Source organism: Flavobacterium sp., assembly GCF_035299245.1.
Taxonomy (GTDB): Bacteria; Bacteroidota; Bacteroidia; order Flavobacteriales; family Flavobacteriaceae; genus Flavobacterium.
On record NZ_DATGWY010000004.1, the window covers coordinates 1 to 461,373 of the forward strand.

General features: G+C 35.5%; 387 protein-coding genes, 3 tRNA genes and 1 pseudogene (1 of these 391 only partly in view). 205 read left to right on the plus strand and 186 right to left on the minus strand.

The genetic code is table 11. The features are described 5' to 3' along the window. The first annotated feature begins 96 nt into the window (after nucleotides 1-96). Nucleotides 97-1,263: an iron-containing alcohol dehydrogenase gene (locus VK161_RS01675; protein WP_324213014.1), complete on the plus strand. Its 1,167-nt coding sequence runs from the start codon at nucleotides 97-99 to the stop codon at nucleotides 1,261-1,263. On the opposite strand, the gene VK161_RS01680 is transcribed toward VK161_RS01675, so the two are convergent. After that, entirely contained in the window at nucleotides 1,260-2,819 is a 1,560-nt protein-coding gene (locus tag VK161_RS01680; RefSeq protein ID WP_324213015.1) for a T9SS type A sorting domain-containing protein, read from the minus strand. The genes VK161_RS01675 and VK161_RS01680 overlap by 4 nt on opposite strands. Before the next feature lie 395 nt (nucleotides 2,820-3,214). On the opposite strand from VK161_RS01680, the gene VK161_RS01685 reads away from it, so the two are divergent. After that, nucleotides 3,215-4,210, plus strand: coding sequence for an NAD(P)H-dependent glycerol-3-phosphate dehydrogenase (locus tag VK161_RS01685; RefSeq protein ID WP_324213016.1), 996 nt, complete (start codon nucleotides 3,215-3,217; stop codon nucleotides 4,208-4,210). A gap of 142 nt (nucleotides 4,211-4,352) precedes the next feature. Beyond that, the gene (locus tag VK161_RS01690; protein WP_324213017.1) at nucleotides 4,353-4,565 is read left to right on the plus strand and encodes a hypothetical protein; all 213 of its coding nucleotides are present in this window, start codon (nucleotides 4,353-4,355) and stop codon (nucleotides 4,563-4,565) included. A 39-nt stretch (nucleotides 4,566-4,604) separates the two neighbouring features. On the opposite strand, the gene VK161_RS01695 is transcribed toward VK161_RS01690, so the two are convergent. From VK161_RS01695 to VK161_RS01705, 3 genes are all read right to left on the minus strand, one after another. Continuing rightward, the gene (locus VK161_RS01695; RefSeq protein ID WP_324213018.1) at nucleotides 4,605-5,012 is read right to left on the minus strand and encodes a hypothetical protein; all 408 of its coding nucleotides are present in this window, start codon (nucleotides 5,010-5,012) and stop codon (nucleotides 4,605-4,607) included. 340 nt (nucleotides 5,013-5,352) lie between these two features. Further along, nucleotides 5,353-6,372 (minus strand): phenylalanine--tRNA ligase subunit alpha, encoded by a 1,020-nt coding sequence (pheS, locus tag VK161_RS01700; RefSeq protein WP_324213019.1) that lies wholly within the window; start codon nucleotides 6,370-6,372, stop codon nucleotides 5,353-5,355. 112 nt (nucleotides 6,373-6,484) lie between these two features. Then, nucleotides 6,485-6,841 (minus strand): hypothetical protein, encoded by a 357-nt coding sequence (locus tag VK161_RS01705; RefSeq protein WP_324213020.1) that lies wholly within the window; start codon nucleotides 6,839-6,841, stop codon nucleotides 6,485-6,487. Between the two features lie 155 nt (nucleotides 6,842-6,996). Between VK161_RS01705 and VK161_RS01710 the strand changes: the two genes are divergently transcribed. Further along, entirely contained in the window at nucleotides 6,997-7,512 is a 516-nt protein-coding gene (locus VK161_RS01710) for a CvpA family protein (protein ID WP_324213021.1), read from the plus strand. A gap of 162 nt (nucleotides 7,513-7,674) precedes the next feature. On the opposite strand, the gene VK161_RS01715 is transcribed toward VK161_RS01710, so the two are convergent. The 9 genes from VK161_RS01715 to VK161_RS01755 all read right to left on the minus strand — a co-directional run bounded on the left by VK161_RS01715 (nucleotide 7,675) and on the right by VK161_RS01755 (nucleotide 17,052). Beyond that, on the minus strand, nucleotides 7,675-8,418 hold the full coding sequence (locus tag VK161_RS01715; protein ID WP_324213022.1) for a tetratricopeptide repeat protein: 744 nt from the start codon (nucleotides 8,416-8,418) through the stop codon (nucleotides 7,675-7,677). Nucleotides 8,419-8,455: 37 nt separating this feature from the next. Further along, nucleotides 8,456-8,836 carry a GxxExxY protein gene (locus VK161_RS01720; protein WP_324213424.1) on the minus strand — a complete coding sequence of 127 codons (381 nt, stop codon included), beginning with the start codon at nucleotides 8,834-8,836 and terminating at the stop codon, nucleotides 8,456-8,458. 43 nt (nucleotides 8,837-8,879) lie between these two features. Continuing rightward, on the minus strand, nucleotides 8,880-10,673 hold the full coding sequence (locus VK161_RS01725; RefSeq protein ID WP_324213023.1) for a BatD family protein: 1,794 nt from the start codon (nucleotides 10,671-10,673) through the stop codon (nucleotides 8,880-8,882). A gap of 12 nt (nucleotides 10,674-10,685) precedes the next feature. Next, entirely contained in the window at nucleotides 10,686-11,411 is a 726-nt protein-coding gene (locus VK161_RS01730) for a tetratricopeptide repeat protein (RefSeq protein WP_324213024.1), read from the minus strand. After that, the gene (locus VK161_RS01735; protein WP_324213025.1) at nucleotides 11,411-12,448 is read right to left on the minus strand and encodes a VWA domain-containing protein; all 1,038 of its coding nucleotides are present in this window, start codon (nucleotides 12,446-12,448) and stop codon (nucleotides 11,411-11,413) included. Before VK161_RS01735 ends, VK161_RS01730 begins: the two co-directional genes overlap by 1 nt. Before the next feature lie 2 nt (nucleotides 12,449-12,450). After that, complete coding sequence (locus VK161_RS01740; RefSeq protein WP_324213026.1) at nucleotides 12,451-13,452, minus strand: VWA domain-containing protein; 1,002 nt, start codon at nucleotides 13,450-13,452, stop codon at nucleotides 12,451-12,453. Continuing rightward, nucleotides 13,452-15,050: a hypothetical protein gene (locus VK161_RS01745; RefSeq protein WP_324213027.1), complete on the minus strand. Its 1,599-nt coding sequence runs from the start codon at nucleotides 15,048-15,050 to the stop codon at nucleotides 13,452-13,454. Before VK161_RS01745 ends, VK161_RS01740 begins: the two co-directional genes overlap by 1 nt. 48 nt (nucleotides 15,051-15,098) lie before the next feature. After that, a complete protein-coding gene (locus VK161_RS01750) occupies nucleotides 15,099-15,965 on the minus strand; it encodes a DUF58 domain-containing protein (protein WP_324213028.1) in 867 nt (288 codons plus the stop codon). A gap of 82 nt (nucleotides 15,966-16,047) precedes the next feature. Beyond that, nucleotides 16,048-17,052 carry a MoxR family ATPase gene (locus tag VK161_RS01755; protein ID WP_324213029.1) on the minus strand — a complete coding sequence of 335 codons (1,005 nt, stop codon included), beginning with the start codon at nucleotides 17,050-17,052 and terminating at the stop codon, nucleotides 16,048-16,050. A 167-nt stretch (nucleotides 17,053-17,219) separates the two neighbouring features. Between VK161_RS01755 and VK161_RS01760 the strand changes: the two genes are divergently transcribed. Then, nucleotides 17,220-18,089, plus strand: a complete 870-nt coding sequence (locus tag VK161_RS01760) for an aldo/keto reductase (RefSeq protein ID WP_324213030.1) — start codon at nucleotides 17,220-17,222, stop codon at nucleotides 18,087-18,089. A gap of 75 nt (nucleotides 18,090-18,164) precedes the next feature. After that, complete coding sequence (locus VK161_RS01765; protein ID WP_324213031.1) at nucleotides 18,165-19,313, plus strand: ATP-binding protein; 1,149 nt, start codon at nucleotides 18,165-18,167, stop codon at nucleotides 19,311-19,313. A 2-nt stretch (nucleotides 19,314-19,315) separates the two neighbouring features. Here the strand turns inward: VK161_RS01765 and VK161_RS01770 are convergent, their stop codons facing one another. The 13 genes from VK161_RS01770 to VK161_RS01830 form a co-directional block, all read right to left on the minus strand. Then, nucleotides 19,316-20,494, minus strand: a complete 1,179-nt coding sequence (locus VK161_RS01770; protein ID WP_324213032.1) for a carboxypeptidase-like regulatory domain-containing protein — start codon at nucleotides 20,492-20,494, stop codon at nucleotides 19,316-19,318. A gap of 168 nt (nucleotides 20,495-20,662) precedes the next feature. Next, on the minus strand, nucleotides 20,663-21,799 hold the full coding sequence (locus tag VK161_RS01775; protein ID WP_324213033.1) for a hypothetical protein: 1,137 nt from the start codon (nucleotides 21,797-21,799) through the stop codon (nucleotides 20,663-20,665). Nucleotides 21,800-21,835: 36 nt separating this feature from the next. Next, the gene (locus VK161_RS01780; protein WP_324213034.1) at nucleotides 21,836-22,123 is read right to left on the minus strand and encodes a hypothetical protein; all 288 of its coding nucleotides are present in this window, start codon (nucleotides 22,121-22,123) and stop codon (nucleotides 21,836-21,838) included. A gap of 331 nt (nucleotides 22,124-22,454) precedes the next feature. Further along, a complete protein-coding gene (locus VK161_RS01785) occupies nucleotides 22,455-23,642 on the minus strand; it encodes a carboxypeptidase-like regulatory domain-containing protein (RefSeq protein ID WP_324213035.1) in 1,188 nt (395 codons plus the stop codon). 52 nt (nucleotides 23,643-23,694) lie between these two features. Then, nucleotides 23,695-24,519: a CPBP family intramembrane glutamic endopeptidase gene (locus tag VK161_RS01790; protein WP_324213036.1), complete on the minus strand. Its 825-nt coding sequence runs from the start codon at nucleotides 24,517-24,519 to the stop codon at nucleotides 23,695-23,697. 61 nt (nucleotides 24,520-24,580) lie between these two features. Then, entirely contained in the window at nucleotides 24,581-25,078 is a 498-nt protein-coding gene (locus VK161_RS01795) for a hypothetical protein (protein ID WP_324213037.1), read from the minus strand. A gap of 407 nt (nucleotides 25,079-25,485) precedes the next feature. After that, nucleotides 25,486-26,064: a hypothetical protein gene (locus VK161_RS01800; RefSeq protein ID WP_324213038.1), complete on the minus strand. Its 579-nt coding sequence runs from the start codon at nucleotides 26,062-26,064 to the stop codon at nucleotides 25,486-25,488. A gap of 239 nt (nucleotides 26,065-26,303) precedes the next feature. Beyond that, on the minus strand, nucleotides 26,304-26,888 hold the full coding sequence (locus tag VK161_RS01805; protein ID WP_324213039.1) for a hypothetical protein: 585 nt from the start codon (nucleotides 26,886-26,888) through the stop codon (nucleotides 26,304-26,306). A 55-nt stretch (nucleotides 26,889-26,943) separates the two neighbouring features. Then, the gene (locus VK161_RS01810) at nucleotides 26,944-27,390 is read right to left on the minus strand and encodes a hypothetical protein (RefSeq protein WP_324213040.1); all 447 of its coding nucleotides are present in this window, start codon (nucleotides 27,388-27,390) and stop codon (nucleotides 26,944-26,946) included. Between the two features lie 250 nt (nucleotides 27,391-27,640). Continuing rightward, nucleotides 27,641-28,087: a hypothetical protein gene (locus VK161_RS01815; RefSeq protein ID WP_324213041.1), complete on the minus strand. Its 447-nt coding sequence runs from the start codon at nucleotides 28,085-28,087 to the stop codon at nucleotides 27,641-27,643. Nucleotides 28,088-28,227: 140 nt separating this feature from the next. Next, complete coding sequence (locus tag VK161_RS01820; protein ID WP_324213042.1) at nucleotides 28,228-28,887, minus strand: response regulator transcription factor; 660 nt, start codon at nucleotides 28,885-28,887, stop codon at nucleotides 28,228-28,230. A 35-nt stretch (nucleotides 28,888-28,922) separates the two neighbouring features. Next, nucleotides 28,923-30,911 carry a sensor histidine kinase gene (locus tag VK161_RS01825; protein ID WP_324213043.1) on the minus strand — a complete coding sequence of 663 codons (1,989 nt, stop codon included), beginning with the start codon at nucleotides 30,909-30,911 and terminating at the stop codon, nucleotides 28,923-28,925. A gap of 116 nt (nucleotides 30,912-31,027) precedes the next feature. After that, a complete protein-coding gene (locus VK161_RS01830; RefSeq protein ID WP_324213044.1) occupies nucleotides 31,028-31,177 on the minus strand; it encodes a hypothetical protein in 150 nt (49 codons plus the stop codon). A gap of 207 nt (nucleotides 31,178-31,384) precedes the next feature. Here VK161_RS01830 and VK161_RS01835 point away from each other — a divergent pair, with 207 nt between their 5' ends. The 3 genes from VK161_RS01835 to VK161_RS01845 are packed head-to-tail and all read left to right on the plus strand — an operon-like array spanning nucleotide 31,385 to nucleotide 33,247. After that, nucleotides 31,385-32,122, plus strand: a complete 738-nt coding sequence (locus VK161_RS01835; protein WP_324213045.1) for a metallophosphoesterase family protein — start codon at nucleotides 31,385-31,387, stop codon at nucleotides 32,120-32,122. A gap of 42 nt (nucleotides 32,123-32,164) precedes the next feature. Next, nucleotides 32,165-32,659, plus strand: coding sequence for a DUF6646 family protein (locus VK161_RS01840; RefSeq protein WP_324213046.1), 495 nt, complete (start codon nucleotides 32,165-32,167; stop codon nucleotides 32,657-32,659). 12 nt (nucleotides 32,660-32,671) lie between these two features. Further along, nucleotides 32,672-33,247 (plus strand): PhnA domain-containing protein, encoded by a 576-nt coding sequence (locus tag VK161_RS01845; protein ID WP_324213047.1) that lies wholly within the window; start codon nucleotides 32,672-32,674, stop codon nucleotides 33,245-33,247. A 52-nt stretch (nucleotides 33,248-33,299) separates the two neighbouring features. On the opposite strand, the gene VK161_RS01850 is transcribed toward VK161_RS01845, so the two are convergent. From VK161_RS01850 to VK161_RS01865, 4 genes are all read right to left on the minus strand, one after another. Continuing rightward, entirely contained in the window at nucleotides 33,300-34,733 is a 1,434-nt protein-coding gene (locus tag VK161_RS01850; RefSeq protein ID WP_324213048.1) for a PcfJ domain-containing protein, read from the minus strand. A 490-nt stretch (nucleotides 34,734-35,223) separates the two neighbouring features. Further along, nucleotides 35,224-36,777, minus strand: coding sequence for an aldehyde dehydrogenase family protein (locus tag VK161_RS01855; RefSeq protein ID WP_324213049.1), 1,554 nt, complete (start codon nucleotides 36,775-36,777; stop codon nucleotides 35,224-35,226). 249 nt (nucleotides 36,778-37,026) lie between these two features. Then, nucleotides 37,027-37,572 carry a 3-hydroxyanthranilate 3,4-dioxygenase gene (locus tag VK161_RS01860; RefSeq protein ID WP_324213050.1) on the minus strand — a complete coding sequence of 182 codons (546 nt, stop codon included), beginning with the start codon at nucleotides 37,570-37,572 and terminating at the stop codon, nucleotides 37,027-37,029. A 63-nt stretch (nucleotides 37,573-37,635) separates the two neighbouring features. Beyond that, complete coding sequence (locus VK161_RS01865) at nucleotides 37,636-38,736, minus strand: endonuclease/exonuclease/phosphatase family protein (protein ID WP_324213051.1); 1,101 nt, start codon at nucleotides 38,734-38,736, stop codon at nucleotides 37,636-37,638. A 137-nt stretch (nucleotides 38,737-38,873) separates the two neighbouring features. On the opposite strand from VK161_RS01865, the gene VK161_RS01870 reads away from it, so the two are divergent. Genes VK161_RS01870 through VK161_RS01880 form a run of 3 tightly spaced genes read left to right on the plus strand, consistent with a single transcriptional unit; the run spans nucleotide 38,874 to nucleotide 43,633 of the window. After that, a complete protein-coding gene (locus tag VK161_RS01870) occupies nucleotides 38,874-41,675 on the plus strand; it encodes a carboxypeptidase-like regulatory domain-containing protein (RefSeq protein WP_324213052.1) in 2,802 nt (933 codons plus the stop codon). A gap of 12 nt (nucleotides 41,676-41,687) precedes the next feature. Next, the gene (locus VK161_RS01875) at nucleotides 41,688-42,299 is read left to right on the plus strand and encodes a choice-of-anchor J domain-containing protein (RefSeq protein ID WP_324213053.1); all 612 of its coding nucleotides are present in this window, start codon (nucleotides 41,688-41,690) and stop codon (nucleotides 42,297-42,299) included. A gap of 11 nt (nucleotides 42,300-42,310) precedes the next feature. Then, nucleotides 42,311-43,633 (plus strand): DUF5689 domain-containing protein, encoded by a 1,323-nt coding sequence (locus VK161_RS01880; protein ID WP_324213054.1) that lies wholly within the window; start codon nucleotides 42,311-42,313, stop codon nucleotides 43,631-43,633. Between the two features lie 779 nt (nucleotides 43,634-44,412). Here VK161_RS01880 and VK161_RS01885 read toward each other — a convergent pair. From VK161_RS01885 to VK161_RS01895, 3 genes are read right to left on the minus strand one after another with little or no spacing between them, the layout of a single operon-like run. Continuing rightward, a complete protein-coding gene (locus tag VK161_RS01885; protein WP_324213055.1) occupies nucleotides 44,413-46,281 on the minus strand; it encodes an OmpA family protein in 1,869 nt (622 codons plus the stop codon). Between the two features lie 19 nt (nucleotides 46,282-46,300). Next, the gene (locus VK161_RS01890) at nucleotides 46,301-47,218 is read right to left on the minus strand and encodes a type IX secretion system membrane protein PorP/SprF (protein WP_324213056.1); all 918 of its coding nucleotides are present in this window, start codon (nucleotides 47,216-47,218) and stop codon (nucleotides 46,301-46,303) included. A 35-nt stretch (nucleotides 47,219-47,253) separates the two neighbouring features. Next, nucleotides 47,254-53,793 carry a fibronectin type III domain-containing protein gene (locus tag VK161_RS01895; RefSeq protein ID WP_324213057.1) on the minus strand — a complete coding sequence of 2,180 codons (6,540 nt, stop codon included), beginning with the start codon at nucleotides 53,791-53,793 and terminating at the stop codon, nucleotides 47,254-47,256. Nucleotides 53,794-53,976: 183 nt separating this feature from the next. Between VK161_RS01895 and hflX the strand changes: the two genes are divergently transcribed. Further along, on the plus strand, nucleotides 53,977-55,197 hold the full coding sequence (hflX, locus tag VK161_RS01900) for a GTPase HflX (protein WP_324213058.1): 1,221 nt from the start codon (nucleotides 53,977-53,979) through the stop codon (nucleotides 55,195-55,197). Nucleotides 55,198-55,398: 201 nt separating this feature from the next. Here the strand turns inward: hflX and VK161_RS01905 are convergent, their stop codons facing one another. From VK161_RS01905 to VK161_RS01930, 6 genes are all read right to left on the minus strand, one after another. Then, nucleotides 55,399-56,307 (minus strand): DUF3078 domain-containing protein, encoded by a 909-nt coding sequence (locus VK161_RS01905; protein ID WP_324213059.1) that lies wholly within the window; start codon nucleotides 56,305-56,307, stop codon nucleotides 55,399-55,401. Between the two features lie 98 nt (nucleotides 56,308-56,405). After that, complete coding sequence (locus tag VK161_RS01910; protein ID WP_324213060.1) at nucleotides 56,406-56,912, minus strand: DUF2480 family protein; 507 nt, start codon at nucleotides 56,910-56,912, stop codon at nucleotides 56,406-56,408. Nucleotides 56,913-56,987: 75 nt separating this feature from the next. Beyond that, nucleotides 56,988-57,311 (minus strand): SUF system Fe-S cluster assembly protein, encoded by a 324-nt coding sequence (locus VK161_RS01915; protein WP_324213061.1) that lies wholly within the window; start codon nucleotides 57,309-57,311, stop codon nucleotides 56,988-56,990. 72 nt (nucleotides 57,312-57,383) lie between these two features. Then, nucleotides 57,384-57,812, minus strand: a complete 429-nt coding sequence (locus tag VK161_RS01920) for a SufE family protein (RefSeq protein ID WP_324213062.1) — start codon at nucleotides 57,810-57,812, stop codon at nucleotides 57,384-57,386. Further along, a complete protein-coding gene (locus VK161_RS01925) occupies nucleotides 57,805-58,239 on the minus strand; it encodes a hypothetical protein (protein ID WP_324213063.1) in 435 nt (144 codons plus the stop codon). Before VK161_RS01925 ends, VK161_RS01920 begins: the two co-directional genes overlap by 8 nt. Before the next feature lie 11 nt (nucleotides 58,240-58,250). Next, nucleotides 58,251-59,471: a cysteine desulfurase gene (locus tag VK161_RS01930; RefSeq protein ID WP_324213064.1), complete on the minus strand. Its 1,221-nt coding sequence runs from the start codon at nucleotides 59,469-59,471 to the stop codon at nucleotides 58,251-58,253. 191 nt (nucleotides 59,472-59,662) lie between these two features. Here VK161_RS01930 and VK161_RS01935 point away from each other — a divergent pair, with 191 nt between their 5' ends. Continuing rightward, the gene (locus VK161_RS01935) at nucleotides 59,663-61,021 is read left to right on the plus strand and encodes a serine hydrolase (protein ID WP_324213065.1); all 1,359 of its coding nucleotides are present in this window, start codon (nucleotides 59,663-59,665) and stop codon (nucleotides 61,019-61,021) included. A 101-nt stretch (nucleotides 61,022-61,122) separates the two neighbouring features. On the opposite strand, the gene sufD is transcribed toward VK161_RS01935, so the two are convergent. The 14 genes from sufD to VK161_RS02005 form a co-directional block, all read right to left on the minus strand. Next, nucleotides 61,123-62,439: a Fe-S cluster assembly protein SufD gene (gene sufD / locus VK161_RS01940; protein WP_324213066.1), complete on the minus strand. Its 1,317-nt coding sequence runs from the start codon at nucleotides 62,437-62,439 to the stop codon at nucleotides 61,123-61,125. Nucleotides 62,440-62,508: 69 nt separating this feature from the next. After that, a complete protein-coding gene (sufC, locus tag VK161_RS01945; protein WP_324213067.1) occupies nucleotides 62,509-63,258 on the minus strand; it encodes a Fe-S cluster assembly ATPase SufC in 750 nt (249 codons plus the stop codon). Nucleotides 63,259-63,268: 10 nt separating this feature from the next. Then, nucleotides 63,269-63,673 (minus strand): hypothetical protein, encoded by a 405-nt coding sequence (locus VK161_RS01950; RefSeq protein ID WP_324213068.1) that lies wholly within the window; start codon nucleotides 63,671-63,673, stop codon nucleotides 63,269-63,271. An 11-nt stretch (nucleotides 63,674-63,684) separates the two neighbouring features. Then, on the minus strand, nucleotides 63,685-65,133 hold the full coding sequence (gene sufB / locus VK161_RS01955; RefSeq protein WP_324213069.1) for a Fe-S cluster assembly protein SufB: 1,449 nt from the start codon (nucleotides 65,131-65,133) through the stop codon (nucleotides 63,685-63,687). A 65-nt stretch (nucleotides 65,134-65,198) separates the two neighbouring features. Then, nucleotides 65,199-65,528 carry an iron-sulfur cluster assembly accessory protein gene (locus VK161_RS01960; RefSeq protein WP_324213070.1) on the minus strand — a complete coding sequence of 110 codons (330 nt, stop codon included), beginning with the start codon at nucleotides 65,526-65,528 and terminating at the stop codon, nucleotides 65,199-65,201. A gap of 176 nt (nucleotides 65,529-65,704) precedes the next feature. Beyond that, nucleotides 65,705-67,813: a tail fiber domain-containing protein gene (locus VK161_RS01965; protein ID WP_324213071.1), complete on the minus strand. Its 2,109-nt coding sequence runs from the start codon at nucleotides 67,811-67,813 to the stop codon at nucleotides 65,705-65,707. Continuing rightward, nucleotides 67,813-69,396 carry a T9SS type A sorting domain-containing protein gene (locus VK161_RS01970; protein WP_324213072.1) on the minus strand — a complete coding sequence of 528 codons (1,584 nt, stop codon included), beginning with the start codon at nucleotides 69,394-69,396 and terminating at the stop codon, nucleotides 67,813-67,815. Before VK161_RS01970 ends, VK161_RS01965 begins: the two co-directional genes overlap by 1 nt. A gap of 107 nt (nucleotides 69,397-69,503) precedes the next feature. Further along, nucleotides 69,504-70,916: a hypothetical protein gene (locus VK161_RS01975; protein ID WP_324213073.1), complete on the minus strand. Its 1,413-nt coding sequence runs from the start codon at nucleotides 70,914-70,916 to the stop codon at nucleotides 69,504-69,506. Further along, a complete protein-coding gene (locus VK161_RS01980; protein WP_324213074.1) occupies nucleotides 70,913-71,617 on the minus strand; it encodes a hypothetical protein in 705 nt (234 codons plus the stop codon). Before VK161_RS01980 ends, VK161_RS01975 begins: the two co-directional genes overlap by 4 nt. A 3-nt stretch (nucleotides 71,618-71,620) precedes the next feature. Continuing rightward, nucleotides 71,621-72,109, minus strand: a complete 489-nt coding sequence (locus tag VK161_RS01985) for a hypothetical protein (protein ID WP_324213075.1) — start codon at nucleotides 72,107-72,109, stop codon at nucleotides 71,621-71,623. 24 nt (nucleotides 72,110-72,133) lie between these two features. Next, the gene (locus VK161_RS01990) at nucleotides 72,134-72,517 is read right to left on the minus strand and encodes a hypothetical protein (RefSeq protein WP_324213076.1); all 384 of its coding nucleotides are present in this window, start codon (nucleotides 72,515-72,517) and stop codon (nucleotides 72,134-72,136) included. A 6-nt stretch (nucleotides 72,518-72,523) separates the two neighbouring features. Continuing rightward, on the minus strand, nucleotides 72,524-73,141 hold the full coding sequence (locus tag VK161_RS01995) for a hypothetical protein (RefSeq protein ID WP_324213077.1): 618 nt from the start codon (nucleotides 73,139-73,141) through the stop codon (nucleotides 72,524-72,526). A 2-nt stretch (nucleotides 73,142-73,143) separates the two neighbouring features. Then, nucleotides 73,144-73,884 carry a hypothetical protein gene (locus tag VK161_RS02000; RefSeq protein WP_324213078.1) on the minus strand — a complete coding sequence of 247 codons (741 nt, stop codon included), beginning with the start codon at nucleotides 73,882-73,884 and terminating at the stop codon, nucleotides 73,144-73,146. A gap of 8 nt (nucleotides 73,885-73,892) precedes the next feature. After that, the gene (locus VK161_RS02005; RefSeq protein ID WP_324213079.1) at nucleotides 73,893-75,185 is read right to left on the minus strand and encodes an OmpA family protein; all 1,293 of its coding nucleotides are present in this window, start codon (nucleotides 75,183-75,185) and stop codon (nucleotides 73,893-73,895) included. 110 nt (nucleotides 75,186-75,295) lie between these two features. Between VK161_RS02005 and VK161_RS02010 the strand changes: the two genes are divergently transcribed. Together VK161_RS02010 and VK161_RS02015 are read left to right on the plus strand one after the other, a co-directional pair. Then, nucleotides 75,296-75,829, plus strand: a complete 534-nt coding sequence (locus tag VK161_RS02010) for a sigma-70 family RNA polymerase sigma factor (protein WP_324213080.1) — start codon at nucleotides 75,296-75,298, stop codon at nucleotides 75,827-75,829. A gap of 7 nt (nucleotides 75,830-75,836) precedes the next feature. Continuing rightward, complete coding sequence (locus tag VK161_RS02015; RefSeq protein WP_324213081.1) at nucleotides 75,837-76,547, plus strand: hypothetical protein; 711 nt, start codon at nucleotides 75,837-75,839, stop codon at nucleotides 76,545-76,547. Here the strand turns inward: VK161_RS02015 and VK161_RS02020 are convergent. Further along, nucleotides 76,539-79,580, minus strand: a complete 3,042-nt coding sequence (locus VK161_RS02020; protein WP_324213082.1) for a CHAT domain-containing tetratricopeptide repeat protein — start codon at nucleotides 79,578-79,580, stop codon at nucleotides 76,539-76,541. The two genes, VK161_RS02015 and VK161_RS02020, sit on opposite strands and share 9 nt — an antisense overlap. A 123-nt stretch (nucleotides 79,581-79,703) precedes the next feature. On the opposite strand from VK161_RS02020, the gene VK161_RS02025 reads away from it, so the two are divergent. The 9 genes from VK161_RS02025 (at nucleotide 79,704) to VK161_RS02065 (ending at nucleotide 94,319) form a co-directional block, all read left to right on the plus strand. Then, complete coding sequence (locus VK161_RS02025) at nucleotides 79,704-80,561, plus strand: MBL fold metallo-hydrolase (RefSeq protein ID WP_324213083.1); 858 nt, start codon at nucleotides 79,704-79,706, stop codon at nucleotides 80,559-80,561. Nucleotides 80,562-80,709: 148 nt separating this feature from the next. Beyond that, nucleotides 80,710-81,138, plus strand: coding sequence for a MarR family transcriptional regulator (locus VK161_RS02030; RefSeq protein ID WP_324213084.1), 429 nt, complete (start codon nucleotides 80,710-80,712; stop codon nucleotides 81,136-81,138). A 65-nt stretch (nucleotides 81,139-81,203) separates the two neighbouring features. After that, nucleotides 81,204-83,645, plus strand: coding sequence for a TonB-dependent receptor domain-containing protein (locus tag VK161_RS02035; protein ID WP_324213085.1), 2,442 nt, complete (start codon nucleotides 81,204-81,206; stop codon nucleotides 83,643-83,645). A 99-nt stretch (nucleotides 83,646-83,744) separates the two neighbouring features. Then, nucleotides 83,745-85,289: a S8 family peptidase gene (locus VK161_RS02040; RefSeq protein ID WP_414655408.1), complete on the plus strand. Its 1,545-nt coding sequence runs from the start codon at nucleotides 83,745-83,747 to the stop codon at nucleotides 85,287-85,289. 36 nt (nucleotides 85,290-85,325) lie between these two features. Next, complete coding sequence (locus VK161_RS02045; RefSeq protein WP_324213087.1) at nucleotides 85,326-86,462, plus strand: aspartyl protease family protein; 1,137 nt, start codon at nucleotides 85,326-85,328, stop codon at nucleotides 86,460-86,462. Nucleotides 86,463-86,478: 16 nt separating this feature from the next. Next, entirely contained in the window at nucleotides 86,479-88,905 is a 2,427-nt protein-coding gene (locus VK161_RS02050) for an outer membrane beta-barrel protein (protein WP_324213088.1), read from the plus strand. A gap of 80 nt (nucleotides 88,906-88,985) precedes the next feature. After that, entirely contained in the window at nucleotides 88,986-90,593 is a 1,608-nt protein-coding gene (locus VK161_RS02055; RefSeq protein ID WP_324213089.1) for a S8 family peptidase, read from the plus strand. Between the two features lie 50 nt (nucleotides 90,594-90,643). Further along, nucleotides 90,644-92,521: a M1 family metallopeptidase gene (locus VK161_RS02060; RefSeq protein WP_324213090.1), complete on the plus strand. Its 1,878-nt coding sequence runs from the start codon at nucleotides 90,644-90,646 to the stop codon at nucleotides 92,519-92,521. Nucleotides 92,522-92,819: 298 nt separating this feature from the next. Further along, a complete protein-coding gene (locus VK161_RS02065) occupies nucleotides 92,820-94,319 on the plus strand; it encodes a T9SS type A sorting domain-containing protein (RefSeq protein WP_324213091.1) in 1,500 nt (499 codons plus the stop codon). 122 nt (nucleotides 94,320-94,441) lie between these two features. Here VK161_RS02065 and VK161_RS02070 read toward each other — a convergent pair whose 3' ends face one another. After that, nucleotides 94,442-95,047 (minus strand): peroxiredoxin family protein, encoded by a 606-nt coding sequence (locus VK161_RS02070; protein WP_324213092.1) that lies wholly within the window; start codon nucleotides 95,045-95,047, stop codon nucleotides 94,442-94,444. A gap of 61 nt (nucleotides 95,048-95,108) precedes the next feature. Then, nucleotides 95,109-95,807 (minus strand): S24 family peptidase, encoded by a 699-nt coding sequence (locus VK161_RS02075; protein WP_324213093.1) that lies wholly within the window; start codon nucleotides 95,805-95,807, stop codon nucleotides 95,109-95,111. Nucleotides 95,808-96,186: 379 nt separating this feature from the next. Here VK161_RS02075 and VK161_RS02080 point away from each other — a divergent pair, with 379 nt between their 5' ends. From VK161_RS02080 to VK161_RS02105, 6 genes are all read left to right on the plus strand, one after another. Further along, nucleotides 96,187-100,071: a hypothetical protein gene (locus VK161_RS02080; protein WP_324213094.1), complete on the plus strand. Its 3,885-nt coding sequence runs from the start codon at nucleotides 96,187-96,189 to the stop codon at nucleotides 100,069-100,071. Nucleotides 100,072-100,135: 64 nt separating this feature from the next. Beyond that, nucleotides 100,136-102,760, plus strand: coding sequence for a hypothetical protein (locus tag VK161_RS02085; protein WP_324213095.1), 2,625 nt, complete (start codon nucleotides 100,136-100,138; stop codon nucleotides 102,758-102,760). A 4-nt stretch (nucleotides 102,761-102,764) separates the two neighbouring features. Continuing rightward, a complete protein-coding gene (locus VK161_RS02090) occupies nucleotides 102,765-103,061 on the plus strand; it encodes a hypothetical protein (protein ID WP_324213096.1) in 297 nt (98 codons plus the stop codon). Nucleotides 103,062-103,272: 211 nt separating this feature from the next. Further along, entirely contained in the window at nucleotides 103,273-103,782 is a 510-nt protein-coding gene (locus VK161_RS02095) for a hypothetical protein (RefSeq protein ID WP_324213097.1), read from the plus strand. 264 nt (nucleotides 103,783-104,046) lie between these two features. After that, nucleotides 104,047-104,523 (plus strand): M15 family metallopeptidase, encoded by a 477-nt coding sequence (locus VK161_RS02100; RefSeq protein ID WP_324213098.1) that lies wholly within the window; start codon nucleotides 104,047-104,049, stop codon nucleotides 104,521-104,523. Nucleotides 104,524-104,534: 11 nt separating this feature from the next. After that, on the plus strand, nucleotides 104,535-105,572 hold the full coding sequence (locus tag VK161_RS02105; RefSeq protein ID WP_324213099.1) for a patatin-like phospholipase family protein: 1,038 nt from the start codon (nucleotides 104,535-104,537) through the stop codon (nucleotides 105,570-105,572). Nucleotides 105,573-105,754: 182 nt separating this feature from the next. Here VK161_RS02105 and VK161_RS02110 read toward each other — a convergent pair whose 3' ends face one another. Next, complete coding sequence (locus VK161_RS02110) at nucleotides 105,755-106,357, minus strand: hypothetical protein (RefSeq protein WP_324213100.1); 603 nt, start codon at nucleotides 106,355-106,357, stop codon at nucleotides 105,755-105,757. A 165-nt stretch (nucleotides 106,358-106,522) separates the two neighbouring features. On the opposite strand from VK161_RS02110, the gene VK161_RS02115 reads away from it, so the two are divergent. From VK161_RS02115 to VK161_RS02140, 6 genes are all read left to right on the plus strand, one after another. Then, nucleotides 106,523-106,921 (plus strand): hypothetical protein, encoded by a 399-nt coding sequence (locus tag VK161_RS02115; protein WP_324213101.1) that lies wholly within the window; start codon nucleotides 106,523-106,525, stop codon nucleotides 106,919-106,921. 8 nt (nucleotides 106,922-106,929) lie between these two features. Further along, nucleotides 106,930-107,310, plus strand: coding sequence for a ribonuclease P protein component (gene rnpA / locus VK161_RS02120; RefSeq protein ID WP_324213102.1), 381 nt, complete (start codon nucleotides 106,930-106,932; stop codon nucleotides 107,308-107,310). Nucleotides 107,311-107,412: 102 nt separating this feature from the next. Then, nucleotides 107,413-108,303 (plus strand): DUF4349 domain-containing protein, encoded by an 891-nt coding sequence (locus VK161_RS02125; protein ID WP_324213103.1) that lies wholly within the window; start codon nucleotides 107,413-107,415, stop codon nucleotides 108,301-108,303. Then, on the plus strand, nucleotides 108,287-109,924 hold the full coding sequence (locus VK161_RS02130; RefSeq protein WP_324213104.1) for a S41 family peptidase: 1,638 nt from the start codon (nucleotides 108,287-108,289) through the stop codon (nucleotides 109,922-109,924). The genes VK161_RS02125 and VK161_RS02130 overlap by 17 nt, the downstream gene beginning before the upstream one ends. Then, on the plus strand, nucleotides 109,924-110,739 hold the full coding sequence (locus VK161_RS02135) for an OmpA family protein (RefSeq protein WP_324213105.1): 816 nt from the start codon (nucleotides 109,924-109,926) through the stop codon (nucleotides 110,737-110,739). Before VK161_RS02130 ends, VK161_RS02135 begins: the two co-directional genes overlap by 1 nt. After that, nucleotides 110,739-111,569: an OmpA family protein gene (locus VK161_RS02140; protein ID WP_324213106.1), complete on the plus strand. Its 831-nt coding sequence runs from the start codon at nucleotides 110,739-110,741 to the stop codon at nucleotides 111,567-111,569. The genes VK161_RS02135 and VK161_RS02140 overlap by 1 nt, the downstream gene beginning before the upstream one ends. Here the strand turns inward: VK161_RS02140 and VK161_RS02145 are convergent. The 6 genes from VK161_RS02145 to VK161_RS02170 all read right to left on the minus strand — a co-directional run bounded on the left by VK161_RS02145 (nucleotide 111,566) and on the right by VK161_RS02170 (nucleotide 119,901). Beyond that, nucleotides 111,566-112,015 carry a GNAT family N-acetyltransferase gene (locus VK161_RS02145; protein ID WP_324213107.1) on the minus strand — a complete coding sequence of 150 codons (450 nt, stop codon included), beginning with the start codon at nucleotides 112,013-112,015 and terminating at the stop codon, nucleotides 111,566-111,568. The two genes, VK161_RS02140 and VK161_RS02145, sit on opposite strands and share 4 nt — an antisense overlap. A gap of 4 nt (nucleotides 112,016-112,019) precedes the next feature. Then, entirely contained in the window at nucleotides 112,020-112,988 is a 969-nt protein-coding gene (locus VK161_RS02150; RefSeq protein WP_324213108.1) for a DUF4837 family protein, read from the minus strand. Nucleotides 112,989-113,025: 37 nt separating this feature from the next. Next, nucleotides 113,026-115,326 carry a LysM peptidoglycan-binding domain-containing protein gene (locus VK161_RS02155; RefSeq protein WP_324213109.1) on the minus strand — a complete coding sequence of 767 codons (2,301 nt, stop codon included), beginning with the start codon at nucleotides 115,324-115,326 and terminating at the stop codon, nucleotides 113,026-113,028. 99 nt (nucleotides 115,327-115,425) lie between these two features. After that, nucleotides 115,426-116,613 carry a phosphoglycerate kinase gene (locus tag VK161_RS02160; protein WP_324213110.1) on the minus strand — a complete coding sequence of 396 codons (1,188 nt, stop codon included), beginning with the start codon at nucleotides 116,611-116,613 and terminating at the stop codon, nucleotides 115,426-115,428. 99 nt (nucleotides 116,614-116,712) lie between these two features. Next, complete coding sequence (locus VK161_RS02165) at nucleotides 116,713-118,320, minus strand: hypothetical protein (RefSeq protein ID WP_324213111.1); 1,608 nt, start codon at nucleotides 118,318-118,320, stop codon at nucleotides 116,713-116,715. A gap of 21 nt (nucleotides 118,321-118,341) precedes the next feature. Continuing rightward, nucleotides 118,342-119,901, minus strand: coding sequence for an SPOR domain-containing protein (locus tag VK161_RS02170; protein WP_324213112.1), 1,560 nt, complete (start codon nucleotides 119,899-119,901; stop codon nucleotides 118,342-118,344). 179 nt (nucleotides 119,902-120,080) lie between these two features. On the opposite strand from VK161_RS02170, the gene VK161_RS02175 reads away from it, so the two are divergent. Then, a complete protein-coding gene (locus tag VK161_RS02175; RefSeq protein ID WP_324213113.1) occupies nucleotides 120,081-121,229 on the plus strand; it encodes a DNA polymerase III subunit delta' in 1,149 nt (382 codons plus the stop codon). A 57-nt stretch (nucleotides 121,230-121,286) separates the two neighbouring features. After that, nucleotides 121,287-121,670 carry a DoxX family protein gene (locus tag VK161_RS02180; protein WP_324213114.1) on the plus strand — a complete coding sequence of 128 codons (384 nt, stop codon included), beginning with the start codon at nucleotides 121,287-121,289 and terminating at the stop codon, nucleotides 121,668-121,670. 209 nt (nucleotides 121,671-121,879) lie between these two features. On the opposite strand, the gene VK161_RS02185 is transcribed toward VK161_RS02180, so the two are convergent. From VK161_RS02185 to VK161_RS02210, 6 genes are all read right to left on the minus strand, one after another. Continuing rightward, nucleotides 121,880-124,138, minus strand: a complete 2,259-nt coding sequence (locus tag VK161_RS02185; RefSeq protein WP_324213115.1) for a helix-turn-helix domain-containing protein — start codon at nucleotides 124,136-124,138, stop codon at nucleotides 121,880-121,882. A 101-nt stretch (nucleotides 124,139-124,239) separates the two neighbouring features. Beyond that, nucleotides 124,240-124,818 (minus strand): OmpH family outer membrane protein, encoded by a 579-nt coding sequence (locus VK161_RS02190; RefSeq protein WP_324213116.1) that lies wholly within the window; start codon nucleotides 124,816-124,818, stop codon nucleotides 124,240-124,242. A gap of 234 nt (nucleotides 124,819-125,052) precedes the next feature. Beyond that, nucleotides 125,053-125,904, minus strand: coding sequence for a class I SAM-dependent methyltransferase (locus tag VK161_RS02195; protein WP_324213117.1), 852 nt, complete (start codon nucleotides 125,902-125,904; stop codon nucleotides 125,053-125,055). Nucleotides 125,905-126,022: 118 nt separating this feature from the next. After that, on the minus strand, nucleotides 126,023-127,891 hold the full coding sequence (gene mnmG, locus VK161_RS02200) for a tRNA uridine-5-carboxymethylaminomethyl(34) synthesis enzyme MnmG (RefSeq protein WP_324213118.1): 1,869 nt from the start codon (nucleotides 127,889-127,891) through the stop codon (nucleotides 126,023-126,025). Nucleotides 127,892-128,158: 267 nt separating this feature from the next. Next, on the minus strand, nucleotides 128,159-128,578 hold the full coding sequence (ybeY, locus tag VK161_RS02205; protein WP_324213119.1) for an rRNA maturation RNase YbeY: 420 nt from the start codon (nucleotides 128,576-128,578) through the stop codon (nucleotides 128,159-128,161). After that, a complete protein-coding gene (locus tag VK161_RS02210; protein WP_324213120.1) occupies nucleotides 128,565-131,993 on the minus strand; it encodes a DUF4175 family protein in 3,429 nt (1,142 codons plus the stop codon). The genes ybeY and VK161_RS02210 overlap by 14 nt, the downstream gene beginning before the upstream one ends. A gap of 232 nt (nucleotides 131,994-132,225) precedes the next feature. Here VK161_RS02210 and gltX point away from each other — a divergent pair, with 232 nt between their 5' ends. Beyond that, complete coding sequence (gene gltX, locus VK161_RS02215; RefSeq protein WP_324213121.1) at nucleotides 132,226-133,743, plus strand: glutamate--tRNA ligase; 1,518 nt, start codon at nucleotides 132,226-132,228, stop codon at nucleotides 133,741-133,743. A 38-nt stretch (nucleotides 133,744-133,781) separates the two neighbouring features. Here the strand turns inward: gltX and VK161_RS02220 are convergent, their stop codons facing one another. Further along, nucleotides 133,782-134,441 carry an outer membrane beta-barrel protein gene (locus VK161_RS02220; RefSeq protein ID WP_324213122.1) on the minus strand — a complete coding sequence of 220 codons (660 nt, stop codon included), beginning with the start codon at nucleotides 134,439-134,441 and terminating at the stop codon, nucleotides 133,782-133,784. A gap of 75 nt (nucleotides 134,442-134,516) precedes the next feature. Here VK161_RS02220 and VK161_RS02225 point away from each other — a divergent pair, with 75 nt between their 5' ends. After that, nucleotides 134,517-135,512, plus strand: a complete 996-nt coding sequence (locus VK161_RS02225) for an SPFH domain-containing protein (RefSeq protein ID WP_324213123.1) — start codon at nucleotides 134,517-134,519, stop codon at nucleotides 135,510-135,512. A 453-nt stretch (nucleotides 135,513-135,965) separates the two neighbouring features. Here the strand turns inward: VK161_RS02225 and VK161_RS02230 are convergent, their stop codons facing one another. After that, nucleotides 135,966-137,651 carry a glutamine--tRNA ligase/YqeY domain fusion protein gene (locus VK161_RS02230; RefSeq protein WP_324213124.1) on the minus strand — a complete coding sequence of 562 codons (1,686 nt, stop codon included), beginning with the start codon at nucleotides 137,649-137,651 and terminating at the stop codon, nucleotides 135,966-135,968. 106 nt (nucleotides 137,652-137,757) lie between these two features. Between VK161_RS02230 and folB the strand changes: the two genes are divergently transcribed. Both folB and VK161_RS02240 read left to right on the plus strand, forming a co-directional pair. Next, nucleotides 137,758-138,117: a dihydroneopterin aldolase gene (gene folB / locus VK161_RS02235; protein WP_324213125.1), complete on the plus strand. Its 360-nt coding sequence runs from the start codon at nucleotides 137,758-137,760 to the stop codon at nucleotides 138,115-138,117. A gap of 105 nt (nucleotides 138,118-138,222) precedes the next feature. Further along, nucleotides 138,223-138,293: transfer RNA gene (locus VK161_RS02240), tRNA-Cys, on the plus strand. A 334-nt stretch (nucleotides 138,294-138,627) separates the two neighbouring features. On the opposite strand, the gene VK161_RS02245 is transcribed toward VK161_RS02240, so the two are convergent. Genes VK161_RS02245 through rnr form a run of 4 tightly spaced genes read right to left on the minus strand, consistent with a single transcriptional unit; the run spans nucleotide 138,628 to nucleotide 142,888 of the window. Then, the gene (locus tag VK161_RS02245; protein ID WP_324213126.1) at nucleotides 138,628-139,287 is read right to left on the minus strand and encodes a GldM family protein; all 660 of its coding nucleotides are present in this window, start codon (nucleotides 139,285-139,287) and stop codon (nucleotides 138,628-138,630) included. Then, nucleotides 139,271-139,975, minus strand: a complete 705-nt coding sequence (locus VK161_RS02250) for a LysE family translocator (RefSeq protein ID WP_324213127.1) — start codon at nucleotides 139,973-139,975, stop codon at nucleotides 139,271-139,273. The genes VK161_RS02245 and VK161_RS02250 overlap by 17 nt, the downstream gene beginning before the upstream one ends. 60 nt (nucleotides 139,976-140,035) lie before the next feature. Beyond that, nucleotides 140,036-140,704, minus strand: coding sequence for a head GIN domain-containing protein (locus VK161_RS02255; RefSeq protein ID WP_324213128.1), 669 nt, complete (start codon nucleotides 140,702-140,704; stop codon nucleotides 140,036-140,038). Between the two features lie 3 nt (nucleotides 140,705-140,707). Continuing rightward, nucleotides 140,708-142,888, minus strand: coding sequence for a ribonuclease R (gene rnr / locus VK161_RS02260; RefSeq protein WP_324213129.1), 2,181 nt, complete (start codon nucleotides 142,886-142,888; stop codon nucleotides 140,708-140,710). A gap of 108 nt (nucleotides 142,889-142,996) precedes the next feature. On the opposite strand from rnr, the gene VK161_RS02265 reads away from it, so the two are divergent. Then, nucleotides 142,997-143,230: a DUF2007 domain-containing protein gene (locus tag VK161_RS02265; protein ID WP_324213130.1), complete on the plus strand. Its 234-nt coding sequence runs from the start codon at nucleotides 142,997-142,999 to the stop codon at nucleotides 143,228-143,230. Here VK161_RS02265 and VK161_RS02270 read toward each other — a convergent pair whose 3' ends face one another. Both VK161_RS02270 and VK161_RS02275 read right to left on the minus strand, forming a co-directional pair. Beyond that, nucleotides 143,231-144,658, minus strand: coding sequence for a T9SS type A sorting domain-containing protein (locus tag VK161_RS02270; RefSeq protein ID WP_324213131.1), 1,428 nt, complete (start codon nucleotides 144,656-144,658; stop codon nucleotides 143,231-143,233). A 542-nt stretch (nucleotides 144,659-145,200) separates the two neighbouring features. Continuing rightward, nucleotides 145,201-145,725, minus strand: coding sequence for a DUF1905 domain-containing protein (locus VK161_RS02275; protein WP_324213132.1), 525 nt, complete (start codon nucleotides 145,723-145,725; stop codon nucleotides 145,201-145,203). Between the two features lie 78 nt (nucleotides 145,726-145,803). On the opposite strand from VK161_RS02275, the gene rpiB reads away from it, so the two are divergent. The 4 genes from rpiB to VK161_RS02295 are packed head-to-tail and all read left to right on the plus strand — an operon-like array spanning nucleotide 145,804 to nucleotide 149,638. Beyond that, entirely contained in the window at nucleotides 145,804-146,235 is a 432-nt protein-coding gene (gene rpiB, locus VK161_RS02280) for a ribose 5-phosphate isomerase B (protein ID WP_324213133.1), read from the plus strand. 3 nt (nucleotides 146,236-146,238) lie between these two features. Next, nucleotides 146,239-146,568, plus strand: coding sequence for a hypothetical protein (locus VK161_RS02285; protein ID WP_324213134.1), 330 nt, complete (start codon nucleotides 146,239-146,241; stop codon nucleotides 146,566-146,568). A gap of 1 nt (nucleotide 146,569) precedes the next feature. After that, nucleotides 146,570-147,472, plus strand: coding sequence for a cation diffusion facilitator family transporter (locus VK161_RS02290; RefSeq protein ID WP_324213135.1), 903 nt, complete (start codon nucleotides 146,570-146,572; stop codon nucleotides 147,470-147,472). Between the two features lie 39 nt (nucleotides 147,473-147,511). Then, nucleotides 147,512-149,638 carry a Tex family protein gene (locus tag VK161_RS02295; protein ID WP_324213136.1) on the plus strand — a complete coding sequence of 709 codons (2,127 nt, stop codon included), beginning with the start codon at nucleotides 147,512-147,514 and terminating at the stop codon, nucleotides 149,636-149,638. A gap of 23 nt (nucleotides 149,639-149,661) precedes the next feature. On the opposite strand, the gene VK161_RS02300 is transcribed toward VK161_RS02295, so the two are convergent. From VK161_RS02300 to tatA, 3 genes are all read right to left on the minus strand, one after another. Beyond that, a complete protein-coding gene (locus VK161_RS02300; RefSeq protein WP_324213137.1) occupies nucleotides 149,662-150,423 on the minus strand; it encodes a GLPGLI family protein in 762 nt (253 codons plus the stop codon). Between the two features lie 3 nt (nucleotides 150,424-150,426). Further along, entirely contained in the window at nucleotides 150,427-153,201 is a 2,775-nt protein-coding gene (locus VK161_RS02305) for a TonB-dependent receptor (RefSeq protein WP_324213138.1), read from the minus strand. A gap of 150 nt (nucleotides 153,202-153,351) precedes the next feature. Continuing rightward, entirely contained in the window at nucleotides 153,352-153,528 is a 177-nt protein-coding gene (gene tatA, locus VK161_RS02310; protein WP_324213139.1) for a twin-arginine translocase TatA/TatE family subunit, read from the minus strand. A 169-nt stretch (nucleotides 153,529-153,697) separates the two neighbouring features. Here tatA and VK161_RS02315 point away from each other — a divergent pair, with 169 nt between their 5' ends. From VK161_RS02315 to VK161_RS02360, 10 genes are all read left to right on the plus strand, one after another. Continuing rightward, on the plus strand, nucleotides 153,698-154,189 hold the full coding sequence (locus tag VK161_RS02315; RefSeq protein WP_324213140.1) for a peptidase: 492 nt from the start codon (nucleotides 153,698-153,700) through the stop codon (nucleotides 154,187-154,189). Nucleotide 154,190: 1 nt separating this feature from the next. After that, nucleotides 154,191-154,547 (plus strand): SdpI family protein, encoded by a 357-nt coding sequence (locus VK161_RS02320; RefSeq protein ID WP_324213141.1) that lies wholly within the window; start codon nucleotides 154,191-154,193, stop codon nucleotides 154,545-154,547. A 3-nt stretch (nucleotides 154,548-154,550) separates the two neighbouring features. Continuing rightward, nucleotides 154,551-156,032, plus strand: a complete 1,482-nt coding sequence (locus VK161_RS02325; RefSeq protein ID WP_324213142.1) for a GH3 auxin-responsive promoter family protein — start codon at nucleotides 154,551-154,553, stop codon at nucleotides 156,030-156,032. Between the two features lie 35 nt (nucleotides 156,033-156,067). Next, entirely contained in the window at nucleotides 156,068-156,943 is an 876-nt protein-coding gene (locus VK161_RS02330; protein WP_324213143.1) for a carboxypeptidase-like regulatory domain-containing protein, read from the plus strand. A gap of 42 nt (nucleotides 156,944-156,985) precedes the next feature. Next, the gene (locus VK161_RS02335; RefSeq protein ID WP_324213144.1) at nucleotides 156,986-158,674 is read left to right on the plus strand and encodes a DUF6909 family protein; all 1,689 of its coding nucleotides are present in this window, start codon (nucleotides 156,986-156,988) and stop codon (nucleotides 158,672-158,674) included. Between the two features lie 9 nt (nucleotides 158,675-158,683). Beyond that, nucleotides 158,684-159,664 carry a hypothetical protein gene (locus tag VK161_RS02340; protein ID WP_324213145.1) on the plus strand — a complete coding sequence of 327 codons (981 nt, stop codon included), beginning with the start codon at nucleotides 158,684-158,686 and terminating at the stop codon, nucleotides 159,662-159,664. A gap of 1 nt (nucleotide 159,665) precedes the next feature. Continuing rightward, nucleotides 159,666-160,529 (plus strand): glucose-1-phosphate thymidylyltransferase RfbA, encoded by an 864-nt coding sequence (gene rfbA / locus VK161_RS02345; protein ID WP_324213146.1) that lies wholly within the window; start codon nucleotides 159,666-159,668, stop codon nucleotides 160,527-160,529. Between the two features lie 64 nt (nucleotides 160,530-160,593). Then, nucleotides 160,594-161,145: a dTDP-4-dehydrorhamnose 3,5-epimerase gene (gene rfbC / locus VK161_RS02350; protein ID WP_324213147.1), complete on the plus strand. Its 552-nt coding sequence runs from the start codon at nucleotides 160,594-160,596 to the stop codon at nucleotides 161,143-161,145. Beyond that, nucleotides 161,139-162,014 (plus strand): dTDP-4-dehydrorhamnose reductase, encoded by an 876-nt coding sequence (gene rfbD / locus VK161_RS02355; RefSeq protein WP_324213148.1) that lies wholly within the window; start codon nucleotides 161,139-161,141, stop codon nucleotides 162,012-162,014. The genes rfbC and rfbD overlap by 7 nt, the downstream gene beginning before the upstream one ends. 8 nt (nucleotides 162,015-162,022) lie before the next feature. Then, entirely contained in the window at nucleotides 162,023-162,991 is a 969-nt protein-coding gene (locus VK161_RS02360) for a glycosyltransferase family 2 protein (protein WP_324213149.1), read from the plus strand. 61 nt (nucleotides 162,992-163,052) lie between these two features. Here VK161_RS02360 and VK161_RS02365 read toward each other — a convergent pair whose 3' ends face one another. Further along, nucleotides 163,053-163,907: a class I SAM-dependent methyltransferase gene (locus tag VK161_RS02365; RefSeq protein ID WP_324213150.1), complete on the minus strand. Its 855-nt coding sequence runs from the start codon at nucleotides 163,905-163,907 to the stop codon at nucleotides 163,053-163,055. Between the two features lie 285 nt (nucleotides 163,908-164,192). On the opposite strand from VK161_RS02365, the gene VK161_RS02370 reads away from it, so the two are divergent. From VK161_RS02370 to VK161_RS02420, 11 genes are all read left to right on the plus strand, one after another. Next, nucleotides 164,193-165,920, plus strand: coding sequence for a glycosyltransferase family 39 protein (locus VK161_RS02370; protein WP_324213151.1), 1,728 nt, complete (start codon nucleotides 164,193-164,195; stop codon nucleotides 165,918-165,920). A 39-nt stretch (nucleotides 165,921-165,959) separates the two neighbouring features. Beyond that, nucleotides 165,960-166,511, plus strand: coding sequence for a hypothetical protein (locus VK161_RS02375; protein ID WP_324213152.1), 552 nt, complete (start codon nucleotides 165,960-165,962; stop codon nucleotides 166,509-166,511). Nucleotides 166,512-166,606: 95 nt separating this feature from the next. Further along, a complete protein-coding gene (locus VK161_RS02380) occupies nucleotides 166,607-167,137 on the plus strand; it encodes a hypothetical protein (RefSeq protein ID WP_324213153.1) in 531 nt (176 codons plus the stop codon). Nucleotides 167,138-167,146: 9 nt separating this feature from the next. Continuing rightward, nucleotides 167,147-168,418: an oligosaccharide flippase family protein gene (locus VK161_RS02385; protein WP_324213154.1), complete on the plus strand. Its 1,272-nt coding sequence runs from the start codon at nucleotides 167,147-167,149 to the stop codon at nucleotides 168,416-168,418. Then, nucleotides 168,415-169,092 (plus strand): acyltransferase, encoded by a 678-nt coding sequence (locus VK161_RS02390; protein ID WP_324213155.1) that lies wholly within the window; start codon nucleotides 168,415-168,417, stop codon nucleotides 169,090-169,092. The genes VK161_RS02385 and VK161_RS02390 overlap by 4 nt, the downstream gene beginning before the upstream one ends. After that, nucleotides 169,092-170,321: a hypothetical protein gene (locus tag VK161_RS02395; RefSeq protein ID WP_324213156.1), complete on the plus strand. Its 1,230-nt coding sequence runs from the start codon at nucleotides 169,092-169,094 to the stop codon at nucleotides 170,319-170,321. Before VK161_RS02390 ends, VK161_RS02395 begins: the two co-directional genes overlap by 1 nt. Further along, nucleotides 170,318-171,463, plus strand: coding sequence for a glycosyltransferase family 4 protein (locus VK161_RS02400; RefSeq protein ID WP_324213157.1), 1,146 nt, complete (start codon nucleotides 170,318-170,320; stop codon nucleotides 171,461-171,463). Before VK161_RS02395 ends, VK161_RS02400 begins: the two co-directional genes overlap by 4 nt. A 77-nt stretch (nucleotides 171,464-171,540) precedes the next feature. Next, on the plus strand, nucleotides 171,541-172,653 hold the full coding sequence (locus VK161_RS02405) for a DUF1972 domain-containing protein (protein WP_324213158.1): 1,113 nt from the start codon (nucleotides 171,541-171,543) through the stop codon (nucleotides 172,651-172,653). After that, nucleotides 172,589-173,887, plus strand: a complete 1,299-nt coding sequence (locus tag VK161_RS02410) for an O-antigen ligase family protein (RefSeq protein WP_324213159.1) — start codon at nucleotides 172,589-172,591, stop codon at nucleotides 173,885-173,887. Before VK161_RS02405 ends, VK161_RS02410 begins: the two co-directional genes overlap by 65 nt. A gap of 10 nt (nucleotides 173,888-173,897) precedes the next feature. After that, on the plus strand, nucleotides 173,898-174,881 hold the full coding sequence (locus tag VK161_RS02415) for a UDP-glucuronic acid decarboxylase family protein (RefSeq protein WP_324213160.1): 984 nt from the start codon (nucleotides 173,898-173,900) through the stop codon (nucleotides 174,879-174,881). A 3-nt stretch (nucleotides 174,882-174,884) separates the two neighbouring features. Next, nucleotides 174,885-176,252: an undecaprenyl-phosphate glucose phosphotransferase gene (locus VK161_RS02420; protein WP_324213161.1), complete on the plus strand. Its 1,368-nt coding sequence runs from the start codon at nucleotides 174,885-174,887 to the stop codon at nucleotides 176,250-176,252. Here the strand turns inward: VK161_RS02420 and VK161_RS02425 are convergent. From VK161_RS02425 to VK161_RS02440, 4 genes are all read right to left on the minus strand, one after another. Beyond that, nucleotides 176,249-177,433 (minus strand): glycosyltransferase family 4 protein, encoded by a 1,185-nt coding sequence (locus VK161_RS02425; protein WP_324213162.1) that lies wholly within the window; start codon nucleotides 177,431-177,433, stop codon nucleotides 176,249-176,251. The two genes, VK161_RS02420 and VK161_RS02425, sit on opposite strands and share 4 nt — an antisense overlap. A 32-nt stretch (nucleotides 177,434-177,465) precedes the next feature. Continuing rightward, the gene (gene wecB, locus VK161_RS02430; protein ID WP_324213163.1) at nucleotides 177,466-178,563 is read right to left on the minus strand and encodes a non-hydrolyzing UDP-N-acetylglucosamine 2-epimerase; all 1,098 of its coding nucleotides are present in this window, start codon (nucleotides 178,561-178,563) and stop codon (nucleotides 177,466-177,468) included. 23 nt (nucleotides 178,564-178,586) lie between these two features. After that, nucleotides 178,587-179,900, minus strand: a complete 1,314-nt coding sequence (locus VK161_RS02435; RefSeq protein ID WP_324213164.1) for a phenylacetate--CoA ligase family protein — start codon at nucleotides 179,898-179,900, stop codon at nucleotides 178,587-178,589. A gap of 61 nt (nucleotides 179,901-179,961) precedes the next feature. Then, complete coding sequence (locus VK161_RS02440) at nucleotides 179,962-181,281, minus strand: T9SS type A sorting domain-containing protein (protein WP_324213165.1); 1,320 nt, start codon at nucleotides 181,279-181,281, stop codon at nucleotides 179,962-179,964. Between the two features lie 112 nt (nucleotides 181,282-181,393). Here VK161_RS02440 and purD point away from each other — a divergent pair, with 112 nt between their 5' ends. Continuing rightward, a complete protein-coding gene (gene purD, locus VK161_RS02445) occupies nucleotides 181,394-182,668 on the plus strand; it encodes a phosphoribosylamine--glycine ligase (protein ID WP_324213166.1) in 1,275 nt (424 codons plus the stop codon). Here purD and VK161_RS02450 read toward each other — a convergent pair. After that, entirely contained in the window at nucleotides 182,660-182,890 is a 231-nt protein-coding gene (locus tag VK161_RS02450) for a DUF6341 family protein (protein WP_324213167.1), read from the minus strand. The two genes, purD and VK161_RS02450, sit on opposite strands and share 9 nt — an antisense overlap. A 48-nt stretch (nucleotides 182,891-182,938) precedes the next feature. Here VK161_RS02450 and VK161_RS02455 point away from each other — a divergent pair, with 48 nt between their 5' ends. Beyond that, a complete protein-coding gene (locus tag VK161_RS02455) occupies nucleotides 182,939-183,868 on the plus strand; it encodes a DUF6427 family protein (RefSeq protein ID WP_324213168.1) in 930 nt (309 codons plus the stop codon). Here VK161_RS02455 and upp read toward each other — a convergent pair. Then, nucleotides 183,863-184,516: a uracil phosphoribosyltransferase gene (gene upp, locus VK161_RS02460; RefSeq protein ID WP_324213169.1), complete on the minus strand. Its 654-nt coding sequence runs from the start codon at nucleotides 184,514-184,516 to the stop codon at nucleotides 183,863-183,865. The genes VK161_RS02455 and upp overlap by 6 nt on opposite strands. A gap of 65 nt (nucleotides 184,517-184,581) precedes the next feature. Here upp and VK161_RS02465 point away from each other — a divergent pair, with 65 nt between their 5' ends. The 3 genes from VK161_RS02465 (at nucleotide 184,582) to VK161_RS02475 (ending at nucleotide 188,055) form a co-directional block, all read left to right on the plus strand. Beyond that, nucleotides 184,582-185,187, plus strand: coding sequence for a DUF4254 domain-containing protein (locus VK161_RS02465; RefSeq protein ID WP_324213170.1), 606 nt, complete (start codon nucleotides 184,582-184,584; stop codon nucleotides 185,185-185,187). Between the two features lie 15 nt (nucleotides 185,188-185,202). Continuing rightward, complete coding sequence (locus tag VK161_RS02470; RefSeq protein WP_324213171.1) at nucleotides 185,203-186,240, plus strand: glycosyltransferase family 9 protein; 1,038 nt, start codon at nucleotides 185,203-185,205, stop codon at nucleotides 186,238-186,240. Between the two features lie 69 nt (nucleotides 186,241-186,309). After that, complete coding sequence (locus tag VK161_RS02475) at nucleotides 186,310-188,055, plus strand: agmatine deiminase family protein (protein WP_324213172.1); 1,746 nt, start codon at nucleotides 186,310-186,312, stop codon at nucleotides 188,053-188,055. On the opposite strand, the gene VK161_RS02480 is transcribed toward VK161_RS02475, so the two are convergent. Together VK161_RS02480 and VK161_RS02485 are read right to left on the minus strand one after the other, a co-directional pair. Continuing rightward, the gene (locus VK161_RS02480) at nucleotides 188,050-188,358 is read right to left on the minus strand and encodes a hypothetical protein (protein WP_324213173.1); all 309 of its coding nucleotides are present in this window, start codon (nucleotides 188,356-188,358) and stop codon (nucleotides 188,050-188,052) included. The genes VK161_RS02475 and VK161_RS02480 overlap by 6 nt on opposite strands. A gap of 73 nt (nucleotides 188,359-188,431) precedes the next feature. Then, nucleotides 188,432-189,487, minus strand: a complete 1,056-nt coding sequence (locus VK161_RS02485; protein WP_324213174.1) for a ferredoxin--NADP reductase — start codon at nucleotides 189,485-189,487, stop codon at nucleotides 188,432-188,434. Nucleotides 189,488-189,608: 121 nt separating this feature from the next. Between VK161_RS02485 and VK161_RS02490 the strand changes: the two genes are divergently transcribed. The 21 genes from VK161_RS02490 to VK161_RS02590 all read left to right on the plus strand — a co-directional run bounded on the left by VK161_RS02490 (nucleotide 189,609) and on the right by VK161_RS02590 (nucleotide 211,125). Next, complete coding sequence (locus VK161_RS02490) at nucleotides 189,609-191,078, plus strand: DUF5687 family protein (RefSeq protein WP_324213175.1); 1,470 nt, start codon at nucleotides 189,609-189,611, stop codon at nucleotides 191,076-191,078. A 33-nt stretch (nucleotides 191,079-191,111) separates the two neighbouring features. Next, entirely contained in the window at nucleotides 191,112-191,810 is a 699-nt protein-coding gene (locus tag VK161_RS02495) for an ABC transporter ATP-binding protein (RefSeq protein WP_324213176.1), read from the plus strand. A gap of 167 nt (nucleotides 191,811-191,977) precedes the next feature. Further along, a complete protein-coding gene (locus VK161_RS02500; protein ID WP_324213177.1) occupies nucleotides 191,978-194,788 on the plus strand; it encodes a tetratricopeptide repeat protein in 2,811 nt (936 codons plus the stop codon). A 2-nt stretch (nucleotides 194,789-194,790) separates the two neighbouring features. Further along, nucleotides 194,791-195,192, plus strand: a complete 402-nt coding sequence (locus VK161_RS02505) for a polymer-forming cytoskeletal protein (protein WP_324213178.1) — start codon at nucleotides 194,791-194,793, stop codon at nucleotides 195,190-195,192. Continuing rightward, nucleotides 195,161-195,379 (plus strand): AtpZ/AtpI family protein, encoded by a 219-nt coding sequence (locus tag VK161_RS02510; RefSeq protein WP_324213179.1) that lies wholly within the window; start codon nucleotides 195,161-195,163, stop codon nucleotides 195,377-195,379. Before VK161_RS02505 ends, VK161_RS02510 begins: the two co-directional genes overlap by 32 nt. 529 nt (nucleotides 195,380-195,908) lie before the next feature. After that, nucleotides 195,909-197,087, plus strand: coding sequence for a F0F1 ATP synthase subunit A (atpB, locus tag VK161_RS02515; RefSeq protein WP_324213180.1), 1,179 nt, complete (start codon nucleotides 195,909-195,911; stop codon nucleotides 197,085-197,087). Between the two features lie 73 nt (nucleotides 197,088-197,160). Next, a complete protein-coding gene (gene atpE, locus VK161_RS02520; protein WP_324213181.1) occupies nucleotides 197,161-197,361 on the plus strand; it encodes an ATP synthase F0 subunit C in 201 nt (66 codons plus the stop codon). An 82-nt stretch (nucleotides 197,362-197,443) separates the two neighbouring features. Continuing rightward, on the plus strand, nucleotides 197,444-197,944 hold the full coding sequence (locus VK161_RS02525) for a F0F1 ATP synthase subunit B (RefSeq protein ID WP_324213182.1): 501 nt from the start codon (nucleotides 197,444-197,446) through the stop codon (nucleotides 197,942-197,944). After that, nucleotides 197,944-198,477 carry an ATP synthase F1 subunit delta gene (gene atpH, locus VK161_RS02530; RefSeq protein ID WP_324213425.1) on the plus strand — a complete coding sequence of 178 codons (534 nt, stop codon included), beginning with the start codon at nucleotides 197,944-197,946 and terminating at the stop codon, nucleotides 198,475-198,477. The genes VK161_RS02525 and atpH overlap by 1 nt, the downstream gene beginning before the upstream one ends. A gap of 23 nt (nucleotides 198,478-198,500) precedes the next feature. Continuing rightward, nucleotides 198,501-200,078: a F0F1 ATP synthase subunit alpha gene (gene atpA, locus VK161_RS02535; RefSeq protein WP_324213183.1), complete on the plus strand. Its 1,578-nt coding sequence runs from the start codon at nucleotides 198,501-198,503 to the stop codon at nucleotides 200,076-200,078. Between the two features lie 74 nt (nucleotides 200,079-200,152). Further along, complete coding sequence (gene atpG / locus VK161_RS02540) at nucleotides 200,153-201,013, plus strand: ATP synthase F1 subunit gamma (RefSeq protein ID WP_324213184.1); 861 nt, start codon at nucleotides 200,153-200,155, stop codon at nucleotides 201,011-201,013. A 136-nt stretch (nucleotides 201,014-201,149) separates the two neighbouring features. After that, a complete protein-coding gene (locus tag VK161_RS02545; protein WP_324213185.1) occupies nucleotides 201,150-202,718 on the plus strand; it encodes a T9SS type A sorting domain-containing protein in 1,569 nt (522 codons plus the stop codon). Between the two features lie 69 nt (nucleotides 202,719-202,787). Then, nucleotides 202,788-203,225, plus strand: coding sequence for a GNAT family N-acetyltransferase (locus VK161_RS02550; protein WP_324213186.1), 438 nt, complete (start codon nucleotides 202,788-202,790; stop codon nucleotides 203,223-203,225). Nucleotides 203,226-203,237: 12 nt separating this feature from the next. Next, nucleotides 203,238-203,717, plus strand: a complete 480-nt coding sequence (locus VK161_RS02555) for a hypothetical protein (protein WP_324213187.1) — start codon at nucleotides 203,238-203,240, stop codon at nucleotides 203,715-203,717. A gap of 58 nt (nucleotides 203,718-203,775) precedes the next feature. After that, nucleotides 203,776-205,233, plus strand: a complete 1,458-nt coding sequence (locus tag VK161_RS02560) for a lipopolysaccharide biosynthesis protein (RefSeq protein WP_324213188.1) — start codon at nucleotides 203,776-203,778, stop codon at nucleotides 205,231-205,233. 481 nt (nucleotides 205,234-205,714) lie between these two features. Continuing rightward, nucleotides 205,715-206,149, plus strand: coding sequence for a dUTP diphosphatase (gene dut / locus VK161_RS02565; protein WP_324213189.1), 435 nt, complete (start codon nucleotides 205,715-205,717; stop codon nucleotides 206,147-206,149). A gap of 62 nt (nucleotides 206,150-206,211) precedes the next feature. Next, entirely contained in the window at nucleotides 206,212-206,574 is a 363-nt protein-coding gene (locus tag VK161_RS02570; protein ID WP_324213190.1) for a four helix bundle protein, read from the plus strand. Between the two features lie 104 nt (nucleotides 206,575-206,678). Then, complete coding sequence (locus tag VK161_RS02575) at nucleotides 206,679-207,689, plus strand: sugar phosphate nucleotidyltransferase (protein WP_324213191.1); 1,011 nt, start codon at nucleotides 206,679-206,681, stop codon at nucleotides 207,687-207,689. Nucleotides 207,690-207,748: 59 nt separating this feature from the next. Beyond that, on the plus strand, nucleotides 207,749-209,095 hold the full coding sequence (locus VK161_RS02580; protein WP_324213192.1) for a tetratricopeptide repeat protein: 1,347 nt from the start codon (nucleotides 207,749-207,751) through the stop codon (nucleotides 209,093-209,095). Nucleotide 209,096: 1 nt separating this feature from the next. Then, on the plus strand, nucleotides 209,097-209,867 hold the full coding sequence (locus tag VK161_RS02585) for a DUF4292 domain-containing protein (protein ID WP_324213193.1): 771 nt from the start codon (nucleotides 209,097-209,099) through the stop codon (nucleotides 209,865-209,867). 4 nt (nucleotides 209,868-209,871) lie between these two features. Further along, complete coding sequence (locus VK161_RS02590) at nucleotides 209,872-211,125, plus strand: murein hydrolase activator EnvC family protein (RefSeq protein ID WP_324213194.1); 1,254 nt, start codon at nucleotides 209,872-209,874, stop codon at nucleotides 211,123-211,125. A gap of 106 nt (nucleotides 211,126-211,231) precedes the next feature. Here VK161_RS02590 and VK161_RS02595 read toward each other — a convergent pair whose 3' ends face one another. Next, a complete protein-coding gene (locus VK161_RS02595) occupies nucleotides 211,232-211,744 on the minus strand; it encodes an acyl-CoA thioesterase (protein WP_324213195.1) in 513 nt (170 codons plus the stop codon). A 271-nt stretch (nucleotides 211,745-212,015) separates the two neighbouring features. After that, nucleotides 212,016-212,978: an SPOR domain-containing protein gene (locus VK161_RS02600; RefSeq protein WP_324213196.1), complete on the minus strand. Its 963-nt coding sequence runs from the start codon at nucleotides 212,976-212,978 to the stop codon at nucleotides 212,016-212,018. Nucleotides 212,979-213,080: 102 nt separating this feature from the next. On the opposite strand from VK161_RS02600, the gene dprA reads away from it, so the two are divergent. Then, entirely contained in the window at nucleotides 213,081-214,187 is a 1,107-nt protein-coding gene (gene dprA / locus VK161_RS02605) for a DNA-processing protein DprA (RefSeq protein WP_324213197.1), read from the plus strand. Nucleotides 214,188-214,221: 34 nt separating this feature from the next. On the opposite strand, the gene trpS is transcribed toward dprA, so the two are convergent. After that, the gene (trpS, locus tag VK161_RS02610; RefSeq protein ID WP_324213198.1) at nucleotides 214,222-215,241 is read right to left on the minus strand and encodes a tryptophan--tRNA ligase; all 1,020 of its coding nucleotides are present in this window, start codon (nucleotides 215,239-215,241) and stop codon (nucleotides 214,222-214,224) included. 70 nt (nucleotides 215,242-215,311) lie between these two features. Here trpS and VK161_RS02615 point away from each other — a divergent pair, with 70 nt between their 5' ends. Next, the gene (locus VK161_RS02615) at nucleotides 215,312-216,049 is read left to right on the plus strand and encodes a lysophospholipid acyltransferase family protein (RefSeq protein WP_324213199.1); all 738 of its coding nucleotides are present in this window, start codon (nucleotides 215,312-215,314) and stop codon (nucleotides 216,047-216,049) included. Between the two features lie 84 nt (nucleotides 216,050-216,133). On the opposite strand, the gene VK161_RS02620 is transcribed toward VK161_RS02615, so the two are convergent. From VK161_RS02620 to VK161_RS02660, 9 genes are all read right to left on the minus strand, one after another. Next, nucleotides 216,134-217,669: an outer membrane beta-barrel protein gene (locus VK161_RS02620; RefSeq protein ID WP_324213200.1), complete on the minus strand. Its 1,536-nt coding sequence runs from the start codon at nucleotides 217,667-217,669 to the stop codon at nucleotides 216,134-216,136. Next, nucleotides 217,666-218,211, minus strand: a complete 546-nt coding sequence (locus tag VK161_RS02625; protein ID WP_324213201.1) for a sigma-70 family RNA polymerase sigma factor — start codon at nucleotides 218,209-218,211, stop codon at nucleotides 217,666-217,668. The genes VK161_RS02620 and VK161_RS02625 overlap by 4 nt, the downstream gene beginning before the upstream one ends. A 9-nt stretch (nucleotides 218,212-218,220) precedes the next feature. After that, nucleotides 218,221-218,628: a hypothetical protein gene (locus tag VK161_RS02630; RefSeq protein ID WP_324213202.1), complete on the minus strand. Its 408-nt coding sequence runs from the start codon at nucleotides 218,626-218,628 to the stop codon at nucleotides 218,221-218,223. 93 nt (nucleotides 218,629-218,721) lie between these two features. After that, on the minus strand, nucleotides 218,722-219,726 hold the full coding sequence (gene recA / locus VK161_RS02635) for a recombinase RecA (protein ID WP_324213203.1): 1,005 nt from the start codon (nucleotides 219,724-219,726) through the stop codon (nucleotides 218,722-218,724). A 98-nt stretch (nucleotides 219,727-219,824) separates the two neighbouring features. Beyond that, nucleotides 219,825-221,255, minus strand: coding sequence for a pyruvate kinase (gene pyk / locus VK161_RS02640; protein ID WP_324213204.1), 1,431 nt, complete (start codon nucleotides 221,253-221,255; stop codon nucleotides 219,825-219,827). 2 nt (nucleotides 221,256-221,257) lie between these two features. Then, nucleotides 221,258-221,746, minus strand: a complete 489-nt coding sequence (locus VK161_RS02645) for an IPExxxVDY family protein (protein ID WP_324213205.1) — start codon at nucleotides 221,744-221,746, stop codon at nucleotides 221,258-221,260. 110 nt (nucleotides 221,747-221,856) lie between these two features. After that, on the minus strand, nucleotides 221,857-222,603 hold the full coding sequence (gene rnc / locus VK161_RS02650) for a ribonuclease III (protein ID WP_324213206.1): 747 nt from the start codon (nucleotides 222,601-222,603) through the stop codon (nucleotides 221,857-221,859). A gap of 4 nt (nucleotides 222,604-222,607) precedes the next feature. Continuing rightward, nucleotides 222,608-223,861: a beta-ketoacyl-ACP synthase II gene (fabF, locus tag VK161_RS02655; protein ID WP_324213207.1), complete on the minus strand. Its 1,254-nt coding sequence runs from the start codon at nucleotides 223,859-223,861 to the stop codon at nucleotides 222,608-222,610. 176 nt (nucleotides 223,862-224,037) lie between these two features. Then, complete coding sequence (locus tag VK161_RS02660) at nucleotides 224,038-224,274, minus strand: acyl carrier protein (RefSeq protein ID WP_007137004.1); 237 nt, start codon at nucleotides 224,272-224,274, stop codon at nucleotides 224,038-224,040. Nucleotides 224,275-224,549: 275 nt separating this feature from the next. Here VK161_RS02660 and VK161_RS02665 point away from each other — a divergent pair, with 275 nt between their 5' ends. The 4 genes from VK161_RS02665 to VK161_RS02680 all read left to right on the plus strand — a co-directional run bounded on the left by VK161_RS02665 (nucleotide 224,550) and on the right by VK161_RS02680 (nucleotide 228,699). After that, nucleotides 224,550-225,116: a phosphoribosylglycinamide formyltransferase gene (locus tag VK161_RS02665; protein ID WP_324213208.1), complete on the plus strand. Its 567-nt coding sequence runs from the start codon at nucleotides 224,550-224,552 to the stop codon at nucleotides 225,114-225,116. An 11-nt stretch (nucleotides 225,117-225,127) separates the two neighbouring features. Continuing rightward, entirely contained in the window at nucleotides 225,128-225,622 is a 495-nt protein-coding gene (gene rnhA, locus VK161_RS02670) for a ribonuclease HI (RefSeq protein WP_324213209.1), read from the plus strand. Between the two features lie 118 nt (nucleotides 225,623-225,740). Then, the gene (locus VK161_RS02675; RefSeq protein WP_324213210.1) at nucleotides 225,741-226,664 is read left to right on the plus strand and encodes a PfkB family carbohydrate kinase; all 924 of its coding nucleotides are present in this window, start codon (nucleotides 225,741-225,743) and stop codon (nucleotides 226,662-226,664) included. A 136-nt stretch (nucleotides 226,665-226,800) separates the two neighbouring features. Next, on the plus strand, nucleotides 226,801-228,699 hold the full coding sequence (locus tag VK161_RS02680) for an amidophosphoribosyltransferase (protein WP_324213211.1): 1,899 nt from the start codon (nucleotides 226,801-226,803) through the stop codon (nucleotides 228,697-228,699). Nucleotides 228,700-229,114: 415 nt separating this feature from the next. Here VK161_RS02680 and VK161_RS02685 read toward each other — a convergent pair whose 3' ends face one another. After that, complete coding sequence (locus VK161_RS02685; RefSeq protein ID WP_324213212.1) at nucleotides 229,115-229,723, minus strand: superoxide dismutase; 609 nt, start codon at nucleotides 229,721-229,723, stop codon at nucleotides 229,115-229,117. A 221-nt stretch (nucleotides 229,724-229,944) separates the two neighbouring features. Between VK161_RS02685 and VK161_RS02690 the strand changes: the two genes are divergently transcribed. From VK161_RS02690 to VK161_RS02710, 5 genes are all read left to right on the plus strand, one after another. After that, entirely contained in the window at nucleotides 229,945-230,490 is a 546-nt protein-coding gene (locus VK161_RS02690; protein ID WP_324213213.1) for a GNAT family N-acetyltransferase, read from the plus strand. A 17-nt stretch (nucleotides 230,491-230,507) separates the two neighbouring features. Then, nucleotides 230,508-233,672: a UvrD-helicase domain-containing protein gene (locus tag VK161_RS02695; RefSeq protein ID WP_324213214.1), complete on the plus strand. Its 3,165-nt coding sequence runs from the start codon at nucleotides 230,508-230,510 to the stop codon at nucleotides 233,670-233,672. A gap of 16 nt (nucleotides 233,673-233,688) precedes the next feature. Then, nucleotides 233,689-234,879 carry a glycine C-acetyltransferase gene (gene kbl, locus VK161_RS02700; protein WP_324213215.1) on the plus strand — a complete coding sequence of 397 codons (1,191 nt, stop codon included), beginning with the start codon at nucleotides 233,689-233,691 and terminating at the stop codon, nucleotides 234,877-234,879. Nucleotides 234,880-234,986: 107 nt separating this feature from the next. Then, entirely contained in the window at nucleotides 234,987-236,393 is a 1,407-nt protein-coding gene (locus tag VK161_RS02705) for an OmpA family protein (RefSeq protein ID WP_324213216.1), read from the plus strand. Nucleotides 236,394-236,457: 64 nt separating this feature from the next. Further along, entirely contained in the window at nucleotides 236,458-239,226 is a 2,769-nt protein-coding gene (locus VK161_RS02710; RefSeq protein ID WP_324213217.1) for a PD-(D/E)XK nuclease family protein, read from the plus strand. Nucleotides 239,227-239,270: 44 nt separating this feature from the next. Here VK161_RS02710 and VK161_RS02715 read toward each other — a convergent pair whose 3' ends face one another. Further along, nucleotides 239,271-240,053, minus strand: coding sequence for an alpha/beta hydrolase (locus VK161_RS02715; RefSeq protein ID WP_324213218.1), 783 nt, complete (start codon nucleotides 240,051-240,053; stop codon nucleotides 239,271-239,273). A gap of 152 nt (nucleotides 240,054-240,205) precedes the next feature. Between VK161_RS02715 and VK161_RS02720 the strand changes: the two genes are divergently transcribed. Beyond that, nucleotides 240,206-240,619, plus strand: a complete 414-nt coding sequence (locus VK161_RS02720) for a DUF1398 domain-containing protein (RefSeq protein WP_324213219.1) — start codon at nucleotides 240,206-240,208, stop codon at nucleotides 240,617-240,619. Between the two features lie 30 nt (nucleotides 240,620-240,649). On the opposite strand, the gene VK161_RS02725 is transcribed toward VK161_RS02720, so the two are convergent. After that, the gene (locus VK161_RS02725) at nucleotides 240,650-241,942 is read right to left on the minus strand and encodes an aminopeptidase P family protein (RefSeq protein ID WP_324213220.1); all 1,293 of its coding nucleotides are present in this window, start codon (nucleotides 241,940-241,942) and stop codon (nucleotides 240,650-240,652) included. Between the two features lie 155 nt (nucleotides 241,943-242,097). Continuing rightward, the gene (locus tag VK161_RS02730) at nucleotides 242,098-242,691 is read right to left on the minus strand and encodes a Crp/Fnr family transcriptional regulator (RefSeq protein ID WP_324213221.1); all 594 of its coding nucleotides are present in this window, start codon (nucleotides 242,689-242,691) and stop codon (nucleotides 242,098-242,100) included. A gap of 93 nt (nucleotides 242,692-242,784) precedes the next feature. On the opposite strand from VK161_RS02730, the gene VK161_RS02735 reads away from it, so the two are divergent. From VK161_RS02735 to VK161_RS02770, 8 genes are all read left to right on the plus strand, one after another. Beyond that, nucleotides 242,785-245,397, plus strand: coding sequence for a VPS10 domain-containing protein (locus tag VK161_RS02735; protein WP_324213222.1), 2,613 nt, complete (start codon nucleotides 242,785-242,787; stop codon nucleotides 245,395-245,397). 1 nt (nucleotide 245,398) lies between these two features. Beyond that, nucleotides 245,399-246,250, plus strand: coding sequence for a ChaN family lipoprotein (locus VK161_RS02740; RefSeq protein ID WP_324213223.1), 852 nt, complete (start codon nucleotides 245,399-245,401; stop codon nucleotides 246,248-246,250). 80 nt (nucleotides 246,251-246,330) lie between these two features. Then, entirely contained in the window at nucleotides 246,331-247,203 is an 873-nt protein-coding gene (locus VK161_RS02745) for a hypothetical protein (RefSeq protein WP_324213224.1), read from the plus strand. A gap of 161 nt (nucleotides 247,204-247,364) precedes the next feature. Beyond that, nucleotides 247,365-248,030, plus strand: a complete 666-nt coding sequence (locus tag VK161_RS02750; protein ID WP_324213225.1) for a succinate dehydrogenase cytochrome b subunit — start codon at nucleotides 247,365-247,367, stop codon at nucleotides 248,028-248,030. A 5-nt stretch (nucleotides 248,031-248,035) separates the two neighbouring features. Further along, complete coding sequence (locus VK161_RS02755; protein ID WP_324213226.1) at nucleotides 248,036-250,045, plus strand: fumarate reductase/succinate dehydrogenase flavoprotein subunit; 2,010 nt, start codon at nucleotides 248,036-248,038, stop codon at nucleotides 250,043-250,045. Nucleotides 250,046-250,052: 7 nt separating this feature from the next. Next, nucleotides 250,053-250,814: a succinate dehydrogenase/fumarate reductase iron-sulfur subunit gene (locus VK161_RS02760; RefSeq protein ID WP_324213227.1), complete on the plus strand. Its 762-nt coding sequence runs from the start codon at nucleotides 250,053-250,055 to the stop codon at nucleotides 250,812-250,814. Nucleotides 250,815-251,060: 246 nt separating this feature from the next. After that, nucleotides 251,061-253,859: a GH92 family glycosyl hydrolase gene (locus VK161_RS02765; protein ID WP_324213228.1), complete on the plus strand. Its 2,799-nt coding sequence runs from the start codon at nucleotides 251,061-251,063 to the stop codon at nucleotides 253,857-253,859. A 52-nt stretch (nucleotides 253,860-253,911) separates the two neighbouring features. Next, nucleotides 253,912-254,679: a nitrilase family protein gene (locus VK161_RS02770; protein ID WP_324213229.1), complete on the plus strand. Its 768-nt coding sequence runs from the start codon at nucleotides 253,912-253,914 to the stop codon at nucleotides 254,677-254,679. A gap of 13 nt (nucleotides 254,680-254,692) precedes the next feature. Here the strand turns inward: VK161_RS02770 and VK161_RS02775 are convergent, their stop codons facing one another. Both VK161_RS02775 and VK161_RS02780 read right to left on the minus strand, forming a co-directional pair. Beyond that, a complete protein-coding gene (locus VK161_RS02775; protein WP_324213230.1) occupies nucleotides 254,693-256,294 on the minus strand; it encodes an Ig-like domain-containing protein in 1,602 nt (533 codons plus the stop codon). A gap of 353 nt (nucleotides 256,295-256,647) precedes the next feature. Continuing rightward, nucleotides 256,648-257,328: a ComF family protein gene (locus VK161_RS02780; protein ID WP_324213231.1), complete on the minus strand. Its 681-nt coding sequence runs from the start codon at nucleotides 257,326-257,328 to the stop codon at nucleotides 256,648-256,650. A gap of 98 nt (nucleotides 257,329-257,426) precedes the next feature. Between VK161_RS02780 and VK161_RS02785 the strand changes: the two genes are divergently transcribed. Then, nucleotides 257,427-258,971: a glycine--tRNA ligase gene (locus VK161_RS02785; protein ID WP_324213232.1), complete on the plus strand. Its 1,545-nt coding sequence runs from the start codon at nucleotides 257,427-257,429 to the stop codon at nucleotides 258,969-258,971. 95 nt (nucleotides 258,972-259,066) lie between these two features. Here the strand turns inward: VK161_RS02785 and VK161_RS02790 are convergent, their stop codons facing one another. After that, complete coding sequence (locus VK161_RS02790; protein ID WP_324213233.1) at nucleotides 259,067-259,507, minus strand: metalloregulator ArsR/SmtB family transcription factor; 441 nt, start codon at nucleotides 259,505-259,507, stop codon at nucleotides 259,067-259,069. Between the two features lie 385 nt (nucleotides 259,508-259,892). Between VK161_RS02790 and VK161_RS02795 the strand changes: the two genes are divergently transcribed. From VK161_RS02795 to VK161_RS02830, 8 genes are all read left to right on the plus strand, one after another. After that, nucleotides 259,893-260,861 carry a LytR/AlgR family response regulator transcription factor gene (locus VK161_RS02795; RefSeq protein ID WP_324213234.1) on the plus strand — a complete coding sequence of 323 codons (969 nt, stop codon included), beginning with the start codon at nucleotides 259,893-259,895 and terminating at the stop codon, nucleotides 260,859-260,861. 45 nt (nucleotides 260,862-260,906) lie between these two features. After that, nucleotides 260,907-261,569: a response regulator gene (locus VK161_RS02800; RefSeq protein WP_324213235.1), complete on the plus strand. Its 663-nt coding sequence runs from the start codon at nucleotides 260,907-260,909 to the stop codon at nucleotides 261,567-261,569. 314 nt (nucleotides 261,570-261,883) lie between these two features. Further along, on the plus strand, nucleotides 261,884-262,342 hold the full coding sequence (locus VK161_RS02805; protein WP_324213236.1) for a hypothetical protein: 459 nt from the start codon (nucleotides 261,884-261,886) through the stop codon (nucleotides 262,340-262,342). Between the two features lie 119 nt (nucleotides 262,343-262,461). Next, a complete protein-coding gene (locus VK161_RS02810; RefSeq protein WP_324213237.1) occupies nucleotides 262,462-262,656 on the plus strand; it encodes a hypothetical protein in 195 nt (64 codons plus the stop codon). A gap of 340 nt (nucleotides 262,657-262,996) precedes the next feature. After that, nucleotides 262,997-265,018, plus strand: a complete 2,022-nt coding sequence (locus VK161_RS02815) for a tetratricopeptide repeat-containing sensor histidine kinase (RefSeq protein WP_324213238.1) — start codon at nucleotides 262,997-262,999, stop codon at nucleotides 265,016-265,018. 628 nt (nucleotides 265,019-265,646) lie between these two features. Next, nucleotides 265,647-265,865, plus strand: a complete 219-nt coding sequence (locus VK161_RS02820; protein WP_324213239.1) for a hypothetical protein — start codon at nucleotides 265,647-265,649, stop codon at nucleotides 265,863-265,865. Between the two features lie 94 nt (nucleotides 265,866-265,959). Further along, nucleotides 265,960-267,996: a tetratricopeptide repeat-containing sensor histidine kinase gene (locus VK161_RS02825; RefSeq protein ID WP_324213240.1), complete on the plus strand. Its 2,037-nt coding sequence runs from the start codon at nucleotides 265,960-265,962 to the stop codon at nucleotides 267,994-267,996. 5 nt (nucleotides 267,997-268,001) lie between these two features. Then, nucleotides 268,002-268,673, plus strand: coding sequence for a response regulator (locus tag VK161_RS02830; RefSeq protein ID WP_324213241.1), 672 nt, complete (start codon nucleotides 268,002-268,004; stop codon nucleotides 268,671-268,673). Nucleotides 268,674-268,742: 69 nt separating this feature from the next. On the opposite strand, the gene thiL is transcribed toward VK161_RS02830, so the two are convergent. Beyond that, entirely contained in the window at nucleotides 268,743-269,789 is a 1,047-nt protein-coding gene (thiL, locus tag VK161_RS02835) for a thiamine-phosphate kinase (RefSeq protein ID WP_324213242.1), read from the minus strand. 139 nt (nucleotides 269,790-269,928) lie between these two features. On the opposite strand from thiL, the gene VK161_RS02840 reads away from it, so the two are divergent. Both VK161_RS02840 and VK161_RS02845 read left to right on the plus strand, forming a co-directional pair. Further along, entirely contained in the window at nucleotides 269,929-270,408 is a 480-nt protein-coding gene (locus VK161_RS02840) for a DinB family protein (RefSeq protein ID WP_324213243.1), read from the plus strand. Nucleotides 270,409-270,441: 33 nt separating this feature from the next. Beyond that, nucleotides 270,442-270,819, plus strand: a complete 378-nt coding sequence (locus VK161_RS02845) for a nuclear transport factor 2 family protein (RefSeq protein ID WP_324213244.1) — start codon at nucleotides 270,442-270,444, stop codon at nucleotides 270,817-270,819. Nucleotides 270,820-270,849: 30 nt separating this feature from the next. Here VK161_RS02845 and VK161_RS02850 read toward each other — a convergent pair whose 3' ends face one another. Further along, nucleotides 270,850-271,830, minus strand: a complete 981-nt coding sequence (locus VK161_RS02850) for a YafY family protein (protein ID WP_324213245.1) — start codon at nucleotides 271,828-271,830, stop codon at nucleotides 270,850-270,852. 86 nt (nucleotides 271,831-271,916) lie between these two features. Here VK161_RS02850 and VK161_RS02855 point away from each other — a divergent pair, with 86 nt between their 5' ends. Then, a complete protein-coding gene (locus tag VK161_RS02855) occupies nucleotides 271,917-272,849 on the plus strand; it encodes a 1-phosphofructokinase family hexose kinase (protein ID WP_324213246.1) in 933 nt (310 codons plus the stop codon). Nucleotides 272,850-272,971: 122 nt separating this feature from the next. Here VK161_RS02855 and VK161_RS02860 read toward each other — a convergent pair whose 3' ends face one another. The 3 genes from VK161_RS02860 to VK161_RS02870 all read right to left on the minus strand — a co-directional run bounded on the left by VK161_RS02860 (nucleotide 272,972) and on the right by VK161_RS02870 (nucleotide 278,430). After that, on the minus strand, nucleotides 272,972-274,336 hold the full coding sequence (locus VK161_RS02860) for a TlpA disulfide reductase family protein (RefSeq protein ID WP_324213247.1): 1,365 nt from the start codon (nucleotides 274,334-274,336) through the stop codon (nucleotides 272,972-272,974). Nucleotides 274,337-274,438: 102 nt separating this feature from the next. Further along, a complete protein-coding gene (gene lepA / locus VK161_RS02865; protein WP_324213248.1) occupies nucleotides 274,439-276,235 on the minus strand; it encodes a translation elongation factor 4 in 1,797 nt (598 codons plus the stop codon). A gap of 311 nt (nucleotides 276,236-276,546) precedes the next feature. Beyond that, the gene (locus tag VK161_RS02870) at nucleotides 276,547-278,430 is read right to left on the minus strand and encodes a hypothetical protein (RefSeq protein WP_324213249.1); all 1,884 of its coding nucleotides are present in this window, start codon (nucleotides 278,428-278,430) and stop codon (nucleotides 276,547-276,549) included. Nucleotides 278,431-278,583: 153 nt separating this feature from the next. Between VK161_RS02870 and dusB the strand changes: the two genes are divergently transcribed. Beyond that, the gene (gene dusB / locus VK161_RS02875; RefSeq protein WP_324213250.1) at nucleotides 278,584-279,576 is read left to right on the plus strand and encodes a tRNA dihydrouridine synthase DusB; all 993 of its coding nucleotides are present in this window, start codon (nucleotides 278,584-278,586) and stop codon (nucleotides 279,574-279,576) included. Here dusB and VK161_RS02880 read toward each other — a convergent pair. Together VK161_RS02880 and rbfA are read right to left on the minus strand one after the other, a co-directional pair. Further along, nucleotides 279,573-280,772: an ABC transporter permease gene (locus tag VK161_RS02880; RefSeq protein ID WP_324213251.1), complete on the minus strand. Its 1,200-nt coding sequence runs from the start codon at nucleotides 280,770-280,772 to the stop codon at nucleotides 279,573-279,575. The two genes, dusB and VK161_RS02880, sit on opposite strands and share 4 nt — an antisense overlap. A 1-nt stretch (nucleotide 280,773) precedes the next feature. Beyond that, nucleotides 280,774-281,166, minus strand: coding sequence for a 30S ribosome-binding factor RbfA (gene rbfA / locus VK161_RS02885; RefSeq protein ID WP_324213252.1), 393 nt, complete (start codon nucleotides 281,164-281,166; stop codon nucleotides 280,774-280,776). Nucleotides 281,167-281,337: 171 nt separating this feature from the next. Between rbfA and mce the strand changes: the two genes are divergently transcribed. The 3 genes from mce (at nucleotide 281,338) to VK161_RS02900 (ending at nucleotide 282,300) form a co-directional block, all read left to right on the plus strand. Continuing rightward, nucleotides 281,338-281,739 (plus strand): methylmalonyl-CoA epimerase, encoded by a 402-nt coding sequence (mce, locus tag VK161_RS02890; protein ID WP_324213253.1) that lies wholly within the window; start codon nucleotides 281,338-281,340, stop codon nucleotides 281,737-281,739. A 107-nt stretch (nucleotides 281,740-281,846) separates the two neighbouring features. Beyond that, nucleotides 281,847-281,920 (plus strand) — tRNA-Ile (locus VK161_RS02895). A 194-nt stretch (nucleotides 281,921-282,114) separates the two neighbouring features. Then, on the plus strand, nucleotides 282,115-282,300 hold the full coding sequence (locus tag VK161_RS02900) for a hypothetical protein (RefSeq protein ID WP_324213254.1): 186 nt from the start codon (nucleotides 282,115-282,117) through the stop codon (nucleotides 282,298-282,300). A gap of 15 nt (nucleotides 282,301-282,315) precedes the next feature. Here the strand turns inward: VK161_RS02900 and VK161_RS02905 are convergent, their stop codons facing one another. Then, nucleotides 282,316-282,900 (minus strand): riboflavin synthase, encoded by a 585-nt coding sequence (locus VK161_RS02905; protein WP_324213255.1) that lies wholly within the window; start codon nucleotides 282,898-282,900, stop codon nucleotides 282,316-282,318. 131 nt (nucleotides 282,901-283,031) lie between these two features. Between VK161_RS02905 and pdxA the strand changes: the two genes are divergently transcribed. The 6 genes from pdxA to accC all read left to right on the plus strand — a co-directional run bounded on the left by pdxA (nucleotide 283,032) and on the right by accC (nucleotide 288,009). After that, nucleotides 283,032-284,096: a 4-hydroxythreonine-4-phosphate dehydrogenase PdxA gene (gene pdxA / locus VK161_RS02910; RefSeq protein WP_324213256.1), complete on the plus strand. Its 1,065-nt coding sequence runs from the start codon at nucleotides 283,032-283,034 to the stop codon at nucleotides 284,094-284,096. 78 nt (nucleotides 284,097-284,174) lie between these two features. Next, nucleotides 284,175-284,717, plus strand: coding sequence for a DUF177 domain-containing protein (locus tag VK161_RS02915; RefSeq protein ID WP_324213257.1), 543 nt, complete (start codon nucleotides 284,175-284,177; stop codon nucleotides 284,715-284,717). A 9-nt stretch (nucleotides 284,718-284,726) separates the two neighbouring features. Then, nucleotides 284,727-284,921, plus strand: coding sequence for a 50S ribosomal protein L32 (gene rpmF / locus VK161_RS02920; RefSeq protein ID WP_188600183.1), 195 nt, complete (start codon nucleotides 284,727-284,729; stop codon nucleotides 284,919-284,921). 136 nt (nucleotides 284,922-285,057) lie between these two features. Then, nucleotides 285,058-286,056: a beta-ketoacyl-ACP synthase III gene (locus tag VK161_RS02925; protein ID WP_324213258.1), complete on the plus strand. Its 999-nt coding sequence runs from the start codon at nucleotides 285,058-285,060 to the stop codon at nucleotides 286,054-286,056. Between the two features lie 23 nt (nucleotides 286,057-286,079). Further along, on the plus strand, nucleotides 286,080-286,562 hold the full coding sequence (gene accB / locus VK161_RS02930) for an acetyl-CoA carboxylase biotin carboxyl carrier protein (protein ID WP_324213259.1): 483 nt from the start codon (nucleotides 286,080-286,082) through the stop codon (nucleotides 286,560-286,562). 100 nt (nucleotides 286,563-286,662) lie between these two features. Then, nucleotides 286,663-288,009: an acetyl-CoA carboxylase biotin carboxylase subunit gene (accC, locus tag VK161_RS02935; protein WP_324213260.1), complete on the plus strand. Its 1,347-nt coding sequence runs from the start codon at nucleotides 286,663-286,665 to the stop codon at nucleotides 288,007-288,009. 453 nt (nucleotides 288,010-288,462) lie between these two features. Here accC and VK161_RS02940 read toward each other — a convergent pair whose 3' ends face one another. The 5 genes from VK161_RS02940 to rplU form a co-directional block, all read right to left on the minus strand. After that, on the minus strand, nucleotides 288,463-290,115 hold the full coding sequence (locus tag VK161_RS02940; protein ID WP_324213261.1) for an ATP-binding protein: 1,653 nt from the start codon (nucleotides 290,113-290,115) through the stop codon (nucleotides 288,463-288,465). Next, on the minus strand, nucleotides 290,108-291,169 hold the full coding sequence (locus tag VK161_RS02945) for a DNA cytosine methyltransferase (protein ID WP_324213262.1): 1,062 nt from the start codon (nucleotides 291,167-291,169) through the stop codon (nucleotides 290,108-290,110). Before VK161_RS02945 ends, VK161_RS02940 begins: the two co-directional genes overlap by 8 nt. 161 nt (nucleotides 291,170-291,330) lie before the next feature. Next, nucleotides 291,331-292,425 (minus strand): hypothetical protein, encoded by a 1,095-nt coding sequence (locus VK161_RS02950; RefSeq protein ID WP_324213263.1) that lies wholly within the window; start codon nucleotides 292,423-292,425, stop codon nucleotides 291,331-291,333. Nucleotides 292,426-292,964: 539 nt separating this feature from the next. Then, nucleotides 292,965-293,225 carry a 50S ribosomal protein L27 gene (rpmA, locus tag VK161_RS02955; RefSeq protein WP_324213264.1) on the minus strand — a complete coding sequence of 87 codons (261 nt, stop codon included), beginning with the start codon at nucleotides 293,223-293,225 and terminating at the stop codon, nucleotides 292,965-292,967. A gap of 31 nt (nucleotides 293,226-293,256) precedes the next feature. Beyond that, nucleotides 293,257-293,958, minus strand: coding sequence for a 50S ribosomal protein L21 (gene rplU / locus VK161_RS02960; protein WP_324213265.1), 702 nt, complete (start codon nucleotides 293,956-293,958; stop codon nucleotides 293,257-293,259). Nucleotides 293,959-294,182: 224 nt separating this feature from the next. Here rplU and VK161_RS02965 point away from each other — a divergent pair, with 224 nt between their 5' ends. Both VK161_RS02965 and VK161_RS02970 read left to right on the plus strand, forming a co-directional pair. Then, nucleotides 294,183-295,517, plus strand: a complete 1,335-nt coding sequence (locus tag VK161_RS02965; protein WP_324213266.1) for a pitrilysin family protein — start codon at nucleotides 294,183-294,185, stop codon at nucleotides 295,515-295,517. Nucleotides 295,518-295,523: 6 nt separating this feature from the next. Continuing rightward, nucleotides 295,524-297,575 carry an insulinase family protein gene (locus VK161_RS02970; RefSeq protein WP_324213267.1) on the plus strand — a complete coding sequence of 684 codons (2,052 nt, stop codon included), beginning with the start codon at nucleotides 295,524-295,526 and terminating at the stop codon, nucleotides 297,573-297,575. 225 nt (nucleotides 297,576-297,800) lie between these two features. Here the strand turns inward: VK161_RS02970 and VK161_RS02975 are convergent, their stop codons facing one another. After that, nucleotides 297,801-298,667: a DMT family transporter gene (locus VK161_RS02975; protein ID WP_324213268.1), complete on the minus strand. Its 867-nt coding sequence runs from the start codon at nucleotides 298,665-298,667 to the stop codon at nucleotides 297,801-297,803. A gap of 128 nt (nucleotides 298,668-298,795) precedes the next feature. On the opposite strand from VK161_RS02975, the gene VK161_RS02980 reads away from it, so the two are divergent. Continuing rightward, nucleotides 298,796-299,173 carry a heavy metal-associated domain-containing protein gene (locus VK161_RS02980; RefSeq protein ID WP_324213269.1) on the plus strand — a complete coding sequence of 126 codons (378 nt, stop codon included), beginning with the start codon at nucleotides 298,796-298,798 and terminating at the stop codon, nucleotides 299,171-299,173. A 104-nt stretch (nucleotides 299,174-299,277) separates the two neighbouring features. Here the strand turns inward: VK161_RS02980 and gldD are convergent, their stop codons facing one another. Genes gldD through mutY form a run of 4 tightly spaced genes read right to left on the minus strand, consistent with a single transcriptional unit; the run spans nucleotide 299,278 to nucleotide 302,664 of the window. Beyond that, a complete protein-coding gene (gene gldD, locus VK161_RS02985) occupies nucleotides 299,278-299,847 on the minus strand; it encodes a gliding motility lipoprotein GldD (RefSeq protein WP_324213270.1) in 570 nt (189 codons plus the stop codon). Beyond that, nucleotides 299,840-301,138: a gliding motility-associated protein GldE gene (gldE, locus tag VK161_RS02990; RefSeq protein WP_324213271.1), complete on the minus strand. Its 1,299-nt coding sequence runs from the start codon at nucleotides 301,136-301,138 to the stop codon at nucleotides 299,840-299,842. Before gldE ends, gldD begins: the two co-directional genes overlap by 8 nt. Nucleotides 301,139-301,162: 24 nt before the next feature. Next, a complete protein-coding gene (locus VK161_RS02995; RefSeq protein ID WP_324213272.1) occupies nucleotides 301,163-301,588 on the minus strand; it encodes a single-stranded DNA-binding protein in 426 nt (141 codons plus the stop codon). Nucleotides 301,589-301,629: 41 nt separating this feature from the next. After that, nucleotides 301,630-302,664 (minus strand): A/G-specific adenine glycosylase, encoded by a 1,035-nt coding sequence (gene mutY / locus VK161_RS03000; protein ID WP_324213273.1) that lies wholly within the window; start codon nucleotides 302,662-302,664, stop codon nucleotides 301,630-301,632. A gap of 133 nt (nucleotides 302,665-302,797) precedes the next feature. On the opposite strand from mutY, the gene VK161_RS03005 reads away from it, so the two are divergent. From VK161_RS03005 to VK161_RS03040, 8 genes are all read left to right on the plus strand, one after another. Beyond that, nucleotides 302,798-303,091, plus strand: coding sequence for an HU family DNA-binding protein (locus tag VK161_RS03005; RefSeq protein ID WP_324213274.1), 294 nt, complete (start codon nucleotides 302,798-302,800; stop codon nucleotides 303,089-303,091). Nucleotides 303,092-303,478: 387 nt separating this feature from the next. After that, the gene (locus VK161_RS03010) at nucleotides 303,479-305,026 is read left to right on the plus strand and encodes a ribonuclease E/G (RefSeq protein ID WP_324213275.1); all 1,548 of its coding nucleotides are present in this window, start codon (nucleotides 303,479-303,481) and stop codon (nucleotides 305,024-305,026) included. A 387-nt stretch (nucleotides 305,027-305,413) separates the two neighbouring features. Next, nucleotides 305,414-305,620, plus strand: a complete 207-nt coding sequence (locus VK161_RS03015) for a hypothetical protein (protein WP_324213276.1) — start codon at nucleotides 305,414-305,416, stop codon at nucleotides 305,618-305,620. Between the two features lie 4 nt (nucleotides 305,621-305,624). After that, on the plus strand, nucleotides 305,625-306,188 hold the full coding sequence (locus VK161_RS03020) for a hypothetical protein (RefSeq protein ID WP_324213277.1): 564 nt from the start codon (nucleotides 305,625-305,627) through the stop codon (nucleotides 306,186-306,188). Nucleotides 306,189-306,335: 147 nt separating this feature from the next. Beyond that, nucleotides 306,336-308,123, plus strand: coding sequence for a GNAT family N-acetyltransferase (locus tag VK161_RS03025; protein WP_324213278.1), 1,788 nt, complete (start codon nucleotides 306,336-306,338; stop codon nucleotides 308,121-308,123). Between the two features lie 59 nt (nucleotides 308,124-308,182). Then, nucleotides 308,183-309,184 carry a hypothetical protein gene (locus tag VK161_RS03030; protein ID WP_324213279.1) on the plus strand — a complete coding sequence of 334 codons (1,002 nt, stop codon included), beginning with the start codon at nucleotides 308,183-308,185 and terminating at the stop codon, nucleotides 309,182-309,184. Further along, the gene (locus VK161_RS03035) at nucleotides 309,174-310,778 is read left to right on the plus strand and encodes a hypothetical protein (protein WP_324213280.1); all 1,605 of its coding nucleotides are present in this window, start codon (nucleotides 309,174-309,176) and stop codon (nucleotides 310,776-310,778) included. Before VK161_RS03030 ends, VK161_RS03035 begins: the two co-directional genes overlap by 11 nt. Nucleotides 310,779-311,054: 276 nt before the next feature. Next, nucleotides 311,055-311,396, plus strand: a complete 342-nt coding sequence (locus tag VK161_RS03040) for a DUF5763 domain-containing protein (RefSeq protein ID WP_324213281.1) — start codon at nucleotides 311,055-311,057, stop codon at nucleotides 311,394-311,396. Nucleotides 311,397-311,683: 287 nt separating this feature from the next. On the opposite strand, the gene pbpC is transcribed toward VK161_RS03040, so the two are convergent. The 4 genes from pbpC to VK161_RS03060 all read right to left on the minus strand — a co-directional run bounded on the left by pbpC (nucleotide 311,684) and on the right by VK161_RS03060 (nucleotide 321,101). After that, on the minus strand, nucleotides 311,684-314,083 hold the full coding sequence (gene pbpC, locus VK161_RS03045; RefSeq protein ID WP_324213282.1) for a penicillin-binding protein 1C: 2,400 nt from the start codon (nucleotides 314,081-314,083) through the stop codon (nucleotides 311,684-311,686). Between the two features lie 10 nt (nucleotides 314,084-314,093). Beyond that, a complete protein-coding gene (locus VK161_RS03050) occupies nucleotides 314,094-314,684 on the minus strand; it encodes a transposase (protein ID WP_324213283.1) in 591 nt (196 codons plus the stop codon). 126 nt (nucleotides 314,685-314,810) lie between these two features. Further along, nucleotides 314,811-320,504: an alpha-2-macroglobulin family protein gene (locus VK161_RS03055; RefSeq protein WP_324213284.1), complete on the minus strand. Its 5,694-nt coding sequence runs from the start codon at nucleotides 320,502-320,504 to the stop codon at nucleotides 314,811-314,813. A 153-nt stretch (nucleotides 320,505-320,657) separates the two neighbouring features. Then, nucleotides 320,658-321,101, minus strand: coding sequence for a nucleoside deaminase (locus VK161_RS03060; protein ID WP_324213285.1), 444 nt, complete (start codon nucleotides 321,099-321,101; stop codon nucleotides 320,658-320,660). Nucleotides 321,102-321,161: 60 nt separating this feature from the next. On the opposite strand from VK161_RS03060, the gene VK161_RS03065 reads away from it, so the two are divergent. From VK161_RS03065 to VK161_RS03075, 3 genes are read left to right on the plus strand one after another with little or no spacing between them, the layout of a single operon-like run. Further along, entirely contained in the window at nucleotides 321,162-322,004 is an 843-nt protein-coding gene (locus tag VK161_RS03065) for an energy transducer TonB (protein WP_324213286.1), read from the plus strand. Nucleotides 322,005-322,040: 36 nt separating this feature from the next. Next, a complete protein-coding gene (locus VK161_RS03070; RefSeq protein ID WP_324213287.1) occupies nucleotides 322,041-323,819 on the plus strand; it encodes a 1-deoxy-D-xylulose-5-phosphate synthase in 1,779 nt (592 codons plus the stop codon). Between the two features lie 38 nt (nucleotides 323,820-323,857). Next, a complete protein-coding gene (locus VK161_RS03075) occupies nucleotides 323,858-324,808 on the plus strand; it encodes a DUF3078 domain-containing protein (protein ID WP_324213288.1) in 951 nt (316 codons plus the stop codon). Nucleotides 324,809-324,959: 151 nt separating this feature from the next. On the opposite strand, the gene VK161_RS03080 is transcribed toward VK161_RS03075, so the two are convergent. The 4 genes from VK161_RS03080 to VK161_RS03095 all read right to left on the minus strand — a co-directional run bounded on the left by VK161_RS03080 (nucleotide 324,960) and on the right by VK161_RS03095 (nucleotide 331,607). Further along, nucleotides 324,960-328,430, minus strand: a complete 3,471-nt coding sequence (locus VK161_RS03080; RefSeq protein ID WP_324213289.1) for an efflux RND transporter permease subunit — start codon at nucleotides 328,428-328,430, stop codon at nucleotides 324,960-324,962. A 71-nt stretch (nucleotides 328,431-328,501) separates the two neighbouring features. Then, nucleotides 328,502-329,641 carry an efflux RND transporter periplasmic adaptor subunit gene (locus VK161_RS03085; protein ID WP_324213290.1) on the minus strand — a complete coding sequence of 380 codons (1,140 nt, stop codon included), beginning with the start codon at nucleotides 329,639-329,641 and terminating at the stop codon, nucleotides 328,502-328,504. A gap of 18 nt (nucleotides 329,642-329,659) precedes the next feature. Beyond that, nucleotides 329,660-331,000 (minus strand): TolC family protein, encoded by a 1,341-nt coding sequence (locus VK161_RS03090; protein ID WP_324213291.1) that lies wholly within the window; start codon nucleotides 330,998-331,000, stop codon nucleotides 329,660-329,662. A gap of 10 nt (nucleotides 331,001-331,010) precedes the next feature. Continuing rightward, nucleotides 331,011-331,607, minus strand: a complete 597-nt coding sequence (locus VK161_RS03095) for a TetR/AcrR family transcriptional regulator (protein WP_324213292.1) — start codon at nucleotides 331,605-331,607, stop codon at nucleotides 331,011-331,013. 209 nt (nucleotides 331,608-331,816) lie between these two features. On the opposite strand from VK161_RS03095, the gene VK161_RS03100 reads away from it, so the two are divergent. Together VK161_RS03100 and VK161_RS03105 are read left to right on the plus strand one after the other, a co-directional pair. Beyond that, nucleotides 331,817-332,791 (plus strand): polyprenyl synthetase family protein, encoded by a 975-nt coding sequence (locus tag VK161_RS03100; RefSeq protein WP_324213293.1) that lies wholly within the window; start codon nucleotides 331,817-331,819, stop codon nucleotides 332,789-332,791. Then, on the plus strand, nucleotides 332,784-333,140 hold the full coding sequence (locus VK161_RS03105) for a hypothetical protein (RefSeq protein WP_324213294.1): 357 nt from the start codon (nucleotides 332,784-332,786) through the stop codon (nucleotides 333,138-333,140). Before VK161_RS03100 ends, VK161_RS03105 begins: the two co-directional genes overlap by 8 nt. A 63-nt stretch (nucleotides 333,141-333,203) precedes the next feature. On the opposite strand, the gene VK161_RS03110 is transcribed toward VK161_RS03105, so the two are convergent. Then, a complete protein-coding gene (locus VK161_RS03110; RefSeq protein ID WP_324213295.1) occupies nucleotides 333,204-333,743 on the minus strand; it encodes a hypothetical protein in 540 nt (179 codons plus the stop codon). A 115-nt stretch (nucleotides 333,744-333,858) separates the two neighbouring features. Here VK161_RS03110 and VK161_RS03115 point away from each other — a divergent pair, with 115 nt between their 5' ends. From VK161_RS03115 to VK161_RS03140, 6 genes are all read left to right on the plus strand, one after another. Beyond that, on the plus strand, nucleotides 333,859-336,624 hold the full coding sequence (locus VK161_RS03115) for a 2-oxoglutarate dehydrogenase E1 component (protein ID WP_324213296.1): 2,766 nt from the start codon (nucleotides 333,859-333,861) through the stop codon (nucleotides 336,622-336,624). Nucleotides 336,625-336,698: 74 nt separating this feature from the next. Further along, entirely contained in the window at nucleotides 336,699-337,934 is a 1,236-nt protein-coding gene (gene odhB, locus VK161_RS03120) for a 2-oxoglutarate dehydrogenase complex dihydrolipoyllysine-residue succinyltransferase (protein ID WP_324213297.1), read from the plus strand. A gap of 213 nt (nucleotides 337,935-338,147) precedes the next feature. Further along, nucleotides 338,148-339,860, plus strand: a complete 1,713-nt coding sequence (locus VK161_RS03125) for a helix-turn-helix domain-containing protein (protein WP_324213298.1) — start codon at nucleotides 338,148-338,150, stop codon at nucleotides 339,858-339,860. Nucleotides 339,861-340,003: 143 nt separating this feature from the next. Further along, nucleotides 340,004-341,113: a hypothetical protein gene (locus VK161_RS03130; RefSeq protein ID WP_324213299.1), complete on the plus strand. Its 1,110-nt coding sequence runs from the start codon at nucleotides 340,004-340,006 to the stop codon at nucleotides 341,111-341,113. A gap of 340 nt (nucleotides 341,114-341,453) precedes the next feature. Then, nucleotides 341,454-344,999 (plus strand): fibronectin type III domain-containing protein, encoded by a 3,546-nt coding sequence (locus VK161_RS03135; RefSeq protein WP_324213300.1) that lies wholly within the window; start codon nucleotides 341,454-341,456, stop codon nucleotides 344,997-344,999. 179 nt (nucleotides 345,000-345,178) lie between these two features. Continuing rightward, a complete protein-coding gene (locus tag VK161_RS03140) occupies nucleotides 345,179-346,390 on the plus strand; it encodes a TCR/Tet family MFS transporter (protein ID WP_324213301.1) in 1,212 nt (403 codons plus the stop codon). A 65-nt stretch (nucleotides 346,391-346,455) separates the two neighbouring features. On the opposite strand, the gene VK161_RS03145 is transcribed toward VK161_RS03140, so the two are convergent. From VK161_RS03145 to VK161_RS03175, 7 genes are all read right to left on the minus strand, one after another. Then, on the minus strand, nucleotides 346,456-348,201 hold the full coding sequence (locus VK161_RS03145) for a T9SS type A sorting domain-containing protein (protein WP_324213302.1): 1,746 nt from the start codon (nucleotides 348,199-348,201) through the stop codon (nucleotides 346,456-346,458). Between the two features lie 23 nt (nucleotides 348,202-348,224). Continuing rightward, a complete protein-coding gene (locus VK161_RS03150; RefSeq protein WP_324213303.1) occupies nucleotides 348,225-350,717 on the minus strand; it encodes a T9SS type A sorting domain-containing protein in 2,493 nt (830 codons plus the stop codon). Nucleotides 350,718-350,787: 70 nt separating this feature from the next. Next, complete coding sequence (locus VK161_RS03155; RefSeq protein WP_324213304.1) at nucleotides 350,788-351,225, minus strand: retropepsin-like aspartic protease; 438 nt, start codon at nucleotides 351,223-351,225, stop codon at nucleotides 350,788-350,790. A gap of 48 nt (nucleotides 351,226-351,273) precedes the next feature. Continuing rightward, entirely contained in the window at nucleotides 351,274-353,880 is a 2,607-nt protein-coding gene (locus VK161_RS03160) for a CHAT domain-containing tetratricopeptide repeat protein (RefSeq protein ID WP_324213305.1), read from the minus strand. A 125-nt stretch (nucleotides 353,881-354,005) separates the two neighbouring features. Continuing rightward, nucleotides 354,006-356,015, minus strand: coding sequence for a PKD domain-containing protein (locus VK161_RS03165; protein ID WP_324213306.1), 2,010 nt, complete (start codon nucleotides 356,013-356,015; stop codon nucleotides 354,006-354,008). A gap of 94 nt (nucleotides 356,016-356,109) precedes the next feature. After that, nucleotides 356,110-357,147, minus strand: coding sequence for a hypothetical protein (locus VK161_RS03170; RefSeq protein WP_324213307.1), 1,038 nt, complete (start codon nucleotides 357,145-357,147; stop codon nucleotides 356,110-356,112). An 86-nt stretch (nucleotides 357,148-357,233) separates the two neighbouring features. Continuing rightward, on the minus strand, nucleotides 357,234-357,728 hold the full coding sequence (locus VK161_RS03175) for a hypothetical protein (RefSeq protein WP_324213308.1): 495 nt from the start codon (nucleotides 357,726-357,728) through the stop codon (nucleotides 357,234-357,236). A 201-nt stretch (nucleotides 357,729-357,929) separates the two neighbouring features. Between VK161_RS03175 and VK161_RS03180 the strand changes: the two genes are divergently transcribed. The 8 genes from VK161_RS03180 to VK161_RS03215 all read left to right on the plus strand — a co-directional run bounded on the left by VK161_RS03180 (nucleotide 357,930) and on the right by VK161_RS03215 (nucleotide 367,715). Next, a complete protein-coding gene (locus tag VK161_RS03180) occupies nucleotides 357,930-358,511 on the plus strand; it encodes a sigma-70 family RNA polymerase sigma factor (protein ID WP_324213309.1) in 582 nt (193 codons plus the stop codon). Between the two features lie 4 nt (nucleotides 358,512-358,515). Further along, nucleotides 358,516-359,250 carry a tetratricopeptide repeat protein gene (locus VK161_RS03185; RefSeq protein ID WP_324213310.1) on the plus strand — a complete coding sequence of 245 codons (735 nt, stop codon included), beginning with the start codon at nucleotides 358,516-358,518 and terminating at the stop codon, nucleotides 359,248-359,250. Between the two features lie 134 nt (nucleotides 359,251-359,384). Continuing rightward, complete coding sequence (locus tag VK161_RS03190; RefSeq protein ID WP_324213311.1) at nucleotides 359,385-360,155, plus strand: TatD family hydrolase; 771 nt, start codon at nucleotides 359,385-359,387, stop codon at nucleotides 360,153-360,155. A 160-nt stretch (nucleotides 360,156-360,315) separates the two neighbouring features. Further along, nucleotides 360,316-364,578 carry a CotH kinase family protein gene (locus tag VK161_RS03195; RefSeq protein ID WP_324213312.1) on the plus strand — a complete coding sequence of 1,421 codons (4,263 nt, stop codon included), beginning with the start codon at nucleotides 360,316-360,318 and terminating at the stop codon, nucleotides 364,576-364,578. A gap of 146 nt (nucleotides 364,579-364,724) precedes the next feature. Then, complete coding sequence (locus VK161_RS03200; RefSeq protein WP_324213313.1) at nucleotides 364,725-365,861, plus strand: 1-acyl-sn-glycerol-3-phosphate acyltransferase; 1,137 nt, start codon at nucleotides 364,725-364,727, stop codon at nucleotides 365,859-365,861. Continuing rightward, on the plus strand, nucleotides 365,851-366,876 hold the full coding sequence (locus VK161_RS03205) for an asparaginase (protein WP_324213314.1): 1,026 nt from the start codon (nucleotides 365,851-365,853) through the stop codon (nucleotides 366,874-366,876). Before VK161_RS03200 ends, VK161_RS03205 begins: the two co-directional genes overlap by 11 nt. A 43-nt stretch (nucleotides 366,877-366,919) precedes the next feature. Continuing rightward, nucleotides 366,920-367,006: transfer RNA gene (locus VK161_RS03210), tRNA-Ser, on the plus strand. A 25-nt stretch (nucleotides 367,007-367,031) separates the two neighbouring features. After that, nucleotides 367,032-367,715, plus strand: a complete 684-nt coding sequence (locus VK161_RS03215; protein ID WP_324213315.1) for a porin family protein — start codon at nucleotides 367,032-367,034, stop codon at nucleotides 367,713-367,715. Here the strand turns inward: VK161_RS03215 and VK161_RS03220 are convergent. After that, entirely contained in the window at nucleotides 367,710-368,315 is a 606-nt protein-coding gene (locus VK161_RS03220) for a hypothetical protein (RefSeq protein WP_324213316.1), read from the minus strand. The two genes, VK161_RS03215 and VK161_RS03220, sit on opposite strands and share 6 nt — an antisense overlap. Before the next feature lie 97 nt (nucleotides 368,316-368,412). Between VK161_RS03220 and VK161_RS03225 the strand changes: the two genes are divergently transcribed. Beyond that, nucleotides 368,413-368,946: an ORF6N domain-containing protein gene (locus VK161_RS03225; RefSeq protein WP_324213317.1), complete on the plus strand. Its 534-nt coding sequence runs from the start codon at nucleotides 368,413-368,415 to the stop codon at nucleotides 368,944-368,946. An 11-nt stretch (nucleotides 368,947-368,957) separates the two neighbouring features. Here VK161_RS03225 and rpoN read toward each other — a convergent pair whose 3' ends face one another. The 4 genes and pseudogenes from rpoN to VK161_RS03240 form a co-directional block, all read right to left on the minus strand. Beyond that, entirely contained in the window at nucleotides 368,958-370,424 is a 1,467-nt protein-coding gene (gene rpoN / locus VK161_RS03230; protein WP_324213318.1) for an RNA polymerase factor sigma-54, read from the minus strand. Nucleotides 370,425-370,514: 90 nt separating this feature from the next. Next, nucleotides 370,515-371,912 (minus strand): asparagine--tRNA ligase, encoded by a 1,398-nt coding sequence (asnS, locus tag VK161_RS03235; protein WP_414655409.1) that lies wholly within the window; start codon nucleotides 371,910-371,912, stop codon nucleotides 370,515-370,517. Nucleotides 371,913-371,954: 42 nt separating this feature from the next. Next, nucleotides 371,955-372,416, minus strand: a pseudogene (locus VK161_RS15385) (OB-fold nucleic acid binding domain-containing protein); the annotation flags it as partial. Between the two features lie 30 nt (nucleotides 372,417-372,446). Continuing rightward, entirely contained in the window at nucleotides 372,447-374,867 is a 2,421-nt protein-coding gene (locus VK161_RS03240) for an efflux RND transporter permease subunit (RefSeq protein WP_324213320.1), read from the minus strand. A 165-nt stretch (nucleotides 374,868-375,032) separates the two neighbouring features. Here VK161_RS03240 and VK161_RS03245 point away from each other — a divergent pair, with 165 nt between their 5' ends. Then, complete coding sequence (locus tag VK161_RS03245; protein WP_324213321.1) at nucleotides 375,033-377,300, plus strand: cation:proton antiporter; 2,268 nt, start codon at nucleotides 375,033-375,035, stop codon at nucleotides 377,298-377,300. 1 nt (nucleotide 377,301) lies between these two features. Here VK161_RS03245 and VK161_RS03250 read toward each other — a convergent pair whose 3' ends face one another. The 4 genes from VK161_RS03250 to VK161_RS03265 form a co-directional block, all read right to left on the minus strand. Further along, a complete protein-coding gene (locus VK161_RS03250; RefSeq protein ID WP_324213322.1) occupies nucleotides 377,302-379,785 on the minus strand; it encodes a DUF5686 family protein in 2,484 nt (827 codons plus the stop codon). Nucleotides 379,786-379,876: 91 nt separating this feature from the next. Next, a complete protein-coding gene (gene frr, locus VK161_RS03255) occupies nucleotides 379,877-380,437 on the minus strand; it encodes a ribosome recycling factor (protein ID WP_324213323.1) in 561 nt (186 codons plus the stop codon). Nucleotides 380,438-380,509: 72 nt separating this feature from the next. After that, nucleotides 380,510-381,217 (minus strand): UMP kinase, encoded by a 708-nt coding sequence (pyrH, locus tag VK161_RS03260; protein WP_324213324.1) that lies wholly within the window; start codon nucleotides 381,215-381,217, stop codon nucleotides 380,510-380,512. Between the two features lie 72 nt (nucleotides 381,218-381,289). Further along, nucleotides 381,290-382,069: a patatin-like phospholipase family protein gene (locus tag VK161_RS03265; RefSeq protein ID WP_324213325.1), complete on the minus strand. Its 780-nt coding sequence runs from the start codon at nucleotides 382,067-382,069 to the stop codon at nucleotides 381,290-381,292. Nucleotides 382,070-382,156: 87 nt separating this feature from the next. On the opposite strand from VK161_RS03265, the gene VK161_RS03270 reads away from it, so the two are divergent. Further along, nucleotides 382,157-382,747, plus strand: coding sequence for a thioredoxin family protein (locus VK161_RS03270; protein ID WP_324213326.1), 591 nt, complete (start codon nucleotides 382,157-382,159; stop codon nucleotides 382,745-382,747). Between the two features lie 84 nt (nucleotides 382,748-382,831). On the opposite strand, the gene truB is transcribed toward VK161_RS03270, so the two are convergent. From truB to VK161_RS03295, 5 genes are read right to left on the minus strand one after another with little or no spacing between them, the layout of a single operon-like run. Beyond that, nucleotides 382,832-383,536: a tRNA pseudouridine(55) synthase TruB gene (gene truB, locus VK161_RS03275; protein WP_324213327.1), complete on the minus strand. Its 705-nt coding sequence runs from the start codon at nucleotides 383,534-383,536 to the stop codon at nucleotides 382,832-382,834. Nucleotides 383,537-383,540: 4 nt separating this feature from the next. Beyond that, nucleotides 383,541-384,350, minus strand: coding sequence for an undecaprenyl-diphosphate phosphatase (locus tag VK161_RS03280; RefSeq protein ID WP_324213328.1), 810 nt, complete (start codon nucleotides 384,348-384,350; stop codon nucleotides 383,541-383,543). Then, nucleotides 384,351-384,605 (minus strand): DUF3098 domain-containing protein, encoded by a 255-nt coding sequence (locus tag VK161_RS03285; RefSeq protein ID WP_324213329.1) that lies wholly within the window; start codon nucleotides 384,603-384,605, stop codon nucleotides 384,351-384,353. A gap of 43 nt (nucleotides 384,606-384,648) precedes the next feature. Then, complete coding sequence (locus VK161_RS03290) at nucleotides 384,649-385,200, minus strand: hypothetical protein (protein ID WP_324213330.1); 552 nt, start codon at nucleotides 385,198-385,200, stop codon at nucleotides 384,649-384,651. Between the two features lie 11 nt (nucleotides 385,201-385,211). After that, entirely contained in the window at nucleotides 385,212-386,087 is an 876-nt protein-coding gene (locus tag VK161_RS03295; protein WP_324213331.1) for a cell division protein FtsX, read from the minus strand. 354 nt (nucleotides 386,088-386,441) lie between these two features. Between VK161_RS03295 and VK161_RS03300 the strand changes: the two genes are divergently transcribed. From VK161_RS03300 to VK161_RS03315, 4 genes are all read left to right on the plus strand, one after another. Next, the gene (locus VK161_RS03300) at nucleotides 386,442-389,486 is read left to right on the plus strand and encodes a leucine--tRNA ligase (protein WP_324213332.1); all 3,045 of its coding nucleotides are present in this window, start codon (nucleotides 386,442-386,444) and stop codon (nucleotides 389,484-389,486) included. Between the two features lie 150 nt (nucleotides 389,487-389,636). After that, on the plus strand, nucleotides 389,637-390,281 hold the full coding sequence (locus VK161_RS03305; protein WP_324213333.1) for a hypothetical protein: 645 nt from the start codon (nucleotides 389,637-389,639) through the stop codon (nucleotides 390,279-390,281). 79 nt (nucleotides 390,282-390,360) lie between these two features. Beyond that, nucleotides 390,361-390,546 (plus strand): hypothetical protein, encoded by a 186-nt coding sequence (locus VK161_RS03310; protein ID WP_324213334.1) that lies wholly within the window; start codon nucleotides 390,361-390,363, stop codon nucleotides 390,544-390,546. A 75-nt stretch (nucleotides 390,547-390,621) separates the two neighbouring features. After that, nucleotides 390,622-391,308 carry a zinc metallopeptidase gene (locus VK161_RS03315; protein WP_324213335.1) on the plus strand — a complete coding sequence of 229 codons (687 nt, stop codon included), beginning with the start codon at nucleotides 390,622-390,624 and terminating at the stop codon, nucleotides 391,306-391,308. 174 nt (nucleotides 391,309-391,482) lie between these two features. Here VK161_RS03315 and VK161_RS03320 read toward each other — a convergent pair whose 3' ends face one another. From VK161_RS03320 to VK161_RS03340, 5 genes are all read right to left on the minus strand, one after another. Further along, complete coding sequence (locus VK161_RS03320; RefSeq protein ID WP_324213336.1) at nucleotides 391,483-391,761, minus strand: hypothetical protein; 279 nt, start codon at nucleotides 391,759-391,761, stop codon at nucleotides 391,483-391,485. Nucleotides 391,762-391,782: 21 nt separating this feature from the next. Further along, the gene (locus VK161_RS03325) at nucleotides 391,783-392,253 is read right to left on the minus strand and encodes an Lrp/AsnC family transcriptional regulator (protein ID WP_324213337.1); all 471 of its coding nucleotides are present in this window, start codon (nucleotides 392,251-392,253) and stop codon (nucleotides 391,783-391,785) included. 210 nt (nucleotides 392,254-392,463) lie between these two features. Next, complete coding sequence (locus VK161_RS03330) at nucleotides 392,464-393,840, minus strand: saccharopine dehydrogenase family protein (protein WP_324213338.1); 1,377 nt, start codon at nucleotides 393,838-393,840, stop codon at nucleotides 392,464-392,466. A gap of 141 nt (nucleotides 393,841-393,981) precedes the next feature. Further along, entirely contained in the window at nucleotides 393,982-394,305 is a 324-nt protein-coding gene (locus tag VK161_RS03335; protein ID WP_324213339.1) for a hypothetical protein, read from the minus strand. Nucleotides 394,306-394,308: 3 nt separating this feature from the next. Next, nucleotides 394,309-395,070 (minus strand): DUF3108 domain-containing protein, encoded by a 762-nt coding sequence (locus VK161_RS03340; RefSeq protein WP_324213340.1) that lies wholly within the window; start codon nucleotides 395,068-395,070, stop codon nucleotides 394,309-394,311. 124 nt (nucleotides 395,071-395,194) lie between these two features. On the opposite strand from VK161_RS03340, the gene VK161_RS03345 reads away from it, so the two are divergent. Beyond that, complete coding sequence (locus tag VK161_RS03345; RefSeq protein WP_324213341.1) at nucleotides 395,195-395,581, plus strand: DUF423 domain-containing protein; 387 nt, start codon at nucleotides 395,195-395,197, stop codon at nucleotides 395,579-395,581. Nucleotides 395,582-395,660: 79 nt separating this feature from the next. Next, nucleotides 395,661-397,286, plus strand: coding sequence for a phosphoenolpyruvate carboxykinase (ATP) (gene pckA / locus VK161_RS03350; RefSeq protein WP_324213342.1), 1,626 nt, complete (start codon nucleotides 395,661-395,663; stop codon nucleotides 397,284-397,286). 74 nt (nucleotides 397,287-397,360) lie between these two features. Here the strand turns inward: pckA and VK161_RS03355 are convergent, their stop codons facing one another. Together VK161_RS03355 and VK161_RS03360 are read right to left on the minus strand one after the other, a co-directional pair. After that, nucleotides 397,361-398,110 (minus strand): uroporphyrinogen-III synthase, encoded by a 750-nt coding sequence (locus tag VK161_RS03355; protein WP_324213426.1) that lies wholly within the window; start codon nucleotides 398,108-398,110, stop codon nucleotides 397,361-397,363. 11 nt (nucleotides 398,111-398,121) lie between these two features. Next, nucleotides 398,122-398,793: a DUF4271 domain-containing protein gene (locus VK161_RS03360; protein WP_324213343.1), complete on the minus strand. Its 672-nt coding sequence runs from the start codon at nucleotides 398,791-398,793 to the stop codon at nucleotides 398,122-398,124. 106 nt (nucleotides 398,794-398,899) lie between these two features. Here VK161_RS03360 and VK161_RS03365 point away from each other — a divergent pair, with 106 nt between their 5' ends. From VK161_RS03365 to VK161_RS03375, 3 genes are read left to right on the plus strand one after another with little or no spacing between them, the layout of a single operon-like run. Next, complete coding sequence (locus VK161_RS03365) at nucleotides 398,900-399,625, plus strand: polyprenol monophosphomannose synthase (RefSeq protein ID WP_324213344.1); 726 nt, start codon at nucleotides 398,900-398,902, stop codon at nucleotides 399,623-399,625. Nucleotide 399,626: 1 nt separating this feature from the next. Continuing rightward, nucleotides 399,627-400,970: a dihydroorotase gene (locus VK161_RS03370; protein WP_324213345.1), complete on the plus strand. Its 1,344-nt coding sequence runs from the start codon at nucleotides 399,627-399,629 to the stop codon at nucleotides 400,968-400,970. Between the two features lies 1 nt (nucleotide 400,971). Next, nucleotides 400,972-401,343, plus strand: a complete 372-nt coding sequence (locus VK161_RS03375) for a DUF4296 domain-containing protein (RefSeq protein WP_324213346.1) — start codon at nucleotides 400,972-400,974, stop codon at nucleotides 401,341-401,343. 151 nt (nucleotides 401,344-401,494) lie between these two features. Here the strand turns inward: VK161_RS03375 and VK161_RS03380 are convergent, their stop codons facing one another. Beyond that, complete coding sequence (locus VK161_RS03380; protein ID WP_324213347.1) at nucleotides 401,495-402,514, minus strand: NAD-dependent epimerase/dehydratase family protein; 1,020 nt, start codon at nucleotides 402,512-402,514, stop codon at nucleotides 401,495-401,497. A 154-nt stretch (nucleotides 402,515-402,668) separates the two neighbouring features. On the opposite strand from VK161_RS03380, the gene tyrS reads away from it, so the two are divergent. Further along, nucleotides 402,669-403,964, plus strand: a complete 1,296-nt coding sequence (tyrS, locus tag VK161_RS03385; protein WP_324213348.1) for a tyrosine--tRNA ligase — start codon at nucleotides 402,669-402,671, stop codon at nucleotides 403,962-403,964. Between the two features lie 40 nt (nucleotides 403,965-404,004). Here the strand turns inward: tyrS and VK161_RS03390 are convergent, their stop codons facing one another. The 4 genes from VK161_RS03390 to VK161_RS03405 form a co-directional block, all read right to left on the minus strand. Further along, the gene (locus tag VK161_RS03390) at nucleotides 404,005-404,733 is read right to left on the minus strand and encodes a hypothetical protein (RefSeq protein ID WP_324213349.1); all 729 of its coding nucleotides are present in this window, start codon (nucleotides 404,731-404,733) and stop codon (nucleotides 404,005-404,007) included. A gap of 51 nt (nucleotides 404,734-404,784) precedes the next feature. Beyond that, nucleotides 404,785-405,765 (minus strand): acyl transferase, encoded by a 981-nt coding sequence (locus VK161_RS03395; protein ID WP_324213427.1) that lies wholly within the window; start codon nucleotides 405,763-405,765, stop codon nucleotides 404,785-404,787. Nucleotides 405,766-405,844: 79 nt separating this feature from the next. Next, nucleotides 405,845-407,731 carry a T9SS type A sorting domain-containing protein gene (locus tag VK161_RS03400; RefSeq protein ID WP_324213350.1) on the minus strand — a complete coding sequence of 629 codons (1,887 nt, stop codon included), beginning with the start codon at nucleotides 407,729-407,731 and terminating at the stop codon, nucleotides 405,845-405,847. A 95-nt stretch (nucleotides 407,732-407,826) separates the two neighbouring features. Further along, a complete protein-coding gene (locus VK161_RS03405; protein WP_324213351.1) occupies nucleotides 407,827-408,159 on the minus strand; it encodes a T9SS type A sorting domain-containing protein in 333 nt (110 codons plus the stop codon). Between the two features lie 202 nt (nucleotides 408,160-408,361). On the opposite strand from VK161_RS03405, the gene VK161_RS03410 reads away from it, so the two are divergent. Next, on the plus strand, nucleotides 408,362-408,703 hold the full coding sequence (locus VK161_RS03410) for a membrane-binding protein (protein WP_324213352.1): 342 nt from the start codon (nucleotides 408,362-408,364) through the stop codon (nucleotides 408,701-408,703). Between the two features lie 65 nt (nucleotides 408,704-408,768). Here VK161_RS03410 and VK161_RS03415 read toward each other — a convergent pair whose 3' ends face one another. Together VK161_RS03415 and VK161_RS03420 are read right to left on the minus strand one after the other, a co-directional pair. Beyond that, nucleotides 408,769-409,932, minus strand: a complete 1,164-nt coding sequence (locus tag VK161_RS03415; RefSeq protein WP_324213353.1) for a hypothetical protein — start codon at nucleotides 409,930-409,932, stop codon at nucleotides 408,769-408,771. 189 nt (nucleotides 409,933-410,121) lie between these two features. After that, nucleotides 410,122-412,902, minus strand: a complete 2,781-nt coding sequence (locus VK161_RS03420) for a TonB-dependent receptor (RefSeq protein ID WP_324213354.1) — start codon at nucleotides 412,900-412,902, stop codon at nucleotides 410,122-410,124. 186 nt (nucleotides 412,903-413,088) lie between these two features. On the opposite strand from VK161_RS03420, the gene VK161_RS03425 reads away from it, so the two are divergent. Next, complete coding sequence (locus VK161_RS03425) at nucleotides 413,089-413,772, plus strand: response regulator transcription factor (protein WP_324213355.1); 684 nt, start codon at nucleotides 413,089-413,091, stop codon at nucleotides 413,770-413,772. Nucleotides 413,773-413,852: 80 nt separating this feature from the next. Further along, nucleotides 413,853-414,896, plus strand: coding sequence for a sensor histidine kinase (locus tag VK161_RS03430; RefSeq protein ID WP_324213356.1), 1,044 nt, complete (start codon nucleotides 413,853-413,855; stop codon nucleotides 414,894-414,896). Here VK161_RS03430 and VK161_RS03435 read toward each other — a convergent pair. Together VK161_RS03435 and VK161_RS03440 are read right to left on the minus strand one after the other, a co-directional pair. Then, on the minus strand, nucleotides 414,870-415,925 hold the full coding sequence (locus VK161_RS03435; protein ID WP_324213357.1) for a glycosyltransferase: 1,056 nt from the start codon (nucleotides 415,923-415,925) through the stop codon (nucleotides 414,870-414,872). The genes VK161_RS03430 and VK161_RS03435 overlap by 27 nt on opposite strands. After that, complete coding sequence (locus VK161_RS03440) at nucleotides 415,925-416,749, minus strand: UDP-2,3-diacylglucosamine diphosphatase (RefSeq protein ID WP_324213358.1); 825 nt, start codon at nucleotides 416,747-416,749, stop codon at nucleotides 415,925-415,927. The genes VK161_RS03435 and VK161_RS03440 overlap by 1 nt, the downstream gene beginning before the upstream one ends. A 148-nt stretch (nucleotides 416,750-416,897) precedes the next feature. On the opposite strand from VK161_RS03440, the gene trmB reads away from it, so the two are divergent. The 7 genes from trmB to VK161_RS03475 all read left to right on the plus strand — a co-directional run bounded on the left by trmB (nucleotide 416,898) and on the right by VK161_RS03475 (nucleotide 421,731). Continuing rightward, nucleotides 416,898-417,572 carry a tRNA (guanosine(46)-N7)-methyltransferase TrmB gene (gene trmB, locus VK161_RS03445; protein ID WP_324213359.1) on the plus strand — a complete coding sequence of 225 codons (675 nt, stop codon included), beginning with the start codon at nucleotides 416,898-416,900 and terminating at the stop codon, nucleotides 417,570-417,572. 63 nt (nucleotides 417,573-417,635) lie between these two features. Beyond that, entirely contained in the window at nucleotides 417,636-418,271 is a 636-nt protein-coding gene (locus VK161_RS03450; RefSeq protein ID WP_324213360.1) for a LysE family translocator, read from the plus strand. Then, nucleotides 418,271-418,594, plus strand: coding sequence for an MGMT family protein (locus tag VK161_RS03455; RefSeq protein ID WP_324213361.1), 324 nt, complete (start codon nucleotides 418,271-418,273; stop codon nucleotides 418,592-418,594). The genes VK161_RS03450 and VK161_RS03455 overlap by 1 nt, the downstream gene beginning before the upstream one ends. 174 nt (nucleotides 418,595-418,768) lie before the next feature. Continuing rightward, a complete protein-coding gene (locus VK161_RS03460) occupies nucleotides 418,769-419,899 on the plus strand; it encodes an Mrp/NBP35 family ATP-binding protein (RefSeq protein WP_324213362.1) in 1,131 nt (376 codons plus the stop codon). Nucleotides 419,900-419,970: 71 nt separating this feature from the next. After that, complete coding sequence (locus tag VK161_RS03465) at nucleotides 419,971-420,210, plus strand: NifU family protein (RefSeq protein WP_324213363.1); 240 nt, start codon at nucleotides 419,971-419,973, stop codon at nucleotides 420,208-420,210. Nucleotides 420,211-420,341: 131 nt separating this feature from the next. Continuing rightward, on the plus strand, nucleotides 420,342-421,394 hold the full coding sequence (locus VK161_RS03470; protein ID WP_324213364.1) for an NAD(P)/FAD-dependent oxidoreductase: 1,053 nt from the start codon (nucleotides 420,342-420,344) through the stop codon (nucleotides 421,392-421,394). Nucleotides 421,395-421,398: 4 nt separating this feature from the next. After that, a complete protein-coding gene (locus VK161_RS03475) occupies nucleotides 421,399-421,731 on the plus strand; it encodes a ferredoxin (RefSeq protein ID WP_324213365.1) in 333 nt (110 codons plus the stop codon). An 11-nt stretch (nucleotides 421,732-421,742) separates the two neighbouring features. On the opposite strand, the gene VK161_RS03480 is transcribed toward VK161_RS03475, so the two are convergent. Beyond that, on the minus strand, nucleotides 421,743-422,432 hold the full coding sequence (locus tag VK161_RS03480) for an SGNH/GDSL hydrolase family protein (RefSeq protein ID WP_324213366.1): 690 nt from the start codon (nucleotides 422,430-422,432) through the stop codon (nucleotides 421,743-421,745). Further along, complete coding sequence (locus VK161_RS03485; RefSeq protein WP_324213367.1) at nucleotides 422,433-423,335, minus strand: metallophosphoesterase; 903 nt, start codon at nucleotides 423,333-423,335, stop codon at nucleotides 422,433-422,435. It abuts the gene before it with no gap. Nucleotides 423,336-423,686: 351 nt separating this feature from the next. Between VK161_RS03485 and VK161_RS03490 the strand changes: the two genes are divergently transcribed. From VK161_RS03490 to VK161_RS03505, 4 genes are read left to right on the plus strand one after another with little or no spacing between them, the layout of a single operon-like run. Next, nucleotides 423,687-424,073, plus strand: coding sequence for a hypothetical protein (locus VK161_RS03490; protein WP_324213368.1), 387 nt, complete (start codon nucleotides 423,687-423,689; stop codon nucleotides 424,071-424,073). A gap of 12 nt (nucleotides 424,074-424,085) precedes the next feature. Further along, nucleotides 424,086-424,820, plus strand: a complete 735-nt coding sequence (locus tag VK161_RS03495) for a polyphosphate polymerase domain-containing protein (RefSeq protein WP_324213369.1) — start codon at nucleotides 424,086-424,088, stop codon at nucleotides 424,818-424,820. Between the two features lies 1 nt (nucleotide 424,821). Then, on the plus strand, nucleotides 424,822-425,460 hold the full coding sequence (locus VK161_RS03500) for a DUF4956 domain-containing protein (RefSeq protein ID WP_324213370.1): 639 nt from the start codon (nucleotides 424,822-424,824) through the stop codon (nucleotides 425,458-425,460). Next, nucleotides 425,453-426,148, plus strand: a complete 696-nt coding sequence (locus VK161_RS03505) for a DUF2490 domain-containing protein (RefSeq protein ID WP_324213371.1) — start codon at nucleotides 425,453-425,455, stop codon at nucleotides 426,146-426,148. The genes VK161_RS03500 and VK161_RS03505 overlap by 8 nt, the downstream gene beginning before the upstream one ends. Here the strand turns inward: VK161_RS03505 and VK161_RS03510 are convergent. The 7 genes from VK161_RS03510 to VK161_RS03540 all read right to left on the minus strand — a co-directional run bounded on the left by VK161_RS03510 (nucleotide 426,145) and on the right by VK161_RS03540 (nucleotide 436,094). After that, on the minus strand, nucleotides 426,145-426,927 hold the full coding sequence (locus tag VK161_RS03510; protein WP_324213372.1) for a DUF3050 domain-containing protein: 783 nt from the start codon (nucleotides 426,925-426,927) through the stop codon (nucleotides 426,145-426,147). The two genes, VK161_RS03505 and VK161_RS03510, sit on opposite strands and share 4 nt — an antisense overlap. A 115-nt stretch (nucleotides 426,928-427,042) precedes the next feature. Next, nucleotides 427,043-427,687 carry an HAD family hydrolase gene (locus tag VK161_RS03515; RefSeq protein ID WP_324213373.1) on the minus strand — a complete coding sequence of 215 codons (645 nt, stop codon included), beginning with the start codon at nucleotides 427,685-427,687 and terminating at the stop codon, nucleotides 427,043-427,045. 206 nt (nucleotides 427,688-427,893) lie between these two features. After that, nucleotides 427,894-429,072 carry an acyl-CoA dehydrogenase family protein gene (locus VK161_RS03520; RefSeq protein ID WP_324213374.1) on the minus strand — a complete coding sequence of 393 codons (1,179 nt, stop codon included), beginning with the start codon at nucleotides 429,070-429,072 and terminating at the stop codon, nucleotides 427,894-427,896. A 342-nt stretch (nucleotides 429,073-429,414) separates the two neighbouring features. Next, nucleotides 429,415-433,632 (minus strand): T9SS type A sorting domain-containing protein, encoded by a 4,218-nt coding sequence (locus tag VK161_RS03525; RefSeq protein ID WP_324213375.1) that lies wholly within the window; start codon nucleotides 433,630-433,632, stop codon nucleotides 429,415-429,417. 300 nt (nucleotides 433,633-433,932) lie between these two features. Further along, a complete protein-coding gene (locus VK161_RS03530) occupies nucleotides 433,933-434,640 on the minus strand; it encodes a tRNA1(Val) (adenine(37)-N6)-methyltransferase (protein ID WP_324213376.1) in 708 nt (235 codons plus the stop codon). Between the two features lie 250 nt (nucleotides 434,641-434,890). After that, a complete protein-coding gene (gene rimM / locus VK161_RS03535; protein WP_324213377.1) occupies nucleotides 434,891-435,415 on the minus strand; it encodes a ribosome maturation factor RimM in 525 nt (174 codons plus the stop codon). Nucleotides 435,416-435,428: 13 nt separating this feature from the next. Next, nucleotides 435,429-436,094 carry a 30S ribosomal protein S16 gene (locus VK161_RS03540; protein WP_324213378.1) on the minus strand — a complete coding sequence of 222 codons (666 nt, stop codon included), beginning with the start codon at nucleotides 436,092-436,094 and terminating at the stop codon, nucleotides 435,429-435,431. Nucleotides 436,095-436,260: 166 nt separating this feature from the next. Between VK161_RS03540 and VK161_RS03545 the strand changes: the two genes are divergently transcribed. From VK161_RS03545 to VK161_RS03580, 8 genes are all read left to right on the plus strand, one after another. Further along, entirely contained in the window at nucleotides 436,261-436,956 is a 696-nt protein-coding gene (locus VK161_RS03545) for a DUF6252 family protein (protein WP_324213379.1), read from the plus strand. A 137-nt stretch (nucleotides 436,957-437,093) separates the two neighbouring features. Next, entirely contained in the window at nucleotides 437,094-437,453 is a 360-nt protein-coding gene (locus tag VK161_RS03550) for an RNA-binding protein (RefSeq protein WP_324213380.1), read from the plus strand. A gap of 161 nt (nucleotides 437,454-437,614) precedes the next feature. Beyond that, nucleotides 437,615-442,135, plus strand: coding sequence for a DNA polymerase III subunit alpha (gene dnaE, locus VK161_RS03555; protein WP_324213381.1), 4,521 nt, complete (start codon nucleotides 437,615-437,617; stop codon nucleotides 442,133-442,135). 74 nt (nucleotides 442,136-442,209) lie between these two features. Beyond that, on the plus strand, nucleotides 442,210-444,405 hold the full coding sequence (locus VK161_RS03560; protein WP_324213382.1) for an OmpA family protein: 2,196 nt from the start codon (nucleotides 442,210-442,212) through the stop codon (nucleotides 444,403-444,405). A gap of 120 nt (nucleotides 444,406-444,525) precedes the next feature. Further along, nucleotides 444,526-444,843: a thioredoxin gene (gene trxA, locus VK161_RS03565; RefSeq protein ID WP_324213383.1), complete on the plus strand. Its 318-nt coding sequence runs from the start codon at nucleotides 444,526-444,528 to the stop codon at nucleotides 444,841-444,843. Between the two features lie 171 nt (nucleotides 444,844-445,014). Continuing rightward, nucleotides 445,015-447,651 carry a tail fiber domain-containing protein gene (locus VK161_RS03570; protein ID WP_324213384.1) on the plus strand — a complete coding sequence of 879 codons (2,637 nt, stop codon included), beginning with the start codon at nucleotides 445,015-445,017 and terminating at the stop codon, nucleotides 447,649-447,651. Between the two features lie 205 nt (nucleotides 447,652-447,856). Next, a complete protein-coding gene (locus tag VK161_RS03575; RefSeq protein WP_324213385.1) occupies nucleotides 447,857-448,627 on the plus strand; it encodes a DUF4382 domain-containing protein in 771 nt (256 codons plus the stop codon). A gap of 41 nt (nucleotides 448,628-448,668) precedes the next feature. After that, nucleotides 448,669-449,124, plus strand: coding sequence for a low affinity iron permease family protein (locus tag VK161_RS03580; RefSeq protein ID WP_324213386.1), 456 nt, complete (start codon nucleotides 448,669-448,671; stop codon nucleotides 449,122-449,124). Nucleotides 449,125-449,172: 48 nt separating this feature from the next. Here the strand turns inward: VK161_RS03580 and VK161_RS03585 are convergent, their stop codons facing one another. Both VK161_RS03585 and VK161_RS03590 read right to left on the minus strand, forming a co-directional pair. Then, entirely contained in the window at nucleotides 449,173-451,179 is a 2,007-nt protein-coding gene (locus VK161_RS03585) for a tetratricopeptide repeat-containing sensor histidine kinase (RefSeq protein WP_324213387.1), read from the minus strand. Continuing rightward, entirely contained in the window at nucleotides 451,176-451,880 is a 705-nt protein-coding gene (locus tag VK161_RS03590; RefSeq protein WP_324213388.1) for a LytTR family DNA-binding domain-containing protein, read from the minus strand. Before VK161_RS03590 ends, VK161_RS03585 begins: the two co-directional genes overlap by 4 nt. Nucleotides 451,881-452,015: 135 nt before the next feature. Here VK161_RS03590 and VK161_RS03595 point away from each other — a divergent pair, with 135 nt between their 5' ends. Then, nucleotides 452,016-454,904, plus strand: coding sequence for a tail fiber domain-containing protein (locus VK161_RS03595; protein ID WP_324213389.1), 2,889 nt, complete (start codon nucleotides 452,016-452,018; stop codon nucleotides 454,902-454,904). Here VK161_RS03595 and VK161_RS03600 read toward each other — a convergent pair. Next, complete coding sequence (locus VK161_RS03600; RefSeq protein ID WP_324213390.1) at nucleotides 454,890-456,827, minus strand: tetratricopeptide repeat-containing sensor histidine kinase; 1,938 nt, start codon at nucleotides 456,825-456,827, stop codon at nucleotides 454,890-454,892. The genes VK161_RS03595 and VK161_RS03600 overlap by 15 nt on opposite strands. After that, nucleotides 456,824-457,528 carry a LytTR family DNA-binding domain-containing protein gene (locus VK161_RS03605; RefSeq protein ID WP_324213391.1) on the minus strand — a complete coding sequence of 235 codons (705 nt, stop codon included), beginning with the start codon at nucleotides 457,526-457,528 and terminating at the stop codon, nucleotides 456,824-456,826. Before VK161_RS03605 ends, VK161_RS03600 begins: the two co-directional genes overlap by 4 nt. A gap of 104 nt (nucleotides 457,529-457,632) precedes the next feature. Between VK161_RS03605 and VK161_RS03610 the strand changes: the two genes are divergently transcribed. Both VK161_RS03610 and VK161_RS03615 read left to right on the plus strand, forming a co-directional pair. Next, on the plus strand, nucleotides 457,633-460,257 hold the full coding sequence (locus tag VK161_RS03610; protein WP_324213392.1) for a tail fiber domain-containing protein: 2,625 nt from the start codon (nucleotides 457,633-457,635) through the stop codon (nucleotides 460,255-460,257). 19 nt (nucleotides 460,258-460,276) lie between these two features. Beyond that, nucleotides 460,277-460,789, plus strand: a complete 513-nt coding sequence (locus VK161_RS03615; protein WP_324213393.1) for a hypothetical protein — start codon at nucleotides 460,277-460,279, stop codon at nucleotides 460,787-460,789. Between the two features lie 95 nt (nucleotides 460,790-460,884). Here the strand turns inward: VK161_RS03615 and VK161_RS03620 are convergent, their stop codons facing one another. Further along, a protein-coding gene (locus tag VK161_RS03620) for a tetratricopeptide repeat protein (RefSeq protein WP_324213394.1) crosses the window boundary here: on the minus strand, nucleotides 460,885-461,373 show its 3' end. 1,482 nt of this gene lie beyond the right edge of the window; only the last 489 of its 1,971 coding nucleotides appear in the window; the start codon falls outside the window, past its right edge — the gene reads right to left on this strand; the stop codon is at nucleotides 460,885-460,887.

Here is a 461,373-nt window from a genome sequence, read left to right on the forward strand (position 1 = left end):
ACAACTTACAACTTACAACTTACAACTTACAACTTACAACTTACAACTTACAACTTACAACTTACAACTTACAACTTACAACTTACAACATAAATCATGAACAACTTCGAACTCTACAATCCAACCAACTATATTTTCGGGAAAGGTCAAACCGAAAAATTAGCCACTCTTATTCCGCAAGGCGCTAAAATTTTACTAGCGTATGGTGGCGGAAGCATTTTTAAAAACGGTGTGTACGACCAAGTAAAATCGGCTTTGGCTGGTTTTGAAATTGTCGAATTTGGTGGTATCGAACCCAATCCACGTTTTGAAACCTTGATGAAAGCGGTTGAAATCATTCGCGAACAAAATCTGACTTTCATATTAGCCGTTGGCGGCGGAAGCGTTATTGACGGTGTAAAATTCATTTCTGGCGCAGTACACTACGACGGAAACCCGATTGAAATCCTGAAAAACCGTGTACTTTTTACCGATTTGTCTAAAGTCATTCCGTTTGGAACCGTTCTTACATTACCAGCAACCGGAAGCGAAATGAACTCGGGCGCAGTAGTTACCATTGAAGCGACTCAAGAAAAACTAGTTTTAGGCGGAAGTGCATTATTTCCGAAGTTTTCCATTTGTGATCCAACGGTGATTGCTTCGTTACCGCAACGTCAAATTCAAAATGGTATAGTCGATGCGTTTACACACGTGATGGAACAGTATTTAACGTATCCTCACGACGCCTTGTTGCAAGATCGTTTTGCCGAAAGCATTCTACAAACACTGATTGAAATTGGTCCAGCTGTGTCTCAAAATCCAACTGATTATAAATTGGCATCCAACTTTATGTGGTGTGCTACGATGGCATTGAACGGCTTGATTCAAAAAGGCGTTCCTTCTGATTGGGCAACCCACATGATTGGTCACGAATTAACGGCTTTGTACGAAATTGATCACGCGCGAACATTGGCGATTATTGGTCCGAATTTGTACCGCGCCTTATTCGAAACTAAAAAAGAAAAATTAGCACAATACGGCGAGCGTGTGTGGAATGTAACCGGAAATTCCATCGATGAAAAAGCCAACCAAGCCATTGAAAAAACAGTGGAATTCTTCCATACCATGGGAATGAAAACCAAACTGTCTGAAAACACCGAAAATTACCAAGATACGGCCAATTTTATCGTGAATCGTTTTGATGAACGCGGTTGGAAAGCCTTGGGCGAAAAACAAAATGTAACGCTCGAGAAAGTCCGCGAAATCGTAGAAATGAGTTACTAATTTTTTACAAGAGTCACTCGTTGTTCCGAATCTTCTAGGCGAATCGTTACAAAATAAACGCCACTTGGTAATTCAGCAACATCAATAGTTGAACTTGAAACTTCTTGCCAATCCATTATTCTCTGTCCTAAAGTGTTGAATATACTGACAGAAGTAATGGATTGGTTTGCGTTTATAGTAATTCTATCGTGTGCTGGATTGGGAGCAATTGAAATCGTATTTGAAGTAAATTCATCTTCGCCCAAAGTATCAACTGCTATTGTAATCACAAACGAATCCGAACCAAAACTATTGGTAGCCGTAACCACAAAATCGGTTGATGGTAAACTAGTCGTTGGCGTTCCCGAAATGATTCCGGTTGCTTCATTCAATACTAAACCATTGGGCAAATCAGGTGAAATAGTATAACCATAACGATCAATTCTGCGGATTTTATGATTCTGATAATCCGAAACATACACCACCGTTCCATCAACTACCAATCCGGTTGGATGATTGAACGAAGCCGTTAACGCCAAACCTTCATCCGAGCCCACTGTTCCACTTCCGGCATACGTTGTCGTAGTTCCATCTGAAGTAATTTTTCGAATTTTATTGTTGTTTTCATCCGTCAGAAACAAATTATCGTGGCTGTCAATACTGATTGACGCAGGATAATTAAAAGTGGCTTCCGTTGATGCGCCATCATTCGAACCTGGAACACCTGTTCCGGCAAAAGTGGTTACATTGCCTAAAGCATCTATTTTTCTGATTTTATTATTGTAATAATCCGCCACAAAAAGATTGTTCTGACTATCCATCGCAACACCAGTCAAACCGTTAAAAGTAGCAGACAAAGCCGAACCTTCTTGCGCACCTGCAACTCCAGTTCCAGCTAAAGTTGAGACTATTCCATCGGGCGTAATTTTGCGCACTTTGTGGTTTCCAAAATCGGCAATGTATAAATTATTATCATTATCAACTGCAATTCCAGCTGGATAATAAAAAGTCGCCGTTGCTCCATCGCCATCATTTGAACCAATGCTTCCCGTTCCGGCAAACGTAGAAACAATTCCTTCAGGTGTGATTTTACGAATACTATGATTGCTTTGATCCGTAATAAAAATATTCCCGTCTGAATCGGTTACCGCCGCATCTGGAAACCTAAAAGTCGCCGTAGCCACATTACCATTTTCCATCCCAATGGCACCCGTTCCGGCAAAAGTAGTTACATCAGCATTGGAATCTATTTTCCGAATCACATGATTACTTCGATCCACTACAAGTACATTTCCAAAACCATCCAAAGCTACATACGTCGGAAACCGAAAATTGGCCGCTGCGCCATTTCCGTTAACAAATCCTTGTGCTCCTGAACCAGCAAAAGTAGAAACTACAACATCATTGGTGACAGTTCCACCTGAATTTTCGGGCTGTAACGGAGTGATGGTTTGCCCAATATAATATTGATTGGGCGTCGTATAGCTAATTTCGGGTAATTGAGCATACGTGTGAAAAACACTCAACAACAATAAGAATGCTAATGGATTGTTCAAGCTCATTTTTCTCTGCACCATTTCAGAAGTTTTTTTCAAATGTACGCAAAAGTCAAAAGGCGTTCAAGAATTTCTTCCTGAACGCCTTTTTTCAACCCGAAACAAAAATTTAACTAAACTTTTATTTATTAATGTACTAACTCAATTCAATAACGTCACTATTTTTTATATAGTATATTGACTTTCATAATTTTAAGTTAATTTTTTTTAGCAGTTCCAGCTATTTGCTTCAAAATTGTTTGCAAAACCCTTTTTTTGTAAGCGCTAAAAAGAGCTTCTTAGGTCGCTTTTTTAGCACAACAAAAAATAGGTTTTTCCTTCACACTATTTTCGCTTCTATCTGGGCTAGGGCAAAGTGCTTCGGTTTGCCAATCCGATTAAAATTGAGTATTTTTGATTTTTCAAACCCTACACTAATGACTGAAATTCCAAAGTTTGCCGTAATCGGTGGTGGAAGTTGGGCAACAGCAATTGCCAAAATGCTTTGCGTAAACCTAAACGAAATTGCGTGGTACATGCGCAACCAATCGGCCATCGATCATATTCATTCGCAAAAACACAACCCAAATTACTTGAGTTCGGTTGAATTTGATACCAAAAAACTGCGCTTGACTTCTGATATCAATGAAGCCGTTGCTTATGCTGATTACATCATTTTTGCGATTCCGTCGGCGTTTTTAAGTGCTGAATTGGAAAAACTGACTGTGAGTTTGCAAGACAAAGTGATTTTCTCTGCCATCAAAGGAATCGTTCCCGAAACCTTTTTGATTGTGGGCGAACATTTCAACAAAAAATACGATATTCCTTTTGAAAACATAGGCGTAATCACCGGTCCGTGTCACGCCGAAGAAGTAGCGTTGGAACGTCTTTCGTATTTAACGATTGCCTGTGGTGATTCGAAAAAAGCACGTGTGGTAGCCAAAGTGTTGGCTGGAAATTACATTAAAACCAAAATCTCCGACGACATCATCGGAACCGAATATGCGGCGATGTTAAAAAATATTTATGCCATTGCAGCCGGTATTGCGCACGGTTTGGGTTACGGCGACAACTTCCAATCGGTGATCATGAGTAATGCCATTCGCGAGATGAAAAAATTCATCAAAAAAGTACACCGAATGAAGCGGAACATCAACAATTCGGCTTATTTGGGCGATTTATTAGTGACGGGTTACTCGGTTTTTTCGCGCAACAGGATGTTTGGAAACATGATTGGAAAAGGCTACACCGTAAAAAGTGCCATGATGGAAATGAGTATGGTGGCCGAAGGTTATTATGCCGTAAAAAGTGCTTACAAACTCAATCAAGAATACAAAGCCAAAACGCCTATTATTGACGCAGTATACGAGATTTTGTACGAAGGGAAAGAAGCAAAAGCGGTGTTTAAAAAATTGACTGAGAAGTTGGATTAGATTTGAGAAGGCAGAACGCAGAAGGCAGGATTAATAAGTAAAGTATATCTACTATTATTTTATAAAAACTTTGCGCCTTTGCGCTTTTGCGAGAAAAATTACGAAGCAGAAGGCAGAATTTAAAAACAAAAAATAGCGCATTATGAGCGAACGTTGGAAATACCAAATCAAAATGGGTGGAATTTGGGGACTTTTTATGGTGGTTTTTATGACCTTATTTGAACTCCAAGAAAAGCCTTTTATGGAACAAATTACTTCGTATAATTTTTACCTAAGAGCAGTTATTTATATAGCCGTGGGAATTTTTGGGTTGGGCTATTTCAATTGGAAACAAATGCAAAAAAACAAATCGTAACGATAAACCCTCGAAGGGTTTAGAACCCTTCGAGGGTTGTTAACGAACAATCACCCCATTAACAAACAAAATCGGCACTTCTTCGGTGGCGCGTTCGTTGATGGTGTTTTTACGGAACGTGAATTTTTTGTCGTACAGTGTATTCCCGATGAAGTACGTCACCATGAATTCGTTATTCAAAGCCAAGACGCTTTTCTCGACCATTTCGACTTTTACTACCGAAACTGAAGGAATTTTTACAAATGCGTGACGCAACAGTGAGGTTTTTTTCATCTCACCATCAATGGTTCCAAAGGCTTTGGAAACGACCATTACACTGTCTAAATCGAAGTCGGAATCGTTGACTAAATAGATGTACCATACTTTTTCCATGAAGTCGTCGCTCCATTCTTGAACGGCGGCGAGGAAAACGTTTTCTACTTTTGGGATGGTGATGTCTTTTTTCATGCTTTTGTTACTTCAAAATTCGTTATTCCAAGTTCGTTGTTCGTAATTCGAAACCCAAAAGTTGAATTTGGAATGTTGATTAACGAATGTTGAATTTGGAACGTTAGGTTACTATTCTAGCCCCGATTGAAGTGGAAATCCTTCTTTGTTTTGTCATGCTGAGCTTGTCGAAGCACAAAACAAAAAAGATTGCAACGGAAAGCGGGACAAGACGTTGATAAAACGATGAATTGGTGCTTCAAATTTAAAAAAAACTTCTTTTTTTCTTTTATACCTAACAGGTTTTAGAAACCTGTTAGGATATGGAAACCTGTTAGGATATGGAAACCTGTTAGGATACTTATATACTTGATTTGAATTGCTCTAAAAAGCGAACGTCGTTTTCGTAGAACATACGGATGTCGCCAATTTGGTACAACAACATTGCGATGCGTTCGATTCCCATTCCGAAAGCAAAACCAGTGTATTCATCGGGGTTGATGCCACAATTTTTAAGTACGTTAGGATCTACCATTCCGCAACCCATAATTTCCAACCAACCCGTACCTTTAGTGATGCGGTAATCGGTTTCGGTTTTTAAACCCCAATAAATATCCACCTCTGCACTTGGTTCAGTAAACGGGAAATAACTTGGTCTCAAACGGATTTTTGACTTTCCGAACATTTCTTTGGTGAAATACAACAGTGTTTGTTGTAAATCCGCAAACGAAACTTCTTTGTCAATGTACAACCCTTCTACTTGGTGGAAAATACAGTGCGATCGCGACGAAACCGCTTCGTTACGGAATACTCTTCCGGGTGAAATGGTTCGAATAGGCGGTTTGTTGTTTTCCATATAGCGTACTTGTACGGAAGACGTGTGAGTACGCAACAAAATATCGGGATTGGTTTGGATGAAAAACGTGTCTTGCATGTCGCGCGCCGGATGGTATTCGGGCAAGTTCAATGCGGTAAAATTGTGCCAATCGTCTTCAATTTCTGGACCTTCAGAAACATTGAATCCGATGGTTGAGAAAATATCGATGATTTGGTTTTTTACTAATGAAATTGGGTGACGCGAACCGATTTCCAAAGGTTCACCTGGACGCGACAAATCGCCATAAATGCTCGAAACTTGCTCTTTGCTTTCGAGTTCGTCTTGAATGGCTTTTACTTTTTCTTCGGCAACGGCTTTGAGCGTATTGATTACTTGTCCGAAATCTTTTTTCTGTTCGTTGGGTATGTTTTTGAACTCGGTGAACAATTCTTTCAACAAGCCTTTACTTCCTAAATATTTGATACGAAATTGCTCTAAAGCTTCTTTGTTTTTGGTGTTGAATGCTTTAGCTTCTTCGATGTGTTCTTTAATCTTGTCTATCATGGTCTTTTAGTAAAGGTGCAAATTTAGTGATTTTTAGTGATTAGTGAAAAGTAAATAGTGATTAGTACAACATTATTAAAAGGCTAATCACTATTTACTAATTACTATTCACTTAATCAATAACTTCTTTCTCAACGAAATAATTGACGATGGCGTCTTTCATTAAAATGGTTTGTTCGCCGGCTTTTAATGGCGGTAATTCTTCTTTGACTTTGTAATGTGGCCAACCTTCTTTGTCGAAATAATCAAATTCGTAATAGCCATACGGTTCGAGTAAACGGCAAATTGCGATGTGCATAAGGTTGACTTTTTCGTCTTTGGAAAAAACGCGTTTGAACTTTCCGAGTTCTTGTACACCGATTAAGTAAATGATGGCGTCTAAATCGAGTTGCTCTCCATCGGCAAATTGATTGGAAAGGATTTCGACTACTTTATCCCAGCGGTTTTTGAGTTGTATATCTCGTGACATTGTTTCTTTTTTAGAAAATAGAGCAAAGAAAAAAGAGCATAGACTCTTTCATACTTTATCTAGATGGATTTGCAAATATACCACATTTACTGTCTTTTATCTTTGTTCTCTATTCTATATTCTTTTCTGTTATCTTTGAACTTTATTCTCACTTTATGGATTTCATCGACATTGTTTTTGCGGTTATTTTAGGTTTTGCGGCTTTCAGAGGAATTAGAAACGGACTTTTTGTTGAGATTGCTTCGTTGGTTTCTTTTTTTATTGGGATTTATATTGCGGTAAAATTTTCATACATCGTCGGCGGATTCATTGGCGATAGTAAAACAGCTAAAGTTGCTGCTTTTGTGATTACTTTAATTGCCGTTGTGATTGCTATTCATTCGTTGGCCAAAGTCTTTTCCAAAATTGCAAGTTGGGTATTTTTGGGTTGGTTGAACAAATTGGGCGGCGCTGTTTTTGCGGTTTTAAAAACGGTTTTGTTGTTGGGAATTGTGCTGAGTTTGTTTCAAAAAGTAAATGTTGACAATGCCTTAATCAGTAAGGAAACTCAAGAAAAATCACTATTTTACACTCCCATTTTGAAGACTTCTGAAGTGTTGTTGCCCGTTCTGACAGAATGGTTTAGCGATTTGAAGAGTAGTGTTGATGAAGAGGACAACAAGTCGAAATAATCATTCGCTTTGCTCATGTTTTTTTGGAACGCGGAGGAAACAGATGTGATGGATTGTTGCTGATTTTTCTACACTTTGTATTTTCTGAAAACTAATTTCTCTCTCAAAGACACAAAGGCGAAGAGTTTTTAGTAACTTTATTTTATTTCTGAAATCTGAAATCTAATTCAACTCCTTCAAACTTTCACTCTCAATCCAACCCGTAGTTTCATCGGCGAGTTGAATTTTTTTCCAGTTGGCGATGCTTTCTAGGATGTTAACTTTGGTTCCTTCGTGCAAAATAAATGAATTTGGACTGTTGGGTTTGGGTTCGCTTTTTACCTCTACTTTTTCGGCAAAAATAATAGCTGGTTTTTCGCTTGAAAGACGATTCTTCTCGTACATTCCAGAAGAAATACTGGTTATAATTCCGAGTAAAACCAAAAACATTGCAGTGAAATAAATGCGTTTTTTGAATGCCGTTGGCGAATAATAATATCCTGCAAAAGATCCTAAAAAGATAAAAGACAAAATAACCGCAATCCACGCCCAAGTATCAAAGTGATAACTAGAAGTGAGGTCTTGAAGTAATTTATTAAAACCTACTTTGGGTACTTCTTTGATGTCATCGATGGCCATTTTTCGTGCAAAATCCAAATTGGTTTGTATGTCTGCATCGCTAGGATTGAGTTGAAGTGCTTTCTCGAAATTGTAAATGGCTGGCGCTACTTTGTGTAATTTATAATAGCTGTTTCCAAGGTTGAAATACACTTCTGCCGATTGTTTACCTGAAGCCAAAACACTTTCGTAGCTTTTAATGGCTTCTTGGTATTTTTCTTTTTGGTAGAATTGATTGCCTTGTTCGAATGCTTTTTGAGCAAATGAAACTTGAGTTGTTAGAATTAGTAAATATAAAATCTTCTTCATGTTTTTAACCACAAAGAACTCTAAGAATGCACAAGGCTCACAAAGAACCATTTATCACTCTTCGAACTCCGTTTTTTAAAAGTTTAACATTAAAATTTATCAATAATCCAAGTTTACATTCTGTTAACCTCAAATAAGTAAGTAGCTGAGCTAGATGTACATCATTTAAAATCTCCACCGATTTTACTTCAATTATGAATTTATCCTCAACAATAATATCTATTCTGTACCCTATGTCTAATTTTACCTCTTCATATATCAAGGGAAGTGGTTTTTGCTTTTCAACTTTTAAGTTTGTTTTCTTTAGTTCATAAAACAGACATTCTTCATAAGCGCTTTCCAATAAACCTGGCCCAAGAGTTTTATGAACTTTTAAGGCACTTTCAAAAACGATTTTTGATATTTCTTCTTCATTAATCATAAAAATAGTGTGCTTAGCGCCTTCTTTGTGCTCTTTGTGGTTAAGAAATTTGTTTCTCTAAATCCGAAATAATATTCACTGCTTGATCGTAATCGTTTTGAATCGTATCGCTGGTTGATGGTGCGTATCGGGCAAATTCACAATTTTCGGTCAACACTATAAACTGAGAAACGGTTTCAGAATTGGCTTTTCGTGAAAGCAAAATTTCGGTGATTCGTTCCTTACTCATTTCAGAAGTTTCGATGTTTAATTTGGCTTTTAAGAAATTGTGCATCGCTTTTTCGAGTGCAATGTAAAACTGTTCTTTGTTGTTGAGATGCAATTTGGCTTCGGATAAATATTTCTTAGCCAAAGCACTCGTTCTTTTGAGTTTATTTCCAGCAACATCAGCTTCTTGAGCTTCTTTTCTTTTTCTGACAAAAACTAATAGCGGAATTGCTATCAACGGTAAAAACAACAAGCTATAGAATAATCCTGAGCCTAAAAATCCGTCAGATTCAACTGGTTTTAAATTCGTTTTCTGTTTAATATAAGCAAACGATTTTGACACTTCTACTGCTTGTTTTCCGGATGCTTTAGAAGAATTTTTACTGGCTATTGTTGCGCTTGGATCATTCAACACTTTGATTTCAATGTTCTGAGAAGACAACGTTTTATAGCTTTTTGACTCCAAATCGAAGTAACTAAACCGAATCGGTTTGATGCTGTAATTTCCTTTGGATTGTGGTACTACGGTGTATTTATCGGAAATACTTCCTGTCATACCGGCAATAGTCGTCGTAACATTTTCGACATGTTCGGGTTCGTACAATTCTAAAGCTGGCGGAGTTTCGGGTTTGGGTAAATCGAATAATTTTAGGTTTCCTTTACCTGAAACGCTCACCACCAAATCGATTGATTCTCCGTTTTGAGAAGTAGTTGCTGATGGCAGAACAATCAATTCAAATTTCCCAACTGCTCCAGTAAAATCGGCTGGTTTTCCCGCTTCTGGAAGTGCTTTGACATTGATGACTTTGCTACCAGCAGAAACGCGTTTGTTTTGAATTACTTTTTCGGCTTCACCAAACAAATCGACTCTTCCTGTTGGAACTTCAACCTCAACATCTAAAGTAAGTGGTTCGATGACTAAATTTCCTGCTTTTTGCGGATATAAAACGGTTCTTCTCAACACCGCCATACGGTAACTTTCGCCTTTAAATGTTGTGTTGATGACTTTTAAATCGTCTGCGTCAATACTTTCGGATTGGCTCCAGAAATTCTCGTACTTGGGTTTGGCCGATTCTCTCCAACCTGCAACAGAAGTACGAGAGTTGACGTAAATTTTGTATTGAATCGTAATGGGCTCATTTAGGTACGGATTAGGGTTGGAAATTTCGGCTACCAAATGAACGCCTTCTTTTCCTACAGCAGTAACCGCTCGTTGATTTTGTCGTCTTGGATTGCTGTACGGATCGTATTGTTCGTCGACAGCTTCACCCACATTTACCTTGACTGGAGCTGTTTTATAGATTTGTCCGTTGTATTCAATAGTTGCTTGTTTGAGTACCAAATTTCCTTTTTTCAAAGGCATCAACACATAGGAATAGGATTTATTGAAGGTTCCTCTTCCGTTTACCCACGATTGACTTACCATTTGGCTAGGACCACCGACAATTCGGAAACCCGATAGTTCAAAATTAGGCGGAGTAAAATTATCCCCATCAATATTCATAGTAAAATCAACGCGCAAACGCTCATTGATTCCCAATGATGATTTGCTCAACTTAGCTTCAAATTGAACTTGAGCTAACAGAGAGTTACACATCAATACTATAAAAATCAGTATTCTTTTCATTTTCTTATTCAATTACCAATCTTTTTCGGTTGGTTTTGGTTTGCCTTTTACCTTTTGTAAATTGACTTTATCTTGAACTTTTTTCTCTTCATTATTCACGGCATCCAACATACTTTCTAAGGTTTGTTTGTTGATTCCCGTGGGTTGTTTTTGAGGTGTTTCGTTTGGTTTGTTTTCCTGTTTCCCATCACCTTTTTTCGGATCTTGTTTTTCTTTGTCTTTATCTTTGTCTTTGTTTTGGTCTTTATCCTGATTTTTCTTCTTGTCTTCTTTGTCTTTGTTTTTATCGCCTTTGTCTTTTGGCGGATTGTCCTTTAGCATTTTCTTTGCCAAAGCATAGTTATAACGTGTTTTTTCATCGTTTGGATTGTTGCGCAATGCATTTTTATAGGCTTCAACTGCACCTTGGTAGTCTTTTTCCAACATCAGGCAATTTCCCAAATTATGATAAGCCTGATGACGTTCGGGACGTGTTTTTGCTTTTGATACAGCTTTAGCATAATGGTATTTGGCTTCAGCAGCTTGCTTTTGTTTATAAATAGCATTTCCTAAATTATAGGATGATTTTGCTTTTTTATCAAATTTGGCTTCCGAAACACGATAATTGGCTTCGGCTTCATTGAATTTTTTTTCAGCAAAAGCTTCGTTCCCTTTAGGCAAATTATCATCTTTCTCCTTTTTTTGGGCATTTACCAAAAAAGAAAGCATCAGAAAACCGTATAAAAGTGCCTTTTTCATTATTCCTTTTCGTTAAATAAGTCCATTTTTTTCACCCAAGCTGTTTTTCGCTCCAACAAGAAAACATCCAATAATAACAAGAAAAATCCAATTCCCAAAAACCATTGGAATTGCGACTGGAAGTTCGCCATTTGCATGCCTTCAAATTCGGTTTTTTCAATATTTTTTAATCGTTCGGTGATAAAATCAACCACATTTTTAGTATTGTTCCCGTCGATGTAGTTACCATTTGTCGCTTTTGCAATTGCAGTTAGTACTTCTGGATTTCGTTTGGTAATAACAATTTCTCCGTCTTTGTCTTTTTGATATTCTTCAACAATTCCGTTGATTTTGATCGGAATTTTTCCTCCATTTTCAGTTCCAACTCCAATTGTGATGATTTTAATTCCTAACTCTTTAGCGTCTTCAGCTGCATCAGTAGCTTCGTTGGAATGATCTTCGCCATCTGAAATAATCACTAATAATTTTCGGGTTTTATCTTTCGCATTAAAATATTGTGTAGAAAGATCAATGGCTTGATCAATGGATGTTCCTTGAGATGAAATTGTGGTTGTATTCATGCTTTGCAAGAACATTTTTGCCACACTGTAATCGGTTGTAATCGGTAAAACTGGGAATGCACTTCCTGAATACGCAATAATTCCGATGCGATCGCTGGCTAATTTGTTGATGATTTGCGATACTAATTGCTTGCTTTTTTCCAATCGATTCGGAGTTACATCTTCAGCCAACATACTTTTGGAAACGTCTACGGCAAAAACGATTTCAATTCCTTCACGTTTTACTTTTTCAACTTTGGTGCCGATTTTTGGGTTAACCAATCCTAAAATAATAAAGAAAATGGCCAACAAAAGCACTCCAAATTTTAAAATCGGTTTGAAAACGGATTTTTCTGGGCTTAATTTTTTGATCAATTCTAAATCGCCAAATTCTGCTTGTTTTTTCTTTTTCCAGATTTGAACATAGCCAAACAATCCCAACAGTATTGGGATGATGAGTAACAAATAGAAATATCCTTTTTCTTCTAATTCAAACATGGCTATATAAAACTTCTAAAAATGGTTTTCCGCAATACAATTTCCAACAGCAATAAAATTCCGGCTATCCATACAAATGGACGGTATTTTTCGTCGTAATCATAGAACTTTAACTCTTTGATTTCCGATTTTTCCAATTTATCAATGGATTCGTAAATTGATTTTAATTTATCATTATTTGTGGCACGAAAATACTTTCCTCCTGTATTTTTTGCAATGGTTTTCAGTAATTTTTCATCTATTTCAACAGGCATCATTCGGAATAACATTTCTCCAGCAGGTGAAATTGCGTACGGAAACAGCGCTTTACCATTGGTTCCGAGTGCAATTGTGTAGACTTTTATTCCGTATTCTCTTGCAATTTCAGAAGCCGTTTCGGGTTCGATAAATCCGGAATTATTTACACCATCTGTTAAAAGCAAGATTACTTTGCTTTTGGCTTTACTTTCTTTCAATCGATTTACTGCGGTTGTCAACCCCATTCCGATTCCAGTTCCATCATTGATGACGTTATCGTATTTGATGCTTTCTATCGCATCTAAAACAATGGCTTTATCACTAGTAACTGGAGTTTTAGTGTAAGCTTCGGCAGCATAAACCACGATTCCAATTCGGTCATTTGGGCGATTTTCAACAAAAGACTTGGCTACTTTTTTGAGTGCTTCTAATCGATTCGGTTGTAAATCTTTGGCCAACATACTGCTTGAAACATCAATAGACATTACGATATCAATTCCTTTAGTTGATTTAGTTTCATTGCTAATATCAACTGTGCGTGGTCGAGCTAGCGCAATTATCAACGAACTTAAGGTGATCAATCTCAATACAAACAAATACGGTTTGAGTTTGGCTATGAGTGAATTAGCACCTTTAAAACCTTTGACCGAACTTATTTTTAATGTAGCATACTGTTGTTTTCGTTTCCAATACTGCCAACCGATGAGCAACGGCAACAACAGAAACAGAAAGAAAAACTCCGGATTTAAAAAAGTGATGTCTTTCATTATTGTGTTGTTTTGAGTTCGACCGAATTGAAAATGCGTTCGATCATTTCTTTTCCGTATTTATCGCCGTCTTTGAATGCAATCATGACCTTTTGCAAGCCTTCATTTTGCTTAAAAAACAATATTTCGTAATACATTTTCTTAGAATCACCATCTTCTTTTACAGTTAGAGTTCCGTACGCTTTTTTACCTGTAACTCCGTTTTGTGTATCGTAATCTTCCGATTTGACAAAAATGGTCGATGCGCCTTCTTTTTCTAATTGTGTAATCGCTTCGTCAACGGCTTTGTCCAAATCGATTTCGGTAGTTGATTTGAATTTGAATGTTCCCAATCCAATGTAAAAATCGTCGTTTAATTTTCCGTAGCTGAATTGTTGCATTTCCTTGAAAAGACGTGATTTTTTGATGTCCAAACGTTGCAAAACCTGAGGAGTTTCGAGTTTAATTCCTGGATTTCCGTATTCGCTTAAAATCCATTCACCTTCAGCTAATTCGCGGGTTTCATTGCCTAAAATTCTATCTTTTGTCCATTCAAATCCTTTGGTAATCACCAAAAATCCGAAAACAAAAACAATCAAACCTACTATTGATGCAGTGATTAAGGCGATTTTTTTGGTTTTTTGTTTGCGCAACTGTTCCAAACGTGCTTTTTCTTTTTGTTGTTCATTCCAAAGTTCGAGCTCATTGGTTTTTTCAACCACAACTGGAATCGATTTATGAATGGTAATGATTGAATTAGCGATGCGTTTTTTGTCTTCTTCAATTTCAAAATCAAGTGGCTTTGATTTGGCAAATTTTACTAAATCGGCTTGTTTTAGTACTTTTTCGAGGTTGACAACTGTTTCGTTTGACAATTTCAATTTCTTTTGTTTGGCTGCTCTTTTCAAAGCTTCGATAAGCTCTGAAGTGGTGCTTTCCATGGCTGGGATGTGAATTTCCTCTTCAATATAATTACGAGCAATATCGGTCAATTCGGAATAATACGATTTGACTTCACCCTTTTGCCACAATTCTTTTTGCTCTAATTGTTGCAATAACGAAGTAGCTTTTTCGATGGGTGTTTTGTACTCAACCACTACTTTCTTTTCTTTTTTAGGGCGATTTATGAGGAAACGGTACAATCCGAAAACAAACAATCCCAAGAGCAACAAACCTACAACATACATCCACCAATTGCTCTGTGCTTTTTCGGGAGCGATGTCTTTGATGTCGTACATTTTTTGTTTCAAAGTATCCACTACAACATCTTTCACCTCAACGTTCAAACTGTCTGAAAAAACGGGTTTTCCATTGATCATAATGGGCAAACGCGAGATAAAGTATTTTCCGGAGTCGAATTGAGTCAAGCCGTATTTTTTGATTAATTCTTGGCGACTACCTTTTTTTACTGTATCAATTTTGTAAGATTGTATAACTTCTAAATTGCCAATGTATTGTGGGTTTGGGAAAACAACTTTTGCTGATTGGTCGACTTCTGTTTTAAGTGTCAATTTGAATTCAGCTCCGATTTTCTTCTGAGTAGAATCAATAGAAGTAGTGACTTTTTGTGCAAAAAGTGAGGTTGTAAAAAGTAATAGTATGTAAAGTTTAATTTTCATTTTTTAGTTTCAACCCTTCAAGGGTTTTGAACCCTTGAAGGGTTACAATCAACGGGCTTTAAAATAACCTAATAATTTAGTAACATAACTTTCGTCAACACGAGTATTTACGGTTCCGGAACCACATTTTGAAAAAATATCTTTGAAATAACTTACTTTGTTTTGATAATTTTTCTCGTAGTTCATTCGGATGGTTTTGGACGATGTATCGACTGTCATTAATTCGCCCGATTCGGCATCTTCCATTTCTACAATTCCGATGTTGGGCATTTTTTCTTCTCGAATGTCGTACACTCTCACTCCGGTTATATCGTGTTTTTTTCCAGCAATTTTTAATGTTTTCTCGTAATCATCCTCCACCATAAAATCAGAAATCACAAACACAATCGCTTTCTTTTTTTGTGTTGCTGATAGAAATTTCAAAGCTTGCGACAAATCAGTTTTTCTGCTTTTGGGTTGAAATTCAATTAACTCACGGATGATTCTCAGTACGTGCGATTTCCCTTTTTTGGGTGGAATGTACAATTCGATATCATCTGAAAACAATATCAATCCGATTTTGTCATTATTTTGTGTCGCCGAAAACGCCATGGTGGCAGCAATTTCGGTTACAATTTCGCTTTTCAATTGATTTTTGGTTCCGAAACTTTCCGAACCCGAAACATCTACCATTAGCATCATGGTGAGTTCTCGTTCTTCTTCGAAGACTTTTACATAGGGTTCGTTGTAGCGCGCAGTTACATTCCAATCGATGGCACGAACATCGTCGCCAAATTGGTATTGTCGCACTTCAGAAAACGTCATACCACGTCCTTTGAACGACGTGTGGTATTCACCCGAGAAGATGTGATCGCTCAATCTTCGAGTTTTTATTTCTATTTTACGAACTTTTTTGAGTAAGTCTTTGGTTTCCATTTTTTTAGCTTTTAGCTATTAGCTTTCATCCGTTAGCCATCAGTATTTAGCTGATTACTGACAACTGACAGCAAGAAGCTAATTAAGGAACTTCTATTTCGTTTACGATTTTGTTGATGATGTCAACCGAAGTAGTGTTTTCGGCTTCGGCTTCGTAGGTAACTCCGATACGGTGACGCAATACATCGTGAACAACGGCACGAACGTCTTCTGGAATTACATAACCGCGGCGTTTGATGAACGCGTAACATTTGGCAGCAATAGCCAAGTTGATACTTCCACGCGGTGATGCACCGAAACTGATAAGTGGTTTTAGACTTTCTAATTTGTATTTTTCAGGGTTACGGGTAGCGAAAATGATGTCTAAGATGTATTTCTCGATTTTTTCGTCCATGTACACTTCGCGAACGGCTTCTTGAGCGCGCAAAATTTGTTCAACCGAAACCACTGCGTTTACTTTTTCATTGGCACCTTTTAAATTTTGGCGGATTACCAAACGCTCTTCGTCCATTTTAGGATAATCGATGACGGTTTTAAGCATGAAACGATCGACTTGTGCTTCAGGCAACGGATACGTTCCTTCTTGTTCGATTGGGTTTTGCGTAGCGAGAACTAAAAATGGTTTTTCGAGTTTAAAGGTAGTATCGCCAATGGTTACTTGTTTTTCCTGCATCGCTTCGAGCAAAGCAGATTGTACTTTTGCTGGAGCACGGTTAATCTCATCCGCAAGGATAAAATTAGCAAAAATTGGTCCTTTTTTGATGGAAAACTCGTTGGCTTTGATGTTGTAAATCATCGTTCCTACTACGTCGGCTGGCAACAAATCGGGTGTAAACTGAATACGGCTGAAACTTCCTTGAACCGCTTGTGATAGAGTGTTAATCGCTAAGGTTTTTGCCAAACCTGGAACACCTTCCAGAAGAATATGACCTTGTCCTAATAGTCCAATCAACAAGCGTTCTACCATGTGTTTCTGACCTACGATTACCTTGTTCATTTCCATCGTGAGTAAGTCGATAAAAGCACTTTCTCTCTCTATTTTTTCATTGATTGCTCTAATGTCTAAAGCAGTACCATTTTCTTCCATAAAATCTATTTTATCAGTATAAATGAGGGTTCGAATTTTAACATTTCAAAAGTGAAAATTTTATTAGGAAAGGAATGTTAATAATGCGTTAAAACTTAGATTCGATTACGGTTTTTAAGGATGATTTATGATTTTGTTTTAGTAATTTTAGACTTTTTAATAGAAACATGAGAAAAACAACACTTTCGCCTGTAATTGCGGGCACAATGAATTGGGGAGATTGGGACAAAAAACTCACCACATCCGAAATGGTACATTTGATGAACATTTGTATCGAAAATAAAATTACCACTTTTGATCACGCCGATATCTATGGCGGTTATACTACCGAAGCACAATTTGGTAAAGCCTTTATTGAAAGTAAAATATCGAGAGATAAATTACAATTGATTTCTAAGTGCGGAATTCAACTCACTCATGGCAGAGAAAATAAGGTCAAACACTATGATTATTCAAAAAAATACATCATTGAATCGGTAGAGAATTCGTTGAAAAACTTACAAACGGATTACTTGGATGTATTGCTATTGCACCGCCCAAGTCCGTTGATGCAAGCCGATGAAATTGCCGAAGCCGTTTTAAAACTGAAATCGGAGCGTAAAATAATCGATTTTGGACTATCGAATTTCACCAATTCTCAAACCGAATTGATTGCACAAAAAACAGATGTAAGTTACAACCAAATTCAGTTTTCGGCAACACAACACGAACCGATGTTGGATGGAAGTTTGGATTATATGCAAGCGCACGACATCCGACCGATGAGTTGGAATCCTTTGGGAACGGTTTTTAGAGAAGACAATGAGCAAACGCGTCGATTGAAAAAATTATTGGTTGCATTAGTAAAGAAATACGGAGTGGGTTCGGATACGATTTTGTTGACGTGGATTTTAAAACATCCTTCCAATGTAATTCCGGTTGCGGGAACGGTAAACATCGCTCGAATTCAGTCGTTGATGAAAGCCGTTGAATTGGAAATGGATCAACAGGATTGGTTTGCTATTTGGACAGAAAGTATGGGGAATGAAGTACCTTAAATTTAGTAAATAGTGAAAAGTGATTAGTAAATGTACTCTGCTAATCACTTTTTACTTTTCACTCATCACTAAAAAATGATTAACAAACGTCTTCTTATCAAAAACTTACTGGCTCACAACGATGAGAGCAGTTTTTATGACAAGAAGCGGCAGTTGAATTTGCATACAAAAGAAGGAAAAGCCAAATTTTTGAAACACATTTGCGCGTTGTCCAATTCGAATCCTTCTAACAATTCGTACATTGTTGTTGGTGTGGAAGATCAGGATAATGAAATTACAGGCGATGATTTTTTTGACGACAGTCGAATTCAGAATTTGGTGAATGCTTTTTTGGAAAATCCACCGAAAATTCAATATGAAAATGTTCCGTTTCCCAATTTACCTAAAGATAAAGTAGTAGGTTTAGTAACGATAAAGCCCAAATCAAAAACCTCGTATTTCAAAAAGGGAATTCACACTATTCCGATCAACACTACTTTTGTGCGTCGCGGTAGTAATTCAATTCCGACAGAAGACAAAATTCCGTATTCCAAACAAAATATTGAAACGGTCATTAGTATTGAAAACAATTCGCGAAACAGCATCGCACATACGTTGGACAGTGTAATTGATTTTATGAACCACCGACACAAAGGAATGACATCAGAATACCATGTTTTTAAGGAATTGTTTGTGATTTGTTGGGCTGGAATTCCGAAAAAAATACGCGACAAAACCTTTCTATCGCGTGTTGATATTGAGTTGGTGAATGAGCAAGTAAAGTTATTTTATTCGGCTCAGGACGATGTGACGATTACCTACGATGAAAACACTTTTACCATTACTGAATACGTTCCGTTGGGCTTGAACGACAAAACGAGTTATTATCCGTTAGAGCAACAAAAATTGTCTTTTTTTGACAATGGTTATTACAAAATTGAAACCGAGATGTTGTTTGAACCGCCGCAGTACAATCGGAAAATGATGTTTCACATTTACAATTCGAATTTATCGTTAGTATCCAAATTACAGAAAGGATTGGAACTGAACGAGCGAGAAGAAAAAGACTTGCTTAATTTGCCATCTACGCTAATGATTTGTTACCTCAACGGATTTGAAGATGCCAAGCAAAAATTAATTGAAACTAAATTATTGCTGAAACAGTTTAAAAACCAAGAAGTGTACATCAACTTTAAAGAAGTAATGCGTGTGTTGCGAAAGATCAAGTACGGAAAACACGAATAACCTTATTGTTGCAAGGTTTTCAACAATCGTTCTTCTTTTTCACTAAGTAAAATACCATCGTATTTTTTCCAGAATTCTTCGGTGTATTTGTTTCCGTTTTCGAATAAACTTCTCGACTTGTATTTTTTGTCTTTTTCAATTTTGAACTCGCCTTCCTTGTAATTGAGTGTTGTTAAATCGCAAGTACTTTGGAAGGAATTATTAATTTTATTGCCAAATTTTAGGTATACATCGGCTTTTGATTGATAATAAACTAGTACGTACTTGTCGCCGTCTACCTTGTAGGTTGATTTACGCACATAATCATTGATTTTAAATTTAGCAATGAGAATGCTGTGTACTTGATTGTATTTTTTGTGTTCGGGCGAAAACTCCAAATCGACATCTAAAATCAGCTTTGTTTTGGAATCAAAGGTTACTGTACCTTGAAAAATCATTTCTTCTTCGATTCCTTGTTTGGGTTCGATAGTCACAATGTCTATGATTTTGCCATCGGATAATTTTTTGGTTTCGGAACTGAAGTCGTAATTTTCGCTTTTCAAAATGCTGTTTAATCCTTTAAAATTGTAGCCGTGTTCAATAGCATCTTGAATGTCATTCAAGTTTACTGATAGTATTGCTTTTTGTCTTTCGGAAGCATTTTCATCTTTCAAATCAAACACACGACTTTGTTTTACTTGAAGATCGGAAGCGCCGCTTTTTCGTTTCACATAATAATCAACCAAACCATCCGAAAATGTTGTAAACTTATTGTCTACGCTGATGAATTCGCGGTAATACGTGTTGAGTAACAGTGATTTTTGCAGTTTTGATTTTGACATTTTAACGGCATCCAACAACATTGTTTTTGCAGGAACTTTGTTGACAATAACATCTTGTAATTCGTAGGTTTGGGCTTCAAGAAACAATTCTATTTCCTGATTGTCATTGGTTGGATTTACCACTACTGGATTATAAAAAATATGCGTTAAAAAAACTCTAGAGTTGGAATTGGGAATAGTGATTCTGAATTTTCCTTCTTCGTTGGATATGGTTCCGATATTTGAATTTTCAACGCTTACAGTTACACTTTCAACAGGTAATTGAGTTTCTTTGTCTTTGATTACTCCCGAAATGGTTTTGGATTGACCAAATGAAATTGTGGTTAACAGTAAGAAACAAAAAGCAATGAGTTTTTTCATGGAATTAGGATTTGAGTCAGCCAAAAGTAATAGTTTTTACAAAAATACTACAGTTAAAACTGTGTTTGTATTGAAACAACTAAAAAAAACGACAGCTTTTTACGGCTGCCGTTTAAAAAAATTAACCCATTTTTTTGTGACTTAATAACTACTTTGGGATAAAATGGCTTAATCAAACTCATTTAATCCATACAATATTTCTTTCATTTTGGTGCCGTTGATTTCGACAGGTTTGTAAGCTACATTGAACTTGTCAATTGCGACATCAATGTCGGTTTTTAGTTTTTTATATTCTAAAGGCAATTTGGTTTCACACTGTTTTTCATTTTCATAACTATTGAGTATGATTTTGAATTTTTCATAGAATTTGCCGCCTTGATCAATAAAATTATTATACTGGGAAATGAACTGAAGCAATCGATCAATTGGGAATTCTAAATTTACCTGCATTTTATACTGAGCAGTTCCTGTTGCCGCTTTCATTTTGGTAAGGTATTCTTCCATTTTTTGATTTACCGTTTCCCAATCGTCGCTTTTTCTACAACTTTCTAATGATGCTATATAACCAATTGGCTTGGTGTAATCTTTAAATAGAAGTTCTATTTCTTCTTTCACCTTATCATTACTTGTTTGTAAAAAAGCGGTTTCAAAATAAATAGTATTTAAGTCGTTTTGCATTCGTAAAGTAAAATCCAAAATACATTCGACGTTGGCTAATTCTTTTTCTTTTTCTTCCTTAGTCAGTGACGAACCCATCATATTGGTAAAGGTCTGCACTAGAGAAACTACTGTGTTTGTTCCCAAAATTGAAGTTAAATCCAATCCTGTTCTTTTATCTTTTTTGGCCGAAACAATCTCTTTTAATTTTTCGTATTCGGGATATTGATTGGGATTGGAAATTTTATTGATTTCACTTAGAGTTCTAACTGAGGCAAAATGATGATCTAAACTTAATACTTTTTCGTATAAAATTTTGATGATTTGCAGTCCTTTTAGGTATCGAATTTTCGAAATTTCTCCAGTGGTTTCTGCCATTAATTGTTTTATTTCCGATTTAATCTGATCTTTTTCAACAAGTAAATTGATTTTTTGTTCCGGACTGTAAGCAATGGATAATGCTTTATCCACGCGTTCCAATTCTTCTTGTTTAATATCGACCAAGAGTTCGAATCGATGGTAAATGGAATTGATTTCAACCACAAGTTCATCAACAATTTTGTTAGGATCTTTCTCTTCAATTTCAGAAAAAGCATTAGCCTTTGCAAAAAGGAGCAATAAAACCGATATGTATTTAAGCTTTTTCATGATTAATTTTTTTATTTTTTATTATGAAGAATGGCTTTAGTAAGCTGAAAGAGTTACCGCCACCAAAACTGTATCATTTACAATCTCAATAGGATAGGTTCCTCTTTTTAACAAACGATAAGCAGGATCGAGCTCTAAATAAAGTAATGTATTGATATCAAATATGAAATCTTGTTCCTGGATAAAAAACAGTTCTTCACTTGATGCAATCATAGCGTATTCTTTACCAAAAAACGACTTTTGTTCTTGAGTAGTTAATTTGGAAACTTCGATTTCGATTACCATCGATTTTGAGGTGAGTTTTGTGATATTAAAAATTTTCATACTAGACATTTTAGCACCTGTTATACCTGTTGAACATATCCCCGAACCACCATTGCAGTCTCTACCTCTAATATCAATACCAGTTGGTTTTGTTTGGCCAATAGCTGAAGAACAATATAAAATCAGTGAGGTGGCAATTATTATTATAATTTTCATTTCTTTAATCTTTAGTTAGTAATGATTTGACACTGTAAAATTACTTTTAAGGTGTCTTTTAGAATTACGGAAAATCCGTAAAAAAAGTTAAAATCTAATTTTTAGGAATAAAAAAAACGACAAGTAGTAAGTTTGTCGTTGAGAGCGTTTTGGGTCGTAAAGGTGAAAAATAAATCTAATCTAATGACTTTATAATTTTTTCTTCTTCATCACTAAGAAGTATGATGTTTTTGGTTTTCCAATATTCTTCTGTAAAATTATTCCCAGACGAAAACAAACTGCGCTCTTTATGTCTTTTACTTCGGTCAAAATCAAATTCACCTTCTTTGTAATCGGTTGTAATTAAATCACTTAAAAACTCAAAAGTATCATCAAATCGATCTTTCATTTTGATGTAAATGTTTATTTTATTCTGATTGTAAACCAAAATATAATTGTCTCCATCGATTTTAAAACTGGCTTTTCTCGATTCTTCATTGACTTTAAATCTGAAAAAAACAGCATTTACTTCAGGAATATGTTGTTTATGATCGGGTGACTTTTTTAAGTCAATTTCTAAAATTAATTTAGTTTTTACATCGTAGACTACTGTTCCGTAATACAAACCCAGTTCCACTTCTTTTTTAGGGATAATGGTTACCAATTCAATTGAATTTCCTTGAGCATCGACTTTGGTTTCTATTTCATATTCGTAGTTTTTACTTTCTAATATGAATTTTAATTTTTTCAAATTATACGCATCCGAAATAGCATCTCTTACATCATAAAAATAGATGGATTCTGTCATTTTTTTTCGTTCAACGGTAGCAGAATCCTTCAACTCATAAGCTCTACTCTGATTGACATACAAGTCTGAAGCACCGCTTTTTCGCTTGATATTATAATCTAACAAACCATCAGAAAAATTAGTATAAACACCATTCACCTGAACAAACTCACGATAATAAGTGCTTAATAATACCGATTTTTCAAGCTGCTTTTTAGAGTTCTTAAGCGCTTCCATCACAGTTTCATTAATCGGTTGCTTTCTAATGACAACCTCTTGAAGTGTGTATGCTTTTGGTTCGAGGAGAATTTCAAGGTTATCATCTGTCGTTTGAACAGAATAGGAATACTTATTAAAATTCAAATGGCTAAAATTGAGCACACTATTTTTTTGATTCAGTGTAATTCTAAATTTACCTTCTTCGTTGGAAATGGTTCCGCCGTTGGTGTTTTGAATACCAATGGAAACTCCTTCAACGGGTTGTGATGTGATGATGTCTTTTACGATTCCGGTAACGACTTTTGACTGGCAAAAAGAAGTTATTGGAATAAAAAATAAGAGTACAATTAATTTTTGAATAATTATTTTGAATAACATTATCTTTTGATAATTTTTTAACATGATCGAAATTAGTGAGAAGCAACAAGCTTCAACTATTGTTTACATTTACATCTTCAATTATTAGATTATTCTTTTTGTTCTTCAAAGCAAAATAAGTAATTGGCGCAACTATTAATATACCTAAAATAATTGCTGTCAATAATGATTGTATAAAATCATCAAGAACACTAGTATTACTGCTCGTATCAACTATGTTGAACAACTTACTCTTTACCATTCCGTTGTAATTGATTAATCCATGTATAACAGAATTTAGGACAATATTGTTTATCCTGTAGAATATACTTTGTAGGAGAACTCCAAATATAAAAGCAAAAATCATTTGGTTTAAAACACTATAAGGGTCAACTTCTTTATTAAAAATATTTGTCAAATGAACTATTGAAAATAAAGCTGATGTTAGTATTACTTGTTGATAGTAATTCTGTGTTTGCTTTTCTTTAAATATCATACATACATATCCGAAAATAAGAATTCTAAAAAAACATTCTTCAAAAAAACCTGTGCTTAGACATTGAAATAAGTATGTAAAATGTTTGAAATTGGAAATTTCGAGATTTAACTCCTTTATACTTGAGAGGGTGTTTTTTATTGAAAAATACAAAAAGAGAGAACACAGCAAAAAACTTAAAATATTATTTTTAAAAACATATTTTAAATTAAAAAAAGATTCTTTTTTTATAAAATAAATAGTTGAAAAAATCAATAGTACTTTCACTATTAATTGATATAGAAACTTAAATTCATTATAATTTTTTTGAAAAATTAATGGCAAAATTTCTCTTGTGCTAACTATTATTACAAGAAAAATGAATATTAATTTTAAACTTTTTGTAATAAATGAATTTTTCATGTCTTTTTAAATATAAAGTTTCGCAAAGTTAATTAACTCTGCGAAACTTTGTTTTTGTTTATTACCACTCAATTTCAATAGAAATTTCGCAATCGTAAAATTCAGTACATCCGCAGCAATTAGTTGCGCAATTTGTTCCCAATATTGAGAATCCACTTCTTACATGTCTAATTTTACATCCAATTTTAATTTTTGATGTTGAAGAAATTAAATTTTCCATATATTTAAAATCATCACTAATAAGATAACTACCAACAGATGAAGTCCCTCTTGGGTTAGGTAAAAGTTGGACTGATGTATAAATTCCATCACCAGCTCTTAAATCATTATATTTACCATCATCTGTAAAATCTACTCCATTAAGCACATAAACAGATAAAAGCTTATAGCTCTCGTTAAAGTTGGATAATGTTATGCTTCTGGCACTTTTAGAAGTTCCTCCTTCTTTTGTTGTAATTCTCGATCCAAGTTTAATTGCGACAGATTGTTCGAAGGTTTGTCCAAAACTTAGGCTTGTAAATAAAAACATGGCGATTAAGCCGAATACTAATTTTTTCATAATACTTAATTTAAATTTTTTAATAATTAATTTGTTACTTTTTAATTTCAAATCATTCTGCAGTAATTTGATATGGTAAAAGTAGTATCGTGAAAAAAGGTGCAGTTACGGAAAATCCGTACTAAACGTTAAAGATTAGCTCAGTTTTTCGATGTATAAGTTCTAAGCAAAAAACGACAGCTTTGAGGCTGTCGTTTTTATAATGTTTTAAAAAATAATTTTTAATGATGTCTTTTCTTCTTTTCCAGATAAAAATAGCACATACTTCCCAAAAAAGGGAAAAATAGTATGAAGATATACCAATAAAATGGTTTTTTGTTTGAATAAACATCAATTATTGTAATCACTGCCAAGGCTAAATATAGTAAAGAAAAAAGGATCAAAAAGATTATCATAATAAATAAAAATTAATGTGTTAAACAATAAGTAGCGGCCCAAGCAGCTAACATCGGAAGGCACGAAGGATTAAGGTCACACATCATATCGCAAAAATCATCAGCCTGACAGGCATTTTTCAAGGTTCTGTATGTTTTTTCGATACAACCTGATTTTCTATTAACGGTATTTCCCGATGTAGAAGGAGTATAGACGTCTTTTATTGTAAAAACGTAAGATGACTCTGATTTAATAACAGCAAATGTAGCATATAAATTACCATATTCATCAAGATGTGATGAAATCCCTTTGCTTAAATCGATTTTTTCATAAGTCAATCCGTAATTTTCACCATTGTCGTCTGTAAAGAAAGTAATGAAATTTTTACTTCCACTCACAGATACAGCAACTCTGTAAACTTTATAAAGCTTGGAATTATGCTCTATTGATCCATAATTTTTGGTGTCGACATCAGAAGATTTAAATGAATATTTTGCTGCAAGTTGATTGAACTCCTTGCTAGAAAAGAAGTTACTGAAGTTTTTGTCCTGTGCATTTCCAACAAATCCAAATACAACCGTGGCGATTAAGCCGAATACTAATTTTTTCATAATACTTAATTTAACTTTTTAAATAATTAATTTGTTACTTTTTAATTTCAAATCATTCTGCAGTAATTTGATGTCGTAAAAGTAGTATCGTGAAAAAAGGTGCAGTTACGGAAAATCCATACCAAACGTTAAAAGGTTTTCAGAAGTTGACTGTCTTTTATTGAAGAAAAAGGAACTTTTTGTATACATAGGAAAGAATGCGACAAACTTTTTTTGAGAAAAAAACCATTGGGTAGTTCTTACCTTACACTATCCGAATTTATTGTGAGAAGTAATGATTTTTTTTCTGATGCTTCTTTAATACACTTTATGAACTTAATAGAAGACTCATTAACGCATGACTTGGAATATTTAACCCAAGTATACAAGTAAATTCTTTCGTATTGTTGAAATTCAAGTGGATTATCTCTGGTTATACAAACTGAATTTTCCAACAACTTTTCCATTATCATTTTACCGTTAATCTTGTTGCTAAATTTCCTTGGCTGTATTTTTACTCCGTTACAAATATCCGATTGAATATCTTGGAAACATCTTCCTCCGTATGATTCTATGTTACAGTCGATTAAATTAAAATTTTGATCCAATACATATAAATAACCATAGTCAAAATATTTCTTAATCTCCGGATATGATACACTATCTTTTGCAATTAAAATTTCGCCTAAAATTCCGTTTTCTTTTGCATAACTCATTATAGTTTGTCTCGTTTCTATTTGAGGTTCTGTCAAACCTAAAAATTCTTTTTGTTTCCATTTATAAAAAAAGGCTAACAAAAAGAAAATTACAACTATAAAAAGTAAATGTTTACTACGTATTCTCATGTAAAATTGGTTTATAAAAAACCGCCCTCAACTATTGAAGAGGGCGATTTTTTTATTATTTAAAACTAACTGTAAAAGTAATGCTTTTCCCATCATTTACTAACGGGTAAACACCAGCCAAATAAGCAGTTCCTGGAGGTAATCCGAACAATTTGTACTCACCTACTTGTAACGGACTATTGTTTTTTAATTCGAAAGTGTTTTTATCTGAATAAAATTTAACATTTTCAGCATTCATAGATGAAATTGGAATTTTAAATGTCATTGTTTTGTTTGCATTTAAAGTTTGCTCTGTTGATCCTACTTGAGAAACACTTTCCCATGGTGCTCCACCATCACAAAAATCCCATCCCCAACATCCGAATGTGCCTGCTGAAAACCAACCTACAACTTTAGGAGTTGGCTTTGGTTTACCAACTGCATTTGTTGAACTTTTTGTTTGTGCGTTAACAGAAACTGATAACATAACTGTAGCGATTAAGCCGAATACTAATTTTTTCATAATACTTAATTTAAATTTTTAATACTTAATTTGTTACTTTTTTAATTTCAAATCATTCTGCAGTAATTTGATATTGTAAAAGTAGTACCATTAAAAAAGGTGTGGTTACGGAAAATCCGTACTAAATGTTAAAGGCTTTTTGAGTTGCAAGAATGCAAAAAAAAACACTTGAGCAATTACTCAAGTGTTTACTGTTACTGTATCCTCTTGGGTTTAAATAAAAACTCCCGAATGAATCGGGAGTTTCTTATTATTGTTGAAATTTAACCGTAAATATAATGTACGTTCCATCATTCACTAAAGGATAAACTCCAGGTAAATAAGTGGCACTGGGTTTTAATCCGAATAATTTATATTCACCCACTTGCATAAGGGAACTATTTTTTAACTCAAAAGTGGTTTTCCCCAGATAAAACTTTACATTATCTGGATTCATTGAGGCAATTGGAATTTTAAACGTCATCGTGTTGTCTGCATTGAGCGTTTGAAAAGTAGTTCCTGTTAAAGAACTATTCTCCCATGGAGTGTTGAGACAAAAACTCCAACCCGAACATCCGTTGGTAGACGCAGAATACGATCCAACTGCTTTTGGTGTTAAATGTGTTTTCCCAATTTCGCTGCTTACTTTTGATTGTTGAGCATTAACCGAAAACGATACGATTACCGTGGCTATTAAGCCAAATACTAGTTTTTTCATACTACTTGATTTAAATTATTAGTTTATTATCACATCCAAATTATTTTATACTAATTTGAAACTCGAAAAGTAGTACGCTTTAAAAATTAAAAAGTACGGAAAATCCGTACTAATCGTTAAAATTGTAAGTTAAAGATTTTTTAGATGAAGCCTAGTCTCCGACATTCGGTGATAATATCTTCATCGTTTCCTTTGTAGATGTTTAAGTAATCTTTGATTTTAACTTTGCGTTTTTCGACTGCACTGTCGGATAATCCGAGTTCAGAAGCAATTGTTTTATTTCGCAACCCTTTAGATAATAAGGTGATTATTTGACGATCAATTGTGTCCAAATAACCTCTGCTTATGATTTGCTCTTTTAAAGCTGCAGTTACTGTTTCACTAAAATACGTTTCGTCGTTTAAAATCTTGTTGAATGCAATTAACAATTCATCACCATCAAAATCGCTTTTAATCAATAGTCCGTTGGGTCTGATTTTATGAACTATATCATAAATAACAAATGCTTCTGCATGAGAAGTAAGCATTATTATTTTGGCGTCGGGTAATTGCTTTCGAACTAAAACGGCCAAATCCTCACCTGATTTTATTTTCTTATCGAGATAAGGTGGTAAACTTCGGTCTAAAAAAACCAAATCATATGACGAAGCGTCTGAAGAAGTAATAATAGTGTATGCGTCTTCGCAATCATGGCTAAAAGTTACATCCAATTCTAAGTTCTTATCATTGAACTCAAGTATTGACTTATATCCAATTAGCATTGTTTTATGGTCATCAACCATCAATATTTTAAATGGCATATAGTAGTTTTTACTTTCTTGTGAAAAGTAAACAATTAATTTGGAATTATCAAATTTATTTTTGTCCCGTTATGCGGCTTTGATTCGATACTAAATTTGCCTTTAATTTCCTCCATTCTGGCACGCATATTACTAAGACCTATACCCGTTTTTTTATCGTTCAAATCGAATCCCACACCATCATCATTGATCTCTATTGATATGTTTCCTTCTGTTTTAACCATCTTAATAAAAACATTCTGAGCATTAGCGTATTTGTCTATGTTTTGTAATGCTTCTTGAATAATGCGGTAAATATTGATTTTAATACTGTTGTTGACCGTTTCCCAATCAATTTGTTCATCTACTTTAAGATGAAAATTAATGTCCGAATGATTTTTAATGGCCGTAAAAAGATTTTCTACAATCGACACAAAATTAACATTATCCGAAAAAAGATTCGAATTTAGTTCATGAGAAATGGTGCGTATTTCCTTTTCAATGTTCTGAATTTCTTTGATGTATATCAAACATTGAGCAATGGTTTCTGGGTCTGTTTTTTTATTTAGCACATAGAGGTTCATTCGAATACTCGATAATTTTCCCATCACACCGTCGTGCAATTCTTGAGAAATTCTTCTCTTTTCAATTTGCTTCCCTTCTTCAATTTTTTGTTGCTGCGCTAACATCAATTGATAAATTTCTTCTTTGTCTTTTTGATGTTCTTGCTCCAATAACAGTTGTTTTGTTTTTGCTTTTTGAGATTGATTTTTATACCATAAAACAATAAGCATTATGGACAATAGTCCAAAACCTGAAATTAAAATTAGTCGAGTGAATAGATTATTTTTCTCTTCTTCTACAATTTCTTTTTGCTTGGTAATTTCGTCGGTTTCGAATTCTATTCTGGCAAATTTGTCACGGGTTGCTCTTTCAATAGCATTCAAACTATCAGCTATTTTGATGATTCTTTTGTGGTATTTCGCTTGATTTTCTGTGTCAATTTGGGATAATAAATTCAACGCTTTCAACTCATCTTCAAAAATTTTATTTTCATGAGCCATTTTTTGAGCTTCAGTCAAATAAGATACTGATTTTTGGGTATCTTTTACCGATATGTAGTACTCTGCAAGGTTTATTTTAGATGTAATTTTTAGCGGAAAATTACTAATGCTGTCAGCAATTCTATGTGTTTCTTTCAATGAAGGCAATGAAAATGGGTCTTTTAATTTGAACTTTGAATATGCTATCGTATTGATAACGTACAAGTACATATTAATATCGTCTTTTTTCAATTGATCCAATTGAATACTTTGGTTGAGATAATCCAGTGCTTTTTGATGCTGATTTTGTTTCTGATAAATGAGAGCTATATAATTATGTGTTTGTGTCTTTAATACTGAAAATTGCGGGATGTTTTTTAAATTTTCTACTTCCAGCAGTGCCTTGTTATAATAGTTTAAGGCAGTTTCATTTTTATTCATCCCAGAAAGTGAATTGGCAAGAGTAATGTAGCAACTGTAGATTAATTTTGCATCGTTGGTTTTTTTTGCAATTTTTAACGCTCTTGTTGCAGTTGCTTCAGACAAAGAATAATCTTTGTGGTTCCAGAGTAAATCGGCTTTTGATTGCAGGATTAAACCTAACATTGGGTTTCCTTTGGTTTTGAGCGTCAATTTTTCAGCTTGGATAAAGTAATAAAATGAACTGTCGTTTGAAAAGTTATACAAATGATATAATCCGCAATTGGTTTTGCCTTTAATCATTCCGATAGTATCATTGATTTTCTTTGACTGATTGTAGATGATTTTAGATATTTTATAAAACTTGTTTGAGTAAGCATTTTTGTCGGCTATTGTTGAGAAATAATCCCTCATGGTTGTGTCATAAACTCGCTTATTTAGCGCTTCATTTATTTCATCAATGTTGGGTTGCTCTTTTTCTTGAATAGCGGAAATTGCATCCTCACTAGACACACTATTATCTTTATAATTACAACTTGTAAATAGTAGATTGGAAATTAGTAAAACAGCAATTTTTTTCAATAGATACTCGGTTTATCGACAAAGTTAACAAATTAAAAAATGTAGCAACAAAAAACAAATAGTTTAAATTTTTGTCGCTACATTCGTTTTTTCTTTATGAGTGTTGCTTTTCCTTATTAGGGTTTGATTACAATAGGCGGAATGATTTCTCCCTCTTGATTTATTTCGGTTTGTGGTTCTGGCTTTGTAGGTAACTCATCTGCTGTACAAGAGTTTAAAGTGATTAACAATACTAGTGAAACTGATAATAGGATTAATTTTTTCATGATAATTTAGTATTAAAATAAGACAATGGTTGTTTTTTCAGCCACATTTTAAAAATGTGATGATTTTTTTGTTAATTTTTTTAGGAATTCCTTGTACTTGTATTAATACGATGTAAAATTATCAATGCTCGAAACCTTGGTGTTACGCAAAAAGTGTAAAAAATGTTAAAATTTGTTTAGCTTTACATTTAGAATAATAAACAAAAGATGGGTAGAACTCTTGTAATAGGCGACATTCACGGCGGTTTACGTGCCTTGCATCAAATTATCGAACGCGCTGATGTATCTAAAGACGATAGATTAATTTTCTTGGGAGACTATGTTGACGGATGGAGTCAGTCGCCTCAAGTCATCGATTTTTTAATGGATTTGGATCAAAAGCAAAACTGCATCTTTATTAGAGGCAATCACGATGAACTTTTGTTGGATTGGTTAGAAGGAAACACCAAAGAAATTGACGAGCCAATGTGGTTTAAACATGGAGGTAAGGCAACAGTTGATGCGTATTCTAGTGTTTCCGAATCAAAAAAGAAAACACACATCGCCTTTTTAAAATCGCTCCAGAATTATTATTTAGACGACCAAAACAGACTATTTGTTCATGCTGGATTTACCAATATGAATGGTGTGAAATACGAATATTTTCCGAAACTTTTTTATTGGGACCGAACGCTATGGGAAACTGCTTTGGCTTTGAATGAAAACTTAGACTCAGATGGTTTCTTCTATCCCAGACGATTAAAATTATACTCTGAAATATACATCGGACATACACCCGTGACCCGAATTGGCGAAGTTATTCCAATTCAAAAAGCTTGTGTTTGGAATGTCGATACTGGTGCCGCATTTTCTGGCCCTCTAACTATTTTAGATGTTGAGACTAAGCAATTTTGGCAAAGCGAACCCTTACCGCATTTGTATCCAACAGAGAAAGGGAGAAATTAATAATGGTTTTATTACATTTGCAAAAAATTTAATACAATAACAATGAGAAAAATAGCAACCCTATTATTTTTGGTAGTCGTAAGTTTGGCAAATGCTCAAGCTTATAAAGGAAAAGGAGATATTAAAGGACAAGTTGGATTGAACGTTCAAGATGGCGGAACTGGAATTACAGTTTCTTCTGATTTTGGAATTGGCGAAAACATGTCGTACGGATTTGTAGCGACTTATTTATTATCAGCTGATCGAATTTTAGATGTTAAACCAAAATTTGAAGACAGAGCGGATGTAAAAGTTCGTTTTAATGCCAACTTAGGGAATGTTTTTAAATTAGACGAAGCGATGGATATTTATCCTGGTTTGAATCTAGGAACACGCAATTTTGGGGCTCACCTGGGGTTCCGTTATTTCTTTACTAGCGGATTTGGTTTGTATGCTGAAGGCGGAGTTCCATTGGCAAAATACGATTCGGATGTGAACGGATTTGAGTACTATAACAACCAGTTTGTCTTGAATATTGGTGCTTCTTTTAATTTATAATTCCGCAATGTAATGAGTGTTGTAACGGAAAAACGATTAAAAGACCGCAGCGGATCTGTTTGTGAAATTAGCGGAAGTGATGAAAATTTAGTAGTCTATTTAGTAGCTCCTAAAACCGATCCTACACCAGAGAATTGCATTTTAATTACCAAGAATTTAAGAGACCAAATTGAAAACCCAGAAACAACCAATCCTAACGACTGGCGTGGTTTAAGCGATAGTATGTGGAATGAGAATCTTCCTGTTCAAATTGTATCGTGGAGAATGCATGCTCGCTTGAAAAACATGGATATGCTGGAAATGATGTATCTTGATAAAGATGCTTTAGAATGGGCAAAAGCTACTGGTGAAGCCGATGATGATGAAGGAAAAATTGTGCACAAAGATTCGAATGGCAATGTTCTTTTGGATGGTGATTCAGTAGTTTTAATCAAAGATTTGGACGTAAAAGGCGCAACGTTTACTGCAAAACGAGGCGCTGCTGTACACAACATCAAATTAGTTTGGGACGATGCTAATCTTATTGAAGGTAGAGTAGAAAATCAGAGTATTTACATTTTGACTCAATACGTTAAGAAAACAAAATAGTTAAACTCAACCCTATAACAAAAGAGCTGTCAAAATTGACAGCTCTTTTTTTTCAACCCAATATTGCACAGGCTTTAACCAATAAAAATATCAAATAGAATATCCATTTCAAATCTACATCTGATTGGCTTTCTCTTTGAAATCTTCTATCGTATTCCTCATTGTAATTGTATTGAGGAACTCTAAATTGATTTTCAAAAAACACTTGGTCTTCAACAGGTTGTTGGAACTGATCACCTTGTAACTCTTCATCAAAGTATTCAAAATCCAACTCCAAGCTTTCTTTTTCAGCCCATTCAACAATCATCTCATAAGCTACTTTGGAAATCCATTCATTGTACATTGCCTTAGCTTGAACCACAGCTTTAGCTTCTATGTCTACTTCAATTGTGGCTAAGGTTGTATACTCAGAATCTGTTTCTTGTTGCTTTTTTCTCAAAGAAAATATAGCCGTCTTACCTTGTATACAATCATATTCATATTCGGCAACACAGTGACTCATCTGATAACCTTCATCGTACAATTCTTCTGAATTTACCAATTCTACAATGTAGTAGAAATTGTTTTGGTTCAACTCAAAAGTGTTTTTTTCAAAACCTCTTATTTGACTAGTTGACCACTGAGCCCTATTCAAGGCATTCATTCTTTTATAGTATTCCAAATGCCATTCGTCAGAATTTCTAACCAAAGCTTCCCAAGTTCTACCTTTCATAGTAAAGTTTTTATTCAAAGCAAATTGCTCTTTTATATAAAACAATACTTCTTGAACTTTTGCAAAAGGCAACTCATTGTACTTGGCAAAAAAAGCAACTACTTTTTGCCAAAACTCTTCGTGCTCAAAACCCTCAGACAACACACTCCAAGCCAAAGTCTCTGACATGATTTCAGAAGCACCAAAACCTTTTGCTTGTGCAAATCTTATGGCTTGTTCAACGCTGTAATTGGCTGGTGCTTTTTTAAATTCGTGTGCCATTTTCTTCGTCAATTGTATTGGAAAACTGCTCAATCTCAACACACTATCACCTCTACCCATTTGCACATACCACAACATTTGTATTTTGTTTTGACCATAAAAAACGCTTTCCATAAACTCGGGAACTTCATAAGTTGCAAAACAGTATTTGATTAAAGAACTCATTTGAGTCTCGGTTACTAAAGAATTATTCTCCCAAGAATTGATCTCTCTGACCATTTTATTACCAAATGAAGCCATATTTGCCACTGCATTTATATACAATTCGTTTCTCAATAAGGCATAACAATTCTGAGCTTCTAAATGCAATAACAAATCTCTAAAAGTGTCTCTCTTCCAAGAATTTTGCACTTGACTCATCGAAGCAAAACAAGTTGCAATTACCGATCTCAATGTGCCTTGATTACCTACAGACACTCTTTTTTCGGCATACAAATGTTCCACCATTTGCTGAAAAGCCGTGGTGTTTGCTTTGACTGCTTTGTTTGTCAATGTTATTGTATTTGTTTCCATTACTGTTAATTTTTGAAATTCCTTTTTTAAGTCATTTTGTTGTTGTTTTTAAATTAAAATGCCCGACTCTGAGAATCCAGAATCGGGCACATATTAATGTGTTTACCAAACTATACTATAGTGGTATTTCCTTTTCTGAAATTATTTTGGTGTAGAATCCAATTAAGATTCTTGAACTATTATTTTTTTCTCGTTGCATCATAAGCATAAAAAAACCCGAAGATTTAATTTCGGGTTTGCGTATTTATTGATTCTTAGTTTTATCACTCTAATCACATAATAGTAAACCCAGTACAGACGATGGAAAATCATTTCCTTCGCTAAGCGTCGTGTATGTCGATTTAATAAAATGCATTGTTTTCTGTTTTTTTATTCGGGCACAAAAATAATTGTTTTTATTTCGTTTCAAAATTTTACCTCTAATTTAGAATTAAAATAAAAAAGCGCTCACCTCGGCGAACGCTTTTTCAAAATACTATATTTTAAAAGATTACAAATCAAATTTAATTCCTTGTGCCAATGGCAAACTAGTTGTGTAGTTGATGGTGTTAGTTTGTCTTCTCATGTATACTTTCCATGCATCAGAACCTGATTCGCGTCCGCCGCCGGTTTCTTTTTCACCGCCAAAAGCACCACCAATTTCGGCTCCGGAGGTACCGATGTTCACATTAGCAATTCCGCAATCAGAACCTGCAACTGATAAAAAGGCTTCGGCTTCACGAAGGTTGTTGGTCATTATGGCTGAAGATAAACCTTGGGCAACACCATTTTGGATTTCGATGGCATTGTGAACATCTCCTGAATATTTTAATAAATACAAAACAGGCGCAAAAGTTTCGTGTTGTACAATTTCGAATGAGTTGTTGGCCTCGGCAATCGCTGGTTTTACATAGCAACCACTTTCATAACCTTCACCAGAAAGCACGCCACCTTGAACGATGATGTTTCCTCCTTCAGCTACTACTTTTTCTAATGCTTTGTTGTACAATTCTACTGCGTGAGTATCGATAAGTGGTCCAACGTGGTTGTTTTGATCCAACGGGTTTCCGATACGCAACTGACCGTAAGCACTAACCAAAGCATCTTTTACTTTATCGTAAATACTTTCGTGAATGATTAAGCGGCGTGTTGAAGTACAGCGTTGTCCTGCAGTTCCAACGGCTCCAAAAACAGCTCCGATTACCGTCATTTTGATATCGGCATCGGGAGTTACGATAATGGCGTTGTTTCCGCCTAGTTCTAATAATGAATTTCCTAAACGAGCCGCACAAGCTTGAGCTACAATTTTACCCATACGAGTAGAACCTGTTGCTGAAACTAATGGAACTCTTTTATCATGTGTCATCATTTCACCTACTTTATAGTCGCCGTTTATTAGACACGAAATTCCTTCAGGAAGGTTGTTTTCTTTCAATACCTCAGCGATGATGTTTTGGCATGCGATACCACATAAAGGCGTTTTTTCAGACGGTTTCCATACACAAACGTCGCCGCAAATCCAAGCTAAAGCCGTATTCCAAGACCAAACGGCTACTGGGAAATTGAACGCCGAAATGATTCCGACAATTCCAAGCGGATGGTATTGTTCGTACATTCTGTGACCCGGACGTTCCGAATGCATGGTTAAACCGTGCAATTGACGCGAAAGACCCACTGCAAAATCGCAAATATCAATCATTTCTTGAACTTCACCGTAACCTTCTTGAAGTGATTTCCCCATTTCATACGAAACTAGTTTTCCAAGAGGTTCTTTGTATTTTCTTAGTTTTTCTCCGAATTGGCGAACAATTTCACCGCGTTTTGGCGCTGGCATCAAACGGAACGTTTTGAACGCTTCAGCTGCCGTTTGCATTACTTTTTCATAATCATCAGCGGTAGTAGTTTTTACTTTTCCGATGAGTTGACCGTCTACGGGTGAGTAACTTTCGATGATGTCGCCGTTGGAAAAGTGGTTATTTCCTGTAGAAGTTCCTTCGTTGATGGCTTTTACACCAAGGATTTCTAGAGCTTCGGTCATGCCGAATTGTTGAGCAATTGTTGCCATTGTATGTTTATTTTTTTGAATTTGTCAATTTGTGGCACAAAAATAAGGGATTTTACACGAATTCAAGAATTTTCATGAATTAAAATACTTTTCTATTGTACGAAAGTTTCCTGACTAGCCCTGATGGGAATGGAAAGCCCGTAGCTCAAAAAAGGAGCAGTACTTGCTTAAAAAAAGCGACCAAAGGAAGCTATTTTTAAAGCATTAGACTGCCTTTTTTTGAGTGAGGACTTGTAATGTACAGCAGGATTAGCTTCTGTTTTTTGTCACAAATTTCGGATTGGTTTCCATTACTGTTCCGCAGTTTTCACAAGTGCGCTTCTCTTCTGAGTTGTAGAATTCGTTGAAATGCGGGAGAAAGTCTTTTTCGATGTCGTGCAATTCGAAATACGCTTCGTGCAGTTTGTAGTTGCACTTATCGCAAAACCAAAGCAAGCCATCGGTAAAACCTTTTCCAGCGCGTTTGCGTTCGATAACCAAACCGATGGAACCTTCGGTGCGGTTGGGCGAATGCGGAGTTTTGGCGGGAAGAAGAAACATGTCGCCTTCGGAGAGTTTCATGGCTTTCTTTTTGCCGTTTTCTTGAATATAAACAGTGATTTCGCCTTGAAGTTGGTAAAACAATTCTTCCGTTTCGTTATAATGATAATCTTTGCGTGCATTGGGTCCGGCCACAATCATCACGATGTAATCGCCTGAATCAACATACAAATTTTTGTTGGCTACTGGTGGTTTGAGCAAGTGTTGGTTGTCTTGAATCCACTGATTGAGGTTGAATGGTTTTGGAATGGACATAATGGTTATTTTAGTGTAAAGTTAAAAATAAAAAAGTCCCAATTTTCATTGAGACTTAAATTATTATTTGACTTCTTTTAGGAGGTAAATGTAAACGGGAAAGTGGTCGCTGAATCCGGGTTCGGAAAGTGAGTTTCGAAGCGGATATCCTTTGTATTGACCTGTGGTTTGGATGAGATAGGCTTTGTTGAAAATTCCGGCTTTCCAATAGCGGAACGATGAGAAATCATCACGAATAAGTGGTTCTGAAACCATAATTTGATCAAAAATATCCCAAGCATCGCGGTAGGCTAATGTTCCTTGACCGTCTTTTGCCATTTGTTCAAACGGATTGAAAATTCCACCGGGTTGCACTTCCTCTTTTTTGCGTTTGGCGCCAATTTCTACTTTTACGCTTTTGTTGTACGAACCATCGTTCAAATCGCCCATTGTAATGATTTTAGCATTAGGGTTAATTTTGAATAATGAATCCATTATTTTGCGGTTCAATGCACCAGCTGCTTCACGAAACGGACTACTTTTTTTCTCTCCACCCGAACGCGATGGCCAGTGATTTACGATGATGTTGATCTCTTCGCCGTCTAAAAATCCGGTTACTAACAATTGATCTCTAGTATATACTCGATCATCAGAAGAGGCTGTAGCAGTAACATCATCTGTTACTTCTTCTTTGTCTTTTTTATCCGATTTACCTTCTTGGCTTCTGTAAATCATCAATGGAATGTTGACATAACTTGTAGGTACAAAATGTTTTTTTTGATAGAGCAAAGCAACGTCAATTCCTCTTTTATCGGGTGAATCAAAATGAATGATTCCGTATCCTTTATTGATTAATCGTGGTTGTTTTACTAAATCTTCTAAAACAGCTCTATTTTCGATTTCACAACCACCAATTAAAGTTGGCGAATTGGTTTGTTTGTCTCCAGTTCCGATTTCGGAAAGCACTTTGGATAAGTTGTCTAATTTTTTCTTGTACTTTTTGCCTGTCCAGTTTTGAGTACCTTTTGGTATCCACTCTTCGTCATTATTGGGTCCGTTTATGGTGTCGAATAAATTTTCGAAATTGTAAAAAGCAACAGTGTGAATTTGATATTTTTTCTGAGCAATTGCTGATGTAATTGAGAATAATGCAATTACTACTAGTGTTAATTTGTTAATCCGCATGTAATTAGAATATTATATTATCTTGAAGTTTACTACAAACTTCGCACCAAAAGTAATTAATATTATTAAAATATGTACATTTGCACCGTTAAGAAATTGATTTCTTAAAAACAAAAAGTTTAATTTTATTTTATTTTATGAAAAGACTTATTCTAAGTATTTTATTAGTAATGAGTGTTTCGTTTACGTATGCCCAGTCAGGAACGGGAGTTTCTGGTCAGGTGTTGGATTCGAAAACACAAAAACCATTACAAAGTGTAATTGCAACCTTTCAAAACATTGATTTAACAGAATTAACCAACGCTGAAGGAAAATTTACATTTACAAATGTTCCTGCTGGAAGCCAGTTATTACTTTTTAAAATTCAAGGCTACAAAGACCAATTGGTAAACGTAGACGTTGAAACTGGAAAAATTTTAGATTTGGGCGTAATTGTTATGGAAGAAGACATAACCGACGAACAACAATTAAGTTTAGTTACCTTAACCGATAATGATTTGGGTGATGATAACAGTGGTTCTGAAAACACTTCAGGATTATTGCAAGCTACTCGTGACAATTATCAACAAGCTGCGGCTTTTAATTGGGGTCAAGCCCGATTCAGAATTCGTGGTTTAGATAATGAATACGGAACTACCATGATTAATGGTATCGTGATGAATAAGATTTACGACGGTCGTCCACAATGGAGCAACTGGGGTGGATTGAACGATGCTACTAGAAATCAAGAATTTACAATGGGTTCAGCTCCATCGGATTATACTTTTGGTGGAATTTTAGGAACTCAAGAAATCAATACAAGAGCTTCTATTTACAGAAAAGGATCGAGAATTTCGTTCTCAGGAACCAACACCAACTATACGGGTCGTGTAATGGGAACTCACGTTTCTGGAATGAACACTAATGGTTGGGCGTTTGTCGTTTCTGCATCTCGCAGATGGGCGGAAGAAGGTTATTTTGAAGGAACTGATTACGATGCTAACTCGTTATTTGTTTCGGTTGAGAAAAAAATCAACGACAAACATTCGTTGAATTTCACTTCTATTTTTGCACAAAACAGTCGTGGAAAAAGTTCTCCAAATACTAAAGAAGTAAATGATTTAATGGGAATTGAATACAACTCGTATTGGGGTTGGCAAGACGGAAGAAAAAGAAACTCAAGAGATAAAGACATCGAAGAGCCAATCAATATGTTGAGTCATTATTGGAAAATTAGCGACAAAACAAGATTGAATACTAACGTAGCGTATCAAGTAGGATATGTAGGCAATTCTCGTTTGGATTTCCAATTAGGTAATAATCCTGATCCTACTTATTACAGAAATTTACCAAGTTATTATTTGAATTTTCCTGATAACTACGTAACCGATATTAATGGTGTGGTTACCAATCCATCGGCTGATGCTGCACGAACTTATTTCTTAAACAACAGTCAAATCGATTGGACCGCAATGTATTTGGCCAATCAAAACAGTTCAATGCCAGGAAGAAGTGTTTACGCTTTGTACGAAGACCGTAATGACGATAAACAATTCAGCGCCAATTCAGTTTTATTCTCAAGTTTAGCTGATAATATTTCGTTGAATGCTGGAGCAAGTTTCAAAAAATTAAAATCGCACAACTATCAAAAGATGTTGGATTTACTAGGTGGAGCTTATTTTTCAGATATTGACATCTTCTATACAGGTGATGCTTCACAATCAGACTTGAACAATCCAAACCGTCAAATTGTTGAAGGTGACGAATACGGTTACAACTATAATTTGATGGCCAATGTAATTGATGCATTCACTCAATTCAAATTCAGATACAAAAAGACCGATTTCTATTTAGCTCAAACTTTTTCTAGAAGTGAATACCAAAGAGAAGGATTGTACAGAAATGGAATTTATGCTAACAATTCTTTTGGAAAAGGGGCAAAAGTTACTTTTGAAAATTTTGGTTTTAAAGGAGGTTTGACTTACAAAATTACAGGACAACATTTATTGGATTTCAACGCAGCTTATTTATCAAAAGCGCCTGGAATGAGAAATGTGTTCTCAAATGCACGTTTAAACAACAATATCACACCAGATATTGACAGTGAAAGAATTTCAAGTATGGACGCTTCGTACATTATCAGAATGCCTAAATTAAAATTGCGTTTGACTGGTTTTATGTCGAAAATTCAAAATGCAACTGAGTTGTCGTTCTTCTATGGTGAAGGTTTATTTGACGAAGATGCTGTAGGTGATGGTAATGAAGATTCATTCATCAGTGAAATTGTAACTGGAATGGACAAAAAACAAATTGGTGGTGAATTAGGGGTTGAATACCAAATTACTTCAACAATTAAGTTGATTGGAGCCGCTTCATACGGTCAATATACATACGACAACAATCCGAATGTAAAATTGAATGACGACGCTCAAGCTTCTCCAACCAATACTAATCCGTTGACTGATTTTGGTCCGGCTTACATGAAAGACTATCGTTTACCTGGAATGCCGCAACAAGCGTATTCATTTGGTGTAGAATACAGAGATCCACATTTTTGGTGGATAGGAGCCAACGTAAACTATTTAGCTGATTCGTATTTAGATGTTTCTAATATCTTAAGAACTTCTAACTTTGTGGTTGAATCAGACGGAATCGGTTATGCTGGTGCAACTCCAGATGTGGTTAGAAATATTTTGAGACAAGAAAAATTTGATCCTTATACGTTATTGAATGTAACTGGAGGAAAATCATGGAAAATTAAAAATACTACTTTCGGATTTTTTGCTTCGATTAATAATGTGTTAGATACTACCTACAAAACAGGAGGATTTGAGCAATCAAGAAAAGCAAACTTCCCAGAATATCAAGCGGATAATGCTTACGGAACGCCTTCTTTTGGGTCTAAGTACTTCTATGGTTATGGTAGAACTTATTTTGTAAATCTTTACGTTAATTTCTAAAAAAAATTGAATATGAAAAATATATTAAAATCATCATTCTTGTTGGCACTTATTGTAAGTGTTTTTACAAGCTGTTCAGACGAAGAGGATTTCGAAATCGCTCCTTACAAACCTCAAGTTTTTGGTGAAAGTTTCCCAGAAGCTGATATTGATTACAATGCTAATTTTGACTTTCCTGGCTGGGTTAACTTTGCCGAAACAGGAACTAAAAAATGGATCGAGAGAGACTTTAACAACAGTGGTTACATTCAGTTCAGTCCTTTTGGTAGTGGAGAAGCTTCCAATATTGGTTGGGCAATTACTCCGAAATTCAATTTGGATAGTACTGTGAACGAAGTATTGACTTTTCAATCGGCTTCGAATTTCGTAGACAATCCAGCCAACAAATTAGAAGTTTTTATTTCAACTAATTTTGATGGAACCAATGTTTTAGCTGCTACTTGGACGCCTTTAGATGCTGTTGTTGCAGACGACACGACCAATGGATACATATACATCCCTTCGGGTGAAATTGATTTATCCTCTTATACTGGAGACGTAAATATTGCTTTTAAAGTTACTGGAAACGGTACTACTCTAGATGGATTGTTCCAAGTTGACGATATAAAAGTTTATTCTAAATAAAAAATACAGTTATGAAAAATATAAAGATAGTTTTAACATCATTAGTTGCGGCGACATTATTCAGTTGCTCGAATAGTGATTACTATACAACTCCCGATTTAAGCGGTGAATGTAATGATTTGACGCCGACCAAAACCACTCAAGAAATTTTGGCCTTGACTACCAATACATTGCAACAATTTGGTACAGCTTATGACAATGATATCATTGAAGCATATGTTACTTCAAGTGATGAAGGTGGAAACTTTTTTAAATCAGTTTCTATGGTTTCAGTTGACGGAACTCAAGGTTTCAGTGTGCCAATTGATGCTTATAATTTGTACACTAAATTTGAACCAGGAAGAAAAGTGTTCATCAAATTAAAAGGAAGACATTATCAAATTAATGCCGATACAAAATCGAAAGAAATCGGTTCTCTATACAATAACGGAACTGATATTACTTCGGATGATGAAGTAGGTAGAATTTCGGGTGTAGAATACGAAAATATTGTTACTCGTGGATGTAGTAATGTAGCTGAGCAAACTTTGGTAAACAATTTTACAATAGCTCAAGCCAAAAACGATGCTAACTTGAATAAGCTAATTGAATTTAGTAATGTTCAGTTTACAGATGCTTCTATAGGTAAAACCTACTATGATCCAACTCTTAACGATTTGGGCGGAGCTACTAATCACTTGATTACAGATGCTTCTGGTAACACTATGATTGTAAGAGTTAGCTCATTTGCAACTTTTGCTGGTAATGTAGTGGATGCTGATAACGGTAAAGTAAGAGGTGTTTTGACCAAATTTGGTAGTGATTACCAGTTTATGGTTCGTACTTTGAATGATATTCAGTTAACCAACCCAAGAGTTTTACCTCTTTTTGAAGAAACATTTACAACTAACTTTCCAAACTGGGTGAAAGCTAGTGTAACTGGAGCTCAAGTTTGGACGTTAAACTCGTCTAATGGTAATCCAGGACAATGTGCTGATATGAATGGTTTCTCTGGAGGTGCAGTTGTTAATGAAGATTGGTTGATTTCTCCAGCTATTGATTTGAGCAGTGCTCCATCAGCTATATTGACATTCCAATCGGCTAAAAACTTCTCTGGAAATGCAATTCAAGTTTTTGTTTCTACTAACTATTCGGGTAGTGGTGCGCCATCAACTGCAACATGGACTCAGTTAACAGCAACGGTACCCTCTGCTTCTGGTTTTGTTTGGACCAATTCAGGAAATATAAATTTAAACTCATACGTTGGCAACAGTAATGTTCGTATTGCCTTCAAATACACTTCTACATCGTCTGCTGCGGCTCAATGGCGCGTTGATAATGTGAAAGTACAATAACAAAAAATAATTCCTTTAAAAAGCCCGATTGTACGTCGGGCTTTTTTTATTGATTTAAATTGTAAAATTCATCTTGATTATCTTACTAAATACGTCTAACAGATATAAATTTAGGAGTAAAATCTATTTTGAAAGTTACAAAAACTGAATTGAGATGGTCAACCGAGTAAGCATTAAACTTTTCTAATCGAGGTAACTTTGAATGGTATTTTAGCATCAAAAAGAGATGAAAGATTAAATCTCATTCAAGAATTGGTTAAACTTTTAAATTCCTATATGAACACAAAGAAATAGTCTTGTGAAATATACCATTGAAGATTGTTTGGATAAACGCAATGAAACTTTTAATTCAGAAACCTACAACTCAAATGTTAGATAAAAATTACTGTAACTTATCAGAGCGGTCAACTATCATTTTATTATGTGATTATGTAGCGTTAATATTCCTTGAGAAGAAAAAACGAATGTATTGTATTTAACCATATACGAACTGATTAAAATGCACATAGAATGCAAATCCAAAAAAAGGGCAAATACATTTGTTGGTACGGCATCGAATGCAATCCTAAAATATTAAAAAACATTCAACTGTAGAACACTCAAAAATTCAATTGATAAATTACTCAATAAACCTCTTAATTAATATTCATTACTAATTAAGACAAAATTTGAATCAAAGAATTAAGTAATTTCTATTCACTATTGAACAAATTTTGGTAAAGAAAAAACCATCCCGAAACAAATCAGGATGGTTTTTTAAATTAATAATTTATGATCTTTTATTTCTTAACGATCATGAACTCTGAACGTCTGTTTTGAGCGTGTTGTTCTTCGGTACATTCTGTACATGGAACTTTCAACTCAGACTCACCAAATCCTTTTCCAGTAATTCTAGAAGCATCTATGCCTTTAGAAATAATATACTGAACTGTTGATTTAGCTCTTCTATCGGAAAGACTTAAGTTGTATGAATCGCTTCCTCTGCTATCTGTATGTGATTTAGCGAAAATAACCATCTCATTGTTGTTTTTCATTACTTGAACTAACTTATCCAATTCGAAAGCACCTTCTTGAGTGATGTTGCTTTTGTCGTATTCAAAATAAATTGGGTTTAAGATGATTTCTGTTGGTGTAACAATAACATCAATTGGTTGTAATTTAGCGTCAATCTTAGCTTCTGGTCCTTTAGATTTACCAACAGGGAATGAATTCCCTTCAAAACCATCTTTTGAAGCTTGGATAGTATAGTCTTTATCACATTCAACTTTAAAACTTACTTCACCTTTAGAATTAGAAGTTTCAGTTGAAATTACATTCTTTTTACTGTCTAAGATAGAAACTTTAGCATCTGCTAAAACAGCACCTGTTTTCGCATTGGTAACGATTGTCAATACATCTACTGCACAGATTGGAGTAGCACCAAAGATATCGTCGTTTCCGTTACGGTTACTTGAGAAGAATCCTCTGTTTTTCTCTTTATTAAAAGTAAATCCGAAATCGTCTTTTTCGCTGTTAATTGGTTTGCCCATATTAGATGCTTCAGAACCACTTGATAAATCTACTTTATAAACATCTAAACCTCCCAATCCTTGTCTTCCTGCAGAAGCAAAGTAAAGAGTTTTGTTGTCATCAGCAATAAAAGGGAAGCTTTCATTGCCTTCTGTATTTACTTTTGAACCTAGATTTTCTGGTGTTCCATAACTTCCGTCACCATTAACGGCTACCTTCCAAATATCAACACCACCTAAACTTCCTGGCATATTTGAAGAAAAGTAAAGTGTTTTACCATCTCTGCTAATGCTTGGATTACTTAAAGAATACTCTTTGCTGTTGAAGGGTAATGGTTTGATGTTGCCCCAAGTTTCTCCTGATTTAGTCGCTGTGTATAAATTATTTTTACCCAACTTCAATTTGTTTGCTTTATCTTTTTCGAAAAGATTTTCTCTAAAACTATCACTAGAAAAATACATAGTATTTCCATCGCTTGTAATAGTTACTGGACCATCATGGTATTGAGAATTCAATTCGGTTATTGGAGTTGCTTCAGAGAAATTACCACCATCACCCAAGGTTGATTTGTAAACATCTAAGAACGGTTCTTCATTCCAACCGTAATTTTTTCTAGCAGTATTTCTTGCCGTTGTGAAGTACAAATCGTTATTATACATCACCGCACCGAAATCAGATTTATCACTACTTACTTCAAGAGATTTTGCAGTATAACCAGATTCTTTACTAACTAATTTTGGAACATAATTTGGATTTTCTTTAAATGCTTTTGCACGTAAATCATTTGGAGCTAAAGCTGCAAATTTACTCATTTGCTTGTTGGCTTCTTCGTACTTCCCATTTGCTTTCAACATTTGAGCATATCTAAAATACGTTTCTGCATCCTGATTAGTCTCGGTTGCCTTGGCGTACCAAGTTGCCGCTTCAGTAGTATTGAACATGTTGTAATAAGTGTCAGCTAATTGTTTGTAAACATAACTGTCTCCTTTACCATTGTCAACTAATTTTTGATACTCTTTTGCAGCATCAACGTACTCGTATCGGCTGTATAATTTATCTGCTGTTTTAGTGTCTTTATTTTGAGCGATAAGACTAGTGCTTATCAAACCAAAACTTAATGCTATATATAGATTTTTCATTTTTTACTGTCTTTTTATGTTAGAAATATCTTGGAGATTGTGATACTTTTTTCGGGAAATTTAAATCAAATAACAACATAAACTCGTGAGAAGCTGGTGTTACAACATTTAAATCAGACACAATATGGTCGTATGCATAGCCTAATCTTAAATTAGGTGTGATCGCGTAATTAACCATAGCTCCAAATGAATCTTCAAATCTATAGGTCGCTCCGATTTCAAATTTTTGATAAAACAAAAAGTTAGTTGAAACATCAAAAGATGTTGGAGCATTAAATGCAGATTTAACCATTGCAAAAGGTTTGAATTTTACATTGTTGTTAATGTCAAAAACATAACCTCCTGTTAAGAAATAGTGCAGGGTTTCGGTACCAAACTTTCTTCCGTTGAAATCAAGGTGAGTTGATTTTAACATATTGGGTACCGAAAACGAAACGTAGTATTTATTTGTGTAATAAAAAACTCCCGTACCTAAATTCATAAAAGTATTATTCGTATTGGAAGCAAAAGCATCATCTCCTGCATCTGGAACATTATTAAATACCTCATCTAACAATCCTACTTTGTGGAAAGTAGCACCTGCTTTAAGACCCAAGGCCAATCTATGTTCTCCACCCATGTTTAATGTATAAGAGAAATCTCCATAAATATTGGTTTCTTCAACAGGTCCGATTTGATCATTAATTGCAGATAAACCTAAACCTACGTTTTTACCAACTGGGCTATGAGCAAAGAAAGTTCCCGTTGAAGGAGCATCTTCAATCTCAACCCATTGCTTTCTGTAAAGTAAACCTCCTGAAAGATTCTCTTTAGACCCTGCATAGGCTGGATTTATTACACTTAAATTATACATATACTGAGTATAATGCGGATCTTGCTGAGCGCTTACATCAATGAAAGCTAATGCAAACATGGTTAAGAAATATAATTTTTTCATTTTTTTGTAATTTATCATTGTTAGATTGTATTTGATTAGTTAGCGTTTCTATTGATGTATACCCAACCCGATTTAGCCTCACCATTACTTCTTTCAATTACGTAATAATAAGTTCCATCTGGTAGCTCGTTACCATTATCTGATTTTCCATCCCATTCATTAACGTAATTGCCTTTAGAGTATACAATAGTACCATAACGGTTGTAGATATTCAATTGAGTTACGTTAAATCCTGTTAAATTGAAAGTATCATTATCTCCATCACCGTTTGGTGAAATTCCTTTAGGAATTATACACAATACATCAACGGCTTGATAGAAAGACTCTGTTGAACATGCTCCGCTTGGATTTGGAACAGATATCACACAAGAATAAGAGCCTGAACTTGAAATTACTTGAGTTGCATCACTTCCTAGAGGAGTTGAGCCATTGAACCATTGATATTCAGCATTAGCTGGAATAGTTCCTGTAGCAACAAATAAAGTAAACACTGGACCAATACAATCGCCATCTAATGTAAACACTGGACTTTCAGAAATTGTAACTTCAAAACTAGTCTGAGCGTCACATCCTGTTAAAGTACTTTGTGCATAGACATAAATTGTTTGACTAGAAGTTACTGTCGAACCTACAGCCAACTGTGTGCCGCCTCCATTAGGTTGTGTAAAATAGTTACCAACTGATAATGCCGGTAAAGTATAACTATCACAAGCTGTAACTGAACTGATTGGTACAACTACTGGTCGCGGAACTATAGTCACTGTGAAAGAACTTTCGTCAGTACAGTTAGGCGTTGTACCTGTTTGTGCATAAATGTAAATAGTTTGTGATGTTGTTATAGTCGAACCAGCTGCTAGTAGGGTTCCTGTTCCACCTGAACCTGTGAAATAACTATTATTAGCATTTAAACTTGGTAAAGTATAACTATCACAACTAGTAACATTTGATAGTGTTTGAGCTGTTATTGAATTAATTGTAATTGTAAAGCTATTTTCTGCCATACAATTTGGACTCGAGCCACTTTGAGCATAAACATAAACTGTTTGCGAACTAGTAATTACTGTTCCTGCTGCCAATTGAGTTCCTAATCCACCTGATTGTGTATAGTAATTACCTACTGTCAATGTTGGTAAAGTATAACTATTACATGCCACAACATCAGTTGGAGCATCAGGCACTGGAGTATTATAAATTGTAACCACAAAGTCGTTTTCAGCAGTACAATTTGGAACAGTTCCAGATTGAGCAAACACATAAATTGTTTGTGTACTTGTAATTACAGTTCCTGCTGGTAACAATGTTCCTGTTCCATTTGGTCCAGTATAATATTCATTTCCGCTTGATAATGCAGGTAAAGTATAGCTATCACAAGCAAATACATCATTTGGATTATCTGCAACAACTGAATTAATAGTTACTGTGAATGAATCTTCATCTGTACAAACTCCATCAACAGCATATACATAAATCAACTGAGTAGAAGTTATTAAATCTCCTGCATTCAATTGTGTCCCTGTTCCACCTGTTCCTGTAAAATAATTTCCTAGAGCAAGTGTTGGTAAAGTATAGCTTCCACAATAAGAACCACTTGTTGGAGCTGTAACCACTAAACTTCCGATGGTAACTTCGAAACTAGTTTCAGTAAAACAATTTGGTGTAGTAGCTGATTGAGCATAAACATAAATTGTTTGTGTTGAAGAAATTGAGTCACCAGAATTTAGTTGTGTTCCTGTTCCACCAGGACCAGTAAAGTAATTACCAGTTGTTAAAGCTGGCAAGATATAATTACCACACTGTGATACATTTGCTAACGTATCGGCTTGTGGAGTTGTGTTAATTGTAACTGTGAAACTATCTTCATCAGTACAGTTTCCATCCACTGCATAGACATATATTAATTGAGTAGAAGTAATCGAATCTCCTGCATTCAATTGAGTTCCTGAACCACCTGCTCCAGTAAAATAATTTCCTATTGAAAGTGATGGTAAAGTATAGCTATCACAATAGGCGGCTGTAGGCGGCGGAGTGACTTCTAATGTTCCTAAAGAAACTGTGAAACTTGATTCAGTAAAACAAGCTGGATTTGTTCCTTGTGCATAAATATAGATAGTTTGTGATGATGAAATAGCATCTCCAGCATTCAATTGAGTTCCTGTTCCGCCCGATCCTGTAAAGTAATTTCCAACTGTTAGTGTTGGTAATATATAATTAGAACATTGTGAAATGTTTGGTAAAACCTCTACTTGAGGTGTTGGTTCAATTGTTACTGTGAACATTCTCTCATCAGTACAAATTCCATTATTTGCAAAAACATAAATTGTTTGCGAAGTTGTTAATACATCACCAGCATTTAATTGAGTTCCTGTTCCACCTGTTTCAGTGAAATAGTTCCCTACAGTTAATACAGGTAAAGTGTAATTATTACAAACCGTTATGTTAGGTTGGAAATCAACTGTTGGTCTCTGTAAAATTTCAACTTGAGTAGTTGTACTAAATGCAGGACAACCGCCAATAGCTGGCACTGTGTAGGTTACTGTGTAAATACCTGCAGCACTAATTCCAGGGATAATTGATCCATTTATTGGACTTATAAATAATCCACTTGGTGTAGAAGAATAAGTTCCTCCTGATGTTCCTGTTACTGTAACATCAATAGGAGTATTAGTATTATTACAATAAGTAGTTGCTGGGTATGCAATAGTAGCATTTGCAGGAGCAGTGATAATAACCGTTCTAGTAGTCACAATCGAAGGAATGTTGGTACAAACTCCTCCTGTACTTGTTTGAGTGGTACTAGTAACGATGTAAGTTCCAGGTGCACTTGCTGATAAATCAATTGTACCTGTAACGCTATCAATAGATAATCCAGAAGGTGTTGCTGTATAAGTACCCGCAGAAGCTCCAGGAGCTAAAACAGGTGTTGGATCAGTTCCGTCTTGGCAGTAACTTGTTAATGGATAATTGAAAGTATTAATTGGGAAACACTCTGTTGTTCCTCCGCCAGTATTGGTTTGAGTAAATGTTACAAATCCTGGTTGGTTGGAGAAATTAGTAATCATTACTACATATACTTCACACAATTGAGCGTTTGGTATACACATAATTTCAGTTGGCGCTGCAGAATAACTACATGCATGTAACGTAGGTCCACAACCTTGAGCTGGAGTTAATGCTGGTAAAATCCCTGGTAAAGGATTAGCAGGTACTCCTGAACAAGCAGTAGATAAATCTGTAAATGGTCCCCAAGCTACGTAATCAACGTCTCTAGGAGTTCCATTATTATCCACTTGAGAAATCAAATAACTCAATGGTCCAGCCTGGTTTACTTGTAAAAAGAAGAAAGCTGGGTTTGGTGATGTAAATAAACATCCTATCTGACCTAAACTTGGAATGTTTGTTGAATTTTGATACGTTACTGTTTGTCCAGTACAGAAAGCTGGTGCTTCAGTACAAGGTAGAGTTCCAATACAAAGATTAAAGTTAGCAAACTGTGGTAACGTTGAATTTGAATACACTCTTACGTAATAAACATTTCCTGGAATCAAGTTAGCCGCAGTATTACATCCAACTTCTGTTAAAGTTCCACAGTCAGTTCCAGTGAATATTGCATACTCTAAATCTGTATTTGCAGGTACTAAGTTATTAAAAGAGATAATGTGAGTTACAGAAGTTGCAGTAAAACTGAACCAAACATCATCATTAGCTGCTCCTGGACACGTTGTCGGAGGTAATGAACCAGTTGCTCCAATCAAAGTTCCTGGAGTAGTTTGCACACAATTTAAATTCTGATTTACAATTGCAGGAGTTGCTCCAGCACAATCATCGTTAAGCGGCAATGACCCAAATGTAAATGGTGAAGACCACTCACTAATATCATTAGCAGCACAAATACCTCTTACATAGAATGTATAAGCTGTCCCAGGAGTAAGACCTGTCACTAAATAAGGATTAGCTGTAGTTGGTATACCTGGAGTACCCGCAGTTGGAGGTGCTGAACCAAAAGGTACTACAATTATTTCCCATGCAGTTGCTGAACCTACTTCTGTCCATCCTAATAATGCAGAAGAAGTTGTTACACTTGTAGCGGTTAATTGAACTGGTTTTGGACACGTTGGTGCTGGTGAACAAGTCACATTGGCAACCCAACCTGGTCTATTTACTGAACCGTCACTTCTAAATCTAAATGTTAAACATCCATTTGGACCAGGGATTGATGAAACAAATGGACCTGGTATTTCAGTTCCCCAAAAAGAACCTGGAACACCTCCTGGAACAAATCCAGCACCGTTCGCACTAGCAATTTGTGGCGCGGCAATTGAGTTCCCATCAAAAACATATAATCCATCCCAGTTGGTTTCGGTATCAAATTGTGTAAAAGTAACAGTAACTAAATCGTTAGGTCCTGTTGGACAAATTGTAACTGTATAATCTGTACCATTAGCATAATTGGCATTGGCACCCGCTGGATCTGTAAAAATACCTCCACATGCTGGCGGCGTTGGCTGAGTTGTAATGTTTGCTCCAGCAGACCATAAACTTGAGTCAGTATCAGAACAAACCGCTCTAACATATAATGTATAACATGTATCTGCGGTTAGATTTGTAAATGTATAAGGATTATTGGTAGTAGCAATCCATCCTGGCGTTGTCGCATCTGGCGCTGGTGAACCACATGGTAATGCTAAAACATTAAAAGTGGTTGCAGTACTGTTATTTGTCCATCCTAAAGTAGCATTAGTTGAAGTAACTGTAGATGTTACTAAAGCTGTTGGTCTTGGACATGTCGGCGCTGGACCACAAATAACATTAGCAATCCAACCTGTACCAGTAACACTCCCATCAGATGTAAACACAAAAGTCAAACATCCTCCTGGTGCTGATGATGTAATATCATTAGGAATAGCATTTCCAGTAAAGTTTCCGATTTGTGGGAATGAAGCATCTGGACCGTCATACACTCTTAAGAAGTCAAAGTTATTTTCTAATTGGAATGCCGTGAAAGAAACAGTAACTAAATCAGTCCCTGTAGGACAAATAGTAGTTGTAACATTTGCACCATTAGCGTAGTTACCATTGGCTCCTCCTGGATCTGTAAAAGTTCCTCCACATGCTGGTGGTGTTGGTTGTGTTGTGATGTTAACACCTACAGACCATAAACTGATATCTGTATCCGAACATGCTGCTCTAACATATAATGTATAACAAGTGTCAGGATTTAAAGAGGTAAAAGTATATGGATTATTTGTAGTTGAAACCCATCCTGTAGTTGAAGCATCTGGCGCTGGCGAACCACATGGTAGAGCTAAAACGTGAAAAGTTGTCGCTGAACTATTATTGGTGAAAGCTAAAGTAGCATTGGTAGAAGTAACCGCTGAAGTTACTAATGCGGTTGGTTTAGGACAAGTTGGCGCTGGTGCACAAGTTACATTGGCAATCCAACCAGCAGCAGTAACACTTCCGTCAGATGTGAACACAAAAGTTAAACATTGTCCTGGAGCTGCAGAGGTAACTTCTGGTGGAATTGCATTTCCTGCAAATGTTCCTAAAACTGGACCGCCCGTTCCTGTTCCTGCGTAAACTGTTAAATCATCACAACATGCTTCTGTTGCAAATGAAGTAAAAGTAACTGTAACTAAATCTGTTGAATTATCAGGACAAATTGTAGTAGTTACATTTAAGTTATTTGCGTAATTACCTGTTGGTCCTCCTGGATCAACAAAGTTACCACCACAAACTGGAGGCAAAGTAGAAGTTGTATAACAAAATGGACCTGCCCAAGCACTTGAAGATGCCGAACAAATTGCTCTTACATAAAAACAATAATTTGTGTTTGGTGATAATCCTGTTTGATTAAAATTATTTGATGAAGATGTTCCTGTAGCAACACCTGTAGGAGTTGCTGTAGCTAAAAGATGTTCAATTTCAAAAGTTGTTCCTGTTCCTGACCATGATAAGGTTGCAGAAGTTGACAAAGGAGCAGAAGCTAAAGCTGTTGGATCTAAACATTTTTCGTTCATTTGAACATTATCCAAAAGCCATCTATCTCCGTTTAAACCCGTACCTGTTTGAGTGTTTTTCATTACAAAAGCAATGTACACGTTCAACCCTTCATAAGCAACTGGCACATTTATTACCTTCTCTTCATACACGTTAAAAACTGCAGACAACTGATCTTCGTTGTATTCTTGAAGTAAAATATAACCATTTGGATCATTTTGAGCACCTGCAGTAACTGGTTTAATTTTTACTTGGTAAAGAGTTCCTGCATTACCCGCCGTAAAAGTTCTAGAAAAAAAGCGAATTTCTGAATTGGGTTGAACAAAAACAGAAGGTGTAGCTAAATGCTCTTCTGTAGTTACTCCGGCTCCAATATTTTGTCTATTCATGTAAGCAGCCAAAGCTCCTTGGTATGAATTTACGTTAGTTGACCAGTCAACAGTTCCTCCAACACCAGTGTCAAAAGTAGCCCAGTTTGTTGGTGGAAAAGTAGCACCTTCAAATCCTTCAAGAGCTAATTGAGAATAGCCCAAAAAAGAAGAAAGAAAGGCAAAAAGTAACAATGTAATTTTCCTCATTTTAATTTTTTTAAGTTTATTGATTAGTAGTTTGATTTATTAACTCCCAAATTTAAAAAATTTTGCGAAATATGTATTAAAAATGTCGGCTTTAACCCTACTTTCTGTTAATCAGTTAGATTTTATCGACGAAATACAAATTTAATCGTTGAGAATCACTATTTTTGTTCCATAATTTAGTGTATGTTAGAAAAAGAAAAGAAAAATTTCGAGAAAACTGTCCTTGTAGGAGTAGTAACTCAGAGTCAAGCCGAAGAAAAGTTAAAAGAATATTTAGATGAATTGGAGTTTTTGACTTTTACTGCTGGTGGTGAAGTTATAAAACGCTTCTGGCAAAAAATGGATCGCCCAAATCCTAAAACCTTTCTCGGCACAGGAAAAATGGATGAGATTCACATGTATGTAAAGGAAAATGACATTACTACTGTTATATTTGATGATGAACTATCACCATCTCAGCAGAAAAATATTTCAAAATTGTTGGATTGTAAAGTTCTCGATCGAACCAACCTTATCTTGGATATTTTTGCTCAAAGAGCGGAAACATCGTACGCAAGAACTCAGGTAGAATTGGCTCAATGCCAGTATTTATTACCACGATTATCGGGAATGTGGACGCACCTTGAACGTCAAAAAGGAGGAATTGGTTTGCGTGGTCCAGGTGAAACAGAAATTGAAACCGACCGTCGTATTGTACGCGATCGAATTGCGTTGTTAAAAGACAAAATCAAAACCATTGATAAACAAATGTCGGTTCAGCGAAGTAATCGCGGTGCTATGGTACGTGTGGCGTTGGTGGGTTATACCAACGTTGGAAAATCAACTTTAATGAATGTAATTAGCAAAAGTGAAGTTTTTGTAGAAAATAAGCTTTTTGCTACTTTAGATACAACAGTTCGAAAAGTAGTTATTGGGAATTTGCCCTTTTTACTTTCGGATACGGTTGGTTTTATAAGAAAACTTCCTACGCAATTGGTAGAGTCGTTTAAAAGCACTTTGGATGAAGTTCGCGAAGCCGATTTACTACTTCATGTTGTTGACATTTCGCATCCCGACTTTGAAGATCATATTGAATCGGTGAATCAGATTTTGTTGGACATTAAAAGTAATAATAAGCCAACGATAATGGTATTCAACAAAATTGATGCTTACCAACATTTGACGATTGATGAAGACGATTTAATGACTGAAAAAACGACCAAACACTATACTTTGGAAGAATGGAAGCAAACGTGGATGTCAAAAATGGGTAAAGACAATGCGCTATTCATTTCGGCGATCAACAAGGAAAACTTTGAGACGTTTAGAGAAGTAGTGTATGAAAAAGTACGTGAAATTCACGTAACTCGTTTTCCTTATAACAAGTTTTTATATCCTGATTTTAAAGATATTGTTCTGGACTAACGCGGTTTGCGATAGCGATTGCAATGAAAAGCCCGGAACAAAAAAAGAGTGTGTTTCTTGGCGTAAAAAAGCGACTGAAAGAAGCTGTTTTTACGACTTAGAAACACCTCTTTTTTGTGAGGACTTGTAATGAAAAGCGCGGTCATTCGCCCCAAAAAAACCTCCCAAAAATTGGAAGGTTTTATAGCGTTTTAAACGATTTTATAATCCGAAATTCACACCCAATCCGAATACCTCTCTTACTTGTACTTTTGAAATGGCATTTTCATCGTAAATGGTTTGTAGTGCTACGTTGGCCGACATGTATTTGTTGATTTTCATTACCAAATTCATCTGATAATCGATGTCGATATTTTGCGATTTATCCAAATAATTGGAGTACAAATTCAGGATGTTTTCCATGGTTACATTTTCCATTAACGTCAGTTTGTAATACGCATTTACTGCAGCTCCAAATTCGAAACGTGTGGTTTCATTTCCTTTCACCCCAAAATACGTTACTCCTTCTGGTAACCCTTCAGTAAATTCGCCGTGAACAATAATTAAACGTGAGGTTGCAGGCGCAATATTTACTTTTAGATTATCGCTTTTTTTCCACAACATACCTGGACCAACTTGCAAATAAGCAGGCGAAAAGAAGTGGGAAATTTTAGCACCTGTCGCAGCATCAAAACCAGAATCCATTTGCGTTTTAAAGTTCAAAAATCCCGAGTAATACCAATTGCTTTCTCCTGCTTTTTGACCGTACAAAGAGGTGAATTCGATTCGGTCATCCGACTTGGTGATGTCTTGATCTTTTAGTTTTGTCAAACCGTAAGCAACGATTAATTTATTGTCCCAAACCGATCGTTTTGACGAATAATTGTAATCGTAGTTGATTCCGATGTTTCCTGCAATATTAGAAGTCCCGCCCGCAAGCCATTCGTTGTTGAAGGCTGATTGATTGAAAAGAAAGGTGAAGTTTCCGCCGCGTTTCCAACCTAATTTGGTGGTGTCTATTGCTTTCCCAGCCGCTTCTGCAGTTTTTTTAAGTGCTTCTTTTTCGTTGGTTTGTGCAATTGTATTTCCTATTGAAAACAATAGTACCGTTGCTAATAATACATTTTTCATTGTTTTAGTTTTTAAATTCCCGGGCGCAAAGGTAAAAATACCTCTGATTTTAACAAATTTTAAAACAAATGTAAACCGCTGAAAATGTAGAATTTATACTACTTTGATTTTTTGAATAATGGCACGGCTGAGCATGCTTCGCCATACATAATACTTTTGGCTTGCGGTTGAAGGTATTGTGCTGCCAAAACGTAAGCGCTTTCAGGAACTGGTTTTTTAGAGCAACCTTTGATGATTACAGGCTTATCGTGATAGGTAGAATAGTCTAGTTTTAATAGAATTTCTTGATACAAAGCGGATTCTAGATCGGAAACTGTTCCCAAAATCACTTTTTGTGCAAACGGAGCAACGTGGGTGGTTACTAAAATACTTGCCCAAGCAGGAATAATAGCATCTGTAGAACAGTGAACGGCAACAAAATGATTTTGGTATTGAGCCCAATCGTGATTTTTCAGTGCTTCGCGAAAGTCTTTTTCTTTCAGTAAAAAACCCTCAAAAAGCCATTGCGAAATATCGATTTGAGTTCGAATTCCGTTAGGATAATAGTCTTCCAAGTCGAACACTTCGAGGGTTGAATTGGCTACTCTGTTGATGATTTCGTCCATGATAAAGTTTATGGTCTTTAAGTTTGTAGTTTATGGTTTTAGAACGAAAAACGATAAACTACAAACCATAAACCTTTATAGCATTCCTAATTCTAATTTGGCTTCTTCACTCATTAAATCTTTGCTCCATGGCGGATCAAAAGTGATTTCCACTTCGCACGATTTTACGGTGTCTATTTTGGTGATTTTTTCTTCTACTTCACGCGGTAAAGTCTCAGCCACTGGGCAATTGGGTGATGTTAAGGTCATCAGCACTTTTACTTCGTTGGCTTCGTTAATCATCACGTCGTAAATCAATCCCAATTCGTAGATGTCTACCGGAATTTCAGGATCGTAAATGCCTTTAAGCACTTTTACTACGTTTTCTCCTAAGTTGATATCGTCTTTAAATTCTTCCATAATTCATTGCGAGGCACGAAGCAATCTCATTATTTTAATTATTAATTTTTTTGCCACAAAGGCACTAAGTTCTTAATTCTTATTACTAAACGCCAAAGCGTACATTTTTATTTGTTTGATCATCGATACCAAACCATTGGCGCGGGTTGGTGAAAGGTGTTCTTTTAATCCAATTTCATCTATAAAATCAGTATTAGCATCTAAAATATCCGCTGCTTTTTGATTGGAAAATGCTCTAATCAAAATGGCGATGATTCCTTTGGTCAAAATGGCATCGCTATCGGCAGTGAATACTATTTTATCGTTTTCTTGCTCAGCGTGAACCCAAACTTTCGATTGGCATCCTTTGATGATGTTGTCTTCCGTTTTGTACTGCTCGTCTATTAAAGGTAATCCTTTGCCCAAATCGATGATGTATTCGTAGCGTTGCATCCAATCATCAAACATCGAAAACTCGTCTACTATTTCGTCTTGTATTTCTTTTATAGTCCTACTACTCATCTTTGCTCAAACTGGTAATTTTATTTACTAATTTTTCAATTTCTGCTGGTGGAAATCCGTGGTCAAAAGTTACCGTTTGGTATTCTTTATCTTGGTGTTTTACTTTCACATCGGCCATTGCTGCACCATCATAAAATCGTTTTTGAGTTGGATCTTTATACGTTGCCAAACTGTCTAATTCAACCGTTTCAAAATAGGTTACCAACTCTTTCCAATCGGCATCAGAAATGGCTGAAGGTGTTCCTTTTTCAGTTGAATTTCGATCGGTAGAAACAAAAACTTCTTTATTTTGAATCGTGATTTTTTTGTAAAATCCTCGGGTATTCGCCGTATATTCGATTGTGGTATTTGCCATATCATTTTTGGTTTCCTGCGAACAACCTTTTCCTAAGAAAATAGTTAATACTACTACTATAAGTGTTTTCATTTTTATGTTTTTTAAGACAACATTGTTTTTGCCTTTTTGACTGCTTCCACAAAGATATCAATTTCCTCTTTAGTATTGTAAAAAGCAAAACTGGCTCTTATGGTTCCTGGAATTTTATAAAAATCCATGATCGGTTGGGCACAATGATGTCCGGTTCGTACTGCTATACCTAATTTATCGATAATCGTGCCAATGTCGTAAGGATGAATTCCGTTGATGTTGAACGAAATCACAGAAGCTTTCTGATTCAAATCTTTTGTTCCGTAAATTTCAACACCTTCTATTTCGAGCAATTTTTGCGTTCCGTATTCTAACAATTCTCGTTCTTGTTGAGCTATGTTATCAAAACCCACTTCGTTCATGTAGTCAACGGCCGTTCCAAAGGCAATTCCGCCACAAATATTAGGTGTTCCTGCTTCAAATTTATGAGGTAAATCGGCATAGGTAGTTTTTTCAAAAGTAACCGTTGCAATCATTTCGCCTCCGCCTTTGTACGGTGGTAATTTACGTAACCATTCTTCTTTTCCGTACAACATTCCCACTCCAGTTGGACCACACATTTTATGAGCCGAAGTCACATAAAAATCAACATTCAATGCCTGAACATCGGGTTTTAAGTGCGGACAAGCCTGAGCACCATCAATCAAAACAGCAGCGCCTACTTGATGTGCTTTTTCGATGATGAATTCAATCGGATTGATCGTTCCCAATGCATTGGAAATGTGGTTGCAAAAAACGATTTTAGTCTTATCCGAAAGTAATTTTTCGTATTCCTCCATAAGTAATTCGCCATCATAATTCATCGGAATGACTTTGAGAATCGCTCCAGTATGTTCGCACAACATTTGCCACGGAACAATATTGCTGTGATGCTCTAGTGCCGAAACAATTACCTCATCGCCTTTTTGTAATAAGGAAGCAAAACCATTAGCTACCAAATTAATACTTTCGGTTGTGCCTGAAGTAAAGATGATTTCGTAATTATGTTTGGCGTTAAAGTGATGCTGAATTTTGGTGCGTGCTTGTTCATAAGCATCGGTTGCCATTTGACTGAGTGTATGAACACCACGGTGAATGTTGGCGTTGTACCGTGAATAGTAATCCACAATAGCATCAATAACCACTTGAGGTGTTTGAGAAGTCGCTCCGTTATCAAAATAAACCAAAGGTTTTCCGTTGACTTTTTGCGAAAGAATCGGGAAATCGGCGCGTATTTTTTGTAAATCTAACATTGTATTATTTAGAATTTTTCTAAATACAAAAGTAGTAAAATTGAAACTGATTTTTACCAAACAGATGTTAATAATTTAGACGTAACTTTAACACAGATTCCACAAACTATCACAGATGTATTTGACTTTAGTTTGTGTAAATCTGTGCAATGTGTGTTTATTATTTTGTATTTTGCATAAAATTTATTCCTATGAAAAAATTCCTCAAAATTTTCGCTTTACTACTTTTAATAGTGGTTATTTATTTGCGAATTGCTATTTACCCGCAACTCGATTTGATTTCGGGCTTTTCCTCTAAAAGTGTGGCTTCAGGACATTTTTTGGATAACCGAAGTTTGGAAACCATTCAACAAGGTGATAACGACATTGACAAAGTAGATTGGGCGACTAATGTAATTGATGATAAAGGCCAATTTGCAACGGCAACCGTATACGGATTGAAAGAGCGCAAAGCCATTTACAGAGAAGGTTTGGGTGCGACTTTAATCAACGATGATTTTGATGTAACAAAGCCTTATTTGGTTCCGAAACGAACACAACTCAAAAACAACTTGCCTTTTCCTTACGGGAATAACGAGCCAACTGATTCCGTTTTTTCGAATGTTGATTACAAAAAATTAAATTCAGTTGTTGAAAATGCTTTTGATGCAAAAGGTAAAAAAGACAAGCGAACACGTTCGGTAATCGTTATTTACAAAGACAAAATCATCGCTGAAAAATACGCCGATGGTTTTGACAAAAACTCTCGAATTTTAGGTTGGTCAATGACCAAAAGCTTAACGGGAACTTTCTTTGGAATTCTGCAAAAACAAGGCAAAATCGACATTATGAAACCTGCGCCAATTGCTGAGTGGAAAAACGATGAACGATCAAAAATCACCCTCAACGATTTGCTCCACATGAACTCAGGTTTAGAATGGGAAGAAGATTACAGCAAAATTTCGGATGTGACTAAAATGCTTTTCATTGCTGAAGACATGACGACTCCACAGATTGACAAACCGTTGGTTGGAAAACCCAATAGCACTTGGAATTACTCATCGGGAACGACCAATTTGTTGAGTGGCATTTTGAGAAAACAATTCAAAACGCATCAAGAATACTTAGACTTTTGGTACAGTAGTTTGTTTGATAAAATCGGAATGCATTCGGCTTTGGTGGAAGTGGATATGAAAGGGAATTTTGTAGGTTCGTCTTACGGTTGGGCAACAACACGCGATTGGGCTAAATTTGGCTTACTCTATTTGCACAAAGGCAATTGGAACGGCGAGCAAATTTTTGACGAAAGTTGGTCGAAATACGTATCAACTCCAACCAACACTTCCAACGGGCAATACGGCGCACAATTCTGGCTCAATGCTGGCGGAAAATTCCCCAATGCTCCAAAAGACATGTATTATGCCAGTGGTTACCAAGGTCAAATGGTGGCGATTTTCCCAAGTCACGATTTAGTGATTGTTCGAATGGGTTTAAAAGAAGATCCTGAATTTGATTTTAATGGGTTGTTGAGTGGCGTTGTTTCTTGTCTAACCGCAAAGAGCACAAAGTAAAAATCGCAAAGAGCGCAAAAGTAAAAAACCTTGCGCTCTTTGCGTAAATCATAGCGAACCTTGCGGTTAATTTATTGTGATTACTTCGATTCTCGTAACAACTACAAATCAAACCCCAAATTCACGCCCAATTTGGTAGCAATGATTTTGGTGATGCGTTGTTTTAGTTCAGGTATTTTGATGCTCTCGATGACTTCGTTAGAGAATGCATACATCAATAAAGCTTTGGCTTCTTTTTTCGGGATTCCGCGTTGTTGCATGTAAAACATCGCGCTTTCGTCCAATTGTCCAATCGTGCAACCGTGTGAACATTTCACATCATCAGCAAAAATTTCCAATTGTGGTTTGGCGTTGATGGTCGCTTTATCACCTAATAAAATATTGTTGTTTTGTTGGAACGCGTCGGTTTTCTGAGCTTCTTTTTCTACGAAAATTTTCCCGTTGAAAACACCAGTCGAACTATCAGCCAAAATGGTTTTGTAGTTCTGATGACTTTCGCAGTTGGGTGTTGCGTGGTTAACCAAGGTGTAATGATCAACGTGTTGCTTATCGCCAATAATAGTAATTCCTTTTAATGTTGAGTCAATTCGTTCGCCAAAATGATAGAAATTCAGATTGTTTCGGGTAATGTTTCCTCCGAAAGAAAAAGTATGAACTGATACTCTACTTTCCTGTTTTTGAGAAATGTACGTATTGTCAATCAAATTGGCCGATTGCAAATCGTTTTGGATTTTGTAGTAATCGACTATCGCACGTTTTTGAGCAAAAATTTCAGTCACAGAATTGGTCAACACTGGGTTTTCATTCAGACTTTGATGGCGTTCGATGATTTGTACGTGAGCATTTTCGCCAACAATTACCAAATTACGTGGTTGTACCATCAACGCATCTTCTTTTCCTGTCGAGAAATAGATGATTTCAATGGGTTTTTCAACCACTTTACTTTTCGGAATGTTGATGTACGCTCCTTCATTCGCGAAAGCGGTATTCAACGTAGTCAAACTCTCGTCTTTGCTAGCAATTTGGTTGAAATATTCGTCGATTACCATTTTGTATTTGGGTTTATTCAATGCCGATGACATCAAGCAAACGTCCAAACCTTCGTGCGTAGTAGCCGAAAGAAATGAGCTGTATTTTCCGTCGATGAAAATGACTTTGTACGTATCAATTTCGTGTAAAAAATACTTCTTTACCTCAGCAAATTCAATAGCATTTTCGTGTTTTGGGAAAACGGTGAAATTATTTTTCAAAACCGAATTCAACGAAGTGTATTTCCAAGCTTCCTCCTTTTTGGTTGGGAAACCTTTATTTTCAAAGTTTTTTATCGCCGAAGTACGCACATCATGAAGCTGAGAATGAACATCAATTTGTTCTTCAAAAGCCATGAACGACGATACTAATTTTTCTTTTAAATCCATTTTTTGTGTTTATGGTTTATGGTTTTTAGTTTATGGTTGCGAGAACAATAAACAATAAACTACAAACAGTTAGACCAACTCACTTTTAATCCAATCGTATCCTTTTTCTTCCAACTCGTAAGCCAATTCTTTTCCGCCTGATTTTACGATTTTTCCGTCCATTAAAACGTGTACGAAATCGGGAATAATGTAATCCAACAAACGTTGATAGTGTGTAATCACTAATACGGCGTTGTTTTCGTTTTTCAACTTATTCACACCATTAGCCACGATTCGCAATGCATCGATGTCCAAGCCCGAATCGGTTTCGTCCAAAATCGCGATTTTTGGTTCCAACATCGCCATTTGAAAGATTTCGTTACGTTTCTTTTCACCGCCCGAAAAACCTTCGTTTAATGAGCGTGACAAAAACTTACGATCGATTTCTAGTAATTCTGATTTTTCACGAATTAATTTCAACATTTCGTTGGCTGGCATTTCCTCTTTCCCGTTGGCTTTACGGCTTTCGTTAATGGCGGTTTTCATGAAATTGGTCACTGAAACACCCGGAATTTCAACTGGATATTGAAACGACAAGAAAACACCTTTGTGAGCGCGCTCTTCTGGTGCCAATTCTGAAATATCTTCGCCTTCCAAAAGGATTTCGCCTTCGGTAACTTCGTAATTTTCATTACCCGCAATAATCGACGAAAGAGTTGATTTTCCAGCTCCATTTGGTCCCATAATCGCGTGTACTTCACCTGCTTTAATTTCGAGGTTAATTCCTTTCAATATTTCTTTATCTTCAACTGAAGCGTGTAGATTTTTTATACTTAACATTGTCTGTTTTTTATTGAAAATTCTGTGATTGTTCTTCTGTTATTTTGTTCTTCTTCTCTGGAACGATTTCTAAAAAGAAGTAAACTATTTCGGATACTATACCTGTAAAAACAAAAAGCAATACCCACATTAAAATTTTGTTATTTGTATCGTTCTTGTTTGATTTTACTAAATGGATGATGTCGAAAATTTTTACTCCAATGGCAACGAGTATTGAAACAATTATGATTAAAAATGCTCCAATAAAACCACTTATAAATTGCGCTGGATTTGGCGGATTGTTTCCATTATTTTCTATGCTCTCAATATTTCCAATGATGAACACAAAAAAGAAAACGAAGTAGGAAATGAACCCTAAAATGGGTAAGAAATGTAAAATTCCGATAAGAGTCTTTTGGCCTTTAGATAATTGCATGATTTATAATTTTAACCCACCGAACCTTCGAGTGAAATCTCAAGTAATTTTTGAGCTTCAACAGCAAATTCCATCGGTAATTTATTCAATACGTCTTTACTAAAACCATTCACAATTAATGCAATGGCTTTTTCTGTTGGGATTCCGCGTTGGTTACAATAAAACACTTGGTCTTCTCCGATTTTTGAAGTGGTTGCTTCATGTTCGATTTTAGCAGACGAATTTTTACTTTCGATGTATGGAAACGTATGAGCTCCGCAATTATTTCCCATCAACAAACTGTCGCATTGTGAGAAGTTACGAGCATTTTCGGCGTTGGCGCTAATTCGAACCAAACCGCGGTAGCTGTTTTGTGATTTTCCTGCTGAAATACCTTTAGAAATAATAGTCGATTTGGTGTTTTTACCTAAATGAATCATTTTGGTTCCCGTATCGGCTTGTTGGAAATTATTGGTCACTGCAATCGAATAAAATTCACCCACCGAGTTGTCACCTTTCAACACACAAGAAGGATATTTCCAAGTCACCGCTGAACCTGTTTCTACTTGTGTCCACGAAATTTTAGCGTTTTTCTCGCACAAACCTCTTTTGGTCACAAAATTATAGACTCCACCTTTTCCTTCTTTATTGCCTGGATACCAGTTTTGTACGGTTGAATATTTGATTTCAGCATCGTCTAGAGCAATCAATTCAACCACAGCGGCGTGCAATTGATTTTCATCGCGACTTGGCGCTGTACAACCTTCTAGATACGACACATAACTGCCTTCATCGGCAATTAAAAGTGTGCGCTCAAATTGTCCTGTTCCTGCTTGATTAATACGGAAATAAGTTGATAATTCCATCGGGCATTTTACGCCTTTTGGAATGTAACAAAAACTTCCATCAGAGAAAACGGCCGAGTTGAGAGCAGCATAAAAATTGTCTCTTTGTGGCACAACGGTTCCGAGGTATTTCTGAACCAATTCAGGATGTTCTTTTATCGCTTCAGAAATTGGACAAAAAATAATTCCTTTTTCGGATAATGTTTTTTTGAACGTAGTAGCAACCGAAACCGAATCGACCACAATATCCATGGCCACGTTGTTCATCATTTTTTGTTCATCAACTGAAATTCCCAGCTTTTTGTACATCGCTAATAATTCCGGATCAACATCGTCTAATGTTTTATTCGGATCGGCTTTTTTGGGTGCCGAATAATACGAAATAGCTTGAAAATCGGGTTTTTCGTAGTGTACGTTGGCCCATTCAGGTTCAATCATTTCAGTCCAAGCGCGAAACGCTTCCAAACGCCATTGAGTCATCCATTCGGGCTCGTCTTTCTTTTTAGAAATAGCGCGAACGATGTCTTCATTAAGTCCGATTGGAAAAGTTTCCGAATCCAAATCGGTATAAAAACCGTATTCGTATTCTTTATTTTCGAGTTCGACTTTTAAGTCTTCTTCTGTGTACTTGCTCATGTTACTTTTTTTTAACCCTCGAAGGGTTCAAAACCCTTCGAGGGTTATATTTTAAACCGCTACTACTATAGTGAGAATGATTCACCACATCCGCAAGTTCTACTTGCATTCGGATTATTAAAAACAAATCCTTTTCCGTTCAAACCACCAGAAAATTCTAGAATGGTTCCAGCCAAATAAAGGAATGATTTTTTTTCTACGGCAATTTTCACGTTATTATCTTCAAAAACCTTGTCGTTTTCTCCGAGTTCTTTGTCGAATTTCAATTCATACGACAAACCCGAGCAACCACCGCTTTTTACGCCAACGCGAACGTAATGTTGGTTGGCATCAAAACCATCGTCGTTCATCATTTCGATGATTTTTTTGCTTGCTGTATCAGAAACTTTGATCATAGCTTATTTTGATTTTGTCTAAATTAACGGCAAAGTTACTACAATTATCCATTTTTTCCACAAATCGTAACATTTTTATAACTAATGTTAGGATAGAAAAAATTGATTTCAAGAAAAAACCCTCAAATCAAAAATTCAAATGAGGATTTCAAGAAAAAAACTACTAATTTATTGAATTATTTTTCTTTGTTTTCCAATAGTTGTACTCGTGTCAATAACTGTTCAATTATGTTCTGTTGTTCTTTGTTAGCCTCAATTAATAATGGTATAAGCGCCGAATAGTTGACAAATAATTCCGACGAATCATTAACCTCCACTGCTTCTGGAACTACTTCAAGGAGTTCTTGCGCCAAAACACCTATTGCTTTTTTGGGCTTTTCGTTTTTGAGTCGTTCTTCTTCATTAATTACAAAATCATACGAATACCCTGAAATTTGCTTAATGGTTTGTAAAGCATTGGAAAGAGGCGCAATGTTCTCTTTTTTATTCCTGTCTGAAACTTGAAAATACTGCCCGTTTTGATCAATATAAGCGCGTTCTGCTCCATTATCATAAGGGTTTCCGTTGTTGTCGGACCAAAAATCTTCATCCAAAAACCGCACTAAACGTCCAAAATCGGCTGGAGCCCAAATCGCTATATTATCTCCATCACCTCTAATTCCGCCTGTTTCATTGATGTTTTCGCGTGAAGCCATTAAAAATTCATTACCGCCAACGCCAAAAAATAGGTTATTATCCGTTTGATGGATGTATCGGTTATCGTTTTTGATGACAGCTTCATTGTTGGAAGTGGAGACTTTATTGATGCGAAACTCACCATTCACTTTTACTACATCATTATCAAATTCGCCATAAATCAACGGCAAATTAGAATTAGTGTTTTCAATAAAAAGTCGATTGGATGCAGCCAGATTTTCACCCGATTGATTGCCTATTAAAACATTTCCTGTTCCAGCACTCGATCGTCCACTAGCATAGCCCAAGTAAACATTTTGACTGCCTGAAAGTAAATTTTGACCTGCAAAATTTCCTACTACCGTATTTTGCTCACCCGAAGTTAAAAATCTTAGGGCACAATATCCTAGTGCAGCATTATTACTTTGAAAGGTATTCTGTTCTAAACTAAAATTACCGATTGCTATGTTTTGACTTCCTTGGGTATTTAAGTTTAACGACGACCCTAAACTAGTATTGTTGTTTCCCGTAGTATTTGATAGAAGAGAACCAAAACCTATACCGGTATTTTGCCCGCCATTGGAGTTATTTCGCAAAGCCGAAGAACCTAAAGCTGTATTGTTATTTCCATTATTTACATTTAAAGTATTAAATCCAAAAGCGGTGTTGGCTGAACCCAATCGATTGCTTCCGAGTCCAAAAGAAGTATTTTGAAGTAAAGCTTCTGTTATTGTTCCAGCAAAAATGTTGTTTCGTTTAAAAATTAGATCCGCATCGTTTGTGGAACCAATAAAATCTAATGTTTCATTTACAACATTTCCAGTTGTAAGCCAAGCTCCTGAAAGGTTTGGGCTTTGCCAAGTTGCGACACCATTTGCGTCTGAGGTTAAAACACGTCCGTTGTCTTGAGTTCCATTCTCAAAACGAACCGAACCTACAACGTGTAGCGTATTGGTTGGATTAGGTGTGGCAATTCCAGTATTTCCTGAAATATCCCAGGTTATCAAATCAAATGCGCCAGGTGTCGGTCCATGTGAGAGTCCGAATTTACCGCTATTTTTGTTTTCCAAATGAAACCATGCGCCACCATTACCCGGGAAAAAAGTAAGTTGACCTTTGGTGTCAAAATTTTGTCCCAATGCCGCTCTGCCTCGCACATGAAGTGGAAAAAGTGGTGTATCTATACCAATTCCGTTATTACCAAAAGTATATTTGTTATCGGTCGTATTCATGGGTGTTTGATTCGTGCCAACGGTTAAAAAATCGACGTCGGGTTTTGTCGTAACTGATTTCCACGAGGTTGTTGCCTCATCCCAATAGTAAAATCCGGGTAAATTGGTGCCAATCGTATTTTTTAAATATACCAACATTCCTTGCTGAGCTGAAGTTGGATTTGTTGATGGAAAAGTATCTATTTTCGGTACTAAAATTCCGTCTGTAGCTGTTGGATTGGCTTCATTAGCCGTTTTAATTTCGAACAAAGCATTTGGAGTACTGGTGTTGATTCCGACTTGTGAAAACGAAACCTGACTCAGTATCAAAAGAATTAAAAATCGTTTCATTGTGGTGTTGGGTTTTACTATTTTTGGATGACTATAACTGAATCGCATTACTTTTTAATCAACTTAAAATTCTGTACACTATTCGATTCATGATCTTTAACTTTCAACATATAAATTCCTGCTGTCAAGTGCGAAACATCGATGGTTTTTTGATTGAGGAAATGCGCTACTTTCTCACCGATTAGATTGTACATTTCAAGAGTGAAATCGGATTCGTTGTCCAATTCAATTGTAATAACATCTTTTGTAGGATTTGGGAAAATGGTCACTTTGTTTTTTTGAATGGCTTGGTTTGAAAGTGATTGTTCGGCTATTCGATAGGTTTTGATGCCACCGAAGGTTCCATCTGAGGTTGCAGTAAAATAAATGAATCCATTGTATTCGAAAAAACCAGTGGGTTCAGAACTCAATGTTCCAGATGCAATGTCTGCAAGTAATGAAACAGTGTCAGAAGCAGTATCCACTTTCCATAATTCAGAACCTGTGGTGGGATTGAATAAACTGAAATAAATTATTCCGTTGTAATAGAACAATTCAATGGAATTTAAATAACTACCAGGTATTGTTGTTACTGCTGTTGTGCCCTCTTCAGTGCCGTTGGTTTTCCATATTTGAGTAGTTCCCGGATTTTCACTAAGTCCTTGCGTAAAATATAAAAGTGAATCCACGTTGGTGAAACTATCCGGACCAAAATTAGCATTGTTTCCAACATTAATATCTTTTACCATCATGGTTCCAGAAGCCGATCCGTTGGTCTTCCAAACTTCGTATCCATAATTAATGTCTCGCGCAGAAAAATAAACATCCGTTCCTACTTTGGTGAATTTTGTAGGTGATGAACTGCTTAAATTTGAGAAAGGATTATCATTTAATGTATAAATATCCCTTATCATTTTTGTCTCTGGGAAGGTTCCGTCACTTGTCCAAAGTTCTCCTCCAAAATCGGCTGAAAAACCATTAAAATAAATCGTGCCTTCAATATTTTTTGGAAGTCGCATTTGTGGAATATCTAAAGAATTTGTCCCCGAATTAATGTCTTTTATCAATTCGTTCACCACACCATTCGAACGCCAAATTCCCCATCCAGAACTTGTTTTAGCATTAAAAATAACTTCATCATCATCTAAGGTAGCGATTCCATCAACGTCTACAAAAGTAGTTGTTGGTGTTACCATTGACTCACTATTGGGTGTTGTCAGTGTTTTCCAAAGAGAATGACAGCAACTGCTTCCTGCTGAACCTTCAGAAAAGAAAATAAATTGTCCCGCTTTGGTAAAATTTTTGGGGTTTGTAACTTGATTATTACTAACAATAGCATACGTTCCTACAGCAGTACCATCAGTTCTCCATATTTGATTAGTATTGGCTTGAAAATAAACTACATCATCTATCAATGTTAGAAAATTAGGCGAACTGCTTGAGGCGCCGATATTCATGTCTTTTAAAATCATAGTTCCTGCTGATGTACCATCAGAAACCCATAATTCGGCACCAAATTCTGGTGTGCTGTGTGTAAAAATAATTTTGTTGCTGACTTTTGTTTTATTTCCCCAACTAAAATTGGAAACAACCTCAACTTGAGCATAACTTTGTAAGGCAATAAATAGGATGATGAATGTAATTTTTTTCATGTTAGTAGTATTTTACGTTTCTACTTAGTGTTGCTTCATGAAAAAAGTAAACATCTGAAACAAAAAACCGCTCAAAAAAATGAACGGTTTTCCAATTAACCTAACTATTACTGACAATTACACGGTTGCAATTGCCCTTGATTTTGTAGCAATTGATTGATTTTTTCATCGAGCAGCTCTTCATTATTTTTGTATTGTTTCAAAATTCGAACATGCTCTGTTTTTACTTTTTCAAACCGAATTCGCTCTGTGGTAGTGCACGAGATAAGACACGCATAACTATTGATGGCTTTGGCGTCGTTATTTTTTTGAGCTTCTTTTAGTCCGAGTTCGTGTTCTCGAATCGATTGATCCAAATTGGTTAACAAGATGTTGTAATAATTACCCATTGCGTCTTCACTATTGGCGTTTTTTACAAAAGGCGCGTCTTGCATATCACTTGTTTGTGAAAAGGTAGTTGCACTCGACTTTGTGTTTTGCATCAATTGCTCAGCCTGCTTGATTTGTTGTAATTTCAGTTTTTTTAGTTTCGGATCTTTCTCTGCATTGGCTTCAGCGTACATTTGTTCCAAGGAAGCATTCATTTCGGCACTGTTTTGCGCCATTGCATGACCCATCATTTCGCCCATCGGCTTATAGCCTTTACCCGAAAAACTCACACTAGCATTCTCAATGTAGTTCATAAAAATCGAAACGCCATCACCCACAACTCCAGTAATCATATACGTTTTTCCAGTCGGACTGGCGATGAATCCCAAACCCCAATAGCCCGAAATACTGTAGGTGAATTGGGTATCAATCAAAACTTCTTGCGGATTGGACAACCAAATGGACATTTTTTGCCCTTCGTACGTTCCCGAATATTCCACTCTTGGGTATTTGTTGCCGCCGACTTTCCCTACTTTATTTCCCGTCTTTTTAAAGGTTTTGAAAAACTGCTGGCTTAACATTCCGGTTTGGATGTCGTGTACCACCATCGATTGACCGCTACCCATTTTCATAGAAAAATTGCCTTCCGAACTTTTGATGTACTGGTAAAAATCGTTATTGGCTGTTTTAATCTGCGTCATTTCGCCTTCTGGATTTTCGCGTAACAGCTCTTTGATGCCTTTCCAATCGAGCATAGCATACCCGTTTTTGGTATTGAGGTAGAAATAGGAAACCAATTCGCCTTCGGAGGAATGAACGGAAAAACCGATTTTTTTATTGAATGAAAAACTTCCGTTCAAACCGATTTCGTTATACACCAATTGACCTGCATTGGGTGTTTTGGGCTTCGGAATCGAAACCGTAACATCCAATAAATCGTTTGGATCGGGTTCGTTGCTTTTTACATCTAATAAGTCATCCGCATCAGTTAAAATGGGTACGTTGGCTTTTGGTTTGTCTTCTAAAACTGGCACATTCGTTTTGGGCTTGTCTTTGATGATGGGAACATTGGTTTTGCTTTTGGGTTTTTGTTGTGCCAAACTCAAGGTCGAAAGACCAAAAAAACTGAGCAAAAGTATTTTTTTTATCATGATTTTAAATAAGATTTGAGGTGAAACTCGTAGGTGTTGGGTCCGTAATTGAGCAATTGCAATTGGAAATCTTCTCGGTCAATGTGTGTAATCAATTGCTTTTTTTGAAATACGTTGATGAAATCCAAATTGATCGGAATTCGGCCATCGCCATCCAACCTTGAAAATCCATACACTTGAAAGCTATTGATTGGAATTTGAGTCGTTGCAAAAAGAATTTCACTGCCTTCCATTTTCAGGTATTTCAAGATGTATCCACTGCAAATAAGATCTTTTTGTTGGACGTTTTTTTGTGAAATGATTATTTTTTCTTCCAATGGCGCTAAGAGTTTATCTTCTATTTCCGAAGAAACGACTGCATTAATTTGCTGTTCCAATCGAACTTTTTGACCGTGTTCATCCGTAGCAAAAATCACGTATTTCCCGTCAGGATAAGAAATTACGGCCTGAATCATATCATCGTTCGGAACGTACAACACTTGTTGGGTTTGTTCATTGACGTAAAACCAAAGTTCTTCGGTTATTCCATTAATTTCAAAGCGATACGTCAACGCTTGATCAAAATACGCTAGGGTATCGTTTTGTTCTTTGATGGTTTCTTTCGACTTTGTCTCAATCGGAAGGTTTTCAGTCAACAGAATTTCTTCTTTTTTACAGGAAACAAACATCAAAAACGAAGCAAGAAAAAACAGGTTTTTCATGGGTTACATTTTGATAAATAGGCGTGCCGATTGGATTTCGCCTTTTACTCCGAGTGGTTTTGCTTCTAAAATGACTTCATAATTGCCTTTCGGAATTTCAGAAATCGTTTCGTTGGAATTGGTTTGGATATTGGATAAAATCGAAATGAAATCGAAGGTTTCTACTGGCATAAACATATCGCCAGGAAAAAACGGAATCGGACTTCTTTTAAGGCTTCCCAATACTTTTCCGTCTTTTTTGACCGTAGTGTTAAAGACAAACTGAACGACTTCTTGTTTATCGGAATTTTGCGGAATATCAATACCCGTAAAAACAAAATGGATCTGGTGTTTTTTATCTCTAAAATCAGCGTACAGATTTACTATTTTATTCGATTTTAGTGTGATTTCTGCTTTGGATTGTTCGTTTATTTTTACTTCGCCTTGCACAAGTTGCGCATGCGAAAAAAAACTAGCTACTGTAAAAAGTAACACTGTGATGGTATTTTTCATGTGAATGAGATTTATTTTTTGGTATTAAATGGAATCAAAATATTCGTTAAAAACTTTATTGGGTCGTTTGTCGTGAAAATCGATGGTGTATTCGATTCCAGCCGCGTATTTCTGTGTTTGTCTGTACAAGGTATAGGTCACAACAAAAGTTCGTCTGGCCACATTATCAGTAATCGAAACTGTCATTCTGGCTCGTGATCTACCGTCTAAATTATCGTAAATTTGGGGTACTTGTTTGAAAGCTTGAATCAGATTTTCTTTGCCTCCAAGCTTATTATAAATTTCAGTTTCGCCATTTTTAATGATGAATTTTGGCAAACTCCCTTTTGGGTCACGATTTTTAAAAACAATTTGCGCCTGACCCAGAAAACCACATAGAAGTAGTAATGTAAAAAATATCTTTTTCATCTAATTTTAATGTAATGGTGTGATGCTATATACAATTCCGAGATTGTATTTGGCTTTGTTGAAACGCATGTAACCTACGCGAGTTGGAATATTGGTTGTTCTTTTTGCTTGCTCTAATGTTATTGCGGGCATGTTTGCGTCTTTCAAAAACACAATCGTTTCTAGTTTTCCAACTATTTCATCGTTTACAGGTTTGTAGACTTTGAGTTCGTAAACAATCTTAAAATACGCATTGTCTTCGAGTTCTTTCATGGTTTTATAGCCGTATTTGGCGGGTTCAAATTGGAAGCGAACTTTAGTATTCATCAGCGATTTGATATTGCCATTACTCACTTTCATCCCGCCATTTCTGGGTACTTCAAAAACGCGACCATAGTCACCAATATACTTAAATCCGGTGGGTTGAATTTGATCTTCATTGCCTGTGATTTTATTTTTTACAAACAAACGGCAATAGCCAATTCCGTGGACACTTTCGGTTCCAACATTTATATTTTGATTGATGGTATGCGCGGCCAACCAATCGAATTTGAAGTCGTATTTAACGGTTTCGGGCAACGCTTGTGCAAAAGTGTTTGCAATGGTTAACAGAACTACTAAAAAGGAGAATTGAATTTTTTTCATGGTTATTGTAATTTTTGATTAATAATTTTTTGGGCTAAAGCGATGGCTTTGGCATCGTTTACCGAAGCATCATCGGATAAGTCAACGGTGAGTTGAAACGACAAACCTTTGTACAACACTCTTAATTCGCGCATGGGCACGCCTGCAAATTTTGTATTGGTAAATACAGCGTAATCACCCACGCCTTTCACCTCTTCTACACTAAAATTTTTCATGGCGTTTTTGGCTATTGAACTCGCGCCGTCGGTTTGTTGCTTGGTGGCTTTTCCATCCGAATTTAACTCGTTCATTTTTTTAGCAATAGCTTCATCGGCTTGTTTGATTTCGGCTTCGGTTGGGTTGTGATTTTCTTTTTTGAACGCTTCCAAAGTGGTGTTTTTTACCCAACTCAGTTCCACTTTATCGGGTCTTGGCGCTTCAATTTTTCTGCCCATGACCTCAACAGTTTGCATGCGATTTGATTTTTCCCACGAATACGAAATTGAAATTTTATTGTACTTTTTTTCGATTTCAGTATCGGGACTTTTTTTGGCTTCTGCGGCCGGATATCCGCTTGTTTCTGCGGCTAATTCGAGCGTGAGCAATTCATCTAATTTGCCTTTAAAATCGTCGGCCAAAATCACTTTATCGTTTATTACTTGGTTGAGTTCGTCTTCCATAGTGGAATTGTTTTCTTTTTTATCGCCTTCGCAGGTAAAAGCAAGAAAGAAAAGACTCAGTACTGCGGTTAGAATTGTTTTCATGGGTTCATTTATAGTTTTACAAATTCAACACGACGATTTTGTGCTTTTTCAACAGCCGTTTTATTTCCGTTTAATGGTTCACTTTCGCCCTTTCCGTCGGTTTGAAAGCGATTCGGGTCGATTCCGTAATTGGTTGCTAAACTGTTTTTGACTGCTAATGCTCTTTTTTGTGAAAGTGATAGATTCGCTGAAGTATCACCATCACTGTCGGTATGACCAATTATTTTGACTTTAACCGTTGGATTTTCTTTCAAAACAGTAGCCATTTCATTGAGTACAGTTGCGCTTTCGGGTTTGATTTTATCGCTGTTTACGTCGAATAAAATTCCGTTGGTTACAAATCGGCCTTCGGTAATTAATTTATTTCGAGTATCGGCTCCGGCCACAGCATAGCGAATGTTGGTCAAATACACTTCACATTCTTCAAAAAAGCTTCTGAAAAAGGCAAAATCATAGTTTTTCGATTCGGTGAAAAAACGTGGCATATCAAGAAGTTTGTCTTCATTGACATAGACACGAAGTCTTGCTTTTTGTCTCCAAACCGATACTTTTACAAAGTTGTTATTCTTTGCGTTCCATTGAGGCATCGGAATTTCATTATTGATTTCGGTTCCATTGGAAGGAATGACTTGCACATTCAATTGTTCGGCACCAGGATGTAAATAGACAATTGATGTTCCTGAACCAAAAAATCGTTCTAAGAATAAATTGTCGTTGGAAGTTGAAAAATTCAATCCAAAACCCGGATAATTATTAGTGGGATCAGTGTTGATGCCGACTTCGAATTCAATGGTAAAATTTTCGGGCAATTTTTTTATGTTATCGGGAATAAAAGCTCCGTTTTTGGTCATGTTCAACCATTTCCCATCTTTATCGTCAATGTTTACAATTTCACCGCTGGCATTGGTGTTGAATTCGGCTGGAAAATCACCCGTATTCAATCGTTCGAAATTGTCAAAATACAACTCTTTCTCTCCGGGTACAAAATCAAATTTTGAATTCGATTTTACGGGCTTTTTGGTTGAAGTGGTTTGTTTATTTTCGTTTTCAGAAGTAGCAGTGGTGGTTTCTTCGGTTTGCTCGTCAGCGTCTTTTTTCTTCTTGTCCTTCTTTTTGAAAATTCCTTTGATACCTTCTTCTACTTTGTTGAGGGTTTTATCAACCACTTCGTCGCCGTTGTCTTCTCCTTTTTGGTAGGTTTTGTCTTTGGCTTTTTTCACTACTCTACCGCCAACCGTTTCTTGCGCGTTTACGGATAAATTAACAACTATCAATCCGATTAGAATTACTATTTTTTTCATGTGTTAAGGTGTTTTAATTTCTCGTTAGTGAACACCCATTCAAAAAGTAAACATTGTGCTGTAATTTTTTTTTATTTAGATTTGTTTACTTCCATAAAAAAAAACTACTAATGAATGAATCCAGCGTTGTAATCGATTTATTGAAAAAAAACGATGAGAAAACCATCCGTTCAGTATACAATGACAATAAAAACGGTTTCATTCTTTTTGCCAAACGCTATAATTTGAGCCATGACGACCTCATCGATGTTTATCAGGATGCCATAATTGCCTTGATTGAAAATGCGAAAAAGGGTAAAATCGACGATTTAAAAAGCAGTGTTACTACTTACTTATTTGGAATTGGAAAGTTTATGATTTTTCAAAAACTAAAGAAAGAAGGCAAAACCATTGCGATGGATGATTTTGAAAAAGTGGAAATGGTATATGATGATTACAGCGAAGAAGAAACCAACTTACAAGTCCAATTACTGCAAAACGGATTCAAAAAATTAGGAGAACAATGTAGAAAAGTGCTTCAACTTTTTTATTATGAAGAGAAAAAATTAGACGAAATACAAACCCTTTTGGGGTATACCAACAAAGATGTTCTTAAAAGTCAGAAGTCAAGATGCTTGAAACAACTGAAAGAACTCAGCAAATAAAATGAACATGGACAAAGAGCAATTAGTAGAACGCTACTTCGAAAATCAACTTTCGGAAGAAGAACATAAAATCCTTCAAAATTATTTGGATACTGATGCTTCTTTTGCCGAAGAATTTGCCTTTCAAAAAAATGTAAAACAAGCCATTACGTTGAATGAAAGAGCCGAATTGAAGCAGAAGTTACAGTCGTTCGAATCTCCAAAATCAACAAAAAATTGGATTTTAAAATGGTCGGTTGCCGCTTCCATTGCGGTTGTTTTGGTCGCAGGTTATTGGTTTATGAATCAGTCACCCGACACTACTGAATTGTACGATGAGTACTATCAATCGTATCCGAATGTGGTAGCGCCGACCGTAAGAGGAGAAAATAAAACCGATCTCAAATCGCAAGCTTTCTACGAATACGACAGCGGAAATTACCAAAAAGCCTATGAATTATTCTCTCAATTGTATGCTACTGACAAAGACGATTACGCGCTTTTTTACAGTAGTTTATCATTAATTGAATTGAACAAACCTCAAGAAGCCATCACCTTGATGGATCAATTTGACCTTAATAAAAACAACGGATTCACGCCTTACTTTAAATGGTACAAAGCCTTGTCGTATTTGAAAGCAGGAGAAAAAGAAAAAGCGACGGAATTACTTCAATCGCTGTCTGAAAACCAAAATCCGCAGCAAGAACAAGCTCAAAAATTACTGAAAGAATTAAAATAGTTTTTTTCTGAGTAGAAAAACTGCACTGCCAATTAAAAGAGCAATTCCAAGGTATACAAAAATGGAAATGCCTTCATCGATAGGTCGCACATCGCCATTCACTACAAATCCGGCCCAATAAAACGGATGATTTTTCATCGGGTTTTTTTCAAGAAAGGTGCGTTTGGCATTGGCTAGTGCTTCGTCTTTCGACTGACCGTCTTTTAGATTTTCGTAAAACGCAATCATGATTTCTGAGGTTTCTTTATCGGGAACTTGCCACAAACTGTACACCGACGATTTTACTCCTGCATAGGTTAATGCGCGTGATAAACTCATTATACCTTCGCCGTTTTCGTGCTCGCCAACTCCGGTATTACAAGCACTCAAAACCACCATTTTAGAAGGAAAATTCAATTGATATAATTCATTAAAATATACTTTTTGATTGTTAGTGAAAACTAAAGACGACTCGTTGTAGTTGTCTTCCATTAAAGAATGCATTGCTAAATGATGAAAATTGTATGAGGTAGTGGATTGTAAAAAATTAGATTTGGTGGCTTGCTCGTTCAAAAAAAGCTGACCCTTAAATAAATTGCTAATAACCTTCGCTTCATTTTTTGCTTCTTTTAAGTCGAACAAATTTCCTCTTCGCAAACCTCTATTTTGTTGAGCTGAAGGTATTTTATCATAATTAGGAGCAAATGATACAAATTGATTGGATGATGTTGAAATTCTTTTCTCTTGTAAAATATCCCAAAGTTTCATCGAATAAGCATAACTCACTAAATAGTTTTTGATCAACCATTGTCCTTTTTTATTCTGTAAACTTTCAAAAGAAATGTAATTTAAAAAATCTTCCGGAATAACAATTAAAGAGGTTGTTGGGTGTTTTTCCAGAATGGGCTGAAGAAGAGTTTCGTGTAATTTAGTAGCGCTTTGAACATAGTTTTGGTCAATCAAACGAATGTTTTTAAGATGATTTTGGGTCAACGTTCTGGCTGTTTTTGTTGGGCACAAATAACGAAGTTGAATGTCATCTTGATTCAAAACAAATGCATAAACATTCAGATCAGTGACTACGTATTTCACCATAGTTTGATTCTTTTTCAGCTTATTTTGTACTTTCTCTACATCAAAACTATTGGATTTGAATGTTTGATAAGCCGCATCAAACTTGTTAATAGCTGCAGTTGTTTGCTGGATTTTCTGTTCAATTTGTATTACTTTTTTTTGATCAATTGCAGACATTTTTTTTATTTCACCTGAATGCATCAAAGCATTTTTTTCAAAAACCAATTGATTGTATTCTTGAATTAATGAAGCAGGAACTTTCAGATTTTGGCTGTTTTTGGATTCAAAAATATTCCATAAGTGCTGTGATGAATTGTTTTCAATCCGATTTAAAATGGCTTTGATTTTTTTGGTATCGTTAGGATTAATGAGCAATTGTGTTTGCAACAGTCCAGATGCAATTTCTTTATTGAACTCGTTCAACCGATAATTGTATTTCCCTTTTTGATAAAATTCGCTGAACATATCCGAAACAATAAAATACAAATTATTGGCTGTGACTAAATCGTCTTTACTTTTACTTTTTTGATAACTCTTGAAGTAAATGTTGGCCGTATTCAGAACATTTCTAATAAAAACATCGCTGTTGAACTTTTTGAAATCGGAATAGTGTAAACTCTTTAAATTCTTGAGTGTTCTTTGTTTTGCCAATAACTTTTGGTACGACTTCAAAAAGACCAACTTCGACTCATTATTTTGATTTAAATTATACCGTAAGGTGGCTTCCAATACTTCGATGGTAAACCGCGAGGCATTAAAAAAAGGTTCCTTTATTTTTTTCGATTCTTCAATTACATTTAGTGCTTCTGTGTACTTTTTGTATCGAGTATAGGCATTAGCTAGTTTCAAGCACGCCACTAATTCGTCGTGTTTGGATTCACTTTTGCGTGCTATTTGAAGCGTTTTTAGGTTGAATTCAATATGGTTTTTACTGTTTGGAACATCATCAATAGGTTTGAACAAAAATACATTTTCATAGGCATACCGACTGAGCAACATCGTGTTATCTTTCTTTTTTCTATCCTCTGAATAATTATCAAACACCAAAACAATCGAATCAAGGTATTTTTTTGCAATGGACTCTTTTTTGTCTAAAACATTCATCCTTAGATTGGATAAATACAGCAGCGATTTAAAATGCAAATTCCAGTTTTTTAGCGTTCCGACATCGGTTGTAGCAAACTCTTTTTGACGGTACCATTTGTAGAAGTTTTTGTTTAAGAAAGCCACCAATTCTCTGGCTTTAGCTTCATCTCCATAATTCAAATTTTCCCAAATGGTATTATTCGCCGAATTGACAACGTAGGCTTTATCCAATCGATTGGATTGAATATGAAGTTCTAAACTTTTAGTGTAGTGATGTAACGATTGATTGTGAAAGTGTAAATCGGAATACGAAATAGCCAAAAGATTGTGAACATAGCCCAGTTCTTCATAGTCTTTGGGAGCCAATTTGTAAATTAGTTTTAAGGCTTTTTCCAAAGAAACAATTGACTGCTCATAATTTCTTGTACGTCGTTGTACATCTCCAATATCAACAAGAGAACGATACACATTGGCATCTTTGGGAAGATTTTTTAAAGTATAACTATAACAAATGTTCAAATACTTTAGTACTTCATCCCAATCATCCAAACAATACGACAATTCCAAATATGTATCGCTGATTAACTTTTTGTTTTGGGACGTTGGTTGTATTTTTGAATGAAATGGGAGGGCTTTTTTAAAATAAACTATTGCTTGATTGTAATTGCCTTTTTCGACCTCATCCATAGCCTTGGTATACAAATAATTGGCCGAGTAAAGCGAAAAATTTTTATCGTTTTTATTCTTTTGTAATTGTTCCCAAATAAGAAATGATTCGTCAAATTTTCGAATTTTAGAAAGTGAATCTGCCTTTTTTTGCAACTGTTGACTCGAGGTGTTTTGACCATAAAAAGCTATGGGTAGCATTAAAATAAGAATCCAAAGTTTTTTCATTTTGAGCTATGATTTAACTTATTAGTGTCTTACTCTGAAAAAAGTAAACCTACATTTCCATAAAAGTAGAAATACTTTTTTAATTACTAATTGAACAATAATTATATTTGTAAAAAAGATACCATGAAACTCTACCCTATAGAAGCCGGAAATTTTAAACTCGATGGCGGCGCAATGTTTGGCGTGGTGCCGAAAACCATTTGGAACCGCACCAATCCTGCCGATGAAAATAATCTTATTGATATTGCTGCGCGTTGCCTTTTGATTGAAGATGGCAATCGATTAACATTGATTGATACTGGAATGGGCAACAAACAATCGGAGAAATTTTTCAGTTATTATTCGCTTTGGGGCGATCATTCATTGGATAAATCATTGGCAAAATATGGATTTCATCGCGATGATGTGACCGATGTTTTCATGACGCATTTGCATTTTGATCATTGTGGTGGAAGTGTCAATTGGAATGCTGACAAAACGGGTTATGAAGTCGCTTTCAAAAATGCCAAGTTTTGGACGAATGAAAACCATTGGGAATGGGCAACTAAGCCTAATGCGAGAGAAAAAGCGTCGTTTTTGCACGAGAATCTCATTCCGATGCAAGAAAGCGGACAACTTCATTTTATTCAAAGACCTGACAGTGATTTTGGTTTTTCTACCGAATTAGGTTTCGGAATTTTCTATGCCGATGGTCATACCGAAAAACAAATGCTACCACACATTCAATACCAAGACAAAACCATCGTTTTTTGTGGTGATTTACTGGCAACTGCTGGTCATATTCCGATTCCGTATGTAATGGGTTACGATACACGACCATTATTGACTTTGGGTGAAAAAACCAAATTCATGACTGCGGCTGCTGACAATAATTATTACTTAATGTTAGAGCACGACGCTCACAATCAAATAATTACAGTTGAAAACACCGAAAAAGGGGTGCGTTTGAAAGACGTTTTTAAATGCGAAGACCTTTTTTAAAAAAATTCGAATAACACCAACAAAAGCACTTAATTCATTAGAGTTGAGTGCTTTTATGTTTTACTCAAATTCTAAATTCTTGTTAAACTTTTAATTGATATATCAACAATTGATAAATCATTTTTAGTTTTGTTTAAAATTTATTCGAATGGAGCAATTAAAGAACGTTATTTTTTATCAAATCGAACAGGCCATTAAAACCTACCGAATGTATGCGCAGAAGCAAATCAAAGCCAACGGATTAAAAATCACCATCGATCAATGGTTGGTGTTAAAAAGCTTAAAGGAAAATCCTGATTTTACTCAAGCAGAATTAGCAGAAAAAGTCTTTAAAGACAGCGCGTCCATCACTAGAATTCTCGATTTATTAGTACAATCAGAATACGTTGAACGCGAAATCAATCCAAACGATCGAAGAAAATTCAACCTCAGCGTGACTTCAAAAGGCGATTCTATTTTAGCCGATACGTATGCAGTTGTTCTTCAAAATCGGAAAAAAGCTTTGGAAGGAATTAGCGAAAACGACATTCAAATCATGAGTGAAACGTTAAAAAAAATCAGTAAAAATTGTAAATAATAGCACAATCAATCATCAATCAATGCGAACCCAAAAACTGGGTGAGCCACTAAAATCATCATTACATGACACGTTTAATTCTTTGGTTAACCTTACTTTTGGTTACCGCATGTCAGACCCAATCATTCGGTCAGAATTCTTCTGATAAAGTTACTTTTAGCGGAAAATTAATTTCAGAAAATAACGACAAAATTACTTTCAGCGAGGTATTTCTGTACCAAAATGAAACCACCATTCTTATCAAAACCGAACTCACTAACGAAAACGGCGAATTTGTTTTTACTGGTGTTCCAAAAGGAAATTACATTGTAAAAACCAATTGGAAAGACGAAATAGTAACTGTGACTTCAATTACTCTTCAATCGGAAACCAATTTAGGAACGCTTACCGTAAAAACACAATCACAACAATTACAAGAAGTGGTTGTGGAACGAAAAAAATCTTTTATAGAGCGTTCTGAAGGCAAAATGATCCTTAATTTGGACAGCAACATTGGTTCGGCAGGTTCATCCGCTTTTGAAGTATTGGAAAAAGCGCCAAGCGTAAATATCGATGACAACGACAACATTAGTCTACGTGGGAAAAATAACGTTCTCGTTCAAATTGACGGAAAATTAACGCCAATGACCGGAACCAATTTGGGGAATTATTTGCGAGGAATTCCATCAAATGCAGTCGAAAAAATTGAATTCATTACCAATCCTTCTTCAAAATACGATGCCAGCGGAACCGCCATCATCAACATCAAAATGAAGAAAGACAAACGCAAAGGAACCAACGGAAGTGTTTCGGTTGCCTACGGACAAGGTGTGTATCCGAAATCGAATAACGGTTTGACATTGAATCACCGCAATAAAAAAGTAGCTCTTTTTGGAAATTATAGTTTTGCGTACCGCGAAGGATTCAATAAGCTTCTCTTGGTTCGGCAATTCTACGAAAACAACAATTTCATTGGCGCTTATGATCAGGATAATTTCTTAAAAATGGATTTCAGAAACCACATCGGAAGAATCGGAATGGATTATTTTGCCAATGATAAACATACCTTCGGAATTTCGGTAAACAAAGTCAGCAATCGTTTCAATCCAAACGGTGAAAATGCAACCGATGTTTACGATGAAAATAATGTGCTTTCGTCTCGATTCAGAACCAGTAATCGCTCAAAAGATCATTGGCAAAACCATTCGGTGAATTTGAATCACAAAGTCGTTTTGGATACTTTGGGAACCGAAATAGTGACTGATTTTGACTACGCTAACTACGGAAACATCACTAAACAAAATTTTACCACTCGTTATTTGGATTTGAACAATAACGAATTTCAAAATCCTTACCTGCTTTACGGAGATGTCAAAGGAGATTTGGATATTTTTTCTCTCAAAAGCGATTTTGTAACCACTTTCAAAAACAAATTGAAACTCGAGTCGGGCTACAAAACCAGTTATGTAAAAGCCGACAATAACTTGGCATTTTTTGATAGAAGTTCGGGAATTGATGTGTTTGACCCAACCAAAAGCAATCATTTTATTTACAAAGAAAACATTAATGCGTTGTATGTCAATTCGTCTAAAACATTCGGGAAATGGAGCGCACAACTGGGTTTACGCATTGAAAATACCAATATAACAGGTGAACAATTAGTCGATAATACTTCGTTCAAAAACAGTTACACCCAATTGTTTCCAAGTCTTTTTGTGAGTTATAATTTGAACGATAAAAACAGTTTAGAATTCAATTACAGTCGAAGAATTGCCCGCCCGAGTTACGATCAATTGAATCCGTTTAAGTTTTATTTGGATCCTACTACCTACAAAGAAGGAAATCCGTTTTTGAACCCAGAAACCACGCATTCACTTGAAATTACTCATGTTTTAAACCAGAAGATTTACACCACATTGAACTTTTCAAGAACCAATAACAACATCGCAGAAGTGATTGCTCCTTCAGATACTGATGCACAAGTTACCATTCAAACCAATAAAAATTTAGACACTTTTGACCTCTACGGATTGTTTGTAGTAATGCCTTTGGAGTTTACCCAATGGTGGAGTTCAACCAACAGCATCAATTGTTACTACGGCGCGTACTCTGGAACCATCGCCAATACAACTATCAAAAATCAGGGAAATTTCAACTACAATATGAACTCTGTAAACAATTTCAAAATCACTAAAAGTTTTACATCTGAATTGACTGCCAATTATCGAGCTCGTGAAATTTATGCATTTATGGATGTGAATCCGATTTGGTTCATCAATGTTGGTTTTCAAAAGAAATTCAAAAACAATAGTTCATTGAAATTGGTAGTAAACGATGTTTTTTACACCAACAGAACCACTGCCGACACTGAGTTTACTAATTACAAAGAAGGATTTAAAGTGTCAAGAGATACGCGAGTTGCCATTTTATCCTACACTTACAATTTTGGAACGTCAAACAATCAAGCTCGCAGAAGAACTGGCGGCGCCGATGATTTAAAACAAAGAGCGAATTCATCCAATGGGTAAATCGCTTTCAACATAAAAACTGTTATTAATTTTTAAACTTATTATGATATGAAATTAGTTTTCCAAACCCTTCTCATCAGTTGTTTTTCCTTGACGATTATGGCTCAAGGACCAAATGGTGATTCGTACAAAAAATCGGCCTTAACCGAAAATGAATTGAAACGTTGGAGTCATCTTGATTTAGAAAAAGACTCTATTCCAGGAATGAGTATCGACCGAATTTATTCAGAGTTAATCAAAGGCAAAAAAGGAAAGAAAATAATTGTGGGTGTTGTTGATTCGGGTGTTGACATCGATCACGACGATTTAAAGTCGAAAATATGGACCAACACCAAGGAAATCCCAGACAACGGAATTGACGACGATAAAAACGGTTATGTTGATGATGTTCACGGATGGAATTTCCTCGGAAACAGCAACAACGAAACCTTAGAAATGACCCGAATTGTAAAAAAAGGCGATGATGGTTCGCCTGAATACTTATTGGCAAAAGCCGAATACGATAAAAAATATCAAAAATTACTCGACAACAAAAATCAGATTGATGCCATTTATAAGGCCAATAAAGTGATGGGTGATTTTCTCCAAAAAGAAGATTTTACTATCGAAGATGTAAAGAACGTTACCTCAACGGATGAAGAAGTGGTAAAAAGTAAAGCCGCTTTAGAAAAAATTGGAGTGGCAGGAAAAACATTATTGAATAACATTGCCAAATTTAAAGACAATGTTTACGACCAACTGAATTATAATTTAAACACTCAATTCAACGGTCGCGAAGTAGTTGGCGACAACCCAAATGACATTAACGACACTAATTACGGAAACAACATTGTTTATGGACCGGACAAAAAAGAAGCCTTACACGGAACGCATGTGGCCGGAATCATTGCTCAAGTCAGAGGTAATAATGTAGGTGGCGATGGTGTTTATGACAATGTAGAAATCATGTCGGTGCGCGCGGTTCCTAATGGCGATGAGTACGACAAAGACATTGCACTCGCCATTCGTTATGCCGTTGATAACGGAGCCAAAGTCATCAATGCTAGTTTTGGAAAAAATTATTCGCCCAATAAACAATGGGTTTATGATGCCATTAAATATGCCGAGAGCAAAGACGTACTGATTGTTCACGCCGCCGGAAACGACTCTAAAGACATTGATGTTGAACCCAATTTCCCTAACGATTCGGATGATAAGGTAACCGAATTTGCCAATAACGTAATCACAGTTGGGGCATTAAATTTTGAAAACGGAACTAAATTGGTTGCCAATTTTTCCAACTACGGAAAAAACAATGTTGATGTATACGCACCTGGTGTAAAAATTTACGCTACAACACCCAACAATGAATACCAATATTTACAAGGAACTTCGATGGCTTCACCCAATGTAGCCGGAGTTGCGGCAATGATTCGGTCGTACTATCCCAATTTGACAGCACAACAAGTCAAAGGAATCCTAATGGAATCGGGAACCACAATCAGTGAAGATGTAGTGGTTGGCGGAAACAAAAACGACAAAAGACCTTTCAACTCATTATCCAAATCAGGTAAGATTGTCAATGGTTACAAAGCGATGGAACTGGCTAAAAAAATGTCGAAAAAATCAAAGAAAAAATCGAAGAATAAAACCTTAAAAGGATAGATAAATCCAATTTTAATTGATACAATTTTGTGTGCCATGAGAGTCGTTTTTAAAAAATGCTTTATCATAGGGCTTGTCCTTCTTTTGCATCAGAATTTGGTTTTGGCGACCACAGCTACATCAAAACCAACTGCAATTCAACTGATAAATGGCTTGCCTTATGTAGAAGTGATGATCAATGGGAAAGGTCCGTATCTTTTTGGTTTTGATACAGGATTTGGTGCCGAATTAGAACTGGATGCCGAATTGGCAAAAGAATTAAACATTGTTGTCTCGGGTCAAACTACTGTTGGTGATGGTTCGGGCGTGAATGAAATTACGTTAAACACGGCCAACATTAATAACATAGAAATTGGAGATTATTTGAGAAGCAATTGTACGGCTGTTCTTCGAACCAATGCACGAAAAAATGTCTCCGGAATGGAAAATGTGAAAGGAATCATTGGCATTGGTCTTTTTACCAAACACAAGATAGTAATTGATTACCCGAAACTTCAATTTTCAGTTGAAAGCGAAGACTTGCCTAATGCTAATCACGAATATATCTTTGATTATGAAGAAGTTGGCGGTGGTGTTCCTCAGATAAAATTAACAGTAGGTTCGTTCAGCTTAAATGCAGTAATTGATAGTCGAAGTATGTCGGGAGAATTTAAAATTCCTACTGAAATTGCCGAAAAACTTACTTTCTTGACTACACCCAAACTCATCGGAAAAGGAAGAACCATCAGCAATACCATCGACATTAATGAGGTCAAAATAAAAGAAGAAATTGCCATTGGTCAATTGATTTTTATCGAACCAACAATCACGTATCCTTCGCTGAATGAAAATGCCATCATCGGTTCTAAAGTACTACAGAAGTTTTCAATTGCTATTGATACCAAAAACAAACGAATTCAGTTTACAAAAGGAATTGAGCCGAAAAAAAACGAGCAATTACTAGAGTATACGGGGAAATATGGAGACCGAACGCTGACGGTTGTGGGTGACTTTCTTTACATCCAAAGACCAAATGGTGCGGTTTTAAAAATGATCCAAAAAAACAAAGACGAATTCACGTTGGAAATTGTTCCCAACGCCATTTTACTATTTGAACGAGACGCGACGAACCAAATAAAATCAATCAAAGTGAGCAAAGGCGATGGTAAGTGGGAAACTGCCGATAAAAATTAATTTAAAATCAAACCGAATGAAATCATCAATCTTATTTCTTATAGCCTTTTTACATGTCTCTTGGTGCTTTTCACAAACCGATGGAAGTGTAAAAGGAACCGTTGTGGATGCCAATAAAAAACCTGTTTCATCTGCCAATTTAATGCTTCATCGTGCAGCAGATTCGGTATTTGTAAAAGCAAATTTAACTTCAGAAGAAGGTCAATTTGAGTTTGAAAATTTAAAAGAAGGAAGTTATTTTATCACCATTTCACATGCGTCTTTTGATGCTTATTCAAGTGGTAATTTTACTATTTCACCCGAAAATCAAACGGTCGCTCTCAAAGAAATAACACTGACCTCAACTTCTACTACTTTACAAGAAGTAAAAGTTACAAACGCACCCAAACCCTTTGTGGAACGAAAATTAGACAAATTAGTGGTCAATGTTGAAAACAGTACTTTATCAGCTGGAAATACCGTTTTGGAAGTACTCGAACGCGCTCCGGGAGTTATGGTAAACCAAGAAACTTCGATTAACTTAAAAGGAAAATCGGGTGTGATTGTGATGATTGATGGTAAACCTTCTCCGCTTTCAGGAACCGAATTGATTACCTTTTTAAAAGGTATTCCTGCCTCCAGCATTCAAACTATCGAAATCATAACTAATCCTTCGGCTCGCTATGACGCTGCAGGAAATGCGGGAATCATAAACATAAAATTCAAAAAAGACCAACGACAAGGTTTCAATGGTTCGCTTACACTAACTTATGGCCAAGGAATCTACCCAAAACCTTCTGCAAGCACCAACCTCAACTACAGAGTCAAAAAATGGAACTTCTTTGGAAGTCATTCGTATTCACAACCCAAAAATTTCACTAATTTTTTCATCAACCGGAAATTTTTTGAGCCCAATGGTGATTTGAATTCGACTTTCGAACAAATATCATATACCAAGCATTTCATTTCGAGTCATAATTCGAGATTGGGTATCGATTTTTTTTCATCGGATAAAACAGTAATTGGCGTACTTTTTAATGGCAATTGGAACGACCAATCACGCAACGGAAACACCAACGCTACCATTACAAATCCAAACGGATTTTTAGATTACACCACCCAAACTTCAATCCTTTTAGACGAAAATAGGTTCAACGGATTTGCTAATTTGAATTTCAAACACACTTTCAATTCCAGAAAAGAACTAACCGCCGATTTTGATATGGGTTCATTTGATGCAACATCCATACAAGACATTGAAAACACCAATTCAAACCCAGATGGTTCGCTAATTTCGGCTAATAAATTGGCTACTGATCAAACGGGAACAATCAACGTAAAATCGATAAAAGCCGATTACTTTCATTCTTTTTCAGAAAAAACCAAGATGGAAATGGGAGCCAAAAGTAGTTGGGTAACTTCCGATAATGAAGTGGCTTTTTTTGATGTTATTAATGGTCAAAATCAATTGGATCCTGAGCGTTCCAATCATTTTATTTACGAAGAAAACATCAACGCCTTGTATACTAGTTTTTCGAAAGAATTTACCAAATGGGATTTACAATGCGGCTTGAGAATGGAACACACTGATACCAAAGGTGAGCAATTAGCAACAAACGAATCGTTCTCTCGAAATTATGTCAATCTTTTTCCGAATGTGGTTGTCAATCGAAAATTTTCTGAAACCAATTCACTCAGCCTTTCTTATGCCAAACGAATTGATCGCCCAACCTACCGTCAATTGAATCCGTTTAAGGTTTTTGTCGATTCGTATACTTATGTGGTTGGCGATCCTACTTTAAATTCGGTAATCACTCATTTGTTAGAACTCAATCACACATTCAAAGGAAAATACGTTACAACATTAAGTTATTCAAAAAGCAAAGAAAGCATAACCGACATTTTTGTTCAAGACGATGTTACCCGTATATCGTATCAAATTCCAGCCAATATTCAAGATTTTGAGCAATACAATCTGGGAATTTATGTTCCGTTTAATTATAAAAAAATACTCATCTCTACTCTTTCAGGTTCTGTTTACTTGAACCAATATTCGAGTCCGTTGCAAGGCGGAAATTTAGAACAAGATTTCACCTCTTGGGATGTAAATCTGAGCAATAGTTTTGCTTTAGGAAACGGTTGGACCGCCGAATTGAACGGATACTATCAAAGCAAAATGGTTTGGGGATTATTCTACATCAAAGATTTGGCTCAAATTACTACAGGAGTTCAAAAAACATCCAAAGACAAAAATTCTACGTTCAAATTTTCAATAACCGATTTGTTTCAAACCAATCACATTGCAGTGGTTGTTGATTATCAAAATCAAGATTTCTTTACCGATAGAACTTGGGACTCAAGAGTTGCGAGTTTGTCGTATACGTATCGTTTTGGTAAAAACACTGTAGCAAGAGCGCGCCAAAGAAACACTGGTGTTGAAGATGAGAAACGAAGAGCAGGATAATTCAAATGATAAAATAAAGTTAATTCCAACTATAAAAATCGGTTAAACTTACTATTTTTGGGGACTTAATTAAAATGAAAATGAGACTAGTAAAACCTTTTTTAGTGACTTCAATTGTTGCGGCATTAACCCTAAGTTGTAGCCCAAAAATAGCTCCAATTGTAAGCACAAACCCTGTAAACATTGACCAAACTCTTTTAAAAACCACTCCTATCAAGGAAGAAGACTTGAACCGATGGAGTCATTTAGATATCGTTAAAGATACCATTCCTGGAATGAGTGTTGACAAAGCGTATGCCGAATTTTTAAAAGGAAAAAAAGGAACTAAAATAATTGTTGGTGTTATTGATTCTGGAATTGACATTGATCACGAAGATTTAAAAGGTAAAATCTGGACCAACAAAAAAGAAATTGCTGGCAACAAAAAAGACGATGATAACAACGGTTATGTGGATGATATTCACGGATGGAATTTCCTTGGTGATGCCGAAAATGAAAACTTAGAGTTGACTCGTATTGTTAAAAAAGGCGATGTAAATTCTCCTGATTATGCTGCAGCTAAAGCGGAATTGGAAGAAAATTTAGCGCAAATGAATCAACAAAAACCACAGGTTGACATGATTGCTAAAGCTGAGAAAAACGTTCGCACCTATCTGAAAAAAGAAAAATATACTTTGGCTGACATCAAAAGTATCACTACAACTGATACCGAATTATCACAAAGTAAAGCCATCATGACTCAGATTGCAACTCAAGCTGGCGAAAACTTTCAAGAAGAAATTAATAGTTACATCAATTACATTTACGATCAATTGAATTACAATTTAAATGTGAATTTTGATGGTAGAGCTGCGGTTGGTGATAATCCGAACGACATCAACGACAAAAAATACGGAAACGGAAATGTAAAAGGTCCTGATTTTCTAAAAGGCGAGCACGGAACTCACGTTTCGGGTATTATTGCGCAAAACAGAGGAAACAAAAAAGGCGGCGATGGAGTTGTGGCAAACAATGTTGAAATCATGGCCATTCGCGCAGTTCCAAACGGTGATGAATACGATAAAGACATTGCATTGGCCATTCGCTATGCGGTTGATAATGGCGCCAAAGTCATCAACGGTAGTTTTGGAAAAGATTATTCGCCAAATAAAGAATGGGTTTTTGATGCTATCAAATACGCTGCAAGCAAAGACGTTTTGTTTGTTCATGCCGCTGGAAATGATGGTAAAAACATCGACATTGCTCCTAATTTTCCGAATGATTCTAAAGACAAAATCACTGAAATATCAGACAATGTTCTAACAATTGGAGCTTTAAACAACCAATGTGGTGTCAAGTTAGTTGCTCCTTTTTCAAACTTCGGAAAAGTTAATGTAGATGTTTTTGCGCCTGGAATGCAAATATATGCTACTGTTCCCAACAATAAATACAAAATGGAGCAAGGTACGTCTATGGCGAGTCCAAACGTAGCTGGTGTTGCCGCTTTGATTCGTTCGTACTATCCCAACTTAACCGCTTCAGAAGTAAAACACATCATTATGGATTCGGGAACGGCTATTCCTTATGAAGTGATTGTTGGCGAAGAAAAAACCAAAATGCCGTTCTCAGAAACTTGTGTTTCAGGTAAAATTGTCAATGCTTACAACGCCTTGATTATGGCTGAAAAACTCTCAAAAAGTAAAAAATAATCCGTTTAAAAGAAGGACTTAATGGTCCTTTTTTTATTTAATTTACTATCATGAAAAAATCGCTTTTCTACTTTTCACTTTTGGTTTGCATCCCAGTGATGGCACAAAATTCAACCTATTGGCAACAACATGTTGATTATAAAATGGAGGTTTTTATGGATGTGAAAACCTATCAATATACTGGGAAACAAGAGTTAGTGTACACCAACAATTCGAATGATACGTTGTACAAAGTGTACTATCATTTGTTCAATAATGCTTTCCAACCCGGAAGCGAAATGGACATGCGTTTGCAATCCATCAAAGATCCTGATGGACGCATGTTTACCAAATTGAAAGAGAGCGACGAAAAAAAACAAAGTAGAATCGCCAATTTAAACCCCGACGAAATAGGTTTTTTACATGTTTCCAATTTCAAACAAGACGGCGTTTCGGCCATTGCTAGAGAAATAGAAACCATCTTGGAAGTTTCGTTGGCTCAGCCTATTTTACCCGGAAAATCAACCACTTTCACACTTGATTTTCAAGGTCAAGTTCCGGTTCAAATTCGCCGTTCGGGAAGAAATAACAAAGAAGGCATTGCGCTTTCGATGAGTCAGTGGTATCCAAAAATGGCCGAATTTGATTTTGAAGGCTGGCATGCAGACGCTTATATTTCGAGAGAATTTCACGGAGTTTGGGGCAATTTTGACGTAAAAATCACTATTGATAAAGAATATGTTTTGGGCGGAACTGGCTATTTGCAAAACGGAAATGAAATTGGCTACAACTACCAAGACGAAGGTGTAAAAGTGAAAATTCCTCGCAAGCAAAAAACTTTAACTTGGCATTTCAAAGCGCCAATGGTACACGATTTTACTTGGGCTGCCGATAAAGACTACATTCATGATATTGCTCAAGTTCCTAACGGAGCCAAACTGCATTTTTTATATAAAAACAAAGCAGAAATTAAAGAAAACTGGAAAAAAGCTCAACAAAAAACGGTCGAACTGATGCAGTTTTACAACTCGTTTGTGGGGAAATATCCTTATGAACAATATTCGGTAATTCAAGGTGGTGATGGCGGAATGGAATACGCTATGTGTACACTGATTTTGGGTGAAGGAAGTTTCGATGGTTTGGTTGGTGTTATTGCTCACGAAATGGGACATTCGTGGTTTCAGCACATTTTGGCCAGCAACGAAAGCAAACACGGTTGGATGGACGAAGGATTTACTACATTTATAGAAGATACGGCTTTGTATGAACTGTCGGACAAAAAAGGTCCAAACCCAATGATTGCATCGTACAAAGCGTATGTCAACATGGCTACTTCGGGCGATGAACAGCCGCTTACTACTCACGCTGATCGTTTTGACCGCAACAAACTGTACAGTACTGCATCCTATATCAAAGGAGAATTGTTTTTAACGCAATTGGAATACCTCATTGGAAGAGACAATCTACTAAAAACCATCAAACGTTTTTACAGCGATTTTAAATTCAAACATCCCACTCCCAACGATATTAAACGAACCGCAGAACGTGTTTCGGGCGCGCTTTTAGATTGGTATTTGGTAGATTGGACCCAAACTACCAACACCATCGATTATGCGATTAAAAACGTTGAAAGCGCTACTGATGATGTTCCGAGAACTGGAATTTCTTTGGAGCGAATTGGTCGAATGCCAATGCCAATTGATATTTTAGTTGAATATACCGATGGAAGCAAAGAAAGTTTCTACATTCCGCTTCGAATGATGAATTACGAGAAGAAAAATCCAACACCTTCTATAAAAAGAACAATTTTAAGCGATTGGGCTTGGGGTAATCCAAATTACTTTTTTGAAATTCCAAAATCAAAAACCACCATCAAAAAAATCACCATTGATCCGAGCGGTTTAATGGCGGATGTTAAAAGCGAAAATAATTCGTATGAGATTAAATAGTGTGATTAAGACGGTATAATTCTACTAATTATTTAGTTAAAAATTGTAAACTGCTATCAATCAATTCTAATAAATAGAATGGCATTTGGTTTTCAATATCTATAAAACAACTTTAGTACCAACTGAAATTTGAGTTTTTAAAATACTTTATTTCGACCATTATACATTAGAATTGCAGAAGCGAGGTTCAATCGAATAATTTTTTATATTTGTAGAAATTGCATTTTTATTGCTTTGATTATAAGATAATTATATTTTTCAAATAATTGATTTTGTCAAACTACTTTTTCCCTTTATTATGAGAATTAATACACTATCAAATTACATAAACACTTTAATTATTATTTTCATTCTGCATTCTAATTTTTCTTTGTCACAAACTGTTGCTTTAGATACTAATTTTGGAACTTTAGGAAAAGTAGAATTAAATTTAGGAAATACATTTGTTTTAAAAGATGTGAAAATAGCGCCCAATAACTACATCTATGTATTAGGCCAAATAACCGAAAACAATACCGTCAAAACTTTACTAATTAAATATACTCCAACAGGTACTTTGGATACTGCTTTTGGAGTAAATGGAATTTTAGAAACAACTTTTTCTCCTCTTACTAATTTTATACCTTCTGTTTTAAATTTAATAAATGATAAGGTTTTAGTTGCTGGCACTTTTTTAAATGCGCCAAATACTACTTTTTCTAGAGAACCTATGATCATTAGGTTAAATGATTTAGGTAGTATAGATAACACTTTTGGAGATAATGGTTATCTTATGATTAACGTTAACCCTAATCCAACATTCTATCGATATTTGTATGGTGAAAATATTTTTTCATTTAATAAATTTCAAAATAATGATATGCTTTTACAAATTCAATGCCATGGTGTTGTTGTAGGAGAAAGCACTCAAAGTAAAGCAGTTCTTATAAAAATGAATAGTGATGGTGGAATTATTACACCTTTTGGCGAAAACGGTGTTATGGAAATACAAACACCTTTATCAACCTACCTTTATGATGATGAAGTTCTATCAAATGACAACTTTACTTTTTTAGGTGTAACCAGTGGTTATGGGTTGTTCCTGTTGTATAATAATTCTGGGAATTATATGCAAAGTCATAATTTTCAAACCCAAGGCTTGTATAGTTTTCTAGATTCAGATAGCAATGTTTCAAATATATATGCAACAGGCTCCACAATCTCAACTAAGTATATTGTAAAATTCAATCAAACTCTAAATCATGATGCAAATTTTGGCACAAATGGCATTTTAAATGTGCCCTACGCTGGAAAAATTAAAGTCTCTCAAAACCGTTTTTTTAATGTTATTGGCACTGTAAATAACAATCATATGTTTAAAATAACTGATTATACATTAAATGGTTTTTTAAATACTAATTTTGGAGAAAATGGCGTTTTTGATATTAATTTTGGTACTAATACACATACTTTAAAGTCATTATTTAATGTTGATGATGATAAATTGTTATTAGTTGGTACCCATGGCGAAAATTTAGTCTTGACAAGGATAGTTTTCGAAGCATTAAGCAATGAAGAATTTGACGAATCTATTATTACTAAAGTATATCCAAATCCTATTCAAGACCAATTAAATATTGATTCGGAAAGTATAATTGAATCTGTCTCAATAGTTACTATTACTGGTCAAAAGTTAGAAGAATATCATTTTGAAAATAAAAGCATTCAGTTGAATTTAGAACATTTATCTGCGGGTATCTATTTTGTAAAAGTTAACTCAGGAGACAAAACCCAAACAGTAAAAATTATCAAAAATTAATTCTTTAGCATTTGTTACTTTAATGTAAATGTAGCTTGAAAAATAAAAAAGAACTACCGCAAATCTGAGCGGATGAATGGCGGATGTGCAAAGCGAAAATAATTCGTACGAGATTAAGTAATTCATTCACCAAGAATTGTCTCCAACGGCAAATGATCTGCAATAGTAGTTCCGTAATAGGCTTTAGTAACAATGCCGTTTTCATCGATTAAAAAATCAGCTGGAATTCGGCTCATTTGTCCGTCTCTCTTCAGATTTTTGCCTTTTACCAAAACTTTGCCTTCTTTCAGATTGCTTCTGGTTTTCTTATTGAACATCGAACCTACCATACGCCAAAACGACTTTTGAACGCCGTATTTTTTATACAAAACCAAATCAGGATCGCCCACTACAGGAAAAGGAACTTGGGTTTCGGTTAAATACTGTTGCAATGTTTGGTTATTAGACTCAAAAACAGCAATAAATTCATATCCTTTCGCCTTTATTGAATCGTGATTCTGGATGATTTCGTTCATTCTGAAATTACAAACCGGACAACTCGCATACCTAAAAAAAGCCAAAAACACCTTCTTGCCTTTATATTTTTCTAAGTTAATGGTATCACCTTTGGAATCAACGACAACAAAAGTGGGTGCTACTTGTCCTTCCTTTATTTTTTGAGAAAAACCAGAAAATGAATTTAGAATACACGTAGTTACTAGAATACATTTCAAAAAAAATTGCGCCATAATTTCTAAAGTATAGAAATGATAACGCAATTAATGGCAACGAATTATTGAATTGAATAAATTAATTCATTGCATTAATTCGAACACTGGCTTTTACCAAAGCCAATGCTTTGATTTTATTGAATTCGACATCCTTATCTTGATGGTGTTTATTCTGACTTACCAAACGTACACAACCTTCGTAATCCGATTTTTGAATGTATTTTACCGTAATGTATTCTTCTCCACTCATGTCCAAACTCAAAAGGTACATTTCGCCCCAAAAGATTTCGTTGTGAATGTCGGTTACTTCTTTGTAAAGAACAATGTCGCCACTTTTTAATAATGGATACATACTGTCTCCCGTTACATAAACAGCACCGTCACATTTAGGTAATCTCGGAATCGAAATATAATCCAAAGGCGTTTGATTTCCTTTTCCACTGAACAACGGAACCAAACCAGCAACTGCTTCAATATCGTACAACGGAATTTGCTGATTTTCTATAGAATTGTCGGTTTTGAGTTTAAAAGCCGCTACTTCTTTGTTAAGTAAAAATTCTTCATCGCTTTTAAACATATCGCCTTGACCAGTCAATAGCCAATTCGGATTAATATCGGTGTAGATAGACATAATGGTCTCCAAAACATTACTCCCGATACTCTTTCCTTCTTTAACGGCTTTAGAAATACTTCCTCTACTAGCGCCTAAACTGTTTTCAAAGGCATAATAACTGATGCCTTTCTTATCAATATACTGACCTACTCGTTCTGAAATCATGGTATTATTTTTTACAAAAATAGGAAAAAAATCTAAATAACAAGTACTGTATAAGATTTTTATATCATTTTATTATAAAAAGAAGAAAATAATCACTCTTTATTAATTGAAACCTTGCTCGTAATCAGTATGTTAAAACACTGATTCACAAATACTATTAAGATAATCAAAGGCAAAGAAAACAATCTCAGCGCATTAGAAAATAATAGAAAATAATCTTCGTGTTTATTTGTTTGTAAGATTTATTTCTTATATATTTGCATAATAATTAATTCGAAAGAGGAGTTTTAAACCCCGTTGTCCGGAAAACTAGTGGTTCAAAACTCGTTTTTAAGAAGATAATTACAAGAAAAAAATCTAATAATAAAAAATTGAAAAAATGAGTACAGAAATTAAAAACACGCTCTTTCGTTTTGTAACGATGCGAGCACCAGAGTTATCTAATGAAGAAGGTATAAAAAGTCGCTTTGTTTTTATGGATCCAAGGCTGCTTCCAACTGAAGTAAGAACTTTTGAAGATGCTGTCTTGAATAGACCCAATACCCAAACCAAATGGGAGGCAATGTCTGAAACAACTTTGTCATTTGTGCCCAAAAAAGAAACTGAATTAAAAGATTTCAGTCGAAAAATCTATGATTTTAGTGTTTGGGTTGCAAAAAACAAACGCAACTTTTCCTACCATGAATTGTTGCAAAAACTTCATGCATTAGCGGGTGAAAAAATCACACTTTCGCAGCTCAATCTTTTGTGGGACAACTTATTTTATCAAGTGATAACCAAAAAAGATTTTTATGCGAAAGAAACGATTATGCATCTTTTAATCGGAAATCACGTATTTCTTCATCAAACTGAAATTCAAAACAGTGAAGAGCTTGCTAAACAAATTCTTTTAGCCAAAGTCGTGCTTCCGAAGGAACTTTTTGTCGAAACTGATGGCACGTCAAACGGCTCAATTGCTCGAATAGCTCCTAAAGACTCAGGTGCTTCATCAAGTACATATCGAACAGCCCCAAGTGCTGAAATGATGAAACTAAGACAAACCCACGAAGAACGAATCAGAATCTCAGAGCTAAGCAAGTTGAAAAAAGAACTTCAAAAAGCAGAAAAAAAATTCAAAAAAGAAGCCAAAGAAGCATTCGATATTCAAGCACAAAGTCATCAAGAAACGATAAAAACCATCAACGATCAATACTTCGAAGATGTAAAAACCGCTAAAGAAACTTGGTGTGCATTACAAGACCCAAATTCAACTTACGACTCACAACATCCTTGCAATCAACCTGAAGAAGTTGAAAAACCTCAATTACCAACTTTTGTTTTTCAGTTTAGAAATGAAATGGATTTGTCTTTTCTTGAGAGTGAATTGACTCCTGAATCATTTAAATCGCTTTTGACGTTATTGGAAATCGAATTTTCATCTGGAGTAAATGGCAAAGCCGACCCAGAATCAATTGCTGATTTATCCGGAGATGGCTATTCCTATGCTCAAAGTTACTCGATAATCGATTCAGGAATTTCACAAAGCAATCAAACCATAGTAAACAATTTACCTTCACAAAATAATGTTGTGGCAAGCGTTGGTGGAGTTGTCGTTCCGGTTACCACAAGCTCAACGGCGTTGCCATTCAGTTTTCAGCTTTGCCCATCAAGAAATGCCGAAGGACTTATATTGTTTGATATTAAAATTGAAGTGCCAGACAGCACTTGGGAAGTTAAGGAGTCCGAAAGTTACCATCAAATGGCGGGAGTTAATTCAACTGCAACAAATGGTTTGTTTGTGGCATCCGAAATTGGCACGTCAATTTTACTTAAAACATCAGCAATTTATGACTTTGATGACAGTTTGACTGCAACTTCAATTGAAGGGAAAATCGAATTCACCAACGGAACAGAAGCTACATTCTCTGTCCCTAATTCTCCTTCCGCTTCTTTCTTTAAAAGCTGTTTCAATGGCGACTTGACGTTAAAACAAGACGATGATAATTCTGGAAGCAACAACGGTAGTGTTCCAACAACTAACTTTATTCCAACTGGCTTTGGTTTCAAACAAATTGGAATTGCCGACTATAAAAAAGTAGAGCAAACCACTCAAGGTTATGTGGAAGGCGATGTAGCGCACATCGAAAACGTTATGGCGCGTGAATACAAAGAAAAAGCCACTCGAAGATTGCGCAGAAGCGAAAACACAACCACTACTTCAAGTGAAAATGAAAGAGAAAAACTCACCGACACTACAAGCACCGATCGTTTTGAAATGCAAAGTGAAGTGGCAAAAGTGTTGCAAGAAGCTAATGATTTTGCTACAAATACTTATGCCAACTTTAATGGAGGTCAACCAGGAGCAGGAACTTATTCAATCGGTGGAAATGTTAACATGGCCACTCATTCATCCAGCGAAGAAAGTTCAATGAATGCTGTAAATCAAGCCAAAGAAATTACCGAAAGAGCGATGGATCGTATTGTTTCTAAAGTAAAAGAAGAGCGTATCGAAAAAATCATCGAAGAGTTTGAAGAAAACAACAAACACGGTTTTGACAACACCAAAGGCGACAAACACGTAGTAGGTGTTTACCGATGGGTGGACAAGGTGTTCAAAAACCAAGTCTTCAATTACGGCAAACGATTGATGTTTGAATTCATGGTTCCGCAGCCATCAAAATTACACATTCTTGGTATGACCGAAAACCAAATGGTAAAACAATTGGTTGAACCCGTTGATCCTAGAAAACATGTTGATCCTGTTGGGACTTTACCAGAAAACACTAAAAAACTTTCCGACTACAAGTCTGTAGATGAGAATACTGCTAAATATTGGGGAAGTGTATTCAATATTGAATTGAATCCTAAACCACAACAAACAATTTATATTGGAAAAGCGTTTTCAGGCTCAGGTAACGAAGCAAATGGAGGTGAATTTGAAGAAGTAATTGCAGGAGACATCAACTTGAAAATTCCTGAATTCTATAAAACAGTAACTGCAAGCGGTCTCATTTATGCGCCAGATGAACCTGCTGTAGGCTGGCATTTTCTGATCGGAGGGAAAAGAATGAACGAATTGGCAGGCCATCAAGAAATTTCAGCTTTTGAAGGTGAAATTCCTATTTCTTATTCATTAGTAGGATATCACGCGGTAAGTGGAACAGTAGAAGTTAAATGTGAATTAACTCCGACAGGTTTAGAAAAATGGCAACAAGAAACATTCAAAGCCATCATTGATGCCTACGAAGATGCTCTTGTTGAATACAACCAAAAATTAGCCGAAGAAAACGCTCTTGGAGTGAAAATCAAAGGCGAAAACCCGGGTTTCTACCGTCAAATTGAAAATACGGTTTTACGTAAAAACTGTATTTCATATATGATCAACCAAGATCCAAATGCGGCTCGAACTTATGGTAGAAGTATGTTTAAAGCATTAAATCAAGGTGTTATCCGAACTTTTGGTAATCACGAAGTAAACGTTTCTGCCGAATTAGACGACTACGCTGCATTTGCCAAATTCATGGAACAAGCGTTTGAGTGGGAAATCATGTCGTACAACTTCTATCCTTATTATTGGAGCGACAGAAAAGATTGGGCAGATTTGTACCAATACGACAACAACGATCCGTTGTTCCGAAACTTTATGCAAGCCGGTATGGCACGAGTAATTGTAACGGTTCGACCTGGATTTGAAGAAGCTGTTCGTTTCTACATGCAAACAGGAGAAATCTGGAATGGTGGTGAAGTTCCGGTAATCGACGATGAATTGTTCTTGTCTATTGTAGACGAACTTCAATCGCCAAAAGGCAAAAAAGAAGGAAAAGCATGGGCAACACGTCTACCAACAGCTTTGACCATCTTACAAGCCGACAGCATCGGATTAAGAGTAACCAAAGCCTTGCCTTTTGACGAAGACGCATTGCCTGAGTTTGAAAACCCAGAAGAAGTTCCGGTTTCAGAAGGATTGGAAATTAGTTATGACCTATTGGGAAGCAGTCAATTAGGACGAGTTGTAGGTAAAATTTTTGGCAACGAAAACAAAGAAGCCAAAATCGTAGTGAAGAATTATTTAGACGACACTCTTCGCGACCTTACCTATTGCGACGCCAACGGAAATTGGGAACTCAACAGTGTTCCGGTAGGAAAATACAAATTGGTACTCGATGCCAACAACGATTTCCCAACCACCGATTACGAAGTAACCGAAGGAAGCAAAGAAGTAACCGTAGAATTGGCTGCCAACCAAACGGCAGAAATCAACTTGACCATTCAACCGCTTACCTAAGCTTTTGTTTAACCTCAACCACAGCAAAGAATGACTTTGCTGTGGTTTTAAAAAAGAAAAAACAATGAGTAAAATAAAAGAATTAATCGAGTTTTTAAGACTCGATCGGAGGTATGACGAGGATAAAGAAAAAAATAAGGAAATAGACCAAACAAAAGTTAATATTGAGGGCATTTATAGCAATTTAAAGCGAACAGTAGAAAGAACTGAATTCGAAAAATTCAACTTATACGAACGCATTTTTAACATTTTAGACCAACATGAAGCCACACATTTTTATGTTTTGCCGCTTTCCAATAAAAATGTCTTTTACATCAAATTGCCACCTACAGCAGATGGATACAATTACTTGAACATTGAAACAAAAAAAAGTGAACCCGTTGAAGATGAAACACAACTTTTACCTATCGAAATTAATGAATCAACGTACCATTATTTTTATGACAAAGAACAAAGAGAGGTCGTGTTATCGTATGAAAACCTGAAAGATACAGCTGTATTCTATGACAGCATCTTTTTTGATCCTGAAAAAATGAATCTACAAACAGCAACTTATGAATACCAGTATTCAAAACCATTAAGCTCATATTATAAGTTTATTGATTCTGTGTTAACTCTACTAAAAAGAATAGTGTCTTTTCTAATTTTTAAAGATACCTCATTAAAAAATGTAGAGGTTGAAGTTAAAAAAAAGGGAACTATTTTTCTCATTCCGTCAATTTTTATAGCAGATCGAAAGAACTATTATGTTTATTATTATTACACCAGTAGTAGTAAAAAAATGTTTTATCAAATTAATGATGAAGACATTGCTATCAAGCTCAAATTCAAGGGTAAAGAACCTTTTTTATCCTATTTAAACGAGACTATTTTTACACAACAAAGCTTTGACTTTTCTGATGCATATAATAAACAACGACGAATTGATTTTATTACCAGTTTCAAGGAAGAAATAATCTTTCCTCTAGAACGTCAAATGTTAAATGGTTCAATTAGTGATTTCAGAGAAGCCATGATAACCCTTTTTTACTTAACGGATGATGTAGCCTTTACAATAAGTAATGAGTGTTTATGGAGACTTTTTGAACAAATTGTTGACAGAGACAATCTGGTTAACTCTTCCGCTTTGCCCGAAGAAAACCTTTTTATAAAACTACTCGACATAATTGCTAAGAAAGAAACCAATGAAAAACTTTTTCTTTATCGGTTACTTCAAATCAAAGATGATAAAATCACCTACTTAGAACTCCTTTTCAATGGACTTAACGGTGAAAACAACACTCATTTTGTAAACTTAGTTTACAGTATTTGGAAAAAAACCGATTACATTCAAATTGACCCTGATAAAAATAAATTAATTACAGAAAATAGCCCGCTTATGTTAGATTACAGATCTGATAAAACGTTAGGGTTTCATCATGATAATGCAGCAATCGAATGGAATCAAAAGACTAAAGCAATTGATGTAAAAGTCACTGTCGGAACTGGAGTGTTTAAAGAAACCAAACATTATGCAAGACATGGATATTATACAACAAATGATGAAATACAAGAGACATTAGAATATAACTACCACCCTTTTTCGCCTTTAGTGATTTTGAATGCAGATAATCCAAAATTTTTGATTAAAGATGACGAACAAGAAGGCGAGCAAATTCAGTTATTACCCGCTTTTGTTCTTTACGCACATGGTGAGAGTGCTTTTTGGAAAAATTGGTTAACCGCTGGCGAATATGCTGTTGATGTACTCACAACCATTTCGGGTGTAGGCAATATCCTTAAATTTGGAAGATTGTATAAAGTATTGCAAGCAGGAAACCGTTTAGCAGGAAAAACCCGAACCTTTACAAAAGTTGTAACAACAGTAAAAGGCGTTGCTGGAGTAGCCGAAATCTCTTCAGGCTCTGTAAATATTTTATTAAAACTAACCGGAGTAGCCGACACTGAACTAGGAAGAGAAATATCAAAATATTTATTTTATTTTGAAATGTTTGCACTTTCAGGAGAAGTTTCTATAGCTTTGTATACAAAAGTTCAAAAAAGCGCTGCCAAGATTTTAGCTAAAGAAAGGGTTTTAAGAGAAGCAGCTAAAAAAGAAGGCATTGAAGATGTAGATGATTTTATTAAGGAATTGAGGAGAGTTTCTAATTTTGATAATATTGCAAAAAACCTAGATTCTATAAGATTAACAAAATTAGAACTAGATGAATGGATTAAAATAATTAGAGAATTAGGTGGTGAAGTAAAATATTATACATCATCCAAAAAAATGATGAAATACTTTAAAGAGCAAAAATGTGGTGCTTGTTTTGATCCTTGGGAAGTACCGCCAATTGTTTGGATTAGAAAAGATGCTACAGCACTTGAAATGTTTCATGAATCAATGCACTTCGAAGATTTTTTAAGACGTGGAAAAGCTAATTATATTAGAGGAGAGGCAAGACAAATATTAAAAGTAGGCAAACAAACACAAATTCCTTTTAGAGACCAGTTAATAAGCACTTACATTAAAGAAAAGTATGTTTTGGATAAAATATTAGAAGAACAAGCCAATTGGATACAAAAGTACGGGAAAGGCAGGTTTACTGACCAAGAAATTGAATTTAGCAAAACGTATTTTAAAGAAGATGTTCTAGATAGATGTATTAAAAATGGAATAGACATAAATAATATAACCATTAAACCATAATAACATGACAATAGAAGAAAAAGAGAAATATCTTACGGAAAAAATTAAATTAATGTTAGATAACATTGATTATAAAATAACAAGTATAATGACGCATTTATCAAAAGATGCTTTGTTAAGAGATGGTAATCATAAAGATGTTTTTATTACGAGTTTTTTCGAACCTGTAATGTGTAGTAGTTTATCTGTATTATCGGATGCAGAAACTTTAAAACATCTATATGTTCGAACTGGTCCAATGAATTTTATTGATATAGAAGAGTTTTTTAAACCTTATGATGAGGAGGATGAAATAAGTTAGTAAATAAAAACCCTGGCTCCGAAAAGAGTGCTACAAAAAGCTCCGCAAATGTCTCCTGACTTTGCGGATTTTTTTTATTTTAGCTCAAAGTCAGGAGACTTTGCGCAGCTGGGTCCATTGCCAATTTATAAAGGATCGTCTTATAGTGTATCATTAGAAGATTTCAAAAAAGTATTTAACAAAAAAATTGTAACAATAAAATAATATAATCATGACAGAAAAAGAAAAAATAGTGAAAAATAACAATGGAGAAATACCAAATGGTAATTATGACATTGTAAGAATTAAGAATATACCAAATCCAGAACAAGAACTCAATATCTTTAAGCAAACAATTATTGCGTTTTTAGAAAATAAAAATTTAGACCCAGAAAATGAAAATTGGGAAAAATTATTACCCAAACCATTAGTTGAGTTTACCAACCAATTAAAAGAAGATGATTTTCATAAAGATGATTTAATTACCAGTATTCCCAACATAATTGATACCTTACAAGATGTAAAAGAATGGGAATGGTATAGTTCAAAAATAATTAAAAATGGTTTTGAGGTATTTATTACAGGTGATTTCCATGGAATATTTTTACCAATGATTCATCAACAAGGCATCCCTCATGCCAGTTTATTTATTGAAAGTGAAGGAATTGAGCATTCTACTCGAGCACTTACAGATGTTCTTTCTTACAGAAAATGGAATCCTAATACTTTAGAATTAAAGTAGTTTGTTTTATTCACCGCTACCGCGCGAATCCTTTCGCACCGCTACCGCGCGAATCCTTCGCGTGGCAATTAAAAAAGTCAGTTCTAGTTAAGAACTGACTTTTTGCTTTTAAAAACCTAATGCGCAAATTACAATCCACACCAAACAAAACCATAACACAAACGTTATGGTTTTTTTTATTTTACAAAAAGAAAATAATCTTCGTTTTGTTTTAAAATAAAAGATTATTTTCTTATATTTATTCATCATTATAATAATTAAATCATGGACAAATTTACCTCAGATCGAATCCAACAACTGCATCCTGCCGTGAGAGCCGAAATGCTCAAAATCGTGGCCGAATGTGATCTCGCACTTACCGGAAAAGCAAAAATCAGAATCACTCAAGGCTTGCGAACCTTCAAAGAGCAAGACAATTTGTATGCCATCGGACGAACGAAACCGGGCAAAAAAGTAACCAATGCCAAAGGCGGACAATCCGTGCATAATTTCGGTTTTGCCGTCGATATTTGCCTAGTCATCGACGGAAAAACCGCCTCTTGGGATACCGTAAAAGATTGGGACAACGACCAAATCGCCGATTGGTACGAATGTGTGAAAATTTTCGCCCAATACGGTTGGGATTGGGGCGGAAACTGGAAAAAGTTTAAAGATCTACCGCACTTTGATAAACGAGGGTTCAACGAATGGAAAAAATTATCCAAATTACAACGGGACAAAAACGGATACGTCATTCTCTAAAAACTAATGCTATGACTAAAAAAATTAGAATTCTCAGTTTGGATGGCGGTGGAATTCGCGGAATCATCACTTGCGTCATCCTCAAATACATCGAAGAGCAACTCCAGCGCACCGATCATCCCAACGCCAAAATTGGCGACTATTTTGATCTTATCGCCGGCAGTAGCACTGGCGGATTATTGGCCGCAATTTTACTTTTTCCTGACAACTCAAAAAGTGCCAGGTTTTCAGTGCAAGAAGCACTCGACCTCTACGCCAAAAAAGGTGAAAATATTTTTAGTGTTTCGTTTTGGGAACACCTCATCAATCCGTTTGGGTTGTTCAATGAAAAAATTTCTCAAAAAAACCTCGAAAAACAACTGCACGAAGTGTTTGGCGATTTGCAATTAAAGGATTTTGTAAAACCATGCCTCATCACTTCATACGATATTTCCGAACGAAGAGCCAAACTGTTTGCGAGTCACGAAGCCAATGCTTCACTCGAAAACTTTTACGTTCGTGATGTCTGTCGAGCCACTTCTGCAGCGCCAACGTATTTTGAACCTGCGAGAATCAAATCGCTTTACGGTCAAGCATTTACTTTGGTTGATGGCGGAGTATATGCCAATAATCCTGCGATGTGTGCCTATGCAGAAGCACGTAAAATTGCCTTTTCGAAAGTGCTCAACGACGAAGAGAAAATTGATCATCCTTCGGTTAAAGACATGGTTATGGTTTCAGTCGGAACAGGAACCGTGTTGAAACCGTATCATTTTAAAGATTTTGTGAACGCTGGACGAATCAAGTGGATTTCGCCATTGATCGATATTTTACTTTCTTCCAATGCCGAAACCGTGGATTACAATTTGAAGAAAATGTTTGAAACACTCGGACCAAGAAATCGTCTGAATTATCATCGTTTGATGCCATCTTTAAAAAACGCTTCGCCCGATATGGACGACACTTCCAAAGACAACATTTACGAACTCATTCAAGCCGGACTTTCATTCGTAGAACAAAACCGTGACCAACTGAACGCCATAGCTAAAAAACTCATCAAGAATAAATAAACCACAAGATAGAGATGATTAAACACTATGCTACAGAATAAAATAAGCTCCATTAGATTGCAAACCAATCTGTAATAATTCACCACAGATTCACAGATAATAAATGATTCAAAATCTGTTAATCTGTGGTAAAATCTTTAAAGACTAATAAAAAACGCCAAACTTACATTTGGCGTTCTTTTCTATAACAATTTCACTTCGGTGATTTCGTTGTAAATCTTGTAGGTTTTAGTCTTCGGATCGAAGAACTGTTGTTCGGTATAAAAAACCTCAATTTTGTCGCCTTTTACAATTTTGTCTTTAATAAACAAAGTGTCGCCTACAAACGAAAAAAGCCAGATAAACTCTCTCTTTGTATTGCTTTCGTCGGTTATTGTAATTGTATTAAACTCGGCCGATGTCATCGATTCAAAACTTCCTTTGTGTGAAGATGCAATTACTTCTACTACTTCATCTTCGGCAGCATATTCATCAGCTGCTTCATCTAAAATGTTTGAAAAAACCTTCGGACAAAGCAAGGCCATTTCAACACCCACATTTTCTGCAATACGCTCTAACGAAGTAGATTTTTTATCCGGATTATAACCAATTGCTTTTCGGTCTTTTTCATCCAACATCCCTAACGATTCGAAAATACACAATCCCAAATCAGTTTCGGTTAGTTTTTCTGTACCTTTATTGGTGGCACATTCACAGGTTAAGGCTGCTAATTTTTTGTAAACAGCTTCTTTTTTTTGAGCCGTCATTGCAATACTAAACAACAACAGCAATAGCAATTTTTTCATTTTTTTCAATTTAATTCAGTGTTTACAAACGCCGAAAAGATTAAGAATATTTTTTTTGCGAATATAAAACTTCTGTTGATAAAGTGTTTAATTAACTCCGTTTTTATTGTCTTTTTTTATGGAATAGAATTTGTAGATTTACACCGATAAAAACTCTAATTGATTATGAAGTCATTCTATTTTTTCCTTCTTATCGCTTTTTTAAGCGTGGGTTCACAAGCTCAAACACTCACGTTTAAAACCAGCAGCGTTAGTGTAACCGAGAAAAACGATAAAGGTAAGTGGAACAATTGGTCGGAATTTGTGGATGCCGATTTGATCATCACCATCGATGGCAAAAAAAACAGAATTGTTGTTAATTCACCCGATATTCAAGTTTTTACCATTAAAGCCTATGGCGAAAAAATAGAAAACGACGACCAAAAAATAGTTCCTTTTGAATGTGTGGACAACAATGGTTCTAAATGCAATATCATCGTCATTACCCACAAAAAAGAAAATAATCGTATGCAGTTTTACATCAATTACTCGGAAGTAAAATTTGTATACAACATCTACAACTAAATTCAAAAATGGATTTCTCCTTTTCAAAAAATGAAAAACTAAAAAGCAGAAAAGTCATCGATTCGCTTTTTACCGAAGGAAAATCCGTTGCAAAATACCCATTGCGATTAGTATATGTTGAGGTAACAAACGAAGAAGAAATTCCTCTGAAAATGGGTGTTTCAGTTTCCAAAAAACACTTCAAACACGCCGTTGATCGCAATTACTACAAGCGAGTTCTTCGCGAATGCTATCGTCACAATAAACATCTTTTATTGGAGAACATCACTAAAAAATACGCCGCTATGTTTTTTTATCAAACCAGCGACCGATTAAGTTCAGAAGAAATCAACGAAAAAACCATTCTGCTTTTTAAAAAATTCATCGAAACAGAAAATAAAACGGTATAGAGTGAACTCTTGTAAACTTTTTCGTCTCGATCAAAAAAGTTTACAAGAGTTCAATAATAATACGAAGTCTTTTTTCGTTTTTACATTCTAAATCAATTTATTATGAAGTTTATTTTCCCTTTTCTAACTATTGGAATTCTTTTTTGTAGTTGTAAAGAAGCTGAGGCTGAGGCTGTGGCATCGGAAGTTAGTATGGTGAGCGTTCCAGCAAAAGCTTCTTATGAAGGAGATGTAAAATATGACATGGCAACAGTAGATTCAACGGCTGTTGCAGTTGAAGAAAATGCGCCAACAAGTCCGGTTTCGTCAGAGAAATTAGAGCAAAAAATCATCAAATCGGGCGATTTGCGTTTTGAAACTTCCGATATGGAGGAAACGTATGGTGCGGTTCAGCAATTGATAAAAAAATACAAAGCCATTATTCAAAGTGACACTGAAGATAAAGACGATTATACTTTCAACAGGTACTTAACACTGAGAATTCCCAATGAACATTTTGACAATTTCATCAACGATTTAGGAAAAGGAGTTGACTATTTTGACAGAAAAAACATATCCATTCAAGATGTGACTGAAGAATATATTGATGTTGCGTCGCGAATTAAAACCAAAAAAGCACTAGAAGCTCGGTATTTAGAATTGCTTAATAAAGCTAATAAAGTATCTGAAATGCTAGAGATTGAGCGTGAATTGGCAACCATTCGCGAAGAAATCGAAGCCAAAGAAGGTCGTTTAAAATACATACAAAACAAAGTGTCGATGAGTACCATCAATATTGAATTTTACAAAGCAATGGAACGTAAAGCTGGAGCGCGCGTTTCTTTTGGTACAAAATTTGTCAATGCACTAAAAACAGGATTCAACGGAATTTCAACTTTCTTCCTTTGGGTAATCGAAGTTTGGCCTTTTATTATTATTTTAGTGGCCTTGATTTATTTTATTAGAAAACGATTTAAGAAAAAAAGCAACAATCAAAATGTGGACACAAATTAAGAAAAGATATGTAATTCCAGTAGTCGCTGGCGGATTTTTATTCGTTGGAATGAGTTTCAAAGACGACTTTTTTGAAGTTGCCAAACAAATTGAAATTTTTACTACTACTTTCAAAACCGTAAACCAGAATTACGTAGATCAAGTTTCTCCAGCCGAGTTGATGGATAAAGCAATCAAAAGTATGCTGGCCGATTTGGATCCGTACACCAATTATTTCAACGAACAAGATGTTGTAAAATTCAAAATCAACAATACAGGCGAATACACCGGAATTGGTGCGATGATTACGCGCAAAGAAGACAAACTCATCATCAAAGAACCCTACAAAGGATTTGCAGCTGACAAAGCGGGTTTGAAAGCCGGTGACGAAATCATTCAAATTGGAGATGTGCTTTTATCCGATTACAAAGAAGATGCGTCACAATTGCTCAAAGGAACCAAAAACACCAAAGTTGATATTAAATACCTTCGTCAAGGAAAACCATTAACCACTCAATTGGTACTGGATGAGGTTGAGGTAAAGGCCGTTCCATTTTTTGCTAAAATTGATGCAAAAACAGGATACATCGTTTTATCAAAATTCAACAAAAAAACCACTCAAGAAACCAAAGAAGCATTAGAAAAACTTAAAGCCGATGGCGCCACTCAAATCATTTTGGATTTAAGAGGTAATCCAGGCGGACTTTTGAATGAAGCCATCAATGTGTGCAATTTGTTTGTTCCAAAAGGCGAAGTGATTGTAACCACCAAATCGAAAAACGAAAAACACAACAACGTTTATAAAACTACTCGCGAACCAATTGATACTGAAATTCCGTTAGCTATTATTGTGGATGGAAAAAGTGCATCGGCTTCTGAAATTGTTTCGGGTGCATTACAAGATTTGGATCGAGCTGTTATTTTGGGAAGCAGAAGTTTCGGAAAAGGATTAGTACAACGTCCGTTTGACATGACCTATGGAACTCAAGTAAAAGTGACCATTTCAAGATATTACACTCCTTCTGGACGATGCATTCAAGCCTTAGATTATGCACACAAAGACAGCGATGGAAAAGCAATTAAAGCCGACATTACAAAAGCCAATGCGTTCAAAACCAAAAAAGGAAGAACAGTGTATGATGGTGGTGGAATTTTACCCGACATTGAAATCGCAGAAACCAAATTAAGTCCGATTAGCGAGGCCTTAATTCGCAACGATGGGATTTTCAATTATGCAACGTATTACTATTATAAAAACCCGAATTTAGGCGATAAGATTCCGACTATTTCTGATGCCGATTATGCCGATTTTAAAGCCTTTTTGAAAAAAGAAAAATTCAGTTTTGATACTGAAACCGAGATTGCCTTAAAAAATACTTTGGAAAAAGCCAAAAAAGAAAATATCGATCAGACGATTGCTGTTGAATACCAACAATTGCTTTCGGCTTTGCAAAAAAGTGAAGAATCACTTTTAGACAAAAACAAAAAAGAAATTTCAAAATTGATTCAAGATGAATTGATTAAAAGATACCAATATAAAGAAGGATTGTATCAGTATTACACCAAAAGCAATGTTGAAATTTCACGTTCAATTACTTTATTCAATAACATTGCCGAATACAATAAAATACTCAAACTATAATGTGGAAATTTATTAGAATTATTCCGTTTTTCATCGTCAGTTTGCTCTATTCTCAAGAGGAAATGGTACAAAGTGTTTATTTTGATTTTGATAAATTCTCTTTAGATGATAAGCAAGCCAGTGATGTAGTTGAATTCATCAAAAAAGCCGATTCAACGCGCATCGAATCCATTCAGATTTTTGGTTATACTGATGATGTTGGAAAAGATGCGTACAACTTTAAACTATCGACTAATAGAGCGACCACTATTCAAAATAAATTAGTTGAAAACGGAATAAAAAATAAAATTATCGTAACCATCGAAGGAAAAGGTAGAATTTTAATTGACGATGATATCGTTGAAAATCTTCCCGAAAAACGTTCTAAAAATCGCCGTGTTGATGTTGTTCTGAACTTAAAACCATTGCCCAAAATTCAGATTCCTGGTTTTTATAATATGATTCAAAAAAACCATATTGTAGGCGATCACATTTATCTGGATAATATACATTTTGAAAAAGGAAGCAGCAAATTGACTACCAAATCTAAAAATGAATTGGACAAAATTGCGCTTTTACTCCACCGCTACAAAAACATCCAATTTGAAATACAAGGCCATGTCTGTTGTACGCCACCGTATCAAAAAGAAGCCATTGACAAAGACACCAAAAAAAGACAGTTGTCTACCAACCGAGCACAATCAGTATACAAGTATTTGGTTTTGAAAAAAATTGCTAAAAATCGAATGACTTTCAAAGGTTACGGAAATACTGTTCCGCTTAATAAAGGTCCAGAATACGACCGTAGAGTTGAATTAGTAATCACCAAAATTTAGTGCGATTCGTTATATCTTTTTTGATTGCTTGTTGTTTTGCGACCACTTCATTGTGCGCACAAGAACACAGTGTGTATTTTGATTCCAATGCTTTTCTACTCAACGAAACTCAAAAAGCAACACTAATTTCTTTATTTTCATCAGAAGAAGAAGTGAAAATAACTATAGCTGTTGAAGGTTTTTGTGATGATATTGGTTCGGACGAATCCAATCAAATACTTTCCCAAAAAAGAGCTTATGAAGTAACTAATTTTCTGCAAAATGAACTTCATCTCGAAGTATCAAATTCGATTGGAAAAGGCGAAATTTCTCTTCCTGAAAACACTCTAAATGCAGATGAAATTCGAAAAAATAATCGTGTTGTAAAAATCCGTTTTTCAAAAGAAATTGTTGAGTTTAAAGTTGATTCTGCACAGAAAAAACCAACCCAAACTAATTACAAGACCTTTTCAGACGAACTTAAAAAGGGTGATCGAATCATTGTAAACAATCTTATTTTTATGGGTTCGCTTACTTATTTTCAATCGCCCGAAGAAGCCGAAGCCGAGCTGGAAAAAATCATTACTTATTTAAAAACACATCCTGCAACAAAAATTGAAATTCAAGGTCATGTGTGTTGCATTTCCAATTCGTTTAAAGACGCGTACGATCGCAACAGTAGAAAGAATAATTTATCGGAAACCCGAGCCCAAAAAATATACGATTATTTTATCGAAAAAGGAATTGCCGCTAATCGAATGACCCACAAAGGTTACGGAAGACAATTTCCCATTCCTGGCGGTGAAGAACACGACAATAAAAGAGTTGAAATTTTAATTGTTGAAGATTAATCTTTTTTCATTTCGATGTGTGGAATATCATCTTCCAAATACATTTCGCTGGTTTGAACAAATCCGTGTGTCTGATAAAACTTCTTCAGATACAATTGTGCCGAAATGGTAATTTTGGTTTCGTGAAAATGAGTTTTTACTGCATTTACCGCTTGGTACATTAGTTCGTGTCCGATTTTCAATTCGCGTCGTGTTGGTTTTACAATCACTCTTCCAATTGATGCTTGTTCAAAATAATCGTTGGGTTTAAATAATCGAGCGTACGCTACCAATTCGCCGTCCATTTCACCCAATAGATGAATTGCTTTCTCATCTTTACCATCAATGTCTTGATAAACGCAATTTTGCTCCACTACAAAGACTTCGCTTCGCAATTGCAACAAAGAATACAACTCGAGTAAAGAAAGTTCGTTAAAACGCTTTATTTGCCATTTTACTAACGACATATAATTATAATTTGATGGTTTTAATAATGGCTTCCAACTCCAACATAAAATCGCTTTTCCCTTTAAAAGGCGCATAACAGAATCCTTCTAAAACCAAAATTCGTTTTTTCTTTTCATCAACAATTGCATAATTAACAAACGGTCCGGTCATGAACGCATTTTTCAAATTCCACGTTCCTTTGGTTTCGTAAGCAATGTGGTCTGAAATGGTAATTTTATCTAAGTAAGGCGTAAAGTCGGTTTCCGTTAGCATTCGGGTTCTTTTTTTACTCCCGTGAATGTATTTATTGCCGATAGAATCTCTGACTTTTACTATCGAATTAATAATATTGGTGGTATCTTTTAATCGTTTGAATGGCAATTGATAGGCAATGATGCTCAAGTTTCCACCGTTGATTTCTTTCTTCATCCACAAAAACTTTTTCCTTTTTAAAACGGTTTTGAATTTGACCGGAATCTTCACATCAACATCAAATTGCCTATTGATATCGTTGGTTTCTGATTTGTCAACATAAATCTGGCTTTGGATGGATCTAATTTCAGAATCGCGAATTATTTTAGTGATTTGAGGCGCTTTTACTTCAATAGAATCAATGAGATCTTTGAGAGTTCTTCCCGAAAACCGAATGAGAATCTGCGGATTTGAGGTTTCGTTTTCTTTAATGCTAAAATCGTTTTTGACGTCTTTTTTTACCACAATGATGTTGCGACTTTTGGTCAAAAATCCGTCCAATAATTTTACTGGATATTGATTCAAGACAAAAAGTGGTTCTTCGTCTTGCAAACCAATTACTGGCGCAGCAAATTTATTTCGCAGTGAATCACCTACTTCTCCATTCCACAATTGATCATCAATAATTACCGAAACCGAATTGATTTTGCCTAAGGTTTCATAGGCCGTGTTTTTTCGTTCCTCAATGCACGAAGAAAAAAGAAACGGAACCAAAAACAATAAAAAAAGGGTTTTATTCATATTGAAATAAAACCCAAATTTACGTAAGATTTTGTATTTATCCACCAATTTTTAATTTCATTCCTGGCTTAATACTTTCGTCTTGTATATTGTTCCATTTTTTGATGTCAGCAATAGTAACACCTGGAAATTTTTGTGAAATACTATATAAAGAGTCACCTCTTTTTACATAATACATTTTTTCGTTTTCATTTTTGGCAATGGCATTGTCTTTTTTGTTTTTAGCATTTTTATCTGTTACTGCAACATCCGTTTTAGAAACAATCAACGTTTCGCCTAGTTTGATGTTATTGCCTTCGATTGAATTCCATTCTCTCAAATTTTCAATTGTTGTATTGTGCTTTTTAGCAATCAATCCTAAATTATCACCTTTTTGAACCGTGTATTCTTTCGTTTTTGTCTCAACTGCAACAGCGTTTTCAACTGAATTTTTGTCGCCAACAAGAACTTGAGCACCTAATTTAACATTGTTGTCCGGTAAGTTATTCCATTCTCTCAATTGCTGAACTGTAACGCCGTGTTTTCTTGCTATTGAGCTTAAGTTATCTCCTTTAACAACAACATAGTAGTTATCATTTGTGTCTACTTCTTGTCCTTTTTCGCTGTTGTGCGTTTCTGTTTTAGAAACTTTTGGTTCAACTGAAGCATACGATTCTTTGGTTTCAACCGGAGTTTTCACTTCTTTTTTGATGGTAGAAATCACCTTTTCATTTTTGATGATTTTTAGGCTTTTTCCTTTGGCAATGTTATTTCCACTGATGCCATTCCATTTTTTAATATCAGCAACAGTTACATCGTATTTGTTAGCAATTGCAATTAAATTATCGCCACTAACCACTTTGTGGTATTTGGTAACGTCTTTGTAAGTAACGACTTTCTCAGTTTTGAATGCTTTCTCTATTTTTGGTTCCGACGTTTTTACTTCGGCTACTGCAAGAGAATCATTAGGTTTAACTTCATTAGAAACAATTGCTTCTTTTGGTTCTTTGGTTTCGATTTTTTCAAACGAATAAATCTTTAAGTTTCTTCCCAAAGGCGCACTATTGCTACGTAAACCATTCCATTTTTTTAAATCATCAACGCTTACATTGTATTTTCTAGAAATGAGCGTTAGATTTTCGCCTCTACGTATTTTATGATACTTAACACGCGATGCTAGATCGCCATTAATCGTGTCTTTTGGACGAGAATAGGCAACTTCGGTCATTGGTTTTTCACGGTTTCTTGCCACATAATCAACATAAGCGTACACTTTGTCTTCGTTGGAAGCAAAAACAGCTATTTTATCTTTTGGTAACTTCAAGAAATTAATTGATCCTGTGATGTACGGAATTTCATCGCGTTTGTACGACGGATTGAAAAACTTAATTTCTGCCTCTGAAATATTAAACAAATCGGAAATTTGCTTGAAAGTAATGTGTCTTTTAATGGCAATTGTGTCCGTAGCAAAATGATTGGCTATGGCTTTGTTAGGAACAATTCCGTGTTCTTTGTGGTATTCAAAAATATACATCGTAGCTAAAAAAGCCGGAAGATATCCTTGCGTTTCTTTGGGTAAGAATTTTTTAATGTTCCAGAAGTTTTGTTTTCCGCCCGAACGACGAATCGCTTTAGCTACATTTCCTGGACCTGAGTTGTACGATGCCAATACCAAATCCCAATCGCCAAACATTTTGTACATATTGGTCATGTATTGCGACGCCGCTTCACTCGCTCTGAAAGGATCGCTACGCTCATCCACATACGAGTCAATTTTTAAACCGTATTGTTTTCCGGTATGGTACATGAATTGCCACAAACCTGTTGCGCCTACTCTAGATACAGCTTTTGGGTTCAATGCCGATTCTACAATGGCTAAATATTTGATTTCTAATGGAATATTGTTTTTAGCCAAGTGTTCTTCGAAAACAGGAAAATAGAATTGCGACAATCCCATTAAGCGTTCAAATCCTTTTTTTCTGTTCTTTAAAAATGACTTGATGACGTTTTCAAGACCAACATTGTATTCGATATTGAACGGCGATTTTTCATCCATTAACTTCAATCGCTCTTTCAGCAATTCAGTAGGAAGTTCATAATCAACCGTTTCTTCAGTGTCAATTTTACAGATGTCACTGATCATGCTATCGTACAAATCAAGCGAAGTCAGTTCTTTCATCCACAAACTATCCACACAAGTGGCCATTTCGTCGTGAACGAAAGTGGCTTTAATGGAATCGAGGAATGAAATTTTCACTTCTTTTTTTACAATCGTATCCGCAATTGGGGTTACTTCCTGAGCGTAAAAAAAGGATGAAACAAGTAAAAAAGTGTAGGTTACTTTATTTTTTATAGACATATTGATTTCTCAATTATTTATTATTCAGTATTTTAAGCGATTTTGCAAAATTAGAACTTATAACGCTAAAAAATGTGTAAATATTGTTAAAAGTTGCATTTAATCGATAATTGCTGCAATTCCCGGTAAAATTCTTCCTTCTAACATTTCCAACATGGCACCGCCACCAGTAGAAACGTAGCTCATTTTTTCTTCTAAGCCAAACTGTTTTACAGCTGATACTGAATCGCCTCCACCAACTAGTGAAAAAGCGCCATTACGGGTTGCTTCGGCAATTTGTTCTCCTAAAGTTATGGTTCCGTGAGCAAAATTTTCCATTTCAAAAACCCCCAATGGACCGTTCCATAAAATGGTTTTCGAATTCATAATTACCTCTTTGAAGTTTTCCAACGATTTTGGTCCGGCATCCAAACCTTGCCAACCATCCGGAATTTCTCTAACGTCTACAATTTGAGTTTTGGCATCGTTGGAAAATGAATTTGCCGCCACAACATCAACTGGTATATGAATGTGAACGTTCTTTTCTTTGGCTTTATGTAAAATTTCGAGTGCCAATTCCATTTTGTCGTCTTCACAAATCGAATCGCCAATTTTTCCTCCCAACGCTTTTATGAACGTAAATGTCATTCCACCACCAATTATCATGTGGTCAATTTTATCTAAAATATTTTCAATTACGGTAATTTTGGAAGACACTTTTGAACCGCCAAGAACAGCAGTTACGGGTTTTACCGAATTATTTAAAACACGGTTCAAGCTTTCTATTTCTTTGGCTAATAACAGACCGAAACATTTTTTTTCTGGGAAAAATTGAGCAATAATGGTAGTTGAAGCGTGTGCTCTGTGTGCGGTTCCGAAAGCATCGTTGACATAAATATCGCCCAATGATGCTAATTCTTTAGAAAATTCAACATCACCTGCTTCTTCTTCGGCATAAAAACGCAAATTTTCAAGAAGCAATACTTCACCCGATTTTAAATTGGCGGCTGCATTTTTGGCTACTTCACCTCTACAATCGGAAGCAAATTGAACTGGAACTCCAAGAATTTCAGAAGTTGTTTTTACGATGTGTGAAAGAGAATATTGATCTTGTTTTCCTTTTGGTCTTCCTAAGTGCGACATCAAAATCACACTTCCGCCATCAGCAAGAATCTTATCTATAGTTGGTTTTGCCGCTTCAATTCGGTTGGTATCCGTAACATTAAAATTCTCATCTAATGGTACATTAAAATCAACACGGATTACAGCTTTTTTATCTTTAAAATTAAAATCGTTAATAGTTTTCATCTTTAGAATCAGTTAATTTAGTTGATTGCAAAGATAGTCTTTTGTTTTTTTAATTAAAATGACAAAACTCATTGATGGGAATTAAACCCATTGAAACTATTAATCCATATCGGTTATACCAGTTATAACGGTATTTACAGAGACTATGTATAATTTTTCAGAATACATTCCGTTGGCTTTCGATGCATAGAAACTAATAGCATCTTCCAATTGGTCAAATCGCTCTAAGTATACGTAAGTGTAGTTATTGATTTTATTTACAAACGTTTGATTTTTTACGTCTTTTAAGGTCAATAAAGTCGAATAGGGTTTTGCGTTGCTCGGATCTACAAAAGCACTAGTTACCACATAAAATCCTTTTTCTTGACCTGTAATATTAAGCGTTAAAACTTCAATTAATTCTTTTTTAACTTCACCTTTTTTATTTGAAAAAGTTTGTGCTTTACTCGTTAGGTTTTTAGCTGAGGTAGTTTGGAATAAATCAGCGTAAATCTCCTTCATTTGCTGTACTTTTTTGATGTCGTATCGTTCCAACATTTCTTTATTGGTCATACTGGCTGGTTTTTGTGCAATTGGTTCAGCGGTAGGAATCGACTCATCAACAATTAAAGAAGCAAAAAACAAAAAGCATTTATCACTATCCGATTCGATTTTTAAAGTTGCTTCCGAACTGTTGTTGTCAAAAACAGCATTGTTTTCGTTAGCTACTGTAGTCAAACAACTGTCAAAACCCAACGTATTTTTACTGTCTGGATAGCGATTTACTTGGTGTTTGTTTTCGATAGTGATTGAACTATTAAAGAAATTATCTGGTTTTCTTAATTTATTGGTTACTGGAATAAAGTTTTTACTTTTCGGTGTTTTGATGGACACTTTATCGCCCGGAACTTTGTAATCGCCATCTAAAGCTGCAGCGGCGATTTGTACTTTCACTTGACCTTGAGCTACGGTTTTGAATCCGTTGAAATTCAAACTTACGGATGAACTCGAAACATCTGAAAAACCGTCATAGGTAATGATGCTTTTCATGGGTTTTGAACTGTCTTCATACACGATGAAAATTTGCCAACCCGAAGCAATTCCACCTCTTAACATTCCTTGAGTAGCTCTAATATCGGCCAAAGTATACACTCCAGAAGGATTTGACATTCCAACCACATCATCGGTGATGTCTGCATACACTACATAAGGCGCAAAATCTTTGTATTCGGCCGAGTTCAATCCGTCAAAAATGACCGTTCCTGTTACACTTTTGTATTGTGCTTGATTGGGATATTTAATTTTCACAGTTGAAACCGATGCTCTTCCGGCATCAATAGCTACAAATTTGTCTTCTTTGGGTTGATCTCCGGTGTTGTATTTGTAGGTTCCAGACCAATACAATCCGGCGTAGACTATTTTTTTGGGCGAATTGGTATCGAGAAATAATTCGGCGCTACTTGATGAAAAAGTAGATTCATCCCCATCAATATCAATGTATTCCATGGTAAAATCATCATTCAATAAAGCGGAACTAGTATGATTGTAATACGGAACGTTGGATGAATTGCTGTAATCAACACGGTTAGTAATGTTGTTGGCTAAAATCGTAACATCTCCGTTGAGTTCTTTTTGAAATCTAGGTTTGAATGGATTTTGGGAATGCACGAGTGAAATTCCGAGAACCATCATCGAAAAACAAATGTTTTTAGGGCTAAACTTTTTCATTTTCGGTAGTATTGGGGGTTTTTATTCGTCTAAATTGGTAATTATTGCGTCTTCTTTATTGTTTACAGACAATATCCAAACGGGATCTTTGTAGGTGTTGTTCAGTTTTGAATTGCATAAATCAAGCGCCATCGATTTGTCGGTGGTTTTGGCTAAATACACATAATTAATTTGATTATTCGGATTCAAAAATGAGGTTGCAGTAAGACCTTTGGAGTTTAATCTGGAGACAAAATTTTTCAAGTTAGCATCGTTTTCAAAAACGTTTGCAATAATATAATATCCTGATGAAAATCCATCGATGGAAGCCGATTTTATTTCTGTAGAATTTTTTCGTATTACAATAGGCTTTTCAGCTTGTGTTTTAACTTCTTTTTTCGCAGCTACAAATTCGGATAAATCGGTTTCGTTGGAAACATAAATTTCTGGAGTTGCAATCGATTTAAAATCCTCATCTTCAGTTACTTCAATATCAAAAGCAGAGAAGAACATATAACAACGATCGCCGCTAGATTTCATTCGTAATGTCGCTTTATTAACATTATTTCCAATTACAGAATTGTTCAAATTTGTAATGTTCATCATGCAAGTATCATAGCCTAAAGTGTTTTTACCATCGGGTTTTCGATCTAAAAAATGGCTGTCGTTGATTGTAATCGAACCGTTTAAGAAGTTTTTTGCTTTGCGATTAGCGGTTTCCAAAACAGAAAATCTGTCGTTTTCTCCTACTTTAAAAAAGAATTGATCGCCAGTCAAATTGTTGTCGCCTTCCAGAACTGCAAGTGCAATTTTGGCATTCACTTCACCTTGTGGAAGAGTGGTAAATCCTGAAAATGGTACTTCAGTAAAATCATCATTCAATCCTGAAAAACCATCATAACTGGTAATGTATTTTCCTTTCATTGATGCATCGCGGTACACTACAAACAACGTCCAACCTGCCGCAACTCCACCACTAATTTTACCTTCTGTAGCTCTGACATTGGCAACCGTATATTCACCAAAAGGATTATCCAATTGATTGATGTATTGGGTTATATCGGCATAAACAGCATACGGTGCACATTCTTTAAATTCTTTTTTTCCTAAACCATCAAAAAGAATTTCGCCTTTAATTTTGGTGTATTTTTCTTGATTTGGGAATTTAATTTTGATGTCGTCAATGTTTTCTCTGTTATTATCATCAGCTACAAATTTCTCTTCACTTTTCTGAATTCCGGTGTTGTATTTGTAGGTAGCCGACCAATATAAAGCAGCATAAATTATTTTTTTATTTTCTGGATTATTCACCACTAGCGAAGCTGAGCTTGATGAAAAAGTACCTCCATCGTTATCAACATCGATGTATTCCATCTGAAATTGATCGTTCAAAAGCGCATGATTGGATTGGTTGTGGTACGGAACTGAAGTTGGATTATTATAATCGGTTCGGTTTACAATTGAGTTGGCAATTACTGCCATATCTCCTTTTACAAACGCGTGGTAGCGCACTTTGAATGGAACTGGAGTCTGCGAATGACCAATTACACAAGAAAACAATACGGCAAAAGCCGAAACAAATAATTGTTTGGTGTGTTTCATAAAAAACTTTATTAGGGTATTATTACTTTTTTAAAAACAGGGTGAAATTAGAATTAAATTCGTTAAAGTGTGTGTTTTTATCGATTAAGTGTAAAAAATGATATTTTTTGTAGGTTTTTTTCTTTATGTTTTTATGCTAAAAAAATGCATTTTTTGATTTTTTTGTACTATATTTGCTCATGCTTTTTTCAGAAATTTTAGGTCACGATTACATCAAAAATCACTTAATGAAAAGTGCGAGTATTGGAAGAATTCCACATGCTCAATTGTTTATTGGACCTGAAGGAACGGGAACTTTACCCATGGCAATTGCCTATGCTCAGTACATTATTTGTGGAAATTCGGGAAATGAAAATACCGGTTCTAACGAAGCGTGCAACTTAAAATTTAATTCGATTTCGCATCCTGATTTGCATTTTGTCTATCCAACAGTAACCACGGAAGACATCAAATCAAAACCGAAAAGCCTCGATTTTATTCAGGATTGGAGGACTTTTTTAAATGAAAACAGTTACGGAAGTTTGTTTGATTGGTACACGCTTTTGGGCGTTAAAAACAAACAAGGTGAAATTCGAGTTGAAGACGCCAATGAAATTGTAAAGTCGTTATCCTTAAAATCACTCGAAGGCGGTTACAAGGTAATGATCATTTGGATGGCCGATAAAATGAACATTTCGGCTTCTAACAAATTATTGAAATTATTGGAAGAACCAACGGATAAAACGGTTTTCATCTTAATTTCTGAAAACGAAGAAGACATCATTCAAACGATACGATCGCGTTGTCAGGTATTGCATTTTAACGCATTACCCGAAGAAGTGATTTCGAGTGAATTGATCACAAAATACGGAGTTACTGAAAATAGCGCCATGAAAATTGCACATCAATCGCAGGGAAATTTCAATAAGGCATTGCAAATTTTAAATGGTGATAGCGAAGAATTTCCATTTGAAGAATGGTTTGTAACGTGGCTTCGTGCGGCTTACAGTGCTAAGAAAAATGCTGCTGCCATCAATGATTTAATCGCTTGGAGTGAAAACATTGCGAGCATTGGACGCGAAAGTCAAAAGAAGTTTTTGAATTATTGCATTGATGTGTTCCGCCAAGCCTTGATGCTGAACTACCAAGCGGAAAAATTAGTGTATTTTGAACCCAAAGTCAACGGTTTTACCTTAGAAAAATTTGCTCCTTTTGTTACTGGAAATAACATACACGAGATATTTACTTCGCTTTCTGATGCATCGTATCATATTGAACGTAACGGAAATGCCAAGATTATTCTGACTGATTTATCGATTAAATTGACGCGTTTGATTCATAAAAACTAAACTATTCCCGATTTCTACTCTTTCAACACTATTTTACTTTAACTTTGTTAGAAAATCATGAACGATACTGCTGCAGTCTTAGTTTTAGTTTTCTTGGCATTGACTTTTTTGATGTCGTCTTTCGAAAAAATGTTCAATTGGAATGGTACAATGACTTGGCTCAAAGGTCTTTTTGCCACTACTTTCCTTAAAAATGTAGTTCCATTAGTTACCGGAATTTTACTGGCTTTTGAAGTCTTTGCCGGAATTTTATGTTTGGTTGGAATCTTTGAATTGTACTTGAACGGAGGAAGAATGTTTGGTTTTTACGGTTGCGTTTTTTCTTGTATTTCGTTATTATTTATGCTTTTTGGTCAGCGTTTGATCAAAGATTACGATGGCGCACGAAACATAGCGATTTACTTTATTCCCGCTGTTTTTGGTGTTTTTTTGTTGAGTTAACTATCCTGTTCTTTTTTAAGTTTCAGCCACGAATTCACAAATTTTAAAATGTAACCGATTAGATTCTATTAGAATGTTCATCAAAGATGAACAAATTTTTAGTAAAACTTCATGTTAATTTGTGAATTACTTCTTCTGTTCGCTATGCTCGAGTCGTTGCAAAACATTTTTACTACTACTTTTAGTAATCTATTTTGAACTTAATTTGATTACAAACTCGCCTTGTACATTTTCAATTCATCCCAAGTGAATTCGTCGCCGTATTTTTCTTTTAATTCGCCCAAAGCGTCGCCTTTAAATCCTTTGAATGCATTGGCTAACGCATTGATTTTGTCTTCCGGAAGCACATCTGTTAAGGCAATTGTCTGACTTTCGATGAGTTTCGCCAAGTGACCGCTGATGGTTTGTGGCGTCAATTTTCGAATAGCTGCAATTTCTTTGATGGTATTTCGTTGAATCCAAAGTTCATAGGTTTCCTGAACCGTTGATTTCTTTGGTTCTTTGGTTTTTTTCTTTTTGGAATAACGATCAATATCGCCTTGTTCTTCTATCAATTGAACATTGGCATTTTTGAATTCTGCTCTAATGGAATCTACTGTTTTAATTCGGTAGCAACGAACATCATCCGACGACAGTTTTTCTTTAGAAATCGTTTCGCCTTTGACTATAGTTTCCACCAATAATTTGGCCTTCATTAAATTCAAAATTGACCTCAATTGAAGTTCTTCTATGTCCGTTAATTCTTCGTAAAACTCTTTTACATTTTTGATGCGTTTGACTTCTTCTAATTTCCAAATCAAATCGCGATACAACAGATTCATTGGTGGAAAAAAGTAATTGTACGCTGCTTGCACTCGTTCGTTAACAAACTGTAAATCAATAGTTGAAGAAAATAATTTATTCAATTGAAGAATGAATTTTCGGGATGGTTCAACCAAATTGTCGATGATTTCCGCCTGATTTTTTGCCCAAATTGAATGCTTTGATTTCTGCGAAGCTTCTGATTTTTCACTGTAACTAAAAGAGTGATTGCGCCATTCTTGGGCCAGATCTTTACAATCAAAACAATTTACTAAATAGTGGTGAATGTACTGTTGTGTTTCTTGTTGCAAAGTGTTTTCAAGCACATCTTCAGATGCTTTATTGGTGGCGTATTCCATCACATCTTGGTCGTTGGAAATTCCGTTCATTTGCAAAGGCGAAAGCAACACCAAACCTTCCAACGAACGCAAACGCGATAAGGCAACATAGGCTTGTCCTGGCAGAAAAACCTGTGAAACATCGAGTGCAGCTTTGTCAAACGTTAGACCTTGACTTTTGTGAACGGTAATCGCCCAAGCCAGTTTAATAGGATAATGCGTAAAAGTTCCAAGTACTTCTTCCTCAATCTCTTTAGTATTTTCGTTTACCGTATATCGGATGTTTTGCCACTCGTATTTTTCAACTTCGATGCTCTTTTTTTCGTCGGGGAAATGAATCCAGATTTCTTGTTCAGAAAGCGATTCAACGATACCCATTTTTCCGTTGAAGAACTTTTTATCAAACGATGCATCGTTTTTGATGAACATGATTTGTGCACCGATTTTTAATTCTAATTTTTCTTCTAAAGGATAAATTTTATCAGGAAAATCATCTACAATATCGGCTTTGTAAGTATACATTTTCCCAACTAAATCTTTCAACGACTGCGCGTTAATACTATCGGCTTTTGCATTATGAGTCGTCAAAGTAATATAACCTTTGTTGGCTTTTAGATCGAAGTTGGGTTGAACGTGTTGGTTTAAAATCTGAACGTCATTTTGAGTCATTCGGTTGTTTCTCAAGCTGTTGAGAACGGAGATGAATTGGTCGTCAGTTTGTCTAAAAATCTTAGATAATTCGATGTACAACGGCGGATTCTGTTCGATAACGTGCGCATTGAAAAAGAATTTTCCGCGGTAATAATTGCGTAATGTACGCCATTCATCATCGCGAATTACTGGCGGAAGTTGCAATAAATCACCAATAAAAAGCACTTGAACGCCTCCAAACGGACGGTTTCTTTTTCGAACAGATTGCATCATGAAATCCATTGCATCAAGTAAATCCGAACGCAACATACTCACTTCATCGATGATGAGTAATTCCATATTGCGAATGACTGTTTTCTTTAAACTGCTCATTTTGAAATGTCTGCGAAGCGTTGAACGACTTTCAAATTTGGAGTTTTCTAGAAATTGAGGCGCTGAATTATCGGGAATGAATCCGCCAAATGGCAATTGAAACATTGAGTGAATCGTAACTCCACCAGCATTCAATGCCGCAATTCCAGTTGGAGCTACAACCACTGTGTTTTTGTGTGTGGTTTTGATGATTTCTTTGAGAATGGTGGTTTTACCTGTTCCCGCTTTTCCGGTAAGGAATACCGAACGATTGGTTTGGTTGATGAATTGCAAAACGTACTTTGCTTCGGCAGATACAAATTCCATGGCTTTGATTTTAGTAAAACAAAAATAAAACATTGTGGCTCAATACACAACAAAAAACGCCTTCAGAAATTGAAGGCGTTATTATATTTTAAAGAGTTAAATTATTTTTTCTCTTCTTCTTCTTTTTTAGCAACTGGTTTGTCTTTTTCGTCAACGTATTTGCTATTTACTAACTTGATTAACTCTTTAGTTATGTCGTAGCTGTCTTTTGCATATAAAACGGTTGCGGCATCGCCTGTTCCGTAAATGTAATCGTAGCCTTTTTCTTTTCCGTACTCTTTAAAGATTTGTTTGTATTTTTTCACCAAACTGTCCATTTCTTTACCGCTTTCACCTTGCAATTGTTGCAACATTCCTTGTTGAGCGTATTGTAATTGTTGCTCTCTTTGTTGCAATTCCATGTATTTTTGTTTGGCCCAAGCTTCTCCATTTTTTTGCATATTGGCTTGAAAACTACTTTGTTCGCTTTTCAAACGAGATGCTTCGCTTTGAAGTTTTACGTCCATTTGAGCGGCTTTATCTTTGTATTTTGCTTCGATGTCTTTGGCTTCGGTGCTTTCTTCCATCAATTTTGAAGTATCGATGTAAGCGGTTTTAAAATCTTTGGCCGGAACTGTGTTGTTTTGGTTACACGATACAAAGGCAACCGAAAGTGCAAGTACTGCAATTATTTTTTTCATTGTATTTCTTTTAATTTTTACTATTCGCCAAAAGTATAAAATTTTAAACTTAAATCAGAAAAAGTTCAAAACCTTGGCATTATTTTATGTAATAAACTCTGTTTATGGTTTATTTTTCATCGATAATTTTTTACTATTGAAATCGGCTTTAAATAATGCGTTTTAAGACACTTTCACTTTTAGGACAACTTCTTTTATGTTGCTCAGCTTTTTAGTTAAAAACAGCGTTTTATATTAGTTTTTAGCGTTTTTTAAGATGTAAATGTGAGAAGAATATTCATTATTCTTACTTCCGTAACGATTGGACTTTAATCCGATGAAAAAAGCGTTGATGAAATTCATTTTTCCGGTTTTGTATTTTTCGGAAAGCAGACTGACATAAAAACTATCAAATTTCATGGGAATTACTTTGGTCAATTCTAAATTGTGTTGAGCAAATAATTTTTGAATTGCGGTTTTTGAAAAATGCCAAAGATGAATTGGAACATCAAAGGCGGCCCAATATTTTCCGTAATAATTGGCGTCAAAAGAATTGAAATTTGGTACAGCGATGATGATGGTTCCATTCGGTTTAATCATTCGTTTCAATTCGGCTAGTTGATGTTCTAAATTAGGAACGTGTTCTAACACATGCCACATGGTAATAATGTCTAACGAATGATCTTCTATTTCTGACATGTCGTTGACAAATGAAACTCCTTTATTAATCGCAATTGATTTTGCTTTTTCACTGGGTTCAATTCCGACAATCCTCCAGCCATCATTTTTGGCTGTAAGTAAAAAATCACCTACTCCTGCTCCAATGTCAATAATGGTTCCTTTTTCGGAAAGTGAATTGATGAGTTTTAATTTATTCTTTAATGCAATTCCTTTTACGAATTGGTACATTTTTTCGAATAGCGATTTCTTACCGTCGGTATGTGAAATGTAATCGGCGCTTTCGTAATAGCTTGGTAATTTTTCTAAACTCGGTTGTGGATGCGTGATGAGCATGTCCAATTCTTCATTGTAAAGTAACTCGAAAGTTTCTTGTGAAACCGAATGATCTTTTACGTTTAGAAAGTGTTTTGTTTTTGAAATATCCATTAATTTCTCTTTAATAATAAGGCTTCACGAATTTTGTTTCACGTGAAACATTTTGAAGAATGAAGTACGATATCCGATAGTTGAAGTGAACTTCGTACTTTGTATATTGTACTTCAAATTATCGTCCCATGTGAATCAATAAGACTGAAACATCACTCGGAGAAACTCCGCTAATGCGTGATGCCTGTGAAATAGTTACGGGTCGGATTTTGCTTAATTTTTGTTTAGCTTCTATCGACATCGATTTGATTTTATTGTAATCAAAATTCTCCGGAATTTTGATGTCTTCTAATCGAATCAACTTTTCGGCATTATTGCGTTCTTTTTCGATATAACCCGAATATTTTACTTGTATTTCGGCTTGTTCAATTTCTTCTTTATCCAGATTATGCTCTTTGATGTACTCTTGTACTTTCTCAAAACGAACAATATCTTCCAATTCGATTTGTGGACGAGAAAACACTTTGAACATTTTATCCGATTGCGACATTGGTGAACTTTCTTTTTCTAACAAAACTGGATTGGCTTCTTCTGGAGTCAAACTCGTTTCTTTAAAGAAATTGACCATGGCTTCACTACGGCTGAATTTTTCTTCCATTCGTCGTAAGCGTTTTTCGGATGCTAAACCAATTTCGAATGACTTTGGGGTAAGTCGATAATCGGCATTATCCTGACGTAACAACGTTCTGTATTCGGCGCGAGAAGTAAACATTCGGTAGGGTTCTTCTGTTCCTTTTGTGATCAAATCGTCAATTAAAACCCCAATGTACGCTTCGTCTCTACGAAGAATTAAAGGTTGTTGTTCTTTTACTTTTAAGGCTGCGTTGATTCCGGCCATCAAACCTTGTGAAGCGGCTTCTTCGTAACCTGTAGTTCCGTTAATTTGCCCTGCGAAATACAAACCTTCTACTAGCTTCGTTTCTAAGGTATGTTTTAACTGTGTTGGCGGAAAATAATCATATTCTATGGCATATCCTGGGCGGAAGAACTTCACGTTTTCGAAACCAACGACTGAACGCAATGCTTTGAACTGAATGTCTTCTGGAAGTGATGTTGAGAATCCGTTTACGTATACTTCTACCGTATCCCAACCTTCGGGTTCGATGAACAATTGGTGGCGTTCTTTATCAGCAAAACGATTGATTTTATCTTCTATCGATGGACAATAACGTGGTCCGAGTGATTTAATTCGGCCATTGAACATTGGCGAGCGATCAAAACCTTCGCGTAAAATATCATGAACATCCAAGGAAGTATAGGTCATGTGACATAACCTTTGATGAGTTAGAGGTTTCGTTTCATCCGAATACGAAAACTTATCAGGAACAGCATCACCTGGTTCTTCTCTCATTTTGGAATAATCGAGCGAACGACCATCCACACGTGGTGGCGTTCCGGTTTTCATTCTACCCGATTCAAAACCTACATTGACCAAGTCTTCTGTGATTCCGTATGCCGCACTTTCTCCTGCTCTTCCACCACCAAATTGTTTGTCACCAATATGAATCAATCCGTTTAGAAAAGTTCCATTGGTTAGAACAACTGATTTTGCTTTAATTTCAATTCCAAGTGACGTTTTAATTCCTTCAATTTTACCATTGTTGATGATTAATCCCTTAACCATTTCTTGATAGAAATCGAGATTTGGAGTTCGTTCCAACATCAAACGCCATTCTTCTGAAAAGCGCATTCGATCGGATTGCACTCGTGGTGACCACATTGCTGGACCTTTCGATTTGTTGAGCATTTTAAATTGGATGGCGGTTTTATCCGATACGATTCCGGAGTAACCGCCCAACGCATCAATCTCACGTACAATTTGTCCTTTGGCTATTCCGCCCATGGCAGGATTACACGACATTTGCGCTATGTTTTGCAAGCTCATTGTTACCAACAACGTACTGCAACCCATGTTGGCTGCTGCCGCTGCGGCTTCGCAACCAGCGTGTCCTGCTCCTACTACAATTACATCGTATGTATTAAACATATTAGACTTCTTAGATTTTTAGAAAGTTAGACTGTTAGATTCTAAATTTCATATTTTATTATAATGTTCCACGTGGAACTTTTATTCTGTTCACTGTCGTTTATCAATTAGCCCTGATGGAGGCGATATCCTTTTTGCTTCAAGAAATCGAATGAAACTTAATTCTGAATTATAATCTGATTTACTTAGAACTGCCCAGCAAAAAGATAAAGCCGAGAGCAGGAATTACGACTACAAGAAAGCCCAAGCCATTCGCTCATAAAAATCTTAATGTTCCACGTGAAACAATTTGATTTTTTCGTCTTCTTTACTTCTCATTAATTGCTCATCAGACTCCGTTTTGTCTTTGTATCCACAATAATGAAGTACACCGTGAGCCATCACTCTTTTCAATTCTTCATCAAATGAAACATTAAATTCTTCTGCATTTTCACGCACTCTTTCGATGGAAATAAAAATATCGCCGTGTAATTCGTTTCCTACAGAGTAATCGAAAGAAATAATATCCGTTAAAGTGTCGTGATCCAAATACTGTTGGTTGATTTCAAGCAAATAATCGTCGTCACAAAAGATGTAATTGATCTCGCCTTCCTTCTTGTTTTCGGATTCAATTATAGCAGAAACCCATTTGGAGAACTCATCTTCATTGCTTAATTCGAACTCTGTTTCGTAATTATAACTTATCATTCGTTTTAAAATATTCTTGAACCTTTTGGTTAAAATTAGCGCGCAAAGGTAAGGTTTGTCTGTTTAATATTTCAACACTATTGATATAATCTTGCAAACGTTGCGGTAATGCATTGGTTGTATTATTAAATTCTTTCTTATTGGTTTCGGATTGACGTTTCTTTTCTTCGCCTTGTTGCTGCGTTGCTTTTTCAAGTTTCAATAACTCATATTTTAGGTTCAACATCTTTTGCAAAACTTCGTTATTGAACCCTTTGTTGAGCAATTGTTTTTCGATTTGCTTCATTTGATTCAAGGCATTTTGACCGCTTCCGCCCAAACCTTGCTTGTTCAATTCTTTCTCTAATGCTTCACGCAATTGTTGCTGTTCTTTATAAATTTGCATGATTTGTTCAGCATCACCTTCACCGTCTTCGCCGTTTTCATTGTTCTTACTATCACCTTGACCGCTTCCACCCGAGTTTCCGCCTTTACCATTTTTTCCTTTTCCGCCTTCTTTTCCGTCGCCTTCTTTTCCGTCTTTTCCTTGCTTACCGCCTTCTTTTCCGCCTTCCTTTTCTCCTTGACTTCCTTCGCTACCTTCTCCTGGTTGTTCGCCTGGTTTTTGTCCAGGTTTCATCCCTTTTTTCATCTTCTCGCCTAAACCATCTTGCTTTTTGATGATGTCGGGTAATTGCATTCCGGAACCTTGTCCAGGTTTAGGTTTACCTGCGCCTTGACCCGACATGGACATCGACATTTGCATGTTATTTAATGCATCAGCCAACATATCCGCCAAACGATTGGCTGCAGAAGTGGCAAATTGTTGGTGTGAAGTTCCTTTGGAAACATTGGCTTCAGCTAAAGTTTCTAAAGCTTTATCAACGTTGTATTGTACTTCTCCTATTTCTTTGGTTACTTGTTCACCAATTTTTGGATTACGCAACGACATCGCAAACAAACTATCATCAACGTGTTTGAACTGTTGCTTTAAGTCTTGTTGCTTTTTTAAGTTTTTAATGAAAGCTGGCGAACCTCTTTTCAATCCTTTAAACTGTTTCATGACGTCTTCTTGCGAAAACGAATACGCTAACAAATTGTCTAAAATTTGACGCAACATTTCGACATCTTCTTCCAATTGATCTTGCTCACTTTGTTGCATGCTTTCTTGCATATCCTGGCTCATTTGCTTCATCTTTTTGGATGCGCTTTTTTGCTTCGGTTTAGCTTTGTCTTTTTGTTGTTTTTGCAATTGATCAGAAGCGTTTTTTAAATCTTCATCAATGCTTTTTTCTTTGGGTTCGGTTTCGGGTAAATCGACTGGTGCTTTTAATTCGTTATTTTCTTTATCAAGCTCTTTTAATTCTTCTTGAATTTTGTCGAACTCCTTATTGATTTCTTCTTGCTTTTCAGCATTATTCTCTTTATCTGTTTCCGATAACTTATCTTGTTTCTCTGCTAACTTCTCTAATTTATCGGCAATTTGTTGTGCTTTTTTCTCAACGTAATATTTCTTAGTTAGCTCAACTAATTGCTCTAAACTTTTGCTTTGGTTTTTACTTTGTTGTTTGAATTTTTCCATTTTTTCAAACAGTTCTTCTTTCTGAATTTTATCGTTCAATTCTTTCAATTCATCCAACAATTTTTTATTCTTCTCAAAGTCTTTATCCACTTTTTCCAGACGATCTTTGAGCAATTCTTTCATCTCATCTTTCTTGTCGGTTTTGACTTTGTCAAGATTGTCTTTCATTTTCTCGGCAAATTCCTTCATCATTTCGTCTTGCTTTTTCTGACGGTTAATGAAGTCGTTTACTTTTTGCTGTTCTTTAAACTCCAACGACTCTTTTTCTTTGCCCATCTTTTGGAGTTTATCCATTTCGCTTTGTTGCTTTTCTTGCGTTTTAAGCGACTTTTCTAACGAATTGATGTTGTCGTTCTGTTGTTGTAATAATTCGTCTTCTTTTTCGGTTTCTGTCGATTCGCGGTGAGAGAAAACAGCCGATTTTGAACTTTTGAAATTATGCAATGCATCGTTATCAAAAATCTCAAAGTAATATTCGTAATTAACGCCTTCTTCAATGGTTAAAGTACTTGGAAAAGCAAAAACAAATTGATCGTAAACGTCTTTGTTTACTGCAATTGTTCCACGACGTGCTTTTGAAGGATTGTCTTTAGGATAAAAAACCACTTGCAGCTTCGACAAACCATAATCGTCTGAAACTTGACCGAGAACATAGTTTTTAGACACTTTTAAACTATCAGGTGCATTATTTACTTCAATGGTTGGATATTGATCTTTCACCACAGAAATCTGATAATTCAGTTTTTCATAGTTTTTTACTTTAGTATTGGAAGTAACAATCTGATATTCGGTATTTTGAACAATATTTTTCGACAATAAAAACAAGTTATCTTGCTTGGAAAAGGGAAAAGAAGCTTTATCATCCAACCAATTTACGCTTTGAGTTGCCAAAGTATTCATTCTCCATGTTACTCTCGTTCCTTCTGGAATTACAGCGTTTCCAGTTCCTTTTATTACCTCTGATTTCTTGTTCAAGTAACCTGGGAAATTCAACACCATTTCGAAATTAGCAATGGATGGAACGGTAACCACAGCCAATTGGTATTCTTTGGATGCAACTTCATTCGCTTCCAAGTGAAACTTAATGTTTTCTTTGGGTTTCGGAATCACAAATTCGAATTCGCCTGCCTTAGAACTTTCCATAAAATAACTTTCGTCACCAATGTATATCATAGCATTTTCTGGAACTACTTTACCAATGGTTTTTACACGAAGTAAGAAATCTTTGTTTTGTTCGGTTTGCAAATTCTGATTCAACACTTGAAATTCGAATGGCGCTGGCGGAAGAAATTGTTGTTTATAATTCACTACACGATTCAAACTTTGCGAAATGATATTGCTATTTCCTGAAAGGTAAAAGAAAGCAAAGAACAACAGCGGAATAATCGCTAATGGCAAGTACTTTTTATTGGTTCCGAAGTTGATCGCATTTCCAAACGGAATCGGTTGTAAGGTAGAGGCTTTTTGATCGATGGAAGCCAAAAGCAACTCCGATTTATTTTTGTCTTGTGATAACTGAAGAAAATTGGTCAGCTTATCGCCTACTTCACTGAAATGATTTCCGATGATTTTGGATGCATCGTCGTAGTTGATTCCTTTTTGTAATTTGAACAACTTGAACATCGGAAATAAAATAAAACGTAGCAATAGAAAAAGTTCGACAGCAATGAACGACCAAAACAAAACGGTACGCGCGGTTGGTTTCAACCAGAGAAAGTATTCAACAAAAAGTGTGAAAAGAAAATACAACAAACCCAATCCGACGAAGAAAATGGTTCCACGTAGCAATTCGTTAGTATAAAACTTCTTAATAAACTGCTCGAGTTTGGTATAAATTACGTTTTGATTTTCCACAATTGTTGATACTATGTTTATAACCGATAAAAATACAAATTTATACTTAGGATAAAAGTTAAATCTTTCTAAACGCTGATTGCACAGATTTAAACTGATTCTATTAGGAATTAAACACAGATTTCACAAATTTGCACAGATTGTTATCATTATTCGATTCAAATTAAAAAAAATCTTGCATCCAACTTCCCGCTTCCAACTTCTACTTATCTTTGTAAAAAATTTAAAAACCATGTCAAAACAAGTTCGTGTGCGTTTTGCACCAAGTCCGACTGGACCATTACATATTGGCGGCGTAAGAACTGCCTTGTTTAATTATTTATTTGCCAAGAAAAACAACGGTGTTTTCTATTTGCGAATTGAAGATACCGATCAAAATCGATTTGTTCCTGGCGCAGAAGAATACATTTTTGAAGCCTTGGAATGGTTAGGAATTGCGCCGAGTGAAACGGTTGACAAGAATGAAAAATTTGGTCCGTACCGTCAAAGCGAACGCAAACATTTGTACAAACAATACGCTGATCAATTGGTGCATTCGGGTTGGGCGTATTATGCTTTTGACACAGCTGAAGCTTTGGATTCGTTGCGAAAACAATACGAGTCTGAAGGAAAAACATTCATTTACAATTGGAGCAATCGTGAAAAATTAGATACTTCGTTGGCAATTTCTGCTGATGAAACTCAAAAAAGATTAGCCGCTGGAGAAGATTTTGTCATCCGATTCAAAACGCCTGTAAACGAAACGTTGCAATTGCATGATATTATTCGCGGAGATATAAAATTTGAAACGAATTTATTGGACGATAAAGTCTTATTTAAAAGTGACGGAATGCCAACGTATCATTTGGCGAATATTGTTGACGATCACTTGATGGAAACCTCACATGTGATTCGGGGTGAAGAATGGTTGCCATCGATGCCATTGCACTGTTTGTTGTACCAAGCTTTTGGTTGGGAAGCGCCCGAATTTGCACATTTGCCGTTGATTTTAAAGCCGATTGGTAACGGAAAATTATCGAAACGCGATGGAGATAAAATGGGTTTCCCTGTATTTCCGTTGGAATGGAAAAGCGAAGAAGGCATTTCATCGGGTTATAGAGAAAAAGGATTCTTCCCAGAAGCAGTGATTAACTTTTTGGCCTTATTAGGATGGAACGATGGCACCGATCAAGAATTATTTTCATTGGAAGAATTGGTAGAAAAATTTGATTTGAATCGCGTTCACAAAGCTGGAGCTAAATTTGATCCAGAGAAAAATAAATGGTTCAACCATCAGTATTTGCAAAAACAAAATGATGAGAGTTTGGCAGAAAGTTTTAAAACAATTGTTGAGGAAAAGATTGGAGATTCCTTCACTGCGTTCGGAATGACAAAATTGATAAAAGTTGTTTCGTTGATAAAAGAACGAGCGAATTTCGTATCTGAATTTTGGGAATTGTCGGATTATTTCTTTGAAGCTCCGACTTCATACGATGAAAAAGCAGCTAAAAACTGGAAAGAACAAACTCCAGTTTTAATTAAGCAATTGATTGATGTTGTACAACCTATTGAAGATTTTACCTCGGTAAACATCGAAACGATTGTAAAAGATTGGATGACTCAAAATGAAATTGGAATGGGAAAAATCATGCAACCGTTTCGTTTGAGTTTGGTGGGTGCTTTGAAAGGTCCGCATTTGTTTGATATTGTAGAACTTCTTGGAAAAGACGAAACGATTAAGCGATTGGAAAAAGCGATTGCTAGTCTATAATTTAAATAAAAAGTCCCGAATGATTCGGGACTTTTCTTTTATAAGTTAAACAACAACTGACCACTGATCGTTCCGATGTTGCCTTTGAATTTATTGTTTCCGTTGAGCAAAATTAAAGCGTCGTCGCTATTGAGTTTATTGAATAGATTGTTCACTCCATACTGGTAATTGACAATAGCTCTAAATCGGCGTGTTCCAGCCGAAAAACCAACGTATACGTTTCCGTTTACCTTAGCAACATCTTGTAATTGACTTGCTTTTAAAAGTGTCCCATTAATGATGTTGTTTACATCTCCATCATCGGTTTTGAGTTTGTCGTTGATTTGAATTACGGGTCCAAAATCAAAAGAAACATGATTTTTTACCACATTATAACTCAATAATAATCGGATTTGTGCTCCGGCCAAATTGAATTCAGTATCTTTTTTTTGTAATGTTGGAGTTGTAGTTTCTAATGAAAACGTATTCTGAAAAAACTGCATCCCGTAAATCATACTCCAATTGTTGTAATAGTTTCCACGAACGGACAATCCGCCATTAAAACCAATTCCAGGTTTCGCTGAAAAATTAGAGCTGAACAAGTTCGATTGCGAGATTCCACCAGTAATTCCGATTCGGTTTCCGTCTTTGTTTTGGTATTGAGCTAAAGTTAATGCAGAGCATAATCCAAGTGAAAATGCTAAAATAAGTTTCTTCATAATAGGGTTTAAATTTGTAACAAACATACATTATTCTCGTATAATAACTGTATTAACCACTAAATATTACTTATTATGACAATTACATTCATTGTTATTGCTTTTTTTGGACTGATTATTCTGCTTTCAAGTTTTTTTACTGTAAAACAACAAACAGCAGTTGTTATCGAGCGTTTTGGGAAATTTACAAGTATTCGAAACTCGGGTTTACAACTCAAAATTCCGATTATCGATCGCATTGCTGGACGCGTTAATTTGAGAATTCAACAATTGGATGTATTGATAGAAACTAAAACGAAAGACAACGTTTTCATCAAAATGAAAGTTTCGGTTCAGTTTAAAGTAATACAAGACAAAGTATACGAAGCGTTCTATAAATTAGAATATCCTCATGATCAAATTACCGCTTATGTTTTTGACGTAGTTCGTGCCGAAGTTCCGAAATTAATTTTGGATGACGTTTTTGTTAGAAAAGATGATATTGCTATTGCGGTGAAACGCGAATTGAATGAAGCGATGACAACCTATGGTTATGACATCATCAATACATTGGTAACTGATATCGATCCTGATATTCAAGTAAAAAATGCAATGAATAGAATTAATGCTGCGGATAGAGAAAAAACGGCAGCCGAATTTGAATCAGAAGCACAACGCATTCGTATTGTGGCCAAAGCTAAAGCCGAAGCCGAAAGTAAAAAATTACAAGGTCAAGGTATTGCCGATCAACGTAGAGAAATTGCGCGTGGTTTGGTAGAAAGTGTTGAGGTGTTGAACAACGTCGGAATTAATTCACAGGAAGCTTCAGCCTTAATTGTAGTAACCCAACATTATGATACATTACAAGCGATTGGAGCAGATACTAATTCGAACTTAATCTTGTTACCGAATTCTCCACAAGCCGGAAGTGATATGTTGAACAATATGGTGGCAAGTTTCACAGCAAGCAATCAAATTGGTGAAACGATGAAAAACCAACCAAAACGAAACAAAGACAAAAACAATCCAACTTCAACCGATTTTAATCCATCGGATACATCTAATCCGGTTGAGCCGACTGATCCATCTTAATTTGATACATTTTTATAGAAAAAAGAGAGTTTGCGAAAGTGAACTCTTTTTTTTATTCCTTTTGATGGTAAAAACGCATTAGAATCGATTTAAAAACACTTTTTTATGAAAATGAATTCTGTGTTGTTGTGGATGAAAAAACTAATTAAAATCAATTTATGAAAGTCGTTTTTGATAGTAATCATCAATGTTTTTATTAGTAACAATAACAACTTTCAATAATAGAAAAAGCCAACATTTCTGCTGGCTTTGATATATAAAATCTATTTTAAAAATAATCATGTAAAAAGATTTTTTGGCCACGAATTATCGAATTTTACTTTACAAAAATTAGATTCAATTCGAATGTTCATCTAAGATGAACAAATTTTAAAATTACAATTCTGCTAATTTGTGCATTCGTGGCAAAATAACTTTTTTAACTTATATAAATTAAAATCGCGGCTTTTGAAACTATTCTTTACTTTCCACTTTCGCCCAAGTATCTTTTAGGCCAACGGTTTTGTTAAAGACTAATTTTTCATTGGTCGAATCTTTATCCACACAATAATATCCCAATCGTTGAAACTGAAATTGTTCTCCGTTTTTAGCCGAAGCTAAACTTGGTTCCAAATATCCTGTAATTATTTCTAGTGAATTCGGATTGATGTATTCTTTAAAATCAACTTCTTTATCGCCATCGGGATTTTCATGTGTAAATAAACGATCATACACACGAACTTCAGCTTTAATGGCATGATTGATTGAAACCCAATGAATCGTTCCTTTTACTTTGCGTTGTGAAGCTTCGGTTCCACTTCCGCTACGTGAATCTTCGTCGTACGTACAGTGAATTTCTGTGATATTTCCATCAGCATCTTTCACTACACTTTCTCCTTTGATGATGTACGCATTTTTCAAACGTACTTCGGTTCCGAGTGTCAAACGGAAGAATTTCTTATTGGCTTCTTCTTGAAAATCTTCTCTTTCGATGTACAATTCGCGTGAAAAAGGTACTTTTCTAAATCCTAGATTGGGATCTTCAGGACTGTTTTCGGCATCCAATTCTTCTACTTTTCCCTCTGGATAATTCGTAATTACTAACTTCACAGGGTTTAAAACTGCCATCACACGTGGAACGGTTTTGTTTAAATCTTCGCGAACACAAAACTCCAACAACGAAACATCAATTAAGTTGGTTCGTTTCGCAATTCCGATAGTTTTAGCAAAATTCCGAATCGATGCTGGCGTATAACCACGACGACGCATACCAGAAATCGTACTCATTCTCGGATCGTCCCAAGCCGTAACATGACCTTCTTGAACCAATTGCAACAATTTTCGTTTAGAAACAACAGTATGCGAAAGGTTTCTACGAGCAAATTCGCGTTGTTTCGGGCGTACTTTACTACTATCATAAATTTGGTCTAAAAACCAATCGTACAATTCACGGTGCGGTAAAAATTCGAGTGTACAAAACGAGTGTGAAATTTGTTCTAAATAATCACTTTCGCCGTGAGCCCAATCGTACATTGGGTAAATACACCAGTTGTCACCAGTTCTGTGATGGTGTTTCTTTAGAATTCGGTACATGATCGGATCGCGCATCAACATATTATTAGATGCCATATCGATTTTAGCACGAAGAATATGAGTTCCTTCTTCGAATTCGCCGTTTTTCATGCGTTCGAACAAGTCTAAATTTTCCTCTACTGAGCGATTTCGGTACGGAGAATCGGTTCCGGGAGTCGTTGGAGTTCCTTTTTGTTTGGCCATTTCTTCCGAAGATTGGCTATCCACATACGCTTTTCCTTTTTTGATGAACTCAATAGCCCAATCGTATAACTCTTGAAAATAATCAGAAGCATAACATTCGCTGGCCCATTTGTATCCCAACCATTCCACATCTCTTTTAATCGCGTCAACATATTCCTGCTCCTCTTTGGCTGGATTCGTATCATCAAAACGCAAATTTACTGGCGCTTGATAATCAATTCCCAATCCAAAATTTAAACAAATAGCACTAGCATGACCCACGTGTAAGTAACCGTTAGGCTCAGGCGGAAAACGAAAACGAAGCTTATCTTTAGCTAATCCGTTTTTTAAATCTTCTTCGATTATTTGCTCAATAAAATTCAGAGACTTTTCTTCTGTTGACATAGATTTTTTGTAATTTTAGCAAAGATATAAAAAGTTTGTAGTTTATCGTTTATGGTTTTGAGTTCGTTTAACCATAAACTACCAACTATAAACAATAAACATAAAAATGGGAACAATTAAATTACAAAACATCCGAACGTTTTCGTTTCATGGATGTTTATTAGAAGAAGGAAAAATAGGTTCAGATTACCGTGTCGATTTGGAAGTGAAAACGGATTTACGAAAATCAGCCATCACAGATGAGTTGCACGATACGGTTGATTATGTGTTGTTGAACCGAATTGTGGTAGAAGAAATGGACATTCGTTCGAAATTACTAGAACATGTTGCCCATCGAATTATTACCAGAATATTTAGAGAAATTCCAGAGGTTTCTAGAATATTGTTAGCTGTTTCTAAATTAAATCCGCCTATTGGTGGTGATGTTGAAGCAGTTACGATTGAAATGGAAGAATATCGTAGTTAAGTACGATAATAGAAGTGAGAAGTACGAAGTACAAATATTTAAAATTATTAATTAACAATTGGTAATTATCAATTGTTTTATATATTTGCAATCCAATAAATACTTGGCGTCGTGGCCGAGCGGCTAGGCACCGGTCTGCAAAACCGTCTACTCCGGTTCGAATCCGGACGATGCCTCTAAAGAGTTACAGAAATGTAGCTCTTTTTTTATTCTAAATTTTTAGAAAAAATTAATTAAAATTACTGAATCCGGACGATGCTGTAGTAAAAAGAAACCTCAGAAATGAGAGGTTTTTTTATTCTAAATTTTTAGAAAAAATTAATTAAAATTACTGAATCCGGACGATGCTGTGGTAAAAAGAAACCTCAGAAATGAGAGGTTTTTTTTATGTTTAATTTTTAGAAAAAATTAATTAAAGTTTATTGAATCCGGACTATGCGATTCCCAAAAGAAACCTTTCAAAAAGAAGATTTTTTACGTGTAATTCGGACGAAAGAAGAATCTAAAAAATTAATAGATTTGGATGATTATTGGATTTATTTTGCAAAAGTTTGCGTTGCTGTTAGTAGTAAATCTAATGTTACTAATGACAATTTCATCACCAATCTTTACTCTATTTATAAATTTATTGTAATCACTTTCTTTAATTCTATTTCCATAAATAAGTATAGAATTATAATTAGGAATTTTTATTTCAAAACTTTTAATTTCGCTCTTAATTCCTAAATTTTTGTCTGTAAAACATGATTTTATAATAGCGTTTAGAAGATTTCTTCTTTGCAATTTTACTCTAAATTGATCATCATTATCTAGATTATTAATTTTAGCTTGAATATTTTGAATATTTCTAATTTCAAAATTGATTTTTTTTGAAAATTTCTTTCCATTTTTTAAAATCCCCGAAATAGTTATGATTACTTCTTTGCCAAAAGATGGATTAATTAAAAATATGTTTTTTTCTTTTTTTGAAACTCCTAATCCTTCTACATCAAACGATTTTGAATTTGGTACTTCAATCAAAACTTCATTAGGTAATCCTCTGTAAACTATTTTTTCAGACTTAGGAATAACATAATCATTTTCAGTATGTTTAATTATAACCGAGGTATCATTCTGCCCATAATATAATACTGAAAACAATAAAAAAAGTAGGTTACTTAGTATTTTCATATTCCAATGGTTCAGAAATTCCAAACTTCTCTTGAATCATTTCTTTTTCTTTTGGGAAAAAACCTTGCACCATTAAAAACGCACCAAAAATCATTAAAATGATACTGATGACTCTTTTGATTTTGTAGATAATGTGCGGAGTCATTCGAGTTTTGAGCTGTTTAGCTACCATGATTTTAATGATATCAACGGCAAAATAAGTCAGAATAATGGACGCAATAAAAAGAATAATTCGGTTGGTTTCCATGTTCAATTTCGGACCAAAAACAATGATGATTCCCATCCAAAAAGCCAAAACACCGATGTTGATGAAATTCAATAAAAATCCTTTAAAGAATAAACCTAAATAATTGTTTCTCTGAATATTATCTTCTTCCTCATCTTCTTCTTGTTGCCGTTTGAAATTCTTTTTTTCCTTTACATACGACATGATTCCGTAGGTAAGCATAATCGCTCCTCCAAAAATGAACAATCCGGGATCGTCTTTTAATCGTTCTAGAATTTGATTAGTACTGAAATAGGCAATTAAAATAAAAACGAAATCCCCAAAAACAACTCCAGCATCAAACATTAAAGCCGCACGGAATCCTTTAGTTATACTGGTTTCAAGTAGTACAAAAAAAACAGGACCGATGGTAAAGGCTAATAAAATTCCCCACGGAATGGCAGATAGAATGTCGTTGATCATAAAATTGGTTTCAGAATTAAAAGGCAATTTAGAATTTTAAATTCAAAATCGAAAATAAATCTACTTTGCTTCTTCTACTCTACCGCCAGCAATGATCTTTTGATCGATTTGTTTTGGTTTTCCGAAAACAGTAATTAAACCGCCTGCTCGTACTTTTGCTGTCACTAAATCAGTGGCAAAAACATCGGCATCGCCACCTGCATTTACTGTGATTGTAGTGGTTGTGGTTTTTAATTTACTACCAAAATACATGGCGCCTGAATTGAGGATAATTTCCTGATTAGAAGCTTCTCCATTCACAGTAACTGAAGAACCATTCGCAGCTCGGATGGAAATGGAAGTCACTGCTACATTAATTTCAATTTCGGAACCTTCTTTAGCTATGACATCAAATTTAGTCGTTTCAAAAACCGATTCACAACCAATTCTTGAACCTTCATTGGCTTCAACTGCTTCTAATCTTTTGAAATAAACAGTAGCCGAAACGTTGTCGCCTTTCAATAATTTTGTCAATGGCATTCTGATTTTTAACTCGCCATTTTTATTGACTAATTCTACTTCTTCTGCACCTTCTCCACTCAGAATTACTTTATTTTCGCTTCCTGGAATTAACAATACATCAATCTGATCAAAAGAAGTTACTTTGTAAAAAGTTCCGACTTCTTCAGTTCGTTGCGAAAGCGCTAATTGACTGATAAATATTAATATAACTACACTAAACTTTTTCATAATTTATTCATTTCTTCGGATAAAGTGAAAATCCAATTGTTTTTTCACTAAATCGGCGTTCTTTACTTTAACGTAAACTTCGTCGCCTAATTGTAGTAAATCTTTAGAAATTTCGCCTACTAACGCATATTGTTTTTCATCAAATGTGTAGTAATCGTCTTTAATTTCTCGGATGCGTACCATTCCTTCACATTTGTTTTCGATGATTTCAACGTAAATTCCCCATTCGGTTACACCTGAAATTACACCTAAAAACTCCTGATCTTTATGGTCTTGCATGTATTTGACTTGCATGTATTTTACTGAATCGCGTTCGGCTTGAGCTGCCAATGCTTCCATATTACTAGAGTGTTCGCATTTCTCTTCATAAATTTCGGCTGAAACTGATTTTCCTCCATCCAAATAATACTGTAATAATCGGTGTGCCATCACATCAGGATAACGTCGAATAGGAGAAGTAAAATGACTGTAATAATCAAAAGCCAATCCGTAGTGACCAATATTTTCAGTCGAATATTTGGCTTTACTCATGCTTCGAATGGTAAGAGTATCGACTAAATTTTGCTCTTTTCGACCGTTCACTTCGTTCAATAAATTATTCAACGATTTTGAAATATCTTGTTTCGATTTCATATTGATGGAATACCCAAATTTTGAAATCACCGTTTGAAGGTTGATCAACTTATCTTCATTCGGTTCGTCGTGAATACGATAAACAAAGGTTTTCTTCTGTTTTCCTATGAATTCGGCCACTTTTTTGTTGGCCAACAACATGAATTCTTCAATCAAATGATTGGCATCTTTGGATACTTTAAAGAACACACCAACCGGTTCGGCATCTTCATTCAAATTGAATTTAACTTCTACTTTATCAAACGAAATGGCACCATCATTCATACGTTTTCTACGAAGAATTTTGGCTAATTCGTCCAATTTTAAAGTCGCTTCAACAATATTAGAATCGACTTTGTATTCTTTTCCAGTAAGAGAAATTTCAGCTGGAATGATATCTGATTTTGTCTCGATAATCTGCTGTGCTTCTTCGTAAGCAAAACGTTGATCGGAATAAATCACCGTTCTTCCAAACCATGAATCGACAACTTCTGCTTTTGGATTCAGTTGAAAAATAGCTGAAAAGGTGTATTTCTCTTCATGTGGACGTAATGAACAAGCAAAATTCGACAACACTTCGGGCAACATAGGCACTACTCTATCTACTAAATATACTGAAGTTGCTCTATTATATGCTTCATCATCCAAAATCGTTCCTTCTTGTAAATAGTGGGAAACATCGGCAATGTGAACACCAATTTCGTAGTTTCCATTTTCTAACACTTGAAAAGATAACGCATCGTCAAAATCTTTAGCATCTTTTGGATCGATGGTGAACGTCAACACCTTACGCATGTCGCGACGTTTGGCAATTTCTTCTGGAGTGATGGATGTATCTAATTTATTAGCATACGCATCCACTTCAATCGGGAAATCGTACGGCAAACCGTATTCGGCTAAAATCGCGTGAATTTCGGTATTGTGTTCGCCTGGTTTTCCGAGCACTTTTGTCACCGAACCGAATGGCGAATCTGCTTTGGCTGGCCAATCTTCCAAAGTAACTAAAACAACATCACCGTGTTCTGCATCGTTGAGTTTATTTTTTGGGATGAAAATATCGGTGTACATTTTGGCATTGGCCGTAGTTACAAATCCGAAATTCTTTTGAATGTCAATCACACCTACGAATTCGGTTTTAGCACGTTCTAAAATTTCGATGACTTCGGCTTCGGGTTTGCGCGAAGTTCTTCGATTGTAAACGTATACTTTTACTTTGTCATTATCCAATGCGTGATGCAAATTGGTAAACGGAATAAACACATCGTGTTCTAAATCTTCACAAACAAAATAGGCTGTTTTACGCGACGTCATATCGATCGTTCCTTCGTAATATTCTTGGCTTGTTGCTTTTACTAGATATTTTCCTGGTTCGATTTCGATGATTTTCTTCTGAGCGGCAAGGATCTTTAAATCTTTAATTATTTCGTTGCGGCTCTTGGTATCATTGAGTTCTAACTTGGCTGAAATTTGCTTGTAGTTGAACGGTTTATTCGCTTCTTTGGATAGTATTTTTAAAATTTTTTCGGAGAATGACTTGTCTTTTTTTCCGAACTTTTTTGGTTTCTTACTCATAATTCTTTTCTAATTGGTGTAAAATTAGTGAATAGTGAGTAGTAATTAGTGATTACTGGTGATATTTATCTTAAATATAACTTTTGTATTTTTATAAAAATTTTAAAAATGACCGAATTCATCACAGTGGCAACCTTCAATTTTGCTCACGAAATTACCGTTCTAAAATCGATTTTAGATCATGAAGGTATTCCGTATTTATTTCAAAATGAGAATTTAATTTCGGTTGATCCATTGGCTACTTTTGCTTACGGTGGAATTCAGTTGAAAGTACATCCGAACGATCTAGATCAAGTAAAAGAAATCTTAGACCATTTAGACAATAATTTAAAAATAGTATGATTATTCTTTAATGAATGATTTAGTTGCCTTTCCTTTATCTGTTATGACCTCTATAAAATAAGTACCTATAGATAAATCACTTACATCTATAACTTTAGAAGTTTCTATTTTTATTATTTGTCCTAAAGTATTGTAAATAGTAGCTTTTTTAAATTTAATATTCTCCTGTAAATGGATTGTTATTTGATCTGAAGTTGGAATGGGAGTAATAGTAAAATGTTCTAATTTAAAACTTTCTAAATTTAAATTTATTACGGTATTAAAAACTTTAACTTCTCCTGAACTTGGTTGATTATAGAATCCACGACTACCCGGACATCCTGTAGCTAAAAAACTACCATCAGATGATAAAGAAACGCTCTCACCACATTGATTATCGTAGTTACTGCCAATTATATTTGATTCTAATGTCCAATTTTCATTAATGTTTTTATACACACTAACCTTACCATATCTTGAAGAGTTTTGTCCAAACCAAGAAGAGCCTATTGCTAAAGTAGTTCCTTCATAAGATAATTTAACACTGCAACCTAATTGATCCCATACATGTTCACTATTAAAATCAGTTCCTACTTGAGTAAAAATTCCATTAGTAGTAGTATAAACACGAGCTTTTCCAAAACCCTGTGAATAATTATAATCACCAATTGCAAGAAAATTTCCATCTTCAGATAAAGAAACACTTGCTCCACCAAATGGAATATTATTACCTATTTGAATCCAATTTCCATTAATATTTTCAAACAATCGAACTTTTTTATTAGAATAATACAGAAAATCATATTCTCCAATAGCTAATTTAGTACCATTTGCAGCTAATGAAAGACTGGAGGCGGAAGTATTCTGAATACTACTATAAATAGTATTTCCCATTTGATTCCACACTCCATTAACATTTTGAAATACTTTAACTTTTCCTGTATTAGTGCTAGTTTGATCATAAAAATTATTTCCTATTGCGATAATACTTCCATCTGATGAAATATCTAAACTACTTCCAAAACGTGTATCATCATCTTCTCCATAAATAGTTGATCCTATTTGCGTCCATACATCATTTACATTTTGAAAAATCTTTACATATCCAATTTCTGTGTAAGTAGATGGAGGAGCACTAATTGCTAAAATATTCCCATTAGAAGATAACGAAACACAAGTTCCAAAATAATCAAATTGGTCATTTCCTACTATAGTGCTTCCTACATGGGTCCATGTATTATTCACATTCCTAAAAACTCGAACACATCCTATATTGTATGGAGCTGAATAACCTTTTTCTCCAATTGCAACTATTGTTCCATCATCAGATAATGAGACACAATTACCTGCGGCACTATATGCAGCACCACTTCCATAAATAGTATTTCCTATTTGAGTTTGACCAAAAAAATAAAAAGGAAGAAATAATACAAAAAGTACTTTATTCATATTGTAAAATTACATAAAAAATAGTTTTCAACATTTATTAAAAACAACAAAATCAATTTTAAAATTTAATTTAATTTATGATGGTTATTATAGCGTGTTAATTGCTACAATAACTTTTATTTTAAAAACTGGATTTTGTAGTTATCTTTTTTTATACCAATTTATCAACAGAGTTATACCAAAATAAAGTGCTCATTTTGAAGTTATTTTTAGAAATAGTTAACAGTTGTTCACAACTAAAAAGCAGCATTTTTTGTAAATAACTTTTGCTGTTGATTTCTGTTGAAAACCTAATTTTTTCTATTGATAACTTTTCCAAAAAAAGAGGAAACTAAATTTGTTTTTTTCGCTCCCGTTTTTGATTACAAAATTTCAAAATACAACCAAGAAAAACTTCTAATTTTCTATCCGAAGTTATCAACATTTGATGTTAATTTAAAGTTAGCTGAATATCAACGAATTGCAAAATAGAATTAACAGTGTAAAATTTTAACAATAGAATTGAATAAATGACAATGATTTTCAATAACTTATGAAAATAATTAAATAGAGTTTTTTTGAGCGAATTCTTTGAAATCTTCGTTTAACTTCTTGAAATCCAATTCACCTTTTTGTCTTTTTAGATGTTCTAAAACCACAAATGATTTTTCAATTTTTGTTTGAGAACTTTTAATTTTATTAATGATGTGAATTAAACTGCGTTGTTTGCCTAAAGTTAATTGGTGAAAAAGCAAACTGCCTTCCGGATCGGAAAAAAGTACTTCTTCCAACTCTTCCGAAATATTCATTCCGTATTTAGAATCGTCTTTAATAATTTCAACTTCAACTTTGTCATTCACTTGTAGTTTCAATTTTTTGCACGTTTCGTTATTGACCAAAATATAATGAAACGTTCCTTTTGGCATCATAGCACAATGGTACGAAAGTGAATTGTTAAGAGTACAAACCACGCGTTTGTCCGGTGCAAATTTTAACATTTTTGTAAAAATAGCATCGGGAATCGGAATGTGTTTTTCCCACGAAAGCGAATTAGAGTCAAAAACACTCAAAAATCCTGTAAATTTCATCTGTTTTAAATTTAAAAATTGAATGTAAATCTCTTTTTTAATTTCTACTTTTGTAAAGATAAACTAACTACTACAACTATGAAAATCTCCATTGGAAACGACCACGCTGGACCCGATTATAAAAAAGCGATAGTCAATTATTTAGAAGCAAAAGGATACGAAGTCATCAACCACGGAACCAACTCTTTTGACAGTGTTGATTATCCTGATTTTGGACATCCAGTTGCTCTTGATGTCGAATCAGGAAAAGCGCAATTCGGAATTGTCATTTGTGGTTCGGGCAATGGAATTGCGATGACTGCCAATAAACACCAAGGTATTCGTGCAGCGTTGTGTTGGACCAAAGAAATATCGGCTTTAGCGCGTCAGCATAACGATGCCAATGTGGTGAGTATTCCAGCTCGATTTACTTCCATTCAGCAAGCCGTAGAAATTGTAGATACTTTTTTAACCACCGATTTTGAAGGTGGAAGACACGCGAACAGAGTCAATAAAATAAGTTGTTCCTAAATTTTGAATAACGATTCACTACATACTATTGAAAAAGCCATTTCCAACGGAAAGAAAACGGCTATTATTAGTTTTTTAACAGGAACATTTATCTTGTTGTTTTACTATTTTACGCACTACAATAGTATCATTTATTTTGCCTTGTTTTTTTGTATGGCGGCATTCATTATCAATGGATTTTTATTTATTGAATTGACCATTGAACTCTTCAAAAAAAGTATTTTAAAAAATAAAATCTTGAAAACATTAGCACTAATGTTGCTCAATATTCCTGTAGGGTTTGGCTATTTTGAGATTGGTTTTCATATTTATTCTACAGCAACACCTAATTAAAATGAGTCACGTTCACATCCACAAACATGAAGTAAAAGGGCAAAATTTAGTCTATTCCATTTTACTCAATTTACTCATTACGATTGCACAAGTGGTAGGCGGAATTGTATCAGGTAGTTTGGCTTTAATTTCGGATGCATTGCACAATTTTTCGGATGTTCTTTCCCTTGGATTCAGTTTAATCGCTCATAAACTTTCCCGCCGAAAAGCTTCCATTGACCATACTTTTGGTTATAAAAGAGCCGAATTAATAGCGGCTTTCATCAATGCAATGACATTGGTGATTGTTGCGGTATTATTGATTTATGGCGCTATTGAACGTTTTGTCAATCCGAAACCAATAGAATCGAATTTGGTCATTTGGCTGGCTATTTTAGGAATTGCTGTCAACGGGTTTTCAGTACTATTATTAAAGAAAGACGCAGCGCACAACATCAACATGAAATCGGCTTATTTACATCTTCTTACTGATATGTTAGCGTCGGTTGCAGTTTTGGTTGGTGGATTGCTAATGAAATTTTTCGGCTGGTTTTGGGTCGATAGTGTCATGACCATTTTAATTGCAATTTACTTAATTATAGTGGGTGTTGATTTACTCAAAACATCGACCAAAATGTTAATGTTATTCACTCCTGAACATATCGATATTAAAGAGATGGTTCGTGAAGTACACAAAATTCCGGGTGTCAACAAATTACACCACATACACGTTTGGCATTTGAACGATGAAGAGTTGCATCTCGAAGCGCATCTTGATTGTTCAGAAGACATCAAAATGAGTGAGTTCAATGATTTGTTGCATCAAGTGGAACTGGTTTTGTTCGAAAAATTCCACATCAACCACATTAATATTCAACCCGAATTCAAAAAACAAGATCCAAAAGACTTTATCGTTCAAGATTAATTATAGTCACAGTTCTCAGTGACAGTTTATAGTTTTACAATGACAAATATTCAATTCATTCAAACCCAAGTCAACACTTCGTCCAAAAACATCGAAGCCACAGTACAATTACTTTCTGAAGATTGCACCATTCCGTTCATTTCCCGCTACCGAAAAGACCAAACCGGAAATTTAGATGAGGTTGTCATCGAGCAAATTGCCAAACTTTCGAAGCAATACGACGAAATTGTAAAACGAAAAGAAAGCATCATTAAATCGATTGAAGAACAAGGTCAATTAACGCCCGAATTGGCCAAAAAAATCCAAGATAGTTTCGATTTACAAGAAATTGAAGACTTGTATTTACCGTATAAAAAGAAGAAAAAAACTAAAGCCGATGTCGCTCGCGAAAACGGATTGGAACCATTGGCCAAAATCTTAATGGCGCAAAACGCCGACGATATTGAGTTCATCGCTTCCAAATACTTGAATGATAAAGTAACCAATGAGGACGACGCTTTACAAGGCGCGCGCGACATTGTAGCCGAATGGATCAATGAAAATAGTTACATCAGAAAAAATTTACGCCGTATTTTTCAACGAAAAGCAGTCGTAACCACTAAAGTCGTTAAAACCAAAAAAGACGACGAAGCGGCTCAAAAATTCAATCAGTATTTTGATTGGTCCGAACCTATTTCCAAAGCGCCATCGCACCGATTATTGGCCATGCTGCGTGCCGAAGCCGAAGGTTTTGTCAAATTAAATGTTGAAATTGAGAACGAGGAAGCACTTGATTACATAGAAGAAAACGTAATCAAAAATAATCGCTCAGAAGCCAAACCGCATTTAGAATTAGCCATCAAAGACAGTTACAAACGATTGCTCGAACCGGCGATTTCCAACGAGACCTTGCAAGAAGCCAAAGCCAAAGCCGATACCAAAGCGATTGAGGTTTTTGCAGGCAATTTGTCGCAGTTGCTACTCGCTCCGCCATTGGGAGAAAAACGAATTTTAGCCATCGATCCTGGTTATCGAAGTGGTTGCAAAATAGTGTGTTTGGATGAAAAAGGCGATTTGCTGTACAATGAAACCATTTACCCGCATCAGCCACAAAACGAAACCGCCATGGCGATGAAAAAGATCAAGTCAATGGTCAATGCCTACAATATTGAAGCGATTTCTATCGGTAATGGAACCGCATCGCGTGAAACCGAATTTTTCATAAAAAAAATCGCTTTTGATAAGCCAGTACAAGTTTTTGTTGTTTCAGAAGCTGGAGCATCAGTATATTCAGCCAGTAAAATTGCAAGAGAAGAATTTCCTAATTATGATGTCACCGTTCGTGGTTCGGTTTCGATTGGCCGCCGACTTTCCGATCCGTTGGCCGAACTAGTAAAAATCGATCCCAAATCGATAGGCGTAGGGCAATACCAACACGACGTTGATCAAACCAAACTCAAAGAAGAATTAGATACGGTGGTAATGCGTTGTGTGAATTCGGTTGGCATCAACATCAACACCGCGAGTAAATCATTGCTCAGTTACGTGTCGGGAATAGGAGAGAAGATGGCCGAAAATATTGTCGCTTTCCGAAGTGAAAACGGACCTTTTGACGACCGAAAACAACTCAAAAAAGTGCCTCGTTTGGGCGATAAAGCCTATCAACAAGCAGCAGCGTTCATCCGAATTAAAGAAGGAAAAAACCCGTTGGACAACTCGGCCGTGCATCCTGAAGCCTATCCGATAGTCGAAAAAATGGCTAAAGATTTGGGTTTAAAAACCAATGATTTAATCGCCAATAAAGAAAAAATAAGTCTAATTAAACCCGAAAGCTACACCAACGAAACCATCGGAATTTTGAGTGTTAAAGACATTTTAAAAGAATTAGAAAAACCAGGTCTCGACCCTCGAAAAGCCGCCAAAGTATTCGAATTTGATCCGAATGTAAAAACGATAAAAGACCTTCGAACCGGAATGATTCTACCCGGAATTGTCAACAATATTACCGCTTTTGGTTGTTTTGTGGATATCGGAATCAAAGAAAGTGGTTTGGTGCACATTTCCCAACTCAAAGAAGGTTATGTTTCCGATGTAAATGAAGTAGTCAAACTACACCAACACGTTCAAGTAAAAATCGTTGAGGTCGATGAAGAACGCAAACGCATTCAGTTGACGATGGTTTTTTAATTAAAATTTAAAACCGAAAGTATCTACAAAAGCGATTCCCATAAAAATAAATTTTTTTGCCTTTTCTTTTCTTCCTCATCGTTTCCATAACTGAACCAATCGTTTGATTTATCAATTAAAAAGGCTTTCATTTCGCTGTATTTAAATGGTTTTTTTGAAGAAATGGATTTTATTTCATTAGGATTTGCAACCGTCAAATTCACTTTGGTTGCTATAAAAGAAGTATATAATCTTGGAATAGTAACACCTAAAATCATTCCGGGTAAACCATTTATGGAACAAGGACCGCCAGAGATAATTATGTCATCGGTATAAAAAGCAAAAACATACACATCGTCAAATATTTTCCCTACTGCTTTTCGGCAATTATAACCGGCAATTTCACGATTTTCGTTGGTAATTTTCCATTCAATGGTAGGAATAGAATCTAAAATGACAAAGTTGGTTCCTCCAATTTGTTTTTGAATACTCATTTCATTTGAATTAAAATCAAAGTACCAAATGTTTTCTTCGTCGCTGTCTTTTTCGTATTTTGGAACTCTAGTTTTTTCACTCCATCGGTCAAATTTATAGATGCTTTTATTGTTTGAAAAAGTATAGGTATAGTACGATGTTTTTAGATCGGAAATGTTTTCTTTCATTTTTTCATCCCAACTGTCATTACCCATTCTTTTTTTAAGATTGGTGTTGACTTCAAATTCAATTACTGCTTTTTCTACAAATTGTTGCGCATTCACAAGCGATATAAAAAAAAGAGGCACTATTTTTAATAATAAGCATTTCATAAATTAGGGTTTTGTTTCATTTTTATTTTTAAAATTCCAAGTTAAACCAAGCATAAAATACCTTTTCAATCGATCGTTTTGTTCTTCACCTATCGTGTTTTGACTATTAAAACGTTCAATCCCAATATTTTGATTTAAAATATCACGAACTAAAAAGTACGCTGTAAATTCATCGTTTTTAAAAACGCGTTGTAGTCTGGCGTTCCACAATTGATTGGTCAAATTAGTTTGAAAATCATCTGTTTTTTGACGAGTGAATAAAGTGTAATCGGTAGAAACTTTCCAGTTTTTACTAAAAAAGACACCGATATCACAACCTAAATTATTGGTATTAAAAGATCTTACTTCGTTATTTAATGTCGTGTTGTTGCGTGTGTATGAAAATTGATTATTGATGGAAAAGGAATATTTTTTTTCTTTTTCTTTTGACAGATAAATTGAAAAACCGGAGTTTAAATTTTTAGAATAGTCTAGCTTAGAGTTTATACTAACCGGAAATTTACTGTAATTTAGGCTAGGACTTATATTTAAGTTTAAATCGAATTTTTTAATTTTAAAACCACAACCACTGTAAAAATTAATGGAAAAATTTCCGTTAGTATTAATCGGTTTTAATATTGTTTTAGCGTCTTCTAGGTTGATATCTCTGTTGTATATGATTAAATTTGAAGTAGTTCTAAAATTAATGCTTTGATAAAAATAAACTTCTGTCAACATATTGTAAGTGTTTTGAGAAAAGCTAATATTGTTGCTGAATGATTGTTTTAAATCGGGATTACCTAATCTTTGATTAAAAAAATCTTGATTGTTTGTTAAGGGTTGCAATTGATCTATTGTGGGTTGTCTTGTAGAACCATTATATCGAATTGATAAACTAGAATTGCTTTTATATTTATAGGAGAAATTGGCCGATGGGAAAATATTGGTAAAATTACGATCATACTGTTTATTTGCCGATTGATCCAATAAATCAAACGTAGTGATACCCAAACCACTTCCAAAGCTAAAATTTATTTTTTTGGAGTTGTAACTAATTTTCAAGTTGGGTTTATGAACACTAATCGTTTGTTTAAATTGGTTGGATAAATCACTTACGATTATATCATATTGATTATTTAAGCTAGAAAAATCAAAGGTTGTCAATTTGTTTTTACCAATGTTGTAATTAATTTCATAGCCTACTTGAAGCGCAATTTTTTTACTTAATGGTTCTGTGTACGTTAGATTTAGCGAGTTGTTATACGTAGTTCTTTTGCCAATTTTATTTTGGTTTATATTAATTACATCCGATAAATTTCCACCAGTATAACTTTCATTATTAGAAATTAAAATGGAATTGGAATCATTATTTAGCCTATTCCAAGATAAATTAGCAGAAAAAGTACGTCGCATTTTTTTAAACTTGTGTTTGAATAAAATAGTCGCAGATAAGGCTTGTTTATCAAAATTTGAATTTTTGTTGACTTGACTTTTGTTTTTTAAGACACCATTTTCATCGGTAGTAATTCCATCACTAAAATCATCACTATCAGTAGTATAAAAATTAGTTTTTGTGCCAATTTTTATCGTATTCATGCTGTCTATTTTTATTTCATCAACAATATTTAATTTAAAATTATTCCTTTTTATATCACTAACACTATTTTCATTTTGATTAAGTTGACTGTCACCAATCTGGGTTTTATTGGTTCTTCTTTTAGTATTGGTGTAAATTTGATTGTTAAATTTTGGACTTACATTTAAACTTTGTTTGTCGTTCCACTTGTTGGTGTATTGTAGCCCTAAATTGGTGTTTTTTATAAAACCATTTTGAGTATCAACATAAGGTTCATCATCATTATCGCCGCCTACCCATTCATAATTGACATTTCCATCGTCATCCATATTCATGGAGAAATTGTCGTTTCCACCACCAAATTGTTCACTATCTTCCCAATTCAATCCATCTTGACCCGTATTTCCGTTGAGTAAATAGCCCGAAATTTTCCTTTTTCCTTTAAAAGAACTCAGCATTAAATTGGTATTGTATCTCGAATCAAGTTCTGTTGAAGGTCCATTAGCGGCATCCATCTTACCAAAAAAGCCTTTCTTTTTATCTTCTTTGAGCTTCAGATTTATCGTTTTTTCTGTATTTCCGTCATCAATACCTGTAAATTCAGCTTGATCGCTTTTTTTATTAAAAACCTGAACTTCTTTTACAGCATCGGCACGAAGATTTTTAGTAGCCATTCCCGGATCATCACCAAAAAACTCTTCACCATCAACTAAAACCTTTTTAACCGTTTCACCCATAGCTTTTATCTCGCCGTTTTTATCAACTTGAATTCCGGGTAGTTTTTTCAATAACTCTTCCACATTAGCATTCGCATCTACTTTAAAATCGCTAGCTCTATAACTAGTTGTATCGCCTTTTATTCGTATGGAACCTGTTTTTATTATAACTTCTTTAAGAAGTTTGCTTTTGCTTATTAATTTTAATGTTCCTAGACTTTTTGAGTTGCCTTCAATAGTTATATCGTCAACATAATCAGCATATTGATAATGAGAAGTCATTAAAATAAGGTTACTTTTTTTTACATTTTTAAACTCAAATTTTCCTTCTTTATCTGAGCGAGTAAATTTATATAAGATCGAGTCTTTTACGGTTAATAGCGCTACTACTGCATTGTGAACGGGTTTTTGATCTTCGTCAGATAGTGTGCCAGAAACAGTTGTTTCTTGAGAAAAGCCGTAATAAAAAAACAAAAAGAAAAAGATTGAAAAAGTACTTTTAGGCATAAATTTTTAAAAAAAAGATTGAACGGATTGGAAAATGGTATTAGTCTCACTTGAACGTTTTTTATTACAAAAAAGTATATTCTTTTAAAAAAGAAATCCCAAACATCAGTTAATGATGTTTGGGATTCGATTTATTTTTTGAATAAAAAACTATTTAGTTTCTTCCTCTTTTTTAGAATTAGCTTGGTTCTCGGTTTTAGAGGCGTCTTTGAATTCTTTAACGCCAGCTCCAAGTCCTTTCATTAATTCTGGAATTTTTTTACCTCCAAAAAGTAATAAAACTACGATCAAGATTACTATCCATTCGGTTGGACCCATTCTTCCCATGATATATAAATTTTATGCTTACGCGAATTAATATTAATAGTGACAAAGGTAAAAAGAAATAAGTACCAATTTCATTTTTGGTCAACTATTTATAGTTAAACTTCGTTAAAATCAGCAGCACCGCTTCAAAACTACTTATTTTAGTATATTTGTGGTATAAATCAGAATCATGGCAGAAAAGGGTCATAAACGGAAAAAAATAAAAAAACACCTGTTCACCAAAAACCGTTTGGTGGTGCTTAATGAAGACTCGTTTGAAGAAATTTTTTCTTTGCGTCTGACCTTGATGAATGTATTTGTTGTGGCTACTTTGGGCGCCATCATCATCATCACGGTGACCACTTTTATCATCGCTTTTACACCGTTACGAGAATACATTCCGGGTTATTCATCATCTAAATTGAGAAGAGAAGCCACCGAATTAGCACTAAAATCCGACTCACTTTCTACAGCATTAAAAAAGAACGAAGCCTATTTACAATCGGTGGTCAAAGTCTTGAACGGAGATTTAGAATACCAAAAAGTCAACAAAGATTCCATTATGGCTTCTGAAGTGATTGAGGTAGACCCAAAAACCTTAGAACCATCCGAAGAAGAACTTGAAATTCGCAAGAAAGTAGAAGAGGAAGAAAAAGCATTAAAAACTAAGAAAAACAAATAATATGCCTTCCAATGTTGAATTGTCAGTTATTGAAATGCCCTTAGTTTTAGGGGTTATCTTTTCAATTATAGGGATTATCTTTTACTTTTTTCCGCCTAAAAAAATCAATTACATATACGGTTACCGAACAAGCACTTCAATGGAAAGTCAAGAAAGATGGGATTTTGCGCAAAAATACTCCGCCATCAAAATGATACAAGGAAGTGTTTTTCTTTTAGCGGTTAGTGGTTTAGGCTTGTTATTTTCTTTAAGTCAAAGTCAACAGGTTGTAATTGGTTTTACTGCATTGATTGTTCATATTGTTGGGATGTTTTACCTGACTGAAAAAGCCCTAAAAAAACAATTTCCAAAATCGTAATCTATGTCGATAAAATCGTTTGCTGCCAAGTTATTCGCTGCCCGAATTCACAAAAAAACGCTTCAGTGGAGTTCCCATCCAGTCGAAACGCAACAAAAAGTGTTTGCCGATTTGATTCGTCAAGCGAAAGAAACGCAGTTTGGAAAAGACCACAATTTTGATTCCATAAAATCCTTTTCCGATTTTGCTCAAAATGTTCCCATTCGTGATTACGAAGAGCTCAAACCGTATGTGGATCGAGTAGTGAAAGGCGAAGAAAATATTCTCTGGAAGGGAAAACCCATCTATTTTGCAAAAACATCGGGAACGACTTCAGGAGCCAAATACATTCCGCTTACCGCAGCATCGATGCCGTTTCACATACAAGCAGCGCGCAATGCTATTTTGAGTTACATTCACGAAACAGGAAATGCCGATTTTGTAGATGGAAAGATGATATTTCTACAAGGAAGTCCGATTTTGGAAGAAAAAAACGGCATCAAACTAGGAAGACTGTCTGGAATTGTAGCGCATTTTGTTCCGAAATACTTGCAAAAAAACCGCATGCCTAGTTGGGAAACCAATTGCATTGAAGATTGGGAAACCAAAGTGGATGCGATTGTAGAAGAAACCTACAACCAAAACATGTCGGTCATTTCCGGAATTCCGTCTTGGGTGCAAATGTATTTTGAAAAATTACAGCAAAAAGCAAATAAGCCAGTAGGAGAGTTGTTCAAAAACTTCAATTTATTCATTTATGGTGGTGTGAATTACGAACCGTACCGCGCCAAATTTGAAAATTTAATCGGACGAAAAGTCGATTCGATTGAACTTTTCCCAGCATCAGAAGGGTTTTTTGCGTACCAAGATTCTCAAAAAGAAAAAGGCATGCTGCTGTTACTGAACTCCGGAATTTTTTATGAGTTTGTCAAAGCCGACGAATTTTTCACCGAAAATCCCAAAAGATATACCATTGGTGAAGTCGAAATGAACGTGAATTATGTGTTGATTTTGTCATCCAATGCTGGGCTTTGGGCATACAATATTGGTGATACCATTCAGTTTACTTGTTTAAAACCATATCGTGTTATTGTTTCAGGAAGAATCAAACATTACATTTCGGCTTTTGGTGAGCACGTCATAGGGAAAGAAGTTGAAACTGCATTGCAACAAGCGATGGAAAACACCAATGTTCGCGTCAATGAATTTACGGTTGCCCCACAAATTACGCCAAGCGAAGGTTTACCCTATCACGAATGGTTCATCGAATTTGAAAACGAACCCGAAAATAGGGAAGAGTTTGCTTTACAAATAGACAACGCCATGCGCCAACAAAACGTGTATTACGATGATTTGATTGTGGGTAATGTATTGCGAACGTTAGTCATCACTATAGTCAGAAAAAATGGTTTTCAAGATTACATGAAATCAATAGGAAAATTAGGAGGACAAAACAAATTACCACGATTATCCAACGATAGAAAAATTGCCGATCAACTTTCCTAATAGGTTTTTAAAACCGGTTAGGTATACATACAAAAATGAAAGTACTTGCCACTCTTTTACTTCTAGTTTCCATTTCAACATTTGCCCAAATAAAAGGTGTTGTAAAAGACAGTCTTACCAAACAACCCATCCCGTTTGTGAACATTTGGGTAGAAAATGAAAACCGCGCCACCACTTCGGAAGAAGATGGAACTTTTGTTTTTCCTGATTCAGAAAAAGGTAAAAATTTGGTTTTTTCTGCTATTGGTTATGAAAAGAAAACCATTTCGGCCTCTAAAGCCAAAGAAGTTGTCTTGCAACCTACCAATTATCAATTAGAGGAAGTATTAATTTCGAATCGAATTCAAACTAAAGAAATTCAGATAGGAAAAACCGAAAATACGGTATGTCAGGCGTTTGATAATGGACCCAAAATCGACACAAAGTTTTTCCCTTATGATCCATCGTATAAAAAAACAAAATACATCAAAAATGTGTCTGTTTATACCGATTGCCGAATTGACGAAGCCACAGTAAAAATTCACTTTTATTCGGTGAATGCTGATGGTTTTCCTGATAAAGAATTACTCTCAAAAGACTTGATTGTTAAAATAAAAAAAGGCACTCGAATTCATACCATCGATGTCACCAAATACAATTTGACTATGCCTAAAAACGGCATTTTTGTTGGCTTTGAAAAACTACTAATTGAAAGCAATCGATTTGAAAAAACGGTATTTGATAAAAACACCAATTCACCAAGTATTTCAGTAACGTATTATCCTTATATGCTTTATAATTATGTTGAAAGAGAGCAATTATTCACTTTTTCTGGCGGAAAATGGAACAAACAAATTATAAATTCGGATGCCAGCTCAGAGTACAAAAAAAAGATTTACGAACCATCAATACAACTCACTCTGACCAACTAAAGCGGAAAAATAGTATCTTTGCGGGTTAGAAAACAAAATTTAATGAAGGAAATTAAAAACATTTCGCGCTCAAGAGCGCAAGAATCGTCGGCAGCTATCGAACGATTGTACATTACCATGAGGCATTTATTTAACAGAGGTTTCTACAAACCGATGGGTGTTTCAGGAGAAACTTTAAGAGAAGCATTATTAGAGCTTCGACCAGAAATTTACGGCAGCATCGCCGAAGAAAAAGTAGAATTGAACGGATTGTTGTATGTGATTGAACGACTTCCGGTCGGAATTGAAGAATGCCGTTACATCAACCTTACATCCGATGAAGGCTATTCAAAATCGCACTTCAAAGCAATTGTTCCACCAAAAAGAAGAAGAAATTGCTACCGCATAGACGACGAGCAAATGAATGTGGAAATCACCCGCGGACGCTCAGATATTTACGATATTTTAACGCATCTCACCTTTATTTTCATCGAATCGCACAAAATTAAAGATCGTGTTTTGATTGATGAAGAAGGAAAGATATCCAGGGATTGGCAAAAATTAGAAATCGCTGCACTTCAACCGAAAAAATTATCTCAGGTTGAAAAAGAAAAAGCCATTTCTCACGCCGCCAATATTTTGGGAAGAACTTTTGTTGAGGTTTTAGACATTTACGATTCATTCGGAACCGCAGAAAAACCCGATCGTTTTTTACACGTAGTTTATTGGTTGGGAAAAATCGCTATCGAAGAAGTAATGGACAACAATAAGCGTACAATTACGTTTAGTCCAATATTACGCGAGCGATTAGGACATCACATTCACGGAGAAATCTGGGCCAATAACATCAAAGAAGTTCTTAAAAACAACGATTTATTACAGCGACCCATTCACATCATTAGTGCGAACATGCACAGCGTGATGAACTCGCTTTTTGCTACTCATGTTTTAAAAACGAAATTCAAAGATAAATCCGATTTTTACATTTATGAAGAATTGAGTAAATCAGGAGCGAATGATGTTAGAGATAAAGTAGAAGAATTTGCTTTGAAACACGGAATGATTTCGTTACCGGATCAATCGGGAACCAATATCGACGTTCAGATTTTTGATACTGCTAAAATTGATTGGGCAAAATCGGCATTTCCGAAAGCAAAAGTAGGCAAGCAATCGCCTGTTTTGATTGTAATGGATTATGCTTTTGGAGAACAAGCTTTTGAAACCATTGACGAGTTGTTAAAACCGTACAAATTTGAAAAAACCAAGTATTTTCTCAATGTAGAATCGGTTTCGATTATGGGTAAAGCCGGAATTCTAGAAGGAGGAAAAGGCGATATTATGATTCCAAATGCACACGTCAACGAAGGAACGGCCGATAATTATCCATTTGAAAATGAGTTGACTGCCGAAATGTTTGAAGGAAATGACATTCCGGTATACGCCGGACCAATGATTACAGTGTTAGGAACATCGTTGCAAAACAGGGATTTGTTGAAGTTTTTCCACGAATCGACTTGGGAAGCCATCGGATTAGAAATGGAAGGCGCGTATTACCAAAAAGCAATTCAATCAGCCTCGAGAATTAGAAAGAGCATTAATCCAGAAGTAAAAGTGAGGTACGCGTATTATGCTTCAGATAATCCATTAGAAACAGGAAGCACTCTGGCTTCAGGCGGATTAGGAACAACCGGAGTAAAACCAACGTATTTAATCACAATAAAAATACTAGAACAAATTTTTAACGTAAAATAGTTTATTCTTATGAGTACAAATTCTCAAAACAACACGGATAATCAAGAAATTGACTTGTCGCAAATATCGAGGTCGATAGGTAATACAATAACCTCTTTTAAGTACTTTTTATACAGCGGAATTCGATTTGTTATTAAAAATAGTATTCTTTTAGGAATATTGTTTGTTCTAGGAGTTGGTTTAGGCTTTTATATGGATAAAACTCAGAAAGCCTACGACCATGAAATTATTGTAACTCCTAATTTTGGTAGTACGGACTATTTATATTCAAAAGTTCAACTATTAAAATCAAAAGTAAAAGAGAGAGATGAAAATTTTCTAAAGTCAATAGGTATAAAAAACCCTAACTCATTAAAAAGAATAGAAATCAATCCTGTAACAGATGTCTATAGATTTGTTAATAACAGCGACAAAAATTTTGAATTATTAAAATTGATGGCTGAGGATGGAGACATAAAAAAGATACTTGAGGAAAACACAACGAGTAAAAACTACGTATATCATAAAGTTTCTTTTACAACAAGTGAATCAACAAGTGATGATTCTACGGTTAAACCAATTCTAGAGTTTTTGAACGATACAGATTTCTACAGAAAACTTCAGAAGGAGTATATGAATAATATCAAAGAAAAAATGGTTTCAAATGACTCAATAATTTCTCAAATCGACGCAGTCTTAAATGAGTTTTCAAATACGGTTAACAATAGCGGTAAAAACGACAAATTGGTTTATTACAACGAAAACACACAACTTAACGATGTAATTAAAACTAAAGATGAGATGGTACAAGAACAAGGAGACCTTCGAGTTAGTCTAGTTAGCTTAGATAAAATTATTAAAGACAACAGTAGCGCACTGAATATTGAAAATACTGAAAGTATTAACGGAAAAATGAAGCTAGTTTTACCCTTTTTATTCATATTTATTTATTTGTTTTTTAGATCTATTATAGTGTTTTACAAAAAACAAAAAGCAATAAACCAGAATTAAAATGAAAGGAATTATTTTAGCAGGTGGTTCTGGAACCCGATTACATCCATTAACATTAGCAGTAAGTAAGCAACTAATGCCTATTTACGACAAGCCGATGATTTACTATCCCTTATCTACACTAATGTGGGCGGGAATCAACGAAATTCTGATTATTTCAACGCCACACGATTTACCTCTTTTTCAACAACTTTTAGGCGATGGTAAAAAGTTTGGTTGTCGATTTGAATACGCAGTTCAGGAACACCCAAATGGTTTAGCAGAAGCCTTTATTATAGGTAAAGATTTCATCGGAAGCGATAAAGTGGCACTGATTTTAGGAGATAACATTTTCTACGGAACTGGTTTGGCTGAATTGCTACAAGCCAACAACAATCCTAATGGCGGGATTATATATGCTTATCACGTTCATGATCCAGAACGTTATGGTGTTGTTGATTTTGATGCCAACGGTAATGTGTTGTCGATAGAAGAGAAACCAACGCATCCAAAATCAAATTATGCTGTTCCTGGAGTTTATTTTTACGATAATTCAGTGGTAGAAGTAGCGGCTAATATTCAACCCAGTCACCGAGGTGAATTGGAAATTACCGATATCAACAAAGAATATTTAAAAAGAGGAAAACTCAAAGTAAGTATTTTAGATCGCGGTACAGCTTGGCTAGACACAGGAACGTTTCAGTCTTTGATGCAAGCCGGACAATTTGTTCAAGTAATTGAAGAACGCCAAGGATTAAAAATTGGCGCCATTGAAGAAGCAGCTTACCGAATGGGATTCATTAATTCCGAACAACTTAAAGAATTAGCAACTCCATTATTAAAGAGCGGTTACGGTGTTCATTTAATGAGTTTGTTAGACCAATAAAGATACTATCAACCTTAGATTTTGACATTGTTATTGCCATTGATTTTTGAAATTGCCATTGAATATGAATTTTATAGAGACCCAACTCAAAGGATGTTTTATACTTGAACCCAAAATCATAAAAGACCAACGCGGTTATTTTATGGAAAGTTTTAACGAACAAACGTTTCAAAAAGGGACTGGTCAAAACGTTCATTTTGTTCAAGACAACCAATCGTTTTCATCAAGAGGTGTACTACGAGGTCTTCATTATCAAACAGGTGAACATGCTCAAGCCAAGCTGGTTCGAGTGCTTCAAGGAGAAGTTTTGGATGTAGCGGTTGATATTCGTCCTGACTCACCAACCTTTGGTCAATACGAGTCGATTTTACTCTCAGGAGAAAACCAAAAGCAGTTTTTTGTTCCCAGAGGTTTTGCTCACGGGTTTTTAGTACTAAGTGAAACGGCAACTTTCTTTTATAAATGCGATAATTTTTATAATAAAGAAAGTGAAGGCGGAATCATATTCAATGATCCGACGCTAAATATTGATTGGCAATTTGAACTGAATAAGTTGATTATTTCTGAGAAAGACGAGCAACTTCCCAACTTACAACAATCAAAAAAAGTATGGTAGTTTTAGTCACAGGAGCCAACGGACAATTGGGACAATCACTGCAATTTATTGCAAAAAATTACTCTGACTCGAGCCATTTTGGCGAACAGGAACAGCAAATTGATTTTGTTTTTTGCGATTCCTCTACTTTGGACATAACCAATTTTAACAACGTTACACAAGTCTTTCAACAATTCAAACCCAACTATTGCATCAATGCAGCAGCTTACACGGCCGTTGATAAAGCCGAAAGTGAACCCGAAAAAGCGCATTTGATTAATGCAGTTGGAGCAAAGAATATTGCTGATGTTTGTAAAAAAACCAATTGTATTTTACTACACATTTCAACTGATTTTGTCTTTGATGGAACTAAAAAAACACCGTACACCGAAGAAGATCAACCCAATCCAACGGGCGTTTATGGTCAAACCAAATTAGACGGTGAAAAAGCCATTCAAAATACACTTGATAATTACTTCATCATTAGAACATCGTGGGTGTACTCTCAATTTGGAGCTAATTTTATGAAAACCATGCTCCGATTGGCCTCAGAAAGAGATTCAATATCTGTAGTCAATGATCAAATCGGCACTCCAACTCACGCTCTAGATTTAGCAGAATGCTTGCTTAAAATTATACAAACCAATAACCGACAACCGACAACCGACAACTTCGGAATTTATCATTTTTCCAACGAAGGGCAATGCTCATGGTATGATTTTGCCAAAAAAATATTCGAAATCAACAATATAAACCTAAATTTACAAGCTATTCCCACAACGAGTTATCCAACACCAGCCCAAAGGCCTTGCTACAGCGTTTTAGACAAAAGCAAGATTAAACGAGTTTTTGGAATTGAAATAAAAAATTGGGAGGAAAGTTTAAAATAGATTAGACAATGAGCATAGATGTTTCTATAATAGTGCCACTTTATAACGAAGAAGCTGTTTTTGATCAATTAATTCAAAGACTAACTTCTGTTATAAACACCACGAGTTTTACATGTGAAGTTATTTTAGTAAACGATGGGAGTAGTGATAAAACCGACATTTTAATTGAGCAAATTTGTGAGAAAGACAAACGGTTTACCGGAGTTTTGTTATCAAGAAATCATGGTCATCAATTGGCTGTTAGCGCTGGACTTAATTTTGTTAGAGGAAAAAAAGGAGCAATGATAATTGATGGTGATTTACAAGATCCGCCCGAGTTGGTTCATGAATTTTATAAATTATTATCGGATGGTTACGATGTCATTTATGCCATTAGAAAAAATAGAAAAGAAGGGTTCCTAAAAAAAATGGCTTACTCTTTATATTATCGCCTTCAAAAAAAGATTTCCAATTTTAATATACCTATAGATAGCGGTGATTTTTCAATGTTAAGCAAAAGAGTCGTTGATAATATTAATTCTATGCCCGAACAAAGCAGGTATTTAAGAGGAATGAGAGCATGGGTTGGTTTCAAACAAATTGGTTATGAATACGATCGTGACGAACGTCAAGCCGGCGAAACCAAATACAGTTGGGGAAAATTATTTGAATTGGCTTTTAATGGAATTTTTAACTTCAGCGATTTTCCGGTAAAAATTATAACGCGACTTGGATTTTTTACCGTAGCCTTTTCATTACTGTATTTTGTTTATAATATTTATCGAAAATTTGCTTATAACGATGTTCCACAAGGGTTTACGGCTACAATATTAGCCATTATTTTATTCAGTGGTGTTCAAATGATTTCTCTCGGGTTGATAGGTGAATATGTTTTAAGAATATACAACCAAGTTCGAAACCGACCTTTGTTTGTTATTGATAAAGTAATTCAGGAAGGCGAACAAAAAACGACAACAAATAATAAAGTTGAAATCTGACAACTTTACTACTTGTACTATAATCATTACACTGATTTTACTGTCGAAACAAATAAATGTACTAGTCTGTTTTATTCTTTTTTACACAAAAAAGAGTTTGATTCATCCCAAAATTTAAAGGTTTTGAAACCATAAACATACCTGCTAACATAAATTTATACATCGCTTTCATAAAAGGACTACTCGCAGGAGTATCAACCGCTTTTAAAGGATAATTATGATTTTCAACTTTCACTATGTCCAATCCTTCCATTTCCAGTAGTTTAACCAATGATTTATTAGTATAGTGCTGTAAATGATGATGATCAAAAAGCCTATCGTGTGGTGATGAGAATCCTAGTGTATTTAAAAAAGTTGCAACTCTGTAAACCAAACTACCGCTGTTGATGGTATTGATAACTATAACACCATCTTTGGTTAAGGACTTTACCATTTTATTGACAAACAAATGAGGATCAATAACGTGTTCGATAACCATAAAATTTGTGATGATATTGTAATTTTCATTAAAATCCATTTCTAAAAAGTCACCAGATTCAAATTTAATTCCAGGATAACTATTCGTGATAATATCAATACCACTTAACTCCAAGGAATCATTTTTATAAGTATTTAGAATGTGTTTTAAAAAAGCACCTTGTCCACAACCAATATCTACCATTTTAATTTTTTCATCAGCCAACAACTTTTTGGAATAATTATAAACCCTTTCAAACAATTTAAAATCAGGATTATTAAACCAATTTTTATGTACCTCTATAAAATAGTCTTCGTTATAAGGTTCTTCTTCTTCCCTAGGAATAACTGTGAAAGTATGGTTACAATTCTTACAAGTATATAAAGACATTTTTTTATTTCTAAGAAAGGTATCTGTTTCATAACAAACAGTACATTTTCTATTGGTGGTTTGTTCCATTATTTTTATTAATTAATTGTTGAGGATATATAAGTATATTCTGTAAAGAAAGCAAAAGTAGAATAAATATTCTATTTTGTAATTACTTATTTTAATGGATTTACAATTGATTTTTCAAAAAATAATCAAACAAAAAAAAGTACTTTTGCTACTTATTCTAAAAATATGAAATTATTGAACTGGTTTAAAAATAACAAAACACTGACGATAATAGTTATAATCGCTTCGTTTCTAAGATTATATCATCTTGATTTTCAAAGCATTTGGCTTGACGAGCTGCTTACTATGAATGAGATAAGCCCAAAATTGAGCTTTAAAGAAGCAAGCGATATTATTTTGTTTCAAGAAGGAACACCACGATTTTATTTCTTTTTTGTTAAAGTTTTTAATTCACTATTTGGATATAGTGTATATAATGCACGATTAGTTTCTGTTCTTTTTGGATTGCTATCAGTTATTTTTATTAACAAATTAGGGAAGAAACTATTCAACCCAAATGTAGGTTTATTTAGCTCCGTTTTTCTAGCATTCAACTTGTTTCTTATCGATTATTCTCAAGAAGCAAGAACTTATTCCATGCTTGTTTTTTTTGTAATACTAGGATTTTATTATATGATTTCATTCATAAACGAAAGAAATTATAAAAACGCGATACTTTTAGGTGTTTCAGTTGGTTTAATAACCAATGCTCACCCCTTTGGATTAATAAATGTAGCTACAATTTATTTGATTTTATTGTACGTTTTATTTACCGAAAAAGAATCTAAAGTAGATTTATTTAAGAAGATATTTCTTTCTGGACTTGTTTTTATACTTATTTTTATACCTGTAATTCCAACCATATTGAGAGTTTCAGAATTTACTTCTTTCTGGATAATCAAACCCAATCCAACGTATTTGTTTCAAATTTTCAATCAACTTTTAGGAAGTTCATTGATTTTTACATTTTTATTTATAGCAATTTATTTTGTGTTCGTTTTTAAGTCAATCCAACTCATAACTAAAAAAGAGCAAAAAGAAAAAAACAAACACTTATTAGGTTTTATTATAATCAATAGTTGGATTTGGTTTGAAGTAGCTGTTATTCTGATAAAGTCGTATTTTGGAATTTCTATTGCATTAAGCAGATACTTTATAGCAATTGTTCCCGCCTTCATTCTTATTGTAGCAGTAAGTATTGATTTCATAAAAAACAATCTGTTAAAGCAATTTATCGTTTTAGCATTAGTAACCTATTTGGCATCAGATATTTTCTTAGTAAAAGATTTTTATTCTATACCTAAAAAGTCTCAATTTGACAGTGTAACTAATTTCATTATTAAAAACAATACAGATAACAACAAAGTTGTTTCTAGTTTAGGCTGGTTGTTGGGTTATTATATAAATAATGATAATCAAGGACAAACAGTTACCGAAATGAACTTAGAAGATTATGTAACCGCTGTTAAAAATAATGCTGTAAAGACAGAAACGTTTTGGTATATGGATGGTAATTCAAAGCCTTTTACTTTATCTGCCGACAATGAAGCATTTTTAAAACAAAATTTCAAATTAGTATATCGTGTAGATCGATTTGATGCATGGGCAAGGTGTTATGCTCCAATCAAAAATAATAAAAAAGAAAACCAATCATCGATCATAAATTTTTATAATAATGATTTTACTCCTTTGTTTTTGGATGGAAATGGTAATTTAATGATTTTTGAAAATAGTGAAGTTACATCTTCTTCTTTTGATCTCGATAAAGGCAAATATATTCTAACTCTTTTAGCAAATAGTTTACCTTCAAAACCAATAGACAATGAAAATGCCCACATTAAGATTAAAATAAATCAAGAAGAAATAGGGAATGTTTTTCTGAGCGAAAATATAAACAATAAAACAATAAAAATTCCTTTTAATTCAGACAACAAAAGAAGGGCAAAAATTTGTCTGATTTTTGATAATGATGTGTCCAAAAACGGACTGGATCGAAATGTTGTAATCTACTCAATTAAAATTGAGAAAAAATAAATTTTTTTATACTTTTGCAAAAACAAAATGAAAAATAAAATGAAAAATAAAATTTTAATTTCTGCCCTAATTTTATTAACTTTTTTATCGTCTTGTAAAGATGAAAAAAAATCAGATGCTCAAGCGAATGAACCAATTGTAAAAGAAAATTTTAGTGCCGAATTAGATATTGTAGCCTCTAAAAAAGATGATTTTGCATTGTATTATACTGAAGATAACACTATAAGTTTTAGTGGAGATAAAGCTATTTGGCGAGGAGTTAAAGGCGGAAATGTAGATGAAAAAATAATTTTTGAATTATCCGAAGAAATCATACCAACAGATATTCGTATCGATTTTGGACTAAACAAAGAACAAGAGTTAATAGAGCTAAAAAATATTAAGTTAATTTACTACGGTAAGGAGCTTTTAATCAAAGGATCTGATTTTTTTAATTATTTTGTTGAGGATAAAAAATTTAAAACAGAAATAGATCCAGCTAAAGGGTCAATTAAATTTATTATATCACCTGAAAATTATCAAACACCTTACTACTATCCGAGACAAGAACTTGTTGACGCGTTAAAAAAATTGACAACAGAGAAAAAGTAATTTACAGATAGTGCAATTAAAAGCTATAATTTGAGTTATAATCAAGTTATAGCTTTTTTGATTTTATACCTACCCATAAACATAGAAGTGAATAAATGAAAATTAAACTACCTTCAATTTTTATCATAATGCTTCTTTTAGGAAGTTTTATCATATCGTGTAATAATAGCACGATTGAATCTGAATTTACCATCAAACTTGACGTTGTAATAAAAAAAAACGACTCCATTCACACGTACTACACAACTGACGGAAGTATTAATTTCAATGAAAAAAACTCTTTTTGGACCAAAGTAAAAGGCGACAAGAAGAACCAAACAATTGTAATCAATTTCCCGCCCAATGTTGTTCCCAATCAATTTAGATTAGATTTAGGTGCGAATGTTCATCAAGACCATATTGTTTTAAACAAACTAGAATGTGCTTACAAAGGAAAAACAGTTGAATTAAAAGGGAAAGAAATCTACAAACTTCTTAGAGTTGACGAGTCAAACACAATTTTAGATAAAAATTTAGGTATATTAAAAAGAATGGATTCAACCAACAAAAACGGACCTTCTTTATACCCAAACGGAGATGTTTTAAGAAAAAAACTTGAAGAATTAACTTCAGCTAAAAAAAATTAATCTCTGTCTATGATAAAAAAATTACTAGATATATTTCAAAATAAACAATTTCACAAGCTTTCCTTATATGGTTTTGGGCAATTGTTCAATCTAGTTACTCCTTTACTCGTTATACCCTACATTGTCTCTATTTGCGGAGAAGAAAACTTCGGAAAAACAGCAGTAGGAATGGCACTTTGTTTCTTCCTAATGGTCTTTATTGACTATGGTTCCGATTTAGTAGGCGTTAGAGAAATATCAATAAACAGAGATGATTTCAGTCAAACACAAAGGATTTTCGCGACAAATTATTTAGCAAAAACAATACTCTTGTCAGGCGTATTGTTTGTTTGTTTGATCCTTTTTCAGACAATTCCCTTTTTTAGCGCAGAAAAGAAAATGTTCCTGTTAGGACTAACTCTTTTAATTGGGCAGTTTTTAAATCCAACTTGGTTTTTACAAGGAGTAGAAAATGTAAAATGGATTACATTTTCTAACATTATCTCTAAATCAATTTACCTTTTATTGATTTTTTTATTCATCAAAGAAGAACAAGATTATGTTTTGATTAATTTGTTTTGGGGAATAGGAATGATTATTTCTAATGGATTATTTTTCTTTCTGATTATAAAAAAATACAAATTCTCGTTTTCTTCGATTCATAAAAAAGACATCTTTCAGTTTTTAAGAAGGGATTTTAAAATGTTTGGGTCACAGATATTTGTTTCTATTCAGATGTATTCTCCGGTGATTTTAATCAGTTATTTTGGCACTAATTTAATGGCAGGACAGTATAAAATTGTTGAACAAGTCATTTTGATTTTTAAAACCTATATCTTACTGTTTTTTAACTATGTTTTTCCCAATGTGTGTTATTTATTAGAGAAAAGTAAAGAAAAAGGAATTTACAATTGGAAGCTTTTTAATGGTGCAAATTTTATTTTTGTATTGGTTTCAATGGTTGTTTTTTATAATTTTTCGTATGACATAGTTTCTTATTTTAATCCAACCAACCGATATGCTCTAAGTAACTTGTTGCAATTGGCCGTGTTCTATCCTGTTTTATTCGCCATTTCAATTCCACTGAAACAATTAGTTTTAGCGTGGAACTTTAATCAATTTTATGTTAACCTTACCTCTATTGCTGTACTATTAAATATTATAGCAATAGTTATTCTTTTACCCCAATTTCAAGTATATGGAGTGTTTTATTCTTTATTGTTTATTGAAGGAATAATGATTTTATTTTACTTAATTTGCATAAGGAAAAAACTATTCTCCAAAGAAGAGACAAACCAATGATAAAGGATATTTTTCAAAAATTATTGAATAAATCAGGGAAGAATTATCAAATAGACCCCAAAATTCCTCAAGGCCTTATTGTTTCTATTTTAATAAGAAGATGTTTCATGCTCGCCCGTGGCATTTTTAAAACGGGAAATAAAGTTTTTCTCGGGCCAAACGTTATTTTATACAACAGAAAAAACATTCAATTTGGTAAGAATGTTACTATTGATAAAAACTGTATTCTTGACGGATATTCTGAAGATAAAATTACTCTTGGAGATGGAGTAAAAATTGGAGCCTATTCTTCGCTTAGTTCTACAAGCCACATGTCAAAATATGGAAAAGGACTGAAAATGGGGAACAATTCAGCCGTGGGTCAGTTTACAGAATTTGGAGCGTCAGGAGGAATTGAAATAGGAAACGATGTAATAATGGGGTCATATGTTAGTTTTCACTCCGAAAACCACAATTTTGATGATCCGTCAAAACTAATACGGGAACAAGGAGTAACTTCAAAATCAATAAAAATTGGAAACAATATTTGGGTTGGAGCAAAAGTTACTTTTTTAGATGGATGTCAAGTAGGGGATAATTCTGTTGTTGCAGCAGGTGCGGTTGTCAATGGTATCTATCCACCCAATTCAGTTATAGGAGGAATTCCAGCAAAAATTATAAAAACCATACACTGATGAATCTAGTAATCAACAGAGCTAATTTCAACCAGCTTCTATTTATAATTTGCGTTATAGTTCCTTTCTTTAACATCTATGAATTCTCATTTGTGACATGGGTTTTTGCCATATTTTTGACACTCAGAAAAAACTATTCTTTAGAATTTGTAAAGTACACATCAATCTTTGTAATCCTATTTTTATTGGCCATTGTTGTGGGTAGGTTCTTCGAATACAAAACGTATTTTATTATTAGAGATATAACTTATTTGTTAAAACCTATAACTGGACTACTGCTTGGATATCAGCTTTTTAGCAAACACATTAAAAACCCATTTCAATTTATTGTTTATGCTGGATTGTCGATAGCTTGTTATCACCTTTTCTTAGTTTTTTATGGTATTGTTGTTGAAGGAGCCAAAAATGTTCGGGAAATAAGAGAGCATGCGGGTTATTTTAACGATTTTGAAGTGTACACATTGGTCATATTGATTTTCAGTAAACAACTAAATCTTGGATTTTCAACCAATAAAACCCGCCTTTTTATTCTCATTTTGGCTGTTTCAAGTTTTTTCTACTTAGCAAGAACAAATTTCATACAGTTCATTGTATTAGTAGCAGCATTAAAAGGGTTTTTAGTTTTGAACGTAAAGTCATTAAAAGTAGTTTTGGGTATAGTTATAGCAACACTAATGGCTTATTCAGCTATTTATTATTACAATCCAAGAAGAAATGGTAAAGGAATGGATGAGTTTTTGTATAAAATAAAAATTATTCCAACCGAGGCTTTTAGCACCAGAATTGACCGCTTTGACTGGAAAGATTTTAACGATAATTATCGTTCGTATGAAAATATTAGAACGGTACAACAACTAAACTACAACGACAATCTTTTTTTTGGTGAAGGAATGGGTTCGCAGGTCGACCTCAAACAGAAATTAATGTTGGGCGATATGTTCTTAAGACACATCTCAATCCTTCATAATGGCTATATGACCGTATTACTAAAAACAGGACTTTTAGGTCTAAGCATCTATTTGTTATCAATATTTTTCTTTTTTAGAAAAGAGCGATCCAGTAATCCAATTCTAAAAAACATACATTATATCTTCGTTGGAACTGGAGTGTTTTTAATTTTATCCAATTGGGTCTTTCTTGGATTGTATAACCAAATAGATACAAAATCATTATTGATAGGTTTTTTGTTTGCTTATAAAAATGAAATTCTAAAAACCCCCGAATCATGATAAGCATTCTTTTTATTCATCAATCATCTGATTTATATGGTTCGGATAAAACGTTATTACTATTACTACAGCAGTTAGATAAGAAAAAATACACATCAGTTGTAATTTTACCTTTAAACGGACCTCTTAAAGATGAATTAGAGAAAATAGGTGTAAAGGTGGTTATTGCTCCTGTTTTAAAATTGTACAGGAACATTTTTACCCCCAAAAACATAGTGTTGTTTTTCAAACAATTGAGTACATCATTAAAAACCATAAAAAAGCTAAACGACGAATATCATTTCGACATCATATATTCAAACACATTGGCAGTGCTATTAGGAGCATTTTATTCTAGAAAGGCCAAAATCAAACACATTTGGCATGTTCATGAAATAATAGTACATCCCAAAATAATCGCGAAAATATTCCCCAAACTACTAAGAAAGTATGCCGATGTTGTAGTGTGCAATTCATCTGCAACCAGAAACAATTTGATTATAAGAGAACCTAATTTAGAATCCAAGTCAATTGTAATTCTTAATGGCATAGAATTCAACACTAACTCGAATTCCTTACTATCGAAATCAGAAATAGGATTTGAACAAAACGATTGTGTTATTACTTTAGTTGGAAGAATTAGTCGACTGAAAGGACATAAATGGATGTTAAATACTTTTATTAACTATTTTAGTAATTATGATAATGTTAAGCTCCTTTTTGTAGGATCTCCTGTATTAGGGCAAGAATATTATTTGAGCGAAATAGAACAAAAAATAGTAGAAAACAAACTAGAAGATAAAGTTAAAATTCTTCCTTTTACCAAAGATTTAAATGCGATATGGCACATTACAGACATTGCAGTTATGCCATCTACTGAAGCAGAATCGTTCGGATTAGTAGCCGTTGAAGCCATGTATGCTCAAAAACCAGTTATTGGATCTGATTTAGGAGGTCTGAAAGAAATCATACAGAATAACGAAACAGGGTTTTTAATAGAACCGAATAATGAAGAAGCCTTTTCAAAAGCGTTAACAACTTTGATAGAAAATCCAGAGTTAAGAAATTCATTCGGACAAAAAGGACATCAAAGAGTAAAAGAAGAATTCTCTTTAGATCGATACGTTAAACAATTTGAAGAGTTATTTGTAAAGACTACTTAAATAAGAAAAGGATTCAAAAATTTATCATGTAACGTTTTCCAAAAATCCCTATTTTTGCGACTCTTAATAAGAATTTAATGAAAATAGCTATTCTTGGAACACGTGGAATACCCAATTATTATGGAGGTTTTGAGCAATTTGCCGAATTTTTCTCTGTTTATTTAGCCGAAAAAGGACACGAGGTTTACTGTTATAATTCACACAATCATAAGTATCAAGAAAAAACGTTCCACGGTGTACATATCATCCATCAGCACGATCCGGAATACAAATACGGTACATTTGGTCAGTTTATTTACGATTACAATTGTATCATCGATTCAAGAAAAAGAGATTTTGATATCATTCTTCAATTAGGATATACAAGTAATTCCATCTGGTATTTTTTGTTGCCCAAGAAACCAATCATCATTACCAATATGGATGGAGTTGAGTGGAAGCGTTCCAAATACTCGCGTCCAGTTCAACAATTTTTACGATTTGCAGAAAGGCTAGCAGCAATAAGCAGTGACTATTTGGTTTCGGATTCAATAGGGATAAAAAAATTCCTCAAAGACCGCTACGATAAAGATTCTACTTACATTGCTTATGGTGCGCATCCATTTAATAGTCCCGATGAATCCGTCCTCAAACAGTATAATCTAGAAAAAGAGAGTTACAACATGATTATGGCTCGTTTTGAACCTGAAAACAATTTAGATATGGTATTGGAAGGAGTTGTTTTAAGCAAAGATTCAACTCCAATTTTAGTGATTGGAAAACACGAAACCAAATACGGTGAATATTTGAAAAATAAATTCAAAGCACATTCAAATATTCTTTTTTTAGGCGGAATTTATAATTTAGAACACTTAAACAACTTACGATATTACTCAAAATTATATTTTCACGGACATTCTGTTGGAGGAACCAACCCATCGTTGTTAGAAGCAATGGCTTCCAAAGCTTTAATTGCGGCTCATAACAATGACTTTAACAAAGGAGTTTTAAAAGAAAACGCTTATTTTTTTAAAAACCCAAAAGAAGTAGCAGAATTACTTATTTCTATCAATAAAAAAGATAACTTATCGTTTATTGATAATAATTACAATGCAATTGTAAACGAATTTAATTGGGATAAAATTAATGGGCAATACCTACAATTATTTGAAGAATGTACTACTAAAGGCAAAAGAAGAGGTAAAAAATAATCCTTTTGTTGTTTTAGTGACATTAGCAATAATTACTATTCCACTGCATTATCGATACAGTAGCATAGCAATCATGTTGCTCGCTGCATTTTCGCTTTTTCAATTAAAAAACAAAAAATTTTATTTTCAAAAAGAGTTTTTTTTACTCGTACTTTTATATGCCTTGATGGCTCTGTCGTTGACTTGGACTATAGATTCAAAACTGACGTCTTCGGCTTTAGTAAAAGGACTTTCTTTTCTGCTAATTCCACTTTGCTTTTTCTTAAATCCACCGCCATCGGAAGAAAATAAAAACAGTATAATTAAATACTATTCGTATGCTTTTTTTGGCTACGCTATTTTTTATCTTTTAAAAGCAACAATTCGCTTTGTGATTACTAAAGATTCTTCTGTTTTCTTTTATCATGAGTTGGTCACATTTGACGTAAATGCCATTCACGTTTCAGTTTACATTTCAATCGCGTTTTTCTGGTTTCTAAATAAAAAACAAAAAAACAATTTAGACAAAACTGCATTGATATCGTTGTTTGTAGTGCTATTATTGCTTTCTTCCAAAAATATAATTATAGTTTTCTTTCTCTTGTTGGGAGTGAATGTGGTTTTTGTTTTGAAAATAAAAGCAAAAAAAATGTATCTTATTCTAGGAGTAGGAATTGTGCTAGGGATTGTCTTTTTCGGGAAAATAAAAGATCGATTTTTGATTGAAATAGAATCCAATCAGGCTTCAGGTAAAATCAATAACGAAATTAGCAATCAAACTGGTTTTGTATATAATGTTAGCATCAAAGAGGCTTGGACAAAAGACCAATTTCAACCCAATGATTATTTTCCAGGAACAGCATTACGAGTATATCAAGCGCGCATTTTTACTGAAATAATTCAAGAAGACAATCGATTTCTAACCGGTTATGGATTGAACGCTACAGACGAAAAAATAAAGCAAAAAAGGATAGAGCATAACCTGTATCATGAGTATGATAAATTTAATTTCCATAACCAATACATCCAAATTTTCGCAGAATTAGGAGTTGTAGGATTTGTACTATTGGTATTGATTTTATGGGTTAATCTCAAAAATGCAATAAAAACCAAACATTTTGTCCATTTTTCTTTTGCAATTCTAATGATAAGCTTATTTTTGACAGAATCTTTTTTATCCAGACAAAGAGGTATAGTGTTTTTTATACTATTTTTCTGTTTGTTTAATTCAAAGACAGAAAAAAGATCGCTATAAAAGAATAAAAATGAAAAGAATATTAATCACTGGAGCCGCAGGCTTTTTAGGTTCTCATTTGTGTGATCGTTTTTTAGCTGAAGGCTATTTTGTAATTGGGATGGACAATCTTATTACAGGAGATTTAAAAAACATTGAACATTTATTCAAAGAAAAGAACTTCGAGTTTTATCACCACGATGTCACCAAATTTGTTCACGTTCCGGGTAACTTAGATTATATTTTACATTTTGCGTCACCAGCAAGCCCGATTGACTATTTAAAAATTCCAATACAAACATTAAAAGTAGGTTCACTTGGAACTCACAATTTATTGGGTTTAGCACGAGTAAAAAAAGCCAGAATTCTTATTGCATCAACATCTGAAGTATACGGTGATCCATTAGTTCATCCACAAACAGAAGAGTACTACGGAAACGTGAATACCATCGGACCAAGAGGAGTTTATGACGAAGCCAAACGTTTTCAAGAATCCATCACGATGGCGTATCACACTTTTCATGGTGTAGAAACTAGAATTGTTAGGATTTTCAATACCTACGGACCAAGAATGCGACTGAACGATGGACGCGTAATTCCTGCATTCATCGGTCAAGCTTTACGAGGCGAAGATTTGACTATTTTTGGAGATGGAAGCCAAACGCGTTCCTTTTGTTATGTAACGGATCAAGTTGAAGGAATTTTCAGATTGTTGCATTCCGACTACGTTTATCCTGTAAACATTGGTAATCCTGACGAAATCACTATCAAGGATTTTGCAGATGAAATCATTAAACTAACGGGAACCAATCAGAAAGTAGTGTATCATCCTTTACCTATTAACGACCCATTACAACGTCAACCCGATACAACTAAGGCGAAAGAAATATTAGGTTGGGAAGCCAAAGTCAATAGAGAAGAAGGGATGAAATTAACTTATGAATATTTCAAATCACTTTCTTCAGAAGAATTGCTCAAAGAAGAACACAAAGATTTTAAAGGATACATCCATTAGTCTATGGTTGCACAACAAACAGGAAGATATTCAAAATACATCAGACCTATTAGTATCGCCTTTGATATAATAGTTATTTCCCTATTAAGTGCATATTTCTTCAGAGAGCTGAAACTTAACATGACTTATTTCCTTTTATTTCAAGGATTTGCATGGGTTTTTATAGGCTTTTTAGTAAAGTTTTATGAAATCTTTCGTTTCACAACCCCAGTTGAAATTATTACCAAAATAATCAAGCAGTTCTCCATTTTTTTATTGGTGGTAATTGCCTACTTCCCATTTGCTAAAACTGTAATTTTTAGCGGAAAAGCCATCGCAATTTCAATGACTGTTAGTTTTGTTTTAATAGTATCATTCAAGTATTTTTTGTTTTATTATTTAAAGAAATACCGAATCACCACTAAAAACAATTTTAGAAATGCAGTTATCATCGGATATACTCCTGAAGCCATCCGACTAAAAGAAGTATTCAACAACCGTCAAGATTACGGTTATCGATTCCAAGGCTATTTTTCAGATAAGAAGCAAAACGCAGAAGTTAAGGGAAAAATAGAAGACTTAAAAGCATTTGTTATAGCCAACAAAACAGATGAAATTTATTGCTCTTTGAACGAAATTTCGAATGAAAAATTAAAAGACTTGGTTGAATTTGCAGATGAAAATAAAAAAACAATAAAATTCATTCCAGACACCAAAGAAATTTTTTCAAAGAATTTAAAAATTGATTATTACGAATTATTTCCCGTACTATCACTTCAGAAAACACAACTTCATGACCCGCTTATTAAGGGTATAAAAAGAGGGTTTGATGTTGTTTTTTCGCTAGTTATTATTGTATTTCTACTTTCTTGGTTAATTCCAGTTATTGCATTATTAATAAAAATTGAATCAAAAGGTCCAGTTTTCTTCAAACAAGGAAGACCAGGGTTGGATGAAAACGAATTTTATTGTTATAAATTTCGATCCATGCAAGTCAATGAAACAACCGAAAAAGAAGCCTCTAAAAATGATCCTAGAGTTACTAAAATGGGACGTTTCATGCGAAAAACGAGTATCGATGAATTGCCTCAATTTTTTAATGTTTTATTGGGTGATATGTCGGTTGTAGGACCAAGACCTCACTTATGGTCTCAAAACAAATCGTATGCGAGTAAAGTAAAAAAATACATGGTTAGACATTATGTTAAACCCGGAATTACAGGACTTGCTCAAGTAAAAGGGTTTAGAGGAGAAATCGAAACCGATGAAGACATGATTAACCGTATCAAGTTTGATGTTTTTTACATCGAAAATTGGTCGTTAGTAATGGACATTAAAATCATTCTCCAAACCGTAATCAACATTTTTAAAGGTGAAGACAAAGCCTATTAAAAAACACCTTCTTTTATCAAATTTTTCATTTGATTTTCCAAATCAAAAAGTTCCTGAGATTGCTTAAAAATTTGGTTTTTAAGAACATCAAAATCTTCTTTTTTTATCATAGAAATGGTTCTGAGCAATTGATTCAATTCTGAAAAATTTTCGACCGAAGCAACCCAACCTAAACGGTTTTCTTCAACAATTGTTTCACCTTCGCCACCACCAAAATAAAGGATCGGAAAACCCAAAGAAGCATATTCAAATATTTTAGAAGGAACCGAACCGTAAATTCGAGTTTTTAATGGAACAACGGCTATGTCAAACGATTGTAATAATGAATGCAGTTCTTTTCGTTCAACCATTCCGTGAAAGTAGATTTTTTTTTCTTTTTGAGACGCTATGAGCGCTTCAATTTGATTTTTTTCAGCACCATCACCAAACAAATGCAACTCTATATTTAATTCGTTTAAATCTATTTTTTGGCACAATTCGAAAACACCTTGAGCGATTCCCAATAATCCTGCATAAAATAATTTTATAGGTTGATCGGTTTTAGTTTTTAACTCAAGCGATTCTACTTTATGATCGGGGAAATTGCGATACAAATAACACTTTTTTCCCGGAATTATCGAATTGACATGAGCAATAATTTCATTCGATTGACCTAAAATTAAGCTTGCTTTTTTATAGATGAAACGTTCTAAAAACATGGAGAATTTGTGGGACAAAGAGTTTTCTTTTAACACTTTTAATTCCAATGCGGCCATTGGCCACAAATCAGAAATGTTTAAAATAATTTTTTTCTTTTTTAATGAAAGTACAAAAACAGAGATGAAGGATAAAAGTAAAGGAGGAGATTGAACGATTACTTTTTTGGGTGTTTTTCTGAATAGTAAAAAGAAAAATAAACTCATAGAAAAAGACAGAACAGAGACAATCCGAATCGCAATATTTTTGCTTACACTTGGGTAAATCCAGAGGCGTTTTACGGTGACGTTATCTCGCTTTTCGGTTACTGAAAATTTTCCTTTGTATTCAGGAAATAATTCCCCTTTCGGATAATTCCCAAGCGGACAAAGAACAGTTACTTGGTAATTCTTTTCATTTAGTTTCAAGGCCAATTGTTCGATTCTATTCGCTGCAGCTCCTTTTTCTGGCGGATAATAATTGGATATGATGAGAATGTCTTCCATTGCTTTTAAGTCGAATTTCAGAAGTTTTTCGGCTAATTTTTTTTATATTCAGATAATAAAATATCAATTATTCTTTCCGATGCTTTTCCGTCCCAAAGTTCGGGAATACCACCTTTTTTCGTTCCGTTTTCAAGGAAAGAAGCATACACTTTTTTTAAGTTTTCAATTGAAGTTCCCACTAAAGTATTGGTTCCGATAGTTTGCGTTTCCGGACGTTCGGTAGTAGTTCTCATAGTAAAACACGGAATTCCCAACACGGTTGTTTCTTCCGAAATTCCACCGCTATCAGTTATCACAGCAAAACTATTTTTTATTAAATACATAAAATTCAAATACCCTTGAGGTTCTACAAAAAGGATGTTTTTAAATTCTAACGACGTTGTTCCTAGAATGGATTTTGTTCTAGGATGAATAGGGAAAATTATTTTTTTGCCATTTACCATTGCATCAATTCCGAGTAATAATTGCAGGAGCGATTGTTCTTCGTCAACATTCGACGGGCGATGCAAGGTCAAAACAATATAATTCTGAGGTTCTAAATCAAATTTAGACCAAAAATCGGGAGCTGAAATCCGGCTTAAATTTTGGTATAACGTGTCAATCATTACATTGCCAACAAAATGAATTTGCTTCGGATTTGCTCCGTATTTCAATAAATTTTCACTTGCCCATGTTGAGGTTGTGAAGAAATAATCGGTAATACTATCAGTAACAATTCGGTTAATTTCTTCGGGCATGGTCATGTCGCCAGAGCGAATTCCAGCCTCTACATGAACAACTTCTATATTCAGTTTTTTGGCTACAATAGCGCATGCCATAGTCGAATTTACATCACCAACAACCAAAACTAAATCACAAGGGTTTTGAAGTAATTCTTCTTCAAAAGCAACCATTATTGCTGCTGTTTGAACCGATTGTGATCCGCTTTTTACCTCTAAATTCACACTAGGATGCGGAATATTCAATTCTTCAAAAAAGGTGTCGCTTAAATTTTTATCATAATGCTGACCAGTATGAACCAATCGATAGGAAATTGTTGCTCCTTCAGATTGTTTTTTTTCAATCGCCTTGATAATGGGAGCGATTTTAATGAAATTGGGTCTTGCACCCGCGACTATTGTAATTTTCATATTTAGCTGAATTGTTTTCAGTGTTATTTGAGTAGCGAAACAAACTGCTTCAATTTTCCACTTTTCGATCGTTCAAGTTTTTCTTTTCGTTTGAATGAAAAATGCAAACCACTTTCGAGGTACGTTGTGATTGCTTTCTCTATGCTTTGGATTTGATTTTGGGTCAATTCGATTACACTAACATATTCAATTTCAAAAGTATCTATTTTGGTTTGTTTTATTACAAATTCTTTTACATTTCCGTCGTCTTCAATAATGCTTTTGGTTACGTAATAAAAAGTCAATCCAGGCGCTTTTTTCCCGCTGGGTAAAACAGCCACATCATTGGTTCGACCAATGAGTTTTTTAAGAAGGGGTTTTTTGAATGTGCTTTTTTCATCTAAAATTCCCACGTCTCCAATATCGTATCGAATGAATGGATGGGCTTTGTTGTAAAGAGATGTGATGACAATTCGACCTTCTTTACCGTAAGGAAGCGGATTATTTTCATCATCTAAAATTTCAACAAACAACGTTTCTGAATTTACCTGCCATTCTCCATTTGGGTTTTGGAACGCAATTAAATCCAATTCTGAAGCACCGTATTCATTGATAACAGGAACACCAAATTGTTTTTCGAGTAATTGTTTATCATCTTCAAAAAGCATTTCGGAAGTAACTATACAACATTTTAGAGTGGGACAAATCGTCTTTAAAATGATGTTTTTTTTCTGAAGAAACTTGGCGAATAAAACAATAGAACTTGTATAACCGTTGATGTAATCAAATTTTTTCTTTTGGAATTTAATCAAAACATTTTCGAGCACATTGTCTGACAAATCGAAAATAGTAAATCGATACCGATGACTTAAAAAGTCTTTAATTCGCTCTTTTGTATTTCCAATAAAATCAAGAGGTATTCCATAGAAACGCGCTTGCAATGAAGAATTAAAATCGATTCCAAACCATCCAAAACGATGTATTATATTAGACCAAGTCAACGCATGGCAATAATTATCTTTAGCAAAAATAAACGGATCTCCACTTGAACCCGAAGTTTTATTGACGTATACATAATTAATCGAAAATCCATCAGAAAGCCGTTCAACTAATGGTTTTTGAAACTCTTTTTTAGTCATAATAGGAAGGCTTTCCCAAGTGCTACCGTTTTTTTCACCAACAAATTTCTTATAAGAAAGGTTGTTTTTCAGATGATATTCAACAATAGCAGTTCTTTTTTTAATAATCCATGGCAGATAATCTTCTTCTGAAATAGAAAGCGTTTCCTTAAAATTAGCCTCAGCCAACTTCATTGGAAAGCCTTTGAAACGAAGCGATAAATCAAATAGATTAAGCATTTATTAAATAAAAAGGGCCAACATTTGTTAGCCCTTAAAAATACTATTTTATTTGGAATTATTAGTTTTTAATCACTTTGATCGTTTCTTTTTTGTTGTCAGAATTGATGTTGAATAAATAAACACCACTTGAAAGCGAAGAAACATCAACAGAATTTTCAATTCCTGATAATGATTGTTGTAAAACAGTTTTTCCAGTTAAATCGGTTACACTTAAGTCATAAGAATCTAACTGAGACGAAATAGTAACAAAATTGTTTGCAGGATTAGGGTAAACCTCAATTGCAGCATCAGCTTCAAAAGTTGGGTTGGCTAATGTTCCATCAAATTTAAAAATTCCATCAGTAGTAGCATCGCTACTGAAACCAGCACACCATCCAGTAGATCCATTCACAAAGCTAGAAACACCTCTTTGCATGTCTGCCTCAATTGGAGTCCAAGCCAAACCGTTGTTTAAACTATAAGAAGAACCAACAGGAGCCGCTTGAGAAGTACCAACAATTACTGTTGTACCAGGAATGTAGCTTAATAATCTGTGTGATCCTGTAAAAGTTGATCCAGTTGACCATGTAGCTCCACCATTTGAGGTTGTGTAGAAAGTATAAGTAGTACCAGCTGTTTTTAACAAACAACCATTATTTGCATCGCTAAACGCAAGTCTACCACTTTGTGCAGCTCCACCAAAATCAGTTAAAGGAGCTTGAGAAACAGTCCATGTTAACCCCATATCAACAGATTTTAATATACGTCCTTTGTTAGTCACTAACCATGCAGTATTACCAACAACTACATTTCCTCCGTTTAATCCGTATTCAGTAGAATTTACAGGATTCGGAATGTTTGCTCCTGGAACTTGTGTCCATGAATCACCACCATCTGCTGTAGTCCATATTTCAAACTCCAAAGGAGCTCCAACAGGATCTCCCATAGCAAACCCATTATTTGCATCAAAAAAATGTACAAAATTAACGAATGATCCCGATGAGGTAAACGCACTTGGATTTTGTTGATCCCAAGTAGCTCCTCCGTTAGAAGTTTTGAATACAACACTACCAGATCCGTCAGTTGGATTAACTGCACTTACCCAAGCAGTAGTTGAATTTATTGGGCAAATGTTGTTAATTCCTAATGCAGGGTCACCAACATTGATAACGCCTGGTGTCCAAGTTGTACCACCATTAGTTGTTAAGGTAAACTCTTGAACTTCAGCTCCTGCTCCTGATCCATCATAAGCTTTAGCCCAAACAGTATTGGCATCCAAAGCAACAATTTGATCAAGACCTCTTGAAGCAGCTGTAAAACCAGTAGCTTGCGAAATCCATGATTGAGCATTTAGTCCAGAAAATGGGACCAACGCTAATAAAAGTAAAAGTTTTTTCATAATTTATTTATTTAATTTATTCCAAAAATAATTAAAAAACCGAAAAAATAGTTTTTTTTATGATATAATTTTGATTTTAAAAATTTTATTTTTGCCAACAAACACAACACTAATGACAATATTACTACTTGGTTCTGGAGGCAGAGAACATGCCTTAGCATGGAAAATCCTCCAAAGTTCGAAATGCAAAACACTTTATGTGGCTCCAGGGAATGCCGGAACGGCTGCGATTACTACTAATGTTTCTTTAAAAATAACTGATTTTGAGTCTATTAAAAACTTTGTGCTCGATAAAGAGGTCAACATGGTAGTTGTTGGTCCAGAAGACCCATTGGTACTAGGAATTTATGATTTTTTTAAAAATGATTCTGAAATCAGCTCAATTCCGGTTATTGGACCATCAAAAATAGGAGCTCAGTTAGAAGGAAGTAAAGAATTTGCTAAAGAATTTTTGATTAAACATCAAATTCCAACAGCGGCATACGATAGTTTTACAGCAGACACTGTTGAAAAAGGATGTCGTTTTCTGGAAACATTACAACCTCCTTATGTTTTAAAAGCAGATGGATTGGCAGCGGGAAAAGGAGTTCTGATTATTAATGACTTGAAAGAAGCTCAGAACGAATTACGGAACATGTTGGTTCATGCAAAATTTGGACAAGCGAGTTCAAAAGTGGTCATAGAAGAATTTTTAGACGGAATTGAGTTAAGTTGTTTTGTCCTTACAGATGGAAAGAATTATAAAATTTTACCCACAGCAAAAGATTACAAACGAATTGGAGAAGGCGATACAGGATTAAATACTGGAGGAATGGGCGCTGTTTCACCAGTTCCATTTGCGGATGCAATTTTGATGGAAAAAATTGAAAATCGGATTGTAAAACCAACCATTAACGGACTTCAAAAAGACGGAATCGAATACAAAGGTTTTGTTTTTATCGGACTCATCAATGTCAAGGGCGAACCAATGGTTATTGAATATAATGTTAGAATGGGTGATCCAGAAACTGAGGTTGTGATGCCAAGAATTCAGTCGGATTTGGTAGAGTTATTTGAAGCAGTAGCCAATCAAACATTAGATGAGGTTACGCTTGAAATAGATCCAAGAAGCGCTACAACAATAATGGTTGTTTCAGGTGGATATCCAGAAGATTATGAAAAAGGATTTGAAATTACAGGTTTGAATACTGTAAAAGACTCAATAGTGTTTCATGCAGGAACCCAACTAGAAAATGATAAAGTAGTTTCTAATGGTGGAAGAGTACTTGCCGTAACTTCCTACGGAGATAACTTTCAAGAAGCCATAAAAAAATCTTATCAAAATATAGAACAACTACACTTTGATAAGATGTATTATAGAAAAGATATAGGTTTCGACTTATTTTAAGAACGAATGTGCCGTAGTATCTTGGTTTTCTTCGTTATTTTTTTGGTGTATTGTCAATTGTTTGCACCAGTAAACTATATAGTAACCACAAATAATCATTAATGCCCAATTGATAATGTTGGCTCCAAACCAAGAAGACAATTCCCATGAACGTAACCAATCAAGAGGTTTGAATAAAAAATCAACAAAAAGCGATTGTATTGCTTCAAAAAATGCTTTCATCTTTAAAATAGGTGTTATATTTACATCACAAAAGTATAAAATATCCTTATGATTACAAGCGTTTTTAGAAAATCTTCTCCATTTAATTACACTATAGTTATTTTTCTAACCTTAGCCTTCTTTTTGTTGGTTCAATTTAAACAAGGTATTTGGCATAATTCGTCACTAAACATAGGAACTTCAATTGGAATTATTGTGTTGGTTTTTGCCTCGCTTTTTATAATTAATTTCATTGTAAAAAAGAACGGTCTGACTAAAAGCAGCAGTTTTTCTATATTATTTTTTACTCTTTTTTTACTTTTCTTTCCTGCTATTTTTACGAATTTTAAATTTATTATTTCCAATTTTTTTGTTTTGTTAGCGATGCGTCGACTCATTTCGCTTCAAACATTAAAAGCTCCTAAAGAGAAAATTTTTGATGCTTCTTTGTGGATTTTTATTGCCAGTTTATTTCACTTTTGGGCTATTTTATACATTGTTTTGGTTTACATCTCCATCTTTTTCCACGTTTCCAGAGATTATAGAAATTGGTTGATCCCATTCGTGTCTTTGTTTGTTACGGCAGTGATTTATACGTTCATTGCGCTGGTTGTAGAAAGACAATTTATCGATAATTTGACCAATTTGCCTGTAGTTAATTTACGAATGGATTATTTCAAAAACACCAATGAAAATCTGGCTTTATCAATGTATGCAGTAGTGGCGGTATTCTTCGTTTTTTCAAAAATGATTGCGCTCACCAATCGACCATTAGTGTTACAAGCATCCTACAAAAAAGTGATTATCGCTTTTATAATTGGAGTAGTTATTTTCTTGATATCTACTGATAAAAGCAACGATTTATTGATTTTTACTTTCTTTCCATTATCAGTAATGGCAACCAATAACATCGAATATTCTAAAAATAAAATCAACCAAGAATTGGTGTTGGGAGTAACAATAGTATTGGTTTTTGTGAGCTTCTTCCTGCAATTATAATTTACTTCCGTAAGCCAAATCACCAGCGTCACCTAAACCAGGAACAATGTAGTTTTTTTCGTTGAGTTTGTCATCAATGGCCGCCACCCACAAATGACAATTATCGGGAAGATTTTCTTCCAAATACACAATACCTTCTGGAGCGGCGATTACTACTGCAATGTGAATTTCTTTCGGCTTTTGTTCCAGATGCAATTTGTGTAAAACCGCCACAATTGATTGTCCTGTAGCCAACATCGGATCGATTAAAATAAGATTTTTGTTTTCAAACGATGGCGCCGCTTGGTATTCGACTAAAATTTCAAAAAAATCATCATTGTTAGGATGATGACGGTACGCCGATACAAATCCGTTTTCAGCATTGTCAAAGATGTTCATAAAACCCGTATGGAGTGCTAAGCCGGCACGCAAAATGGAACACAAAACCACATTGTCAGCAACGGTTGTAGTGTGTTTGATTCCGAGTGGAGTTTGAACATCAATGTCTTTATATTCAAGAGTTTTGCTCAACTCATACGCCATAATTTCGCCAATTCGTTCGATGTTTTTGCGAAAACGCATACTGTCATTTTGAATGGAAACATCGCGAATTTGGGCCAAAAAATGATTTAAAACACTGTTGTTTTCCGATATGTTGTGGATGAGCATTGGCTGAAAAATTAAATAGGAACGTAAAAGTATAAAAACTATCTTTGCAAAAAAATTTTACTTCTATGTTTTCTAAATTTGCCTATTCGATATTTGAACAAAGTATTAAGGATTATCATGTTCAAGACAATGTTGATCAACCGATTAACAATCCATATCCTAAAGACCAAATCGAACATTTGTTGTATTTCAAAAACTGGATTGACACGGTTCAATGGCATTTTGAAGATATTATTCGCGATCCCAATATTGAACCATCTGCAGCTTTAGTTTTAAAAAGAAGAATCGATGCATCCAATCAAGAACGCACCGATATGGTAGAATACATTGACAGTTATTTTCTGCAAAAATACGCTCATGTTGCAGTAAAGCCATCAGCAAAAATCAATTCTGAAAGTCCGGCTTGGGCTATTGATCGTTTGTCGATTTTAGCTCTTAAAATCTACCACATGAATGAAGAAGCTACCCGTATCGATGCTTCGCAAGATCATAGAGATAAATGTCAGGCCAAGTTGAATATTCTTTTAGAACAAAGAACCGATTTGTCTTCGGCTATTGATGATTTGTTAACCGATATTGAAAATGGCGACAAATTCATGAAAGTGTACAAACAAATGAAAATGTACAACGACGATGATTTGAACCCAGTTTTGTATCAAAACAAAAAATAAATTCACCGACACATTTTGTCAAAAACAAACAAACATATAGCCGTCATTCGACTTTCTGCCATGGGCGATGTTGCAATGACGGTTCCTGTTATTTTAGCACTAACTCGACAGTATCCTAAAGTTAAAATTACGGTAGTTTCACGACCTTTTTTTAAACCCATTTTTGAGCGAATTCCCAATGTTCAATTTCTTTCCGTTCATACACAACATCAGCACAAAGGACTTTTGGGATTGTTTCGGTTGTACCGCGATTTAAGAACACTCAAAATTGATCAAATTGCCGATTTACACAATGTTTTACGATCGAAAGTCATACGGAATTTATTCGCTTTAAGCGGAAAAAAAGTAGCTTTTACAGATAAGGGAAGAGCCGAGAAAAAAGCACTCACTAGTTTAAAAAATAAAGTGTTTCAACCCGTAAAACACATGATTGAACGTCATGTGGAAACCTTTGCGCAATTGGGTTATACAATTGATATGAGTCGGCCTAATTTTCTAACTAAAGAACCCATTCCGTTCAAAGCACAGAAAATGTTAGGCGAGAAAACCCATAAATGGATCGGAATAGCACCTTTTGCGCACTACGAAAGCAAAACCTATCCTTTTGATTTGATGGAAAAAGTAGTTGATGAGTTGGCGAAAAATCAATCGACGCAAATTGTTTTTTTTGGAGGAAAACAAGATACAGAGTCCATAAAAAGATTGATTAAGAATCATACGAATTGTTTTGTTTTTGCTGGAGTTATTTCTTTCGAAGAAGAACTTCAACTGATATCCAATCTCGATGTTATGCTTTCGATGGACAGCGGAAACGCACATCTTTCGGCATTGTACGGAATTCCAACCATCACTCTTTGGGGCGCAACGCATCCGTATACTGGTTTTGCACCTTACCAACAACCGCTTGAAAATTGTTTGGTTTCGGATCGCGAAAAATACCCTTTACTGCCTACTTCCATTTATGGAAACAAAAAAATAGAAGGTTATCAAGATGCCATGCGAACCATCAAAGTAGAAGATGTTGTTGCTAAAGTAAATACGGTTTTATCGTAAAAAAACAATCACTTCAATTTTGTATCGAATAAAAAGATAAATTTGTAAGTAAATCAATTTCACTAGATAATGAAACAAACTTACTTTAAACTTATATTTTCTTTATTTTTATTCTGCTCTTCTTTTATTTTTTCTCAAGAAACATCCGTTTTACCCAAAAAATTAACGCAAGAAGAAAAAGGAATACTCTCCAATTATCAATTCAGAAGCGCTCAATTAACGCCTCCGCCTTCGGGTTCGGTGAGAGCTGCAGCCGAATGGGAAGAAGTAGAATATTTGGTCTTGGCTTGGCAGCCTAGTTTTCAAAATATTTTAAGACAAATTGTTGCCGCAGCCGTCAACGAATGCAAAGTACTCATTGCCACTCAAAACCAAGCCAGTGTTTCAAGTTATCTTACTTCTAATGGTGTGAGTTTAACAAACGTTATTTTTTTAAATGCGCCATCCAATAGCATTTGGATACGCGATTATGCGGGAAATACCATTTATTCAGACGATGTTGGTCAACGCGCACTAACCGATTGGATTTACAACCGACCACGACCGTTAGACAACGCCATGCCTTCTGCGCACGCTACTCATGTTGGAATCCCGATATACATTACCAATACTGGAACCAATGATTTGGTCAATACAGGCGGAAATTATATGTCAGATGGTTTAGGAAATGCCTTTGCATCGGAATTGATTTTGGAGGAAAATGCAGTCGGAAATCCGTATAATGTTTCAGCCAAAACCGAAGAGCAAATAGACAACATCATGCTCAATTATATGGGAATTGACAATTACATCAAAATGCCAACCTTGCCGTACGACGAAATTCACCACATTGACATGCACATGAAATTACTCGACGAAGAAACGCTTTTGGTAAGCCGTTATCCCAATGGTGTTGCCGATGGACCGCAAATTCAGGCCAATATTAATTATGTATTGAATAATTTTACTTCACATTTCGGAACACCTTATGATGTGTATTGGATTGATGCGCCACCAAGCACTTCAGGAAGCTATCCTGATACTGGCGGATTGTATCGAACGTATAGCAACTCAGTCATCATCAATAAAACCATTTTAGTTCCAACGTATCGACCCGAAGTGGATGCCGCAGCGCTTGCTTTGTATCAGCAATTAATGCCAGGTTATACAGTAGTCGGAATTGATGTAGACAATGCGGGCGAAAATTTGATTTCGAGTTTGGGCGCCATTCACTGCATCACACATACTATTGGCGTTGCCGATCCACTTTTGATTGTACATCAACCGATAGACGAAGCCAATGCTGGGACGAATGTTTCTGTTAATGCGATGATCAAACACAGTTCCGGAATTTTTGAAGCGACTGTCTTTTGGAGAGAACAAGGCACAACCGATTTTAATGAAACTCTAATGAGTTTTGTAAGCAATGATAATTGGACTGCAACCATTCCGATTCCGAGTTCAGGAAACGATATTGAATATTATATTAATGGTCATGCCAATTCAGGGAAAAAACTCAATCGGCCAATTGTGGCTCCAGAAGGATTTTGGACCATCAATGTTCAAACTCTAAGTAGCGAAGAATGGGCGTTGAATCACATTTCTGAACCGTATCCAAACCCAACGAAGGAAACGGTGAATTTCAATTTAGATCAAATAGAAGGTGCTATTTCAGTAACGATTACCAATACGATTGGGCAACTTCTTTTTTCGCAAAAAATAACTTCCGCAAATGGTATTTTAAGTTTGAATTTACAACCCGAATGGAACGGAACTTTATTCGTTCAGTTTGAAGGTGATTTTGGTAAAGTGACTAAAAAAGTGGTGAAGTTATAGGTAAATTCGCTCGTCGCGGCAACGCTCTAAAATGTAGTTTTTCAGATTGGAAATGGTAGCTTGGTAATTGGGCGCTTCAAACCCGAAACGCTCGTGTTCCATCTGTTCTTTTTCGATGGCGTTGCAACCTTTGATTACTTCTTTCAACATATCAAGCATGATTAATTGCTTGTTGTTTTCTTTTTCAAATTTGTACTCTACAATTTCATCTTCCAATTGTTCACAATAATCCAAAAGCGCTTGAACTTCGGGTTCGTCCAAAAGATCTTGCGCTTTTTTGAATATATCGAGTTTGTTTTTCATGATTCAATTTCAATAGCAATGACAAAATCAATTTCAAAAACTGATTACTGACAACCGAATACATACAACTGTTTTAAACATCATCAAAATCAACAAAAATTTCACTTGATGTTGGATGCGCTTGACACGTTAATATCAAACCATCGGCTACTTCTTTATCAGTTAAAATGGAATTTTTTTTCATCTCGGCCGTTCCTTTAGAAATTCGAGCCAAACAACTGCTACAAATTCCGCCTTGACACGAATACGGAGCGTCAATTCCTTGTTTTAAAGCCGCTTCCAAAAGAGTTTGTTTCTGACTCATTTCGAAAGTAGTTTCTTCGTCATCCACCAAAACCGTAATTTTAGTATGACCACTTCCTGAGCTTGCTGTAGTATTTTCTTCGGAAGAAGAAGTAGAAAACAGTTCAAATTTGATGTTTTTTTCGGTCACATTATGCTCTTTCAATACATTCGAAACCAAATTGATCATTTCCTCCGGACCGCATAAATAGAATTTGTCGAATTCTTTTTCTTTGTGTTTGTTGTTCAACACAAAATTCACATTGGATTTGTCAATTCGGCCAAAAAGTTCGCCTTCTACTTTAGTTTGACTGTACACATAATGTACAAAAAAGCGGCCTACGTATTGCAGTTGTAGTTCGTGCAATTGATGGAGAAAAATAGTATCGTTAGGCGTTTTATTTCCGTATACCAAAACAAAAGTACTGTTGGGTTCGTTTTCTAAAACCGATTGAAGAATAGACATTACGGGTGTAATTCCGCTTCCAGCAGCAAATCCTGCGTAATTTTTCTGACGGTCGGCGTTGGGTTCGAAAGTGAATTTCCCTTCAGGAACGCCAACTTCCAACAAATCGCCGGCTTTTAAATTTTCGTTGGCAAACCTCGAAAAATGTCCGTTAGCTACTGATTTTATAGAAATTCTCAATTCGCCACTATTTGGAGATGAACAAATCGAATACGCTCTTCTGATTTCTTTTCCGTCTAAAGTCAACTTTAAATTGACGTATTGACCTGCTATAAATTGATATGCCGATTGCAATTCGGTTGGAACTGAAAAAGCAACAGAAATGGCGTTTGGAGTTTCCTTTTTTACTTCTTTAATCTGTAATTTATAAAATGATGACATGTAGTTTTATTTTTGACAAAGGTAAGAAATACGACCGATTTAATAATTATAGAAACTTTGAAAATAGTTGTAACAAATCGAAACGTTTGTGAACTAATTCATAAACCAAAAACCATCCTTTATGTTCAAACACTTCATTAGACTCGAATGGAAAGCTTTTTTCCGATCGGCATCATTAGGAACTAACATTGCCATGAAAGTGATAATGGGTTTTGTTGCCGTTTATTTCATACTGATTTTTTCAGTCGCAGGAGTTTCTGTGTATTACGTTCTTAAAGAAAAACTGAAACTGGATCCAATGCTAACTGTAAACCAGTTCATGATTTATTACTTGGCAGTAGATTTGTTGATTCGGTATTTTTTGCAAAAAATGCCCGTTGTAAACATCAAACCATTGTTGCATTTACCCATTAAAAGAGGAACAATAGTTCATTTTACTCTTGGGAAAACGGCCTTGTCTTTTTTCAATTGGACGCATGCATTTTTCTTTGTTCCGTTTACCGTTGTGGCATTGATTGATGGTTGCGGATTGAACATGCTACTGTGGCATTTAGGAATTCTGGCGCTTATTTATTGTAACAACTTTTTGAACATCATAATTAATAATAAAAACATCGTCTTTTATAGTGTTTTAACGGTATTTGCTAGTTTGGCTTTGGCTCAATACTATCAAATTTTTGACATTACTAATTATACGGTTTCGTTTTTTCAAGCGATGTACACCACATCGTATGTTTTCATTCTGCCTATTTTAGCTCTTGTTGGATTGTATTATTCCGCTTTCAATTATTTCAAAAATCATCTCAATCTAGATGAAGGATTGGCCAAGAAAACCGATTTAGCCAAAACGGAGAACTACACTTGGTTGAACCAATTTGGAACTTTGGGTACTTTCTTAAAAAATGACATTCGATTATTGCGAAGAAACAAACGATCCAAAACTACATTGATAATGAGTGTGGTGTTTGTTTTTTATGGGTTACTGTTTTACACAGGTTCTATTGAAGCTTATGATAATCCAGCGATGAAAGTGTTTGCTGGGATTTTTGTTTCGGGCGGATTTTTATTCACTTTCGGACAATTCGTTCCGAGTTGGGACAGCGCATACTACCAATTGATGATGAGTCAAAACATTCCCTACAAAGAATACATCAAATCCAAATGGTGGTTGATGGTTATCGGAACAGTTTTTTCAACCATTTTAGCTTCGTTTTACTTGTTTTTTGGTCTGCATACCTACTTAATTGTTGTGGTTGCGGCGATTTTTAATATTGGTGTGAATTCACATTTGGTAATGTTTGGCGGTGCATTTGTGAAAACACCTATTGATTTAGCAAGCTCAAAACAAGCGTTTGGAGATAAACAAGCCTTTAACATGAAAACCATGCTAATTGCAATTCCAAAAATGGCTTTGCCTATGATTTTGTACGCAGCAGGATATTATCTTTTTTCACCCAACATCGGGTTGCTTTTTGTGGCATTGGCCGGAGTTTTAGGATTTGCTTTTAGAGATTATATGTTTTCTAAAATCGAAAAAATATACAAAACCGAAAAGTATGCTATCATTGCTGCATACAAACAAAAAAGCTAATTACCATTCACTAATTTCTAATATACTACACAAATGATACTTGCAAATAACCTTTCAAAAACGTACAACAACGGAGTTAAAGTTTTAAATATAAATAACCTTGAAATTCCAAAAGGACAAAGTTTCGGATTAGTAGGAAATAACGGAGCTGGAAAAACTACCTTTTTCAGTTTACTACTGGATTTAATTCAACCTTCAACAGGAAACATTACTAACAACGGAGTTCAAGTCAATACTAGTGAGTCATGGAAACCATTTACTTCGGCATTCATCGATGAAAGTTTCTTAATTGGATACTTAACGGCCGAAGAATATTTTTATTTCATTGGCGATTTGCGCGGTCAAAACAAAGCCGATGTAGATGCTTTATTGAAAAAACACGAAGAATTTTTTAACGGAGAAATTCTAAACAGCAAAAAATACCTTAGAGATTTATCCAAAGGAAACATGAAAAAAGTGGGAATTATTGCCACTTTAATCGGAAAGCCCGAAGTGGTTATTTTAGACGAACCGTTTGCCAACTTAGACCCAACCACAGTCAATCGTCTGAAAAAAATCATCAAGGAATTGGCCGATGATCCGAATGTAACCGTTTTGGTTTCTTCTCACGATTTGGTTCACACCGTTGAGGTATGCAACCGAATTGTAGCTTTACATTTAGGCGAAGTTGTAAAAGACATTCAAACTTCTCCTGAAACCTTAAAGGAATTGGAAGCCTTTTTTGCTGTTTAACAATTGAAGCACTGCCACGTGTGAATAAAGACTACGTGGTAGTGTTATCCGTTTACCGAATCAAAAAAACTATATTTTTTTTCACCATATCAAAAAGAAACGTATTTTTACCAGTTAGTTATACTAAAATTGACTTTTACGAGTTAATACTAAAAACGTTTTTTACATTGAAAACCATTACATCCAGACACTTAATACTTGGAGCACTACTTATTTTTTTAGTTGCTTGTTCAACCAAAAGAAATAGCTTTTTAAGTAGAAATTCTCATGCTCTTAGCACCAAATATAATATTTTATATAATGGAGGAATTGCTTTAGATAAAGGTGTTTCCGACTTAAAAACTACTTACAACGACAATTTCTGGGAAATTCTTCCAGTAGAACGAATGCAGGTTTCTAAAGAAGCAATGCTTCCAGGTCAAACTCCTAATCCGAACTTTGAACGTGCCGAAACCAAATCAGTAAAAGCCATTCAAAAACACTCAATGAACATTGATGGTTCTGAAAAAAACCCTCAAATGGACGAAGCGCATTTGATGTTAGGAAAAGCGCGGTATTACGATCAACGATTCATTCCAGCATTAGAAGCATTCAATTATGTATTGTACAAATACCCTAGTAGCGATAAAATTTATGAAGTAAAGATTTGGCGCGAAAGAACCAATATGCGTTTAGAAAATGATGCTCAGGCAGTTGCTAATTTGAGAAAGCTATTAAAAGAAATAAAATTTAAAGATCAAATTTTTGCTGATGCGAATGCTACTCTGGCTCAGGCATTTTTAAATTTGGAGGAAAAAGACAGCGCTATTGCTCGTCTTAAAATCGCCACTGAATTCACCAAAGAAAACGAAGAAAAGGCACGTTACCGATTTATTTTAGCACAATTACATGATCAGATGGGTCATAAAGATAGTGCGTATGTAATGTATCAAGAGGTGATTGATATGAACAGAAGATCGCCAAGACAATACGTAATCCAATCGCACATCAAACAGGCATTACAATTTGATTATGCATCAGGCGATACTTTGGCTTTCGTAAAAAAATACAAAGACCTACTTGAAGATCGTGAAAATCGTCCGTATTTGGATTTCTTAAACCACCAAATGGGATTGTTTTACGATAAACAAAACAACCACAAGCAAGCCATCAAGTACTATAACATTTCACTCAATTCGAAACCAAAAGACAATTATTTAATTGCCTCGAATCACAGAAATTTGGCCGATATTTACTTCAAAAAAGCCAAATACGTTGTTACTGGAAAGTATTTTGATAGCACGCTTGCCGTTTTGGATCCACGTTCAAGAGAGCACAAACTTATTTCCAAAAAGAGAGAAAATTTAGAAGATGTAATCAAATTTGAAGGAATAGCTCAACGCAACGACAGCCTTTTAAAAATGGCAAAAATGTCGCCAGCCGACAAAGAAGCGTACTTTAAAGAAGTCATCTCAAAACTTAAAGAAGAAGATAAAAAATTAAAAGAAAAATTAGCTCTTGAGGAAGAATCTAAAAGCGCCGACAGTCCTTCTATGAATCTTTTTGATAATGCAAAAGGTGCTGATACCAAGCCACAAGCTCTTGGTCCAAAAGCAGGAAGTTCAGCTGAATTCTATTTTTACAATCAAACCACAGTTGCCTATGGGCGAAATGAGTTTGCCAAAAAATGGGGAAAAAGAACACACGATGCCAATTGGAGATTATCGAGTTTACAAAAATCGAAATCCAACGAAAAAGAAGAGGAAGAAGAAGGCTCAAAAGATGTAGTTGAAAAAGAAGAAGCTCGTTTTACTACCGATTATTACATCAAAGATTTACCTTCTTCACAAAAAGAATTGGACAGCATTGCTAAAGAACGAAACTTTGCGTACTACCAATTGGGAGTTATTTATAAAGAGAAATTCAAAGAATACAAATTGGCTGCAAGTAAATTGGAAACGTTACTTGAAAACAATCCCGAAGAGCGATTGGTGTTGCCAGCCATGTATAATTTGTTTAAAATATACGAAATCATTGATCCAGCCAAAGCAGTTGCAATGAAAGGTCGCATCATATCAGAACATCCAAGTTCGAGATATGCTCAGATTCTAAACGATAATTCAGTGAGTTTGGAGTTAGGAAAGCCAGAAGTAGTGTATGCTAGTCTTTATAAAGATTTTGAGGCAGGATTGTTACGAGAAACGTTGGTAAAAACCGATATGGCTGTGGTGGAATTTGCTGGTGAAGAAATGTTGCCTAAATTCGAATTACTAAAAGCACAACTTATAGGGAAGTTATTTGGTTTAACAGAATACAAAAAAGCACTTAATTTTGTTGCTTTGACCTATCCAAATAGTCAAGAAGGAAAAGAAACTGAGAGATTTATCGCTACCAAAATACCGATGTTGGAAGCTTTGTATTTTGAAGACGAAGTGCCAACTAGCTGGAAGATTATCTACCAACCAAAGAGTTTAGTAGAAAAAGACAACAAAGTATTATTGGACAAACTCAATAAACTGGCCAAAGAACGTACGATAGAAAAATTAACTGTTTCAACCGATGTCTATACAATGGATAAAAATTTAATTGTTGTACACGGAATAACATCAAAAGAAAATGCTAAAGGATTATCACAGGTTTTAAAAGAATTTAAAGAATACAAAATCAACGATCCAGCGGTTATTATTTCGAGTGAGAATTATAAAATAGTTCAGATTTTCAAAAACTTAGAGGAATACATTGCCGGAACAGGTCCAAATTTTGAACCAAAGCAAAAACCAACAATTGTACTTCCTAAAGAAGAAGTAAAAGTTGAGAAACCTAAAGCGATAAGAGAACAAAAACCAGATGAGGTAAGAGATAATTCTTCAAAAGGCGAAATCAAGAATGAAACCAAAGGCTTTGATGTAAAAGGTCAAGATAAAGGCAGTGAAAAAGGAGATGATCCAGGAAACATGATGATGCCTCCATCTGTTAACAGTCAGCCAAAAAGAGGATAAGAATGTTTCAAAAAAGTCAAAAATCATATACCGATTTACTCGGAAAAACCAATAGGATTGTAGAAGGAACATCAATAAACGGGAACATTATTTCTCCTGCTGATTTCCGATTGGACGGTCATTTAATAGGGAATTTCCAATCCAAAGGGAAATTAGTTATTGGTCCGGCCGGACTTGTAAAAGGCGATATAGTTTGTAAAAATGCCGATATAGAAGGTCGTTTTGAAGGTAAAATCCAAGTTCTGGAAACGCTCAACATCAAATCAAAAGCCGTGATTATTGGTGATGTGGTTTGTGGGAAACTTTCGGTTGAGCCTGGAGCCGAGTTTAGTGCCACTTGTGTGATGAAAAACATTCAGAAATCCCATTCTAATGAACAACACACCGAAGAAAAAGCCCAATAAATGGTTGGTTTTAATCAACATTCCGATTCAAATGGGAGTGGTAATTTTTCTTTTTTCAAAAGGCGGGAATTGGTTGGACGATTATTATCCTAACAAACACAACGTTTTTGTAAAAGTATTAACCCTGCTTGGTATTGCCATTTCGTTTTATAATCTTAACCGTCAACTTAAAGACTTGAATTCGTAAATGAATAGCAATCAATGAAAACTACAGAATTCAAACTCCTAGCAAAGATGTTTCTTTTTTCTTTGCTAGTGTACCTTATCCACAAGCTTGTTTTCAGATTATTTTTCCCAATAGGGATTGAAAATCTTTTTATTTATTCTATTGAGTTATTGTATTTGTTTTTCTGTATTGCTTCAGCTGTGATAATAGGAATCCTAATTTTGGTCAACAGAAAGAACATTGATCACGTTGGTTTTACATTTCTTTTTTTAACCGTAGCCAAAATGGGAATTGCATTCTTTTTTATGCAACCCATACTTAAAGTTAAAGCCATTCATCAACCAACAGAAAAAATCAATTTTTTTGTAATTTTTATTCTTTTTTTAGCAATAGAAACCGTTATTGCTGTACGAATTTTAAACAATAAACAATAATTCATTCTTTAATCGATAATTTCATCAAAAAAAACAAAACTATTACTTTTAAATATTAATTAAAATTGTACTTTTGCACCAAATTTGAGAAAATAAAATTAAGATAATTATCAGATATGGTGTTTTCAAATAAATCACTTCAATTCATAACCGCTCTTTTAGTTGCGTGTCTACCAATAGCAACTAACGCAAATCCTGTAAACGATTCGGTTGCTACAACTGTTGAAACAACTCATGAAAAAGTGGCTCATGACACTGAAAATGCTCATGGAGAAAGCAATGAGCCAAAAGATATTAAAACAGAAATTAGTGAATTCATCAACCACCACTTAATGGATTCTTATGATTTTAATATCATGGGTTATAAAGATGATTCTGGTGAGCAACATCATGTTGGATTTCCATTACCAGTGATTCTTTTGGACAACGGATTACATATTTTCTCTTCTTCTAAATTTCACAACGAACATGAAACTGCTGAAGTTGATGGGAATTTTTACAAATTACACCACGGAAAAATTTATAAAGTTGATTCAGCTGATGGCGCTTTAACGTTAGACGATAAACATCACCCAACAAATACAAAACCTCTTGATTTTTCAATCACCAAAAACGTTTTTATGATTTTTGTGGTGGCTTTAATCATGTTTTTCTTATTTAGAGGTTTGGCCAAATCATACGGAAAAAACAATTCTATTGCTACTGGAGCAGGACGCTTTTTTGAACCTATCGTTTTATATGTTAGAGACGAAATTGCCATTCCAAATATCGGAGAGAAACACTACAAGAAATACATGAGTTATTTATTGACAATCTTTTTCTTCATTTGGTTTTTAAACATCTTCGGATTAACTCCACTAGGAATTAACGTAACAGGAAATATTGCCATCACAGCATGTTTAGCGTTGATTACTTATTTAATCACAACCTTTACAGCAAAGAAAGATTATTGGGGTCACATTTTCTGGATGCCAGGAGTACCAACATTAATGAAATTTGTATTAATGCCTATTGAATTATTAGGTACTATCATCAAACCATTCTCACTTATGATTCGTCTTTATGCTAACATTGTAGCAGGACACATCGTATTGATGAGTTTGATAGGATTAATGTTTATTTTCAAAAACTGGTTAGGAAGTAGCTTGTCGTTTTTATTGTCGTTTGCTATTTCTTTAATCGAAATATTAGTTGCTTTATTACAAGCGTATATCTTCACTATGTTGTCTGCATTGTATTTTGGTTCAGCTGTTGAAGAACACCACCACGAAGAAGCACACGAAGGTCATCATTAATAAAGAGTTATAAGCTAAAGCCAAGTGCTAGCTTAGAGCTATAAATTTGAATGTTTAATTAAATATATATATTATGGACATCCCAAGAATTGTTGGAGCAGGTTTAGTAGTAATCGGAGCAGGTATCGGTATCGGAAGAATCGGTGGTTCTGCAATGGACGCTATCGCTCGTCAACCAGATGCATCTGGAAAAATTCAAACTGCTATGCTTATTGCTGCAGCGTTAATCGAAGGTATCGGTTTCGCAGCTTTATTTGCTGTTGCAGAAAATTAATAAACAAAAAGCTATAACGGTTGGTTATAGCTTTTGTTTCTAAATTAGAAATTAAATTTTATACATATAATTACACTATAATATGGAAAAGTTAATAAGCGATTTTTCTCTCGGATTGTTTTTTTGGCAATCATTAATTTTCATTGGTTTAATTCTTTTGTTAAAGAAATTTGCATGGAAACCTATTCTTGATGCAGTAAACGAAAGAGAAGAAGGAATCAAAAATGCCTTACTTTCAGCAGAGAATGCTAAGAAAGAAATGCAAAATTTGAAATCAGACAATGAAAAATTATTGGCTGATGCAAGAGCTGAGCGTGATGCAATGTTAAAAGAGGCTAAAGAAATGAAAGATAAATTAGTTTCTGATGCCAAAGTTCAAGCGCAAGCGGAAGGAGAAAAAATGATTGCTCAAGCAAAAGCAGCTATCGAAAGCGAAAAGAATGCTGTGATGGCCGAATTGAAAAATCAGGTTTCTACATTATCTTTAGAGATTGCTGAAAAAGTATTAAGAGATGAATTATCTAACAAAGAATCTCAAACTAAATTAGTTGAGAAAATGTTAGGTGATGCTAAATTAAATTAATCATTATGTCTAGAGCTGCAATTCGATATGCAAAGGCAATAATAGACATTGCTACAACTTCAGGAAGAAATGAAGCTGTAAACAACGACATGAAAATGATTGTTGAAACAGTAGTATCTAGTTCTGAATTAAAAGACTTTTTAGCTAATCCAGTTATTAAAATGGAAGCTAAAAAAGCAGCATTGTCTGAATTGTTTTCAAATGTTCAACCTGAAACAAGTTCATTGTTTCACTTATTATTTGAAAACAAACGATTTGAAATTTTGGAATCCATAGCACAACAATACAATTTGCTTTTCGATGAAAGTAACGGAGTTGAAGTTGCCAAAGTAACAACAGCTTTTCCTATTACAGCCGAGTTACAAACCAAAGTGTTGGCTAAAATTGCAGAATTTTCAAACAAGAAAATTACGATTGAAAATATAGTAGATCCAGCTATTATTGGCGGATTTATATTACGTGTTGGTGATAAGCAATACAATGCTTCTGTAGCTAGCAAATTAGGTGAATTAAAAAGAGAGTTTAGTAATTAATATACCATTAAAGATATATCAAAATGGCAGAAATTAAACCAGCTGAAATTACAGCAATATTAAAAAAACAATTATCTGGTTTTGAATCAGGTGCTTCGTTAGAAGAAGTAGGAACAGTACTTCAAGTGGGTGATGGTATTGCTCGCGTTTACGGTTTGTCAAATGCTCAATACGGTGAGTTAGTTCAATTCGACAACGGATTAGAAGCAATCGTATTGAACTTAGAAGAAGACAACGTTGGGGTTGTACTTTTAGGTCCATCAACCGGAATTAGAGAAGGATCAACAGTAAAACGTACACAACGTATTGCCTCTTTAAAAGTAGGTGAGCAAATCGTTGGACGTGTTGTAGATACATTAGGAAACCCAATTGATGGTAAAGGACCAATCGGTGGTGAATTATACGAAATGCCTTTGGAAAGAAAAGCTCCTGGAGTTATCTTTCGTCAACCAGTAACTGAGCCATTACAAACAGGTATCAAATCAATCGATGCGATGATTCCAGTAGGTAGAGGTCAACGTGAGTTAGTTATCGGTGACCGTCAAACAGGTAAAACAACGGTTTGTATTGATACAATCTTAAATCAAAAAGAATTTTATGATGCTGGTCAACCAGTATTCTGTATATATGTTGCAATTGGACAAAAAGCTTCAACTGTAGCTGGAATTGCAAAAACATTAGAAGACAAAGGAGCAATGGCGTATACGGTTATCGTTGCTGCAAACGCTTCTGATCCAGCTCCAATGCAGGTATATGCTCCAATGGCGGGTGCTGCAATCGGAGAATATTTCCGTGATTCAGGTCGCCCAGCTTTGATTATCTATGATGATTTATCAAAGCAAGCGGTTGCTTACCGTGAGGTGTCACTTTTATTAAGAAGACCACCAGGACGTGAGGCTTACCCTGGAGACGTTTTCTACCTTCACTCTCGTTTATTAGAAAGAGCTTGTAAAGTAATTGCCGATGATGATATCGCGAAAAATATGAACGATTTACCAGAGACATTAAAAGGTATCGTAAAAGGTGGAGGCTCGTTAACCGCTTTACCAATTATCGAAACTCAAGCTGGTGACGTTTCTGCTTACATCCCAACCAACGTAATTTCGATTACTGACGGACAGATTTTCCTTGATGGTGATTTGTTCAACTCTGGGGTTCGTCCAGCAATTAACGTTGGTATTTCGGTATCTCGTGTTGGAGGTAATGCACAAATTAAATCAATGAAAAAGGTGGCTGGTACTTTAAAATTAGACCAAGCTCAATTCCGTGAATTGGAAGCGTTTGCTAAATTTGGTTCTGATTTAGATGCGGTTACTTTAAATGTAATTGAAAAAGGTAAAAGAAACGTTGAAATCTTAAAACAAGCCGTAAACGATCCTTACACTGTAGAAGATCAGGTAGCTATTATCTATGCAGGTTCTAAAAATTTGTTGAGAGATGTTCCAGTTGTAAAAGTAAAAGAATTTGAAAGTGATTACATTCAATACTTAAATACTAAGCACAGAGACGTTCTTAATGCTTTAAAAGCAGGTAAGTTAGACGATAACATTACTGAAGTTTTAGAAAAAGCAGCAAAAGAAGTAGCTGCAAAATATAATTAATAATTTGATGATTTGAAGATTTGAAGATGTAATCCATTTTCAAATTTTCAAATTGTCTCATTTTCAAATAAAACATGGCAAACTTAAAGGAAATCCGTAATAGAATTACTTCCGTTCAGTCGACGATGCAGATTACATCGGCGATGAAAATGGTTTCTGCGGCAAAGTTGAAAAAGGCACAAGATGCCATTACAGCAATGCGCCCTTATGCCGAAAAACTTACTGAATTGCTTCAAAATTTAAGTGCTACACTTGATGGTGAAGTAGGAGGAAGTTTTACATCGCAACGCGAAATTAAAAAAGTGCTTGTAGTAGCAATTACTTCTAACAGAGGTTTGGCTGGAGCATTCAATACCAATGTCATCAAACAAGTAAAAACAGTTGCCGAGCAATACGAAGGAAAACAAGTTGATGTATACGCAATTGGTAAAAAAGGGAACGATGTTTTAAAGAAAACCAATACGGTTATCAGTAACCAAACTACTATTTTCGATCATTTAACTTTTGAAAACGTAGCACAAATTGCTGATGAGTTGACCGAATTATTTACTTCTGGCGCTTACGATAAAATTGAAATTGTATACAATCAATTTAAAAATGCTGCAACTCAAATTGTTCAAACTGAGCAATTTTTGCCATTAGCTCCAGTAAAATCAGATAAAGCCGCTTCATCAGGTGATTATCTTTTTGAACCAACAAAAGAAGAAATCGTTTTAACGTTAATTCCAAAATCGTTAAAAACGCAATTGTATAAAGCAATTCGCGATTCATTTGCTTCTGAACACGGTGCTCGTATGACTGCAATGCACAAAGCAACAGACAACGCAACTGATTTGAGAAATCAATTAAAATTAACTTACAACAAAGCACGTCAAGCTGCTATTACTAACGAAATCTTAGAGATTGTTGGTGGAGCAGAAGCTTTAAAAGGATAGGTTAGTTGTTGTAATTCAAATATAAAGGTACTCTTTTGAGTGCCTTTTTTTATTTTTAGAAACTTAGTAATAAAAATTATTTTTTATATTCGTGTTGATTTACAATCATTTGCTATGAAAAATAAATACTTTTACTATGAAAAACAGATTTCTTTTACCAGTAACCCTCTTGGTTACTTACTTTTCCTTTTCTCAAAATTGGGGACTTGACCAAGATTTTAACTCGGTAGGCTACAACGCTACCGATTTGATTGTCAACGGCGATGATTATGCCGAATGCTTAACGATTCAAGACGACGGCAAAATTCTAGTCGGCGGCTACGGACTACGAATTGCCCGATACAATTCCGATGGAACGCTAGACACTAGTTTTAACACCATGGGATATACTTCTCCTTTTGGTACTAACGTTGGGTTAAATTACATCAAACAGATCATCATCACACCAACTAACAAAATTCTAGCTGTTGGAGCCATTTATACTACAAAATGGTACATTTATTTGGTGCAATATAATATGAATGGAACTTTAGACACCACTTTTGGAACCAATGGAAGAAGAAATATTGACGTGGGTCCATCCATAACAATGACGGTTGGAAACGCTCTTTATACTTCTGATAATAAAATTTTAATTACCACTAATTCGTATCAATCTGATGGTGATTTTAATATTGTAAAAACCAATAAATTTGGTGATATAGAAACTTCTTTTGGGACAAATGGAATTTCCACCTTTGATGGTATGAATAATGATTCAGAGGCAAGAATTGCCCTTCGAACTGATGGTAAAATTTTACTTTCAGGAAATTCGAATATCAATCCAGCATCAGGGACTTACAAACAACATGTTTTGATGTTAGTCAACCCAGACGGCACTTTAGACACTACTTTTGGTACCAACGGCAAAATCTTCACCAATTTTCATGTGAATAATTCTCAGCAAATAAAAAATTTGATGTTACTAAGCGATAATTCAATACTAATTTCTGGGGCGATATACACTAATAATCAAGCAAGTAATGATGGTTTTGTGGCCAAATACAACTCAACAGGACAACTTGATTCCTCATTTGGAACCAATGGAGTATGTACCGTTTCGTTTGTTAACTCGAATGGTTTTTTGGGAATGTCAGACTACATAAACAGTATGACAATTCAAAACGATAACAAAATAGTTGTTGCTGGGTTAACATCAGGATACCAAATGAGTAACAAATTTTGTGTCGGAAGGTTTAATTCTGATGGAACAATTGATACGACTTTTGGGACTAATGGTCAAATGTCGTTATCAATTTATGGCTATGATGATGTAGCTCTGGATGTAAAATCGCAATCGGATGGTAAAATAGTACTCTGCGGAACAACCAAAATAGCGAATTTCGACCGCTCGTATGTTGTGGCACGATTTACGCCCAATTCAACCATTTTATCTACATCCGAATTAAATTCTACACAATCGGTTCTACTATATCCCAACCCAACAAAAGATGAAATAACCATCAGCGGATTGAATTCCTACTTTTCAACAGACAAGCTATGCACTACTTTTTTTACTGTCGATGGTAAAGAGATGAAAACCTTAGAATGGATGAATACTACCGATTCTATTGAAGTTGATTTAAATAATTTTTCGACAGGCATTTATATTCTTAAAATCTCAGACGGAAGCAACGAAGTGATTAGAAAATTCATCAAACAGTAATTTTAAGATTTAATTATACTCAAAGAGGCGACAAAAGTGGCCTCTTTTTTTTATTTTTATAGAAAAAAAGTGGAAACAAAAATCCTAACCACAATCGACGAAATGGTGTCTGAAATCGAAATCATTCAACAACTCTATCCTGAAATCACACTTGAAAAGTACAAATTGTATCTTACTGAAATGATTCCGCACAACTACCAACAGCTCGCTATTTTTGAGCACGGTATTTGTATTGGATTAACTGGTTTTTGGTCGGGAATCAAACTTTGGTCGGGCAAATACATCGAAATAGACAATTTTATTGTACATTCCAATCACAGACGAAAAGGAATCGGTAAAATTATGACCGATTATATTTCCGATCTCGCTGAGCAAACCAATTGCAATATAGTGGTTCTCGATGCGTACACCGGAAATTTTAAAGCACATCGATTCTATTACAATCAAGGGTATGCGCCACGTGGATTCCACTTTGTAAAAACCTTGAATAAAGAAGGTTTAACCTAAAAAACGAAAGTAATGAAATTAGTATTTAGTTGTTTGATTATTGTAATGCTAAGCTGTTCTTCCTCAAAAAAAATCAGCACGCAATTGCCGTACGAAATCGAATCGGTTTATTTTCAAAAATGGATTGGCGGTCAGGAACAAACGGGTAGCGGAATCAATTTCTACATTCAATTCAAAAATCCTTTACCTGAAAATCAAACATTAGCCAAACTCTATTTTCAAAACAAAGAAGGTTTTTTTGATAAAGAAGACGAAACCCACTTTACCGTACGTTTCTATTCCAAACCTCAAAATCAAGATTTGATTATGGACGGCGACAGCACCAATGAATACGGTAATAAAGCACCCGAAATTACCCAACCCAAATTCGAATTGCAACCCAACGAAGCTATTTTAGAATTTCACAACGGAAACGAAATTCAACACTATAAAATTGTTGACATTAAAGAAAAAGAACTTCTCGCTTATCCGTCATCACGACCAAGAAATTAACTATTTTTGCTTTTCAAAACCGATGATTTCTACAATCAGCGTTTAAAAACACATTAACTTGAGCGTCTATAAAAACCTTTTTAAACAAACCTTAATTTATGGTTTAGCCACTGTGCTGCCTAGAATGTTGAGTTTTTTGCTCAATCCATTGTATGTTGACGTTTTACCTTCCAAAGAATTCGCCGATGTTTCCATCGTATTTTCATGGTTGGTATTTTTCAATGTCATACTATCCTACGGAATGGAAACGGCTTTTTTCCGCTTTTTCAATTCCGAAGACGATAAGAAAAAAGTTTTTTCGACTTCTATTGTCTCTCTTTTTTGGTCGTCTATGGTGTTTTTACTGCTTGCACTTTTATACCGAGATAAACTCGCCAGTTGGGCCAACATCGAAGTCGAATACGTTACCTATACCATTTGGATTTTAGCATTAGATGCCTTAGTAATTATACCTTTTTCTAAGCTCCGCGCCGAAAAAAGGCCACTGTATTATGCAGTAGTTAAAATCGGAAATGTTGTTGTGAATTTAGCGCTCAATCTCTTCTTTTTGTTGGTTTTACCCAAATTAGCGCACAATCATCCCGATGGCATTTTCAACACGTTTTATTATCCCGATTTTGAAGTGGGTTACATTTTTGTCTCTAATTTAATTGCTAGTTTAGCCACGTTCATTATTCTTTCACCCGATTATTTCAAACTCAATTGGAAATTCGACTGGACATTATGGAAAAAAATGATGACCTACGGTTTCCCCATTTTACTCGCCGGTTTGGCTTTCGCCATCAACGAACATTTTGACAAAATCCTTCTCGAAAAACTAAATGTTCCCAAGTCCGACATCGGTGCGTATGCTGCATGCTACAAAATCGGAATGTTTATGGTATTGTTCCGAACTGCCTATACACTCGGAATCGAACCGTTTTTCTTCAGTCACGCCAGCAACGAAAATGCCCAACAAACTTATGCGACCATCACCAAATATTTCGTCATTTTTGGGTCGTTCATTTGCTTATTTGTGATTGTATTTGTTGATGTTCTCAAACAAGTTTTGGTTCCAAATGAGAGTTATTGGGAAGCTATAAAAGTAGTTCCACTCATAGTTCTGGCCAATTTTTTCCTCGGTATTTACACCAACTTATCCGTTTGGTACAAACTCATTGACAAGACTAAAATCGGCGCTTACATCTCTATTATTGGCGCCATCGTAACACTTGCTTTGAATTATCTTTTGATACCTGAATTCAGCTATTACGGTTCGGCCGTAGCTACCATTGCAGCCTACGGAACCATGATGGTCATTTCTTACCGAATGGGACAAAAAAAATATCCAATTCCGTACGACAAACCTAGAATTTTAGGTTATTTAGCGCTGTCTATAGTGTTCTCGGCAGTTTCGTTTTACATTCCATCCTTACGCGATAATTACTATCTTAAAATAGCACTTCTTTCGTTGTTTTTATACTTTATTTACCACAATGAAAAAACCACTTTATTGCGTATTTTAAAAAGAAGCTAATCGCGCTGTCCGTTCCACTTTTTGCCTCAAAAGCGAGGTTTTTGTAAGCACAAAAAGCGCTTCCGTTGGTCGCGTTTTTGCACCAACAAAAACCAAACGCTTTCAAGACAAAAGAGTTCACTTCCATCACGGCTAGAGCAGTGTTCAGTATTCAGAAGGCAGTGTTCAGAAATCTTCTAATAGCATTCTAATTCATTTCATCCGCGTTCCCAATTAGTTTTCAGTCACAGTCACAGTTTTCAGAAAAAATCCTTTTCATCCGCGTTCCAAAACCATAAGCAAAGTGAATAATCTGTGAATCAGTGGCAAACAGTAATCAATAGAAATTATAAATCTGCGACAATCCGTTTCATCTGTGTTATCCGCGTTCCAACCATGAGCGAAGCGAATGATTCAAATATTCACAGCAAAACTTAATCACTTTTTGTGTTAAAATGGAAATCCTTACTATCTTAGCAAAGTAGAAAATTCAAACCAAAAAATGACCATCAAAATAATCAACAAATCGGCTCACGAACTGCCTAATTACGAAACCATTGCCTCAGCCGGAATGGATTTAAGAGCCAATATTTCTGAATCCATAACACTAAAATCACTAGAACGAACGATTGTAAAAACCGGTCTTTTCATCGAATTGCCTATCGGTTACGAAGCGCAAGTACGCCCAAGAAGTGGTTTGGCAGCCAAAAAAGGCATCACCGTTCTCAATTCGCCCGGAACCATCGATGCCGATTATCGAGGTGAAATCGGAGTAATTTTAGTAAATTTATCCAACGAAGATTTTGTAATCGAAAATGGTGAACGCATCGCACAACTCATCATCGCCAAACACGAACGCGCTGAGTGGATTGAAGTTCAAGAATTATCCGAAACCTCAAGAGGCGAAGGCGGATTTGGTAGCACAGGAGTAAAATAGTGTTCTATTTCAAAATTCAATATTCTTTGTTAAAATATAAACCAATAAAACTATTCTAAGCCATGAAAAAATTTGATTTACACGAACGATTAATTGATTTTGCTGTAACAATAATAGATATTACAGACAATTTAAAAACAACCAAAGCAGGAAATCATTTATCAGGACAAATTGTTAGGTCAGGTACAGCACCATCATTGAATTATAGTGAAGCTCAAAGTGCTGAATCCAGAAATGACTTCATTCATAAAATGTCAGTTGTTTTGAAAGAATTACGTGAGACTCATTCTTGTTTGAAAATCATTCATAGAGCAAAAATATATCTCAAAGGCGAACAAAATTTATTAGTTTCAATAAAGGAAAACGATGAATTAATTTCAATTTTTGTAAAAAGTATAGAAACATCAAGAAGTAAAAATAAGTAGTAAGATATTTCAATATTCAAAATTCCAAGTTGAGTGTTCAAAATTCAAATAATGTTGAATATTCAATTTTGAACAACGAATGTTGAAGTTTAAAAGTAATAATAATGAAAATAATAGTACCAATGGCTGGACGTGGTTCACGTCTTCGCCCACACACATTAACCATCCCAAAACCATTAATTCCAATTGCCGGAAAACCCATCGTTCATCGCTTGGTAGAAGATATCGCCGGAGTTTTGAATCAACCTATTGAAGAAATTGCCTTCATCATCCACGAAAGTTTTGGCAAAAAAGTAGAAGAAGAATTAGTTGCCATCGCCCAAAAATTAGGCGCAAAAGGAACAATATATTATCAAAATGAAGCGTTAGGAACAGGACACGCAATTATGTGTGCCGAAGATTCGTTAAGCGGACCAGCGGTAATTGCTTATGCCGATACATTAATTCGAGCTGATTTTGATCTTGATGTTACTGCTGATAGTGTTATTTGGGTAAAACAAGTAGATCAACCCGAAGCATTTGGAGTGGTAAATTTGAACGAAAACAATGAAATCATCGAACTGGTTGAAAAGCCAAAAGAATTTGTTTCAGACCTTGCAGTTATTGGTATTTATTATTTTAAAGATGTTGGCGTGCTGAAAAATGAGTTGCAATTGGTAATCAAAAACAACATCATTCACGGTGGCGAATACCAAATAAACGACGGAATCAAACAAATGATGGCAAAAGGCATGAAATTTGTACCAGGTGAAGTCGATGAATGGATGGATTGCGGAAACAAAGATGTAACCGTTGACACTAACAACAGAATGTTGAATTTCTTACATAATGACGGAATTTACTTAGTTGATTACGATGTTAAGCAAGAGAATTCAACCATAATTCCACCGTGTTACATTGGTGAAGATGTAGTTTTAATCAATGCTACAGTTGGACCTAATGTGTCACTAGGAAAAGGATGTCACGTGATGGATTCAACTATAAAAAACAGTTTGATTCAAACGCATGCTCACATCAAAAACGCCCATTTAGACAATGCAATGATTGGTAATCATGTATCGTTTGATGGTAAGTTTACAAGCATCAGCATCGGAGATTATTCGGTTTTAGAATAATGCTCTCCTAACAGGTTTTCAAAACCTGTTAGGTATTAAAGAAACAAGGAATCAAATAAATGAAAAAAAGTATTTTTTTAGCATTTTTTCTCGGAATGTTTTTCGTTCCAACATCGTTTTGGGCTCAAACTGAACCCGAAGACATTGCTATTGATTCCGATGCGTTTCAAGATCATTTTTATGAAGCATTGAAGCAAAAAGGAATCGAAAATTACGATAAAGCAATCGAATCGCTAGAAAAATGCATCGCAATTCAACCCAATAACGCGACACTTTTTTTTGAGTTAGGGAAAAATTATTACAGCCAAAAAAAATACAAAGACGCCTACGATAATTTCGAAAAAGCAACTCAAATTGATTCTAAAAACCGTTGGTCTTGGGTCGGAATGTACGACGTTTGCTACGATACACGCGATTATAATCAAGCGATAATCATTGTACAAAAACTCATCGAATTCAAAGAAGAATACAAAGACGATTTGACTTCGCTGTACATGAATACGCAACAATACGACAAAGCGTTGACTTTAATTAACGAACTGAATGATAAATTCGGGAAGTCAGAACAACGCGATATTTACAAAAGCCAAATTCTACAAGACGCCAAATACCAAGGTCCAGAAAAAAACAATTTGTTGGAGCAAATCAAGAAAAATCCAAAAGAAGAGTCCAATTACATCGAACTAATTTCGATTTACTCCAAAAGCAATCAAGAAGAGAAAGCACTCGAAATTGCCAAACAACTCGAGAAAGAAATTCCAACTTCCGATTGGGCACAAGTGAGTTTGTTTAAATTCCATTTGAATAATAACGATGGTGATAAAGCCGTAGTTTCAATGAATAAAGTGTTTGCAAGTGACAAAATTGATAAAAAAATCAAACACCGAATTCTGAATGAGTTTCTAATTTTCACTCAGAAAAACCCCAATTATTCAAACGAATTAAGCAAAGCAATCAGTTATTTTGAAAACGATAAAGAAGTAAAAGTAGCCAAAGAAATTGGGAAGTTTTATGTGAATAAAAAGGATTGGCCCAATGCCATTAAGTTTTTCGAGATGCATTTAAAATCAAATTCAGACGATGTTGAAACAGGATTGTTGTTGATGCAGTGTTACGTTGAAAAAGCCGATTTTACTACTTTAATTTCGAAATCAGAAGAATGGATTCAATTGTTTCCAACACAACCGCAGTTTTATTATTACCAAGGTTTGGGTTTCAATCAAAATAAGGAATACAAAAAAGCCAAAGACATACTGGAAATGGGAATGGATTATTTAGTGGATGATGTGGCTACCGAAATCAATATGAATATTCAATTAGGCGAAGCGTATCATGGTTTAGGCGATGAAAAAAAGAAAGAAATTTACTTTACCAAAGCCAATGAATTACTTAAAAAGAAACGATAAAATGATGAAGCGAATAGGATTTTTAATGGTGGTATTTTTGGTAGCCTCGTGCAAGCCAAAACAATTATTGGTTTCAACAGAAGCAAGTAATGAAATTTCGGCACAAAAAATCATCAGCAATCACTACAACAATAATTTCGACTTTTCTACATTATACATTAAAGCAAGTGCCAAATACCAAGACGATAAACAATCGCAAGGCGTTACCGCTGAAATTAAAATAAAGAAAAACGAAAAGATATTAGTAAGTATTCGTTTTTTAGGAATAACAATGGCCAAAGCCTTGATTACACCCGAATCAGTTCAGTATTACGAAAAAATGAACGGCAGTTATTTTGAAGGTGATTATGCGGCATTGAGTAAATGGCTCGGAACCGATTTGGACTACAATAAAGTACAAAACATGCTACTCGGTAAAGCAATTGACGATTTAACCCAATCCAAATACAAAGCCACTATTACGGATAAATTGTACAAATTAGAAGATACAGAAAGCAAAAACACACACAAGGAATTCTTCTTTGAAGCCGAGCAATTTTTAGTTAAAAAACAAGAAGTGTCTCAACAGCAATTGGCACGAAAATTTCAAATTGTGTATCCAGAATACCAAAAGCAAAATGATTTATTTTTGCCTTTATTATTGAATATTGAGGCCAATCAAGACGACAAAAAAACAACCATAGACATCGATTATAAATCCATTTCAGTAAACGAAGAGTTTTCGTTTCCGTATTCGGTTCCTGAGGGTTATGAACGAATTTTCATAAAATAAAAACATGATTAGACAGATTTTTACATTTATTTTTCTTTTGATTACTAGTGTTTCATTGGCACAGGTAGATCAAGAAGAATTGGAGCGCAAAAAAGCCAAATTATTGAAAGAAATTCAAGAAAAAGAAGCACAACTTCAATCGGTTCGTTCAAAGGAAAAGTCAGTAGTAAAATTGTTGCAATTGCAAAAAGAAAAAATCGGTTTGAAAGAGTCGTTAATCAATACAACTGCCAAGCAAACCAAAGTACTGAGCAATAATATTTATCTGAACCAGAGAGAAGTTAATAAGCTCAATAAAGAACTCAAAGAACTCAAAGAAGACTACGCACAAATGATTGTAAAATCATACAAGAGTAGATCAACGCACAGTAGAGCCATGTTTTTATTGTCGTCTGAAAACTTTTCTCAAGCCTACAAACGTTTGCAATACATGAAGCAATACAACAGCTACAGAAAAATGCAAGCCGAAGAAATAGTCAAGAAAACAACAGAGTTAAAAGATTACAATGCGAAATTATCAGGGCAAAAAACTGAAAAGGAAAAGCTTCTAGCTGAACAAGAAAAGCAGAAACAAGAGTTAGTAAAGGAGAAATTAGATCAAGAGAAAATCGCAAACAGTCTTAAAAAAGACAAAAAGCAAATTGCCGCTGAGATTAAAAAGAAACAGCAAGAAACGAAGAAAATCGATGCTCAGATTCAGAAATTAATCAAAGATGCGATTGCTGAAGCGAATAAAAAAGCGGCTGCAGCCAAAGCCAAAGCCAACCCAAAAACGACCACTGCTGCCGAAACCAAAGCAATCGAAACTTCAACTAAAATTGTGTTGACACCCGAAGCCAAATTGGTATCGGATAATTTCAAAGCCAACAAAGGAAGATTGCCTTGGCCAGTTGAAAAAGGAGCAATTACTCTTGGCTACGGTAACCAATCGCATCCAGTATACAAATCACTTGTGGTTCACAATAGCGGAATCGAAATCACTACAGAAAGCGGCGCTAATGCACGCGCTGTTTTTGCTGGAGAAGTTACCAAAGTAATCGTAATTTCGCCTTTAAACAAAGCGGTTTGTGTGCAACACGGAGATTATTTCACAGTGTACCAAAATCTAAGTTCGGTAAATGTAAGTGCAGGCGACAAAGTATCCGCAAAACAAAGCTTAGGAAAAATCAGAACCAATGCCGAAGGAAAAACCGTCTTGAAGTTCATGGTTTCTCAAAACACTACTTATTCCAATCCACAACAATGGATTAGCCAATAAAAATCAAGATTTCACTATAAATTTTCGCCACAGATTCACAGATTAAATTAATTTAGAATCTGTGAATCTGTGGCGATTACTATTGTATAAAAAAACGGTTAAACGTTTATTCTACAAACAATGCTTTTAGTTCGGTTGCCTCGTTCGGTTTCATTTTTCCAGCCAAAACTAAACTCAGTTGTTTTCTGCGTAAAGCAGCGTCAAATCGGGCTTTTTCTTCTTCGGTTTCCGGAATCAATTCAGGAACCGGAACCGGATTTCCAGAATCGTCAACTGCCACAAAAGTATAAATAGCTTCGTTGGCTTTGGTGCGTATTCCCGATTCGCGATCTTCAATCCAAACGTCCAGAAAAATCTCCATAGACGAGGTAAAAGCTCTCGAAATTTTGGCTTCAATAGTGACTACACTTCCTAACGGAATCGAACGATTGAACGCTACGTGATTGACACTTGCAGTAACTACAATTCGTCTGGAATGTCTACGTGCAGCAATACTCGCAGCTCTGTCCATTCGAGCCAGCAATTCACCTCCAAATAAGTTGTTCAATGGATTAGTCTCACTCGGCAATACCAAATCGGTCAAAATGGTTAATGAATCGGAAGGATGTTTTGGAGTCATAATTTTTTTTGCAAAGGTAAGAATAGATAGTAATTCTTTCTAAAAAAAACAATAAAGTACGTTAGGTATAATTTTTTACCACGAACATGCTTATCGGTAGGCAGGTGCACAAATACAATAGGTTCTCATTTGATTGAATTCGAATTTCGTCAAAGACGAACCAATTTTTGATGAATTTTTTTAATTCGACAATTCGTGGCCACAAAAGTTAAATGAAATCATTAATCAATCAATTAATTTTATCCATAAAAAAATCCCGAAAATCGGGACTTTATTGTAGTTCTTTTATCATGATCCAAGCTTCCGGATTGTGTTCGCTTTGAATCTTAGTTAGAGCATTTTGTGCTTCGATGTAACTAGTATAACTTCCGTAGATAACCGGAAAAGCGCCGTACTTATTGGGTGCTAATCGCGTTGGTTTATAACCCAATTGCTGCAATTCGGCAAACAATTTATTGGCATAAAATTCTTTTTGATATACTCCAGCAACCAAATGATAGGCTTTAGTTGCATTGGCTTTTTCACTTCCATCAACCGATAAAGTTACATTTTGAATTGGGTTATCAATAAAGAAAGTTGCTTCTTGTATTTTTTGATTGACTTGTTGTTGCACTTTGGTTTCCACCAGCAATCGTTGTTGTTGCATCTCTTTTTGGTAATAATCATTACCTAAAAATCCGCCTGTAGTCATTAATCCAGCACCCAAAACAAACATAGCGGCGTATTTCAAAACACCCGAACCGTTTCTTCGTTCTGGAGTAAGAGTAATGGGAGCTTTTTCTTCCAATTCTTCAACTTCTTGTTTGTACACTTCGCGTTTTACTGCTGGTGATACATACGAACTCAATCCAAAAGAATCGGTCAAATAATTGATTTGATTGGTTGGTGTGAACACTAAATTGTGCTCTGAATTGAAAAACAATTCACCAATGTTGTGCAACGAAATTCCACCGTAAATTTGAAGATTGTTTTTCCAAGCCGCAACCTCATTCATGATGTTACTTACGGCTACTTCAAACGAAACCTTCTCAACTTGAGCAATATGATTGGCCAATAAACCATCGTTATTTTTGATGTGTGAATTGAAAGAAACCACTTTTTTCGGTGGAGAAAAAGTATGAGTTCCTTCATGTAATTGTGCTGATTGGGTTTCAGTTAAGAAAGCTCCAAAACCAGGAACAGTCACACATTGGTAACGATAGAGTAATTGTGAGATGTGGTGTTCAATCTTCATACGAGCAAAGTTAATTAAACAAGAGCAAAAGCAAAATATTATTCACAAAAATTATTAACAATTCGGAAAAAGTGACTATTTTAGATTTCTATTATTTTTTCAATGACCGATACAGAATTAGTACACGCACTAGCACTCTTAAAAACCGATGGAGTAGGCGATATCATTGCCAAAAAACTCATAAATCATTGTGGTTCAGCCGAAAATATTTTCAATTCAAAAGCTTCTTTTTTGAAAGGAATTGATGGTATTGGCTCTGTTTTACTCAAAAAACTGAAAGACAAATACACCTTTGAAAAAGCGGTTTCCGAATTCAATTACATCAAAGAAAACAACATCAAAGTGGTTTATTTTCTTGAAGAGGATTATCCCGAACGATTGAAACACTGTGTTGATGGTCCGGTTTTGCTCTTTTCTACAGGAAACATCAATTGGAATACGCGTCGGGTAATCAGTATAGTTGGAACACGACAGATTACTTCGTATGGAACGGATTTTTGTAAAAAACTAATCGAAGATTTAGCGCCTTTGAATCCAATTATTGTCAGCGGATTTGCCTATGGCGTTGATATAGTTGCTCATCAAACTGCAATGGATTTTGATTTGCAAACCATTGGTGTTTTGGCGCATGGTATGAATCAGATTTACCCGAAAACACACAAAAAGTACATTGCCAAAATGGAGCAAAACGGTGGGTTTTTGACCGAATTTTGGAGTACATCCAACCCAGAAAAGGAAAATTTTGTACGTCGGAATCGAATTGTTGCCGGAATTTCGGAAGCCACAATTGTAATTGAAAGTGCCGAAAAAGGCGGTTCGCTCATTACTGCAACGATGGCCAGCGAATACAATCGAGATGTTTTTGCTGTTCCCGGGCGAACAACCGATAAATTGAGCCAAGGTTGTAATGATTTAATCAAAACGCAACGAGCACATTTGTTGACTTCGGCGGCCGATTTGATTTACATTCTCAATTGGGAATTGGAGTCAAAGGATGAAATCAAAACCATTCAAAAACAATTGTTTGTGACGTTGGATTATGAAGAACAAAAAGTGTACGATTACCTCCAAAAAAACGGAAAGCAACTATTGGATGTAGTTGCTTTAGATTGTGATTTTCCAGTATATAAATTGTCGTCTTTGCTTTTGAATATGGAACTCAAAGGCGTCATTCGACCGTTGCCTGGGAAATTGTTCGAGTCGATTTAAAAGTGATTCGCAAAAAATTCTTGTAATAATCGAATTACTCCTGATGCTTTTTATTTAAAGATTTTTTTTGCTTTTGTGTTTTAAAACCTAATTTCTCACGAACACGTTCTAAAACTTCATCGGCACAAATACCTGCTTTTACGGCTCCTTTTTTTAGTAATGCATCCACTTTATGAAGATTATTCATGTAAAAATTGTATTTTTTCCTTTCGTTTTTAAAGCGTTTAAGAATCAATTGGAACAGTTCTTCTTTTGCATGACCATAACCAAAATTCTTATTGATATTTTGATATTTTTTTCTCATTTCTTCTGTTTGCTCTTTATTTGCCAATAGTTTATAAATAGCAAATATTTTACAAGTATCAGGGTTTTTGGGTTCTTCCAAAGGTGTACTGTCGCTTTGTATACTCATGATTTGTTTGCGCAGCGCTTTATCATCTAGAAAAATATTGATGATGTTGCCGCGTGATTTACTCATTTTATGACCATCAGTTCCGGGAACGTACATGGTTTCTTTTTGAATTTTAGCTTTCGGCAATACAAAAGTTTCACCCATTTGATGGTTGAAACGAGAAGCCACATCACGAGTAATTTCGATGTGTTGCTTTTGATCTTTTCCAACTGGAACATACTCGGCATCGTACAATAGAATATCAGCTGCCATTAACATTGGATAAGTAAATAATCCTGAATTTACATCGTCTAATCGAGATTTTTTATCTTTAAATGAATGTGCCAAAGTCAGTCTTTTATAGGGGAAAAAACAGCTTAAGTACCAAGACAATTCGGCCGTTTGAGGCACATCGCTTTGTCGGTAGAAAACAACCTTTTTAACATCTAAACCACACGCTAACCAAACTGCCGCGGTGCTGTAGGTGTTTCCTCTTAATTCGTCGCCATTTTTGATTTGTGTAATCGAATGTAAATCGGCTATGAAAAGAAACGACTGGTTTTCTGCTTTTTCAGATAATTGAATAGCAGGAAGAATCGCGCCTAATAAATTTCCTAAGTGTGGTGTGCCTGTACTTTGAATTCCGGTGAGTATTTTTGCCATTGTGAACTAATATTTCAGCAAAGTTAAGTCTTTGTATGAAAAATTCCACATGTTTGTTTATTTTTGGAGTATGAGACTACTAAAAATGATTTTTTGGATATTGTGGCGCGTATGGTTTTACGTTTTGATTGCACTTCCCATAATACTGATGTTTCCGCTACTTTTGATATCGATATCGTCTGAAAAATTATATCCTTTTTTCTTTAAGTTGGCTCGAATTTGGGCAAAGTTCATATTGTTTGGAATGGGATTTTACTATAAAGTAGAACGAGAAGAAGAAACCCAATTAGGAAAAAGTTATATGTTTTGCGCCAATCATACCTCAATGACCGATATTATGTTGATGTTGGCGATCAATAAAAATCCGTTTGTATTTGTGGGAAAAAAAGAATTGGTTAAGATTCCGCTTTTTGGATTTTTTTACAAGCGAACTTGTATTTTGGTGGACAGAACCAGCCAGAAAAGTCGGATGGAAGTGTATGCAAGAGCTCAAAAACGATTGAATCAAGGATTGAGTATTTGTATTTTCCCAGAAGGGAAAGTTCCAGAAGAACACATATTGTTGGATGAATTTAAAGACGGAGCATTCCGATTGGCAATTGAGCATCAGATTCCGATTGTTCCGATGACTTTTCCAGATAATATTAAGCGATTATCGTATACTTTTTTTAGTGGAAGTCCGGGAAAAATGCGAGCCAAAGTGCATCATTTTATAGAAACAAAAGGATTGACCTCGGCAGATAAAGTCAAAATAAAAGAACAAACTCGTGCAGTAATTTTGAATCAACTATTAGAATACAATCAATAAAAAAAGAGTGCTTGGCCGAGCACTCTTTCTTGCTATTACCCGAAAGCAATAACACCACTTAACTAATTTTAAACAGAAACTAACCTAAAATCGATAACTTACACCCGAATACACACCAAAAATGTAAGGTCTGAATTCGGTTGTAGATGAAAACGTATTGATTTGATATTTGAATGACGGTTCAATTCGAGCGTCAAAATTTTTAAATAGTTTATAGTTAAATCCAACTCCGAAATTAGAACTGAAATGAATATTGTTCAAATTATTCGCTTCACCAATTTTCAGATTAAACCCATCAGTTTTTAGGAAAACTTCATTATTATTGAGGTATAATGTACTGAATCCGCCAATTAATTCTACGCCGAATTTTTTGTCTAGAACTTTATACGAGAGTTCAACGGGCATTTCAATGTAACCCATCTTTTGGGTCAAAACACCATCAAAACGTTCGCTAACTACACGATCTAATTGAGTATCAACATACGATAAAGGTTTAATCTGAATCATCGCACCTTGAGTTGTTGGGTTAATATTTTTCATGGTTTTGGCATTTTCCTGCTGATAAAACACAATCCCTTGAGTATCATAATCTACATTAAGAACATTAATTCCGGTTCTGATTTTTACTTTTTTGGAAACGGCATAATTCACACCAACACCATAACTCATATTGGTATTATAGGTTTTAGTGTTTGAATTCAGCATATCGTCCAAAGGCGAACCATTAGCGAAAGACCCAAAATAAACAGGAGCCAGATTAGGTGTAACTTGCCACCTGTTTATTTTTTGTTTCTGGGTGCTTTCTTTTTCTTTTCCTTTAAGCAATTCTTCCATCGCATTAGGCTCAACAGTAGCAAGCGCTGTTGAATCTGATTTTTTAATAATGTCACCTTTTGTTTGATCAATATCTTTTGAATTTTTCATAGCAATTTTTTCTTCTTGGATATTGTTAGGGTGAGTCAATGTTACTTGACTATTTTGTTCACCCGAAGATTTTTTTTCTGTCGAGTTAATGGTATTTTTTTCCTTTTTAATTGAGTTATTATGATCTACCTCTACAACTGCTTCAGAATTATTTACGGTATTAATTTCAATTTGGTTTTTAGTTTTTAGTTTTTGGGTTGTATTTTTAGAATGTGATGCAATCGAATTTTTTTCTTTTTGTTTAGTTAAACCTACTGAATTTTGATTGTTGTTTGACTTACTTGTTTTAGCCGTATTATTTTCTTCTTCTGAAGGATTTACATCAGCGATTTGGGTTTTAACAGAACTAGCATCAAACGGAACATTTTCTTTACTTTTGGTTATTCCTTCAGGATTTTTAGAAGAGCTAGTAGCTGAATTTTCGTTTGAGCTGTTTTTTTCTTTAGTTACAATTGGTGTTGTTCCATTAATCTCATTTGGATTTTTCCTATTTGTAACAGTTGTAAGTATACCAAACCCTACTATCAACAGAGCAGCAATACCCGAGAGTTTCCACCAAATTGGAATGATTCTTCTTTTTTTCTTGTCTTTTTTCAGTTCTGCTTCAATGTTAGTCCACAATTCTTCGGGTGGTACAACTTCAAAGTGTTCTAATTTTTCCTGAAAAAGATGTTCTAAATTTTTTCTTTCACTCATTTTACTTGTGGCATTTTTTTAGTGCCAGTATGTAGTTCTATTTTTTCTTTTAAAATCATTTTTGCTCTTGACAAATTTGATTTTGATGTCCCAATGTTAATACTCAATAGTTCGGCTATTTCTTGATGCGAATAACCATCTAAAACATATAAATTAAACACTAATCGATAACGATCGGGTAATTCTTGAATAATTTTCATTAAATATTCGGAAGAGACACTTTCGCTGTCAATTTCCATTTCAACCACTTCGGGCAAATTTTCATCTACAATATTTAAGAACGCTTCTTTTCTGTATTGTTGTAAAATATGATTGGTTAGGACTCTTTTTATCCATCCATCGAATGAACCTTTGAATGAGTATTTATGAATATTTCTAAAAATAATTAAAAAACCATCTTGTAAATTATCTTGTGCTTCGGTATAGTTACGAGAATATTTTAAGCTTACAGAAAACAATTTTGGAGCGTATAACCTATATAATTGTTCTTGAGCTTTTACATCATTTTTTTGGCAATCATTTATGAGTTGTTCTATACTCAAGGTTGTGTTTTAATGGTTTACTTCGGCTGTTAATTCAATGAATTCTTCCTCTCCTGTGGTTTCATTTGTGCCTTTCCAAAATTTAAAATAGTACGTGCCTAATTGGGTTGGCTTGAATTTTAAAGGTACTGATACAGTATCGTTTTCTAACACCTGACAATCATTACGATCCATTTCAATATTATAAATGGCAACTACTCTTGTAAATTCATAGCGATCATAATAAAAGTCTTCGTAAAAATGACAATTTGAAGGTCTTAAGTATTTAACTGTTATTTCAGTTACACTGTCTTTTGCAAAAGCAGTTTCTGGTTCAACTTTTGCAATTGGTAATGTTACAACTCTGTAGTTATCTCCTTCACTACTGCAAGAGAATAATAAAAAACTTATAACTACAACAGAAATTATTTTTTTCATATTACTATTTGTTTTTATGTTCAGATTCAAATTTATAAAAAAGGTTGCGTCTAAATTTAAAAAAAACATCCCGATACAATCGGGATGAAATTTTTAAGCGTTATTTTCTTTGATGAGCTCTTTAATTTTTTGCTCGAGTTCATCTGCTAATTCTGGATTGTCTTTAATGAGCAGTTTTACAGCATCTCGCCCTTGACCTAATTTGGTATCTCCATAACTGAACCATGAACCTGCCTTTTTGATGATTTCAAATTCAACGGCTAAGTCTAAAATTTCACCTGTTTTTGAAACTCCTTCGCCATACATGATGTCGAATTCGGCGGTCTTAAATGGTGGTGCCACTTTATTTTTGACCACTTTTACTTTGGTTCTGTTTCCAATCACATTTTCACCGTCTTTAATTTGAGATGATCTTCTAATGTCCAAACGAACCGAAGCGTAGAATTTTAAAGCGTTTCCACCTGTAGTAGTTTCTGGGTTTCCAAACATTACTCCGATTTTTTCTCTCAATTGGTTGATGAAGAAAACTGTACAATGTGTTTTGCTGATGGTTCCAGTAAGTTTTCGAAGTGCTTGTGACATTAATCGGGCGTGTAATCCCATTTTAGAATCACCCATTTCGCCTTCAATTTCGCTTTTCGGAGTTAATGCAGCAACCGAGTCAATTACAACGATATCAATTGCTCCCGAACGAATTAAATTTTCAGCGATCTCTAGCGCTTGTTCACCGTTATCAGGTTGAGAAATGATTAAGTTATCAATGTCAATTCCTAATTTTTCGGCATAAAAACGATCAAATGCGTGTTCCGCATCAATAAAAGCAGCAATTCCACCTGCTTTTTGGGCTTCGGCAATAGCATGTAATGTAAGAGTGGTTTTTCCAGAAGATTCCGGACCGTATATTTCAATAATTCGTCCTTTAGGATAACCGTTTACACCCAATGCTAAATCAAGCCCTAAAGAACCAGAAGGAATAATTTCTACTTCTTCAACGGCTTTATCGCCCATTTTCATTACGGTTCCTTTACCGTACGTTTTGTCTAATTTGTCTAATGTAAGTTGTAGTGCTTTTAATTTGGCGTCTTTCTCTGTACTCATCTTAAATTTATTTTTGGCTGTTAATTGCAGTAAAAATAAGTAATTTTTTAATGCAAAATGAGTTTCGAAAGACGAGTTTTAAACAATTAAAAAGGTGCTTATTCTATTTCAGAAATACGAAGTGTATTCACCATTCCTTTTGCTACAACAGGCATTGCTGCTAAGTTGATGAGCATATCACCTTTTTTTACAAATCCGTTTTCTTTAGCAATATGATTGATGTCTTCTACTGTATCATCAGTGCTCACAAACTTATCATAATAAAAGGCATTAACACCCCAAAGTAAGTTCAGTTGTGTGAGAATTCTTTTGTTGGAAGTGTATACTAAAATGTGTGATTTAGGTCGCCAAGCCGAAATTTGAAACGCTGTATAACCGCTATTCGTTAAGGTAGAAATTGCTTTGGCGTGAATTTCATTTGCCATGACTGCCGCGTGATAACAAATGGATTTAGTGATGAATCGTTTGGTTCTAACGTGAGGTGGATTTTGCGGAACTTGAATCAGAGGTGAATCTTCAACTGCTTCAATGATTTGTGTCATTTTTTCGATTACTTGAACCGGATAACTTCCTACTGATGTTTCCCCAGAAAGCATCACAGCATCGGCTCCATCCATGACCGAGTTAGCAACGTCATTTACTTCAGCACGTGTTGGAGTCAAACTGGTAATCATCGTCTCCATCATTTGCGTTGCCACAATTACCGGAATTCGAGCTGTTTTGGCTCTGTGAATTAATTTTTTCTGAATTAACGGAACTTCGTGAGCCGGAATTTCAACTCCCAAATCACCACGAGCTACCATCAAACCATCACAGAAAGCGACGATTTTATCTATGTTTTCTACTGCTTCTGGTTTTTCAATCTTGGCTACAATCGGAATTTTGTGCTCTGAATTTTTAGCAATTAAATCTTGTAATTCTTCTAAATCGGCTGGAGTTCTAACAAACGATAAAGCAATCCAATCTACTTTATTTTCAATAGCAAAAAGAGCGTCTTTGATGTCTTTTTTGGTCAATGCTGGAAGCGAAACTTTAGTATTCGGGAGATTAACTCCTTTTTTCGATTTTAATGGTCCGCCTTGAATTACTTTGCAAACCACTTCAGTAGTTCCGTTGGTTTCAAGAGCTTCGAACATCAATTTTCCATCGTCCAAAAGAACGCGTTCACCTGGATTTACATCTCTTGGAAACTCTTTGTAATTCATGTACACTCTTTCGGCAGTTCCGGGAACGTCTTCTGCCGTTTGAAAGGTGATGATGTCGCCTGGTTTTACTACCACATCCTCTTTCATTACACCAACTCTCAGTTTCGGACCTTGTAAATCGGCTAAAATGGCGGTAGTGTAACCAAATTCATTGTTTAAACCTCTAATTATGTCAATTCGTTCTTTAACATCAGTGTAGTCAGCATGAGAAAAATTAATTCTAAAAACATTTACTCCAGCATCAATCATATCTTTTATAACCTCTTTGGTACTACATGCTGGACCAAGTGTAGCTACAATTTTCGTTTTTTTTCTTGTTGGCATTATTAAAAAATTAAATTATTTTTTGATTTTATTTTTTCAGGATCAACTAAATAAGCCGTATTTACTCGATCGATGGTATTTATTTTTGAGAGCACAGTTTGCACACTTTGACTTTCGTAGGCATTTTCAATTTTTAAAAAATAATCTACTTTTCGATACTCTGGTAAAAGATAGATTTTAGTTAAAACTTGCTGCTCCGTTTCGGCAAAAAGCCCTTGTCCTTGTTGTTTTTTGGTGGATAGAATTTCAGTCTTATTCTGAATTAAATTCCAACAAACATCTTTTTTTTCATCTTCAAAAATAAAATGAGTAAACGTGGTTTCGCCTGCTTCATTTTTAATGTTGATTTCTGAATTGCACTTCGATAAATTCAACGTTGCAACCTGATTTATAAAATAAGCCAATCGATAATCTTCTAATGAAGTATGAATGGCTACCAGTTGAAAATCAATGTCGTCAAATTCTTCAATGTGTAATTTAAGAGCACTCATTTCGCCTAAAAATAAGATGTAAATATAGTATTTATGCCGTTACAATTAAGTAATGCTCGTTCAGATTAACGATATTTTATGAACGAAAACGATGTAGCTTTCAGAAAAAGTTAGCTTTTGTTATCAATTTTTTCCTGAAACGAAAAATAGGCTCTTTTGGAGGCAATTTCTTCGGCTTTCTTTTTAGAAGTTGCTCTGGCTTTTGCAATGAGTTTGTTATCGATGGAAAGTTTTACAGCAAAATGTTTTTGACCGTCATTGCCATTGTCATCAACTATTTCGTAGTTGAAATTCTTTTTTTCTTTCTGACACCATTCGATTAGTAAACTTTTGTAACTGATAACTTTACCTTCCAACCGTGTAATATCTACATAAGGAATAATGACTCTTTTTTGGATGAATTCTTCACAACCCGAATAGCCTTTGTCTAAAAAAATAGCTCCTACTAAAGCTTCAAAAATGTTCCCGTGAATGTTTTCTCCAAAGTGAGAAAAAGGCACTTTGCTTTCTACATGATCAATCAAATTCAAATCGCGCCCCAATTCATTTAAATGTTCCCGACTTACAATTTTCGATCTCATTTTGGTCAAATAACCTTCGTCGCCCAAAGGTGCTTCTTTATATAGATAGGCAGCAATAACCGAACTCAACATCGAATCACCCAAAAACTCTAAACGTTCATAATTAATCGGATTTCCTTTGTCGTCTACTTTGTTTGAGGAACGATGAGTAAATGCTTTTCTGTAAAATCGGAGATTATTGGGTTTAGAGCCGATGATTTTTTCAACTGTGGCAAAAAAATTCCCGTCTTCAGAAGAGCGGGATTTTTTTGGAAATATTTTGTTGATAAAGCGCATACAATTACGACTCTAATTTTCTAAAAAGAACGCAGGCATTGTGGCCACCAAAACCAAAAGTATTACTCATGGCTACTTTAATGTCTCTTTTTTGCGCCTTATTTAAAGTAAGATTTAATGAAGGATCAATATTTTCATCAACTACAGAGTGATTGATTGTTGGAGGAACAATTCCGTGTTTCATAGCCAAAATAGAAGCAATCGCTTCGATCGCACCAGCCGCACCTAATAAATGTCCGGTCATTGATTTGGTTGAATTGATGTTGATGTTTTTCGCATGATCACCAAATACATGACTAATCGCTTTCAATTCGGCCACATCACCCAATGGAGTTGATGTTCCGTGCGTATTGATATGATCTACTTCTTCTGGTTTCATTCCAGCGTCGCGCAAAGTGTTTTCCATCACAGCAATTACACCAATTCCTTCCGGATGTGGAGCAGTTAAGTGATATGCATCCGATGACATTCCGCCACCGCCAATTTCACAGTAAATTTTAGCGCCGCGAGCTTTTGCGTGTTCTAATTCTTCTAAAACCAATGCGCCAGCACCTTCGCCTAACACAAATCCGTCGCGTGTTGCGTCAAATGGTCGTGAAGCAGTTTCCGGACTTTCATTACGAGTTGATAACGCTTGCATTGAATTGAATCCGCCCATTCCAGCGATAGTAACCGCAGCTTCCGAACCACCCGAAATGATGACGTCACACATGCCTAAACGAATGTAATTAAAAGCGTCAATTAAAGCATTGGCAGAAGAAGCACAAGCTGAAACTGTAGTATAATTTGGACCCATAAAACCGTTGCGCATCGAGATGTGTGCAGGAGCAATATCGGCAATCATTTTTGGGATAAAGAATGGGTTGAAACGTGGAGTTCCATCGCCTTGAGCATAACTCATCACTTCGTCTTGGAAGGTTTCTAAACCACCAATTCCAGCGCCCCAAATTACTCCAACACGCTGTTTGTTTACGTTTTCATCTGTAATTCCAGCGTCTTTAATGGCCTCTTCACTAGCTGCAATGGCATACTGAGCAAATTTGTCCATTCTTCGAGATTCTTTACGATCGACAAAATCTTCAATGTTGAAATTTTTGACTTCGCAAGCAAATTTTGTTTTATGCTTTTCAGTATCATAATAGGTGATTGGAGCGGCTCCGCTTTTACCATTTACTAAACCATCCCAATATTCTTCTACCGAATTTCCAATTGGGGTTAAAGCTCCAAGTCCAGTTACAACAACTCTTTTTAATTGCATATAATTTTATTTTAGTAATCTTTTAAACAAATAATACCCATGTAATCTTTAGGTTAAATATAAAGAGACAAGGGTATTTCAATATAGTGTGATTGAAATTCAATCAAAAATAAGTTAATTTTTTAAAATAATAAAAACCCGTAATCAAAAAAGTTGTTTACGGGTTTGTAAATTTATTATTTCTTAGCTTCTTCGATGTAAGAAATAGCTTGACCAACAGTAGCAATGTTTTCTGCTTGATCGTCTGGAATTTGAATATCGAACTCTTTTTCGAATTCCATAATAAGCTCAACAGTGTCTAATGAATCAGCTCCTAAATCGTTTGTGAAGCTTGCTTCTGTTACAACTTCGTTTTCGTCAACTCCTAATTTGTCTACGATAATCGCTTTAACTCTTGATGCAATGTCTGACATAATTTCTAATTTTTAATTTTAATTTGTTGGCAAAAATAAAAAACTTTATTTTAAAACAACATTTTAGTTAATAAATGTGACCACGAAAGTAAAAAAAATATTTTAAAATTGGCTTCAATTATATTATTAATTATCATTTATTATTCTTTTTTTTGTGTGCGTTTTGCTGAAATAGATTGGCATCATTTGATTGGATTAATGATTACATATACAAATAGTGAATCAATGAGGCGCAGTGCATTATTTACAGCTAGTTACACTTATATTAACAACAGATGAAAAAGATCGTACTATTTGCTTCAGGTTCGGGCACAAATGCCGAAAACATCATAGTACATTTCAATAAAGGAAGTCAAAGTAACGTGGTCGCTGTCTTCACTAACAATCCACATGCCAAAGTAGTAGAAAGAGCAAAAAATCACAATGTAAAAGCGTTGATTTTCAATAAAGAAGAGCTTTCCCAAGGACTGGTTCTACGGCAATTAAAAGACATTCAGCCTGATTTAATTGTTTTGGCCGGATTTCTACTAAAATTCCCTGAGCACATTATTAAAGAGTTTCCCAATAAAGTCATCAACATTCATCCCGCACTTTTACCCAATTATGGGGGAAAAGGAATGTATGGAATGAACGTGCATAAAGCGGTTTTGGAAAATAAAGAGAAGGAAACCGGAATTACCATTCATTTTGTAAACGAACATTATGATGAAGGCGGAAGCATCTTCCAACAATCAGTCAATATTGAAGAATGTACTACTCCCGAGCAAATTGCCGAGAAAGTACACGAATTGGAACACAGGTTTTTTCCTCTTGTTATTGAACGACTAATCACTAATCACTAATTACTATTCACTTGAACCATCAAGTCCACATCTACACCGACGGCGCAGCCAAAGGAAACCCTGGAAACGGAGGTTATGGCGTAGTTATGGAATTAGTAGGCACCAATTACAAAAAAGAATTCTACGAAGGATTTCGGCTTACTACAAATAATAGAATGGAATTATTAGCGGTAATTGTTGGTCTGGAAAAGCTAAAAAACCCTAATATGACTGTTTTAGTGATTTCCGATTCGAAATACGTGGTCGATGCTGTAGAAAAAAAATGGGTGTTTGGCTGGGAAAAGAAAAACTTCGCTGGCAAGAAAAACCCCGATTTATGGATGCGCTTCCTCAAAATTTACCGCAAACACCAAGTCGATTTCAAATGGATCAAAGGCCACAACAATCATCCTCAAAACGAACGTTGTGATGAATTGGCCGTTTATGCTTCGGGTTTGCCGAATTTATCAATAGATGAATTTTATGAGTCAATGGATAATGGACAATTGACAATTAATAATGACTAACACATCTTAATTTTTCATTAGCTTCCTAATTATCAATTGTCCATTGTTAATTATCAATTAATAATTACCTTTGCGCCTTTAATTTGAGATTGCTTCGAAATCTCGCAATGACAATTTAATGAACAAACTTTTAATAGTAGGAACGGTTGCTTTTGATGCCATCGAAACGCCTTTCGGGAAAACAGACAAAATATTGGGTGGAGCAGGAACTTTCATCGGTTTATCCGCTTCGCATTTTAATTTACAATCGGCTATTGTTTCTGTTGTAGGTGATGATTTTCCGCAAGAATATTTGGATTTACTAACCGATAGAAACATCGATATTTCGGGTCTTGAAATAGTTCAAGGTGGAAAAACCTTCTTTTGGAGCGGTCGTTACCACAACGATATGAACTCGCGCGACACCTTAGCAACAGAGCTTAATGTATTGGCCGATTTCAATCCGATTGTTCCCGAAAATTACAAAAATGCCGATGTGGTGATGTTAGGAAACTTACATCCATTAGTACAAACGGGTGTATTGAATCAAATGACTTCAACACCAAAATTGGTAGTTTTGGACACAATGAACTTCTGGATGGATTGTGCGTTACCTGAATTGTTAGACGTAATCAAACGCGTAGACGTAATTACCATTAACGATGAAGAAGCACGCCAATTATCAGGTGAATATTCATTAGTGAAAGCCGCAGCTAAAATCCATACTATGGGTCCAAAATACGTGGTGATTAAAAAAGGAGAACACGGCGCATTGTTGTTCCACAACGAACATATTTTCTTTGCTCCAGCATTGCCTTTGGCCGACGTATTTGATCCAACGGGTGCAGGCGATACATTTGCTGGTGGATTTGCAGGCTACATCACGCAACAAGGCGACATTTCCTTTGAAACCATGAAAACCGCAATTATTCAAGGATCGAACTTAGCTTCGTTCTGTGTGGAGAAATTCGGAACCGAGCGTATGGTAGAACTGAAAGAAGCCGAAGTAAAAAATAGATTAAAACAATTCAAAGCGTTAACACAATTTGAAATAGAATTATAATAACTTTATGCCTCGAAATTTCGGGGCATTTTTTATTAAGAAAGCCACAGATTCGCAGATTTTATTTACAATGAACTTTAAAAAAAACAGTGAATCTGTGGCAAAATTGAACAACACAACATAAACAACTACAACAATGAGTGACGCAATCAAACACGAATGTGGAATTGCACTTTTACGATTAAAGAAACCGCTAGAGTTCTACAAAGAAAAATACGGTTCGGCTTTCTACGGAATACAGAAAATGTACCTTCTGATGGAAAAGCAACACAACCGCGGACAAGATGGTGCCGGATTTGCATCTATCAAATTGGATGTCGAAGCAGGCGAACGCTACATCAGTCGAGTTCGTTCTAACGACGCTCAAGCGATTCAAGATGTTTTCAAACAAATCAATGATCGCATCAACGACGAAATGACTGCACATCCCGAATATGCCAATAACGTAGCTTTACAAAAAGCGAATATTCCGTACATAGGAGAACTTTTTTTAGGACATGTTCGCTACGGAACTTTCGGTAAAAACAGTATCGAAAGCGTTCATCCATTTCTTCGTCAAAACAATTGGATGCACCGAAATTTGATTGTGGCGGGAAATTTCAACATGACCAACGTTAAAGAATTATTCAACAGTTTGGTTGAATTAGGACAACATCCCAAAGAAATGGCAGACACGGTTACTGTGATGGAAAAAATCGGACATTTCTTAGACGATGAGGTAACTGATTTGTACCAAGAATGCAAAAACAACGGCTTATCCAAAAGAGAAGCTTCTCCGGTAATTGCAGAGAAACTGCCGGTTGCCAAAATTTTAAAACGCGCTTCCAAAGGTTGGGACGGCGGTTATGCGATGGCCGGACTTTTTGGTCATGGTGACGCTTTTGTTTTTAGAGATCCAGCCGGAATTCGTCCAGCGTATTTTTACGAAGACGACGAAATTGTAGTGGTTGCTTCTGAACGACCTGTGATCCAAACCGTTTTCAATGTTCCTTTTGAAAAAGTACAAGAATTACAACCCGGAAATGCGTTAATCATCAAAAAGAACGGAACGGTTACCGAAGAAGAAATCATCGAACCTTCTGTAAAAAAAGCGTGTTCGTTTGAACGCATCTATTTTTCACGCGGAAGCGATGCCGAAATTTACCAAGAACGAAAAGAACTCGGAAAATTAATTTTACCAGCCGTTTTAGAAGCCATTGATGACGATACGGACAATACGGTTTTCTCTTACATTCCCAATACAGCCGAAACTTCGTTTTACGGAATGGTCGAAGCGGCCAATGATTTCTTAAATCAACGAAAAAATAAATTCATCCTCGATAATCGGAAAAAATTAACCAAAGATTCGTTAGAAGAATTATTAGCCGTTAAAATCAGAACAGAGAAAATCGCCATTAAAGATGCCAAACTTCGAACGTTTATTACCGATGATAGCAGTCGCGATGATTTGGTGGCACACGTTTACGATGTGACCTACGGCGTAATTCGCCCAACGGATAATTTGGTCATTATTGATGATAGTATCGTTCGCGGAACTACTTTAAAGAAAAGTATTCTCAAAATGATGGACCGTTTGAATCCAAAACGAATAGTTGTAGTGTCATCCGCGCCGCAAATTCGCTATCCTGATTGCTACGGAATCGATATGGCAAAGCTCGAAGGCTTAGTAGCTTTTCAAGCCGCAATTGAGTTATTGAAGGAACGCAATCAGTATCACATTGTAGATGAAGTGTACAAAAAATGCAAAGCTCAAGAGAACTTAAAAGACTCAGAAGTAGTCAATTACGTGTCAGAAATATATTCGCCATTTAGCGATATGGAAATTTCAAACAAGATCGCCGAGTTATTGAATTCTGAAGACATCAAAGCGGAAGTAAAAATCATATTTCAATCGGTAGAAAACCTTCACAAAGCGTGTCCTAAAAATTTAGGCGATTGGTACTTCACTGGTGACTATCCAACTCCGGGTGGAAACCGTGTGGTCAACCGCGCTTTTATGAATTTTTACGAAGGAAAAGACGCTCGAGCGTATTAAAATTTAACAAAAAGTGTAGTTCGTCGATTAATTTAGTATTTTAACAAATATTTTTTACTGTTCATCGACTCCCAACTACATTTGGTGAACCATAGCATTAGTAGGTTAAGTTTATGGTAGATTTGGGGCAAAAAAGGTGAAATTTATTTTTCACCTTTTTTATTTTATAATAGTCTCACTTTCAAAAAGGTAAATTGTACTCGTATTTGCCTATCATCCCAATATAATCCCATTCAAATCGCTTGTTTTTACTGTTCTAGGTAGTATTTTCGTTCTACCATAGAATTTAGTAGGTTAAGTTTAATGGTAGATTTGGGGCAAAAAGGCATTCGCTCTTGCGGATGCCTTTTTAACATAAAAAAACCGTTCCGACAAAATCTCGGAACGGTTTTTATAATTCAGGACAAAAATAACTTTATTTTTCAGTTACATACAAACGCGTCACTTCTTCCCAATTGATTACATTGAAAAAAGCCTCAATATAATCAGGACGACGGTTTTGGTAGTTCAAATAGTAAGCGTGTTCCCAAACATCCATTCCTAAAATAGGAAAACCTCCACAACCCGTATCAGGCATTAATGGATTATCTTGGTTTGGAGTAGAACATACTTCTAATTTCCCGCCTTTGTGAACGCACAACCAAGCCCAACCCGAACCAAAACGAGTCGCTCCAGCTTTAGCAAATTGCGCTTTGAATTCGTCAAACGATTTAAAATCCCTTTCAATTGCTTCCAACAACTCACCTTTTGGCAATCCACCACCATTAGGTGACATCACTCTCCAGAATAAGTTGTGGTTATAAAATCCACCGCCATTATTACGAACAGCCGCGTTTTTCATATCCAAGTTAATTAAAATATTTTCTATCGTTTTTCCTTCTAAATCGGTTCCTGCAACAGCAGCGTTTAAATTGGTTGTGTAAGCGTTATGGTGTTTTGTATGATGAATTTCCATAGTGCGTGCATCAATATGCGGTTCTAAAGCATCATACGAATAAGGTAATTGTGGTAATTCAAAAGCCATGATATCTTTTTTTAAGATTAATACTAAATTGAATTCAAATTTAATCATTTAACTTCGCATAGCGAAATCATTAACAATAGATTTTACAAATGTTAACATAATTGTTTCTTTTTTTTGAAGCTGTTTCCTGCTTTTCGTTCCAATCTTTTTTGTCGTCCCAAGCAAAGGCCAAGGACAAAAAAGGATTTCCACTGCAATCAGGGCTAGGCATTAGTAGTAGTATGAAATTCAACCTTCAACCCGAACACTTGAAAACCGATTTAATTCAGTTGTTTCCTTTACAAGAAAACGATTTTGAGGAATTGTATCGTGTAGCGTCCGACCCATTAGTATGGGAACAACATCCCAACAAATTGCGTTACCAAAGAGAAGTTTTTCAAAATTTCTTCGAAGGCGCGATGCAATCCAAAGGCGCATTTTTAGTCCGCGATGCACAAACCAATGAAGTGGTAGGAAGTTCACGTTTTTACGATTTTGATGAAAACGACAATTCCATTTTAATTGGTTACACGTTTATCGGCAGAAAATTCTGGGGAAATGGCTACAACAAAGCGTTGAAAAAGCTCATGCTCGATTATGCTTTTCAATTTGTAGACACAGTCTATTTTCACATCGGAGCACAGAATTTCCGCTCACAAAAAGCTATCGAGAAAATCGGAGCTACTAAAGTAGGTGAACAAGAAGTAGAATATTTCGGAGAAGACTCAAAATTGAATTATATTTATCAAATTAAAAATCCAAACCCTTCAAGAGTTTCAAACTCTTGAAGGGTTGCTCAATAACTATGGTTAAACCAGCATTCTCCATCTACGACGCATCTGCAGGTTCGGGCAAAACCTATACTTTGGTGAAAGAATACCTAAAAATTATTCTGCTCTCCAAAAAATTAGACGCGTACCGAAACATCCTCGCCATTACGTTTACCAACAAAGCGGTTCACGAAATGAAAAGCAGAGTGGTTACGAGTTTGTCGGAATTTGCCAAAGACCATCCTTCCGAAAAAGCACAGGATTTAATGCAAACCATCGCTTCTGAAGCTGGATTATCGCTCAATGAAATCCATTCGAAAGCAAAAAACATCATCAAAAACCTAATTCACAATTATGCGGCTTTTGATATTTCTACCATCGATAAATTTACCCACAAAGTCATACGCGCTTTTGCACACGATTTAAAATTGCCCATCACTTTTGAAGTTTCCCTCGATACAGAAACACTATTGACTGAAGCAGTTGATGCCATCATCGCCAAAGCCGGAGAAGACGAAGAAATCACCAAATTACTAGTTGATTATACCTTGGAAAAAACCAACGACGATAAAAGTTGGGACGTTTCACGAGAAATCATGGAAACAGGGCAATTGCTGCTCAACGAAAACAATCGCGAGGAAATCATTCATTTTCACGAAAAAAAAATAGAAGATTTTGTTCTCATCAAATCAAAATTGGTTCAATTGTGTGCCGATTTAGAAAAGCAAACCGTTGATTTGGCAAAGCAAGCACTGAGTTTAATCGAGCAGAACGGAATTGACCTCAAATCATTTTCACGCGGAACTTTCCCGAATCATTTGAATTATATTATCGAGTCCAATCCGAAAGCAAAAGATAAAAAATTTACCGAAGTTGATTCGATTGCCATCAACAAAAACGCTTCAGACAGAGCAATTATTGAAGCAATTATTCCACAATTACTCCAATTGTTAAGTCAAATCTATCCCAAATTAGAAAAGAAATATTTTTACGAAGCGTTTCTTAAAAATATAACTCCATTGTCGCTTTTGAATACCTTGAGTAATCAGTTGACCGAAATTCAGAAAGAGAAAAACATCCTTTCGATAACCGAATTCAATAAATTAATCAACGAGCAGATTCAAAATCAGCCTGCGCCTTTTATTTACGAGCGAATGGGCGAAAAATACAAACACTTTTTCATCGACGAGTTTCAAGATACTTCGTTAATGCAGTGGCACAATTTGATTCCGCTGATTGACAATTCATTATCGAGCGAAGATTTGAATGGTGAACGCGGTTCGTTGCTCATTGTAGGCGATCCCAAACAATCGATTTACCGTTGGCGCGGCGGAAAAGCAGAACAATTCATCGAGTTGAGTAAAGACGAAAATCCATTTGTGAATCCGGATAAAAAGTTGTTTTCACTCGATACCAATTACCGAAGTTATTCTCAAATCATCGATTTCAATAACGAGTTTTTCAAAATTTTATCATCAAAATTCACCAACGAAGATTACAAAGATTTATACGAAAATCACAGTCATCAAAAACAAAATGACAAAAAAGGAGGATATGTTTCCATTTCGTTTCTACCAAAAGAAAATACAGCCGAATCTGAACCTGAAAACGACGAAGAAAACCTCGATAAAGACCAACAGTATTGCACTAAAATTTTAAGCACAATCGATCAAATTATTCAGTTGGGTTTTCAGTATAAAGACATTGTAATTTTAACACGAAACAACAAAAAAGCAACCCTTGCAGCACGATTTTTAACTGAAGAAAACGTGCCCATTGTTTCATCGGAAAGTCTTTTATTGTCTGCCTCTTCAGAAGTAAAAGTTATTATTCATACATTACGATATATGAATAACTTTAATAACTTGGAGGCGAAGTCGAATTTACTGTATTATTTGTCCAAAAACAATCAAGATAAATCTTCAATTCACGATTTTATTTTTCAGGGAATGGAACACAAAAGTGAAGTTGAATTTCAAGCCTGGTTGACGCAATTTGGAGTCGATTTGAACTTTAAAAACCTTCGAAAAAAATCGTTGTACGAAGCTACAGAAACCATCATTTCGAAAGTAATTCCAATTAAAAAGAGAAACGCGTACGTTCAGTACTTTTTAGATATTATTCTGGAAAAAGACATTCGAAATCAATTCGGAATTTCGGAGTTTTTGAATTTCTGGGAAAGCAAAAGCGATTCATTAAGTATTCCATCGCCCGAAGGAAATGACGCGGTAAAAATCATGACCATTCACAAATCAAAAGGACTGGAGTTTCCGGTAGTTATTTTTCCATTTGCTGAAGAAAATTATGCCTTGACCAAGCAAGAAAAACTATGGCTCGAAGCCGACGAATCAGTGATTGGATTGCCCAAAGCATTGGTTGCAAAAAATAAAAGTGTGGAATCGTTTGGCGAAGAAGCATCCGAAGTATACCATCAAAAAGAGCAAGAAAAATTACTAGATAACATCAATGTGCTTTATGTGGCTTTAACACGAGCTGAAGAGCAATTGTACATCATTTCATCGGAAGTAAAACCAACCAAAGACGGAAATTATCCCAACAATTTAGCCTCTTTTTTTGTGGAATATTTAAATGAAACTCATCGTTTCAAAGAAGATGAGTTAGAATATGAATTGGGAAGTAAGACAAAACTATCTTCAAACAAATCTATAGAAATCAACACTAAAATTACGCCACAAAGGTATTCCGAGTACAACCCTAACGGCATCAAAATTGCGCAAAAAGAAAGCTTGATGTGGGACACCAAACAACAAAAAGCCATAGAGTACGGTAATCTTTTACACGAAATTTTATCGCACGTCAAAACGAAAAATGATGTAGAATTGGCAATAACAAAAGCGTTAGAAAGTGGTTTGATAGAGAAAAATCAGAAAGAAACCATTTTGGAAAGTTCTAGTAAAATTGTTTTTCATCCCGAGTTGATTGATTTTTTTACTGAGGAAGGCAAAGTATTGAACGAAAAAACAATCATCCAGAAAAAAGAAGGCTTGTCGAAACCAGACAGAATTGTTATCCGACCCAATAATGAGGTTTTCTTGCTCGACTACAAAACAGGTGAACCGCTTTTAAAGCACAAAGAGCAAGTTGAAAATTATGCCTTATCAATAGAAGAAATGGGGTATAAGGTGACAAAAAAAGTACTGGTATACATTGGAGAAGAAATCAAAATTATACATTTGTAAAATAAAATAAACAACTATGTACGGTAAAATAAAACAACATCTTCAAAACGAATTGGATGCAATTCAAAACAACGGATTATTCAAAAAAGAACGCATTATTACTTCGCCACAAGGTGCAGAAATTACTGTAAACGGAGAAACGGTCCTGAATTTTTGTGCCAACAATTATTTGGGATTATCATCGCATCCAGAAGTGATTCAAGCCGCCAAAGACGCTTTAGACTCTCATGGTTTCGGAATGTCATCTGTGCGATTCATTTGCGGAACTCAAGACATTCATAAGTCATTAGAAAAAGCAATTGCTGAGTTTTACGGAACCGAAGACACTATTTTGTACGCAGCTGCATTTGATGCCAATGGTGGAGTTTTCGAACCATTGTTAGGAGAAGAAGATTGTATCATTTCAGATAGTTTGAATCACGCATCGATTATTGATGGTGTGCGCTTATGCAAAGCAGCGCGTTATCGTTATGAAAACTCTAATATGGAAGATTTAGAACAGCAACTCATCAAAGCAACCCAAGAAGGCAGAAGATTCAAATTAATCGTAACTGATGGAGTTTTCTCAATGGATGGTTTGGTTGCTCCGTTGGATAAAATTTGCGACTTGGCCGATCAATACGATGCAATGGTTATGGTAGATGAATGTCATGCTGCAGGGTTTATTGGTGCCACAGGAAAAGGAACAATGGAAGCCAAAGGTGTCATGGGAAGAGTAGACATTATCACAGGAACGTTAGGTAAAGCATTGGGTGGAGCAATGGGTGGCTACACAACAGCAAAAAAGGAAATCATTGAAATTTTACGACAACGTTCACGACCTTACTTGTTCTCCAATTCATTAGCGCCAGCTATTGTTGGGGCATCTTTGAAGGTTTTTGAATTATTGAAGAAAGATACTTCATTGAGAGATAAATTAGAATGGAATACTAACTACTTCAAACAAGGAATGAAAAGTGCTGGTTTTGATATTATTGACGGAGATTCGGCTATTGTTCCAGTAATGCTTTACGATGCAAAGTTATCACAAGTCATGGCTGATGAATTGCTGAAGAAAGGAATTTATGTTATTGGATTCTTTTATCCTGTTGTTCCAAAGGACAAAGCAAGAATACGAGTACAATTATCTGCAGCACATTCAAAAGAACATTTAGACAAGGCAATCAAAGCGTTCACAGAAGTAGGTAAAACATTAGAAATCATATAGGACAAATTAATTTTAATTATAGAATTTTGTCTACAATATTTTGATAATTCATTTATTGGTGTTACTTTTGTCGCATTATAACCATTATAATTAAACAAAATTTAAGTATGAAACATCTTAACAAATTATTTGCTGCGTTGCTTTTAGTAGCTGCTTTTAGCACTCAAGCACAGGATAGCAATAACAAATGGGCTATTTCGTTTGGTGCAAACGCGGTAGACGGAGGCAGAGTTAGCGCTGCATCAAAATTAGAAGATCAATTTTCTCAGTATTTTGACGCTAAAAAGTATTGGAGCATTATACCTTCTGTATCTACTATTGGAGTATCAAGATACGTAGGAGATAATTTTTCTTTCGGTGTTACTGGTTCTGTAAACAAGATTACTAAAATGGTAGGTGAAAGACCTGAAGTTCCTGGAGATTATCCAGTTGTAAACCCAGGTGATTTAAGTTATTATGCAGCAGATGCTGTTGTTAAATATAGCTTTAATGGATTATTGAAATCTAAAGTTATTGATCCTTCTGCTCACATTGGTGGAGGTTATACTTGGTTTGGTGATGCTTCTGCAGGTACTTTAAACGGAGGTTTAGGTTTAACTTTGTGGTTCACTGAGCAAGTAGGTCTTTCTTGGGTTTCTACATACAAACATTCGTTTGATGATGCAAGATTTCCAAATGTTGATGTTCCATCACATTTACAACACTCTGCTGGATTAACATTCAAATTCGGAGCAAAAGATACTGATAATGACGGAATTTATGACAAAGATGATACTTGTCCTACAGTATTTGGATTAAAACAATTTAATGGTTGTCCTGATACAGATGGTGATGGTCTTCAAGATAGTGAAGATGATTGTCCAAATGATGCAGGTTCAGTAGAAATGAAAGGTTGTCCTGATACTGATGGTGATGGTATTGCTGATAAAGATGATGCTTGTCCAGATGTTGCTGGTATCAAATCATTACAAGGTTGTCCAGATGCTGACGGTGATGGTATCACTGACAAAAAAGATAATTGTCCAGATGTTAAAGGTCCAAAAGAAAATAATGGTTGTCCTTGGCCAGACAAAGATGGTGACGGTGTACTTGACAAAGATGACAAATGTCCAGATGTTAAAGGTACTGTAGCTAACAAAGGTTGTCCAGAAGTTTCTGACGAAGCTATCAAAAGATTAAACGATTATGCTAAAACGATTTTATTCGATACTAACAAAGCTACGTTCCAACAAAGAACTTACCCAGTATTAGAAGCTATCGTTGCTATCTTGAAAGAATACCCAACAGCTAACTTCTCTATCGAAGGTCACACAGACAGTGACGGTAAAGATGCTGCTAACCAAACGTTATCTGAAAACAGAGCGGCTGCGGTTAAAGATTATTTAATCGAAAAAGGTATTGCTTCTTCAAGATTATCATCTAAAGGTTTTGGTGAGTCTATGCCAATTGACACTAACAAAACTAAAGCTGGTAAAGCTAACAACAGAAGAGTTGAAGTGAAATTAGTAAAATAATTTCTTTTAAAATATTTCTGAAAACGCCCCGATATTTCGGGGCGTTTTTTTATTTTTATATACTATGTTAAACACCTCTTTTTTAAATCAACTGGCTCAGAAGATACTGCTGAATCATTCGGAAAATAGTTCCGATTTGTTAGTGGTTTTGCCCAACAAAAGAGCCAAAGTTTTTTTATTAAATGAATTGAAAGAAGCAACTTCTACAACGCTTTTTTCTCCCGATATTATTAGTATAGAAGATTTTATTCAAGATATCGCTGGTATTCGAACATTAGATTCTATTGAACTTCTCTTTCAGTTTTATCAGGTTTATCTCGAAATCCATGACGATGAACCCAAAGAAACATTTGATGTATTTGCCAATTGGGCTAAAACACTTTTGCAAGATTTTAATGAAATTGATCGGTATTTATTAGATCCCGATAAGATTCTCAACTACCTCGAAAACATCAAAGAAATCGAACATTGGTCGGTTTCTATCGAACAACGCACGGATTTAATCGAAAAGCATTTAAAATTCTGGAAGAAATTACCCGAGTACTACCATTCACTTTACGATTGTTTACTCAGCCAAGGCAAAGGTTATCAAGGTTTGATTTACCGCGAAGCAGTAGAGAATGTCAATCATTTTTCCAATCAACTGTCCAATTCCCAACACATTATTTTTGCTGGGTTTAATGCCTTGAATCAAGCCGAAGAACGAATTATTCAACACCTTTTGGCTTGTGAAAAAGCAACAGTTTATTGGGATATTGATGCAACTTTTTTAAACGATTTTCAACACGATGCTGGTTTGTTTCAACGCAAAATCAAATCGAGTTGGCCTCATTATAAATCGAATCCTTATGAGTGGATTTTCAATCAGTATCAAGAAGAAAAAAACATTCACATTATCAGTACTTCAAAATCGATTGGGCAAGCCAAAATTGTAGGTGAAATTATCAGTGAACGCATTTCAGAAGGCAATACCAACCTCCAAAATGTAGCAGTAGTTCTTGCCGACGAGAACTTAATGCTTCCCGTTTTACACTCACTTCCAAATGAAGTGGATGCACTCAATATTACTATGGGTTTTTCGAGTAAAAACAACCCAGCACAATTGCTCGTTTCTAAATTATTTAAGATGCATACTAATGCCTTGAATAAAGATCCTAAAAACTACGTTTTTTACTATAAAGAAGTACTCGAAATTCTCAATCATCCATTACTGGAACCCAATATTCAATCTAATGAATTGGTTACTAAAATCAATTTCAATAATTACACTTTCATCACTTTAAAAAAGCTTAAAGAGCTTTACAATTCAGAAAATGAACTATTCGATTTGATTTTTAATCAGTGGAATTTCCCTGCCAATAAAGTGCTCGATCAACTTTCGCAAATCTTATTGGTGATTAAATCCAAACTCGAATCCAATTCGGAAGAAGAAAAAATCACCCGTGCTTTCATCTATTCCGTTTTTAAGGTCATCAACAAACTTAAAAACTATTTTATTGAGGTCGAAAATTCCTCTATTGATACGATTGACAATCTCTACGCCATATACAAACAGGTGATTGATGAGGCCGAAGTTTCTTTTGAAGGTGAACCACTCAACGGACTTCAAATTATGGGTGTTTTAGAAAGCCGTGTACTCGACTTCGAAACGGTGATTATCACTTCTGTCAACGAAGGGAAATTGCCTTCAGGAAAGAGCATGAATTCTTTTCTTCCCTATGATGTCAAAGTCGAATACGGTTTGCCAACCTATAAAGAGAAAGACGCCATTTTTGCCTTCCACTTTTATCATTTGTTGCAAAGAGCCAAAAATGTATACCTCATTTATAATTCCGATTCCGATGGTTATGATGCTGCCGAAAAAAGCCGCTTCATTACTCAATTGGAAGTGGAACAACCCAAAAAACACAACACAACATTTGAATATTACAATCCGATTGTACCTAATATTGCGTACCAATTAGTAAGTGTTCCAAAAACGGATAAAGTAATGGTACGCTTACGCGAAATTGCAGAAAAAGGCTTTTCACCATCGTCGTTAACTACTTACATCCGAAATCCAATACAGTTCTATTTCCAGCGAGTTTTACGCATTTCTGAAGTAGATGAAGTGGAAGAGAATATCGCCGTTAACACGCTTGGAACCATCATTCACAAAACCTTAGAAGAATTGTACAAACCTTTAATAGGTCGATTGATTACCGTTTTAGACATTCAAAATTGCCTGAAAAAAGTAGACGAAGAAACGCTCACACAATTCAAATTGGTTTATAAAGAAGGCGAGATAAAAAAAGGAAGAAATCTGTTGGCTTTTGAAGTTGCTAAGCAAAATGTAACCAATTTTTTAAACCAAGAATTGGCTTCAATTGAAAGCGGTGACGAAATTCAAATCATTGCCTTAGAACACAATTACGAACGCTTATTAGAACATCCAACATTGCCATTTCCAGTTCTGATTAAAGGTAATTTAGATCGTGTGGAATACCGTAATGGAAGAATCCGAATCATCGATTATAAAACAGGAAAAGTAGAACAACGAAGTCTTACACTCAAACATTGGAATGGGTTGACCACCGACATTAAAAACGACAAAATCATTCAAGTTTTGGCCTACGCTTTTATGTTTGAAAATGAATTAAAAGGTCGCGAAATGGAAGCTGGAATTCTATCCTTCAAAAACCTTAAATCTGGATTTTTACCTTTTACGGTTAAAGAAGGTAAAGATGTAATTTCGATTATTTCTGAAGAAGTGATGCAAAATTACCTCGAACAAGTAGTAGCGTTATTGGCAGAAATCATGAACGAAGAAATTCCGTTTACAGAGAAATTGTAGTTTTGAAGAATCTTGCGTAAACCATAGTGTCTTCGCTGTTAGAACTAAATCTTTTTAAAAAAATCCATCAACACTTTCATCAATTCATCTTGATTTTCAATGTGACTCATGTGTCCGTCTTCAAAACTAGTGAGCTGTACTTTTGTGCCTTCAATTTGGTCTAAATTGTCGTTGTAAATCAAAACACCGTCTTTTTTACCCAAAATCAACTGAATCGGATACGGCGCAAAATGCAAAATCACTTCGCGGTCTTTCCTGATTTTCATGCCTTCCAAAGCAGCAACAATTCCTTGTAACGGCGTTTTTAAAGCTTCCAGTTTTACTTTTTCAATTTCTTCGGATAAACGTTCGCGATTGTCTTCGCTAAACAAATTGGCAATACTCATCCGAACAAAAGCCGAGTAGTTTTGCTTTACAGCAACGATTGCACGATCGCGATTAATTTTACGTTCGTCACTGTCAGCTCGCGAAGTCGAATTCAACAATACCAAACCTTTCATCGCATCCGGATACAATTCGGCGAAAGCCAATGCTACATATCCGCCCATCGAATGACCAACTAAAACTGCTTTTCTGACTTTCAATTCGTGCAAAACAGAGTGAACCATATCGGCTTGGTCTTCCATAGAATGTACATAACCCAAGCATTCGGTTTGACCGTGACCTAACAAATCAATCGTAATCACACGGAATTTCTTAGAAAACTCAGGCACAAAGGCATTCCACATGCTCTGATTTTCTAAGAAACCATGCAACAGCACAATCGCGGTTCCTTTTCCTTGGTCGGTATAGGAGATTTTGGTGTTTTTGTAGACGGTTGTTTTCATTAGCGCAAAACTATGACTTTAATTTTTTTGAACCACTAAAGAAACAAAAGAAAGTGTGCCAATTGAGTGTAATAACTTTTGTGTCTTTTATGGTTGAATAAAACAACTTATTTTTACAAAAAATCTAGTTTCTATTTAATAAAACAAAAACCATGTTCACACTCCAACAAATTCACGAAGCCCATTCTAAAGTAAAAAGCGGTGCCGATTTCCCAAAGTACATGCAAGATATTATTGATCTTGGCGTAACGTCTTTTGAGACTTTTGTATCAGACAACCATACTAATTATAAAGGGGAAAATGACTTTTCAATTTCGTCAGATGGTTTTACAGAAACCTTAATTATTGCTGATGAATGCAATGCTGAACAGTTCAAATCGGATTTAAAAGCGCACCAACAAGGCCAAACGGATTACTTGACATTTTTGAACGATTGCGCCAAATCAGGCATCGAAAAATGGGCGGTTCTTATGGATCAAATGACGTGTGCGTATTTTGATAAAAAAGGAGAAGCTATTTTGGTTGAGAAAATCCCTAGTGTTAAAAAAAACGACCTACTTCCGTAAGTCGTCTTTTTAAACTCTGCCTTCTGAAGACTATTGGTTCATTATCGCCTCAATTTCATCCACTTCAATCGGAATGTTGCGCATTAAATTGAACGCCGAGCCTTGTTCCTGAATCACCATATCGTCTTCAATACGAATTCCGAAACCTTCCGCCGGAATGTAAATTCCAGGTTCAACAGTAAACACCATATTGGCTTTCATCGGTTCGTGTAGCAAACCATAATCGTGCGTGTCCAATCCCATGTGGTGCGATGTTCCGTGCATAAAATATTTTTTATACGCTGGCCAATCAGGGTTTTCGTTTTGCACATCGGCTTTGTCAATCAATCCCAAGCCAAGTAATTCAGAAGTCATTATTTTCCCCACTTCTACATGGTATTGTTTCCATAAAGTGCCTGGAACTAGCATTTTTGTTGCTTCATTTTTTACACGTAAAACCGCATTGTATACTTCTTTTTGTCGTTCTGAAAAACGTCCCGAAACCGGAACCATACGCGTCATATCGCTTGAATAATTAGCATATTCAGCACCCACATCCAATAAAATCAAATCGCCCTCTCTACATTGTTGATTGTTTTCAATGTAATGCAACACATTCGCATTATTTCCCGAAGCAATAATTGGTGTGTACGCAAATCCTTTGGAACGATTGCGTAAAAATTCGTGCGCAAATTCGGCTTCAATTTCGTATTCCATTACATTCGGTTTTACGAAATTCAAAATGCGACGGAAGCCTTTCTCGGTAATATCACAAGCGGTTTGAATCAAATCAATTTCTTCACTTTCTTTTACCGAACGCAAACGTTGCAATATAGGATTCGATTTTTCTACTTTGTGTGCCGGATAATTTTCTTTCCACCATTTTACAAAACGCGCTTCACGGGTTTCTGTTTCAATGGTAGCACGATAATGCTCATTGGTATTGATGTAAATTGTGTCAGCATAGGCCATGATTTCCTTCAAGGTTTTATGAAAATCCTGAAGCCAGATTACTGTTTTGATTCCGGCTACTTCAAACGCACGCTCTTTGGTCAGTTTTTCGCCTTCCCAAATGGCAATGTGTTCGTTGGTTTCTTTTAGAAAAAGAATTTCTTTCAAATGCTCGTAAGGTGCGTCAGGAAAAAGCAACAAAATACTTTCTTCTTGATCCACTCCCGATAAATAAAAGATATCCCGGTGTTGTGCAAAAGGCAACGTACTGTCGGCCGAAACCGGATAAATATCGTTCGAATTAAATACAGCAACACTGTTGGGTTTCATCTGCGCAGTAAATTTTCTTCTGTTTTTGATGAATAAATCACGGTCTATTGGATGGTATTTCATAGTTCAGATTATAAGATAATTATAAATTAATACATCAAAATTAGTGAATATTGCGACTATTGAAGTAGCCAAATGGCGTTATTTTGTATGACCGCAGATTCACAGATTAAAAGTTACTAATAATTAATAAAAAAATCAGTGAATTAGTTGCTATTCTATAAAATGCTCTTGCGAATACGACTCATGTGTCGGTTGGAAATTCCTAAAAAAGAAGCCAAATAATGCAGCGGAACTTCTTGTAGTAATTTAGGTTCGTTGGTGAGTAGTTTTTTGTAGCGTTCTTCCGGAGTTAGTGTCAGTAAGTCAATGCGGTAATCGTCAATCAAACAGATTTGTTTTTCGATTAAATTGTAATAAAATTGATGAAAGGCTTCGTTATTTGAGATTAACTCTTTGAATGTTTTTAAATCAACAACCCACAATTGAGTGTCCGCAATCGCTTTGATACTTTTTCGCGATGGTTTCTGAAAAAGAAAACTATTCAATGATGAAGTAACGGAGTTTTTCAATGCCAAATACGATGTTTTTTCTTCTCCTTCAATCAGTATTGAATGTTGTAAAATCCCACTTTCAACGTAACAGAAATAAGTACACACTTCATTTTCTTTGACAAAATAGTCGTTTTTCTTCAGTTCTAAAATCGAAAAAGATGCAATGGCTTTCTCCATTAATTGAGTCAACGAATCGGAATTCGAATCCAAAAAACTAAGCGCAAAAGTCAGAAACTGATTTTTTGATGAAGCAGACATTGTAATGATAATTTCAAAACAAAAATATTCTTTTTGTGCGAATAGTTTTTAAGAATGCCTTGAAAACAATATTTTTATAAAAAATTTCAAAACATGAAAAAGAGTTTTTGGTTGCTATTTCTAGTTATTCAGTCGATTACAGCGCAGAATTACTCATTGGATTCGGTCGAATTCAAAAGCATTGGTCCAACCATAATGAGTGGTCGAGTAGTCGATTTGGCTGTGAATCCCGAAAACCCTGTTGAGTTTTATGTGGCCTACGCTTCGGGCGGAGTTTGGTATACCAACAACAATGGGACGAGTTTTTCACCCATAATGGATTCGGCAGAAACATTGAATTGTGGTACTGTAACCGTCGATTGGAATTCAGGAACAATTTGGGTCGGAACAGGTGAAGTCAATTCGTCGCGCTCATCGTATTCAGGAATCGGAGTTTTAAAATCATCCGATAAAGGAAAAACGTGGGAAAATTTAGGTTTACCCGAAAGTCATCACATCAGTAGAATCAGAGTCAATCCGAAAAATACCAACGAAATTATAGTTGGAGTTGTAGGTCATTTGTATTCCAAAAATAACGAACGTGGCATTTACAAAACCATCGATGGCGGAAAAACCTGGAAACAAACTCTTTTTGTAAACGATGAAACCGGAATAATAGATGTTGCTGTAGTATCGGATAACTTCAATACTCTATACGCTGCTGCTTGGCGAAAAGACCGGAAAGCGTGGAATTTCAAAGGCAACGGTGAAGGTTCTGGAATTTATAAAAGCACCGATGCTGGAGCCACTTGGCAATTGATTTCTACTCCAAATTCGGGTTTTCCTGCAGGCGAGAAAGTGGGAAGAATCGGGCTTTTTGCAGTCACTTCAAAGAATATTTATGCTGTTGTCGACAATCAAAACCTTCGTCCATCCGCCAAAAAAGAAAAGCCTAAAGACGCCAACTCAGCTCTTTTTGACACTGAAGTAATTGGTTGTGAACTCTATCAATCTAACGATGGCGGAATCACTTGGATAAAGAAAAACAAAGACTTCATTGACGATATGTACTATAGCTATGGCTATTATTTTGCCAATATAACGGTTGACAGTCAAAATCCGAATCGAGTGTACATTGGTGGTGTTCCGTTGCTGTTTTCTGAAGATGGTGGCGCTACTTTTAAAGCTATTAGTAAAGAAAACGTTCATGCCGATCATCACGTTACTTGGGTAAATCCGAAAAACCCGAATCACATCATCAACGGAAATGATGGTGGAGTGAACATCACTTTTGATAACGGTGAAAATTGGATTAAATGCAACAATCAAGCAGTTGGGCAATTTTATGCCGTGAATGTCGATTATCAAGAAAACTATAATGTTTATGGCGGTTTGCAAGACAACGGCGTTTGGTTTGGACCAAATGATTACAGTCACAATCGCGCTTGGCAGCAAGAAGGGAAGTATCCGTTTCAAGAAATTTTAGGTGGCGATGGAATGCAAGTACAAATCGACAAACGCGACCCAAATATTGTATTCACTGGTTTTCAATTTGGAAATTATTACCGTTATGATTTAAACAAAAATACATCAGAACCAATAACTCCAAAAGCCAAAAAAGACGACGAAGCTTTTCGCTATAACTGGCAAACACCTATTTTATTGTCTTCACACAACCAAGACATACTGTATTTTGGTTCTAATTTTTTGCATCGTTCAATGAATCAAGGCGAAAAATGGGAAGCAATTTCACCTGATTTGACTAAAGGAAAAGTAGAAGGTAATGTGGCATTCGGAACTATAACGACTATTTCAGAAAGTACATTTCAATTCGGATTGTTGTACGTTGGAACCGATGATGGTAACATTCACGTTTCTAAAGACAGTGGGAATTCATGGCAATTGATTTCAGGAAATTTACCTCAAAATTTGTGGGTTTCACGGGTAGTTGCATCGGCTCACAAAAAAGAAAGAGTTTACGCAACTTTAAACGGATATCGCAATGATGATTTTACAGCTTATGTCTATGTTTCAGAGGATTTTGGTGCAACGTGGAAGCGCATTTCAAACCTTCCTAATCATCCTGTAAATGTAATTGTAGAAGACAAAACCAACGAAAATTTGCTTTTTGTAGGAACCGATAACAATGTGTACGTTTCTTTTGATAAAGGTGATTCATGGCAAGAATTTTCCAACGGAATGCCCAAAGTTGCGGTTCACGATTTGGTCATTCAAATCAAAGCCAACGAATTGATTGTTGGAACTCACGGACGTTCATTATACAAAGTTGATATTTCAAAACTACAAGATTTGCAACCTGTTGTTGCTAAAAAAGAATTGCATTTGTATGGTATCGCGAGCAAAACTAAATCAGAACGTTGGGGACAAAAAGGGTACGCTTGGGGAAAGCCAATCGAGCCCAAAACTACAATTTGGTTCTATTCCAATTCAGATAAAGAAGTGAATCTTACGATTGAAAACAGCAAAAAAGCGGTTGTTTATTCGCAAAAAATTGCCGCTAAAAAAGGCATTAATAAAGTAGAATACGATTGCACATTATCTAAAAATGATGCTGATAGTTGGGTAAGAAAAGACAAGAAAATCGGAATCAAAGAAGCCAAGAATAAGAAGTATTATTTACCAGCAGATAAGTATACTGTTACGGTTCAGAGTAGTGATTTTAAAGAATCAGAATCGTTGGTAATTGAAGAATCTAAAAAGAGTTAAGATGAAAAAAAGTCTACTAGTACTCAGTTGTTTCTTTGTGTTTTCAGTAGTTGCACAAGACAAAAAAGCCTACCAATTATTTGATAAAAACGGAAAGAAAACGACCTACACAAAATTACTAAAGGCAACTTTGAATACACAAGTAGTGCTTTTTGGTGAATACCATAATAATTCGATAGTGCATTGGTTGCAACTCGAATTGACCAAAGATGTTGCCGAGAAAAAACCAGTAGTTTTGGGAGCAGAAATGCTCGAAGCCGATAATCAAAAGCAATTGAATGCGTATTTGAAAGGCGAAATCAATCAAAAGCAATTGGATTCAACGGCACGATTGTGGCCCAATTATAAAACCGATTACAAACCTTTGGTTGATTTTGCCAAAGACAATAACATCACATTCATTGCTACTAACATTCCCAGAAGATACGCTTCGATGGTTTCCAAAAAAGGTTTTGAAGCCATGGAAACACTTACCGATGAGGAAAAATCATGGATTGCACCACAACCAATTCCGTACGACGCCAATTTACCGGGTTATGTCGAAATGATGAAAATGATGGGCGAACACACTAGTCCGAATATGCCCAAAGCACAAGCCAGTAAAGATGCTACCATGGGTTATTTCATCTATAAAAATCTGAAAGACAATAGCGTTTTTATCCACTATAACGGAACCTATCACTCCGATAATTTTGAAGGAATCAGTTGGTATCTTTTACAACAAAATCCCGATTTAAAAATCATTACTATTGCTACTGTTGAGCAAAAAGACCTTTCCAAATTAGAAAATGAACATTACAATAAAGCCGATTTTATTCTCGTTATTGATGAAGATGCAACTAAAACGTATTAGATCCACTACAAATCAGTTTTTTAATTACTTTTGAACCGAAATACAACAAAAAAGTTAAAAATACAAATAGAGTTCTCAAAATGAAAAAGATAGTCAACTTAGTTTTATTGTTTGTTTTTGCAGTTTCATTTGTTTCTTGTGAAGATTCGGATGATACTTTGGGCGAACCAAAATTAATTTTCAAATTCAAACTCGACCCCACTCAAGCACGACTGAATAATTTAGGACAAATTGCCGCAATTCCTCCAGGCCATGCTGGGCAATCGCCTATTTTTAATGGAATTTCTTCCAATTATATCGAAATGGCGCCTTTGAATACTACGCTTTTAGGTCAAGGTCAGGTTTTGTACCACGGACCAGAAACTTCGGTTGGTGGTGCAACAGCCATCGACTTCAGTCAGGCCAAAATTGTAGCCGATGATGAAGTTTTTATCGAGGTTCCGCTTCGTTATGTTCAACCCGGAACATACCGTTGGATGAGAGTCTCACTTTCGTATCAAAATTATCAAATTTCGGTGCGTGAAGCCGGAACGGATTATACCGGAACTTTAGCGAGTTTTGTGGGTTACAACACCTACATCGGTTCGTTCAACATTGGTACACATACTTTTGATGTCAATTCCAATAAATTACAAGGTTATTGGGCTTTTGCTTTGAACGATTTCGATTATGCTACTTTTGGTCAAGCGCCAGTTGGAGCAACAACCGTTCCCAATCCGCTTTGGAACACATCTCCAATTCCAGACGGTTCTTGTGTGGTTACGGGTAATTTCTTTGAGCCGTTGGTAATTGGTGACAATGAGAAAAAAGACATTGTTGTAACCCTATCATTATCAACTAATAAAAGTTTCGAATGGATTGATGGAAACAACAACGGAAAATACGAACCAAGTTTAGGTGAAACGGTTGTTGATATGGGATTAAGAGGTTTGATTCCGACCTATACCCGATAATTTTGTTTAGTTTTTTTGTTGAAAAACTACCTTTTAATTTACTGATAATCAACAACTGTTAAACTCACTTTAAATTGATTATAAATTACTGCGAAAAGGTTGTAGTTAATATCAAATAGCTGTATTTTTGTTTGATTTTTTTAAACAAATTATTCAAAAATATGGCAAAATCTACTTTATTGAGTTCGTCCATTGCTAGGAAAGTCGCCATGGCACTTTCTGGACTTTTTTTAATTTCCTTTTTATCACTTCACTTCTTTATTAATTTTATTTCTGTTATCGACCAAGACACCTTCAACGAGTTTTCTCATTTTATGGGAAATAACGGTTTGATTCAGTTTGTGATGCAACCGATTTTGATAGCTGGAGTTGTTTTTCACTTTGTAATGGGATTCGTTTTAGAACTCCAAAATCGCAAAGCAAGACCGGTTCAGTATGCTAAATTTGACGGTGCTGCCAACTCTTCTTGGGCCTCAAGAAACATGATTATTTCAGGAATTGTAGTGCTGGCTTTTTTAGGATTACACTTCTACGACTTCTGGATTCCAGAAATGATGTACAAATACGTAGATCAAATGCCAATCGACGAAACCCGCTACTATTGGGAAATGGTGCATAAATTTGAAGATCCAATTCGCACCGGATTGTATTGTGTGTCGTTCATCTTGTTGTCATTACACTTATGGCACGGATTCAACTCGTCGTTCCAATCCGTTGGTTTCAACAACAAATTCTCAAAGTCATTACACAAATTAGGATACGCATTTGCGATTATAGTTCCTTTCGGATTCATTTTCATCGCATTATTTCATCATTTTAACAATTAATATCTATGAAATTAGATTCTAAAATACCAGAAGGACACATTTCAAAGAAATGGACCGATTATAAAGATCATTTAAAATTAGTTGCTCCCAACAACAGACCTAAAATTGATATTATTGTGGTTGGAACCGGATTAGCGGGTGCTTCAGCTGCTGCTTCTCTTGGTGAAATGGGATACAATGTAAAAGCATTTTGCTATCAAGATTCACCTCGTCGTGCGCACTCAATTGCCGCGCAAGGAGGAATCAATGCTGCTAAAAATTACCAAAATGACGGAGACAGTATTTTCCGTTTGTTTTACGATACAATCAAAGGTGGAGATTACCGTGCACGTGAAGCTAACGTTCACCGTTTAGCAGAAGTTTCCGGAAACATCATCGACCAATGCGTGGCGCAAGGTGTTCCTTTTGCTCGTGAATACGGAGGATTATTAGACAACCGTTCGTTTGGTGGAACACAAGTACAACGTACATTCTACGCTGCTGGACAAACCGGACAACAACTATTGCTTGGAGCTTATTCCGCTTTATCAAGACAAATTGGTTTGGGTCGTGTTAAAATGTACAACCGTCACGAAATGCTCGATTTGGTAAAAGTAGACGGTAAAGCACGTGGAATCATCGCTCGTAATTTAGTTACTGGCGAACTGGAGCGTCATTCAGCACACGCTGTCATCATCGCTTCTGGAGGTTACGGAAATGTGTATTTCCTTTCTACTAACGCGATGGGAAGTAACGTAACGGCAGGTTGGAAAGTACACAAACAAGGTGCTTTATTCGCCAATCCGTGCTTCGTTCAAATTCACCCAACGTGTATTCCGGTTCACGGTGTCAATCAGTCTAAATTGACGTTGATGTCAGAATCACTGCGTAACTCAGGCCGTATTTGGGTGCCAAAGAAAAAAGAAGATGCAGAAGCCATTCGTGCAGGCCAATTAAAACCTACACAAATCGCTGAAGAAGATAGAGATTATTTCTTAGAAAGACGTTACCCAGCATTCGGTAACTTAGTGCCGCGTGACGTAGCGTCAAGAGCAGCCAAAGAGCGTTGTGATGCAGGTTTCGGAATCGAAGCCAACGATACCAACGAAGGTGTTTACTTGGATTTCTCAACCGAAGTGCAAAACAAAGGGAAACAAGCGGCATACGCCAAAGGAAATCACAATCCAACGCCAGAAGAAGTTACCAAATTAGGTAAACAATGGTTGGAAGAAAAATACGGTAACTTGTTTACTATGTACCAAAAAATCACCGACGAAAATCCTTACGAAACACCAATGAAAATTTACCCTGCGGTACACTATACTATGGGTGGCGTTTGGGTAGACTACAACTTACAATCTACTATCCCGGGTTGTTTTGTTGCTGGTGAAGCCAATTTCTCTGATCACGGTGCCAATCGTCTAGGAGCTTCTGCTTTGATGCAAGGTTTGGCAGATGGGTATTTCGTATTACCTTACACAGTTTCCAATTATTTAGCCGATGATATCAGAACGGGTAAAATCTCAACGGATTCACAAGAATTCATCGATGCTGAAAACAATGTGAAATCTACTATCGAAAAATTCATCAACAATAAAGGTTCGAAATCAGTAGATCATTTCCACAAACGATTAGGTTTAATCATGTGGAACAAAGTAGGAATGGCGCGCAACGAACAAGGTTTAAAACAAGCCATTTCTGAAATCGCTGCTCTTAAAGAAGAATTTTACAACGATGTGTACGTTCCAGGAAGCGCAGACGAATTGAATCCTGAATTGGAAAAAGCACTGCGCGTAGCCGATTTCATCGATTTAGGTCAGTTAATGGCTATGGATGCATTACAACGCAACGAATCCTGCGGTGGACACTTCCGTGAAGAATACCAAGACGAAGAAGGAGAAACACTCCGTGACGATGAAAACTTCTCTTTTGTTGGTGCTTGGGAATACAAAGGCAACGACATCAGCAAAGCCGAACTTCACAAAGAAGAATTGAAATACGAGTTTATCAAAATTGCAGCTAGAAATTATAAATAATAAAGAGATGGCTTCTAAAAAAAATATCAATATCAACCTTAAAGTTTGGCGTCAAAAAAACGCTAAAGAAAAAGGGAAAATGGTCGATTACAAATTAGATAATGTATCTACCGATAGTTCATTCCTCGAAATGCTCGATCAATTGAACGAACAACTGATCAATCAACAACAAGAACCAATCGCTTTTGATCACGATTGTCGTGAAGGAATTTGCGGAATGTGTTCGTTGTACATCAACGGACGCGCACACGGACCAGACACTGGAACTACAACGTGTCAATTGCACATGAGAAAATTCAACGATGGCGATACCATTTTCATCGAACCATGGAGAAGTAAAGCGTTTCCTGTAGTAAAAGATTTAGTGGTTGATCGCAGTGCTTTTGATCGAATTCAACAAGCCGGTGGTTTCGTATCCGTGAATACTTCGGGTAGAACTATGGATGCCAACGCCATTCCAATTCCAAAAGCCGATGCCGACAAAGCCTTCGAAGCAGCCGCATGTATCGGTTGTGGTGCTTGTGTAGCGACTTGTAAAAACGGTTCTGCTATGTTATTTGTAGGTGCTAAAGTATCGCAATACGCGCTTTTACCACAAGGAAAAGTAGAAGCTACGCAACGTGTACTCAACATGGTGCGCCAAATGGACGAAGAAGGTTTCGGAAATTGTACCAACACTGGTGCGTGCGAAATCGAATGTCCAAAAGGAATTTCACTTGAAAACATCGCTCGCATGAACCGCGAATATTTAGCGGCGAGTATGAAATAAAATAATACTACAGTTATCCAACCCTCTTAGAGTTCCAAACTCTGAGAGGGTTTTTTATTTAAAAATGATTGTAGTGATATGGGCGTTCCACAGTTGCAGCAATTCGGTTATTATAAACAGCAATTTCTTGGCAACTGCGTCAGGCTGTTCGTTGCAAGTCCTCGCTTCGTCGTTCCTCCTTGCTGTGGGCTTTTCACTTCCATCCTTAACGCAAAATTTACTATATTTGAACTTCATTTATACATTATGAGAAAAGTACTTCTTTCCACTTTTTTACTGTTTTCAGTAGCTGTTTTCAGCCAAAATTATTCACAATACGTCAATCCGTTCATCGGAACAGGCGGTCATGGTCATACGTATCCTGGAGCAACAACACCATTCGGAATGGTACAACTTTCGCCTGATACCCGCATCGATGGCAGTTGGGACGGTTGTTCAGGTTACCACTACGACGACAAACTCATCTACGGATTTTCACACACACACCTAAACGGAACCGGTTGCACCGATTATGGCGACATCATGCTGATGCCAACCATGGGCGAACCCAATTTAGCTCCAAAAGAATACGCCTCCAGCTTTTCACATGCCAATGAAAAAGCGACTGCCGGATTTTATTCGGTAAAACTCGACAAACACAATATCGATGTCAATTTAACAGCTTCAACTCGTGTTGGTTTTCATCAGTATACCTTTAATAATGCAGGTCAAGCCAACATTATACTCGATTTAAACCATAGAGATAAATTGCTATATGGCGATGTGAAAATCATCAATAGTAAAACCATTCAAATCCTTCGTAGAAGTGAAGCTTGGGCCAAAGATCAATACGTATACGCTCAAATTGAATTCAATGTTCCGATGCAAATCAACAAACTGCGCACCATCGGATTTGTTCCTGCCAAAACAACTGATACTTTTTTTTCAGGTACACAGCTAGCAATAAGTTTTTCCAAACAAGTCAAAAAAGGCGAGCAAATTTTAATCAAAGTAGCGCTTTCTCCAACCAGTTACGAAGGTGCAAAACTAAACAGTTCTGAAATCAAAGGCTGGGATTTTGCTCAGGTAAAAAAAGCAGCCGAACAACTTTGGAACAAAGAATTATCCAAAATCCAAATTACTGAAACCGATAAAGATAAATTGGCTATTTTTTATACAGCTTTGTATCATACCATGTCGCAACCCAATATTGCTCAAGACATCGATGGAAAATACCGCGGTCGTGATAATAAAGTTCACAACGGCGAAGGATTCGATTATTACTCGGTATTTTCACTTTGGGATACATTTCGTGGCGCGCATCCTTTGTATACGTTGATTGATAAAAAGCGTACTTCCGATTACATTAATACGTTCATCAAACAATTCGAACAAGGCGGACGATTACCTGTTTGGGAACTAGCATCCAATGAAACCGATTGTATGATTGGGTATCATTCGGTTTCCGTAATGGCCGATGCAATGGCAAAAGGAATCACTGGTTTTGACTACGAAAAAGCCTTCCAAGCCGCCAAACATTCAGCCATGCTCGATCATTTGGGTTTAAAAGCCTACAAACAACAAGGTTTTATTTCGATGGACGACGAACACGAAAGTGTTTCTAAAACTGTTGAATACGCTTACGACGATTGGTGTATTGCTCAAATGGCTAAAATTCTCAACAAAAAAGAAGACTACGACTATTTCATGAAACGTTCTCAAAGTTGGAAAAACGTCTTCGATTGGAATACCGGATTCATGCGACCTAAGAAAAATGGCGGTTGGGACAAACCCTTCGACCCAAAAGAAATCAACAATAATTTTACTGAAGGTAATAGTTGGCATTATTCGTTTTTTGTGCCTCAAGACATTCCGGGCATGATTGAGGCCTACGGCGGTGCAGCAAAATTTGAAGCCAAACTCGACGAAATGTTCAACAGCGAAAGCAAAACAACGGGTCGTGAACAAGTAGACGTAACGGGTTTAATTGGTCAATACGCTCACGGAAACGAACCAAGTCACCACATGACCTATTTGTACAATTACATCGGCAAACCTGAAAAAACCAACGAAAAAGTAAAATACATTTTAGATAATTTCTACAAAAACGCGCCCGACGGATTGATAGGCAACGAAGACTGTGGTCAAATGAGCGCGTGGTATGTTTTGAGTTCGATGGGAATCTATTCAGTTACACCAGGAAAGCCTGAGTGGATTCAGACCCAACCTTATTTTAATGAGGTTACAATTAAATTTGAAAATGGAACCACGGAACAGCTAACGGAGAAAGTTAACAAATCACAACTAGGAATTTCCAAAGCAAAAGAAAATGGTGTTCAACCGAAATTAACAGAAGCAATTGTTCCTGTTCCCGTAATTCAAGCCGAAAGCAAATCGTTTAAAGATAAAATGAGTGTCAATTTTGATTCGTTTGACAAAGCAACTGAATATTTTTACAGCATCAACGATAAAAAGTTTGAAATGTTTAATAAGGAGTTGGTTTTAAAAGAAACATCTACGATAAAATTTTATTCTAACAACGGACATGGAAAAATAAGTGATACTATTTCAGCACAATTCTTTAAAAAACCCAATAACTATAGTATTGAAATCCAATCGAAATACGATCCACAATACCACGCTGGCGGTTCAGACGGTTTATTAGATGGAATTCACGGCACCGAGAACTGGCGTAAAGGCGATTGGCAAGGTTATCAAAAGCAGGATTTTGAATGTGTTATTGACCGAAAAGAAAATTCGCCAATTCAATCAATAAGTGCGAATTTTTTACAAGATCAACGTTCGTGGATTTTAATGCCAACCAAAGTAGAATATTACATTTCAAATGATAACATCAATTTTAATTTAGTGGAAACTATTACCAATAAAATAGATCCAAAGCACGATGAAAGTACTACTCAATCATTTGATTCAAAGAAAGCAATTCCGTCTGCTCGTTACATCAAAGTAAAAGCCTACAATTATGGTAAGTTACCTGCATGGCATTTGGGTTATCCATATGATGGCGATGCCTATATTTTTATTGATGAAATAACAATTAAATAATTTATCAACCCTTCAATAGTTTTAAACTCTTGAAGGGTTTTTCAAAAAAAACATGAAAATAGCCTTAATACAAACCCCATTATTCTGGGAAAAGCCCAATGAAAACAGAGCTTATCTATCGGATAAAATAAACTCTATTTCGCAATATGTCGATTTGATTGTGTTGCCCGAAATGTTCACTTCGGGCTTTACCATGCATCCACAAAACGTTGCCGAAACCATGCAAGGTGAAACGATTTCATGGTTGAAAGAAATAGCAAACAGAAAAAGTTGTGCCATTATTGGAAGTTTGGTTATACAAGAAAACGGCAACTATTACAACCGATTGGTTTTTGTATTTCCATCAGGTGAAATTCAACATTACGACAAGCGACACTTATTTACTTTAGCAGGCGAAGACAAAGTCTATACTTCGGGAACAGACAAAATGATTGTGGATTACAAGGGTTTCAAAATTTGTCCACTCATTTGTTACGATTTGCGTTTTCCTGTTTTTTCTCGAAATGTGGAGGATTATGATGTATTAATCTACGTAGCCAATTGGCCCGAACCACGCGTCAACGCTTGGGATATTTTACTCAAAGCGCGCGCTGTTGAAAATATGAGTTATGCAATTGGTGTGAATCGAGTTGGCATAGATGAAAACAATTTAGAATACGTCGGCCATTCACAAGCGGTTGATTTCTTGGGCAATCACATCCAAGAACCACAAGAAACAGAAGGAATTTTTATCGTTGAATTTGACAAAGAAAAACTAATTGAAACCCGAAGTAAGTTGGCTTTTTTAAACGATAGAGATAATTTTTTGCTGTCACACTGAGCTTGTCGAAGTGTCACTTTATAATTTTCAAATCAAACGGTTGCTCCACATCCCAATTGGCGCGAACATCAATTTCTTTCGGAAAATAAATTACTTCTTCTGATTGCCGTTTTTCTATATAATTTCCGGCATCCCAAACCTTGTTTTTGTTATCGTCGTAAATGATACGAAGGGTGTATTTTTTAGGTTCAATCAAATCAAAAAAGACGCTGTTGCCTTTTTCCAAATAAGCACTTTCCAAAACTTCACCTTTATCGCTAGTTATTTCAACAATCAAAGGATAACGATTGATGTTTTCTAAGGGAATTCTCAAATTACCATAATCGCTGGTGTTTCGTGTGGAAAAAGCATAATTAAGTGTGTCATTTTTATGTTCAAAAAAATCTTTAAAAGCGCCCGGCAGTACTTGCATTTTGTATTTCTGCAAGGGTTGCTTTTCAAAATCAAAAAGCACTTGTTGGTTGAAATTGTCATAACGCGTGGTAAAAGAAACTTTAACCGAATCTTTATCCAAAAGATTGATTTTGGTGTTATCAATAGATACAAGTGGAGTAGTAGAGTTGATGGTAAATTGCTCTCTAAAGGCTAAATCACCAACAGTTGGACTACTAAAAGACAATGAATCTTTCTTCTGGTCTTTTATTTTAATCACAAAATTATTCTTGTAGTTATTTTGAGTAACAGCAACCGCCAGTGAGTCATTTTTCATCGGTGGAAACCAAACTTGCAACGAGTCTTTTTTCGGAAGTTTAGTTACCGTAGAAGGAACAAAAGTGCCGTTTTTAGTTACATCCACAACTACATCTTTCGGATTTCCTTCGTAACCAATCACCATGCAATTCCCAGAAACTTGAGTCGGCTTGAATACTTTGAATTTGGGTTGTTCACTAAACAATTCCAATTCAAAAATAGTGTCATTCGGAATCGTGACTAAGTCTTTTATAAACCCAATTTTATCTGTTTTCGGATCATATTTATTGTTGTTGTTTGCGTCTTTCAGGGCAATTAAACGGTATTTTCCCTCTTTGAGATTTTCCAATTTTGCAGCCGCAACACCATCCAAAGTATTCGATATGTATCGCGGAACTTCCTTATAAATCGTCGAGTCATTGAATTGATCATTCACTTCATACAACATCACCGAAACAAAAGTGGGCGATTTTACCTCAATCGCATCTTTAATTTTAGCGCCAATTGTCAGCGAATCAATATAACTTCCTGTAGAAAAAACATATTTAAACTGATTGATCGGATTTCCTTCGTTGTTGTCTTGTATACTTTGTCCGAAATTAAAACTGTAAGTGGTGTTAGGACGCAAAGTATCTTTCAATTTAATAGTAATAAATTTACTCGCGTTGTAAGGCAACACTTCCGGTTTTCGTTCCATCGGAGGCGAAACAATCAATTGCTTGCTTACGTCTTTCAATTTTACGTATTCATTAAAATACAACTTGATTTCCTTTCCGTTAAAATTGGTAGCGCCATTTTTAGGCAAACTACTTCGCATTTCTGGCGCCAAAGTATCTTTTAAACCACCCGTAATAGAGCCTTTTTTGGCACAACTCACAATTACAATGGCCAAAATAATACAAACAGAAAAAAGTGATTTTCGCATACTAATGGGTTAACAGGCACAAAATAACAATTATAATTTCTCTAATCGAAATATTTTATCATTAAATTAATACAACAAAGCCGTCTTCGATCACTAGTTTGTAGCCTATAAATTATAATTCTTTGCTGTTTTGATCTTTGCTATTGTCATTGAAATTGATTTTTTAGGAGCTATTTCCTGCCTTACAGTACAAGCACTTTTCGCAAAACCTTTTTTTAATCAGTCCAAAAGTAGCTTCTTGCAGTCGCTCTTTTTGCCTGTTAAAAAATAGGTTTTGCGCTGCAGTGGCTTTCCCTTTCAGTCAGGGCTAAAACACTCCTAACAGGTTTCAATAACCTGTTAGGTTTCTATCGCTACTGTGACATCGCCATACACAAAATACTCACTTTTACATTCGGAATTTTTAATAATGCTCTACTGCAAATTTCAAGTGTAGAGCCAGTAGTAATCACATCGTCCACCAATAATATATGATTGCCATTTAGCGATATGTCATTAGATATATCAAACAGGTTTTTGGCCAGTTCGGTTCGACCCAAAAGGTTCTTTTTGGTTTGGGTTTTGGTGTAGAAATTCCGAATCAATATCGATTCATCAAACGGAACATTCAAACTTTCCGACAATGCTTTCCCAAAACTACTCACTTGGTTGTAACCGCGTTCTTTCAACTTTCGAGGATGCAACGGAACGGGAACAATACACGAAATATCTTTAATGGGTTCAAATTGTTTTAATTCTTCCCCAAACCAAAACCCAATCGCAGTGCCAATTTCTTCATGACCTTTGTATTTCAATTTGTGAATCATTTCTTGAACGCGTCCCATTTTATGAAAATAGAACATCGCCAAGGCAAATTCAACCGGAATTTTTCCGTAAAATTTTGAAAATGCTTCATTATTAGGGTTGAGGTAATGGTGCGTCTGCGGAATTTCATGACGGCAACGTGTACAAATTACTTTTTCGTCTTGAAGTAAAAAACCGTCGCAAGCAGCGCAAATTCTGGGATAGAACAGATTAATTAGGCTTGTAAACATACTAAATGGCTTTGAATAGCATAAAAATAGAAAAAACTAACTTACAATTCTACATTTAGTTCTTTTTTTACTATCACTTTTTATATTTTTGCACCATTATGGCAAAACAAGACGATATATTTAAGAATGTAGTTTCGCATGCAAAAGAATACGGATTTATTTTTCCGTCAAGCGAAATTTACGACGGATTAAGTGCAGTTTACGATTATGCACAAAACGGTGTTGAACTCAAAAAGAACATCCGCGAATACTGGTGGAAAGCAATGGTGCAAATGCACGAAAACATTGTCGGTCTAGACGCGGCAATTTTAATGCATCCAACTACTTGGAAAGCTTCAGGTCACGTTGATGCGTTCAACGATCCGTTAATTGACAATAAAGATTCGAAAAAAAGATACAGAGCCGACGTTTTAATTGAGGATTACGCCGAAAAATTAAACCTGAAAGCAAAAAAAGAAATCGAAAAAGCCCGTGAACGTTTTGGCGACGCTTTTGATGAAGAGCAATACAAAACAACCAATCCACGTGTGATGGAATATCTTTCTAAAGAAAGAGAAATTCTAGAACGCATGGGGAAATCATTAGGTTCGGGCGATTTGGAAGACGTAAAAGCCTTAATCGAAGAATTGGAAATTGCTGATCCAGAAACGGGTTCACGCAATTGGACCGACGTGAAGCAATTCAACTTAATGTTCGGAACCAAACTCGGAGCTTCAGCCGAAAACGCCATGGATTTATACCTTCGTCCAGAAACGGCTCAAGGAATTTTCGTCAATTTCTTAAACGTACAAAAAACGGGTAGAATGAAAGTACCTTTTGGTATCGCTCAAACGGGTAAAGCATTCCGTAACGAAATCGTAGCCAGACAATTCATTTTCCGTATGCGCGAATTCGAACAAATGGAAATGCAATTCTTTGTTAAACCAGGCGAAGAAATGAAATGGTACGAATACTGGAAAGAAACACGTTTGAAATGGCATTTATCTCTTGGATTAGGTGAAAAAAATTACCGTTTCCACGACCATGAAAAATTAGCACATTACGCCAACGCTGCAGCTGATATTGAGTTCAATTTTCCTTTTGGATTTAAAGAATTAGAAGGAATTCACTCACGAACCGATTTCGATTTGAAAGCACACGAACAATATTCAGGTAAAAAATTACAGTATTTTGATAACGAAACAAACTCAAACTATGTTCCTTATGTAGTGGAAACCTCAGTTGGTTTGGATCGTATGTTCTTAGCAGTTTTTGCAACTTCGTTGAAAGAAGAAACCTTAGAAGATGGATCTGTGAGAACAGTTTTATCACTTCCAAGCGTTTTAGCACCAACTAAGGCAGCAGTTCTACCTTTAGTAAAAAAAGATGGTTTACCTGAAGTAGCACAAAGCATCATCGACGATTTAAAATGGGATTTCAATGTAGCCTATGACGAGAAAGATGCGGTTGGAAGACGTTACCGTCGTCAAGACGCATTAGGAACGCCGTTTTGTATTACAGTAGATCATCAAACATTAGAAGATCAAACCGTAACCATTCGTCACCGCGATTCTATGGCACAAGACCGCGTTAAAATTTCTGATTTAAGAGGAATCATCAATGAAGAAGTTTCAATGCGAAACTGGTTGATGAGAACAAAATAGTTTAAAATACAAATTTGTACAAATAAAAATTCCATTAAACTTCTTAATGGAATTTTTTATTTTATTGATTTTGTGAAAATTCGTGAAATTTGGGTCTAATTTTCTTCTTCGCTCGGAACAATCTCACTCAATACAAAATCTTTTACACGTTGCCATGTTTTTTCATTGAGCGAATAGTAAATGTTATTACCCACGTTTTTACCTTTGATTAGCTTTACCCTTTTCAATTCGGATAAGTGTTTTGAAACAGTTGATTGAGCCAAAGGCAACATTTCTAAAAAATCGCCACAAGTACTTTTCGGATTGCTCATCAGTAACTGAATTATTTTCAATCGCGCCGGATTTCCAAGAGCTTTTAAAATATCCGCCATTTCGTTGATTCTAAAGGCAAAACCAAATGTTTTTGTAATTCCCATATCGCTATTTGTAAATAGAGTAATAAAGTTTGTTTTGATTTTATAACTGCTAGAGAAAATTCCTCTTTGAGCAACTCTAAATCCGTTAGAGCAAAAGTAGTAAAAATAAAATGCTTTCAAAACACCTATTTTTTTAAAAAATAAAAATCAATTTTAAGGTGTAATTATCTATCTAATAATGTTTTATGGTTAAATTAAAGATTTCCTATATCGCTATTTTGTAATACGAAAAATGAAATAGTTACTTTTTTGCTTTTTATTGTTCATAATTCAATCGTAATCAATTAAGTAATTCCATTATTAGCGAGCAATTCGAGTAATTGGTCGAGTTTTTTAATCCGTTCAACTATTTGTTGAAAAATCCGCTTAGTAAATGCTTTTTGTATGAGTTAATTCTTCTATTTTAGTACAGAATTCAGACAGAAATTTGTTAGTTCTCCCCAAACTACCAATTAAAAAAATTAAACAAAACTCTACTTCTGCTAGCCTCAAACCAGGATAGCAATTGAATAGAAATTTTACTTTTGTAATTATAGACGACAATCAAAACACGGTTTTGAAGACTAAGGCTATCGCTGAAAGTTTTCAAAACTTTTCTTGTGTTGGTACCGCTACAAATTACGAAGACGGAATGGATTGCGTTCTGGAGAAAAATCCTGCTTTCATCTTTTTAGAGATTAATCCAGAAGATAAAGATTCTAATTTATCATTGGGTTTTATCAACGAGTTGTACCGTTATTTTCCCGTAATTCCGAAGGTTATTATAACGTCACGCAACAGCGATTCGGCTTTTGATGCCATCAAACACGGTGTTTACGATTATTTGATTAAACCCGTTGAACAGAAAGAATTCCGTAAGACTATTGCCCGTTTGAATCGTGATTTCAATGCGGTTTCACCGATAGTCTCTGCTATTAGTTCGGAAAAAGAAATCGAAACTGAAATTGAAGAATCCATTTCCAACTTCGATAACGAAGAAACAACCGATCATGTGATTATTGAACCAGTCGAAATTGTATCTGACGAGGCGACGGATTTAGAAGAAAAACTAGATGTTGTTCAGCTGAACGCTGAAGATAAAAATAATTCAGAAGTTACGTTTTCCAATGTCAATTCAAAGGATAAGCCGCTTACCATTTGTGTGAAATCGTATGGAGATTACCGATACATCAACGCCAACGATGTATGTTATCTTCAAGCAGATAATAATTCGACCGACATTCACTTGGCCAGTGGCGAAATGATCACTGCTTTTAAAACATTGAAGCATTTTGAAAGCGTCTTGAAATATCCTTTTGTTCGCATTCACAACAGCTATATTGTCAATATTGATTACGTTTCCCGAATTCACACCGGAAATGCCGTTTGCCACATTAAAGATACCACTACGAAACTTCCGTTTTCAAAATCCTACAAAGAAAACATTGACGCCATTATCAACACCATTGCTTCAGGAAATTACTTAGAAATATAAAAGCTATGGTTTTTTTGCTAATTTTATAGTTCAAAAATTAGTTATATGCACGTAAATTTATTAATTGTCGACGACCACATGCCCATTATTGAAGGATACAAATCGATTTTATCGTTTAACAAATCCGGATACATTATTAACGTTACCGCTGCCAATTGCTTAGAGTCTGCCTACAAAATCCTCACTGATTCCAAACGAGAAATTCAATTTGACGCCGTTTTAGTTGATTATACATTGCCCGAATACCTTGAAAAAGGACTTAAAACAGGTGAAGATTTAATTCCAATTGTTCGCCACTATTCCCCAAAATCAAAAGTAGTCATGCTTACTTCTCATTCAGAGACGATTCTTTTGTATCGAATTTTAAATGAAAGTAAACCCGAAGGGCTTTTAGTAAAAAGTGATTTTACTTCGGAAGAGTTTTTAGTCGCTTTTGATATATTGATGAGTGGCGAGAATTACTATACTTCTACAGTGTTGCGATGCAAAAAAGAAATGGTTATTGGAAATAAAATTTTTGATCACTATAACCGTCAAATCATTTACCTGCTTTCTCAAGGCGTTAAAACTAAAAACATACAAGAGGAACTTCACCTATCAAAAAGCGCCATAGACAAGCGAAAATCAATGATTAAAGACCTATTAGGAATTGATAAAGGAAGCGACGAAGATATTTTGAGAGAAGCCCGAAAACAAGGATTAATCTGAGTTTAAAAATACACTTTTTGCTTACCTAAGTTAACCATCTGCAGCTTAACTTTACCTTTCATTCATAAAAGCCATTTAAGATGAAAGGATTATACGCCTATATTACCATTTGTTTGGTAGTGGTTCTACTATCAAAATCAGCACTTTATTGTAAAATACTCATTGGCCTGATGTATTTATATGGAATTTATCATTATTTCTATTTAAAAGAGAAGAAGTGATTCGAATTCATATGTAAAAAAACAGCCTTGCCATTATATGTTTTGGACGACACATAGCAAGACTGCGAATAATTAAAAATTATTAGCAAAATTATGAAAAAAACAGTCATAATTCCAATGTGTCTGTGGTTGATTTTCCCTTTTTTAACTTCTGCTCAGGAAAATCAATCAAATCAAGAACAAAATTCCATTTATTGTGCCGAATTTGAAGTTAAAGTGGCCGAATTTGAATCGGTTACACCTTCAGTGATTCTGGTGTGTTGTGGCGGACCGTTTTCAGATGGTGAAATTCCGTGTCAAGTAATAAGTAAAGCCAAATATGAATCGTTTTCTGGGCTATCGGAAGTGGCATTTGATACTGTTCAGAACGGCTTTTTACTGACCGATTTAATCGAACCTAAAAAGCACAAACTATCCAAGATCAAGACAATTGAAGTAATTGAGAGTTCGGTTACTCGATTGGACAATAATCTAAAAATAACCATTAAAAAAGGCAGTTACAGCATTGATAACAACGGATTTGTTTTTTTGGAGGTTGAATTTTTGAATTGAATCATTTTTTAAAATGTACACTTTTTGTGTACCAAAGGAATTAATTCTTGTTTTAATTTTACCGTGTTATTAATTAGTTAAGTTAAAAAGCCAATTGAAATTTGTAAAAGCCTTTGAGTATGAATGTTTTGTTTTTTGACATCAGTAGTGAAACAAAAAGTTATTATCTGATTGGAATTATTGTGATTTCGATAGCTATTTTCTTTAGTTTGTTAAAAAAGAAAGAAAATAAAAAGGCAGAAACGACTGTAAACATCATTCTTACATTGGTAAGTGTATTGATTACCGTTTTTCTTTTTTATGTAACATTTTAAAGCTATTTGTGAGCCCAGTTTGATTGCCATTTTGTAGTATACGCCAGTTAAATAGTTAAAAATAGTCAAGTAAGCCGGCAATTGAATTCACAAATAGTGAAACAGTGATTTTCAGAATTTTTTCTGGAAATCACTTTGTTTTTGGTGAAAATTAATTACCTGTAACAATTGCGAACTAAATGAATTTTGTAATTTGTAACTTGAAAAGTGATAAATACTATGAAATCTATAATCAAGTGAAATATTTTTAACATAACAGAGCAAGGAACCTATGTTTCTATGTGATAAAATAGAACAACTTATCTGATCTTAAATGCCTTATATGGTTCAAAACAAAACAATGAAATTACACCTAAAATATTGTATCTTTTTTCTAATTCTATTGGTTGTCTCTTGCACAAAAAAGAGAACCACAACCAGTTCTCGTAATGATTCTGTAGAAAAATACCTTAAACTCGCTAGCATTGACACGTTACCCACAGAAACCCGCAAAAAATACAATCACAAAGCCTTTTCGTTTATCGATTTGGAGAAGAATGATAGTACGGTGAGGTGGTATTTGTGTGAGACAGCTTTGAATAGTATGAATTTTAAAGATAGTGTTGATTATTTAGAAAAATCTAAACTTCATTTTGAGAAATCAGAAGAGTCGAATGATACTTTGAATTTAGCAAGGTTTTACAGATATAAAGGAGCTTACTATAGAACCGTTCCAAAAAAATTTGATAGTGCTTTTTATTGCTATAAAAAGGCGGAAAAATTGTATCAAAAAACTGAGGACTTAAACGGTTTAGCAATTACAATATTATCTAAAGGAACCGTTTTTCATATTATTAATGATTATTCGAGTGCTGAGCTAGAAATTTTGAGAGCAAAAAATATATTAATCAAAGTTAAAAACCTTAAGTCTTTAATTTATGTTTACAATTCTTTAGGGAATGTTTATAAAGCAAATTTTAACTTTAATGAAGCGCTAATACAGTATAATAAAGGATTTGATATTATAGTATTGAATAAACTTGATCTCAAATCAGAGAAAGCCCTTATTTTGAACAACATAGGCAATCTTTATTTTCAAAGGAAAGATTTTGAAAAAGCAATTAGTTATTACAAAAAATCTTTAGAAATTGAAAACTTACAGAATATTGAAGCAGAAATTTTTTTGGCAAACTATTTTTCAATTTTTAGTTGTAAAATACAATTAAATGAACTAGAAGGTTTAGATGAAGAATTTGAAAAACTATTATTTTTAATAAAAAAGTATAATCCAAGCGAAGAGTTTTTCTTATTGATAGAATATTCGAAGTTATGCTATTTAAAAGGGAAGATTAAAGAAGCTCAAAAGTATGCTGATTTGGCTTTAATATTAGCAAGAAAAATAAAAGCACCACCTTACGACGTTATGAACTCTCTACTTCATGTAGGGAAAGTTAATAAAGATAAAGCATCTCAAGCTTTTGTTCAATATGATATTCTAGCAGATAGTTTGTTAAACAGAGAGCGAAGAGAGCGAAGTAGGTTTCTAAAAATTCAACTAGAAACCGATGAAATAGCCCAAGAAAAAGAAAAAGAGATAAAGCTAAAATGGGTTCAAACCTCAATAATAGCTAGTGTTTTAATTATCGTTATATTGCTATTTATAATTTATAAGCAACAAAACCAAAAAAAGGAATTTCTATTGATTCAAAATCAGCAAAAAGCCAATGAAGAAATCTACCAACTGATGCTTCAGCAAAAGCAAAAAGAGGAAGAAGCCAAACAACAAGAAAAAAAACGCATCGCCTTGGAGTTGCACGACAACGTGATGAATCGATTGGCGAGTACGCGGTTTAATTTGTTTACACTTACTCAGCAAACTAATACTGAAAACACCAATTATGCCAAACAACACATTCAAACCATCAAAGAAATTGAAGACGAGATTCGAAGTCTAACACACGAACTTTCCAAAGAGGAAACGACTAACGAAAATCGTTTTGCTTCTGTTTTGACCGACTTCATTAGTCAGCAAAATCAAATTCATCTAACAAAGTATCATTTAGAGTTGGATGAAAAGATTAATTGGGAGACCATTTCGTCTGAGATTAAAATGAATTTGTACCGTATTATTCAAGAAGCGGTTCACAATTGCAACAAATATGCTCAGGCGACCTTGATGCAAATTAATCTAATCCAACAAAAGAGCCAGCTTAGCCTAACCATCCAAGACAACGGAATCGGTTTTGATGTAAACGAAGCCAAACAAGGCATAGGCTTACACAACATGAGTCAACGTATTTTATCCATAAACGGAACAATCAACATTCATTCCACACCAGAAATTGGAACGATAATAAGCTGCACAGTAGCAATCAAACATTAGGTTATGTGTCATGCTTATACTTTATGGAATCAATTATCAAGTGAAACGCTTTATAAGAAAGAGAAAAATCTATTTTTCTATGTGTTTACAAACTTTTCTAATCTTAAATGTTTTTTAGGGTAAATCAATTATGAATTTGTGTTAAATCAAACAACACTGATTCTAATACACATCTAATGTGTTTAAAACACAAAGCAGCACTTCAAATTTACAGATCTTAAAATAGTTCTGAAATCACTAACTCTTACAAAAAAAGTCTCGATTCTACCCCCGTAATTTTACTTGTTTTTCAAATAATGTAGAACTCTTTAGCAACTTAGCACGATAACTATTCTAGTTAAATTTTAAGTCTTATATTATTTAAAACACTGATTATCAATATTTTAATTATTAAATTAAGTAAAATCTACCCCGTATTTCTACCTGTTTTTAAAATCTGACCATTCACCCAGATTTGGCATTCATTCACTATCAAACGAGTGTAATCCACATTATACACGCGTGAAGCTTGCAATCGACTCTCATTGTAGAATTAATTTTACACCAAATAAAAGTCCCCAAACAATTTGTGAAAAACAAAGACTTTTAGAAGAACCCAATTTTAACAAAACATAAAAAACTAGAAATTATGAAAAATTCATTATTAATGTATGGAGTATTTGCGGTTATGATTTCATTAACTTCATTTTCATCACCAAGTGACATAGGAGGACAGTCAGCTTTAAGACCTACTTATAGTATTGGAGGACAATCGGCTTTAAGACCATCTAATGATATAGGAGGACAATCAGCTTTAAGACCTACTTACAGCATTGGTGGACAGTCCGCGTTAAGACCCACTAAATAGTATATTACCACATTAAATATTTTAAACTTTCACATATAAAATGTGAAAGTTTTTTTATATGGTGTTATTTTGTATTTTAGCTTTTTTATGAAAGATGAAATACTGGATAACATTTTTTTTTATTTTTTTTATTTTTGGCTGCAAGGATAATAAAGATTTTGATAGTACTGAGTTTTCATCAGACAGTATTGATATATATATAAATTTTGCTAAAAATGAAAATTTAAATTATCAAAAAAGAAACGAGTTTTCTCAAAAGGCATACACTTATTTATCAAAAAAAAATGACAGCATAAGCAGAAAGAAAATTTTTGATATTGCAGTAGTTTTATCTAGGTTAAACAATTCAAAAGAATTTTTAAGAGTATCGAACTTTCTAATAACAAATACAAAAATAAGCAACGATAAAAAGTTGACCGCTAAAACATATAATTTAATTGCAAATCATTATATAGATCTCAATAAAATAGATAGTGCTTTTATATATTTAGTAAAAGCGGAGAAAGTATATAAAACTCTTGAGGATAATATTTCTTTCGGGAAAAATTACCTTGAGAAGGCTTATGTACAATTCATCGAAGGAGATTATTTTGGTTGTGAACAGTCTTCAAGTTTTGCGTTGAGTTATTTAAAAGGCTCTAATGATTTTAAAAATATATATAACGCATATAATTATATTGGAATAAGTTCAAATGAACTTAAAAACTTTGACAATGCTTTAAATTATCACTTTAAAGCTTTAGAAATTGCAAAAAAAAGTAATTTTGACACTAAACTTCACCTTTCTGCCAGGTCTCAAAACAATATAGGCTTTGTATATCAAAATTTAAATGAGCATAAAAAAGCAATAGAATATTTTAGGGAGGCTATGAAAGATGAAAAATTATTGATTGATAGCCCTGATTTATACTCGATGCTTATAGATAATTATGCCTATTCTAAATTTAAAATCAAAGATTTTGAAGAATTACCAAAGCTTTTTTATAAAGCAATAAGAATTTCTGAAGAGAACGGATTTACACAAGGACTTTTTCTGAATAAAATACATTTATCAGAATATTATAATTATGTAGGAGATACTTTGAATGCCAAAAAATTTGCTGAAGAAGCATTGGTAATATCAAAATCTACAAATGTTTCCGGGGATATTTTAGCTTCATTAAAACAATTATCGATTGTTGACAAAGTAAATTCATCAAGACATTCAAGAGATTACATTAGGATTAGCGACAGCCTTCAAGTTGCTGAGAGAAATTCATTAGATAGATTTGCCAGACTTCAGTTAGAAACAGACGAAATAATTCAACAAAACACCCAACTCTCCGAACAAAACCGAGACATCCTCAATTACTTTGCAATTGCTATAGTATTTGGTGGATTTTTGTTTTTTGCGCGTTTTCAGCGATTAAAGGCTCGTGAGTTAGCACTTAAGCAAACGCAACAACAAGCCAACGAAGAAATTTACCGACTCATCATCTCACATCAAAATCAATTAGAAGAAGGTCGTGACCTAGAGAAAAAACGCATTTCCAAAGAATTGCACGATGGTGTTCTTGGCCGACTTTTTGGTTTGCGCCTTAATTTGGATGGATTGAATAATTTTGACGACGAAGAAACCAAACAACAACGGTTGGAATATTTAAATGAACTTAAAGTAATTGAGCAAGATCTGCGCGAGATTTCGCACGAGTTGAGTCGGGAGAATTTGGTCTTAATCAACAACTTTGTGGCCATCATCAACAACTTGTTGGAACAACAGTCTAAAATTAATAAAGCCAAAATCAATACTTTAATTAGCGATAAAATTGATTGGGAAAAAGTATCCAACACCATAAAAATCAACTTGTACCGCATTTTACAAGAAGCATTGCAAAACATCAACAAGCACGCCGAAGCAAATAAAATCAATGTCATCTTTAATAAAGATCCAAAAGGAAATTTAATTTTTTCTGTAGAAGACGATGGAAAAGGCTACAACACTAATGGAAAGAAAACCAAAGGAATAGGAATGAACAATATTGTTGATCGTGTGCACCAATGTCAAGGGAAAATAGATATTAAATCACAAATTGGAAAAGGAACGAAAATAATTATTACTTTTCCACTCGAAAATGAAACCATAAACATGTAATACCAATGCCCCAAAACATTAACTTATTAATCGTTGACGATCATCCTTTTATCATCCAAGGATATGAAAATGTCATCAAAAGATTTCCCAACAAAAAATACGAATTTACCATTACCAAAGCCTCTGATTGCAAATCGGGTTACGAAACCATCATGAATTCGGGTATTACTTTTGACTATGCTTTTCTCGATATCAGCATGCCCGATTATCCTGAGAAAAATATTTCAACGGGTGAAGATTTAGCCAAATTAATTAACAATGAAATGTCCAATTGCAAAGTAATTCTTCTTACCATGCATTCGGAACGTCTCAAGGCTCAAACGATAATTGATGAAATTGATCCAATTGGTCTAGTCATTAAAAACGATTTGACTTTTGACAATATGCTTCTTGCTATAGAAACTGTTTTGAAAGGTGAAAAGTACTACAGCGAATCGGTAATCAATTTCTTAAACCAACAACAAAACGAAAAAGTGTATGTAGATGTAATCGACCGACAAATCCTGCACTTTTTGAGTAAAGGCATCAAAGACGATGATGTTGCTCTTTACATACCTATTTCCTCTGCTTCGGTACTTTCTCGCATCGAAAACATGAAAGAGCTCATCGGAAAGAAAAAATGTTCCAATCAAGAATTATTAGACATCGCCAAAACCAATGGCATGATGTTGAAGTAAATAAAAAATTAGCACAGATTTCACAAATTAGCAAAGATTAAATTGTACTAATTTGTGAAATTTGTTTTTTTATTCCTCTAACGCATTCCAACCTCTTGCTTTCAACTCAATTTTAGTATTGGCTCTTGTAACCAAATGACAACCTTCGCTTTCTTGCGTCATGTGACCTATTACGGTAAAGTTGGGATTGGCTTTTATTTTATCGTAGTCTTCCAAAGCAATAGTAAACAATAACTCATAATCTTCACCACCATTAATAGCCACAGTAGTACTGTCAATTTGGAATTCTTCACACACATTAATCAACTGCGGATCCAGTGGTAATTTTTCTTCATACAAATTGCAACCTACCTTACTTTGCTTGCAAATGTGTAAAATCTCCGACGACAATCCATCAGAAATATCAATCATAGCCGTTGGTTTCAATTCTAATTTTGAAAATAATTCTCTGATGTCGTGACGCGCTTCGGGCTTCAATTGACGTTCAATTAAATAAGTATATGCATCCAAATCCGGTTGATTATTCGGATTTACCTGAAACACCTGCTTTTCTCGTTCCAACACTTGCAATCCCATGTAGGCCGAACCCAAATCGCCCGTCACTACTAATAAATCGGTTTCTTTAGCACCATTTCGATACACGATGTCTTCTTCATTTGCCTCACCAATTGCGGTGATTGAAAGAATCAATCCTTTTTGTGATGAGGTTGTGTCACCACCAATTACATCTACATTATAGAACTTGGCCGCTAATGCAATTCCGTCAAATAATTCTTCTAAAGCTTCTAAAGGGAAACGATTCGAAACTGCTACCGAAACTGTAATTTGTGTCGGTTTCGCATTCATCGCACAAATATCAGAAACATTCACAACAACTGCTTTATATCCTAAATGACGCAAAGGCATGTATGATAAATCAAAATGAACACCTTCAATTAATAAATCAGTCGAAACGACAACTTTTTTATCTTTAAAATCCAAAACAGCGGCATCGTCACCAATGCTTTTTAGTGTTGAAGGTTGCTTTACATCAAAATTTTTCGTCAAATGATCAATCAAACCAAATTCGCCCAATTGAGCAATCGAAGTACGTTGCGGAGTTTTATCTTCTAACATTTTATCTTCTTAAATTAGGTCGCAAAGGTACAAATAAAATAATCTTCAAACTTTTTTTCGTTTTTTAAAATCCTGCTGACAAACTGTTGTCACTTTGCTGTTTTAGCTTTGTACCATAAACAAATTAAAACATATTTTTATGACAACAACAGCTCAAGTAATCAGCAAAGAAAATTTATTAATTCATTGGCAAGGTCATCGAACTCTTACTCGAAGAGTAATTGAAGCATTCCCAGAAAAAGAGTTCTTCGAATTTTCGATTGGTGGCATGCGACCTTTTTCAAAATTAACTACCGAATTACTTTCAATCGCAGCTCCAGCATTAAAAGGGATAGTGAATCGCGATACAAAACCGTATTCGGAAGAAATTGGCGAACTCACCACAAAAGCTCAATTTTTGCAAAAATGGGACGAAGCAACCGAGGAAATCAATCGTCTTTGGGCTCAATTATCAGTAGAAGATTTTAGCGAAAAGTTCAATTTATTTGGCCAATACGAATTTCCCATCATCGATAATGTTCTTTATTTTATTGATAATGAAATTCACCACCGCGGACAAGGTTATGTGTATTTGCGAGCTCTTGGAATCGAACCGCCTTTTTTCTGGGAAAGAGGATAAATGTAATACAACAAATCAACCACATTATCTGCCATGACAACAGAAGAACAAATAAAACTAGTTATTACAGCCTTTGTAAAAGCAGGCGATCACAGCGACACTAATCTATTGGAATGTGTTTTGCATGACGATTTTCGAGTGATGAGTAATCAATTTATGGGAAAGCCCGGAATTGCCATTATTGACAAAAGGAAATACATTTCTAATGTGAAAAAAGGGATTTTTGGTGGAATACCACGAAAAATGAAAATAGAATCTGTAGATGATTTTGGGACAATTGCTCAAGTTACCTTACGACTTGAAAGTGAAGAAAATTATTTCGTTTCCTATAATTCTCTGGTTTTGGATGTAGACAATCGGTGGAAATTAATCAGCAATCTTGCCGTAGTTGAAGCCTTTGAAAAAGTATAAAATTATATCACAAAAAATCCCGATGCTGTTTTAGTTTTCGGGATTCTTTTTTTGTAATCTTTCTTTGAAGGTTTCCATCAATTCCAAAACTCGTTCTTTCAATCTTTCAGGTTCTAAAATCGTAGCATAATCGCCAAACATCAAAAACCATCGTGCAAATCCGTTCTCAATATCGCGCGATAAGAATGTCATTTCTACTAAATCACCCACATTTTTCTGAGCTACAAATCCATGATACTTTTTTTCAGAAGCTAAGAACTTGCTGATTTTTTTATCAACTAAAAGGCGCACTTTAGTAGTTGGATGTTCTTTTTCTTTATTCAAATGCATTTCCAAAGGCTGGTGTTCTTTGGTGAATGGAAGATTAGTTTTTTGAATGCCTTCTATTCGATCGGCACGAAATTGACGATAATCATTTCTTAAATGACAATATCCTAATACATACCAATTGTTGTGATCGTGAAAAATCCCAACAGGTTCAATCGTTCTTTCAGAAGAAACTTCGGCATCAAAGGCTTGGTAATTTAAAACAACCTGAGTTTTATCAGCTATACTTTTAAAGAAAATGGCCATCGCATTGGGAACTTTTTCATTGAACAAATTTCCCATAGGTGGCTGAATTACTACATTCGATTCTATAGTAGAAACCCAATCTTTATCCGAATTTTGTAACACCGATTTCAACTTGAACATCGCTGATTGGTAATGTTGTCCCATTTCTTTATCGATGAATTTTTCCATCAATTTTTCAGCTGCTATAAAACTACTCGCTTCTTCACGTGTAAACATCACTGGTGGCAATCGATAACCATCAACCAACGAATAACCAATTCCGGCTTCACCGTAAACAGGAACACCCGAAGCTTCCAAAGTGCGAATATCGCGGTAAATAGTGCGCAAGCTCACCTCAAATCGGTCGGCCAATTCTTGCGCTCTTACAATCTTTTTCGATTGCAATTGAATCAAAATGGCAATGATTCGGTCAAAACGTTTGGGTGATTCGTCAAGCATAATAGGGTATTTAGTCAAAGATAGTATTTTATAGTAAAAGTGAAAAAACAATAAATTTTCGCACCTTTACAGTACTTAAAATTTTAATGATGAAAACGCACTCTATTACGACTCTTACTGTTAATCCGTCTTTGGATAAATCGACCAATTTTACTGGATTGATTCCAGAGAAAAAAATACGCTGCGAAAAACCACGGTACGATGCTGGCGGTGGCGGAATCAACGTATCCAAAGCCATTTCAAAATTAGGCGGAAATTCACTTTGTGTATTTACTTCGGGTGGTTCAACAGGTGAATTATTAGAGGAATTAGTTGCCAGCGAAGGAATCGAAACTTCAGTCCTAAAAACTAAAAATTGGACACGTGAAAATTTTATCGCTTTCGAAAACACGACCAAAGCGCAATACCGATTTGGATTTCCTGGGAATGAATTTTCAGAAGATGAAAAAGAGACGATTCTATCTACAATTGAAGAATTGAAAACTTCATTTTTAGTCATCAGTGGTAGTTTGAATGAAGGATTAGAACCCAATTTTTATCAAAAAATCATTGAAGTAGCTAAAAAATCAGATGTCAAAATAATTGTTGATACTTCGGGCGAAGCGTTGGAAAAAATTGTTGAAACCGGAGTGTATTTAATCAAACCCAACATTGGTGAATTGGCTAAATTAATAGGTGTAGAACGATTGGAATTACCCGAAGTGGAACAAGCCGCCAAAGATTTAATTACCAAAGGAAGTGCTGAAATAGTTGTGGTTTCACTCGGAGCCGACGGCGCGATTTTAGTCACCAAAGACGAAACTCATCTAGTAAAAGCACCCAAAGTTGAGAAGAAAAGTACGGTTGGAGCTGGCGATAGCATGGTTGGTGGAATGGTTTGGGCATTATCGCATAACAAACCTTTAAAAGAAGTCATCCAACTCGGAGTTTGTTGCGGAACAGCAGCCACTATGAACGAAGGAACACAACTTTTTAAAAAGGAAGATGTGGAACGATTGTTTATGGAAATGCAATCTTAAATTTTTACCCTATAAGACATATAAGTTCAATTAAGTTTTCTTTTATGTTCTTAAATGTCTTATTGGGTTCAAAAATAAAAACCCAACAACTTTCGCTATTGGGTTTTATTTGATGACAATTTTTACAAATTATCCAATCGATTAATTGCTTTGTTGACCTTACTCATCGATGGTCTTGGAGCGTTTATGTCGACTAAATTTCCATTAGTGTCAATTAGTATAAATCTCGGAATGGATTCAATCAAATACTGACTTACAACTTCTGATTGCCAGGCATTTTCGACAATTAATTGTGTTCCTTTTAGGTCTTTTTTAATAATGAAGTTTTTCCATTTTTCAATATCTTTTTGACTGTCCAAAGAAATACTCAAAAAGACAATATTTTTATTCTTGAATTTTTCCTCCAATTTTTTTAAATCAGGAATTTCTGCTACACATGGTTTGCACCAAGTGGCCCAAAAATCGATATAGATATTTTTCCCTTTAAAATCGGATAAACTTACGGTGTTTCCATTTTGATCATTTAATTGAAAATTAGGTGCTGGAGATCCGGCCACAAATTTTCCGATGTTTTCAAGTTTTGTATGTAATTGGTTTTTAAACTCTTCATCTTTAGTTAAAGCAATAATTGCTTTAATAATATAATGATCTTTGTCATTGTAATTGTCTTGTTGTAAAGCCAAACTTTTTAGAATAAAGTCTTCTATCACGGGGTTGTTTATAATGCTTAATTCAGTCTTTATAATTTCTTGAGCTTCAGAAGGATTTTTTTTAAATTTAGGACTAAACGAAGAAACAAAACGACCGTTTACATAACCTCTAAACACAGAACTAAATAAAAATTCATCAAAACTAAATTGTATGGTGTCTCTATTGAACAATCTGGATTCACAAATTTTGCCTTTTGGAATCGAAGATTTTTTATAATAGGAATGCATGTATTTGAAATTATGATAAAAGCTTTGTGCATTGTATATGATGTTTTTTTCTTCCGATTTTCTAAAAAAAGTGTCTGTAATATTTGATTTTTTAAGCAATTCCAAATTCGTAATCACTAACTGATCAATAACTTTCACATACTCTTCTTCGTCTAATGAGTAGGTTTTTTGGGCATCAAAATTTTTAGAATCATATAATTTACTTTTTTGAAATAAATAAAGCGATTCATCAGCAGTATTTCCTAAATAAATAAGGGTTTGATAGATGTTTTTTTCGTCAAAATTTAATTGCAAAATACTATTTTGGGTCATGTATATTTCCCATCGGTTAGAGCCATTAACAAACATGTAAATACCATTGTGTTTTAAATCTAAATCTTTTGAAAAAGTGCCGTCTGGATTAATGGCAAATGAAGATTTAAAATTCAAACCAGCTATGACAACTTCTTGTTCCGTTGCATTGGTTATTTTTCCACTAAAATTGGCTGCAACCGCAGTTGAAAAAATAAGCAGAAAGTTCAAAAAGAAAAGAATGTATTTTAGTTTCATTTTTAAAATTTTAATAAATAATTAAACGCAACAATTCACCATTTAGTACAAAAAACCCAACAACTTTCGCTATTGGGTTTTCTATATTCTATTTTCTTACAACTAATCGTTTAACTTCAACACCGCCATAAACGCTTCTTGCGGAATCTCTACATTTCCAACCTGACGCATTCTCTTTTTCCCTTTTTTCTGTTTTTCAAGAAGTTTACGTTTTCTGGAAATATCACCACCGTAACATTTGGCGGTAACGTCTTTTCGTAACGCTTTTATCGTTTCACGTGCAATGATTTTCGCACCAATTGCCGCTTGAATGGGAATGTCGAATTGCTGTCTCGGAATCAACTCTCGCAATTTCTCACACATTTTTTTACCAATATTATAGGCATTGTCTTCGTGAATCAAAGCAGAAAGTGCATCTACTGATTGCGCGTTCAATAATACATCCAATTTTACCAATTTTGAGGTTCGCATTCCAATAGGCGAGTAGTCAAACGACGCATATCCTTTGGAAACCGTTTTCAATCGGTCGTAAAAATCAAATACAATTTCCGCTAATGGCATATCAAAATTCAACTCCACACGTTCGGTTGTCAAATACGTTTGATTGGTAATAATACCGCGTTTTTCAATACACAAACTCATTACGTTTCCTACGAAATCCGATTTGGTAATGATGGTCGCTTTAATGTAAGGTTCTTCTACACGATCCAATTTAGAAGGTTCAGGTAAATCAGAAGGATTGTTCACAATAATACCAACTTCTGGCTCTTTTTTGGTGTACGCCAAATACGAAACGTTGGGAACTGTAGTAATCACCGTCATGTCAAACTCACGCTCCAATCGCTCTTGGATGATCTCCAAATGTAGCATTCCTAAGAATCCACAACGGAAGCCAAAGCCCAATGCAGCCGAACTTTCCGCAGCAAAAACCAACGACGCATCGTTCAATTGCAACTTCTCCATCGACGCACGCAAATCCTCAAAATCTTCAGTATCAACTGGGTAAATTCCCGCAAAAACCATTGGTTTTACGTTCTCAAAACCCGTAATCATATTGGTAGTTGGCGTTTTCGCATCTGTAATCGTGTCGCCCACTTTTACTTCTTTCGCCTCTTTTATTCCCGAAATCAAATAGCCTACATCTCCAGTAGAAATTACATTTTTCGGAACTTGGTTCAGTTTCAATGTTCCAACTTCATCAGCAAAATATTCATTGCCAGTAGCCATGAATTTGATTTTCTGTCCTTTTCTAATTTCGCCGTTTTTCACTCGAAAAATAACTTCAATTCCACGAAACGGATTGTAATGCGAATCGAAAATCAATGCCTGCAACGGTTCGTCTTTCACTCCTTTTGGCGCTGGAACTTTTTCAATAATGGCAGCTAAAATATTTTCCACACCAAAACCAGTTTTACCCGAAGCGTGAATAATATCTTCCAATTTACAACCCAACAAATCAATAATATCGTCGCTCACTTCCTCTGGATTGGCGCTTGGTAAATCCACTTTGTTCAACACCGGAATAATTTCCAAATCGTTTTCCAAAGCCAAATACAGGTTGGAAATGGTTTGAGCCTGAATGCTTTGAGCAGCATCCACAATCAAAAGCGCACCTTCACAAGCTGCAATTGATCGCGATACTTCATAGCTAAAATCAACGTGACCCGGAGTGTCAATAAGGTTCAAAATATAATCTTCCCCTTTGTATTTGTACTCCATCTGAATGGCGTGACTTTTAATGGTAATACCACGTTCGCGCTCCAAATCCATATTGTCCAACAACTGGGCTTTTTCTTCACGAGCCGTTACCGTTTGAGTGGCACTCAATAATCGATCCGCCAACGTACTTTTTCCGTGGTCAATGTGTGCAATAATGCAAAAATTTCTAATATTTTTCATGCTCTTTCTCTTCGTTTTTTGGGCGTTCCATCCCGTATGTGTAAAATTTTGTTCGTTCCTCACTTCATTTTACTACATCGGGAGTCAGGCTTTCCGCACTCGCTTCCCGATTGCCATCGGGAGAGCTCAAACAATGCTGCAATCCTTAACGCAAATCCTACACATAGGAATTAATCTGCAAATATAAATCAAAGTTTAGAGTTTACATCAATCTTTAATGAAAGAAATGGAATAAGAACAACCGGTTATAAAAGTTCAAAAAAAATGCCCTTTTTTACAAGAGCATTTTTTGTTGGTATTCGTTCTGAATCTTACTTGATGTTGAAAATATCTAAGTTGTTTTTATTGATGTAAAAAACCCTGTTTTCAAAATCATCAACAGTGTATTTTGGAGCATTATTTTGAAACAATAAACGGTCAATTTCTTTACCGGTGTTTTTTTCTACTTGAACCAAGAATTTATTTCCGTCTTTGTCTTTGGTAAAATAGAAAGCGTATTCATTAGTTTGAGAAAAAGAACTCAAACGATTAGGATTATACAACATGGCAGAAGCTTCGGTGTAGTACTGAGTTCGGTCCATTTGTTTGGCACCTTTTTCCATTTGACTCGTACTTGTACCGGGAGCGCCAAGAGCATTGCCCATTGCATCTGGTGTTCCTTGTATAACATTGCTCATTCCAACTACCGTACTTGCAGCACCAGCAGTATCCAGTGCACCAGCAGCAAAATTCATTAGTTTTCTTCCACCTTCACCCGGAGTAGAATAGTATTTTTGAGCAATAATTTTTCCGTTATCATCCAAAATAATGTATTCCCACGGACTTGAAATGAAATAACCATTGGCTGTTTTTTCATACATATTTAAATAGCCAGGTTTTTTTATCGAAATAGGTTGTCCTTTGGAAGAAACAATGTTTTTATCAGGATTGTAGAAGAAAAGAGTTTCATAACCCGTTCCGTATTCGATGACTAATAGACCTTTTGATTTTTCGTCATACGAAATCAAGTTGGTTTGATAGTTTAATGTGCGTTCAAAGTTGTTCTTTTTGTCTTTATAATCGTAATATTTCAATTTTTGTTTGGTTACATAAATCGCACCATTGGTATATTCGTATTTTGTATAACCTTCTTCCTCTAACCAATCATAATCGTTTTCCTCAAAAGGAAGAACCAGTCGTTCCGCTTTTTTCCACACTTTTTTTCCTTCGGCATCCAAAAGCATTTTTTCCATTTTATAACTTACTAAGTAACCTTCTGGAGCTTTATCAATGCTTAAAATTCGCTTCTCACCAAATTTATTTTTCCACACTTCTTTTCCAGAACTAGTGTACATCATTCCGGCTTCTTTCGATTTGATGAAGATGTTACCATCGATAATTTTATACCAACCAAAGTTTCCGTCTAACTTTATTTTTTGAACTTCTTTTCCTGTAGCAAAGTCAAAAACAATAACGCTATCGCTGAAACTTTTCAACTCAGCAACCAAACCAGGATTACCTTCTACTACAAAAAGATTTTGTTCGTTTTCGTCGGTAAACAACATTCCGGCTTTAATGTTTTCATTCAAAAGTATTTTGCCAGTTGCACCGTCCAAAACAATAATGGTTTTGCCGTACATCAAAGCAATTCTATCGTTTTTAGTATGAATAAGATTTCTAAAACTTTCGGGAGTTGATTCATTGCTCAAGGCCATTGCTTTATCCATCAAACTCATTTTTATTTTTAATGGAGCGGTCCATTTAACTGTAGATGATTTCATGTCTATTAAAGAGAAACTTTTTTCGCCCTTTTCGCCTTTGGTAACTGCCAAAACCGAAAAAATATCTGGAAGTAGTTGAAACCCTTCTATTTTGTTTCCTTTTAATAGTACGTTACCATTTCGTGTATCGAGTAATGTTTTGTTTTCTAAAATAATAAAAGGAGTTCTATCAATATTATTTACAACCGCTTCACCATCGCCACTCATAGCAGATAAAGAACCTAAAGAACCCATTGGTTGTTTCCAAATTACTTTGTTTTGATACGGATCAATACCAATTAATTCTTTGTTACTTTGAACTACCGGAATTCCGGAAAAAGAGTTAAAGTAAACCTCTTTCAAGGTGTTTTCTAAGGGAATGGAAGAATCAGGTTTTCTTTGAGCGTAAGAAATAATCGAGACAAACAATAAAAGGTATAAGGCAATCTTTTTCATATTATGAATAATTAGAGGTTTGCGCAAAACTAATCATAATTAGCTGATTTATTTGTAGTTTACAAAAATTTAACGGCATATTTTGTTTTGCTGTTGTGAGTCGATATCGTATAAAATTTAAAAATTTGTACTTTTGCAAAAAAAACAGCATTCATGCCCAAAATTGGCAACATCATTTTACCCGATTTTCCGCTCTTACTCGCGCCTATGGAAGACGTGAGCGATCCACCGTTCCGTAGATTGTGTAAGTTACACGGTGCCGATTTGATGTATTCTGAGTTCATTTCATCCGAAGGATTAATTCGCGATGCGGTAAAAAGTAAAATGAAATTGGATATTTTCGACTACGAACGTCCAGTTGGCATCCAAATTTTTGGTGGTGATGAAGAAGCTATGGAGATGTCATCTCGAATTGTAGATGCGGTACAACCTGATTTGGTTGATATTAATTTTGGTTGTCCCGTAAAAAAAGTGGTATGCAAAGGCGCTGGCGCTGGAGTTTTGAAAGACGTCGATTTGATGGTGCGTTTGACCAAAGCGGTGATTAAAGGAACCAATCTTCCGGTAACGGTAAAAACGCGTTTGGGTTGGGATGAAAATTCAATCAATATTGATGAGGTAGCCGAACGTTTGCAAGATATTGGTGTGCAAGCCTTGACCGTTCATGCACGTACAAGAGCGCAGATGTACAAAGGTCATTCCGATTGGTCGCACATTCAACGCGTGAAGGAAAACCCTAGAATTACGATGCCCATTTTTGGTAATGGCGATATTGATTCACCCGAAAAAGCATTAGAATACAAAAACAAATACGGTTTGGATGGTATGATGATTGGTCGGGCTGCGATTGGTTATCCGTGGATTTTCAACGAAATCAAACATTACTTCAAAACGGGTGAACATTTGCCTGCGCCAACCATGAGCGATCGAGTAGAAGCGGCTCGCAATCATTTAACCTGGTCAATGGATTGGAAAGGAGAACGATTGGGAATCGTAGAAATGCGTCGCCATTATACTAATTATTTCAAAGGAGTTTCCAACTTCAAAGAACATCGTTTGCGATTGGTAACTTTGGATGACGCTGAGAGTTTGTTTAAAGCTTTAGACGAAATTCAGGATATCTATTCGAATTATCAATTTGTTTAGTCGAGTAGCTGTTTGCTAACTCTACTGCTTGCAATCAGCGCAGCCATAAATCCGAGAGTCACTATTGTCAACAATACAATAATCAAGTTTTTAGCTTCAAAAACTACGGGATAAGCGAGGTTTTCATTAATCATTATCAAACTGAATTTTTGTTGTAAAAAAACAATTATCGTCCCTAAAATTAGTCCAATCAGTCCACCAAAAACACTCAAAATTAATCCTTGAAGCATAAAAATTCTCCTCAAATCTTTGATTTCTGCACCTAAATTCAGTAATGTTTTTAAGTTCAGTTTTTTCTCCAAAATAATCATGATGAGCGCACCAACTAAGGTAAAAAGAGCTACAATTATGACCAATGTAAAAATTAGATATACAGCAATATTTTCAGTATTGAGCATTTTGTGTAAAGTTGAATTGAGTTCTTCTCTGGTTTTTACAGCTACTTTATTAGGGAGTATTTTTTTTAGTTCTTCGATTAGCGTTTGATTATCTGATTGATCATCAGTTTTGATTTCTAAACCGGTAACTTGATTGGGCTGAAATCCCATTAACTCTTGAGATAATCCCAAGTCAACAAAAACATATTTACTGTCCAATTCCTCACTGACAGCGTAAATTCCAACCGGAATTAAATATTCTTTATTAAAACCTTGTTCTTCTGACTCAATTTGTCCTTTCCCAGGTTTCGGCACATATACTTCTAATGGATTGTTAAAATCAAAAAGGCCAATCGATAATTTTTGAGAAATTCCGTAACCAATCACGGCCTGAACGGTATTTGTTTTTAACCATTGTCCATTAAAAAGGTTCTTCGAAATTCCGTTGCTCTTTTCAAACAGACTGTCAACTCCTTTTATGTAAGTTACTTGTTCTTTTCCATTAAAATAAAAAAGCACACGTTCTTCGACAACTTTGCTACAAACTTTAACTCCTTTGAGGGATTTTATTTTATTTTCTTCTTCATCAGAAAGAGTAAATGATTTTCCTTTGAGTGTGATTATTTTTAAATCGGGATCAAAATCATTGGTAAACTGAACGCTGTATTCACGTAATCCGCTAAAAACAGAAAGTACTACAAAAAGCGCTAATGTGCCAAAGATTACTCCATTTAGAGCAAAAAAAGAAATGATAGTAATGGCGGTATTTTTGCTTTTACTAAGAATGTACCTTTTAGCTATGTAAAGAGGAAAATTCAACCTAGGCTTTTTTACGTTTCTCTAAAAGTTCAGGATTTTCAATAGGGTTTTCCTTGCCTGCCAAGGCATTGTCAATTTTTTCCAGGTAATCTAGAGTATCGTCAATAAAGAAAGTTAGATTAGGAACTTTACGCAATTGTAGTTTTACGCGCTGAGATAAGTCGTGTTTAATTAAAGGAGCATTTGATTTTACAGCTTCTAAAATTTCAGTTGCTCTGTCGGTTGGGAAAACGCTAAGATAAACACGCGCAATGCCCAAATCGGTTGTAACACTCACCTTTGAAACCGAAATAACCAAGTTGGTTAGATTATTCTTTCTGATTTCTCCTTGAAGAATATCAACTAAATCTTTCTGTAAAACCGCACCTATTTTTTTTTGTCTATTCGTTTCCATGAGGCAAAAATACGATTTTTTAAGATACTGAGCAACTGAGAAGCTGAGTAACTGTGAATCAGAATTCTAAAAATTTTTGTATCAATCTATATTAATTAACAATATACAAATCTCAAAAATTGTTATATTTGACTCAGTAACTCAGGCACTCAGGCACTCAGTTGCTTTACAATGAGAAAAATTGAACACATCGGTATTGCAGTCAAAAGTATTGCAACATCAAACGAAATTTTTGGAAAACTTTTTGGTTCACCATCTTACAAAGAAGAATCAGTTGAAAGCGAAGGTGTAAAAACTTCCTTTTTTAAAGTTGGGCCCAATAAGATTGAACTATTAGAAGCAACTAATGAGAACAGTCCAATTGCCAAATTCATCGAGAAAAAAGGTGAAGGAATTCACCACATTGCTTTTGATGTAGAAGATATTAATTCAGAAGTAGAGCGATTAAAAAATGAAGGTTTTGTAGTTCTTAATGAAACACCTAAAAAGGGAGCTGACAATAAATGGGTGGTTTTCTTGCATCCCAAATCAACTAATGGCGTTTTAATTGAGCTTTGCCAGGAAATCGTGTAAAAAATAGTTGCATCAAACAAAAAATAGTGGTAATATTGCAACCTCTAAATGAAGCCGAGGCTTTATTCATAGAGCACAGAAATAATAAAAAGTCTGTGAAGCAAACTGGTCCTATAGCTCAGTTGGTTAGAGCACCTGACTCATAATCAGGTGGTCCCTGGTTCGAGCCCAGGTGGGACCACAAAATAAAAAAGGCTTCCTAAAACGAAGTCTTTTTTATTTAGGTTAAAACTATTTGACAAAAAAGTACGTATCTAATTATTGTACCTATTTTAACGAATAGTTACCTTATATCGATTATTATTGAATAAATGTGATAAAAAATTTTGATGAAATGATTTTTTTTTTACTTTTACGCCGATGAATAATGTCCCAATGAGAATAATACTAGTATTTGCAGTTTTATTTTGCAGTAATTTTAGTTTTGCTGCACCTGAGCCGCCGCCGCCGACTCCACCGCCAGGGTTTCCTGTAGATGGAGGAATAGTTGCGATGTTGTTCGTTGCTTTAGTTTTAGGTGCTTATAAAATACACCAATATAGAAGAAGAGTAATAAAATAAATTATTACTCTTTTTTCATTTCAAATGAAGTTTGGCTACGTATTTACCAATAACGTCAAATTCTAGATTGATAACGGTGTCTTTTGTAATGCTTTTGAAATTAGTGTTTTCAAATGTATATGGAATAATAGCCACACTAAATTCATCTGACTTTGAATTCACCACAGTCAGACTTACTCCATTAATAGTTATAGAACCCTTTTCAATCGTAATGTTGTTGAGGCTTTTGTCGTATTTAAAAGTAAACAACCAACTTCCGTTAGTTTCTTTCACTTCCTTACAAATACCAATTTGATCAACATGACCTTGAACAATGTGCCCGTCTAGACGATCTCCTAGTTTCATAGCCCGTTCTAAGTTAATCAAATCTCCTTTTTTCCAATTGCCAATTGAGGTTTTATCAATAGTTTCTTTGATTGCAGTTACGGTATAAAAGTCATTATTGATTTTAACAACAGTCAAGCAAATTCCATTATGAGCAACACTCTGGTCGATTTTTAATTCGGAGGTAATTTTTGAAAAAAGAGTTATATTCAAATTGTCGTTCTCTTTTTCAATTTCTTCTATAATTCCGAGTGATTCTATAATTCCTGTAAACATTGTAGTTTTATTTTACTAAATTTGCACCACAAAAATAGCAATAAATAAAGGTATTACGAAATGAGTTGTTGCAAATAAGTTTTGTCAAATGAAATTGTAACTCACTCAATAAAATAATAAATTAAAGAAAGATGAAAAAAGCAGAAAATATTATTGTAGGAATTTCAATCGGAGATTTGAATGGTATTGGAAGCGAAGTGGTTTTGAAAACGTTTGAGGATTCTCGAATGTTAGAATTGTGTACACCTGTTATTTTTGCTAACGTCAAATTGATGTCTTTTGTGAAAAAAACATTTGAACTAACGGCGACTATTCACGGAATAGATAAGTTAGATCAAATTGTTGTTGGGAAAATAAATGTCATCAACACGTGGCGCGAACCAATTGAAATAAATTACGGAACCAATGATGATACTATCGGGAAATACGCTATAAAATCGTTTGTAGCCGCTACAAAAGCTTTAAAAGAAGGAGAAATAGATCTTTTAGTAACGGCCCCAATCAATAAATATAATATTCAATCTGACGACTTCAAATTCCCTGGACATACGGATTACTTAAGTAAAGAATTTAGCCAAGAAGCTTTGATGCTTATGGTGAATGATAATTTGAGAGTAGGATTACTTACTGATCACATTCCAGTTACAGATGTAGCTAAACATCTTACAGAAAAACTAATTACTCAAAAAGTGGAGACACTTGCCAAAACCTTAATTCAAGATTTTAGCATCAACAAGCCAAAAATTGCGGTTCTAGGCCTAAATCCTCACGCTGGAGATAATGGCGTAATCGGTAAAGAAGATGATGAAGTAATTAAGCCAACAATAAAGAAGTTATTTGATAAAGGAATTATGGTTTTCGGACCTTATTCAGCCGATGGTTTCTTTGGAAGTGGCCAATATGAAAAATTTGATGCTGTTTTAGCGGCGTATCACGATCAGGGTTTAATTCCTTTTAAAACATTGGCTTTCGGTAATGGAGTCAATTATTCTTCTGGTTTGTCTAAAATTAGAACTTCTCCAGATCACGGAACGGCCTATGAAATTGCAGGAAAAGGAATTGCTGATAATACTTCGTTCAAAGAAGCTGTTTATTTGGCAATTGATGTCTATAATTCGAGAAATGAATACCTAGAAATCAGCCAAAAACCTCTAAAAATCCAAGAAAAACAGTTATTAACAAAAAAAGGTGAATAAGTCTTTTGGATTTACGAATATTTTATATCTTTGCACTCCGTTTGTGGAATTCCATAGACGCGGATAATTGAAGTTGAGATGAAAATAGAGAATGAGTTTTTAATTCCGTTTATTGGATTAAAGTTAGGAAAGCATCAATTTGAGTTTCAAATCAATAATAAGTTCTTTGAACGTTATGACTATCACGAATATGAAAATTGTGATATTCAAGTTGGAGTTGTATTAGATAAAAAAAGTACACATTTAGAAATTAGTTTCAAACACAAAGGAACGGTTACTGTTCCATGCGATTTAACTACTGAAGTATTCGATTTGCCAATTAAAGGTAAAATGAATTTGATAGTGAAATTTGGTGAAGAATTTAATAACGATAATGAAGAAATTTTAATTCTGCCTCATGGCGAATACCAAGTGGACATTGCTCAATACATTTATGAAATGATTGTGCTCTCTGTGCCCACCAAACGAGTTCATCCAGGTGTAAAAGACGGAACATTAAAATCGGAAGCCTTAGATAAACTTAACAACCTAGCTGTCAAAACGACAAAAGAAGAAGATAAAAAAGACAATGACATTGACCCTAGATGGGATAAATTAAAACAACTATTAACGGATAAATAATATAGTAAAATGGCACATCCTAAGAGAAAAACCTCGAAAACAAGAAGAGATAAAAGAAGAACACATTACAAAGCAACTGTAGCTCAAATCGCTACTTGCCCAGTAACTGGTGAAGCTCACTTATACCACAGAGCTTACTGGCACGAAGGAAAAATGTATTATAGAGGTCAAGTAGTTATTGATAAATCAGTAGCTGAAGCTTAATATAGGTAGTTACAATGTACAAGACTCTCACTGATGTGAGAGTTTTTTGTTTTTTATGATTTTTGTGAAAAACGTACCTATTTTTTTCGTAATTTCCACCACTTTTATTTCATTAAAAAAGAATTAAAATCATTCTATGAATTCAATTACTGCCGCAATTACCGCTGTGGGTGCTTATGTTCCCGATTATGTGCTTTCTAATGAAGTACTTGAAACTTTGGTAGACACTAACGATGAGTGGATTACCACTAGAACGGGAATCAAAGAACGTCGCCTGCTAAAAGAAAGCGGAAAAGGCACCTCTTACTTAGCTATTAAAGCTGCACAAAATTTAATAAAAAAAAGCGGAGTAAATCCTGCTGAAATCGACTTGGTAATAATGTCAACAGCTACTCCAGATATGCCTGTAGCAACAACAGGTGTATATGTTGCAACACAAATAGGCGCTGTTAATGCTTTTGCTTTCGATTTACAAGCGGCTTGTTCGAGTTTTCTTTACGGAATGTCAACTGCGGCTGCTTACATCCAATCAGGGCGATACAAAAAAGTACTGTTGATTGGTGCCGATAAAATGTCTTCTATTATTGATTATACGGATAGAGCAACTTGCATCATCTTTGGTGATGGCGGTGGTGCTGTATTGTTCGAACCGAATTATGAGGGTTTAGGATTACAAGACGAATACCTTCGCTCTGACGGAATCGGTAGAGAATATCTTAAGATTGATGCCGGTGGATCCATTCTTCCTCCATCAAAAGAGACCGTAGAAAACAGACAACATTATGTTTTTCAAGATGGTAAAACCGTTTTCAAGTACGCCGTTTCAGGGATGGCAGATGTAAGTGAAAAAATCATGCAACGCAACAACCTTACTAAAGACACCGTAAATTGGTTAATCGCACATCAAGCTAATAAACGAATCATCGACGCTACAGCATCAAGAATGGAATTGGATGAAGAAAAAGTATTGGTCAATATTCACCGATACGGTAATACAACTTCAGCCACTTTACCCTTGTTGTTGAGTGATTTTGAAGACAAATTCAAAAAAGGAGATAACCTTATTTTTGCTGCTTTTGGTGGCGGATTTACATGGGGTTCAATCTATTTAAAATGGGCTTATAACAAACAATAAATTATAACTAAAACAAACAAATCATGGATTTAAAAGAAATTCAAAACCTAATCAAGTTTGTATCCAATTCGGGTGTTGCTGAGGTAAAACTAGAAACTGGAGACATCAAAATTACGATAAGAACGACTCTTGAAGGTAATACTCCTGATATAACGTATGTGCAACAAGCACCAATGCAACAAGCATTGCCGCAAGCCGCTCCTGCACAACCAGCTGCTCCTGCTGCTCCTGCTGCTGCCGCTCCAGCGGCCGACGATAACGCAAAATACGTTACTATCAAATCGCCAATGATTGGAACTTTCTACCGCAAACCTGCTCCAGATAAAGCTCCGTTTGTTGAAGTTGGTGCTTCAATCGGAAAAGGAGATGTTTTATGTGTTGTAGAAGCCATGAAATTATTCAACGAAATCGAAGCTGAAATTTCAGGAAAAATCGTGAAAATATTGGTAGACGACATGTCACCAGTAGAATTTGACCAACCATTATTCTTAGTTGATCCATCATAATTTAGATTTTAAGATTGTAAGACTATAAGATTTTCGAGAGCCGATAAATACATCTTATAGTCTTATAATCCTATAGTCTTATAATCTAAACTAAAAAAAGATGTTTAAAAAAATATTAATTGCCAATAGAGGAGAAATAGCATTACGTGTTATTCGTACTTGTCGCGAAATGGGCATCAAAACCGTTGCAGTATATTCTACAGCAGACGCCGAAAGTTTGCACGTAAAATTTGCCGACGAAGCGGTTTGTATCGGTCCGCCGCCAAGTAACCTTTCTTATTTAAAAATGTCCAATATCATCGCAGCAGCCGAAATTACTAATGCCGATGCGATTCACCCAGGATACGGTTTCCTTTCGGAAAACGCCAAATTCTCTAAAATTTGTCAAGAACACGGAATCAAATTCATCGGTGCTTCACCCGAAATGATTGATAAAATGGGAGACAAAGCGACTGCAAAAGCCACTATGAAAGAAGCGGGCGTGCCTTGTGTGCCAGGTTCAGAAGGAATTTTAGAAGATTTCACTCAAGCTAAAAAAGTAGCCAAAGAAATCGGTTATCCTGTGATGATGAAAGCTACCGCCGGAGGTGGTGGAAAAGGGATGCGTGCCATCTGGAAAGAAGAAGATCTGGAAAAAGCTTGGGAAAGCGCACGTCAAGAAGCGGCAGCTGCTTTCGGAAACGATGGTATGTACATGGAAAAACTCATCGAAGAACCACGTCACATCGAGATTCAAGTAGTGGGTGATTCGTATGGAAAAGCTTGTCACTTATCCGAAAGAGATTGCTCAGTACAACGCCGTCACCAAAAATTAACCGAAGAAACTCCTTCGCCATTCATGACCGACGAATTGCGTCATAAAATGGGTGAAGCCGCAGTAAAAGCAGCCGAATTCATCAAATACGAAGGTGCTGGAACCGTAGAGTTTTTGGTGGACAAACACCGTAATTTCTATTTCATGGAAATGAATACGCGTATTCAAGTAGAACACCCAATTACCGAACAAGTAATTGACTACGATTTGATTCGCGAACAAATATTAGTAGCCGCTGGTGTGCCAATTTCGGGTAAAAATTATTTGCCACAATTACACTCTATTGAATGCCGAATTAACGCCGAAGATCCTTACAACGATTTCCGTCCTTCACCAGGAAAAATCACAGTATTGCATGCGCCAGGCGGACACGGAGTGCGTTTAGACACCCACGTGTACGCTGGTTACACCATTCCACCTAATTACGACTCGATGATTGCCAAGTTGATTACAACAGCGCAAACTCGTGAAGAAGCCATCAACAAAATGAAGCGAGCCTTAGATGAGTTTTACATCGAAGGTATCAAAACCACAATTCCATTCCATCGTCAATTGATGGACGAACCCGATTATGTGGCCGGAAATTATACCACAAAATTCATGGAAAGTTTCAAAATGAACGACCCAGAATAAATAGCAAAACCACTCGTAATTGAGTGGTTTTTTCTTTCCTAACAGGTTTTCATAACCTGTTAGGTTTTTTTTGCCACTGATGCACTGACTTTTTTATTACTAAACGTCTACCTGCAATCTTGTCATCCTGACAGCTTGTCCCGACTTTTCGGGAAAGGAAGGATCTCATCAATCTAAGCAGGGGTTTTTTAGAAGCACTTCCAGCTGTCCATTACAACTCCTCACGTAATGCGCTGTTTTTGTATACTCTTGCCTAAGCTTCCGTTGGTCGCTAGGCAACAGCAACAAAAAAGAACGCATTCCGTTGCGGGGTTTTCATTCCCATCTGGGCTAGGGCTTTTGTGGTGGTAAGAAAGCTAATTTATGATTTTGTCATTCCGAGGAACGAGGAATCTCATTTAGTCAGGTACAAATAACAAATTATAAATCCTCGTCATGTGGTTTAGAGAATCTTTATTCTATTAATTTTTTAATTCTCGCTTTTATATTTTCATAAGTTACATTAAGACTTTGCTTAGCTGTAGACGTGAGTATTGAAGTGTGTGCCATGGCATCTCTAATCGGCTTGTAAGTTTTAGCATCTCTGGCCAAAGCAGCTTCTTTTGTGGGATTTATGGGTTTGTCAACCAAATTGGTTAAATCATCCATTGAAAAATAAAGTAAATCGTCGGCATTTTGTCTTATCTCATAGCTGATATTAGCAGCATTTTTTGCATCCTGCTCTTTCTTTTTATAACCAACTAAACTTGTTGATGCTTCAGGAGATAATGCAATACTCTTATGCTTAATAAATTTTCGTAATAAATTTTCAGAAACGAAACATTCAGCATACGCTGAAAGATTAAATTGTGCGTCATCACTTAATGCCTTTGCCCATTCATCAACTGCGTCCCTGTTTTTAGACTCTTTTGGGGGAACAAACTCATCAATAACGGTATTAAAAAGTTCTTTTGATTTACGTTCTTTTTTTGTTAGTCGAGTAGTGTTTTCAGAATCTCCATCTTGATTAATTTCAATACGCCATTTATCCCAATCATCCATTATTTGTTTTAATATATTATCTTTTAATTCTTCAAGAAATGTTTGAAAAAGAGGATCGTCAGAAATTACTCCTTCACGGCTACTTGTAAACCTGTCTTTTTCACTATCTAAATTATTGTAATGAATTTGTCCATAAAGATAACTCTCAAAAATTCGAGTTGACGGAATGTGTTTTAGTAAATCTTTTTCTCGAAGTCTGCCGTTTACATATAAATCTACTGTAACGGTTTCTGAAGTTTGTTTAATTTTTAAATGAGAAGGTTTTTCCACAGATGCAATAAAACCAGATATTGGAATTGCTGAAGAAATTTTTTTGTATTGTTTGATATGTTCATTAGTAGCTGAAATTTTATCTTTTAGATAAGGATCATCTAAGTTATTAATTTGCCATACAAATTGAGTACTCAGAGATAATTCATTTAGCTCATTTAATGTTATTGTATCATCATTTAAATGAATACTGAAAGAATTATCAATTAGAGAAAATCTAAAAAAAAGTGCAATAAGTTTTCTAATGTATTCAATTCTGTTTCTTATTCCATCATTAATATCTTCGAAATAAATTATTGTTCCGCTTTCTAAATCTTTTTTAAGTAAGTTAAAAATATCTAATTTAACATTTTCAAGAGGATATTGTTGTGGAGTTAAATCGTCATTAATCGCATTGTCCAATGCACTATTGTCTATGATGCCTCCAACAAATTCAGAATCTCTAGTTTTGGTAATGATGTGAATGCGTTTGGCGCAAGAAAGAAGTGCAAGTTTCCCAATTCCTTTCCTTCCAATAAAAGGTCTGTTTTTGCTCGTTGTAGTAACTCCTTCTTTTCGTTTTGAATATCCAATTTTCAAAAATTTTGTTTGAAAATCGTCTGAAGTCATACCGATTCCATCATCTTTTATAATTAGGGAATTATTTAATTTATCTATATGAATCCATACATTCTTTGCATCAGCGTCCCATGAATTAGAAATAGCTTCTCCCAAAACAGTTATAAAGTTTCTATATAAATTTCTCCCTAAATGATTTAGAACGCTTAATGAAATGTTGAATGTAAAATTACTCATAACCAATTTTTTTTAAATGTTTTAAAATACTTTTCCCAATAACATAGCCTAAATCTACAGGAACCGCATTTCCAATATGAACGCCTATTTTGGTTAAAGCAATGTCTTGTTCGTTTTTATAAAATTTATAGTTTTTTGGAAATGTTTGAAGAAGAGCGGCTTCACGAATAGTTAAAGCCCTATTCTGTTCAGGGTGTCCAAACCTTCCTGTTCCAAAATTATAAAACTGAGTAGTGATTGTTGGTGAAGGTTCGTGCCAACTCATTCTACCATATACCGCCGTGTAGCTATCACCTGTTGATTTTTTGTGACAATCCAACCTTAGACTTTCATCCCAATCATGCCAAGTGCCATTTGGTTTTGAAGCTTTAATTCTCTGAAGGTTTATATCTGAAAGTTGTAGTGTGAAATGTAAAGCATCTGATTTTGATCTTTCTCCTTCTTTTAAAACTTCTAAATGTCCAATGGCGGATTTTGTTGTTTTGTATTTTTTTGGAGTTTTGGTTTTTGCTATCAAAGAAATTTCTCCAAATTTTGAAGCTAATAAAACAAGTCTTCTTCGTTTTTGAGGAATTCCATAATCAGGACAATAAACATTTTGATAAGAAACACTATAGCCAAGCTCTTCTAGAGTTGATTTGAAATTATGAAAAATATTTTTGTTAGATAGATTTGGCACGTTTTCCATAGAAACTATTTGAGGATCTGTTTCTTTTATTAGTCTTAAAAATTGATCAAGGAGATTCCATTTTACAGTTTCTTCTTTCCCTTTTATTTTATTTGAGTGTGTTGAAAAAGGCTGACAAGGCGCGCATCCAACTAAGATTTTAATTTGATCTTTTGACCAATATTTTTCAAGTAATTGACTTCCTTTAATATTAGTTATATCATCGCTAATAAAATCAGCTTTATTATTTTTAGAATATGCATACTCACAAGTTTTATCTTGATCAATTCCTGCTTTTATTTTTATTCCTGCTTTTTTAAGTCCAAAAGATAATCCACCAATTCCACAAAAAAGATCAATAGCTGAAATATTTAAAGATTTGTCCATAATTATTAATAATTTGTGCAAATGTATAGTTTTTTATTTTTGGGAACCACTTAATAGTACTAAACAAACCTAATCCATTCGCCAAAATCAAACAAGGGGAAAAACACCCTTTTTATAGAACTATTGTTGTGATTGCACCTTCCCAGAACAATTAATAAGAACTAATTAATTTTCTCATATTCAAGCAGTTTGTAACCGATAGGATAATCATTGAAAACACCAAATTCCATTATTAAAGTGTAGTCCGAGTTGGGATCATAACTAATCTGTTCGAGAATATCTGACAATTTCTTCTCGTCTAAAAAACAATTTATTGATTCTAAGGTTGCAATTCTAGTTAAACCTGAAAAGCAAAACCATTTCTTTTTTTTATGGTATGGATTTCTTCCCAAGTGTACAATAGCATAATCTTTTTCAGGAATATCTTGAGAGTTGCTCAAAATAAAATCCGTTTCTAAAATGATATTATTGTTTTTTTCAATATACCATTCATTCATTCTTTTGTTATTTTCAAAACGTCCAATTCTATACGTTTTTTGGTTAGAAAGATTATAAACTTTTTCTAGGTATTTATTACTTTTTGGTCCTCCAATAATTATTAAATTATCATTTAATTTAGATTCAAATTTTTGTTCGATTCCGATTTCAATATTTTGATGATATTTGATTTTAGCTCTTATAAGTTCTAATGCTTTTAAATCTCCAATTGTAAAATAAGAATTATCCTTTCCTAGGAAAGCAGTAGTTGGTTGCTGACTAAATTCCCAAAATGAATCTACTATTGATTTAGATTTTATTCTTTGAATTATCGCTTTCTCAATTTCAATAATTAAATTGTCATTTAAGTTCTCAATAGAATTGTACGTTGCAATTCCAATTCCAGAAAGGTCAGAGGCAATATTTTTCAATGAATCAATACTTGACACGTAGATAATTATTTTTCCTAATCCAATCGCATAACCAGCCTCGTACATAACATTTGGATTGTTGTCACTAACTTCAAAAATGCATATGTCAGAATGTTGAATTTGAGAATGAATAGAATGATTTATTATCTCTCCAATTTTAAGGTGAAAATCCTGAGATTCAAGATTTAACATGATGTTTTTTGTTTCTTTATTGGTTTTAAGATTTTCTTTGGCAACATGACTACACTCTTTTATCTTATTAACAAAATCAGTTTTTTTGTAAAAATTTGATTCAAATTGATAACCAATAAAAATTCTAATATACTGAGGGAAATTATATAAAATCATAATTTTATATTTTAAAATGCTCGAAATATAAACTATTTGAACTACAAAAAATAGAGTGAAAACACCCTTTTTTCAAAAGCAAAGATTATGAGATTCTTCCTTCGTCAGAATGACAAGTTTGCGAAGAAAAATTATGTTCAACTTCTCCAATAAAGTTCCTATAAATACAACTGCCCTAGCCCAGATAGCAGTGGAAATCCTTTTATGGAGTTTACGGAATAAAAGATTGGAACGAATAGCTGGATTAGCTTCAAAAATTCAGATTTGAAAGAAAAGAGAATTTGACTTTAACAACAGTTGTGTTAAGTTGATGAGATTCCTCCTCGTTCTTCGTTCGGACACGAAAGCTTTGCTCGAACTGGCGAAGCAATGACAAGTGTATTGTATGGACATCAGTTTTAGAATAATAAAATCAGTGAATCAGTGGCAAAAAAACAATTCATGTAGTGTGGCCGAAACCTTGCAGGTTTTCAAAACCTGTTAGGAACAAAAAAACCCGCTCATTACTGAACGGGTATCTATTTCAAAATAAAATTTGATTATGCTTCAAAAGGAACTACAGAAACATAAGACTTGTTGTCTCTTTTTTTCTGGAATACCACAACTCCATCAACTTTAGCGTGTAATGTGTGATCATTACCCATATAAACGTTGTCACCTGGATTGTGTTTTGAACCTCTTTGTCTAACGATTATGTTTCCAGCAATAGCAGCTTGACCACCATAAATCTTAACGCCTAAACGTTTTGAGTGTGATTCTCTACCATTCTTCGAACTACCGACACCTTTCTTGTGAGCCATGATGTTTTGGTTTTATAAGTTAATACTAAAATTAAACTGCTTTTCCGCCGTTTAATTCGTCTTGTAATTTTTTCAATTCGTCCATTTTTCCATCAGCAGCTAATTGCGCTTGTTGAGCCCAAGTAGTTGGATCTAAATGTTGAACTTTAGAAGTAGATGCATCTAAAATTGCTTTTACTTCTTCAGCACTTGCAGCAGCTAATTTAGCGAAAGTATCGATTCCAGCAGCTACTAATGCTTCAGCAGCTTTAGGGCCAATTCCTTCAATAATTACTAAATCATCTCCTCCTTTTTTAGCCTTTGGAGCTTTTGGAGCTTTCTCTTCAACAGTTTCTACTAATTTCTCAGCTTTTGGAGCCGCTTTAGCTTCTGCCTTTGGAGCTTCTGCTTTTTCTGCTTTTGGAGCTGCTTTTTTAGCGCCTGTTGCTACAATTCCTTCAATAAGGATTTGAGTTAAATACTGACGGTGACCATTTCTTTTTTTGTATCCTTTTCTTCTTTTCTTTTTGAAAACGATTACTTTATCACCTTTTAAGTGTTGTAACACTTTGGCTTCTACAGAAGCACCTTCTATAGCTGGGGCGCCTAAAGTTACGCTTCCGTTGTCATCTAATAAAAGAACTTTGTCAAAAGAAACTTTTGAACCTTCTTCATTAGCTAAACGGTGAACATAAACCTTTAAGTCTTTGCTTACTTTGAATTGTTGCCCTGCTATCTCTACGATTGCGTACATAACAAATTGTTTAATTAATTTTTTGAGTGTGCAAATATATAACTTTTTATTACACGTACAACCCCAATATTAAAAAAGTTTATTCTTTAAAATCAATTAGTTATCCAACACTCCTCAATATTTTGTTAAATGGCAAATTATTCTTTAAAAAAACTTACTTTTGGTGTAACAAAAACTTCAATTGCACAACCAATAGTGCAGTCAACAAAAAATATACATTTTTTATGAAAAAATCATTAATTGCTTTAAGTTCTTTGCTTATGATTGGAGGAACAGCGCAAGCTCAAAAAGTGGCTTTTGAGGAATACGATTTAGCCAATGGAATGCACGTTATCTTACACAATGATCCGTCAGCTCCAGTTGTAATTACGTCGGTAATGTACCACGTAGGTTCTAAAGATGAAAACCCAGAACGTACTGGTTTTGCTCACTTTTTTGAACACTTATTATTCGAAGGAACTCAAAACATCAAAAGAGGTGAGTGGTTTAAAATTGTAACTTCAAACGGAGGAACCAATAATGCCAACACTTCAGACGATAGAACGTATTACTTTGAAGTATTTCCATCAAACAGCCTTGAATTAGGATTGTGGATGGAATCAGAACGTTTGATGCACCCAGTAATCAACCAGATTGGTGTGGATACTCAAAATGAGGTAGTAAAAGAAGAAAAACGTCTTCGTGTTGACAACCAACCATACGGAAACTTAATCGCTGAGGTGAAACGCAATATGTTTGTCAAACATCCTTACCGTTGGGCAACTATCGGTTCAATGGCACACTTGGATGCGGCAACTTTAGAAGAATTCCAAGCTTTTAATAAAAAATTCTATTCTCCAAACAATGCTGTTTTAGTCGTTGCAGGTCAATTAGATATTGCTCAAACTAAAGCGTGGATTGAAAAATACTTTGCTCCAATTCCAAGAGGAGTAGATATTAAAAGAGAAAAATTTGTTGAAGATCCAATTACGCAGCCGTTAAAAGCTAAATACGAAGATCCAAACATCCAAAAAGAAATGGTAGTTGCTTCGTACAGAACGCCATCTATGAAAACTCGTGATGCTCGTGTATTGGACATGATTTCTTCTTACTTAAGTGACGGTAAAAGTTCAAAATTGTACAAAAAAATCGTTGACGATAAGAAAATGGCTTTACAGATTGGCGCTTTCAATTATTCGCAAGAAGATTATGGTTTGTACATTTTGTACGGAATGCCACAAGGTGATAATACATCGGCTGACTTAATCAGAGAAATTGATGAGGAAATCGTAAAACTTCAAAACGATTTGATTTCTGAGAATGATTTACAAAAATTAAAAAATAAGTTTGATAATAACTACGTAAACAGCAACTCAAGTGTTGAAGGTGTAGCTGAAAACTTGGCTTCTTTTTATATGCTTTACGGTGATGTAAACCTAATCAACACCGAAATAGAAATGTACCGCTCGATTACTAGAGAGGAAATTAGAGACATCGCTAAAAAATACTTGAACCCAAACCAGCGATTAATTTTAGATTACGTTCCTGCCAAAGATAAAGCTGAAGCAAATAAACAATAAGACATCATGAAAAAAATACTTATATTAGTAACAAGCTTGTTCTTAACTATTACTATGCAAGCACAAGACAGAACACAACCGAAACCCGGACCAGCTCCGAAAATCAATATTAAAAAACCAGTATCGTTTGTATTGCCAAACGGATTGAAAGTATTGGTGGTTGAAGATCACAAATTGCCAAGAGTTTCCTATAATTTGTCAATTGACAATGCGCCTTACGCTGAAGGAAATAAAAAAGGAGTTGACGATTTAACCAGCAGCTTAATCGGAAACGGTTCGATGAAAATTTCTAAAGATGTTTTCAATGACGAAATCGACTTTTTAGGAGCTAACATTGAATTCTACTCATCAGGTGCTTTTGCCAGCGGATTGTCAAAATACTCAAAACGTATTTTAGAATTAATGGCTGAAGGTGCGTTGAATCCAAACTTCACTCAAGAAGAATTCGATAAAGAAAAAGAAAAACTTATAGAAGGTTTAAAAACACAAGAGAAAAGTGTTCCGGCGGTTGCTGGAAGAGTAGAAAATGTATTGGTTTTTGGTAAAAATCATCCAGGTGGTGAATATTTATCAGAAGAAACTATTAATAATGTATCATTAGCGGATGTTAAAGCTAATTATGCTTCGTATTTTGTACCTGAAAACGCCTACTTAGTTGTTATTGGTGATGTAAAATTCAAAGACGTTAAAAAATCAGTTGAGAAATTATTTGGTTCTTGGGTAAAAGCAAAAGCGCCTCAATTAACTTATTCTGATCCTAAAAACGTACAATACACTCAAATCAATTTTGTTGACATGCCCAACGCGGTTCAATCCGAAATTGCTTTGGTAAATACATTGAACCTTAAATTGTCTGATCCAGATTATTTCCCAGTAATTGTAGCTAACCAAGTTTTAGGTGGCGATTTCAATAGTTACTTAAACATGAACTTACGTGAAGCTCACGGTTGGACTTACGGTGCGCGTTCTTCTATAGGAAGCAGCAAATACGGCGCAAGCAAATTCAAAGCCAATTCACAAGTGCGTAATGCGGTTACTGACAGTGCAGTAGTTGAATTCTTAAAAGAAATCAAAAGAATCAGAACTGAAAAAGTAACGGATGAAACATTAAATAATGTAAAAGCAGGTTACATCGGTCGTTTTGTAATGCAAGTAGAAAAACCACAAACAGTGGCTCGTTATGCATTGAACATCGAAACAGAAGGTTTACCAGCTGATTTCTACGAAAATTACATCAAAAACATCCAAGCAGTAACCGTTGACGATGTAACTCGTGTAATGAATAAGTATGTTTTAGAAGACAACATGAGAATCATCATTACTGGTAAAGGTTCTGAAGTAATTCCAGCTTTGGAAAAACTAAAAATTCCAATGTTCTTCTTTGATAAATTTGGTAATCCGGTTGAAAAACCTGCAATGAAAAAACCAGTTCCTGCTGGCGTTACTGTAAAAACAGTTATGGACAACTACATCAATGCTATTGGTGGAGCCAAAGCTGTTGGCGCTGTAAAAACCACTTTTTCTACAGGAAGTACAACTATTCCACAAGCACCAACTCCTTTATCGTATGTTGGTAAAAATGATGTAAAAGGAAAAATGATGACTGAGTTATCAATGAGCGGAATGAGTTTGTTCAAACAAGTATTGAACGAAAAAGGCGCTTATATGTCGCAACAAGGTCAGAAAAAAGCAATTGAAGGTGATGATTTAACGAAAATGAGAGAATCAGCAGCGATGTTTTCTGAATTGACTTTGGCTTCAAAACCAGGTGTTGAATTAACAGGAATTGAGCCTGTAAACGGAAACGACGCTTATGTAGTTAAAAATGGCGATTCAAGTATGTATTACGATGTAAAAACAGGTTTAAAAATTGCTGAATCTGAAACTCAAGATCAAGGTGGTAAAAAAGTAACAACGATGACCTACATCAATGATTACAGAGATGTAAAAGGAGTAAAAATGCCATTTAATATTGTGATGAACGTTGGATTTGAATTGGACATCAAAATGTCAGACATCAAAATCAACGAAGGCGTTTCAGATGCCGATTTTCAATAATTGATTTTTCAATACATAAAAAAGACCGTTAGCAATAGCGGTCTTTTTTTTTGATTATAAGACTGTAAGATTGTAAGACTGTAAGATTGTAAGATTGTTTATTGTCAACAAACACCACAGAAAAAGATCATACAGTCCTACTGTCCTATAGTCTTAAAGTCTACAGTCTTAAAGTCCTATAGTCTTAAAGTCCTACAGTCTCAAAGTCTTACTGTCTCACATCAATCATTTCTTACTCGACAAATACACACCAATCAAAATAATGAACGCTCCTATACACTGAATCGGCGTTAGGGTTTCATGATCCAACAATCCCCAAAAGAAGGCCACAACCGGAATCAAATACGTAACCGAAGTAGCAAAAACCGGAGACGACATTTGAATCAATCGAAAGAAAATAATATTGGCAATTCCGGTTCCAACAATTCCTAAAATCATGATGTAAATCATCGAATGTTGTACTTCAACGTCTTTTACAACCACTAAGAAATCAGTCGAAAACAATACAATCAAAGCAGGAACAACCATCACCAAAAAGTTTCCTGTTGTAATACTCAAAGGTTTTACATCGGATAAGTATTTTTTAAGCAAATTGACATTCGTAGCATAACAAATAGAAGCGATCAACACCAAAATAGTGTACCAATAATTCTGATTCGGATGATGCATTGCTCCATTGATAATCAGTAATAATGTTCCGATTAAGCCAATTATCACTCCCAAAACTTGCGCGCGTTTGAACGTCAATCCGAAGGCAATAGCACCAATAATTAAGGTATTTAAAGGAGTAAGCGAATTGAGTATCGAACTCACCGAACTACTAATTTGAGTTTGTGCAATGGCAAACAAAAAAGCCGGAATAAAAGTGCCAAATAACGAAGTCAACGCAATGTATTTCCATTGATGCGATTGGATTTGTGTAATGCTTTTGAAACCAATAATCAAAAGGAACAAGGCTGAAAATATAATTCGAAGCGAACCCAATTGTAATGGCGATAATCCGACCAATCCTTTTTTGATTAAGATGAACGAACTTCCCCAAATTAAGGCCAAAATGGTCAACAATATCCATTTTAAAGTGTTTGTTTGCATGGCAATTTTTTAGTGCTACAAATTTGACATAATTTTATGAATTGTAGATTAATAAAAGTAGTATTTTTGCATTGTATTAATACGAAATTCGTATTTTCGATACCTAAATGGATTTAAAAATTAAGCATATGAAACTTTCACATTCAATTTTAAGTATAGCATTTGCGTCAGTTGTTTTTACAAGTTGTAAAGACGCAGCTAGCAAACCAGCAGAAAATACAACAGCTGAAAATAAAAAAGAAATTGCAGTGGCAACCAAGCCTGAAACTGCAAAAATCCACATTGAAGGAATGACGTGTGCCGTTGGTTGTGCCAAAGCCATCGAGGAAAATCTTGCCGATATGAAAGGCGTACAAAAAGCATCGGTTGATTTTGATAAAAAAGAAGCAACCATTAATTTCGATTTGGACGTATTGACTACAGACGATTTAGTAAAAACCATTGAATCAACAGCCGATGGGAAATCATATAAAGCTTCTGATGTTAAAGTAGGAAACAAAGTATAATTATTAATTCAAATATATAAAAGCCGTTTCAATAATTTGAAACGGCTTTTTTTATTAAAAGAAATTTTGTTGACACTACGGTGTCCTTGTTTTTCAGATGAATTTTACTTCCACTCCAACGACTCCATCAACGTTTGCATGTCGTTTTTAATGTAACTCGCCGCTGGCATAATCGAATCAAAATTGGGTTTTGCATAAAAATAAACCGAACCTGTAATGAAATGTTTCACACTATCGGTTACATAAAACTGACTGTTGGTTGCTGCATTTCCGCCCACTTGATAAAACATTCCGTATACTTTTTTATTCGGATTAATAAACGGCTGTTCCAAAATATCATCAGCTTTAATCACGTGTTCGTAAGTTAATTTCTGAGCATCGCGCAACAAATTATTTAAGTTTCCGCTAACGGGTTTGTAGGTCAAGTACAAGGTAGCTTTCATTTTCGGATAGGTAATGCTAAAACCACAATTTCCATCATCTTTAATTACTGCATCTGCATTCATGTCAAAGGTAAACGGACAATGATTTTGGTATTTTGTATATTCAGCTATTGGATATTCCAAGCGCAACTGACTCGACGGTTTAGGTAATACATCGTCTTTACAACTGGTAAATAATACGGTAAAAACTAACAGTACAAATAGTGTTTTAAGCGCAAATGGTTTATTCATTTATAGTAACTTTAATTTGTTTGATTCGTTTATTGTCGACTGATTCTATGGTGAACAAATAAATTTCGAAGGGTATTTTTTGTTTGCGTTTCGGAAAATTTCCAAGCAGTTCCAATATAAAACCCGCTAAGGTTTCGGCTTCTCCTTTTTGTTCTTCAAACAGCGATTCATCGGCATCGATAACACGAAAAAAATCCTTCAGATTGATTCTGCCTTCAAAAATATAGTTTTTATCATCAATTTTCGAATAATTACTGTCGTCATCGTCAAATTCGTCACTGATATCACCCACAATTTCTTCGATTACATCTTCCAACGATACAATTCCTGATGTTCCACCGTATTCATCCACTACAATAGCCAAATGACTTTTCATCGATTGAAAATCTTTTAATAAATCGTCAAGCTTTTTGTTTTCGGGTACAAAGAACGGTTCACGAAGCAATTTTTTCCAATCAAATTCTTTTTTATTGATGTGCGGAATCAAATCTTTCACAAACAAAACGCCTTCTATACGATCAATATTGTCTCGGTACACCGGAATTCGAGAATACCCTTTCTCAACAATTTTAGGGTAAATTTCAGCAAAAGTTTCGTTGATGTCTAAGGCAAATAAATCGATACGCGGACTCATTACTTGTTTGGTGTCGGTGTTTCCAAAGTTTACAATGCCTTCCAAAATTTTTTGTTCTTCTTGTGATGTGTCGTCGGTTGAAGTCAATTCTAAAGCTTGAGAAAGTTGATCGACCGATAAATTACTGCGTTTGGTTCCTAGTTTTTCCTGCAAAAACGACGAAATTTTCAATAACGGAAAAGTAATCGGCCAAACTAATTTTTCGATGATTATTAAGGGATACACCACCAATTGCACCAATTTTATTTTGTGGTTGCTGTAGTACACTTTAGGTAGGATTTCTCCCAAAAGCAACAAAACAAACGAAATCATCAACAGTTGGAGAAGAGTTGAAATTTCCTTTGAAACATAAACAAACTGACAACCACTACACAACCACAAAAAGCTAATAATGGCGCCCATAGTGGCAAAATAATTAGCAATAGTGATGGTAGAATGGAGTCGTTTAGGATGCAGTAGTAATTTGGAAATCAGGCTCGACGTCAACGGTTTATTCTGGGCTAAATCGTTCTGTTCTTTCTGAGAAAGAGAAAAAAGCACCGCTTCAGAAGCAGATAGCAAAGCAGAACATACCAGCAAGAAAACGAGAACAAATAATCCCAATACAAAGGAGGAATCAACTGCTGATGATAAGGCTAAACTGGGCTCTGGGTCCAAATTCAAAAAAATTAATTAAACCTGTTAGTACGGCAAGTCGTTGCTGTCTAAATTGGAATCAAAGTTGCCTTTAGGTTCCGAAGTAGGCAAATGTTTGTTGCTTTCCGTATCTTTTTTCACATTCAAAAAAGTGAATTCAGTAACTTGAATTTCGGTAGTGTATTTAGTGGTACCGTCTTCTGCTTGCCACTGACGTGATTTTATTCGGCCTTCTACATAAATTTTATCACCTTTGGTAAGGTATTTTTCGCAAATTTCGGCAGCTTTATTGCGTACCACCAAGTTATGCCATTCTGTAGAAGTAATTTTTTCGTTGGTTTGTTTGTTGATGTATACTTCGTTGGTAGCCAAAGGAAATCTTCCTATGCAATTTCCACCTTCAAAATAATGCATCTTGATATCGTCACCTAAGTGACCAATTAGCATAACTTTATTCAATGTTCCGTTCATGGCGTTTAGTATTTAATTTATTCAAAGTTAATGAAATTTTTTTAATTCAAATACTTTTCAATGAACTTGATTAAAACTATCGGAAACGGATTTTGATTTATGGTATTGATTGGCAGTGAATTGGGCAGGTTTTTGTTGACATTTATTGCAAAAAACCGAATACTTAAAAGTTGATGCGATAATTTGTGTTGGATGGTTTCGTCAAAAGGTGCTATCGATTCAATTCCGTAGTCAGAATACGTCTCTTTGATTTGTTTGATAATGGTTTCTGTAGGTAGTTCACTATCGGTTTCAATCACCGGAAACTCGTACAAATTGTGCCAAATTCCTTTTTCGGTGCGTTTTCTCAAAAGCGTGTTCGATTGCGGATCTTCAAAAACTAAATAATTAAAGTAGCGGTTTCTAACTTTTGTTTTTTTGCTTTTTACAGGCAACTGATCTACTTTTTTGTGTTGCAAAGCAGCGCAACTGTTGTTCAAAACGCATTCGTTACAATTCGGATTTTTCGGTACGCATTGCAAGGCTCCAAATTCCATTATTGCCTGATTAAACAATGCCGAATCTCTGTTTTCCATCAATTCATGCGCGATAGCTGCGAATTCTTTTTTGGCTGTAGCCGATGAAATATCGGTAGTGATGTTGAGGTGGCGCGAAAGCACACGAAACACATTTCCATCAACCACAGCCACATTTTCATTAAACGAAAACGAAGCAATTGCAGCAGCGGTATATTCACCGATTCCTTTTAGCTTTAACAGTTCAGTATAAGTTGATGGGAAAATTCCGTTGTAGTCATTCGCAACAATTTGCGCCGTTTTGTGCATGTTGCGTGCCCGAGAGTAATAACCCAAACCTTGCCACAATTTCAAAACCTGTTCTTCATCGGCTTTAGCCAAATCAAAAACAGTCGGAAAAGCAGCTATAAATCGCTCAAAATAGGGCAATCCTTGTGCTACACGTGTCTGTTGTAGCATAATTTCAGAAAGCCAAATCGCATACGGATTGTTGGTATTTCGCCAGGGTAAATCGCGTTTATTGATTAAATACCAACGGGTTATTAGGTCGTAAAAATTCATTTAGTAACATTGAAATGCAAAAGTAAATCTTTATGTAATTAAATTTTAATGATTTAGGTTGATTATTTGTTTTTTTAATTCGTATATTTGCACTCTCAAAAAAATTAAGTAATTATAATAAAAACGAAAGAAAATGACGAAAGCAGATATCGTAGCAAAGATTTCAGAAAAGTTAGGTCTTGAAAAAGGAGATGTTCAAGCAACAGTTGAAGCATTAATGGAAGAGGTAAAAACTTCATTAGAAAGTGGTGACAACGTATATTTAAGAGGTTTTGGTAGCTTCATCATCAAAACTAGAGCTGAAAAAACTGGTAGAAACATTTCTAAAAATACAACTATTAAAATTCCTGCTCATAATATTCCAGCTTTTAAACCTGCGAAAGTATTTGTAGAAGCGGTAAAAACAAACACTGAAGTAACAGTATAAACCATTTATTAATCACAAAAACTACAAAGTATGCCAAGTGGTAAAAAAAGAAAAAGACATAAGGTAGCGACGCACAAACGTAAAAAAAGAGCGAGAGCTAACCGTCACAAAAAGAAAAAGTAGTTCTAAACTACTTTTTTCTTTTTAAACGTTCATTGAAAACGAATTCAGAATGCAGAAATAAGATTTCAGAACGCAGTTTGTATCACTGCCTTTTGCCTTTTCTTGACTGCAATCTAAAATTCACCGGGTAATAACATACCTGTTTAAAATGTTTAATCCATCCTTACAATTAGCTGTAAGCTTTAAGCTTTAAGCTGTAAGCATTTTTGCCTACTGCCTATTGCCTATTGCCTATTGCAAAAAGTTCGGATAAAAATTTACAACATGAATAAAGAATTAATCATCCGTAGTGGTGACAATGCTGTAGATTTTGCCTTATTAAAAGATGGAAAACTAATTGAATTACACAAAGAAGAAGAGAAAAAGAACGATTTCCTAGTAGGCGATATTTTTATTGCTAAAATCAGGAAACCCGTTGCCGGACTCAATGCGGCTTTTGTAAACGTAGGCTTCGAAAAAGATGCCTTTTTGCATTACCACGATTTAGGTCCGAATTTAGCTTCTTATTTGAAATTCATTAAACTTGTAAGCGCAGGTAAAATAAAAGATTTCTCCCTAAAAAACTTTCCTTTTGAAAAGGAAATCGATAAAGATGGCGCCATCATGGATGTGCTCAATGCCAATCAATCGGTTTTAGTTCAAGTGGTTAAAGAACCTATTTCTACCAAAGGGCCACGCATCAGTTCTGAACTGTCGTTTGCCGGTAGGTTTTTAGTTTTGGTTCCTTTTTCGGATCGTATTTCTATTTCGCAAAAAATAGAAGAAAAAGAAGAAAAAGACCGACTCAAGAAATTAGTTCAAGCCATTAAACCAAAAGGATTCGGTGTTATTGTGAGAACAGTAGCAGAAGGCAAAAAAACAGCCGAACTAGAAAAAGATTTGCAGAACCTAATCGATCGCTGGACTGCAATGTGTAAAAAATTACCAACTGCTCATCATCCTTCTAAAGTACTGAGTGAACTCAACAAAGTTTCCTCCATGCTTAGAGACATTTTTAACGATACCTTCACGGGTATTCAAGTAGATGATGAAGAGTTGTTTCAAGAAACGAAGGACTATTTGGCCGAGATAGCACCTTCAAAACAAAATATGGTGAAGCTGTATCAGTCGAAAGACACGCCCATATTTGAGAAATACCATATAGAACGCCAAATCAAAACGTCTTTCGGGAAAACCGTTTCGATGAGTAAAGGTGCGTATTTGATTATCGAACATACCGAAGCACTACACGTTATCGACGTGAACAGCGGAAACCGTTCGAACAAAGCCACCAACCAGGAAGACACAGCACTCGAAGTCAACATGATTGCCGCTGCAGAAATTGCACGTCAGTTGCGACTCAGAGACATGGGCGGAATTATAGTAATCGATTTTATCGACATGCAAAACCCCGATAACAGAAAGGTTTTGTTTGATTTCTTAAGAGAAGAAATGAGCGATGATAAAGCCAAACACAAAATCTTACCGCCAAGTAAATTCGGATTAGTCCAAATTACTCGCCAACGCGTAAGACCAGAAGTCAATATCGAAACAAGAGAAGAAGATCCGAATAATAAAAATGGAGACATTGAAGCTCCAATTTTAATCATCGATCGAATCGCTTCCGATGTAGAACGATACAAAAATGACCACAAAAAACTTGTACTCAACGTACACCCTTTTGTGGCCGCATACCTTAAAAAAGGTTTTCCATCCTTACGTTCGAAATGGCTTTTTGAACATAAGAAATGGGTGAAAATTATACCTCGTGACGCTTACACGTACCTCGAATACCGTTTCTTTGATGAACAAGGAAAAGAAATTCGGAAATAATACCAGAACGCTCTGTCTTAGGATGGAGCGTTTTTTTTTGGTGTAAATTTAAAGTTGCAAAGTTGCAAAGTCTCAAAGTTGCAGAGTTTCAATTTTAACCATATAAGGCATATAAGAACATAGAAGAAAACCTTAAATGACCTTATATGTCTTATATGGTTCAAAAATCTTCGCGAACCTTGTGCCTTCTTCGCGGTTAAATCTTACAGTCCTATAGTCTTAAAGTCCTATAGTCTTACAGTCTAATAATCTAAACAATCCAAAAAAAGGGTGTTTTTCCCCTACAAAAAAGGGTGTTTTTCCTCTACGCTGCGTAGCATTACTTCGTTACATTAGTTGCCGATATACTTTAAAAGTATTCCCAAAAACTACAAAAACTACTGCTCAATGCCAAAAAACAAACACGAAATCAAACACCTCTGCGGCAGAAACCTCTGTGGAACTTATTTTGAAATCACTCAATACGACTGCGGTTGCGTGACGGTTCATTTACACAACAAAGCCGATCAATGCCAGCAATGCGTTCCTAAGATTCCGAAAGAGAAACACTGCGGACAGTTTGGTTATCCCGAAGATCACAAAAAACGACAGTAATACCATGACCTTAGCCGAACAAATCGAAATCACCGCACAAATTGTAGCCATCATTGGCGGTTTGATTGCCGCTTACAAAATCACCACCGAAATCAAGCAAAGTCGCCTTGAGCGTCATCGCGATTTACGTTGGAAACAAGCCAATTCAGCCCACGAGTTTCTCAAAGACATGCTTGCATCACCAATGGTTACCGACGCCACGATCATGATCGATTGGTCGGGAAGAAGTTTCAACATCACACCCGATCAAAAAGCCACCATTACCTTTCAAGATGTACAAGTTGGACTCCGTACGGACAACTTAGTTTTTTCTGAAAAAGAAGTCTACATTCGCGATTGTGCCGACGCTTTTCTATTTCACATCGAACTCATCGAACAAGCCATACGCAACGACCTAATTGAATTTCGCGACATCAAATTCCCCATGACCTACTACGTCAACGCCATGCGAAAAAACAACCTCTACAACGCCTACCTCGCCTTTATCAAAGAATACGAATACAAAAACGCCGAAAAGTTCCTCAACCGTTTCAATGCCAAATTAAAAACAAGCAGAGGTATGAGTTGAGTACGGGAAACCGTAAAGGTGGTGATTGAAAATAGATTTATTTTGAAAAAATGTATTAAGAATTGTATATATTTACTTGTTGGGCAATATTTTACAAGACGAGACAAAACTATACAAAATTAAACGCATTAGAAGAGATTATTATATATGAAGATAGTTACAATCCATGGTATAAGAAGAGATAATAGATGGTATGAAGAAATACCAAATATGGAAGTTATAAATGAATTAAACATTGATGTTTTGTATTTTGATTATGGTTTTTTTAGTTTTTTTAAGTTTTTGACTAAAAAACAACGAAATAAAATAATAAATAATTTTAGTCAATTTTATAGTGATAACTTTAAAGGTGAAAACACAATTTTACCATCTATAATAGCACATAGCTTTGGAACTTATGTCGTTTTTCAAGCGATGAAAAAATATGATGTCATCAAATTTGATAAAATAATCTTTTGTGGTTCAATTTTAAACTCTAAGCTAGATTTTCGAGATTTAATTGCAAAACAACAATTTAAACAACTCAAAAATGATCATGGAAAATTGGAATGGTTTTTAAAATATACAAGATATATTATCGATAAAGATTGTGGTAAAGCAGGTAAAGTCGGTTTTTTAGATATTCCACTTGATAAAAAAAATATGATTATTAATAGTGAGAGCTATAAATCACATAGTGAATATTTTTTACCCATAAATATGGAAAAAAATTGGATTCCATTTCTAATTGAAGACATTCAAAAATTTGAATATAACAAGGAGATTTTAAAAGATTTAATAATTGATAGAATATATGACAATATTAGTTCTACAAATGAATTGTTAGAAATTAACAATATCAAGTTTTTTTCTAGAGTTGATAAAAAGGGTAATTATTTTGCAAAATATGTAAAAGATGGATTAAACAAAAAAACAAAACCCATAGACGAAGTTTATTTTACAACGACAGCTGATGGAATACAAAACGCCGAAAACATGAACTTCATTTGTTATGATTCTAATAACTCTAAATTAAACACCGAAATTGTTAATGATTATAACAATAAAAAAAAGTTCAAAATAATTCTTGATAATCCTTTAAAAATGTTAGAAAACATTGAATTAAGGTATTATTTCTGTTGGTATAACACCATGAATTTAAGAACAGGTGATACTGACCATTGGTCATTTAGCGGAGTTAAAAATGTAGAAATCACTGTCAATTTTCCATATGTTCTGAAAACACCAAAAATATTTATCATCAAAAATAAGAGAATTGTTGAAGAACACAGACTTAATTCAAAAACCGAGAGTGACAATACAGTATCATACAATTTTAAGTATGATAATATTAAAAATAATGATGGTGCAATTTTTTATTATGAAGGATTTGTATTGAATAAAAAAATTGTTTATACAAAAAATAAAGAAATTGAATTAACAATAGGTGATAAAAAAGAAATTTTTGTAATAGCAAAAGCCTCCGAATCAGATATTAAGAAAGTATATGACATAGAATTAGAAATAGAACATAGCAATGCTGCTTCCGAGGAAACTTTAAACAACAGAATGTTTATGTTTAATGAAGGCTTCATTATTATAAAAAACAAAAAAAACAATAATGTAGTTGGATATATCGAAAGTTTTATCTGGAATGAAAAAGAATTCGAGACTTTTGATGAAATTTCAAATTTTCCATTAAATTTTAATATTAATGGAAATACCCTTTACATAATATTTGTTGCTGTTGATAAAGACTACAGAAAGATGGGACTTGCAACTAAACTTCTAAATGAAGTAGACTTGTTAGCAAAAAAGCATAATGTTAAAAAAGTTCAACTTGTTGCCAAAGATCAACTAATGAATTTTTACGCTAAATTTGGATACAAAGAAATAAAAGAGCTACCTCAATTTCTCAAAGATAAAGATTATAAATCAGTCTTAATGGAAAAATAAAAACATTGCCCAACACGAATCTGCATTAATATATGACATATATATTTCGAAATACAGAAATGAATAATGAAAAAGCTTCAAATTTTGAGACTAAGTCATTATTGTATTTGATAGGACAACGAAATGATAGTAAGGATGTAGTTTATGTTACTTTTGATTGTTTTAATGATGTGAGTGGTTTAAATAAAAAAGTCGATAAAATTTGGGATATACAATCCAAAAATGAAAAGACTTTGAATCCCAAAAAAATAGGTAAATATTTTTATACTCTTTTCGACAATTTTACATCAATTTTTTCTTTTGAAGATTTTATTTTCTTTTGTCCAGAATTAAATTCAGAATATAAAATCGATTCTTTAAAAACAACTTATAATCTAGATAACCTAGTTGACAAAACATTTCAAAGAATAAAAAAAGGCCTAACTGAAGAAATAGAAAGAGTTCAAGGAAATTCAAAAAGTTATTCTACGAGTATAGATGATTTCTTAAAAAAAGTTTTAATTGTAGAAGATAAATCTACTAACAACGATTACATCAAAGCAGTAACAAAATTTAAGAACACAAATCTTAAAAACGATGATTTTTACACTAGCCTTTTTAATGATTTACGTGATATTCAAACTGCAAAAAAGAACAGCTATATTGAGAATACAACAATTTCAGAAATTAGAGAAGTTCTTAATTTTAGAAGACATCTTTCAACAAAAGATATTGAAACTTTAATTATTAGTCGAATAATTGGATGTGAAATTTTTAAATACAAATCAATTCCAATTTATTTTTCTCCAATACTAGAAGGAATGGATATTGAGGATAAAAAAGATTTGCTACAAGAATGCAACTCTAATCTTTCAAGAGCTTTCTTTAACAAAAACAGCAATAAAACTTTTTGGGACATTTGTGAAAAAATTGTCGAATATAGAACAACCACAACTGATAATGACGTAGAAAATATTTATTTGTTATTGTTTGTAGATTATAAATTTAAAATTTCATACTTAACCAAGGAAACAATACTTTATCTTATATCAATAATTATAGAAGGACTAAATGATAATTAAAAAAGCCGCATTTGGAAATAGAGATGAAGCATTTATAGAAAATCGCTTTGCAGATAAAACTAATATAATTTTCAGTAACGAGAATAATCGTGGTAAGACACTATTAATGCAATGTCTTGTTTATTCTTTAGGTTATGATTCAATTTTTCCAAGCGGATTTGATACAAAAAAATATTTCTTTTATTCTGAGATTGAAATTGAAAATCGAAAATTTGAATTTTTAAGAAAAGGAAATTCTATTTTAGTTTTAAATCAGGAACAACTTTATGTTTTCAACAGTATAACTGAATTTAAATATTATTTTGATCAAGAAATTTATACGCTTCCAAAAATTGACAAAGATGGACAGCAAAGAACTGTAGATCTAAGCTTGCTTTATGAACTTTTCTTTTTAGGTCAAGACAAAAGAAACACTTCAAACCTAATCGTTAAGGGACAAAATAATAAAGTTGACTTTTTAAACATGATTTATTCGATGGAAGGAATCACTGTTGAAACATTCAATAAATATGATGTTGAAAATTTAAAAAAAGAAAAGGCATTATTAGATTCAAAAATAAAAGCTGAAATAAGGAAAATTAGTATTATCAAAAAAAATCCTGAAATATCTACTTTTATTAGTGCAGCGGCAAATAATCTAGAGTATAGAAATTTCGGAAATCAAATTCAAGAAATTCATCAAACTATTGCTGAATTAAAGAAAAAAAGAAATAGAGAAGAAAATAGAAAAGCTAAACTTCAAGCATTAGTTATCGAGTTAAACTCTTTAAACCGAAATCTTAATGAGGGTAAGGTTAAATGTGGTGATTGCGGTAGTTCAAAAATTATATTCACAAATGATGATTTTGAATTTGAAGTTAGCAATAATCATGTAAGACAAAATATCCTAATCTCAATAAAATCAAGTATTCAGATAAAAGAGGAAATTATATCCGAGTTTAATCATGAAATCAATAAAGAGCAAGAACAAATAAATAAGCTTTTAGAAAATTCAACACCAGAAATTAAAAATTATATTTTATTTCAAGATGAAATATCTGATTCAAAAGATATAGACAAGATAGTTTTAGAGTTGCAGAATCGTTTAAATGAAATTGAAAGTCAATTAAAAAACAATGAGAGTAAAATTACTTCTGATAAAGAACGACAAAAATATATATTAGAAAGTATTTTGAAGGAAATGAAAAGATTTTACGGTATTATCGATCCGCAAGGTTTACTTAAGTTTGAAGATTTATTTACTAAAGCAACAGAAACTTATTCGGGAAGCGAAGGTCAAGAATATTATTTTTGCAAAATTATGGCTTTAAATAGCGTTTTAGAACATCAATTCCCAATCATTATTGACTCATTCCGAGAAGGTGAATTATCTACTTCGAAAGAAATGACAATGCTTGATGAGTTTTTGAAATTAGACAAACAAGTTATCTTAACATCAACTCTAAAAAATGAAGAATATTCAGCTGACAAATATTTCAACATTAACGGATTAAATGTAATTGATTATTCTAATTTCGAGGATAGTAAAATTTTACAAGAAAGTTATATTGATAGTTTTAGTGAATTACTTTCAAAGTTCAATATTAAAGAATAACTGCACCGCTACCGCACGAAACCCGATAGCGCGGATTTGCAATCCGTACTACCACAATTTTGAACATTCACTCAAATTCTCATGATTTTGAGTAAAAGAATTACGATATGAGATACATTTTATTTTTACTCTTTTTCTCTTTGTCCTTGAGTGCACAAAAAGTGTATAAAACACCTTCTGGTGCCAAATACCCGTTAGCGCGGATTTGCAATCCGTGCCACCACAATTTTGAACATTCTCTCAAATTCTCATGACTTTGAGTAAAACGATTACGATATGAGATACATTTTATTTTTACTCTTTTTCTCTTTGTCATTGAGTGCGCAAAAAGTGTATAAAACACCTTCTGGTGCCAAATACCATTTAGGAAGTTGTCGTATGGTAGAAAATGTATCTAGTGAAATTACGTTAAAAGAAGCAGCCGAATTGGGTTTGGAGCCTTGCAAAATTTGTAAACCTCAAAATTATACTGCGTTAGGTTTTGTTCAATCTACTAATACAGCACAAGGTCAAAAAGAAACTACACAATGCAAAGGAACAACTAAAAAAGGAACGCGCTGTAAACACATGACGAGTATTGCCAACGGTTATTGTTTTCAACATAATCCAGATAAGTGAGTTTAGAAAAATAATTTTACTAAGTTTCCTTTTTAATATAAACTTCTTAGCACTACTACTTTCACAAAAGACCATAACTCTTTAGCTCCGATTGAAGGAAACGACGCGCGTGACGTAAAGCGGGAACGACGATGGCAAGAAAGCCCAAGCCATTCGCTTCTAAATTAACCACAAAGACACAAAGAAGGCGCAAAGCTCACAAAAGGTTGGTTTATCGTAAACGAAATCTGCCTTCTGCAACTGCCTTCTGCTTTCTTTTAAACTCAAGGAACACTAAGTTTGGAATTTCACTCTTTAATCAACTCCACTTTCCTTCTAATTTCATTGCCAAATTCGTCTACAACAGTAATGTAATGAATTCCGGTGTTGGCTTCAATTGGGAGTTCGTGAAAGGTTTGCGTGGTGCCTTTGTACACGTTGTCTACGTACCAAAACAGTTTGGCTTCTTTGTTGGAGTGCGCCACTTTGGCAATAATCGGTTGGATGTGCCCGTTGAAGTTTTTGGTCAGGTAAATTTTGCTGTTGGTTTTGGGGTAAATAAAATCCATTACGCTGTGTTGCGCGGTTTGGCAATCGTCTCGAAAAGGCGGCAACGGCACGTAATCAATGTGTAAACTTTTGTAGTACAACTCCATTACAGGCGGCAATACAAACCATTTTTTACTGACAATGTTGCTTACGTCTTCGCAACTGCTGTTCACCTGAAACTGTTCACTCGCGTCCAAATGCACCAATTTGTGGTACGGGCAAACCGCCGTTTTTTTGCCATTGCGGTTGATGAGTTGCATCACTTTTGGGCAATCGTCTTGCGCCAAATGACCGCTTTTGGTACAAATTTCGGCTTCTTCCAAATCGTTCAACGGCGCGGTAAAAAACGGTTTTCGAGGTAATAAATTGAACACGTCAAACAACACGGGTGCGGCATAATCGACTCCGGTTAATTCAGGTCGGCCTTCGCCCGAAGCATTTCCCACCCAAACGCCAACTACATAACGCGAGTTCGTGCCAATTGCCCACGCATCGCGGTTTCCAAAACTGGTTCCGGTTTTCCAAGCGAGTTCGAGTGACGAATCGTAAAAACGCCACGCTTCATCGCCTTCGGGTCGGTTGACTTCTTTCATCGCATTGTACGTCAAGTAAATCGAACCCGCGCCCAAAATGGTTTTCTGAAAACTGTCGTCGCCAAAGTCGGTTTCAAATCCGTGACGGAAATTCAATTCGGCAAATTCCTTAGTGCGGTATTTTCCTTTCGAGGTATTGAAATAATTCACCGTCGATGATAAGTTCGCATAGGTGCGACACAAATCCCACAAATTGCTTTCGGCGCCACCCAAAATCAGCGACAAACCATAATGATCAGGATGTTTGTTGATGTCATGCAATTGGAATTTCTGCAGCACATCGTAAAATTTAAACACACCATAATCCTGCAACATCAATACAGCGGGAATGTTGAGCGATCGCGACAAAGCGCGTTGTGCCGGAACAGCGCCATCGTAAGTGAGGTTAAAATTCTGCGGCGTATAACCCGAAATTTGCGTCGGAACATCGGGAACTAAAGTGTTGGGTAGAATTTCGCCATCGTCCAACATCGAAGCGTAAAGAAACGGTTTTAAAATACTTCCGGTACTTCGCGGCGCCGAAATGATGTCGACGTCTTTGTCGTGATCGACATCAGTAGGCGAGTTGCCCACATAACTGATCACGTTGCGGGTTTGCACATCGATGACAATAATGGCCAAATTGTGCACTTCGTTTTGCTTGAACTGATTGTGGTATTGGCGCGCAATATGGTTGATGCGGTTTTGAAGCGCAATGTCAATCGTAGTTTTAATGCGTTGTCCTTGATCGGTTTTGGCCACACGCTGCAGTAGGTGCGGAGCGATTTGCGGAACGTTGTACGGTTTTTGAGGCAACGGTTCGGTTATCGCCAAATCGTAGGTGAGTTGATCGATAACGCCTTCGTTGTGGAGTTTCAATAACAGCGCATTGCGTTTGCGGCGCAGTTTTTCTTGGTTTTTTCCGGGATAAATCAAACTCGGCGCATTCGGCAAAACGGCAAGTGTAGCGCTTTCGGCCCACGATAATTGGTGCGCCTGAACGCCAAAATAGCGCCACGATGCCATTTCCAGTCCAACTACGTTGCCACCAAAAGGCGCGTGAGCTGCGTAGAGTTCGAGTATTTTTTCTTTCGAATGGCGGAATTCCAATCGTGTTGCCAGTACGATTTCGATGAGTTTTTCAAAATACGTACGCTTTTTGTTTTTACGCGAAAGACGAATGACTTGTTGGGTTAATGTACTTCCACCACGAACTACTTTTCCGGCTTTTTGATTCTGACGAATGGCTTTGACCATCGCCACTGGATTGAATCCGGGATGATAGCGAAAGTGTTCGTCTTCAAAATACACGATGCATTTTTTGAATTTATCGGGAACGCTGTCTTTGGCAGGAAAACGCCATTGACCATCGGGAGCGATTTGTGCCGCGAGTAATTCGCCATCGCTACTTTCAATTACGGTAGAATACGGTTCTTCAAAAAGCGTTCGTGGCAACGAAAAATAATACACCACCAACAAAACAAAAGCAACGATTGATTTCTTTTTGTTGTTGAGGATGAATCTCCTAACAGGTTTCCAAAACCTGTTAGGTATGCTCTTTATTTTATTTGGAATTTTAAAGTTCATTTACAATTTTTCATTTGTCATACAAATCTATTTCATTTATAAGACCATCATAATTTATTTTACGTTCATCGTGATAAAAAAGAAAGTTTTCTTTCCCTCCAAAAAGTTCAAAAATAAATTCTGTATCAATGTTGGTCATCTTTTCCGTTTGATACGCTTTAAAAGAGGAATGTGGGTAATTTTCAAAACAATTTGTAAATTTATGTTTAATAGGATTTAAATGAATATACACAATAAGTTGTCTGAGGTATTCATCACTTTCAACCCGATTTCTTCTGGGATGTTCTTGAAATAAACTTCCTTTTCTCAAATAAGCTTTATTAAAACTTTTGGAATAGGTGTTGAACATATTTGAAAAAGGCAAATGAATTTTTTCACGATACTTTTCAGGTAAATCATCGTTGTCTTTTATTTTCAAAGCGATATGAAAATGATTTTTCAACAAACAATAAGCATAAACATCAGCAATTGGAACAATATACTTTTTCATGAGAAGAAGAAAATAGTTGTAGTTCCGTTCCTCAATAAAGATGTTTTCTTGATTATTTCCTCGATTATAAAAATGATAAATCACTCCAGGTTCTAGAATTTCGTTGGGCATATAGATAAATTATTTGGCGTTTATTAAATTCCTAAAAGGTTTTTTAGAACCTGTTAGGTTTGAACTCATTAAATATAATTAAGTAATAAAATACCTAACAGGTCTCAAAGACCTGTTAGGATATAACTACTTTATCACTTCCACCCATTGACCTTGCGTTCGAGCCAAGAAATCATTGTCGTACATGGCTTCGCATTGTAAACCAGGCAAATAGTATTTTCCGAGGTACGACGCATTCAACAGCATTTTAAACTTACGGGTTTCGCCACCACTTAAACTGAAATAGTAATTGGCGCGGTCGTCGCGAATGTCAATGTAATCGGCTACATTTTCAGTAGCAGAACCAAATTCGGTGTAACGCGTATTGACAATTTCAAATCCGGATGGCAGAATTTGCGTCAAGGCGATGTTGTTCACGCGTTCGTTTTTGCCGTTTTTCAACGTTACTTCAGCAATGAATTCGGTTCCTTGTTTGATTTTGGTTACCGAAACCAGATTGCCTTTTCGATCTTTGAACGTCACACTTGCCGTTAAGTTATTCTGAATTGGTTTTTCGCTTCCAACAGGTAGAATTCCACTATTAAGAACACGTACAAAAATCGTATTGTTCTTAGTGTTTTTGATTGTCACCGAATTCCCACCTGTTTTAATCACCAAACTACGTTCGGCAACGGTTTTGGTAGTGGTAATCAACTGAGCTTTTCCGGCGTTGGTGTATTGAATCGACAAACCTTTGCTTCCGTTGGATTTGGCAAATTTACTCATCGCATACAATCCGTACGCAGTGGTTTGTGTGCTCATCCATTGATCACTTGAGAGGTTTTTGGCCAATTGCGTTGCCATTTTAAAGGCGCGTTGTTTTTGACCTAATAACACTAAAGTTTCCAAAGCCATCGCGCGGTTTCTATCGGCCGAACCATAGTAATAATAGTAACCATTGGTGTCATTTTGTTCGTCAATGAAAGATTTACTCAACAACGCTAATCCAGCCGAATTTTGTTTGATCAACGCATAAGTCGCCGCCAAACGCAATTTACTTTCGTTGGTAATTCCGACTGTTTCGCGTAAGCGGTTCATTGAAGCCACATCGGCAGAACCAGCTAAGGCCAAAGTATACAAACGATACGCTTGCGCCAAATCATTGCCGTATCCTTTTTCAAAACGCCATTGTTTGGCCATTTTTTGCTGATAACTGATCCATTTAGTTTTGAAATTAATCGGTAATGCGTAGCCTTTTTTCTCAGCTTCAATGAGGAAATGTCCGGCGTACGATGTACCCCAATCGTCGGCTTGCATTGTGCCTGGCCAATAGGATAATCCGCCGCTTGGTTGTTGGAAATTACCCAATTTTTGAATGGCTGCCGTAATGTTTCTTTGAATGTTTTGTTTGCGCGAGGCATCAATATCCATAATATCGGCTAAGTACAATTGTGGGAAAACCGATGAGGTGGTTTGCTCAACACAGCCGTGTGGATATTGAATCAGGTAATCCAAACGACGACCAAAATCAACCGTTGGGACAGACGAAACTTCCATACTCGCTTTGTTACTTCCGCTTACGCCAAAGGTTTTCCACGCAATGGTTTTGCTGCTGTTCGGTTCCACTACAATATCGGTATACGCATTCGTTCTCGGGTTCGGATTGGTCACATCAATTTCTACAGAATAGGTTGATTTTTCCTTACCAGAAGTGGCGATGATATCAATTTTTCCGATTCCAGTTGCGCTTCCTACTTGCAAATTGAAGTATGCCATTTTTTCATCCGGAGTTGGGAATGAAAGTTGTTGCGTTGAACTTCCGATGACACGCGCACTATTATTCGGTTTGATTTGAACCGTTACGTTTTTCACATGATTTTCAGTAGCAAAAACCGTTACCGGAATGGTCACATTTTCCGATGGTGATATTTTCCGCGGAAGCGAAGCTAAGACCATCAACGGACTTTTCACTGGAGTTGCTTTTTCCGCCATTCCGTATGCGCTGGATTCGGCTTGAGCCGCTACGACCATCGTTCTTACTGATCCGATGTATTTCGGTAACTTAATTTGATGCGTTTTCGAATCGCCTTTTCCTAATTCAAACGGACCAAAATACATTACTACTGGTTTGAAACGATTGGCTTTTTTGGCTTTTCCACCGCCCAAATCGGCGTCACCACCAATACTGAACACTTGGTTTACTTTTCCGCCATAAGCGCCAATCACATCATCATAAATATCCCAAGTGCGCACACCCAACGCTTCGCGAGTGTAGAAACTATCCCAAGCATTTGGCGTTTTGAATCGGGTTAGATCGAGTAAACCTTCATCTACAACGGCAATCGTATACGTCATCGCTTTGCCTTGTTTTTCGGAGACTTTTACACTAAATGTTTGTTCTGGACGCAATACATTTGGCATCGAAATTTGCGGTTCGAGTACAGTATTTTTATCGATTACTTCAATCGGAACGATGCCGTACATTCGGATAGGCGAATCGTTTTTGGTAGAAGCATGAGGTTGTAATAAGGTGATGTTGATGTACACATTTGGCGCCATTTCACCTGTAATTGGCAATTCAACTTGAGTTTCGCCTTTTTGAGTTTTGGCCCACAATGTTTGTACCACTTTCGTTCCGTTTTCAATCGAAATCAACGCGCGTCCGCCTTCACTCGATGGGAAGAAAATTTTGGCTTTGTCACCCACATTGTATTTGGTTTTATCGGTAGAGAATTTCAGCATTTTGGCCGATTCACCATCGGTATTTTTTGATTTAGCCGACCAATACGGCCAATCCAAATACACCGAAACTCCAGTAGCATGTTTGTCGGTTGGATCGTAAACGCGCACCAAATAATTGCCCCATTCATCGTTGGGAACATTCAGATTTACACTTCCTCTTCCTGACGCGTCTGTGCTTAAAATATAGTTTTTGTAAGCGACTCTTCCGACAGCAGTGTTATAATTCGACAAATCATTATTGGAAGCATCCCACCACCAACGCGATTCGAGTTTGTATACACGAATTTCCAAATCAGTAGTGCGTTTTGGACGACCGTTTTCATCCACAGTCACAATGCTAAAATTATTGTTTTTACCTGTTTCGTACATGCCGTAGCGATTCGGTTCAGGTGCTTTGATTCCGACATAGGTTTTGTACGGCGAATATTGAGTGGACGAAACATCCGTACTCACATCGCCACCATTTTCATACACTTTGGTAATGAAAGCCGCACGCAACATTCCTGGTGCTTGTCCTTGAATGGTTGGATTAATCGGAATCGACGCTTTACCATTTGCATCCACTTTACCTGAAAAAATATTGATTTCTTCGGTCGAGAAACTGCGAGTTGGATCGTCAAAAACATAATTGGTAAATCCTTTAAACGTAGTAACTTGTTGCGAGAATTTCGCCTGAACTTCGGTTTTTAAATCCTTCGCAATTGCACCATGCAACCACAACACCTGAATGTTATTGACGTTTTTCTTAGCCGCTGAAAGGACAGGTTGATTGAAACTGTTTTTAATTTTTAAACGGTTCGGTTTGATGGTTTCTACCTTGATGCTTTTGTAGAAACGTGCGCCACCGACATTAACAACGGCTTCCCAATTTCCGGTTGGAGCGCTGGTTTCTGTTGGAATAACAAAAGTATAATGATTTAAACTATTACCTCTTTTTACGGTTTGGTAAACGGTTTTACCATTCGGATCGTTCAAGCGCAATTTGATTGGGTGATTTTCGGGTAATTTGTTGGCATTATCATTTAAAATGAACGACAAATACATCGTATCACCCGGACGCCAAACGCCGCGCTCACCATAAATATAACCTTTCAGTCCTTTTTGTAAGGTTTCACCCGAAACATCAAAATTACTTACCGAAAGCGAAAGTTCGTCGTCTAATTTAACGTACGTACTGTGTTTGCCTTGAGTAACAATTGCAAAATAGGCGTATTTGGTCATTTCAAACGTGGCCATTCCATCTCCGTTGGTACGAGAAGAAGCAATTTTTTGCTGTTGGAAATTGTACAAATCAACAGTTGCACCCGAAACGGTTTCGGTGGTAACAATATTATTCACCGCAACAACGATTGATTTATCCGTTCCGCGTTTAACGATTACACCCAAATCAGTGGCTAGAATGTTGGTTCCAACTTTAGTGTTGTAGTAATAGTAATTCGAACACGGATCTTGATCTTCGCGCCAATCGTACTCATCGTAATAGTAGTCGTCGTAGTAATTTCCGCCGCTGTAATTCACATCGTCTTCGACAATTTCTTCCTCCTCTTCTTCTTCATCTTCACCATCCGGATTGGAAGTACATTTGTAAAGTGAATATTTCTTTTTGAATGAAAATTCAACACGGTAAATTGCGCCTGGTTCGGGTTGAATAATTTTAGAAATATCTAATGCATAGGCGTTCCATTTGCTGTAATTGGCCAGATTATTTTGCTTTAAATCGATGGTCGATTTGGCAATAGGTTGCCCAACTTGTTTCAGATTGCGAGTACCGTTGAGTTCGTTGTCTTGTAAAAATTGAAGAATGTTGTTTTTGTAGATTTTATAGACTTTTACATCCAGGGATTTCAAATTTGCTGCTTCAAAATTGATTTTTAAATTGTTGGAACTCGGAAGAATATTTCCGCTTTTTAAGAAACGAACTCCTGGTTTTATTTGTTCGAAGATGAGGTTTTCAGAGTAATTTTCTTTGAGTTTGTAGCCGTAAGCACTTTCGATTCCTTGGAAGATTTCAATCAGGCGATTGCTGTCAAACGATTGCTCAACTACTGGAGCAACAGCTGTGGCTTCGATGGTTTCTTCAACAACAGGTTCAACTACTGCCGTGCTATCAACTGCACTTTCAGTATAAGCAGTTGCAACTGTATCAACCGCAACAGCTGCAGTATCAACTACAGCTTGTAGCTCTTGTGAAGTATCAACTTTGGGAGAATTTTCATTATTAAAAAACACTTTCAACACATTGCCCATGGTTGAAAATTTCAGATTGTTGGTGTTTTGGATGTTAATCAACCCTTTAAAATCTTGGTCTTTTTTAAGCGGATCCGAAAAGTTGATGAGCAGCGATTGGTTGTTTTCGTCGCCTACTTCAATTTTAAGCACTTTGAAATTGTCTTTTCCTGGAATGATTACGTCCATTTCGCCTTCTTGATCGATATCGACATCATCGCCATCCCATTCAATAGTAATTTTACCGTCTTCGTCTTCGCGTTTGATGTTTTCGATGGTGAATTTGAATTCGGTCGACGTGCTGAACGATTTGTCAAAACTGATTTTTAAATCATCGCCATTTTGAGTCGCTGAAATCAGTTTTTTAGCATCTTCAAACGATAAATTATCGGCCGTTTTGATGGTTCCGTTGAGGTAATAACTATCACGGTTGTACGATTGCAAGTCGTTGGTGTTGACTACAAAATCTTGTTTGAATGTTTTGAGTGAAAAGTTGAATTTGGATAATTCTTTCGGAACTTTGTTGGTGATTTTAGAAAGATTCAATGTTACCCGATACAAGGTGTTTTGTTCCAATTTATCTTTCGGAATAAAAGCGATGGTATTGTTGGAAAGTGCTACGACTTTTCCACTGATGCTGGGTGAAATTTCGAACAAATCATCGTCGAGTTCTTCGTCTTTTTCCCAATCGGATTTATTGAACGCCAATTGTACTCTAATATCCGAATCGACGGAAACCATTCCGGTAGAAAAACTCGATATATAATCCTTATACAGTGAAAAGTCAGAATCAAAATCGGCGACCGATTTTTTAGTACACGAATGCAATACAAAGATTGCCAAAAACAAACCGATTAACTTAATGGTTTTCATTGTTTTAAGGAATTATTGGTTAGAACTTTTTTTCTTGAAAAAATGGTTTTTTTAACACTTTCAATTAATGGCATAACTGAAAAGATATTCTAATTATTGTAGTAAATGTAAAATATTTTTTTGGACTATTTTTCTTGTAAATATTTTTGTGAATTATTTTCTTTTAGAGGCAAAAAAACGCTTCATTAAATCGGCACATTCATTGGCTAAGATGCCTTGAATTACTTGGGTTTTGGGGTGTAATTGCGTTCCTAAAGTTAGAAATCCGCGTTGCTCATCTCGAGCGCCAAAAACCACTTTCGAAATCTGACTCCAATACAACGCACCGGCACACATTTGACACGGTTCTACAGTAACATATAATGTGCAGTTTTTTAAGTACTTCCCGCCAAGGAAATTTGCTGCTGCAGTAATCGATTGCATTTCGGCGTGAGCGGTAACATCATTGAGCAATTCGGTAAGGTTATGACTACGTGCAATGACTTTGTTATCTACAACTACAATAGCACCAACAGGAATTTCGCCTTTTTCAAAAGCCATTTCGGCTTCTTGTAAGGCTTTTTTCATAAAGTAGTCGTCGGTGAAAATGTTTTCCATTGAACAAAAGTACGATTTTGAAGTAATTTTCGTTAGTTTTAAAATCACAATCTAGAATTTATGAATCAGAAGTTGAACATCACGATTCCGAAACCGTGTAATGAAGATTGGAATGCAATGACTCCCGATCATACGGGACGATTTTGTAGTTCGTGTACCAAAAGTGTTGTTGATTTTACTAATAAATCCACAGAAGAAATTCAACAATATTTCATAGAGAATAGCGGAGCAAAAGTGTGTGGGCGATTTAAAAATGAGCAAGTCAATCGGTTAGCCATTCCCATTTCAAGACGCGTTTTGGAACAACCCATGCCGTTTCATAAAGCATTTTTGCTGATTTTATTTATTGTCATGGGAAGTACACTTTTTAGCTGTAAAAATCATAATGATGAGTTTGTAACTGGTGAGCCCGCACTCGTTGAAGATGATACAATTCAACCAAGAGCGACCACAGGAGTCATAAGAGTTCGTGAGAATAAAAATGCGATTCACAAAACCGATTCAATTAGCGTGAATTATCGTCAACAACCTGTTACAGTTGGAGAAGTCGCTGTAGAACCGGATACTTCAGATAAATTTATTCCAAAAGAATTGTATTTAGCATCAGAAGTTGAGGAGTTACCAAAATATTCCAAAGGAATGGATGGATTGTACAGTTTTATTAAAACCAACTTTAAAATTTCGGATGCTGATAAAGAGATTAAGAGAAAAATTTTCCTCTCATTTATAGTAGAAAAAGACGGAACTTTATCGAATATAAAAGTAGTACGCGGAATTAATGAAGCATTAAATTCAGAGGCAATTCGGGTTTTAAAAGCAAGTGAGAAATGGATACCAGGACAACAGAATGGTGAAAAAGTTAGAGTATCTTACACTATTCCGATACTAATAAAACCAGATTAGTAAAAACAAAACCTTAAATTTGCTTTTTTAAATGCAATGAAAAGCAATCTTCTTTCCCACATCAACAATCCTACCGATTTACGAAAATTGGACGTAACTCAATTGCCGCAAGTAGCGAAAGAGTTGCGTGATTTTATCATTGATGTGATTTCAGTGCGAGAAGGACATTTGGGTGCGAGTTTAGGCGTAGTTGAATTGACAATCGCCTTGCATTATGTATTTAATACACCCGACGATTTGTTGGTTTGGGATGTGGGTCATCAGGCGTATGGACACAAAATTCTCACCGAAAGAAGAACTAAATTTGACACAAATCGGCAATTAGGCGGTATTTCGGGCTTTCCAAAACGAAGCGAAAGTGTATACGATACGTTTGGAGTTGGTCATTCATCCACGTCGATTTCGGCGGCTTTGGGAATGGCGATTGCTTCACAATTAAAAGGTGAAAACAAACATCATATTGCAGTGATTGGCGATGCTTCAATTGCGAGCGGAATGGCGTTTGAAGGGTTGAATCACGCCGGAGTTACCGGTGCGAATTTATTGGTGATTTTAAACGACAACGCCATCGGAATTGACCCAAGTGTAGGCGCGTTGAAAAACTATTTGACCGCGGTAAAAGAAGGCAAAAATCCGAAGCAAAACAACATGATCAAGTCGCTGAATTTTGATTATTCAGGCCCGATTGACGGTCACGATATCAATTTGTTAATTAACGAATTACAACGACTTCAAAAAGTAAAAGGACCAAAGTTTTTACATATTATCACCACCAAAGGCAAAGGATTACAGTTGGCCGAAGAAGACCAAGTAAAGTATCACGCTCCAGGAAAATTCGATGCTGCAACAGGAAAAATCCACAAACAGTCGGAAGAGCATTTGCCGATGAAATTTCAAGATGTTTTCGGATTAACATTAGTAGAATTAGCCAAAAACAATCCCAAAATAATCGGAATTACTCCAGCGATGCCTTCTGGAAGTTCAATGAAATTCATGATGGAAGCCTTTCCTGATCGTGCTTTCGATGTGGGAATTGCCGAGCAACATGCAGTGACTTTATCCGCAGGAATGGCCACACAAAGAATGGTGGTTTTTTGCAATATTTATTCTACTTTTTTACAACGTGCTTACGACCAATTGATTCACGATGTTGCCTTGCAAAATTTACCCGTTATTTTTTGTTTGGATCGAGCTGGATTGGTTGGTGAAGACGGCGCAACACACCACGGAGTTTTTGATTTGGCGTATTTGCGATGCATTCCCAACATGATGATTTACGCTCCAAAAGATGAAATCGATTTGCAAAATATATTGTATACGGCATCTTTAGGATTGAATCATCCGATTGCGATTCGCTATCCGCGCGGTCGTGGAAATTTAGTAGATTTCAGAATGCAGTTGGCAGAACGCAGATTTCAGAAAATCGAAATTGGTAAAGCAAAATTGTTAAAAGAAGGAACAACAATTGCAGTGTTGTCAACAGGTTTTATTGGAAATAATGTGACGTTAGCATTGTCTGAATTACATAATCCAGAAACGATTGCGCATTATGATTTCGGCTTTGTAAAACCTTTGGATGAGAAGACACTGCATCTTATTTTTCAAAACTATAAAAAGGTGATTACCATTGAAGACGGCGCTATAAAAGGCGGTTTTGGTAGTGCCATCATTGAATTTGCCATGGGAAATAACTATCATTTACCCATTCAAACACTCGGAGTTCCGGATGCATTTATCGAACACGGAACGGTAAACGAACTGCAACAAATCTGTAAAATAGACGTTAAAAGTCTGGTAAATCTTTTTTCAATCTGACGAAAAAAACGATTTTTGCACAACGAAAATTTTTACTGATGAAGTTTCTTTTAAAAGCCGCCTTTATTTTGGTGTTTTTTACTTATCAAAACGCCTGTTCTCAACAAATTATTCAAACCAAATTACTCGATACCACTTCCCATTGGAAAAAGAAAAATACGGTTGGCTTTGACATCAGCCAAATTGCTTTTATGAATTGGAATGCGGGTGGAAACAGTTCGATTTCGGGATTGTTGAAAGGGAATTTCCTCAGAAAATACGAAACGGATAATTTAAAATGGCTCAACGAAGTGATTGTGCGTTACGGTGTCAATAAGCAAGATGGAATTGAGCTTCGCAAAACTGATGATGCCTTTCAATTGAATTCAACCGTAGGTTATCGACGCGATACCATTTCGAATTGGTACCATTCGGCTAAATTCAATTTTAATACTCAATTTACCAATGGTTACGCCTATCCAAACACGGATAATGCCATTTCAAAACCGATGGCTCCAGCGTATATTTTCCTCGGAATTGGAGCAGAATACGCGAATAAGGAAAAGAAACTGAGCGTTTACATTTCGCCTTTGACTCAAAAAACAACTCTGGTTTTGGATCAAACATTGGCCAATCAAGGAGCGTTTGGTGTAGAAAAAGCGACTTATGACGAGTTGGGCAATTTACTTACGTTAGGAAAAAAATCGAGAACAGAATTAGGGTTTTTGGTCACTAGTTTTCATAAAAGAGAATTGTTCAAGAACATGAATTTGGAAAACCGATTGAACCTGTATTCGGATTACATCAATAACTTTGGAAATGTGGATGTCGATTGGCAAATGCAATTGGATTTAATAGTAAATGAGTACGTTCGAGCCAATATTGGTGCGCATTTGATTTACGATGATGACATTAAAGCCAAAGAAGAAATTGATGGTCAGCAAGTAACGGTTGGACCAAAAGTACAATTGAAACAGTTATTAGGCGTTGGATTGGTGTATGAGTTTTGATTTTTTCACCCTATAAGACATTTAAGTATTATTAGTTTTTAACCTTACATGACTTATAGGGTTTAAAAAATTGCAATTCGATTGACTTAAAACTAAAAAAAACGTCCCGATTACTCAGGACGTTTTTTCAATGTAAACCAACACATTTATATTACTCTTTAAGAACTAATTTTCTGTTTTCTCGTCGATCACGCAAGTAATATTTTACTCTTTTTACCAAGTAGAACATCACCGGAACCATTACTAAAGTCAGTACGGTTGCATACGTCAATCCGAAGATGATTGTCCAAGCCAATGGTCCCCAAAAGATTACGTTATCACCACCTAAAAATAAGTGCGGATTCAAATCAGTCACCAATCCGAAGAAGTCGAAGTTCAATCCGATGGCCAATGGAATTAATCCTAGAACCGCAGTTAAAGCCGTTAATAATACCGGACGCAAACGCGATTTTCCTGACTCGATGATGACTTCTTTAATTTCTTCTAAAGTCAAGTCATCGTGGCTTTCTACTTTTTTCTGCGCTACTTTTTCGTCCATTAATAATACGAAGAAGTCCATCAATACGATTCCGTTTTTCACCACGATTCCCGCCAGCGATATGATTCCCATCATTGTCATTAAGATTACGAAATCCATATTAGCAATAACATAACCGTAGAAAACACCACTGAAACTCAACAATACTGTGAATAAAATCACCATCGTTTTTGAAACCGAGTTGAACTGAAGTACGATAATGATGGTAATTCCAGCCAATGCTAAGAACAACGCATACATTAAGAAACTTTGGTTTTTTCCTTGCTCTTCTTGTACTCCCGAGAACGAATACGTGATTCCTTTTGGTAATTCGTATCCTTTTAATTCGGTTTGAATTTGTTTGGTAATCTCATCGCCATTAAAACCAGTCAACACATTCGAATACACGGTCATGATACGTTTTTGGTTTTTTCTTTTGATTTGATTGTAAGTATTTGTTTTTTCCGTTTGAGAAATCGCCGAAACGGGTACTTGCATCATCTGACCTGTAGCAGGATTTCGGAACGTCAACGATTGGTTGAACAAGATGTTTTCGTCTTTACGTTGATCGTCTTGCATACGCATTGTGATGTTGTAGTCATCGTCGCCTTCTTTGTAGGTTGAGATTTCTTGTCCGTATACCGAACGACGTAATGTAAATCCTAATTGACCAGTTGAAATTCCGAGACTTCCCGCATTTACACGGTCTACTTTTACTTCTAATTCTGGACTTTCTTTGTTCACATCTACATTCAAACGCTCGATTCCAGGAATGTTTTTAGAATTGATAAAAGCGATCATTTTATCGGCTTCTTTCAACATGTCTTCATAATCACTTCCCGTTAATTGAACACTAATTGGATATCCAGCTGGCGGACCATTAGCATCTTTTTCAACCGTAACTGTTGCACCAGCAATACCTTTTACGCGGCTACGAACTTCCTCTAAAATATCAGCCGTATTTACTCCGCGTCTGAATTTGAATTCCGAGAAATTCACCGTTACTTTTCCTTTGTATGGAGTTTCAGAAGCCGAACCCGCATCTACATTTGGATTACCCGCACCAACACCTACTTGCGATACGATGGATTCTGCTAAGTAATTTTCTTTGGTTTCAGGATCAACGTATTTGCTTAAGATATCAATAACTTGTTTTTCTACAAATAAAGTTGCTTTATTGGTTTTTTGAATGTCAGTTCCTTGCGGATATTCGATGTAAGCAATTACTTGATTCGGAATATTATCAGGGAAAAACAATACTTTTCTCGGGAAAATTCCAAGTAAAATGAACGATAAGAACAACATTCCGATGATTCCTGCTAAAGCAAACCACGCCTTTCTTCCCGTTAGGATTTTAGCTAAGAATGTTTTGTATTTTTCCTCCATTTTCGGGAAGAAACTGTGTTGGAAATCTTGCGTCCATTGGTATAATTTCCATTTGTACAACCACATTAAACCAAGAGAAATAATGGCTAAGTGAGCAATTGCCTTTGAGAATTTAGAATCAAAACCGTGACCTAATATCAAAAAGATAACTGCAATTAGAGTAAAAATAATAGTGAATTTTTTAGCCGATTTTTTCGATACATTCTTATCTTCAATATCCATAGAACCACCAGTCATTGCTGCATTTACAACCATCGCCACAAAAAGCGAAGCCGTTAAGGTAACTGAAAGTGTAATTGGGAAGTATTTCATGAATTTACCCATCGTTCCTGGCCACAATAAGAACGGTAAGAACGCCATCAAAGTGGTTGCCGTAGAGGAAATTACAGGCCAAGCGATTTCACCAATACCAATTCGGGATGCGTCCAAACGGTTCATTCCTTTTTTCATGTTGGCAAAAACGTTGTCGACTACCACAATTCCGTCGTCAACTAACATTCCCAATCCCATTACTAGACCAAAAAGTACCATCGTGTTCAAGGTCAATCCAGCGGCAGAAAGTATACTGAACGCCATCAACATTGACAATGGAATCGCCGCACCAACGAATAATGAATTACGCAATCCCATGGTAAACATCAACACAATCATTACCAGAATAATACCAAAGATGATGTGGTTGGAAAGTTCGTCTACTTGGTGTTCCACTCGCGATGATTGGTCGTTAGTGAGTTGTAAATCCAAATTAGAAGGAAGGTAATTCTCTTTCGCTTTTTCTAGTTTTTCTTTTACTTGCTCAATGGCCGAAATCATGTTTTGATTCGAACGTTTTTTCACGCTCAACATCACTACTTCGGTTCCTTTTTCACGAGCGTAGGTTGTTTTTTCTTTTTCTTTGAAACTAACAACAGCAATGTCTTTGAGGTAAACGGTTCCGCCATTGTGTTTTACAACAATGTTTTCCAGTTCTTTTGGGTCTTTGATTTCACCCACAATACGGATGTTGTTTCTCGAACCTTGAGAAATCAAATTTCCACCCGAAAGCGTCATGTTTTCGTTGCGAACAGCGCTTTGAATTTCATCAAACGACACTTGTGCAGCTGTCATTTTGAAAATATCTACTGCAATTTCAACTTCTTTGTCATCAACACCTAAAATGTCAACTTTTTTCACTTCGGGAATTTCTTCAATATCATCTTGAATCAATTCGCCATATTTTTTAAGTTGTTGAGTAGTGTAATTTCCTTTTAAGTTGATGTTCAAAATCGGCACTTCTTCCGATATATTCAACTCAAAAACACTCGGTTCTACTTTACTTCCGTTGTCCAAGTTAGGCCAGTCGGTATCCGCTTTTACAACGTCTACTTGGTCTTTGATTTTGGTTTTGGCATCGATGATGGTAACTTTATCGTCAAATTCAACGATAATCATCCCATAATCTTGAAACGAACTTGACGTAATTTTATTTACACCACTGATGTTTTTGAACTCTTTTTCGAGTGGTTTGATGATCAATTTTTCGACATCTTCAGCTGAATTTCCTGGGAAAACAGAAGAAATGTATACTTTATTTTCGATGATTTCTGGGAAATCCTCGCGCGGCATAGTAACGTAGGCAATCAATCCTGTAATAACAATAAGGAAAGTAAAGATGTAAACAGTAACTCTGTTTTTGATCGCCCAGGTTGAAATCCCGAATTCTTTATTTTGGTGACTCATTTTATGTTTGTAGTTTATGGTTTGTGGTTGGTTGTTTAACAATAAACGATAAACAACGAACCATGAACTGTTTAGAAATTCAACTTCATTCCTTCAGAAATAGTGTTTACACCTTCGGTTACGATGATATCATCCGGATTCAATCCGCTAGCAATCTCGGTTACGTTTCCTGATGATTTTCCTACTTTAACCAGTACTTTTTTGGCAGTACCTGTTTTTCCGTTGCTGTTGCTTACAGTGAATACAAATTTGTTTCCTTCACCGTCTTCCTGAACTACATTGGTTGGAACCGTGATAGCTTTTGGATTGGTGTAGTCGATGATTTTTAGCTTCGCTACTTGGTTCGGACGCAATAAATTCTCCGGATTTGGAACGCTTACTTCAATTCCGAAACTTCTGTTGTTTGGATTGATGTAATTTCCTACTTGACGTACTTTTCCTTTGTAGGTTTTTCCTAAAGAAGTTAAATACACGTCTACAATTGTACCTACTTTTAATTTGCCGATGTAGCTTTCAGGAACGGTAGTCGAAACGTACATTTGACTTAAATTCACAATTCGCATTAATCCTTGTGGACTTGCAGAAACCACTTCGCCTCTTTCTACAAAAACTTCATCAATAGTTCCAGAAAATGGCGCTCTGATTAATGTTTTTGCTAATTGTGCTTTGGCTTGAGCTACTTGTTTTTGTAAGCTGATCATTTGAGTTTGAGCTTGTAAATACTGAATTTCAGAACCAATCTTTTGATTCCACAGATTTTTTTGACGCTCAAAAGTAGTTTTTGCCAATTGGTATTGCGTTTCGATGCTGGCCACTTGTTGGCTCAATCCACCATCGTCAACACGACCCAAGATTTGACCTTTTCCAACTCGTTGTCCGGCTCTTACTGTCAACGAAGTCAATGTTCCAGGCATTTCAGGTTGAACCAAAACATTTTCTTTGGTGTCTACATTTCCTTGAATGTCTAAGTAATGGTTGAAAACAGTGTCTTTTACAGTCATTACAGAAACCAAAGCTTCGTCTTTTTTAACATTTAACGCAGCTAATGCTTCATCAATTTTGGCAATATCAGCTTGTAAAGCCGCTTTTTTAGTTTGAAGTGCAGTCGGATTTTTTGCACTGATCAAATCGTCAATGTTGTCACTGTTTTCCTTCTTTGAACAAGACAGAATGGCGAGTGAAAGGAACGCGGTTAAAAGTATTTTTCTCATGTTATATTGGATTGTGATTTAGTTTTTATTGAATAATTTTTCTAAGGCTGCTTTTTTGTTGATCACACTTAGCATGGCCTCAAGGTATCTTTGTTGTGCGGCGTACAATTGCTCTTGCGCTTGCGTTAAGTCGAAACTGCTTGATAAACCTTCTTTGAATTTAATTTGGTTTTTGTTTTCGATGCGTTCGGCCAAGTTCAAATTACTTTTAGAAGTAGTCAATTGCTCTAAACTGAATTCGTAATCACTTTTGGCTCTTTCGAATTCGAGTTTTAGTTTTTGTTCGGTTTCAGTCAGTTGCGTTTTCGATTGTTCTAAAGCAATTCGAGCTTGTTGAGTACGTGAACTTCTTCCGCCACTACTAAAAATAGGGATGTTTAAGTTCAAACCTAAGTTAGAATAGTTCAACCATTTTTGATTTTGACTGAAAAATTGAAATTCATCATTAAAGGCATTGTACCCAAAATTTACAGCTGCGCCTAATGATGGTAAGGCTTTGCTTCGTTCTAATTTCAAAAGCAATTCTTTGCTTTTAAGAGCATTTTGACCTATTTGATAATCGATGTTGTTGTTGACATTGAATTCTTCTTTCAATAAAACCAAATCAACATTGTTTTGGGTTAAAGTTTCCAATTTATCAGTAATAACTAATTCGCTTTCCAATTTAATTCCCAATAGCAATTTAAGCATATCGATAGCAATTGTTTTTTGGCGTTTTACATTTTCTAACGAACTATTTACTGTAGATAAATTGATTTGCAATTGCTCTACATTTTCTTCTTCAATGAAACCATTTTTGTAGATTTCTCTCGTATCCGAAAGTGTTTTTTCAAGTATGGTTTTGTTTTTCTGAAGAATGGAAATACTCTCGTCGGCTAATAAAACATTTCCGTACGAATTAATGACCATTTCTCTGATTTGTTGTGCTGTTTTGATTTTGGCATTTTCAGAAATTTGCAAATACGTTTTAGCCGATTGCAAACCTACTAAGTACGAGCCGTCAAAAATCAACTGACTCAAAGTGGCCGATGCTGCCATAGTGTGTTTAGTACCGAAAGCTACTTCTGCAAATTCTCCAGGTTGACCGCCAAAAAATTCGGCAGGAACAATCGAACGTTGAATTTGAAAGTTGTTTTGATAAGCCACATTTCCATTAATTTGAGGCAAACCAATAGTAGTGGTTTCCCATTTTTTCTGCTTAGCTGCTTCCACGTCGCGGTTGGCATTGATAACAGAATAATTGTTTTTAATGGCGTGCTCAATGGCTTGTTCTAGAGTAAAAGAAAAACTCTCTTTTTGGTCTTGCGCCTGCAAAATGGAGGCAAACAAGAGTAAGGTTAGGATTAATTTGCTTTTCATGGATTGATGATTATGAATTTATTTTTGATAATTGTTTTTCGAGTTCGATAATCCCTTTTTCGGATGCGATTGCTCGGGTGTGGTATTCTAAGGCTTTGAGTTCCAATTCGGCTGCGTCTTTTTCAAATTGAGTGTTTTCGTTGATGGAAAAAATCAAAGTGTAATAGAATTTTACGGCAGCTTCAATGTCTACATCAGTTCGGTACAAGCCTTGTACAATTCCTTTTTCAACATTTTGAGAGAAAACGGTCGTGCAATCTTCAATTTCATTGGCCATCATTTTGCTATAAATCTCTGGATAGTGCTTTTTTAATTGAAATGCTGGCGAATGATCTACCGACTGAAACATTTCTTTGAACATTCTTCTGATTTCAAAATTTTCTTCAATCGCATTAAAGTCTTTCGAAATAATCTCGTCAATGATTCGGTGAATTTTTTGATGAACAATTTCGGTTCCTTCTTCAATCAGCATTTCTTTGTTGTGGAAATATTTGTAAATCGTTTTTTTTGAAATACACATTTCGCAAGCAATATCATCCATAGTCACGCTCTTGAACCCAAGTTTCAAAAACATTTCGGTGGCTTTTTTGATGATTTTGTCTTTCATTTATTTTGAATTTATTTTAGAATCGGTTAACTGAGTGAGTTCTAATTTCGGGTGCAAATGTAATACGGAAACTTTTAACACCAAAATAGTTTCCGTTGTATTTACATAAATTTAACATTTGATTTATGTTTGGAAACGGCAATTTCAACTTCAAATACGTAATTTATATGTAGATTTGCATAACAAAATCCGCAATCACAATCATTTATATGCGACCAATAGCTCACTATCAAGAACTGATTTCCGAATATTTTAACGAATTAACTCTGACCAAAGAACCAAAAAATTTGTACGAACCGATTCAATACATTTTGCATTTGGGTGGCAAACGCATGCGACCGGTTTTGACTTTAATGGCAACAGAAGTTTTTGATGTTGATTGCAAAAAAGCATTGGCCGCGGCTACAGCTGTTGAGGTTTTTCATAATTTTTCGTTGGTTCATGACGATATTATGGACGACGCGCCTTTGCGAAGAGGAAACGAAACCGTTCATGAGAAATGGGACATCAATACCGGAATTTTATCAGGTGATGCGATGCTCATCTTGGCGTACCAGCATTTTGAAGACTACGAGCCAGTCATTTTTAGAGATTTGGCGAAACTGTTCAGCAAAACAGCTTTAGAAGTGTGTGAAGGTCAACAATACGATGTGGATTTTGAAACTCGAGACGATGTTACGATTCCGGAATATTTAAAAATGATCGAATATAAAACCGCAGTTTTGGTTGGTGCAGCGATGAAAATGGGCGCTATTGTAGCTCAAACTTCGGAAGAAAATGCCAATTTGATTTATGATTTTGGATTGAATTTAGGAATAGCTTTTCAACTCCAAGACGATTATTTGGATGCTTTTGGAAATCCGGAAACGTTTGGAAAACAAGTCGGTGGCGATATTATTGAAAATAAAAAAACCTATTTGTATTTGAAAGCGATGGAGTTTGCTAAGGAGGAAGAAAAAGAACAATTATCGCATTTATTTTCCATTCAGCCCAATGACAATACCGATAAAATTCAATCGGTTAAAGATATTTTTACCACAACTGGTGCATCAGAGGCTACTCAAAAAGCCATTCAAGACTACACATTCAAAGCTTTTGAAACCTTGGATAGAATGAGTATTACAGATGATAAAAAGATGTTGTTGCGGGTTTTTGGTGAAAAATTAATGAATCGAAATGTCTAGTTTTATTGCACCAACATCTACTGATCATTTACTTTCTGAAGCAGAAAACGAAAACCTGTACCCAAAATTAATCGAACAAATCAATAAAGACTTCAATTTGGCCAACGAACCAATTGATTTTCATCATTCGACCAAACCCAATGAATTGAAAATACAATTGCACGAAAAAATCTACCGTTTGATTCAGTACAAATTTGCAGAATATTTAAACCTACTTTACATCATTGATGTTCCTGAAGATCAAGTAAAAAAACTTGATGGTTCGGATGTATTGGAGCTTTCCGAACAAGTGGCTTTTTTGATTTTAAAAAGAGAATGGATGAAGGTGTGGTTCAGGAATCGTTACTAAACTACTTTTCTTAAAATGTATCGTCTTACAGTCTTATAATCTTACAGTCTTATAGTCAGATTCCTAAAAAAACACCCTAACAAAAGGCATAAAAGCATCGCCATAAACACCTTTGTCTTCTACAAACAAAACGTTGTATCGTGCGCCAATAGTTACATTGTCCATGCGATAACCAGCTCCAAGAAACAAACCTGTATTCCAAAAATCATCTGTAAAAGTAGAATTATCAGCTTTCAAATTCACACGAAGTTGTTCTAATTCAACCGACAACTGAAATTCTTCAATCGGATTAACCAATCCAATAATACTTCCGCCGTACATACTCGAAGAATAAAAATCACGGTCTTTTAAATAACTGTATTGCAAACCAGCACCAGCTGAAACGTATTCGTTGAAGTTATAAATCGCAGTTGGAGATACCGAAATATTAGTAAATCCAGAGCCAATTGCCAAGCCTAATCCGCCACCAAATTGCACATTGTTCCAAAAATCACTTTTTGTTTCAGTAACAGGAGTTTGCTGTCCAAAATTGACATAACTCAACAGGAGTAAAAATAGAAATGTTAATCTTTTTATAAAAACAGGTAATACTTTCGTTTTCATGGCTCTATGTATAGTTAATTAGCGATATAAAAGTAGCAAAAACATTGAAAGATTGTTATAAATATTTTACTTTTGCATAAAATTTTTCAACTACAACTGTACTTATATAAAAAATATGGATAGGTTTTCCTTTTTAAACGCAGCACACACTCAATTTTTTGCCGATTTATACGAACAATATACCTCAAATCCTGATAGCGTAGAACCTAGTTGGAGAGCCTTTTTTCAAGGATTCGACTTTGGAATGGCCACCTACAATGAAGAGAATTTAGGGGAACAAATTGTAACGTATGCTTCTTCAGAGAACTCTCAAGTTTCTGAAAAACTGCAGAAAGAATTCAATGTTTTAAAATTAATCGATGCGTACCGTACACGCGGTCACTTGTTTACAGAGACCAATCCGGTTCGTGATCGTCGTGTTTACACTCCCAATTTAGACATAGAAAACTTTGGATTGACTAGTGCCGATTTGGATTTGGTTTTTGATGCCGCCAAAGTATTAGGTCATCAACCCAAAACCTTAAAAGAAATTATTGCGCACCTTAAAAACGTGTACTGCCAACACATTGGTATCGAGTACATGTACATGAGAAAACCAGAGGTAATTCAGTGGATTCAAAACCGAATCAACGTTAATGATAACCTACCGAACTTTGATTCCAATCAAAAAAAACACATACTCGGAAAATTAAACGAAGCGGTTTCGTTTGAGAATTTCCTTCACACCAAATACGTGGGTCAAAAACGTTTCTCACTTGAAGGTGGCGAAAGTTTAATTCCGGCACTAGATGCTGTAATAGAATCGGCGGCCGAAAAAGGCGTAGAGCATTTCGTAATGGGAATGGCACACCGTGGGCGTTTGAATGTGTTGGCTAACATCTTCGGAAAAGCAACTCAAGATATTTTCTCCGAATTTGACGGAAAAGACTACGATAAAGAATATTTCGATGGCGACGTAAAATACCATTTAGGGTTGACATCGGAGCGAAAAACATCTTCAGGAAAAAAAATCAACATCAATTTGGCTCCGAATCCTTCGCACTTAGAAACGGTTGGTGCCGTTATTGAAGGAATTACACGTGCTAAACAAGACAAATATTTCCCAGACGATTTCTCAAAAGTATTGCCTATTGCCGTTCACGGTGATGCAGCAGTTGCTGGACAAGGAATTGTGTACGAAATTGTTCAAATGGCACAATTAGACGGTTACAAAACGGGTGGAACGATTCACATTGTCATCAATAACCAAGTCGGATTTACTACCAATTACCAAGATGCACGTTCGTCAGTTTATTGTACGGATGTAGCTAAAGTAACTTTGTCTCCAGTATTACACGTAAATGCAGACGATGCTGAAGCAGTAGTTCATGCTATGTTGTTTGCGTTAGATTTCAGAATGGAATTCGGACGCGACGTGTTCATCGATTTATTAGGATATAGAAAATACGGTCACAACGAAGGTGATGAACCTCGTTTTACGCAACCGGTTTTGTATAAAATTATTGCTAAACACCGCAATCCAAGAGATATTTACGCAGAAAAGCTAATCACTGATGGAATCGTTGATGCAGCGTACATTACTAAAATCGAAAACGAGTACAAAGACAAACTCGATGAAAATTTACAAGCTTCTCGCAAGAAAGATTTGACCATCATCAAACCGTTCATGCAAGATGAATGGGAAGGTTTTGAGCAAGTTTCAGATGATGAAATGTTGAAAAAAGTAGATACTAAATTCGATCGTAAAAAATTGGATCAAATCATTGAAACGGTTTCGACTTTGCCTTCAGATAAAAAATTCATCAGCAAAATCACCAAAATTGTTACAGATCGTAAAACCATGTACGATAACAATGCCATCGATTGGGGAACAGCTGAAACTTTAGCGTACGGTTCGCTTTTGACAGAAGGTTACGATGTTCGTGTGTCAGGACAAGACGTAGAAAGAGGAACGTTTTCACACCGTCATGCGGTGGTGAAAGTGGAAGACAGCGAAGAAGAAGTAGTATTACTTAACGGATTAAAAGATAAAAAAGGGAAGTTCAATATTTTCAACTCGTTCCTTTCAGAATATGGCGTACTCGGATTTGACTACGGTTATGCTTTGGCCAATCCAAACGCTTTAACGATTTGGGAAGCCCAATTTGGAGATTTCTCTAATGGTGCGCAAATCATGATTGACCAATACATTTCGTGTGGTGAAGACAAATGGAACAACCAAAACGGAATTGTATTGTTGTTGCCACACGGTTACGAAGGTCAAGGTGCCGAACACTCTTCTGCACGTATGGAACGTTACCTGCAATTGTGCGCACGTCACAACATGTATGTTGCCGATTGTACCACGCCAGCCAACTTCTTCCACTTGTTGAGAAGACAAATGAAGACGAAATTCCGCAAACCATTGGTAGTGTTTTCTCCCAAAAGTTTGTTGCGTCACCCATTGTGCGTTTCCACAGTTGATGAATTAGCCAAAGGACAATTCCAAGAAACCATTGATGATGCTTCAGTGGACAAGAAAAAAGTAAAAACAGTGGTTTTCGTTACTGGAAAATTCTACTACGATATTTTGGCCGAAAGAGAAAATTTAGGCAGAAATGATGTAGCTTTGGTACGTATTGAACAATTGTTCCCGCTACCAGTAGAGCAATTGAAAGCCATCATCAAAAGCTATCCAAATGCAGACGATTTTGTTTGGGCGCAAGAAGAGCCGAAAAACATGGGTGCTTACGGATACATGTTGATGAATTTCGATTTAGTACCTTGGCGTTTGGCTTCGTTAAAAGCCTATGCCGCACCAGCAGCCGGAAGTCACACGCGTGATAGAAGACGTCATGCCGATGCAATACGAATGGTTTTTGATAAAAATTTATTTAGATAAAAGGTTTATGATTTGTGGTTCATAGTTGGCCGCAAACCATAAACAATAAACTACGAACAATAAACTAAAAGAATATGATTTTAGAAATGAAAGTGCCTTCTCCAGGCGAATCAATAAAAGAAGTTGAAATTGCAACTTGGTTAGTAAAAGACGGTGATTATGTAGAAAAAGACCAAGCAATTGCTGAGGTAGATTCTGATAAAGCTACACTTGAATTGCCTGCAGAAGCGAGTGGAATCATCACTCTTAAAGCTGAAGAAGGCGATGCAGTTGCCGTTGGTGCTGTAGTTTGTTTGATCGATACTAGCGCAGCGAAACCTAGTGGAAGCGCTCCAGTAGCAGAAGCAAAACCAGTAGCAGAAGCTCCAAAGCCAGTTGCAGAAACACCTAAAAAAGAAGAAGTAAAAGCTACTCCAGTTGCAGAAAAAACGTATGCCACACAAGCGCCATCGCCAGCAGCTCGTAAAATATTGGATGAGAAAAACATCCAACCAACCGACATAGTTGGAACAGGAAAAGGTGGCAGAATCACTAAAGATGATGCTGTAAATGCCGTTCCTTCTATGGGAACTCCAACAGGAGGAAGTCGTGGTTCAGAGCGTACTAAATTATCAATGCTACGTCGTAAAGTAGCTGAGAGATTGGTTTCTGCGAAAAATGAAACTGCGATGTTGACTACGTTTAATGAGGTTGATATGACTGCGATTTACGATTTAAGAGCCGAATTCAAAGACGCGTTCAAAGAAAAACACGGTTTAGGTTTAGGATTCATGTCGTTCTTTACTAAAGCAGTGACAAGAGCGTTGCAATTGTTCCCAGATGTAAACTCAATGATTGACGGTCAAGAGAAAATCTCATACGATTTTTGTGATATTTCAGTAGCGGTTTCTGGACCAAAAGGATTAATGGTTCCAGTAATGAGAAATGCTGAGACGTTATCGTTCCGTGGCGTTGAAGCTGAAATCAAACGTTTGGCTTTGCGTGCTCGTGACGGACAAATAACGGTTGATGAAATGACCGGTGGAACATTCACTATTTCCAACGGAGGTGTTTTTGGAAGTATGTTGTCTACACCAATCATCAATCCACCACAATCGGGAATTTTAGGAATGCACAACGTGGTTGATCGCCCAATCGTTCGCAACGGACAAATCGTAATTGCGCCAGTTATGTACGTAGCACTTTCTTACGATCACCGAATCATCGATGGTAGAGAATCAGTAGGTTTCTTAGTAGCGGTAAAAGAAGCATTGGAAAACCCAGTAGAACATTTAATGGGTGGAAATGCGAAGAAAGCACTAGAATTATAGTTTTTTCCGCCTGCTTGTTCGGGCGCCTATATATGTAAATCCCGTCTTGTTCTAAACGAGACGGGATTTTTTAAAGCACTATGTTGGGTTCAAATTTCATAAAAGAGAAGTAAAAATTTAACGTTATTCTTGAAGATAATTCTTGAAAAAACCATCAGTTATTAGTTATTTTTGCGACATACATTTTTGCAGTAGCTTTTGTCCCTTTTCCCCATGCATAAAATCATCCTACAATTCATACTACTAGTGTCTTTTTCTTCTGTATTTGCTCAGGAGTTGAATGAACTTCAAATTAAAAAAACCCGAAGCATACAAGAACAACTCATTGCCAATCCCGAAAAAGCGTATGCCGAAGCTTTGGAGATTAGTAATGACAAAGACGAATTGTTTCGTTTTTTCGGCAAATATTATGTTGCCAATTACTTTTACAACAAATCCGATTTTACGCATTCCAAGAAGCTTATAATTGCACTTATAGAAGAAATTGAAAATAGCGATGTTCCCAAATCAAGTAAAGTGTATCAAGATTTGATGGGAATTTGCGTCAACAAACTTTTCTACATCCATAAAAATTTAGGAGAATACGACTCGGCCTTGTTGTATCTTGATAAATATAAAAAGCGATTACCCAACAATCGTTTTAATGAGCAATACGGCTTGATCAAAGTGGCAATGGGTGACTATGTTAATGGAATTGCTTTGTTGAAGAGAGAGTTAATGACTTCAGCGCACTTGAAATTGGGAGTAGGTGAAAAAAAAGTAATGAACAAAAAGTTGTTTGCCGATAAGCACAATATCATTGGCGAAGCGTATCAAATGTACTACATCAAGTCGAAAAAACCGGTTTTCTTGGATTCTGCAAATTACCACTTTACAGTTGCCGCTACGATGTTGATACAAGATAATTTCTATCCTGAGTACACCAAAGCATTACTGTACATGCGTGAGGCAAAAAGTGCCGCTTTAGCCGGAGATTATGCCCAATCGTTGTCTTTGTACAGAAAAGGGAAAAAATATACGGTGATTAATGATCATGTGCGAACAGTGCAGTTGTTTGATTTAGGTATGGCCGATTGTTTTCACCATATGAAACAAGTTGATTCAGCTTTTTTTTATTGTAAAAAATACATAAAGAGTTACCAAATTACTAAAGTTTCCAAAGAAAATTTATTGATGGCCTACAACATCATGACTCAATGTTACAGTGCCAAAAATGACACTAAGAATGCGTATCGCTATGCTCAAAAAAGTTTAGAATTGATTCAATCCATAGAAGGAATAAAGAATAAATCATTGAATTTTTTGCACAACTATGACTTAACTATTATTAAAGAAGAGTCCAATAAGATTATCGCTTCTAAAAATTATTTTAAAATCGTTCTTATTGGTATTTTGTTCGTTTTAGGCATCGTAGTTTTCAGTTTTTTCTATTATTACAGAAAACAAAAAGAAAAGCATAATCGGTTTTTACACATCATACAAGATTTGAAAGAATCTAAAGTTACAGAGATTCATTCAACAGAAATCAATACCACAGCAATTGAGGTTCAACCCAAACAAGTTTTAGATGATGAACTTATTGAAAAATTGGCTTTAGGATTAAAAAAATTAGAGCAGAAAGAAACGTTCCTAGATCCGAATTTCAAGTTGGCTTTTGTGGCTAAAAAATTAAACACAAATACGGCTTATTTATCCCAATACTTCAATCAGGTTATGCAAAAGACCTTTTCAGAATATACCCAAGAATTGCGCATCCATTATGTACTTCAAAAGTTAGTTGACGCGCCGTATTTTCGCAAATACACATTGCAAGCCATTGCTGAAGAAGTGGGTTATAAAGATGCTAATACGCTAGTTCGTGTCTTTAAAAAGCAAACCGGACTTTCTCCTAATTATTACATTGAACAACTAAAAAACACAGACTAAGTGTTTTAAAATCAAAACAATACAACTTATTTAAGCTGCCGATTATTTATAAATAGTCCAATACATATATTGTTCCGGCGGTTCTTTCCTCATAGTTTTGGCCGAAAAACAAATCAAAATTAAAATTTTGGAAATTAGATAAGATGAAAAAAAATGTTCTCCTTTTGGGATTAGTATTGTTTTCTTTTGGTACTACTAATGCTCAATTATTAAACAAATTAAAAAAAGCAAAAGATCAAACCTCGCAAGCTTCAGAGGTTGTGGAAAAAGTAAGTGAAACTACCAAAGGCGGTAAGAAGAAAAAGGCAGGTGGTTTTCCTACGGGTTTAAAATTAGATTGGACAATGTTCAAACAAACACCAGCGGTAACATTTAACTCACTTCTTTACGGAACAGGCTCTAGTCCGGGATTAATTAACAGTTACACGGCTACTTTTATTCCCAACAAAACGGTTGATGGAAAAACAGTTCATCATTTTGAGAATCAGTCGGAGTATTTGAGAATTAAGGTTTTCAAAGACAACCAATACATGAACTATTTCGAATATTCGGGTGATCAAGTTTTTGATGACGGCAAGAAGACAAAATTCAATGAGCCAGATAGCCGTTACCAACGTGATGGAGAATGGGTAGGACATTCGGAATCATTCATTACACAATGGGGACCAGGAAATTATAGATTGGATTTTTATGCAGGCGACAAAATGTTTTATTCTTTCGATTTCGAATTGGTGAAACTAACCAATACTGATCCGTATGCTGCCATGAATGAAATGTATGTAGTTCGTGGTCCGTGGAATAATTTTGCGTATTTGAATCACGCTGATACAGGTAATTTGCTTTTTGGTTTCTACATGACACATGAGGAGTTCATGCCCAATCCATCCAATAGCAGAAAAACGACCAAAAGCGTGAAATGGTCTGCGAATATGTATAAAGACAACAAATTGTTCGCACAACATTATGGTAGTGGTCCGAATTCAGCTCAAGTGGAACAAGCTGAATGGAACGAGGTTCAGTGTGCTTTTAAATTAGTGAATAAAACAAGTGAATTTAAATATGCCGACCTGACCGATGGAGCTTACAAAGTGGAACTTACCATAGAAGGTGAAAGCAAACCTAGAATTTACAACTTCATAGTAAAAGACAAAAAAATAGTTCAAATTCCAGAACAAGACAGAACTAAAAACACCGATCCAACACGATTAATAGAAGGATGGAACGACTATTTCTGGTTAAAACTAGAAAAATAATCAGTCGAGAGAAGTTTTTACAACATTACAACAAATAAGTTACGAGATTAAAACCTATTTTTTGTAAAGATTTTAAAAGTTAACAATGATAGTAGTGTCGTAATTATTTAGAATTAAAAAAGAGTGCTAAAATCTTAAAAAACAAATGTTTAATAGGTTTTTTAGCACTGCTTTTTTATCAATGAGCGGTACAAGTTTTAGCTGTAGGCATTATCAAAATAAATTGTTTCTAGTAGATAAGTTTAAAAGGTAGAATCTTACATTATGCTCTTGTATCAACTAATCTCAGTTAACGTGTTAAAATAAATTAATAACAAAATCAATCTTAAAGATTTAGAAAATGAAAAAAAGAATTACTTTATTCTGCCTCTTGGCGTTTTTTTGCTTCATCAGTAATGCTGTTGCTCAATGTACTACTGCAGCAAATGGACTGTTTCCAAGTAATGCCTTTACACCAACCTGTGGTGGAAACACTGAAACAATAACAAACCAAAGTTGGGCAGGCGAATACAGCAATGTGAATGTGATTGCCAATAGGCAATATAGATTCTCCAGCTCTGTATCGACTGATTATATTACAATTACTAACAGTACTGGAACTATTACTTATGCTAGTGGAACACAACCCGTAATTTGGGATTCTGGAAATACAACAGGTGTTATCCGTTATTACCTCCATTCCAATGTGAATTGCGGGAGCGAACAAGTTAATAGGTCTCGTTATGTAAGATGTTTAGATGCTTCAAACTGTGTACCACCTTCAAATCTGGCTGTATCAAATGTAACATCCAATTCGTGTAAAATAACTTGGACAGCGGCATCACCAGTGCCTTCTTCGAATTATGATATTTATATCTCTACAACAAATAGCGCTCCTAATGCGAATTCTACTCCTACATTATTCAGTACAACTAACTTATCTACTTCGATATCTGTAAGTGTTGCGGCAGGTACTACCTATTACTACTGGATACGCTCTAACTGTGGTGCTACGACTGGTGTATGGATTTCGGGTGGTAACTTTACTACTCCACCTTCATTAATTTGTAACGGTGCAATTTATGGATTATATCCTGATGCTACTTTTACACCTTCTTGTACAGGAAGTACCGAACAAATCGCATCTGATGCTTATGCAGGAGAATATTCAAATGTAAATATAGTGTCAAATAAACAGTATACTTTTACTAGTTCAATTTCAACAGATTTCATCACAATTACTAATGCTGCAGGAACAGCGGTTTTAGCAAGTGGTTTGACTCCTTTAACCTGGCTGTCTGGTACAACTTCTGGCGTAATTAGATACCATTTGAATACCAATTCTAGTTGTGGAACTCAAAACACAAACCGAGTAAAATCGATTCAATGTTCTACCCCTGTAAGTTGCGGATTACCATCAGGTTTGGCCGTTTCAAATATTACTTCAAATTCATGTCGATTGTTTTGGAATGCGCCCAATCCGCCTGCCAATTCCTATGATATTTATTTGAGTACCAACAGTACTGCGCCAATAGACACCACTAATGCTACTCAAACCAGCGTAACAAATCTTGTAGGTGCTTTGAATGGATTATCAGCAGCCACAACCTATTATTATTGGGTTCGTTCCAATTGTAACGGGAACAAAAGTGCTTGGGTATCAGGAGGAAGTTTTACAACAATTGCGGCATTAACCTGTAATGGTGCCTTTTATGGATTGTATCCCGATGCCACTTTTGCACCTTCTTGTTCTGGAAATGCCGAACAGATTGTTAACAACGCTTGGGCTGGAGAATATACCAATGTTAACGTACAATCAAACAAACAGTATACGTTTACAAGTTCCATCGCAACTGATTTTATAACCATTACTAATACAAATGGAACTATTGTTTTAGCAAGCGGAATTACACCTTTGGTTTGGAATTCCAATGCCACATCCGGAGTTATTAGATACCATTTCAGTACCAATGCCAATTGTGGCGTGCAAAATACATCTCGAATCCGTTCCATAACGTGCGCAAATGCATCGTCTTGTAATCCTCCAACACAATTATTTTACGATGGTTTAACATCTACCACTAATAATATTGCATGGTTAGCGCCAAATCCTGCACCAAGTAATGGTTATGTTTATTGTTATAGTACCATAAACGATCCATTTTCTGCAAATGCAATCACAGGAACTACAGCAGATACTTTTGCGGTTTTAAATAATTTATCGCCAAACACTACCTATTATTTCTGGGTAAAATCCAATTGCGGTAACACACAATCCAATTGGGTTTCGGGTGGTTCGTTTACCACATATTCAGGATCCGGATGTGACGCACCTACACAGTTTTGGTCTCAAAACATTACTTCAACATCAGCTACCATTAACTGGATTCCTTCAACATCAGCACCAAACGGAGGTTATTTGTATCTCTATGGAACAAACCCAAACCAAGGAGAGATAGATGGAAGTACTTTATCAACTTCAGCAAATTTGACCGATTTATTACCCAATACAACTTATTATTGGTGGGTGGCTTCCAATTGTGGAAACAGTCAGAGTGCATGGGTATTAGGCGGATCTTTTACTACTCTTTCTGAAGGTTGTTGGCGAATGGTAACCACGGGTATGAGTCATTCGCTTGGTATAAAAACAGACGGAACACTTTGGGCTTGGGGCGCTAATGATTTCGGACAATTGGGTGATGGAACTACGGTTCCAAAAACCACTCCAATCCAAATTGGAACTGCCAATGACTGGCAAAGCGTGAGTGCGGGTACATTGCATACGATGGCAATCAAAACCAATGGAACATTATGGGGATGGGGAATTAATGGAAACAGCCGATTGGGAGACGGAACAACTATTGGTCGAATCAATCCCACTCAAATAGGTACTGCTACTAACTGGCAAAGTGTTTGCGCCGGAGATACCAATACATTAGCCATCAAAACCAACGGAACATTGTGGGCTTGGGGATATAATGGGAACGGTCAATTTGGTGATGGAACTACTACAAACCGATCAACTCCTTACCAAATAGGTACTGCCACCAATTGGCAAAGCGTGGATGTAGGTTCGGTTCATACCTTGGCTATTAAAACCAATGGAACATTGTGGGCTTGGGGAACCAACTCGTACGGTCAAGTAGGAGATGGAACCACCGCAACTAGAACTTCGGTAACACAAATAGGAACCGATAACGATTGGCAAAGTGTTGCAGCAGGAGGTTTTCACTCAGTTGGATTGAAAGAGAATGGAATACTATTCACTTGGGGGAATAATGTAAACGGTCAGCTTGGTGATGATACCAATACATCAAAATCAGCGCCAGCAGCAGTTTTTGATGGCGTTCAAACTATAGATGCAGGATCGGATTATACCGTGGGAACGTTGTTTTTTGGCAATATGTGGTCGTGCGGAATCAATACGTTTGGTCAATTGGGTAACGGAACCACTACCAGTAGCAATACTATTTTAGTGACCAATTCTACGAACCATCAAAGAGTTGTAAGTGGATTTCAACATACTATTTCGTTAAACACAGACGGTTCTATTTCATTATGCGGTCTAAATGTATCAGGTCAGCTAGGAAATGGAACGACAACTAATAGTGCTACTTTAGTATCTATTGTATGTCCAACATCTACTTTAGGGATTGATGATGGTGTAGTTATAGATAATAATGATATTAAAGTGTACCCCAACCCAGTAAAAGATGTTTTAACTATTTCATATGAGCAAGAAATTACTCGTGTATCGGTTTATAATTTACTCGGACAAGAAGTAATTACCAAATCAATCAATGCAAATGAAACTTCAATTGATGTTTCACAATTGCCAGTAGGAACTTACTTGGTAAAGGTGAATGCTGGTGACTCAGTTAAAACGGTAAAAGTAATCAAACAATAGTACATTTAAATTCAAAATACCAATCCCAAATTCGTTAAGAGTTTGGGATTTTTTGTTTATTTGCAGTAGGTGTCTATTTGGCACTTTTTGTGTAAGGGATAGGAGCAAAGTGCCGCGCACTGCGGATAGCCCGACGCAAGGAGGAACGACGAAGCGATACGCCCAAAAAAACTAAAACTATGTCATCAAACAAAAAGTCTGCAGCAATAGGATTCATTTTCATTACGATGTTGATTGACATCACGGGTTGGGGAATTATTATTCCGGTGATACCCAAACTGATTCAGGAATTGATTCAGGACGATGTGAGTGAAGCCGCTAAAATTGGCGGTTGGATTGCCTTTGCGTATGCGATTACTCAATTTATTTTTGCTCCGATTATTGGGAATTTGAGTGATAAATTTGGGAGACGACCCATTATTTTGATTTCGCTTTTTGCCTTCGGATTGGATTATATTTTGTTGGCTTTGGCGCCTAACATTACGTGGTTGTTTATTGGTCGAATTATAGCCGGAATTTCGGGTGCTAGTATCACTACTGCTTCGGCGTATATTGCCGATGTGAGTACGCCTGAAAACCGTGCAAAAAACTTCGGAATGATTGGCGCGGCTTTTGGTTTGGGCTTTATTATTGGTCCGGTTATCGGCGGATTATTAGGTCAATTTGGTTCGAGAGTTCCGTTTTATGCGGCAGCTGTGTTGTGTTTGTTGAACTTTTTATACGGTTATTTTATTTTACCTGAATCCTTGCCAGAGCACAACCGAAGAGAATTCAGTTTGAAACGCGCTAATCCAATTGGAGCATTTATGAATTTGAGAAAATACCCGCAGTTGATTGGTTTGGTGATTTCGATATTCTTGTTGTATACGGCATCGCACGCGGTACACAGCAATTGGGGTTACTATACCATTTACAAATTCAATTGGGATGAAAAGATGATTGGAATTTCGTTGGGAGTTATCGGCTTGTTAGTAGGTTTGGTACAAGGAGTTTTGATTCGTTGGGTGAACCCAAAATTGGGGAATGAGAAAAGCGTCTACGTTGGAATGGGATTGTATACGTTTGGAATGCTTTTGTTTGCTTTGGCTACTGAAAGTTGGATGTTGTTTGTGTTTTTGATTCCGTATTGCTTGGGCGGAATCGCTGGTCCGGCGATGCAATCGTTAATTTCTGGGCAAGTACCACCCAATGAACAAGGCGAAATTCAGGGAACATTATCGAGTTTGATGAGTGCTTCGGCGATTGTTGGTCCACCCATGATGTCGACGGTTTTTTATTATTTCACTCATAAAGAAGCACCGTTTCAGTTTGCGGGAGCGCATTTTGTTTTAGGCGCGTTTTTGATGTTGGTCAGTACGTTGATTTCGTATTTTTCATTGCGAAAAAAATAAACCGCAGATTCGCAGATTAATTATTTTAACTTGCAAATTTGCGGTAGAATAGTAAAAAAAGAGTGTTATTCTTTTACAATTTTTATTGTTTTTTCTTGTCCTCCAGAAATTACTTTTACAAAATAAATTCCTTTTGAAAGTTCGCTCATGTCAATTTCAGTTTGTAAGCTCTTTACTTTTAGCGATAGTATCTTCTGACCTAAAACGGAGGTTATTTCAATCGAATCAATTAAGGAAGTATTTGAAATTGTCAAATTATTTTTTACTGGATTTGGGAAGTAATTTAAATTCACAAATTCTCTATCAGAATTAGATAATGAACTCACATAGGTCAGTACAGGAGTTCTAATTAAACTTTCAATGCCACTTAGAGTTTGTGTAGCATAATAAGTGTTCCCATCTATTAAAAGAGTAGTTATTGGTAAAGGAGTTGAGGCTTGATTTGCCATGTTCTGTTTATCTGTTGCGCTTGCATACCAATTAATGTTTTCTCCATCTACCACAACATCTTGAAGTGTCGCGCCAGTGTTAAAATATTGCGGTGATACTGCTGTTGGAGCAAGAGGCGTAATCGTTATATTTAGTGTACTGCTTCCACAACCATTAGTAGAAGTTACATTAATGACATGATTTCCTATTGAGACATTTTCAAAAACATTACTATTTTGAAAAACGCCGTTGTCTAGTTGATATTGATAATTACCATTGCCTATTGCATTAATGGTGATGGTTTGTTGAGAAATTGTAGCACTAAGGTTTGGGTTTTCAGGCGGAAGTACAATAGCATCAAATTGACCCGTATAAACACAAGAGAAACCGTTTATATCTTCAATTCCAAAATAAATGGTTTGGTTATTAGTTACTAAAAATGAGTTTGGATTAGAAATTGCAAAACTCATTGTCATTGCATCTAATTCACTGTTAAAAAAAGCAACATAATAATTATCAGGGTTGAGATTTCCAAGTATTAATGGTATAGTAGAGTATAAATTAAAAATTGCTTCTCCAGTTGAAGAACATTTGATTAAATTGTCGGGTTCTTGATAAATTAAAGTAGCCGGAACTGTTATGGTAATTGAATCTGTTGCATTTTCAATACATCCTTGCTTATTTGCCACAACCGTATAAGTGGTTGTTTGTGATGGAGACACTAAAATCGATTGTGATGTAAAAGGTAAAATTCCCTCATTAGAAGAACTCCATTGGTAGGTAGCGTCACTTATTGAAGCCGTAAGATTAAATTCTGTGTTTGGACATAAAATAACGTCTGGACCAAGATTCAAATAACATTGAATATCACAATTGGTAGTTCCTGAATTAGGTTGCCCATAATTTGTTTGGGTGATTGTGATATTTCCTGATAAGTTTGAACCGTTTGTGACTAATAATGTGTAATACTGACCGGGGAGAACATTATTCAATGTAAAACTTTCTGGACTAAATGCAGAATAGCTACAATTTATGACATTTGAATTAATTAAATAGGAAGGGTCACAAGTTTGCGAAGTAAAAGGACCCCAAACAACAAAATCAGTATCAAGTATAGAATTATTAGCAGTTTGTTGAGAAATTTCAAAACTTAAATTACCGGCAGTTTCTACATTTATATAAAACCATTGCTCATTTATATGCGAACCCAAACAGGAATATTCTACTCCGGCTGGTGAATTAAATGAATTAATTACATTTGGAAACGTTGCACTGCCTGATGAAAGACAAAGAGTACTTGCAGTATTACAGGGACTGTTTTGACCATTTGAAAAGGTGATAAAGAAATGAATAAGTATAATCGAATAAATATAATTCTTCATAAGTTATTGTTTAGAGGTGTTAATTAGTTTTTTATAATTTTTATTGTTTTTTCCTGTCCTTTAGAAGTAACTTTCACAAAATAAATTCCAGTTGATAATTCGCTCAAATCAATTTCAGTTTGCAAACTAGTTACTTTTTGTGAAAGTATATTTTGACCTAAAATGGAGGTGATTTCGATTGAATTAATCAAACTTTCATTTGAAATGGTTAAGCTGTTTTTTACTGGATTTGGAAAGAAATTTAAATTCGAAAAAGCAAAATCTGAATTGCTTAATGTTTCTACAAATTCTGTTTTACACGTATTGGTGATAATTGCTGGATTAAAATCAAAATAAATATAAGCCGTATTCGGAATGATATCGCCAACGGCATAACCTGCTTTTGGTTTGATTTGGAAAGTAATAAAACCATGACCAATTTGAGTTTCCGGAACTGATGGAGGCAGGTTGATTCCGTCAAATCGCCAAGTTAAATTACTTCCAACTCTATCTAAAACGTAATTGTGCGAGGCCGTAATCATTTGAATGGAACTTTCATCCAATTTAGCATCCAAAGTATCTTCTACACTTACATTAATTGCATTGGCATTTCCTGTATTTTCAAAACGAATGGTATACGTTAGGTAATCATTCGAAGTAAAATCAGCAAATTCAATTTGTCCGCCGTGGTGTTCTTGTTTGTCGTTTGGATCCCACGAAGCGCGAATATCTTGTGTTAAAGATGCAGAGTTATTAGAAGTATTTGCATCTCCAGCAGGAATAGTTATTGAAACCGAATTGGTTAATAATTGCCCAATACTAACAGTAGGAATTGTTGGTAATTGAAAAAGAACATAAAAAGATCGTTGCTCGTTGGGTAAAAGATTGGTAAAATTATAAGTAAAACCGGTAGCATTTGGTATTGCTCCAACTGGATAAGTAGTCGTTGTAACTACATTATTTACATTAAAAGTAATTGTTCCCGATGCTATGGTTTGGTTTCCTAAATTTTTGAATAAAATATTGTTTCCATAAGGAAACCCCGGAATTGGACCAGCAATCGGACTTAAATAAACGGCTAAATCAATATGAGGAATTTGAGTTATAGGAAAATTATAAGTTGTTATTCCAGAACCATTTGTAACAGATATATTTGAATACGATGAGTTTGAAATAGTATAGTAATCGGTATTATTACTATTTATTGTATATCCGATAGTATACAAATTAGACGCATTGCTTTCATACAAAAAATGCATTCCATTAGGAGCTGTAATTGTATGGTTTACCCCATTATTAATCTGATAATAAAAACTACCAATAGTTGCATTTTGTTCAAAATTTTCTTGAGTTCCGTTATTATTTAGATCTATAAAAGCATTCAATTTAATTCCGTCATCTATGTCTAAAGCAGTTGTAATAGTATAATCATTTACAATTTGATTTCCGTTTAATGTTCCATTAGCTACTATAGTGTTATTGACACTTCCTGAATTAATATCTTGTTGAGTAAGTACGTAAAAACCCGTAAAAGTTGTGTTATCAAAGGAGTTAGGAGCCAATGAAATTATTGGTCCGCCATTTAAATTTAAATTGTTGCTTTCAAGATAAATGTTCGTAATAGGATCACAAGTATCATTAATAATAGTTATTTGATAACTGATTATATCTCCAACATTTGTAAAACCATCATTATTGTAATCAACATAGTTCCCTTGCATTGATGCACCAATATCTTGAGTTGAATTTATTGTAAAATTAATAAACGGCGAACTACATGATTGACCTCCACCGTTAACAGCTAAACTATAAGAATAGCCCGAACTAAAAGGCAAACTAACCGTAGATCCGCTTCCATATATTGCGTTTGGTAAAGGGTTATTGTTGACATAATAGGTTATGACCCAACTTCCTGTTGGTAATCCGCTCAAATTAACTGTACCGTATGGATTGGAACAAGTGGATTGAACAATAGAGTCAATATTGATTACAGGAACACCAGTTACAGTAATAGTTTGTGTAAAAGAGGATGTGTTTCCGCACAAATCTGATGCTATCCATGTTCTTAGAATAGTATAATTGCCCGAACTATTAACTGGAGTAGTAGTTGAGGTGAAATTAGTAATAGGATTGCTACAATTATCTGTAAATTGAATAGTACTTGGCCCAGGAATGGAACTACAATTTGCAGTTAAATTTAGCGGAGGATTCCCAACTAAAATTGGTGATGTTGTGTCTTGAACCGTAATGGTTTGAGTTGCAGTGATACTATTGCCAGAAGGATCAGTTGCTGTCCAAATCCTATTAACCTGAAAATTTCCTGGGCATATACCTTGAAAAGTTTGATCAACATAAGTTACGGTTACTGTTCCTGAATTGTCAGTTGCAGTCATTTGCACAAAGTCGGGACCGTTTCCACATTCAACAATTGACGGAGCTGGAATTGAAGTAGTCCAAACAGGTGGTTCGGTATCGGTTGGATTTGCGAAAGATAGTAAACTCATCAATCCACAAGCCAAAATGTAAAATTTTCTCATAATCAATCTTTTAACAAATCAAAAATAAGAAAATTACCTATAGAAATACTTTCCCAATGAGAATTTACAACTATTGTAAATAAAAACAGTGATTGTAGTAGTCTATAATGGCTTTTCCTTGCAACAAAATGTCAGCGCCAATAATGCCATCAACGGGTTTGGCTTTGTATTGCTTGAGTGCGGTATTTACATGGGTTAAATCGAAAATTACCAAATGGCATTCGGCATCTTTCCATCTTCCCAGTTGTAAAAAATTGTTTTTAGAAAGTTGGGTGTACATTCCGGTTGCGCCAGCTCCAGCTGCTTTGGTTTTGGAATGTTCAGATTGCAATTGAAACTTTTCAATGCTTTCAAACCCGACACAACTATTGCTCGCGCCTGTATCCAAAATAAAATTCCCTTTTACACCATTAATACTGGCTTTGATGAGCAAGTGCTGGGTTTTGGAGACTTTAAAATTGATTTTTTTGTATTTTTCTTTCCGAAGAAGTTCTTGAATGGCTTTCATAGTTGTTGAATTTGTCCTTTCGACGAAGGAGAAATCACATAATCCAGATTACTTGATGAGATTTCTCCTTCGTCGAAAGGACAAAAATAGCCAAATTATCATCAAAATAGATAAAGCACCAACAATTGAAATCCACATCCAATAACTACTCGATTCTTTTTTATCCAACGTTCCATAATACACAAACGAACTCCAATAATAAGGCGATTTTTTGGCATTCGGAATGCTCTCATCAGCCAAATAATCGAGCTTGGCTTGGTTGGTTGCTTCAAAATACGACTTTCCTTTTTTAACATTAGAATAAAATTTATCCATCAAAACCGAAGTGGTATAATCGTTGACTTTCCATAGTGAAAATAATAAATTTTGTGCGCCAGCAAACTGAAATCCGCGTGCGATGCTCATTGCGCCTTCTGCTTTGTACAATTTTCCAATTCCGGTTTCGCATGCACTCAACACGACCAAATCGGGATTCATTTCCAAATGATACAATTCCGAATACAGCACTTCTTGATTGAAAAATTTAATGCTTGCTGGCGTTACCAAATCGCCGGACGAAGCATGAGTCGATAAATGAATGACCGAGTAATTGGCAGCATTTTTCTTGAAATTCTGAAAAGTAGCTTTTTTGTTTTCCAAAAACATTCCATCAAAAGACGATTGAATTTTTAGCTTTTCTTTTTTGGAAAAGGCCAATTCTAAATTAGTTTTTTCAAAGACAGGAAAAATTCCTAACACGCTCTCTTTTTGATGTTGAAACGGAATGGAATTAAGATAAAAATCGGCCGAATTACTATAGCCTATAGCATATTCGTACAATAGAAATTTCATTTTCGCAAAATTGGTTGATTCTTCTTCTTCTGTAACTAAGGCTTCAAAAGGCAATAGTGTCAAAATGCTATCCGGAATAATAATAAGTTTTTTGTAACCCAAAGCCTTTGGGATTTTTAATGTAGAATAAGCATTGTGTGCATGGTGATTAAATTGTGCAGGGTTTTTGGAAATGGCTTCCGAATCGTTGAAGTAATTTAAAAAATTGAGGATTGCTCTTCCTTCTGTTTTCAGTCTATTCAACTGGATTTTATTATTTTCAATTGTGAAAAAATACATTCTTTCAAAACCAACAAAATATTCAATCATCATTGCCTGATTTTTTTTCAGTTTTGAATACAAATCAGCAATATTCAGTTCATAAGATTCCTTGTCTTTTTTAGAGAATTTTGATTTCAATAACAACATCAATTCGTTCTGTTTTTTTATGGCTTCATTGATTTTTGAGATGTCAGCATCATCTAATTTTTGTTGTTCTTTCAAAATAATAGTGTTCCAATTTTGCAATTGTTGCACGATTAATTTTTCTTCCTTTGATTGTGTCTTGGAATCTAAAAGCGCTTGCCGCAAAACAGCCGATTTAGTTTTTTCTGTCAACAAAAAAGCGGCCTCTATGTAACTCATTTTCTGCTCTTTTTTGTGCAATGAAAAATAGAGTTCAATGCATTTTTCAGTGCGATTTCGGTTGCGAATTTGGTTGATGATTTTCGAATTTTCATACACTATCATCGATTGAAATAACTCTTCAATATGAAACGCCAAATCATAACTTTCTATAGCTTTTTTAGGTTGATTTTGAGCTAAAAACAATTCAGCTTGCAAATCAAAAGCATCCAACAAAACCGTTTCGGCATACAACGAGTTTTTTTTCGGAAGTACTGATTTTGTTGTAGAATAATTCGGAATCAAAACACTAAAAACAGCTTTTAAATTGATTTGACTTTCGTCGAAATTAGCACGTTGGAAATCCAGTAAGGCGATGTCATAGTACAATTGCGCCTGTTTTCTCGGTTCGCTATTTGGATTTTCAAAAAACAAATCTCGAGACTTTTCCATCCATTCTTTAGCCTTTTCAAAATGACTTACTCTAGCTTCCATCTTGGCTAAATTCCGATACGCATTCGAAAGTGGCTCTGCCTGATTTTTTTCGGATTGCAATAATAAAATTGCCTTTTTGTAAGCCTCTTCACATTTTTGAATTTGAAAAGGATCGACTTTTAGAGGAAGTAGCGTTTCAAGAATAAGAAAATAATTGTTTCCCAGATTGTTATAGAGAATTCCTTTCTGAATTGTGGTTAATTTCTCTAATTGCAGTGTTTTCTCTAGTAAATTGATTGCTTCGTTTTGTCTTCCAGTGTTTTGATACACGTTGGATAAATTCAAAATGGCCGCGTATTTGTGCTCCTGATTTTTCTCTAAATTAGCTATGTAATAATACTGTTTGATGGTATTTTCAGCGTTGTCGTAATCGCCCATTATTGCATACAAATTGCCCAAAGGTTTCAAACACGATTCGGTAATATCGTAATTGGATAATTTGTTTTTCTGGTACAATTGCCATGCTTTTTCATAGCTTTTGATGGCTTTCTGAGTAAAACCCAACTGATTTTCATAATAGGCTTTGTTGCATTTTAAAATGGCAAATGCCAGTAACTCGGGTTTGGTTTTAGGCGAAAAAGTGGCTTCGGTTTTTTCTAATTTTTTTAAATTTTCGGCATTCGGTTGTGCCACAAAAGCATCCACTGTACTGTAGATTTTGTCTTCTAAAGAAATAGCTCGACTTTGCGAAAAAGACAATTGCGAAATGAAAAACAGTAGTGTCATTTTTTTCCACCATGTAAGACATATAAGGTCGGATAAACTTCGCCTTAAATTTCTTACATGCCTTATACGGTTCAGAAAAAACTTTGCGAACATTGCGAAAAACATTGCGCCTTTGTGCTTAAAAACTAAAACTTCCAAATCGCGTAAAATTGCCAATAATTAAAATCTTTTTCAAAATTCAAATAGTACCGAATTCCAACACTCGGACCAATACGTGCAAAACCAAAAGTAGCATCAGCAAATACACTTGCGTTCATTTTTTCAAATGCTTTTTTGGAAGTTTCTTGCGAATCACTCATACTCATCGATTCAATTTCTTCGCCAGCCGAAGGAGGATTGGTATTGAAATCGGGCGCATATACTTTCCGACTTCGATTCACTTCGGTAGTTTCGTTCAGCAACACCGAAAACTGAGGTCCGACGCCAACACCAATGTAATTGTTAATATTGTAACGCAACGAAATCGGAACTACTTCAGCTAGATTTCGTATGGTTTTGGTACTCGACGAAGTTTGTACAAAACCTGTATCGTAAACTACACCAGTACTTAAAATTATAGGCGGATTGAATTGTACTTGTTGCAAACCCGATTCGCTCGATGAACTACTTTCAAAATAATTGTAATACAACTCCGATTGCCAATAAAAGCGATACGATTTGTACGGTGAAATCGTTGCTCCTAAAAAGTAACTTTTCGGATTTTCTTGATCAGTATACAGATTATAACCCGTACGAACACCAATCGAAACGCCCGGTAAAAACCGCGTCACCGCATAATTGGTAATCACAGGTTCGTTTTTATCAAAAATAATAGCAGTGCGGCTTCGGGTTTTTTCTTTGTGAAAATCTTTGGCAAATTTCATGGTGTATTTTACAAAACCTTTGGTCGAATCGCGTTCGGTAACATTCTTTTGTTGGCTTCCTGGAATGTAAATGTTTTTGAAGGTAAAATGAATTTGCTTTTGTTTGATGATAGTGTCCAAACAACTGTAATTGACTTCTTCGTCTTTGGGACAAATTGGGCATTTCGGATACGAATCAACAATTTTTAAGGTTTTTTTATCGAACATGTCCGGTATATCCGTTTCCAATCGAATCATACGTGCCGGACCTTCACCATCGTTTTGAAAGCGCGTTTTGAAATTGACGGTTTTCAATCGAACGGTTCGGTAATTCATGAACATGGCATTACTCGACATTTTATTTGGGTCGTGCGAGGTTACAATCTCCATTTCCAAGGTTTTCTTTTTGTGGTTTTTATAACTTCGATCCGGAACATAAACGCCGCGCATTCTGACTGTTGCGCTCGTGTCTTTGATCATTTCGGGTGTGGTTTTGAATGTGAAAAAAACATTTCGTGTTTCTTTTGAATTCATTCCGTCAAATTCAAACGTTTTGTAGTTTCTGAATTGCGATTTGCTTTCGGCCAATGTGAGTTCTAAATCTTCATTTTCATTCCAAAACGGAATTCGAAACGCCGAATTTTCATCTGCGGAAGCGAAGGAAGAATACGAATTATTCTCGTCTTCTACAAAGGCAATTCCGTTTTCAGAAATTTCACGTTCACCATTATGTGTGCGGGTTTCAATCAATTCGAAGTTATCGTTCTTGAATTCTTTATCGTTGTAAAACAAATACAATTTACCATTGGCCATATAATCCAACAGATTTTGATAACTCAACACCACGACCATTTCTTCTTCAGGCATGGGTTCGCGGTTGGCAAAAAGATGGATGGAAGTTGAGTCGGATAATGTTGCCACATCATCAAAATTGGTATCAATGACTTCAGTAACAGCTACTGTTTTAGGTCGCGTTTTAGGAGGTTTTCCGTTGTCATAGTTGTTTGTTACACTTACATTGACTTTGTATTGACCCGGTTTTTTGTAGACTTTTTTGGGTTCGGCAGTTTTGCCGTAGGTTCCGTCGCCGTATTCCCAAAAAAACGTATAATTGGCTTTAGGTGCGCCAGCAATCTGAATTAAAGGAGGAGTTTCAGCCTTAAAAGCAACAACGTTTCCTTTTTGGTCGTACACCACATTGGCTCTTCGAGTGATGGTGTCCTTTACCTTTGTTTGTGAAAAAGATGGGGCAATTCCAAACAGTATAACGAGTAAGAAAACTATTTTTTTCATAATCAATGGTTTGGTTAGCATTTATAAAAGTAACAAAAAGTGGTGAACTAGTCACCACTTTCCACAAAAAACTAAATTAACCTAACTATTACTTTTAAGGTAAAGCGTTGATGGCAGCTACTAATTGAGCTTCGGTTCCGAGAGTAGTTTCAGCATCGGTGAACACATATACATCTCCAGCGCCAACGGTTACAGCTTTTATTGCATAACGGTAATTTCCATTATCTTCGGTTACAAAAATCACGTGCATTTGTAATCCAATTGGCACTTGTCCGTAATGTTCTGAGAATTGATTGGTTCCTGAATTGAACGTATCCAATTTGGCTAATGCACTTCCTTCTCCATCATAATGCAAATACACCGCACTATTTTGAAAATTATACCCAGTTGGAACTTCAGCCAAAATGGTAGTTTTAGGTCCGGGATTACTGTAAAAACGATCCACATTCGTCCATCCAAAATCATTTAAGAAAGCGTAGTACGGAGCATTAGCACCTTGACCTTCGGTGAAAACTCCACCTTGTGGACCACCAGCTCCGGGTTCTTGTTCATCCCAATCTAAGTTTCCGTTTTCATCGATAGTTCCGTCCCAAAGCGACATTCCAGGATCAGCGCCACCCGTTAAAGAAGATGGAATAAGCAATTGCATTGAGCAAGTGATGTCTAATTGAACTCCACCTTGAGTAGCGTTGATATAAAATTCGCCACCCGAAATGATCAAAGCCATATCGCCATTGGGTAATCTTCCCATAGTTGTCTTGTCCGTTACAAGCATTGTTCCAGGGTCAAATACTTCTGCGTATTCCAATTGTACTGTTCCAGTTACTGGGTTTCCGTTTTTGGTTAAACAATTCCCATTGATGGTCAGTTGAACACCTTTTGCGGTGGTAAAAGTGGCTGGACCGTCTTCTGCATTGAAAGTAAAATTCTGAGTAATGTTGTCTAAAGCATCATTTCGTAAGGCCAACCATTCGCCTGTGCTAGGTCTGTAGATGGTGTCTGCTGCTTTGTCGTCGTCTGAACAACTGGTAAAAGCTAAAGAGGCTAAAAGTAAAATTCCGATGTTTTTAAATTGATTTTTACTCACAATTTTAAAATTGTTTTTTTGGTGTTCGTGAATCGTTGATTTCATGATTTCTAATTTTTTAATGTTTTTATTAATTTTGGTTTCTATAGTTATATCAACTGAGGTTTTAAATTGTTACCCCATTTTTTGAATTATTTTTCAAAATCAGCACTTTGGATGATTTTATAGTTCAAGATCGCGCCAGTACTTACTAATTCGATCATTTTTTTGGCTTGACTTTCAGAAGATGAAAATCCTTTTGCGGTTCCAGAATCGGTAGTTACTTCCCAAAAGAATAATCGTAAGGTGTTGGACGCTGTAGTTGATTTTTCTTGGTAGAAACTTTCTACTTTTTTGGATAAGATAATTTCTCCTGTAGATACAATGGCGATTATTTTTTGTGCTTCTTCTAATGAATTGGCTGTTCCTGAATAATTGCCTTGGTTGGTGGTTACATTCCAATCGAATACTTCTGTGATTTGATCTCTAGTAAGAGTTGTGGTTGTTTCGATAATGTTTGAAGTGAATGGAACTTCTGTTGCATAGCTGTTAGAAAAGGTTAGTGCTATGATGGCTAATGTTGTAAATGTTGTTTTACTCACATTTTTAAAATTGTTTTTTTGGTGTTCGTGAATCGTTGATTTCATGATTTCTGAGTTTTTTAATTGTTATTGTTTGATTTGTACTGTTATATCAATTAGCTTTTTAATTTGTTACCCATTGAAATGATTTTTTTTCGAAAGACATTTCACTAATTGAAGAACGTTTCAACTCTATATCAATTGATTTAGAAAATTGTTACCCTTTGTAGGTAATTTTTTTTAAATTAGCCGTAAAATCAACGAATTATGGCCGAAAAAAACATTCATCCCGATCAACTTTACATTGACGGATTGGTTCAAAACAATTCGACTGTCATTCAAACCATCTACAAGAAATTTGTTCCGAAAGTCAAAAACTACATTCGTATGAATAGTGGTGATGACGATCAAGCACAAGATGTCATTCAGGAAGTGTTAATCACTATATACAATCAAGCCAAAACCAAAGGATTACAATTATCGTGTCCGTTTGATGCTTACTTTTTTTTACTGTGTAAACGTCGATGGCTCAACGAATTAAAAAAAACATCCAATAAAGAGGTAACATTACAAGATGAAAATGTATCTACAGATGAATCCGTTCAAGAATTGACATTCCAAACCGAAGTTTTTGATGAAAAACAATCATTATTTGATGAAATGTTTCAGAAATTAGGAGAAAAATGTCAGGAAGTTCTCAAACTGAGTTTTATCACCAAAACGATGGAAGAAGTAGCTGCCAAATTGAACGTGACTTATGCTTATGTGAGAAAGAAAAAATCACTGTGCACCGGTCAATTAACCGAAATGATTCAGCAATCGAACAGATACCAATCATTAAAAAGCTAATGCCATGAATGAAGAAACTTACATCCGTTTTGAGAATTACCTCGCTAACGAACTGTCTTCAGAAGAAAAAACACTCTTTGAAGAACAATTGCAAAACGATGCACAATTCAACGAAAGTTTTACTCTTTATAAAGAAACCACACAGTTTTTGGAGCATAAATTTTCTAATGAAACCATCGATTTTAAAGAAAATTTAAAGTCCATTTCCAATCAATATTTTGAAACTCTTTCATCGTCAGAAGTACAAGAAAAAGGCAAAGTCATTACTTTCAAACCTTGGTATTACGCTGTTGCGGCTTCTGTTGTTGTAGTATTGGGAATGTGGTTCATGATGCAAAACGACCCTAATTATAGCGATTACAATCAACACGACACCGCATTATTCATGGAACGCAGTGTTGGTGATGCCAATCTGAAAGAAGCACAAGAAGCATTCAACACTAAAGACTATAAAAAGGCCGTAGCTGCTTTTGACAAAATAACCGATTTTAGAGATCCAGAATTGCAATTGTTTTATGCTATTTCATTAATTGAAACTAATAATTATCCCAAAGCGCAATTGTTTTTAGATCAATTACGCGAAGGAAATTCTGTCTACAAACACAAAGCGACTTGGTATTTGGCGTTGTCCTACTTAAAACAAGACAAGAAAGAAGAGTGTAAATCCACTTTAAAAGAAATTCCAACTGATGCTGAAGATTTTGAAAAAGCTCAGGAATTATTGAACGATTTGGATTGATTTTTTTTGAACCATATAAGGCATTTAAGGTCATTTAAGCAGGAACTTAAATCTCTTATATGCCATATATGGTTCAAAATTAGTAAGCTTAGCTTTTAATCAAAACCTTATCTTTGCAAAAATGTTAAAATAAAATGATTCTCACCGATACACACACTCATTTATACTCCGAAGAATTCCAAAACGACCGAAACGAAATGATGCAACGCGCTATCAATTCAGGTGTTTCCCGATTATTTGTTCCGTCTATTGATTCGACTTATACTTCAAAAATGTACGATTTAGAACAACAATTTCCTGAAAATGTTTTTCTAATGATGGGATTGCATCCGTGTTATGTTAAACCGGATACTTTTGAAGCCGAATTGCAATATGTAGAATCCGAATTGACACGACGCAAATTCTATGCGGTAGGCGAAATAGGTATTGATTTGTATTGGGACAAAACGACTTTAGACATTCAGAAAGCCGCTTTCAAACAGCAAATTCAATGGGCAAAAAAATACCAATTGGGAATTAACATCCACTGTCGTGATGCTTTTGATGAAATTTTTGAGGTGCTGGAAAGTGAGAGAAGTGACAACTTATTCGGGATTTTCCATTGTTTTACAGGCGATTTTAATCAAGCCCAACATGCTATTGATTTGAATATGAAACTCGGAATTGGTGGAGTTGCTACTTTCAAAAATGGAAAAATAGATCAGTTTCTCAACCAAATTGATTTGCAACACATTGTACTTGAAACCGATTCGCCTTATTTGGCTCCAGTTCCGCATCGCGGCAAAAGAAACGAAAGTAGTTATGCCGTTTTAGTGGCTCAAAAATTAGCCGAAATTTACGGAGTTTCCGTCGGAGAAATTGCTCAAATTACTACTGAAAATTCCAAAGCTATTTTTGGAGTTTAAATTTTTTTCTTTTTCAAGTCTGATTCTGATTTTTTCTCGAAAAAAGGTAAAAATCTTCTTGATTTTTTTGTAAAACGTTCAACATGAGCAAAATATTTCTTACTTTAGGCGCTAGGAATTTACATTCCGCTGTCAAAATAAAAACCTAAACCCTTTTGCTATGATGAAAATTTACTTAAAAACATGCGTATTGCTGCTTTGTTTTTTGGGTTATTCGCAAACCAAAAACACAAGTCAACAGTATTCTTTAATTCCGCTGAAACATCAGTCTCATCCTGAGTTGGGCAAAACCACTCACAATGAATCCCTTCATGAGGTTGATTACGAATTGGTACACGAAAGAACAAAGTATTCTCGAACGTTCCTAAATACTAACAAAACAAAAACCACTGTTCAATCGTCAACACCTTTGCATTATCTAGCAGACGATGGTTTTTGGCGTTCAATTGATTACAGTTGGGCGCAAAATGGAAATACAATTACTTATCCCAAACAGCATCCTTTTTTTGAGTTAAGTAACGGTCAAACATCATTTAAAATTGACCATCAGCAAATTAAATTTGAAGGTCAGAGTAATTTTGTTTTCCTTGATGAAAACGACAAAATTGTGACAACAATTACCTCCAATCAGCAAAAAGCAATTCTTAAGTCGGATAATGAAATAGAGTTTAAAAATACAGCAACAAGCTTAGACAAAAGCATTGTTATGTATGGTGAGGCTATGAAGTACAACTATCAAATCAACCAATCTAATTTTTTCCCCAATCAATTTAAAAAACTATTGGTGGAGGAAATGATTGAATTGCCCAAAGGATTTTCTATTCGCGAGGAAAACAATCAAATTGTTATAGCCAATCAAAGTGGAGAAATTGCATTAGTGTTTCAACTACCTGTTATTTCAGATAGTAAAGTGGGTGTTCGCGGTATTCGAATGCCGTCTTACGAAGCACAATACCATTTGATTAAGTTATCTGAAACCAATTATAAAATTCAAATTGAAATAGATGGTTCTTGGTTGCAATCAACCAATAGAGTATTTCCAATCACCATAGATCCGGTGGTAACAGTTACTAATACTGACGTTGTTAATTCTTGTTTTTTTCCAGCTTACCAACAATCAATACTACAGGTTGCTGTTCCAGCTGGGCAAACTGTTTTGTCATCGACCCTAAGTTATGATTTTGTTGCTGTGAATGGTTCAGGCGCTTGGATGTCGGATCAACGGAGTTTTGTTTCGGGTCCGAACGGACAAACACCAGTTACTAATGGTGTGGGTAACACAGAGGGTTTATACACCTACACAATTACAGATAGTCCTATTGGTAATGTAGTGTCAACAGGTTTGATTGATTATACTTTCAATTTTTCGAGGAATTGGGGCGGCGCAGGATGCAATGCCACTTATAATTTGGTGAACAGACGTCAGGTTGTGGTTACTTATGGTTCGATACAATTTGGGAATGGTCCATTATTAATTAATGAATATTGTGCTTCCAACCGAAATTTTAATGATGGTTTTAATAGAAATGAAGATTGGATTGAATTATTCAACTCAAGTCCGGATACCTATTTTAATTTGGCAGGATATTATCTCAGTAATAACAGCAACAATCCGACCAAATGGCAGATTCAAAACGGTGTGATACCACCCAACAGTCGTGTTTTGATTTTTTGTTCTAACAGAGATATTTCATCAGGAACTGTTTTACATGCTAATTTTGATTTAACTCAAACCGATGCTGACGAAGTTGTTTTGTCAGATTCTAGCGGTACAGTTTTAGAGTCTCATACAATGTTTATTACTCAAACCAATCATTCTGCTGGAAGAACATCTGATGGAGCAGCAACTTGGAGTGTCTTTAGTACGCCTACTCCAGGAACTTCTAATACGGGAGGTTTTTCTAATTACACAACAAAGCCGTTATTCAGTGTGCCGCCCGGAAAATATACTAGTCCTGTAACCGTACAGTTATCTTCAACAGGCACCAATGAACAAATCCGATATACTTTAAATGGCACAACTCCTACAGCCGCATCAACTCTTTACACAGGTCCAATAACCATTTCACAATCAACTGTTGTTCGCGCCAGATCATTTAGTACGGTTCCTGGAAAGATTCCGGGATTTATAGAAACCAACACTTACTTCATCAATGAAAATTCCTCTTTACCAGTAATTTCTCTGTCAGGTGATGCTGATTTATTGCAACTGCTAAATGGTACTCAAAATGAACCAACTGGATACCTCGAATATTTTGAAAGCAATGGTACTTTTATCGATGAAAACATGGGGGATTTTGACAAGCATGGTAATGATTCTTGGGCTTATAACCAAAGAGGAATTGATTTTATTTCTCGGGATGACCATGGTTATAAAAGACGTTTGGAACATCAGTTTTTTAACACAACCAATCGCGGAAATTTTAGAAGGTTGATACTAAAAGCTGCTGGAAGTGATAATTATCCACATCAAACAGGTGGAGCTCACTTTAGAGATGTATTTGTACAAAAAGTTTCTGAATTATCCGATTTAGAATTGGATGAGAGAAGAAGTACCTTTGTTTCTCTTTTTGTCAATGGTCAATATTGGGGAATTTATGATATGAGAGAAAAAGTTGACGATAATCAATACACTGATTACTACTACGGCCAAGATTATATCTTTAGAGACAGCGATCAATACATACAATACATTAAAACTTGGGGCGATACTAACCCTGAATTTGGGAATCAACCAGCAGTAGATGCATGGCAAAGTTTATTGGATTATGTACAGAATAATGATATGGCTGTTGAAGCCAATTATAACTATGTAGAAAGTCAACTCAATATTGATAGTCTTGTCGATTATTTTGTACTTAATTCGTACATGGTAAACAGAGATTGGCTCAATTGGAATACCTCGTGGTGGCGCGGAACCAATCCGAATGGAGGTGCTTTAAAATGGCGTTATGCTTTGTGGGATTTGGATGGTGTGTTGGGTCACTATACCAATTATACTGGAATTCCCGATCCTTCATCAAATGCTGAACCTTGTCAGGTAGAAGATTTAACGGTAGGCGTAGGACATGCTCAAACCATCAAAAAATTGGTAGATGAAAGTCCGATAGTTAGACAAAAATACATAACCCGTTATGCTGATTTACTCAATACTCATCTTTCTTGCGAACGTGTGACTCAAGTGTTTGACAGTATTGTAGCTGTTATTACACCTGAAATGCCTCGACAAATTCAACGTTGGGGTGGAAGTATGGCTACGTGGCAGGCAAATGTACTGGCGGCACGAAATTTTTTACTCAGCCGTTGTTCACAAACCATTAGCACTGGACTTGTTGGTTGTTACCAAGTTACAGGACCATTTGCTACCACTTTTCAGGTTGAACCAGCCAATACAGGAAAAATAAAAATGAATTCGGAGTGGTTAGTCAATTATCCATTTACTGCTCAAGTATTTGGGAATATCCAAACTATGTTGAAAGCGGAGGCTAATATAGGTTACGAATTTAGTCATTGGGTTGTAGATGGAGCTGTCATCCAACCCGATCCAACAAATCCGGATATAATGCTTCAAATTTCACAAGCAACAACGGTTACCGCCTATTTTACTCAAGTGGTCACTGGAGTAGAAGAATCCATTTATTACTGGCATTTTAATACGTTGGTGACTCCAAATGACGTTACAACTATTCCAGCTGATTTTAGTCTTATTCCAAGTGCCCAACCTTTGATGACTTATACAGGCACAGGCGTAAGAGATATCGATGTAAATGACACCGGTTCAGATCTCAATTTACATTTCAATCAAGCTTCGGGTAAATCAGCAAGAGTAAGAAATCCATCGGATGGTCGATCACTTGTTTTTGACTTGTCTACTATTGGATACAGAGACATTAAATTTGCCTATGCCGTACAACGTACTAATCAAGGTCAGTTGATTAATCATATTTCCTATAGTACGGATGGAGTGAATTACACTCAGGCCAATTTGAGTCAGACCTCATTTAATGTTGGAACAGATTTTAGCCTAGTAGAAGTTGATTTTAGTTCGATTACTGCGGTCAATAACAATGCAAATTTTAAAGTGAAAATAACTTTTGAAGGCAATACTACTGCTGCAAATGGGAACAACAGATACGATAATATTACACTCAAAGGTGTAGTAAATAATTTATCAGTGCCAACCAATACTGCAACAACGTATCAAGTTTTTCCTAATCCTTTTACCAATACTATTCAGATTATAAGTAGCGAGCAAATGACCGAACTGACTGTCTATGATATGGTTGGAAAAAGAATTTGGCAAAAAATGAACGTCAATCAAAACACTGAAACAATTGATTTGGAAACTTTAAATACAGGTGTATACCTTTTGAAAATTAAAACGCTAACAGGTAGTATAACTCATCAATTGATAAAGCAATAGTTAAAGTATAATATTTAATAGGAGCGATTTTATTGGAAGTATACTAAAGGATGTACTTCTACTGAAATCGCTCTTTTCTTAACTGTGTTTTAATCAAAAAGTCATATTTTTTTTGTTCTTTTGTTCTTCTTAAAATAAAAACCAAAATGCAGAAATTTGACGCCATTCGTCCGTATTACGATGCTGAAGTAAACGAAGCGATTCTCTCAGCATTGAATCATCCGATGATGAAAGCACTGATGAATTTTGCTTATCCCAATGTGGATGATGAGGTATGGAAAGAGCAACTCAAACGAACCCATTCGATTCGAGATTTCCAAATCAATTTCGCCTATAAAGCCGTAAAAAAAGTTCTAGAACGAAGCTCGGAAGGACTGACTACTTCGGGTTTTGAACAATTAGAACCCAATACTTCCTATCTTTTTATTTCCAATCACCGCGATATTATTTTAGACACGTCTCTCTTGAACGTTTGTTTGCACGAGCATCGATTGGTCATGACAGCATCGGCCATTGGAGATAATTTGGTGAAGAAAGATTTCTTAAAAACCTTATCCAAGCTCAATCGAAATTTTGTGGTTCAACGTGGTTTGCCTCCCAGAGAATTGCTTGAAAGTTCTAAGTTGATGTCTGAATACATTGCTCAATTGTTACTTCGTGAAAATCGTTCGGTTTGGATAGCACAACGTGAAGGACGTACCAAAGACGGCAACGATGCCACTCATTCGGGTGTTTTAAAAATGCTAGCCATGGGTTCGGACGAGAAAAACGTGATGAATTATTTTAAGAGAATTAAGATTGTTCCAGTTTCGATTTCTTATGAGTACGATCCAACCGATGCTTTAAAAATGCCACAATTAATGGCCGAAGCTAACGACGAAATTTACAAGAAAGAAAAAAACGAAGATTTTATTACATTGTTAAGCGGGGTGATTGGACAGAAAAAACGCATTCACATTCATGTAGGAAAAGTATTGGACGAGGAAATCGATGCGATTGTTGCAGAAAACGACAACACCAATAAACAAATACAGGCGTTAGCTCAAACCATTGACGATTCGATTTTGCAATCGTATAAATTATGGCCAACCAATTATATTGCCTACGATTTATTGCACAAAACCGATAAATACAAAAACCACTACACTGACGATGAAAAATCACTTTTTGAGCGTCGTTACGAGTTAAAAATTGACACCACCAATGAGCAAATGGTAGAAGGTTTTTTGGCCATGTATGCTAATCCTGTTGTAAATAAATCCAAGTATCAGAATGCACTCTAAACCTTCCATATTACTGATTTATACCGGCGGAACTATTGGTATGATGAAAGACTTTGAAACGGGAGCTTTAAAGGCATTTAATTTTAAAAAATTACTTCAAAAAATTCCTGAAATCAAACAATTGGATTGTGTGATTGAAACGATTTCGTTTGAAAACCCCATTGATTCTTCCAATATGAATCCAGAAAAATGGGTTCAAATAGCCACAATAATTGAAGAAAATTATACATCTTTTGACGGTTTCATTGTACTTCATGGTTCGGATACCATGTCGTATTCAGCATCGGCATTGAGTTTTATGCTCGAAAATCTGAATAAACCAGTTGTATTTACGGGTTCGCAATTGCCTATAGGAGATTTGCGTACCGACGCCAAAGAAAATTTAATTACTGCGATACAAATAGCATCCTTACAACAAAAAGGCAAACCCGTCATCAACGAAGTGTGTTTGTATTTTGAATACAAATTGTACCGCGGAAATCGCACTACCAAAATTAATGCCGAGCATTTTAATGCATTTACTTCGCCTAATTATCCGCCTTTAGCCGAATCGGGCGTGCATTTGAATGTGAACAGCAATTTACTTACTTCAAAAAGTTCTAAGAAGTTAGTGGTTCGCAAAGAACTCAATGACAATGTGGCAATTATCAAGATGTTTCCCGGAATTAACGAATCGGTTTTATCGGCTATTTTTTCAATTCCGAATTTGAAAGGCGTGGTTTTAGAAACCTACGGTTCGGGTAATGCACCAACCCACGATTGGTTCATTCAGATTTTGAAAAATGCCATTAAAAACGGTTTGTTCATAGTGAATGTAACGCAGTGTTCGGGCGGAAGTGTCAATATGGGACAATACGAGACCAGTACACAGCTTAAAAAAATCGGAATCATTTCAGGAAAAGACATTACAACCGAAGCGGCTATCACCAAAATGATGTATTTATTAGGTCAGAATGTAGCTCCAAAAGTGTTCAAAACCATTTTTGAAACGCCATTACGAGGCGAAATGGAATAAACCTTTTTTATTTGCAAAAAAAATCAGTTATTTGCAACCCAATAGAGAGGTGTCCGAGTGGTTGAAGGAGCAAGCCTGGAAAGTTTGTATATGGGTAACTGTATCGTGGGTTCGAATCCCATCCTCTCTGCGAAAGTAATTTATCTAATCAATCGATGCGTAAAATCATTTCCATAGGATTACTGTTTGTAAGCGCTTTTTTCTACGGACAAAAGAAGGAAATCGATTTTGATTCGCCCGATTCGCTTTACCGCGAAGACCAATTTTACATCGGCGCATCTTACAGCAATCTTCAAAATGCACCACAAGGATTTGATCAGGTAAAAATTTCTCCCAATATAGTGTTTGGTTTTCTTCGCGATTTTCCAATCAACAAAAACAGAACTTGGGCCATTGCTCCTGGTTTGGGTTATCGGTTGAGTATTATGAATCAAAATTTAGGAATTCCAGAAAATGGAAACCCAGATTCGTATGCAATTGTTAACTCTGAGTTTGATAAAAATAAATTGTCATTACACTACTTAGAACTTCCTATTGAATTGCGTTGGCGTACATCAACGCCCGAAAGTCATCGCTTTTGGCGTATTTACACCGGATTCAAATTGAGTTACCTCATTCACGATCAGTATAAATTTGAGGGTTCAGGTGTGAGCGTAAAACAAACAGGGAATTCTGATTTAGAAAAACTACAATACGGCGCTTACATTACTTCGGGTTGGAATACTTGGAACGCTTACATTTATTACGGCTTCAATCCCATCTTCAAAAATGCTTCTATTAATGGTGAAAAAATTAAAATGAATACGTTCAACATCGGGTTGATGTTTTACATTTTATAACCATGCATACCACACTATAAGTTGCGGAATCATACCAATTGCATATCCAATTATTAATTCAGTCATGGTGTGTGCTTTCATGTAAAGGCGAGAAGACGCAATAACTCCGGTGAACAAAAACAACAATGCTATGAGGTAAATAATATTAATTTGATTGTGTAAACTCAATCCGATTACAAAAAAAGTCAGCGCGCTAACTCCAATCATGTGTATACTTGATTTGATTTTGAAGAAAAGCAATACAAATGCAATAAACGTTGTTATCAATCCCGCTAAGAAAAAATAATGCAACTCTGGAAAACGATCAATTGTAATGCTTTGTTTGATTAAAACCACAGTCAAAGCCATTTGTAAGAGCAATGGGATTTTACGTTGATTCACATCAGAAAGCATTATGGTATCTACTTTTCCGAAGGTTTTTAGTAAATAAAAGAACGACATCGGAAGAAAAATGGTAATGATAATTACCTGAAAAATCAATAGATACACTTGCGGAATAGTAAAGTAATTTTCTTGGAAAAGAATGTACAAAACCGTTCCCAAAAGCGGGATGAAAATAGGATGGAAGAGGTACGAAAAAAAGGGCAGTATTTTTTTCAATTCAGTTGATTTGATTTCAAAGATAAATAATCAATGTAAATCTATAACTCAAATTGATTAGTTTTGTTTTTATATCAACCTTAAAATAGTATACGCCATGAATGAACAGTATTTGCCCGATGAGGTTATCAGCAGTAAAATTTACTTCATCAGAAATCAAAAAGTGATGCTCGATAGTGATTTAGCTACTCTGTATGCTGTCGAAACCAAACAACTCAAGCGCCAGGTTCGAAGAAATATCGAACGTTTTCCCGAAGATTTTATGTTTGAATTAACCCAAGTTGAGTATGAAATCTTAAGGAGCCAAATTGGCACCTTAAAGAGAGGTGAACACGCAAAATATTTGCCTATGGCTTTCACAGAGCAAGGAATTGCGATGCTTTCTAGTGTTTTGAATAGTTCAACCGCCATCAAAGTCAACATTCAAATCATCAGGGTTTTTACAAAAATCAGACAAGTACTTACTGACACGATGAGTATGAAATTGGAGATTGAAGAGATTAAAAAGAAACTCTCTAACCAAAATCAAAACATCGAACTTGTTTTTAGTTATTTGGATGAATTAATGGATAAAAAAGAAAACGCAGAACCCAGAAAAAGTATTGGTTTTAAACAGAAAAGCAACGATTGATTTGTAAAAAATTAGATTTTTTTACGCATTCTCGCCACAGGAATATCCAACTGTTCACGGTATTTAGCAATGGTTCTTCTGGCAATTGGATAGCCTTTTTCTTTTAAAATTTCGGCCAATTGATCATCGGGAAGCGGTTTGCTTTTGTCTTCGTCTTCGATGACGTTTTGCAGAATTTTTTTGATTTCCAAAGTTGAAACGTCTTCACCTTGGTCGTTTTTCATTGCTTCTGAGAAAAACTCTTTAATGAGTTTGGTTCCGTATGGAGTATCAACGTATTTGCTATTGGCCACACGAGAAACCGTTGAAATATCCAAACCAACCATATCGGCAATGTCTTTGAGAATCATCGGTTTTAAGCTGGTTTCTTCTCCATCCAAAAAGTATTCTTGTTGGAAATGCATGATGGCATTCATGGTTACAAAAAGTGTTTCTTGGCGTTGTCTGATGGCGTCAATGAACCATTTGGCCGAGTCTAATTTCTGCTTTATGAATTGTACTGCATCTTTCTGTTGATGGGATTTGTCGCGCGAATCTTTATAAGTACGCAACATGTCTTGGTAATCTTTAGAAACATGTAAAGTAGGCGCATTTCTGCCGTTCAACGTAAGTTCCAATTCGCCATCAACAATTCGAATAGCAAAATCGGGAACAATGTTTTCGGTAACGCGACTGTTTCCTGCAAAAGAACCGCCAGGTTTCGGATTCAGTTTCTCAATTTCGTGGATGGTTTTCTTCAACTGATCTTGAGAAATACCGTATTTCTGAAGTAACTTATCATAGTGTTTTTTGGTAAAAGCATCAAATTGATTTTCAATGATGTCAATCGCCAAATCAACTGATTCAGTAGGCGTTTTGTGTTTTAATTGCAATAATAAACACTCTTGTAAATCGCGCGCTCCAACGCCTGAAGGTTCGAGTTCGTGCACGACATGCAAAATTTTCTCCACCGTTTTTTCATCGGTATAAATGCCTTGGGTGAAGGCCATATCGTCTACAATGTCTTGAATCGAACGGCGCAAATAACCATCATCATCAATGCTTCCGACTAAAAATTCGGCAATTTCTCTTTGCTCATCCGAAAGAATGAACGTGTTCAATTGATTGATTAAATCCTGATGAAAACTCGTTTGCGCAGCATAAGGCGTATCGCGTTCTTCATCGTCATCAGAGTAATTGTTGGATTGTAATTTATAATCGGGTGTTTCGTCGTCACTTAAATATTCGTCAATGTTGATGTCTTCGGCTTCAATGTTATCACTTCCTTCATAGTCGTCGTATTCATCGTTGTTGTCGAATTCATCTTTTTCATACATTTCTTCCTCTTCTTGTCCGCCTTCCAATGCAGGGTTTTCAACTAATTCTTCTTTCAGACGTTGCTCAAATGCTTGCGTCGGCAATTGAATCAACTTCATCAACTGAATTTGTTGAGGAGATAATTTTTGAGAGAGTTTGAACTGTAGGTTTTGTTTTAACATTGTGTTTTTAGTTTAAAGGTTTAAGAGTTTAAGGGTTTAAATTTGTTATGGTTAAACAACTTTAAACAATTTAAACAACATTAAACTTTTTTAAAACTCGGCATTCTGAGGCGTTCTTGGAAACGGAATTACGTCTCTAATATTAGTCATTCCAGTTACGAAAAGTACCAAACGTTCAAATCCTAATCCGAAGCCCGAGTGAACTGCACTTCCGAATCGGCGTGTATCCAAATACCACCATAATTCTTCTTCGTCGATGCCTAAGACTTTCATTTTTTCAACTAATACATCATAGCGTTCTTCACGTTGTGAACCACCAACGATTTCACCAATGCCTGGAAATAAAATATCCATGGCACGAACGGTTTTTCCGTCTTCATTCAAACGCATGTAAAACGCTTTGATGTTAGCTGGATAATCAAACAAAATCACTGGACATTTAAAGTGTTTTTCCACTAAATAACGTTCGTGTTCTGATTGTAAATCGGCGCCCCATTCGTTGATGATATAGCTGAATTTTTTCTTTTTATTGGGAGAAGATTCTCTTAAAATATCAATCGCTTCGGTATAGGAAACGCGTTTGAAATTGTTTTCTAAAACGAAATTCAATTTCTCTAACAAGTTCATTTCGCTGCGTTCAGCTTGTGGTTTTGATTTTTCTTCTTCTACCAAACGACTTTCTAAAAACTTCAAGTCTTCCGGACATTTGTCCATCGTATATTTGATGACAAATTGGATGAAATCTTCGGCCAAATCCATGTTGTCGTTCAAATCATTAAACGCAACTTCAGGTTCAATCATCCAAAACTCAGCCAAGTGACGCGAAGTATTCGAGTTTTCGGCTCTAAATGTTGGTCCGAAGGTATAAATCTGACCCAAAGCCATAGCAAAGGTTTCTCCTTCCAATTGGCCAGATACAGTAAGATTAGTTTCTTTTCCGAAGAAATCTTTTTCCCAATCAATTTTTTGAGTATTAGAAATTGTAAATAAATTATAAAAAGACAGTGAGAATAGAGGATATTTTTTGGCACCATGAATTCTTCTTATTGTTTTTCCTATTTCATTATCAAGTTTCCATCCATTTTCTTTGCATATTTTTTTAATTTCAAGAACTAAATCTCTTTTATTTAGATTGTTAAATCCAAAATTCTCAAATTTTTTGAAGAATCTATTAAATGATTTAAAAGCCTTTTGTTTTTTATCTAAATCTAAATTAGTGTTAATTTGTTCTATCCAGTACTCAATTTGTTCTGGTTTGGCAAGTATTATTGATTTAAATGAGGCAGTTTGACCCTTTAGCTTTTTTGCGATTAAAATTTTTATATCATTGAATTCATCATTTTCTGAAGTCATGAAGTAGTTTAAAATCTCCTCATAATATTTTTCAGCAATCTTATCGAATTTACTGTAGTCAATGGCATCTTCTTCACCATTTTTCAAAGTTTTTATTGGCGGATTTATTGAAGATAAAGTTGTAACACGGAACATTTCTCCTGCGCCTTCTGCATCCGAACCTGTTATGATTGGTGTGTTTACGTATACAAATCCTTTTTCTTGAAAATAGGTGTGAACCGCATGCGCCAAAACCGAACGAACGCGCATAATTGCTCCGAAGGCATTGGTACGCACACGTAAATGAGCGTTTTCACGTAAAAACTCCAATGAGTGTTTTTTAGGTTGCATTGGGAATTTCTCAGCATCTGAATCGCCTAAAATTTCAAGTTTTGAAGCTTGTACTTCGTATTTTTGACCCGCACCTTGACTCTCTACCAAAGCTCCGGTAACCGAAATTGCCGCTCCTGTGGTAATGCGTTTTAGTGTTTCTTCTGGTGTGTTTTCAAAATCAACTACACACTGAATATTATTGATGGTCGAACCGTCGTTCAACGCAATGAATTGATTATTTCTAAAAGTTCTAACCCAGCCTTTTACATTCACTTCTGCAATCGTCGTTGTGCTGTTTAATAAGTCTTTTACTTTTGTATGTTTCATTATAAATGGAATTAGTAGTGCAAATATAAATTAATTATTTTTCTTTTCTAACTCGTCCAATTCTTCATCGCTATGTTCCAAAATATCAATAATTGGTTCGATGAATTCTTGTTCGTTGGCCAATGTTTTATTTAACGTCAATACTAACGATGGCAATAATACCAAATTGGATAACATTCCGAAGAACAAGGTCAAAGCTACCAATCCGCCCAAAGCAATCGTTCCGCCAAAACTGGACAACATGAAAACCGAAAATCCAAAGAATAGTACAATTGAGGTGTAGAACATACTGATTCCAGCATCATCAAACGTAGCAAAAACCGATTTTTTAATTTTCCATTCGTTTCGAGACAACTCCAATCGGTATTGCGCTAGGAAACGCAAGGTGTCATCTACCGACATTCCGAAAGCGATTCCAAATACCAAAATGGTTGATGGTTTTAACGGAATTCCCAAAAAGCCCATCAATCCAGCGGTCATTATAAGAGGAAGTAAATTGGGTATGATGGAAACCAATACCATTTTTATAGAGCGGAACATGATGGCGACTAACCCGGCAGTTATTAAAAAGGCAAAAAGCAATGACGACAATAAGTTGTCTAACAAATATTTTGTTCCTTTTTGAAACACTGACGCTTTTCCAGTCATGACTACTTCGTAACGTGGCGAAGGAAATATTTTGTTGATTTTATTGCGCAGTTGCGCTTCGATGGCTTCCATTTTTTCGCCATTTTCGTCTTTAATGAACGTTGTAATTCGTGCTACACTTCCATCCGAAGTAATGTAGCTCTTTAGTTGGTTATCTTTGGTACTGTCGAGCGAATTTTTGATGTACGGTAGAATGAACGACTCTTCTTGCGAGGTTGGCAATTCGTAAAATTCTGGATTTCCGTTGTAATACGCTTGTTTGAAACTTTTGGCTATCGATACTATCGAAATCGGTTTTGAAAGCTCGGGTATATCCGTAATTGTTTCTTCCAAATCTTCAATACGACGCAAATTGGTCAATCGCATGGCACCATTTTTCTTTTTGGTGTCAATCATGATTTCCAAAGGCATTACACCGTCAAATTCTTTTTCGAAGAAGCGAATGTCTTCAAAAAAATCAGTTTTCTTAGGCATGTCTTCAATCAGACTTCCTGAGATTTTGATTTCGTAAATTCCAATGATTCCGAAGACTAATAATATCACAGCAGTAACATAAACACCAACACGGTTGTATTTTACTGTGCGTACAATCCAACCCATAAAAGAGGTTAAATATTCGCGCTCTAAATGACCTAAATGCCTCGGAATTGGTGGTGGAATGTAACTGAAAAATATCGGAATAATCAACAAACACAACAAATAAATGGCAATGATGTTGATGGAAGTCACTACTCCAAATTCGACCAACAAAGTGTTGTTTGTAGCGATGAAAGTAGCAAAACCAAAAGCAGTGGTCAAGTTGGTCATTAACGTGGCAGTTCCTGTTTTGGTGATTACACGTTGTAACGATTTAGCTTTATTGGCGTGTTTTTGGTATTCTTGATGGTATTTGTTGATGAAGAAAATGCAATTCGGAATTCCGATTACAATTACTAAAGTCGGGACCAAAGCTGTAAGAACGGTGATTTCATAACCCAACATGGCCAACGTTCCAAACGACCACATTACACCAATAATTACAACTACCAGCGAGATTAATGTAGCTCGGAATGATCGGAAGAAAAAGAAGAAAATTAATGACGTAATCAGTAACGCAGCGCCAATAAACAAACCAATTTCGTCGATAATGGTTTTGGCGTTAAGTGTTCGTATGTAAGGCATTCCCGAAGTGCGTAAATCAACTCCAGTTTCCTTTTCAAACTTTTCAATTTCCGGAATTAAATCGTTCAGCACATAATCTTTACGAGCAATAGTGTTGACGATTTTTTTGTCTAAATAAATGGCAGAACGAATCGCGCCTGATTTTTTATTGAACAACAAACCTTCATAAAACGGAAGTTGTCTGAATAAATCGGCTTTTATCTTTTTCAGGTACTTTTCGTCTTGAATTTTATTCTGATTGACAAATGGTTGTAGTTGGAACGTTTGTAACGAATCGTTTTTAACCAGCGTTTGTAAATTATCTACCGAAATCACAAGCGAAACTTCCTTGTGTGATTTGATAGTAGTCATCAATTCACTCCATGCTTGGTACACTTTTGGAGTAAATAATTTTTGGTCTTTGGTAGCAATGACGATTAGATTTCCTTCCTCACCAAAGTTTTTGAGAAATTTATCATAATCAACATTTACTTTATCATCAGCAGGAATCAGATTGGCTTCAGTGTGAGTAAATTTGATATTCTTCCATTGAAAGACCATGAAAATCGTTAGTAAAACGACTCCACTTAAAATAATAATTCTATTTCTGAGGATGATTCGAGCGATTAATTCCCAAAATCCTATTCCTAACATCTTTTTCATACTGACTTAAAACGGGTGCAAAGGTAGTGAAAACCTCTCAAAATCAAAGTCGGAGAAAGTAAAAGTTTTACTAAATAACGAATTGAAAATTTGATATTATTTTTATATTAATTTACATCAAAGATGCAGAACTTTTCTCATATTTGTAATGCCTTAAAATAAAGTATGAAGAATCTTAAAAATGCTATTTTTTACATTGGAGTCACAGGTGGTTTTACCGCTCTAATGTATTGGATTGTCAGCAAAGGGAAAGAATTAGAAATAGGTAGAAATATTATTTCACCTACTTCTAAAGACACTTTATTCAATCAGTTTTTGGTTTCTTTATACCACAACTTACAGCATCCTTTAGCCATACTTTTACTACAAATAATTACCATTATTATTGTGGCGCGATTTTTTGGCTGGGTCTTCAGAAAAATCGGTCAACCTACCGTAATCGGCGAAATTGTAGCAGGAATTTTCCTCGGACCATCATTAGTTGGTTTGTACTTTCCAGAATATTCGGGTATGCTATTTCCAAAGGAATCATTAGGGAATTTACAGTTTTTAAGCCAAATAGGTTTGATCCTTTTTATGTTTGTAATTGGAATGGAACTCGACTTAAAAGTGCTGAAAAACAAAGCCAATGAAGCCGTGGTTATTAGTCATGCAAGTATCGTAATTCCGTTTGCCTTAGGAATTGGATTGTCGTATTTTATTTACCATCAATTTGCTCCCGAAGGTATTGAGTTTTTGTCGTTTAGTTTGTTCATGGGAATTGCCATGAGTATTACGGCTTTCCCGGTTTTAGCCCGAATTGTACAAGAACGAGGCATTCATAAAACCAAACTCGGAACCATTGTAATTACTTGTGCCGCCGCCGATGATATTACCGCTTGGTGTTTATTAGCTGCCGTAATCGCTATTGTAAAAGCAGGCACTTTTGCCAGTTCGTTATACATCATTTTAATGGCTGCTGTATACGTAATTGTGATGTTGTTTTTGGTAAAACCCTTTCTTAAAAAAGTAGGAGATTTATATGGAAACAAAGACAATCTAAGCAAATCAGTAGTTGGTATTTTCTTATTGACTTTAATTATTTCGTCGTATTTGACAGAAATCATCGGAATTCATGCATTATTCGGCGCTTTTATGACTGGTGCTATAATGCCCGATATTACCAAGTTCAGAACTATTTTCATCGAAAAAGTAGAAGACGTATCGGTAATTTTACTGCTTCCTTTGTTCTTTGTTTTTACCGGGTTGCGAACTGAAATCGGATTGATTAACGATCCGTATTTGTGGAAAATAACAGGTTTAATCGTATTGGTTGCTGTTGTTGGTAAATTCTTCGGAAGTGCTTTGGCTGCGAGATTTGTAGGTCAAAATTGGAAAGACAGTCTGACTATTGGCGCACTTATGAATACACGAGGTTTAATGGAGTTGGTAGTGTTGAATATTGGATATGAATTAGGCGTTTTGTCGCCACAAATTTTCACCATGATGGTCATTATGGCATTGGTTACAACTGTGATGACTGGTCCGGCATTGGACTTAATCAATCTCATTTTTAAATCAAAAGAGGATTTTATTTCAAAAGATGTATTGAACGATAAATTCAAGATTTTAATTTCTTTTGGAAATCAAGAGAAAGGTAAATCATTGTTAAGATTGGCCAATAGTTTTGTAAAAAATCAAAAGGAAAATACCAACATTACAGCAATGCACTTAACGTTGAGTGACGAAACGCATGCTTACAATTTAGAAGAATACGAGAAGGAGACTTTTGCACCCATTGTTGATGAGTCTAAAGTGTTGAATCAGGAAATTGATACTATTTTTAAAGCCACAGTAGATGTGGAAAACGACATTGTTGATATTGCTGCCAAAGGCGACTTTGACTTGGTTTTGGTTGGTTTAGGGAAATCCATTTTCGAAGGTTCTTTTTTAGGAAAAATATTAGGATTTACTTCTCGAATCATCAATCCCGATCGTCTTTTGGATAAATTTACGGGTAAAGAAGGCCTATTTGAAAATTCTCCTTTTGATGATCGAACGCGACAAATTATTTCTAAAAGTAAAAATCCACTCGGAATTTTAATCGATAAAGAATTGAATCAAGTGAACGAAGTTTTTGTTCCGATTTACAATTCCGATGACACTTTTTTGATTGAATACGCTCAGAAACTCATTCATAATAACAATTCGAAAATCAGCTTGGTTGATATTAATGATCAATTGAAATCGAATTTTGTTCTTGAAAAAGCAGTTCAAGGATTGAGTGATCTTTATCCTTCCAACGTTGAAATCTTGAATGATAAAAAATTGAACGCAGGATTTTTTATCAACCAAGACTTAATGATGATCAGTTTGGAAAGTTGGAAAACTTTGGTCGATTCGCAATCGATTTGGTTGAGCAATGTTCCTTCTACGTTGATTATTAAACCGTAATCTAGATTCCTAAATCCAAATGATAGGAAATTTTCAACGATAAATTGTCTTCAAATTTGGGTAACGCGTTGGGTCCGTAACGGATGAAGAAATTCAATCCAAAACCTTTAAAAATCTTATTGACTTCAGCGCCACTTTCTAAAAATCCTTTTTCTAACGTTTTGAATATAAATTTGTCGTGTTGCTCAGGATTTTTCAATGTTCCAAAAGCAGTTCGGGTTACTACTGAAATTTCGGGACTGATTTTATATCCTAATTTTATTTTATTGAAAGTATGACGCGCTTGAAGCATGAAATAATTACTCGAGAAAAACTCGTTGTAGTACATGGTTTCAAAACTGTTTTTGCCTGCTAAAGTGATTCGTTTGAGAAGCGTATTTCTATCCAAGTTATTCGGTGCAATACTGTATAAATGCGTCAATGGAATTTCTCCATTACTAATACCAGTTTGAAAAACAAAAGCAGTTTTTTGTCCGGATAAAAACGGAATTTCATATTCAATTTTGAAATCAAATTTGGTAAAATCAAAATTGTTGTCGAACATACCCGGAATAGATTTGGTGATTTGCAAGGAGAATTTCGGGAACCTTTTTTCGATTTCCAATCGACCTGTTGGCGTTTGCATATAACCACTAAACGGATTCCACTGAATCGCAAAAAGTGCGGTTGAAATCTTATAATTGGTGTAAATTTCATCGTTGGAGATGAAGTTGTATTCAAATAAAGGCCTGATTTCTGAACGTGTAATTGAGAAATAGGTGTTGGTTTTCGGAATGATTTTACTTTCTAAAAAAGCCGAAAATGTTTTGTTTTCATAGAAGGTAGAAACGTTAATCGGTCGCGGATCATAAATGCGGAAACGACGGTTTTGTGTGGCAAACTGAATTTGTCCAATCTCGCTCAAATCATCCGAATAACTCGCATTCAACCAAGTATTTGTAGGTTTGTCCAATTGATAGGAAGGTGTAACTCCGTATTTGAAACCTTCGTCTTTAAATCCGTACGCACCATAAAAAGCCAATTTGTAACGTTCTGATAATTTAGTGTTGGTTACAGCGCCAAAACCCACTCTGAAACCTTCGTAGTTGTTGTATTTTAGAATACTTCGTAAATCAATATCCAAAATAGAAATCGGAATGTAACCGTTGATGACTTTTTTGCCGAAGAGTAATTTCTTCTCGATTTTTTCCGCATCCGACAAACTATCTAAAGCGATATAAGTATAGATTTTTCGTTTGTCTAAAGTGTCTTTACTGAACGAATTCCAGTATTTGTCTTCTACTTTAAGACTCGATTTGGGAACGTCAATTTTTATTTTCGGTTGAATAATTGTGGTGGGTTGGTTGATTTTGATGTCGAATGGTTTCGATTCAATGAGTAAATATGCCTGATCGGAGGCGTCGTTTTGCGCCCGAAGTTTGGAAGTTGAATTGAATTTTATCGTTCCGCCTAAAATCTTTAAATCTTCGTTGTTGTTGCCTTTGATGACTTCAAATTTTCTTTTTTCAGGAAACCACAAACCGTATTCTTTCATGTAATTGAACGTATATGTGGCATTAATATTGACGGTTCCGTAAATTCGGTAGTACGCTTTGGCAACGCCAAAAGTTTCGGCATCAATGTATATTAAACCGCGCAAACTACTCGATTTTAAGTTCTTCGGCTGAAAATACACTCGGTACACACTGCGATTCTGAATTTTTAAGGTGTCGATCAATTTGAAAGTATACATTCGTCGACCAAAATTCGAAATCGGATTCAGCACCGGAATTTCAATAATTTCAAAAGGCGTTTCATAAATAGAGTACGACACTAATTTCAAACCCAAATATTCGTACAACGGTTGTTTGAAACCTGCCATTCGTGCGGCAACAACGGTTTCTTTGTTTCCTTTTTTGTTGTGTTGAATAAAATTTACCTTTTCGGCTTGGTACAAATGTTGCTTTTCGGTCAGTTTTTTGAATTTGTAATTGGACGAATCCAGTTTAATTTTTTTAGTCCCAAAAATGTTCTTTTTTACAATCGTATCGATTTTACTACTGATTTGATTAGGATGAGCCGAAACCAAAACCCTTTCGTAGTTTTTATATTCAAAAGATTCCAACGCTTTTTCAGGGTTGTTTTGGTTTTTCTTTTCAATCATCGTTTTAACCAAGCCATTGACCAAATTTTCTGAATAAATCTCAATGTCTTTCTGAGTATTATCAGAAATCATTTTGATGAGTAAAAAAGTAGCGTCTTTGGTTAAGTAATAATTGTTGGTATAATAACCTTTGTAAGAAAACAAAACGGGTTTTTTTTCATTGGTGATGACAATGGTAAATCGTCCTTCCCAATCGGCAGTGATGGTTTTGTTTTCGTGAGTTATCTTAGCAAAAGCAATAGGAACAGTCGAATCAAAATCAATTACTTGACCTTGTAATTTTTGTTGAGAATAGGCGAAATGAGTCAGTATAAAAAAGCAAATAGCCCAAAAATAGTTCATATTGTTTTGTTGATTGCTAGACAAAAATAGCAATAAAAAATCCATCCGCGAGTGACAGATGGATTTTAATATAGTTTTAACTCTAAAGAAGTTACACTTTCATAATCTCAGCTTCTTTGATGACCAAATGCTCTTCAATTTTTTTGATGAAATTATCGGTTAATTTCTGAACATCTTCTTCCGCTTTTTTACACAAATCTTCAGAAGCACCTTCTTTTTCTAGTTTTTTGATGTCAGTATTGGCATCTTTTCGGTGGTTACGAATACCAATTTTAGCATCTTCTGCCTCTTGTTTGGCTTGTTTTACCAAATCTCTTCTTCGTTCTTCTGTAAGTGGTGGAACACTGATAATGATAACGTCACCATTATTCATCGGATTGAACCCAAGATTGGCCACCATAATGGCTTTTTCAATCGGTTGCAACATGCTTTTTTCATACGGTTGTATCGTAATGGTTCTTGCATCTGGAACGTTGATGTTGGCAATTTGTGATAATGGCGTTTGTGATCCATAGTATTCCACAAAAACGCTTCCCAACATTTGAGGCGATGCTTTTCCGGCACGAATATTTAAAAAAGATTTTTCTAAGTGAGCTACAGAAGCCATCATTGCTTCTTTAGTTTCATCAATAATAAATTCGATTTCTTCCATATTTTTTACTGTTTGTAGTTCGTTGTTTATGGTTTATAGTCAACAATAAACTACAAACCATAAACTTTAAACTTATATATTTACAATTGTTCCTACGTTTTCGCCTTCGCAAATTTTAAGCAAATTACCTCTTTTGTTCATGTCAAAAACAACGATGGGTAATTTATTTTCCTGACTCAATGTAAAAGCAGTGGTGTCCATTACATTCAATCCTTTTTTCAATACATCTTCAAACGAAATGTAATCGAATTTTATAGCCGATTTGTCTTTTTCTGGATCAGCAGTGTACACTCCATCTACTCGAGTTCCTTTTAGAATCACATCGGCATGCACTTCAACTCCGCGTAAAACAGCAGCAGTATCGGTTGTGAAATACGGATTTCCTGTTCCAGCACCAAAAATAACAATTCTGCCTTTTTCCAAATGGCGAACCGCTCTTCTTTTGATGTACGGTTCAGCAATCGCTTCAATTTTCAAGGCCGTTTGCAAACGCGTTAACATTCCTTTGTCTTCCAACGCACCTTGTAAAGCCATTCCGTTAATCACTGTGGCCAACATTCCCATATAATCGCCTTGCACACGATCCATTCCGTTGCTTGCTCCGGCAACTCCTCTAAAAATGTTTCCGCCTCCAATGACAATGGCAATTTCTACACCTTTGTCGTGAATTTGTTTGATTTCGTCAGCGTATTCGGCCAGAATTTTTGGGTCAATTCCGTATTGACGTTCACCCATTAATGCTTCGCCACTCAATTTTAGAAGAATTCTTTTGTATTTCATAGTTGTGTTTGTGTTCTATTTTGTGATGCAAATATAGTTATAATATGATTTTGTGAAATAGCAAATTAAAATTTATGCACCTAAAGATTCAAATGATTTTTTGGCTGTTTGATAGCCGATTTCAAAAATTTGATCCATTTTATTTTTGTTGGTTTCAAAAGTGTTAAAACTCGATAATTCTTCGGGTTCTATGACTAAATCGCAATTGTTGAACTTTTGTAAATTCGAATTGGCAGCCAATAATTCAAATGCTCTGGTAGTTACGGCTTTGATTGATTTAAGGTCTTTGGCTTCAATTTTCTGAACCGGACTAACGTAAATACCTATGATATTATCGCATCGACCTTGTAAAATATCGGAAGGAAAATGATTTAGAATTCCACCATCACTGTAAATATTCGAGTCAATTTGATAGGGCGAAATAACACCTGGAACTGCCGATGAAGCCAAAACAGCATCCACAATTTTGGTGTTGTTATCAAAAATTTTAAGTTTTCCTTTGACCATATCGGTTGCAGTAATATAGAGTGGAATCGGCAATTCGTTCATTTTTGCATCGCCAAAAACTTGCTTGAAATAAACAATGAACGACTCCGAATCTATAATGCCAGCTTTTTTCAATGTAAAATGCTTCCAATGAAAAAAATAAATTGATTTAAAGAAGGCTAGGATTTCTTCTGGAGATTTTCCCCAAGCATACAAAGCACCCACTATGGCTCCAGCACTCGAACCCGCAATGTGCGAAGGTTTTATTTTTTGTTCTTCTAAAAATTGAATCGCACCAGCATGTGCAATTCCTTTGGTTCCACCGCCCGATAAAGCATATCCAACTGATTTTGAGCTTACATCCATAGTTTCTTTCTGAAATTAACCTAACTGTAATAGTTGTTACAAATCATTTGTAAAAATAAAACTAATTTTGCTGCATAAAACAAACAAATGAACTCAATTATAAAAGAAAGCTTAGAACGCAGTTTTTCGTACGAAGAGTACAGAAATTTACTTACTAATTTACTAAAAGTAGGCAAAACAACAGGAAATGATCAATCAGATGCAATGATACATTATGCCGAATTGAATGAGGCGCGTTTGCATCGATTGGACAAAACCATGCAAGTGACTGACGAAGTACAACTGAAGCTGGAGCAATTGACTAAAGAATACCTTTGGTTGGTCATTAGCGAAGGTTGGTGTGGTGATGCAGCACAGATTTTGCCCATAATCAATAAAATGGCTTTGGTATCTGATACAATTGAATTGCGAATCATTTTACGCGATGACAATGAGGAAGTGATGAATATGTTCTTAACGAACGGCACCAAATCGATTCCGAAATTGATTATTATCGATAAAGAATCGGGAGAAGTCATTGGTGATTTCGGGCCACGACCACAAGGAGCGAAACAACTCATTTTAGACTATAAAGCAGCACATGGTGTAGTTGACGAAACGGCAAAAATCGAATTGCAAAAATGGTATTTACACGATAAAGGAATTTCGACTCAAAATGAAATTATGGAGTTGATGTAATTTGAACCATATAAGGCATGTAAGGAATATAAGTGCAAAATATTCGTTCCAAAGGTTTTTAATTGCTTTAATGTTTGAGGAAAATTAAGAATTTGATACCGTAACTTGTCTTTCAAAAACTTCAGGTGTAACTGCATTTTTTACGTCATAATCACCAATTTTGGTTCGGCGTAAAGCGGTTAAATGTCCGCCCGACTGCAACGCTTTTCCAAAATCATAGGCCAACGAACGAATGTACGTTCCTTTGCTGCATTGTACTCTAAAATCAATTTCGGGTAAAGCAAAGCGTGTGATTTCAAATTCGTAAATAGTGGTTTTTCGTGAAGTAATTTCTACTTCTTCACCAGCACGAGCGTGTTCGTACAATCGCTTTCCGTCTTTTTTGATGGCTGAAAATACAGGTGGTTTTTGATTGATTTCGCCTAAAAATTGTTGTGTAGTTGCTGAAACTAACGCCTCTGATATATGTTCAATAGGAAAAGTAGCATCAATTTCGGTTTCTAAATCGTATGATGGTGTAGTAGCGCCAACGGTTATTGTTCCAGTATATTCTTTGGTTTGCGCCTGAATCTCAGTGATTTTTTTAGTTAATTTTCCTGTGCAAACAATTAGTAATCCCGAAGCCAAAGGATCTAAAGTTCCGGCGTGACCGATTTTGAATTTCTTCGGAAGATTATAGTGTCGTTTGAGTAAATACTTCAACTTATTGACCGCTTGAAACGAACTCCACGTTAGCGGTTTGTCGATCAATAGCACTTGACCTTCCAAAAAATCATCAGCTGTTTTCAAACGGTTATTTATTTAAAGAAAAGTAAATTAAAAGTGCAATTCCAGCTACAATTCGGTAGTAACCCCAAGGTTTGAATCCGTATTTTTTAATAATTCCGATGAAGAATTTTATGGCAATAACGGCTACAATAAACGCTACCACATTTCCAATCAGAAATAACTTAATATTTTCACTCGATTGAGTGACCAATTCGTAACCTTTTAATTGTGAAGCTTCGTAGGTTTTTAAAAACAACGAATAAGTAGTAACCGCTAACATGGTTGGAACTGCCAAGAAAAAAGAAAACTCGGCAGCGGTTTCTCTGGTCAATCCTTGTTGCATTCCGCCAATGATAGAAGCAGCCGAACGACTGGTTCCAGGCATCATTGCTAAGCATTGCCAAAACCCTATAGTAACGGCTTTTTTGATGGTAATGTCTTCTTCTTTGGCTACTGTAGGATGATTGAATCGACTGTCAATAAACAGTAAAACAACGCCGCCAACGATCAAAACAATCGCAATCGGGATGGGATTTCCTAAAACGGCTTCAATTTTATCATCGAATAATTTCCCTAAAACCAAAGCAGGAAGAACAGCACAAGCCAATTTGATATAAAAATTGATTTTGGTAAAGTCGAAAAACTTCTTCCAATACAAAACAACTACTGCAAGTATGGCTCCAAATTGTATGGCAACTTGAAACAGCTTCACAAAATCGTCGTTTTGAATTCCGAAAAAAGAACTGGTGAAAATCATGTGCGCCGTTGAAGAAACAGGTAAATATTCGGTTAATCCTTCAACAATGGCAATGAGAATGGCTTGTAGTAAATCCATTTATTTCTTTAATTTCGGGCTTTGAGTTTTAAAAATCGAAAAAATCACTACTCCAAAACCTGCTAGAACTACTGTTGGAGCCAAACGAATGCGTCTGAAACTGAACAATTCATGTTCTTTAAAAACGTTCGGATCTTCGCTTCCGCCACCGCTCATTAAGATAAATCCAAGCGCAATTACTACTAGTCCAATAAGAAGAATTTTGTAGTTGATGGCTTCAAATAAAAAGCCGTTTTTGTTTTCATTTTCTTTCATAATAGTATTTTGTTTATCGGTAATTATGTGGCTTTTTGCCTTTTTATTTCTTAAAAAACACCTTGTCTAATTTATTGTTATTGAAGGCTTCAAGGTATTTTTGTGTTTCAGTTGGAACGGCTACTTTATTATCAATGCAGTACTTCAAAACTATTTTGGCTGCGTTAAGTTGCACTTCTCTACAATCTTCTTGTTTAGCGTATTTTTTTCCTTTAATCGGAATGCATTTTAAGAATCGTTGGTGTTGCAATTTCTGATTTAAAATATAATTTATCGAAGCCACAACATTTAAAAAAGCTACATTTTTATCTGTTTTTAATGATTCGTGAAATGGAGTTCCGATTGGAATACCAAACCACTTTTCTTTATCCATCCAATACTCTACAATTTGCACTGATGCTCTGTATTCTCTAGCGCCAATCAAATGATGATTGTCTAAAATGTATTGAGTTGCCATTTGTAAACCCAATTCAAATTCGTCATCAAAAGTTGGGTTTTTGGCTTTGACAATGTGTTTGTGAATGTTTACCATATCTTGTCCAACAGAAAAAAAAGGCAAACAAAAAATGAAAAGGAATACGAAATACTTTTTCATGTTTCAAACAATTAGTATAAATCGTCTGTTCTTAAATTTAAGAAACGCTGAGTGGCAAAATACGTGCTTATCCATGTGATTAAAACGCCCAAAGCTAAAACGCCAAAAAGAACAGCAATGGTCAATTCAATGTCTTTAAAAATATCCAATGCGGGGTAATTTACATGAATGTAAAATAAAACGCCCACCAACACTAAAACAGCCAAAACCGAACCAATTACACCCAAAATAATGCTTCGATTGATGAAAGGTTTTCGGATGAAGGCTTTCGTTGCGCCTACCATTTGCATTGTTTTAATGATGAAACGATTGGCATAAATGGACAAACGAAGCGAACTGTTGATCAATAAAAATGAAATGATAGCAAAAACAGCACTTATGAATAATACCCAAAAACTTACTTTTCGGATGTTGTCATTTACTAATGTGATTAATTGTTTGTCGTACACCACATCAATCACCATTGGATTGGAACGAATTTGATTTTCTGCTCTTGAAAATCCCGGATTCGTAACGTAATCAGCTTTCAAATGAATGTCAAACGAATTGTACAGCGGATTCGCACCTAAGTATTCTACAAAGTTTTCACCCAAGGTTTTTTCGTGCGCTTTGGCCGCTTCTTCTTTGCTTACGAATTTGAAATCTTTAGCAAATTTTGATGCTTTTAATTCGGCGTCAAAGGCTTTGAAAACACTATCGTTAGAGTTATTGTCAAAGAAAACCGTCATTACAATGTCTTCTTTGAAGTTGTCCGACAAACGTTTCGAATTAATTACAAATAATCCGAGCAATCCTAGTAAAAATAATACCAGAAAAACACTCAAAACTACTGATACATACGACGTAATTACTCTGCGCTTTTGGAATTTTTCAAATGATGATGACATATACTGTATTTTATGCGGTAAAAATAATAAAGAATTTGTTTATTCAAATGTTTATAACGTTTAAAGTTTTGAGTTTAGTACAATAAACGTAAATTTGCCGACGATTATCCATGACATTAACTTTCGATTAACTTTCGACCTAAAAATGAAATTTTTTATCAAAGTAAATTCTTACAAGTTTTGTGTTTTTAAAACGATAATTTTGAACGATTTTAGTATTAATTAAAAAATAAAAATCAGTAACTAATTTCAGAGTCATTCAATGACTCAGTTACTAAGTCACTCAGTCACTTAAAAATGACTCGAGCCCAAAGGGCGACAGCATGAGACCTTTAAAAAAAATATAAAAGACGAATGAAATACTTTCACGAAAAAATCGAAGCCAAATGGCAACAGTATTGGGCAGAAAACCAAACCTTCGCCGCATCTAATAATTCTGATAAGCCAAAATATTATGTATTGGACATGTTTCCGTATCCTTCGGGCGCCGGATTACACGTTGGCCATCCACTAGGTTACATAGCTTCCGATATTGTTGCGCGTTACAAACGCCACAAAGGTTTTAATGTATTGCATCCGCAAGGCTACGATTCTTTTGGTTTGCCTGCCGAACAATACGCGATTCAAACGGGTCAACATCCCGAAAAAACCACTCGTGAAAACATTGCTCGCTACCGTGAACAATTGGATAAAATTGGTTTTTCATTCGATTGGAGTAGAGAAGTACGTACTTCAAATCCTGATTATTACAAACACACTCAGTGGATTTTCATACAATTGTTCAATTCGTGGTACAACAACGATTCCGATAAAGCCGAAGACATTGCTACTCTAATTTCAATTTTTGAAAAAGAAGGAAATGCAAACGTAAATGCAGTGTGTGATGATAATATTGCAACTTTTTCAGCTTCTGAGTGGAATTCACTTTCATCAGAAGAACAACAGAAAATTTTATTACAGTATAGGTTAACCTATTTAGCAGAAACCGAAGTGAATTGGTGTCCGGCTTTAGGAACGGTTTTGGCCAACGACGAAATTGTAAACGGTGTTTCCGAACGTGGCGGTCATCCGGTAATTCGCAAAAAAATGACCCAATGGTCGATGCGCATTTCAGCCTATGCCGAACGTTTGCTACAAGGTTTAGATACCATCGATTGGACCGAAAGTTTGAAAGAGTCGCAACGCAATTGGATTGGAAAATCAGTCGGAGCTTCTGTAGATTTCAAACTGCAGAACTCAGAACGCAGTATTTCGGTGTTTACAACTCGTCCTGATACCATTTTCGGAGTAACTTTTATGACTTTAGCTCCCGAACACGAATTAGTATCACAAATCACAACTCCCGAACAAAAAGAAGCCGTTGAAGCTTATGTAGAAGCAACTGCCAAACGCTCCGAAAGAGAGCGAATGGCCGATGTAAAAACCATATCGGGAGTATTCACCGGTGCATATGCCGAACATCCGTTTACCAAAGAACCGATTCCGGTGTGGATTGGCGATTACGTGTTGGCAGGTTACGGAACTGGAGCTGTAATGGCCGTTCCGTGTGGTGACGAACGCGATTATGCCTTTGCTAATTTCTTCAAAGGTAAAAACGGAATGCCCGAAATTAAAAATATTTTCAATCAAGATATTTCTGAAGCGGAGTACGGAGAAAAAGGTGGTTTTGAATTGGTAAACTCTGATTTCCTTAACGGTTTAGGATACAAAGACGGAACCAAAAAAGTAATCGAAGAACTCGAAAAAATCGGGCAAGGTAAAGGCAAAACCAATTACCGTTTGCGCGATGCGGTTTTTTCACGTCAACGTTATTGGGGCGAACCGTTTCCAGTCTATTATGTGAACGGATTACCGCAAATGATCGACGCTCAACATTTACCCATTGTTCTTCCTGAAGTAGAAAAATACTTGCCCACCGAAGACGGTCAACCGCCGTTAGGAAACGCAACTGATTGGGCTTGGGATACGGTTAAAAATGCTGTGGTTAGTAACGAGTTGATTGATAATAAAACCATTTTTCCTTTAGAATTAAACACCATGCCGGGTTGGGCGGGAAGTTCGTGGTATTGGATGCGTTATATGGACGCACACAACGAAGGAGAATTTGCCAGTCAAGACGCATTAAAGTACTGGGAAAATGTTGATTTATATATTGGCGGAAGCGAACACGCCACCGGACATTTATTGTATTCTCGTTTTTGGAATAAATTTTTAAAGGATAGAGGTTACGCACCTACCGAAGAACCGTTCAAAAAATTGATCAATCAAGGAATGATTTTGGGGATGAGTGCTTATGCGTATGTTATTCAAAAACATATATTATTAGATCATAAAATTGAAACTATTGCAAATAAGAAGAATCATGAAAATGGTTTTTTTGAAATATCAAGCGACGTTTCTAGAAATTACTTTATTAAAGAAGAATTATATAATAAAGTTTTAAATGATGATTTCGATATTAAAGACGTTGAATTTTTAAATGCCTTCGATAAGAAATTTTTAGAAAAAATAAAAGAATTAAATATTGGAGCTTCAATAGCAGAGATTTCAAAAGAGAATGTAAGAAAGATTCCTGTATTGGTTGATTTTGTTAATATTCAAAATGAGTTGGATGTTTTAAAGTTTAAAAATTGGAATCCAGAATTTAATGATGCAATTATTCCTGAAAATTATGTTGTCTCCCGCGAAGTCGAAAAAATGTCCAAATCGAAATACAACGTAGTCAACCCAGACGATATTTGTAACGATTACGGTGCTGATACGTTGCGTTTATACGAAATGTTCCTTGGTCCGTTGGAGCAAGCCAAACCTTGGAATACAGCCGGAATTACCGGAGTTTCTGGTTTCTTAAAAAAATTATGGCGTTTGTATTTTGACGATAATGGTTTGATCGTTACCGATGCTGAACCATCAGCAGAAATGTACAAATCGTTGCATAAAACCATTAAAAAAGTCACGGAAGACATCGAGAATTTCTCATTTAATACTTCGGTTTCACAGTTCATGATTTGTGTGAACGAATTGGCGCAATTGAAATGCAACTCTCGAAAAATTTTAGAGCCATTGGCCATTATTGTTTCGCCTTATGCGCCGCACATTGCTGAAGAATTGTATTTTAGATTGCAAGATTCTAAGACTGTAGGATTGCAAGATTTTAAAGGAATTTCGGAAGTACCTTTTCCGATCTTTGAAGAGAAATATTTAGTCGAAAGCGAAAAAGAATACCCAGTTTCGTTCAACGGAAAAATGCGTTTTACCATCAAATTGCCTTTGGATTTAACTAAAGAACAAATTCAGGAAATAGTTATGGCCGATGAAAGAACCATCGCGCAGTTAGCAGGAACTACGCCGAAAAACATAATTATCGTTCCGGGTAAAATTATCAATTTAGTAGGATAGTTATTCTCACTAATTCTAGCCACAGATTTGCAGATTACTCAAAATCAGTGAATCTGTGGCTATTTATTTTAACAAGCGTTAAAGTTTTTGTAAAATAGGAGTAATGGCAAACTCTTTGATTTTGGTTTTTTACAACAAAAAACCACGCTTATGAAACCACATTACTTTTTTTTCAGCATTTTTTTTCTCAGTTTTTTTTCGATTAAAGCACAACAAAACCCACAGTCGTTTTCTGGCGATAAAGATCTTGCCATTGATTTAATGATCTTCCATTCGCCTATTTTAAATCGAAATTTTGTTGGTTTTGCCGCCGATGCAAAATATTATGTAGCGCCCAATTGGGGAACTGGATTTAGTTTTTCCATTGCAAACAAAAGAATCAGTACCGATTATGGTGTTGGTTCAGTTGAACCCGATCTTTCGTATGTTGGAATTGGTTGGCTCAATCAATGGGATGTTGTTCAAAGCGAAAGCACTCGAGTAGGATTTAACGTAAATAATGGTTTGGCGATTGTCAACCTAAGAGATCTTTCGGAAACCGAAGTGGTTTGGGATGAATTTGGTCCGTCTGAAGTGCCAGTAAGTCGTGCCAGAAGCTTTTTCTATGTAGTTGAACCCGGAATTACAGCATCGTTCCGATTGGTAAAAACGAAAAACACTCCTAATATTTTCTTGACTACTCAGGCTAAATACCGAAAAGCATTTGGCAACCCAGAGTTTGGTAAAAGTCAGGATTTCTCGGGTTATTTTATTGGTGTTGGCGTTTCTTTTATTGGTTTGTTCGATTCGTTATGATTCGATTCAACTTTGATAAAACTCGATTCGTTTTGTAACCTAAATCCAACTCTTTCGACTAATCACAAAAACAAAAACCATGAAAAAACACGAAATTCACATACTAAGTAAAAAAGCGGGTTTTACTAGTATGAAAGAAGAATTAACTAAAGAAGTAGAGCAATTTTTAGATCAAAAAGTCAACGAAGGCTTTGAGGTTGTCAACATTTCATTTACGTACTATGAATCAGCGGAGTTGATTGCTTTTATTACGCTTTGCCGATAAATGCCAACTTGTCATTTTTTAAAAATGGCGTGTAATTTGATTGTAATTACGTAACTTTAACTAAAATTAAATACTATGGGAATGAGTTATATGTTGTTAGCAGGAATTATCATGCTAATGAGTTGGTTGGTGAGTAGCCGACTAAAGAGTAAATTTGAGTTTTATTCCAAATTGCGTTTGCAAAACGGAATGAGCGGAGCCGAAATAGCCGAAAAGATGCTGGCCGATCACGGAATAAGAGATGTGCGTGTCATTTCTACTCCAGGACAATTAACCGATCACTACAATCCGAAAGATAAAACCGTAAATTTAAGTGAAGCAGTGTACAATCAGCGTAATGCTGCAGCTGCGGCAGTTGCTGCACACGAATGCGGCCATGCGGTACAACACGCGCAAGCCTATCAATGGTTGACGTTGCGTTCGCAATTGGTTCCGATTGTTTCGGTAGCTTCCAATTTTGTACAATGGATTTTGTTGGCTGGAATTTTAATGATTAAAGTATTTCCAGCGCTTTTATTGGTGGGAATTGTGATTTTTGCCGCGACTACTTTGTTCACGATTATTACGTTGCCTGTTGAATACGATGCTAGTAACAGAGCTTTGGCTTGGTTAAAAAACAAACACATGTTGAATCAAGCAGAATACAATGGCGCTGAAGATTCATTAAAATGGGCAGCACGAACCTATGTTGTTGCAGCCATTGGTTCGATAGGAACGTTATTGTATTACATCTCTATTTATATGGGTGGAAGAAACAGATAATAGGAAATAAAAATTAAATTATAATCCGTTTTGTGTAGTGCAAAACGGATTTTTTATTGGTTTCATTTGAGCTAAAACTTTTTTTGTCACAGATTCGCAGATTTTCCAAATAAGTTATAATCTGTGAATCTGCGGCACAATTTCACTGGTTACCTACTTCAAGTCTATAGTTGCTTATTTCTTTAAATTCGTCAGAAAGGTAATAATTGAAAACCACGCCACAGCATGAATAAAAATGCATTTGATGTAACTTTTATCTGAATTGAAATGTTTATAGGCTTGTACACTGGCGTAAACAAGACTAATCGGAATTAATAAAAACATAAAAAGCACACCCGAATTTGGTGTTTTTTCATTGCCAGGAAAAAGCAAATATAAAATATAGGCCAATGAAATATAAACGATGTAAAAAGCCAGCGTAATGGTTTCTTTACTGTATTGGTTGAGGTTCATTTCTTGTTTATAGTTTGTGGTTTATAGTTGAATTTGTCGTTCCAATTGTTGTTCCAATGATATAAAGGTTTCGGTTCGAGAAACACCATCAATCGGTTGGATTTTTTTGTTTAATAATTGCATCAAATGTTCGTTGTCGCGGCAGATGATTTTGATGAGGATACTCCAATTTCCAGTCGTGTAATGACATTCGAGTACTTCTGGGATTTTTTTGAGTTCGCGAACGGCTTCGGAGTTACTTGCTGCTTTTTCCAAATAAATTCCGATGAACGCCATGGTTTTGTACCCCAAGACTTTGTTGTTTACGATGAATTTCGAACCCGAAATGACTCCAGCTTCTTCTAGTTTTTTTAACCGTTGGTGAATCGCCGCACCCGAAATTCCGATTTTGTTGGCAATTTGGAGTATGGGTTTTCGGGCGTCTTCCATTAAATCGCGCAGGATTTCTTTGTCTATACCATCAATCTCTATTTGTAGCTGATTTATTTTCATGGCTTATGGATTTAAAGCAAAAATAGAAATTCTGTTTTAAATTGAAAGTAATTTAACCGCAAAGAACGCAAAATAGTTCTATCCTAGCCCCGATTGAAGAGGAAATCCTTTTTTCAATTGCCATGGGTTTTAACCCTTGGGAATTGAAAAAAGATTGGAACGAAAAGCGGGACAACTGGTCTTAAAAACTCAAAATAGCTGCTCCTAAAATTACACTTCAACCGTTAATTTATCGGGATTGTAACCAATGTACGGCATGACGGTTTCTTTGAAAATTACACCGTATTCTTCAAGTTCTTTTAGAATCGGTTCGTAAACTTCCTTGCGAATCGGCAATTGTACTCCAGGTGTTTTGATGTTTCCGTTGAGGATTTGAAGTGTCGCCATTGCTACGGGTAAACCAACCGTTTTGGCCATGGCGGTATAGGTTTGATCGTCGCCGATGCAGACCATTTTGGAGTCAATTTGTTGTTCGTAACCGTTCAGTTCGTAGCCAAATTTATGGTACATTACAATCATGTCTTTGTCGTTGGGTTGTAACGTCCATGAATCATTTAGAATGCGTTCTAAAATCTGCGCTGGAGTTGCATTTTTGAGTCCGACTTTTTTATTTGCATTGAACAAATCCAATTCCAATAATTTGTCCCACATGATATCGTCTTGCTCGATGTTGAGCGCCAATCGCGTTTTGATTTCGACCGAATCGGTTGGATGATAGGGTAAAAATGAGTTGGTGTATTCACGGAAACTCATGTTTTCAGAGTTTTCCATTACGTAGGTATCGTCGGTCATTCCGAGTTGTACAAACATGTTCCACGCTTTGGAGAAACCTACTCTTCGAATGGTTCCGCGGTACAAAGTAAGCACATCGTCTAAGCCATACACACTGCGGTATTTCAGCGAATCGCGGTTGGCGTAACCTTCAAATTTTCCGTAGCCTTCAACGAGTAAAAACTCGGTTCTGCGGAATAATTTGTGGTACGGAATGTATTTGTATTTTCCTTCTTGTATGAATTTGGCAGCGCCACCTTGTCCGGCTAACACCACATTTCGCGGTGCCCAAGTGAATTTGTAGTTCCACAAATTGTTGTCCGATTCGGGTGCTACCAATCCGCCACAAAACGATTCGAACAGTAGCATTTTTCCGCCTTTTTCTCTGATTTCATCGATGACTTTCATGGCGCTCATGTGATCGATTCCGGGATCGAGGCCAATTTCGTTCATGAAAATCAGGTTGTTTTCTTTGGCTGCAGCATCCAAATTTTGCATGGCATCGGAAACATACGAAGCCGTTACCATGTGTTTTTTGAAGGTAATGCAATCTTTGGCTACTTCAACGTGCATGTGAGCAGGCAACATCGAAATGACAATGTCTGCTTTTTGAATTTCAGCATGACGTTGTGCCTCGTTGTTGATGTCGAGCTGAATGGCAGTTGCGTTGGGATGATTGTTGGTTTTTCGTTGGGCTAATTCTAATGATAAATCGCCTATGGTAAGGTGCAGATTTTGTTCGTTAGACTTGTTTAAAAGGTATTGAATTAAGGACGAAGCCGAACGACCAGCGCCAATGATCAGTATGTTTCTCATTTTAGTTTGTAATAGGGGACAAAATTAGATAAAAAATATCAGATTCTGATTCAATATTGTTTTTAACCACGAAGACACGAAGAAGACACGAGGTTCACAATGGATTTGGAATTTGTCTTTTGTGTTTTGGATTTTCCACAGTTATTCTAAACCTTCCAATTCCTCTAATTCTTGTTTGGCTTCTTGTTTGGTTTCGATTTTTTGTTGCTCAAATTGTTGGTCTACGGCAACTTCGTCTTTAAAAAATGCGGTTTTAACCACTACGACTGCAGCACACAAATAGGTTACGATGAACAATCGTTTGGGCCAAACGCGAAAATTGACATCCGATTTTATGAAGGTAATTACCAAGCAAATGGTGGCTAAACCAATCGGAATAAAGGCCAATGTATCGAATGGTAATGCAGTAAAGACGATGCTTAATACAGTGAAAATATAGGATAGAATTAAGAATATTTTTCTCATGATTTAGATACCTGTAGCAGAAGTTAAGGTTAATTGTCCGGTTCCAACAGGAATGCTGAATTTCATTAAAGCGGGAACTTTTTTGGCATCGGCGGTCAACCAAATTAAGTTTTTATCTTTTCCTTTTAAAGCATCCGTTTTAGCACCGATGGATAATTTGTAACACGATTTATCGCCTAAATTTCCTGCTTTTACGGTTTCGGTTCCTAAGTATTTTAAGGTAACCGGAATTTCTTTTTCGTCAAAAACAATCACAAATGATTTGGTTTGCCCTGCTTTCATTTTAGAAAAATCCAATGTTCGTACTTTGTACAATAATGAAATGGCATCTTGAGTAGAACTGCCAATGTTGAAGGTGCGAATGGTTTCGGGTTTGTTCCGTCTTTTAGCTGTACTCGTAACCGAATTTCCTTTGAAAGCGTATTTTTCTTTTTTGGTATAACCGCCTTCATCAATGCTTCTTTTGTAAAGGCTTGGTTTTAAAGTAGTCGGATTTACATACGATTCGTAAATGTCTCTGATTTTAAAAAACTTGTCCCATTTGCTAAAAGTGGCTAATTCACAATTCAAATGCAAATAGGAATTTTTAGAAGTGTTTACCATTTCGGTCGACATGGTGACTTGTGCTAATTGTGTCATCAATCCGCTCATGTTATACGAGCCAGCATAAACCAATTTTTCACCAGACGGAACTACAACGTCATCTTCGGGTGTAAAAGAGCATAAAATCAATAGACTAACTACTGTAAATAGAATCTTTTTCATGGGTAAAAATTAAGGTGCAAATATAAAATTTTAAAATTGTTATCTTCCAAAAGAAAACCTAAAAGTCCTTTTTAATTCTATGGATAACTGATAAATTTGTAAAAAATTATAACAATACAATCCAATGGATAAAAAAATTATTTCTGCAGCAGGTTTTTTCGGAATGACGGCTGTCATATTAGGAGCGTTTGGTGCTCATGCATTGAAAAAACTGTTGACTATTGATCAGTTAACGAGTTTTGAAACGGGTGTAAAATACCAAATGTATCACGCTTTGTTTTTGCTTTTTTTAGGATTGAGTAGTCAAATTTCATATAAAATCAAGAAGACCATTTTTATTTTAATTGTGAGCGGAATTGTTTGTTTTTCGGGTTCCATTTATTTGCTTTCAACAACTGCTATAACCAATGTAAATTTTAAATCAATTGGCTTTATAACTCCAATTGGAGGCTTGCTTTTGATTGTTGCTTGGGGTATTTTAATGATTCATTTTTTGAAGAAGAAGGCATAATTTTTTATTAAAACTCAGCGTTATAATAATTAATTTTTACCTTTGCACTCTATTTATAATAGCAACAAACTAAATTTTTATGGATAATTACGCCCAATTAACGAAATCGATTTCGTTAGAACAGTACGGAATAACTAACACTCAAGAAATTATATACAATCCTTCCTTTGAATTTTTATATAATGAAGAGTTGAATCCAAACTTACAAGGCTACGAAAAAGGTCAACTGACCGAACTTGGAGCCGTAAATGTAATGACAGGTGAGTTCACTGGTCGATCTCCAAAAGACAAATACATTGTAAAAGACAGCATCACCGAAAATACGATTTGGTGGAACTCAGACAAAGCTGCCAACGATAACAAACCGATTTCTCAAGATACTTGGAATGCCTTAAAACAAACAACCGTTAATCAACTTTCGGGTAAACGATTGTTTGTAGTGGATGCTTTTTGTGGTGCGAATGAAAATACGCGTCTAAAAGTGCGTTTCATTATGGAAGTAGCATGGCAAGCGCATTTTGTAAAAAACATGTTCATCCGTCCAACAGAAGAAGAATTGGAAAACTTTGGTGAGCCTGATTTTATTGTAATGAATGGCTCTAAAACATCGTTCAAAGATTATGCTGCTCACGGATTGAATTCGGAAGTATATATTGCCTTCAACTTAACAGAAAAAGTACAAATTATTGGTGGAACTTGGTACGGTGGCGAGATGAAAAAAGGATTGTTCTCGATGATGAACTACTATTTGCCATTACAAGGAATTGCGTCAATGCACTGTTCGGCCAATAAAGGAAAAGACGGTGATGTGGCTGTTTTCTTCGGATTGTCTGGAACAGGGAAAACCACACTTTCAACCGATCCAAAACGCGAATTGATTGGTGATGACGAACACGGTTGGGACAACGATGGTGTGTTTAATTTTGAAGGTGGATGTTATGCGAAAACCATCGATTTAAGTGCCGAAAATGAACCCGATATTTACGGTGCCATCAAGAGAGATGCATTATTAGAAAACGTAACGGTTGATTCTAATGGGAAAATTGATTTCAAAGACGGTTCAGTTACACAAAACACACGTGTTTCGTATCCGATTAATCACATTCACAATATAGTTAAACCAGTTTCAAAAGCAGGTCATGCGACAAAAGTAATCTTTTTAACAGCCGATGCTTTTGGGGTAATGCCGCCCGTTTCTAAACTAACTCCAGAGCAAACAAAATACTATTTCCTTTCAGGGTTTACGGCAAAATTAGCCGGAACGGAACGCGGAGTTACACAGCCAGAACCAACGTTCTCAGCGTGTTTCGGAAAAGCATTTTTGTCATTGCACCCAACCAAATACGGAGAAGAATTAGTGAAGAAAATGGAACAACACAATGCTACCGCTTATATGGTCAACACAGGTTGGAACGGAACAGGAAAACGTATTTCGATTAAAGATACTCGTGCTATTATTGATGCTATTTTAGATGGTTCTATTGAAAAAGCAGAAACGAAAATGATTCCGGTTTTCAATTTTGAAGTACCAACCTCATTACACGATGTAAATCCTGCGATTTTAGACCCACGAGACACGTATGCAGATGCTACTGAATGGCAAAACAAAGCTACTGATTTGGCGGCGCGATTTATCAAGAATTTTACTCAATATACCGATAACGCCGAAGGGCAAAACCTAGTAAAAGCTGGTCCGCAATTATAATTTTCAATCTGAATTAAATAGAAAAAAGTCTCACTGTAATGGTGAGACTTTTTTCGTTAGGAATAATTGGGGAATTATTTTCCTTTGTTGGCTTCGGCTATGTACTTTTCTAAAGCCATAGTCATTGATGGAGTTTCTGGCGTTGGAGCCATAATATCGATTCGTAAACCGTGTTCTAAAGCCTCTTTTTGAGTAGTGCTTCCGAATACGGCAATACGGGTGTTGTTTTGTTTAAAATCGGGGAAATTTTTGAACAAAGATTTGATTCCTGTCGGACTAAAAAACGCTAATACGTCGTAATAAACATCGGCTAAATCTGATAAATCACTCATAACCGTTTTGTAAAATGTACTTGGTGTCCAATTTACTTTTAAATTGTTTAGTGTTTGTGGAATATCAGCATTCAATTGATCAGAAGAAGGAAGTAAGTATTTCTCTTCTTTGTATTTTTTGAATAAAGCAGACATGTCAACAAAATCTTTTTGGCCAACATAAATTTTGCGTTTTCTGTACACTACGTATTTTTGTAAGTAATACGCAATGGCTTCCGATTGACAAAAATACTTTAAGTCTTCGGGAACTTTATACCTCATTTCCTCGGCTACTCTGAAGAAATGATCTACAGAGTTTTTGCTGGTCAATATTATAGCTGTAAAATTATTTAAATCAATTTTTTGAGCTCTAACATCTTTTGCATTTACGCCTTCAACGTGAATAAAAGAGCGAAAATCTATTTTTACCTTATACTTCTGTTGAATATCGTGGTAAGGTGAGTTCTCAACTTTAGGTTCAGGTTGCGATACTAAAATCGTTTTAACTTTCAAATTTGACATTCTTATGCTCTAAATTTTGTAATCAAATAATATAGGAAATAGTACGGTGCTATTTCGAGTGCGCAAAGATATAAAATAAAATAAAACAACTGGCTTATAATTAAATTTTGATAAATTTTCAAAGAAAAAAGATAAGTCAATAAATTTATTACCAATAATATACCAATTATGCTATAAATTAAAGAATTTGATAAGATATTATTATAAAACAATATTAGTGTTACGGGCAACAACAGTAATCCGATGTAAGTTCTAAAGCTAACTTTCTGCAAATTAAACTCTTCAATCAGTTCTTCAATGCCAAATGTAGTAGCGATGATTTTTTCAATTAAGTATTTGGATAAGATGAAAACCGTCAAAAAGGTAAAAATCTGAACAAATAAAATCCAATCGGTTTTAGCGCCATAACCCAAATGATGAAAAATCAGTTGAATGAAAAAAGAAAGCGAAATCAGATTAGTGACAAACAGTAATACATTAAAACCACTCATTAAATGCGTGCTTTCTTTGTAAATCTTTAAATATTTGTCGGAAATTAATAGTCGAATGAAATCGTGAAACCGGTTTTCAAAAAGAGTTCTTGTGAGCACAATTAAACCGAAAGACACCATGAAAAGTGCCGTTGCCCAGTCTTTATTTTCAATTATTCGTGGATGTAATTCGAGTGCAATCATCGGCGCAAAATTACTAAAAAATACTTCTCACTTACTATTATAATATTATTAAGATTATCGAGTTATAAAATGAGTATTTTTGTAGCAATTATTTTAAGTTTGAATCATGAATTGTGGTATTGTAATTATCCCTACGTATAACGAAATAGAGAATATTGAAAGTATAATAAGAGCTGTATTTTCGTTACACAAATCGTTTCATTTGTTGATTATAGACGACAATTCTCCTGATAAAACTGCCGAAAAAGTGAAGCAACTACAAGGCGAATTTCCCGATAAATTATTTTTAGAGCAAAGAGCTAAAAAATCAGGGTTAGGAACAGCTTATGTGCACGGATTTAAATGGGCTTTGCAACGCAATTATGAGTACATTTACGAAATGGACGCCGATTTCTCTCACAATCCCAACGATTTAGAGCGATTGTACGAAGCCTGCCATTTTGAAACTGCCGATCTCGCAATTGGTTCTCGTTATGTGACTGGAGTTAATGTGGTGAATTGGCCGTTGAGTAGAGTGTTATTGTCGTATTTTGCTTCGGTATACGTGCGAATGGTAACCGGAATGAAAATCATGGATGCAACCGCAGGTTTTATTTGTTACAGAAGACAAGTGCTGGAAAGCATTAATTTAGATAAAATCAAATTCATTGGTTATGCGTTTCAAATCGAAATGAAATACCGCACTTTTGCCAAAGGATTTGTCATTAAAGAAATTCCAGTTATTTTTACGGATCGAACCAAAGGTCAGTCGAAAATGAGTGGTGCTATCATTAAAGAAGCGGTTTTCGGAGTACTATCTCTGCGAATCAAAAAGTTTTTTAATCGATTATAATATGAACACCGTATTAATAAAAAATGCTAAGATTGTTAACGAAGGTCAGATTTTTGAAGGCGATGTTCTCATTGAAGGCGAATTCATAACCGCTGTTTCAGAAAGTATCAGTCCAAAATCACCCGATTGCAAAATCATCGATGCCGAAGGGAATTATTTAATTCCCGGTGCCATCGACGATCAAGTGCATTTTCGTGAACCTGGTTTAACACACAAAGGCGATATCGAAAGCGAATCGCGCGCTGCAATTGCTGGCGGAATTACTTCTTTCATCGAGCAACCCAACACAGTTCCCAATGCGGTTACCCAAGAATTATTAGAAGATAAATACCAAATTGCTGCCCAATCGTCGTATGCGAATTATTCGTTCATGATGGGTGGAACCAACGATAATTTAGAAGAAGTACTCAAAACCAACCCGAAAAATGTAGCCGGAATCAAGCTCTTCTTGGGTTCGTCAACCGGAAATATGTTGGTGGATAATGAAGAAGTATTAGAAAAAATATTTTCGTCTACCAAAATGCTCATTGCGGTGCATTGTGAAGACGAAGCGACCATCAAAGCCAATACCGAAAAATACAAAGCCGAATTTGGTGATGATGTTCCTGTAACGGCGCATCATTTAATTCGAAGCGAAGAAGCGTGCTATTTATCGTCTTCTAAAGCGATTGCCTTAGCCAAAAAAACAGGTGCACGTTTGCACGTTTTTCATTTGTCAACGGCCAAAGAAATGGAACTATTTACCAACACTATTCCTCTAGAAGAAAAACAAATTACGGCTGAGGTTTGCATTCATCATTTGTGGTTCACCAACGACGATTATGCTACCAAAGGTAATTTCATTAAATGGAATCCCGCGGTAAAAACAGCAGCCGATAGAGAAGCATTGTGGAAAGCGCTTTTAGACGATACTATCGATGTAATCGCCACCGATCACGCGCCACATACTTTGGAAGAAAAATCAGAGAACTACTTAAAAGCACCTTCAGGCGGACCATTAGTACAACACGCAGTAGTAGCAATGTTTGAAGCCTACCATCAAGGGAAAATTTCAATTGAGAAAATCGTTGAAAAAATGTGTCACAATCCCGCTAAAATTTTTAAAATTGAAAAACGAGGATTCATAAAAGAAGGTTTTTATGCTGATTTAGCTATAGTGGATGCAGCAAAACCATGGAGCGTCAAAAAAGAAAATATTTTATACAAATGCGGTTGGTCGCCATTGGAAGGAACCAATTTTAAATCGCGTGTGGTGTATACTTTAGTCAACGGACAAATCGTAAATCAAAACGGTCAAATTAAAGAAATTAAAGCAGGAAAGCGTTTGCTTTTTGATAGAGAATAACATGAAAAATTGGATTTTATTTATAGCAACTCTACTGTTTTTGAGTTGCAACAATAGTGTAATAGAAAAGCCAAACAATTTGATCGACGAAGATGAAATGGTGGATATACTTTATGATATAGCTGTTTTAGACGCCATGCGAACTCAGAATTTTGGTGCTCCGGTTGCCTATCCAACCACGACTGAAATGCTCAAAACCAAGCACAAAATTGACAGTCTTACCTTCGCTAAAAGCGCAAAATACTATGCTTCCGATTACAAAAAATACCGCAAAATGTACGAAGAAGTAAAATCGCGTTTGGAAGAAGAAACAACCAAATTAAATGGTGGACAACCCGTGACACCTAATCCAGAACAAGGAATTGTAAAGTGATTTTTTTCTAGAAGCAAAAGGCTTGGGCTTTCTTGTAATCGTCTTTCCCGCTTTCCGTTTCAATACCTTTGTCAAAGTTTGTAACTTTGACAAAGGTATTTTCTCTTCAATCGGGGCTAAAGAAGCAACCATTTTTGCAAAAACAATAGTTCTAATTACTTCTTTTAAAATAATCCACCACTACATCCAAATACGAATCAATCGGTTCAAAGGTGTAATTCAGTTGCTCTTTTACTTTTTGATTTGAGATCAAATCAGCATTCAATAAGGATTGCGCCGCGTGTTTGGATAATTTTCTTTGGGTTCTGAATACAGTCGAAAATAACCAATCCAAACGCCAACCTAAATTCAGCAGCCACGATTGGGCTTCAATAGTGGGTTTTGAAGCGCCCATTTTCTCGGCAATGGTAAAAATAATGTCTTTATAGGTTCGGTTTTCAGCAATAACGGTAAATCGCTCTCCATTGATTTCTGAATGCATCAGTAATCGCATGATTTTGACCACATCAGTCACGGCAACATAACCCGAAGAGCCTAAAGTATAAAAAGGAAATCCTTTCTTTATAGAAGTAAAAAACGCACAACTGCCTTCTTTCCATCCTTTGATAGTGGAAGCCGGACCAAAAATCACACCCGGATTGACAATCACCACTTCCAAACCTTCCTGATGACCACGCCACACTTCCATTTCTCCACCGTATTTTGAAATGGTGTAATCGCTGTGCAACACTTCCGGATTCCATTCGGTCGTTTCCGAAATAATGGTTTCATTTTGTGCAAGATCACCCAAAGCAGCAATCGAACTCACGTGACACAATTTTTTTACGTTTTTATCAATACAAAAATTGACAATGTTCGCCGTTCCTTCAATATTTATTTTTCGAAGTTCGTCTTCATCATTGGGATTGAACGAAATTTTAGCAGCGCAATGGTAAACAGAATCAATGTTTTGAAAGGCAATTTCTAAGGAAGGAATGTCGATAATATCGGCTTGTAACCATTCGATGTGCGGAAACAAATCGCCCCTGTGATACAACTCAAAAAGAGATTTTGTCTTTTGAATGTGGGCTTCTTTTCGGTAAATAGCACGCAGATTGTGTTCTCCGTTTTCGAGTAAATGCAGTAGCAAATGAGAGCCAACTAAACCTGTTCCGCCTGTGATTAGTATCATGATGTAAATATAAGATTTTTGCCACTAAGGCACAAAGTCACCAAGCTAATTTAATTTTTTCTGTCACTGTAAAGTCACTAATTTACAAAATCTGAAATCTGAAATCTGAAATCTGAAATCTAACAACTATATTTGCGCAAAATAGTACAAGACGATGAAAAATTTAGTTCAAGAATTGCAATGGCGCGGATTGGTTCATGATATGATGCCAGGAACAGAAGAACAACTGTGTAAAGAAATGACCACAACCTATATCGGATTTGATCCGACGAGCGATTCGTTGCATATTGGAAGTTTGGTGCCGATTATTTTATTGGTTCATTTGAAGAATTTCGGACATAAACCTATTGCTCTTGTAGGTGGCGCAACTGGAATGATTGGTGATCCATCGGGTAAATCGGACGAGCGCAATTTGTTGGATGAAGCTACTTTAGATAAAAATGTAGCCGGAATAAAAGCGGTTTTATCACGATTTTTAGATTTTAACGATACGAGTGCCAATGCACCTATTTTGGTGAACAACTACGATTGGATGAAGGACTTTTCGTTCATCAATTTTGCGCGTGATGTAGGAAAACGAATAACAGTGAATTACATGATGGCCAAAGATTCGGTGAAAAAGCGTTTGAGCGGCGAAACCGGAGAAGGAATGAGTTTTACCGAGTTTACGTACCAATTGATTCAAGGCTACGATTTTCATCATTTGTACAAAACCCACAATTGTTTGTTGCAAATGGGCGGAAGTGATCAATGGGGAAACATTACAACTGGAACCGAATTGGTGCGTCGAATGAATGGTGAAGGAGCAAAAGCTTACGCCATGACATGTCCGTTAATTACTAAGGCCGATGGTTCTAAATTTGGTAAAAGCGAAGGCGGAAATGTATGGTTGACTGCTGATAAAACTTCGGTATACAAATTCTACCAATTTTGGGTGAATACAACTGATGTTGATGCGGAGAAATACATTAAAATATTTACATTTTTAAATCAGAATACGATTGAAAGTTTGATTGCGCAACATCATGAAGCACCACATTTACGTGTGTTACAAAAACGGTTGGCAGAAGAAGTAACAACTTTTGTACACGGAAAAGAAGAGTTGGAGAAAGCGATTTTTGCTTCGAGTGCTTTTTTTAGTCCGACTATGGATGATTTAGCAAAATTGGACGATGCTACTTTTGTTGAGGTTTTTGATGGTGTTCCGAGTGCAACCATTTCAAAAGCTGATTTTGGTGAAGGGTTGGACATGATTGCGGCTTTGTCTGCTAAAACAAATTTTTTGCCTTCCAACAGTGAAGCGCGACGTGAATTAAAGCAAAATGCAATCTCGTTGAATAAAACTAAAGTTGCCGAAGATTATGTCATTACAGATAAAGATTTAGTCAAAGACAAGTTTCTGGTTTTACAAAAAGGAAAGAAAAATTACTATTTAATTACAATAGTTTAGAATAAAAAAGACGCCATTCACAGCGTCTTTTTTTATAGAATTATTCATTAAAATGAAAAGTTACTTTATTGGAAATAGTCTCACTATTGAAGAATAGCGATTTGTCGTACTCAAAGCCTTCAGTCGAATCAAAGTACAAATAGTCGAAATCTTTTGTGGAAAAGCTAAGCTCAATTGAGTAATTGCTGTTGGCTTCCAAGTAGTATTCGTTTTCCTCACTTTTGAAATACCGTTCTTTATTCCAAAACAAAATCAATTGAAAGTGTTGGATTTCTTTTGGTTCGAGCGTTTTGAGTGTTTTGTAAATAGTATTGTTTTCAAAAAGACGAATCTTTTTGTAATCAGGTTCTCTTTTTTCGATGATTTTCTCCAAACAAATCGGATGAATTTTTAGTTTTTTGAATTCGGGATCATTTTTTATAGCTTCTTCTTCTGCATCTGTTTTTGAATTTCGAAGATCATTTATGAATTTGAAAACTTCAGTATAATCATAATTCTTAATGAATATGAAATCTTTTATTGCAGTAGTATCTTGATATATAATAGGAATAATTCTATTGGTTTTTACACCTGTAATTGTGTCGTTATTGGAGGTGTCTAAAAGAAACGATATCTTTTTATCAGTACGATTTTCGATGTGGTAGTGTACTGTATATTTTCTTTCATCATCGAAATCAGTAACCTCAATCGAGTCAATTTTCAGATCGACAATAGGATTTTGAGCGAACAAAAGGGATGAAAGGAAAAGAAAAAGTAACGCAATACGCATAGTTCGGTTTAAAACTAAAACGCTGAAAAAAGTAGTTTATTTTGGGTGAATTTACAACACCATCAAATTACACCCACGAATATCAGAGTTGTCGAAACGGCCTAAAACTTCAAAGGAATTGTTAGGGTATTTTTTTCCTAAGTCTTGAGTGGCTATGAATGAACACGAGTTGATGTTGGCTAAGTCAATAATATTAATTCCGCCTGTTTTTCCCATGTCAACATAAGTCAAAGCATCTTCGGTGTCACGAATCATAATAGACATCCAATTCGGGCATTCGAAAATTCCGTTGCCTAAAGAATAGGCTTGCGAAAGAAGTTCGGTCATTCCGTATTCCGAGTGAATGCTGTTGACGCCAAAACCATCGCACAGAATCTGATGCAATTCTTCTCGAATCATTTCTTTGCGTTTGCCTTTCATCCCACCCGTTTCCATGATAATGGTGTTGTTTAGCTGGAATTTCTGTTTTTCAACTAAATCCAATAATGCATAAGTAACACCAATTAAAAGTACATTTTGCCCAGAAGCATCAAGTTCGGTTAATTTAGTTGTCAGCTCGTTGTAATTGTGTAAATAAAACCCGCTATTGGGGTTGTTGGATCGTTCAATTAAATCATTCACCATGTAAATTAGTGATGAACCTTCGCGTTCCAAATAGGATGGAAGCAAGGCTAAAATCGCATAATCTTCAATGTTACCGTAAAATTCAGAAAAGGCCTTGCGGTAACTTTCTTCGTACAATGAAACGTCGGTTACTAAATGTTTGCTCGTTATCATTCCGGTAGTTCCACTACTGGTGAATGTTTGCTGAATGCTTTCAGTTGACGAAACTACATCATGACTTTTAAAAAACTGAATGGGTAAAAACGGAATCTGTTCAATGGATTTTACAGTGCCTTTTTCTACGTTGAGAAACTCACAAAACTCACGGTATACCTTATTGTTTTCGTGTTGAAAACGAAAGATTTTCAAGGCAATTTTTTCAAATTGTTTTTGATTGGAAATAGTGAATATGTCGTGAACTGGAATCAAGTATTTTTTTTGCAAAAGTAATGAAAACAAAAAAGCCCTAACTTTCGTTAAGGCTTTTTCTTTATGATTTTAAAATTAATTATTCGATAACTAATTTTTTAGTAGCTGTTTTACCCGCTTCTGTAATTTTTACAATGTATAAACCGCTGTTTAAGTTAGAAACATTAACTTCAGTTGAAGCCGTTGTAGTGTTCAATACTTGTTTTCCTAAAAGGTCATAAATTGCAATGTTTTTCACGTCGTTCAATTCTGTTTCAATGAATAAAACATTGTTTGCAGGGTTTGGATAAACATTTAAACCAGCAATTTCATTTTGAGCAACTGATAAGAATAAATCTGGAGTAGTAGTTGCTACTCTCAATTCGTCAAAACTGATAGAAGGCGTACTTGCTCCTCCATCTTGTCTTAAAATAAATCCACCCAAATCTGTATAAGTTGCAGCTGGAGTATTAGTTAAAGTAGCTGGAGTAGCAGCAGTAAATGAAATTGGACTTGGGTCAATCCACATTTTTAATTCGTTTGTTCCGAAATCGTAACCTAAAACAACAAAAACAATATCGCCAGTATTTCTCAAAGTAGCATCGTAATTAGTTGTAGTAGAAGCTGTATCCAAACCTAATTGGTATTGAGTACCTGTTTTTTTGATGAATACTCTTGAGTTGTAGCCTTTTGCAGCGTCAGTTAACCCGGCAAAATAAGTTGCTGTACCATCTGTAGTAACGTTGTCTAAACTAGTTACACTCATCAAGAAAGAAGCGTATAAAGTTCCGCTAGTAGTAGTAGTGTAAGGTGTAAAAGCTTCTGCACCAGCACCTGAGAAAGTAACTTGATTTCCTGAAGATGCGAAGTTTGTATAGAATAAACTGTTATCAGCAACTACAATGTTATCACCTGTGTTTACATTAGTCCATTTTTGCTCAAGACCTAAAGCATTTCCTGATGTGTAAGGGAATGATTCAGCATAAGGTAATGGGTTGATAGGTTTACATTCTGGTGCTGTAATCGATTTAGTTATCGTACAAGCTCCAGTAATTGTAAGTGTAACGTTTGTGCCTTCAGTGATTCCGCTGATCGTGATGTTTCCTTCTGCAGTAGTGTTTGGGTTATCTCCTCCAACAGTACCAACATTTGAAGATAATGTATAAGCGCCTGAGTTACCTCCAGTAAAAGGAACAGTAACTGTATACGTATCAATGTTCAATGTGTTTGCGTCACAAGCTTTTGTTTCAGCAGCCAATGTTAATGGACAAGCAGAAGTATTAAACCAAGTTCCGTATACACGTAAACCATCAACAGTGATATTTTGACCCGCATTGTATTGACGTAAATAAACGCCAGCGATTGAAGCCATACCCGATCCAGTTGTAGTGTGCTCAGGAGTTCCTGCAGCCACTTCGTTAGCTGGAATACCAGCCGATCTTACCCAAATACTAGCAGCACCAGTAGTTGATACATCGTATTTTACAATTACTAAGTAAGTTGTATTTAAATCATAATCTGTTGGAGTTACTGCGTAGGAAGCAGTTCCAGTATTAGAAAGGCCAAAATTAATTTTACCAGCGTTTACAGATGGCTTAACAAAAACTCTAGCTGCAAAAGTGGTTAAAGAACCTAAATGTGTAAAATAACCTTCAGTTGCAGCAGTTACATTAACTAAGAAAGTATAGTATAAAGTTCCAGTAGTTACTGGAGCAGCAAATGTTTTATTTACGTCTTCTCCTGTATTGTCTAGTAAAGCTGCATTCCCAACAGCAGCAGCAGTAAATCCTGTCAAACCAGAATAACCTGTATACGTAAGTCCGTTTGAAGCACCAACATCAATTGCGTTAGTTCCAGCACCACTGTGTGCTGTCCAACCGTTTGCAGTTAATAAAGCTGCGTCTGGGTAATTTAAATCATCTGAGAAAATTTGTCCGAACGACACAGATGTTACTACTAATAAAAGTAATGAGTAAATTTTTTTCATATTTAAAAATGTAAAATTAGGGTACAAAGATAGGGACAATTTTAGTAATTTAAAATTATCAAAGTAAAAAAATAGTTAAAGTTACAGAGTTGTAATTATCTGACAATTAATTTTCTAGTAGCTGAAGCGTCACCTTCTTCTACTTTAATAATGTAAACACCAGGAGAAAGTGAAGAAACATTCAATTCTTTTGATGTTAATTGGGTTTGAAGTACTTTCTTACCCAAGACATCAAAGATGGTTACCAACTTGTCAGCACTTGATTTTGAAGTGATGTAGATTTTACCATTGCTCACAGGATTAGGATAGACACTCAAATCAGCAATGCTTTCCTGAGTTTTTCCAGCAGATTTTCCCTCTTGAGCTACTACACTAGAGGCAGTAAAACAAAGGAAGAAAAGTGTAATATAAAAGTATTTTTTTAACATGAGCACAATTTGGTTAGTACAAACATAGAAAAAATATTTCAAAAACAATGCCAATCATTAAAAATTAACAAGTTTTTGATACAGTTGAAGTTAAAAACAGATTAAAAAAATTCAATGTTACCAAATTGTTAACAAAAAGTTTGTTTATTGTAAAATAATAATTATATTTGTTACCGTATTATTAATTAAAACCCCAATGATTATGAAAAAGTTTCTTTTAGTTGTAGCTTTAATGGTATCTGGAATGATGTTCAGTCAAAATAGTAATCCTGTTTTAGAGGCAGAAGGTGCTTTGGTTAAAGCAACCTATTATCATGACAATGGTAAAGTACAACAAGTAGGTTATTTTAAAGATGGCAAATTGGACGGGAAATGGACATCGTATGATGTTAATGGAAATGTTCAAGCGATTGCAGAATATACAGATGGTGCAAAAACGGGAACGTGGATGTATTATTCTAATTCGGTTTGTGTAAATGAGGTTGATTTCTCAAATAACAAAATTGTTGGAGTGAAAACTCAAAATGCAATTGCAAAAAATTAATTTAAAAATAAAAGGTATAAAAAAAGCTCATCAACCGATGAGCTTTTTTTATTATATAAATTTGACTATTGAATCAAGTTTACACCATCAACAATTGCCCAAGCACCAGGAGTTAATGTAGCTCCAGTTGCAGATGCACTTGTAGTATATTGACCCGCAGGGAAAGTGATTGTAAACGTTCCTACTCCGCCAAATTCTGAAGTTCCATCATTAATTTTAACATTGGTTAATTTGATTTTACTTCCATTTACTTGATTAGTGTTGGTGTTGGCATCTTGAATTCGAACTGCAGTTGCACCAGCAGTTGTATAACCTGAAATTAAAATGTTGGAAAAATCACCATTACCTTCTTTTTTGAATTGAATGGCATCGTATTCTGCAGCCGAACTTCCACCTTCAGTAACTGTTCCAGCAGCTCTTTTTAAAGTAATGTTAGTTACTTTAGGCCAAAATGAGTTGTTCACACTTTTAGCTTCAATTTCCATTCCGAAATTACCAGTGTTTAATTGGTAAGCATACCAGTTAGTGTTGTCTTGACCTTTCCATCCGTCTTGCCAATCGAAAGAGTCGTCAAAATTACCGTACGAAATTAAGTTTTTACCACTCACAGTTCCACCGTAAAATTCGAAACCATCATCAGCACCTTTAAATGAAACTAAATTTTCTAAAACAGTTCCACTTCCAACAGAATAAAATGAAAAACCATTCATTTCACTAGTGTTATCCGTTAATTTTTTTCCAGCAAATTCTACTCTAACGTATTTTAAAATTCCACCGTTGTGTGTTGGGTTTGATCCACCGTAAGGAATTGCGTTTCCATCTTCAGATGTTGCTGAAACTACACCGTTTGCACCTACAATTGGAGCATCGCCAAACATGATAATTCCACCCCAAGAACCTGGAGTTTTAGATGTTTCAGTAAATACAATTGGAAGAGCAGCAGTTCCTTCTAAAAATAATTTTCCACCATTTTCAATAAGTAGTGCGTCCGGACCATTGGTTACATCAGCAGTAATTGTAGAACCGGCTGCAATTCGTAATGAAGCACCGCTTTTTACTTTTACAGTTCCTTTAATGGTATAATTTCCTAATGGATATTCTTTTGCAGTGGTAATGTCGCCTGTAATTTCACCTGTTCCGATTGGAGTTGTTATTACATCTTCATCGTCATCTGAACATCCTGTAAAGATAGTTGCTAAAATTGCTAAGCTGAATACTAATTTTTTCATTGTGATTGTTTTTTTGTAGTTTAATAATTTGTTACAAATGTATTTTTAAGGAATTTTAAACCGTTTACCTTAGCATTATCAAAACATTATAAATAATTAAACTGGATGTAAATTTTGTGTAAATTGATTTTAATTGAATTAACATAAAGCAACACAGACGCCTATTTATAAGCGTCTGTGTTAAAGGTATTAAAAAGTGTAAGAAAGATTAAGAGAATATCCTACACCGCGTTTATAATTTTCTAAAATATTAGAAGGTTCTAACAACTCAAATCGATTGTTGTCTCCTAATTCTAATTTGTATTCTGGATTTAAGATATTATCAACTGCAAATTTCACATCAATATGCTCTGATAATTTGCTTGACCAAACAAAATCCAATTTGTTAAATGGTTTTTCATAAATATGATCTACACCCGAACCACCAACGGCAAATATTCGATCGCCATAAACTCCGTATACCAATGACACCGTGTTTTTCATGTCTTTTGCAAATTCAAATTCATACTTTAAATCAGAATTAATAATCCATGAAGAAGCTCCTTGTAATGCTCTTGAAGGCTCGTTTTCTAGAGAAGTATTTCCGAAATCAACTTTTACATCGGTTTTTAATAAAGAAGTGTTGAATCCAAAAGAGAAATTTTCTAAGTTTTTGTTGATTCTGCTTAATTGCAACAACATTTCAATTTCTGCTCCAAACAGTATTGCTTCTTTTGAATTTCTATACGTAGTCAAACTTCCACTTCCTCCAGCACCAGCAATGAACACTTTTTCGATTGGATTGTTTAATTTTTTTCCAAATACGCCTATTGCAAATAATTCTTTATTGGTAGCAAAAAACTCAAGTTTCAAATCAGCATTGTAGTTTTCACTGTTTTTAAGTAACGGATTTCCAACTTCGCTTTGACCATCAGCACTGATGTAAGTAATCGGTAAAACTTCCATAGTTACTGGTCGCGTAATAGTTTTCGAACCGCTAAAACGAAGATTTAAATTGTCTTTTAAAGCATATTTAGCATTGATAGAAGGCAAAATGTCTAGTTCATCATCTGTTTTTTTGCGGTAAGGATCAGTAATACCATCTCCAAAATTTCTGAATTTTAAAGTTCGACTTGAGTTTTCTACACGAACACCACCATTGATTTCAAAATTTTCACCGAAACTGAAGAAAGCATTAACATAACCTGCATTCACAAATTGATTCAATTTTACTTTGTAATCTGCATTTGATTCTTCTCTGAAAAAGATGATACCATTATTGATATCGTCTACAATGTATTGATCTAAAGTGTTGATTGGCGCCGTGTAATTTTTATTTAAATTTCTTACTCCAGCCAAAATTCTATAAGTAGAAGATAAATCATTGCGGTACATATTGTAACCAACAGATAGTTTATTTGACTTCCCGTTTTCTTTTTCTTTCATTTTATAATTGTACTCCAACAAACCAGAGACAAAATAGTTTCCTTTTACATCCAAATATTGACGATTCAAATGATTTCCACCGTACGAAGTGTTAATTTCGGTTTCACTAACTTTTTCACCGATGATGAATTTTCTGTCTGGTTGTTGGTACGATGTCTTTACAAACGATCCGCCTGCTTTTATGGTGTGTTTTGAATCGCTAGTCAATTTTAAGTTTCCGTACAATTGAGAGTTCAAATAATCGGATTGATCAAATTGATTCAAACGAATTAAAATGTTTGGATTTGTCGATTGATTGTTGCTGTACCCTAATTGATCTTGAATTTTACTTTCAGTTGAACGTAAATAGAAAGTAGTTGAACTTAAATCAAACCATTTTGCTTTGTATTTTAATCCAATCAAAGCCGAAGCATTCGTTTGGTATTTGTATTCCTCTTTGTAAAAATTATTGTCGTAATTTCCTAAACCTTGAAGAATAGTTCGGTCAGCACCTTTTCTAATAACAAATTTGTTTTCGCCGTTTAAAGACAAGGTGTAGTTTAATGTATTGTCGTTTTTGAATTTGAATCTCTCGGCATGAAGTACACCAACACTAGTATTAATAGGGCTTGACGAATTATCAACATTCCATGAATTTTGAGCGTATCCTTCTTGATACTGTTCTGGAGATAAACGAACGGCTGCTGGTACTGAACCAAATGCAGATGGTAATTCTCTGTCTTTTCCAACCATACCAAAGAAACCTTTAGTAGAATTGGCATCTGAAGAGATTAAAAAATCCTCACCGTTATTATTGGTTGTATATCCTGCACCAACACTAAACTTAGTGATACTTTTTGATTGAATGGTTTCGATGTTTACAGTTGCTCCAGCAAAATCTCCCGAAATATTTGGGTTAAACGTTTTGTAAACACTTAAAACACCTACGATATCAGTTGGGAATAAATCCAATGGAATGATTTTCTTGTACGGACTATTGGATGGTGCTTGTAAATCATTAATCAATAAATAATTGTATCGGTCTTCTAATCCTCTTACAAATAATCCACGTGATTCTACTTTAGTGATTCCAGTGATTTTGGTCAATCCTTCTTCAACATCACTAATTCCTTTTCGTGACATTTCCTGAGCACCAATACTTTGTTTGATTTCAACGGCTTTCTTTTGATCGAGTAGTAAAGCAGTTTCTTTTTCTCGACTCACCGATTTCTGAACGACAACATCTTCTAATTTGTATCCGCCAGAACCAAGTTCTTTGTTTACAATAACCGTTTCACCAGCAACAACCGTTACAGGAACTTCGGCATTTTCATATCCAATAAAACTGAATTGTAAAATGTAGTTTCCTGGAGCTATTGAAATAACGTATTCTCCTTTTTCATCAGTTGTAACACCAGTTGTTGTTCCTTTGATTACTGCATTGGCAAAAGCCAGAGGAATATTGTTAGCGTCTTTGTCAGTTACTGTACCTTTTATTGTTCCTTTAGTTTGCGCAAAAGAAAACGTGTAACATAAAATAGTAATAAGTAATAGTTTGATTTTCATCGGGTGTGGTAGTTTAAATTTGGTGCAAAGAAACCACCACAATGTAAAGTTCAAGTTACTTGCATTTTATTATTATGTTGCGCAAATATTACCTAAATGTTACTAGATTAAATTATAGTTAAGTCATTTTTTCCTATCTTTATATGCTTATATTTACCATCGCAAAGCAGTTAATTTTTTTGCATTATGAAGAAAAAAGAAATTAAGATTCTATTGGTTGATGATGAACAAGATATCCTCGAAATTGTTGGATATAATTTGTCACAAGAAGGATACAAAATAGTAACAGCAAGTAATGGTAAGGAAGCAATTGCTGTTGCCAAAAAGGAAATTCCGCAACTGATTATAATGGATGTGATGATGCCTGAAATGGACGGAATGGAAGCCTGTGAAAACATTCGTAAAATTCCGGAACTTTCTAATGTTATCATTACTTTTTTAACGGCTCGAAGCGAAGATTATTCTCAAGTTGCTGGTTTTGACGCTGGCGCAGATGATTACATCGCAAAACCAATCAAACCCAAATTATTGGTAAGCAAAGTAAAAGCATTGTTACGCCGATTGAAGAGTGATTCGGTTACTTCTGAAACGTTGAACGTAGGCGGAATCGAAATCAACCGTGAAGAATACAAAATTGTTAAGGACAGTGTTGAAATAATCTTACCAAGAAAAGAATTCGAACTCTTCCATTTATTAGCATCAAAACCAGGGAAAGTATTCAAAAGAGAAGAAATTCTAGATAAAGTTTGGGGTAATGAAGTAATTGTTGGTGGAAGAACTATCGATGTACACATCCGAAAACTTCGCGAAAAAATAGGGGAAGATTTATTCAAAACCATTAAAGGTGTTGGTTATAAGTTTGAAGCTTAATTAATTATCTTTGCATAATTATTATTTGTGTTCAATAAACTAACCGAACACTGAAAACTGAATACTGAACACTCAATTTAATGGGATTGAACTTTAAAAAATCATATACTTTTGCTGTAATATCTACTTTGTATATTACCCTTTTTTCTACTGGAATCCTTTCCGCTTTATTATTGATTTTTGCCGAATTCAACTGGAAAATATGTTTGCTGTTTGCTGTTTCCATTTCCATTTTTGCCTTTTTCGTATTGCAATACCGCGTAGAACATTTCATCTACAGAAGAGTGAAGAAAATCTATGACGATGTTTCTTTGCTCGATTCAGCAACGTTGAGAAGTAAAGCGATTACAACCGACATGGCCACTCTGACCAAAGAAGTGAAAAAATTCGCCACAGATAAAAAACTCGAAATCGAAAATCTCAAAGTGCGCGAAGAATACCGACGTGAATTCATGGGAAATGTGTCGCACGAACTCAAAACTCCTCTTTTTACGGTTCAGGGTTATCTTTCTACCTTACTTGATGGTGCCATGAAAGACAAAGATTTACGTAAAAAATACCTCGAAAGAGCCGAGAAAGGAGTTGAACGATTGATTTACATTGTTGAGGATTTGGACATGATTTCGAAATTGGAAATGGGCGATTTGAATCTCGAATTTTCCGAGTTTAATTTAGTCGAATTGATCCAAAATGTATTTGATTTACTCGAAATGCAAGCCGATAAAAAGAATATCATTTTGATGTTCGACCGAAAATACAGCAAGCCAATTAAAGTATTTGCTGATCAGGAAAAAATTCAACAGGTTTTGACCAATTTAGTCATGAATTCGATTAAATACGGAAGGGAAAACGGTACAACTGAAGTTACCATCGAAGATTTGGTAAAAAATAAAATCATCGTTCGCATCAGAGATAATGGTGAAGGAATTGAAAAGCAACACATTTCGCGCTTGTTTGAACGTTTTTTCAGAGTCGATAAAAGTGGCGCTCGAAGCGAAGGTGGTTCAGGTTTGGGACTTTCAATTGTAAAACACATCATCGAAGGTCACAACGAAAAAATCTATGTGGAAAGCGAATTCGGAAAAGGTTCAGAGTTTTCATTCACTCTCGAAAAGAAGGAATAAATTCTTCCAATTTGCGTCTGAAGTAAATTTTGGTAAGCCTTTGTAAACAATTACTTCGTTCAAATCATCCATCTTAAATTTGTCTTGCCTTGCCGTTGGAATCAAGCCTTCACGTTTGTATTTCTTAGCCAAATATTCTTGTTCAAATTGTCCCGGAGTCGGAATGAAAAACGCTTTTTTCTCCAATTTTGCCAAATCCATAACCGTTGTATAACCCGAACGACAAAGCACAATTTCACTTTCGTTGAAGGTTTTTTCCAGTTGTTCAGTCTGCATGAAATTGTAAAAAGTAATGTTGCCTTTCTGCTCCATTTTTTGTTCAGCTTCTACTCTGCCTTTGATGAAAACTACTTTTTCGTTGTACTGTTTAAGTTCTTCGATTAGTTTTTCTTCTAATAAGGTGCGTTGCGGTTCAGGACCTGAAAGAATCACCATCAATTGGTATTGAATCGGCAATTCTTTTTTCTGCAAACGACTCAATATTCCGATGTATTTAATGTTGAGATTGGTCTCGCTCAAATGTCCTAATTTTCCAGATAAATTCGGAAAATCTTTGGTGTCTGGAACCCAACATTCATTGAATTTAGCTATAAAAAATTGATGCAATTTGCTCGAAATCCATGTGGTTTTTCCTGATAAAACTGTCAGTTGATGCGTGATGAAAACCGACGGCACTTTTTTGTTACGCACACCCAAACGATTGTCGGAAATGATGCCACACAAATCGTATTCTTTCACCCATTTTTTCACCATTTTCTTCTCTTCTAAAATGGCATTAATGGTTTTCGGACTGTTTTTAATGAGTTTCCATTTGAAGTTTTCGCCTTTTTTGGCGTATTCAATTTGGTACGATGGCAATTCCAAAGCGGTTAAATGAGGAAATTCTTTTTTCAACAAAGCCAAAGCACTCCCATCGCTGGCCAAAATGGGTGCAAAACCATTTTCTTCCAAAGCTTTTATAATCGGAATGCAACGTGTAGTGTGACCTAAACCCCAATTAAGTGGAGCAACTAGAATGTTTTTACTCATTATTTTTTGTGTAAAACCGAAATGAATTGTTCGGCTAAAATGTTCTCGTATTCAAAGTGCAATTCATCGTCAACTTCAATCTGGTTTTTGTCGTAATGGTACAATTTCCATTTTTTATTATTGTATTCTAACGATGTCAAATTTTCAATCCAATCACCAGAGTTTAAATATACGGTTTTTCCTTTATTGGTTTCAATAGTTTCCATTTTTGGCTCGTGAATGTGTCCGCAAATCACATAATCGTAGTTTTTTTCGATGGCCAATTCGGTACAGACATTCTCAAAATTAGAAATAAATTTCACCGCCGATTTCACATTGTTCTTGATTTTTTTTGAAAGCGAATAAGGCTCTTTTTTAAAACGCGCCAAAACCCAATTCAAAAAGCGGTTCATTAGAATCAAAATATCGTAACCCCAACCGCCCAATTTGGCCAACCATTTGGCATGATTAATCGAAGCATCAAAAACATCACCATGAAAAATCCATGCTTTTTTCCCGTCTAAATTCAATACTAATTTGTTGAGCAAACTCATATTTCCCAAATGCAAATCGGTAAATTTTCGAAGAAATTCATCGTGATTACCAGTCAAATAATACACTTTAGTGCCTTTTGAGCTGAGTGAAATAATTTTCTTAATCACTTTCAGATGACTGGCAGGAAAATACGACTTTCGGAATTGCCAAATATCAATAATATCGCCGTTGAGAATGAGTGTTTTAGGCTTTATAGAAGACAGGTAGTGAACGAGTTCTTTGGCGTGGCAACCATAAGTGCCTAAATGCACATCGGATATAACCACAACTTCTACTTTTCTTTTTTTCAAAATAAAACTTTTTACTTCGTACAGTTCGATTCAAAGGTTTCAGATTACAAAATAAAGTCATCACGCTAATGTTAAGGTTATTTAAACATTATCAAAACTTTATATGTGTTGCGTTTATTTCCGTAATTTTGCCCAATAATTTAGAACCGTGGGAAGTAAAAATAAACTCAAAAGATTCAAGGAAAACGAAACATTTAGCAATGTATTTCAGCCAAGTAGAGAAGAAGTGGTTTCTAATAGTTTTCCGTTGAAAGGAAAATGGAACTCCGATTTTTTTAAGAATAACAATCCAATTATAGTTGAATTAGGTTGCGGAAAAGGCGAATATTCGATTGGTTTGGCCGAAAGAAATCCAAATGCCAATTACATCGGAATTGACATAAAAGGTGCGCGTTTCTGGCGTGGAGCCAAAACAGCTGTTGAAAGCGGAATGAACAATGTAGCGTTTGTGCGCACTCAAATCGAATTGATAGATTTCATTTTTGCCGATCATGAGGTGGATGAAATCTGGATTACTTTTCCCGATCCTCAAATCAAATACAAACGCACCAAACACAGAATGACTAATTCGGAGTTTTTGAAATTGTACAAGAAAATCCTAAAACCCGATGGTGTGATGAATTTAAAAACCGACAGCGAATTCATGCACGGTTATACTTTAGGATTGTTGCACGGCAAAGGTCATGAAGTATTGTACGCCAATCACAATGTGTATAAAAATGAAGGTGCGCCGAGCGAAGTAACTGAAATTCAAACGTTTTACGAAAAACAATATTTGGAAATTAACAAAGCAATTACGTATATTCGTTTTAAAATAAAATAGCCGATTGCCCGTTTTTTAGACTGAAGTTTCGATTTCAGAGGTTTCATTTAACACCATCACAGTTTGACTCTTTTTTTACCTTTCTTTTTTGGCTTTCTTTCGGCTGTGGTTGGAGTAATTCCTCCAGGTTTAATCAATATGACGGCAGCCAAAGTCGGAATTACCGATGGTAGAAAACGAGCCATGATGTTTGTCTTAGGTGCCACTATAATTGTCTTTTTGCAAACCTACATTTCGGTAATGTTTGCTCAATACATCAATCAACACGAAGAAATCGTAGTGTTGTTTAGGGAAATTGGGCTCGGAATTTTCATGGCGCTTTCCATCTATTTTCTCTTTTTTGCCAAAGAACCCAAAATCAATCCACAAGAAAAATTACAATTGAAAAGCAAACGCAGTCGATTTTTTATGGGAATGTTGATTTCGGCGCTGAATTTCTTCCCGATTCCGTATTACGTTTTCATCAGTGTTACTTTAGCTTCATATAAACTTTTTAATTTCGAAGCTTCTTCTACCTACAGTTTGGTGTTCGGAATTGTATCTGGTTCCTTTTTCGTGTTTTATTGCTACGTGTTATTTTTTGAAAAACTCCAATCACGAACAGAGTTTTTAATCAAAAACATGAACAAATTCATCGGTATAGTAACCGGAATCGTAGCTTTGATTACTTTGGTTAATGTGTTGAAATTTTATTTCTAATGGAAGAGAATTTTTTTGAACGCGTCTATCAAATTGTACGTCAAATTCCAGAAGGGAAAGTAACATCTTATGGCGCGATTGCAAAAGCACTCGGAGCTGCTCGTTCGGCTAGAATGGTCGGTTGGGCGATGAATGCATCGCACAACATAGAAGATGTTCCTGCGCACAGAGTAGTCAACAGAAAAGGATTGCTTTCAGGAAAACACCATTTTGAAGGAACTAATTTGATGCAACAATTATTAGAAAACGAAGGGATCAAAGTGGTCAATAATCAAATTGTTGATTTTGAAAAGCATTTTTGGAATCCAATGACCGATTTGTAATTGGTTCCTACATTTTTCAAAAATTCATTAATACTACTAAAATTAGCCATAAAGACAGGCTATCCAATTATAAGAAAACTTTAAACTTCTTTGTTTTAATACTCTTAAACTTCTTACTATCTTTGCAATCTAAAATCATTCTTAATAAAGAGGGTTTTACTAAAAGCTACTATAATGAAATTAGATAGAAAAGAAATTCTTAAAGCATTAGAAACCATTACTATTGCTGGTGAAGGGAAGAATATGGTTGAAAGTGGTGCGGTAAAAAACGTAATTACTTTTGGGGATGAAGTTGTGGTTGATTTAGTAATCGCAACTCCAGCCATGCACATTAAAAAGCGTGCCGAAGACGACATCAAAAAATTAATCCACGAACAATTTTCACCTGATGCGGTTGTAAAAGTGAACATCAAGGTAGAAGTGGCCGAAAATCCGAATCAAATCAAAGGAAAAGCCATTCCAGGAATTAGTAATATTATTGCGGTTGCTTCAGGAAAAGGTGGAGTAGGAAAATCAACTACTACGGCTAATTTAGCGGTTTCTTTGGCTCGAATGGGATTTAAAGTAGGTGTTTTGGATGCCGATATTTACGGACCAAGTATGCCGATTATGTTTGATGTTGAAAACGAAAAACCGATTTCTGTTGTAGTCGATGGGAAATCAAAAATGAAGCCGATAGAAAGTTACGAAGTGAAATTACTTTCCATTGGGTTTTTTACTTCTCCAAGTCAGGCTGTAATTTGGCGCGGACCAATGGCTTCCAAAGCTTTAAATCAAATGATTTTTGACGCTGATTGGGGTCAATTGGATTTTATGCTAATTGATTTGCCACCAGGAACAGGCGATATTCACCTTTCCATCATGCAAGCGCTTCCGGTTACGGGCGCAGTTGTTGTAAGTACACCGCAAGCTGTGGCTTTAGCCGATGCTAAAAAAGGAGTGGCGATGTTCCAATCAGAAGCGATAAATGTTCCTGTTTTGGGAATTATCGAAAATATGGCCTATTTCACTCCAGAAGAATTGCCTAACAACAAATATTATATTTTCGGAAAAGAAGGTGCAAAAAACCTAGCCGAAGATTTACAAGTGCCATTCTTAGGCGAAGTTCCATTAGTACAAAGCATTCGCGAAGCTGGAGATTATGGTCGACCAGCCGCTCTGCAAACCGCATCACCATTAGAAAAAGTATACGAAGAAATTGCCCGAAACGTGGTGCAAGAAACAGTAAATAGAAATGAAAATTTAGCTCCAACCGAAGCCATCAAAATAACCACAATGGCGGGTTGTTCGGCAGTGAAAAAATAGACTGTAAGACTGTAAGATTGTATGATTCTGTTCTACAGTCCGACAGTAAAATAGTCCTAAAATCAAAAAAAATGACAAACGAAGAATTGACTTTAAACATTGAAAAGGCTTTAGAAGAAATCAGACCGTTTTTAAATTCGGATGGTGGCGATATTTCGTTGGTTTCAATCGATAACGAAAAGCATGTAAAAGTGCGTTTTGAAGGCGCTTGCACAGGTTGTAGTGTCAATCAAATGACTTTGAAAGCGGGAGTTGAAACAACAATAAAAAAATACGCTCCACAAATAGAAACAGTAGAAAACGTGATGTAATTGTGGTTAAGTTGAATGATATTTATCATTGAATCACCAACACAACTTTATCATTTTTGCACTGTGTAACTTAAGTCACGAATGAATCGAACAGAAGTAGGTAAATTTGTGCTTTAAATCTGATTTTAAACATGATCGAAACCGATATACTCATAATTGGAGCTGGCCCAACGGGTCTTTTTGCTGTTTTTGAAGCAGGATTATTACAATTAAAATGTCATATTATCGACGCGCTACCGCAACCTGGCGGACAATTAGCCGAATTGTATCCTAAAAAACCTATTTTTGATATTCCGGGTTACCCCGAAGTATTAGCAGGCGATTTGGTGACCAATTTAATGGAGCAAATTAAGCAATTCCAGCCCGGATTTACCTTGTCTGAAACGGCAGAAACTATTGATAAATTAGACGATGGAACGTTCATCGTTACCACCAATAAAGGAACAAAACACCATGCCAAAGCCGTTGCCATTGCGGGCGGTTTAGGAACGTTTGAACCGAGAAAACCACAACTAGAAAACATCGCTTTCTATGAGGAAAAAGGAGTGGAATATTTTGTGAAAGATCCTGAATTGTTCCGCGACAAACGAATTGTAATTGCAGGTGGTGGTGATTCTGCTCTAGATTGGAGTATATTTCTCTCGAATGTGGCATCTGAGGTGACTTTGGTGCACAGAAGAAATGAATTTCGTGGCGCTTTAGATTCAGTAGAAAAAGTGCAAGAACTCAAAAAATTAGGCAAAATCAACTTAATTACTCCAGCCGAAGTGGTGGCGATTCAAGGAGAAAACCATGTGGAAAGCATTACTTTAGAAAATGAAGGCATTCAACGCGTATTTGAAACCGATTATTTTATTCCGCTTTTTGGATTGACTCCAAAGTTAGGAGCCATCGCCAATTGGGGATTGGAAATTGAGAAAAACGCCATTAAAGTAAATAATGCATTGGATTACCAAACCAACATCGACGGAATCTATGCGATTGGCGATGTGAATATTTATCCAGGAAAACTAAAATTAATTTTGTGCGGTTTCCACGAAGCTACTTTAATGTGTCAAAGTGTCTACCAACGAATCAATCCTGGTAAGAAATATGTATTAAAATACACAACGGTTTCGGGTGTTGATGGTTTTGATGGAACACGAAAAGAAGCTGAAAAAGCGGTAGTAAAATCAATTGAATAACAAAATGTCACAAGACGTAACAGTTTACATCACCGACAGAAACGGCGTGCGCCATGAAGTACAAGCGCCAACCGACATGAACATGAACGTAATGGAACTCATTCGTGCTTATGAATTAGCCGAAGAAGGTACTGTAGGTGTTTGCGGTGGAATGGCGATGTGTGCCTCATGTCAGTGTTATGTGTTAAACGATGTGATTTCGCTTGAACGAAACCCCGATGAAGAAGCCATGCTTTGGGAAGCGTATCACGTAAAAGATAATTCGCGATTGGGTTGCCAAATTCCAATTACTGAAGCTATTGATGGTTTGGAAATTGAAATTGCACCTGAGCAATAAACAACTCTTTCTTACAATCCTAACTTATTTTTTGCTTGAGGCAAAATACGTTCAACAAATTTACTATATGCTAACTCTGATGGATGCAAACCGTCAGTAGCTACTAAATTTGGTTGTGCCAATCCCAAACGAGTAATGTCAGTAATGTTGATAAAAGTAACGTTGTTGGTTGTGCAATAATTTTGGGCAAATGCGTTGTAAGTGTCAATTTGAGTTGAAATGGTAGTGTTACCATTTCCAAATGGTGTGTAGGCATAATCTGGAATTGAAACTACAATCACATTTTCTTTTTTTCCTTGTGCCTTTTCTATGGCAATGGCAACCAATTCAGGAAATTCTTGCTCGTACAAACTAAAGGGTTTGTTTTGGTATTGATTGTTGACTCCAATCAATAAAGTAACTAAATCATAATTGGTTGACGGATTTTGATTAGCAATAGCCGATTTTAAATTGGTTGTTGTCCAACCGGTTTGTGCAATGACATTCAAAGAAATTAAATCGTTGGAGTTCAATCGTTTTTTAATACTGTCTTTTAATTGTTCTGGAAAACGACAAGTAGTACAAACGCTCTGTCCAATCGTATAGCTATCTCCTAAAGCCAAATAACGAAGGTTCCGAGGCGGAGTTTCGTTAGGTGCTAGTGTGTCTTTAGAACAACTAATAGTCAGTACAACTATAACTAAAAAAGCAATTTTTTTCATCTATTGTGATTGGTATAAACTCAAATCTACTGGACCTTCCAAATATTCTTTTACTATTTGCAAAACACCATCTTCTTTGGTGTCGATGTACCATTTGATTAAAGCAATGGTTCCGTTTTCAATTTCAATTCCGGTAATACTACGTGGATGAACACAACTTCCATCATTAAAATAATTAAGTGCATTGTCTTGCGGTTTTGGGAAACGCGGACGATGCGTGTGACCTGTGATGGTAATTTTATTTCCGTTATCGGCAATCCATTTTTTTATGCGACGCTCTACTTTAATCAACTCAACGTAATTTTTAGCCGGACTTGTTGGGTCTTTAATACCCCAAACTTGTAAAGGTTTCCACAAAACACGAACTAAAAACCGATTGATTTTCCAACCAACATAATTCATGAAATCGGCTTGATGCCCATGCGTTAAAAACAATTCTTGCTTGGTTTCAGCATGTTCAAGAACAATTCCTTCGTGGAATTGAATTCCGGGAAATAGCGGTACGTTTTTACCTTCTTTTGGGTCAAAATATTCTGAAAGCAACTTTTTGGTTACATTCGGATTACGGTACACCATATCGTGATTGCCATAAATCATGTGCAATTTTCCAGCATTGAAAATTTTCTGTAATAATAGATATACGTTTTTATTGGCTTCAAAGATGTCTTTAAAGAATAAATTCTCCCAAAGCTCATCGCCATCACCTAATTCGATGTATTGAAAACCGTAATTAAAATAATGATTGACCGCGTGAAAATAAATATTTCGGTTGTTGGCAAAATCGTCAGCAAAACTCGAATCACCGCGATGGCAATCACTGAGCAAAATGAATTTGTCAGAATTGGTAAACTGTATTCGTTTGGCTTGTTGGTAGGCGCGCGTTAATCGATCTTGTGAAGACATCTTTTTTAGATTTTTAGACTCGCTTCGCTTTGGGACTGTAAGACATTAAGATTATTTTCTAAATTTCTAAGAAGTCTAAAAGGTCTGAGCAAGTCACCCAAAATTACATAAATTATCGAACAATTTCTATTCACCACTATTTTTTGCCGTGATGGTAGTAAAAAGTAAATAGTTTAGAAAAGCTCCTTTTTTTGATAAAAATGAACGGTATTAAAAAAAAAACGTGGAAGCATTTTTAAATCCATGCAACAAATTATAGCAATAATTTATTCAGTTCAAAGTCATGTCTTCAGAAATCATTATGTTATTGTCTCCAAAACAGTATATTTGTGTTAATTAATTATAAATGAAATGAATAAAAAAGTTATACTATTAGTATTTATTATCATGGGATTATGGTCATGTTCTCATGATGAAGGTTATGGAGGTTTAGCATCCATCTCAGGGAAAATCTATGGGAAAGATTTTAATTCCAGCGGATTTTTAGTCAATGAAGATTATATTGGTGGTGTAAAAGTGTACATCAGCAAACACGGTGAAACCAACTATTTTGATAGCATGGATTCGGCTTACGATGGTTCATTCAAATTCAATTATTTGCACAAAGGAACCTATGATATTTGGGTTTTTGGCGATTGTGATTATTGTTCTTGGGATCAGGTGTTTGTGTTAAAAACCATTGAAATAACCGATAAAAAACAAGAGGTTGTGACAGAAGATTTTGTTATTTCATTCTAAAATAATAACTAAATGATGTCTTTTCTAACAGCGATGAACACAGTTTCTTTAACGGAACTTGATAGCGTTGCATTGCTCAATCGTATCGACAATAAGTACGTTCTCAACAGACAACAGTTGGAACTTATTTTGCCTGTTATTCAGCAGAATTACAGAGTATTGATGATTGGAAATGACAAAATATTTACCTACGAAAATAACTATTTTGACACCAAAGATTTACAGTTTTATTATGATCATCACAATGGTTACACCAATCGGATGAAAGTAAGAAGTAGAAAATATGTAGAAACCAATATGAGTTTTTTCGAAATTAAGAAGAAAGAAAATATCGATAGAACGTCAAAGATTCGAGAAAAAATAGACCAATTAATTTCGATCATTGATGAAAACAAAAAAAGAGCAGTGCAACAATTATCTCGAAAGCCAATTGCCGATTTAAGTGTAATTCTGAACAATAAGTTTAATCGAATCACTTTTGTTAATGAAGAATTGTATGAGCGAATAACATTGGATTTCAACATTCATTTCTCTGATGAATTGAGTCAAAAGCAATTCGCAGATCTTTATGTACTCGAAATCAAGCAATCCAAATCTAATGGACGATCAATAATCACCGAATTACTAAAGAAAAACAACATCAGAGAACAACGTTTTAGCAAATATATTTTTGGCGTAATTGCTTTAAAAGAAAATATTAGAATGAATAATTTTTTGCCCTTAATCAAAAAAATAAACAAATTATAATATGGAAACAGAAGAAAAAGTAGCTGCAGTTTTTAGCCTATATGATTTTTCAATCAGAGCTATAATTGATGTTTTGGCTATAGTGATTTTAGTTGGGTTGATTTATTATCCCAAGCATAAAAACAAAGACTTTATTTTCACTTTTGTACTCTTCAACGTCATCAATTTTATGATTTGTTACTTGCTTGGAGCAGCAAAAATTAAAATGGGATTTGCGTTCGGACTTTTTGCTATTTTTTCCATAATTAAATACCGAACGATTGTGGTTTCCATCAAAGATATGGGCTACTTTTTCGTTTGTGTTGCATTAGGAATGCTCAATTCGTTGGCCAATTCAAGTGATGGCTTTATGATTATGATTGTATGTAATGTAGTGATTTTGATTCTGACCTTTTTCTTAGAACGATTGAATTTTATTAATAATGAAAATGTTAAAGAGATTATTTACGATAACGTGCGATTAATCAAACCCGATGTGCGCGATGAGCTAATTGCTGATTTAGTTGAACGAACGGGTTTAGAAATTCATAAAGTAGAAATTGTGTCAATTAATTACTTAAAAGATACGGTTCTACTTAAAGCCTATTATTATGCAAAAGAAAGTGAAAATATGTTACCAACAGCTTCTGATAATGACTAAGAAAATACGATTCCTTTTTTTGTTGATTGGTTGTTTTGGTTTTGCTCAAGACACCGATACGCAATTGCGATTGAGTCCTTCATTGAGTTATAAAATTAATAAAAAATGGAAAGTAGACTTTAATTATCGTTATGCGTTAGAAAAAGATGTTTCTACTTTTCAAGCCAGTGTATTTCAGCTTTCGGGAGAATATAAAATCAACAAAAGAATAGCTTTAGAAGCAGGTTATCGTTACACCACTTCATTTGAAAACGATAACCAACGGTTGTTTGCCTCGTTTATTTTTGATTATAAGATTAAGAAATTCACTCTCACATCACGAACACGCTACCAATTCAGCACGCCTTATTTCAATGCTGATTATTGGAACGAATTCAAAGAACCGAATCAATACCTTCGCCAGAAATTCACTGTAGATTACAACATACCCAAAAGTAAAGCTTCGGTTTATTTCTCTCCTGAATTTTTTATTAAACTAGAAAGCAATGAAGTAAAATACCACAGAACTCGGTACCAGTTTGGGAGTGATTATAAGTTAAAATACGGAAATACAATCGGACTTTCAATCATGTACGAAGATCGATTAAATCCGACCAAAACCGATCGTTTCATCATCACCACTAAATACAACTTATCGATTGATGAATTGGTTAAAAAACTGAATAAAAAAGAGAAGAAAAAAGGTTAAACCAAGGCTTCTTTTTGAACCAGTTGCTCCTCAATAGCATTCCATAATCCGATGCGTTTTTCTAAGGCCAAAACGGATATTTCCTGCACTTCTCTCCATTTTTGCTCCGATTCGCCACACAATTCAGTAATCATTTGCATCGCCATTGGACCGTGTTCATCAGCATCCAATTCGATATGACGCTCAAAATAATAGATTAATTTTGACAAATTGGTTTCTGGGAAATTGGTTTGAAAATTGCGCAAAATTTCGGTAAACATAGTCGGAATCAGATCTTCTCTTCCAAAAGTAAATGCAGCAGCAATTTTGTGTGGTTTTCCTTCTTCTATCACGCGGAAAGTAAAGTCCAAAAACGCTTTCACATTCGGATGTAAATCACTTTGCTTAATAGAGACAAAAATGTTCTGAGTGGTTTTTACATTCTCTAAAAAAACACCAACCGCATTCGTGTTTGCACCGCATTGTTGCATCGCATCCAAATACATTTCAAAATGACTTTGACGTGTGCCATCCAATGCCAAATCCGTTTCTTCGGCTACTACAATTTCGTTGATTAAATAGCGAGTTTCCGGACTTCCAACAGGCAACCAAGGTGTAGATGTACAGGTTAATTTGTTTTGTAAGGCTTTCAATAACGACATGAAATCCCATACGGCGTAAATATGATTCTCTAAAAAGCAATGCAAATCGTCTATCGTTTTCACTTTTTCATAAAGCGAATGTTGGAGTAATTGCTGCTTTTGATTTTCGATGGATTGATTGATAATTTGAATAGTCATAGCGTTTTTTTATATTATCTACGATTACAGTAGGCCTTTTGGATGTAAAATGTACAACAAAAGTAAAAATGCTTCCCGAATTAGAGAAGCATTTTGTATCATTTTTAGTTATTGTTTAATTTGTTTTTGTTAGCAATTCGCCTAATTCATTCATACTAAAACAAATAGGAAAGTTTTCGTCTTTAAAGCGTTCGGTGTTGTCATCGTTCACAAACCCGATGACGTCAAATCCGCCCGATTGTGCTGCTTGGATTCCGGTTGCACTGTCTTCTATCACGATGCATTCGTGTACTTCAAATCCCATGGTTTTGGCTGCGTGTAAAAAAATATGTGGTTCGGGTTTCCAACTCTGAATGTCATACGAACTGAATATTTTCCCTTCAAAATGATGAATGAGATTTGTTGTTGTTAGATTGCGAATGATTTTTTCCCGTGGTCCACTTGAAGCCACGCAAAACGGAATGTTAAGCGAATTTAAAACTTCGTGAATTCCGTCAATCGGTTGTAAATTCAATGCAAATTGCTCAAATGATTTTACTCTGAATTGGTGTTCAAAATCGACAGGTAATGATTGACCATATTTAGTTTCGATGTAGTTCAAACAGTATTTCAATGATTTTCCAGTGAAGTTTTCCAGTGCTTCTTCGTGTGAAATTACAACGCCCAATTCATTAGCCATTTCCGTCAAAACGGTACTCGAAATCGCCTCGCTATCCACCAAAACACCATCGCAATCAAAAATCACACATTTGTACTTCATCTGAATTTTTTTAGTAGTGTAAAAGTAAAAATGCTTCCCTATTGAGAGAAGCATTTTATATTTTTTTGCCACAGATTCACAGATTTATTTCATCTGTTCGACCATTAGTCTCGAGTTTCAAATTTCTCCAAATCTGTTTTGCCAAATTGAAACTTGACACGAGCCCAAAGGGCGACTAGAGAAGCAAACTTTAAACCTGAAACTTTTTATTTAAACGCTGGAATTCCCGTAATATCCGCACCTGTAATCAACAAGTGAATGTCGTGTGTTCCCTCATAAGTGATTACACTTTCTAAGTTCATACTGTGACGCATGATCGAATATTCACCTGTAATTCCCATTCCGCCTAACATTTGTCGTGCTTCGCGAGCAATGTTAATGGCCATATCCACATTGTTTCTTTTCGCCATCGAAATCTGAGCTGTAGTCGCTTTTCCTTCGTTTCTCAATACACCCAATCTCCAAGTCAACAATTGCGCTTTGGTGATTTCAGTAATCATTTCTGCTAATTTCTTTTGTTGTAATTGGAAGCCAGCAATCGGTTTGTCAAACTGAATGCGCTCTTTTGAGTAACGCAAAGCCGTGTCGTAACAATCCATTGCAGCACCAATCGCACCCCAAGCAATTCCGTAACGAGCCGAATCCAAACACATCATCGGCGCGCCCAAACCAGATTTTCCGGGTAATAAATTCTCTTTTGGCACTTTTACGTTGTCAAAAATCAATTCGCCTGTAGCCGAAGCACGTAACGACCATTTATTGTGCGTTTCCGGAGTCGTAAAACCTTCCATACCGCGTTCCACAATCAATCCGTGAATTCTTCCTGATTCATCTTTCGCCCAAACTACTGCAATATCGGCAAAAGGCGCGTTTGAAATCCACATTTTAGCACCATTCAACAAATAATGGTCGCCCATGTCTTTGAAGTTGGTTACCATTCCACTCGGATTCGAACCGTAATCAGGTTCAGTCAATCCAAAGCAACCCATAAATTCACCAGTTGCTAACTTTGGTAAGTATTTCATGCGTTGTTCTTCGGTTCCGAATTTCCAAATCGGGTACATCACCAACGATGATTGTACCGATGAGGTAGAACGAACACCCGAATCACCGCGCTCAATTTCTTGCATAATCAAACCATACGAAATTTGGTCTAAACCAGCGCCACCGTATTGCTCTGGAATGTACGGACCAAATCCGCCAATTTCACCCAAACCTTTAATAATCTGTTTCGGAAATTCTGCACGTTGTGCATAGTCTTCGATAATCGGAGAAACTTCGCGTTTTACCCACGCACGAGCCGAATCGCGCACTAATTTATGTTCTTCAGTTAGCAAATCATCTAACAAATAATAATCGGGAGCTTGAAATAAATCTGGTTTCATAGTTTAGTCATTGCGAGCGCAACGCAGTAAAGCGATGCAATCTCATTTTACTTTAAAATTGAGTTTTTACGAAAACGTTTGCAAAGGTAACAAAACAAATTTGAGATTTTGCTCAACAATTGTTATAAATTTTCCAATTTGTCAAACTGAGTTGGTCATGCTGAGCTTATCGAAGTAGGAAGCTTTCTCCAGCCTTACAGTCCAAGATTTTTCCAAAAAAGGTGTTTTTCTAAGGCCAAAAAAGAGCTCCTAGTGTCGCTTTTTTTCGCCAAGAAAAACTACCATTTTTGTTCAAAATGCTTTCCATTGCAGTCTGGGCTAAGGCAATGTTTCTAGATAGAACTATTTTTTAATCACTTTTACATAATTAAACTGATTGCTGCTTTTGTCGTGAGCAATAATAAAATACGTCCCAACGGCGTAATTTTCCATATCAATTTCCCATTCGTTTTCGCCAATTTTTTTATAATGAGGACGAATGTTTTTTCCATCGATAGCATAAAAACTCAACTCCAAATCGTCTATTTCTGAAATCGATTTAATATGAAACAAGCCTTTAGTCGGATTAGGATAAGCCGTTACATTTGAAATCGTAGCCGTTGAAAAATAATCAATAGCCAGAATCTCATCCGAAGCCAAAGAAAAACACGAATCACTAATTTGATAATAACTTCCTGCACAATCCGTTGATAATCGCTGAATGTAAAGTACTTTGTTGATTAAACTAAATTTCAATTTTCCAATAACTGCCGATTCCGAATACACATTGGCCGAGTCATTATTCAAAACCGTTGAGCTACTAGTCGAGCCAAAATGAGTGTAGTTTATAACGTGTATCACGTTGTTGGACAAATCCAAACTCAAATAAGCAGTTGCAGTAGCATTCGAACAATTGGTTCCGATATTCAAACGAACAAAAACGGTATTTTGACTGCTAAAAACAGAGGTGAAATCATGTACTTGATGCGCATTAGCATCTGTAAATTGTCCACTCGTTAATGGATTGTTACATGTGCTTGGCTGAACTGTATTGTCAATTCCGTTTCCATCACTATCCATAGTCGACCAACATGAGGTGTTCACTCTAAAATAAGTCGAACCACACGGATCAAGTAATCGTGATGCATACAGAATATTATTGTTCAAATAATAATTAATTTGACCATTGGTAGTTGAATTACTGATGACAGAGTTGGTTTCATTCCCGGTTACTATTGCACTAGCGGTTGAACCAAAATGCTGATAGGAAAGTACATGGATGCGGTCGTTATCCAAATCAATAATGGCTTTCAAATTGTTGTTCGAATTGTTGCAATTGGTAAATCCGTTCAAATCCACATAAAACAAACCTGATGTTGCATTGTTGAAATTAGTCACTACAAGAGGTTGATTAATTCCTGTTGTATTTTCTGATTGTGGAATACTGTTGTTGCATTGTTGAATTTCGTCCAAATCGCCATTTTCCAAACCGTTGTACACATTCCAACACGATTGTTGTAATGAAATTGGCACACTACTGCCACACGCATTCGAAATATGATTCAAGTACAAAATGTTGTTAGTTAGAATAAAGGAGATTTGCGAAAAAGCATCGCTTCCACTAGTAATAACATTGGTGTTGTTTCCAGTAAATGTGCTCGAAGAATTATCAAAATGATGGTAACTCAGCACGGTAATTTTATCGGTAGTTAGGTTTACAATTGCGGTCAAATTCCCAACCACACCATAACAAAGGTTGTAAAAGTTGATTTTTACTATAAATTCACCGCTTGTTGAACCACCAAAATTAGTCACATTAACTTGGTTTCCTGGATTGAAAAATCCACTTGCCGGAATCGTATTGGTGCACGTTATAGTAAAATCTTCATCCGAATTCAAAGCCAAACAACTTGCCGTGTCAAAATTCACATTGATGAAATTGGTAATGGTTTTTAAATCGGAAATTCCATACGAATCGGTTACGGTTAAAGTGACATCAACACTTCCTGTGGATAGAAATTTTACCTCTGGATTTTGTGAACTTGCTGATGTTCCGTTCAAGTAAATCGGTGTTTTAGAAAATGACCAATTCCACGTGGCGCCCGAATACTTCAAAATACTATAATCCATCAATTGAATGCGTTGATTGATGCAAACCTCTTTTTGATTGGTGGTTGGTTGTGCAATCGGGGCAACATAGGGTTCGTAGAAATCAATTTCTTGAATACCTCTATTTCCTGCTGCGCGTACTTTTTCTTGATAATGTGAAAGCTTCAAATAGATGCGATTGGCCAGTAAACTTCCGCTCAACAATCCACCTGAATAATCGTCCCAATTGGTCATGGAATTGTTTCTGTAATAGCATCTTGCCACCGAATTTGAGTCGAAACCGATGAGATAAATTCCACCATTAGTTCCGTATTGATGTGCCATTTCTTTGACTGTAAATCCGTTTAAAGCACTAGTGTCAAGGGTTTGCCATGATTGTCCACCATTGGTACTTTTAAAAATACGATACGAATTATTTACAGAATAGTTGCCGCTCCAATTGATGTATGCCAACCAAAGTTCGTTGGGATTGGTTTGTGAAACGTCGATAAAACATTGCAAACCATTAGCATTGTAGTTGGAATTGTGTAACGTGAAGTTGTGTTGCGTCCAATTGATACCGCCGTCAATTGTTTTCCACAATCCATTGGATTCGGTGGTAACATATAGTACATTCGGATTGCTTCGCGTAGTTTTTATGTTCCAAACGGTCGAACCAAAAGTGCGTAAAACCTGATTGGATATTCCGTTGTCATACGAAACATACACTTTGTTTTCGTATGCTGCATAAACGATATTGCTGTTGACTACATTGGAAGTGATGTCGCTATTTCGTTCGCCATAATAATAATTATTGGAGTTCATCGAAAACGGAAAGGTTGACGCTACATTGGTGTTGAATTGAGAATCAATTTGTTTGAATCCTTGAAAAATATCGGCAAAAAACAGCGAGTTGGGTCGGCTGAAAATAGAATAACCAACGGGTGCTTCAGCTCCGCCTAAAATGATGGTTTTGCCGTTATTCCAATTCGGATTGTGCATGTTGTCGCCATTATGGTATTTTCCGCTTCCCATTTGATCAGTGTTAAAGCCTTGGTCGAACGCCCATAATTCTAGATCGAAAAGACCTTTATTGGTGCTGTGCCAATTGGAGATAGAAGTAAAATTATCAGTAGAAACACTCACGCCACCATCGGTAGAAACTACTACTGTGGCTCCACTAAAGTCAAGGTCTTGAATGTCGGGATGAATCGGAAAATTACCGTCGTAACCACCAAGAGCAGTAAAATTCAATCCACCATTAGTTGATTTGTATAATGTAGTTACACCCACATAATAGATGTTGGAATTAACAGGTGAAATTCCGAATGCAAAATCATAAAAACCTTGTGAGAAACCCGAATTTAAAGTTGATAAATGCATAAATGTTTCCCCCGAATCAGTGCTTTTTAACAATTCTACGTATTCGCCAGTCAAAAAAGCAATCACAATTAAATTCGGATTGGACGCTGAAACACCCAACAAATAACCATCTTTACTAGTGTTTAAATTATAATTGGTTGTTTTTAATTGCCACGTTGTTCCACCATTGGATGTTTTGTAGAAATTTCCATTAACGTCAATGGCGTAGGCAGTAGAGGCGCTTCCGGGTTTGAATTCAACATCGTAATAATTGCCAGCTAAATTGTTGCTAAAAGAGGTTCCGGCATTAGTAGATGTGAAAATTCCCTGATTGGATGCTGCCATGATGGTAGTTCCATCCGACGACCAGATGATTTCATTACACGAAGCAGTTACAGGTTTTGTTTCCCAAGTCAATCCGCCGTTGGTGCTTTCTCTCAACGGATTACTACCCAAAATTATATTGGAAGAGTTCGTTGGGTTGAAAGCAATTGGTCCGGAATAATCACCTAAAAAACTCCAATTATCACCACTGTCTGTGGTTTTAAAAAGAGCGCCTGTTTCGGTAGAAGCCATTCTGATATTGGGTGTTGAAGGAGCCACAGCAATGTAATACACATTGGATTGCATGGGAAGTTGGGTGCCATTAGAGTCGACCGTTTCCATTGGGCCAATTTGAGTCCAATTGGGCATTAAAGCTGATCGATTATTGGTTTGATTTACCGAGTTTTCAGTGGTGTTTTTTATGGTTATGAATCCATTGTTGTCAATCCAAGTTGGTGGAACACTTTTGAAAAAGTTGAGTGCAAATCGCACAATCGGAATTTCAGTGATGCTCTTTTTTAATTCCTCGAATTCTCCTTTTTTGCCTTCCTTTTTTTCTTTTGCAATGATTGCTTCACCTCTTTTTTTGGCATCATCACTTTTCAACCAATCGTTAATTTCTTTCTTCATCTGAACCACATTGATTTTGTCGGGATCAGAGTAGAAAGGAATAGCCCAAGAAGGTGTATCTTGAGTTTGTTTGGGTAAGTCGGCAAAATTGATGTGATCTTTTATGGATGTTTTTCCCGATTGAGCAAAGGAAAAAATAGTGAATAATACCAGTAGCAGAGTGATTTTTGTCTTCATAATAAAGTAGTACATTTTAACTCAAAAGGATTGAGAATCACAAATCTACTATAATATTTTGATGCGAGTTCGATGTGAAGAATTATTTTTCAGCCATGAATTATCGAATTTAGCCAAGTAACTATTTGATTCAATTCGAATGTTCATCGGAGATGAACAAATTTTAATCCAAAATTCTAAGTTAATTTGTGAATTTGTGGCAAAATAAATGATAAAAAAGATTGTTGTCGTTTAACAAATTGACTGTAATTGTCCTTTATTTAGTGATAGTAAAAACAGAAAATCTAACAGAAGAGAATATTAAAATTTCAAATAAAACTCTTTCGTCAAGTGGATGTAATCGTCGGTATACTCATGACGGTTGATTTCGATGACCAATTCATCGGCTTCCAAAACGGAAAGTTCGTAGCGTTTGAAAGCGAGTAAACTCCGTACAATAGGTGTAGTGTGCGAACCTTTGACACGTGTCACTTTTACGGGAAATAGTTCCGCTTCAGCACATAAATCAATGAATCGTTCTTCTTCTTTAAAAGGAATGATGACTGCAAAAATTCCGTTTTCAGACAAAAGCAAACTAGCAGCATCAACTAATTCTTCAAAAGGCAAAGCGTCTTGAAAACGAGCTAAATCGCGCGAATCGTTATCGGTTTTGTAGTTTTCGGAGTAAAAAGGCGGATTGGAAATGATAATATCGTACTCGTCTTCGGGTTCGTCTACAAATTCGTCCAAACCGGCGTGAAAGCAAAACAATCGATCGCTCCAAGGTGAAACTTCAAAGTTTTCGACGCATTGTTCGTAGGCGTCTTCGTCAATTTCGATGGCGTCAATTTGCTCGGCTGAAGTTCGCTGAGCGAGCATCAAAGAGAGAATTCCCGTTCCAGCTCCAATGTCCAACACCGAAAAAGGTTTGTTGTCAATCGGGCACCAAGCGCCAAGTAAAACAGCATCTGTACCTATTTTCATGGCGCAGCGATCTTGGTTGATGGAGAATTGTTTGAATTGGAACATTTGATTTTTAGATTTTAGGACTGTAAGACTCGCTTCGCTCCCGGATTATAAGATGGTAAGATTTCAAGATAAACGTACTTTAGTATTTTATTGCCCTAGCCCTGATAGAGCCGATATCCTCCGATGGACAAAAACAAAGGCTTTGCCTGTAGCTTTTTGCCAATCGGAGATAAAGGCGAAAGCAGGAAAAAGCTTCAAAAAAATCATATAATCTTAAAGTCTTACAATCCTAAAATCTTGCAATCCAAACCTACAAGTACATCTCCACCAAACCTTCAGGCAAATTCATCACGACTTTTTTGTTTTCGCGATCAATTTTTACTAAAAACTGGTCAATCATTGGGATGAGGATTTCAACGTTGCCGTTGATTACTTCAAAAAGTGGTTGTGCGGCGGAGTCATTGATGGAGACAATTTTTCCGAAAACACCCAATCGTTGATCTTCGATTTCGAATCCGATTACTTCGTGAAAATAAAATTTATTGCCTTCAAGTTTTGGGAGCATTGAAATCGGTAAGTAGATTTCGCAACCCATGATTTCGTCGGCATCGGCTTCGGTGTCAACGTCTTCAAATTTCACTTTGAGGAAGTCGTTTTTGTGTAGTGAGGAATGTTCAATAAAAAATGGAACCAGATTTTTGTTGAACTCAACAAATACTGATTCCATATTTTCATATAATTCGGGTTCGTCGGTATCTAAATAGATAAGGACTTCTCCTTTGAAACTAAACTTTTTAGCGATTTTGCCTAGATAAAAACAATCGTCTTTACGCATTATCGCCACTTTATTAAGCTTCTGCTTCTTCGCTAGCTTCGTCAGCAGCTGGAGCTTCTTCTGCAGCAGCTTCTACTTCTGGAGCAACTTCTGCAACCGCTTCTTCAGCAGGAGCTTCAGTAACTTCAGCAACAGTTTCTTCTACAGTGTTTTCAACTGTTTCAGTAACTTCTGCAACTGTTTCATCAGCAACATTTTCTACTTCTTCAGCAACTTCTTCTACTGTTTCAGCAGCAGCAGCTTTAGCAAGACGTTTTTCGTTAGCTTCTTTTTCAGCTTTTAATGCTTTGGCTTTAGCTTCTGCTTGTTTTTTTGACAAACCGTCTTTTTTAGCATCAACTTTACCTGCTTTTTCTTCTAACCATTTTGCCAATTTAGCATCAGCTTGTTCTTGAGTTAAAGCGCCTTTGCGAACTCCACCATCTAAATGGTGTTTCAATAAAGCACCTTTGTACGAAAGAATAGCTCTAGCCGTATCAGTTGGTTGTGCTCCATTGTGTAACCATTGAACCGCTTTGTCAAGGTTTAAATCAATAATAGCTGGGTTAGCTGTTGGGTTGTAAGTTCCTAATTTTTCTAAGAATTTACCATCTCTTTTTGCGCGTGCATCAGCAGCAACAATCCAGTAAAAAGGCTTTCCTTTTTTACCGTGTCTTTGTAATCTAATTTTTACTGACATAATCTTTTTGATTAATTTGAGGTACTCGACCTCTGTTATTTAAGGGCGCAAATATACAAAACTTTTTGATTCAAACTACTCATCGATTACAAAAGTTATTTTTTTAGTTAAATTACTATGACAATTCATTAAAAAAACTATTTTTGTGGTATTAATAAAGATTACTATGAAAAAACTATTTTCAATATTAGCTTTGGCTCTACTTTTCTCTTCGTGTGAGGAAGATGTCAAATTAAACGACCCAGGTTTTCAGGCTTTTAGAGATGATGTGCTGTTTAGAGGATTGCAAGTTACAGCTTACCGTTCGGGTAATGGAGCGATAAGAATTGAGGCATTAGCAGAAGATCAAGAACTCACTTTACATATGTCAAACTCAGTAAGAGGAACTTACTATTTAGCATCAACCAATGTTAATAACTGGGCAGAATATACTTCGTCATTTGATGATGTAGTGGTTGATTATTCAACCCGAGAGTCTTTTGAGCCCATCACTAGCATTGCTAACGCCATTTTGATTGGAGGTACAGGTTATGTGTCAAGCAATTTAGTGGGAACAACCAATACTGGAAACGGAATTGGAATGTCGGTAAAAACTACTGCTGTTGATGGAGTTATCAAGTCGGTTAAAATTGTGAATTCGGGTTCTAATTATCAAGCAGGTGATATTATTACCATTAATGGTGGTGACAATAATGCAAAATTCAGAATTTTGAGTGAGATTAAAATTGATAAATACGAAAATGGGTTAATTTCAGGTTCGTTCAAGTTGAATCTTAAAAATATATACGATAATCCTTTCGGACAAGAATTGGTTAATTTCCAAAACGGAGCCTTTTACAACATTCCGGTTGTACAAGAATAAATTTTGTTAATCGCAATAATTACAAACCGTTGTGTAACAAACACAACGGTTTTTTTATTAATAATCAATTAATTACAAAAAGATGGTAGCTTTCGTTTTATTTAACCTACCTTTACGCAGAATTTTAAAATTTACATATGAACATTTTTGTTGGAAGTCTTCCTTGGAGTATTGAGGAAGCAGATTTAAGAGAGTCTTTTGAGGCTTACGGAACAGTTGACTCTGTTAAAATTGTAACTGATAAATTTACTGGAAGAAGTAAAGGATTCGGTTTTGTAGAAATGCCAAATGACGAAGAAGCTCAAAAAGCTATCGACGAATTAAACGGTGCTACAGTAGAAGGTCGTACAATTGTAGTGAACAAATCAGAACCAAAACCAGAAGGTGAAAGAAGAAGTTTTAACAACAACCGTTCAGGCGGTGGTGGTTACAGCGGAGGCGGAAACTCTCGTGGTGGCGGAAGCTATAATGATAGAAATAGTGGTGGAAGATACTAATCTTTAAACACACACTTTACAATAAAAACCATTCGTTAACTCGGGTGGTTTTTTTGTTTTTGTTGATAACTAAAATTGAAATTCAGCGGCATTAAATGTAAATTTGAAATTGATTTTTAACTTGTTTGGATTTTGTTTTTTGTCATTTGGAATTTACGCCTATGTATTTAATATTCGATACCGAAACCACCGGATTACCGCGCAATTGGGCCGCGCCAATTACTGATACCAACAATTGGCCACGATGCGTTCAGATTGCCTGGCAATTGCACGATGCAATGGGAAATCTCATTGAACATCAGGATTATTTAATCAATCCCGAAGGATTCAATATTCCCTATGATGCCGAGCGCATTCACGGTATATCAACCGAACTCGCGCAACAAAACGGAATCGATTTAAAAATTGCTCTAGAACGTTTCAACGAAGCACTTTCCAAAGCCAAATTCATTGTAGGTCAAAATGTTGGTTTTGATGTGAATATTATGGGTTGTGAATTTTACCGAATGGGAATCGATTCACCCATGTCGCAAATGCCCATTTTGGATACGTGTACCGAAACCACAGCCGAACTCATCAAATTGCCTGGCGGACGCGGTGGAAAATTCAAATTACCTACGCTAACGGAACTACATCAATACCTCTTTGGAGTTCCATTTTCTGAAGCGCATAATGCAACTGCCGACGTTGAAGCTACTACCCGATGTTTCTTAGAATTAATTAAGCGCGAAGTTTTTACCAAAGAAGAACTCGATGTTCCGGCGAATTATTTTACCGAATTCAACGAACACAATCCGAAAGAAATTCAACTTATTGGGTTGAAGCACATCAATCTGAAACAAGCTTCCGACGAAATCAGAAAGCAATTCCAACCCAAGGAAGAACCTGTTATTTCGCACGAAGAAAAACAGCAAAACCAACAAACTTTAGTTGATACTGATTTTGTTCATTTGCACAATCACACCCAGTTTTCAGTGCTTCAATCGACAATCAGTGTTCAAGATTTGGTAAAAGCTGCAGTAAAAAATAAAATGCCTGCCGTTGCCATCACCGACATCGGAAACATGATGGGCGCGTTTCACTTTGTGCGCGATGTGTTGTACCACAATAAATCGGCCGCAGCTAAAAATAAAGCGGCTGAAGAAGTTGGAGAAACACCAACCGAAACCATAATTAAGCCTATTGTGGGTTGCGAATTTTTCGTTTGTGATAATCATAAAGACAAATCCCGAAAAGACAACGGTTACCAAATCGTTCTCCTCGCTAAAAATAAAAATGGGTATCATAATTTAGCCAAAATGGCTTCAATAGCTTATACAGAAGGCTTTTATTATGTGCCGCGTATCGATAAAAACATCATTCAAAAATACAAAGACGACCTGATTGTACTTTCAGGAAGTTTGTACGGTGAAATTCCGAGTAAATTGCTCAATATAGGTGAAAACCAAGCCGAAGAAGCTTTGCTATGGTGGAAAGAACAATTTGGAGCCGACTTGTACATCGAACTCATGCGCCACAATCAAGAAGATGAAAACCGTGTGAACGGCGCATTGATTGATCTGGCAAGAAAACATCAAGTAAAAACGATTGCTACCAACAACGTTTTTTACATCAATAAAGAGGATGCCAACGCTCACGATATTTTATTGTGTGTACGCGATGGTGAAAAACAATCTACACCCATTGGTCGCGGTCGCGGCTACCGTTTCGGATTGCCCAATCAGGAATACTATTTCAAATCGGGTGACGAAATGAAGCAATTGTTTTCGGATTATCCTGAAGCCATTTCAAACATTAGTGAAGTAGTAGACAAAATTGAAATTTACGACCTTGCACGCGAGGTTTTACTTCCGAAATTTGATATTCCAGAAGAATTTTTAGTGGCTGAAGATGAAGCGGATGGCGGAAAACGCGGTGAAAATAAATACTTGCATTATCTTACTTACGAAGGTGCCAAAAAACGCTACAAAGAAATCACTCCCGAAATCAAAGAGCGATTGGATTTTGAGTTGAAAACCATCGAAAATACGGGTTATCCTGGTTACTTTTTGATCGTTCAAGATTTCATTGCCGAAGCCCGAAAGCTAGGAGTTTCCGTTGGTCCAGGTCGTGGTTCGGCTGCAGGTTCTGTTGTGGCGTATTGCCTCTGGATTACCAATATTGATCCATTAGAATACGATTTGCTTTTTGAGCGTTTCCTGAATCCGGATCGTGTGTCGATGCCCGATATTGATATCGATTTTGATGATGAAGGCCGAAGTAAAGTTATGGATTACGTAATCGAAAAATACGGTTCCAACCAAGTAGCGCAAATCATTACCTACGGAACCATGGCGGCCAAATCGTCGATTAGAGATACCGCACGTGTATTGGATTTACCGTTGTTTGAAGCCGATAAAATTGCCAAATTAGTACCCAATTTAAAGCTGGACAAAATCTTTTCAATGGATCAAACGGCTTTGAAACAAGCACTTCGAGCTGAAGAATACGACAAAGTAAAAGAATTAATCGAACTCGCTAACGAAGGCAGTTTGAGCTCGGAAACCATTACACAAGCCAAAATATTAGAAGGGAATCTGCGTAATACCGGAATTCACGCTTGCGGTGTCATCATTACGCCTAGTGATATTACCAATTACGTTCCCGTTGCTACCGCCAAAGATTCGGATTTGTACGTGACGCAATTCGACAACTCAGTCGTGGAAAGTGCTGGTTTGCTGAAGATGGACTTCTTGGGACTAAAAACCCTAACGCTAATTAAAGACACGGTAAAATTAGTGAAATACCGAACCGGAATCGACCTTGATCCCGATGCATTTCCGATTGATGATGTGAAAACGTATGAGTTATTTCAACGCGGCGAAACGGTCGGAATATTCCAGTACGAGTCGGTTGGGATGCAAAAATACTTGCGCGATTTAAAGCCAACGGTTTTTGGAGATTTGATTGCGATGAATGCCTTGTATCGTCCCGGACCATTAGAATACATTCCGTCGTTCGTAAAAAGAAAAAATGGTGAAGAACCGATTGTATACGATCTAGAAGCCAACGAAGAATACCTAAAAGAAACCTACGGAATTACAGTATACCAAGAGCAAGTAATGCTTTTGTCTCAAAAATTAGCCAATTTCTCCAAAGGTGATGCCGACGTTCTGCGTAAGGCGATGGGGAAAAAGCAAAAAGATGTATTGGATAAAATGAAATCCAAATTCATCTCCCAAGCCATGGAAAACGGGCATCCGGAAGATAAATTAGAGAAAATCTGGAAAGACTGGGAAGCGTTTGCACAATATGCGTTCAACAAATCGCACTCTACATGTTATGCGTGGATTGGCTATCAAACGGCGTATTTGAAAGCGCATTATCCAGCTGAATACATGGCAGCCGTGCTTTCGAATAATATGAACGACATCAAACAGGTTTCGTTTTTTATGGAAGAATGTAAACGCATGGGATTGAAAGTGCTCGGCCCAGACGTGAACGAGAGTTATTATAAGTTTACCGTTAACGAAAATTACGCTGTTCGTTTCGGAATGGGAGCGATCAAAGGCGTTGGTGCGCCAGCCGTTGAAACTATTGTTGAGAATCGCAAAAGCGGAAATTACAAATCGATTTTTGATTTGGCTAAACGAATTGATTTGCGAGCTGCCAATAAAAAAGCATTCGAAAGTTTGGCATTAGCAGGCGGATTTGATTGTTTTACGACAACGCACCGTGCGCAGTATTTTCACGATGATGGCGATAACATTACGTTTCTGGAAAAAGCGATGCGCTACGGTTCCAAATTCCAAGAAAATGAAAATTCATCGCAAGTGAGTTTGTTTGGAGAAACCAGCGAAGTACAAATCGCCGAGCCAGTAGTTCCGCCTTGCGAGGAATGGAGTACGATGGAAAAACTCGCCAAAGAAAAAGAAGTAGTCGGAATTTACATTTCGGGTCATCCGCTCGACGATTACCGTTTTGAGATGAAATATTTTTGCAACACCAAACTTGAAACGTTGAAAAACCTCGAGCAGCACGTTAATAAAACCTTGTCGTTTGGTGGAATCATTACCAATGTTCAACACAAAACGGCAAAGAATGGAAAAGGTTGGGGTTCGTTTGTGTTGGAAGGTTATGACGAAAGTTACGAATTCCGAATTTTTGGTGAAGAATACTTGAAATTCCGACATTTTTTAATTCAGAATAACTTCTCGTACATCAAAATTATGGTGCGTGAAGGTTGGATCAATCAAGAAGGCAAAAAAGGCGAACCGCGCATACAATTTCAATTAGTTCAGTATTTACAAGATGTACTGCCTTCGTTTGCTAAAAAGTTAATAGTGTTGATGGATGTGAAAGAGATTCAAAGTACCACCGTAAGTTTGTTGAACACCATCTTCCAATCGAACAAAGGCGACAATTCGGTTGTGTTTGAAGTAATGGAATTGGAAAAAGTAAAACGATTGGCAGTAGTGGAAAAATCAACCATTGACAACGAAATTTCTGAAGACGAAATCAGTATCGAAACGGAAGCCGATATAGAAAATAACGACGAACCAGAAATTGCTATGACCGAAGAAGTCGAAGAAATTCGAGTTGTGACCAAACTATCAATGCCAAGTCGAAAATTAAAAGTGAAAATCTCTAATGAACTATTAACTGAGTTAGAGAAGTTGCAGATTAATTTTAAACTGAACTAGTTAAATAAATCCAAAATTCCACACGCTTTCCAACCTTTTTGCGTTTTCTCTTATCTAAGTAGAAAACCAACCGTATGAAATCAATTCTAAGAGGTATCTTCTTGTTTCTTTGGATAGGAACAGCATGTAGTTTTTCGCAAAACAACTCCCAATTAGTTAAAGAAATAACCGTGTATTTTGAAAGTGCAAGTAGTGTTATTTCAAAGGCAGAAGCCATCAAAATGGAAGATGCCATTCAAAGTTTGACCGACTCACATTTGTATTCCATCGAATTAACAGCGCATACCGATAGCGAAGGAAGTGCTGCGTACAACGATAATTTATCGGCGCAACGTGCCAAGTCAGTAGCCGATTTTTTGGTCAACAATGGATTTTTTAACCGAAAAATTAGTTTTGTAGCTCAAGGTGAACATCAACCCATTGCCGAAAATGAAACCGATTCGGGTAAAGCACAAAACCGACGCGTTACAGTTAAGATTCAGAAGAAATTTGATGATAAACTCTCGGTTGGTGGTTTTACTATTGAAGAAAAGGACTATACTATTTCTGCCGAAAACCCACAAAAGATTGAGCATCCATCGGGAACCGTGATTGAAATTCCGGAGAATGCATTTGTAGATAAAAACGGTAATCCAGTAACGGGTGATGTTCAGGTAAGTTATGTTGAATACCGCGATCCGGTTGATTTTATTCTAGGAAACATTCCGATGGATTATAATCAAGACGGCGAGAAGTTTGTGTTCAATTCGGGTGGAATGTTCAAAATCAAAGCTACGCACCAAGGCGAAGAAGTTTTTTTAGGAAAAGATAAAAACATCAATTTGGATTTTCCTTTAACCGAAAATTTACCCGATTTGAATTTTTATCGTTTTGATGAAACTACCAATCAATGGAAAGAAGAAGCAAAAAACATCAATCCACCCAAAAATGAATCGATCGATTTAACTACTTTTTTTAGAACAGAAAGAATTGTAGGAGTAGGTACTACAGTTGACACTATTGCCAGAGATACAATCGCTAACAGAGGAGTTCCTTTTTTGAATGAAGCCGATTTGCAATGCTATAATGTGGCACATTATCTAAAAATGGGAAAAATACTCTCTTCAAGCACCGATACCTTGATGGAAAAGAAAAAATGGACTTCCAGAAAAATGGAGAAAGTCAATAATAAAAAACAAAGAACACTTGAGTTTCAAATTTCTAATTCAGAAAGAATCAAACGAGTGCATATTGAAAATCAAAAAGCATACGATGTCAAATGTAAAGTGAAAACGGAAAGCGATAATGAAATTAGAATCACCACGAACACTAATTCCTACCCAGACAAACTCAACGCAATAAAATGGATCAGAACATCCACAACTGCTGTTGAATCAGGTTCTTTAATAAACATAAAAAGAGAAGCTTCAAATTTATATGTTGTTACAATATCGGATTCATTGGGGAAAAAAACAACAGAAAAACTCAAAATGGCTGATTTTACTGCTCAAAATGAGGCGATCGTCAATACAATCTCAAGGCAAATCAATAACCGACAAATTCAAATCAAACGACTGGAAGATTTGGCAACTAATCAAAGCAAGATTATTGAAAATAAAAAAAGACTAATTTCAAAATTGAAAAAGGTAAAGTATGCTAACAACGATACTATTTTAAAATCCAATCAATTAGTAAAAAGATTTTGGGAGTTCAATAACGAATTCATGACCGATGAAGAAAAATTACTTACCGAAGATCAATGGGTAACTTTTTTTGATGCTAACAAGTCACTATTCTCAAAACGATACAAAGAAATAGAGAACAAACAAGTCCAACAATGTCTTGAAAGAGTAAAAGAACTGGAGCGAGCAAAAAAGAACAGTATAGCTATCTATAATGCAGAAACAACAGTTCGACAAAGGTTAAGCATTTCGTCTCTAGGAATTTTCAATTGCGACCAAATTCAACGATTGTTTGAGCCGCTTATTGTTAACGCTGAATACAGCGACCAAGAAAACAATAAAATCATTCCCGTCTTTATTTATATTGTTGATGAAAAGATAAATGGTTTATTAAAATACGATGGTTATATGGGTTTTAGTCCGAATCGATTTGCGTACAGTCCGAAAAGTAAAACCACACTTTTAGCTTTTGATGCCGTTGGGAATGCCTACATTTACACTAAGGAAAAAATGAAGCAATTAGACACTAATAAAACACATCATCATTTTGTGTTGGAAAAAATCAATACGATTTCTAATAAAGACGAATTAGCCGCTTTACTCAACTAATCAATTAAAACAATAAAAAAATAGCTAAAAGTAATGTAAGTTACATTTCAACTCTAAATTGTTTGTCTATCTTTGTGGCTTGAAACTTGAAATATTTTCAAACTTTAAACTAAAAAAAATATGGCTTTAGCAATAACAGATGCTACTTTTGATGAAGTAGTTTTGAAATCAGACAAACCAGTAGTAGTAGATTTTTGGGCAGCTTGGTGTGGACCTTGTAGAATGGTTGGACCAGTTATCGATGAAATTTCTTCAGAATACGAAGGAAAAGCAATCGTAGGGAAAGTAGATGTGGATGCGAATCAAGAATTTGCTGCAAAATTTGGAGTGAGAAACATTCCAACGGTTTTGGTTTTTCAAAACGGAGAAGTGGTAGGTCGTCAGGTTGGAGTTGCTCCTAAAAAAACCTATACCGATGCCATTGACGCTTTGTTGTAATAGAATACGTAAAAACATAAAAAAGGTCTGACGAAAGTTGGGCCTTTTTTATTTGTATTCAACTTGGTTTTGGTGTTTTTTACGTTCGTCTATTTAAAATGTCGTTGGTCTATTTGTGTTTTTTTTTCAGAAAATGACGCTTCAATTTTGTAGTGCTTAATACTATAAAAAATGAAACAATTAGTCACACTTTTGTTTTTGGGTTTGATGACTTTTAAAGGCTTCTCACAAGTTGGAATTAATACTTCAACACCCAACGCTCAATTAGACATTCGAGCATCCAATCAGGCAACTCCATCCCATACAGATGGAATTTTAATTCCCAGAATCGATGCCTTTCCACTTACAAGTCCGGGTTCAGATCAGCACGGAATGATGGTCTATTTAACCACTCCCGATTTAGGGAAACTGCCCGGATTTTATTATTGGAATTTTGTTTTTTCAGATTGGATCGCCTTTGATCAACCCGATTATGATTTTTTAGAAACGGGCACTTCAACCGCACCCGACGACATTAACGACAGCATGTACCACACTGGTGATGTTGGAATTGGGGTTTCTAATCCTACAGTTAAATTGGATGTTGAATCTTCGTTCGATCCAGCAATAATTCAAGCCAGAAATATTTTTCCATCACCAGCAAGTTATTCAACAGTATTCAAATCAAACATTTCAACAGTTAATCAAACCAATGGTACCATAAGTGCGATGGATAATTATGTTGCTCCCAATCTCAACACTAAAGGTTATGGCATTTTGAATAATTTTAGTGGAAACACCACCGATTTTATTCACGGAATCCGAAATAATTTCAACAATTCAGGAACGGGTTTGAAATACGGATTTACCAATTATTTTGATGCCGGAACAGGAAGTAGCTACGGACTTTTCAATAGTTTCAATCAAACGAGCACCGTTTCGTTGCGGGGTGTTTATAATGCCTTTAATAGCACAGCAGGAACAGGTAACTTGGTTGGTGTTGAGAATTTTTTTAATGGATCAGGAGATGGAGCAGCACTCATTGGCATTAGCAGCTCATTTTCAACACCATCTAATTCGAATATTATTGGTACTAACACATTCATTGCAAACACTTGTACAGGAATCGGACCTAAATACGGTGTTTATTCTTTGATTGATACAGCAGCAGGTGGAACTCATTATGGTGTTTATTCACAAGCAACAAAATCAACGGGTTATGCTGGTTATTTCCTAGGAAGAGTAGCCTTGGGAACATCGGCCGCCAATAATTACATTTTGCCATTAACGCGCGGAACCACCAATCAAATCATGCAGACCGATGGATTTGGAAATGTTACGTGGCAAGATCCAAGTGCGCTCATAGGCAACAATGCTTGGTCTACAACAGGCAACGCAGGTTTAAATAGTTCAGCTAATTTTATTGGTACATTAGACAATCAAAATCTTGTTTTTAGAAGAAATGGTCTTTTATCGGGTTTGCTCTCAACTACTAATACCATTTTTGGAGTAAACTCATTCAACACATTTGCAACGGGAATTAATAATGTTGGTTTAGGTCGTTTGGTTTTACAAGACGTTACCACCGGATATTCTAATATTGCCATTGGTGACAGTTCTTTAAATTCGAATACAACAGGTTATGAAAACATTTCAATTGGGTATACCAATCTTGGGCTGAACACTTCTGGAGCTTCTAATACGGCGGTAGGAAGTCGAGTTCTTGTAAGTAATACAACTGGCGGAACCAATACCGCAATCGGAAATGGAGCCATGTTCGATAATACAACAGGCTCGAGCAATGTGAGTGTGGGTAGCGTATCATTGGGTAATAACACAACAGGAACTCGAAACGTAGCGGTTGGAGTTCGAAGTGCTCACTTTAACCTTACGGGAAATAATAATGTAACAGTAGGAACCGATGCCTTGCGAACTAGTACTGTCGGTAGCAATAATACGGTAGTTGGCCATGAAGCCATGTTCAATGCGACGGGTATTTCCAGCAATGTTGCACTTGGTTATCAATCTCTGTATAACAATGTATCGGGCAATAGTAATGTGGCAATTGGTTACCAAGCGGGTTTTAACGAATTGGGTTCTAACAAATTGTACATAGAAAATACAGGTACTACAATTCCACTTATTTATGGCGAATTTGATAACGATATTTTACGTGCCAATACCCAACGATTTTTTGTTAATGATCCAACTATAAACGGCACGCAAATGCTATTAAAAAATAGTAATCGTTACCAACATCCAACTGATACCAATCTTAATTTCGGAACTGCTGGCGGTGATTTTTTAATGGCGACGGCTGAAAGCACCTCTGAAACAGCCGGAATCAGGGGTGATGGTAATAATGTCTCTATTTGGTCACCAGGTGATGGTGGTCGCCAATTGCGTATTTTAGACGAAGATGCTTGGGGCGACAACAACGGAAATCCATATGACAATGCAGCAGAAGTAGCATACATAGCCAACAACGGTCAGTATTTTCAAGTTTCCGATAGAAGTAAAAAAGAAAACATACAAAAAATCGACAATGCTCTAAACAAAGTATCAAGCATTTCAGGGTACACTTATCAATACAAATTAAAATCGGCCGAAATTGAAAAAGGAGAAAAACCTACTGTTTCCAGTGGCGTTTTAGCACAAGAAATACAGACGGTTTTGCCCGAAGCTGTTCAAAAAAATGAAAATGGAGAATATTTTGTCGATTACGCGGCCATTACACCTTTATTGATAGAAGCCATCAAAGAGCAAAACACCAAAATACAGTCGCTAGAAGAACGATTGAAACAGTTAGAAGAAAAGTTAAGTAAGTAGTTTTAAGCACGACTCGAGCACCAATAATCATTTGTGCAAACAGTCAGAAAATGTGCCTGATCTTATTCGAAAGAATAGGATCGGGCCTTTTTTTATTTAAACTAACAAGTGAAAATTTTGAAACAATTGAGGTGTTTTATGTAACAGAATTGCCTCAAAGCCATCATTACTTTGTAATCACATTAATCCCTAAATTTATTATAGTATGAAAAATCGAATTGTATCTTTTATGATGATAGCGGCAGCTGTAATCATGAGTTCATGTAACGACGACGAAAACAACTCAGGTAACTATCCTTTGGCTGTTAGAATGACAGATGCACCAGCAGATTACGATGAAGTCAATATTGATTTGCTAGCGGTTGAAGTAACGGGTAGTAATGGTCAAACGGTACTATTAAATACAGAAGCTGGAATCTATAATTTGTTGGATCTTTCCAATGGTGTAAGTACCATGATTGCAACTTCTACTTTAGCCGATGCTCGTGTCAATCAAATTCGTTTGATTTTAGGAAATGATAATACGGTTGTAGTTGATGGTGTTACGTATCCTTTAGCAACGCCTAGTGCTCAACAAAGTGGATTGAAACTACAATTCAATCAAGAGTTACAAGCCGATACTCAAAACGTAATTTTACTCGATTTCGACGCCAATCAATCTATTGTAGTTACAGGAAACGGATCGTATTCACTAAAACCAGTAATCCGTAATGTTGATTTAGCTACTACCGGAAACATAAGCGGAAGTATTTCACTAGTTGGAGTTCTTGCTACAGTTACTGCAACTTCCTCTACTGGAGTGGAATATTCCAGTACTGTAAATGAAAATGGTCAGTTTCAAGTTTCGGGTCTTGCGCCAGGAACCTATACTTTGACTATCACTCCTTACGACTCTTTATTACCAACCATTCAAACTAACATTCAGGTTCAAGCCGGTTCTACCACTAATGTGGGTATAGTAACTGTTCAATTGTAGATTGATTCCATAATTAATTGTTCGATACTAAACACAGATTTATGACGCGAGTATATCATCAGTTTGAAATTTTATTTGAAAAACTTACACTCAAAGCCATGCGGGTGTTGGGTAATTCAATAACATTTTTGTTCGCTTTAATTCTAGTTTTGTTTTGGTGGACAATTGATTTTTTTAATGGGAATTCACTACATGATAATATTGGCGATTTTATTTTCGGAACCACTTTTTTGAGCTTATTCATTATTCAGAAATCATTCAACCGTTTTTCTGCCTTGATTAATTTGAAGATAAACGAACTTGTTGTCTCACATGAACCGGCAAATAATGAAGTTTTAAATGATGCAGAAAAGACAGAAAAAGAAATTATTGCGCTCTCAAATGAATACATCGAGAATAAAACGGAGGATGAAAAAGTGCAAGATTTGAAAGAGTTTGAGGAAGATATGCAAGAAGAAATAGAAATCGTCAAAGAAAGGAATCAAAACGATACATAAAAGTCTTTTTGCCCCATCGTTTTGAAGAATAGGTCAATTTTTATTGGCCTATTCGTTTTTTATAAAGTCAAGGCGCAAGGTTATGGTTGTGCCTTCATTCAACTGAGAATCGACGGTAACTTTGCAACCAATTGCTTTAGCCAAATCGCGTATCAAGTGTAAACCCAAACCGGTTTTGATGCCCACAACTTCCTTGTCGTCGTACAACGCTTTGAATTGTTCTTTTGTAGCACCTTTTCCATTGTCGGTAATCGATAAAATAGTGGTTCCATTATCTTGGGAAGCCTTCCAAATGATGATTGGATGTTGAACGTCAACCAATGCTTTAATAGCATTTCCAGTCAAGTTTCGAATGATGGTTTTTAAGTAATTTTCGTCGGTTGTCAACGATACATTACTCTTGTTTTCAAATTGAAATTGTACGTTTGCTACACCCGAAAAGTGCTTTCGAGTATCCTCAAAAAGTTGCTCAATCGAAACTGATTTTGGTTGGGGTTGGAAGTTTTCCATCTGACTTTTGCTCCACAACAACAAATCTTCCATTGATTGCAATAGGTTTTCAGCCGAAGTCATGGTTTCCGCTTGAATGGAGTTTTTAGTTTCTTCATCCAACAACTCCGGATTTTCTTTTTGAAGGTGTAAAAAATGAATCAGGTTGTACACCGGACTTCTCAAATCATGGTTCAAAATTCCAAAAAAGCGCGCATTGGTTTTGTTGGCTTCATCCAAATCATGATTTTTTTGATCCAAATGGGTGTTCAAAAGCTGTAACTTTTCATTTGTTTTTTTGCGGTTTTGATTCTGATACAAAAGCAATCCTCCGATAATTCCCAACAATCCCAAACCAAAAATAAAGTACCATTTTTGTTTTTCTTTGGCTTCTAATTTCAAATTGTTGATTTTAATTTCTTTATCGCGCAATTCAATTTCGCGTTTATCCTCAAGGTTTTGTATGGTTTCTTTATTGTCTGAATTGTAAATGGAATCTCTGTACGTAATTGCCTTTTCATACGATTCTAAAGCCGATTTGTAATTGCCTTGAAGTCGCTGTGCCAATGTCAAACTCGTATAATCATCGTAAAGACTGCGTAAACTCTCAATTTCTTTGTGAAGTTCTATTGCTTTATTTAGATTGGTAACTGCACTGTCAAGAAGTGTTTTATTATTGTTCTCCTTTTTTGCCCAATCAATAAATGAATCTCCAATGACACCATAATTAAAGGCAATATCAAGTTTTTTTATGGCAACTTTTTGATTGAGCTTCAATGATTTTTTACTGAAGGCAATCGCTTGTTCGTAGTTCTCCATATTCAAATAAACCAAAGCAATGTCCGATAATATATTGGCTTGCGATCGAACATCTTGTTTTTTTGTACTGAGTGTATAGGCTAATTCAAAATTTTTCAGCGACTTTTCATATTCTGCTCGATCAGAATACACCACCGCAATTCCTCTGTAAAGGCCGTATAAATAGGAATCGTCATTGCTTTTTTTGCTCAAATCCAAACCTCTTAAATAATAGGAAAGCGCTTTTTCATCTTCTCTAAGTCCTGAATATAAACTGCCTATGTACGTCAGAGCCATTATTTCACCTTTTCTGTTTTTAGTTGTTTCGCACAGTTTTAACGACTTGTGGAAATACTCTAATGACTTGGTGTAATTACTTTGCACTAAATAACTTTGCCCAAAACCAGAATATATTTTACTCAATAAACGCTTGTCTTTAGTGTTGAGAACGGCTTGATTATAATGGTAAAACGCTTTTTTGAACACCAAATTTTCACCATAGTGAGAACCGATACAATAATTGGAAATTGCAATTCCTTCTTTCCAATTTATTTTTTTTGACATTTGAAGCGCTTTGCGACTGTAGTGAAATCCTTTGATTGAATCGACTTTTAGATAAGCAATGGCAATCTGGTTGAGGTTTTTTACAATTACCGTGTCGATTTTAGTTTTTTTTATTTCAACCAAAAGCGAGTCAATAGTTCGTTGCTTTTGAGCTGCAACTTTAGCAGAAAAAAGGAGTAGCGCTATGGAAAGAAATAACCTCATAATAGCATTTTTACATTCTCTTTAAAATTTCGACCTATCGGAATCACAGTATCATTGATGAGTACAAGTTCAGTAGCAGAACTTTTGGTTACAAATTGCTTTTGAACTGCATAACTTTTGTGAATTCGAACAAAAAATTGAAACGACTCTTGTTTTAAAAGCGACCCTAAATTAGACCAAATACAATGTTTTTTTTGAGCCGTAACTAATAGAGTGTAGTCTTTTAAAGCCTCCAAATACAAGATGTCAAACATATTCAGTTTGTGCTTTTCGTTTCCTTCTTTAATGTAAATCGAATTGTCTCCAAAACTTAGTTCAAACAACTGCGCTTTTTCTTGGATCTCAAAATAATGCTCAATCCGTTGCATGGTGCGTTCAAAACGCTCAAAACGTAAGGGTTTCACAATAAAATCAAGCGCTTCCAAATCAAAACTTTCTGCTGCGTATTCAGAATGACCTGAGATAAAAACACAAACCGGAACTTCCAATGCTTTTTTTCTAAATTCAATTCCATTGATGCCGGGCATATCAATGTCTAAAAAAACAATGTCGATTTTTTCTTTTTCGAGAGTTGTTAACGCCTCTTGAGATGATGCAAAGATTCCAACGATGGAAAGCCTTGGGAAACGTTTGGCAAACGAAACGACCATTAAGCGATCCACTTGTTCATCGTCTACAATAATGCATTTCAACTGATTCATAGCGAATGTGTTTGCAATCAAAAATAATAAATTATACGATAAGAAGTTGTCGTTGGTATAATATAAATGTCGTTTGTATAAATTTTTATTTCCTAGCTTTTTAAATTTTCAAATTTGTGGATGATAAAAATGGAAATGATGAAAACAATTATTACTTACTTAGGATTTATTTTTTGCTTCTTTCAAAGTTATGCTCAGGTCGGAATCAATACCACGACTCCGAATGCCCAATTGGATATTCGGTCGAGTAATCAAGCAACGCCGAGCAATACCGACGGACTTTTAATTCCGAAGTTGGATGCATTTCCCGCAGCAAATCCAACTGCAGCACAACAAGGAATGATGGTGTATTTAACAACCACTTCAGGCGCAAATCTTCCGGGGTTTTACTACTGGGATTTTCCTACACTAACCTGGATCGGAATTTCATCAACTGCAAATGGCGATAGTGATTGGCATGAAGAAGGAACGACAACTTCGCCTAATGCCATCACCGACGATATGTTTCATATGGGAAATGTTGCTATTGGAAAAACCACAGCCAATTATCCTTTGGATGTACAAACAACCAATTTTGACACAGGAATAGTTTCAGTGATGCTCAATAACAACACAAATGGCATTAATAAAGTCGGAATTAACAGTACGGTTATGGGAACTTCCAATGACGACTGCATGAGTATAATTACTACCCAAAATGGAACCGGAACCGGTTTTCATATCGGTGGCTATAACGTTGTGGCCGGAACCGGGACTGGGCCACAGTATGGGGTTTATAATTCCGTAAGCAATACGGGTACAGGAAGTCATTTTGGGATTAGAAATGATTTAACAGGAGCCGCTACTGGCATTCAAAGAGCAGTATATAATGTTGTTTCCACTTCAGGAGACGGAGCCAATCTGGGTGTTCAAAATATTTTAAATGGAACGGGTATAGGCGATAAATATGGTACTCTAAATCAGTTTTCAGGTGTTTCCGATGGGCAGATTTTTGGAACTTTTAATGAGCTTTTTGGAGGTGGAAATGGCGCACAATTTGGTGTTAGAAGCAGAGTTAGCGGAGCAGGAACAGGCACTCATTTTGGTTTGGATAATGAAATAGGTGGAATAGGAACGGGAAACCAATTTGGAGTTAGAAATCAGGTTTCCAATTCGGGAACTGGTTTTCATTATGGTACTTATAATGATTTGAGTGGTATTGGAACTGGAAGGCAATACGCCGTGTACAATTTAATTACCAATTCGGCAGATGAAAACCATTATGGTGTCCGCAATGAGCTTTCGGGCGCTGGTGCCGGAATCCATTATGGCTCGGTCAACGTCATGAATGGTGCCGGAACGGGCAATCAATTCGGATACTATACAAATATTGAAAACACCGGAAACGGAACCCATTATGGCGTTTACAGCGAATTATCGGGTCCGGGAAATGGCCTGCAATATGGGACGGACAACATAATCAGCAACATAGGAAATGGCAACCACATCGGTGTCCAAAATTTAATGTCAGGAACCGGAAGCGGTTATCATACGGGTATGTTTACCCAACTCAGTTCTGGTACAGGAAACCTGACCGGATCTTGGACAGAATTTTCGGGATCTCCTGGAAACGGAAATCAAATCTGTGCCTATAATAGTTATTTTGAAGGCGGCAACGGAATTTTAGCGGGTTCTTACACCGATATTCGCAATTCAGTAAATGGAAACGGTGTGCAATACGGCAGCTTTTTGTCCAACAGTAGTCCGGGTACAGGATTACATTATGGTGTTTATAATGAATTAGGAGGAACCGGTTCGGGTATTCATTATGGAACCTACTCTTATTTGACAGGCTCAGGCAGTGGTCAACAAATAGGGAATTATTCCTATATTGATAATTCGGGTAATGATATTCACTTCGGAGATTTGATACAATTGACAGGAACAGGTTCAGGTGTTCATTATGGCAGCAATATTACATTACTTGGTGCTGGTTCTGGCGTTCAATACGGTGAAAATATATATGTTGGCAATTCAGGAAACAATGCCCATTTTGGCCAGTATGTGGCCATGGCCGGAACAGGAGGCGGCGCTCATACAGCACTTTACAATCAGGTTTCTGGAGTAGGCACCGGATTTCAGTATGGTACTGATAACAGGATTTCCAATTCTGGTTTTGGAGAACACGTAGGTACCAATAATAGGATGTCGGGTGCAGGAAGCGGAGATCATTATGGTGTTAGCAACGAATTAACCGGAGCAGGTTCTGGAAATCAATATGGTGTTTATAATCTGATTAACAACACATCAACTGGAGTTCGTTATGGTGTAAATAATTCATTTACAGGAACCTCTGGGGCAAATTTGTATGGCTTTAGAAGTGATATCGATGTTTCTGGTAACGGCGCAATGTACGGTACTTTTACTGATATAAGCGCAACAGCCGTAGGAACTGGCGGTAAGTTTGGGAATTACATCAACATTTCTGCAGCAGCAGGAGGAACGCAGTATGGTATTTTTTCAAATGTTACAAAAGCAGGAAGTTATGCTGGGTATTTTAATGGCGATGTTCGAATCGGAAATGGTGATTTACTGTTAGCGGGAAATGTATTTCCAACAGTTAATCTTGCCTACAATATGGGAACAGCAGCTGTCGCTATAAACGATATTTACGCTGATAATTTTTTTAACGTGAGCGATAAAAGGCTGAAAGAAAACATCAAACCGCTAAACTATGGTTTGCAACAAATTAAGCAATTGAATGCCGTTCAGTATAATTTCATTTCAGACGAATCTAATGCAACCCGACTCGGATTATTGGCTCAAGAAGTTGAACAAATCTTACCAGAATTGGTCAGCACGGGTTCAGATGCCATGCAAACTAAAGCAGTAGATTATGTCGGAATTATTCCGGTTTTGATTAAAGCCACGCAAGAACAACAAATCCAAATCGAACAAGAAAAAGCGCATAATCTTCAACTGCAGGAGAAAGTGAATTTGTTAGAAGAACGTCTAAAAAAAATGGAAGAATTATTGCTGAAATAAAAGCGTAATTACGGTTCCTTGATTCAGAATTGACGCAACTTCGATTTTACAATCAATTGCCTTAGCCAAATCGCGAATCAAGTGCAATCCCAATCCCGATTTGATTCCGCTTACTTCTTTCTCATCGTATAGAGCTTTGAATTCTTCATCTGTGGCACCTTTTCCATTATCAGTAATGGATAAATAGGTGCTTCCATTCTCCTGAAATGCTTTCCAACTGATCGCAGGATTATGAACATCGGCCAATGCTTTGATTGCATTTCCAGTCAAATTCCGAACGATGGTTTTGAGGTAGTTTTCGTCGGTTACTATTGATAAATTAGTAGAGTTTTCAAATTGAAACTGAATGTTTTCTACACTTGAAAAATGCTTTTTTGTATCCTCAAAAAGTTGTTCGATGGCAAACGATTTTGGTTGCGGTTTGAAATTTTCCATCTGACTTTTGCTCCATTGTAAAATGTCTTCCATCGAAGTCAGTAAGTTCTCGGCCGAGGATAACGTAGTTTGTTCAATCCGACTTTTAGTTTCCTCGTCCAACAAATCGGGACTGTCTTTTTGCAGATGTAAAAAATCAATTAAATTCGAAACGGGACTGCGTAAATCATGATTCAAAATACTAAAAAATCGGGTTTTGGCTTTGTTTGCTTCGTCCAATTCAGTGTTGAGGTTTTGCAACAATTCGTTGTTTCTTTTTCGACTTCGATTCTGATACAACAACAATCCTCCAATAACTCCCAAAAGCACCAAACCGCAAATCAAAAACCATTTTTGGCGTTCGTTTGATTTCAGTTCAATCGCATTGATTTTGAGTTGCTTGTCGCGAATAATGATGTCTTTTTTACTCTCCAATTTGGCCAGTTCGTTTTTGTGCTCTTGAGAAAATAATGAATCGTTAAGTTGGTTGAATTGCAATTGATGTTCGTAGGCTTTTTTGTAATCACCCAATTTCGAATGAACCGCTGAAAGCAACCGATTACTCTCGATCAAAGCCGTAATAAAATTGGTTTGCTTACACAATGTTTTCGATTGATTGGCATAGTTCAATGCTTTGGTAAAATCTCCTTTTTTAAGGTACAATTCGGCCAAAAAATTCAAACAATTGATGTTGTTTCTCGATTCGGGTGCGGTTGAATTGAAGAGCGAATGGGCTTCTACAATTTTTGAAATTAATTCGTCTACCGAAGCATTTTTATTTAAATCGTATTCGTTTTTGTACAAATCGTAAGTTGAATTGGCAATCCCAAAATCGTCTTTTATTTTTTTGTAATACAACAATGATTTTTCGAGATTTTGCTTTGCTTTTGTATAATCTTTTTGAAGATTATAGGTTTTTCCAATCTGATCGTAAATGGCGCCGCGATGGTAATCGAATCGGTCGTTTTTGTTTTTTAAAATAGCCAACGCTTTGAACGAATATTCAAACGATTTTTCGAGGTTTTTTTCTTCAATGTACAAATCGGAAATATAATACAAATTGTAAAAAGCCAACTCGTCCAACTTGATTTCTTCGGCAATTTTCAAACTTTCGGTAAAATAATGTATGGCTTCCAAATGCTTGCTTTCAAAGACCAAAAGCGAACCCAAATCACAATACGTCGAGCACAACATCGCTTTGTCATTGTACTTTTTGGATAACGAAATTGCTTTATCAAAGTACTTTTTACTTTCGTCCACTTTTCCGTTGGCAGAGTAAATTCGCCCTAAAACATTATAAGCGTAATTGTCTAATTTGAAATACTTTTTTGCTTTAGCCAATTGTAATGCTTCGTTGCAAATTAAAACTCCTTCAGCACTGCTAGAAACCGAAATTTTCTCCGCAGCATCAATCATTTTTTTGATTTCAAGACTGTCTTTTTTGGAGTTTGTTTGACCCAAAATCAACATAGAAAAAAACAAAAACGGAAGTAAAATTAGCTTTCTCATAGTTTCTCAAGGGCATTTTCTTTAAAACTATTTCCGATTGGTAAACTGATTTCATTGATTAGAGTTACCGTTTGCGTACCTACTTTCTCCACAAATTGTTTTTGCACAGCATAACTTCGGTGGATGCGAACAAACGATTTAAAATGATCTTCTTTCAATAAATTTCCTATACCCGAAAACACACAATACCGCTTATGTGCTGTGACCAAAATGCAATAATCTTTCAAGGCTTCCACATACCAAATGTCGTGTAATTTGACCTTGACTTTTTCATAACCGTCTTTGATGTAGATAAAATCGTCGCCAAAACTCGCTTCGTACAAATCGGCTTTGTGCTTGACTTCCATAAATTCTTCAATGCGAGCGACCGTTTGTGCGAAACGCTCTTCACGCAAGGGTTTTACAATAAAATCTAGGGTTTCCAATTCGAAACTTTCGGCGGCATGTTCGGGATGCGAAGTGATAAAAACGCAAACTGGAATGTCCATTAATTTCTTCCGAAGTTGCAATCCGCTTAATGCAGGCATATCGATATCTAAAAAAAGTACATCAATCGGCTCTTTTTCCGAAACCGAGAAAGCGGCGACGGGCGATGAATAATGTCCAATAATATTGAAAACAGAAAACTTTCGGGCAATCGAAACTACTTTGAGTCGTGCCACTTCGTCGTCGTCTACAATGATGCAATTGAATTTTTTCATCTCATTCAAATATAGAAAAAAATAGCGTATTCGTCTATTAATTGCCTCATTCGTCTATATTTTCAATTTCAAATACTTTGTTTTTGGAATTTTACCTCAAAAAAATGAAACGTTATCTCATTATAATTTTCGGAATAGTTGGAATGAATTGCTTTTCGCAAGTCGGAATCAACACGACTTCGCCCGAAGCACAATTGGATATTCGTTCGAGTAATCAAGCGGCGCCAAGTAATACAGACGGACTTTTGATTCCGAAAGTAGACGATTTTCCACTGACCAATCCAACAGCAGCACAACAAGGAATGTTAGTCTATTTGACCACAACATCGGGTGTTAACGAACCCGGATTTTACTATTGGGATGACGCAACTGTAACTTGGATTCCGATTACCAAAGATACCAAAGCGTGGTCGGTGAATGGAAACGCCGGAACCAATCCAGCCACTCATTTTTTTGGAACTTCAGATGATGTGGATGTACTTTTTAAAAGAAATAATATTGAGTCGGGAATACTCAACAGTTCCAACACTGCTTTTGGCTTTAGTACCCTAAATAGTGGCGTCAATACTGGTTTTTCTAATACCGCTTTTGGTGTAGGTACTTTGGGGGCGAATACGAGTGGTTTCCGCAATTCAGCTTTCGGAAATGGAGCGTTGTTAAATAATACAATCGGTACATCTAATAGTGCCTTTGGTTTGGAAGCCCTACGCGAAAATACAACAGGAATTTCCAATACGGCTATTGGAAGAGGTTCCTTGCTTTCAAATACTTCTGGAAATTACAATACAGCTGTGGGAAGGGATGCTTTAACCACAAATAGTACCGGAATTTATAATACCGCCATGGGTGTTCAAAGTATGAATACCAATACCACCGGAAACTACAATACCGCAATTGGTGGAGCATCACTTAGTTTCAACACCACCGGAATCGAAAACACGGCAGTAGGTTTGTCGAGCCTTTTTTCGAATACGTCAGGAAGTAGAAATGTTTCGGTCGGAAACGCTAGCTTGGGCAATAATGGAACAGGAGATTTTAATGTGGCTATTGGTTATTATTCACAGGCTGTTTCTTCTGGGATTTCGAACTCGACTTCCGTTGGTACTTATTCACTTTTTGGAAACGTCACCGGAATTGAAAATACTGCTATTGGTTTTGAGTCCATGAGAACTAACGTAAGTGGGGATTACAACACAGCCACAGGTCATCATTCGCTGAGATTAAACACTGTCGGATTGGAAAATACAGGAATAGGTGCGTATGCATTAGCTTCGAATTCATCTGGAAGCTACAATACATCTTTAGGGACAAGTTCGTTGCGTAATAATACCACAGCCAATTCGAACACCGCAATTGGTTGGCGATCGATGTGGGTCAACACTACTGGTTCAAACAATACGGCTGTGGGTTCGGGTTCGCTGAGTTCGAATACCACAGGTTATTCTAATGTTGGAGTTGGATTTGATGCCTTGAGAATCAACACAACCGGAGTTAATAATACAGGAATAGGAACCAATGCATTAGGAAATTCTAATGGCAGTTACAATATTGCTTTGGGTGATGCAGCATTGTATTCGAATACTTTGGGTAATGCCAATACGGTTATCGGAACTTTTGCGATGTCGGCAGGAACAAATACAGCCAATAATAATGTTGTGGTTGGTTATTTGTCGGCACAAAACAACGCAACAGGTTATGACAATACTGCTGTGGGAACACTTTCCTTACGAAACAATACATCAGGATTTTTGAATGTGGCTCTAGGTTCTAGTAGTATGCTCAACAATATAAATGGTTGGGCTAATGCTGCAGTTGGTGTTGAATCGTTGCGTAACAATACGGTTGGAATTGGCAATACGGCAATGGGTTATCGAGCCAATTTTTCGAATATTTCGGGTAATGATAATACGGCAGTTGGCAATCAAGCAATGCTGAGTTCTACTTTAGCTTCGGCTAATACTGCGGTCGGGACTTTTGCCTTGCAAGCTAATACTGTGGGTGATTTTAATACTGCAGTTGGAAGAAGTAGCTTGTTTTTAAGTACATCCAACCGAAATACAGCGATTGGTTCTGGAAGCATGGAAACCAACACAACTGGAGCCGGAAATACCGCTGTTGGTGCTTTTGCTCTACAATTTAATTCATTAGGAAGCAACAATACAATAATCGGTAGGCAAGCTGGCGGAAGTGCGGGTTTCAATCCGTCTAATTTTGGAGCTTTTGGCTATGTTTCGGGTTATGTTGGGATGAATAGTAATACCATCGAAGTGGGAAATACCAGTGTAAATTGGATCGGTGGTCAAGTTGGATTTTTCAATTACAGCGATGGTCGAATCAAGAAAAATGTTCAGAATAATGTGCCTGGATTGGCATTCATTACGCAACTTCGACCTATAACCTACAATTTTGACCTTCACAAACAAAATGAAATTGTTTACAAAGGTGTTGATGTAGGCGATTGGGAAGGGAAATACGATTTGGAAAACACAGTACAAACCGGATTCATAGCACAAGAAGTAGAAGCTGTTGCTCAGCGTTTAGGATATCAATTTAATGGTGTTCAACCTCCCAAACACGAGAAAGATTTGTACAGTGTTCAATACGCCTCTTTTGTTGTTCCGTTGGTAAAAGCCGTTCAAGAACAACAAGAAATTATTGAAAATCAGAACACCAAAATACTGTCGTTGGAGCAACGATTAAAAGACTTGGAAGAGAAATTAAAGCAGTAACTCTAAAATAAAAATAATCATGAAATTAACCAAAAGAGCGTTGAAAATACTATTTTTTGTATTCATCAGTTTGGAAACCGTAACCTCATTTGGACAAGTTCCGCCGCCAGGTAAATATGATACAACGAATTACCCAGAAGACCGAGCATTCATCAATTCTATTTCAAATATTTTTGATCCTTCATTGTCCTTAAATGACAATTCGATAAGTATTGGAGCCGACGGTTCAATTGCATATGGACTGGAAGAAGAATTTCAAAAATTTGCTCGAAATGGTATGACGTTTAAATCGGTTGAATCGGTTCCGGGTACCGAATTAGTTCGAATTTTTAACGGACAAACCGCTATAAAAACCAAAGTAGCCAATGTGGTTTTTTCTACTCCAGAAGGAGATTTACATTTTAAAGTCATCAGAGCCGAAACGTACATTAAAGATAATGGGAAATGGTATTTTGTTTTAGGTCAAGGAACCAATTTTATGACGCAAGAAGAATTTGATGAATATAAAAAAGCGCATACAACTAAACCATAAAATGTACATTTGCTACAACCAATTTCAACCAATAGAAAGGATTGAATCTTTTTAATTCCCCTTCTTTGAAGGGGTGACCGAAGGTCGGGGTAGTTTTACAACTTCAAAGTAATCGTCGTTCCTTCATTTACTTTTGTATCGACTTTTATTTGACAATCAATCGCCTTAGCCAAATCGCGAATCAAATGTAAACCCAAACCCGATTTGATTCCGCTTACTTCTTTCTCGTCGTACAAGGCTTTGAATTCTTCATCTGTAGCGCCTTTTCCATTATCAGTAATTGATAAATAGGTGTTTCCATTCTCCTGAAATGCTTTCCAAATAATCATCGGATGTGGAACATTGACTAAAGCTTTCACTGCATTTCCAGTTAAATTTCGAACGATGGTTTTGAGGTAATTTTCGTCGGTTACTAATGTTAAATTGCTCGGGTTTTCAAACTGAAATTGAATGTTTTCCACACTCGAAAAGTGTTTTTTAGTGTCGTCAAAAAGAGTAGCGATCTGAAATTGTTGTGGTAGTGGTTTGAAGTTTTCCATCTGACTTTTACTCCATTGTAAAATGTCTTCCATTGATGCCAAGAG

Excerpts from the sequence above, each read along its gene's own strand:
- VK161_RS01675 (WP_324213014.1), top strand. The coding sequence starts at position 97 with ATGAACAACTTCGAACTCTACAATCCAACCAACTATATTTTCGGGAAA.
- VK161_RS01680 (WP_324213015.1), bottom strand. The coding sequence starts at position 2,819 with ATGGTGCAGAGAAAAATGAGCTTGAACAATCCATTAGCATTCTTATTG.
- VK161_RS01685 (WP_324213016.1), top strand. The coding sequence starts at position 3,215 with ATGACTGAAATTCCAAAGTTTGCCGTAATCGGTGGTGGAAGTTGGGCA.
- VK161_RS01690 (WP_324213017.1), top strand. The coding sequence starts at position 4,353 with ATGAGCGAACGTTGGAAATACCAAATCAAAATGGGTGGAATTTGGGGA.
- VK161_RS01695 (WP_324213018.1), bottom strand. The coding sequence starts at position 5,012 with ATGAAAAAAGACATCACCATCCCAAAAGTAGAAAACGTTTTCCTCGCC.
- pheS (WP_324213019.1), bottom strand. The coding sequence starts at position 6,372 with ATGATAGACAAGATTAAAGAACACATCGAAGAAGCTAAAGCATTCAAC.
- VK161_RS01705 (WP_324213020.1), bottom strand. The coding sequence starts at position 6,841 with ATGTCACGAGATATACAACTCAAAAACCGCTGGGATAAAGTAGTCGAA.
- VK161_RS01710 (WP_324213021.1), top strand. The coding sequence starts at position 6,997 with ATGGATTTCATCGACATTGTTTTTGCGGTTATTTTAGGTTTTGCGGCT.
- VK161_RS01715 (WP_324213022.1), bottom strand. The coding sequence starts at position 8,418 with ATGAAGAAGATTTTATATTTACTAATTCTAACAACTCAAGTTTCATTT.
- VK161_RS01725 (WP_324213023.1), bottom strand. The coding sequence starts at position 10,673 with ATGAAAAGAATACTGATTTTTATAGTATTGATGTGTAACTCTCTGTTA.
- VK161_RS01730 (WP_324213024.1), bottom strand. The coding sequence starts at position 11,411 with ATGAAAAAGGCACTTTTATACGGTTTTCTGATGCTTTCTTTTTTGGTA.
- VK161_RS01735 (WP_324213025.1), bottom strand. The coding sequence starts at position 12,448 with ATGTTTGAATTAGAAGAAAAAGGATATTTCTATTTGTTACTCATCATC.
- VK161_RS01740 (WP_324213026.1), bottom strand. The coding sequence starts at position 13,452 with ATGAAAGACATCACTTTTTTAAATCCGGAGTTTTTCTTTCTGTTTCTG.
- VK161_RS01745 (WP_324213027.1), bottom strand. The coding sequence starts at position 15,050 with ATGAAAATTAAACTTTACATACTATTACTTTTTACAACCTCACTTTTT.
- VK161_RS01750 (WP_324213028.1), bottom strand. The coding sequence starts at position 15,965 with ATGGAAACCAAAGACTTACTCAAAAAAGTTCGTAAAATAGAAATAAAA.
- VK161_RS01755 (WP_324213029.1), bottom strand. The coding sequence starts at position 17,052 with ATGGAAGAAAATGGTACTGCTTTAGACATTAGAGCAATCAATGAAAAA.
- VK161_RS01760 (WP_324213030.1), top strand. The coding sequence starts at position 17,220 with ATGAGAAAAACAACACTTTCGCCTGTAATTGCGGGCACAATGAATTGG.
- VK161_RS01765 (WP_324213031.1), top strand. The coding sequence starts at position 18,165 with ATGATTAACAAACGTCTTCTTATCAAAAACTTACTGGCTCACAACGAT.
- VK161_RS01770 (WP_324213032.1), bottom strand. The coding sequence starts at position 20,494 with ATGAAAAAACTCATTGCTTTTTGTTTCTTACTGTTAACCACAATTTCA.
- VK161_RS01775 (WP_324213033.1), bottom strand. The coding sequence starts at position 21,799 with ATGAAAAAGCTTAAATACATATCGGTTTTATTGCTCCTTTTTGCAAAG.
- VK161_RS01780 (WP_324213034.1), bottom strand. The coding sequence starts at position 22,123 with ATGAAAATTTTTAATATCACAAAACTCACCTCAAAATCGATGGTAATC.
- VK161_RS01785 (WP_324213035.1), bottom strand. The coding sequence starts at position 23,642 with ATGTTATTCAAAATAATTATTCAAAAATTAATTGTACTCTTATTTTTT.
- VK161_RS01790 (WP_324213036.1), bottom strand. The coding sequence starts at position 24,519 with ATGAAAAATTCATTTATTACAAAAAGTTTAAAATTAATATTCATTTTT.
- VK161_RS01795 (WP_324213037.1), bottom strand. The coding sequence starts at position 25,078 with ATGAAAAAATTAGTATTCGGCTTAATCGCCATGTTTTTATTTACAAGC.
- VK161_RS01800 (WP_324213038.1), bottom strand. The coding sequence starts at position 26,064 with ATGAAAAAATTAGTATTCGGCTTAATCGCCACGGTTGTATTTGGATTT.
- VK161_RS01805 (WP_324213039.1), bottom strand. The coding sequence starts at position 26,888 with ATGAGAATACGTAGTAAACATTTACTTTTTATAGTTGTAATTTTCTTT.
- VK161_RS01810 (WP_324213040.1), bottom strand. The coding sequence starts at position 27,390 with ATGAAAAAATTAGTATTCGGCTTAATCGCTACAGTTATGTTATCAGTT.
- VK161_RS01815 (WP_324213041.1), bottom strand. The coding sequence starts at position 28,087 with ATGAAAAAACTAGTATTTGGCTTAATAGCCACGGTAATCGTATCGTTT.
- VK161_RS01820 (WP_324213042.1), bottom strand. The coding sequence starts at position 28,887 with ATGCCATTTAAAATATTGATGGTTGATGACCATAAAACAATGCTAATT.
- VK161_RS01830 (WP_324213044.1), bottom strand. The coding sequence starts at position 31,177 with ATGAAAAAATTAATCCTATTATCAGTTTCACTAGTATTGTTAATCACT.
- VK161_RS01835 (WP_324213045.1), top strand. The coding sequence starts at position 31,385 with ATGGGTAGAACTCTTGTAATAGGCGACATTCACGGCGGTTTACGTGCC.
- VK161_RS01840 (WP_324213046.1), top strand. The coding sequence starts at position 32,165 with ATGAGAAAAATAGCAACCCTATTATTTTTGGTAGTCGTAAGTTTGGCA.
- VK161_RS01845 (WP_324213047.1), top strand. The coding sequence starts at position 32,672 with ATGAGTGTTGTAACGGAAAAACGATTAAAAGACCGCAGCGGATCTGTT.
- VK161_RS01850 (WP_324213048.1), bottom strand. The coding sequence starts at position 34,733 with ATGGAAACAAATACAATAACATTGACAAACAAAGCAGTCAAAGCAAAC.
- VK161_RS01855 (WP_324213049.1), bottom strand. The coding sequence starts at position 36,777 with ATGGCAACAATTGCTCAACAATTCGGCATGACCGAAGCTCTAGAAATC.
- VK161_RS01860 (WP_324213050.1), bottom strand. The coding sequence starts at position 37,572 with ATGTCCATTCCAAAACCATTCAACCTCAATCAGTGGATTCAAGACAAC.
- VK161_RS01865 (WP_324213051.1), bottom strand. The coding sequence starts at position 38,736 with ATGCGGATTAACAAATTAACACTAGTAGTAATTGCATTATTCTCAATT.
- VK161_RS01870 (WP_324213052.1), top strand. The coding sequence starts at position 38,874 with ATGAAAAGACTTATTCTAAGTATTTTATTAGTAATGAGTGTTTCGTTT.
- VK161_RS01875 (WP_324213053.1), top strand. The coding sequence starts at position 41,688 with ATGAAAAATATATTAAAATCATCATTCTTGTTGGCACTTATTGTAAGT.
- VK161_RS01880 (WP_324213054.1), top strand. The coding sequence starts at position 42,311 with ATGAAAAATATAAAGATAGTTTTAACATCATTAGTTGCGGCGACATTA.
- VK161_RS01885 (WP_324213055.1), bottom strand. The coding sequence starts at position 46,281 with ATGAAAAATCTATATATAGCATTAAGTTTTGGTTTGATAAGCACTAGT.
- VK161_RS01890 (WP_324213056.1), bottom strand. The coding sequence starts at position 47,218 with ATGAAAAAATTATATTTCTTAACCATGTTTGCATTAGCTTTCATTGAT.
- VK161_RS01895 (WP_324213057.1), bottom strand. The coding sequence starts at position 53,793 with ATGAGGAAAATTACATTGTTACTTTTTGCCTTTCTTTCTTCTTTTTTG.
- hflX (WP_324213058.1), top strand. The coding sequence starts at position 53,977 with ATGTTAGAAAAAGAAAAGAAAAATTTCGAGAAAACTGTCCTTGTAGGA.
- VK161_RS01905 (WP_324213059.1), bottom strand. The coding sequence starts at position 56,307 with ATGAAAAATGTATTATTAGCAACGGTACTATTGTTTTCAATAGGAAAT.
- VK161_RS01910 (WP_324213060.1), bottom strand. The coding sequence starts at position 56,912 with ATGGACGAAATCATCAACAGAGTAGCCAATTCAACCCTCGAAGTGTTC.
- VK161_RS01915 (WP_324213061.1), bottom strand. The coding sequence starts at position 57,311 with ATGGAAGAATTTAAAGACGATATCAACTTAGGAGAAAACGTAGTAAAA.
- VK161_RS01920 (WP_324213062.1), bottom strand. The coding sequence starts at position 57,812 with ATGAGTAGTAGGACTATAAAAGAAATACAAGACGAAATAGTAGACGAG.
- VK161_RS01925 (WP_324213063.1), bottom strand. The coding sequence starts at position 58,239 with ATGAAAACACTTATAGTAGTAGTATTAACTATTTTCTTAGGAAAAGGT.
- VK161_RS01930 (WP_324213064.1), bottom strand. The coding sequence starts at position 59,471 with ATGTTAGATTTACAAAAAATACGCGCCGATTTCCCGATTCTTTCGCAA.
- VK161_RS01935 (WP_324213065.1), top strand. The coding sequence starts at position 59,663 with ATGAAAAAATTCCTCAAAATTTTCGCTTTACTACTTTTAATAGTGGTT.
- sufD (WP_324213066.1), bottom strand. The coding sequence starts at position 62,439 with ATGGATTTAAAAGAAAAATTAGTATCGTCGTTCATGGCTTTTGAAGAA.
- sufC (WP_324213067.1), bottom strand. The coding sequence starts at position 63,258 with ATGTTAAGTATAAAAAATCTACACGCTTCAGTTGAAGATAAAGAAATA.
- VK161_RS01950 (WP_324213068.1), bottom strand. The coding sequence starts at position 63,673 with ATGCAATTATCTAAAGGCCAAAAGACTCTTATCGGAATTTTACATTTC.
- sufB (WP_324213069.1), bottom strand. The coding sequence starts at position 65,133 with ATGAGCAAGTACACAGAAGAAGACTTAAAAGTCGAACTCGAAAATAAA.
- VK161_RS01960 (WP_324213070.1), bottom strand. The coding sequence starts at position 65,528 with ATGATCAAAGTTTCTGATACAGCAAGCAAAAAAATCATCGAAATGATG.
- VK161_RS01965 (WP_324213071.1), bottom strand. The coding sequence starts at position 67,813 with ATGCGATTCAGTTATAGTCATCCAAAAATAGTAAAACCCAACACCACA.
- VK161_RS01970 (WP_324213072.1), bottom strand. The coding sequence starts at position 69,396 with ATGAAAAAAATTACATTCATCATCCTATTTATTGCCTTACAAAGTTAT.
- VK161_RS01975 (WP_324213073.1), bottom strand. The coding sequence starts at position 70,916 with ATGATAAAAAAAATACTTTTGCTCAGTTTTTTTGGTCTTTCGACCTTG.
- VK161_RS01980 (WP_324213074.1), bottom strand. The coding sequence starts at position 71,617 with ATGAAAAACCTGTTTTTTCTTGCTTCGTTTTTGATGTTTGTTTCCTGT.
- VK161_RS01985 (WP_324213075.1), bottom strand. The coding sequence starts at position 72,109 with ATGAAAAATACCATCACAGTGTTACTTTTTACAGTAGCTAGTTTTTTT.
- VK161_RS01990 (WP_324213076.1), bottom strand. The coding sequence starts at position 72,517 with ATGAAAAAGATATTTTTTACATTACTACTTCTATGTGGTTTTCTGGGT.
- VK161_RS01995 (WP_324213077.1), bottom strand. The coding sequence starts at position 73,141 with ATGAAAAAAATTCAATTCTCCTTTTTAGTAGTTCTGTTAACCATTGCA.
- VK161_RS02000 (WP_324213078.1), bottom strand. The coding sequence starts at position 73,884 with ATGAAAACAATTCTAACCGCAGTACTGAGTCTTTTCTTTCTTGCTTTT.
- VK161_RS02005 (WP_324213079.1), bottom strand. The coding sequence starts at position 75,185 with ATGAAAAAAATAGTAATTCTAATCGGATTGATAGTTGTTAATTTATCC.
- VK161_RS02010 (WP_324213080.1), top strand. The coding sequence starts at position 75,296 with ATGAATGAATCCAGCGTTGTAATCGATTTATTGAAAAAAAACGATGAG.
- VK161_RS02015 (WP_324213081.1), top strand. The coding sequence starts at position 75,837 with ATGGACAAAGAGCAATTAGTAGAACGCTACTTCGAAAATCAACTTTCG.
- VK161_RS02020 (WP_324213082.1), bottom strand. The coding sequence starts at position 79,580 with ATGAAAAAACTTTGGATTCTTATTTTAATGCTACCCATAGCTTTTTAT.
- VK161_RS02025 (WP_324213083.1), top strand. The coding sequence starts at position 79,704 with ATGAAACTCTACCCTATAGAAGCCGGAAATTTTAAACTCGATGGCGGC.
- VK161_RS02030 (WP_324213084.1), top strand. The coding sequence starts at position 80,710 with ATGGAGCAATTAAAGAACGTTATTTTTTATCAAATCGAACAGGCCATT.
- VK161_RS02035 (WP_324213085.1), top strand. The coding sequence starts at position 81,204 with ATGACACGTTTAATTCTTTGGTTAACCTTACTTTTGGTTACCGCATGT.
- VK161_RS02040 (WP_414655408.1), top strand. The coding sequence starts at position 83,745 with ATGGCTCAAGGACCAAATGGTGATTCGTACAAAAAATCGGCCTTAACC.
- VK161_RS02045 (WP_324213087.1), top strand. The coding sequence starts at position 85,326 with ATGAGAGTCGTTTTTAAAAAATGCTTTATCATAGGGCTTGTCCTTCTT.
- VK161_RS02050 (WP_324213088.1), top strand. The coding sequence starts at position 86,479 with ATGAAATCATCAATCTTATTTCTTATAGCCTTTTTACATGTCTCTTGG.
- VK161_RS02055 (WP_324213089.1), top strand. The coding sequence starts at position 88,986 with ATGAGACTAGTAAAACCTTTTTTAGTGACTTCAATTGTTGCGGCATTA.
- VK161_RS02060 (WP_324213090.1), top strand. The coding sequence starts at position 90,644 with ATGAAAAAATCGCTTTTCTACTTTTCACTTTTGGTTTGCATCCCAGTG.
- VK161_RS02065 (WP_324213091.1), top strand. The coding sequence starts at position 92,820 with ATGAGAATTAATACACTATCAAATTACATAAACACTTTAATTATTATT.
- VK161_RS02070 (WP_324213092.1), bottom strand. The coding sequence starts at position 95,047 with ATGGCGCAATTTTTTTTGAAATGTATTCTAGTAACTACGTGTATTCTA.
- VK161_RS02075 (WP_324213093.1), bottom strand. The coding sequence starts at position 95,807 with ATGATTTCAGAACGAGTAGGTCAGTATATTGATAAGAAAGGCATCAGT.
- VK161_RS02080 (WP_324213094.1), top strand. The coding sequence starts at position 96,187 with ATGAGTACAGAAATTAAAAACACGCTCTTTCGTTTTGTAACGATGCGA.
- VK161_RS02085 (WP_324213095.1), top strand. The coding sequence starts at position 100,136 with ATGAGTAAAATAAAAGAATTAATCGAGTTTTTAAGACTCGATCGGAGG.
- VK161_RS02090 (WP_324213096.1), top strand. The coding sequence starts at position 102,765 with ATGACAATAGAAGAAAAAGAGAAATATCTTACGGAAAAAATTAAATTA.
- VK161_RS02095 (WP_324213097.1), top strand. The coding sequence starts at position 103,273 with ATGACAGAAAAAGAAAAAATAGTGAAAAATAACAATGGAGAAATACCA.
- VK161_RS02100 (WP_324213098.1), top strand. The coding sequence starts at position 104,047 with ATGGACAAATTTACCTCAGATCGAATCCAACAACTGCATCCTGCCGTG.
- VK161_RS02105 (WP_324213099.1), top strand. The coding sequence starts at position 104,535 with ATGACTAAAAAAATTAGAATTCTCAGTTTGGATGGCGGTGGAATTCGC.
- VK161_RS02110 (WP_324213100.1), bottom strand. The coding sequence starts at position 106,357 with ATGAAAAAATTGCTATTGCTGTTGTTGTTTAGTATTGCAATGACGGCT.
- VK161_RS02115 (WP_324213101.1), top strand. The coding sequence starts at position 106,523 with ATGAAGTCATTCTATTTTTTCCTTCTTATCGCTTTTTTAAGCGTGGGT.
- rnpA (WP_324213102.1), top strand. The coding sequence starts at position 106,930 with ATGGATTTCTCCTTTTCAAAAAATGAAAAACTAAAAAGCAGAAAAGTC.
- VK161_RS02125 (WP_324213103.1), top strand. The coding sequence starts at position 107,413 with ATGAAGTTTATTTTCCCTTTTCTAACTATTGGAATTCTTTTTTGTAGT.
- VK161_RS02130 (WP_324213104.1), top strand. The coding sequence starts at position 108,287 with ATGTGGACACAAATTAAGAAAAGATATGTAATTCCAGTAGTCGCTGGC.
- VK161_RS02135 (WP_324213105.1), top strand. The coding sequence starts at position 109,924 with ATGTGGAAATTTATTAGAATTATTCCGTTTTTCATCGTCAGTTTGCTC.
- VK161_RS02145 (WP_324213107.1), bottom strand. The coding sequence starts at position 112,015 with ATGTCGTTAGTAAAATGGCAAATAAAGCGTTTTAACGAACTTTCTTTA.
- VK161_RS02150 (WP_324213108.1), bottom strand. The coding sequence starts at position 112,988 with ATGAATAAAACCCTTTTTTTATTGTTTTTGGTTCCGTTTCTTTTTTCT.
- VK161_RS02155 (WP_324213109.1), bottom strand. The coding sequence starts at position 115,326 with ATGTCTATAAAAAATAAAGTAACCTACACTTTTTTACTTGTTTCATCC.
- VK161_RS02160 (WP_324213110.1), bottom strand. The coding sequence starts at position 116,613 with ATGAAAACTATTAACGATTTTAATTTTAAAGATAAAAAAGCTGTAATC.
- VK161_RS02165 (WP_324213111.1), bottom strand. The coding sequence starts at position 118,320 with ATGAAAAAGTTTAGCCCTAAAAACATTTGTTTTTCGATGATGGTTCTC.
- VK161_RS02170 (WP_324213112.1), bottom strand. The coding sequence starts at position 119,901 with ATGAAACACACCAAACAATTATTTGTTTCGGCTTTTGCCGTATTGTTT.
- VK161_RS02175 (WP_324213113.1), top strand. The coding sequence starts at position 120,081 with ATGCTTTTTTCAGAAATTTTAGGTCACGATTACATCAAAAATCACTTA.
- VK161_RS02180 (WP_324213114.1), top strand. The coding sequence starts at position 121,287 with ATGAACGATACTGCTGCAGTCTTAGTTTTAGTTTTCTTGGCATTGACT.
- VK161_RS02185 (WP_324213115.1), bottom strand. The coding sequence starts at position 124,138 with ATGGAATTTGTATCTGCCGAAGCAAAGTACGTTTTGCAATTCATCAAC.
- VK161_RS02190 (WP_324213116.1), bottom strand. The coding sequence starts at position 124,818 with ATGAAAAAAATAATTGCAGTACTTGCACTTTCGGTTGCCTTTGTATCG.
- VK161_RS02195 (WP_324213117.1), bottom strand. The coding sequence starts at position 125,904 with ATGGATATTTCAAAAACAAAACACTTTCTAAACGTAAAAGATCATTCG.
- mnmG (WP_324213118.1), bottom strand. The coding sequence starts at position 127,891 with ATGTTTAATACATACGATGTAATTGTAGTAGGAGCAGGACACGCTGGT.
- ybeY (WP_324213119.1), bottom strand. The coding sequence starts at position 128,578 with ATGATAAGTTATAATTACGAAACAGAGTTCGAATTAAGCAATGAAGAT.
- gltX (WP_324213121.1), top strand. The coding sequence starts at position 132,226 with ATGTCAAAACAAGTTCGTGTGCGTTTTGCACCAAGTCCGACTGGACCA.
- VK161_RS02220 (WP_324213122.1), bottom strand. The coding sequence starts at position 134,441 with ATGAAGAAACTTATTTTAGCATTTTCACTTGGATTATGCTCTGCATTA.
- VK161_RS02225 (WP_324213123.1), top strand. The coding sequence starts at position 134,517 with ATGACAATTACATTCATTGTTATTGCTTTTTTTGGACTGATTATTCTG.
- VK161_RS02230 (WP_324213124.1), bottom strand. The coding sequence starts at position 137,651 with ATGTCAACAGAAGAAAAGTCTCTGAATTTTATTGAGCAAATAATCGAA.
- folB (WP_324213125.1), top strand. The coding sequence starts at position 137,758 with ATGGGAACAATTAAATTACAAAACATCCGAACGTTTTCGTTTCATGGA.
- VK161_RS02245 (WP_324213126.1), bottom strand. The coding sequence starts at position 139,287 with ATGAAAATACTAAGTAACCTACTTTTTTTATTGTTTTCAGTATTATAT.
- VK161_RS02250 (WP_324213127.1), bottom strand. The coding sequence starts at position 139,975 with ATGATCAACGACATTCTATCTGCCATTCCGTGGGGAATTTTATTAGCC.
- VK161_RS02255 (WP_324213128.1), bottom strand. The coding sequence starts at position 140,704 with ATGAAAAAGTTTAGTGTAGTTATATTAATATTTATCAGTCAATTAGCG.
- rnr (WP_324213129.1), bottom strand. The coding sequence starts at position 142,888 with ATGAGTAAGAAACCAAAAAAGTTCGGAAAAAAAGACAAGTCATTCTCC.
- VK161_RS02265 (WP_324213130.1), top strand. The coding sequence starts at position 142,997 with ATGACCGAATTCATCACAGTGGCAACCTTCAATTTTGCTCACGAAATT.
- VK161_RS02270 (WP_324213131.1), bottom strand. The coding sequence starts at position 144,658 with ATGAATAAAGTACTTTTTGTATTATTTCTTCCTTTTTATTTTTTTGGT.
- VK161_RS02275 (WP_324213132.1), bottom strand. The coding sequence starts at position 145,725 with ATGAAATTTACAGGATTTTTGAGTGTTTTTGACTCTAATTCGCTTTCG.
- rpiB (WP_324213133.1), top strand. The coding sequence starts at position 145,804 with ATGAAAATCTCCATTGGAAACGACCACGCTGGACCCGATTATAAAAAA.
- VK161_RS02290 (WP_324213135.1), top strand. The coding sequence starts at position 146,570 with ATGAGTCACGTTCACATCCACAAACATGAAGTAAAAGGGCAAAATTTA.
- VK161_RS02295 (WP_324213136.1), top strand. The coding sequence starts at position 147,512 with ATGACAAATATTCAATTCATTCAAACCCAAGTCAACACTTCGTCCAAA.
- VK161_RS02300 (WP_324213137.1), bottom strand. The coding sequence starts at position 150,423 with ATGAAATGCTTATTATTAAAAATAGTGCCTCTTTTTTTTATATCGCTT.
- VK161_RS02305 (WP_324213138.1), bottom strand. The coding sequence starts at position 153,201 with ATGCCTAAAAGTACTTTTTCAATCTTTTTCTTTTTGTTTTTTTATTAC.
- tatA (WP_324213139.1), bottom strand. The coding sequence starts at position 153,528 with ATGGGAAGAATGGGTCCAACCGAATGGATAGTAATCTTGATCGTAGTT.
- VK161_RS02315 (WP_324213140.1), top strand. The coding sequence starts at position 153,698 with ATGGCAGAAAAGGGTCATAAACGGAAAAAAATAAAAAAACACCTGTTC.
- VK161_RS02320 (WP_324213141.1), top strand. The coding sequence starts at position 154,191 with ATGCCTTCCAATGTTGAATTGTCAGTTATTGAAATGCCCTTAGTTTTA.
- VK161_RS02325 (WP_324213142.1), top strand. The coding sequence starts at position 154,551 with ATGTCGATAAAATCGTTTGCTGCCAAGTTATTCGCTGCCCGAATTCAC.
- VK161_RS02330 (WP_324213143.1), top strand. The coding sequence starts at position 156,068 with ATGAAAGTACTTGCCACTCTTTTACTTCTAGTTTCCATTTCAACATTT.
- VK161_RS02335 (WP_324213144.1), top strand. The coding sequence starts at position 156,986 with ATGAAGGAAATTAAAAACATTTCGCGCTCAAGAGCGCAAGAATCGTCG.
- VK161_RS02340 (WP_324213145.1), top strand. The coding sequence starts at position 158,684 with ATGAGTACAAATTCTCAAAACAACACGGATAATCAAGAAATTGACTTG.
- rfbA (WP_324213146.1), top strand. The coding sequence starts at position 159,666 with ATGAAAGGAATTATTTTAGCAGGTGGTTCTGGAACCCGATTACATCCA.
- rfbC (WP_324213147.1), top strand. The coding sequence starts at position 160,594 with ATGAATTTTATAGAGACCCAACTCAAAGGATGTTTTATACTTGAACCC.
- rfbD (WP_324213148.1), top strand. The coding sequence starts at position 161,139 with ATGGTAGTTTTAGTCACAGGAGCCAACGGACAATTGGGACAATCACTG.
- VK161_RS02360 (WP_324213149.1), top strand. The coding sequence starts at position 162,023 with ATGAGCATAGATGTTTCTATAATAGTGCCACTTTATAACGAAGAAGCT.
- VK161_RS02365 (WP_324213150.1), bottom strand. The coding sequence starts at position 163,907 with ATGGAACAAACCACCAATAGAAAATGTACTGTTTGTTATGAAACAGAT.
- VK161_RS02370 (WP_324213151.1), top strand. The coding sequence starts at position 164,193 with ATGAATGAGATAAGCCCAAAATTGAGCTTTAAAGAAGCAAGCGATATT.
- VK161_RS02375 (WP_324213152.1), top strand. The coding sequence starts at position 165,960 with ATGAAAAATAAAATTTTAATTTCTGCCCTAATTTTATTAACTTTTTTA.
- VK161_RS02380 (WP_324213153.1), top strand. The coding sequence starts at position 166,607 with ATGAAAATTAAACTACCTTCAATTTTTATCATAATGCTTCTTTTAGGA.
- VK161_RS02385 (WP_324213154.1), top strand. The coding sequence starts at position 167,147 with ATGATAAAAAAATTACTAGATATATTTCAAAATAAACAATTTCACAAG.
- VK161_RS02390 (WP_324213155.1), top strand. The coding sequence starts at position 168,415 with ATGATAAAGGATATTTTTCAAAAATTATTGAATAAATCAGGGAAGAAT.
- VK161_RS02395 (WP_324213156.1), top strand. The coding sequence starts at position 169,092 with ATGAATCTAGTAATCAACAGAGCTAATTTCAACCAGCTTCTATTTATA.
- VK161_RS02400 (WP_324213157.1), top strand. The coding sequence starts at position 170,318 with ATGATAAGCATTCTTTTTATTCATCAATCATCTGATTTATATGGTTCG.
- VK161_RS02405 (WP_324213158.1), top strand. The coding sequence starts at position 171,541 with ATGAAAATAGCTATTCTTGGAACACGTGGAATACCCAATTATTATGGA.
- VK161_RS02410 (WP_324213159.1), top strand. The coding sequence starts at position 172,589 with ATGGGCAATACCTACAATTATTTGAAGAATGTACTACTAAAGGCAAAA.
- VK161_RS02415 (WP_324213160.1), top strand. The coding sequence starts at position 173,898 with ATGAAAAGAATATTAATCACTGGAGCCGCAGGCTTTTTAGGTTCTCAT.
- VK161_RS02420 (WP_324213161.1), top strand. The coding sequence starts at position 174,885 with ATGGTTGCACAACAAACAGGAAGATATTCAAAATACATCAGACCTATT.
- VK161_RS02425 (WP_324213162.1), bottom strand. The coding sequence starts at position 177,433 with ATGGAAGACATTCTCATCATATCCAATTATTATCCGCCAGAAAAAGGA.
- wecB (WP_324213163.1), bottom strand. The coding sequence starts at position 178,563 with ATGAAAATTACAATAGTCGCGGGTGCAAGACCCAATTTCATTAAAATC.
- VK161_RS02435 (WP_324213164.1), bottom strand. The coding sequence starts at position 179,900 with ATGCTTAATCTATTTGATTTATCGCTTCGTTTCAAAGGCTTTCCAATG.
- VK161_RS02440 (WP_324213165.1), bottom strand. The coding sequence starts at position 181,281 with ATGAAAAAACTTTTACTTTTATTAGCGTTGGTCCCATTTTCTGGACTA.
- purD (WP_324213166.1), top strand. The coding sequence starts at position 181,394 with ATGACAATATTACTACTTGGTTCTGGAGGCAGAGAACATGCCTTAGCA.
- VK161_RS02450 (WP_324213167.1), bottom strand. The coding sequence starts at position 182,890 with ATGAAAGCATTTTTTGAAGCAATACAATCGCTTTTTGTTGATTTTTTA.
- VK161_RS02455 (WP_324213168.1), top strand. The coding sequence starts at position 182,939 with ATGATTACAAGCGTTTTTAGAAAATCTTCTCCATTTAATTACACTATA.
- upp (WP_324213169.1), bottom strand. The coding sequence starts at position 184,516 with ATGCTCATCCACAACATATCGGAAAACAACAGTGTTTTAAATCATTTT.
- VK161_RS02465 (WP_324213170.1), top strand. The coding sequence starts at position 184,582 with ATGTTTTCTAAATTTGCCTATTCGATATTTGAACAAAGTATTAAGGAT.
- VK161_RS02475 (WP_324213172.1), top strand. The coding sequence starts at position 186,310 with ATGAAACAAACTTACTTTAAACTTATATTTTCTTTATTTTTATTCTGC.
- VK161_RS02480 (WP_324213173.1), bottom strand. The coding sequence starts at position 188,358 with ATGAAAAACAAACTCGATATATTCAAAAAAGCGCAAGATCTTTTGGAC.
- VK161_RS02485 (WP_324213174.1), bottom strand. The coding sequence starts at position 189,487 with ATGTCATCATTTTATAAATTACAGATTAAAGAAGTAAAAAAGGAAACT.
- VK161_RS02490 (WP_324213175.1), top strand. The coding sequence starts at position 189,609 with ATGTTCAAACACTTCATTAGACTCGAATGGAAAGCTTTTTTCCGATCG.
- VK161_RS02495 (WP_324213176.1), top strand. The coding sequence starts at position 191,112 with ATGATACTTGCAAATAACCTTTCAAAAACGTACAACAACGGAGTTAAA.
- VK161_RS02505 (WP_324213178.1), top strand. The coding sequence starts at position 194,791 with ATGTTTCAAAAAAGTCAAAAATCATATACCGATTTACTCGGAAAAACC.
- VK161_RS02510 (WP_324213179.1), top strand. The coding sequence starts at position 195,161 with ATGAACAACACACCGAAGAAAAAGCCCAATAAATGGTTGGTTTTAATC.
- atpB (WP_324213180.1), top strand. The coding sequence starts at position 195,909 with ATGGTGTTTTCAAATAAATCACTTCAATTCATAACCGCTCTTTTAGTT.
- atpE (WP_324213181.1), top strand. The coding sequence starts at position 197,161 with ATGGACATCCCAAGAATTGTTGGAGCAGGTTTAGTAGTAATCGGAGCA.
- VK161_RS02525 (WP_324213182.1), top strand. The coding sequence starts at position 197,444 with ATGGAAAAGTTAATAAGCGATTTTTCTCTCGGATTGTTTTTTTGGCAA.
- atpA (WP_324213183.1), top strand. The coding sequence starts at position 198,501 with ATGGCAGAAATTAAACCAGCTGAAATTACAGCAATATTAAAAAAACAA.
- atpG (WP_324213184.1), top strand. The coding sequence starts at position 200,153 with ATGGCAAACTTAAAGGAAATCCGTAATAGAATTACTTCCGTTCAGTCG.
- VK161_RS02545 (WP_324213185.1), top strand. The coding sequence starts at position 201,150 with ATGAAAAACAGATTTCTTTTACCAGTAACCCTCTTGGTTACTTACTTT.
- VK161_RS02555 (WP_324213187.1), top strand. The coding sequence starts at position 203,238 with ATGAAATTAGTATTTAGTTGTTTGATTATTGTAATGCTAAGCTGTTCT.
- dut (WP_324213189.1), top strand. The coding sequence starts at position 205,715 with ATGACCATCAAAATAATCAACAAATCGGCTCACGAACTGCCTAATTAC.
- VK161_RS02570 (WP_324213190.1), top strand. The coding sequence starts at position 206,212 with ATGAAAAAATTTGATTTACACGAACGATTAATTGATTTTGCTGTAACA.
- VK161_RS02575 (WP_324213191.1), top strand. The coding sequence starts at position 206,679 with ATGAAAATAATAGTACCAATGGCTGGACGTGGTTCACGTCTTCGCCCA.
- VK161_RS02580 (WP_324213192.1), top strand. The coding sequence starts at position 207,749 with ATGAAAAAAAGTATTTTTTTAGCATTTTTTCTCGGAATGTTTTTCGTT.
- VK161_RS02585 (WP_324213193.1), top strand. The coding sequence starts at position 209,097 with ATGATGAAGCGAATAGGATTTTTAATGGTGGTATTTTTGGTAGCCTCG.
- VK161_RS02590 (WP_324213194.1), top strand. The coding sequence starts at position 209,872 with ATGATTAGACAGATTTTTACATTTATTTTTCTTTTGATTACTAGTGTT.
- VK161_RS02595 (WP_324213195.1), bottom strand. The coding sequence starts at position 211,744 with ATGACTCCAAAACATCCTTCCGATTCATTAACCATTTTGACCGATTTG.
- VK161_RS02600 (WP_324213196.1), bottom strand. The coding sequence starts at position 212,978 with ATGAAGATTGAACACCACATCTCACAATTACTCTATCGTTACCAATGT.
- dprA (WP_324213197.1), top strand. The coding sequence starts at position 213,081 with ATGACCGATACAGAATTAGTACACGCACTAGCACTCTTAAAAACCGAT.
- trpS (WP_324213198.1), bottom strand. The coding sequence starts at position 215,241 with ATGGCAAAAATACTCACCGGAATTCAAAGTACAGGCACACCACACTTA.
- VK161_RS02615 (WP_324213199.1), top strand. The coding sequence starts at position 215,312 with ATGAGACTACTAAAAATGATTTTTTGGATATTGTGGCGCGTATGGTTT.
- VK161_RS02620 (WP_324213200.1), bottom strand. The coding sequence starts at position 217,669 with ATGAGTGAAAGAAAAAATTTAGAACATCTTTTTCAGGAAAAATTAGAA.
- VK161_RS02630 (WP_324213202.1), bottom strand. The coding sequence starts at position 218,628 with ATGAAAAAAATAATTTCTGTTGTAGTTATAAGTTTTTTATTATTCTCT.
- recA (WP_324213203.1), bottom strand. The coding sequence starts at position 219,726 with ATGAGTACAGAGAAAGACGCCAAATTAAAAGCACTACAACTTACATTA.
- pyk (WP_324213204.1), bottom strand. The coding sequence starts at position 221,255 with ATGCCAACAAGAAAAAAAACGAAAATTGTAGCTACACTTGGTCCAGCA.
- VK161_RS02645 (WP_324213205.1), bottom strand. The coding sequence starts at position 221,746 with ATGAGTGCTCTTAAATTACACATTGAAGAATTTGACGACATTGATTTT.
- rnc (WP_324213206.1), bottom strand. The coding sequence starts at position 222,603 with ATGCGCTTTATCAACAAAATATTTCCAAAAAAATCCCGCTCTTCTGAA.
- fabF (WP_324213207.1), bottom strand. The coding sequence starts at position 223,861 with ATGCAATTAAAAAGAGTTGTTGTAACTGGACTTGGAGCTTTAACCCCA.
- VK161_RS02660 (WP_007137004.1), bottom strand. The coding sequence starts at position 224,274 with ATGTCAGACATTGCATCAAGAGTTAAAGCGATTATCGTAGACAAATTA.
- VK161_RS02665 (WP_324213208.1), top strand. The coding sequence starts at position 224,550 with ATGAAAAAGATCGTACTATTTGCTTCAGGTTCGGGCACAAATGCCGAA.
- VK161_RS02675 (WP_324213210.1), top strand. The coding sequence starts at position 225,741 with ATGAACAAACTTTTAATAGTAGGAACGGTTGCTTTTGATGCCATCGAA.
- VK161_RS02680 (WP_324213211.1), top strand. The coding sequence starts at position 226,801 with ATGAGTGACGCAATCAAACACGAATGTGGAATTGCACTTTTACGATTA.
- VK161_RS02685 (WP_324213212.1), bottom strand. The coding sequence starts at position 229,723 with ATGGCTTTTGAATTACCACAATTACCTTATTCGTATGATGCTTTAGAA.
- VK161_RS02690 (WP_324213213.1), top strand. The coding sequence starts at position 229,945 with ATGAAATTCAACCTTCAACCCGAACACTTGAAAACCGATTTAATTCAG.
- VK161_RS02695 (WP_324213214.1), top strand. The coding sequence starts at position 230,508 with ATGGTTAAACCAGCATTCTCCATCTACGACGCATCTGCAGGTTCGGGC.
- kbl (WP_324213215.1), top strand. The coding sequence starts at position 233,689 with ATGTACGGTAAAATAAAACAACATCTTCAAAACGAATTGGATGCAATT.
- VK161_RS02705 (WP_324213216.1), top strand. The coding sequence starts at position 234,987 with ATGAAACATCTTAACAAATTATTTGCTGCGTTGCTTTTAGTAGCTGCT.
- VK161_RS02710 (WP_324213217.1), top strand. The coding sequence starts at position 236,458 with ATGTTAAACACCTCTTTTTTAAATCAACTGGCTCAGAAGATACTGCTG.
- VK161_RS02715 (WP_324213218.1), bottom strand. The coding sequence starts at position 240,053 with ATGAAAACAACCGTCTACAAAAACACCAAAATCTCCTATACCGACCAA.
- VK161_RS02720 (WP_324213219.1), top strand. The coding sequence starts at position 240,206 with ATGTTCACACTCCAACAAATTCACGAAGCCCATTCTAAAGTAAAAAGC.
- VK161_RS02725 (WP_324213220.1), bottom strand. The coding sequence starts at position 241,942 with ATGAAATACCATCCAATAGACCGTGATTTATTCATCAAAAACAGAAGA.
- VK161_RS02730 (WP_324213221.1), bottom strand. The coding sequence starts at position 242,691 with ATGTCTGCTTCATCAAAAAATCAGTTTCTGACTTTTGCGCTTAGTTTT.
- VK161_RS02735 (WP_324213222.1), top strand. The coding sequence starts at position 242,785 with ATGAAAAAGAGTTTTTGGTTGCTATTTCTAGTTATTCAGTCGATTACA.
- VK161_RS02740 (WP_324213223.1), top strand. The coding sequence starts at position 245,399 with ATGAAAAAAAGTCTACTAGTACTCAGTTGTTTCTTTGTGTTTTCAGTA.
- VK161_RS02745 (WP_324213224.1), top strand. The coding sequence starts at position 246,331 with ATGAAAAAGATAGTCAACTTAGTTTTATTGTTTGTTTTTGCAGTTTCA.
- VK161_RS02750 (WP_324213225.1), top strand. The coding sequence starts at position 247,365 with ATGGCAAAATCTACTTTATTGAGTTCGTCCATTGCTAGGAAAGTCGCC.
- VK161_RS02755 (WP_324213226.1), top strand. The coding sequence starts at position 248,036 with ATGAAATTAGATTCTAAAATACCAGAAGGACACATTTCAAAGAAATGG.
- VK161_RS02760 (WP_324213227.1), top strand. The coding sequence starts at position 250,053 with ATGGCTTCTAAAAAAAATATCAATATCAACCTTAAAGTTTGGCGTCAA.
- VK161_RS02765 (WP_324213228.1), top strand. The coding sequence starts at position 251,061 with ATGAGAAAAGTACTTCTTTCCACTTTTTTACTGTTTTCAGTAGCTGTT.
- VK161_RS02770 (WP_324213229.1), top strand. The coding sequence starts at position 253,912 with ATGAAAATAGCCTTAATACAAACCCCATTATTCTGGGAAAAGCCCAAT.
- VK161_RS02775 (WP_324213230.1), bottom strand. The coding sequence starts at position 256,294 with ATGCGAAAATCACTTTTTTCTGTTTGTATTATTTTGGCCATTGTAATT.
- VK161_RS02780 (WP_324213231.1), bottom strand. The coding sequence starts at position 257,328 with ATGTTTACAAGCCTAATTAATCTGTTCTATCCCAGAATTTGCGCTGCT.
- VK161_RS02785 (WP_324213232.1), top strand. The coding sequence starts at position 257,427 with ATGGCAAAACAAGACGATATATTTAAGAATGTAGTTTCGCATGCAAAA.
- VK161_RS02800 (WP_324213235.1), top strand. The coding sequence starts at position 260,907 with ATGCACGTAAATTTATTAATTGTCGACGACCACATGCCCATTATTGAA.
- VK161_RS02805 (WP_324213236.1), top strand. The coding sequence starts at position 261,884 with ATGAAAAAAACAGTCATAATTCCAATGTGTCTGTGGTTGATTTTCCCT.
- VK161_RS02810 (WP_324213237.1), top strand. The coding sequence starts at position 262,462 with ATGAATGTTTTGTTTTTTGACATCAGTAGTGAAACAAAAAGTTATTAT.
- VK161_RS02815 (WP_324213238.1), top strand. The coding sequence starts at position 262,997 with ATGAAATTACACCTAAAATATTGTATCTTTTTTCTAATTCTATTGGTT.
- VK161_RS02820 (WP_324213239.1), top strand. The coding sequence starts at position 265,647 with ATGAAAAATTCATTATTAATGTATGGAGTATTTGCGGTTATGATTTCA.
- VK161_RS02825 (WP_324213240.1), top strand. The coding sequence starts at position 265,960 with ATGAAATACTGGATAACATTTTTTTTTATTTTTTTTATTTTTGGCTGC.
- VK161_RS02830 (WP_324213241.1), top strand. The coding sequence starts at position 268,002 with ATGCCCCAAAACATTAACTTATTAATCGTTGACGATCATCCTTTTATC.
- thiL (WP_324213242.1), bottom strand. The coding sequence starts at position 269,789 with ATGTTAGAAGATAAAACTCCGCAACGTACTTCGATTGCTCAATTGGGC.
- VK161_RS02840 (WP_324213243.1), top strand. The coding sequence starts at position 269,929 with ATGACAACAACAGCTCAAGTAATCAGCAAAGAAAATTTATTAATTCAT.
- VK161_RS02845 (WP_324213244.1), top strand. The coding sequence starts at position 270,442 with ATGACAACAGAAGAACAAATAAAACTAGTTATTACAGCCTTTGTAAAA.
- VK161_RS02850 (WP_324213245.1), bottom strand. The coding sequence starts at position 271,830 with ATGCTTGACGAATCACCCAAACGTTTTGACCGAATCATTGCCATTTTG.
- VK161_RS02855 (WP_324213246.1), top strand. The coding sequence starts at position 271,917 with ATGATGAAAACGCACTCTATTACGACTCTTACTGTTAATCCGTCTTTG.
- VK161_RS02860 (WP_324213247.1), bottom strand. The coding sequence starts at position 274,336 with ATGAAACTAAAATACATTCTTTTCTTTTTGAACTTTCTGCTTATTTTT.
- lepA (WP_324213248.1), bottom strand. The coding sequence starts at position 276,235 with ATGAAAAATATTAGAAATTTTTGCATTATTGCACACATTGACCACGGA.
- VK161_RS02870 (WP_324213249.1), bottom strand. The coding sequence starts at position 278,430 with ATGAAAAAGATTGCCTTATACCTTTTATTGTTTGTCTCGATTATTTCT.
- dusB (WP_324213250.1), top strand. The coding sequence starts at position 278,584 with ATGCCCAAAATTGGCAACATCATTTTACCCGATTTTCCGCTCTTACTC.
- rbfA (WP_324213252.1), bottom strand. The coding sequence starts at position 281,166 with ATGGAAACGAATAGACAAAAAAAAATAGGTGCGGTTTTACAGAAAGAT.
- mce (WP_324213253.1), top strand. The coding sequence starts at position 281,338 with ATGAGAAAAATTGAACACATCGGTATTGCAGTCAAAAGTATTGCAACA.
- VK161_RS02900 (WP_324213254.1), top strand. The coding sequence starts at position 282,115 with ATGAGAATAATACTAGTATTTGCAGTTTTATTTTGCAGTAATTTTAGT.
- VK161_RS02905 (WP_324213255.1), bottom strand. The coding sequence starts at position 282,900 with ATGTTTACAGGAATTATAGAATCACTCGGAATTATAGAAGAAATTGAA.
- pdxA (WP_324213256.1), top strand. The coding sequence starts at position 283,032 with ATGAAAAAAGCAGAAAATATTATTGTAGGAATTTCAATCGGAGATTTG.
- VK161_RS02915 (WP_324213257.1), top strand. The coding sequence starts at position 284,175 with ATGAAAATAGAGAATGAGTTTTTAATTCCGTTTATTGGATTAAAGTTA.
- rpmF (WP_188600183.1), top strand. The coding sequence starts at position 284,727 with ATGGCACATCCTAAGAGAAAAACCTCGAAAACAAGAAGAGATAAAAGA.
- VK161_RS02925 (WP_324213258.1), top strand. The coding sequence starts at position 285,058 with ATGAATTCAATTACTGCCGCAATTACCGCTGTGGGTGCTTATGTTCCC.
- accB (WP_324213259.1), top strand. The coding sequence starts at position 286,080 with ATGGATTTAAAAGAAATTCAAAACCTAATCAAGTTTGTATCCAATTCG.
- accC (WP_324213260.1), top strand. The coding sequence starts at position 286,663 with ATGTTTAAAAAAATATTAATTGCCAATAGAGGAGAAATAGCATTACGT.
- VK161_RS02940 (WP_324213261.1), bottom strand. The coding sequence starts at position 290,115 with ATGAGTAATTTTACATTCAACATTTCATTAAGCGTTCTAAATCATTTA.
- VK161_RS02945 (WP_324213262.1), bottom strand. The coding sequence starts at position 291,169 with ATGGACAAATCTTTAAATATTTCAGCTATTGATCTTTTTTGTGGAATT.
- VK161_RS02950 (WP_324213263.1), bottom strand. The coding sequence starts at position 292,425 with ATGATTTTATATAATTTCCCTCAGTATATTAGAATTTTTATTGGTTAT.
- rpmA (WP_324213264.1), bottom strand. The coding sequence starts at position 293,225 with ATGGCTCACAAGAAAGGTGTCGGTAGTTCGAAGAATGGTAGAGAATCA.
- rplU (WP_324213265.1), bottom strand. The coding sequence starts at position 293,958 with ATGTACGCAATCGTAGAGATAGCAGGGCAACAATTCAAAGTAAGCAAA.
- VK161_RS02965 (WP_324213266.1), top strand. The coding sequence starts at position 294,183 with ATGAAAAAATCATTAATTGCTTTAAGTTCTTTGCTTATGATTGGAGGA.
- VK161_RS02970 (WP_324213267.1), top strand. The coding sequence starts at position 295,524 with ATGAAAAAAATACTTATATTAGTAACAAGCTTGTTCTTAACTATTACT.
- VK161_RS02975 (WP_324213268.1), bottom strand. The coding sequence starts at position 298,667 with ATGCAAACAAACACTTTAAAATGGATATTGTTGACCATTTTGGCCTTA.
- VK161_RS02980 (WP_324213269.1), top strand. The coding sequence starts at position 298,796 with ATGAAACTTTCACATTCAATTTTAAGTATAGCATTTGCGTCAGTTGTT.
- gldD (WP_324213270.1), bottom strand. The coding sequence starts at position 299,847 with ATGAATAAACCATTTGCGCTTAAAACACTATTTGTACTGTTAGTTTTT.
- VK161_RS02995 (WP_324213272.1), bottom strand. The coding sequence starts at position 301,588 with ATGAACGGAACATTGAATAAAGTTATGCTAATTGGTCACTTAGGTGAC.
- mutY (WP_324213273.1), bottom strand. The coding sequence starts at position 302,664 with ATGAATTTTTACGACCTAATAACCCGTTGGTATTTAATCAATAAACGC.
- VK161_RS03005 (WP_324213274.1), top strand. The coding sequence starts at position 302,798 with ATGACGAAAGCAGATATCGTAGCAAAGATTTCAGAAAAGTTAGGTCTT.
- VK161_RS03010 (WP_324213275.1), top strand. The coding sequence starts at position 303,479 with ATGAATAAAGAATTAATCATCCGTAGTGGTGACAATGCTGTAGATTTT.
- VK161_RS03015 (WP_324213276.1), top strand. The coding sequence starts at position 305,414 with ATGCCAAAAAACAAACACGAAATCAAACACCTCTGCGGCAGAAACCTC.
- VK161_RS03020 (WP_324213277.1), top strand. The coding sequence starts at position 305,625 with ATGACCTTAGCCGAACAAATCGAAATCACCGCACAAATTGTAGCCATC.
- VK161_RS03025 (WP_324213278.1), top strand. The coding sequence starts at position 306,336 with ATGAAGATAGTTACAATCCATGGTATAAGAAGAGATAATAGATGGTAT.
- VK161_RS03030 (WP_324213279.1), top strand. The coding sequence starts at position 308,183 with ATGAATAATGAAAAAGCTTCAAATTTTGAGACTAAGTCATTATTGTAT.
- VK161_RS03035 (WP_324213280.1), top strand. The coding sequence starts at position 309,174 with ATGATAATTAAAAAAGCCGCATTTGGAAATAGAGATGAAGCATTTATA.
- VK161_RS03040 (WP_324213281.1), top strand. The coding sequence starts at position 311,055 with ATGAGATACATTTTATTTTTACTCTTTTTCTCTTTGTCATTGAGTGCG.
- pbpC (WP_324213282.1), bottom strand. The coding sequence starts at position 314,083 with ATGAACTTTAAAATTCCAAATAAAATAAAGAGCATACCTAACAGGTTT.
- VK161_RS03050 (WP_324213283.1), bottom strand. The coding sequence starts at position 314,684 with ATGCCCAACGAAATTCTAGAACCTGGAGTGATTTATCATTTTTATAAT.
- VK161_RS03055 (WP_324213284.1), bottom strand. The coding sequence starts at position 320,504 with ATGAAAACCATTAAGTTAATCGGTTTGTTTTTGGCAATCTTTGTATTG.
- VK161_RS03060 (WP_324213285.1), bottom strand. The coding sequence starts at position 321,101 with ATGGAAAACATTTTCACCGACGACTACTTTATGAAAAAAGCCTTACAA.
- VK161_RS03065 (WP_324213286.1), top strand. The coding sequence starts at position 321,162 with ATGAATCAGAAGTTGAACATCACGATTCCGAAACCGTGTAATGAAGAT.
- VK161_RS03070 (WP_324213287.1), top strand. The coding sequence starts at position 322,041 with ATGAAAAGCAATCTTCTTTCCCACATCAACAATCCTACCGATTTACGA.
- VK161_RS03075 (WP_324213288.1), top strand. The coding sequence starts at position 323,858 with ATGAAGTTTCTTTTAAAAGCCGCCTTTATTTTGGTGTTTTTTACTTAT.
- VK161_RS03080 (WP_324213289.1), bottom strand. The coding sequence starts at position 328,430 with ATGAGTCACCAAAATAAAGAATTCGGGATTTCAACCTGGGCGATCAAA.
- VK161_RS03085 (WP_324213290.1), bottom strand. The coding sequence starts at position 329,641 with ATGAGAAAAATACTTTTAACCGCGTTCCTTTCACTCGCCATTCTGTCT.
- VK161_RS03090 (WP_324213291.1), bottom strand. The coding sequence starts at position 331,000 with ATGAAAAGCAAATTAATCCTAACCTTACTCTTGTTTGCCTCCATTTTG.
- VK161_RS03095 (WP_324213292.1), bottom strand. The coding sequence starts at position 331,607 with ATGAAAGACAAAATCATCAAAAAAGCCACCGAAATGTTTTTGAAACTT.
- VK161_RS03100 (WP_324213293.1), top strand. The coding sequence starts at position 331,817 with ATGCGACCAATAGCTCACTATCAAGAACTGATTTCCGAATATTTTAAC.
- VK161_RS03105 (WP_324213294.1), top strand. The coding sequence starts at position 332,784 with ATGTCTAGTTTTATTGCACCAACATCTACTGATCATTTACTTTCTGAA.
- VK161_RS03110 (WP_324213295.1), bottom strand. The coding sequence starts at position 333,743 with ATGAAAACGAAAGTATTACCTGTTTTTATAAAAAGATTAACATTTCTA.
- VK161_RS03115 (WP_324213296.1), top strand. The coding sequence starts at position 333,859 with ATGGATAGGTTTTCCTTTTTAAACGCAGCACACACTCAATTTTTTGCC.
- odhB (WP_324213297.1), top strand. The coding sequence starts at position 336,699 with ATGATTTTAGAAATGAAAGTGCCTTCTCCAGGCGAATCAATAAAAGAA.
- VK161_RS03125 (WP_324213298.1), top strand. The coding sequence starts at position 338,148 with ATGCATAAAATCATCCTACAATTCATACTACTAGTGTCTTTTTCTTCT.
- VK161_RS03130 (WP_324213299.1), top strand. The coding sequence starts at position 340,004 with ATGAAAAAAAATGTTCTCCTTTTGGGATTAGTATTGTTTTCTTTTGGT.
- VK161_RS03135 (WP_324213300.1), top strand. The coding sequence starts at position 341,454 with ATGAAAAAAAGAATTACTTTATTCTGCCTCTTGGCGTTTTTTTGCTTC.
- VK161_RS03140 (WP_324213301.1), top strand. The coding sequence starts at position 345,179 with ATGTCATCAAACAAAAAGTCTGCAGCAATAGGATTCATTTTCATTACG.
- VK161_RS03145 (WP_324213302.1), bottom strand. The coding sequence starts at position 348,201 with ATGAAGAATTATATTTATTCGATTATACTTATTCATTTCTTTATCACC.
- VK161_RS03150 (WP_324213303.1), bottom strand. The coding sequence starts at position 350,717 with ATGAGAAAATTTTACATTTTGGCTTGTGGATTGATGAGTTTACTATCT.
- VK161_RS03155 (WP_324213304.1), bottom strand. The coding sequence starts at position 351,225 with ATGAAAGCCATTCAAGAACTTCTTCGGAAAGAAAAATACAAAAAAATC.
- VK161_RS03160 (WP_324213305.1), bottom strand. The coding sequence starts at position 353,880 with ATGACACTACTGTTTTTCATTTCGCAATTGTCTTTTTCGCAAAGTCGA.
- VK161_RS03165 (WP_324213306.1), bottom strand. The coding sequence starts at position 356,015 with ATGAAAAAAATAGTTTTCTTACTCGTTATACTGTTTGGAATTGCCCCA.
- VK161_RS03170 (WP_324213307.1), bottom strand. The coding sequence starts at position 357,147 with ATGAAATCAACGATTCACGAACACCAAAAAAACAATTTTAAAATTGTG.
- VK161_RS03175 (WP_324213308.1), bottom strand. The coding sequence starts at position 357,728 with ATGAAATCAACGATTCACGAACACCAAAAAAACAATTTTAAAAATGTG.
- VK161_RS03180 (WP_324213309.1), top strand. The coding sequence starts at position 357,930 with ATGGCCGAAAAAAACATTCATCCCGATCAACTTTACATTGACGGATTG.
- VK161_RS03185 (WP_324213310.1), top strand. The coding sequence starts at position 358,516 with ATGAATGAAGAAACTTACATCCGTTTTGAGAATTACCTCGCTAACGAA.
- VK161_RS03190 (WP_324213311.1), top strand. The coding sequence starts at position 359,385 with ATGATTCTCACCGATACACACACTCATTTATACTCCGAAGAATTCCAA.
- VK161_RS03195 (WP_324213312.1), top strand. The coding sequence starts at position 360,316 with ATGATGAAAATTTACTTAAAAACATGCGTATTGCTGCTTTGTTTTTTG.
- VK161_RS03200 (WP_324213313.1), top strand. The coding sequence starts at position 364,725 with ATGCAGAAATTTGACGCCATTCGTCCGTATTACGATGCTGAAGTAAAC.
- VK161_RS03205 (WP_324213314.1), top strand. The coding sequence starts at position 365,851 with ATGCACTCTAAACCTTCCATATTACTGATTTATACCGGCGGAACTATT.
- VK161_RS03215 (WP_324213315.1), top strand. The coding sequence starts at position 367,032 with ATGCGTAAAATCATTTCCATAGGATTACTGTTTGTAAGCGCTTTTTTC.
- VK161_RS03225 (WP_324213317.1), top strand. The coding sequence starts at position 368,413 with ATGAATGAACAGTATTTGCCCGATGAGGTTATCAGCAGTAAAATTTAC.
- rpoN (WP_324213318.1), bottom strand. The coding sequence starts at position 370,424 with ATGTTAAAACAAAACCTACAGTTCAAACTCTCTCAAAAATTATCTCCT.
- asnS (WP_414655409.1), bottom strand. The coding sequence starts at position 371,912 with ATGTTCCGTGTTACAACTTTATCTTCAATAAATCCGCCAATAAAAACT.
- VK161_RS03240 (WP_324213320.1), bottom strand. The coding sequence starts at position 374,867 with ATGAAAAAGATGTTAGGAATAGGATTTTGGGAATTAATCGCTCGAATC.
- VK161_RS03245 (WP_324213321.1), top strand. The coding sequence starts at position 375,033 with ATGAAGAATCTTAAAAATGCTATTTTTTACATTGGAGTCACAGGTGGT.
- VK161_RS03250 (WP_324213322.1), bottom strand. The coding sequence starts at position 379,785 with ATGAACTATTTTTGGGCTATTTGCTTTTTTATACTGACTCATTTCGCC.
- frr (WP_324213323.1), bottom strand. The coding sequence starts at position 380,437 with ATGGAAGAAATCGAATTTATTATTGATGAAACTAAAGAAGCAATGATG.
- pyrH (WP_324213324.1), bottom strand. The coding sequence starts at position 381,217 with ATGAAATACAAAAGAATTCTTCTAAAATTGAGTGGCGAAGCATTAATG.
- VK161_RS03265 (WP_324213325.1), bottom strand. The coding sequence starts at position 382,069 with ATGGATGTAAGCTCAAAATCAGTTGGATATGCTTTATCGGGCGGTGGA.
- VK161_RS03270 (WP_324213326.1), top strand. The coding sequence starts at position 382,157 with ATGAACTCAATTATAAAAGAAAGCTTAGAACGCAGTTTTTCGTACGAA.
- VK161_RS03280 (WP_324213328.1), bottom strand. The coding sequence starts at position 384,350 with ATGGATTTACTACAAGCCATTCTCATTGCCATTGTTGAAGGATTAACC.
- VK161_RS03285 (WP_324213329.1), bottom strand. The coding sequence starts at position 384,605 with ATGAAAGAAAATGAAAACAAAAACGGCTTTTTATTTGAAGCCATCAAC.
- VK161_RS03290 (WP_324213330.1), bottom strand. The coding sequence starts at position 385,200 with ATGAAAAAGTATTTCGTATTCCTTTTCATTTTTTGTTTGCCTTTTTTT.
- VK161_RS03295 (WP_324213331.1), bottom strand. The coding sequence starts at position 386,087 with ATGTCATCATCATTTGAAAAATTCCAAAAGCGCAGAGTAATTACGTCG.
- VK161_RS03300 (WP_324213332.1), top strand. The coding sequence starts at position 386,442 with ATGAAATACTTTCACGAAAAAATCGAAGCCAAATGGCAACAGTATTGG.
- VK161_RS03305 (WP_324213333.1), top strand. The coding sequence starts at position 389,637 with ATGAAACCACATTACTTTTTTTTCAGCATTTTTTTTCTCAGTTTTTTT.
- VK161_RS03310 (WP_324213334.1), top strand. The coding sequence starts at position 390,361 with ATGAAAAAACACGAAATTCACATACTAAGTAAAAAAGCGGGTTTTACT.
- VK161_RS03315 (WP_324213335.1), top strand. The coding sequence starts at position 390,622 with ATGGGAATGAGTTATATGTTGTTAGCAGGAATTATCATGCTAATGAGT.
- VK161_RS03320 (WP_324213336.1), bottom strand. The coding sequence starts at position 391,761 with ATGAACCTCAACCAATACAGTAAAGAAACCATTACGCTGGCTTTTTAC.
- VK161_RS03325 (WP_324213337.1), bottom strand. The coding sequence starts at position 392,253 with ATGAAAATAAATCAGCTACAAATAGAGATTGATGGTATAGACAAAGAA.
- VK161_RS03330 (WP_324213338.1), bottom strand. The coding sequence starts at position 393,840 with ATGAGAAACATACTGATCATTGGCGCTGGTCGTTCGGCTTCGTCCTTA.
- VK161_RS03335 (WP_324213339.1), bottom strand. The coding sequence starts at position 394,305 with ATGAGAAAAATATTCTTAATTCTATCCTATATTTTCACTGTATTAAGC.
- VK161_RS03340 (WP_324213340.1), bottom strand. The coding sequence starts at position 395,070 with ATGAAAAAGATTCTATTTACAGTAGTTAGTCTATTGATTTTATGCTCT.
- VK161_RS03345 (WP_324213341.1), top strand. The coding sequence starts at position 395,195 with ATGGATAAAAAAATTATTTCTGCAGCAGGTTTTTTCGGAATGACGGCT.
- pckA (WP_324213342.1), top strand. The coding sequence starts at position 395,661 with ATGGATAATTACGCCCAATTAACGAAATCGATTTCGTTAGAACAGTAC.
- VK161_RS03360 (WP_324213343.1), bottom strand. The coding sequence starts at position 398,793 with ATGATTGCACTCGAATTACATCCACGAATAATTGAAAATAAAGACTGG.
- VK161_RS03365 (WP_324213344.1), top strand. The coding sequence starts at position 398,900 with ATGAATTGTGGTATTGTAATTATCCCTACGTATAACGAAATAGAGAAT.
- VK161_RS03370 (WP_324213345.1), top strand. The coding sequence starts at position 399,627 with ATGAACACCGTATTAATAAAAAATGCTAAGATTGTTAACGAAGGTCAG.
- VK161_RS03375 (WP_324213346.1), top strand. The coding sequence starts at position 400,972 with ATGAAAAATTGGATTTTATTTATAGCAACTCTACTGTTTTTGAGTTGC.
- VK161_RS03380 (WP_324213347.1), bottom strand. The coding sequence starts at position 402,514 with ATGATACTAATCACAGGCGGAACAGGTTTAGTTGGCTCTCATTTGCTA.
- tyrS (WP_324213348.1), top strand. The coding sequence starts at position 402,669 with ATGAAAAATTTAGTTCAAGAATTGCAATGGCGCGGATTGGTTCATGAT.
- VK161_RS03390 (WP_324213349.1), bottom strand. The coding sequence starts at position 404,733 with ATGCGTATTGCGTTACTTTTTCTTTTCCTTTCATCCCTTTTGTTCGCT.
- VK161_RS03400 (WP_324213350.1), bottom strand. The coding sequence starts at position 407,731 with ATGAAAAAAATTTACTCATTACTTTTATTAGTAGTAACATCTGTGTCG.
- VK161_RS03405 (WP_324213351.1), bottom strand. The coding sequence starts at position 408,159 with ATGTTAAAAAAATACTTTTATATTACACTTTTCTTCCTTTGTTTTACT.
- VK161_RS03410 (WP_324213352.1), top strand. The coding sequence starts at position 408,362 with ATGAAAAAGTTTCTTTTAGTTGTAGCTTTAATGGTATCTGGAATGATG.
- VK161_RS03415 (WP_324213353.1), bottom strand. The coding sequence starts at position 409,932 with ATGAAAAAATTAGTATTCAGCTTAGCAATTTTAGCAACTATCTTTACA.
- VK161_RS03420 (WP_324213354.1), bottom strand. The coding sequence starts at position 412,902 with ATGAAAATCAAACTATTACTTATTACTATTTTATGTTACACGTTTTCT.
- VK161_RS03425 (WP_324213355.1), top strand. The coding sequence starts at position 413,089 with ATGAAGAAAAAAGAAATTAAGATTCTATTGGTTGATGATGAACAAGAT.
- VK161_RS03430 (WP_324213356.1), top strand. The coding sequence starts at position 413,853 with ATGGGATTGAACTTTAAAAAATCATATACTTTTGCTGTAATATCTACT.
- VK161_RS03435 (WP_324213357.1), bottom strand. The coding sequence starts at position 415,925 with ATGAGTAAAAACATTCTAGTTGCTCCACTTAATTGGGGTTTAGGTCAC.
- VK161_RS03455 (WP_324213361.1), top strand. The coding sequence starts at position 418,271 with ATGGAAGAGAATTTTTTTGAACGCGTCTATCAAATTGTACGTCAAATT.
- VK161_RS03460 (WP_324213362.1), top strand. The coding sequence starts at position 418,769 with ATGAAATTAGATAGAAAAGAAATTCTTAAAGCATTAGAAACCATTACT.
- VK161_RS03465 (WP_324213363.1), top strand. The coding sequence starts at position 419,971 with ATGACAAACGAAGAATTGACTTTAAACATTGAAAAGGCTTTAGAAGAA.
- VK161_RS03470 (WP_324213364.1), top strand. The coding sequence starts at position 420,342 with ATGATCGAAACCGATATACTCATAATTGGAGCTGGCCCAACGGGTCTT.
- VK161_RS03475 (WP_324213365.1), top strand. The coding sequence starts at position 421,399 with ATGTCACAAGACGTAACAGTTTACATCACCGACAGAAACGGCGTGCGC.
- VK161_RS03480 (WP_324213366.1), bottom strand. The coding sequence starts at position 422,432 with ATGAAAAAAATTGCTTTTTTAGTTATAGTTGTACTGACTATTAGTTGT.
- VK161_RS03485 (WP_324213367.1), bottom strand. The coding sequence starts at position 423,335 with ATGTCTTCACAAGATCGATTAACGCGCGCCTACCAACAAGCCAAACGA.
- VK161_RS03490 (WP_324213368.1), top strand. The coding sequence starts at position 423,687 with ATGAATAAAAAAGTTATACTATTAGTATTTATTATCATGGGATTATGG.
- VK161_RS03495 (WP_324213369.1), top strand. The coding sequence starts at position 424,086 with ATGATGTCTTTTCTAACAGCGATGAACACAGTTTCTTTAACGGAACTT.
- VK161_RS03500 (WP_324213370.1), top strand. The coding sequence starts at position 424,822 with ATGGAAACAGAAGAAAAAGTAGCTGCAGTTTTTAGCCTATATGATTTT.
- VK161_RS03505 (WP_324213371.1), top strand. The coding sequence starts at position 425,453 with ATGACTAAGAAAATACGATTCCTTTTTTTGTTGATTGGTTGTTTTGGT.
- VK161_RS03510 (WP_324213372.1), bottom strand. The coding sequence starts at position 426,927 with ATGACTATTCAAATTATCAATCAATCCATCGAAAATCAAAAGCAGCAA.
- VK161_RS03515 (WP_324213373.1), bottom strand. The coding sequence starts at position 427,687 with ATGAAGTACAAATGTGTGATTTTTGATTGCGATGGTGTTTTGGTGGAT.
- VK161_RS03520 (WP_324213374.1), bottom strand. The coding sequence starts at position 429,072 with ATGAAACCAGATTTATTTCAAGCTCCCGATTATTATTTGTTAGATGAT.
- VK161_RS03525 (WP_324213375.1), bottom strand. The coding sequence starts at position 433,632 with ATGAAGACAAAAATCACTCTGCTACTGGTATTATTCACTATTTTTTCC.
- VK161_RS03530 (WP_324213376.1), bottom strand. The coding sequence starts at position 434,640 with ATGTTCCAATTCAAACAATTCTCCATCAACCAAGATCGCTGCGCCATG.
- rimM (WP_324213377.1), bottom strand. The coding sequence starts at position 435,415 with ATGCGTAAAGACGATTGTTTTTATCTAGGCAAAATCGCTAAAAAGTTT.
- VK161_RS03540 (WP_324213378.1), bottom strand. The coding sequence starts at position 436,094 with ATGTCAGTAAAAATTAGATTACAAAGACACGGTAAAAAAGGAAAGCCT.
- VK161_RS03545 (WP_324213379.1), top strand. The coding sequence starts at position 436,261 with ATGAAAAAACTATTTTCAATATTAGCTTTGGCTCTACTTTTCTCTTCG.
- VK161_RS03550 (WP_324213380.1), top strand. The coding sequence starts at position 437,094 with ATGAACATTTTTGTTGGAAGTCTTCCTTGGAGTATTGAGGAAGCAGAT.
- dnaE (WP_324213381.1), top strand. The coding sequence starts at position 437,615 with ATGTATTTAATATTCGATACCGAAACCACCGGATTACCGCGCAATTGG.
- VK161_RS03560 (WP_324213382.1), top strand. The coding sequence starts at position 442,210 with ATGAAATCAATTCTAAGAGGTATCTTCTTGTTTCTTTGGATAGGAACA.
- trxA (WP_324213383.1), top strand. The coding sequence starts at position 444,526 with ATGGCTTTAGCAATAACAGATGCTACTTTTGATGAAGTAGTTTTGAAA.
- VK161_RS03570 (WP_324213384.1), top strand. The coding sequence starts at position 445,015 with ATGAAACAATTAGTCACACTTTTGTTTTTGGGTTTGATGACTTTTAAA.
- VK161_RS03575 (WP_324213385.1), top strand. The coding sequence starts at position 447,857 with ATGAAAAATCGAATTGTATCTTTTATGATGATAGCGGCAGCTGTAATC.
- VK161_RS03580 (WP_324213386.1), top strand. The coding sequence starts at position 448,669 with ATGACGCGAGTATATCATCAGTTTGAAATTTTATTTGAAAAACTTACA.
- VK161_RS03585 (WP_324213387.1), bottom strand. The coding sequence starts at position 451,179 with ATGAGGTTATTTCTTTCCATAGCGCTACTCCTTTTTTCTGCTAAAGTT.
- VK161_RS03590 (WP_324213388.1), bottom strand. The coding sequence starts at position 451,880 with ATGAATCAGTTGAAATGCATTATTGTAGACGATGAACAAGTGGATCGC.
- VK161_RS03595 (WP_324213389.1), top strand. The coding sequence starts at position 452,016 with ATGATGAAAACAATTATTACTTACTTAGGATTTATTTTTTGCTTCTTT.
- VK161_RS03600 (WP_324213390.1), bottom strand. The coding sequence starts at position 456,827 with ATGAGAAAGCTAATTTTACTTCCGTTTTTGTTTTTTTCTATGTTGATT.
- VK161_RS03605 (WP_324213391.1), bottom strand. The coding sequence starts at position 457,528 with ATGAAAAAATTCAATTGCATCATTGTAGACGACGACGAAGTGGCACGA.
- VK161_RS03610 (WP_324213392.1), top strand. The coding sequence starts at position 457,633 with ATGAAACGTTATCTCATTATAATTTTCGGAATAGTTGGAATGAATTGC.
- VK161_RS03615 (WP_324213393.1), top strand. The coding sequence starts at position 460,277 with ATGAAATTAACCAAAAGAGCGTTGAAAATACTATTTTTTGTATTCATC.